The sequence below is a fragment of the [Clostridium] fimetarium genome, assembly GCF_900111235.1.
Taxonomy (GTDB): Bacteria; Bacillota; Clostridia; order Lachnospirales; family Lachnospiraceae; genus Clostridium_N; species Clostridium_N fimetarium.
Genome location: NZ_FOJI01000002.1, coordinates 115,344 through 461,681, shown reverse-complemented (window position 1 = coordinate 461,681; position 346,338 = coordinate 115,344). Strand labels below are relative to the sequence as shown.

Sequence of the window (346,338 nt, the reverse complement as noted above, 5' to 3'; positions counted from 1 at the left end):
CGAAGAACTCGATTCACTATACTTCGTTCGACTTGCATGTGTTAAGCACGCCGCCAGCGTTCATCCTGAGCCAGGATCAAACTCTCATATAAAGTTTTAAAAACTTTTAAGCATTTGATCTTGCTAGTTTAAACATCTAGCTTGTTTCCGTAAAATTCACTTTCTTGCATAAATGCCAAAGCATTTATTTAAACATGAATGTTAGCGTTCATGTTTTTACAAGCAGTTCCTTTTTTACTGTTTTAAGGTAGCAACACAAATCTATTGATTTGCATTACCGTTCGTTTATTTTGAAATTCTTTTATAGAATTTTCAAGGTTGTTTTACTATTTAGTTATCAATGTTCAATTCAAACTTTTTCTTGGGTTCGTGCACTGAATAATCCAGTATTTATGCACCTTCGAGTGTTGTTTGTGTTGCCGTATGTTTTGGCGACTTGGTTATCTTATCATTATGAGCTAACTTTGTCAACACTATTTTTCGACTTTTTTCTACTTTTTTCAAATTTTCCCTAAAACAGTGTTCTTTTCTAGTATTTTAACCACTTCTACAGTATTTATACCATTAATTATTTCTTCTTTTGATAAATAATTACGATTCAACAATATATCATTCAAATTAACAAATACCTTAATATACTCTTTCGTATGACCTATAGCATATTCAATTCCTTCAAAATTATTAACATCTTCAAATAAAACTTCAACATATTTGCCTTCATAATAACGATTAAATTCATTTGACATAACATCAACTAATTCTAGTAACGCCTTACTCCTTAAAGTTTTGATTTGATTTAAAACTTGTCCGCTCATTTTATCGGCAACTGTTCCTTTTCTTCTTGAATATTTAAAAATATTCATTTCATAAAAATTTACCTTTTCAAGAAATGCTCTTGTGATCGCGAATTCTTCATCCGTTTCGCCAGGAAATCCTACAATTACATCTGTTGTAATTGCTGGATGTACGTAATATTTTCTAAGCAGCTCACATTTTTCATAATATTCTGTAGTATCATAACGTCTATTCATTCTCTTTAGCGTTGCATCACAACCACTTTGAAGTGATAAATGAAAATGAGGACATACTTTTTCCAACTTTGCTATTGAGCTTGCAAATTCTTCCGTAATAATTCTTGGTTCCAACGATCCTAATCTAATTCTTTCTAATCCTTCAATTGGATGTAACAATATTATTAACTCTAAAAGATTCGTATTTCCCAAATCAATTCCATATGAGCTTAAATGTATACCTGTTAAGACGATTTCTTTATATCCTTTATCCACTAACCCCTTTACTTCTTTTACTATAAGTTCTGGATTTCGGCTTCTTACGCGGCCTCTCGTATAAGGAATGATACAATATGAGCAAAATTGATTACACCCATCTTGAATCTTAATATATGCCCTAGTATGCTCGCAAACGCTATTAATGGACAAATCCTCATACTCTTCTGTTCTATTTATATCAATAATAGCGCTATTTTCAGCATTATTATTTTCATATTCTTCTATAATATGAAGTAAATCTGCTTTTTTATTATTTCCAATAACAATATCTACCGCATCATCTAATTGCAATTCGCTACCTTCTGCTTGTACATAACATCCTGTGGCTATAACAATCGCATTTAGATTTAATTTTTTTGCCTTATGTAACATTTGGCGTGATTTCCTATCTGCTATATTAGTTACGGAGCATGTATTAACTATATATATATCAGCTTCCTCATCAAATTTAACAATTTCATATCCTGCTCCTATTAACAGCTGCTCCATAGCCTCTGTTTCATATGAATTTACTTTACAACCCAAATTATGTAATGCTACTTTTTTCATTATATTTATATTCTGCCTTTCATTTTAATATACTATTACGTAAATTTAATTTTATTAAATAAATTGTATATACTTTTCATACATTTATTGTGAATATTGTATATTGACATAGTTTAGTGAAATAGATAATATAGTCCTAGGTAGTGCAATAATTGCACAGCAAATATATAAACAATTACTAGGAGGTAATAACTATGAAAACCGTTCAAATTTCATTAAATTCAATTGATAAGGTAAAGTCTTTCGTAAATGATATCACTAAGTTTGATATTGATTTCGATTTAGTATCAGGAAGATATGTTATTGATGCAAAATCTATAATGGGAATCTTTAGCTTGGATTTATCAAAACCAATCGACTTAAATATTCATGCTGATGCTGAAATAGATACAATTCTTTCTATATTATCACCATATTTAGTTTAAGACACCTTACTCTAAGTAATCAGTATAGCAACTAAAAAAATTAGAGAAACAGAAAACAAGCTGGCTTGTTTTCTGTTTTTTAATTTTACTAATCAATTTTTATTTTTTCTGTGGTTTCAATTGCAATTCTGATCATTTCATCTATTTTCTCTTCTAACTTTCTTTCAGAATTTTTAATAATCTTTAAATTAGGTTTGGTTACAGGATGTTTTGCCACAAATATTGTGCAACAATCTTCAAATGGCTGAATTGAAGTTTCATAAGTGCCAATTTTTTCAGATAAATTAATAATTTCCTGTTTATCAAATCCAATAACTGGTCTAAATACTGGCATTGTACATACTTCATTTGTACAAGCAAGGCTTTGCATTGTCTGACTAGCTACTTGTCCAATACTTTCACCTGTTATTAATCCTTGACATCCTGATTGTCTTCCAAGCTCTTCTGATATTTTCATCATATATCTTCTCATGATAATTGTTAACTCATCATGTGGGCATACCTCATATATATACAATTGGATATCTGTAAAGTTTACGACATTTAATTCAATAGGTCCTGAATATCTAGCAACGAGCTTCGCCAGATCAACTACTTTTTGTTTTGCTCTCTCACTTGTGTATGGAGGGGCGTGGAAATATGTAGCGTCAATTTTTACGCCACGTTTTGCAATCATGTAACCGGCAACGGGACTGTCAATACCACCTGAAAGTAAAAGCATGGCTTTTCCATTGGTTCCCACCGGCATTCCGCCTGGCCCTGGAACTTCTATTGAATATATATTTATTTTTTCACGTATTTCGATTTGAAGGAGTACTTCTGGCTTTTTGACATCAACTTTGAATTCACTGAACGCTTCTAAAATTCTATGTCCCATCTCGGAATTGATTTCCATTGAATCCATTGGATAATTCTTCCTAGCTCTTCTTGCGTTTACTTTAAATGTAATATTTTTATCTGGATATGTTGAATCCATATATTCAAGTACAACTTTAGATAAATCGTCGAATCCAGTATCTTCTATTTGAATCATAGGACAAATTCCAACTATTCCAAAGACTCTTGAAAGTGACTCGATTACCTCATCATAATCAAATTCGCCTCTAGCCTCAGCATATATTCTGCCATTTTCTTTACTAACAGTAAATTTCCCATCTATTTTTTTCAATGAAAATCTAATTTGATCTACAAGCGCATCCTCAAATATATATCTGTTTTTACCCTTTACACCAATTTCACCGTATTTTATTAAAAATGCTTTAAACATTTTTCCTCCAATTCTCCGCTTCTGCGATATGTGTATATTTATTATAATTTATTGCTTATGAGATAACATATGTGGTTCGACTTATGTAACTTATGAATTAACTTCTTCTAAATTTTCTTAGCATTGGTAGCAACTCATTTAAAACAAGAATACAGTAATCAATTTCTTCTAGTGTAGTATCAAAACAAAAACTAAATCTTATAGTCGAATCCAATAACATTTTATCAACTCCGATTGCAACCAATGTTGAACTAAGTCCTGGCTTATTAGATGCACAAGCGGATCCAGAAGATACATATACGCCTTTATCTTCTAATGCATGCAGTAAAACTTCACTTCTTATCCCTTCAAAACTTACGCTAAGAATATGTGGAGCAAAATCTCGATCGGTCTTCCCGTTAATTGTGGCACACGGTATGATTTTTATTGCTTCTACTAATTTTTCTTTTAAATTGTATAAATGATCTATTTTTTCATCCAAATTTGCATAAACCAGTTTCGCTGCAACACCAAGTCCTGCAATTCCTGGTACATTTTCTGTACCCGAACGCATGCCTTTTTGTTGCCCTCCTCCAAGAATGAGAGGTTTTACCTTGACTTTATCACGAATATAAAGAAACCCTGAGCCCTTAGGACCATGAATTTTGTGCCCACTGACAGAAAGTAAATCAATCCCCATTTTCTTGGGATAAATCTTATATTTTCCAAACGCCTGAATTGCATCTACATGAAAAATAATATCAGGATTATAATTATGAATCATTTGTGCCATTGCTTCAATTGGTTCTACTGTACCTATTTCATTATTCACATACATTGTTGATACAAAAATTGTGTCATCACATAATTCATTTTTTAAATCATCCAATGATATTAACCCGTTTTTGTCTACAGGAAGATATGAAATTCTAAATCCCTGTTCTTCTAAAAATCGAATTGGTTGTTTTACGGACGAGTGTTCAACAGAAGAAACTATAATGTGATTACCATCACGTTTGTTTGCCATTACAGCACCAAGGATTGCCATGTTATTCGATTCTGTTCCACCTGATGTAAATATAATCTCTTTTTCTTGACATTTTAATAATTTTACAAATGTTTCTTTCGCTTCTTTGATATATCTTTCTGCCTTAACACCATACATATGCATAGATGATGGATTACCATAGTCTAGTTCCATTGCCTTTACCATGACGTCCACGACCTCTTTTAAGCATCGCGTTGTTGCTGAATTATCTAAATATACTTCCATAATCTTATATTTTCCCTTCTAGTTCAAACATCAAAACTGAAAGAATCATAAGTCCTGCTGTTTCTGTTCTTAATATACGTTTTCCTAAAGTTATCACTTTAAAATTGGAATTTATTGCGATATCAAGTTCTGACATATCGAAACCACCTTCTGGGCCAATAAATATTCCTATACTTATGCCCGGTTCAATAGACGATATTATTCTTTTTGTTTCTGACATTCCCTTAGCACATTCATATGGCAATAAGACAATATCAAGCTTTTTTGCATATTCAATTGCTTCTTTGTAAGTCATCACGTTGCTCACATTGGGAATAATGCTTCTTTTGCTCTGCTTCGCCGCACTTTCAGAAATACCATTCCACCTTTTAAGCTTGGTATCTTCTTTCTTTTGATCCAGTTTCACAACGCAACGCTTCATAGCAACCGGAATAATTTCAAATGCACCTAATTCTACGGCCTTCTGTATTATAAGTTCCATTTTGTCAGCTTTGGGCAATCCTTGAAATAGATAGATTTTGGAAGGTAATTCTTTTCCTTCTTCATCTATCAATTCTATATTTGCAATAATCGTGTCATTTTCAATTTTACTTATATAACAATGATAATCAATATTATCTCCACTGCTTATCAATATTTTATCATTTACGTTCATTCTCAAGACGTTTTTCATGTGATTAACATCTTCACCATCAATAAGAATATAATGATCAAATATATTTTCATGTTTTGCGAAAAAATGATACATGACTGATTACCTCTTTCTTGCAGTAACATTTACCCATTCACCATCGTGATTGATTTCTAATATTTCAAGACGAGGATTCTTGTTAAATGCTTCAACGACTTCTTTTTCTTTTGTATTAATAATTCCAGATGTCATAAATATGGCTCCAACTTTCATATGATCTGCAACTATTTCCGATAATGGTATCAAAACATCTGCTAAAATATTAGCGCATACAATATCGTAACATTCATATCCAACTGCATCTTTTATTGCTTTATCATCGATTATATTACCATCAATAATCTCTATTTTATCCAGTGGAATCTTGTTTATTTCAGCATTTTCCTGACTTGCCACTATTGCATTTGGATCAAGATCTGTACCTACTGCTCGCTTTGCTCCAAGCATAAGTCCTATCACTGAAAGGATTCCACTTCCACATCCAACATCAAGTAATAAATCATCTTTTTTTACATACTTCTGAAGCTGTGTAATTACAAGCTGTGTTGTTTCATGTGAGCCAGTGCCAAATGCTGTGCCCGGATCAATATTGACAACCAGATGGCCTTCCATGGCCTTCGTATATGGTTCCCATGTTGGCTTGATCACTAACTCCCCAATTGAAAATGGATGGAAGTACTGTTTCCAGTTATTAATCCAGTCCCTATCCTCCGTCTGAGCTTCAGTAATCGTGCCTTCCCCAATATCAGTAAACATCTTGAGTTCTTCAAGACCTTTATAAACTTTATCCGTCATCGTCTTGTCATCTACATCGGAATCAATATAGAAGCTGACCTTAGCAATGCCTTCATCTGGCGGAAGTTCTGGAAGGAAATCTACAAACATAGTCTTAATATCCTCTTTGCTTAACTGGACATTATCCTCAATCTCAATTCCTTCTATTCCAATATCCATCATCATCCCGCTGATTAAATCAACTGCTTCTGTTGTGGTTTTTAGTGTATATTTATTCCATTTCACTGTTATTGCTCCGATCTTTTATGCTTATATAAGTTTGAAATTCTAATATATGATTATTCTTACTATTCCATATAATTATCTTACTATGCTATATAATTATTTTTTACTATTCTTCATAATTATTTTTACAATAATATATGATCCTTTTCTACTAAGCTTCTCTTAAAAATGCTTCATATCCCTTAAGTGTTTCATATAAATCTGCCTTACAAATTACTTCATGTGGAGCATGCATATTCTGTACTGCAAGGCCACTATCAATTACATTCATCCCATAATTAGCAAGGATATATGCAATCGTTCCGCCGCCGCCAATATCTACTTTTCCTAGTTCTGCGGTCTGAAAGCAGACGTTATTGTTATCCATTATTTTTCTCATTTCACCCATGAATTCGGCATTAGAATCATTTGATCCACTTTTACCTCTAGAACCGGTGTATTTGTTAAATACCATTCCACGTCCAAAATATGCACTGTTTTTCTTTTCATTCACACTTGCATAATTGGGATCATAGGCAGCACTCACATCTGAAGATAACATTTTTGAATTAGTCAATGCTCTTCTTACTTTGAGTTCTGAATAATCACTTGTTCTATCCATAACTTCTGCGACAACATTTTCAAAGAAACGAGAGTGCATACCTGTTGCGCCAACGCTTCCAATCTCTTCCTTATCGACCAAAATACATACGCCTGTACGTTTCAACTTTTTATTATTAAACAGGGCAATCAGTGAAGGATAGGCACACACTCTATCATCATGGCCATATCCGATTATCATGCTCCTATCAATTCCATAATCGCGAGCAGGGCCTGCCGGTACTGCTTCTATTTCTGCGGATAAGAGATCCTCTTCTTCTATGCCATAAGTTTCTTTTAATATCCTTAAAACGTTGTTCTTAACTTTTTGTTTTCCAGCTTCATCAGACTTATCTTCTTTATCACCGTTTAGTTTCTTCAATGGAATACTTCCACAAAGAATATTTAAATCTTCGCCTTCAATGAATTTCGAAGCCTTCTTTTCAAGTTGCTCACCAGCCAAATGAATTAACAAATCAGAAATTCCAACCACTGGATCATCTGCTTTTTCTCCAATTGTTATTTCCACTGTTTCGCCATTTTTAAGTGCAACTACGCCATGAAGTGCAAGTGGCGTTGTAAGCCACTGATATTTCTTGATTCCACCATAATAATGAGTTTCAAGAAGTGCTAAATCAGTATCTTCATATACAGGATTTTGTTTCAAATCTAATCTAGGAGAGTCAATATGTGCGCCAAGAATATTCATTCCATTTTCCATTGCATCTTCTCCAATATTAAATAAAATAATTGATTTATTCATATTGACTGCATACACTTTATCACCAACATTAAGTTTTTCTTTGTTTTTTATAACATCCTCAAGATTTTTATATCCTTGTACCTCTGCCATTTTAACTGCACTTGTCACGCATTCTCTCTCCGTTTTGCATTCAGATATAAACTTCCTATATTCCTCCGCAAAATCAAATACCTCCTGCATCTCAACTTCATCATATTTTTCCCAAGCATTATCTCTTTCCATAATTTCTCCTTTTCATATCCAAATTTAATTATATTCACAAACTATTTTTCCTAATCCCAACTCCAACCATATCCCAACTCATCCCTCAATCGTATTCCTATAAACACGCAATTACAAGGATTCTTTCTCATTTCTTAATTTTTTTGCTTTTAAATCCCACACTTGATTGTAATTTTTAAATCTCACATTTGATTGCAATCAAAACCCATTTCCAATCCGAATCCTATAAACATAAAATAATTCTTTTTCTTTTTTCGCTTTTAAATCCCACATTCGATTATAATTCCAAAACCCATTTCCCAACACGTATCCAGTGAATATTCATTTATAAGGATTCATTTTTCGCAGACCGGCTGAAAACAGCGCTTTCTGCTGTTTGAAGGAAAGGCAAGAAAAATAAATCCTTATAAATGAATATTCACTCAACACCTACCGTTTAAATCGGTTTTATTATTATACATCTAATGACATCTGCTCCGTTTTATCTGCCTCAATCTCAAATTCCGCTTCTTCCTTAAAGTTTTCAAGTACATCGGCATTTATAACTGGCAATTCTTCAATTGATTGAACACCAAATGATCGAAGAAAACTTTCTGTTGTTCCAAACAGCATAGGTCTTCCTGGCGCATCTAATCTTCCCACTTCAACTACTAAACCATATTCAACAAGTTTACTCACTGCATGCTCACAGCTTACTCCTCTAATCTTTTCTATTTCACTTTTCGTAATTGGTTGCTTATATGCAATTATGGACAAAGTTTCAAGCAAAACATCAGTTAACGTATATTTTCTTGGTTGGCTTGCAACTTTTATTAAATTTTCATAGAATTCTGCTTTTGTACATAATTGAAAACTGTTTTCTAATTCAATTATCTTAATTCCTCTATCTGCTGCATCGTACTTGTCCATCATATTATGCACAATTTTCTTCGTAGTATCAACATCATGATTAATGGCAAGTGCAATTTTATCCACTTCTACAGATTCTCCCATTGCAAATAATACAGCTTCAATTGTAGCTTCTATATTTTGAATATCCATTTTTTCCCCATCCATTTATATTTTCTCTATACTTATAAACATGTTTCACATTTATATTGCTTGTTCTAAATCTCCAATTAGATTAGGATCCCTCACCACGGTTATATAAATATCTTCTAATGTACCCTCTTGAATGATACTTATAAATCCAGTTTTAATCAACTCAAGTACAACCAAAAATGTTACAATGGTTGACATTTTAGTGCTATTGTTCATAAGTAATTTTGTAAAGCTGAAATTATCATGGCCCATTAAAAATTTCTTAACATATTGTAGGCGATCGTCCATATTAATTTCTTCTTTTTCAATCTTTCCAAATTTACTCCTCACTGGATCGATTTTATCTTCTTTTCGTTTCATGACCATTTGAAAAATACTATTCAATTTTGCTAATGTCATATCACCAACCAATTCATCCAGATTCACTAATGGCTTGTACGCTTCAACTTCTGGTGGAACTGTAGACTTTTTAAATAAAGCCCTTCCAGCATCCAACTGCTTGTCCTTAAGTTCATATGACATATATTTATACATCTTATACTCCAATAATTTATCAACAAGTTCCTGCCTAGGATCTTCTACTTGGCCCTCCTCATTGACATCAGATGGCAAAAGCATCTTTGACTTGATTTCAAGTAATGTTGCGGCCATAACTAAAAATTCACTGACTATATTTAAATCTTTTTTGTCCATTTGGTTTACATAATCTAGATATTGCTGTGTAATCATTGCAATTGGTATATCATATATATTCACTTTATTCTTATCTATCAAGTGTAATAACAGATCCAATGGACCTTCAAACGCCTGAAGTTTAACAGAAATCCCCATATTAACTCCGATCGATATCTTAAAATTAGCCAAGTAAGAAAAAATTTAAAACTGCGAATTATATTGTAACTAAAATTTTAAATTAATGCAAGGTTAAAACAATTAATAAAATATTCTTTTGATAAACAGCTTAAAATGTCATATAATAAAATCACACTTTAAATCAATCATTAATATAAGTGTAAAAATCAGAACGAGGGACAATCAATGAGGATATTATTTGCATTAAAAGAAATCACTAATAAACTTTCAAAAGATAACATTACTGGGTATGCCGCCCAATCTTGTTTTTATATAACTTTAAGTTTCTTTCCATTTATAATGCTACTACTTACACTGATTAGATTTCTACCAGTGAAGTACGATACAATCATATCTATTCTTAACGAAATTTCGCCACCACAATTGCATTCTTTTTTGGATGGTATTGTGAAAGAGCTATTTGAAAAGTCATCATTAACGTTAACTTCTATTACAGCTGTTGCGACTATTTGGGCTTCCGGGAAAGGGATTATGTCATTAATGCAAGGTCTTAATTCAATTTACGGAATAAAGGAAACCAGAAACTTTTTAGTTCAACGATTAATCGCAACCTTTTACACATTGATTTTTTTAATCATTATTGTATTTAGCCTTGTCGTACTAGTATTTGGAAACCAATTGCTCCGTTTTATCACGATTAAATTCCCCAATATTGCATTTATAACATATGCATTTATGAATCAAAAGTACTTGATTTTTCCTTCTGTTCTTATGCTGTTTTTTCTATGTTTGTATATATTTATTCCAAATAGAAGAAAGACTTCCATATTTAATGAATTCCCAGGTGCTTTGATTGCAGCTGTAGGCTGGTTCTTATTTTCGTATTTCTATTCATTATACGTAAATAATACACCAAACTTTTCATATATGTATGGAAGTCTTACAACTTTTGTATTTGCACTTGTGTGGTTATATTGCTGTATGATTATTTTGTTCTTTGGAGCCGAAATCAATACGTTTATTCATCATAAAATTATTTCAGCTAGCATGTTCAAGCGAGGTTCAAAGGAAGAATAAGATTTAATACACCTTTGATATTGTTGTTCCATTATAAAAATATTGTATGATATCATTATACGTCCAACTTCTGTTGGTCATCGCATAGACAGCATTTTGACTCATTCCAATACCATGACCATAGCCCCCACCTGCTATCGTAAACCCTGTCAATTCATTACCTGCATAGGTAGGTTCAAATATACAAAATGTACTTGGAAGGCTTGACATCGTCGTAAGGCCTCCAGTTGTTGTTGTAAATGTTTGTTTGTCTATACCAAGTAAATATCTAATATTATTCTCACCATCAATTTTAACTGTCGCTTCGCTTCCCTTCACAATCAAGCATGTAATTGCACCACCTGCGACTCTTTTGTCCACTGTAATACTCTTGATTTTTCCAACTGTTGAAATAGACTTTGATTCATAGGTCCCATTTGCATTCAATTTTTGAATTCTATCTGGATATGCCTTGTATCTTTCGCCTATTTTCGAATTTAAGTTATCACTTAATTGGTTAATTGTAGCGTCACATTTCCATCTGTATAGTGAAAAATCTTTATCAAAATCTTTAGAACTTGTGTTTTTAATAAATGCTGTAAATGTATCTTCATTTGTTAGGTCTAATACATTATTATCTTGGTTCACACTATGTGCTGTAAAATAAGGATAGTCAGCTGGGTTACTTCCCCATAGACTAACATCTGTTGTATATCCACAAGATGTTGAATAATAATAGGCTTGAACTACTTCATTATTATAGGTAATAACCTCACCATCCGTACTTGCAATCGCTTCATTTGATCCTGCGCTCTCGTTTACATTGTTATATACTTGATATTGAGTGCTATCGTCTACATGTGCACCATATCTACTGTAATTACTATTAGTCAGTTGTTTGTACGCGTAACTTCTTGCACAAATAGCCTGCACTTTTAATGCTTCCACACCGTAATTAACCGGCATTTCACTAGGTACTACTCGTTTTAGATATTTTTCAATCAGGACTTCATTTGTAATGGTTAAACCTTCATCATTTAGAGCAATTTCTATTGATCCTTCATAGGATGGAGTGCCTTGAGATCTGTTTATTGAATTAATCTTAATTAACCCTTCCGTATCCGCAATAGCTTTCACTCTTCCTTCTACCAAATACGGACTATTTTTATCGATTGTAATAACTTCACCTGCATTGTGTTTTTCTTCAGATGTTGCAAAATACAATGTGAAATTATTATCCGATGATATTTGTACATTATTATGAAAAAGGCTGCTAGAACCATTTGTCTTAATCAAGACTCTTATATTATCAGCATTCAGTGGTTTTGATATAATTGCTCCACATATCTCACCATCGGCAACTATAAAATCTTGTAATGAATATCCTACCACAATATCTGTATATGTTTTGATTGCAAATCCATTATATGTATTATATATTTTGTAATCTTTTTCTAATGGGACTTTTCCGTAGCCGTCAATTTCCACGAAATCATTGGTTACCGAAAGTACTTTTCCTTTAATTGTATCCGTCTTAATATCAACGCCTGTTACTTTTTTGTTACTGATATTAATATCGGCTAGAACTCCTTGAATATCTTCTGATAATTCACTGACTTTAAATTCTCGATAGGCTCCATATGCATAGACTTTTAATGTGGACTTTGAGCCACTTTCAACCCATACATTTTTATAGGTAACATCATCCTCCGAAACTTTTTGAACACATAATATTGAATTTCCTTTTACAATTAATGTAGCAGTCTTATCAATGGCGTTATCAAGTACTAAACCCTCAAAATTGTAGATTCCTTCAGTCGTATACGCCTGCCATTCACTAGCCTCTGATATGTTTGATGGTGTTCCTATTATTCCCGCATCAATCGTCTTAACAGTTCCTTCTTTATCTAGCAATCCTATTACATCAATATATAAATTTACAAAATCATTCTTTTTGATTTGAAAACTATCTTTTTTTTCTTCTAATCCCACATCTTCAAATGACTTGCCTAATGCATCAAGAAATATCTTTATATCTCCATAGGTAACATTATTTTTGGGTTCATTAATGTGCATATATCCAACTTCATTCACATATGTAACATATTTGTCATACCAATTTGTTCCCTCAGTTAATGTTTTTTCATCGGAAACGCATGCTCCCGCAATCATTTTTGCTGCTTCTGCTCTTGTAATTGTATTACTATTATTGTTTATATTACGAGTTACCAAAAGCAAGATCACAGACATTATCACTGCTCCAATCACAATTATCACAGTTTTTAATGTTAACTTTTTTCTTTTCCTGTTCATGTTCTACTTGTCCTCCGAAAATTATAATGTTCCACTAAATATATTACCATATATTGTATTTTATGTCACTTATGATATATCTTAAATTATAAACATTAAATCAAAAAGAAACTATTGTCATTGACAATAGTTTCTTTTTATATCCCAAAATGCCGTTTCCTACAGTTTCGACTCCTAGCTAGGCTAGGTGGGTTTCCGCATATAATTCGCTGCCTTCCTCTAACATGGAGGCCTGACATTAAACTATAGATATAAGAATCCCTTTAATTGAATGTAGGTTCAAAATAGCAGGTTGGCGAACACCCCAGGAAAATTTTCAAACCAATTCATTTCTTTTATAAATATAGTATAACTCAATAAGACCTTTTTATCAAGAATATATCCAGAAATTAATAATCAAATTTTTCCATTTTTGATTATTATATTATATACCTTCAGTTAAATTTTTATGACATTTCTAATATGCTTTGCATAAAAACATGTATTAAAAAAGTGCTAAGTATATACATTAGCACTTTTTAAAATCTTACTTATATAATAAATCGTAAATTCAAATCAGAAATCAAAGTGCATTTGCCTCTTCAACAACCTTCTTGATTGCTTGTGCTGCATCTGCTGGCAGTTTGTTGTATCCGCTTTCTGCTTGATCTAGATTAACGACATAATTATATCTGTCTTGCATACGAGCTTTTAATTGAGCAACATAATCAGCATCACTAAGATTTGGAACAAAACCTTCCCACTCGAATATTTCGATATCGGTAAAAGAGCCCCATGGTTTAAATGCAGCCTTTCCTTCAACAATACATTCAAGAATTCCCAATGTATCCTTAGGTTGAACTTTCTTGCCCATAAAATCACCAGTATTAATAATATAGCAATCTACGTTCTTACTTTCTACTAATCCTTTAAATTTTTCATAGTCATTCACTAGTGGATAAGTTCTAAATGGGTTAGCATATGGTTCTACTACTAATGCATTCGGGTCAATGCCAACAGCAAGTCTTTCTGCCGTTGATCTCTTTGTTGCAAGTGTAGCACCCATAACTGATGCAAGTGAAGAACCTTTCAGTTTAACAACTGGTGGAATTGTCTGATCCTTCATAATCCAGAAAATAGCATTCACTGGAGACTCAATCTTGTCCACACGATTTGGTGACCACAATTTAGATTTAATTGCACGTCCGTTACCGTTTCTGACATCCTCAGTTACTAGAACGACTTTGCCATCTTCATCAAGTGTTGCGGAACAATTCTGAGCGGTCAGTAAATATTGGTTGTCTTCACAAGCTGTTGGATAATCTGCAGTCTTGTCAAAATATGTAGGTTCCAAAGCAATCGATGAACAAGTATCTGCATTAATGACAAATGCATCATCATGAAGCACTTTGATTGCTGGATATTTTCCACCATGTTTTGCATGAGTTATTGTTGATTTACCTGAACCAGATAAGCCAAATACTGCAGCAACATATTTTGAACCATCTTCTAGTGTATATTCTTTCTGTCCACCGTGGCATGAAGCAAAACCATTTCTGTTTGCAATCGCCCATGCAAGTGTCAGCGTACCTTTTTTATGTTCGCCGAAATATCTCATTCCAAGAATTGCTGCGCAGTTCGTTTCAGTATTAAAATAACATAAACATTTAGGATCACAAACTTCTGGTTTATTACAACCTGTCCAATAAGGATCTGATAAAATATAGATGTCTGCTTCTTTATCGTATACTTTTGAATCTTTGTACATTTTTACGTACTGCTCTGACATATATTGAAAGTTTAGCATCCATGAATACAAGTTATTTTCTTCACCTTCTGGTATAAGAAGATGTGCTTTTACCATGAATTCTGGATCAAGTCCAATGAATACTTCTGCATGATATAACATTTTCGATCTTGTGTCATAAACTGCATCCATAAGTATTTTATCTAATTCTTTTGTGTTTACGCCTGGTTTTCCAGTTATTCTACGAGCCGGAGCATAACGACCTGTTATTGCGCCATCGTTGAATAATAATACCTTTGCATCTGCTTCAAGACCAAATTCCTCACCTCGATACACAGGCATGTCTGTTACTACAGTACCAGGTGAATTCTTCGCTAATTCATAAGCTTCCCTTAATGTGTTAATCTTAATTACGTTATTGCCATAAAATGCTGCTTCAATTATTGAACGAGTCTTTGAAAAACCAACTTTGTTAGGTCCAATTTCCGTTCTAGGATAATAAGCCTTCGTTGACATAAAATGTCCTCCTTTTGTTGCAAAATTTAAATTAATGTAGGTTAATTATCTCATTTTGCAAGTAAAAAGTCAACACTTGTATATATATTATGATTCATTCTTTAAGTTTTAAAATAACTACATTAATGGGTCCTAAATCACAATATCTTCGATTTTATTGGAAGAAAAATCGATTGCCTCTTTTACAGCCTCATCAGAAATGCCCATATACTCAGCAACTTCTTCAATAGTAACTTTTCTATCTAATTCTTTTGACAGCTTTATAACACAATCGTTTACAGCATTAACTTTATTAAGGACCTTTTTGCTGACGATATAAGAATCTTTTTGTTCCTCAATAAAGCTGTTACAGACTGCTTCGATTTTACCTCTCAATATTTTTTCAAACTGCGTATTCCACTCATCAACTGTTAAGTTGTCTTTTTCTTTTACCTGTGTCAATAAAATCAAATTTCCTTCTTGAATCAAATCTGCCGAAGGAACACCTTTATTTCGAAATGGCTCAATCCAATCGACTATTTTAATCAAATATATTTCAATCAACTGATCTTCGGCCTTTTTATCACCCTCAAGTGCCAGCTTTAATAATCGTTCCTCTTTTTCACTGTTTATTTCGATCAACTTTAAATCTTCCATATACAATGCCACAATTTTTTTATCATTTTCTTCATCTATTTCTTTTTGTATATTATCTTTATTTGAATCTATCTCCTCTGTTTCTACGAGTGCATCAATTGATTTACTATTAATTTGTTCAAATACATTCTCCGTTATTTCTACATCAGATATTTTAATATGATTATTTTGAAGATATCCATATACTAATTGCAGTTGTCCTTCCTCTAATTGAACTCCTCCAAAATTATCCATGATATCCTGTTTTGTAACCACTCCACCATTCAGCTTCGCAAAATCCTTCAAATTCTCTATTGCCTCAATAAAAATCTCTTGTTCTTCCATATTATATTAAATTCCTTTCCAACTATATTTATTTTCCATTATTATTGGCACGAGTATTCATTCATTACCCTTCTCATCTTATCTTCTGTTCTTCTGTTCTGTTCTTCTGTTCTTCTGTTCTGTTCTTCTGTTCTTCTCTTCTTCTGTTCTTCTCTTCCTTCAGCGCTACTCCCCCATATATGACATGAATATAAAAGCGCATTTCATAATGTAACCGTGAATAATCATTTGTGATTATTCATTTCGCCGCAGACCGGCTGAAAGCAGTGTTTATGTTATGTCAAGACTCAGATAAAAAATGAGCGTAAGCGAGTCTTTTTATCATCTCTGAGGCTTGTAAAGAACATACTGCTTGAAGGAAAGGCAAGGCAAATGAATAATCACAAATGATTATTCACTCAACACCTCCCCATGCACTTCCCTCTTCATCCCATATATAATATTATTTTTATTCCCTGTTGTAAAGCCCATTATTGACAAACCTTACACTTTCGCTTATATTTTTATATGGGTTAACCCATAATTATTATGAAAAGAGGAAAATATATGAAAATCGCATTAATTAATGAAAACAGCCAAGCTGGTAAAAACGAACTTATCTATAATACACTCAAAAATGTAGCCGATACAAAAGGTTACACAGTGGATAACTATGGAATGTATACAGCTGATGACTCAGCACAACTTACTTATGTGCAAAATGGTATTTTGACAGCAATATTACTTAACAGTGGAGCTGCTGATTTTGTTGTAACAGGTTGTGGAACAGGCGAAGGTGCAATGCTTGCTTGTAATTCATTCCCTGGTGTTCTATGTGGCCATATAGTAGACCCTTCTGACGCATATATGTTTAGTCAAATCAATGACGGAAATGCCATTGCACTTGCCTTTGCAAAAGGCTTTGGATGGGGTTCTGAACTTAATCTTACTTATATCTTTGAAAAGTTATTTGACGGTGCATCAGGCCAGGGTTATCCAAAAGACCGTGTTGTTCCAGAACAAAGAAATAAAAAGATCTTAGATGAAGTTAAAAAAGTTGCTTACAGAGATTTAATTGATATTCTTAAAGATTTGGATCAAGATTTGGTTAAGGGTGCTGTTAGTGGTGCTAAATTCCAGGAATTATTCTTTGCGAACTGCAAATCCGATAAGCTTGCTACATTTGTGAAATCTGTGCTTAATTAGGTTTAGGTATAGGGCGAACAGACGAAAAAAGACATGTACTTCCTTTTGTCCTCAGTTGCCTCTACAGTCTTGTGAAATTGTTTGCATTCGGTCGGACACAAAAAACGTGTCCGCCACCTGTAAACAATTTCACAAGACTGTAACGGCAAGATTCGGACTAAAGGAAATACATGTCTTTTTTCTGTGCTTGGCCGTATGCAATTGGCACTAAAAGCGCGATTGCCCCAAATGGGCGCAAGGGGCTAAAAAACAAAATGAGTAAGATGAATTTTCATCAACGTATCTCGTTGCCACTCTTTTCGTGCCAACGGCCGCGAGCGAATTTTTCCTTGCCAATGCGCAGAGAAAGTTCATGTATTTCCTCAATTGTACGCATTTGCCGTTACTGCCTTGCGCGATTGTCTGCAGGCGGTTGACACGTTTTTTGTGTCAAACCGAATGCAGACAATCGCGCAAGGCTGTAGAGGCAATAGCGAACAAGAGGAAATACATGAACTTTCTCATCCGTCCAACGAAAAAATTTCACTAAGGCCTAACGTACTGGATCATTCCGGGGCCTAGGTTGTTTGTGGGTCTTTCTATGAAATTGTGGTGTTTGTAAAAATTTTCTCTTCCTTTTGCACACATGAGACATAGCATCATCTCTGTGCCTTCTTCTGTAATACTCTCAACATATTTTATAAGTTTTTCAAGAAGCTTACTGCCTATTTTCTCACCTTGCGCACTCGGTATTACGATTAAATCTTGTATATATGAAACAACTGAACCGTCACCAACAATCCTTCCCATAGCAATTGGTTTGTCCGCCTCATATACGGTTATAATATACATGCTGTTTTTAATGGCTCGATTTGCCTGGTTATAAGTTAACGCTTTCCAATTGACTTGTTGTCTCAAATATAAGTATGTATCTACATCTAATTTATTTTCTTTAAATACTATCATAATTGCTCCCATATTGTATACGAATACAATCCGTATTATTTAGTAGTTCTTAACCCAACGGGCTAGAATTCTTTGTGTTTTAAGGTGAATTTCAAGATCGATTTTAAGATGAATTCTAGTATACACATTTTGAATATAAATGTCTATTATTTCTTACGCGAAGCCTCATTTTATGCTATATTATATATAGTTATCATTCATTCAAATTTAAAATTACGGAGGTTCTATTATGATTACAGTTGCAAAAGATAATTCTGGCGATTTCAGTAGCATTCAAAAAGCGATCGATTCAATTACCACTCTACCTGAAACAATATATATTAGTGAGGGTATTTATGAGGAACGTATTGAAATTACAAAACCATTTATTACATTAGTTGGTGAGGATCCTGATACAACTAAGATCACTTATGGTTACTATGCATTAATGAAAATGGAAGATGGAATAAACCGCGGTACATTTCGCACTTACACTGCACTTTTTAACGCAGATAATCTTACGATTAAAAATCTGACCATTGAAAACTCTTCTGGCTTTGGGACGCAAGTGGGACAAGCAATTGCTGTATATGCAGAAGGAGATATGATAGAATTTAGCAACTGTCGCCTTCTTGGACATCAAGATACACTATTTACTGGTCCACTTCCATTGAAAGAAAAACAACCTGGTGGTTTTGTTGGGCCAACTGAATTTGCACCTAGAAAAAATGGGCGCCAACTTTATGAAAATTGTTATATTTGTGGAGAAGTTGATTTCATATTTGGAAGCGCAACTGCCTATTTTGTGGATTGCGAACTTTTTGCAATCAACCGCAATCAAGAAATCAACAGTTATTATACAGCGCCATCAACTTATGAGGGGCAAAAATATGGCTACGTATTTGAAGGTTGTAAATTTACTGGCAATTGTGCACCAAGAACAGTTATGCTTAGCAGACCTTGGAGAAATGATGCAAAAGCTGTTTTTCTACATTGCGAAATGTCCGAACAGATTACAGAAATCGGTTACCATGATTGGAATAAGCCTGAATCACACGAGACTTCATTTTATGCGGAATACGATTGCATTGGTAATGGTTATGTTCCACAAAAAAGAGCTTCTTATATCCATCAGCTGACAGACGAAGAAGCTCTTGAATATACAAAAGAAAAAGTGTTAAATATTTTAATCTAGTTTTTTACTAGCAGCACTTCCACCATTAACAGCTACAGAAATTGATAAACTGCTAATACTATTCGCCTTGCTATCAGGTACCATAAACAAAGCTACTGCCTTGTAAGTTGCGCCTGGATTAATTGTAATATTTTTTAAATTAATAAGATCATTTTTTAATATAGTAACTGACTCTGAGATTCCCGCTTCGTTATTTATTAATAACTTCATTCCAAGTTTGCTAGATGCTGTATTGCATACAATTGCTGTCGCTGTAGGATTAGATATTTCAAATTCTATAGCGACTACTTTTTGACCCGTACTTGCAGGAACACATAAGACTAAATCTCCTTGCGGATAAGTAGCGCCTACAACATAATTGGTGTAGGTTATTTTTGCTCCTTTGATTCCTAAACCTTCTATTAACATTTCCATTGGGTCTGATGTTGTTGAAGTTGACCCATTGCTGATAGTACTTTTTGTTGAGTTTCCACTTGATGTGGCAGTGTTTGTTGAGTTTCCACTCGATGTGGCAGTGTTTGTAGCGTTTCCACTTGATGTAGCAATGTTAGTGGAATTTGCTTTTGAAGCGGTGGAATTAGTAGAACTCTTAACCGTACTTGATGTACTGGTACTAGTTCCTTTTTGTGCTTTTTTCAGCTTGGTATATTGCCATTCATCTTCAAATGAATATTTTAACAAAACACCCGATACATATTCAGCTATTAAATCATTTTGTTCAGTCGTTACTGTTACGCTACTTCCACAACCGGTACATAACAACATAACAATAATACCCAAAGCAAATATTTTTTTCAATATCAACACCCCACTAATCTTACAGTATATTAACAACTCGATTTTTCAATATAAAAATGTGCTATAACCAATATTATTCACTGATTATAACACATTTTTAATTATTTACCAAGATATATTGTGCTTAGACAATACAATTATATATTATTCATTTTTGCTATCGAGTTCAAACCAAAACTCTACACCATTTTTATAATTAACAACACCGCACTCCTTATCATAAGAATCTAGAATCGCTTTTACAATTGATAACCCGATTCCATTTCCTCCATATTCTCTCGTACGTGCTTTGTCGACTTTATAGAACTTAATCCAAACATTATTAATATCTTCTTTCGGAATATTCTTTCCTGTATTAAATACCGAAACTCTTACACAATTTTCTTTTTTAATCGTTTTAATAATAATCTCTTTTTCAAAGTCGCAATGGTTAATTGCATTACTGATATAGTTTGTAATAACTTCTTCAATCTTATATTCATCAGACCATACATATACTGGCTCTGTCTGTTCAAATTTCATTTTTATATTATTTTGATTTGCTCTGATTTCGTTCGCATTTACAATTGAACTAATTAACTCTGTTAAATCAAATCTATCCATGATTAACTTTTCATTTCCAAATTCAATCTGGTTCAAAGTAAGAAGCTTTTTAACCATATTATTCATTTTATTCGCTTCATCTATTATAACATCACAATAGAAATTCATACTTTCTGGATCGTCAGAGATTCCTTCCTTCAAGCCTTCTGAATATCCTTGGATCAATGCAATCGGCGTCTTTAATTCATGTGATACATTTGACAAAAAGTCTGTTCTCAGCTCATCAATTTGTATCTTATGTTCAAGATCTTTCTTGAGTTCAATATTAGCTGCTTTTAAATTTGAAATATTATCTTGAAGTTTTCCCGACATATAGTTCATACTATTTCCAAGTAATCCTAACTCACCTTTGTCTTTTCCTTTATACTTAGCATCAAAGTCTAGTTCAGCCATTCTTTCTGCAATCGTCGAAAGTTCTTTGATTGGTTTTGTAATATAGTTTGAAAAAAAGTATGCGATAATAATTCCAAGTAAAATTACACCGATGCCAACATATTGATTAAATGTATTTGTAATCTGTACACTATCTGTAATGCTTTGCATTGGCAAACGAATCAGTATAACATCCCCTAATGAAAGAGAACCCCAGATTTCAAGATAATGATCATTTAATCTAGAATCATATATTTTTTGTAGGATATAATTTGGACCTTGCGAGATGATTGTATTTTCAGTTCCACTAAAAATATCCAAACTAAAGCGATGCTTTAATTCTTCTGGTTCTTTATCAGAGGAATATTTTGGAATAAAGCTACTATCCATAATCAAAACAGACATACCAACTGTACTGGTTTGTATCTCAACGGAATCCGCATATGATTTATTCGCTTGTTTATATTTCGATACAATTACATCAACCTTATTGTATGCCTCTAGCATCGCCATTTCTTTTGTTTTTTGATAATAAGATTCCGAAAATGTACTATTAAAGAAAAGAATTAACAATACGATTCCTGTTATGATAGAGACTAAGAGAATTATAATCTTGAATTTTATTGAATTTCGTTTTTTCATGTAAGCTCCTATCTGTCACTTCAGCGACCTTGAAAATTAAACAATTCTTATTGAGAGCAAACATTACACTTCAAACTTATATCCCATTCCCCAAATTGTTTTTATTGTGTCACCTTTTTCGCCCATTTTCTTTCTAAGTTTCTTCACATGTGTGTCTATGGTTCTAGCGTCACCAAAATAATCATAATTCCAAACATTATTCAGTATTTTTTCTCTTGATAATGCAAGTCCCTTATTTTCAACAAAATATGTGAGAAGTTCAAATTCTTTAAAGCTTAAATCGATTTCTTCATCATCAATTTTTACAATATGAGCAGCTTTATCAATATGAATTCCACCTATATTAACATTTTCACTTGAATCAATCAGGTTTGACCTTCTTAGAATAGCGTCAACTCGAGCCGTTAGAATCTTTGGGCTAAATGGTTTTGAAATGTATTCATCTACGCCAAGTTCAAATCCCTCTAATTCATCTCTTTCTTCTGCCTTTGCTGTAAGCATGATAATTGGTATTTTTGAATTCTTACGAATTTCTTTACATACTTCCCAACCAGTCATCTTTGGCATCATAACATCTAATATAATTAAAGAGATATTTTTATCTGCGTAAAATATATCAATTGCTTCTTCACCATCTGCTGCCTCAATAACCTCATAATTCTTCCTTGTAAGAAAATCGTTCACCAATTTTCTCATCCTGCTTTCATCATCAACAACAAGTATTTTTATTTTATCCATCTGACCCTCCTGTGGTACGTTTTTTCGTTTTCAATATCCTAATATTAAGACATACTTATGTACAAAATGTGAAAACATTGGCATATCCACGCTGTTCACCGTTTTTTCACCAGTTTGCACTTAATATTGTAGTTTCTGTAAATACGTAAATAATATATATTAATATTGCTATTTTACTATAAATACTAAGAAATTGAAAGTACGAAGGCCATTTTGATGTGATTATAGTGGCAAAATGGGTCTAAATGGGTCTAAATGATAAATTCTTTTACAAATTATATTGACCTTTTCCTCAGGAACCATTAAACTATACATATGTGGATATGGTTCAGTGGTAGAACGCTAGCTTCCCAAGCTAGAGATGCGGGTCCGATTCCCGTTATCCGCTTATTATATTTTTGTACGAACCTTATTGTTTACTACGTTTATTCGATATTGCAACAGATTACCTTTGATTACCTTGGTTACTTTTTGATTACCTTTTAAAATGGGATGGCATTATTAATTTGAATTTTTTCTTGCACGTATGTACATACGGTTCCTTTTTCAGCTAAGTTTTCATTCAGATATGTAACTATCTACCGATCTAATATTGATTATTAGGTTCTTTTATATTTTATTTCAAATAAATTGTAAAGATATTTCAACTTCAAATTGCGTTTTTAAATCCTCCAGCTTCATATTTTTAATTCTATCAACTAATTTAATATCTTCATCCTTTTTTGAATCTATAGTTAATTGAACAAGCTGAAATAATATTTCAGCTTCTAATCGGGTTTTTTTATCATCCAACGTCATATTTTTAACTCTATTAACTAATTCAACATCCTCATCATTTTTTGAAGCTATAATTTCATAAACATTGTGATCAATTAATATATCATCCAAACTTACAAACATATCTTTTTTCGCAAACAAGCTTGCAAATATATTTTTTTTCCTATACAAACGACGCAAGCAAATTCTTCTATTTTCTTTTACCGCAAAATATGTAGTATCTGCTGAACTTTCTATAATTTCAATAGCGTACCCCAGCTCTTTCACTTTGTCCTCAACTTGTTGAACCAAATCATCATTCATATGCCTTACCTTTTCCTTTATTTATTCTTATAACTTATTTATTTAACCCTTTTAAAACTTTACAAATGTCATCAATTTCTTCATCAGAAAGATTACCTATATCATCTATTCTTCCTTTAATAGTATGGATAATATCATTCTTGACCGTTTTAGTTTTGATATTTAAAAAATAGGAAGTTATAGTACTTGTCAATGAACCAATCATTCCAATACCAACAAGCATTAATATTGTAGCAATAAATCTTCCTAAACCAGTTTCCGGCGAAATGTCTCCATATCCTACAGTACTTGCTGTCACAAATGCCCACCAGATACCATCTTGAAAGCTCAGTCCTTCTGCATAATGAATCAATCCCCCACCAATTGCTATAAAAGCCATGGTTATCAATATTATATATTTGAATCCATTCGTATCAAAAAACTTCTTAGTTTTCTTGAACAAACGCATTGCATACGCAATCAATTTGAACAATTTCGTTAGTTTAGTAAGCCTTGTTAATTTTGCAAATCTGAATATTCTAAATACTGAATTAAATGGGATAATTGCAATCAAGTCAAATATATTACTTTTTATAAATTGCTTCTTTTCCTTAGACATTAATAATCTTGTAAAATAGTCTATTATAAAAATTACATAAACCATATTGTCAATTATTATCTGCCAACCTTCAAGCCTAGCGGTAATATCAATCATTGCAAATGCGACAGCTGTGGCTGCTAATAATCCCATTGCCACCTCATAAATAGTATTCATTGTATGATTTTTAATCAAAACTTTACTTGTTGATATTTCCAATAATTCTGAATCACTTGTGATAATCTTACTCCCCATTTTTGCCTCCTTATTTTCCCCATATTAATTAATTTTATATTTATAACATTAATCAAAATCTCTTGTATTTATCATTCAATTTATAACTTTATATTTTATTATAATATACCATTTTTTTCCTTTTTACAACAATAAGGAGATTCCCTTTAATATTCTAATATTTTAAATATAACGCAAATTATTTATTATGCATAATACATTTAACAAAAAAAGCTGCAACCTAAAATCAGGTGCAGCTGCTATACTTACTTACTTACTTACTTACTTACTAACTTACTTACTTACTTACTTACTTACTTACTTACTTACTTACTTACTTACTTACTTACTTACTTACTTACTTACTTACTTACTTACTTACTTACTTACTTACTTACTTACTTATTTATTTACTACTTATTCGCTTACTTACTATACTTACTGATTCTATCTAATAGTCCTCTAATATTTTCACTCTGGTTTTTGAAATCCCCTTTTACTTTCTCGGACATTTTTATTACTATAATATTATCTTTAATTTTTTCATCAAATGTAATCGTAACAATATAACATTTCAAAATAAGAGACTTCTTCACACTTACATTTTCAATGTTATTGAAAGGAAATCTTACTATCTTATATTGCTTTTGTATATCAAAAAACGAAATGCTAACTAACAAATCCTTTTCAGTTAATCCAACAAATGCTTCCGCTTTCAATGTCTTATTTCCTATTTTAGAAATATTGCATTCAATCGGATAACTAAGTTGCTCTCCTTCTATTAAAAATCTAGATAGTATTTCTATCATTTCTTTGCTTCCAATAATATTCTTCATTTCATAATCACCTTTATTCTACAGTTTTTTTACTAATTACCTTACTACGTTGATACCAATTATTCCATACTTAACTCATCAACATAATAATCAATTGTTCCATACTTATTAATTCATCAACATAATAATCAATTGTTCCATATCAAATATTTCATTTGATTTTAGAGCTTGTGCTAATGCTTCTAAATTCAAATCTGAATGTTCAATCTCCTTGGAATACATATGGATGATATCTATTTGGTCTGCTTCTTCAAATTTATAACCATTATCAATCCATCTAACAATATCAAGTTCTTTTATAATAAGGACACTCACTACTGCCATTTTCACTTTGGATAATACATCTTCATCATAAACCGATTTCAAATAATATCGAAATACGAAATACACCAATAAATTCTCAAATTCATATGTTTTATCCTGATAATACGCATCAAAATCAGAATACTGTTGCGCAAAAAATTGCTCTCCGGCATTCGTATTATGCAGGCATTCCAAATCACGGTTTATTATATGGGGCCAATTATCGTTAATCATCTCCAAGTTTCTGAATATATTCATATATTTAGACATATTTTCATACTTTTCTAATGCATTATCCTTATATCTGTCTAGCTCATTTATATAATTTTTAACGAAATCGACTTTTGCATATTTTTTCTTAACATCGCTAATTTGAGAGAGTTTATCTCTATCAATTTTTTCTTGAATATCTTGTGTAAATGCGATTATAAGTGCGATTCTACTATTTAAATCAATAGAACGATTCTGCAATATATCGATTGTAACTTTTCTTGCTGAATAAAGATTCATAAATAATTCTGGATTAATATTATTATATGTAGTAATTATTTCATTATTATTTTCCAGTTCAAAAGTAACTGGTTCCTGGTTTCCTATAATTAATTTAGCTGCCTCCATGCACGATAGGGATATGCCGATTTCTCGCAAATCTCCGAATTCTTCTAGAAATCTTGGATACGTCTTACATGTTTCACATAATTTGTCTTCACCAAGTTCAGTATATATATCACATAATTTATTTTCATTTAAGAATGGGCAATTTCCATTTTGCAATATGAAGCTATTTTCATCTGTTGATATCATTGTGGCTTTTAATCTTTGGCCAAAATCACCTTGTACTGTCTTATAGAATTTATATGACTTCTCGTCAATTACAACTTCCCATCCAGCGCAACAAGTATCTGTGCACGCTGCACCGATACATTTAAAATTCTTATAATAGTGTGGCACTCGAATTCTCATGTTCAACCTCGTTTTTATATATATTATACAAAATATCTTCGATTCAATCTTATCATATACTTTTCAAAAAGTATAAACTGAGCTTGAAACATCTTTTATTTTTAATATCCTGCTTTTGCTTAATCCTGCTTTTGCTTAATCCTACTTTTACATAATCCTACTTTTGCATAATCCTATCAACTAAATTCTTATCATTAAACAAAGTGACTCCATTTTTTATTAACTCTATTTCGAATTTTTTATCTATCAAGGTTTCTCCATCAACATTACAAATTATATCATTTTCAGATTGTATTATCATAGAATCTGACTGCTCTTTATGTACCATTTTCAATTGCTCGTGGATTCCATTTTTGACTTTTAAAAGAAGCTTTGGCATTTCTATTTTTTTTATTTTATCCACGTAATAAATATCGAAGTTATTATCTGTCAAAGACGCATTCGGTGCCATTCTATAACCACCGCCATAATATTGACCATTGCAAATTGCTACTACCGTAAATTTATCTCTTCTGATTGTATTTTTTATAATAAGTTCAATTTCCTTGAATTTATATGCAAAAAAAGTATATACAATACTAGCATTATATATTTGTGAGGCAGGTACATTTTTCTTCTTCATTATTTCGGTGTTTTTTGCTACTTCTGCATCAACTCCAAAACAAGCAACGTTTATAAAATATCGACCATTAATCTTTCCGATATCAATGCAAGGATTTAAATCATATACTGTCTCTAACGTCTTATAGAAATCATTACCGGAACCTGTTGGAATAACGCCCAACATATTGTTAGATCCGACGATTCCATTTAAAATTTCATTCAGTGTTCCATCTCCGCCCACACTAAAAATCACGCATTTTAAATCTTTATATTTTTGTGTGATTGTCGTTGCTTCTCCGGGTTTATTCGTATAAATGATTTCGTTATCGATATTATTTTCCAAACAAATCTTTTTAATATTTTGTGCAACTCTTAAGGATTTTCCTCTGCCAGCAAATGCATTTACGATAAATATATATTTCATGATGTCTCTCCTTTAATTAAAAACCCTAACACAATTAAAATTAGAATATAATTACTTCTTTTATTAATAATAAAGCAATCATGCCCCATCGTCAATCAATATCACATCTTGAGAAACTTGTGAAACTTAAGTGAACATTATGTGAACCCTATAAACATTATGCAAATACCTTTCGATAGTATAGTTGTAACAAAGGAAGAAAATGAATAGAAAACTGGAATTATATCACAATATTTACATAATTCTATCACAAAGAAGTTATATCATAAATGATATACTTAACCTTCCTATAACACAGAAAGTAGTAGTATACGACATAAAAAGTATAATAAAAAAGGAGCTTTCATATGATTAATTCAGTCAATTCCAATTCAAGTTATTTGTCTATACTAACAAATAACAACTTATTGAACAAGTTATCTGAAACAGCAAAAGAAAACAGTAACGCAACTTCTTTCAAAGTACCAGCAGTTGCATCCATTCAAACTTCCACTTCTTCTCTTGATAGCAGCAATTTATCGATAGAAGATCATCTTAGACTGATGCAAAGCATCCAGAATCAATCTACAGTTTCACCGGCAACCGCTCAAACGACCTCTGCAAGTGACCTCAGTAGCCTTGATACGGATGGTGACGGAACTATTTCGACTGATGAATATGATTCCATTATATCTAATTTAGGAATTACTGATGCTCCAAGTGCAGAAGATTTCTTTGCTCAAGTGGATGCTAACTCAGACGGTGAAATCAGTGTTGATGAGTTAAAAGCGCAAAGGCCAATGGGACCTCCACCAACCGAAAATCAAACAATCTCTTCTGACCTTGACACAGATGGGGACGGAACAATTTCATCAGATGAATATGATTCCATTCTATCTCAAATGGGAATTACTGATGCTCCAAGTGCAAAAGATTTCTTTTCTCAAGTTGATACTAACTCAGACGGTGAAATCAGCATTGATGAGCTAAACGCGCAAAATACTTTGGCGTCTCAAGCAGCATCAACACAGTCAATATCTTCTGTCATTGATCTAGATAACGACGGAACAATCTCAACTGATGAATATGACTCCATAATCTCAAAGCTTGGCATTACTGATGCTCCAAGTGCAAAAGATTTCTTTTCTCAGTTTGATACGAATTCAGACGGTAAAATCAGTGTCGATGAGCTGAATGCTGCAAATTTAAAAGCGTCTCAAGAAGCAGCAACACAGAGCACTTCTGGTCAGAGTCTCTCTGAAGAATTTAATACACTTGCTGCTAGTATGCTCAATGCTTATGAAGCCAACTACCAAAACATGTTTAATACCGATAGCACAAATCTAAATAATATTGCATAGTTTTTTTTATCTATCGAAATCTCATCTAAATTTATACTTTATCATAAAACCACACCTTCCGATTTTAGAAAAGTGTGGTTTTATTTTTTTTACAACGCCTTTTAATTTAGCATTATTTATTATTCTATAATTATTAAAACTTCTGCAAATACTAAATCATTAAGATTTTGATTTTGAAAGGAGTTTGGTTAAATGAGTAAAAAAGTAATTATTATAGGTGCTGGAATCGGTGGACTATCTACGGCTTTAAGGCTTTTGAAAAATGGATATGAAGTGGAGATTTTAGAAAAAAATCAAACAATTGGTGGACGCGTTAATATTATAGAAACTGATAGTTTTCGTTTTGATTTATCAGCTTCTATTTTAATGATGCCTAATTGTTTTAAAGAAATATTCTCGTATGCAGGTAAAAACTATAGGGAATATGTGAAATTCATAGAGATAGATCCAATTTATAGGCTTTTTTCTGCTGATAAAACGACAATTGATTTTAACAAGAATATTTCTACTTTAGTGAAAAGCTTAGAACATATTTCAAAGGCAGATTCCCTAGGATACTTTAAATTTACATCTGATGTTTATGAAAAATATTTAATAGCGAATAAATTTTTCTTAAAAAGGTCTCAAGATTCTTCAAAAGATTTTTTCAATTCAAAAACATTAACAAAAGCTTTTAAAATCCATACGCTCGCTACCACCTATGATTACATTTCCAGATATATAAAAAATGAAAAACTCCGCGAATTTTTAGCTTTCCAATCTATGTATGTTGGAATATCTCCTTTTGACGGACCTAATATCTACACACTTGTACCTGTCGTTTCTCAACTATATGGACTGTGGCATCTAAAAGGCGGAATGTATTCATTCATTAATGCTTTATCAACGCTAATCAATGAATTTGGTGGAACGATAAAGACAGGTGTAACTGTTGAGGAAATAGTATTTTCAAAGGATAAAGCGATTGGTGTGAAAACGAGTAACGGCATAGAAAAAGCAGACATTATTGTATGCAATGCTGATTTTCCTTATGCGATGAAAAACCTAGTAAAAGATGCACATTACAAAGATAAATATACGGATAAAAAGCTATCTGAAATGAAATACTCTTGTTCCACTTTTATTTTATATTTAGGACTGAAGAAGAAGTACCCTCAATTAAGAGTTCATAATATATACTTGTGTGAGAACTTTAAAGAAAACATTGAGGCAGCATTTAAGGGAACTTTACCTGTGAACCCACCTTTATATATTTATTGTCCAAGTAGACTAGATAGAAGTATGGTAAAAAATGAAGGGGACTGTATAAATATTATGCTTCGTGTACCTAACCTCTTCTTCACAGATATTGTTTGGGATAATTGTACCATTGATTTATTAACCAATAAAATCCTCAAGGAACTGAAAAACATCGACGGTTTAGAAGATATCGAAGAAAATATTGATTATAAAAATTACCTCACGCCACAAGATATGGAAAGCAAATTTAACGCATATGGTGGTACCGCCTTTGGTCTTAGTCCGACTCTAGCCCAAACAAACTATTTCAGACCGCATTTCAAATCTAGTACTGCTAATAATCTATTTTTTGTTGGGAGCTCTCTTCATCCTGGCCCTGGCGTATCTTTAGTTTTGAATTCTGCTAAGTTAGTAACTGAAGAAATTTTGAAATCTTCAATAATTTCATGATGGATTTCACAATAAAAAAGCTTACTAATTTTCGTTTAGCAAGCTTTTTTATTTCCATTGCTGCACCAGCTTCTACTACACTACCAACTACATTCTTGTAATCGCATCTAATGCAAGTTCTGATCTTTCACACTCACTCGCTGTCAGCGTAATCTGATAACATAATTTACTTCCTTTCATTTTCTCAGAAGCATAACTTAAGCCATTGGTCCGTTCATCCAAAAATGCAGTATCGATCTGCTTTGGATCTCCTAGCAATATTACTTTTGTTCCCTTGCCCGCTCTTGTGATTATTCCCGTAACCTGCTTTGGAGTCATATTTTGCGCTTCATCGATAATTAAATAGGTCTGTGCAAATGAACGTCCTCTCATAAAATTCATGGCTTCTGTGACAATAATTCCTCTATCAAATACTTCTTCTATTTTTCCGCTAAGTGCCTTCTCATCACTGTACCGCTCAGCATCATCAGAATCCAAAAGTTGTTCCAAATTATCTATTATTGGTCTTATCAGAGGGGAAATCTTTTCCTGTTCGTTTCCTGGTAAAAACCCTATATCATTGTCAAACTGAACATTTGGCCTTGTAACCAGAATTTTTCTATACTCCTGACTTGTAGAATTCATTACTTTTTCCAATCCAACCGCCAATGAATAGAAGGTTTTTGCCGTTCCCGCCATTCCCTTAACAATGACAAGTGGCACCTTTTGAGCATCCTCCATTAGTGCTTCCTGCAAAAAATACTGCCCCGCATTTTTGGGTTTAACTCCGTATGGCCTACTCTTTTTATAGTACAAGGGAACTATTTTATCACCATCATATCTTCCCAACTGTGTTCTTTTTGATGACTGATCTGCATGAATAATGACAAATTCATTACATATTAATCCTACTTGTTTTTTAATACCTTCACCATCTAAAATATATACCTCTTCTGCCGCTATCCCTTTTTTCTTAAAATCCTTAAATATTTCCTCTGCAACAAACACCTCAGTACGTCCGCAGTACTGAGCATGCTCATCAGCTACTTGTTCCGTTGTGAAATCCTCCGTGAGAAGCCCCAAAACCTGTGCCTTGATCCTAAGCAAAATATCTTTCGTTACTAAAATCACCTTATCTTCATTTTCTGATAACCCTTTGCAGACCTGTAAAATCCGATTATCCATTTTGCTTTCTGGCAAATCTTTGGGAAGTGGAATATCCCTATAATTTATTTCAATCCGAACATTTCCACCGTTGTTCATCTTAATTCCCTTTAGTAAATCCCCCTGCTGTCTTAGTCTTTCTAATAATCTTATTGCACTTCTTGCATTGGCTCCTTTTTCACCCTCAGCGTTTTTCAATGAATCAAGTTCTTCAATAACTGCAATTGGAATCACTACATGATTTTCTTCGAAGCTTTCCAGTGCCGTGGGAGACTGAATTAATACATTTGTATCCAAAACATAAGTTTTTAGCATAGACTATTCTCCTTTAGTTTCATTATAATAAAGTGTTGCCACTTTAATAATAGGATATAGCAGTCATGTAAAATGTATGAAGCGACTAACGTAAAATGTATATCAAATTTATGTATATATTATAATGCCATAATACAACTTGTAACATAGTGCAAGCATTTAACATAAAATGATTTTAAATGATACTACTGGGATTTTTTAAAAATGAACCATATATTATTTACAATTTTTGAGGCAGTCCTAATTGCCATCGCATTGTCTACCGACGCATTTATAGCTAGCTTTGCGTATGGAAGTAATAAAATCAAAATACCATTTTCCTCCATGCAAGTAATTTCACTTATTTGCACTGGAATCTTAGGAATTTCACTTTTACTTGGTACATTTCTCAAACCTTATTTACCAGGGGATTTATTGAAAATAGGTGCTTTTTCAATTTTATTCATATTAGGTATTATCAAATTAATGGATAATATCATTAATTCAATCATTCATAAACATGCCATTATTGATAAGCAAATAAAATTTAGCTTTCTCAATATTAATTTCATATTAAATATATATGCCGATCCAAAAGAAGCGGATCTTGATGAATCAAAAACACTATCTCCTAAAGAAGCACTATCTCTTGCTGTAGCATTATCCTTAGATAGTCTGGCCGCCGGATTTGGTGTAGCGCTTGGAAATGTAAACATATTTGCGATCATACTATGCTCACTCATTTTTAGTATGCTTTCAATAAAATCAGGAGCATTTATTGGGAATAAAATCAGTGAAAAAGTACCCTTCCAACTGTCTTGGTTAAGTGGCTTTTTACTTATATTTTTGGCCTTTCTAAGATTATAGATTGAAAATCACGAATCAAAACTACTATCTATAAATCGCTTTATATCTTCCATATGTCCTAAATATCGAAATAAAATAAAGATGTATCTCTATTCGCAATTTATGTGTAGTTGAATAGAGATACATCTTACTTTTTAATTAAATTCGGTTTTACTATTGTCATTTTAATTGTTATTGATTTTATAGTTTTAATCGTTATTGATTTTATAGTTTTCAAGCTCAGATATTCTTTTTATCATTTTTTCTTGCTGTTCAATAATAATATCTAGCTTATTATGAATATCCTCGACAATTATCTCTGATTTCAAATTAACTTTGTAATCATTTTTTGCTCTTAATCTATCCTTTTGTTCTTGACGATTTTGGCTCATCATAATTACAGGTGCCTGAATAGCAGCCAAACATGACAAAATCAAATTCATTAATATAAACGGATATACATCAAAGGGCTTTGTTAATACTAATGCATTTAATCCAATCCATAATACTAATATAATAAAGAAATAAATTATAAACGTCCAGCTACCAGCAAACCTCGCAAGACCATCTGCTGCTTTTTGACCAAGTGTTAATTTGCTATCATGATCAAATATTGCATCCTTTGAAACCCGCTCTTGCAAAAGTGTATGTAGAATATCTTCGTCTTCTTCTGCAATCACATCATCTTCAAGAATTTCTTTGATTAAATTCAATTTTTTTTCAGTCATCTTATTATTCCTCTCTGAAAGCCATACTTAATATATCAATTTACTGTTTTATTAGTATAATCTTTTTTGTAATATTATGCTAATAAAAATTTAAAATATCTATCACTTTATTTTCGTCTTTGGTAATTTCACATTCTTTATATTGTCCAATATACTATTCACAATATGAAAATATCCGTATAAAAATATGAACCTTGACTAAAAATAAAAAAGCAAATACAAAACTAGGAGTGTATACACATGCTGAAGTATCCGAAAAAAGATATCAAAATAATAGGCCTGCACTCATTATTCAAAATAGGGGAGAATTGAGGATTTTTTTTATATTATGGAAAAAAAATAAGGATATGACTAAAAGTCTTATCCTTACTTCAGTGGAGATGACGAGAGTCGAACTCGTGTCCGAAGCCCCTCCTCAATGTTTTCTACATGTTTATCTCATTTTTAGTACCACTTTGTTGTTTAAATAAGCAAACCTTTCATTGTGGACTGTATAGGATTTTCGTCAAGTTTGCATAACAGTTTTTACATCCTTGCTTATCTACTTTGGTTGACCCTCACGTTTTAGCAGTAGAAAACATTTCATGAGAGTTTAACCAGATTTCTCTGGTAGCACTTTTAGGCTGCTGCTAAAGCTCTGTTGTTTGTGTTAATTATTTTTTTTGAGAAATTTTAGAGTAGATTCCTCGGCTACTACATGCTTGCATTGATTATAAAACCCCGTCGAAACCTTTACATCCCCGAAGGGTAATCATGTATTGGTTGTATTCTAAATAATAAATAATTCAAAACACATATAATTAACTAACAAAATTTACAGTTCTAACGTATCTAGATTATATAGTATTATGGATTTTCAGTCAAGTGGGAATTACTGATGGGTATAAATGATTCAATGTAAATAATTAAAAATGGCTCCTTTCGGGATAACAATAATCTAATAGAAGCCACTTTCTTTAATTTTATTTTTTTCTTTCGTGAAATTCCTATTATATATTATACGGGAAAATTCTATTAAATTCTATTAAATGGAGGCTTCATAAATCGATTGAATAGATTGATCTAACATATGGTTAAACGCTTCATCACTTTGGTTTACGTTTAATCCTTCCGTTAATGCCCTTGAAAAGCTTGCAATTAGATTATGATTTTTTTTCAATTTCTCATTCGCTTCTTCTCTTGGATACCCTCCTGAGAGAGCAACGACTCTTACTACATTTGGATAATTCATAAGCTCTTCATAGAAATTATCTATATCTGGAATGGTCACTTTAAGCATTACCTGATAGGTTGGGTCCAAATTTTTCAAATGTTCTATAAGTTCCTTTTTAAGAATTGCTTCTGCTACTTCTTTATTTGGAGTATGAATATCTACTTCTGGTTCTAAAATTGGAATAAAACCGGCTGCCGATATAACTGCTCCAATTTCAAACTGTTGGTCTACAATTGCCTTAATTCCAACTTCATTTGCTTCTTTAATTACAGAACGCATCTTAGTTCCAAAGATATGGCGATCCTTTGCACGTACTAGCAATTCATCAAGCTTAGGAATAGGCTTCATTAACTGAACGCCATCCTGTAAATCTAATAGGCCCTTATCCACTTTAAGAATTGATAAAATCCCTTTGTTTTCCCAAAGATAATCTGCACTGTATTTCCCTGCGACTTTTAAATCCATGGTTTTTTCAAAGAGGATAGCTGCAAGAATTCTTTCTTTTGTAAAAGCTGGGCTTTCCATGATTCTTGATCTCATTTCATGCATTAATTGTATCATCTCAGATTCATCCGTATACGTTTCTTTCGCAATACCGTATAATCCAAGTGCTTTAGGCGTACTACCACCACTTTGATCTAGCGCAGCGATAAAACCTTTATCATTTTTCATTCTTTCTAATTGTACCATATTCATAAACACACCTCCGTATTTGAATTGTATTTCCTTTTGATTGCAGTTCCTTTTGAACTTTAACCCTTTTCTATATAGTTCTTTTGTATATTGTTCCTTTTGTAATATAGTTCTTTTCTTAATTTTTTTGCATTTTAATTCTTTTATATTATATATCTTTTGTATTATACATCTTTTAAAATAAATGAAAAGCAAGTTTATTTTCTTAAGAATCCACCATGAATAATCTTTGAATCATTCACAACAATTACAGCATTTTCTAGATTGGTTTTAATGATATCTACCGCTTGTGAAATACGTTTACGCTTAATATGTAGAAACATAATATCACGTAGGCCATCTTTACCCTTGCCTTTTATTGTAGTAACTGCAAAGTTATTTTTTCTAAGTTTAACCGCAAGTTCTTGGCTTCCGCTGCACTCGGGTACTATTACTTGAATAGAACATAACCCAAACGCTAATCTATCTTCCATCCATGATCCTACATAATTTCCAACGGCAAAAGCAATTGCAAAAATAATTACCTTAAAAATATCTTTTTGAAAACCTGTTAATACAGTTCCTGTTATAAATAACCAAAGGAGCATTTCCAAAATGGCAATTAGTGATCCTTTTATTCTTTCTCCACGATTTATTAATACAAGTCTTATTGTGGAAACCGCAACTTCTAAGATTTTGCCAAAAAATATAAATAAATAAATCCATATACTACTTCCCTGCAAAAATTCCATTATATTTACCTTCTATTCAGTGTATTTTAATTCTATGCTTCCAGCTGTCTGCTTCCACTTGATTTACGCAAAAGAGATGACGCTCAAAAATGAGAGTGTCACCCCAAAGGTTGCTTTATTAAATTTGTCGAACGTTATCGGTATGTCATAGCTATAGCTTTCTATATGTCATTACCTACATGCGTAGCAGCATTCCTTTTCTCACTTTTGCCCAATATAAATATTTCTTATTAGTCTTATATTTTACTTGATAAAATCATTCTTGACATCTGATCCAGTGGTCCAGTATCCCTCACGATTATAATGTTGATACAGACTGGTCTCAAAGTCTCTGTTTAGTATAGTCTCTTCGGTGTACTCTGGTGACTGTTTGATATCCTCACAAAGAAAGTTTACGGATAATTTTGACTCGTCCCAACTAACGCTCTCTATCCATTGTGGCGCAAGTAAAATCTTTTTCCCAGGTAACCAATTCTGTGTGTCAATTACTAGATAACGTATCTCCCATGTCTCATCATCGATAATGAAATCCTCTAAATGACCAATTGTATCGTCTATACCTTGAATGTTATAGCCACTCACATTATGGGCACTACGTAAATGAGGATCCCATTCATCCCGTTCTTTAGCTGCCGCAATTAACATTTCCTCATCATTTTCAGCTGGAATAAAAGGTAGTATTGCACCAGCCCCTCCCATTTCCATTCCCATACCCATTCCGTACATTGGCAATGCAAAATATCCATAAAAATTTTCCTGAAATTGTTTTGATACCGGCTTATCACTATCCAAATTTGGGCTGTTTTCAATTTGGTCTTTTGTCAAATTAACGTTAATGCATTCCTCGTCTTTATTAATAGATGTTATCGAATTAGGTGAGAGTAACACTTGTCTACCAGTTAACCAATTTCCTGTATTCGCAATCAGGTATCGAATAGTCCAGTATTGATCCTCAAAGTAGAGATCTTTCACTTTTCCTATTTCACCATCAAGGCTGCTCAATTTATAATCATTTATTATTTTAGCTTTAATTAACATATCATTACTCCTTCTATTTTAGTTCAGTAGAATTCAAACAATCGGCAGTTGACTGATTCTGTCATTTTGTTGTAATAGTATATCCATTTTCTTTTAACTAGACCTTCTTGTATAATGTCTATAGTTTATATTATAGCACGAATAGTTAGAAAATTCAAACTCGCCTCAATTATTATGCACTCTATTTCCATAATATAGCATTATAATATGTTAATTACCGAATAATAAAACCACTTACTACCTGCTGCAAAGAACTAAAAGTTGCTTTCCACTGAGCATTAAAAAGCACTTACTATATTGGCCCCTAAATATAACAAATAAATCGAAATCAGAAAAATGCCTTCTTTTTTACTTATTTCATCAAATTTACTATTATATGCAAAATAACCAAATACTGCTACTATAATTCCTAATGCTATAAAGTTTATGCTGTAAAACTCCTGCGATACTTCTATTCCGCCTGGTGTAAGCGCAGCCGCTGTTCCTACTACCATTATAATATTCAAAACATTTGCGCCCATAATATTTCCTATAGCAAGTCCACCATGTTTTCTTTTTGCTGCACTAATACAAGTACTTAACTCAGGAACACTAGTTCCAAAGGCAACTAAAGTTGAGGCAATTATAACATCTGGGATTCCAATCCTTACTGCCAAAACTTGTGCCGACGCAACCAAACTTGATGCACTTAATGCAATGATTAAAGCTGCAAAAAATAATTGTAAAATGATGATTGTAATATTACTCTTCATTTTTTCTTGTACTTTTTCTTTTATTATTTCATTCACTTTTTCATTTACTAATTCATCCGCTTTTTCATTCACTTTTTCATAAATAAATTTAGATTTTCTCTTCTTTTTTCCCTCTTTATTTTCTTGATTAACCAGAAAAAATAGATAAACAGGAATTAATATTAGGAAAACAAATCCCATCCATTGTGGTATAAGTCCAGCATTTCCATTGATTTTATATGGCATTGTAGGTAAAATCAGAAGAAAAACCGCTAAGATTAGAATACTTAATTTCTGCGATGACTTTCTATCTACTGGAATCTTACCATACAAAGCTCCAATTCCAATAATCAAACTGGTATTTGTTATGATGGATCCCACTGCATTCCCCAACGCAAAGCTCCCATTTCCCTGTAATGCTGAAGTAACTGATGCCGAGAGCTCAGGAAGGGTCGTTCCTACTGAAACGATAGTCGCTCCAATAATAATTTCTGGTAATCCCCAGATTTTTGATAGTTTCACAGCATTATCAACTAATATATCTGCTGATTTTGATAATACGAATAGCGAAACAATGAGTATAATCAATATAATTATAATATTTGAATTTCCTAGAAAATTAGTCATTTGTTATATCTCCTTTAATTTTAATAAATTGGACGCCAAAAATGGAGGGTCTCTAAATTAGAGACTCTCCACCCAAAAAGTCGATTTCTTGCCTATTAGTAATATAATGGCAACCGTCGTTTTATTCTTTAATTGTCTATAGTTTAACATATAATAGACTTCATTTCAAGTAACCACTCTATTATTTTTTACAACTCAAGAAATATTGAATCATAGGTCCTACTTTTTCTTTTATTTCTATTTCAAAGTAATCTTCTAACATGTCTTCAAATTCATAACATGACATATCAAATTTATCAGTTCTACCTAAATATTCCTCTATCACCATCGTAATTTCACACTCCGGGCTCCCAATGTCTGGAACATCAAGAACAAATTTCGCATATGGCTTTAAAATTCGATAAACTTCGGTAATAGCTTTTTCAACGAAGTCTTTTTCAAAATACTCGAGAGATCCAATACATGCTCCTATTTCAAAAAAGTTAGTATCAAAAGGTGTTTCATGCATGCTACCGCAATATAATGATCCAATTGTCAAATTATTCTTTGCGACAAACTCATGAAGTAGTTGAATTGTTTTGCTACTAATATCAACACCATAATATGTTGATGGCCATTTATTGTATCCACCAAACATTAGATTTAGGCAGCACCCAAGATCAATAAAATTCATATCTGTAGTAGGAGATAAATAATCTATAATTTCTTGTCGCCCACTATCTGAAAGTATCCCGTCCATTTGCATCTTTTGAAATAAAGGATAGCCTGGATTGTTTCTAATATGCTCTGGTAATTCTTTATATAAATCAATCCCTCTTCGACCCAAATCAATGCCTTTATCGTAAGATTTTGCTACTAATTCCAAATGATTTTCCACTATATTAAGCCCCCTCTCGCTAAATATATAATTCCGATTTCAACTGCATCAACACATCCTATTTTCCGATATGCTGATTGATTACTAATACCCATTTTACTGAATGGCTCTGATACGCATACATCTGATCGTATTTTTATCTATAATTCTGTAAAGTAGGAGTTGCGCTTATCGTTAATGGACCAACCACATCCACTGCCGTCGTCACCTTATAAGTAATTTCAACTGGGTTATTTGGATAAATCTTCAAATTGAGGCAGTATCCTAACTGAAGTCCTTGGTAATTAGCATCCAATATATTCATTTTATTGCTCGATTCAAAACTAGAGATTGTACCTCCCGTAGGTGCGAATAGGTGCACATATCCCTTCATAGCTCCATTATAATTGCCTAAGATATATCCACTTGCCTTAGATAACTCTTCGCTGCTAATCGTGTTATTCAGAATAACTTTTACATCATAGGTATATGTACCATCAGCATTCATAACTCCATCCCCAACTTCTGTATTAATATCAATGAACCAGCCTAACTTTGATGGGTCATTGCAACTAAAATACACGCCTGCCACAGCATTATTTTTACCTGTATTTAATACCCCTGAGCATCCGCTTTCGATCAAAAATGCTTCTTCCTGTTCATCAGCCATCCAGAGCATAATACTTCTATTCTTTGCTCCTTTTGAAAATATTGAGAAATAGTTCTTAGCCTCTTTAACATTAAAGTTTGATTCAAATAAATCCATTGTTTTCTTCGCCGTCTCAGCAAATAATGCGTCGGCTATATCATTTGATTGTGAATCAGACTTACCCTTTGAAAAATACTTAAAATATAAGTCGTACTGCAATACTCTTGTTGCATTATCTCCGTTTAACACAGTTCCATCAGATAATGTAACCTCTCCACATAATGACAACATATCCTGTATAATCGTTGGAGCCAATGAAACCACCCCATCGACATGTTTCTGATTCATATCCCCATATGAAAGTGCCCAAATATACGCCGCCCTAGAAAAGTCAGGATCGTACCCTGCATCTCTTGGTAATTTCATCCAATTGTCAAATAGTTCTACTTCTGTCTCAGTCACACCAGCTGTTGTTGGCGTATAATAAGGTAATACCTTGTAAACAGACTGAAAATCTCCAACTTTAAGGAAACCATCCTGAATCTGAATCGTTCCTATGGATCCAGGGAATCCTCCTAAAGCTCTAATTTCTGATGAATTTTGAGCAACCAAGAGATAAAAACGATTCTCCCCGTTTCCCAATATCGTTTTAAACACAGGTAAATACTCTTTTAATTCGTTATATTGCGTACTCAGTCCTGTCATCGTATCCTTATATTTTGCGAACTTTCCTTCTTTGTCTATGAGACCAAGAATGCCATCCATTCTAGGAAGCAATTCATCAATTCTTGATGCCAGATTGCTAATCTTACCATCCATTTCATCTGCAAAGTCTACATAAGAAAGCAAAGTTCCAACATTAAACCCATTCTCATTTTTTAGATCAGATATAGGATATTCACTCATCTGCGTAATTAAGGGCTTGATCACATCCTCAGATGCAGTCTGTAACACATCCAGTAATTCATTCACTGCTGCAATATTCTTCTTCATACTCGAATTAATAGAAAGGGTTTTCCAAATGGACTTATCTAATTCTGACTGCATTGATCTTGACAGTTCTTCAGCATTATTAATCGCTGTATGAGCCCCATCATAATCCTGTGCTTTGATACAATCCATAGAAACCTGCAAATCGCTCTTTACCTCCACCGCCTGCTTTTTCAATGATTTTGCACTATTTAAAACAAGTACCCCAAATACTGCAAAACACGCAATGATAGCGAATAAAACACAAACACTTATGATGATTATAATTCTTTTCTTTTTCTTTCCTTTTTTTAAAGGAGTTTTTTTAAGATGCTGTACATTAACTTTTGAATCTGTTCCCATATTGAATTTTCCTCATCTTTTTTTATATTATAGTTAGAATATTCTCATGCACTTATTATTTTGCGCAAGACTTCAAATATTGCTCTTTTAGGAGTATATCAGACATTGAATAAATACACAATTACTAAGATTCCTCAATGATTTATTATCCACATATTCAACACTCCTAAATACGATTTTTCTATTCTTCTTACTTCACCGTATAAATATAATGTGCAACTCGGCTGTGCTTTCAAAAAGAACTCTATCGAAATCATCTCTGTTATAATAATAATTCAATTGCAAATAGAATAAATTAACATCTGATTTATTATTCAATAATAATCTAGAATCCAGTTTTATACAATGTTTAAATTCTTCTAAATTCATTTAAGATGATAATATATACTACTTTTAATGCAATAAGATAGGGTGCTATAATATGACCGATTTTACTTAGCTTTAATTTATCTATAATAATAAGAAAAGCCAGAATAAGAGTTAGTTCTTAACTAACATCTTACTCTGGCAATTTGAATTAGACGAACTATAACAGATGCTCTTGAAACAAATTATTTTCCCGCTGCATCATCTGATTCATCAACTCTTCTCTCAAATCCTTTAAATTATGTTCTTTTAATTTTTTATCTTTTACCACACATTTTCCAGCCACAAATACCATGGATACATTAGAACTATTGGCACTATAGACAAGGGTTGAATAAGGATCATAAATTGGGAACATATTCACAGACTCTGTTTCCAAAAGTACAATATCTGCTTGCTTTCCAGCTTCCAATGAGCCTATATATTCGTCTATATGTAGCGCTTTTGCGCCATTTATGGTTCCCATCGCCACAATGGAACTGGCTGGGAATAAACTTCTGTCTCGATTGATATTTTTGTGAAAATCAGCAAATAATTTAAACTGAGTGATGATATCCAAAGTATTTCCGCTGGCTGGCCCATCAGTTCCTAAGCCAACTGTAATTCCATGTTCAATCATATCTTTAACTGGAGCGATTCCCTTAGCAGCCTTCGTATTAGAGCCAATACAATGGGCAACGGATGCATTTTTTCCCTTCATGATTGCAAAATCACCGTCATTCATATAAATGCAATGTGCGGCAACCAGTCTATCATCAACAATCCCCAGATGATTCATATATGCAATTGGGGACATTTGATATTTTTCCATAAAATATTGTATTTCATAATCCATTTCAGAGATATGCATGGTTAATGGTACGCTATATTTACGTGACAATTCATGTGCCTTACATAAAACATCTTCACTACAGGTTGTTGTACTATGGGGTGCTATACAAGGAGTGATTAGAGGATGGTTTTGATACTGTTGAATAAATTCCTCCGCGTATTCAAGACTCTCATAAGGATTTTCAAAATCACATGCACCCTCATCTATAATTGTCTCTCCAAGAAATGCCCTGATAGACATATCCTGCGCTGCTCTCGCGGTTTCTTTTTCAAAATAGTACATATCCATTACAGTCGTGATTCCACCTAAAAGCATCTCACTTAACGCATATTTCGTCGACGCATATACAAGTTCTGGAGACATCTCGGCTTTTTCCATTGGTAAAAGGAATTTTCGCAATCTGTCTACACAGTCATCCTGTAATCCACGAAAGGGAATCATTCCAAGATGAGAATGCAAATTAATCATTCCTGGCATCAGAATTCCTCTTTTGCCATCTATTTCTTCGCATTCTGCAGGTTTTACATAATCCTTTCGGTCACCAATCAAAGTAATTTTGTCATTTTTAAATTGAATAAATCCATCTGGAAATACTTCATTTTCAGAATTCATGGTTATCACTATTACATTTATAATTGAAGTTATCATACATTCACCTAATTTCGATTATTCTATTCTATCAGAGGTACAAAAGTCTGTGTCTTAACATGAAAAAGTCCTCTGTCCGTCATTTTTATTTCAGGCGAAACTACAAGCGCAAGTGTCGAAATCGACATAATTACATTATTATTACAATATCCTAATCCTTCAATTGCATCCCGTACCTTTTTTATTTGTTCTGCCAACACTTCGAGTGGCTGCTCCGACAGAATACCTCCAATATTTAATGGAGCCTCCGCGATGATTTTTCCGCACTTAGATACACTATATCCACCCTGCATAGAAAGGATGTTATGTTGAACAGCAATCATATCTTTTACAGAGTTTCCAATCACTAACAGATTATGGCTGTCATGTGACCAAGTCGTCGCGACTGCACCTTTTTCTTTTAATGCATTCTCTACAAATCCATGGCCAATATTCCCATTTTTTCCATAGCGTTCAAAAATGGTAATTAAAGATAGCCCGGCTTCCTGCCAGCATATCTCCCCCTCTTTTACGTCCAGCTTCACCTGCTTTTGCTTTGTAAAGGTACCAAACTTAGAAATTTTAATTACATTTGCAATTACACTTGTGCAACCTTCTTTTACTGGAATATGAAAATCTGACGGATTGGCTTTCCGGCAATGAATGGATTCGTAAAAATGTTTTGGAAACAGGTTTTTATAATCGCAAGAATTATCTAAACAATCTTGAGTGACCTTTTTTCCTGATTTATAAACCTGTTCTACCAAAAATGTGTCTAGATTATTTAAAATTACAAAGTCGGCGATTTTGCCTGGTGCTATCACGCCCCTGTCGAAAAGCTGCATTCTTCTCGCCGGAGTGTAGGTTGAACAGTAAATAGCCTTTTCTATTGGCATTCCCAACCTTACAGCTTCTTTCAGTATTTCATTCAATTGTCCTTTGATCAGTTCATCTGGCATCGTATCATCTGTCACCAGTGCTACCGATTCATACAAACAATATTGATTGATTGTATCAAATATTTCCTTGGATAAGGATTTTTTCTGTAATTCAAGAAACATACCCAAATCAACCTTTTCAAGAATCGTGGCTGCCGTCTGCTGGGTATGGTCTGAGCTTACTCCTTCAAACAAATATCTGGCACACTCTTCATGCGTTAATTGTGGGCAATGTCCTTCAATGAGAATATGCCTTGGGTTCTTTTTACAACACTCCATAATTCTTTTAATCCTAGTACTCTCCTCTGAAATCATGTCTTTAAAGTTCATTACTTCTCCCAGGCAGATAATTTTATCATTTTGCAATAATTGCTCAACTTCCGCTATATCAATTACTGCGCCTGCGGTTTCAATGTTTTCACTGGTAGATGGGACACTGGATGGAATGCCATAAAAAATATCCAAACTAGTTTTCTGCTTCATAAATACCTCAATCCCTTCCATTCCAAAAACATTTGCAATTTCATGGGGATCTGCCACAACTGTGGTTACGCCATATTGCAACACTGTTTTTGAAAATTCTATTGGATAAGTCATAGAGCTTTCAATATGCATATGAATATCAATGAGGCCGGGAATTATAAATTTCCCGGTCGCATCAATTATTTTACAATCTTTTTCGTTAATCACAGGCGCCATATCATAGATTCTGTCGCCTGCTATTGCCATATCTTTTTTTTCAAAGCATTGTCTGTATGTCTGAAAAACATAAGCATTTTTAATTATCAAATCAATCTTCATTGTACTCTCCGATCGTAATTGCTTGCATGTATTGTCTTTCAAACAAACACAAATTAATTATTTAATGTACGGTTCCACTGATCAACCCAACTGTTTAAGATAGGATTTACAAAAGAATAATCGACTGCTTTTGCATTTGCTGCAACATCACCATAAGTCATATTTGCTGCTTCCGCTGCTGTAAATGTTACTTTTTTATTCGTAGGAGCTTCATTTAATGCAAGTCCTGTTATCGTCTGTAATTCACTGCTAATTCTGTAATTAATATATTTGTAAGCTAAATCTTTATGCTTTGAATTTTTGTTAACACTTAAAATATTAAAGTTTGCATAAGTACCCTTTGGTGTGAAGTATACAAGATTCGGATTTGCTTTCATTAAAACTGGAACTGCAAAATCACCAACGATTGCTGCAGTCACTTCCCCTGATGTAAACATATTTACTAGATCAGAAGATTTTGTATAAGTTTTAACAATATTAGGCTTTAATTCCGACAGCGCCTTAAATGCAGCTGTTCCATTATCAGTCTTTATATTTACACCCTTGTGATCACTTGCTATATAAACCATTGCTGGTCCAAAAGTAGTTGTTATATCAGGAATAGCAATTTTTCCTTTTAATACGGCATTCCACAAATCATCAAAGCTTTTAATCTCAAGGCCCACAGTAGCAGGATTATATATAATTCCCATGCTGTTAATTGTATAAGCAACACCATTTCCGTCTCCAGCAAATGTCTTTGCTACATCAATCATATCACTCACATTTGTAAGTTTGCTTAAATCAAGTTTTTCAAATAAACCAGCTGAAATTCCCTGGGCAGTCAATGCCTGGGATAATTCGATTACATCTACTGTTGAATCAGGATCAGATGATAATTTTGTGTATCTTTCTGCTGCTGTTCCTGTATCTGTAACAATATCGCAGTTATTCAGGCTTTCAAAAGGTGAATATACCTTTTCTTCAGATATATCTGCACTTAAACCGAAGGTTGATAATATAAGTGTTTGTTTTTCAGTACTAGCAACAGTTCCATTGTTCGCATTAGTTGTTCCACAACCTGTCAACAAAATCATAACACTTAAAAATAAAGCTACTCTTTTTTTCATTTTCTTCTCCATTCTGTGTCCTGCTTTTGCAGGATACAATTCCTATTTCTCACTTATGGCAAAAATAGAATATCTCATATAGTATTTATATTAAAGACAGGGCCAAAAATCATTCAATCTCTGACTTATCTATCAAAACTAATTTATTTCTTGGGAAAAAGAGTTTTATCTTATCTGCTTCATTCATCAATATATCTGTAGATAAATTCACCAGAAATTTTCCTAGCTTCGTCTCTACTTGATACTGATAACCTTTTCCTAGAAATGTGCGGACACCAATTATTCCATCTATCGTATTCTCAGTCTGTTCCCCGTTTGCAATGTGAATGTCATCTGGTCTGATTGTACCTAAACATTCTTCTTTATCACTGAATCCATCAGAATAAAAGATGTTTTGATTATCAGCAATGAATGACTGCTCTCCACTCCGTTTTAGGTTAATAAAATTCTCAAACCCTATAAACCGGGCAACAAATTCCGTTTTAGGTTTCTGGTATATATTTTCGGGTGTGTCGTACTGTTCAATCACACCTTTATTCATAACGGCAACTTTATCTGATATGGAAAAACATTCTTCCTGATCATGCGTTACGAACAAGGTCGTAATTCCAAGTTGCTTTTGAATTCGTTTGATTTCCATTCTCATGTTAATTCTTAATTTTGCATCAAGATTACTTAAAGGTTCATCCAAAAGCAGGAGTTTCGGTTCAATGACCAAAGCTCTGGCCAGTGCCACGCGCTGCCTCTGTCCACCGGATAATTGATTTGGAAAACGATTTGCCAGATCAGTCAGTCCACATACGGTCAAAATATTTTCAACTTTAGATTTTATTATCAGTTTTTTGATTTTTCTGAGCTTTAATCCAAAGGCAATATTTTCATATACGCTTAAATGTGGAAATAATGCATAACTTTGAAATACAAGTCCAAAATTTCTTTTATTTACAGACACGTGAGTCATATCTGCTTCATCAATGAGAAATTTTCCAGCTTTGGGTTCAATAAATCCAGCGATGACCCTTAATGTTGTTGTTTTTCCACAACCACTTGGTCCCAAAAGCGATACGAACTCCCCTTCTTCTACCTCAAGATTCAAATTTTTAAGGATATGATTTTTTTTATCATAACTAACATCTATATTTTTCAAATTCATATATGCCATCTTATTCTTCCTCCTATTTTGCCAGTGAAGCAATTCCTAGTGTTTTATCGACAATAATCATAATGATTACAGTGCATAGCATCAGCAATACGGATACCGCTGATACGCTTGGATCATAATTATATTCAATATAGTTCATTAAGGTAGATGGGAATGCCTTAATTCCCGGTCCTGATAAAAACATAGAAACAGGAATATTATTAAAGGAATTAATAAATGCAAGCATAAATGCTGCTGATATTCCAGATGTAATATTAGGAAGTACTATCTTAAAAAACGCCTTTATTTTACCACATCCAAGGCTCCAGGCAGCTTCTTCAATGGAAAAATCAAACTGCTCCATACTAGATCCCACAATTCGAATTATATAAGGAAGTGTAATCATAAAATGACCTGCCAACAATCCGTAAAAAACAGGTATTCTCATAGTTAATACGATTGACTGGTACAATGCAAACCCAACTACAATACCAGGAACAATGGCCGGTGATAAAAAGATGGATTTTATAATCTGCTTGCCCTTTATTCCGGATTTTGTGAGTGCATATGCTGCCGGTACACCAACCAGTATAGCAATCACCGTTGCTAGCGTTGAAATCTCAAGGCTGGTTATAAATGATGTTTTAAATGATTTTTTTGAAAACACAACAGGAAACCATTTAAGGGAAAAAGAATCAATCGGAAACTTGATAGCTGATCCTGAACCAAATGCAGTTATCGTAATTATAATGAGAGGAGCCACCAAAAAGATAAATACAAATATTGCAAATATTGTAATCATTTTATGTTTACGCATGTTTTTCTCCTCTCTTATCCATTTTCCCTGCAATTATATTAAACGTTTTAATAACGATTAATGTTAATACAATCATAATAAAAGAAATAACTGCTGCTCCGCTCCAGTCGGAAAGTGACATTGCCCGCTGATAGATGAGTGTTGACAATACCATATTTTTATTTCCACCTAATAACTGAGGTGTTGTATATGCAGTAAGGGTTCCTGTAAACACCAGGATTTCTCCTACAATAATTCCAGGGAGGCAAAGTGGAAAAACCACCTTCATAAAAGCTTTCAACTGACCAGCACCCAGACTCTCGGCCGCTTCCATTAAATCTTTGCTGATATTTTCCATAACCCCACTCACAGTTACAATCATTAAAGGAAGAAACAAATATACAGAGCCTATAATAATAGCAAATTCACTATATAATAATTTTATGGGCGCATTGATTATTCCAGTTTTTAATAAGAAGGAATTTACAATGCCGCTGCCGCCTAATATATTAATCCATGCAAAACTTCGTATTACGGAGTTTGTCATAAGCGGAAAGATGGAGACTGCAAGTAGGATTCCCCTCCATTTCTTATTGCATAAACTGATAAAATAAGCAGTGGGAACACCTAAGATTCCACACACGACAGTTGTAATTGCAGCAATTCTTAATGTTCTTGAAAATATTCCCAGATAATAATCGTCCTTAAAAAAATTAATGTAATTGCTCATCGCATAATTCCCACTGAAAATCGTAGGCGAAATAACTTTAACCAGCGGCAGAAACAGGCACACAAACAAGATTACAAGCCCTGGGATTATCATGATTATTGATGTACTTCTTTTCATGTTATACTCCTTTTATCAGGATATTTTAGCAAAAATAAAAGGAGTCATATTATATAGTTAAATATGACCCCTTTGTCACTGCTCTATTGTAATAATATATTTTTGAATTGGATACAAAATAATTATTGCAATTTAGACTATGGTCAGTATAGAATGAAGATAGATATATGTCAAATATATAAATTCTATAAATATTATGCATTAAAGCTATAGTTGTAAATAAGTTGTAGCTACGCACATATGGAAATGAGGAAAACATGGAACTAAAAGAAGCGCGATATATTCTTGCTATTTCAAAGAATCAAAGTATAAGCAAAGCAGCTGAAGAATTATTTATTACCCAGCCGTCTCTGAGCAAATATTTACAAAACATCGAGCATCAGCTTGGAACGAAATTATTCGACAGAATCAGTAATAAATATTATCCCACTTTTATTGGAGAACGATACCTCCATTATGCCAAAAAAATTGTAGATTATGGTTCTGAATGGATGTCTGAGTTAGATGACATAACAAATCAGGACTCTGGACGTATTAATATTGCAATACCAATCATGTTAGGTACTTCTATTATTCAACCCACCCTTACCGACTTCCACAAACAATATCCCAATGTAAAAATCAACTTATTAGAAGAAGTTAATTTTGTAGCAGAACATACTCTTGAAGATCACTCTGTCGATCTCATCTTGTATAATGTCTATGAATACCCACAACATCTGACCTATGAGATATTAGATACAGAGGAAATCGTTATGATTGTATCAAAAAAAAATCCCCTCTCCACCCACGCAATAACAAAAAAAGGATTTCGTTATCCATGGATAGACTTAAAGGAATTTAGTCATGAAAAATTTATTCTGTTATATCCTGACCAGACAACAGGAGGTATTGCTCAAAAGCTATTTAAGGACTATAAGATATCACCGGAGATTCTGCTCTATACCCGAAACAGCGAATTATCCATCCGCCTTGCCATGGAAGGCGTAGGAATTGCATTCGCCCCCGAAAGTTATTTTCAATGTATGGCGAAAGACGATACAAGCTTATGTTTCTCCGTTGGACTTAATAGAATGCAGACGTCACTGATTGTGGGATATATGAAAAACAGGTATATGCCACAGTATGTAAAAGCTTATATTTCTATTATTCGGGAATATTGTAGGGATAGGTAGGGGAGGGGAGTATTTAGATCTGGTATTTTAATGGACTTTAATCGATTTTAATTCGATTTTTATTTTGAAAGTACCAGATTAAAGACTTGAATCCCACTGTATGGGAAGGATAATAACAATATTCAATTCTTACATGCCACCAATATTTTCTAATTCGAACTAGTTCACAATCCATTCCGCACTTATATCAACAGCATTCTATTTAAAAACTTCTTTATAATACCTTTTCTTATTATTGCAAAAATCAAACAAGCCCCGGCCATATTTAATATGAAATCATCTATGTCACAACTGCCTAATCTAAATATTAACTGTGCCACTTCTATACCAAGCAATATTGATGCTAGCGTTGCTAAAAATAGAAACCACTTATTTTGTTTTTTGAATATTGCTGGAAGCAGAAAGCCCATAGGCATAAACATCATAAAATTACCCAGCAAATTCTCTATGACGATGCTCATGTTAATATGACCAGCAAAATAAATTGAAAAATAATTATATATGGTTTTAAAAGGTATAAAATTACTGTTAAATTTAATATACTCCAATAAACTTTGATTATTATGACCGGACTGAAATATACGAAACCCTCCAAAAACAAGAATAAAAATAATATTCACATACATAAAAAGCATTACTGACTCTGCTACTAAAATTATCTTTCTTTTATTCTCCTTTTTTACAGATAATATAATTATTATGGTTCCCAAAATCATAGGACAAGCAATTACTCCTCCGAGAGAAATAAATCTTCCTATGTCAAACATTGGTTGCCTTTGAAAAGAATTTATTCCTACAAAAACAGCAAGAATCATACCAACTAACACTAACACACCACCCACTATTAGTAGTACTACCTTCTTTAATATTTTCATTTTTCCCCCTTTGTATATTATTTGTATATTATTTGTATATTATTTGTATATCATTTGTATATTAATTGAACGAATTAGGATGATTCAATAATACATTCCAATTAATTCCATTATTTCTACCTTGCTTTTAATATAACATAACTTTTATATCTAATAAACCAATTTTAAAATTCATTTTATTTCATCTTCATCATATAATTCTTACTTTGCAATAAATGTGTCTTTCAAACAAAATGTCTATCTCTTCTACCTATAAACAAATTGACATTAACGCCATATATGATATACTAAAATCACTTAGCGTTGCCTAAGTAAATACAACAAAAATATAAGTCAAGGAGGAATGTAAAATGATGAGAGAAATGGTGATTTACTATTAATTAAATATCGGGCATAAAATTTACGTATGCCATTCCTTGTCCTTATATGAATATTGCTTTTAACAAGACGCATATCAGAGTGTCTTTTTTTGTGTCCATTTTTAAGTGGATTATGTTGCTAAAATATATATCAGGCCTATGCTATGGTACTTTTATGCTCAGAAAAAGGAGTATAATTTGGAAGAAAAAGAAAAGGGATTTGTAGTTGCAGTGCATAGAGACAGGTATGAAGTTGAGGTTTTAGGTGAAACCCTCTATGCAAAGCTAAAAACTGGAGTGTATTACAATATGAAACTGGAAGTGAAGTTTCCAACGGTAGGCGATGAGGTGGATATTATCATAAATCCGTTTGGAGATAGCCTTATTGTTGGAACGAAAGAACGAAAGACTGGATTTTTAAGAAATAACCCGACACCCGGAATGGGTGAGCAAACAATTGCGGCAAATTTTGATTATGTATTTATAATGATGTCCTTAAATCATAATTTTAATTTGAACCGCATGGAACGGTATCTAACGCTTGCCTGGCAAAGCGGTGGCATACCAGTTGTTATTTTGACAAAAGTTGACCTATCCGACGATGCAAATGAAAAAATACGGTTGACCAGAGAAGCTGCAGTAGGTGTTGATGTATATGCGATAAGTTCAATTACAGGCTATGGCATGGATGAGCTGAACAAATATTTTGAAAAAGGAAAAATAATTGTATTTCTAGGATCATCTGGTGTTGGAAAATCCACATTTGCGAATACGCTTCTAGGTGAGAATATTATGGATACAAATGAAATCAGAGAAGGTGATTCCGAGGGACATCATACTACCACTCATCGTCAAGTCATTAAATTACCTGGTGGCGCAATGATTATTGATACACCTGGAATGCGAGAACTGGGGATGTGGGAAGCTGATGAAGGTGTCTTCCAAACATTTGAAGATATTGAAACTATCATACTCAAATGTAAATACAAAAACTGCTCCCATAAAACTGAACTCGGTTGTGCCGTGAAAACCGCTTTGCAAAATGGTACCCTTAGTGAAAAGCGCTGGCACAATTATAATATGCTAAAAAAAGAGTCGGAAAGGGCTAAACATAAAGAAACCTTTTTTATTAGGCAGAAAAAAAAGCATATAGCTGTAAAAAAAGAACCTAGGCGGAATAACAAAATAGATTATTAAAAAAATCTACATTATAAATTTATATACTATTTTCCTATTAAAAATTCATTTACAAATAATCACAAAAGCTCGATAACACTTCTTAACTGTTTTTCATTCCAGATAACGGGTACAGGATAAGCTGGATTTGCCTCTTTCATAGCTCGCCTTATGATTTCAGGAATATCTTCCTTTTTTACAACATTCAGCTTATTTTGAATACCCATACTTTGATTCATTTGGTTAATAGCACTTATGAAGTTTCGAGATTTTTCTTGCTGTGTTTTTCCACTAATACCAACAGCGTCTGCTAATTCAGCTAACTCCTTGTGTATAGCTTCTCCATAGGCCTGCAATACCACTGGAAGAATAACAGCATTCGCATGACCATGAGGTACTCCATACAAACCGCCAAGACCATGGGCAATTGCATGTACATAACCCACATATGCCTTAGTAAATGCCAGTCCGGCATAATAAGAACCCATAAGCATATTTTCTCGTAACTCTAAATTGTTTCCGTCTTCATATACTTTTGTGAGATTATTAAAGATCAATTTGACTGCATCGAGCGCATATTTTTTTGATTCCTTTGAAGCAAATTTATTAATATATGCTTCAACTGCATGCGTCAGTGCATCCATTCCTGTATCAGCAGTCAGATTTTGCGGCAGTCCACATGTTAATTGAGGATCCAATATTGCATATTTCGGAATGAGACAAGTGTCACTTACTGCATATTTGTAATGAGTGCTGCTGTCTGTTATTACTGCAGCTACTGTTACTTCAGAACCAGTACCAGCGGTCGTAGGCACTGCATATAGAGGTGGAAGTTCTTTTCTAATTTTGAATAAGCCGGTCATTTGAATTACACTTTTTGCCGGCTTTACAATTCTTGCACCAACAACTTTAGCACAGTCCATAACAGAACCGCCTCCTATTGCTACAATCGCTTCACACGCTTCTTTACGATAAACTTTGACAGCATCTTCAATACATTCAATAGATGGGTCAGGCAGAACATTATCAAAAATTGTATACAGTATATTCTCTTTTTCAAACTCATCAAACAGCTCACTTAAACTACCCCGTTTTATAAATCCTGAAGTAGTTATAATTAAAACTTTTTTCACCCCATCCTGTTTTATTATTCGAGGTATCCTGTAGATACTACCTGCACCTGAGATGAACTTGGGTATCCGCCAAGGAATAAGTGGTTGTATTTTACTCAGCATATATTGTCTAGAACGATAGTAGTATTTTTTCATTTTCTATATATCTCCTTTTTAACATTAAGTTTTTATAATTTATTAGTTTAATCATTAATTTCTATATTAAGTCGCAATTATTTTCTATTGTAGTTGTCAACCTTTTTAAATTCTCGACAGCGGATTTCAAAGTTAAGTAGTAATAATTTTCAACTCCTTTATTAATTACACCAACTATCCCTGCTTGTTTTAAAATTTTAAGGTGATGGGACACTGCAGGTCTTGATAAATTCATACGCTCTGTTATTTCATTTACTATAATCCCTTTCACTGGATATTCCGCTATTATAAGGATAATCTCCTGTCTTTTCTCATCATTTAAAACCGAGAATATCGGAATGCAATCTTTAAAAATTGTCATAATATCTATATTTGCTTTTATATTAAATGGCATATTATTACTCCTTAAATTTATTCTGATATATGTTTATTAGTTTAATCTAATAAACATATTTTACCACAACCCATCATTTTCTGTCAATATTATTATTTATCATGTAAACTTTATATCAATCAACTTCCAGTCACATTTCTGTTAGTACAACAACTTATTTGTGCTTAGTAAATATTTTGATATATTATCCATTCTATATTATTTCCAATAATGTCTTGACATCAAGATAATATTAGAATATAGTTATCTTGAGTTCAAGATATTATCATTCATTAATTATCTCGAAATATAATATTATCATTATTTAAATATAATTTTTCCGATACTTATACAAAGATACAAAATCAAGATACAAAAGTTACAGAAATGGAGGTCTGAATATGAGTGATGTAAATCTAAAATTAGTAATTGCAACCACTAGATTTTACAACATTTTACTATCAAAAATAGAAAAGGAAATACAAGAATTTGATTTAAACATGAGTGAATTTGGTGTTTTAGAGATGCTATTACACAAAGGTGAACAGCCTGTACAAAAAGTTGCAGAACGTATTTTAGTGACTAGCGGTACTATTTCCTATGTAATAGACAAATTGCAAAAAAAAGGTTTTGTGTATCGAAAGAATTGTGAAAAAGATAAAAGAGTTTTTTATGTCTGCCTGACAGAAACAGGTGAAAAATATATTTCAGATATTTTCCCAAAGCATAAACAGTTTATTGATGAATTATTTAGTGGTTTAGACGATGATTTCAAAAAAGATTTAACAGTAAAATTATTTGCAATGCATGATTCTTTAATACAATAAGATTCGTTAATACAATGTTAGATTCATCTACGCAAAATGTTTCGTTAATACAATAAGATTCTTTGGATAATAAGATTCTTAAGAAGAATAGACAAAATGAATATAAAAACAAATAGATACAAAGGAGAATAAAAACATGGACCAATTTCAAACAGTAGTGAGGGAACGCCGTTCCGCTAATAAATTCCTAAAGGGAATTAAGATACCTAGACAAGATTTTGAAACGATTTTTGAGGACTTATCAAATGCACCTTCTTGTTTTAACTTACAACATGCACATTACTATGTAGGTGAATCAGAGGAAGTACTTGCGCAATTGTATGAAGCTTCCAATAATCAATATAAAGTATTAACATCATCTGCAACAATTATTGTAACAGGTGATAAAGACGCATATAAAAAGGCTTCAGAGATCTTTGAAGCATCAAAATTCCTTAAAATTATCGATGAGGAAGAATATGATAATATGATAAATGCCATAAATGGTTTATATGAATATGGTGGTGAAGCATTTCAACACGATGAAGCCATAAGAAATGCTTCAATATCATCAATGTTATTTCTTTTATTGGCAAAAAATATAGGCTGGGATAGTTGCCCAATGATCTATTTTGATCAAGATAAAGTACGAAACATTTTCGACATTCCAGAAAACGAAATTCCAGTACTAATGATTACAATGGGAAAAATGGATAACACAAGTGTTAGAGTTAGAGGCTATCGCAAGCCACAAAATGAATATGTAAAATTCAAATAATAACTTACTCTTTAAGATTAGTTTTAACATGCAACCCGCATATTTATTCACTAATTTCATAGAAATTTAAATATATTTAGAAATGAGGTACACTTATGATTCGAAAAATAGAAATGCAAAATATGGGCAAAAGTAATCTTGGTTGGCTTAGAAGTATTTTTCACTTTTCATTTGCAGGCTATTATAACCCAAACAATATGAACTTTGGAGTTTTGAGAGTCATCAATGATGATTTAATTGACCAAGAGGAAGGATTTGATACGCATCCCCATAAAGATATGGAAATTATATCTTATGTCGTAGATGGTGAACTTACGCATGCAGATAGCATGGGAAACAAACGATCATTGAAACGTGGTCAAGTTCAGTATATGAGTGCAGGAACCGGCGTATATCACAGTGAGCATAACTATGGCAACGAAATCTTAAGAATCCTTCAAATATGGATTTTACCTGATAAAAATGGGTATACACCTCATTATGGAGATTATATGTTTGATTGGAATCTTAGAAAAGATAAATGGCTTAAAATTGTTTCTGGTCAAACTGGGGATGCCCCAATAAAAATAAACCAAGATGTCAATATCTATGTTTTAGAGCTAGATAATGAAAAAGAAATAGAACTAGCCGTTAAGAAAAATAGACAAGCATATTTAGTACAAATTGAGGGCGAATCCGATATTAACGGCGTTCAGCTCAGCCCCAAAGATGCTTTGGAAATCACTGAAGAAAATATACTCGTAAAATCCAATGGCGTATCACATTATCTTGTTATTGAAATGAAATTGCAGGACTAAAAAAGGAACCTTCCTATACAAATTAATTAGGAAGGAAAAAGGAAAGTTTTCTAACCATAAAAAATAGCGCAGAGAAATGAATCTCTACGCTATCTTTTTATCTTCCTATTATTAATTGATAATATTATACTACAACTTTTAACTTAAAGATTATCTTTAATCTTCTGAATCATTTCTGCATATTCTACTTCTGAAAGATATTTAATATCTGGATTCATAGCAAATGTTCCGCCCCATTCATATTCATCTTTGTATTTTGGTGTAAGGTGAAAATGAAGGTGGTGACCTGTATCACCATACGCTCCATAATTGATTTTATCTGGATGAAATGCAGCCATAATAGCTCTTGATACTTTTGCAATATCTTCGAAGTAAGCACTTCTTCCTTCGCTTGTAAGGTCATTCATATCACCAACATGTTCTTTATGCGCTACAACACATCTGCCTGGATGACTTTGTTCTTTGAATAAGAATACTTTGCAAGTATCCAATTCACAAATCTTAATACCAAACTTTGCTACTAATTCACCTTCAACGCAATATGCGCAATTTTGATCTATCATTTTAGTATTTTACCTTCACTTATTTATTTTAATTGCCATGATCGGCTATTTATCTAACCTATCATGGCAACTAATTTTGATTATTTGTCTATTTACTATCTGCTATTTACGATTATTTTACATCTTTAATGCTATAGCTTGTTCTGCCCATCTTATCTTTTCCTAGGCAAACGCATCTAACATGCTGTCCAATTGAAAGAACATCTTCAACATGTTCAACTCTATCTTTAGAAATCTTAGAAATATGAACCATTCCTTCTTTTCCAGGAGCGAATTCAATAAATGCACCGAATTCTTTAATACTTATAACATTACCTTCGATTTCCATTCCTTCTAATAAATCAGTTGTAATTGTCTTGATATATCCGAGAGCTTTATCCATGCTTTCTTGATCAACGCCACAAACTGAAACTGCTCCATCATCTGTGATATCGATTTTAACTCCAGTTGCTTCGATAATCGCATTGATTGTTTTTCCTCTTTGTCCAACAACTTCACCAATCTTAGCTGGATCAATCTTGATTTGGATGATTTTAGGTGCATATTTTCCAACTTCAGCTCTAGCAACTGCAATAACTGGTTCCATAACATCTGTAAGGATTATTTCTCTAGCAAGCTTTGTTTTTCTGATTGCTTCTTCAATGATTGGTCTTGTTAAACCATGTATTTTCATATCCAATTGGATAGCTGTGATTCCATCATGAGTTCCTGCAACTTTAAAGTCCATATCGCCAAAGAAATCTTCAAGTCCTTGTATATCTGTAAGAACGATATAATCATCGTCTGTATCGCCTGTTACGAGGCCTGTTGATATACCAGCAACTGGTTTTTTGATTGGAACACCAGCAGCCATAAGTGCAAGTGTACATGCACAAATACTTGCCTGTGATGTAGAACCATTTGATTCCATAGTCTCTGAAACTGTACGAATTGCATATGGAAATTCTTCTGTTGAAGGAAGAACAGGCATTAATGCTTTTTCTGACAATGCTCCATGTCCTATTTCACGACGTCCTGGACCTCTAGATGGTCTTGTTTCACCAACTGAGTATGAAGGGAAGTTATAGTGGTGCATATATCTTTTAGATGTTTCTGCAGAATCAAGACCATCAATTCTTTGCGCTTCTGACAAAGGAGCTAAAGTAGCAATTGCAAGAATCTGAGTTTGTCCACGTGTAAACATACCTGAACCATGAACTCTTGGTAAAAGATCTATTTCAGCTGAAAGTGCTCTCATTTCTGTGATTGCTCTACCATCTGGACGTTTGTGATCTTTAAGAATCATTTTACGAACAGTTTTCTTTTGATACTGATAAATTGCTTCATCAAGTACTTCTAACCATTCTTTATTGTCAGCAAATGCTTCTTCGAATTTTTTAGTGATTTCTCTTATATTATTTTCTCTAACTTGTTTTTCATCTGAAAAAACGGCTACTTCCATTTCAGCTGGAGTAACGATTTCTTTCATTTTTGCAAATAATTCAGCTGGAACTGCACAACTTGTATATGTGTGCTTTTCTTTGCCACATTCAGCAACAATTGTATTGATGAACGTAATTACTTTTTTATTCATATCATCTGCAGCAAAAATTGCTTCGATCATTTTATCTTCTGTAACTTCATTTGCAGAAGCTTCAATCATAACAACTTTGTCAGCTGTAGACGCAACTGTTAACACAAGATCTGAAACAGCTCTTTGTGCAGCATTTGGATTAATAACAAATTCACCATCAACCAAGCCAACAATTGTTGTTGAACAAGGGCCATCAAATGGAATATCTGAAATTGATGTAGCGATAGCTGAGCCTAACATTGCTGTAAGTTCTGGGCTGCAATCTGGATCTACTGACATTACTAAATTGTCGAGTGTAACATCATTTCTATAATCATGTGGGAATAAAGGTCTCATAGGTCTATCAATAACACGTGATGTCAAAACAGAATTCTCTGAAGCTTTACCCTCTCTTTTGTTAAATCCACCAGGTATTCTACCAACTGAATATAATTTTTCTTCGTATTCAACACTAAGTGGAAAGAAATCAATTCCTTCTCTTGGTTTAACTGATGCTGTTGCTGTTGATAAAACTACTGTATCACCATAGTGCATAAATACTGCACCGTTTGCTTGTGCTGCCACTCTACCTACATCTACTGTAAGGGTTCTGCCAGCTAATTCCATACTAAAACTTTTGAACATAATCTTCTCCTTCAAAAACTCTTATTTTTTATTTTTTGTAGAAGCGTCCGAAACAACTGAAAAACTCACTTTGTGACTATACGATAACATTAAAAAATGGGCTTTTCAGTGGTCTCGGTGATCTGCTTCTATATATACATACTTGAGTGAAATCCATTTGTGCATGGCTCAACTGCACTGCATTACTTTGCATTATATCCCTTAGTAACCACGGCGCAATTTGCTACACATAAAATTTGGGGCGGATTACTCCGCCCCATAAATATAAGAATTACTTTCTGATTGCTAAACGTTCAATCAATACACGATAACTTTCAACGTCAGATTTCTTAAGGTAGTCTAGTAAACCTCTTCTTTGACCTACCATTTTAAGAAGTCCTCTTCTTGAATGATGATCCTTCTTATTAACTTTCAAATGCTCAGTTAACTCAGTAATTCTTTCTGTTAAGATTGCGATTTGAACTTCTGGTGAACCAGTGTCACTTGGTGTTCTACCATAAGCTGCGATTATTTCTGATTTTTTTTCCTTGGTTATCATTTTGATAATCCTCCTTATTTTCAATCGCCTAATACTAAGATAAAGGTCGGAGTTTCCTATACCTGAATATTGGCTAATCAATATACCTTTTAATTTTATCATAAGCTAATTATAATTACAAGTTATTTCTATGGTGTTTATATATTTACTCATTTTTCACATATCTTTATATCGCTTACTGTATCATAAATAGCTCTTTTGCAAACGCCGCATCATTTTCCATTTGCTTTTTCAATGCTTCCACTGAATCAAACTTCATCTCTGGGCGTTGAAAATGTTTCAAACAAACTTCAATATTTTTCCCATAAATATTCTTGTTAAAATCAAACAAATTAGTTTCAACACTTATCGTCTTTCCATCGTGTACCGTTGGCTTTGTACCAATATTGGTAACTCCTAACACCACTTCTCCATCAATTATCGTTTCTGAAGAATATACTCCATTAGGTGGCAACAACTTACAGTCCGTTGGATATATATTTACGGTAGGAACATTAATTGTACGTCCAAATTGATTTCCCTTAACGACAATACCTTTAATGGAATAGGGTCTTTTCAAAAGCATATTTACAGTTTCCATATGACCGATTTTCAATTCTTCCCTTACAAATGTGCTACTAATTTCCCTGTCCTCATATTTTTCTTTTTCAACAACGATTGCTTCGTATCCATATTTTTCACCATATTGACATATCATATCTGCATTTCCACGTCTATCTTTACCAAAGCAAAAATCTGGTCCGATTACGACACATTTCGCTTTGAGCTTTTTTGCGATTACTTCTTCTATGAAATTTTCTGGCTCAGTATGCATAAAGTTTTCTGTAAATGGATATTCAATTAAGATATCAAGACCTAAATTTTCTATGATATCTTTTCGTTCAAAATTGGTTGTAATAAAATGTTGCTGTGCTGATGGACAGATACTGAGTGGTATTTTATCAAATGTAACTGCAACGCTTAGAACATTAAGCTCCTTAGCCTTTTTCTTTACAATTGCAAATAATTTCTGATGTCCACTATGAACGCCATCAAATTTCCCAAAAGTAACTACCGTTGGCGCATTTATTTCAAATTCTTCGGTTTCATGTATGTACTTCAAATACGTTCACACCACACTTTCATTTATCACGAATTAATTTTCTGCATCATAAAACATTTTAACAGATTTGAAAACATTGCCTTCTAATCTATATATGCCAATAAATGCAGAATCTTCATCATATATTCTGACCATTTCCAAATCAAACAATTCATGTTCATTTGGTTTCGCATATTCGACTAGTATTGAATTACCGTTATATAAAAGTTTATTATATTCTGCGCATATTACGACTTTTTTATAATTAGGAAACATTTCGTCTACTGGAATTACATGATCTAAAAAATTCCCTTTTTCCACTAACTCAGCAATTTGGCCAAGCGTAAGGCTATCATTTAACTGGAATTTACTTACCCTTGTACGTTTCAAGCTTTTCATGCAAGCTCCACAACCTAATTTTTCACCAATGTCTTGACATAATGTCCTAATATAGGTTCCTTTCGTACATTCAACCGTAAATGTTACCGTCTTTTCATCTTCACAAAAATCTATTTCATTTACATTTATGGATTTGATTGTAACTAATCTAGGTTGTCGCTCCACTTCGATACCAGCTCTTGCAAGTTCATATAGTTTCTTACCGTTAATTTTTAAAGCAGAAAACATCGGTGGAATCTGATTATATTCACCTAAAAAACTCTCAATCGCCTCTACTGCTTGACATTCATCTACGTTTACAGCATTTTTTGTTAATACTTTACCTGTAATGTCTTGTGTATCAGTAGTTGTTCCTAAAAGCATCACCGCCTCATATACCTTATCCTTATCGGTAAGGATATCACAAAGCTTGGTTCCATGTCCAAGGCATACTGGAAGCACTCCAATCGCATCTGGATCAAGCGTACCAGTGTGACCAATTTTCTTTTGATGAATAAGCTTTCGAAGTTTTGCAACTACGTCATGAGAAGTAAATCCTTTTTCTTTGTAAACATTAATTACTCCATTAATCATTTAACTGCTCCTAATTGATCCCATTACTTGCTTAATATTAATTTATTACTTATCAATAGCGCTAAACTGCAATTCTAGTTGCGCTCCGATATTATTAATAATATCGTGAACCGTTCCCTGCATAGTAATCCCAGCAGCACGAACATGTCCACCGCCACCAAAATGTACAGCAATACTAGAAACATTGATATATTTTTTAGAACGCATACTCACTTTAAATTCATTCATTCCTGTTTCATATAAGAAAATAGCGACTTCCACGCCTTCAGTTAGTCTTAATTGTTCAATTATACCACCAAGTTGTTTACCATCTACTCCATAAAATTCCATATCTTTTTTATAAATGGCTGAATAGATACATTTTTTATCATAGAAAAGTATACTTTCAAGTAATGCTCTTCCAAGAATCTGATTTTGTATATAAGTTTTCTTATAAAAACTATTATCAATAATATCCGAATAATCAATCCCTTTTGCCATAAGTTTTCCTGCAATAGCCATCGTAATATCGGAAGTGCAACTGTACTTAAATACACCGGTATCATGTATGATTCCAGTGTATATACACTCTGCTATATCTTTATCAATTTCATCTTCTTCTAAAGTGCCATAAAGAACTTCACATGATGAGCTAGAATTTGGCATCACAAGATTATTATTTGCAAATGCGTTATTGCTATTGCTAGCGTGATGATCAATACATATTGTTTTCTTTGCATTTAAAAAGCACTGTGCAAATGGTTTTATACGCTCGATATCACTACAATCTAACACTATAAATACATCATATTCTTTTGTTTCATCAGCAATCGGTTTGATTTTATCAAGATTTTTAATATAATAAAATTCTTTGCCTGGTTGTTCTAAATATACATCCACTTCAATATTCGGCATATTTTTTTTAATATAATTATACAGTCCCATTACAGATCCAACGCAATCCCCATCGGGTCTAACGTGGCCTGTAATTCCCACTGTTTTTGCATCAGCAAGTTCAAATCTCATATTCATGAAATAACGATCCTTTCTGAACTAAATCAATAATTTAAATTACTGATTATCTTCATTACTATTTGTAGAGTCTTCACTACTTGTAGCTTCTTCGCTATTTGTAGCTTCTTCACTATTTGTGTTTTTATCACTACTTGTATTTTTATTAACGCTGTCAATCAGTTTAGACATATTTACGCCATATTCAATTGACTGATCCAGAACAAATATGATTAGAGGAGTATTTCTTAAGTTAACTGTCTGAGCTAACCTGCCACGTATAAATCCTTCTGCACTTTTCAGTCCAAGGATTGTATTTTTCTGTGATTCTTTATCACCTAACACACTGATATATGCTTTACATGTCTTTAAGTCTGGTGCTACTTCTACAGTAACAACAGATGTCATTGGATCAATTCTAGGATCTTTAATTTCACTACGAATAATGTTACTTAATTCTCTTTGAACTTCACCATTGATTCTTGTGTTTTTTATACTATTTTTTTTCATATAAATGTCCTTTCGTTGGTGGATATAACTACGGGGTTGGGATTGACGGGTTGGGTTGGTAATACGGAAAATGCATAAAACGGGCGTTCGCCCTATATAGATAAAATATATTACTTGAAAATATGAGCAAGCTCATATTTTCAATCCATATATTTTTTCTATGCATAGCTCAATGCTAGCGTGGTACTTCTACCATTTGGTATGCTTCTACTATATCTTCTTCTTTTATCTCGCTAAACTTTTCGAATACAAATCCACATTCATAGCCTTCTTTAACTTCTTTCACTTCATCTTTAAATCTCTTAAGTGATGCTAAAGGACCTTCGAAAATTTGCTTTTCTCCACGCTTGATTCTTACTGTTGAATTCTTAGTGATCTTACCATCAGTTACATACGCACCGGCAATGTTACCCACGCCTGAAGATTTAAATATCTGGCGAATCTGTGCATGACCAATAATCTTTTCTTCATAAATTGGCTCAAGCATACCTTTCAGTGCTGCTTCAACGTCTTCAATTGCATTGTAGATAATCTTGTAAAGTCTCATATCAACCTTTTCATTATCAGCAACTATTCTTGCTTGATTATCAGGTTTTACATTAAATCCAATAATAATTGCATTCGATGCAGATGCTAAAATAACATCTGATTCATTAATATTACCAACTCCACCATGAATAATCTTAACTGCAACTTCTTCATTTGAAAGTTTTACTAAACTTTGTTTAATCGCTTCTACTGAACCCTGAACATCAGCTTTGATGATAATTCCAAGTTCTTTAACATTACCAGCTTTAATCTGTGTAAATAAGTCATCAAGTGAAAGTTTGGCTTTTGTATCATCAAGTAATCTTTCTCTTCCTTCTCTAATAAATGTTTCTGCAAAGCTTCTTGCTTCTTTATCATTTTCTGTTGCAACAAAGATTTCACCTGCATTAGGAACATCATTAAGTCCAAATACTTCAACTGGAGTTGATGGACCAGCTTCTTTCACTTTACGTCCCTTATCATCTGTCATTGCACGAATCTTACCATAGCATGAACCAGCAGCAACATTATCGCCAACTTTCAATGTTCCTTTTTGTACAAGAATTGTAGCAACTGGGCCTTTGCCCTTATCGAGCTGTGCTTCAATAACGATACCTCTGGCATTTCTATTTGGATTAGCCTTAAGTTCACGCATTTCAGCAGTAAGGATAATCATATCGAGAAGAGAATCAATGCCTTCCTTAGTATGTGCTGAAACAGGTACAAATATTGTATCTCCGCCCCATTCTTCTGGAACGAGTTCATATTCTGTAAGCTCTTGTTTTACTTTTTCTATATTAGCATTTGGCTTATCAATCTTGTTAATTGCAACAATAATGTCAATCTTTGCTGCCTTTGCATGATTAATAGCTTCTATTGTCTGAGGCATAACACCATCATCAGCAGCAACTACAAGAATTGCAATATCTGTTGACTGTGCTCCACGCATTCTCATTGCTGTAAATGCTTCATGTCCCGGTGTATCAAGGAATGTGATTTTCTGACCATTAACATTCACTGTATATGCACCAATTTTTTGAGTGATTCCACCAGATTCTTTAGCTGTTACTGTTGTAGATCTAATTGCATCAAGAAGTGAAGTCTTTCCGTGATCAACATGACCCATTACACAAACTACAGGAGGTCTTGCAACTAATAATTCAGTTCCTTCTTCTTCCTCTTTAAGCAATTCTGCAATGTAATCAATCTTAATCTCATGTTCACAAACACAATTATATTCAAGAGCGATTTCTTCTGCTGCATCATAATCTATTTCCTGATTAATTGTTACTACTTTGCCTGTGAGGAACAGTTTTTTAACTACTACTGAAGGTGTTACTTTCATCTTATCACAAAGTTCTTTTATTGTAAGAACATCTGGAAGAATAAGATTCTTTATTACTTCTTCTTTTGGTTTTTGAGGAATTATAGTTTTCTTATAATTTACAAATTTAAGGTTTTCTTTAACATCTCTGTCTTTTTGTGGTTTATTATTAACTTTCCCACCCTTATAATCAGAACTTCTAGCTCCTGGTTTTGTTGCGATAACAAATTTTTCTTCTGTAGTTTCAGTTCTTCCGCCTTGTCCTGCAGCGCCTCTGTATCCACCTTGACCACCTTGGCCTGAAGTTCCTCTGTATCCACCACCAGTACCTTGACCACCTGTGCTGTTGTTTCCTCTGTATCCACCACCAGTACCCTGACCACCTGTGCTGTTGTTTCCTCTGTATCCGCCGCCAGTACCCTGACCACCTGTGCTGTTGTTTCCTCTGTATCCACCTGTAGTACCTTGACCACCTGTAGTGTTGTTTCCTCTGTATCCACCTGTAGTACCTTGACCACCTGTGCTGTTGTTTCCTCTATATCCACCTGTTGTACCTTGGCCACCTGTAGTGTTATTTCCTCTGTAACCACCTGTAGTACCTTGACCGCCAGTACTATTGTTTCCTCTATATCCGCCTGCTGTTCCTTGATAGCCAGTACTATTGTTTCCTCTATATCCACCTGTAGTTCCTTGACCTGGATTAGGATTAGTTCCTCTATATCCACCAGAAGTTCCTTGATTTGGATTAGGATTAGTTCCTCTGTATCCGCCTGTAGTTCCTTGACCTGGATTAGGGTTAGTTCCTCTATATCCACCAGAAGTTCCTTGCCCTTGATAATTACTGTTTCCTCTGTATCCGCCTGATGTTCCTTGACCTGGATTAGGGTTGGTTCCTCTGTATCCGCCTGTAGATCCTTGGCCGCCAGTAGGATTGTTTCCTCTGTATCCACCCTGTGTTCCTTCAGATGTATTAGGATTGGTTCCTCTATATCCGCCTGTAGTTCCTTGACCAGAAGTAGGGTTGGTTCCTCTATATCCGCCTGTAGTTCCTTCACCTGTGGTGTTGTTTCCTCTATATCCACCTGCAGTACCTTGATTTGTATTGCTGTTAGTTCCCCTATAACCACCCTGGGTTCCTTGGGTACCATTGTTATTATTTCCTCTATATCCACCTTGGTTACCGTTGTTATTATTTCCTCTATATCCACCCTGAGTTCCTTGGCCTTCACGTCCTCTAGAACTGTTTTGTGGATTATATACTTGAGTAATATGTGATTTTTTTGCTTCATCTGTCTTATTCTCTGTAGAATCGGCAGTGTTTTTTACTATCGTATTTGTTGTAGCGTTATCTGATGCGCTATCAGAACCTTTAACAGTTACATGATCAGCTACTTTAGTAGTTGAATTATCTGTTGTCTTTGCTGTTTCATTTACTGTTGCTTTAACAGTTTCATTTACTGTTGCTTTAACAGTTGCTTTATCAGTTGGTTTTACATTTGTATTAACCTCTGTATTTTTATTGGAGTTACTTATTGTTTTATCCGTAGGCTTACCCATCTCTTTCTTTACTGGCTTATCAACTGTTGTTGAAGGTTTTACGCCTGAATTATTTACTGATTTTCTAATTAATGATACTTCAACATCAGAAACATTACTCATATGAGTAAGATTGTCTCTGCTATTATTTTTCAATATTCCAATTATATCTTTATTGGGAACATTTATCTCTTTTGCTAATTCATGAATTCTCATATTTGCCATCTAACCTCTCTTCTGGGCATTTAACTTATGCCAAACACACAATCTTATTACAAAATTATTTATTCCACACTATTCATATTTTTCTCAATTGCATTCTTTAATCCTACGTCCAACACTGCCAATGATGACCGAAACTCCTTACCAATTGCATGCCCAAGTGTTTCTTTATCACTATAAATATAAATCGGCACATTATAAAAAGTACACATATTATTAAACATTTTTTTTGTGTTGTCAGAAGAATCCTCTGCTACAAAGACTACAGATGCATCGCCTTTTTTAACTGCTCTTTCCGTTGCGAATTCTCCGCTAGCAACTTTTCCCGCACGTTGTGCCAAACCAATCAATGATAATACTTTATCTTGTTTCAATACTATTCAACTCCTTTTTAAGACTTTCATAGACTTCATTTGGAATAACCGTTTTAAATGATCGTTCTAGTCCTTTGCTTATGATTGCTTTTTCGAGACAATCTTCGTTATGGCAAATATATGCACCACGTCCATTCTTTTTACCAGTTATATCTATGAGAAATTCTTCTTCTGAAGTTTTCAGTACTCGAATCATGTCTTTTTTATTTTTCATCTCTTTGCATCCAATGCACTGTCTCTGTGGTATCTTTTTCTTCACACTCACACTATCACTTCCTAAATGTTTTCTTAATATTTATTATTCAACAATATCTGATTCAATATCATTTATATTTTCTTCTAATTCATCAGATTCTATTGCATCTTCTGCTTCTTTTGCTTCTTCTGCTTCTTTCATCTGAGATTCACTCTTTATATCGATTTTAAAGCCTGTAAGTCTAGCTGCAAGTCTTGCATTTTGTCCCTCTTTACCAATTGCTAGTGATAACTGATAATCTGGAACGACAACCTGAGCAGTTTTTCTATCATCATCTGCTATAACCGATACAACTTTTGCGGGATTTAATGCATTCTCAATAAGTATTGCAGGGTTTTCGCTCCAACAGATAATATCAATCTTCTCGCCTCTTAATTCATTGACAATTGTATTCACTCTTGCCCCATTTAAGCCAACACAAGCTCCGACTGGATCAACATCTTGATTATGTGACCATACAGCCATCTTTGTTCTTGAACCTGCTTCTCTAGCAATCCCTTTGATTTCTACTGTTCCATCTCTAACTTCTGTTACTTCAGATTCAAATAATCTTTTAACAAGATCAGGATGTGTTCTTGAAACCTTAACTGTCACTCCCCCTTTGGCAGTCTCACTCACACCAACCACATAGAGTTTAATTCTTTCTGTTGGTGTAAATACTTCATTTTTAACTTGCTCTTTAGGCAGAAGCACTACATCAACTTTTCCAAGATTAATACTAATCTTATCACCACTAATTCTTTGAACTATACCAGTAACAATATCTTTTTCTTTTGCTGAATATTCATTAAGTACCGATCTCTTTTCTTCTTCACGAATCTTCTGCAAAATAATATTTTTTGCTTTTTGTGCAGCAATACGGCTGAATTCTTTTGATTTTATTTCAACATTTACAATATCACCAATTTGATGCTTTATGCTAATATTTTGTGCTTCTACAAGACTCATTTCAAGAATTGGGTCTGTTACTTCTTCTACTACTTCTTTTTCTGCAAATACGAAGAAATCCCCTGTTTCTCTATCAATCTTAACTTTAATATTATCAGATTTTCCAAAATGCTGTTTGCATCCTGTTATAAGAGAATTCTCTATTGCTTCTAATAGGATATCCTTACTTATATCTTTCTCCTTTTCCAATGCGTTTAACGCTTCTATTAATTCTTTGTTCATTTCATTTATCCTCCTAAATTTATGTTTATTTTCTGTAAGTTAAAAATCAAATGCCAATCTAACTAATGCGATATCTATTCTCTTAAATATAATTTCTTTTTCATCTTCCATCATTACAGTTATGTTATCTTTATCAAAAGACTTTAATTCACCTTCAAACTCTTTTTGCTTGTCAAGCGATTTAAATAATCTGATTTCAACCTGTTTACCAAGATTTCTTTGAAAGTCTTTATCCTTTTTTAATGGTCTCATTAAACCAGGTGAGCTCACTTCAAATATATAAGTATCATCGATATAATCATTCGTATCTAGTATTAAATTAAACGCTCTACTTAATAAAGTGCAATCTTCAACTGTGATTCCATCTTCCTTATCAATATAAACACGTAAATAGGAAGTACTTCCTTCCTTTACATATTCTACATCAACAAGTTCAAAGTTATTCGCTTTGATTAACGGAGTTATTAATGTTTCTGTTTTGTTTTCATAAATTTCTTTCTTTGTCATATACTAATCGCCTTTCTTTCTGATCACAATTTTAAAATTTTACCCTTTAGTAAAACGAAAGAGTGGACTTTCGTCCACTCTAAAACTAGTTACTAATAAATTACAAAATAGCTAATAGGGGAGTCGAACCCCTGATTTCGCCGTGAGAGGGCGACGTCTTAACCGCTTGACCAATTAGCCAGAAAACAGCTACTTCGATATAATACACTATTTCAAGTGTTTTAGCAAGTATTTTTTACTAATTTTATCATTTATAAATTTTAAAGTATCTACTTTTTGCTTGTATTTTCATATATTTCTATGATATAATTCATACGTTGTCCAAATCAGGACTATATTTTTATCTCGGATGATTTTGGTTATGCCGATTTTACTTTACTTAATAATGAATAATTTTTTTTCACCAACTCTAGTAGATGAATTTCTGACAATGGTGGATGAATAAAAGCACACAATGAATGGAGAAAAAAACATGAGAATCATAAAAACATTAATAGATTTAATATTACATCTTGATGAACACTTAACTACTATAATACAAAATTATGGAATGTGGACATATGGACTTCTATTTGTAATAATATTTTGTGAAACAGGATTAGTTTTTACACCGTTTTTACCAGGCGATTCTATTTTATTTGCCACTGGTGCACTAGCTTCAATTGGATCACTTAACATTTTCCTTTTATTCTTTGTGTTTTTTATCAGTGCAGTAGCTGGTGATACCGTGAATTATAATATAGGAAAGAAAATAGGCAATAGTCTTTTAGAGAAACCAGATTCAAAGCTTATCAATAAAGAATATCTTAATAAAGCACAACATTTTTATGAGAAACATGGTTCAATGACTATTGTATTAGGACGATTTATTCCTATCATAAGAACGTTTGTACCATTCGTTGCAGGTATTGGTAAGATGCACTACGGTCACTTTATTATCTATAATGTCTTAGGTGGATTTTTATGGGTTACATTTATGCTAGGGGCCGGTTACTTCTTTGGTCAATTACCTTTTATAAAAGACAATTTTTCTATTGTAGTAATTGCAATTATATTAATATCTATTATTCCAGCAATCGTTGCTTTTTTGAAAGAAAAGAGAAGTGCCAACAAGCTTAAAGATGATGTTATTAATGAATAAAATTTTATAATCTATTGCCACTTTGTTAACGAAATACCGCGTATTACTAGAAACTATATATAGCTTCTAGTAATACGCGGTATTTTATTATATCTAACATCTATTTCTCTTTGCATTTCTGATATCTGCTCTGTCAATCCTATACTTGTTACAAATCAAACATTGACAACTGATTCGTTTCTGGCATATCACCTAGGATTCCTAATGAATCTAATAAATCTGCGACTGTTTTACCGATTTTTGCGCGTTGTTTAAAATCATCTTTTGAGAGGTATGAACCTTTTTTTGAGGCGATTTCTATTGACTCAGCAGCTGTTTCTCCTAGACCATCAATTGCTATCAGTGCTGGCATTATCTTATTATCTATTATTTGAAAACGCTTTGCCTTTACTTTAAAAAGATTAATTGGCATAAAGTCAAACCCTCTTGCATATAATTCTTGAACAATTCTCATATCTTTGAGCGTGTTTTCTTCTTTTGGCGTAAGTAGTTTTAAATCATTTCTCGCTTTATAATCCTTTAAATGTATTTCGAGCGTGTCTCTTCCCATACACATTATTTCATAAGAAAAAGCATTTGCACGAATACTAAAGTAGGAACAATAATATGCTAACGGATAGAATACTTTACAGTAAGCAATTCGCCAAGCCATCATTACATATGCTGCTGCGTGCGCTTTGGGAAACATGTACTTAATTTTTTTACAAGACCAGATATACCAATCTGGCACACCTGCTGTAACCATCTGCTCTTCCCATTCAGGCTTAAGGCCTTTTCCTTTACGAACAGCTTCCATAATTGTAAATGACAGTTCTGTGTCCATTCCCATATGAATCAAATAAGTCATAATATCATCACGTGTACAGATTGCTGTTGATATGGTTGCTTTCCCTTCTTGTAAAAGAATCTGTGCATTGCCAAGCCAAACATCTGTACCATGAGAAAGTCCTGCGATACGAACCAAATCAGAAAAATATCTTGGCTTCGTATCAATAAGCATCTGCATTGCAAAATCAGTACCAAATTCGGGAATTCCAAGCGCTCCAAGTTTACATCCACCAATATCAGCTGGCTGAATCTTAAGTGCACTTGTGTCTTTAAACAATGACATAACTTCCTTACAATCTAGTGGAATATCCAAAGGATTTACTCCTGTCAGATCCTGAAGCATACGAATCATTGTGGGATCATCGTGCCCAAGGATATCAAGTTTTAATAAATTATGATCAATACTATGATAATCAAAATGTGTTGTAATAATATTACTCGTCATGTCATTTGCTGGATGCTGTATTGGTGTAAATGAATGTATTTCCTCTCCAATTGGAAGCACAATAATACCGCCGGGATGTTGTCCCGTAGTTTTTCGCACATCCACACAACCCTTAACAATTCTGTTTATTTCACAGTTTCTCTTATCCTGACCACGTTCTTCATAATAATTTTTCACATAGCCATATGCCGTTTTTTCTGCTAATGTTCCAATTGTTCCAGCTTTGAATGTCTGTCCTTTTCCAAATATAACTTCTGTATAGGCATGTGCTTTACTTTGATATTCACCAGAGAAATTAAGATCGATATCTGGTTCTTTATTTCCTTTAAATCCAAGGAAGGTTTCAAACGGTATATCAAACCCTTCTTTTTTCAGTTTTTCACCACATACAGGGCACATCTTATCTGGCATATCGCAACCAGCACCTCCAGAAAATGTCTTTACTTCTTCAGACTCAAAATCACTGTAAAAGCATTTTGAGCATAGATAATGAGGACTAAGTGGATTAACCTCTGTAATTCCAGCCATTGTGGCCGCAAATGATGAACCTACAGAACCTCTCGATCCAACTAGATAACCATCATCATTCGACTTCCAAACAAGTTTCTGCGCAATAATGTACATAACCGAATAACCATTTGTAATAATAGAAGTCAGTTCTCTGTCTAAACGCTCTATTACTATTTCCGGAAGGATTTCTCCATATAGTTCATGTGAACGTTTATAACAAATATCTCTAAGTGTCTGATCAGAATTTTCGATAACAGGAGGGTGTTTATCTGGTCTGACTGGTTCTATTTTATCGCACAAATTCATAATCTTATTGGTATTGGTGACAACTACTTCTTCCGCTTTATCCGGGCCTAGATAATCAAACTCCGTAAGCATCTCTTCTGTTGTTCTAAGATATAATGGCGCTTGATCATCAGCATCCGAAAAACCTTTGCCAGCCATAATAATTCTTCTATAAACTTCATCTTCTGGATTAAGAAAATGCACATCACAAGTAGCTACAACTAGCTTATCAAATTTTTCTCCTAGTTTGACGATTTTTTTATTGATTTCAATTAAGTCATCATTTGAATTAACTGGAATATCTGGCTTTTCAAACATGAATTTATTATTCCCGAGTGGTTGAATTTCCAAATAGTCATAATAATTGATTATTCTAGCAATTTCATTGTCATCATGTCCATGTAGTATTGCTTGATACAATTCTCCAGCTTCACACGCACTTCCCAGAATCAAGCCTTCCCGATATTTGCTAAACATACTTTTTGGAATCTTCGGACGCTTATTAAAAAATTGTAAATGTGAGGCTGATATAAGTCTATATAAGTTCACTCGCCCCACTTCACTCGAAACGAGAATAATTGCATGAGATGATGGCAATTTTCTAATTGCAAGTTCATCAAATTCCCCACGTTCGTTTAAATCACCTAATGTAAATATATCTCTATCTTTTAGCATCCTGCACAAATTAATAAATATTTGCGAGGTAGCCTCTGCATCATCAACCGCTCTATGATGATTTTGTAGTAATACACTAAAGTGTTTCGATAATGTATCTAATTTAAAATTATGAAGCGTTGGTAATAAAAATCTGGCGATAGAAAGTGTATCAACTACTGTATTATTAACTTCAAATCCCATCTTACCTGCTTTATTTTTAACAAAACTCATATCAAATTCTGCATTATGAGCTACTAGCGTACTATCACCACAAAATTCTAAGAATTTAGGCATAATTTCTTGTATCTTTGGCGCATCGATAACCATAGAATCAGTGATTCCGGTAAGCTTTTCGATTTTAAAGGGAATCGGAACTTCTGGATTAACAAAAGTAGTGTACCTATCAATAATTTCTCCATTTACAACCTTTACCGCTCCAATTTCAGTTATTTGATCGGCATCTGCACTTAATCCGGTTGTTTCTAAATCAAACACAACATAGGAATCATCCAGTGATTGATTTTTAGAGTTTACAACCATTTCTTTAATATCATCTACAAGATACGCTTCTACACCATATATCACCTTAAAATCAAGAACTTCTCCCCGTTTCTTATAAGCCCACTCAATATCTCTGATTTTATGAAATGCCTCAGTAAATCCTTGCACAGTTCCATGATCTGTAATTGCAATTGCCTTGTGACCCCAGCGAATTGCCTGGTTAATGATGTCTCCAGCATAAGATACACCATCCATATCACTCATTTTTGTATGACAGTGTAGTTCAACTCTTTTGTTTAACGATATGTCATTTCTTTTGCTTCTTGTATCAGTTGACTTCCTGATACCAGTAACCGAGCCCATGGTTAATTCTTTGTCATATTTGTCAATAATAACGATGCCTTTGATTTTAATAAAATTTCCTTCTTTTATAAATTCAAGTAACTCTGGAAGCTGGTCATTTTTTGCAAACATTTTAACCGTAATTGTATCTGTAAAATCTGTTACATCATACATCAGAATTGTCTTTTCATTACGGATTTCTCTCTGGTCAAGAAAACGAATCTGACCTTCGATTACAACTTCTCCCATTTCAGATATTATCTGTTCAATTGGAATTGGTTCTTCATCAAAGTCTCTTCCATAAAGAACATCTGGATTTTCTGGTCTTCTTTTATATGACTTTGAATTGCTATCATAACTGCCCTTATTACCTTTACGCTTTTCTTCTGGCTTTGATTTTGCAAAATTAGAACCAGTTTGATTATCTGCTTTTGTCGTTTTTGAAGCATTGGAGAAACCACTTGCATTTCCAGATACTTCATTATCCTGCCCGGACTGATTCGCATAATCTTCAATTGCCTTTACCCTAAGATTAAGCTGATATTCATTCTCTTTTTCATATTGATTCGCAGCTTTCTCAACATACCTGTTCTCCACATCAATTTCAAATCCAAATCGATTCAAAAATACTTTTTCAAAATAAGACGTTAGATCTTTTGCATATGTTCGCGCCAAAAAAGAGTCCTCAAAAATCAAGACTAATTTGTCCTCATCTTCAAAGACCCATTTTGATGTTCTTAATAACGAATATTCCAAAGTCCAATATTTCTCTAATTCAAATAAAATACTATCATAGTAAATATCCATTATCTTTTTAGGTGAATACTGTTTCGAAAGTTCATATCTATCAATAATACGCACATTCATATTTTTAATACGAAAGATTTGTTTTTTTAACGCTTCTTCCACTTTATAAATGTTTTGTTTATGTATCAGTCTTGAACTCTTTAAGTATACCTTTACTAGCGTATTTGTCGAGGTTTTAGCTACTTTCACAACTTCTACCTCTTCAAAATAATCTTTTATGTCCTCAGGTAGCCTGAGTGACGAAAATACTTCATAAAATTTGTACAAATATCTCAACTCCAATGTGTAAGTTCTTTTCTTAGTTCATCTAAAAGTTCGCTCTCAGGTACCTTTTTTATAATTTCGCCATTTTTAATAAGAACACCGCAGCCATCGCCGCCTGCAATACCCAAATCGGCTTCTTTTGCTTCTCCTGGACCATTTACTACGCAACCCATAACTGCGACTTTAATATCCAAATCAAACTCAGCAGTCATAGCTTCTACTTCCTTTGCCAATCCAATTAAATCAATCTTGGTTCTTCCACAAGTAGGACATGAAATCACTTCTATTCCACCTTTTCTAAGTCCTAACGTTTTTAGAATAATTTTGGCAGCTTTAATCTCTTCGATTGGGTTATCCGTTAATGAAACTCTGATTGTATCCCCAATTCCTTTATCCAGTATAATCCCTAATCCTATCGACGACTTAATACTTCCGCTAAATATTGTTCCTGATTCCGTTATCCCTACATGCAATGGATATTTGGTTTTTTCTGCAATTAATTCATGTGCTCTCACACACATCATTACATCAGAAGATTTGATACTTACAACAAGATTGTCATATCCTAATTCTTCAATAATCTTGACTTTATCTAAAGCACTTTCTACTATACCTTGCGCAGTAACTCCTCCATATTTATCAATTAGATATTTTTCAAGGGATCCACTGTTTACGCCTATACGAATCGGAATATTTCTTGCTTTTGCAACATCTACTACTGCTTTGATGTTTTCAATGCTTCCGATATTCCCAGGATTAATTCGGATTTTGTCAGCACCGTTTTCCATTGCAGCAATAGCCATTCTATAGTCAAAATGAATATCAGCTACAAGTGGAATATTAATCTGCTTTTTAATTTCTTTGATTGCAGCGGCAGCTTCCATTGTCGGAACCGTACATCTAATAATATCACATCCAACTGCCTCAAGATCGTTGATTTGCTTAACTGTAGAAACTATATCTTCGGTTCTTGTATTTGTCATAGACTGAATAAGTATTGGATTTCCACCACCGATTAACTTATTTCCAATTTTAACGACCTTTGTATTATCTCTATACATACCACAAATCCTCTCTTGAAATCATTCATCTTATTAGCCTAGATTTTACATAAATATATTCTTCACATCATTAAACAAGATTAATACCATAAGAACCATAAGCAAAATCATTCCTACAAAATGTACCATTCCTTCTTTTTCTTTATTAATAGGCTTTCCTCTAACTGCTTCTATAATACAAAACACCAGTCTTCCACCATCTAGAGCGGGAATTGGTAATAGGTTCATAACACCCAAATTGGCACTAATCATGACTGCAAAACTAAATAAATTTAACATGATATAGAAAGCTCCATCTGGCTTGCTTTGTTCTACTACATTTCCAATTACATTGACAATGCCTACAGGTCCAGCCACATCATTCAGTGAAACTTTTCCTCCAACTAGCATACCAAGACTGTCAAATACTGTTCTAATCCAATACCCAACTTCCTTTACACCATACTCTAAAGTATGAATAGGAGTTGTTTTCACTCTTTCACCATAGCAAAATAATCCTGTATAGTATGACTCCGTTTCAGTTAACTCTGGTATGACATTAAGAGTAACTTCTTTTCCATCTCTTTCCACCAGCAAAGTAACTTCTTTTGAGCCTGTAACTGCCAAAATCTCAGACAGCTGGTCACTACTTGTTATCGGCTGACCATCTACTGATTTCACCAAATCATTAACCTTAAGTCCGCCCTTTTTAGCAGGTGAATCTGCAGAAATGGAATTAACGACACAATTAGATATCGTAATTCCTACTCTGTATGCGGAATTTTTATTATACAGTGGCGTTAAAGTTGTGGTATGTTTTTCACCAGCTCTAACATAAGTAACGTCCATAGTCTTATCAGGATACAAAGTTCTATATAAAGTCAACTCTCTCGTAAAAGTAATATCTCTTCCATTAATCGATGTAATCAAGTCGCCTTCTTGTAATCCAGCGATAGACGCTGGAGAATCCGCATTGATCAAATTAACTGTACAAGGATCATATCCTAAACTTCCGATAATAATAACAGCAAGTATAAAAGCTAATAAAAAATTAAATATCGGTCCAGCTGCTAATATTGACATTCTAGCCCATACCGACTTACTTGAAAAAGCTCTTGTCATATCATATTGTTTTTTCAGTGCTTTATCACTATCGATAATCTTGTTGCTTGTATTTGCATTCGCATTCGTATTCGCATTATTTTTAATGCTTTGCCTATTTGTAGGGATGCTTTTATCCTCATCAGTAATCTCAGCATCATAATCTTCTCCAAGCATCATACATGCTCCACCAAATGGAAGAAGCTTAAGGCTATACTCTGTTTCACCCTTTTTAAAATGTAAAAGTTTTGGACCAAATCCCAACGAGAATTCTACAACCATTACCCCATTGGCTTTTGCCAATATAAAATGTCCAAACTCATGTACTAAAATAATTACGCTTAATAATATAATTGCAAGAATTATATCTATCAAATCACCACCTGCTTTCAATCAATTCATAAACGCTACGCTCTGTATCTAAAATTTCTTCTACAGTAGGTTCTGCAATAAATGATAAATCATTCATAGCCATTTCTATTATATCTGGTATATCTAAAAATTTAATTTTTCTAGCAAGGAATTTACTAACAGCTAATTCATTTGCAGCATTAAATGCTGTAGGTATATTTCCGCCTTTTGCTGCCGCTTCATATGCCAATCTGAGTCCTTTGAAATTAGTAAAATCCGGTTTTTCAAATGTAATCTGCTTTAGTTCAAAAAAATCTACGCGTTTTGTATCAAGCGGTCTTCTATGCGGAAAATACAGTGCATATTGAATCGGAAGACGCATATCTGGACTTCCAAGTTGTGCCATTATTCCACCATCAACAAATTCGACCATCGAATGAATTACGCTTTGTGGTTGTACTACCACATGTACCTTCGTAGCCGGAATATCAAAAAGCCACTGGGCTTCCATAACTTCCAAACCTTTATTAACCATTGTAGCTGAATCAATCGTGATTTTTTTACCCATTGACCAGTTAGGATGTTTCAAAGCATCCTCAAGTGTAACATTTTTCATCTGTTCAATCGTTTTCCCTCGAAATGGTCCGCCTGACGCAGTTAGTAAAATCTTGTTCACTTCTTTTTTAAACTCACCATTAAGTGCCTGAAATATTGCTGAATGCTCACTATCTACCGGATATATTTTAATTCCATTCTCTTTTGCCAGTCGCATTATAATATGCCCAGCTGTGACAAGAGTTTCCTTATTTGCTAATGCAATATCTTTCTTTGCCTTGATTGCTTCAATTGTCGGAATAATTCCCATCATTCCAACAACAGCTGTGACCACAATTTCTGCTTCTGGAATTGTTGCTACTTCAACAAGACCCTGATTACCAGATACAATTTTAACATCAATATCATTCACTAATAACTTAAGTTGGCTTTCAAGTTCTGGTTTCCCAATACATACAAGCTTTGGACCAAATTCTCTAATCTGTTCAGCCAAAAGCTTAATATTACTTCCAGCTGCCAACGCAACAACTGATATATCACCATTTTTTCTTACAACGTCAAGTGTCTGAGTCCCAATTGAACCTGTTGAGCCTAAAATTGATATCTTTTTCATAGTGCTCCCGTCTGCTGCTTTAGCAGCATTAAAATCAAGGATGTGAAGGTGCTTTTCCCTTCACAATATTCTCCTATTTTGCTGCTTTAGCAGCATTAAAATCAGGATGTGAAGGTGCTTTTCCCTTCACAACATTCTCCTATTTTGCTACATTAGCCATTACTTTCTAACATCTCAAAAAATAAACCACCCAAAACACAACAGGTGCAGTAAATATTACGCTGTCATATCTATCTAGTATTCCACCATGGCCTGGTATTAATTTACCATAGTCTTTCACTTCATGATCTCTCTTGATTGCTGAGGCGGCCAAATCTCCTACAATTGATAATAATGCACCAGTAGCACTAGCCACAGCAAATACGAAAATAGTATTTGTAACTATTGTAAGTTTTCCTGTAACTATATAACCATAAACTGCGCCCAAAACTGCAGCCCCAATTACACCACCGATTGCTCCCTCAACTGTTTTCTTAGGAGAAAGTTTTGGAGCCATTTTATGTTTTCCGAATAATACACCGGTAAAATAAGCAAACGTATCATTACCCCAAGAGCATATAAATATAATCCATACAACATAAATCCCATTTTCTATTTCACGGGTTTGATATATGTAAGATAGCATAACTGCCACATAACAAATTCCAAAGAAAACCATAACAGCATCTTCTATTTTGTATTTGGGAAAGCTTATAACATATACTGTCATAATCAGCATAAGTGCTGCCAAAAGTATAAGTAATGAGTATTGTTGATAATTAAAATATACACATATATAATATACTATTGCAAACAAATATCCGATTATACCAATTAATTGCTTGTGTATGCCTACAATTCTATATAATTCCATCATTCCAATTAGCGAAATGAAAATACACACTCCAAATAAGTACCAACTTCCTATCCAAAGTGAAGATACCGTTAATATTATCAGTACAATTCCACTTAATATTCTCTCGAACAATATATTAATCCCCCTTAACTCCGCCAAAGCGTCTCTCTCTCTTATTGTATTTCTCAAATGCCTTTATCAATTCTTCTGTATTGAAATCTGGCCATAACACAGGTGTAAAATAAAATTCTGTATATGCTAACTGCCATGGCATAAAATTAGACAATCTTTCTTCACCGCTAGTTCTAATAAGCAAATCAGGATCAGGAAGTTCATTCGTATCAAGATAAGAATGAATGAGCTGTTCATTAATGTTATCAGGCAAAATCTTATTACATTGCAAGTCCGCAGCTATTTTCTTTACAGCTCTAACTATTTCATCTCGTCCGCCATAATTAATTGCAATTGTAAAATTAAGTCCAGTGTTGTTTTTAGTAGATTCTTCAAGATTAAAAATTCTTTCTACAATATCATCACTCAGGCCCGTTGACTCACCGATAACACGGCATTTAACATTATTTTTCATACATTTTTTTATACAATCCTTCAAATAGGTTCTAAGGATTTTCATCAATGTACTTACTTCATCGGGTGAACGTTTCCAATTCTCGGTTGAGAACGCATATATTGTAAGATATTTGACTCCAATATCATCTACTACCGTAAGCATATCTTCTACTACTTTGCTACCCTGAACATGGCCATATGTTCTTGGCATATGTTTTTTCTTGGCCCATCTTCCATTTCCATCAAGTATTATCGCTACATGCTGTGGAATATTTAGTCCTAATTCTTTGTTAAAGTTATCCAATGAGGCCTCCTTGCATTTTTCATTTTGCACACGAAATCCGTAGAAAATATAACTTTCTACGGATTCTAGAAATAACTACCAGAAAACGAAAAAACTTTTTTCTAATAGTTATAATATGTTAATTATACTGTGAGAATTTCTCTTGTTTTATCATCTACTGCTCTATCTATTTCAGTCACATATTTATCTGTCAATTTCTGTATTTTATCTTCGACAATTTTCAAATCATCCTCTGATATTTCATTTGCTTTACTTTGTTTTTTAAATGCATCATTTGCATCACGTCTAATATTTCTGATTGCAACCTTTGCATTGTCACCTTTTTTCTTAATATCCTTAGCTAATTCTTTACGTCTTGCTTCTGTTAAATCTGGGAATATTAATCGAATGACTTTCCCATCATTATTAGGAGTAAGTCCTAAATCCGAAACAAGAATTGCTTTTTCGATTTCTTTAATTAGGTTACTTTCCCATGGTTGAATCTGAATAACTTTTGCTTCTGGTACAGATATATTAGCTACCTGCTGTAACCCTGTTGGTGAACCATAGTAATCCACTTTTAATTTATCTAAAATATGTGGATTAGCTCTACCTGCTCTAATTGCATCAAATTCTTCCAATAAAGAATCTATTGATTTTTTCATTTTTTCTTCATACTGTTTAATTTCAATCATTTTCAAATCCGTAATATTACGGTTCCTTTCTAAAATTCGAATCTATATTATTAATATAGAAATAATATTATACTGTAACTACTGTTCCTGATATCTTACCACTCAGTGCATTAACAATACTGTTCTCTTCATTCAAGCCAAAAACTATAAGTGGCATTTTGTTTTCCATGCACATAACTGAAGCTGTCATATCAATCACTCCAAGTTTCTTTTCAACAACTTCCTGGATTGATATTTCCTTATATTTCTTTGCATTAGGATTGATCTTAGGATCACTATCATATATGCCATCAATTGCTTTTGCAAGTAATATTGTATCTGCATCAAGTTCGATTGCTCTAAGTACAATTCCTGTATCTGTTGAAAAATATGGATGACCGGTACCACCTGCAAAAAATACTACCATTCCTTTTTCAAAATACTTGTTTGCTCTATCCTTTGAAAATAGCTTTGTCATACTGCCACATTCAAATGGTGTAAGTATATTAGTCATGATTCCAACTGAACGAAATATTTCCGATACATAAATGCAGTTCATAATAGTTGCAAGCATACCAATCTGATCTGCTTTTGTTCGATCAATATTATTGTTTGAGCGCCCTCTCCAATAATTACCACCACCTATTACGATACCAACTTGTATTCCTTTTGAAATTATTTCTTTCACCTGCTTTGAAATATTTTCAATTATTACATCATCATATCCTGACTTTTTATCTCCTGACAATGCTTCTCCGCTTAACTTTAATATAACGCGATTCAAACTCTTCACAATTTCACCTCAAAAATGTACTACCATTTATTTCTTTTTTTTATCGAATATTGCATTTGCATTAATATCAGCATAACACTGTGAACAACGACCTTCGATAGTTGCCCCATTATTAATTTGAACTGACTTTGATTTTATATCACCAACAATTACTGCTGATGCATCAATTATAACTGGTCCTTGAATATCAATATCACCTTTTACAGCACCAGCAATTACGGCCGAAGTCGCTGCTATATTTCCAACGATAACCGAACCTTGTCCGATTTTAATAGAACCGTAAGCTTCAATATTTCCTTCGATTTGCGCATTATTTGCAAAAACCTCAGCTGCTTTCGAATCACCAACAATCGATCCGCTAACTGTAAGTTTTCCTTTGCAAATGACATTACCTTCGACAAACCCAAATAAATCAATTGAACCTTTTGAATTCAAATCACCTATAACAGATAAACCTTTTGTAATAACTGCTGTTTCATCAATTACATCTTCATCATCTTCTTCAATATCATTAGCAGAAATTCCTACTTCTGATTTAATATCAGCTGCCAAACTTTCAATTAGATTATCGGCTTTAATTGAACTCTCTATACTATCCATTGCCTCTTTTTCAATTGATGCAGCCATATCTGATATTGATGCATCATCTAATGTGTTAACCATAACATCTTCATCCTTTGTCTTTTCTGTTTCCGGTTCTGTAACTAAATCATTAACTGCCTGCGATAAATCCTCTTTAAAATCTTTAAAAAATCCCATTATTAGATTCCTCCCATATTTGTACTACTTGCTAATTTTATGTTGAACAGGAGTGGTTTTGTCTGTAATAGGTAAAACCTTAGCTCCCATATCAGTTAATTGTCCTAATATACTCGGTAGTGCTTCCACAGTATTCAATTTGTTATTTGCATCATGAAATAAAACCACTGCATTATTTTCTTGTTCAACACCTGAAATAACATTGTTAATTATTTTTTCTGTTGATAACGGAGTACTTACCGCATCTCCCGAAGATATGTTCCAATCAAAATATGTAATTCCCACACTATCAAGATAAGATACACAAGTATTAATACTTATCTTGCTTACAGTGTTGCTTGATCCACCTGGAAATCTATAAATTGTAGGCTTATATCCAGTCACATCAAATAAGAAGTTTTGTATTTCAGTAACATCCTGAATATATGTTTCCATGGATTCATATATTTTTGTGTAAATATGCGACGATGAATGCATCGCCAAAGTATGTCCTTCATTCAAAATTCTTTTATATCTTTTTATTGAAGCCTCATCAGTCTTTTCAATTACAAAAAACGTAGCTTTCACTTTATATTTTGCTAATATATCTAAAATCAAATCCGTATTATCTGACGGTCCATCATCGAATGTAAGATATACTTTCTTTTCATTTTCATTTGTGATTATCGTGCTAATATCAGTACTAAGCTCTTGCGTATCGAGTATCTCATTATTCAATGGATCATCTGTAATTTTAACGTTTGTAACTTTATCTTCTCCCTTGGCTGGCAGATCAGAAACTCCTGCTTTTTGCTCTCCAATAGAAGCTGACTGCGTATATGACATTAAATCATTAATTTTATTTTCCAACTTTGAAATTTTTATAAATAATAAAAAGCATAGTATAATTGGTATAATAATAAGGGCAAATGTGCAAATGATAATTATTTTTTTAATTTTTGCAATTCTTTTTTTTCTACACTGAGCATTTTTAGTAGAATCATCCATCAGAATCCCTCCGATCTTCGCCCAAATATGATTTATTATATCACATACTGTCGTATTATAGAAGAATTTTAATGAATATTGTCAAATAATTTTATTAGCTAAAATCACCTATTTATTTATATCATTTTTTTGATAAAAATGCAAATTTTTCAACAAGTTCATTTGCTTTCTTATAAATATTTTGAGGTTCCTCTCCAATATAAAAATTGCCGTTCTCATATAAGATTTTGCCGTTTATCATAGTAAGTTTAACATTTTGCTTATTTCCACTATATACAATATTTTTTGTTATATTATTAATCGGCTGCATATTGGGCTGATTCAAGTCTATCATTATCAAATCTGCTAGCTTTCCTTTTTCTAGCGTGTCTGCATTTGTAAGCCCCATTGCATAAGCCCCATTTAATGTCGCCATTTTAAGCACTTCATTTGCATCTACTGCTGATGCATCATTTTCTCTATATTTTGCAAGCCCCGTAACCAAAAACATCTCTCTAAACATATCTAAGCAATTATTACTGGCTGGCCCATCTGTACCAATTGCCACCAAAATATCTTTTTTTAAATATGTGGATATCGGTGCAATGCCGCTTGCTAGTTTTAAATTAGAGGCTGGATTTGTAACAACGGTAAGATTCTTCCTTTTAAAGATTTCAATGTCCTCATCAGTCATATAGATGCAGTGGTAGCCACCTCCACCATAGTCAAATATCCCTAAAGAATCAAGATATGCTGTTGGTGTCATATTATTTCTTTTAAGGCAGCTTTCAACTTCTGACTTCGTCTCAGATAAGTGTGTAAATACAGGAGCTTTATATTTCTTAGCTAATTGTGCAATTTGCTTTAATATCGATTCAGATGTAGTATACTCCGCATGGAATCCTAATACATAACTGATTAGAGGGTTATCGTTATTCCATTTTAAATACATTTTCTCTATATAATCAGGGGTTAATGTGAAATCATTAATAGACCCAACCTGAACACATCTCATTCCGGTATCTATACAAGCTTTTCCAACCGCTTCAGGATTAATATACATATCAAAAATAGCAGTAATTCCTCCAGATACATATTCAAGTACTGCTAATTTTGTAAGATCATATATATTTTGAGCTGTCAACGTTGCTTCAATTGGAAACACTTGATTATGAAGCCATTCATCAAGCGGCATATCATCTGCTAATGACCTTAAACAAGTCATCGGAGAATGGGTATGTGCATCTTTAAACCCGGGCATTAACAAATTATTTTCACAATCAATCTCTTTGTCCCAATCAATTGAATTCATTAAATTTTTAGATTCACTATCTGTACCAACAAATATTATGGTTTGATTTTCAATCCAAACCTGACCATCTTTGATTATATTTAACCCATCTGACATTGTTAAAATCATTGCATTATAAAACCTAGTATTCACTTATATTCACCCCCGGAAGTTTAATATCCAAGAAAAGCACTATCATTCATATTACTACGAATAATAATGCTCTAATGTTAATTTAATCTAAATTTATTTACTAACCTGTTTTGCAACTTCTTCAGCAAAGTTTTCTTCTTTCTTTGCAATGCCTTCTCCTGTTTCAAAACGTACAAATTTCTTGATTGTAATGTTAGCTGAATTCGCTTTCGCTACTTCTTTAACATAAGCAGATACTGACTGTTTTCCGTCTTCAGCTCTTACATAAACTTGATCCAAAAGGCAGATTTCTTTTAATTCTTTGTTAATTCTTCCTTTTACCATACCTTCAATAATCTTATCGTTAGCATCTGGTTTTTCGTTCTTTGCAGCTGCTGTTAAAATTTCTGTTTCTTTTTCAATGAATTCAGCATCTACTTCCGCATCACTTGTATAAAGTGGTTTGATAGCGGCAACTTGCATTGCAATATTTTTAGCCATTTCTTTGATCTCGTCATTTATAACATCAGTTACAACATCAATAACTACACCAATTTTACCACCCATATGCATATAAGAAGCAACGAAACCGTTTTCTTCTGTAACTTTTTCAAATCTTCTAATGCTTAATTTCTCACCAATAAATGCAATCTGGCTTGAAAGTTCTTGTTCAACTGTTTTCGATGTATCTTTTGCCCATGGCTCAGATAAAAATTCTTCAACTGATGCTGCTTTTGTGTCAATAACTTGTAAAGCAACTGCGTCTACATAAGCATTAAAATCTGCATTTTTTGCAACGAAATCAGTTTCAGAATTGATTTCAACAATTGCTGCTGTTATGTTATCAACGATAACGACTTTAGTAATACCTTCTGCTGCAATTCTTCCTGCTTTTTTAGCTGCTGCTGCAAGTCCTTTTTCTCTTAATACTTCTATAGCTTTTTCCATGTCGCCTTCTGCTTCTGTAAGAGCTTTTTTACAGTCCATCATTCCTGCACCTGTTGATTCTCTTAAACCTTTTACCATAGCTGCTGTAACTTCTGCCATTTGTAATTACCTCCATAATTTATTTATTTTAAATTTTACAATTTTTTATAAATTTTAAAAAATGCTTCAACCTGGACTAGCAGGCTGAAGCATCTTATCACTTTAACACTAATTAAGCTTCAACTGTTTCTTCTACTTCAGCAGCTTCTGCTACTTCAGCTCCCTGATTTGCTTCGATAACAGCATCTGCCATCTTAGCAACAATAAGTTTAACTGCTCTTATTGCATCATCATTACCAGGAATAACAAAATCCAATTCTTCTGGATCACAGTTTGTATCTACAATGCCAATAAGTGGAATTCCAAGTGCATGTGCTTCTTGAATACAAATTCTTTCCTTCTTAGGATCAACAACAAAAATAGCGTCTGGAATCTTTTTCATTTCTTTGATTCCGCCAAGATTCTTTGTGAGTTTCTCTAGCTCTTTCTTTAAGTTGATAACTTCTTTCTTAGGAAGAACATCAAATGTTCCATCTTCTTGCATTTTTTCGATTGCTTTTAATCTTGCGATTCTACTTTGAATAGTCTTGAAGTTCGTAAGCATTCCGCCTAACCATCTTTCATTCACATAGAACATTCCACAACGTGCTGCTTCAGTTGCGATTGCGTCCTGAGCTTGCTTCTTAGTACCTACAAAAAGAATTGTTCCGCCATCTGCAGCAATGTCAGACATTGCCTTGTAACATTCATCAACTTTACCTACTGATTTCTGTAAATCGATGATATAGATACCGTTTCTTTCTGTGTAGATGTACTCAGCCATCTTAGGGTTCCATCTTCTTGTCTGATGTCCGAAATGAACACCTGCCTCAAGTAATTGTTTCATTGATATTACGCTCATAATATACCTCCATTGGTTATTTTGTCTTCCGCAAATGTCATCTTTCTAAACCACCAGTGCGTAAACTGGCACCGATTCAGAAATCTATTTGCGTGTTTTTTTACTTTTGCAATTGTATCATACTTATTGAGTATAAAGCAAGGCTTTTTTATTTATCGAACAAATTTGATTGTTTTACTTCCCTGTTATTATTTTGGCTATACTTTCATAATCCTGACCTTTCAACAACGTATATGTCCCATTATGAATTTTTACTGCATATCCTGAGCTTTCCAAATACTTATTAAAATCCTTCCAGTCATCAATCACTCCTGCATTTGCAATAGCCTGTGCTGCATTTTCAGATCCTGATATATTACTTAAAACTACAGTTATTGGTTGGTTAACCACTTCTACATTTTGTACAGTAGTTGCCTCTGTAACTTTTTCTTCCGATGTCTGTTCCTGTGCTTGTGTAACTACTTCTGACTTTGTTTGAGCGGAAGTTTCATTTTTTTGTTCTATTGTTTGCTCTGTATTTGCTGCTTTCGTTTCAGCCTTGCTAGTATTAAGCACCGAAGCTACAGTACTAGGATTTTCAAGTAATGTTGACTGACTATTTCTAATGCCATTCGCAACTGTAAGTATTAAGGTAGTAACTAAAACGCCAACTCCTAATCCTCTTAAATAAAATTTGAGTTTCATAATACCTCTACCTCACTATTTTCCACTATTATACAAATCAATTACAAGTTTTACTTCTCCAACACCAAGACTTAATTCTTTCGCAATATCTTTGTTAGATTTTCCATCCATATAAAGTTTTAAGATTTTTTCATTATTATTTGCACCTTTTTCAAACTGAATATTCATCTCAACAACATTTCCTTGGATTTGTCGTGAAGCTATCTTTTTACTTTTGATTGGCTTACTGATTGATTTCGAATCATTTTCACCAGAAGAACTAGATGCTGATTTTTTTGAAAACTTTGCAATTGTATTAATTTTACCATTTATAAGTTCTGCATTCTCTACATGTTTCGCGCTTATATTTCTAGTTAACATTTCAACAGCTAATGCTGCATTATTTTTATCATTATCAAATTCGCTATCTTCAATAGATTCATCTGTTACTGAAACTTCTGACTGCATTTTCGCAGCTTGCATTTTTGTAAGATTAACATCTTTGACTGTTGATTTTACTTCCTTTGCTTTTTCATTTAGCATATCATATAAAAAAACTGTTTCGTTATGATTACGATTGATTTCACCTAGAACGGTATCTGCATATTCGTTCATTTCCAAGATTTTAGTATTAGAAATTTTTTCTAATGTTACTTCTGTTTTCTCACCAAGTGCTTCTAATTCTTTTTCAATAACCACATTGATTTGATTTTGGATACTTTCTTTTTGTTTTATAGTTAATTCGGCAGACACAATTTGATTTTCGCTAGACTCAATTCTACCATTGCCCATCACATAACTCACTATTACACAAATAATTCCACAGATCATTAATACTATTTCTAACGTTGACATATTTATACCTATGCATACCTCAATCTACAATTGCGATACTACCCATATAAAGAGTGTGAAGGAAACCTGCATTTTGGGCCCTTTCATTTTGATTTTTCTATCACACTTGTTTCTCTTTTGTCTTGAAACGTAAATTTTGCAATAAATAAAAATGCACAACATTCTTACAAGCGAATCTTTATTTCGCATTTCCGCCGCTTTTGAATTTCCGACTTTTCGCATTTCCGCCGTTTTCGCATTTCCGCCACTTCTACATTACAGTTAAATTATATGATTCAAGTGATAAAACGCACTTTATAACATAACCCGTGAAAAACAATATATAATTATGCATTTCGCCGCAGACCGGCTGAAAACAGCGCACTTTGCTGTTTGAAGGAAAGGCAAGGCAAATACATAATTATATATTGTTTTTCACTCACACCTATCAATTAAGTTTTTCACAAATCCCTATATCTTAATGTCAAACCCTTTTTGGCCTTTTACGAACACTCGCCCTTCTGATGTATCTTCTTCGCTATCATGTTTTGATGCATTACTTCCAAAATAATTATTGCTGCCCTTTTCTTTGGCATCAAATTTCTTTTGTCCATTATCCAAATCATCTTTCTTACCAACTTGTTCCGATTTTGAATTTATTTCTTTCGTAAACAGATTCTTAATATTAACTTGGTCTATCATAGGTTTGGATATTTCATTCTGCTTGATTTGCGACACCTCATTCATCCTTTGAAGTGTTGCAAAATCAACTGGTCTTACTGACATAACTACTCCCATCTGCTGTGCAAATGCAATTCGTATTATTTAAGGACTCACCATATAATAATCATGAAAAATAAACCGTTCAAACAAATATATTGTTATAGTGGAACGCTTGCAATGTCGGCTCCAACTTTCATAAATTGACAATAAGTATACTTTTCTCTAAGAAATAGATATTGCTCACCAAATACAAACTTAATACCAGGATAGGCATTGTTATATACTTTGATTCTAGCATTACTGTCCTCTGTTAACAGCATTCTGCATTCCTCAAGTTCCTTTTTATCTGACGTTATGAGTTGTTCAAGCATTATCAAACTTTTCATTGTGTTTTGTAACATCTTTTGTTTTTCTGTATCTAATGTACCATTTGCCTCTTGTTTTTTTCTTAATAAAGTCATTAACTGACTTAACTGAATTTTACTATTTCCTGATTTATCAAGTTCTTTTTTTAATTCATCTAATCTCTTTTTTACAGAAGGGTCTACACCAACTCCAACTGTTGTAGATGTTCCCATTCCATTTCCAATTGTTTTTGCTTCAATTAGTGATGATGACCTAACATCGCCTCCAATTATAAGTCCATTTCTTCCATTTACAATAATGTGTCCTTTTGCAATTACTTTGCTATGTAAAATTGTATCTGTCTCAATATTGCCACCTGCAATTATGCTTTCCGCACTCTCAATAAATTTAGTTACAATATTGCCACCTGCCTGAATAACAGCTCTATTCATACCCTGTATTCCGTTATTAATAGAAATGTTACCAACTGCAAAGATCTTTGAGCCCTCAATTATACCATTTACTGTAATATCTCCAGCAGATTTAACTGAAAATCCAGCTAATACATTACCTTTAACAACAATACTACCATCATATTCAATATCACCAGTCGAATTATCTACATTCGATAGTTCCAAAACATTTGAAACAAATACTTTATCATTTTCCAATGTGACATGTCCACTTACTTCGGAAATAAGTGAAAGACCATCAATTGAAATCTTCGTATTTTTTTGATTTCTAAGCATTACTTTTCTAACTCTTCGGGGTTGAATTGATCTATTAAATATATCAAAACCTGGTTCTCCCACATCCTCAGGAATTACTGAAGCAATAATATCGCCAGCCTGAATATGATTAACATTATCGAGTGTATGAAAATCAACTGATCCGTCTTCTTTCATTTTAGGTTTAGGCTTTAAATCAGTATTAAAATTATATACGAGTTCTCCGTCTTTTCCTTCTCTTGGTGCTAATCCCCTTGCAAGAAAATATACTTTGAAATATTCTTTTTCTTGAATGAATTGTCGAATCGCCAAATTATCAATACCATATTTAACACCAACACTTTGCAAATCTTTAACAATCTCTTGCTCGGATAATTCATTTGCTCCTTCAAATGGTGGATAAAATATAGCTTCAACTGTCATACCATTAGTAGATATTCTATAATCACCAAATTCATTGCTCGGAAATACAGTATAATCGGATACTTTAACAGTAATAGGAACATCCGTTACTTTGAATGCCTCTTTTGCCTTAATTAAACTGCAATCAGCAATCTTTCTTTTTTCGATGTAAAACATAAAATCATCAATCGATGCTCTTTTTCCACCAATTTTAGGTGGGTAAACTGTAAGATATAATCCATCACTTGCTATTGAAAATTTAAAATAACCACCTAGACAATCACTCATAACCCACCCCAAACTGCCCCAAGAGGAGCCTTTCTAAGACAATATGTTCATATAAACGCCTAATTTTGATTTCATTTTAATAAGTGCTTTTGTGTGTAATTGAGAAATTCTTGATTCTGATACTTCTAAAACATAACTTATTTCTTTTAACGTCATTTCCTCATAATAATAAAAAAGAATAACTCTTTTTTCTTTTTCCGTAAGTGTATCTAACGACTCCATTATTTTAAATTTCAGTTCTTGTTTTTCTACAACATCTTCTGGCATTTCAAATGGTGACTTATTTATTGAATCAGTCTTCACCTCACTACCAGCTTCTGTATATTCATCTAAAGAAATCAAGTTTGTAGATTTTGCTTGTCCTTGCCAGTTGTAAAATTCTTCCATAGATATTTCTAGTTCTGCTATAATTTCTTCATCTGTTGCAACTCTTCCATTCGCAGATTCGATTTTTGACGTTGCAGCATCTATCTTCTTTTGCTTTTGCCTAAGTGACCTAGGAATCCAATCCATTTTTCTTATTTGATCAAGAATTGAACCTCTAATTCTTAGACTCGCATACGTTTCAAATTTAACATTTTTTCCATAATCAAATTTATCTATAGCATCAATCAAGCCAAAAATGCCATAACCAACTAAATCATCATAGTCAACATTATATCCTAAATACATGCTAAGTCTACCCGCTACAAGCTTAACAAGTTGAGAATACTCAATAATCAGTTGTTCTCTTAACTCATTTTTTTTTGTTTTAGAATATTCCATCCATAATTTATTTTTACTGGTTTCATCCATTCAAGTTGCCCCCGACACAATGTATGTTATATTTTCAGATTGCTATTACCATCTGAATCCGAATCTGAATCAGATTCATCAAACTTCTCATTTGAAATAGAATGTTCTTCGAATGTCATATTCAGAATTTTTCTAAGCGCCAAACCAATCAAATAAAATATAACCATCACAACAACTAATATCCATAAAGCTTGATCTATCGGATACTGATAAATTAATGTGATTATACATGCAAAAAATCCAGACACTAATACAATAATTGTAGGTAAATTACGAAATTTCATATTTGTCCTCATTTCTGTACTACTTTTAAAAGGTTAAAATAAAATTATAATGTTTTTAAAGGTTTTCCCACTGATTTAATTACAAAATTGCCAGTTTCAGCATGTAACTCAACTGTTCGACCATAATTGTAACCAGTATCTTCAACCATGATGCGTATATTGCTTTTTATTAAGTTTTCTTTAGCTGCTTCAATATTTCTTTCACCAACTCTAAGTAAATCATTAGTTGATTTCATGGCAAACATCTGTGCTCCGCCTGCAATCTTAGCTACTATTCTTGATCTATTTGCTCCAATCAAAAGCATTTGACGTATTAATTCTTGAATTCCTGTATCAGCAAATTTTGCAAGATTTTCATTATTCCTAATCTTTGTGCTATCAGGTAACATCAGATGCAATAGACCGCTTACTTTTGTAATTGGATCGTATAATGCAACGCCGACGCATGACCCAAGTCCTAGTGTCGTTAAAACATCAGGACTCTTACATACTTGTAGATCTGCCATACCTACCTTTATCATCTCGCCCATATTTTCTACCTTTTTCGTTTAATAAATGATTTTATGTAAATTAGCGTTACATTCCTAAAGACGACAGTATTTTGTCATAAGATTCATAATCCGGAATCAGTAGAAAATATCCAGTCACAAAATCCATTTCACCAAACTGTGACTCAATTAATAATAACTTATCACCATATTTTCCAAATTCTATGGCTGGAACGCTAATTAAAGCCCCAACCATATCAATTGTCAAATTAGGAACAGATGAAACTATTTTCATATTTGTAAGTGTTGCAATTGCTGTTAAATATGAACCAGCCACGATATTCCCAATCTCATTAAGGGCTGACAACTCAATTTCCGAAAAGTCTGTACTTTCGTTATCGATAGATTTGTTTTCTATTGGTTTTTGCATCAATACGTCTACCAAATGATGTGCTGACTTAATATCAAAGAAGAACATCATCATACCATTGATTTCGCCTTCTAATTCTAAAAGTATTCCGACAACAATCTGCTCTTCAGAACCGATCAAATTAGAAATCTCTTTAAACGAAATCAACCCCACCTTGGGGACTGACATATCCATTTTCATACTAAGCATTTGTGAAAGTGCAGTAGTTGCATTACCCGCACCAATATTTCCAATTTCCTTTAAGACATCGTATTGCATTTCATCTAATGCATTAAGATTAATTTTTCCCAAAGAATCACCGCTTTCCTTTTAGTTTTCTTTTTCAACAATTATACCAATAATATCAAGAAGTGTTATAAGTTCACCTTTACTTTTACCAATTGCATTGATATATCCTGAGAATTCGTCGTTTACATCAGTAGCCAGATTCTCTATATTAGCTTCATCTAAAGTAACAACCTCTTTAACCTGATCAACAATAATTCCAATTGATGCATTTTCTACTTTTACAATAATGATTCTTGATTTATCAGTAAATACATCATCCTCTAATCCAAGTTTGATTCTAATGCTCATAACTGGAATTATTTCGCCTCTTAGGTTAATTACTCCTTTATAATAAGGCTGAGTTTTTGGAACTCTTGTGATTCTTTGAATTCTAACAATATTATCAATATACTTAATGTTAATTCCGTATTGTTCGTTACCAATATTGACTACTATGTATTGTAATGATGTTGGCTCTTCTACGCTATTCAATTTTAATTCATCCATAATGATTCCCCCCTATACAAGTGTATTAACATCAATAATCAAAGCTACAGAACCATCACCAAGGATAGTTGCACCACTTATCATTCTATTAATATTAATATACTTTCCTAGTGATTTTATAACGATTTCTAACTGACCAATTAGGCTGTCAACAACAAGTCCAGCTTGTTTATCGCCTTTATTTACAATAACAACTGTAATATTTTCTTGTTCTTCTTGTTCTCCAGGAAGATCAATAACTTTATTTAATCTAACAAGTGGAATTACATTTCCACGAAGGTGAATTACCTCTTTTGAATGGACATGTTTAATCTCACTAACAGGAATATCCTCAATTGTCTGAATTGAACCGAGAGCAATTGCATATTTCTCATCACCAAGTTTAACCATAAGTGCTTGAATAATTGCAAGTGTAAGTGGAAGTCTAATTGTAAATGTACTTCCTTCTCCATATTTACTCTTAACTTCAACGTCACCGCCAAGTGCTTCTATCTTTGATTTAACAACATCTAGCCCAACACCTCGTCCTGAAACATCAGAAATCTTTTCTGCTGTAGAAAAGCTTGGCCTAAATAGCAAATCAACGATTTCCTTATCGGACATCATAGATGCTTGCTCCTCAGTGATAACTCCTTTTTTCAATGCACTACCTTTTACTTTTTCAACGTCAATTCCATTACCATCATCTCGAACCTCAATAACAACATTATTGCCATCTTGGAAAGCATCAAGGAAAATTGAACCAACTTCATCTTTTCCTCGTTCTTGTCTAACTGCGCTATTTTCTAGCCCATGATCAGCTGAATTTCGGAGTAAATGCATTAAAGGATCTCCAATTTCATCAATAACTGTACGATCAAGTTCTGTTTCTTCACCGGTCATATAAAGTTCCATCTTCTTATCAAGCTTTTTACTTAAGTCACGAATCATCCTTGGAAATTTATTAACGACACTTTCAATTGGCATCATTCGAACTTTCATAACAGATTCATGAAGATTCGTTGTAACTCTTTCTAAGTATTCAATCTGCTCATTAAAGCCTTGATTTGTATTCATATTTTTATCATCTTCAGAATTACTAGCTGAAACAAGACCATTCTTTGCAATAATAAGCTCGCTCACAAGATTCATTAATACATCTAACTTTTCAATATCAACTCTTACTGATCTTCCAACTGTCTTTGCCTGTGATTTATTATTAACCACTGGTGCCTTTTGATTTGTTGCTGCTGGCTTAGTTTCATTCGAGTAAACTTGATCTAAATCTTTATTATCTTCATTATCTTGTGCATTAATTTCCTCATCAGAAAATGGTATTGTAATTACTTCTCCAAAAGCGTCACCGATTTCAGAAACATTTTTTATAATTTTTGTTATACTTTCAAAAGATTCTTTTGAAACGATAATAATGTTAAATGTTAAGTCAAACTGTTCATCTTCAATATCTTGTACAGTAGGTTCTGACTTAATAATATCACCATGACCTTCCAAATTTTTAAATACCAAGAATGCTCTTGCTGCCTTCAAAATACAATTAGGGTCAACTGCAACCTGAATCTTATATACATTCAGATCTCTTTTTAAAGCTTCATTCACCGCATGCTTTTCAAAATCAGCAAGTACAATATCATTCAATCCAGTTTCGCTACTAGCTGCTGTTTCTGCTAATGCACTTGATGCTTTTACAGTCTTTAGTGTCTTTTCAGTTCCGCTGTTTAAGAAGTCGTTAAGTTGTTTGATGACAGGTTCATTATCATAGGTACCTTCATCTTGGCTACTTTGAATATTGGAAACATAGCTTTCAAGAGCATCAAGGCATTGGAATAATACATCAACCAAATTAGCCGTTACTTTCATCTTGTCATTGCGAATTTCAGCAAACACATTTTCCATATTGTGTGTAAGATTCTGCATTCTCTTGTAGCCCATTGTTCCAGCCATTCCTTTTAATGAATGTGCTGCTCTAAATATTTCATTAATTGTTTCCTTATTTTCTGGCTCTTTTTCTAATACTAAGAGCTGCTCATTAAGGCTTTGTAAATGTTCGTTTGATTCATCAATAAAAATCTCTAAATATTGGCTTACGTCCATTTTAAGACACCCCCACATTCTTTGTAATTGCAGCTGCAACTTTATTGAGAGGTACAATCTCGTCAACAAGCCCCACCTGTACTATTGCCTTTGGCATTCCATAAACTACACAGGTTTCTTCATTTTGAGAAATCACATGTATATTCTTTTTTGCTGCTGCTAATCCTTGAATTCCTTTTGTTCCATCTGATCCCATTCCTGTAAGAACTACGCAAGTTATTTCGTCATAATTACATTCCTCTAATGATTTAAACATTACATTTGCACATGGTCTCAATCCTTCAATTGCTGGTTCATCACTAATTTTTATTACAAATGACGCACCACTTTTGGATATTTTTAAATGTCGACCACCTGGCGCAATATAGACACATCCTTTGGAAATAACATCACCTTCCTCGGCCTCTTTCACCTTAATATCACTAATTTCATTAAGACGTTGAGCCAATGAAAATGTAAATCCTTTTGGCATATGTTGAACAATTACAACACCCGCATCCAAATTATTCGGTAGAAATGGGATTAATTGTTGTAATGATTTTGGTCCACCTGTTGAACATGCTAATGCGACTATTTTTGTTTCATTTCTTTTTATGTCTGTAAATAATGTGGTATCCACTTTAATAGTAGATACATTCTGCTCCGTACTTCTTCTTCTTAACGCATTCAGTGCCTCTGCCGCTTCCTCCAATTTTTTCAAGTGATTTGTTTCCATCGGTGTTGATACAGTTTTGGTCCTAGCAATAGAATTACTAGAATTTGTAGCTAAGTCAAGCATATTATGAATCTGTTTTTTAAAGACATCACCCTTTGTATCTAGATAGTTTTCTGGCTTGGTTACGAAATCAAAAGCTCCATATTCAAGTGCTTTGATGGTTTCCTTAGCCCCATCTTTTGCTACTGTACTAACCACAATAACCGTCTGATTAATACGATTTTTCTGCAGTTTCTCCAATAGCTCCAATCCATTCATTTTTGGCATATTAATATCAAGTATTATAGCACTATATAAATTAGGATTAGATATAATCAAATCAAATCCTTCAACGCCATCTTTTGCAATGGCAGCTACTTCATAATCATTACTCTCGTTAATTATATCAGAAATGACCCTTCTCATGAGTGCAGAGTCATCAATTACTAATATTTTTTTAAGCAACATCATCATCCTCTTTCTTTTTGTAGTATCTTTTTCTGTTCATCAAAAATATATTTGACAATTAATTCCCTAATTTCTTTGGGAATCTTATTATATTCAATCCTATGTTCTCGCAAATCCAATCTATTATCAGAAGTGGTAGATGCAATCACTCTTCCTAACACATTTAAATTTTTAAATATTGAACCAACCATCACATTAAATTCAATAAGTACAATATCATTTTTCTTATATAACTCATTTGAAACAATTTTTACGCCGCCACCACTGATATCAATTATAGCTGCGGTCTTCTTTTTATTCTTATACTCTTCTGGAAATGTTAGTAACTGAATAAAATTCTTCATTTCATTTTCTGAAATCAAACAAATACTGGCATCAATATTGGTATTAAACCTAAAATATTCACGCCTCTGAAATTTTTCTAATTTTGATATAGGTTTTAGCTCTACTAAATATATTTTTTCTATTTTACTTCTTCCCACTACTTCACAAACAGCTTTATATAATCCTTTTTCTGTTTTAAAAATCACATCATACTTAGCGCCAACTTCTAGTGGCACCAAGTGTCCCCCATATATTGGCATTGCTGCTTGAAAAGTAATATCGCTAATGTCTAGTACTTGGCTCACATAATTTCTTGCATTCTCATTTTGAGCTTCATTTCTATTCAATGTTTGTTTTAATTCAATTTTTATTCCTACTGAAATTAGGTTGTCCATCTTCACTCCGCCCTTTTATAACCTTCTAGCAAACACTGATTTAAAATAACCTCTAATACCTTTTCTATAAATAAATGCTGTATCTTCACTATTTTCTAATGATTGTGTAATCTTCTCGAAACTTTTAGTAGAAATCGCTGTGGGAAACATAAGTGATACTGGTTTTTGCTTCATCACAGCTTTCGATATACAATTATCTTGCGGTATATTACCAAGGAACTCTAATTTCAACCCTAAAAATTGTGATACCACCATACTTAACTTTTCAAAAAGATTTCTGCCCTCTTCTTCAGACATAACTTTATTAGCAAGTATTCTTATTTTTGTCTCTTCTTTATTAAAATCCTCATTCATACTCAATGCTTTCAGTAATGCATATGAATCAGTAATTGAAGTTGGCTCTGGTGTTGTAACAATAATTGTTTCAGGTGCAGCAAGTACAAATTCCATAACACTTGAAGAAATGCCTGCTCCAGTATCAATAATAATAATATCAGCCAATTCTTCAAGATCAGAAAGTTTATTCACTAATCTTTTTATTTGTTCTTTATCCAAATTAACCAGCTTTGCGATTCCTGACCCGCCCGAAATAAAGCCAACCCCTTCAAGGCCCTCAATGATAATTTCTTTTAACTCTTTCCCTTTAAAAATTATATCACTTAAGTTATATTTTGGTATTATCCCGAACATTACTTCAATATTAGCCAATCCAAAATCTGCATCTAAGATTATAACTCTTTTCCCAAGTTTTCTATATTGTAATGCTAAATTAATCGAAACGCTTGATTTTCCAACTCCGCCTTTCCCACTCGTTACAGCAAAAACTCTGGCATTGTTAACTTGTTTCTGATTCTGGCGCTTTATAATGGTTCTTAAATTTTCTGCTTGATCCATATTAATCATTGCCTCCCAGTAATTGTTTTGCTAAACTCTGTTCGTTAATTACCTCAATGTCAGTTGGTACATTCTGGCCTGAAGTAGTGTATGATAGCGGAGCATTCGTTAATAGTTTTAAATTTAGAATATTACCAAGGCAACAAGTTTCATCCAACTTCGTAAATATAATTTTATATTCTTGAACATCCTTATAAGCTTCTGTGATTTTAACCAAATCCTTATATTTTGTTGTAATACTTAATGTAAGAAACACTTCGATATCATAAAGATCTTTAGTATTGGCTGCTTTTTGCAATAAATCAATGATTTCTGTCATTTGTTCTTCATTTTTATGAGTACGGCCTGCAGTATCTACCAAAATCAAATCATAAGATTCATATAACTTAAGACAATCTACTATCTCATCGGCAGAATACACCACGTCTACAGGACAATCAATAATAGATGCGTAGGTATTAAGTTGCTCAACTGCCGCTATTCTATATGTATCGGCAGTAATAAATGCGACTTTAGTTTGATGCTCCAATTTAAATGTAGATGCTATCTTTGCGATTGTTGTTGTTTTACCAACACCTGTTGGTCCTATAAAAAATGCGACCTTTGTCTTTTTACCTAAAACAATCGGCTTGGGTTCTCCGAGTTTTAATATTATCTTTTGATATACACCAGCTAATAAGCTGTCGATATTTGATTCTTTTTTAAGAGAGCCTTCGATTTCACTTATTATCATATTCGCAAATTTTTCATCGACGTCATTATCAATTAATTTTTGATAAATAAGTTGTAAGAATTTAAAATTATTATTTTCTTTTTCTCTTACTACTTTTTTCTCTTCTTGCTTAGAATATGTAACTTCATTGATTGCTTTTTCAAAATCAGTCTCTTTTTCCAACTGGTTTCTAAGTGAATTATGTAGTGAATCAAGTTTTACTTCTAACATCTCAGATTTTGTTCCTGCATCAAGCTTTTCGTCTGCAACTATATTGATAGAATGGCTATTAATGCCTATATTATTCTGAAATCTAGGTTTATTTTGACTGATATTTTGCACGAAATCTTTTTCTTCCAAAGCCGCTGTGATTTCAACAATATCTTTTTTGAAAAGTCTAAATATTCCTCGTTGCTTCAATGTCTTAACATTAAGCACCACGGCACCACTGCCTAGTTCTTCCTGTGCTTTTATTACTGCTTCTGTCTCTGTAAGTGCTTGAAATTTTTTAACTATCATATTATGCCGTCACCATCCCCACTGATTGTAATTCAACATTAGATTCTACTTCGTTATATGAAACAACTATGATATCTTTAAAATAATCAAAAGCTAATTTTTTAAAATACATACGCACAATTGGCGATGTCACAATAATAGGATTCTTGCCCAAATCTTCAAGCTTCTTGAGCTCATCACCAAGCGATTTCATTACTTTTTTCGTTTTTTCGGGATCTAATGTCAAATATGCCCCTTGCTCAGTTTGTTTAACTGATCCCATAATTTCCTGTTCAATAGAAGGATCTAATGTTATCACATTAGTGATCTCATTTGGTGGGAAATATTTACTTGATATTGCTCTTTTTAAACTTTGTCTTACATATTCTGTTAGTATATCTGTATCTCTTGTAACTGATGCATGATCTGCTAGTGTTTCAAATATTGTAACCAAATCTCTAATTGATATAGCTTCTTTCAAAAGATTCTGCAATACTTTCTGAATTTCACCAGCTCCAAGGATTTTAGGTATCAGCTCATCAATAAGCGTAGGATTATTTTCTTTCACATTATTAATAAGATTCTGTACATCTTGTCGAGTAAGTAACTCATCAATATGCTGTCTTATGATTTCTGTCAAATGAGTTGCAATAATTGACGGAGGATCTACCACAGTATATCCACATGACTCCGCTCTTTCTCTTTGACTTTCAGTAATCCAGATAGCTGGAAGATGAAATGAAGGTTCAAATGTTGGTATTCCAGTTATTTCTTCTTCAACATAACCTGGGTTCATTGCCATGTAATGATCAAACAAAATCTCGCCTTCGCTTACTTGTATGCCTTTTATTTTAATTACATATTGATTCGGATTTAACTGAATATTATCTCTTAAACGAATGATTGGCACAACTGCACCAAGTTCAAGTGCAACTTGTCGTCTTATCATTACTACTCTATCAAGTAAATCACCACCCTGATTAACATCTGCAAGTGGAATAATTCCATAACCAAACTCTAATTCTATTGGATCTACTTTTAAGAGTGAAACAACATTTTCGGGTCGCCTAATTTCCTGTGCTTCTGCATCCTCTTGACCGGACTCGCTTTCAATCGCTTGTACACCCTGTTTTGCTCCAATAACACGACTAAGTGCTATCATAGCACCACCCATTGGGATGAAAACGAACCAGGGCAAAGGTGTTGCAATACCAAGGAAAATGAGGGCAATACCAACTATCATCAAAACATTGTCCATTGCGAATAATTCACCAATAATTGTATCTGAAAGTTCAGTTTGACTGGATGCTTTTGTAACCAAAATACCAGTTGATAAAGATATTAAAATTGATGGAATCTGATTTACAAGTCCATCACCAATCGTAAGCATCGTATATTTTTGCATAGCTGTCATAATATCAAGGCCTTGTCTAGTTACACCCATTATAAGGCCACCCACAATATTAACACCTACTATAATTAGGCCTGCCGTAGCATCACCTTTTACATACTTCGTTGCACCATCCATAGATCCAAAGAAACTAGCTTCTTGCTGAAGTTTCTTTCTTCTTAAAGATGCTTCTTTCTCAGTAATTGCACCAGTATTCAAATCCGAATCAATTGCCATCTGCTTACCTGGCATAGCGTCTAGAGTGAATCGTGCGGTTACTTCTGAAACTCTTTCAGAACCTTTATTAATTACAACAAACTGAACAACAATCAATATAATAAAGATGATTACACCAATAATCAAATCGCCACCACCTACGAACTCACCAAATGTCTTAATGACATCGCCAGGCTCTCCCGTACCAAGAATTAACTTAGTGGATGAAACATTCAAAGAAATACGAAATATTGTTGTAAATAGTAGAATTGTTGGAAATGATGACATGTCTAACACTTCTTTTGAAAAAAGTGCATTAAATAAAATTATCATTGCAATAGCAATATTAAAGGCTAACAAAACATCCAACAAAGCTGCAGGAATAGATATAATTAAAAAGATAACCGCTGACATAATGTACAGTCCCAACCAAAGGTCATTCTTCTTTATATTCATAGCTATTCCTCCTTTCAGTATATGTTATATGTAATTATTTATTTTTAAGTGTAAATACAAAAGCTAACACTTCTGCAACCGCTTGATATAATTCATTTGGGATTTCAGCTCCAATATCAACATTATTATATATAAGTCTTGCTAACGGTTTATTTTCCACTATCTCGATTTTATATTCTTTTGCTTTTTCTTTAATCTGTAAAGCCAGATAGTCCGCACCTTTTGCTAGAACGACTGGTGCTTTTCCTGAATTGGCTTCATATTTTAATGCTACTGCAAAATGCGTTGGATTCGTAATTACTACATCAGCTTCTGGGAGTGCCTGCATCATTCTTCTTCTTGAAGCTTCCTGCATCTTCCTCTTAATCTGACCCTTAATCTGTGGATCTCCTTCAGAATTTTTGAATTCATCTTTGATTTCCTGCTTACTCATCATCATGTCATTTTTAAACTTATGCCTCTGATAAAACAAATCTACGAAACCGATAATTAAAAAAATTATACTTATTCTAATTCCTATATCAGTCACTACGTTTCCTATTATTCCGAGTGCTGTATATAATGGAACATCATAAAAAGTGAATAATAAGTACATCTTATCCTTAATAGTAGTATATACCACATACATGATAATGCCTACCATTGCTATTGATTTCAAAAGTTCAACAACCTGTTTAAAAGAAAACATTCTTTTAAATCCACTCAACGGGCTTATCTTGTTTAATTTGGGCTGCAAGGGTTTTGTGGAAATCTTCCATTTTTGCTGCAATACATTTCCTAAAATAGCAATTGTCATTGCAACTGCAAATATTGGAATAAGCATAATTACAATATCCAATAATGCGGCCTGAAATAAGCCTAAAACCATATCCATTCTCACGCCGCTAGAACTATCGCGGACAAAGGTTCCAATCATTCCATAAAATTCATCAAAACACTTAACAAATCTTAGTCCCAAAGTTGATATATAAACTTTAATCAATATAAAAATTGACAGAAGAGAGATTGCCGTTATAATTTCTTTACTTTTTGATACTTGGCCATCTTTTCTTGCATCATCCAACTTCTTGGATGTAGCTAGTTCAGTTTTTTCTCCTCCAGGTCCGTCTTTTGCGAAAAACTGAAGGTTGTAATTAATCATCAATTTATCCAATTCTAACTCATTCCTCTAACTAAGCTTGCCATAATCTCTTTGATTTCAATATATATAAAATTAGAAACTGATGAAAGCATAACAATAACAACAAATATAACAGCAATACCTGTGAAAATTTTAAGTTGCATTCCAACAACAAACATATTCATCTGTGGTGCAATCCTTGCTAAAATTGCCAATATGCAGTTCAGTAATAAAATAGCTGCAAAAACTGGTAATGCAATTCTAAAACCAATTACGAAATAGTCGCTCATAAACCCAATTACGGTGTCATACAACGAAATATTAAATTTAACTCCTCCAATTGGAATAACATTGAAGGTATCAATAATTGCGGTTACTAAGTATCTATGAAGTCCTGATACGATAAGTAAAAGCATCAAAGTATAATAATACATATTACCCATAATACCGACTTGCGCTTTTGTTGTTGGATCGAATAAACTTGCCATCGACAATCCAATATCCAAATCAATCATTCTACCTGCAAACATTATAATCTGAACGCAAAACGATGTCATAGCACCTAATAATAGCCCTACTACGCTCTCTTTAATGACAATTGCAGTAAAATCAACCACGCCTGCGTACTCATATGTAACTTGAGGTCCTAACTGAAATACGAGCATAGCTAGAATAAGTGAAAAACCTATTTTAAGCCTTTGAGGCGTGTTAGCAGTATTAAAAAAAGGTGCTGCATAAACAAACGTAGCAAGCCTCATTAATATCAAGATATAAATTTCAAAATCTTTTAATGCTATATTATAATTAATCATATTATTTTACCTTATATACTGACTAAAATTAGACCACAATTGTGTCATATACTCTACAATAGTATTCATAAGCCATGATCCCATAAGCATTAACGCTATAAATATAGCAAGAAGCTTCGGTACAAATGAAAGCGTTTGCTCTTGAATTGATGTTAATGTTTGAAACAAACTTATTACCAATCCAACGATCATTGATACAAGTAGAAGAGGCATCGAAGTCTCAATAATAACCCATATTGTATTTCTTGCAATATTAATTACATCCTGTTGTGACACGATAGCCCTCTTCTCTTGATAATAAATATGATATATCCTCTAAAACGAAAGATATTTCCCAGCCAAATTAAAATAAGCGGGGAAATACTGCAATATCACTTTAATTTAATTTGGTAAAAATTTCAACATAATAAAAATATCAGTAAAAGGTAGATACTAAATTTCCAATTATTAGATTCCAACCATCAGCCATAACAAACAATAGTATCTTAAATGGCGTAGATATTGTGGTTGGCGGCAACATCATCATACCCATCGACATCAAAGTCGACGATACCACCATATCAATAACAATAAATGGAAGATATATAAGAAATCCTATAATGAATGCGATTCTTAACTCGCTTATTACAAAGCTTGGTATTAATACAGTTAGTGGTATATCATCATCTGTTTGAATTGAACCAGCTTCTGTTTTGTTAATATTAAGAAATGTATCTAAATCTTTCTTAGATGTTTGTTTTAACATAAATACTCTAACTGGTTTTATACCAGTATCAAATGCTTGTTGTACCGTAATCTCATTATTAGATAATGGCAATATAGCACTATCATAAATCTGTGTAAATGTAGGTGCCATAATGAAAAAAGTCAAAAATAATGACAACCCAATTATTATCTGATTCGGTGGAACTGTCTGTGTACCAATTGCAGCTCTTGTAAAATGTAACACAATTACAATTCTCGTAAAAGAAGTCATCATAATCAAAATTGAAGGTGCTAGTGAAATCACAGTTAATACTAAAAGCATCTGTAATACACTTGACATATCACTTCCGTCACCAGCAGAAATACCAACGCTAATTAAATTATTATTAGAGCTCGTTGCAATTTCTGTAGCACTAGCTGAACTAGAAGTAATTATACTTACAGCAGATATTACAACTAGTAGTAGTAATATTTTAACAATTGGCTTTCTATACTTATTAAATAATCGTAACATATATCACATCCCGCCTAATCTTCTGGCTTGTCTTTTTTTAACTTATCTAAAATATCTTTGAAGTTTGGAATCTTAAATTCATTAGACGCATTCTTAAACACTAAGTCTTCTGCATTTAAATCTCCCAAATACGTAATTGTATCTTTACAAACTGATATTGCAAAATACTTTTCACCTATTTTAATAATCTGTATATATTTTGAATTGGAAATCCTGAAAGTTTCCAATACTTGAATGTTATTACCAGCCAACTTTGTTTTCTGATAATTTCCAACAAACTTCGTAGTGAAATAAGTCAAAGCGAGTACTAATATAAACACTATAGATATTGTCAGTAACTGTACAAGAGATTCGGATCCAATTGATGAAAGAGTAACCATGTTTTATCCAACTACTTTCTGTACTGCCTCAATAACTCTGTCTGCCTGAAATGGTTTTACGATAAAATCTTTCGCTCCAGCCTGAATTGATTCGATTACCATCGCTTGCTGGCCCATTGCTGAACACATAATAACAGATGCATTCGGATCAGCAGCTTTGATTCTCTTAAGTGCTTCAATACCATCCATCTCGGGCATTGTGATATCCATCAGAACCAAATCTGGTTTCACCTCAGCATATTTTTCAATAGCCCTGATACCATTTTCAGCCTCGCCTGCTATATTATACCCGTTCTTAGTAAGAATATCTTTTATCATCATTCTCATAAAGGCGGCGTCATCACAAATTAAAATATTCTTTGCCATAAAATTCTCCATTCACAATTATTTTTATCATTTCATATCAACATTATACACTAAAATTCGATATATTCCTACATGTTTTTTTTGGTATTTCAATATTATAAAATCCTATTAATTATCATTTAATAATCTCTATGATTCTAACGCCAAAGCTTTCTTCTATTACCACTACTTCGCCTTTAGCGACGAATTTTCCATTAACCAAAATATCAACGGCTTCACCTGCTATTTTGTTAAGTTCAACAATCGTACCAGGAGCAAATTCTAAAATATCCTTAATTGATTTCGTCGTTCTTCCTAACTCAACCGTTACTTCGAGTGGTACGTCCATAATTAAATCGATATTCTCTTTTTGAGACAAGGAAACCAAGTCACCAGCAAATGGTTGAAATGAAGCTGGTTGAACATTAACATCTGACTGTTGAAAATACATTGGTTGCGCATATCCCGTATTCGGCTGTTGCATCTGTTGTTGCTGTTGCATCTGTGGCATCTGTTGCATCTGTGGTTGTTGCTGTTGCATCTGTGGTTGCTGCTGTTGCTGTTGCATCTGTGGTTGCTGCTGTTGCATCTGTGGCGCTTGTGACTTAAGTGGCTGTGGTGTTTTCACTGCATCAGCTTTTTTTGCGGATGTTCCATCCGCACTAAACATTCCAATCAATTCCTGAGCAAACTCAATTGGATATAGTTGCATAATTTCACTATCAATCAAATCACCTATCTGCATCTTAAAAGCAACTTTCACAAATGGTTTATTTAAAAATCCAGGCACATCTTCTGCTGAATCAGCGTATATTTCCACTAATTTTGCAATTGGAGGACTAATGTCGATTTTGCGTTTAAACATTGAAGACATTGACGTAGCCGCTGAACCCATCATCTGATTCATAGCTTCACCAATTGCACTTAAATGAAGTTCACCAAGAGGCTCATTTTCATCGATCTGGCCAATTCCACCCATCATAATATCAGTAATAATTTTTACGTCATTTTCTTTTAAAACAAGTACATTTGTACCATCAAGGCCTTCTTTATAGGATATTTGCAAAAACACACATGGCCTATCATAAGCTCTAGCCAAATCATCCCATCTTGCAATGGAAACGGTAGGTGTTGTAATACTAACCTTTTGGTTCAGTAATGAGCTAAGAGTCGTTGCTGCTGTTCCCATGCTAATATTAGAGATTTCCCCAACGGCGTCCTTTTCACTATCGAGCAATGTATATTCTTCATCCTGCATCAAACCATTATCATCAGAATTATTTTCAGGTGCAACACTATCAGAATCTGTATTCATACCACTTAATAATGCATTTATTTCGTCTTGAGATAACATTCCGTCCATATTATTTGCTCTCCTCTCTGATTATTTCTGTTATTCTTACGGCATATTTTTCATTTGAATATCCTGGTAACGCACCAAATTTTTCTATGTTTCCAACATAAATTTTCAATTCTTTATCAACCTGTTTATCTAGTTTAATAATATCGCCTACTTGCAGGTTTACGAAGTCTGAGACCGCTATTTTACTTGTACCAAGCACTGCTTTTATAGGTATTGGTGCTTTTGAAATAACGGCTTCGATTGCATCTTCGTATGTAGCGTCATCCTTTTCTTGCATAGTTGAAAACCAATATTTCGTATTAAGCTTGTCCATAACGGGTTCTAGCGTTGTATATGGCAAACACAAATTGATCAGGCCTTCGACAGCACCAATTTTTAGATTAATTGTAATAATTGCAATTGTCTCACTTGGAGAAATAATCTGCGCAAACTGAGAATTGGTCTCAATACGTTCTAATCGTGGTGATATCTTAACAACATTTTGCCATGGTTCCTGCAAAAGATTGACACAAATCGTAAAAATTCTCTCTAATATTGTAAGTTCAATTTCAGAGAAATCTCTAGTTTTTTCAAGAGATGTACCATAGCCACCAAGCAGTCTGTCAACTATCGCAAATCCCAAATTAGATGCCATCTCCATAATAATACTACCCTTAAGCGGTGAAATTTCAGCAACTCCTAAAAGTACTGGATTCGAAAGTGCATTAGAAAATTCAGAGTAAATAACAACTTCTGAATTTACAACCTCTACATTCACTGATTTTCTTAAATAGGCAGGAAGATTAGTAGCTAACAGTCTTCCAAAATGCTCAAATATTATTTCAAGCGTTCTTAAATGTTCTTTTGAAAACTTTGATGGTCTCGCAAAGTCGTAATTCTTAACTTGCTTTTCTTTGGAGTTTCTGATTTCTTCAACATCAAGTTCTCCACTATTCAAAGCCTTCAGGAGGTTATCTATCTCATTCTGCGATAAGACCTCACTCATTCTTCCTCACCTCCTAATCAAGGTATTCATTAGCGATACCTATTATTGTACTACTAAGCCCGTAAATGAAACCGAATATACAATATCTGACTGAAACATCGTATCTTGTAAATATGTAAGTATTTGTTGTTCCATATTAGCCTTGTTAGAAAGTACAACATTGAAAGAATATGACGAAACGACTTTGTTAACTTCACTTACAATTAGATTCATACCATTATCAACATTCGCTCTTAACTTAGTGTAGTCCTTTGAGTTTTTGTTCAATGAAAGTGCCACACTTACCATTGATTGATGCACTTTACCTGCATCATCTAATAATGAAATTGTGATTTTTGTTGTACCATCAGAAAGTTTAACATCAATAACTTCTAGGTCACCTATACCAACCGTTGTTGAATCACTGTGAGTAGCACCCGTTGAAGTTGTTCCAACATCTAAGTCAATTATTCCTGCAATCTTAGAAATAAAGTCATCTGTTTTTTGAGATGTAGAAACAAGCGAAAATGTTAGTAATACTGTAAGTATTAAATTAATAAGAACCAATGCTAAAGTGATTACATTAAGAAAACTTTTCTTCATATATGTATCCTTCCTAACTTATATTGTCTATTATTTGTAATTGTGTGAAATTACCTATTCTAATCATAAATCTATTTAAAAAACACGCCTCGAAATATGTTGTTTTTGTACTCAATGATCCTGGATTTGATGCTTTCAGCGCTCTCTTTGACAATATATTTACGTCCATTTGCTAGCGTAATCACTGTATCCGGAGTCTCTTCTACTGTCTCTATAAGATCTGCATTTACTAAAAATGTTGAATTGTTAAATCGTGTTACTTCAATCATATAACTTTCCTCCATTTTATTAGCAAAATTTGGCATATTCCACTATATACAGTGAAATACACGCAATACAATCAATATATATATTAAAACACCTTTAGTCAATTATTGCAACAAAATCATTCAAAATGATTGCTTTTTTTATGTTTTACCCCACTATACTACACTGCCACCTAACGGGAATCCCCTCTAGGTGGCAGTGTGAAATTCTATTCAATTATCGTTTAAGATTTACAAGTTCTTCTAGCATTGTATCGGATATTGTAATAATACGTGAATTTGCTTGGAACCCTCTTTGTGTTGTAATCATTTCAGTAAATTGAGCTGAAAGGTCAACATTTGACATTTCCAACTGACCCGAGTTAATACTACCATTATTAGCTGTAACATCATCACCAATACCATTAAACAAACCAGAGTTAAGTGTCGCAGCATATAGATTATCGCCAGCCTTCTCAAGACCAGATGGATTAGAAAAATTAGCTACGGCAATTTGGCCTAAAACCATTGTATCTCCATTCGTGTAACTAGCAACAATAAGACCTGAAGTATCAATTCCTACAGCAGACATCTTACCAACTTTTTTTCCATCCTGAGTTTTTGTCAAACTAGTTGCATCACCATATGTTTTAATACCTGAGGTATCAAGCGCAATATCTCCAATTTTGGTTGCAATATCTTTGAATTTTCCTGATGCAATTTCATCGGCTGTCAACGCACGAGTTGTAAAAGACATTTTAAAATTTGAAGTCGTCGTTAAAATTTGACCTGTATCAGGATTAAATTTTAAATCAGCACTATCAAGTGTTCCAACAAGATTAGTTCCAATTCCATTCGTTGATGTTATCGCACCAACTGACAAAGTGTAATTGGATGCATCAACCTGCTTTATATTAACAGTTGCAAGATACTCATATCCCAGGCTATCATAAAACGTAATACCAGCCACAACCGTTCCATTTTTAAACGATGGATCACTACTATTTAAATTGCCTGAAAGAGTCGCTTTTGTAGATGCTTCTGGAGTTGTATAAGTAAATGCATCTCCCTTAACTTTTAATGCTGAAACTTGATCTTTAACAATATTACCAGAAGCATCAACTTGCCACCCCATTACACTAGCACCACCCGATGTTACCAGATTACCTGCTTCATCTGTTGTGAAATCTCCAGCTCTTGTAAAGTAGTTTCCTCCACCGCTGTTAACTACAAAAAATGAACTGCCTGATAATTTCAAATCAAATGGGTTATCGGTTCGTTGTGCTGCACCTTCCGTTGCAATTGAAGTTGAAATCGATCCAATTCCTGAACCTAGACCAATCTGAATAGCATTTTGACCACCTTTGCCCGTTGCTGCATTAGGACCTGATGCTGTTTGTGTTGTTTGGTAAAATACATCACTAAAGGTTACTGAACTTGCTTTGTATGCCGTTGTATTAACATTGGCAATATTATTACCTATAACATCCATTTTTGTCTGGTGAGCCCTAAGGCCAGAAACTCCAGAATACAATGATCTCATCATAACTTTTTTCCTCCACTCTAATAATTAGAATGATCCGTAACATGTCTTATCAAGCATTCAAAGACATACGCTCCCTTTCGGTCCAGCTATATAATTACGGCACCATCTATATTGGTATATATATTTTCTTCATCACTGCTTTGATTCATTGCAGTTACTACTGTATTATTTTTTGTGTTGACAATAAATGCTAAATTGTCAAGTAATACTAATGATTCTTTTATTCCCTTAGTGCTGGCTTTTTGGGCTCCATCCTCTAACCTTTGCAATTGTTCATTCGTCAAGCTTATATTTCTATCAGATAATCTTTCGCTTGCATGTTTTGAAAACTTTAATTCTTGTGTAGCATCTGTTTGACTAGATTTTATATTATTTTGCGTTTGCTGAAGTATCTCCAGAAATGATGTTTGTTCTGATTTACTATCAGTGTTCTTAGTCTTTGTAAGATACTGCCCTGTTACCTGCTCTATAGAAGGGAAACTATTGCTTTTTATCTGCATCCGCATACCCCCGTTCCTAGTAGGCTTTAACTGGAATTATTTCGTTGTAGTTCCAGTTGTTCCTGTTGTATTTGTTTTTGCTGTTGTATCAACATAAACGCCACCAATAGGTGTTTTTAATTTACCATCATTTAGATAATACTTTTTATAAAAATCATCATTTACTAAAGAATCCATGTCATCAATATCATATAAATTCCCATTAACACCTAAATATGTCTTTCCATCTTTATTAACAATTCTTTCAACCACTCCACCTATGTAGTTCTCTTCACCTGATTCTGATTTTGTCTTAATTACAACTGTTGATCCTATCAATGCATTTGCTTTTGCACTCGTCATTGACTCACTTACATTTTGTAACTCTTCTACTTGTGAAAATGTAGCCAACTGAGCAATATACTCTGTATTTGAGGCTGGTTCTAATGGGTCCTGATATTTCATCTGCGCTACAAGTAACTGTAAGAATGCATCTTTATCCAATGCAGAGTTTGATGCCTTTGCAGTTGTTGAATTCAATGTTGTATTATTACTTGAATTTTGAACTGATCCATCTTTATTAATTCCTGCTGTAGTTGCCATAATCATTTCTCCTTTCATATACGTTCTTTTATTTATGCTGAATATTCCACACTACTGTCATTGCCTTTTAGCATGTGCATAATGCGCCTTTCTTCATCAGAAAGTTCTTCATCTAATAAATCTTCAATGCTGTCAAGGCTAAATGGTTTGTTTGTTTGTTTTCCACCGCTTTCTTGATTTGCATCATCTTTACCAGTATTTCGATTGTTTTCAAAACTGTGGCTTGCAATCGTTACTTCAACTGCTTCAACTTTAATGCCTTGGTTGTTTAAATTCTCTTTCAAAACGCTCAGTTGATTTTCAATGGCTTTTTTTACGGTTTCATTTTCCGCAGTAATCTGTGCTGTTATTAATCCATTTTTTGCTACTATAGTAAGATTGATTTTTCCAAGATTTTCTGGATTAAGCTGTATCTCCATAGATGAAAGCTCTTGTGTAACTGTAACTTTAGCAGCTTCTACAATCTGATTAATTACATCTGCTGTATTGATTTTACCTGCATTTTCAACAACAATGTTATCAAATGCACCTTGAATACTCTGCGTAAGATTATTGGTTATTGTGTTAAATTGCTGATTTTTGCCACTCGATTCATTATTATCTTTTGACCTTGAACCATCGCTTTGTTGTTCAGTCGCTACTGTTACTTTTGTTTCAATAACAGATTGTAAATCATTTTTGGGCTGTTCATTACTGTTCGGTTTTACTGTCTCTTGATTATTGATGTTCTTTAACGCATCTTCTGATTGCACTTTTATAACACTTACATTTTCATCAACCTGAATCTTGTTTCCTTCACTGCCTGCTGCTTGCTCTTGATTTGTATTCTCAGAATTATCAATAAAAGCTTTCAATTCATCTAAGCTTATATTCATGTCCTTTGCCAAACTGCTGACCTGTGTATTAACAAAATCCATAACTGATTTTAATTGCTGCGATAACCCACTGTCTGTAAGTAATGATAATGCATCTTGCGTCCCTGTGATTTCACAAACAAGATTAGTTAGATTAATTGGTTTTAATAAATCTTGCATTGTAATTCCTAGATTTGCCAAAGCTGTTTCTAGTTGTTCATCACTAATTCCAAACGTTTTTTTAATTTCATCCTTGATTTCTTTAATCATACCATCAATCTTGTCATCATCAACATTTTCTGATTTGTTATTATCTGTCTTGTTGATTCCCTTACTTACGTCTTTGCTATTTTCAACATCTTGATTGTTTTTAATGTCATTATCATTTTTAACGTCTTTATCATTAACATCTTTATTAGCGTTTTTATTAACGTCTTTATTATTTTTAACGTCTTTATTATTTTTAATGTCATTATTATTTTTATCGTTGTTAACTGCTGTTGAAATAGATGAATCAATCTCGGATGCTGTAGTATGCTTTGATGAGGTTTGGGTTGATTTGGTGTCTACGTTTGATGAAATAGACTGCTTCATTATTTTCTTAAAATCCAGACCATTATTATCAGTTTTTAGCGCAAATTTAAAACTGCTGTCTTTCGTTGAAGCTAAATTGCTTGAGCTGGATATGCTCGAACTTACCATCGTGTCTCCTCCTTTCTGAAATTATTCAGGATACATGATTTTCGTAATCTTAGCAGCAAACACTGTATCCATCTGCGCTAAAATCAAGGCTCTTTGGGGCGTTTTCATATTTAAAAGGATTGCGGATACTAAGTTCATATCACCTGTCATCTCTTGCAAGATTGCAGCCGCATTTTTAGGCTCCATCTTTGAATATGCTTCGGCCCAATCCTTAACCTGCTGAGTATAGTTAATCTTTTCTAAAACTTGCTGATAAATTGTTGCTGCATTTGCTGAATCAATAGATTCATACCAAGTCTTATACTGTGTTATATCGGGTGCTTTTGCATTAAAAACAACCTCATCATCAAACTTTTTTTTCAATGCTTCAAAATTTGCTTGACTATCTTCAAAAGTTTTAAGCCTAGATACTTCTGCCGTAAGTTCTGCTATCTTATCAGCACTATTAGTAGATGAATTTTCATATGTATTCAGTTCCTGTTCCAATTCTTTTATTTTTGCAAGCGCTTCTGTAAGATTCTTATATTTGGTACCAGATTCTACCGCTACCTCTTGGTCTGAAGCAGCCGGAAGAATCTGATTAATAATAGGCACATTTTTAAGCAATGGCCTAAGAACAGTACTTCCAAACCCGCCCACATCCATTTTGATTAACAAACCAAATATAACAAGCCAAATAGCAATAATGAAAGTTGCTATCAGAATTGCAGGAATTTTCCCGCCCTTTTTTTCGTCTTCATCTAGTTCATCATTTTCCAGATTATCTACATCAAGTTCTTCTTTTGACTTTTTCTTCGCCATTACTATTCACCTGTTTCTCTAATGTTATCATTGTAGTTAAAACTTACAAGTTCATCGATTTCTTTTTTTTCTTCCGAATTTAAATCTTTCATGAAAACTTCAAAGGAATTTTCTTTCAGCTTTTCATATGTTTTTCTTTCTTTCATAGCACTATTTAATCTGTTACGCGCTAAATCAAGATTTTTTTCAGCAACTTTAACTGTTACCATTTGCTTCTTAATCATATCTTTTGTAATATCAATTGCACTATTACATCTTTGAATGGCAGGAATATCAAGAATTGCTTTTGATAATTGTCTGTATTGTTCCTCATAATCCAGTCTTTTTTGAATAAGATTTTTTAATTTTGATTCTTCAGCATCAAACTTATTAGATGCTTCTGCATAAGCTGTTTTGGATTGTGTTTCCAAGCTAACCTTAATACTAAGAATATTTTGCAATTTATATAAAAATTTTGCCATAATAAACCTTCCTACTCTTCAAATAGTTTTTTGAGGAGTTGAATTTCTTCATCAAAATCAAATCGTTCTTCCGTTTCTTGTATTAAAAATTCATTTACAGCGTCTATTTTTGAAATTGCATAATCTATATTTTTATTTGAACCATTCTTATAGGCTCCGATATTAATCAAGTCTTCTGCCTCATTATATGTGGCAAGAACATTTTTCAATTTACCAGCCAATGTTTTATGTTCTTTGTCTACAATTGTACTCATGCATCTAGAAATACTCTGTAAAATATCAATTGCTGGATAGTGATTTTTGTGCCCTAACTTTCTTGACAACATAATATGTCCATCTAATATACTTCTTGCTGTATCTGTAATTGGTTCGTTAAAATCATCACCATCTACCAATACAGTATACAGACCAGTAATCGATCCGTTTCCCGACATGCCAGCTCTTTCAAGTAACTTTGGCATCTCACTGTATACACTTGGTGGATACCCTCTAGTTACAGGCGGTTCACCTGAAGCTAGTCCGATTTCTCTTTGTGCCATAGAAAAACGTGTCAGTGAATCCATCATCAACAATACATCTTTGCCTTGATCTCGAAAATACTCAGCGATCGCTGTCGCAGTTTTTGCTGCTTTATTACGAATCAGCGCTGGTTTATCAGAAGTAGCAACAACAAGAACACTTCTTTTCATACCTTCAACGCCCAAATCTCTTTCAACGAATTCTCGTACTTCTCTTCCACGCTCACCAATTAGAGCAATTACGTTAATATCAGCTTTTGTATTTCTAGCAAACATTCCAAGCAGTGTACTTTTTCCAACACCACTACCCGCAAATATACCGATTCTTTGTCCCTTACCAACCGTAATAAGACTATCCACTGCCTTTACTCCTAGAGGAAGTACTTCACTAATCAGTTTTCTTGTCATCGGGTCTGGTGGGGATGCTTCTACTGAATATTCTGTAAATAGGCCTAAATCAGCATTATTTATCGGATTACCAAGACCATCCAATGTCTGACCTAGCAATGCATCTCCTACTTTAACCGACAAAGGACTTTCGGTATTCTCTACCATACATCCAGGTCCAATACCGTCTACTGATTGAAACGGCATTAACAAAACTCTTGAATTGTTAAATCCAACAACTTCCGCGTACAAAGTCTGATTTCCATCACTAGATGTAATTTTGCATAAATCATTTAACTTAGCATCGGGTCCTATTGATTCAATTGTAAGTCCAACTATTTTTGATACTTTACCAAGCTTTTTATAAAATGATTTCTCAGCTAATTTTATATACTTATCTCTATTAATTACTGACAAAATAATTTCTCCTAACTGCTTCCAAAGCTTAAATACAACTTAATAGCTTAATATCTTTAATTACATTGGTAAGCTGTATATCCAAACTGCAGTCATACACTCCAACATCGCTTTCTATAACACATTGATTTTTCGTCATCGATAAATCTTCAACGATTTCTATTTGTACTTCTCTTGACATCGCACAGTAGATTTTTCCTTGATTGTTAACTAAGAACTTATAGTCGTCAGGTGATACTTTTATAACGAATTCCCTACTGACTTCTGTATTATGCATTACACTATTAACCAGGTCTAATATGATTTCCTCATTATTATCTGATATTATATTGATGACCTTTTTAAACACATCTGTTATTACACTAACAAGCTCTGGTTCCATCTTTGCTTTCATATCATCATACTGTTGCTGAATTTCTAACTTTATTTGTTCATTTTCTGTTTGATATTTTGAAATCTGACTGTCAACTTCTATTCTAGCATCTTCTAGCCCTTTTTCTTTGCCTTCAGAATATGCCTCTTTTATAATAATATCCGCTTTATTACGCGCCTCATAAAGTATATTATCGGATTCTATATTTGCCTTTTCAATTATACTTTCTGCCTGAGCAGCTGATGCTTCTATATCTGCTTTTGATATCTGTTGCTGCGGGTTTATTTCGTTATCAGTTGTCAAAGCATCTATGTCTCGAACATGAAACGGTTCAACCACTTCTGCATTCAAGCCACTAATGAAACCACCTGAATTCGCTTTATCTTTTACAGCTAATTCAATCAACACACCAATTTTAGATTTTATAACATCATTATAATCTATGATTCTTTCTTTCTGGCTCACCACATTGTTTCGTTTATATAGATTAGACAATGATTTCGTCACCTCCACCTCTCGCAATAACAATTTCTGCTGAATCTTCAAGTTTTCTAATTACATTAACAATCTTTTGCTGTGCCTCTTCAACATCCTTCATTCGTACAGGCCCCATAAAGTCCATATCCTCTTTTATCATTACAGAAAGACGTTTTGATAAATTGTTAAGAATAACATTTTGAACTTCTTCATTTGAACCTTTCAGTGCAAGTGCAAGATCTGCATTGTCAACATCTCTAAGAACTCTCTGAATAGCTCTATCATCAAGTGAAAGAATATCTTCAAATACAAACATCTTTCTTCGGATTTCATCTGCCAATTCTGGTTCTTCGATTTCAAGGGTCTCCATAATATGTTTTTCAGTACCTCTGTCAACTGAATTGAGGATTGCAACGATAGCATCAACACCACCAACAATCGTGTAATCCTGGTTAACAAGTGAAGCCAACTTACGTTCCAGAACTCTTTCAACCTGTTTGATGACATCTGGTGATGTTCTATCCATTTGAGCAATACGTCTTGCAACATCGGCTTGTTTTTCTGGTTGCAATGAAGAAACAACCATTGACGACTGTGATGGTGGCAAGTAAGACAATATCAAAGCGATTGTCTGAGGGTGCTCATCTTGAATAAAGTTAAGTAACTGCGTTGGATCCGTTTTTCGAATAAACTCAAACGGTCTAACCTGTAAACTTGCAGTAAGTTTTCCAATAACGTCTTTTGCTTTTTCTGGTCCCAACGCTTTTTCCAAAAGTTCTTTTGCATATGAGATACCACCTTCAGCAATATACTGTTGTGCAAGGCATATTTCATAAAATTCATTTAAAACTCTTTCTTTTGTCGATGGCGAAATACTGCTTGTATTGGCAATCTCCAACGTAAGTTGTTCAATTTCCTCTTCCTTCAAATGCTTAAATACCTTTGAAGACTTTTCTGGACCTAATGCAATAAGTAATGTGGCGGCTTTTTCAACGCCATTCATTTCTTTATCTGAATTACCTTTAGCCATTATTTATCACTCCCATCCATCATTTAACCAGTTACGAAGTAGCAACGCAACTGCTTCTGGATTTTCATCCACAAATTTCTCTATTGCTTTTCTAGTTTCTGATTTATCTTGTAAACCAATATTATCAATTGAAGGCTGATTTTCTTTTGTCGTAGCTAACATTTCTTCTACTGACAATTCAGGTTCTTTTTCTTCTACTGTTAATGGTTTTGCACTTCTAATAATTACAAATGCTAAAATTCCAAGTATCACAATTGCCAACACTATCTGAAGCCAGAATGTAACTGTCTTTGCAGTTGTGCTTTCTGGTGCATCTACAAAATAGGGTACCTCATAAGCAAGCACGGTAATCTTACCCGTCGCTATACCAGTACCAGTTGAAATAGCCGTTAACCAATTCGGGTCAACTGTGATTGGTTTGGATGCTGCATTTGCGGCTTTAAATTGATCCCAAGTACTTCCATTTAGATAGCCCAAAGTGGTTGCTTCTGTCTCATCGTATATTACATTTTTAACCAAGGAAATCGTCATTGATGAGTCCGCATAGATAACAGCACCAGGCTGTTTGTTTGTTGTAGTTACAATTACATCTGGTAAATAAGCATATTTACTTACTGTATATTCCGAAGTGGAACCATTGCCATTTGAAACCGTATAAGATGTATCACTAGAATTGGAGCTTGTACCAGCAACACCACTTGCTGTACCACCACCTCCAGTTGATTTTTCAACAGATGATGTACTGAAAAGGCCTTCCTCTCTACCTTCTTGAGCAGTATACTTCGTCGCTATTTCATTAATTGCATCCCAATTCAATGACAGGTTCATAGTGATTTGCGCATCATCATACAAATGTGTTGCCAAAAGATTTTGTTTCAATGAGGTCTTTATTGTTGATTCAATCTGGGCTTTATACTTTACCTTTGTATTAAGGCTAGTTGTTCCTCCACCGCCTGAGTCAGATGAATCTGCACCAGAAAATAATGTTGTACCGGCCGTACTAATTATCGTAATCTTATCGGTGTTTTTATTGCCCACAGATGTAGCAAGGAATTGTGCGATAGTGTTTGCCTTATCATCATTCACTGAATTTCCTTCAAGTGTAAGAACTGCTGAAACGGAAGCTTCTGAGGTTGTACCATAAAAGGTATCGATTTTTTCAGGTAAAACAACTGTAACCGTTGCTGACTTAATTCCATCCATAGTTGCCAAATCTTTTGCAAACTTTGATTCCAAATATGACTGCCATTTTTTTAGCTTATCTGCCTCTGTTGTACTAAAGTCGTTTTTCATAGCATCATCCAACGTATATCCATCTGACTGAATATTGCCGGCTGCCAAAACCATCTTTGCTTTCGTTACATTCGCCTTATCAACTGAAACTGACATTGTTGCATCATCAGTTGTATAGGCATAACCATTGTCTGTAAGTAATTTTGTAACTTCGCCCATCTCAGTATAAGAACTGCATGTAGTTACGACTTGCATATTAGGTCTTTGTATGACAACAGCAAGTATTATTAAAGCTACAATTACAATTGCAACAACACTTATAATTATACCTTTTTGTTTTCTTGTGTATTTATTCCAAACATCCAATAAATGCTTCGGTATTTGTTTTAACCTGTCCATCTTATTTCCTCATGCGTACTAACGCCTTTTATATTATTAGTTGAATCAAGTCCACTTGAATCATGCTGTATAGATTTAAAATTACATCTGCATATTCATAATTTCTTTATATGCTTCAAGAACCTTGTCTCTAATTGCTACCGTATATTGTAATGATAAATTAGCTTTTTGCTGAAGAACGCTCAGCTCAGAAGTATTTGTCATGTTACCAAGTGAAAAATCGACTTCTGCTTTCTGTGCGGCTTGAATAGAACTATTCGTATCATTAATCAATCCCATCGCAGAATTATACACTGAATCAAATTTACCCGTTGAATCAGTAGCCGTCGATTCTGTGGCTGTCGCGGCTTTCATTGCATTCGTTATCTTGCTAACGTAATCCGAGTTCAGATTCTGTGTAATAGATGATACATCCATTTGTAATACCTCCACAAGTTTTTAACTATATTATGCCTAATTAATTATATTTTTAAAGTATATTATTTGCCTACTTCAAGACCTTTGGATGCCATTGCTTTACCAGCATTAAAGGCTGTTACATTCGCTTCATAAGACCTAGTTGCATCTATCAAATCTGTCATTTCCTGGATTATATTTACATTAGGATAAGAAACAAATCCGTCTGCATCTGCATCCGGGTGAGAAGGATCATACACCTTTGACATCGCAGTAGTAGTATCGTCTTGAATTGAAGTCACTTTAACGCCATTGCCCGCCACCCCTGATTGTGCAGCAGCAAACACGCTACTAAATGAACTATTACTTCCTTTTTCTGTCAAAACGACTTGTTTTCTTACATATGGTGTACCATCTGCTGTTCTTGTCGTATTAACATTCGCAATATTTTGTGATATAACATCGGTTCTTAACCTCTGAGCAGTCATACCGGATGCACTTATATTAAATTGTGAAAATAATGCCATAAATTTTTCCCCCTTCTATTTTTAAAAAGATTAATTTAATACTGACTTCATTCTTGAGAACTCATTACTCATGCTGTCAATAAGCGCATTATACATTATCTGATTTGATGCCAATTCCACATTTTCCGTTTCAATATCTACATTATTACCATCGCTTCTATATGATAAATTTGAATTATCTGTATAGACATTAGAGTTAACATTACTTAAATCAACACTTTTTACTCTCTGTGTAAGTGTCGAGGTTGTATTATCTGTTCCCCCCAAAGCCGAATTAAGATAAGTTGCAAATGATACGTCTTTTCTCTTGTAATTAGGTGTATCAACATTAGCAATATTACTTGAAATAACTTCGTTACGAAGCCAACTAGAATTGGTTGCTGAATTTAAAACATCTATATATCCAAATGCTCCTGAACTAAACATAAAAACACTCTCCTTTCAAAATTAACATTCCTCCAAGTATTACTTTGTTTAACCTTAACTATCTTTCATTATAATTAATTTTTGACAAAAAAACAAGATATTTCACAAAATATTGTATTTTTTTATAGTTGCTTCCACAATATGTATAAATTTTCGACAGTTTTCATTATTATGCTCAAAAAAAACGAACCCTCTTGGCAGCGACATACTGCTGTAATCGGATCCGTCCGTGCTTTTTTGTCCATAGGCATTATGAATGATATAAATTGATTTCAAATCTATGTTTTAGAAACTTTTCTTCTTCATTTCTTTAACTCTTCAAAAACGATATCATTAATAACTTTAATATAAGTTCCTTTCATACCAGATGAATGAGATTCAATCACACCGGCACTTTCAAATTTTCGTAAAGCATTCACAATTACAGATCTTGTAATTCCTACTCTATCTGCAATTTTGCTTGCTACTAAAATTCCCTCATATCCATCAAGTTCTTCGAAAATGTGTTTGATTGCCTCTAATTCTGATGAAGATAACGTACTAATTGCTGATTTTACAATCTGTTGTTTTCTTGTTTCTTCAGCATTTTCTTCGTTTACCGAACGCATCATCTCAAGTCCAACAACAGTTGTTCCATACTCACACAAAATAATATCATCAATTTCATAACTATCATCACTTTTATACATAAAAAGAGTTCCAAGTCGTTCACCAGCAATATCGATTGGGGCAAGCAAAGCTTGAAATTTCTTAACATTTTCATTTGTGAATCCCAATGTTGCTAAATTAACATTTTCCTTTGTAGATAGCACACTAAGTAGTCTTTCGTTAAGCATTCCATCAACAAACCCACCTACTTTATCAAAAATAAGTTCATCAATTCGATTAACTCCACTACAGAATCCCGTACCTAATACTTTACCTTTTTTGCTTATTACTAAAATATTAGACTCTAATATACTACTTAACACTGCACACATATCATTAAACTCGACTCTATGTGAATTGTTATTATGCAATAGTTTATTAATTTTTCTTGTTTTATCTAACAACTGTACACTCATCTTATACCTCCTTGAAAAATTAAAAACACTATAACCGTTGTTTTAGTAAATATTAACACACTTTTCAAATATATTCAATAATTATTATACAATTACTTTATTTATTTTCTACATATCCACAATTTATATCTGCACACACTAATTTATTACCTTTTTCTAACATATATCCACCACACTGTGGACATTTCTTTTCAGAAGGTCTCTGCCATGACATAAAATCACATTCTGGATTATCTTCACAGCCATAATACTTTCTACCTTTTTGCGTTTTCTTAAGTACTACTTCTTTACCACACTTAGGACAGTTCACACCAATTTTTTCTAAATATGGCTTTGTATTTCTACATTCAGGAAATCCCGGGCAAGCAAGGAATCTACCATGTGGGCCATATTTTACGACCATATTTTTTCCACATAAATCACAGATTACTTCTGTAACTTCGTCTTCTATTTTTACATTTTCCAGTTCTTTTTCAGCCGCTTTAACAGCTTCATCTAAATCTGGATAGAAATTTCTAATTACTGTTTTCCACTGCACGGTTCCTTCTCCTACACTATCAAGAAGCGATTCCATTGTAGCTGTAAAATTAACATCAACAATACTTGGAAATGCCTTAATCATAATACTGTTTACAACTTCACCCAGCTCTGTAACATACAGATTCTTATTCTCTTTTGCTACATAACGTCTTGCAATAATCGTTGAAATTGTTGGGGAATAAGTACTTGGACGGCCAATCCCAAGTTCCTCTAATGTTTTAACAAGAGATGCCTCTGTATAATGAGCTGGTGGCTGCGTAAAATGTTGCTTATTATCTAGTTCATCTAGCGTTAATAATGTAGTTTCATTAATATCTTTAGCTACTGAATTATTCTCTTCTTTTTCAACGTCTTCATCTTTATAAACGGACAAGAAGCCATCGAACTTCAATTTTGAAACTGCAACAGTAAATATATATTTACCAGCGCTAATCTTAATTGACGTAGTTTGATAAACAGCTTCACTCATTCTACTTGCAGTAAATCTTTTCCAAATTAGTTGATACAATCTAAACTGATCTCTTGACAAAGATTCTTTTATCACCGTTGGAGTAAGTGTAATATCTGTAGGTCTTATTGCTTCATGCGCATCCTGTATTTTTTTCTTAGATTCCTTCTGTGCATGTGGAACAGCGAGATAATTTTCTCCATAGTTATTAACAACAAATTCATTCGAACTTGCCTGCGCTTCATCTGCAATCCTGATAGAATCCGTACGTAAATATGTAATAATACCAATTGTACCTCGACCTGCAATTTCAACGCCTTCATATAGCTGCTGTGCTAAACGCATTGTTTTTTGAGTTGAAAAATTAAGTACCTTTGAAGCTTCTTGCTGTAAAGTACTTGTTGTAAATGGCAGTGGCGCTTTTTTTATTTTCTCGCCTTTTTTAACTAGATTAACTTTATATTCAGAACCTTTTAATTTCTTAAGAATGTTCTTCATTTCTGTTTCACTCTTGATTTCGATTTTACCCTTGTCATCTCCGTAAAACTTAGCAACGACTGATTTTTTCTCGCCATTGATATTAAGAACTGCATCTAATGTCCAATATTCTTCAGGAATAAATGAATTAATTTCATCTTCTCTATCACAGATGATTCTAAGTGTAACCGACTGAACACGTCCTGCGCTGAGTCCCCTTTTAACTTTCTTCCAAAGAAGTGGGCTGATTGTATATCCTACCATTCTATCAAGGATTCTTCTTGACTGCTGTGCATCAACAAGATCCATATCTAAACGTCTTGGTTCCTTTATAGATGACTTAACTGCATTCTTAGTAATCTCATTAAAACTTATACGATTAATATCTTTATCTTCTATCTTAAGCGCTTTAGCTAAGTGCCAAGAAATAGCCTCTCCCTCACGATCTGGATCGGTTGCGAGATATACTTTTTCAGATTTCTTTACTTCTTTTCTTAGCTTAGCAAGAATATCACCTTTTCCTCTAATCGTTATATACTTTGGATCGAAATCATTATCAATATCTATACCAAGTTGACTCTTTGGTAAATCCCTTATATGACCATTAGAAGCTGCAACCTCATAATTAGCTCCAAGAAACTTTTTGATCGTTTTTACTTTAGCTGGTGATTCTACTATTACTAAATACTTTGCCATTTCAGCCTCCTATATTCAAGAAAATTGTGCAGAATTAATAACCCTCACATAATAATTCTTTGAAATCTCTCTTATATAATTTCTTAATTCCAGATTTAATAAAACATTAGTTATTACTTTTATATCTAAGCCTGTTTCTTCTATTATACTGTTTATACTTTTGGGGAATAAATCTACACAACTATACACCATTTTATCTTGGCACGCAAGCGTAAAATTATCTTGAGCAGAATCAGCTTGCATATTCTTATTATTGTTATCTGATTTGCTACTAATATATTGCATAATTCCTAGGTTTTCATACGCATCCATTGGCGTTGTAATTACTTGAGCCCCCATCTTAATCAAATTATTGCACCCCTCACTTAGTCTATCCCCAATACGCCCAGGAACCACCATTACTTCCTTGTTTTGTTCAAGTGCTTGGTCAACTGTTATAAGCGATCCACTCTTTTCTCTTGCTTCTACTACTATAATAACATCTGCTAAACCACTAATAATTCTATTTCTCATAGGGAATTGATATGCCAATGGGTTGGTTCCTGGTGAATACTCTGAAATAATACCACCCTGTTGTAAAATATCCGAATAAAGATTAATATTTTCTTTGGGATAACATATGTCTACCCCACAGCCGAGTATTGCATATGTACTACCTCCAGCATTAATTGCACCAACATGACCATAAGAATCTATTCCTCTAGCCATTCCGCTAATTACTTGAACTCCTAATTTCGAAAATTCATAGCCAAACATCTTCGCAATTTCTCTACCATAATTGGTGCAGTCTCTAGCCCCAATTATAGCAACTGTAGGAATATTTTCTTGGGGCAAATTCCCTTTATAATATAAGCCATAAGGAAAATCAAATATTTTCTTCAGTCTGTTTGGATAATCATCACTTTCTACATGAACAAATTTTATCTTTTTCTCTTCTAATTTCATGAAGTTTATGTATATGTCATTATCCTTTTTACTCTCAATAATACTATTAATCTCTTTATCTTTTAAATCTTGAACATACCCCAATAATTTATCAGATGCATCATATACTTCCTTCGCATTACCAAATATATTTAACATTGCCCTTATTTTTGCATTCCCAATGTCTGGAATGTTACATAACCAATACCAATAATAATCTTCTACACTTTTGTCCATATTATCTCCTTCGTCGTATATTGTAGCATGAAATATTCATCTTTTTAAATATTTAACGGCTTACTGAATTATCATAGCTTCTATAAGAAATCGCCTCACTCAAATGAATACAACTAATTTTGTCACTTTCCTCTAAATCCGCTATCGTTCTGGCAGTCTTTAGAATTTTATGATACCCTCTTGTTGTCAGATTCAGTTTTGTAAAAACACGTTCTAAAAGTTTATTCTCTTCATTGCCCAATTGGCAACATTTCTTAATTTCTTCAATTGTTAATTCTGCATTTAATTTTACTTTTTTCCCATTATTTCTTTGTTTTTGGAAATTAATTGCTGTATCTACCATTTTTTTCATGTCATTTGAAGTCATATATGAATTTTCCTTCATGTATTCTTCCTGTGTAAGTTTCAAGTCTGAATAGTTCATCTTTCCAGTTTCAACGCTTATATCAAATCTATCCCAAAATGGTTGACTTATTTTTCCTAAGTATCGATTGATATCATATTCAGAACAGTGGCATTTGTTCTTATCAGGATAATATCCGCACTTGCATGGATTAATTGCTGCTACAAGCATAAAGTCTGCAGGATAAGTAAATGCGGCGTGTAAACGCACTATTGTAACAGACTTCTCTTCGAGCGGTTGACGAAGAGCTTCTATCGTTGACATATAAAATTCTGTTAGCTCATCTAAAAACAGAACGCCTTTGCTAGCCAAAGTTATCTCTCCTGGTTTCGGTATTTTTCCGCCTCCAACTAATGCACTAATCGTTACCGAATGATGTGGATGCCTAAATGGTCTTTTTGTGATTAAGACGTTATCTTTATCCAACAATCCTGCTATACTATAAATCTTTGAAATCTCCAAGCTTTCCTCAAAGGTTATTGTCGGAAGGATTGTTGGGATTCTCTTTGCCATAAGTGTTTTTCCGCTTCCTGGTGCACCAATATACATAATATTATGCATTCCTGCAGCTGCAATTAATGATGCTCTCTTTGCTATATGCTGTCCCCTTATTTCACTAAAATCCACATTATCGCAATTACTATTCTTCTTACAAAATGTTTCAAAGCTAATATTTCTAACTGGCTTCAATTCATATTCACCATTTAAGAATCCGATTACTTCATTTAAATTTCGAACTCCATATACGTCTATACCACTAACGACTGAGCCCTCATTCCTATTGGCATATGGTACAATACATCTTTCAAAATTATTATCTTTTGCAACACATACGCTTGGCAGAATTCCTTTTACTGAGTTGATTTTTCCATCTAAACTAAGTTCGCCAATTAAAAATGTCTTTTCCAATAATCTTTCACTAACAATTCCATTCGCTGCCAATATTCCTATCGCGATCGGCAAATCAAATCCAGTCCCATCTTTTCTTATGTCGGCCGGTGACATATTAACTGATATTCTTTGTGTTTTTAAATTCACGCCGGAATTCTTAATTGCAATCTTAACACGATCTCTTGATTCTTTGACTTGTGCGCCCAAAAATCCACTCATCTCAAATGACGGAATGCCGTTATTCACGTCTACTTCTACATTGACAAGACTAGTCTCAAGACCATTGATTGTACCACTTATCACTTTACTAAACATATTACCCCCTGTATTAATATACGATATTGTGTAACCTAATTATCATAATTGTATCACTATAATTGTATTTGTCAATACGTTATGTGGTATATAATTATTTGTTATATCGTATTTAATATATTTTATGAAAGTATATTGCCTATACTCATTAAAGGATAAAAAATGCCCCAAGATCTAACATACAGTTTAATATATGTTAGATCTTGGGGTCTTTTAGCTATACTATAAAATTGCTTTTAATTCAATTCAAATAAGTTTCTATAAAATATTGATACCGTTGCATTGCCCGTTGCATTTGCAGAATCCGTTACTTGAAAGCCAATCTTAACATTATTATCACTATAATACTTTCGTAACGTAACGCCTTTATATGTATAATTGTAATAGTCCTCTAGGTCGATTGTGTTTTCTTGTGCATTCATTATGGGATTAGTTGAGTCATATGTCTTAATAACAATATCCCCCACATTATATGCATTATTTCCATCCGTATCCCAATATACCAACCCAGATTCAAATTTACCTGTATTTTTGCTTAAATCCAAATCAGATGCAGTAAATTTTATGATTGGCAGTTTTGCATTATCTCTAGTAAATAATTCATACATACCTGCTGACTTAAGTGCAGCATTATTAACTTTGATTTCTGGTGCACTGTTACCTGATAAAATTGCTCTAATAACTGTATTAACAAAAAGTTTTAGTTCTTGCGAACCATCGACTTTTGAATGCCCTGCTCCTGAATATGTAATATTACCTTTTGAATATATATAATAATTATTAACTGCATCCTGCCCAGTATAATTATATATTATGTTTGAGTTATTATCAGACCCTATCGTATACCAGACCACTACATCTTCTGCGACGTTTGCGTGAGCTTCTAAATCAAGTTGAAAATACTGAGCATGCGTCGTTGCTATTGGTAGATCTTGTGCGGTCTTATATGGAAATTCTGTAATTTGGCCTTGGTTCAATCGATTTACTTTATTAGTTGTAATAAATTGATTATAAGTAGATGGTACTCCACCAAACATTGAATAGTCATTATTATTTAAATCCTTGCCAAATCTAAGCATGAAATCATTCGTATAGCCTTGTATATAATTTCCTTGATTATATGCAGTGGGATTGTTATTTAATGAAACTCCATATCTATCCATGCCAATAAGGAATCTAAATTTCTTTGTAAGTTGATATCCCCAATTGACTCCAAATACACTAGTACTAGCACCATCACTATAAGCATGATATGTTGTGGTATCATGAACAAACAATACCGAATTTCCCTTATTTATATAATCATATAAATTATCAAGTGCTCCATTACCATTATCAACATCATCTCCACCATATGTATCTGCAAACCCAACTACAACCATGGTATAATTTTTAAGAAAATTATTCTTTGTATAATCACCTAGTGTATAATTATTACCATTTTTATACATATTCTCATACTGCCTAGTAGTCATCAATGTCACATCTAGATTAATTCCTGTAACTGATTTAACCGAATTAAACAGCTTCTGAAATTGACCATTAACATCACTCATATTAAGCGTTAGCGCGTCTAAATTAGAAGGACATATTTGCAATAATTTTACAGTTTTTATATCTTGTGAGTTTACTTCTATTACAATTCCCCCAGTGTCTTCTGAAGATAGGTCTGTTAAAGGATCCTTTACTACCGCCTTCCACGCCAAATACCCTCTTAAAGTTTCTGGTAAATCGATATTAACGCTAAATGTTCCATCTTGATTTGTTCTAATTGTCTGATTTAAAAACACCTCATTGGAATCATCTGTAGACTCAGGTGCAAAGAGACCGTTACTATCTTTATCAAAATATAAAACAAGATTATAATCTTTCGCAGTTTTGCCTATCATTCCGCTGAATGTAAAATCTGATAAGTCAGATGTATCAAATGTCGCAGTTGCAGTATCTCCATTGTAAATCATCTTAAACTTACTATCTACAGTGATTACTGGTTTTACCATTTTAGTTAAATATCTATAGCTGTCATCACCACTTGGTTCTTTCATAATATTTTTAGTTGATATTTTTTTAGTTGAACTATTTCCATTATATATTTGTACACTTAACTTTGTAATTGACAAATTATATATATTTGCTGATGAATCTATTGTTTTATCACCATAGTACAACGCTCCTGAAAGAATCATTGGTTTACCAGTCTTAGCATAGTTTGTTAATTTTCCAACTGACTTTGCCGTCAAGTCATTTCCACTAAGTCTAGCATATTTGCTGTTGCTCTGTATTTTTAGCAATTCACCCATTTTTGAATATATAGTTGAAGTTTTCAAATATCCAGTTGGATTATTAGATCCAATGATTACCAAATCATATATTTCAGATAGATCCTCATTCATGCCATTAAATCCGTTGCTTGCAATAGATTTAACATTTACATAGTTAGTCCAGTTTGCTTCAGTCATAATGTTAGCGTTATATCCAAAATATTTGGCAATTTTTACAGCTCCAGCATAATTGTTATATTGATAAGCTGCAGATGGTTCAATTTCCAATACATTAATTTTGTCAAATTCACCTTCAGCGGGGAAATCACCAATAATATATCGAGTCATACTCGTATATGATAATTCACCATTTGCATTTAATCCATATAGCGATCTAGCAATATCAAAATCAGTACCTAGATAAGTTCCACCATTATAATCAGTTGTTTTACTTCCTCCGTTAAGAAAAATCATATCCATCAAATTATATCCAGAATAAGATAATACATTATCATTTAGATATATTGTATTCCGCGTACCTCCATTAAAATATGGGTATTGGGGCGTATTATTTTCAACAAACATATAACTATCCCAATTAACATTCGCTGAATTTCTCTTGATTTGCAAAACAGAATTGTATACTCCAATACTACCTTTTGTACCACTATATATATTACTAACACTTTGGCTTGCATATTCAGTTACAAATGTATCTGGCTCAATACTAAGCAAAAGCTGTCCTAATTTACTATAATTATCACTTTGACTAGTATTGCTCCAAACTGTCTGTGAATTGTCATATACGACCGAAAGACCATGTTCTTCACTTCTAATATAAATTTCAAGTGCTACTTCAGCAGAAATATTATATTGACTAAATGTAGCTTTATTGGAATCTGTATTTACGGAATTATATTTTTTGCTTAGTTTATTATTACTACTAGTATTTTGTGCCATTAAGTTATATGCTTCATAAAATTTTGTTGAATGATATCCGGGATTGATATATACCATCTCGGCTGAATCTACCATTTCCTTAGTTGCTGCATTGGCCGCTACGGTTTTTACAAGTATTTTATCACGCATATTACTATTACCAAATACGCTATTTGCGAATAAATTTCTATCTGCGAAACCTTCGATTGTAAGACCGTTATCTGAATATTTCGTTCGATCCCATATTCCAGTTATACATCCCACGCAATCTTTCCAAGCATCTAAAACTGTAGTTTTCTTTGTACCATCTGAAATCTTTTGTATATCCGAAGCCAATATTGGCATACTGTTTCCACCAACCATATAGCCCAATTCTCCTAAACCTTCTTGTGGAACAATCTCCAATATTACAAATGGATTGGCATTTGTATAAGTTTTTCCATTCAATACCACTTCTGTAGGAATCGGCGAGGTCAAAGTATTTCCACCAAATACAGTAATCCCAATAATAGAAACCACAGCAATCACAAAAATAGCTGCAAAAACAACAATACTTGTAAATAATTTTCGATCATTTATATCATTTTTCATTTTTGCTATCATATACAATTCTCCTTCATGTGATTAATCTGTAAAATAGCCAGCGATATGTGATTTAAGTGGAAAGTCTGTCATTGTGAAATTTTGAACTGCAAAATCAGCAACATTTTTTATCTCATTTCTAAGTGATGTTACCCTAGATACTTCTCTTTCGATTCCATTATAATTTAGTTTTAAAGTGACTTTAATCTGAATTGGATTATTAATTCCTATTATTTTTTGATTTGTAGAAACAACACCTGCTTCATTTGTTTCAGTTATTTCCTCTGTTTTAAGACTTGAATTAAGTATTTGTACCTTAAAACTTTCGACATTCTTACACAACATCCCTGATTGAGTATAATTGCCTGTTAATATTGGTGTGGGACCAACACACAAAATTTTATTTGTCTTATCATAGGAGTATGCATTACCATTACCCTTACCATCATCCCGTTTGGTGATAAAATTGGGTGTATCTCCAGTTGCACTAATCCTATTATAGATATCAATACATTTTGCTTCCATAATTGCATCTGTCATCTGATTCAATGTTATATTAGCATCATTTTGAAGCTGTGAAGTAATGGTCTGTCTGCTGTAACTATTAATTCCATTATTCAGTAATATAATTACTGCTGATATTACAATCGTTCCTATCGCCATTGCGATTAGTAATTCGACAAGCGTTATGCCCTTATTATTGAATTTTAGTTTGTCCATAAATACATACTCACCCCATTTACGATTAATAATCAGTAGTTAATTTTCCTGTCAAGTACCACAAAGTAAGCGAATTACTTGTTGATGACTTTACACTTACAATAATGTTACCACTTTGGCTAATAGGACCAATTAATGGTGTTTCTGATAAATCTGAATTAACAAGCTTAACTTGATTAACTTTCCCCGAACCTTGCATAAATGAAATCACTAATTTATTGCTATCATTGATATCTTTTTTATCCGTAAATACAGAATCAACATAAGAAATCACAATCTTTGAACCGATTGCTGTTGAAGACACCAATTCTTCCGATGTAGTTTTTCCATCCGGTAAAGTTATCTTTTTCTTAATGTCTATTCTATAGGTATTGTCTTTCTTGTATATTTCAGCAAACCAATTACCTGCTACTGATAGGGTATTTGTTCGCAATTCAGTAATCTGCGAAGAGATATTCTTAACAGCCTTCTTGGAATCTCCTCTTGCTAGCATGGCGAATCCTGCAAAACTTCCACCCACCATTATCGCAATAATGGTGACTACTACAATTAGTTCAACCAGTGAGAATCCTGCATTCTTATTAACTTTCTGACTTTCATTCATCATTTTCACCATTCCTGCGCATCTTTTATTGGCTCGCTCTGCGAGACAATGCGCATCTCAAGTTTTTGCCGGTAAACATTTGCTACTCAACAGTGGCTACACCCGTTTTACTCCAATTTTCAAACTTAATAATATCTTTGAATGTCACTCCAGAAATTGATCCACTACCATCCGCAGCACTTGTCTTAACGGAATTCCATACATTAAAATACTTTTTCATCTCTGCGTCGCTTTTTAAAAATGCATCTACCGTTGAACCACTGATACCACCATCGATCTTTACATTATTATTAATAAATATCTTCCCACCAGCTATAATAAGTCCTTGAAAATCCTTTTCAACTTTAACTGTGCCAGATGCTACAATTACACCACCAGTAAATCCAGCAAAAAAACCAGTATTACTAACAGTGACATTTCCTTTTGCTACATACATAATATTACTACCATAGGTATGGTCACTAGAATAATAATCATGCTCATTTAGATAAGTACTGTTAATAATATTTGCATATACATCCGAACCCATTCCAGAAATATCAATATCCTTACCGTTAATTATAATATCATGATTGACATCATAGGAATGTAAAAGATCTCTTATTGGATTACCACTTGCATCTTTTTCAATCGCTCCATTTGTTATCTTATACATAGAAGGTGAATATAACGTTTTTGTAATTAACGAATATCTATTGGATAAATCCATTGCATTGAGTGCAAATGCATCTTTTGTCGGACTTGCATTATCTGTCAAAGTATAATCTTTTGGATTATCTAAAACAGGATTCGTCCCAAAATCCGAATTCATTAAAGAGCCATTTGTATATATTTGAGCAGTAGTTGATTTATCAAAAATTGAAGTCTGTAATAATTGACCTAAATTCATTTGAAGAATGCTCTTCATATAATTTCTAGTATCTTGATAGGCTTGATATACTGTTGCATTACTTTTGATACTCTGACAAAGTTGATCAAATACTGTATCATTTAAAATAGCCTTAAAATAACTTGCGCTATTCGCTTTTGAGCTGAAATTCAAATATACATACACCTGATTGGTATTGGTAACTGTAACTTTTGTAAATGGTTGCTTAGCATCCAAATACTGATATCCAAAGAAATTATCTGCGGTGATATTTATAGAAGTTGTTAACTCCTTTGAATAAGGATTACTCGCTGGCTTATTTGTAACTGTATTTGTGATTAATGACCCAGGTACAAGATATGCTTCTTGATCCCCTTTTAGTGCCAATGATTCTCCTGTCATATATGGAGCAGCCGTACCTGATTGAAAATCAATATATGCACGACCTCCAAGGACTAATGTTGCAATCTTACTAAGATTAATACTAGCGCCCTTCCCATTTACAATAATCGCGCTGCTTTTTGAATGACCGTTGTCAGTTGCAGTATCTCCTTCATAGCTATATCCATAATAGGATCCAGAAACATTCACTTCACTTCCGTCACCATCAATTTGTAAATCATCTTCTACATATGTATTACATATATTATCAATATTAATTGTGGACTTTGATCCCTTCATTGCTATAATACTTGAGCACCATATGTTTGAACTACCTACTGTTTTTAATTTAGCCCCTGTCAATTTAATATCTTGACTCGAAACAATTGTTGAATTAGATGCATTCATGGTTGAACTTGTTTCTAAGTTAAGTCCCGGTCCACCAGCATACATATTTCCATTGAAATTAAGAGTAGTGTCGTCGGCAATGTCAATACCTGTATTACCAATCAACGAATAATCTTCAAAACTCGTTAGCATATCCTTCTGATCTTCTGTAAATTGGATTTCTACATCTTTAAGTGCAATTACTCCATCAAATGTAACATCGGAGAAAAATCCCTTATCATTTTTATATTCTACAACACAATCTTTAAATACAATTTTATACACTGCAAGCTTTGTACCTACTAAACTTTCGGCTTGCGTAGTATAAAAGCTTCCTACTTTTATTACTTTAGCCTTTGTAGGATCTTCCAAAAAAGTATTCAGTTTCATAATTAATTTGTTAGAATCAAATGGCAGATTGACACCAATATTAGATTGCCAAATATTAGTGTAATCTTGAATCAACTCATTTAACATATTAGAAGTGAAATTTAATCGCAAATTTTTATTTGCATCTTGATTACTTGTTTTAATATTTTGACTTGTCAAGTCTTTACTTGCAGTAACCATAGAAGCCATCTCTTTTTGATAGGCATCATTTAGCTTTTCCATACTCAACTTCCCGAGCCCACTATAAATTTCGTCAACCGCTTGTTCATCCGTGTAGAAGGCCTTTTTTGAATCTCTATCGACTGCTTTCATCTTGAAATTAACCATCGCTGTGGCCGTACATACCGTACCAAGAATAGCAATAAATGATACGATTATTAAAACCATAATTAAAGTTGAACCTTGATTGTTAGATTTCTTAGAAATACCATTCCCCATACTCTAATTCTCCTTTGTTGACGTCATAGTCATAAATGGATCACCTGTTTTCTCTCCAACCCATATCTCCACCTTAATATTATACAAATATTTTGTGCCATCCCCTGCTGATACGTTCTGTGTAATACTGTTCTTTTGATTAGCTGCAGTTGTGACAAATTTATCCCATCCATCAATGTTAGAATAGATATCCACAGTTCCACCAGAGCCAAGTCCCAATGTACCACTGTTATTTAAAATAACAGGAGTATCATTGATTTCAACCTTAACCTTGCTCTTATCAAGCTTCACTGGGTTAACATCTTTTACATTCGTCTGTTCAACTAAATAAACGTTTAGTTTATCTTTTGTTATGTAACCCATTGGATATTTATATTTAACATTAATAACATCTTCAGCCGTGGACGCTCCTGCTTTGTTTATATCAAATGCTCTATAAAACAAATATACATTCCTAAATTCATTATAAGCACTAGCATTCGTCAAGTTATTAAACTCGTTAATATCAGCAGCATTTTCAACAATTCGATTACTATCTGGAAATGTTGTATAATCATATTTATAGGTGATCGATTTATTTAAATCCGCACCTGCTTTCGTGATAAAATATGTTACTTCTACTACTAAATTCTGTTTGTACGTTTGAACACTTGCCGTTGCACCCGCTTTGTTTATTTTAAGGGGCACCATAGAATCTTTAGTGACTTCAGATGTGACTGTCACTTCTCTTCTAATCTCAGCAATCGTAACATCGACACCTTTTTTCTTAAATGCATTTATCATACTAGAATCATGTTGATAGACCTGTTGCATAATCACATAATTACGATCTGTATTCACATCTGAAAGTACCGGCATGTTATATGTATTAATATTATTTGATACATTATCTGCAGGCGCTGAACTCTTATCTGCATAGGAGGATGGGTCTAATGTGACTTTCACAAAATATCGTTCTCCATTTGCACCTTCATAATAAGGATATGCGACACCACCACTAACATAGGTCTTAGGTGTGCCAGCTTCAAAGCTAGCCATGTCAAACTGATATATCAGCTGATCCTTTGGGACTAGAGGCGCTGTCTCTGGTTGTTTAATAGTAAGGTTGGCAACGCCCGTTGCACTATTATTGATTTCAAAGGGCTCTGTAGATAAAGCCGTAGTAACATGACCATCTGTCAGCTGCGTTATCGGAAGTGATTTGAATTCCTCAATTATTTTTTGCGCAACTGTATTTGCATTTTCCTGCTTTCTTGCATTTGAATTCACTTTCGCCGCTGACGCAAATGAACTTAGAATTGGCAGCGTAATTATCGCTAATATAACCATAGCCACTAAGACTTCTATCAAAGAAAATCCTTTGTTATCAGTCTTAGTAGTAGAGTTATCAGTATTATGTTTTCTTTTTATCGATTTCAAAAAAAGCTCCATAACATTCTCCCGTTCATGCTAGCTATTTATAGATATTAATACTTCCAGTTTTTCCTGCATATACAAGCCTTGGATTTTCAAGATCATCATTACATACCTTTACGCTGAGCGTAAGATCTGATTCATTGATAAGATTAAGATTAATACTACTCTTATCCGAAGCAGATATTCTTGACGAACTTATAATAAGTAAATCAAGTGTATTTCCTGGTACTAAAGCTGCACCCTTTTCATAATTCGTTGCTGGATATGTAATCTTTCCTATCTTATATTGAATTGTATAATTACCACTTGAACCTGCAACCTTAACCTCTACGTTCTCAGACACATTACTATTACTTGAAATAATGGATTCTTTTGTAGAATCATTTTTCTTTCCAATAATACAAGAGTCAACATCAGATGTCGAGGCACTTAGCATAATGAAATAATCGTAATCACTCAGAATATACTCACCATTTTCATCTATCATGTCAGCTTTTCTTGAATTGAAAAATTTAGAATAGAAAATATTATCTGTTCCAATTGGTAAGTCGAATTTTGGTGCAACAAATGGTCTCTGACTTCCAGTAATTGCATATGTTGATAGCGTCATAGTACCAGAAACAAGGCCTGTAACTTCATTAAAAGACATTGCAATTGATTCGATAGAATTCTTACTATAATAATTATTAACGAAATTAATCAAACTCTTCCACTGTGAATATTTTGCTTCGTATGTCAACGTTAATGTTGTCTTAAAACCTGCCATATCTGTTGAATATACTTTAACCCCTGATGAAGAAGGATTCGAGGAGTTAACACTACCAAATGTGTATATTTGAGAGGTATCTGACAACGTAGTACTTTTTATCCATGTACCTGTAATCATCTCTATTTTATTCAAGAAATCAAGCGAAGCATCTTGTGATGTGCCACTTGAAAAATTTGAAAATATAACGTTAGATGTGTTTTTGAATGTTTCTGTATCTTTTATGTATTTCTCACGATCTTTATTCTTGTCAACCAAATCTTTTTGTTTTACCTTAAGGATTGAAGTTTCCTGTTGATACTTATCAGTCAATGCTGTGAGTTTCTGGTTTCCAAAAAAATATGCACATGCAAGGATTCCAAAAGCAAGTAAAACCATAAGAAGCTTCTTATCTTTTTCAGATATTTTAAAATTAAAGTCAAAATTTTTCACTAAATGCTCCCCCTTCTACTTAGCTGTCGTTGCACTTTGACTTGTTGTACTATTGTCAAATGCACATGTAAGAGAAAATGTTACTGTAATTACCCCGTTATTATCTTTTGTTTCAGTTTCACTTCCCACTTTTACAGATGTTATATTCTTTACAGCTGATAGTTTTTGAATTAACAAAGCAACTGAACTCTTGCTGCTTGCCCCTCCAGATAACGCTACCACTCCACTCGTGATATTCATACTTTTGATAGAAATATCAGATGGCATCTGTGTTTCTAATGATGTGATAAATTCTGATAATGCATCATCATTATTTGTAGTTAACTTCTTAAAAGTATCCGCATCTAATGCAATATCTTTTGACTCATAATAATCACTAACTACGCCCTCAATATCTTTAATATTATCAACATTGTCTTGTATTGTATCTCTATTGGTTTTTGCAGATACCATTGTGATAAATGGTACCAAGATTATAACAACGGAGATAATGATTGAAGCCGTCAAAATATAAGTAAGTGTCTTTCCATAATCTACAGCCTTCGTATTTTCGATTATATTCTTTGGCACAAAATTAACTGGTGCAATAAATGCTCCAATATTAGTAATATAATTTGGAAGTGTTGACGCATCTAGATAAGTTTTCTTATCACACGATATATCTTTTAATTTATCCATATTTACAAAAGGCAAATTAAGTTCACGTGCAAATAATCCAATAAATCCAGTAATTGTTGCAGCATTACCAATTATATATGCTTTTTCGATTGGCTTATTCGTGTTTCTTGTTATGTAATAATCAATAATACGATTCACATTGCTAACTAAATATTTCAAAGATTCGGTTACCGCATCACCATCAAACGAGCTATGTAAAAGTTCCTCTGTTTGCAATTTTTTCAGTGCCGGATCATATTTAATCGAAAATGTATCCATTATCGCATTTACCAAAACCGATTTTCCATATGGAACTGTCCTTTGTAACTGCAATACGTTATTGTCAAATATGTTTACGATTGTTGAATCATTCTCAACCTGAATTACAATGCTTGGAACAGTGTCAATCTGACGTTTCAGTGCTTGATAAGTACTATTACCAACATAATCAATTGACTCAACTATAAATTCCAATGATGAAGCCAAATCGTAATATGATCCAATCATCTCCGCTGGAGCTGCTATAACCTGAACTTTTATCTTATTTTCATCATTTATGAGACGTTCCAAAACTGAATATTGAATGATATATTCTTCTATATTAACAGGGAAATACTCTGTCGCATTCGTATTTATTATATCAGCTATTTTGTTATTCTTAACGTTTGGAATAATGACTTCTTTTATTGCGATTTTAGTTGAAGCCAAAGAAAACACAACTTTATTAGTCGTAATTCTGTTATCATCTAAAGCCACTTTGATTATTTTGGCCAATGAACCTCTGTCTTTTATCATTCCATCACTATAGGATCTCTCCGGTGTTGGAATTGTAACTGCTTTATGTACTAATATTAATTTTCCATTTTTAGTCATTTCGCATAACTTAATATACTCATTATTAATTGTTATACTTAATATTTTTGCCCTTGTCTTAATATCCATTATTTTTCCTCCAAAATCTTAGAAAGCAATCCTATATACTTAAATACTTCAGATACCAGTCAATTATCTTATCTCCATATAGTATTGTTATTAATATACCGGCAGACAGATATGGTCCGAAAGCTAACATATGATTTTTGTTATATACTTTCATAAGTATCAAGTGTATTACCGCCCCTAATATGCAACCAATAACAAATGCAAGAATAATATTCTTCCATCCTAAATACAAGCCAGCAGCTGCCATTAACTTAATGTCACCACCGCCGATGCCTCTTCCCCTAGTTATAAAAAACAGGATTAATAAAAATCCACTGATAACACAAAATCCTATTAGCGAATCTAATAGGTTACTAAAATCTATAATAATTTTAAAAATAGCCAAAACTCCAATTGAAACATTTAAAGAAAATGGTATTTCAAAGGTTCTCCAATCAACCACTGCAATCACAATTAAGATTGAATATAAAAGACAATTCAATATGCTAAGCAGAGTAAATCCGTTTACTGTAAATATTAGTACATACCCGATTCCATTAATTGCCTCAATCAATGGATATTGCACCGATATCTTATCTCCACAGTTTCTGCATTTACCTCTTAGAATAATGTAGCTCACCAGTGGTACTAAATCATACCACTGGATCTGTTTGCCACACCTCATGCAATGAGATCTGTTAGTTGCTATATTCTCTTTTAATGGAAGCCTGTATATTAAAACATTTAGAAAACTCCCTAAAACTATTCCATAGAGGAATATAATAATAAACAGAAATATCTCTGGTTGCATATTTTTTTATCCTTTAGTTATTCAATAATAAAGGCTCTAAGTGCGCCTGTCGCATCTGTAGTCTTAGCAGCAATTGCTGGCGTAGCAGCAACTGTGCCTGCCGATATAGTTATTTTATCATCAACAATTTTAACATATATTATAGATGTTTTATTAGCTGCAGAAGACAATGCTGGAACTGATCCACCTACATTTGATAAAACTTGCTTACCAAAAGCAGATGTATCTGCATTAACGGCTGTTAAAGTCATTCCTGATGCAAGGCTAGCCTTCAATGTAGCAACATTAGCAGCTGAATTACCAGCTTCATCACCATATGCTGTTTTTACAGCTGAATATACAGAGTCAAGTGTATTAAAGTCTTTTGATTCTCTTGATTTTTCAATATTACCAATCAATGTAGGAGCCAATATACCTATTAATACTGCCATAATAGCAATTACAACAATAAGTTCTACCAAAGAAAAACCTTTGTTTCCTATTCTCTTTTGTTTGTTCTGTTTCTTTTCCATAATTTAATTTCTCCCTTTATGTATTATTTATTTATATGAATTTCGCTTCTATTCACCGGGTAAGTGAAACGCGAAATTATATATGAATTTTACTGAATGTATCACCTATTTTCATTGCGAAAATGATACAAACCTCCTACATAATTAAACATTCTACCCTAACGTATTGTATAGCTGAATCATTGGAGAGTATATGGCCATAATCAATCCACAAACTATAGCTGCCATTACCAAGATTATCATAGGTTCCATAAGTGCAGTTACCTGTTGCGTTGTAATCTCAACCTCTTCATCATAGTAGTTTGCTACATTATTAAGCATCTCTTCCAAATTACCAGTTTCTTCACCGATATTGGTCATATGAATTACCATTGATGGAAATAGATTCGATGCACGAAGCTGCGTTGACAATGAAAGCCCGAGTCCAACTCCAGACTTTACTTTCATCAAAGCTTCTTTAAACTTTACATTATCCATAGTCTTAGCCGTAATATCAAGTGCATCAATCATTGGCATACCAGCTGCTAAAAGTGTTCCAAATGTCCTTGAAAATCTTGCGCAAGCAGTCTTTGTAACGAGTGTTCCAAACACTGGAATTTTAAGTTTTATACTTGCAATTGTATGTAATCCATTGTCTGTCTTAGCGTATGTATTATAACCAACTACCACTGCTACAACAATTGCAATTAGTAGGTACCACTTCTGAGTAATAAAATTACTCATGTTAATAACAAATTGTGTAAATGGTGGCATGCTTTCTTCCATGTCTTCAAACATTTTCATGAAGCTTGGAATAACAAATGCCATCATAACAATAACAACACCAATCGCTACAAAACAAAGTACCATTGGATACATCATTGCTTTCTTTACCATACCCTTAAGCTTAGCGTCTTTCTCAAATTGAATAGCCATTCGTTCAATTGATATCTCCAAACTACCGGAGGACTCACCTGCCGAAATCATGTTAATTAAAAGTGGAGGAAACACATTCCCTTCCAACCTCATCGCATCTGCAAGGTTTTCACCCTTCTCTACATTACTTTGAACATTCTTCAAGGCTTGTCTAAGTGACTTGTTCTCGGTCTGTTCACTTAACATCTCTAGCGCACTAATAACGCTAACTCCAGCTTTTAAAATACTACTGAATTGTCTACAAAACACACTTAAGTCTCTAGTTTTAACCTTCTTTACTCCCAGCCCAAACGAAAGGCTAAGGTCCTTATCTAAAAAGTTCTGTGATTTTATGACAATCGGAGTGTATCCCTCTGTCTTGAGCTGTCTAGCAGCTTCATCTCTATTTTCAGCTTCAATAGATCCTTTTTTTTCCTTACCAGTGGCCGCAACCGCAGTGTATGAAAATGTTTCCATATATCGTTCTCCCGTTTTCAAATATATAGTTTGTATAAATTTTATAATTATATTCTATCGTTTTATAAAACCTTTATCTTTTATAAGTTCTTTCATAATATTTTGTTTTTTATAAGTTTCTTAATAAGATTTTATCTTTTATATCTTTCCAATAACATTTTATATTTTATAGATTTATTAATAATATTTTTTTATTATAACACGTTTACAAAATTTGGAAATGGTTTTTTAAAAAATTCACAAAATAATTTATAAAATAGCCATAATTTAAAAACTATTTCGCTATTTCGACATTAATTGTCAATTTCTTTACTATAATAGCTTTCTTTCCATCGATGCACAATCTTGTGCAAAGCCTACTGCATTCTCTCTATCAATCAGTCCACGCATATATAGATCATAAATAGAGTCATCCATTGTCTGTAGTCCAGATTTTTTGTTAGTTTGAATAATGGAACCTATTTGAAAGGTCTTGCCTTCACGAATCAAATTCTTGATAGCAATGTTTGCGTGCATTACCTCAAAAGCAGCAACGCGGTCTTGGTGATCTGCTGTTGGCAATAACTGTTGTGACACGACTGATTCAAGAACCATAGCTAGCTGAATTCTGATCTGCTGCTGTTGATGCGGAGGAAAAACATCAATTATTCTATCAATTGTACTTGCTGCGCCAATTGTGTGCAATGTTGACAAGACAAGATGTCCAGTTTCAGCCGCAGTTATAGCGGTTGCAATGGTTTCAAGATCTCTCATCTCTCCTACAAGAATAACATCTGGATCTTCTCTGAGTGCTGCTCTTAGGGCTGCGGCATAGGAATGTGTATCAAGTCCAATTTCTCTTTGATTAACCATAGCGAGTTTATGTTGGTGAAGATATTCGATTGGATCTTCAAGTGTTATTACATGAACATTTCTTGTATTATTAATTTTATCAATTAAAGATGCCAATGTTGTTGACTTACCGCTTCCAGTAGGTCCTGTAACAAGCACTAATCCTCTTTTTTTAGTATATAAATCCACCACTGACTGTGGTATGCCAAGTTCCTCTGGTTTTGGTATAATTGTACCAACAATACGCATAGCACATGCAACAGACCCTCTTTGCTTGAATACATTCACTCGGAATCGACCTACTTGATTTATGGAAAAAGCAAAATCCACTTCACCCTTTTCATTAAATATACTAGTCTGACGCTCATTCATAATACTAAGAATTATATTCTCAGCATCAGTTGGAGTGAGCTTAGGATAATCCAAATCAACAAGTTCACCATGTACCCTGACCCTTGGTGGTAATCCTACTGTCATATGGACATCTGATGCACCTAACTCTTTTGCTATTTTAAGTAACTGTTCAACTGTTACCATTACTACTACCTCCAATTATTTGTATTAAATATAATTACAATTTTAATACTAATTTTCAACTTCATATGTAACTTTTACCATCTCAGATACTGTTGTGACTCCATTGCGTACATAATCAGCTGCTGCCGCTTTCAAAGTATTCATGCCTTCCTCAACTGCCATATCTCTAATCTCTTCTGCACTCGCGCTATTTGTAATTAAATTCTTAATTTTGGGTGTTATGGTCATAATCTCATATATACCAATACGTCCTAGATAACCTGTGTTATTACATAACTTACAGCCACAAGGTACATATAATGTAAATTCTTCTTCAGGGTCAAGTCCAAGTTCATATTTTTCTTCCTCGGTTGCTATTTGGGGAGTTTTGCATATACATAACCTTCTTACCAAACGCTGAGCAATAACACCTACAAGTGAATCTGATATCAAATAAGGTTCAATTCCCATATCTTGAAGTCTTGAAATAGAGCTTGCTGTAGAGTTCGTATGAAGTGTACTAACTACCAAATGTCCAGTAATTGATGCCCTAACTGCGATCTGCGCGGTTTCAGTATCTCTAATTTCACCAATCATAATAATATCAGGATCTTGTCGAAGAATTGATCGCAACGCATTTGCAAATGTCATATCAGCTTTATTATTAACTTGTACCTGATTGATTCCATCAATATTAGCTTCCACTGGATCTTCAACCGTAATAATATTAACATCTTCACTATTGAGTGAGCTAAGCGCTGTGTACAACGTTGTAGATTTACCACTACCCGTTGGTCCTGTAACAAGAATGATTCCATGTGGATTTTTCAAAATAGTATCAAATTTTTTGAGATCCTTTTCTGAGAGTCCAAGGTCCTTCTTTTCCTTTTTGAAGCCTTCTTTTGAAGCAAGACGCATAACAACTTTTTCTCCGTACACTGTGGGAAGATTAGATACACGAATATCATATTCTTTATTATCCACCATTAATGTAATTCGTCCATCTTGAGGCTTTCTTCTCTCAGATATATCCATCCCAGACATAATCTTGAGTCTGGCAATCATTGCACCAAGAAGTGAACGATCATAGGTGATAGACTCAAACAAACTACCATCCACGCGGTAACGGACACGAACAAATCTTTCAAATGGCTCAATATGTATATCGCTGGCTCTCTGCCTTACAGCTTGTTCAATTACATTGTTAACCAATTGAACAATCGGTGCGCTTTCTACATCTTCTTTTCGGGCCTTTTCTTCTTCACTTTCTACTTCTTGAATTCCTAGTTCCTTCTTATAGAGTTCTGCAATATTTTGTGCCTGCTGTTTTCCAAATATCTTATCAAGAAGCGCTTTGATTTGCACTGCATTCGCAAGCATTGGCAAAACTTGTTTTCCTGTAATCATATTAATATCATCCATTGCAATAATATTCATCGGATCAGCCATGGCGACTTTAATTACACTCATATTATTTCTTTCATAACCGAGTGGTACAATTGTATATTTTCTCATTGTTTTTTCATCTAACAAATGAATAAACTTATCTTCTATTTCTACGGTTCTTATATCTATAAATTCAATATTCAAATGTTCACAAAGCACATTATTTAGATTTTCTTGGGAAATATAGTCCAACTCAACCAACATCTCTCCTAGCATTACTCCCTTGGACTTCTGCTCTGAAAGTGCTCTGTTAAGTTGGTTTTGATCAATAATGCCCCTCTGCAATAAAATATCCCCAATTCTGACCTTTTTCTTATAGTCCATAATGCCTCCTTAAATTATTCACACATAATATAAGTATAGCATTTTGTTATCTACAATTAAAGTTTTATTTGGAAAATATTAACTTTATTTTAGTCCACTGATTTCCGTGATTGTATATGAGTTTGCCTTGCTGGTAATAACCCGGCCTAATATATCGTCGTAATTTAAACCACATATATATCTAGTGCTTTGATTATTATGAGCAATTGTAAATTTATCATCATTCGTTATAATTCCATCTGGATACTCAAACGCAAAATATATGTCTGATGTCGTTGATCCATTAGAAATGTTTGCTTTGAATAAAATATATATATAATTATTTGTAATTACGTCTGTATTGACTTTTTTGGTTAAATAAACAGCCTTCACTAGTTCTGTATTATTTACCCATTCATTATTATATTGAAACAGATACGTAGAATCATTTGTTGCCTTGTAAAACATTCTAAACTTTAAGCTATCTGTCTCCGATTTGATTGTATCAGCAGATTCTGTTTTAATAATTTGAAGAAGCGACATATCTATCTGTGAAACATCAGATAAATAGCTATTTACTTTGTCAACCTTATATTCTTTTGAGTAGCTTTGAAGGATATAACCGCGTTGTGTCATCTCCTCTTCGGTAGCATTACACTTTACAATAACTACATCACCCTTAGAAATATTTGATGGATTTTGTATTGTAAATGATATATTTTTCAAATCATCTTCTGTCCATTTATTAGATACGTTAGCATAGGCTTCTGGGCTTATCCCCGCAACAATAACCTCGACATTTTCAAAAATGTCGATTGTTTTTCCATCTCCAAGACCACTCACTTTTATGCTATATTTTAATTTACTAAAATCACAATCAACTTTTTTTGCAGATGCTTTGTCGTAGGAAACCGTTATCCCAACGCTATCACCATTTGATAGATCACTTCCATTTGTTTCAACAGTAATAGAATCTATAACCGCTTTTATCTTGGCCAATACTACGGTATTTTTCTCTTCGCCAGCTAGTTGTATGTATAGCTTGTCTTTTTCAACTTCGCAAATTGCCTTACCTCTACTTTGCAAGCCTGAATATGTAACGTTTATATAATTCGATATATTTACTGATCTGTTACTCGTTGGTGCAAAGCACTTGATTATGACAAAAACTATAGCTACAATTAGCACTGCTAATAAAATTATTATTTTTATATTAATTGATTTCTTTTTAACGATATTTTCCATACTCTCAATTTAACCCTTTCAGTCTGCTTTTAAGTCAAAAAGATATTTGTAATCTGCCTACCTGCTTGCTTTAAGCTTGGCTTTAATAGTAACATAAAAGCAGCCGTCACACAAGGTAACGACTGCTAGCAATATTTACAATTTAATTAAATATGTGTTACATAATTCTTACTTTAGGTTATTAATTAATTCCTAATTTTGACAAAATCGCCAATACTTCTGCAAGTGTTGCTGACTTCGTTGGTAATGTATATGTTGCAGTCGCTTTTTCACTATATGTAATATTCATTACACTATTCACTGATTCTTCACTACTAGCTAATTTTGCATCCATTGCAATCGTAGCTTTTTTACTTCCAGATTCACCTTCCGTTTTAGCTGTTGCAGTGATATTCGTTTTGACGCCTTCTGAATTGAGTGTGCTTTGAAAATCTTGAATTGATTCTTTGAATTTTTGAGCATATTCAGTCTTATTAGTTGATAAAGATTCATCACCCATTTTATCAATATATGTTGCAATATCAATATTTCCTAGAGCTGTAAGAATTTTGTCTGTATTTTCAGGTGTAATCACAATATTTAGTGAACCATCTTTTAGAGAAAGAAATGATGTACCTGATTTTTCAGAAGTTTCTTTTATTATTCCAAAAATCATTTCAGTTAATTTTTTTGAATCAGCTGAAGTTACTGTTGAAGCTGATAAGTCTAACGTGCTTGTATCCACACCCGCAGCTGACAAATACTGTAACAGTTCTGCCTTTGTTATCATTACATAATCACTTGAAAGTGTTATATATGTTTTGATAATACTATAAGCTGGAAATAATGTTGTTATGAAATCGATTGCCTGCGTTGCATTAATATATACTGCTGAATCAGTAATAAATAATGTTGAAACTGGTGTAAATGATCCGTCTTCCATTTTATACGAAATCTCTACTGCTCCAGTATTATTGCCCATGTTAACTGCAACAACTTTACCCGCAAAATCCGTATTTCCTGTTGCTTGTTTTACTGAAAATGTCATGTCGATGTCAGCTTGATTTACTTCAAACGAAGATAATTGACTAACTGCGGCATCAACAGTTTTAGGTGTTGCTGAACTTCCGCAAGCTGTCATTGACATCACCATTGTTGCTACTAAAAATAATGCTACTAATTTCTTTTTCATTTTAAATCTCCTCATATTTTGATACTGTCGTTCCCTTTTACCTGCTAAATGCAATATTTATTGCCAAGCCATTACTTAAATCATACTAGTATCATATTATTGTAAACGTGTTTTGTTCCAAAACACGTTTACAATCGTATCACTTTAGAGCGATTTTGTAAACAGGGCCCGTATATTTTTTCAACCAAACGCTCTCTTTATCATCCAAATATGGTGCTAAACAATGATATACGAATTGATGATATTTATTTAATCTTTCAATGTCGAGTTCATTTAAATACTCAGTATCTACTAAATCTAAATCGATCGGTACAACTGTAAGCGTTTCAAATTCCATAAATTGACCATATTCGTTTTTTTGCGCTTTTTTACATACGATTTCATTTTCAATTCTGATACCATAACTTCCTTCAATGTATACGCCGGGTTCATTTGAAGTCACCATACCTTCTTCTATTACGCATGGATCATTACGACCAGGAATATGTCTCCATCTAAATCCGTTCGGAGCTTCGTGAACATTGAGAAGATAACCAACCCCATGTCCTGTACCACAGCGATAATCAATCCCTTCACTCCACAATGGTCCTCTTGCCAGTATATCTAAATTCATGCCACTGCAACCATATAAAAACTTTGCACTAGAAAGATTTAGCATCCCTTTTAGAGTTAATGTAAAATCTTTTTTCATCTGTTTGGTTACTAGACCAAGCGCAATTGTTCTTGTGACATCTGTTGTGCCTTCATAATATTGTCCACCAGAATCCACCAACAGCATTCCTTCAGGTTTAAGGACTGCATTGCTTTGGTCCGTTGCACTATAATGCATCATTGCGGCATTTGAATTATATGCAGAAATTGTATTAAAGCTGAGTTCAATAAAACCTTCTTGCTCTCTTCTGCACTTCTCTAAATAATCAGCAGCGCTTATTTCTGTTATATTTTTTCCAGCTATCATATTTTCTTTTAACCAACGCAAAAATTTGGTTACAGCCACACCATCTTTTACATGTACAGCCTTTAAATTTTCTATTTCAATTCTATTTTTTATCGCTTTCATTAAAACTGTAGGATTCTGTACAACAACTGTTTTTGCAGTTGCTGGTATTTTATTATACAAAGAATAATTAATTCGCTCTAGGTCAATTAAAATTGAAGTATTTCCTATTTTCTCTACATAAGAATATACATCTTCATATGCTTTTATAATTATGTTATCTACTGCAAGCACATTTTTCACTTCCGTAGAAAGCTTGTCCTCATCTATAAACAAGCAAACTTCCTGCATTGTTATTACTGCAAATGCAAGTACCACTGGATTGTATTGCACATCATTTCCACGAATATTAAGTAGCCAACAAACATCATCTAGTGTAGCAATTAAATGAGTATCCACATTCTTGTGTGACATTTCACTTCTTAATCTTTTGAGCTTATCTTTAACTGGTTCACCCGCATATTTTACATCTAAAAGAAATGCTGGTTCTTTTGAGAGCGGTGGGCGGGCTGTCCAAATTATATCAACATAATCTTTATCATACAAAATTGTAGCATCTTTTTTATTAAGCATCTTTTCAAGTTCTAAGCCCCAGGCAGCTTCTATCGTTCGGCCATCAAACGCAACACATCCATTTTTAGAGATATTTGCATCTATATATTCCAATATTGTTGGTGTACCTGTAACATCTGCTTTCATTAATTGAATTTCTGTTCCTTGAAGTTGTTTTTCTGCTTGAATAAAATATCTTCCATCTGTAAATAGTGCGGATTTTGTATTCGTTATTACCAAGGTTCCCGCCGAACCTGTGAATCCTGACATAAATTCTCTTTCATCAAAATACACACCCGTATATTCTGATTGGTGAAAATCGGCCGTTTTTATTACGTATACATCTATTTTTTTATCTGACATAATGTCTCTTAACTGAATTAATCTGTTTTTAATCATGTTTGCTCTTGTCTCCTGTCTACTATTCTTTTAATCTTCTTAGTATATTCCCCAATGCATAGTTAAGTCAATAATTGAGCTCTAATTTGATAATTTTACTGACTTAACTATGCGAATCACTATCAAAACTTTTCCCTTAACTTTCGAAGTGCCTTTTTCTCTATTCTACTTACGTAACTTCTGCTTATATTAAGCTTCATTGCAAGTTCTCTCTGGGTTATTTCATCATGGCCATACAATCCATATCTTAAAATTATTATTTCTCGTTCACGTTCTGTTAGCAATTCATCAATAAACTGAAACACTTTAGATATATTTTGTCTTAATACATATTCTTCTACCACGTCAACATCATCAGCCTTAACAATTTCTATAAGACTGATTTCATTACCTTCTTTATCTGTTCCAATCGGTTCATATATCGAAACTTCTCTGGCTTTTCTCTTTTCACTTCTAAGCATCATAAGCAATTCATTATCGATACATTTAGCAGCATAAGTCGCAAGGCGACAACTTTTAGTTGAATCAAATGTGTTAACTGCTTTGATTAGACCAATTGTACCAACTGATAACAAATCCTCGATATTTCGGTCATTGGTTACATATTTCTTAACCATGTGGGCAACGAGCCTCATATTTTTTTCTATCAATATGTTCTTGGCTTCAAGATCCCCTTCTTTGTATTTTTGGAGATATAGCTTTTCTTCCTCCTCTGACAAAGGTTTTTCAAATGTTTTCAAAAGAAAGGCACCTCACCACATCATTTATATATAATATGTTTTGAAATGCCATATGTTGCTTTTCCAAGAAATTATTACTTTGTTTATTTCAGATTATGATATTGAATATTATACAAAGGACAGGTTGATTATTTAGAAAATATAATGAACTAGTTAGGCTTATAAAATAGAAAAAGATAAAGGAGCGCTATTATTCTCCTTTATCTTTTTAGTATTTAATCTTCTTTACGTCGGAGGATATCATACTTATCTAACTTAACTCCTAGATCAATGAACAAATTTTGTTTTGGATGTGGGGCGCTCTCCACATTTTGACCTTCTTCGTCTTTGATTGTCTTGACAGTCACTAGCAGATTGTCGCCGTTAGGCTTCATTACTTCTATGGTTTCGCCAACACTGAACTTATTACGCTGTTCAATATGGTATAACCCTTCTTCATTTTCTTCTCCAACGATGCCAAGATATGTGTACTCACGTACATATGTGCTATTATCATATATCTGGGTGGTTTCGTCCGGTTTTCCAAAGAAAAAGCCTGTTGTATATTGTCTATAAGTACACTTTGAAATTTCTGATTTATAAAAAGGAAGTCTGCTCTTATAGTATTCTGGATCTTTTAAGAAATCATCAATTGCAAGTCTATATGTTCTTGCTACTGTAGCGACATACAAAGCTGTCTTCATTCTTCCTTCTACCTTAAAGCTGTCGATTCCAGCTTCAATCATTTCCGGAATATGTTCTATCATGCATAAGTCTTTTGAGTTAAATATAAATGTGCCACGTTCATTTTCATATACTGGCATATATTCGCCTGGTCTTGATTCTTCCATAAGAGAATATTTCCATCTACATGGATGTGTGCAAGTACCTTGATTTGCATCACGGTTCGCCATGAAACTGCTGAGCAGACATCTGCCGGAATACGAAATACACATTGCGCCATGTATAAATGTTTCAATTTCCATATCCTCTGGAATATTTTTTCTTATTTCCTCGATTTCGACAAGCGAAAGTTCTCTAGCCGTTACTACTCTTTTTGCTCCAAGGCTATTCCAGAATTGAAAGATTCCATAATTTGTATTATTGGATTGTGTGCTTATATGAATATCGGTATTTGGCATAATTTCTCTTGCCATCGTAAAAATCGCAGGGTCAGCAATAATTAGTGCATCTGGTGCTATTTCTTTTAATTCTTCTAGATATTGTCTAACACCTTCAAGGTCCTGATTATGTGCAAATATATTAACAGTCACATAAACCTTGACCCCTCTTTCATGTGCAAACAATATACCTTCTTTCATATCTTCCATTGAGAAATTCTTTGCCTTTGCACGAAGTCCAAATTCCTCTCCGCCAATATAGATTGCATCTGCTCCAAATATTACTGCAGTTTTCAACACTTCTAAACAACTTGCAGGAATTAATAATTCTAACACTCTTTTGTTATATATATGTCCAGCCACTATTTGCCGCCTTTCTTTATCTTTAATGCCACATTTGATTTTTTAACACTTAACGTTATTCCATCACCAATCGGTACCACCGAAGTTATTAATTCGTCCATATGCGTGATGGTATAGAGATATTCTCTCATTCTTGTATGAATCGTTCTATTTCTACGAGTAACACCATAACGAGATTCAACAATATCGCCTTCTTGTAATACATTATCCGAAATCAAGAGTCCACCTGGGGCTAGAAGTCTCATCACTTCTGGGAGGAAGTTAATATATTGCCCTTTCGCTGCATCCATAAAGATAAAATCAAAGCCTGGTTCAAGCCCTGACATCACCTCAATTGCATCTCCTTCTAAGAGCGTAATAACATCTTCTTTTCCTGCCTTATTAAAATTAGCCTTGGCAATTGGAATTCTTTTTTCATAATTTTCAATCGTTGTAATCGTACAATTATCAGACATATTCTCACTCATAAGAATAGATGAGTAACCTACAGCAGCACCTATCTCCAAAATCCTTGAAGGTTGCTTCAAGGCTATCAAAACCTTGAGTAGATTACCCATCTCTTTTCTAATAATTGGAACGCGGTCTGCTATTGCCTGCTTTTCAATTTCATTGCATACATCGCTGTTACCTATATCTAACGAATTAATGTAAGCAACTATTCTTTCATTAACAATCATTTTCAAATCCTGTTCTATGTTTAATTATTTTGATATTTAAGTGCTTTTAAATTGATATTTTAATGCTTTCAAGTTCATATTTAAGTGCTTTCAAGTTCATATTTAAGTGCTTTAAAGTTCATTATTAAGTTTATGTTCTAGCGCAATTACTTTTCTGCACTCACAGTAGCCGCAGTACTCAACGTTTCCATCATCTGTGATGGTTTCATGGAAGTACCAAGCGTATATGTACCTTCTATAAATTTGTTTTTATAATCTGATAATTCGACCTGGACATAAAATACTTTCTTATCATCAATCAGGCCTTTTGTATATAAAATTTTAGTAAGCTGACTAGTTGTTATTTTATCTGGAATTGTAACTTCAACTTCTCTATTCAAACTTTCAATATCAACTGATTTTTCATTGAATACCTTGCCCCCAAATGCAAATGCATTGGTCCCAACGGAATATACTAAAAATATTACCAAAACGATTGCTATTGCATTCAAAGAAATTCCTATTATAAGTTTAACGCTTTTATTTTTCATTTTATCAAATCTCCTTTGCGTAACCATATTATATCAGATATCACTTCAAAAAGTCTAGATTAAAATCAATATCCTCTATAATTGTTTTGCAAATCTCTTGAACCATTCGGCAGAGGCATATTTCAGCTTTTAAAAAATTGTTTGCCACATCTTGTGAACACTCAATTTCAAATCTACGACTAAAATCATCAATTGCTTCAAAAGAATTATCAAATTCTTCTGAGTTTTGGAGTTCAAATGTTTGTCGTCTCATATCGTCTACACTACGTTCAATATCCGGCTTTTCTGCCAGTAAATCCTTGCACTTTTTATAATTTAAATACTCTTCACTACTCTTCAGTGCTTCCGCCAGCTCATATTTCAATCTATCAATGTCACGCATTTTCTGTCCTCAAACTTAATATTTTAATCTACCAATCCAACACATTTTCAGCCCTAAAGCCTAATATTTTAGTCTATACATCTCAGATATTTTCTGCCCAAATCCTATTATTGGGATTTATCAATCCAATTCATTTTCCATCCTAAAGACTAATATTTCAATATAGCAATCTAGTGCATTTTCGGCCCTAAAGACTAATATTTCAATCTAGTGCCTTTTCCGCCCTTAAATCCTAATATTTGAATTTATCAATAAGCAACAACTTGAGCATTAAATTCCCTTCCAAAATGTAACTGTGAATATTAATTTCTAATTATACATTTTACCGCAGACCGGCTTCAAACAGCGCCCTTTGCTGTTTGAAGGAAAGGCAAGGCAAAATATATAATTATAAATTAATATTCACTCAGCACCCTCCCTGAAGAAATTTAACGCTCAACTCATTTAATTCAAATATTATGCCTCCATAATGATTGGAAGAATAACTGGATTCCTCTTCATTTTCTTCCACATATAATCGCTTAAATCATCTTTTATAATTCCCTTTATCTTGCTCCAGTCAGAAATGTTTTTATCTAAACAGTGTTGAACTGATTTTTCAACGACTGCTTTAGCATCATCCATAAGGCCTTCTGATTCTCTAACATATACAAATCCTCTCGAAACAATATCTGGACCCGAAAGTAATTGATTACTGAATTTTTCTAATGTGAGAACAACAATGATAATTCCGTTCTCAGCAAGATTTTGACGATCCCGAAGAACAATATTACCAACATCACCAACGCCAAGTCCATCAACAAGAATAGCTCCTGTCTGAACCTTACCTACTACTTCTGCTTTTTCCTCACTGAGTTCAAGTACATCCCCTGAACGAAGAACAAAGATGTTTTCTTTTTTAATTCCAAGGCCTTCCGCAAGTTCTGCTTGTCCCTTCAAATGTCTGTATTCACCATGCACAGGTATTGAATACTTTGGCTTTATAATTGAATACATAAGTTTGATTTCTTCTTCACAAGCATGTCCTGATACATGTGCATCTTGAAATATTACTTTTGCACCCTTCATACCAAGTTCATTAATTACTTTAGATACTGACTTTTCGTTTCCAGGTATTGGTGTTGAACTAAATATAACAACATCACCTGGTTGAATTGATACTTTTCTATGAAGTGATGCAGCCATTCTCGAAAGTGCTGCCATCGTCTCACCCTGACTACCCGTGGTAATAAGAACAATTTGCTCATTCGTATAATTCTTCATCTGTTCAGTTTCAATTAATGTTCCCGCCGGAATATCTAGGAATCCTAGTTCTTGTGCGACACCAACAATATTAACCATACTTCGTCCTTCCACACAAACTTTACGTTTGAACTTGCAGGCCGAGTTAATAATCTGTTGAACTCTGTCAACATTAGATGCAAATGTAGCAATAATAATTCTACTATGAATATTTTCACTAAATATTGTGTCAAATGTCTTACCAACTGTTTTTTCTGACATTGTAAATCCAGGTCTAAGTACATTTGTACTATCACACATAAGTGCAAGTACTCCCTTTTTACCCAGTTCACCAAATCTTTGCAAATCAATTGGATCCCCAAATACTGGAGTATAATCTACCTTGAAATCGCCTGTATGGACGATGGTCCCAGCAGGTGTAAATATAGCAAATGCAGCTGAATCAGCAATACTATGATTCGTTCTAATAAATTCAATTCTAAAACAACCCAAATTAATTGATTGTCCGTATTTAATAACTTTTCGCTTAACTTCACGCATCAAGTTATGTTCTTTTAACTTTGATTCGATGATACCCATTGTTAATTTTGTTGCATAAATCGGTACATTGACTTCTTTCAAAACGTAAGGGATTGCACCTATATGATCTTCATGACCATGCGTAATTACAAATCCCTTCACTTTAGCAATATTATCTTTCAAATATGTTATATCTGGAATCACCAAATCAATTCCAAGCATTTCATCATCCGGAAACGCAAGACCGCAGTCAATAACAATAATACTGTCCTCGCTTTCGATGGCAGTCATGTTCATTCCGATCTGCTCAAGACCACCTATTGGTATGATCTTAACAGTTCCATTATTCTCTTTTTTCAAATTCGCACCTCTTGATTTTATTTCTTTTGACCGCTATAAGCTATTGCAACTTGATTTGTCTCAACCCTCACTCCACTGTTTAAATCCATCGTCTACTAAACTTTATGGGATTACTTGTCAAAACAGAACTTGCTCAATTATAACGATTACATCTATATCTACATCTCAATATCTACATCTTCTAATAATTCTGCAAATACTTTTGAAACATATTCTAATTCATCATCATCTTCTACCATCTCGTAGATTGCTTCTGCTTCTGCTGCTGCTGAAGTATCTTTTAATATATAAGCTACCGCTTCGTCATCACCATCATCGTCTGATTCTGTAACCATAAGATAATTTATTCCATTGATTCTTGTTTCTTCAAGCACAAAAAATTCAACCAATCCTTCTTCATCAGTTTCAAACATTATCTTTTCCATTATTAATCCTCTTCTTTCGATTGTTCTTCTTGTAGCTCTTCTTGTTGTTGCTCTTGTTGTTCTTCTTGTAGCTTCTTTTTCATACTTAACATATCTAAATAACCCTGCAATATAATTGCAGCGGCAACTTTATCAACATATTCTTTTCTATCTTCACGTCTAACTTTGCTTTCCATTAGAATCTGGTTTGCAGATACTGTTGTGTATCTTTCATCCCACATTATGACAGGCAATCCTGTTCTTCTTTCAATCATTTGACCAAATTCAATTGATTTCTCTGCTCTGTCACCAATTGTATTATTCAAATGTTTTGGGAAACCAAGTACAACTCTTTCTACACCATATTCTTGTATTATCTCTTCTATTCGAGCCAAAGTTTGTCTTAGCTTATTATCTTCTTTCCTTCGTATTATCTCCAAACCTTGTGCAGTATATTCCAAGGGATCACAAACAGCAACACCAACTGTCTTGGTGCCATAATCAAGTCCTAATATTCTCATAATTAAAGACCTTTGCCTTCAATAAAATATTTTATTACTTCTTCAACAAGTTCATCTCTTTCAACCTTCATAATCAGGCTTCGAGCATTATTATGACTTGTTATATAAGTTGGATCACCTGACATAATATATCCAACAATCTGATTAACTGGGTTATATCCTTTTTCCTTAAGTGCTAAATATACCTGTTCCAAGATACCTTCTACTGAAATGGTCTTCTCTGGTTGTGTTTTGAAAAATTGTGTATTATTATCTACCATGTTTTCACGTCCTTTTTTAACTTCCATTTAATTTTAATATATTTTCCCAAATAAAGCAAGAAGGATTTGTTTTTTAATAATTACGGACGAAAACGCCAATGCATTTCCTCTTGTTCGCTATTGCCTCTACAACCTTACGTGATTGTCTGCATTCGGTTTGACACAAAAGGATGTGTCAACCGACTGTAGACAATCGCGTAAGGTTGTAACGGCAAATGCGGACAATTGAGGAAATGCATTGGCTTTTTCTGCTCGTTGGCTATTTGAAAAGCTGCACGGCGCGGGATGCGAGACGGTACTTATTTTTACGTGGTTGTAATGCAGATGCGGACAATTGAGGAAATGCATTGGCTTTTTCTGCTCGTTGGCTATTTGAAAAGCTGCACGGCGCGGGATGCGAGACGGTACTTATTTTTACGTGGTTGTAATGCAAATGCGGACAGTTGAGGAGATTCATTGGCTTTTTCTGCTCGTTGGCGATTCAAAAACTGCACGCGCGGTGATGCGTGACGGTACTTTTTTCACGTAGTTGTAACGGTAAATGCGGGCGATTGAGGAGATGCATTGGCTTTTTCTGCTCGTCAACGCTTCAAATGCTGCATTTTTTCTTTTTTTGGTTTTTGCGCCTTTTCTATGCTAATTGCACAACAGCGAGCAGAAAAAACAGATATATATCCTCAATTGTCCGCATTTGCCGTTACACCCATACTGGATTGTCTATAGGCGGTTGACACTTTAGTGTCGAACCGAATACAGACAATCCAGTATGGGTGTAGAGGCAATAGCGAACAAGAGGATATATATCTGTTTTTTCGTCCGTCCGTCCGTCCATCAATTCAACATAGAATAACTTTGATCGGGGATTAGCCCTAATGAAATATTCAAGTTCCCATTTCTACATCTGATTTCATCGATAAACGCTTTTTCATTTATATTTGTTTTCATGCCTACTATGAATGTTAATTCAAACAAAGTTCCCATATTAGTTGTTTTTACGTTCCTGAGTTCTGTTTTTTGTGTATAAGAATCAAATATATCATCAAAAGCTGATTGATAATTCAGATTTTCTGGGATTGTTATTTTTAATTGTTTTGAACATGATTTTTTTTCACCGAATGTTGATAATGAAAGTGCTAAAAGGACAACAATTATAGCCGTTACAAATATTGCTGCGAAGGTTATATAACCTAGTCCACAAGCCAATCCTGATGCCATTGAAAAAAACACAACAGCTATATCTTTTGCACTACCTGGCGCACTTCTAAAACGTACCAGTGCAAATGCACCTGCCATTGAAAATGCTCTTGCCACATTACTTCCAATAAGAAGTATTACCACTGATACGATAGCTGGAAGAATTACGAGTCCTATAATAAAATCGAGATTATACCCCTTCTTTTTTGAAGCTAGCATATATGATATTCCGATTGCAAAGCCAATAATGATTGCTGCCACCAATCCTAAAATTGCTGAGCTAATTGAAATTGTGTTCTCTGTAGTTGTTGTAAATATTGATTCAAGCATATTTGTTCTCCTTTAATTATTATTTTATTTACATAACTTTTGTATTCCGACGCATACTTTGAAAATGAGGTGGGATAAATATTTAACTCCGACATAAGTCTTGTAAACCATATGGGCGCTGCATTACTAATCTTAACCTCCATCAAAAACTTTCCATCCTCAAGCAACCTTTCACCATCATTTCCAGCTTCGAGTTTAATATTTTCTCTTCTTGCTTTAATATTAGTATCAAAGGTTAATCTAAAATTACCATCATTTTTTTCAAAATAAGCTCTTCTGTCATATGATATATGAACTTTCGGCACTACATTATAGAAGTTTTTAAAGTAATCAATCTCATTAAAGACTTGCTTATTAATTTGATTTTGATTTAGATCAGGGTATATATCATTATTAAAATAATCATAAGCCTCCGCAAGTTTAATAGCGGTTCTTCTCTTATTCACCTTGCCGTTATATTTTTTCTTAATTTCTATATACACCTGATCTTCAATTGATGGGATTCCATAACTTCTCATTCTCAATTTTTCTCTGTATACTGGCTTTTCAATAGAATTCCTAATCAGCGTATCATCTATAGTATCATAATAAATATTGCTTATACTATAGAATTCCTGACCAACATTGTATGCATCTAACTCCATATAATCATCGAGTCGTAAAAGTAACTGATTGTATGTTTTCTCATTCATCATATATTTTTTTTCATCTCTGTTAAAAACTTCAATTGCCATGCCTGTATCTCCTTAGCCCAAATATTGAACAGCCTTTATTGCTTTTGCTATCCTTGTTTAAGATAATTCTACATTACAAATGTGAATTAAGTTTGTAAACAATAGGTAAAATATGTGAAGAAGTTCTGTAAATTCTTAATCAAATAAAAAAAATGCGTATCAAGTATTTTACACTGTCAACGCATTTTCTCATTATTTACTTTCTTAATAATACTCGCAACTTTGTACCTTTTATGTTAATCCTCGCAGTTTTGTACCATTTGTGATTATACTCGTAGTTTTGTACCTTTTGTATTATACTCGCAGTTTTGTACCTTTTGTATCTCTGTGGGCCATCTTCATCTTATTCAAATCGACTTCTCTGCCTTTGTAATCTATAATGACTTCAGATGAATGCGAAAGCAGATATAAATCTTCAATCGAATCACCGTTTACAAGTTTCATTGCTCTTACTCCAACTGCACTTTTTTTCTTTTCAGGTATTTCAGACAGTGGAAATTTAAGAAATACCCCATTTACTGTTTGAAGAATAATGTATTGACGGCTTTCTACTACTTCTTCGTCACTTACTTCACCATCTAATGAAAACTTAGAATATACTGCAATCGTTGCATCTGTTGCATAAATCCCTATCAGTTTATCACCGTCTTGTAGCTTTGTCGAAGCCACCGTTTTTTTTGATACTTCAAATTCCGAAGTATCTACTAGCTTCATCATGCCCATATAAGTTGCAAACAACATTTTCACATTCTTAATGGACTGTGAATTGCATAAGTAAATAATAGTTTCACCACTGCTATCATAATTCCCAAGATTATCAATAGGCGTTCCTTTGTCTCTGAATTTTGTAAATGGGATATCATGAACTTTAATCTGATGAAGGTTTCCATTATCAGTAAATATACAGATTTTATCAGTATTCATACATGAGAAAATGTACTTATTCTCATTATGGACAGCCTCTTTATTTCTCTCATATGCAGCCATGTCTATCGTTTTCGCATATCCAAAACGATCCATAATAAACATAACTTCCTGTTCTTCTATTTTCTTTTCCTCAAAAGAAGCTTCTTTTCCATCTTCAATAACTGTTCTTCTTTCAATTGCATATTCTTTTTTGATTTTTTGTAAATCCTTTTTTATCACATTTGCCATAGCTTTCTTGCTTCCAAGAATTTTCTCATATTCTGCAATTTTAGCAAGTGTTTCTTCATATTCCTTCTGCAAAGCAAGCATTTCGAGGCCAATCAATCGATACAATCTCAATTCTAGAATTGCTGTTGACTGTCTTTCTGTAAAACACAGTTTTGAAGCATCTTTTTTTGACTGCTCTGATTTAAACCTAATATCAGTTACATCACCTGAAATCAAACATGCTTTTGCCTGCTTTAAGTTCTTACTTCCACGAAGGATTTCAATTATCAAGTCAATTATATCGCAAGCCTTAATAAGCCCTTCTTTAATTTCCTTATTATCTAGTTCTTTATTAAGAAGTGTTGTATATTTTCTAGTAGCTAAATCATACTGAAAGTTAATATGATGGACAATAATCTTCTTTAGGCCCATAACTTCAGGTCTTCCGTCAACTATAGCAAGCATATTTACACCAAAGGTGTCTTCTAATCTAGTTTTTTTGTAGAGCATATTGATAAGATTATCCACATCCGCATTTTTCTTTAATTCAATCACAATTCTGATTCCATCTTTTGATGATTCATTTGAAACATCAGTAATATCCGAAGTTTTCTTCGTTTCAACTAAGTCTACGATGTCAGAAATGAATTTTCCGATATTTGCACCAATCATTGTGTAAGGGATTTCACTTATTACAAGCTTGTCCTTATCAGCCTTTTTTTGAGCTGGCTCTAATGCAATCTTACCTCGGATCTTGATTTTACCTGTTCCGCCTTCATATATACTCAAAAGTTCACTCTTATTAACAACAAAACCACCCGTTGGAAAATCCGGTCCGATTACACTTTGCATTAATTCCTGCGTTGAAATATCTTCATTATCCATGTATGCACAAACTGCATCCACTACTTCACCTAGGTTGTGCGGAGGAATACTCGTCGTCATACCAACAGCAATACCTTCTGCACCATTTATTAAAAGATTCGGAACTCTAACAGGAAGCACTTCCGGTTCCTTCTCTGTCTCATCAAAGTTGGGAACAAAATCAACCACATTTTTATCAAGATCAGCGAGATAGACTTCTTGGGTGAATTTCATAAGTTTTGCTTCGGTGTAACGCATTGCCGCCGCGCCATCGCCCTCGATTGAACCAAAGTTACCATGTCCATCAACGAGTGCCATCCCTTTTTTGAAGTCCTGTTCCATAACAACTAAAGTATCATATATTGAACTATCACCGTGAGGATGGTATTTACCCATTGTATCACCAACGATACGTGCTGACTTTCTATGTGGTTTATCATAATTTAGCCCCAGTTGATCCATTGCGTAGAGAACCCTTCTTTGAACTGGTTTCAAGCCATCTCTTACATCAGGAAGCGCCCTTGCTGTAATAACGCTCATTGAATAGTCAATATATGACTTCTGCATCAACTCAGAAAATTCCGTTTTAATAATTTGTCCTGCCATAAACTTGCTCCCTCTTACGAATTTATCTAAACACCTATTATTCGTATCCTTTATTTGCATCTATTGTTTGTATTTATTTTTTGCATCTATTGGTTGTATCTATTCTTTGTAGCTATTCTTTACATCTATTGTTTGTATCTATTGTTTGTATCTATTCTTTTCGTCTTCGTGTCTTCGTCTTTTCGTCTTTTCGTCTTTTCGTCTTTTCGTCTTTTCATCTTTTCGCCTTTTCACCCATGATTTGAGTGTCAAACTCATTTCAAAAAGTACCCAGTGAATAACCATTTATAATGATGCATTTCGCCGCAGACCGGCTGAAAACAGCGCCCTTTGCTGTTTGAAGGAAAGGCAAGGCAAATACATCATTATAAATGATTATTCACTCATCACCTTCAACCCCGAGTTCCACCCTCAAATCATCTAAGCATCTATCTGAGCCTCATTTGCGTGCCTATATATAAATTCTCTTCTAGGAGGTACTTCACTTCCCATCAGCATTGATGTGACTTCTGTAGCCAACTTAGGATCTTCTATCTCTACTTGTTTTAAAGTTCTTGTTTCTGGATTAAGCGTTGTTTCCCATAATTGATCTGCATCCATCTCTCCAAGACCTTTGAATCGTTGAAGTGTAAATGATGCTGTATGTGATCTTCTATATTTCTCCAAGGCCTTCTCATCAAACAAATACTCACCGTCACCCTTTTTAGGAATAGCCTTATAAAGCGGAGGAGTGGCTAAATATATATGTCCTTGACTAATCAGTTCTGGCATAAATCTATAAAAAAATGTCAAAAGTAATGTTGCAATATGTGCTCCATCGACATCCGCATCAGTCATAATTATAATTTTACTATATCGAAGCTTTGAAATATCAAAATCATTGCCATATCCTTCAAGAAACCCGCATCCAAAGGCAGTAATCATAGTCTTGATCTCTTGATTTGCAAGCACTTTATCTATAGTAGCTTTCTCAACATTGAGGATTTTACCTCTAATTGGTAGAATCGCCTGAATCTTTCTATTTCTAGCAGTCTTTGCTGAACCTCCAGCAGAATCTCCCTCTACAATAAATACTTCGCACTCCTGCGCGTTTCTGCTCTCGCAGTTAGAAAGCTTTCCATTGCTGTCACATGAAAATCTAGCTTTCACTAATAAATTAGTCTTCGCTTTTTCTTCTGCTCTTCTAATTTTAGCTGACTTTTCAGCACATGAAATAACATTTTTTAAGGCCTCAATATTCTTATCAAAATACAACTGCATTTGTTCGCCTGTAATTTCTTGAACCACTTTTCCTGCATCTTGATTATCAAGTTTTGTCTTTGTCTGACCTTCAAATCTTGGGTCTGGATGCTTAATTGCAACAATAGCTGTCATACCATTACGTACATCTAGTCCAGTGAAGTTAGCATCTTTTTCTTTCAAAATACCAAGTTCCTTTGCGTATTGATTGATAATTGTTGTGAATTTTGTTTTATAGCCAGTAATATGGGTTCCACCCTCTTGCGTGTAAATGTTATTACAAAATCCAAGGATATTCTCTTCGAATTCATTTACAAATTGGAAAGCGACTTCAACTTCAATTCCTTCACTACTTTTTTTAAAATACACAATATCATGAACTTGTTCCTTACCATCATTTAAAGCTTTCACATATGCTTTAATACCATCTGGCTCATGATATATAAGTTTCTCCTGCTCATCTTGTCTTTTATCCTCGTAATTAATGATAAGTCCTGGATTAAGATATGCAGTTTCATGAAGTCTACTTTTTATCGCGTCAGACTTAAACTTTATCTTTTCAAATATTTCAAAATCCGGAAGAAATGTTACAGTTGTTCCTGTATCATTCTTTCTGCAAGTTCCAATTTGTTCAAGTGGGGCTGTTACTTTTCCCCTTTCATAACGTTGCTTATATATTGCTCCGTCTACCTTAATAACGACCTCCAGCCATTCTGAAAGTGCATTGACAACAGAAGCTCCAACACCGTGAAGTCCTCCAGAAATCTTATAGGCACCATCACCGAACTTTCCTCCAGCATGTAGAATTGTAAATACCACTTCAACAGCAGGTATACCAGCCTTTGGATGAATTCCGATAGGAATTCCTCTTCCATTATCCTTAATCGTTGCGGTTCCATCATTGTTAAGTGTAACGTCAATCTCACTACAAAAACCTGCAAGATGTTCATCTACTGCATTATCTGCAATTTCATAAATCAAATGGTTCAGTCCCTTAGTGGATACACTACCAATATACATTCCTGGACGTTTTCTAACGGCCTCAAGTCCTTCCAAAATAGATATACTAGTTGCATCATATTTTTTGTTTTCCATTTTATCCCCTTTCCAAACACCTATATTATACGTAAAAAGCACTCTACTTAATTCATAAAGTGCTTTTCAATGCTATGTAATTACTGATTATATATTAACTATTTAAAGTAACTATCAAAAATATTTTCAAAATTAGCTGTAGATTTGATAGATTCTGATAATTTATATTTTGCCCAAATATTTTCATTAAACTCAACATATAAAGAAGCTTCATAACTTTCAAATATATCATTAAATGCATTGAGTTTTTTTTCTGACATAATAGAATTCTTGTTAGATTCAGTTTTTGTCTTATTATTATCACTGATACATTTTATGATATAATACTTCTCACCGCATTGAATTATATCACTTGTTTCGCCCGTTTTAAGATTAAATGCCTTATCTTCAAATACAGTATCCATCTCTCCACGTTTTAGTTCGTATTCATATTGGCCATCACTATTCGTTTCACGCGCAACATAGAAGAAACTATCACCCGCAGTAATTCTAGCTTTGGCAATATCAATATTTGTTGATGAATCAGCACAAATATATTGGACTGTGATTACTCTAGCCTGATCTGCACTTACTTCCACTGCTACTTGGCTTGTCATATCATTAAATAATCTCTGCGCTATAGCAAATTCAGTAAACATATGTGAAATATCACTTTCATTGATTGCGAATGAGCTTATCTCATCGCTAGTCAATGCTGCCATATATTCCTTAGTCGCTTTCTCTACATTATCGGTTTCGGTTCTGTCGAGTACAACTCCTCGCTCCTTTGCAAGAACGTTCATACATTTGATTCTAATCAACTTAGATCTAATCTGATTTTTTGCATAATCTTCAAATGATATACCATCAATATTCTGATTCCATACATCTTCTCCAAAGAAATTCTCATATTGATTCTTTGCATCAGAAATAAGTACATCAGCCTCAACCTTCGTTGCTGTTTGATCTGCAACTTTAAAAATAGTATTATCATCCAACCCGGTTGTAAAATATACCAAACTACCATTATAAAATTTCATATATGCCAACACCGCTAAACTTATTATGACCAATAATGCAAAAATTCCGAGTTGTAATTTTCTATGTTTCACTTAATGTACTCCTTAAGATAATATTGTGCTAAGCAAATATTATACCATATCAGTAAAAATATTACCAACTACAATTTATGGTTAAGCTCTTATATTTATTTCATTATCCTTGAATTTTTATGTTTGCGAGTTTATTTAAAACTTCGTTATTCCCTATGATTACAAGAACATCTCCCTTTTCGATGGCATCGTCTGCCGCTGGATTAATGTTAAGATTTTCCTTTTTCCTTATGCCTATAACATTAACTTTAAGGCTTGTTCTTAATTTCAAGTCTCTAAGACTTTTACCAACCCATGAATCTAAAGCTTCTATATCCATCATACTAAATGTTGGTGATAATTCTATCGCATCAAAGAAATTGTCTCTCAAAAGATTGTTTGCAATTCTAATTCCAGTTTCTTTTTCTGGGAAAACAACCATATCTGCTCCAACCTTTTTTAATATTCTCGCATGTAATTCACTTTGTGCTTTTGCTAGGACATATGGTATTCCTAATTCTTTTACTAAAATAGTTGCCATAACACTGGCTTCCAGATCTTCTCCCATACCAATAATCGCGCCATCAAAGTTACTGATCCCTAATGTTTTTAAAGTATCTGCATCCGTCGCATCCGCTTTTACAGCATAGGTAACTTTATCTGCAATTTCATTAATTAAATTTTCATCATTATCTACTGCTAATACTTCACAACCGCTTTCTGCTAAAGTAGTTGCTACACTCTTTCCAAATCTTCCAAGGCCCAAAATTACGAATTCTTTTTTTACCATTTTATCTCCTTCTGCCTAAGCAGTCTATTAACTATATTTTTTCTTAGCCAATCAATAGTTGTTCTTCAGGTAACGAACGTTCCTTACCTCTTGTTCTTTTTGCATTAAACATCAACGCTAAGGTAATTGGCCCGATTCGGCCTAAATACATTGTCGAAATAATAATCAACTTACCAATGACTGATAAGTTTGGGGTCAACCCCCTAGTTAGGCCAACTGTACCAATTGCAGAACTTGTTTCATAAAGTATATCAATTAAATTTACATTTTCAACTATTGATAGCGTCATTGTTGATAGGAATAATATAAATGTGCTAAAACATGTTATTGCTAATGCTTTTTTATAAATATCTGAAGTTATTTTTCTATTAAATATTTCAACATCATTCTTACCTTTTATAACTGCAACTGTTGTGAAAATAAGGACAACTAATGTTACTGTTTTAATACCACCTGCCGTACCAGAGGGTGAACCACCGATAAACATTAATAAAATGCATAATAATGCAGATGGGTCTCGTAAATCTTGTTGAGATATTGTATTAAATCCTGCTGTTCTAGTCGTAATCGACTGGAAAAATGATGCCATAACTTTTTGTCCCAATGGTAGGTCACCAATTGTTTTTGAATTATGAAACTCCAATAGAAATAATATAATTGCACCACCTATTATTAATACAAAGGTCATAGAAATTGCAATTTTTGAATGTAATTGCAGTTTTTGAAACATATGCTTGATATTCAGTTTTTCTATTGTATGCGTTTTAATTACTCTTAATATGTCCCACCATACTGGGAATCCTATACCACCTACAACAATTAAGGTCATAGTCGTTAAATTAATAATTACATTTCCAACATATGGTGTAAAACTACTTGGTCCAATCAAATCAATTCCTGCATTACAAAAGGCCGATACTGAATGAAAGACGGACTTCCATATGCCGGGTAACAATCCAAACTCTGGTACAAATTGAAATGCAAAAAACACTGCACCAATTCCTTCTACTAATAATGTCCCTTTGATTATCTTGATTGTCAGTTTAACTAACCCCCCCAGCGTACTGAGGTTGTAAGCATCTTGAATCAATATTCTTTCCTTCAATGTAATCCTTTTATGTAATACTAGTAAAAGTGAAGTCGTAAATGTTATGACTCCCAATCCACCAAATTGTATTAATGCTAAAATGACAATCTGACCAAACAGATTCCAATGCTCAATTGTAGTTACAGTCATAAGACCCGTAACACAAATAGCAGAAGTTGAAGTAAATAGTGCATCAACATAAGGTGTGGCATTTCCATTTCTTGATGCAATGGGTAGCATTAGCAAAAAAGATCCGACTAATATTGCCGCTAAAAATCCATAAGCAATCATCTGCGTTGTTGTAAACTGCTTTTTTATCCTGAGAAACATTTAAAGACCTCTTTTTTTCTTATCATATGAAGCTGTAAATTCCATTATATATATTTTGAAGCATATTGCAATATGTTTTTTAATTAAACAAAGAGCTACCGTCAACATATTGCTGACCATAGCTCTTTTACAACTCTGATTATATGAAATAATTAATATTATCTATTCAAAAAACTTTTATTTAAATTATAGTGAAAAGGAAGTATTACAGTAGAAATATTTTTGTGTTTACTCAAATTATGACTAATAAAGTATGTTGTTTGGTTGTGTAAAATAGCATCATACCAGTGATTCGAAACAAATTTAATTGTAATAACCGAAATGTTTTCTCCATGTTTTAACGCTTTTTCTCTTGCCCACAAATAATCATCCATTGGTTTGATAATATCTCGATATGGTGTTTCAATTATTTCCAATTTCACTGGAACTTTAAGATCATCCCATTGTTTTTGCAAAGCTTTTGCATGTTCTGGATGTCTACAAATGTGCAATGCTGTAATATTATTTGAAATCGAATTAGCATAATTGATTGCTTTTAAAAATGGTTTGTTAATATCATGAACTAGCATTATACATTGTGTTGAAGAAACATCATTATATGGATTAAACTCATCCAAACTAAGCTGTGTGCCTACATAGCTATAATGTTTATGTGTTACAGACATTAAAACCATGATCAATGGAACTGCTAATGCAAGTATCCAAGCGCCATCTATAAACTTTGTTGAAAATACTATAATAGATACTACAAATGTTACCATTGCACCAAAACCATTAATCCAACATTTGTATTGCCAGTTTTTCTCCTTTAACGTTCGCCATTTTAAAAACATACCAAACTGAGCGATTGTAAAGGAAACAAAAACACCAACAGAATACAGTGGAATCAGTTTATGAACTTCACTTTTAAAGCCAATAATCAACATTGATGCTGCTATAAAAATGAAAACAATACCGTTCGAAAAGCTGAGTTTTGTTCCTCTAGATGAAAACTGTCTAGGAACATAGCCATCATGTGCAAGTATATACATCAACTGTGGCAATCCATTATATGCTGTATTAGCAGCAAGAATCAATATAAGAGCCGTGAAAACTTGAATAATATAAAACATAATTGAATTTCCAAAAACTGCTGATGAAATCTGTGATAATACAGTATGTCCAGCTAATGGAATAACTTGAAGTTTAATTGCAAGCAATGACGTACCACCGAAGATGAAAACAATAATTCCACCCAACATAAACAAAATATGTTTTGCATTACGAGTTGCCGGAGTACGAAAACTTGGAACTGAATTACTAACTGCCTCAACACCTGACATTGCTGAACAGCCTGATGAAAACGCTTTCAACATAACAAGCATACCAATTCCTTGTATGGTCTCTTGTGGCAAGATTGTACCTGAATACTCAATTGGATTTAATGTTCCTGTCATCACTTTAAATAATCCAACAATAATAAGTATCGCCATTGATACAATAAATATGTAAGTTGGCAAACCAAATATTTTAGACGCTTCTCTAATCCCTCTAAGATTAATTAATGTAATGATAAAAACACATATTAAAGAAATAATTATTTTATATGCATGAAAAGTTGGAAAAGCTGAGACAAGTGCAGCTGTGGATGAAGATATACTAACTGCAACAGTCATAATATAGTCAATAATAAGTGCCGATGCTGATAATAATGCTGCTTTGTTCCCAATGTTTTCTTTTGCAACAGCATATGCTCCACCACCATTTGGATAATGATCAATAATTTGTGAGTATGAAATCACTAAAATGATCAGTAAAACCAAAATCGGAATAACTACATATGGAACTGCACCAAAAGTCATAATTCCCATTACAGGAATCAAGACCAATAAAATTTCTTCAATAGCATATGCAACTGACGAAACAGCATCACTTGCCAAAATAGGTAATCCCCAAAGTCTGGATAATTTTTCACCAGCAATCTCATTGCTTTTTAGGGGTTTACCCAATATAACGTTCTTAATATTCACTTCTTATTCCTCCAAAAATATGTTGTTTATTTGCATTTTGTAATAGCTTAGTATATTTACATTTACATATAATGTCAAGAATTAATAATAATTGTTTATAATATTTTTTATATAAATATATTCATGCTTATTATAAGCCAAAATCCTTGTGATTATTAACAAAAAAAGTGAAGATGTTTAATAATCTAATATAGCCTAGTATCTATTATCAAAAATTCTTGATGTCTTTTTCTCACTTCTTGGAAGCTCTCCAATTGAAACGGCTTTGGCAACCAGCATGATTCCAATTTTATTTTTAAAATGATGTTTCACATTATCCTCAACCGCTTCTTTATCAGCATTGGGTTCAATTTCAAAAAACAGAGTCATAATATCTTTACCATTTAAATGGTCAATCATAACCTGATATTCACTGCTTGCGTCTTCAACCTCTTTTAGTCCTTCATCAATTTGTGCTGGGAAAATATTAATTCCTTTTACTTTAATCATATCGTCTGTACGTCCTAAAATAATATCGATTCTTGGGTATTTTCTGCCACAAGCACACTCACCTGAAATAAATCTTGTTAAATCATGCGTACGATAACGAATAAGTGGAGCGCCTTCTTTTTTCAACGTCGTAATAACCAGCTCACCAATTTCACCACATGGAACTTGTTTACCTGTCTTTGGATCAATTATTTCAAAATAAAAATAGTCATCCCAATAATGCATTCCCGATTCCTTATCGCAACTGATTCCAATACCTGGTCCATATATTTCAGTAAGTCCATAAATATCATATAACTCAACGCCAAGTTCATTTGCGATACGTTTACGCATTTTTTCTCCCCAGCGCTCTGATCCTATAACTCCTTTTTTAAGATGAATTTTATCTTTTACGCCACGTTTTGTTATTTCTTCTGCCAAGAGAAGTGCATACGAAGATGTTGCACATAAAACAGTGCTTTTCATATCAATCATCATCTTAATCTGCTTATCTGTATTGCCCGGTCCCATAGGAATTGCCATAGCTCCTAATAACTCAGCACCTGCCTGAAAGCCGATTCCTGCTGTCCAAAGACCATATCCTGGCGTAATATGTATACGATCAATATCCGTAATTCCTGCTACCTCGTAGCAACGTTTAAACATTAGCGCCCAATCTGAAACATCCTTTTTTGTATATGGAATAATTACTGGTGTGCCTGTAGTTCCTGATGAAGAATGAATACGTACTATTTCTTTATCAGGAACCGCCTGTAGACCTAGTGGATAGGCATCTCTTAAATCGCCTTTGTCTGTAAATGGGAGATTTTCGAAGTCCTCCTGATTATTTATAGCATTTAAATCTATTCCTTTGTATTTCACCTTATAAAACTCGCTTGTCGCCATCGTTTTCGTAATCACTTCTTTAATTTCCTTAAATTGAGTTTGATTCATGATTATCTCCTCTCTGCATCAAAAAAGTTTCCGCACCAAAATGCAGTGCCTTTATATTCATATCAATAAATTTTTCACGTACTTTTTCATGAATTGATTTTTCCATTTCTTCCATAGAAAACCCAAGAACTCCACAAGCTGCAGTTACTCCTAAAAGCGCAGTATTTAAGACTTTGATAGAACCGCATTCTGCAAATACAGTCTCTGCATCTAAAATAAACAAATGTGTAACATTGTCTTTTAGAAATTTTATCATATCAGCACCATTGTAATTAAAATCAGAAAGTGAATCAGTTACTGGTTTTATTGGATAATTTGCCACAATTACTGTACCATCTTCTTTTAAATAAGGTAAATAACGTACTGCTTCAGCTGGTTCAAAGCCAATAATTACATCCGCTGAATTAATGTTTATCAAAGGTGAATAAATTTCATCACCGATACGAATATGGCTGACAACTCCACCACCTCTTTGTGACATCCCTATTGTTTCTGATGTACGAACCTTCATTCCTTTATTCATAGCTGATTGGGCGATTAACTTTGATGCCAATACAGTTCCTTGTCCACCAACACCTGTAACGATACAATTTATCATTATTTCTCCCTTATGTATTTCACTCTCTTTATTTTCTTTCAACATCTGTTCCTCCAATTGCATGAAATGGACAAATATTTTCACATAGCGTGCAACCATAGCATAGTGCTTGATCTATTTTGACTTTGTCTCCATCTTTTATTATAGCTGGACAACCTAATTCTTTTATGCACTTTTTACATCCGGTACATTTCTTGTTATCTACTGAATATAATGGTGACGGAGGCGCCACGGCTATACAGGGAGCTTTAAATACAATGGCTGAAATACCCTTAAACTCGGCAGCTACTTTCACCTCTTTCATTGCATTTTCTAAATCAAATGGATTAATTGTTACTACATGTTTTACTCCGATTGCTTTTAACACATTACTAATATCGATTTTTTCAGTGACATTTCCCATCATTGTTCTACCAGTTCCAGGATGTGGCTGATTACCAGTCATGGCCGTTGTTGAGTTATCTAAAACGATAAGTACAATATCTGTTTCATTATATACTGCATTAATCACACCTGGAATTCCCGTATGAAAAAATGTAGAATCCCCCACAAATGCAAAATTTATAGTATCTGGTTCCACTCGGTGTAACCCTTGTGCAATTGTGATTCCTGCACCCATACAAAGGCAAGTATCAACCATTTCAAGCGGCTTCGCATTTCCTAAGGTATAACAACCGATATCACCAGAAAACGCTGCTTTTTTACCTTTCATTGCCTTTTTTACTGCATAAAAGGATGCTCTATGAGGGCAGCCTGCACATAAAACTGGTGGTCTTACAGGAAGTGATGGTAAATCCATTACCGCCTTTGGTTTAGGAGCAGGTATCTCAAGGAATTTTGAAATAGCCTGAGTAACTGATTCCACCGTATTTTCTCCTGCATTTTGTACATGCTTTGTGAGTTTTCCCATTATTTTCACCTTGAGATTGTACTTTCCGCAAAGATATATAAGTTCTTTTTCAATTACAGGATCTAGTTCTTCTATTACAAGAACTTCTTCAAGTCCCTCTAAAAATTCTAATGCAAGCTCTTCTGGAAATGGATGTGGTGTGGCAACTTTAAAAAGTTTACAGTCACCCTTGATTGTAGATAACGCTTCACGCGTATATGCGTAACTAATACCGCCTGTTGCAACACCCTTTTTACCAGTTCCTATTACTAAATTAAATATGTATGATGAAAAATCTTTGCTTAAAATTGGTTGTCTTTCTTCTAATTTAATATGATTATAATATGAAAGGCGAGGAAAAATAACCCACTTTGAATCTTTTATAAAACCCTCTGGCTTAAATTGATAACAATTTTCATCTATCTGCACTGTGGCATAAGCATGACAAACTCTTGTCGTTGGTCGAAACAATACAGGTGTATTATACTTTTCGGAATATTCAAATGCATCACCTATCATAAGGTATGCTTCTTCCGGTGATGAAGGATCAAATACCGGTAGTTTTGCAAAGATACCAAAATGACGGCTGTCTTGTTCTGTCTGCGACGAAATAGGTCCTGGATCGTCGGCTACAACAATTACCATCCCCCCCTTTACGCCAATATATGCAAGACTCATTAGTGGATCTGAAGCTACATTCATTCCAACTTGTTTCATTGTTACCATTGTTCGCTGTCCAGCATATGCAGCACCAGCCGCAACCTCTAATGCTGATTTTTCATTCACGGACCACTCTACATAAATATTCCCCGGATTTTTCTTTGCAATTGTTTCAAGTATTTCTGTTGATGGCGTTCCAGGATATCCCGTAACCACTCCAACTCCGGCGCGGATTGCACCCATTGCGATCGCCTGATTTCCCATTAATAACTCCATTTTCATATTTCTCCCTTCAAATGTATAAATTACACTTTACTTTCTTATTTTAATTTATTTATCCTTTGACGTAAAAAAAGCCTCTATCCCAATAAAAGGGACAAAAGCTTAAACCTCTGTGATACCAATTAAATTGACAATAACTGTCCACTTTTTCATATATTATATATATAATACCGACGGTAGTATTTGTCAACTAAATTCTCATATATGGTAACGTTACTATGATTTTCACATGTGGAAACGTTATATGATTCATATGTGGAAACGTTACTCTGAAACTATAATTTCTTTCTCTACTTAAAATTAATTTTTTACAACGAAACGGCTTAAACAAATAAAGCACCAGCTAAAAGCTGGAGCTTTATAATTAATTTTGAAAATAGCCTATTTCTTGAACACCCTTCGTATCATTATAACTTGAATTTAGAAATTTCTGTTTTCAAAATATCTGCGCTCTTTTTTGTTTTCATTATTTTTTCCATTACATCATTAGAATGTATATTGGTCTCAGCTATTCTGTTCGCAATATCCGTTGTTCCCCCGGCACTTTCATTTGCGGCCGTTGCCACTCCATCGATTGAACCTGTAATATTTTCTATCGAAGCTAATAACTCTTCTGACGTTGCACTGAATTCTGATATCAGATCATCAATAAACCTAGCGTCCTCATTATATTTATTTACGACTTCCAACATACTCTGATAATCATTATGGACATCTGTTGAAACAAAGTTTAAAAGACTATTTGAACTCTGTGACAAATTTTCCACTGATGATGTTACCATTGTTGTTACATTCTGAATATCTAAAACTGCTTTTTTTGATTGTTCAGCAAGCTGTCTAATTTGATCTGCCACAACTGAGAAGCCTCGACCTGCCTCTCCTGCCCTTGCGGCTTCAATACTGGCATTTAACGCCAACAAATTCGTCTGTGCTGTTATTTTCATTATTACATCAGATAAGACATTTATCTGCCCTACCACTTTGGATTGCTCTATTGCTTTGAACAGCTGCTCTTTTGTATCAACTAATAACGCAGCCGCTCTTTTTTGTGACATTGTTACCGATTCTTTAGTTTTTTCTGCTCTTATACTGATATCTTTTGCAGCTAATGCACCCTTTTGGGAGTTCTCTGCAATAGTTTGCACCGCTTTTTCTATTTCTTGAGAAGTAGCTGCCATTTCCTGTGATGTAGCCGCACTCTCTTCCGTGCTAGCCGCGAGTTCTTCGGTTGTTGCTGACACACTCTCTAAATTGTCATTTAACTGACTCATATTAGTAATTACATTTTCAACTTCATTTTCAATATTTATTGATTCAGTAGATATACTCATTACTAAATTCTTTAATGAATTCTTCATATTCTCAATACCATTTGCAATAATACCAATCTCATCTTTTTGAGATAAATACTTTTTATTAACTTCTATTGAAAAGTCACCTTGTGCAATCTGACTAAGATATTCTGCAGACCTTTTTATCGGATTTGCAATTCTGGTTGCTATAATTGATATTAAAACAGCAGCTACTATAATTGCTATGATTGATACCAAAATGCTAAGATACTGCGTGTTATTAATGAAAGCCATCGCATCTGACTTATTTTCAACAGTAATTACTGCCCAGTTATCAGATGTTCCAGGAATTGATATGCTTTCATAAGCACTTATCACTTCAACTCCTTCATTGTTTTTATAAGTTGCAGATCCTGTTTCACCATTAAGTGCTTTCTGCGTTATTTGATTCAAAGTTTCTGGAACTTCTATTGCAAGATCTTCTGTCTGTTGATTTCCGCTTGCATCTGTTAAAACCTTTCCACTTGCATCTGTCTTTAAAACAGTTTTTTTCATTATTTTATAATTATAAAGTTCTGATATCTGCACTTTATCCGGATGAGCAACAACAACGCCTTCACCATCCACGATAAAAGCATATTTGCTACCTTCACTGTACTTTTCAATTTTCTTCTGAAGCTCATCTAATTTAATATCAGCTCCCATTACACCTACTAGTTTATTATTATCATAAATAGGCATCGCTATTGTTGACACTGGCGTATTACTTGATATTGAATAATATGATTTACTTACAAAAGATGACTTCTCTTGCATAACCTTAATAAACCACCATCTACTTGAACGGTCACCTAATGTTCCACTTGTTCTAGTAGTTTGCATGCCATCAGTTCCTTGTACATAAAGCAAATCAAAATATGGATTTTTATCAATTGCATTTACAATTATCTGCTTTTGTTCTGTTGGTACAAATCCCTTTATATCACTATTTAAAACTATTTGTTCAGTAATTGAATACCCTTTTTCAATAAATGCTGTTACCTGGTCTGAAATAGAACCTGCAAGAACCTTATTGTTTTGGACTAATTCTTTTGCATAATTCTTATTAATATAACTGATGTTTATGATATTAGAGATTAGCAATGGTAACATTACGAGTACTAACGTATAAATAACTAATTTTTTACGTATTGATTTCATAAATATTCCTTTCTTATGTAAGATTATTAATTTCAAATCCTGATTTATAATTTCTTTATTAATACCTCTAATATTTTAATCATTAAATCTGGTCCCTATTCGTATAGTTCTTAAGTACTATATACGTGGGCAATTTGATACGTTTTGTATTTTTTGACACTTTTCACATTATAGACATATCTTAATTAAAAGTCAAACTTAATATAAAAAAGCTTCCTTAGATTTTCATATGTGGTAACGTTACCAACATGTAAACAGGCCCTTAATTCAAATACACCCCGTTTATTAAACGGGGTGTGTAATCGGAATCAATTCCTATTAAATCTCAGAACTAACTATTTTTTCTACGTAAATATAATATTACACCGTTGATTGCTAGAAAAATACCACTAGCTGCTGCTGTCATCCCCATATCAGAATAATCAGCTGAGTAATCTCCAGTTTGAGGACTAGTTCCCTCTTTCACAACTTCTGTCTCAGTCTCTGCTGTTGTCTCAGTTGAAGTCGAAGCTGTGGTTGTAGCTGTAATTGCAGGTGTCGTCACCGCTGTAGTTGCCGCCGTGGTTGGTGCTGTAGTTGCCGCTGTAGTTGCGGCTGTAGTTGGTGCTGTAGTTGCTGCTGTAGTTGCTGCTGTAGTTCCTGCTGTAGTTGCTGCTGTAGTTCCTGCTGTAGTTGCTGCTGTAGTTCCTGCTGTTACAGACGCAGTCTCATTCTCGCCAACAGTAGTACACAAACCATTTGTTATAGTATTGTTATCTAAAGTAACTGATCCATTTCTTGCCAGTAACTGGCCTTGAATTGTAGCTCCAGTCTGCGCTTGTATAGATGTCAGAGCAAATATATGTCCAACAAAATGAGAGCCTGTTCCTAATGTTGCAGAGCTTGTCACTTGCCAAAATATTCGGCAAAACTTAGCCCCATTAACTAGTACAATCTGACTACCTGATGCTGTGACAAGGTCAGAAGATGCTTGGAATATAAATACTGCTTCAGGATCACCTTGTGCATCAAGAATCAACGGACTACTTGCTGTTAAATTAGCAGTAGTAGCATGACCGAAAGCATAGACACCTGTTGTTAATGTTTTTCCACCAAGTTGATTGTCTGTTTCAGTAAATGTTGTTGTTGGTATTCTTCCTGCCGCATCATCATATGCTAGCACTAAGTCTTGCTTTGCTTGTTCTGCTATAGCATCACTTAAATGTACAGCACCGGCGATTGTTACTTTAGTATCTCCCGTAAAAGCAGAACCTGGATAAACTCCTACGTCTCCACCTGCATCGCCATTTATCACACTTGATCCGGTATTTGTGATTGTTTCCCCAGCTAAAATTGCAAAGCTAGCAGTTGATCTTAAATTCACTTTTACCTCGGCTGCATTAGATGATAATGGGATTTTTACTACAAGCAATACTAACATTGAAAGTATTAGCAATAATGCCATCGATTTCTTCTTGGGTATTTTCATATTTTTTATCTCCTCATACTTATAAAACTATTTTTATTTAATTCTTAACTCGTGCTAAATCACAAAATTGATTATTATATTTTATTTCCATATGAATATTAAGCATACTTTTAACGGTAGTAGTCATACACTTTATATAGTATATCATACTTACTTTATATACATTATCATAACACGTTTACAATTGTTTGTACTGGGAATTATTTACAGTTGACTTGATTTTATATATTTGGGCAAAAGATTCATTTCTTATTATTAGTAACTATATGATTCATTGTCAGTTTTGTATATTTTTTTCAATTATTTATGCAATTATATTGTGCGTATTTTATGTTAGTGATATTATAGATAGTATATTTAAAATATAATGCCATAAAATGGAAGTATGAAAAGTTTGCTATCTTTCATACACAAGTTTGTGTCTGCACTGCTTTTTCATGAACTTGATATGCACATTGTCTCGCTACGCGAGCCATTAAAAGCAGTGCGGAAATGAGGAAAATTATGGGTACTAACACTCAATTTTTCCAAATTGCTGCCATTATTATATCATTAGCAGCTTTTGGGGAAGCATTCTGGCTATATAAGTGGGTAAAAGCTCTGCCTGCTTCTAATCCACAAATCGCCAGCATTGGTAAATTAATTAAAAACGGGGCTAACACATTCTTAAAGAAAGAATACGAAACGCTTGCACGATTCTGTGGGGTAGCTGCAATCATTATTTTTGTATTTCTTCCTTCACCTATCTGGATGGGCAATCCGCTAGACAATGTAATTGTTGTAGTCGCTTACCTATGTGGTACGATATTTTCAGCAATTGCAGGTAAAATAGGAATAACAGTTTCAACAATTGCGAATATGAAAGCTGCTGAAGCTTCCACAAAAGGAATTAAGCCATCTTTTATGGCTGGATTTCGTGGTGGAGCCGTAATGGGCATGGCGGTTGTTGGAAGCAGTTTGTTAGGTGTGACTTTAGTTCTCATCTTAACAGACAACACAACTGCTCTTTTAGGATTTAGCTTTGGAGCAAGTTCACTCGCACTTTTTGCAAAAGCTGGTGGTGGTATCTTTACCAAAACAGCTGATATCAGTGCTGATTTAGTAGGGAAAGTTGAACTTGGTATTCCTGAAGATGATCCAAGAAACCCTGCTGTAATTGCAGATAATGTCGGTGATAATGTTGGTGATGTAGCTGGTATGGGTGCCGACTTATTTGATTCTAATGTTGCTTCAATGGCTGCGGCTCTTGTAATTGGCTCAGATATAGATACGATAAATGGTAATACAATTAATTCTTCTATGGTTCTTTGCTATGCAACACTTGGTTTGTTAGCGTCCATTATCGGTGTCGCAACCGCAAGAATAGGAAAAAACGGAAGTCCTACCAGAGCATTAAATAGTAGTACATATATTACAACTGGAGTTTTTGCAGCTTTAACTGGAGCTGCTACATATGCTTTTAATTTTGAATGGCGTATCTGGTTAGCAAGTATTATTGGTTTATTGGTTGGTGTTATTATTGGAATCGCAAGCGATTACTTCACCAACGACACGAAAAAGCCTGTTCATATTGTAGCCACTGCTTCTGAATCTGGACCAGCATTTACAATTTTGTCTGGTATTTCCTATGGTTTCATAAGTGCTTTCCCCGCAATGATAGGCATTGGAGTTTCAGCTCTTGCTGCATACAAAGTATGTGAACCATTAGGTCCTGGCTATGCCATGTTTGGAATCGCAATGGCTGCTGTCGGTATGTTATCCATTGTTGCAATGATTATATCAAATGATGCTTATGGCCCAATTGTTGATAATGGCCGTGGTCTTGTTGAGATGGGCGACTTAGGGGACACAGCACTTGAAATAACAGATTCACTTGACAGCGCTGGCAATACTGTAAAAGCAATAACAAAAGGTTTTGCGATTGGAGCTGCTGGTCTTACAGTAATTGCTTTGCTTGGTACATTTATCAGTGAAGTAAATGTTAAGATTACCGAACTTAATATTGCTACTCCAGACCTTCATATGCCAGCTCTTACCGGATTTGACATTATGGATCCTCTTGTTTTCTTTGGTTTATTAGTGGGCGCTGCAATACCTGCCGTTTTTTCTGCAATGTTAATTCTCGGAGTTCAGCGTAATGCTCAGCGTATGATAAAAGAAATTCACCGTCAGTTCAATGAGATTATCGGCTTAAGAGAAGGGAAAAAGGGAGTTGTTCCTGAATATGATAAATGTATTGAAATTGCAACTACTGGTGCAATCAAAGAGCTTGTTCCAGCCGGATTGTTCGTAATTATAATAACCGTTCTAGTTGGTTTCATTGGAGGCGTTAAAGCCACTGGTGGATTCTTAACAGGTAACATAATTAGTGGATTATTATTTGCACTATTTATGTCCAACTCTGGTGGCCTATGGGATAACACAAAGAAATATGTTGAGTCAGGTCATAATGGCGGTAAAGGTTCTGATACTCATAAAGCAGCCGTTGTTGGAGATACCGTAGGTGATCCATTTAAAGACACTGCAGGACCTTCCATTAATACGCAGATTACTGTTGTTTCACTTGTAGCATCACTATTGTCTACATTCTTCTTAACAATGTCAATATTTTAAGACATATAATCAAACACATCTGGTGAGGGAAATTATATTTTAGTCAAAAAAGAAAGGAGATGAGCTTACCCGGCTCAACTCCTTTCTTTAATTAGACGTATCTAATATATCATGACTTTTTTGTTTTCATCCAACAGCCTAATCTCTGCTTACTAGTCCAAGAAACATATAAAAATAAATGGTTGTATAATACATTGTATTTCCAAAACATGCTGAGATTGCATATGCTAACACACATCCTCCAATTGCTAATGTGATTGGTTTCAATGTTTTTAGATTTTTCATACAAACAATTAATATACTAAATAATGCAAGTAAATATAAAATCATACCAGGAATTCCCCAAAATGCTGCATACTGAATATACTCATTTGCAGGTCTGTCATTTATGAATCCTAATTCGAAATATTTATCAATAAGGCCTTCTGCTCCAAATCCAAATACTGGTCTTTCTGCTATAAAATCAGAAGTTACTTTCCATAAATTCCAACGCCCTGTTCCTGCAGCATCTGCATTAGAATCATCTGTGATAACCTTGCCTACATCTGTAGTTAGTTGTCCAAACTGCGAAGAGATAGAATTTTGTGATAAAGATGACGAGAAACTTATAATCACAAATATCAATAATGGTAGTGCTAATTTAAACACAGCCCAATGATTCATCTTTTCATGATTCATCTTTGCTTTTTTGATAATTAAAGCCGGTATTACACACATCGCAATTGTAGCCGCAAGATAACTGCCAAAGGTATCATTTAAAACCAATGTCCAAACATTAATAATCATCATAAGTGAATGACCTAATAAAGATTTCTTTTTTTCATCAGTAAATATAAGACCGGCACAGCACAAAACGACCATGCACAAATAATAGCCGTAATGATTAAAATAGCAAAATACCGACTCAAAGTTCCCTGTAGCAGTAAATAAAACACAATTTTGCATATTAAAAAACAAAGCTACTGCATTATATCTTTGCAATACAGTTACAGCACATAAAAGTGTTGCACTCACTGCAAATACATTTAATAATATTCTCTTTTTCTTACTGCTTTTTATCAATCCAGCCATTAGAAAGGTGATAATATAATAGACAAAAACAACATAGCCTTCATTTCTATGTAAATTACTGTAAAATGCCAACTGTGGGTCATCTGAAAATGTAGAAGCGATAAAAGCCCAAATCAAAAATCCAGCAAAAAATATAAGCCACTTATGAGTCTTAAATATATTTGTTATATAAGCGAAACCATATTCTATAATCCTCTTTGCAAAGAATAGAACTCCAAAAACAAAACCTATATATATAATTCCTGTTTGAATCCCACAATAAATATATTCTTCGTCCCAATAATTTGTTATGAATATATATATCATTTTAATTGGTAATAATAGAATCAAAGCTGACAGTACGATTAAAATTCCATTTTCAAAAAACACATCCGGAATAGTTTTCAACGTCTTAGTAATAATTCCTGGTTGATTGTTAAATTTTTTCAATTGTATTTCCTCATTTTTAAGTATATTACGAATATATATTATCTTGCTTACAATTAGATACTCTAATATTAAAACCATATAGGTTAATATCACAATTTTTTCTTAATCAACTTAAGAAAGCAATGTATTTTCATCCAATATTTCCCTTTATTATATTATATAATAGCATTTTAGTATATAATATAATTATATTATTATTGAAATATTATCTTCAATTATATTTTCTATCTAAACGAATAAAATTTCTCTATTCCTTTATTTAAAAAAAATGAATTATTTCCTGGTTTTTCTAGATACTAATGTAGTACTGTATCAAAACACATATTACTAAAATTGAAAGGAGACACTATTATGAAAGCATCAATTGAAGATGGATGTATTGCTTGCGGATTATGTCCAGCAACATGTCCAGAAGTATTTCGCATGGGAGAAAATGATTTAGCAGAGGTTTACGTTGACGAAGTGCCTAAGGATGCTGAAGCAACAGCTGTGGAAGCACAAGAAGGTTGTCCTGTATCAGTAATAACAGTTAATTAATCGCAAAAACAAAGCAGTTTAGAACTTTCGAATTCTAAACTGTTTTATTTTTATTTTGTTTCTTCTTCTTTTGAAGAATACATAACATCATTCAAGGATTCCAACTCATATATCGAATCTATATCGCACCAATAAATATCAAGTATCACTCATTTTCTTGTTTAATGTCAATATCATACAAGAGAACTCTGTTAATAAGTGATATACTGATTATCTAAAGGAGGCTATATGATGACGCAAGAAGAACGCATTGCACGCTTTGATAAAGTACTCGGTATTGAAGCATATCGTTTCAAAGGAATTATGCAGAAATTTCCGAACCACTTTCATGAATATTACGTGATAGGTTTTATTGAAAATGGGAGTCGACATTTATCCTGCAAAAATAAAGAGTATATGATAGGCACTGGGGACATTCTTTTGTTTAACCCGATGGACAGTCATACTTGTGAGCAAATTGATGATCAGACTTTGGATTATAGGTGTATCAATATTAAACCAGCCGTTATGCAAAAAATCGCATATGAAATCACAAGTCAAAATGATTTACCGGAATTTATCGAGCCTGTGGTATTTCGCAGTGAGCAGGTTTCTCTGCTTCGTGAGCTTCATCAGATGCTGATGGACGAGCGATCGGATTTTCAAAAAGAAGAAGCCTTTTATTTTTTGATTGAGCAGCTCCTTGCTAATTACACAAAACCAATCCTAGCAAAGTCGTTTGAGGCAAGTGCTGAAATTCAAAAAGCATATAAGTACATGGACGAAAACTTTTCAGAACCAATCAGTCTTGACGATTTAAGCAATATATCTGGATTAAACAAGTACACTCTATTACGGAGTTTTACTCGTCAAAAGGGGCTTACCCCCTATCAGTATTTGGAAACCATCCGTGTCAACCACGCTAAAAAGCAATTAGAGCAAGGTATTACGCTGATTGAATCAGCAGGACAATCAGGTTTCACGGACCAAAGTCATTTCACAAAATTTTTCAAAAACTTTATCGGCTTAACGCCGAAGCAATACCAGAATATATTTACTGACAATGATAAATAATGGAGAAAAACATGAAACAAAACAAAAGCACCGCTGGTCATTTATCAGCACTCATCACCATTCTCATTTGGGGAACGACATTTATATCCACTAAAATTCTGTTGAAGGATTTTTTACCTATTGAGATATTATTTTTTCGATTCATTCTGGGTCTAACGTTGCTTATCATCGTGTACCCAAAGCGTTTGAAAGTAACGGATAAAAAGCAAGAAATCACATTCGCATGTGCCGGACTGACGGGAGTAACGCTTTATTATCTGTTAGAAAATATCGCCTTGACCTATTCAATGGCTTCTAATGTTGGCGTTATCATTTCTATAGCGCCATTCTTCACAGCACTTTTGGCACATTACTTATTGGATGGCGAAAAGCTAAAAGCAAACTTCTTTTTGGGCTTTGGAGCTTCTATGATGGGCATTTGCCTTATTAGCTTTAATGGTAGCACAACATTTCATTTAAATCCAATTGGTGACTTGCTTGCTGTGTTAGCTGCAATCGTATGGGCTTGTTATTCTATTTTGACACGCAAAATCAGCGCCTATGGTTACAATACCATTCAGACCACACGGCGAGTTTTTACTTATGGTATACTCTTTATGATACCAACATTATTCCTCTTTGACTTTAGCATTAGATTGGAACGCTTTCAAAATCCAGTTTATCTATTTAACATTCTTTTTTTAGGATTCGGTGCGTCTGCGCTCTGCTTTGTAACATGGAATTTGGCTGTCAGATTGTTAGGAGCTGTTAGAACTAGCATTTATATCTACTTGGTACCAGTGATTACAGTTGCAACCTCCATCACTATATTACACGAAGAGATTACATGGATAGCTATTTTAGGTGCGGCATTAGCTTTAACAGGATTATTCATTTCGGAAATCAAATTCAGTTTCAAGCAGAAAAGCAATAGCATTTCTTATGCTGAATTTAAAAGGTAACTAATATTCTAAACTTTATTTATATAATGCTCATTTTTATAAATGAAAAGCTTATGCACAATTACAACGATAACTCCAACAAGACCAGGTACAACAAAAGCAAAAAATCTATATAACAAAATCGCAAGAAGCAATTTATCATTCGACGCCATTCCTGCAAACAAGAGCATAAACACAAACTCTAATGTTCCAATTCCAGCTGGTGCAACCATTACGCCAGCTATTGCAACCACAAATGACATAATTGCTAAACAAATAAACAGAGAGCTTCCTGTACTATTAATCAAGAAAATATATGGTATCACATACCAACTTAATAATTTAAAAATATCGTAAAAACAGATCCATGCAATTCTTTTCTTATCTTTTAGTAATTCTATGGAAGAACATCTCATTTCATCCATTTGCTCATTCATTTTTGTTTGAAAATTGTCAAGTTTTCCGTTCCTATTTAATTTTTGGATACCCTTGGCGATTAAATTATGAAACTTTTCGCTTGTGCAAAAAAGCAAAAATAACATACATACGATAAATACTAATATCAAACTATATATAAGGTAGTGAAAATAACCACCATAAATATTACTGATACTACTGTATCCTAGTATGAAAAATATAATACATAGTATTGCTATCATCATCTTGTGTAACATATAATTGATTGCTGATATTCCTGTCCCCTTAGAAATCGAAACATCATTCTTACTTAGATAATAGGTAGTAGCGATAGCTTGCGCACTGCCAAATGATATAACTCTATAAAATGATGTATATAACATACACCACACGCCATCAATGAATCTGAATTTGGGATTGTGTACTTTTACTAAAGATGCAACATTAATCCCATCAATCACTTGATATATCATTGAAGCTAAAAATGCCAATAATAATTGCCATAGCGCTACTTGCTTCATTTGTACAAATGCACTTAGAAATGTTGCTTTATATTTATATATCGCAACAACCAATATTATTATAATAATACCGTTTATTATTGTCTTGCTTCTACTTTTATTTGCTTTCATAATTGTTTTATTATATCCTTTTCTGTCCCTTTTTCTATGCTTTTTCTATCCTATGGGGTATTTGTCATATTTAAAGATTATAATATACTTACTGCTATAACTCAACTATTAAAAAACAGACAACTATTTCACAAAAAAATGAAATTAGTTGTCTTATATTTTTTATATTAATTTTAATCAAATTTGTAGTGTCTTTTGCATTTTATTATTTTAAATATTATTTTTCAAGTATATACAAATATCCATTTTTCATATTCCTAGGGATATCTCCTTTGAATCCTAATAGTTTCAATTCATTGATTAATGTTATCAAGAAAAATCCATGAGATACTATTAATATATTTTCATCTTCTTTTAAATCTAATTTACTCAAAAATTCTTTTGCTCTTTTTTTCGTATCATCTGATGTTTCTAATTGCGAAACATGGTTTATCTTCCATGCAATTCTAGAAGAAATACTCCATAGGAAACCAGGTATCTTTAATCGTATTTTTTTAACTGGATACATTTTTACTTCTCTTAATAAATCTGTTGTTTCCAATTCTTTATCATAGATAGTCTTTGCTGTTATTATAGCTCTTGTCAAATCACTACAGTAACATTTATTCCATTGACTATGTTCCAAATCAATTTTATTTTCTATTACTGTTGCATTATCATAACTAGTAACATACTCTTCAAAATCATTAGAGTTCATCATTTTCTTAGCCTTATAATCAACTTTATAGTGTCTTACAAACCCAATTTTCATTTTTTCCCCTAAAAGTAATCGATTTTAATTATCCCAATAATTTACAATGCTCTCATAATTCACTCTATAATATTCTATTTAATCTTTTTTGGCGAGCCCGTAATCCATTAATGTAACTTACTAACCAAGCTCCGCCATTCAATTGTTTTTCACCCTAATTCAAAATTAAATTTACCGCTATTTATGATACGGTTCTCCGTATCACTTTTTCCGGTAATTCTAACTGTATAATATTAATATTACCTCAATTAGTTTTACCATTTCAATGAGTTATTAATAGAACTTACTTTTCATTTCAAAATCTCTTGACTTTTTTGTAACAATTAGTAAGATTTATGATTGATTGCTTAATTTTGTAGATTTACATTCTACCAAATAATTATTTTCATATACACATGAATGTTCATATATTTCATCTGATTCTAACAATAACGGTAAGAATTGGGGTATATTTGTTGCAACCCCTGTATTCTCCGGATGTAGAATCCATGAAATCAATTTCCAATCAAGTATACCTTCTCTCGTCTTCCTAGGTGTGGTATATGTAATATTTTCAGGTAACTCTGCTGTAAAAACATATATTTCACCACTTTGAATGTTGTCTTCAACTCGATTTATTATACCTTTATAGTTGAAATGTTTAATGTTTATCCCTGTTTCTTCATAAACCTCTCTTTTGATACACATCATTGGAGTTTCTTCTTCATTAATAAACTTTCCTCCAATTCCATTCCAACTTCCCATCCATTTTGATTTTTCTCTATTCAATAGTAAAATGCTATCCTTTTGTATAATAAAGCACATCGTATATTTACACATATAATCAGCTATAACCTCTCAATTCAAAAATTATTATCCTTTAATATAGGATTATTTTGCTCTGGCATTCAAATAGTATTTGAAAAGCAAAAGATCGAGATACTTTTCAAATCCAGGAATAATAATATCTTTGATTGTATGTTCTACATCTGCTGTTTCTTGTTCTTCACAGATTTTTATCTCGTATGTTGTAATACTTAAAATTGCGTCCATATATTTTGTACCACCACTACATAAACTAACATTAATGCAGATTATTGAACCTTGAACATCCTTTCCATCCTTGCTACTTTTTACATATGAGTGTTCTTTATATGATTTAGTTTTATCAAATATAAAAATAAAAGGTATATTTTCATTAATCAATTTATATGCGGTAGACTGTTTCTCATTAAAAAGTATATTTATTTGTGAATTGTTAGATGTATTTAATCTGGAAAATGTCTTCCATTCTTGTTCATTGTTTAGCCTAACACATATACTTAGCCCAATTCTTTCTCTCTGTAAATTTAATGTTTTAGCTAGACAAATATTTAATTGCTCTAATAATTCTCCACCTTCTTGCTTATAATCATACATTATCACGGAAGGATTTCCATTATTTTTTTTTCCGATATTATCTATCAATCTGTAATAATTCTTTGTATGTATTGCGTTGTTACAGGATATAACCTCATTCAAAATTGCCTTCTCAGAAATATTATTCTTTGAAAATACAAGATCCTGTTTTGCTTTTAATAAAGTATATAATAAAGATATGATAAAACAAATCCAAAAAGCAATCATAACAGGAGTTCGTATTACACCATCCTCATTAAACCAGTTGAATTTATTTCCCAAAATTTGTACAGTTATAAAAAACAAACTTGCTATAGTCGAAACGAGCGTTGACAAAATCCAATGTCTCACAAAAAACTGGAATATCTTCTCCATCAAAGAATTCTTTTTAATTTCCATATAAACATTATCCCCCTAGTATATTGTATACTCACGACCAAAACGATGCTAAATGAGTATAATTTCTTAGTTACAAATCCATTTTCACTTTACGCTTATTGGTTCAATTATAATAACGAAAACAAATTGCTAACACTACGATGAAAACTATTAATCTTACACAATTTCAAAACTTTTAATAACACTTTTTCCGATAATTCTAGGGTTAATAACTCCGCATATTCCCCCTGTTATCACTGTTATAATTTAGCTAACAAATCTGCCTTTTTATTATCAAATTCTTCTTCTGTCAAAATCCCAGCATCTTTTAGCTTAGCTAGTTGTGTTATTTGATCAATTATGTCAGGTTTTGCTTCGCTCTGCTGCATAATTACCTGTGGTTGTTTATTTTCTTGCTTGATAGATTTTCTGTATAGATGATATAGAGCAACTACCCTTTCAGCTTCCAGTTTATTTAAAGTGCTGATTTTTTCTTTAGCACCAGCTACATTAATTTCTAGGTCACATAGTTTTAATGCGGCCGTTAATGCAGCATCTACAATCATGCCAGTCAAAGTAGAATTATTTGTGTTTTGAATTGTTGCAACTGATGTGATATCTTCATAATAGAACTGTTTAACATTTGCTGTTGCTCCGAAGGCTTCTCTATTCATAATTATTATTTGCTTTGTTGTACAAACAATGTAATCCTTTGCAGTTATTGAATCTAGCCCCCAAGCGAAATAAATTGCTAATTCATCATCATATATCATGTATTTTTTTACTTGCTCATATACCTTATCGCCAATTTTTTCATGAATAATAGTATCAATTTCTTGGTCAGTTATCTCAAAATCTTTTTTTGTAATGCATTTAAAGTAGTTATTTAATGTAATAAAATCTTCCTCATATTTATTAGTAATCTTCAAATCAGCCAATTTGAATCCATCACATTTAAATGTATATGAGATCTCTTGTTTTTCCAATGTAAATATACTTATCTTATTACAGGAAACTTTACCTATTGCAAAATATTTGCCATCGTCTGGATGTGCTACTTTAAAGTAGAAGCTCCTAGTTGTTAATAAAAATTCTTGATTATCTGTATCTTTTATCATAATCACTGCTATTTCAGTTGCATCATAATTAGGAAATGATTTATTAATTGATTTTAGCTTCTTTTCATCGATATAAGGGTACATAGAAATATATGACTTACTTGCACTGTTTGCAGGTAATAATATTTTTTCAAAGAAATCTTTTGTAAATGCTAATATATCGCTTTCTACTATATCTGTATAAAATCCACCATTACTATCATCGCCTGATTCATATATTGCATCTATTAAGCTTTTTGATAATACTCTTACTTTTTCCTTCATTTCAATATCATAAGCCTCTTCTACTAACTTCTTTTCTTCATGCTCTTCTTTTTTTTGTTCATATACTTCTTTTGCCTTTTGCGCTGCATTTTCAGCAGTTTCCTTTGCCTTATCTGCTGCTTCTTTTAACTTGTCCATAAACCCCATTAAATTTATCCTCCTAGTGTCATTTTATATTACAGAATTTGTAATATTTGTAATATAATGTTAAAGTTACTATACTACTTTACAGACAATATTAATACTATTTTTACTATTGCAATCTATCATTGTCTTTTTCACTTGAAAATAGCCTACATTGCGAATTTAATATTAATATTTCTGTACTTTTCATGGTCTTCAAACTTAAAAAGAGATGCATCCTCATCGGATGCACCTCCACTATTTCCAAGATAATCTATAAGATCATCATTTAATTTGATATGTATTGTATCTATCTGCCTTGAATGGCCAATTGTAATCTTATCAATTATCATATGAAGTAACAGTTTTACTTCATCTCTGTTACCGTTATTGAATATGCCTGAAGCTCCTGCAAGTATTTCTTTAACTTCTTCATACGAAATCTGTTCACCTCCACATTGATCAATAACTTCAAGACATAAATGCTTCTGCTCTTCTAACTGCCTGATTTCTGAGTTTTGTTGTTCCTTTCGTTCCATAAATTCACTTTTGTTTATTAGCTCTTCTTCAAATGCTTCAAATAACTTTCGTTTTTTACCTTCCATAGCATTCAGGTCTTTAACTACTTTGTCATATGTTTTTCTATAGGGTACTTCTTTGTCTATATTTTCCTTATTAATCTTTTTTACAACGTTTCTAATTACACGATCATTAGACAAAAGTCCTTTGATTTTGTCTAATACATACGTATTAGCATCTTCCGCTTTAATGGAATTGTTGTGACAGACAGATGTACCTTTATTCTTCCATGCTCCACAGCTATACTTGGGAATCTTTATTCCTCCAGCTCCAGGTACACGTGATATGACCATACCTGCTCCACATTCAGGACATCTGAGGATTCCAGTAAGAGGGAAATAATCGTTGTAGACTCTAGCTCGCTTTCCTCCTTTAACCTTCATGATTGCCTGTACCTTATCCCATATTTCCTGAGTAATGATAGCATCATGTCTTCCTTCGGCAATAATTGGATCCGGATTCTTGTCTCTTCTTCTATTCTTGCTCCAACCTTGATTTACTCCAAATCGAATTTTTCCAATATAAACAGGATTCATTAATATTGTCCTGACTGTACCTACTGAAAAATCATTCAATTTTTTTGTACGTAATCCAATTCCATTAATCTTACTAACAATAGCTTTATAGCCTTTACCTGAGACATATAGGTCAAAAATAGTTCTAACTGTAGATGCCTCATTTTCATTCACTTTTAATGTTCTAATGGATTTTCCATTATCATCTTCTACCTTTATGCTATCATAACCCATAACCTTTCCACCACACCACAATCCATCCTTTGCTCTTGCATTCATACCCATTCTAACATTGGCACTAATGTTTTCGCGCTCAAATTCAGCAACCATACCAAGTAACTGTAACTGCAATCTTCCTGCTGGTGTTGTAGTGTCTACATCATCAGATATAAACTTAATTCTGACATTGTAGCGTTCTAGGTCTTCTATAATATTGAGAAGATCTCTTAAGTTTCTAGAGATTCTTGATATCTTCCATGATATAACGATATCAAATTTACAGTTAGAAGCATCTCTAAGTAGTCTTTTCAGTTCTGGTCTTCCGTCTATATTTTTAGCTGAAATGCCCCTATCCGAATAAATATCGATGACCTCATAGCCGTTATTTCTACACATTTCCATAACTAATTCTTGTTGCTCATCTATACTGTAACCATCAAGCTGCTCAGTTGTGCTTACACGACAATATATTGCAGCTCTTTTCATTTTATCATTTGATGTTTGCATTCTCTATTCCTTCTTCCTTATCATGTTTGTACTGTAGCCATACTAGAGAGGCCAACTGTTCAATTACTAAGTCAATCTTTATCTTATCTTTTTCCATGTGATATCCTCTCAATATTATTATATATATTTTGCTTACTGATTAAGTTATTACTATTACAGGCTACGCTTATAATCATTTTTGAGTCATTAAGATCTATCAGGTAATAATTTAGCACTAAATAATTCAATTTAAAGCAATTGATATTTGTCAAATCCCCAACGGTTTCCACTAGAATCAAACAAGTGGATATCTTAAATAAATTTTAAATTTTATATATTTATTTTAACAAAAAGTTTTTGTAAGATATCCACCTAATCATTTTCGCTATTACTACTTAGATTAACGTAATATTTACCCAATTCTTTTTTATTTTAATTCCAAAATAATATGCATTTCCATTTTTCAATTTGGTTGTAGATGAACAGTTAATATCGTCTAAGCAATGTCTAGCAGCTTCATGAAATACCTTTACTTGATTGAAGCATTTTGTTGAAATATCATTTTCATTTGCCCATCTTGTAAAGTACTGATAAATTAACGATGTAGATATGCTGTCATTTTCTGTCCCTTTTTCAACGCAAGAGTCAAAAAAATGTTTAACTGGTTGGCCCATATAATAATACTTCATCTTCAAATTATCTATATTATCGCTTTGTGTGAGGTTCCACTCCTTACCCTTCAATCTAAACAAACCTTCAAGTGCCCATTTCAAGATACCAGGCAATTCTTCCTTCAATCTACCAAACAGATTCTTATCCTGATAATGATTCCCTTCTACCTTTTGCTCTCCACTGTGTAACTCTCTATATACATTTGGGAATTCTATTGGTAGAAGCCTTGATAAATATCCATTTGACCCATCCGTCGTCTCTATTGGTTCATTGCTACACACAATAAATTTACAATAGATATATGTGGTAAAAGCTTTCTCATACTTATTTTCTACACTAATAGGGTCATTACCAGTAAGTGTCTTAATAACAGCTGTATCAAGTGGCTTTTTCTGTGACCTTTCACCACTTATGTTTAGGACCTTATCCCAAACCTCTTGTTTACCAAACCTTTCCGATAGGTCATCTAAAAATACAGCTGATACGTTCATAGGGTTATGCAATTCTGTCAACAATTTCATCAAAACACCTTTTCCATTTCTGCCTACACCATATAAAAGAAAAAGCTTCTGAATAGGATATTCACCATATAAGAAAGTATATCCAAACATTTCCTGTACATTAGCAATGACGCTTTCATCTCCATTAAAAACATCATTCAAAAAATTCTTGAATTCATTACACTCAGCATTAGTATTATATTCATACTCCAGACTATAAAAGTTTATAATCTGGGGGTTATGTTCTCCTGGATAGAACTTGTTTTCTGATATACTGAGTGTTCCATTAAGAAACACTAATTTATCTTTGGGTATTGTAAAATTTCTATAAGACTTAGCTCGTCTTAGTACTTCTGTAAAATATGATTTCTCAATATTCATAGTCCATATTGCAGAATCATATTCCTCAATCACTTTGTAGAAGAAGCTTTTTACATCATCTTCAGGAATGAATACATATTTTCCAAATCTATAGTTATATAAAGCTAATTTCCCCATCATTAAAATTATGGAAAATCTGTTGAGCAAATATCCTGAAAATATATTCGTATCAATTGTTTTTGTTTTACCATTAAATATTATGCCCCTATTTTTTTCTTGCTCTTTTCTAAAATCTTCTAGCTTATATTTTGAAGAAGGTGAGGCTTGGTCTGAAATCCAAGCCTTTCTTAAATTTTCTTCCCTACCATTTAATACTGCGAAGTCCGAGAATCTCCACTCGCTTGTCTCAATTTTTTCACTGGTCATCATCGTTCTCCTCATCAAAATCCTGATTTTCCAGTTCTTCCAATCCTTCAACCGCCTCTAATACATGTAGATTCAGATATTGCCCTTTATGTTTCAACATAACAATGCAACTTTTTCCAATCAACTCAAATATCGGCTCATTTTCTCTCAATAATAAATTAGAGATCTGACATAATTGCTCATATTGAAATCCACTGTATGCATAACCCTGATCAATATCACGTGATTGTCCACTTATATTGAATACGCTATAAATGACATGAATCTTATCCGTAGTTTCAAAAATATCAGTGATAATAGCTGTATAAGGCATATCATCATCCAACCTTACTAATCTACCCAAAATGCTATTAGTATTATCACATCTTTTCTTATTAATTGCAGCTCTATTAATAGCAGCTATGTATACTTGCTTTTCAATATCATACTCATTCTTAATTTTTAATTCCTGTCTTTTTGTTGTAATAAAATCTTTTTCCATCGTTTTTGGCATTTTTCGCGCAATTGGACACATATCATATTCTCCTATAATTTAAAATTTTACACTGGCCAGTGCATTGCTAAATAGCTTATGCTTATTGTAGCAAATTAGTTTAATCCCCTCAATTTTTCTCAAAACCTTTCCCCCCTGCGAAGTCTTACCCACGCCTTGCTTTTCCATTCCCTAAATATAGTCATATCCCCAGTAAAATTGCCTATTTACTAAAATATTAAAATACCACATAAATAACAAAAAAACATAAGCATGTAATTTGCCTATGTTTTCGTTTTTCTTTGTAACTATTATTAATTGATATTCAATCCAACCTTAACCCTTATTGTTTCATTTTTATTATTCTTTATTTTTATTATACTAATTGCATCAACTATTTTTACAGACCATTCCGAAGGTTCTAATGTAACCAAACAATCACGCTGTTCATAGTCATCACACTTGCTTTTTATACGCTCAATTATATTTTTCGATAATAACTCTATATTCTTTTTTTCTTCCTTTAATATATCTGAAATAAGCTTAATCTTTTTGCGTCTTTTTGTGATTTTTTCATACCGTGCTATATCAAATTCACAATTATAAATAAATGATTCATTATTTGTGTATAACATACTTCTCATATTATAATATTCTTTATTTTCATGTGTTACATTCATGGGCCAATCTGTTGATTCTCTTACATACGTCATTTTACAATTCAGATATATGTAATTTTCTTTATAATTGCTAATCTCCTCCTCACTTATAAAATATAGATTAAAATTTTGCAACTCTTTTTTTAAAGTACTTTCTGAACAATTTAAGATTATAGAATCAATATATATTGACTCATATGCAAAATATATTGATGCATTTAGCAAATGATAATCCCAGATTTTAGCATTAGAATAATTTTTATCATAGCTTTCCCCATTAAATATTTCATTATAATTTTCATTAGCATTGATTTCTTCATTATCGTTTTTTATGATATTTTTATAAAATTCTTTGGGTACTGGATATAATTGCAAAAATCTTTGTATTATTTCACTATATTTTAATACTGAAAAAATATTATAATTAGCATTGTATCTGTCTATCCATTTATACACAGTTTTTCTGTTATATGATTTATTATTTTCGGTTTTATAATAATCAATCTTATTGGCCTGGTTTCCTTCGCCCTTGCTACTGTTATATACCTTGCTATATGTATACATAATTTCTATTCCAATATTATCTGGGAACAGCATATTAAGTTCTTTTAGTTGATCATCTTTGTTCATCTTTAGAATATGCCTTTCTATAATTATCACTCTATTATATCATATTTACAAAAAAAAAAGCCAACCATATCAGTTAGCAATTCTTTCGATTTATATTTATTTCCTTGACCTTTTTGTAGTTCCTGTCTGCCTTCTTATTCCCTTGTATATACTGTAAATACCAACAGTCATAGAAAAGCCTTCATAAAAGGCAGCATATACACTTACTATAGTTACTGTAGTAAACATTAACATAATATTGTCACCTTTTCTATACTTTCAATAACTCCTATCACCACTAAGCCAAAGATGGCTCCTAATATAAAAAATTTAATCATATGATTAATGCTCCTATTCTGATTTTAATTAATGATTCTTTCTTGGAAATATCAACACCAAACAATAATCCGATGACAATATATATATTTGCATAACCCATTCCATTTTACCATCTTGCTCCAATATATCTTGAAATTCAACACATTCAGGTTGTAAAGAATATTGACCCATTATTTTTTCAAGGAACAATTCTGTATGTTCTATTGTTGGAAATATCAGAACATATCCACCCAAATCTGCTCCCGGATGCCTTGTAGCTCCATAGTTATCATCAAATGTCTCTATTGTTGACTTAGCGTTTTCAATCACATTTGCAAAATTTCTTAACTTGTCCTTTTCATCAATCACATTGGTTTTAAGTAACTGATATTGATTGAAATCTTCTAAACACTCAATATCAAAGTGATTTACTATTTTATAATACATTGCTTTACTCTTCCTTTACTCTTTAGTAGAGCCTTTCTCACTTGATTTAGTATTAGTTTTAGATATTATATGTGCTTTGTCTATTGCAATTGGTATTGTGTATTCAGATAGTCTCCATTTAGCATTTGAGTACCTAATACCTAAAAACAACACATGTACTGCTGAATTCTTACTCTGTGATAAATCATTCGTTGTGATTTGGTAAATTGTCCCTGCCGGATTATGTTTCTTGAACATCTCAAATATAAGATGTTTCGTCTGCTTAGCCACAGAAGAGGAATTCATAGAACACCCAAAGGCTACAACAAATTTATATTTTTTAAAGTTAGCCTCTTTCATTATGCTTTCTATATATTTAAGATTTTCCTCATCCAATATAATATTTCGTGTAGACATTCGAGCTTTACATCTCTTAGAAAATAAGTTGATAAATCTAATGCTTGATATATTTAATTCACGAAAATGATTAATCATATGCAATGTCGTTGAATCCATTGTAAATTCGTCGCCTTCTCCGAGCGTGGGGAATAATTGCAATATAATTAAATCATCCCCTTTTACACCTTCAAAAAGACGTTTGATTTCATATGTATGTTCGTTTTCTTTGTCATACACTATTGTTGTTTTAAGCGTTCCAGTTATTTCATTCATACTAACCTCCATTTTTCATTTCTGAATATTAACTATTTAGTAAAAATCTAACAAATAATCATTTAATTTATATTAATATTTTTATAATCCAGTATAATTTTAATATTCGTAATAGCTTGTATCTTAAAAAGGACATTATCTGATTTATGTAAACCATGCAATATCCTTCTATAATGCCTAATATAACTAAATAGTAGGCTATTTTTACATTGTGTTTGACATTGAAAAAGCGAATCAAGAATTTTTACGGTCTCTTGATTCGCTTTTAGGTATTGCTCATTTTCGTAATTGATATATGTCCTTAATTCTTTGTGACAAAATAAGTTGTATTATTATTATCATGAACGGCGATTATTCCTTCATTTTTCCCTAGATAGAACTCAAAATTATTCATATAATTGTCCTTGTTTTCTATAATATACTTACAGTCAATGACGTTATAATAATGATAATTGTCTTGTGCCATTAATCCATTAACATTACCATTCAAAATATATGTCGGACTACTTGTATATGTATACTCATAATTACATGTTGATTTTGTAGTGTCGATGCTAGCAATTGTTATTTTAAAGGTTTCTACCCCACTTGAAGCTTTTCCGCTCCAAACTCCACATGTTTTGCTCCAATCTTCCACCATACTGGTATTGTTAATGCTTATTACCCATCCATATGTGGTATTAAATGTACATTTCAATGATATGGTGTATTTCTCTACCATATATGTATAAGGAATTTCCGCTTTATATGTATATATACAACTACCATCCGCATCAACAGTGTCACTAGCTGAAACATATTCAATATTTTTATAATTTGTATAATTCATATATGCGTCTGCTAAATCTTTTGACATTACTCCTACTGGTTTAACTGTTCTCTTTTGAGTGTCGTATTTATCAATAATCCATCCTCCAACATCATAATATTTGTAATACAAGATAAGTTCTGTTGAACATGCATAATTCTGGTTGTCCTGATTTATGGTACAATATATGGTACTATTCCCCTTGTCTATCGATCCTTTAATAATTGACACAGAATTAGCATTTAAAGTATATGTTGTTTCATTAAATATAAGTTTTACTATATCTGATTTATTAATATCATTAAGGATTGTTTTTTCGGATGGCATAGTGTCTTTTAAAGCAACTGTACTTTCCATTTGTGTTTCTACTGGTGTCTCCACTGGTGCCTTGTCTTCTGTCTTTTTACCACAAGCTGTTATCAATAATATACAGGCTGCTAATGGCAAAAGAAGTTTTACTGCTTTACTCATAATGACCCTCTCATTTGATTTATTCTGTATGTACATATTTTATTATCCACGTATATTGTCGTTATTTTTATTATACTTATTGGGACCTGTTTTAAGAGTTAATACGAATCTATCTTTAGCATCCTCTATGCTTATGTTATATTTTTTAAATTCATCTTTTAAGTGGTTATAAGCAAAAGTACCAACTCCACCCAAAAGAGCTGTCCACCCTATAGGACCAGACATAAGAAGAGCAGCCGCCCCGACAAATGCACCTATTTTACTATTTTTCTTATTCTTAATGCTTTTATGTACATTCTCAAACATCTCATCATATAACTCGTTCTGAATATAAATTACAACGTCTTGCTTAATCATCGCTCTTGTTAGCTCTTTTTCATTTGAAACTATTGTAGGACTTAAGAATCTTACTTTTGCCATTTAGGTACCCTATTAATATTATATCGTCATAATATCAACCTTTCTTTTTCTTATGCGAGGTGCAATGTTATCTTCAACCTATGTTTTACTAATTTATTATTGATTCATTTATATTACTATAACTCTGCGCACTTTCCTTCCCATTAATTTCCACCTCTTTAGCATTTTCTACATATTATAGTCTAATTTTCGACTATAGTCAATTATATGAGCATACTTTATTATAGTAATATAATAAAATATGAGGTGTTACAATGATATCCTACAAACCATTTTGGAATACATTAGAATCTTCACAGGAAACTACATATACGTTAATTACTAAACATAGTGTTTCAAGTAGCACTATTAATAGACTACGCCGAGGTGATGGTCTATCTACATTAACACTTAATGATTTATGTAGAATTCTAAACTGCAAGATAGAAGATATTTTAGAATATGTACCAAACAACGACGATCAATCTTTACAGTAAACAAATCTCATATCTCTAATATTCACTGGCTAGTAACATTACTATGTTGCTACCATCATCAATCACATATATCTTTCCCTCGATGCACTCATTCATAGTTTTAAACTCCATAATTTTAATATACTTGGGTTGTTCTTGACTATGCTTGATAACCTGCATTTTTACACCGTTTTTTGATTCTTGTTTCATTTCAAATATCTGTAGATAATCTAATTCTATTTTCCCCTGCATTTCATCAATACTTTCAAATATCTGTATCTGCCATTTGAGTGGTATTTTAGATTCGACGCCACGAGTAATATAACGTTTTTTGTTATTACCAAACATTTTTTCCATCTTTCATTATTTCCTTTTAGGTTCATAGAAAAGGTTCATAGTAAATCATATACACAATAAAATATCGTTATCGCATACTCTGTACCTATTATGTATAGCTCCTGTATCCAATTCACACTATTATCAGTGACAATTACTTCCTTGAATTCAGCATCATCACTGTCTAGATTATACTGTTTATGTAGATACTTGATGCCTTCCACATTATCAATATTTTGAGGCTCATCACATAATATGCAGTAGCCACCATTTTGAAATGGTGTTTTATCACAATTATAGTTATCCTCTATTATTTTTAATGTCTGATCTAGCGCTGCAATGACTTGGTCCGGAATATTTGCATTTTTCTCCATAACATTAATTAAAAGCTCCTTTTGAGCCATGTTACCAATCATGTAATACACTTGTCATATCCTCCTTATTGAATGTTTCTAAGGTTATTTTTTTTATCCGAAAATAAAAATAAGGAATGTCTACTCAATCTTCAGACATTCCTTATACAAACCTTTTTTACCTGTTCATAGAATACTAATTTCTCCTGTAGCCTTGTCATATACATATACAGAATCACTTAATACTTCTTCACGACTAACTGATGTACTATTTACTTCTTTAACCATATTCGCTATATCTGCCTTGTTATCTTCATTGTACTGAGATAACAATATGCATTCATGTATTGAAGATGGCAGAATAATTATCTTATCAAGCTTATGTTTATTTGCAAACTTCTCAAGAATACCATCATACAGAATTGTGGCTGCACCATTTATCTTGGAATTATTTGATATAACATACATTGTGTCTTCTGGTTCATTCATATACTGTTGAAATTCAATTTCATCTTTAAGATTATCACATTCGACTAATTCCATAACAATATTTGACATTGACTGAATCACTGCTGGTAACTCTTTCTGACTGTTGATTTTCGCCTGATTATCAATCTCTTCAATACTGACATTCCAATGCTCCAACATCTGATTTGTAATGGTTGCACTTGCATTACCTTCATCATCTCTGCTAATTAACACAAAATATGTAATAGCCATATCCAAGTAATCCTTATAAACAATACTCTTTAAGCGCTTTTCATTACTTTTCCTGTTAATTAATTTGAACATGATCTTATCCCTTGCATATTCATAATCAAGCACATCAACTGCTGCAAAATTAGCTGGTCCTCTTGTCTGAGATACTTTTAATATCCCACAGATGATATCATCAATACTTTCTCCTGCTACAAAATCGTCATAATACTGGTTTAAATAAATTGTTGGTGCTATTTTGCTGTCTTTTTCCATAATGCAGATGCTATCTAGTTCTGTGTCGTTGTTTTTCATTACTTTTTGATAGTTAACTTTGTGGTTGTCGTCTATCGATTCTTTTAGCTTGTTTTCTACCAATTTTACAAATTTCTCATAATTCATGATATTTCCTCCTGATTTTATATAAAAATAAGATAAGCATTACAGTTATTAATCTGTAATACTTATCCTATTTATAATATAAATTTATATATATTCTTAAATACATTAATTCTTTTTTTCACACACGCCTCTACTATTATCATTAAACACAACCAAATGAGATTTCCTCAATGTTTAATTCAATCAAATATTTGTTTGCTGTCTCAAAACACCTAAATGTAGTACTCCAACTAACTATGCCTTTTTTTAATTTTTCTTCTGTATACGGATCTATAATAACTGGTATTTCTAAACATCCATTTTTGATTTTTAAAAATCTTTGTATAAATACCATTCCCTTTGTCAAATCTCCTTGTTTTATAAGAATAGCCTCTTTATGGAATTTAATAACCATATCTTTTGTTTTTTCAAATAAATCAATTATATCCACACCTTCTATCTGTTTTTCTAAATCGTTTTTTACCTGTTTCCATTTTGTATAATTATTAAGTAAATGTTTTGCATCTATCTTAATAATTCTTTTAGCATTTATAATATTTGATGATATACTAATACTTGGTAATGTTCGATGTGTGATAAAATTTCTTAATTGATACAAGAACCTATATTCCCAATATTCATCATAATATTTATTGGCAAGCATCTTAAACTTCTCTAGGTTTTTATCTTTTAATGTACATTCAAAATAATTTATGTATACAAACAATTGCATAACTGAATTATTTAATAAGCGACCAATTTCTTGCGCATATTCTAGCTTCATATCATTTGTTAACCTTAAAGATTTATCTGATACTTTATATAAAACTTCAAGTAAGTCTTCAATATTTCTATTTACATATATATAGTAAGAATGAAATGAAATAAATTCATTTAATATCTGGAAGCTTAAATCTAACGCTTCCTTATCTTGGTCTGATATTATATCTCCTATCATCAAATTTGGAGCCCCATTGATATATACTAATGAACCATCTTCATTTCTATCCCACCATCCCAATGAATAGTTATCCATTTTTCACCCTTCCTCATTCGATTTATATAAAAACTCACTTTATATTGATTCTAATATATCTTAGTCTTTTCTATTTAATCCGATAGCTATAAATAATAGCTATTAATTATAGTATTTATAATGCCTATCAAAGGCCACGCCAAAACAAAGGATACACATTTCCTTGTTTATTAACATCCATATCTATCACAATTTTATTTAAAATACATTATCACCAAAATAATCTAGAAGCACACCATTTTATGAATTTATGATTATTCTTAAGCACAATTAATCCATTAGATTTCCGAATTCACTCCATACTCTTTTATTATTTCTTCAACAGCTAACTGCGAATAAAATGTTGTAGCAACTATCGTTTTACTTTTTGGATTCAGCTTTCTATTATAGCAATACTGTGATCCATCTTTAACATGTTTAATTATTTCGTTAAATTTTTTATCTTGTTTAAAATCTTTAAGTCTATTTTTACAACATTTGCTTACTTCTTTATAGGTTAGTGGATATCTTGCAAACAACTCGTCATCACTTAGCTGCATCTTCTGAGCATTTGAATCATTTACAATTTGTACTTTTTGCACCTTCGTAAATGTTGCATCAGCATTATCTAAGTTTGTAATAGCAACCTTCAAATCACTATTAGTCATTTTCTTAATATTCTCAAGGTAAATATCAAAACCAACAACAATTGTATCTTCAACACCTTTATCACCAAGATCTGAAATGACATTTACCATTTTTGTGATAAATTCTTTAGATTCTTTTGATGAAATATATTTTGCAGCTTTATGTGTCAAAAAATCTTCTGGTTTAAATGGTAATTTAAAACCTAATGGTAAAATAAAAAGACCTTCATTATCCATTATGTCCTTATCAAAATATGTATTGATAAACTCTACATAATTTAATGCCGCCTTTGCAGTTAACATGAAAATATATGGTTCTAACTGCTCATTATAAAAATGTACAATATTATTTCGATAATCTTCAATTAATATAAGATTTTCTTTTATAGACATAAAACTTTTTGGCTTTATTGAATTAATATATTCCTCTGTATAATTGATTGCTTTACAAAATGATATAGTATGCTCCTCTTTATCTTCAAATATAGATTTATTCTTAACATACTTTTTAATAAACGCTTTTAGTAAAAGCTCCCATGCATTCATCATCAATAATGTAACCGTTTCATATCTATAAGAAATTTTAGGTTTATTATGTATTTCGATAGCTCCAAAATATGCACAAATTGAATTCTTTATTAGATTACTCTGTATCATTTTTCTTTTAGCCATAATTTATCTCCCCTATTAACTCACGACTTCAAATCCTTACACTTCCAACTTAACCCCACTGTTCTTCAACCATTCCTTCCTACTCTCATAATCCGGCCTCATTCTCCCTATCATTGACTATAATCACTTAGAATAGTTCACAACTCAAATACTATTTTAATTATTCGATAATCTCATATGAACGACTCGACAATTGGTACCCTATTCCTTCAAGTATTCCTTGTCCTATTATTCGTGTAGCAAAGTATGCAACAATACAATCCGCTGCAGTAAACAGTCTTTCTCTACTTTCATCCATATTGATTTCATGTTTTGACTTGTTAAAAACAGAAATAAATGAAAACAGTATATCTGACAAATCTTTATCCACATAATTTTCTTGAAGCGCCTTATGCACTGCTTTTCCTAATGTAGAATTAAAGTTACGTAGGTTTCCAAATGTTTGGTTTCTTTCAAGTAACAACCTAAAAACAACTTCTAAATGCATTCCACACATTTCAACGATATATCTTGGATGCATTTGAATATCGCACACTTCTATTTCACTCCTTACATATTGTAAAGGGCGGAATAATTTTCTTTCTTGTCCTGCTGGAAATGGATTGATTGTTGGCATAGATGGCATACAATACCCACCTATACCCCCAATTTTTTGATCCATAAGCCATATTCTTTTACAATCATATTTATCATTTATATATACTTCATTTAAGAAATCTTGAATTTCCTTTTTTTGATAATTACTAAATAGCTTATCATATATAATTTTAGACTCATTTAATGCATTTTTCAATATATATCCCCCTGTATCTTTATACGATTCCTACAGTATTTTTCTATAATCAGCGCATCATATATTGTATATTTTTATATATCATTACAAAATATATATATTATCTATGCTGTCAATAACAATGAGACAATTGCAACTGATAACGCAAAATAATTATATATCCATGTTCTATTTTCTTTCATTATTGAATCTGTTGTATCACTAATTATCATTACAAAAACAGGCTGAATTATACCAGCTACAATGAAAATAAAACTAGAATTATTGAAATCTTTTATAAAACAAAATGTAACTAATACTAATATCAAATATAGACTTATTACACTTAATAAAACACTATTCATTATTTTATTTATTATTTTTGAATTTTGAATTTTATAATACACACTGGTTTTATTTAATAATATATTATTTACATTCTTTGAAAAAATTAATGCATTCAAGTTGACAAAAATTTTAAAGATCACTAAAATGCTGACAAATAAACATAGCAATTCTTCAATTAAGATTCCCCACCAATAATAGCTATTGTCAATTTCCACTTTACTCCAATAAACAACCAAACACACCAAGCTTCCGATTATAATCGTAATTAAAACCGTTTGTAGTAAACTTCTCATTAACATGGCATCTAATTTGTTTTGAGTTTCTTCTAGCGTTGTACATAACTTTTTAATATCTTTTGTCTGATTATTTAAATCATCTATTTTTTTTTCTACATCATCTATTTTCCCCACAAATGTATTTTTATTATCTTCAACTTCTTCTATTAACTTTCTTTGCTCTAATTTAATTTCTTCAATACTCTTTTCAATTGATTCAAGTTTCTTTAATCTGGATTTTAGCAATAAGTTTATTTTAGCTTGCAGTATCATTTTCTCTTTACTCCTTAGTAATTAATAGATTGTGTTTTTTGTCATTGTTTCCTTACTTTGATAATATAATTTAGCTTTTAATATTTTTTATCACTCATTTTGAATATTTTCCAAGTCAGAAATCTACAATTTTATTTTGTATACCACTTCTCAGATATTTTTGCATTTTGACTATCCGTTGCAGGATTACCCACTTTATTACCCCTTTTATTTTGAAATCTATTAATAATACTATCAGCTAAATTACATTGTTTTATTTTTACTTTGGTCATACTTCCAACTTAATCCCATTATTCTTCAGCCATTCCTTCCTTCTCTCATAATCCGGCAACACTCTCACAAGCATCTCCCAAAATTCCTTAGAATGGTTCATATATCTCAAATGGCACATTTCATGCACAATGATATAATCCAATATATTTGCTGGAGCAATAATATCCTTCCAGTTAAACATAAGCGTTCCATCCTTCGTACAGCTCGCCCACCTTTTCTTCTGCTCCTTTACAATGATATCTCCTCTTTTTTCCAAGAAGAATTTCTCATAATAAGCAACGCGTTCTGGTATCTTTTCCTTTGCCTTTTCCTTATACCACCCAACTATTGCAGTTCTAATAATTGCTTCATCTCTTGTAGGAGTTGTAACATATAACTTGCCTCTATAGAGCTTTACTTCAAGTTCCTTTATACTTTCATCATCGATCAATTGTAGTGAATACCTTCTACCCAAATAAGTAAATGTTTCTCCATTCACATAGTCTCTACGATATCTTCTAGTTTCAATTTCCCTGATTTCAAAAAGCTTTTGGGTTATCCATCTGGATTTCCCCTTGACCACTTCCAACACTTCATCATCTGATAAGTTTATTGGAGCTTTCACTCGGACCTTGCTGTTTGGCTCAACTGAAATAGAAATATTTTTTCTTTTACTTCTAATCAGTTTATATTCTATTTTGGCTGTGCCATATTGGAAAGAGAACATAAAGGCTCCTTAATCGTATTTATTTATCTTTGCAAGTTCAACAAAATACCTTACCATCCTATCAATCTTATCTACTCCAAATTCACTGAAATATTTTGTATATAATAGCTCTGATAATTTTTGTGTCATATCCTGTTGCCTTGCTGGATTATCATTAAATCCTACTACCATTGATTCCTTTACTACATTTATTATATCGTAAGTCATGTCTTTCATTTCATCCATCAAAAGAAGGTCTTCACTACCTTCCTCATAGAAATTCTTGATTGCATCAAATACGGCTAATTCATTTGTATCTTTTAGTCCGTATTTCTCAACGTCATCATCTTTACCTTCATCTAGCTCACGTTTGATGAATTCTTCTAACAGTGTCTTTCTGTCTTCCCAATTATTTACTGTTTCATCTATAATAGACTGTAGCTTTTCTAATAATGACTGATAACGGACAGGATTGGTTCCCATCTTTACAGAAATAGTCCTTATGATAATGTGCTCCATTGCTGAGGCCTGTGCTTTTGCTCCACCTAGACTTGCCATCTTTGAATCAAAATCATTTTCAAATAAAGTAACGGGATGTATCCATCCATAAACGCCTTTTGCTTTTAAATGTTCTGATATCAGTGCTCTTACTTTTCCGCCGCAATCAGCAATATCGAGTGTCTGTGTTGGCTCAAACCTTGCTTTTGCAGCTGCCCTGATATATGCGAGCCATTTCAATACGTCTATATCATCCTTATCTACATAATTAGGCATTAACGCATCAACAACTATTGCATATCTCTTAAAAGCGACTTCAAACTCAGCTCTTTTATTTTCTGGCTCCAATATATTCATTAACTCATCTAAGTTATTCTGGTCTACACCAGCAAAAATGCTGAGTGCACTTCTCTTATAGTTCTGTAGCTGCTCATACATTTTTTTAATGGATTTCATCTGATCATCTATATCTATATCATTTTCATCAAATACTTTTAACGCTTCTGTCAAATGATTGGTTATACCATAATAATCAACAATAAATCCATAAGATTTCTTTTGTATCAATGGATTACCTAAATCATCTCGTTCTTTCGTTTCTTTTACATATGTTCTATTTACCCTAGCAATCGCCTGTAACAGATTATGTTCTTTTAAAGAACGGTCTAAATACATTACCTGCTCAATTGGTGCATCAAATCCTGTAAGTAACATATCCTTTACGATAATGAAGCATAATTTATCCTTTTCGATTGGACTCTTATATCTACTGATAATTGCATCTTGTTCCTGTTTTGTCTTATGATGTACTTTCAGTATTGGGATGTCATTATTTCCACCAGAGAAAATAACTGCCACCTCAAGCTCTTCTCCCATAATTTCTTTCATATGTCTCTTTAGTGCATTATAATATTTGACGCATGCTATCCTGCTAACACATACTATTTGTGCCTTAAATCCATTGATGAAAATATTATCTCTATAATGTTCTAATAGGTCCACTGCAATCGCATCAATACGATCAGCAGCCTCAGCTATTGCTTGTCTTGTTGCATACTTTTTCTTGATTGCTTCCATTTCCTCTTTTGATTTGTCAGCAAATGTCTCATTAAAGTCTTCTTCTAATTCATCACTCAAAACATGAAGGTTTTGACGCCTTCCTTCATACACAATCGCAACTGTTGCCTCATCTGCGACGGATTCTTTTAACGTATATTGGTCAATCTTGCCACCAAAAGTACGATAGGTATTAATATCTCTTTTTTCAATTGGAGTACCTGTGAAGCCAATAAAGGTTGCATTAGGAAGTGCATGACGCATATTTGCAGCAATATTACTATACTGGCTTCTATGAGCCTCATCTGTCATTACAATAATCTTATTAGAATTATTGAGCACTTCAATTTCTTTATCATAATGGAACTGCTCTTTAATATCTAATTCGTCCTCATCCTCAAAGACTTCCTGCTCATCTTCTCCAGTTTGAAACTTATATATTGTAGTCATTATTATTTTAGGTTGTCCACTTGATAATAATGTTTTTAATTCATCAATTTTCTCTGCCCTTGTCAGTATTTTATCTAGGTTAGATCTCGCTTCTGAATATCCAGATGGAAAACAGCCTGTAAATGTTTTGTATATCTGCTTATCAAGATCAATTCTATCTGTAACTACAACAATCATGTTGTCATCTAAGCCTTTTGCTCTACGAATCATCTTTGATAACATCGCCATTGTTAAACTTTTACCGGAGCCTTGGGTATGCCAAATAACGCCACCCTTTTCAAGTGGTGTCTTCCCATTTAGCAATCTATCCATTACTTTATTAACCGCTCTAAACTGCTGATATCTGCAAAGTTTTTTCACTTTAATTGCGCCATCAATTTCAAACAATATGAAATTCTGCATGATTTTAAATAAGTTTTCTTTCGCAAACATTCCCTGTAAGAGCATATTCTGTCGATTGTTTGCAATATCATCCATATCCTTCTTATTCATTGGATATGGGTCTTTCCACTCAAGAAAATGCTCATATTTTGAAGAAATTGTTCCTGCATATGCTTGATATTTATTCAATATACCCATAAAGAAATTGGTATAAAATAATCTTGGAATACCTTCTTCAATAAGCTCATCACGAATATCCATATATCTTTGCAGTTGATCAAAAGCATCTTTCTTTCCAACTCTGATATCACTACTAGTCTCTTTAAATGGTGACTTGCATTCAAGAACAACAATAGGAATTCCATTCACATAAATAATCATATCTGGAAAACACGTCTTTTGATTTCCCCTAACTTCCAACTGACGCACAACCAGGAATTCATTATATTCGATATGTTCATAATCTATGTATTTTACTGTTAAGCTCTTACCTTCTTGTGACACAGCTGCTGCCTGATTGACAATTATTTCATGTACTGTTTCATTTTTAGAAAGCAATGAATCTCCTGATACATCTGAAATCTTTTTAATTGCAGCATAAATGCTTGTATCATTTAATTCTGGATTGAATAGCTTAAGATATTTAGTCAATCGCTTGCTCAATAGCACATCTTTTAATGATTCACGTTCCCCTGCTTCTGGTGTGAGTTCCCCCCCATGTATGTAGTCATAACCTAGATGATTAACTAAATATTCTGTTGCAGGTATTTCTACTAGTGTTTCCTCATTACCTAGTGAATATTTGCTTGACATTGTTTGTTCCCTCCCCTCTTTATTTGATGTGTTTGTAATTTGAAAATACTTATCAAAAACATATCCAAAAAGATACTAAATTAACTTAATATATATTATAATTTTCCTTTTCCACATGAACAAGTTCCACAATAATTCGCATTAACAGTTCCACAATCAGAACATTTCCAACTTCCAGTTGGCACTGACTTTGAAATTTCTGACGTAAATATGCTTTCTTTTTTATCTGAGTTTTTTGGCTTATCATCTTTTTTGTGTGCTGATTCAATTCCATATAATCTCCCGTTTAACATCTCAATATTTTCAAGTATTTCACCAATACTATATAAAATAACACACACAACAATTACACCAATCATCTGGGCTAAAAATATTCCTATTGTCATGCCCCAATTTCTTGTCACTTCAACAGATTTTGATGAATAGCTACTTAAACTTGAGCTAACGCTTGTACTTTTCCCCAATATTGATGCACATATAAAACTACCTATCACCCCTAACACTCCAATAACTACAGATAATTCCTTACAAATTAGTCTCATACTTTCATCCCCCTAAAATCACTATTATTATGAATAACTATTTCACTGCAAATATATATCGGCTTTAAAATATTATACTAAACTGCTTTCTAATCATATTACTCTAATTTTTCCAGATATGCACCAAAATGCTTATCTCTTACAATACACTAAACATACAATCAAAGTTATTACGCATTATTGTATTTTCTAGATTGGTAAGATCATTTATGTACTGTTCAAAATCTTGAATAATATCAGACAAAAACAATTGGGGATTAATATCTATAGTTCCACGATTTGAAAACTCAATATTAATTTTAAACCTGTGACTCAAAACGACTGCATCTCCACTCATTCCATTGTGAAACAGTCCACATCTTAATTGCTTGTATAACACACTAAGTTGGTCATCTGTAACATTTTGAACTCTGAATATTCTCCTCATGCCTTCTAAAAAGTATTCTTTACTCTTCCTATTGCTTAATCCTCCATGCCGATATTGTTCAACACCTTCTATGTACGATGTTGCTATCATAACAACAACAAAGCTGTTATTCTTCTCGCTACACAAGCTAACTGCACGACTTAGGAACCACTCGTCAACCTGACGCTTATAGATAAATATTTTGTCATCTATATCATTCGGGTCTAATCTTTTTCCAGTTCGTTCATCCGTTATTACTGGATTATAATTAGCATCACGAAAGCCTAATATTTCAGAAGCAAGATAGATTGGCTCATTACGTAATTTTTTTGGCATATATAATTCTCCTTTTCACAATTAAGTCACTAGTTGTCACAATTAAAAAATATTTATTATAAATATAAGTAGGACGCTTCTATAACTTTTCACATTAATTTTTTAAACCTAAAAACTTCCATATTATATTCAAGCTTCACTTTTGATTTATAGTCGTATATACAATTGAATTATTAATGCGACAAAAGGAATTAAAAGTATTCAATCAGACAAATCATGCTCCTTGGGCGAATAGTACTTGTTCTATATCATTACAATTAAGCTACAGTAAGAACACTGGGCTGGAATATCTTTCGGCACTTCCTTTACGACTTTTTTATTAACTGATATTTTGATTATCCTCTATTTATCATTTATTAACAAATAGGCCTTCTCATTATTGCTAACAACCAGGAAATAGCGGTTCCAAACACATAACTCTCTAAATAATTATTGTGTCCATTCACTCCATCCACAACTTTTGCATGAAATACTATAATAATTCTCATCATGTTCATAGTCAGTAAAACGCTGTTGCTTCACAGTATCTTCCCCACACTGTGGACATACTTTAATATTGAAAGCATCGTCATTTCCAGCATCAAACACAACTTCATTATATTTCTTAACAATAGCTCTACTAAAATTCATTGTAGGTTCCTTGCCGGTTACTGACTGTACTATTTTACTTTTGTCTTTTTCTGTACCGGAACCATATTTTATGTACTTATATGATGAGATAATTGTGGGTAAAGGTGTACTATCAAGCATGACAGGAATGAATTTTACACCGTCTGTCGATAACATTCTTCCTATAATTGCATTCGTTTCAGCTTTAACCCACGGTGCTTTTGATGCTTTTTCTGACCACAGCAACAAAAAATGAGTGCATATTTCTAGACCATTATTGACTTTGGATGGTATGGATTCACCCGGAGCTATATTCCACTCATCAAACCAAACATTTATATTCTGCGCAGCAAAAAGCAGGCCGATCTCTCTCGCAATCTCTTTGTTAAAATGGTTATGGCTTATAAAAACAAGTTTATTCATATTTACCTCCTAAAATAATGAATATTTAATATCAAGTTCCAGCAATATATCAAATCTTTTTTTGACTTGCAACGGCTGTATTTCTAAGAACTATTCACACTCAGAAAACCATAATATCTTTTGATACTATTAAATCTATTGGGAAACCAGTGCATTCCTTGACGTATGATAATATAAATAGTTCTGTTAAGTCGTTTGTTATTTAAATGCTTAACATATACAATTTGTATATTCCATATTTGATATAGAAGCAAAGTCATTTTTTAACTGTTTTTTTTAGTTTCCATAAAAAGAAATAGTCATTATTTTGTAAATCTGCTTTCTTTGTACTTGTCTTGTCAAGAATAAAGTTTATACCTGCTGCACCTACCGCTGTTTCAAAAGCTTGTATATTTGAAAAAAGATCTGGTTTTATTATATCCCCAAACTTACTGGCTACTAAAGCTGTTCCAATTACAGTCATTGTCCCGAATAAACGGCTCATTCTACCATTCCTAATCTGCTTCATTCTCAAATCAAGATTATTTAATTCTGGATATATTATATCATCATATATTTTGTACCAATCAGTAACTTTATTTGTTTTATTTTGCTCAATAACAGCTTTATTTAGAGCTATACGATATTTGTTAAATGCTTCCGATTCCTCTTGACGGAGTTTAATTACATTTTTCAATTTAAGATTTTGAGTAATTAATAAATCGTATTCAGGTAAACAATTTGTATAGTCTTTTATTTCACTAATTTTTTTACTGTCTTTATTTGATCCTAAAAACATAGCATCCGACATTTTATTAGTAATCAGTTTTGCATTTTGTTCATTACAATATTTTGTAGTATACATAGCTGATAATATCTCGTCTTCGATGAATCCGCTAATAAACGAATTAGAATATTCATTGTTTCTGATTTTTTTTCCTATTTTTTCATTTTTTAATAGATCTAATACTTTTTCATCAGTTATTGTCCAAAACATTTCATGGTCTGGAAAAAATTCATGAATATTGCTGATACATATTTCAGCTGTTTTTTCGTTACTGTCATAATTTTGCAAAATAACTTTTGCTTTTGAAATATACTCTTTTTTTATTTTTTCCATTTTAATTATATCATTCCCAAAAACTTGATTTTGAAAGCAAGCTGGGCACATCATTTCATGACTAGGGGTAATAAATACAATATTATTTTTAATTAGTTCTGCATATACTAATATTAAAGATATCTCTTTTAATACTTCCGTTTTGTAATTTTCATTCATTAATTCATCAATTTCAACTTCATCCATATCAATCAGTTCATAATGTTCTGATGTAATAAATGCTAATTGAATATATACTTTATCTGCATATAATGCTGAAAAGACAGCAAACTTTTCCGCTCTAGCTATTTTACATGATATTTCATCGCATCCACCGGTACCTGATATATCACTATTAGGTACAAATATAAAAGGATTGTATTCGCTTACTATATAATCTTCATCAATTAATTCTCTCATATAAAGAACTAAACTATCTATTGTTTTTATATTGTTTCTATATAAAAAATCAAATAATGTTTTTTGTGACAATAAGTTTATACTATCCAAATAATCTATTAATTTACTCATATCACTCTCCTTCTTCTGTTTGTCGGGATTTTATAAGAATACATTGTTCTATTGTATGATAAAGTAAATATATGATATACACTTTTACTCAATTTTTTATGACCAATAGCTCATCTATGTATTTCTCAATCATGAAGTTGTATTTAATTATTTTGAAGACTTCAGTTTTTGCAAGGGCCACCAAAATAGCTATCAATAATCTAAAACATTACTCTACTATACTTCATTGCTATAATCTGTGGTTTATTTTCCTACATAATATAAATCTATTTATCACATCACACTTGCAAACAATTACAAACTAATACAAACTACAAATTCATGTTTCTTTTCTGATAATTTCAAGTCTCTATATCTAAACACGAATTTTCCCAGTTAGTAATTGCTGCATCAAACCTTCCTTTAGCTGAGTATAATCAGATTTTTGAGATTGATATTGAAAAATACAATTATCTATACCACTTAAAATATCAGAAATCTTTTTTTGTTCATTCAGGGACGGTACTGCGACATCGATAGCATTTAGATTTGACGTACTTAAACTTGGAACTCCAGTGGCTTCATTATACTTACCTAAGTTTAAATTATCCAAATAATAGTAGAGCCATTTTGCTAAATATTTTTCATTAACTTTTGTATAGAACAGCGTATCAACTGTCCAAAAAGGTCTTTCAATATACATTGGCTTATCAATTGTTCCTTTTCGTCCTATCAATACTGATGGTTTATCCCACAAGAATTTATTCGCCCTTCCCATTATTCCACCAGTACCCAAAATATCATATATTCCTTGATTATCAATAACATCTTTCTGATTCTTCCCATAACAAATCTGTGCAATTTCTTTTAACTTAATTACGTTCCATTCTAAAGCAATTCTACCAACCTCACTATCCTTGAACTTCGTATGCCCTATCCCTTCCGTCAACAGTTTCTGTGCTAAAGCCTTCTTTAGTTGATTAAGTTCTTTTAATTTATACCCATTATCATCTAGGAGTTTATCAATATTTAAAAGTATTAATGCTATTTTTTTTTGTTCTTTAATATCTGGTAATATCAACTGCATTTTTACAAAAAACTTCATGCCAATCGTTTTAATTGTACTCCCAATAGCAATATTTTGAAAAACTTTTTTACAATTCATTAAATAATAATAAAGGAAAACATTATTTAACTGTTCCCCACATACATAATTTACAAAGTGCTGACTTGTTGCCATTTCCGTTGCCATAATTCCAATTTTCCCTACAGTTGCGTCTCTAGAAATAATAACCGTGCCACTAGGTAATAAAACTGCTGATGAATTTTTTATACCTTCAGCTGATGTATAATCTGTTGTCTCAAAAATAAATCCTTTATCCAGTTTTGATAAGTCTTTTAACGAAATCCAGGGTATAGTTCCATTCCAATAGTTTATATTTTTTTTATCTGGTGTATGCCCTGTAAATCTTTTTGCAACCTCGTCAATATTACATATATTCCAACTCACAGGAATCCACCCTAACTTTGTTTCTTTATAGCCTTCATTTCTTTTAGTTGTCATCATTCTCATCCCTCTATAAGCTCTCAAATCCGAGTTCTCTAAGGTAGCCATTTAACTCATTTTCTTTCACTTTAATTTCTATCTTCCTAGCAGAAATCCTGGCAATCACCGCATTGATATCAATCTCTTTTTCTTCCTCACTTGTATCCACATAACGGCTAATATTCAAGTTATAGTCATTATCCTTTATTTCTTCTAATTTCACTAATGATGCATACTTTTCTTGATCAATATAAGCTTCATATGCAACGATAATATCATCTACATTCCGGTCTTTCAGCTCATTCTTATTTCCATTCTTTTCAAACCCATTGGAGGCATCAATAAATAATACTTTCCCCTTATGTTCATCCGTTTTAAGGTGATTGAGCACAATAATTGCAGCTGGTATTCCCGTACCATAGAACAAGTTCTGAGGTAATCCTATTACAGCTTCAAACAAATCATCCTTTAACATTCCTTCACGAATCTTTCCTTCAGTGCCTCCTCTGAACAAAACACCATGAGGAACTACAGATGCCATAATTCCTTTATCATTCAAACTAGCTAACATATGCTCAACAAATGCTAAATCACCATAGGATTTCGGTGGAACACCATAATTGAATCTATTGTAAGTATTATTCTCTGCGACTTCTATTCCCCACTCTTTCAATGAAAATGGAGGATTTGCCATCACCTTATCAAAAGTCTTTAATATAGCCCCATCAACATTTTGAGGATTACGAATAGTATCACCTTTGTATATAGTTGCTCCAGTAACGCCATGCATTAATATGTTTAATTTAGCCATTGCCCAAGTTGAAATATTATTTTCCTGGCCATATAGCTGTACATTCTTATGATTACAATTATTTTCTTTCAAATAATTAATAGTTTCAATTAAAAAGCCACCACTACCACAAGTTGGATCATAAATAGTTTCTCCTTCTTGTGGTTTTAATAATTTAACAATCAATGTCTTTACTTGATTTGGTGTGAAGAATTCTCCACCCTTTTTACCACTATCATCCTGAAACATCTTAATCAGATACATATACGCATCCCCTAATACATCAAGACTCTCTAATCCTTCACTACTCATATTCATGCCATCAAATATTTGCATAAGCTGAACTAGCTTTTCATCAGGTACCTTATCTTTGTCATTATAATTAGTAGTTGTAAGAACTCCAATTAATTCGTAATTCTTAGGTTCATCTTCGATTGCCTTGAATGCTTTATCCAATATTGGTCCAATATTCAAGTTTAAGTTCTTATAATCATTCCATCTTGCTGACTTAGGCACAAAAAAGCTACCATACAGATTAGGATTTTCTAGCATCTTATCAACGGCCCCTTCTGGAAGATTTGCATACTTTATTTTTAATTGCTCTCTTTCATATTCGAATTCATCACAAATTCTCTTTAAGAACATAAGCCCAATGATATAATCCTTATATACTGCGGAATCTAACTTCCCCCTAAGAATATTTGCGCAGCTCCATAACTTGCTTTCTAATGTCTGTAAATCTAGTTTTTGCATTTCTGTTCTCCCTTTTATATGTTTACTGTACTACTTATATCCTTTATAATAAAATTATTATAGCATTTTTTAGTGTCCTATATTCTGTACTTAGAACCGTAATTTCAAGAAAATATCTTTAACATTCCATAATACTGTAATTATACACTATTTTTCTACAATTTCGAACATTATTATTGATTTAATTCAAACAAATTAAAATGGCTAAACTATTGCTTGCATATCATTTTTCATTGTTTCATTAGATGCCAATAATATCCTATATCCCCGTATCTATCTACTTTTCAAGCTTTCCCTCCAATACTTTGGCAAAAAAAAATACACCATCCTAAGTTGGAGTATTTTCTTATTGGCTCTGCAAAAAGAAATTGAGCCCTCTCATATTATAAATCTATAATATTCATATTTATTAATCTTTTAATCATCATAATTACCGCTACTTGTGATACGGTTCATTACCCATAATTCTATAAGCCCTATAAACTTGCTCCAGGAGTATTACTCGCATCATTTGATGGGGAAATGTCATTTTTGAAAAACTTAGTTCATAATTAGCTCTACTTAAAATCCTATCATCTAGTCCAAGGGAGCCGCCAATTACAAATACGATATGACTAGTTCCGTTGACACCCAAACCGGCTATTTTTTCTGAAAGTTCTACTGAATCCAACATTTTCCCGCCAATTGCAAGTGCAACAACATACGCATCATCTTTGATAGATGCTAATATTCTATCGCCTTCTTTTGCCTTAATTTGAAGGTTTGTTGCTTCACTTGAATTATCAGGAGTTTTTTCATCTTGAAGTTCTATAATTTCTAGTTTGCAGTAACGGGTTAATCTTTTTGTGTATTCATCAATTGCAAGTGTAAAATATTTCTCCTTTATCTTTCCAACTGCGATAACGGTAATTTTCATTAAGCTTCTACCACAAAGAATTTCCCGTCTGAAATCTTAAATACCTCTAATGATTCTTCTATTTCTTCTAATGACATTGCTTCTACATCCATGCCTTCTTCAATCATATATTCCTTAACTTCTTCTACCGTGTCAAAGACTTGGGCAAAACAATCTTCAAGAAATGCTTCTGCTTCTTCCATTGTCGCTGCAACTGGTTTATCAAATAATTTTGTCTGCTCTTTTAAAAATACCTTTGCACACTCTTCTAAATACTGATCCATTTTTTATTTCCTCCAAATACTTTACAAAAAGTTTTCTTTTAATGTCATTTCGACTGATTCCGTTATATGTTTTGCATGTTTTTTTATATCATCAACTGCTCTATCCATTGCATACGAATGCCCTACATTATCTAGCATTTCAATATCATTATAATTATCTCCAAATGCCATGCATTCATCTGGCGATATTCCTAATTTTTCCTGGATCTTCTTAATTGCAGTCCCTTTATTCACTCCATTTGCGGTAAAATCTAAATACAACTTACCAGAAACAGCTGTTAATACTTTACCTGACCATTTTTTTGTAAAATACTCTGTGGAATTCTTAATTCCTGATATATCACAAACTGAAACTTTCAAAATATCTTCTTGAATATCATCAAAACTATCTACCATAGACGTTGTGTATTTTACCATGGATGTCATCCGATGTAAATATTCTTTTGCCTTTGGTTTTATATAAGCTGTATTTAACCCTGATACAAGCACCTCACAATTGCAATGTTCATATACATCTTCGATAATCTCCATTGCTAACTTTCTATCCATAGGGCTTTTAAAGAGTACTTCTTCATTGTACATTACTAACGAACCATTCTCGGCAATATACATCAAGTCTTTTGCTATTGGCTCAAATAGCATCTTCAAACTATTATATTGTCTTCCACTTGCAGGTGCAAATATAATTCCTTTTTCTGAAATCTTATGAATTGTTTCAAATAAAGAATTATCAACTGACTGAGCATCTTTTAACAAAATTGTACCATCCAAATCACTTGCTATTAATTTTATCATAATAATCCTAATATCTCCTTAGGTTCATCCACAATGTATTTTGCCTTAGCGAAAGCAAGTTCTTTCCTTGTTCTAAATCCCCAAGTAACTCCCACCGTATCGATACCCGCGTTGATACCAGTCTCCATGTCAGTTGCAGTATCACCTATGTATAGGCATTCCTCTGACTTGACTTTGAATTCTTCCATTAAAATATTAGCACCTTCAGGACTAGGTTTTCTATTATGTGTATCTTTTTGGCCTAATATTACATCAAAGAACCCTTTTCCAAAAATTGTCTCTACAACTTTCACTGTGTTATCATTTTGTTTATTGCTCAAAATAGCTATTTTGATTCCTATTTGTTTCATTTTTTCCAACATTTCAATTACACCTGGATAAGAAGTAACATTATAAATACATCCAGTTTTAAATAATTCAATATACTTTGGCATCACTTGATCATATAATTTTAATTCTTTATCACCTGCAGCTTTTAAAGCTCTTTTGATTAATTCAAACTGACCTTCACCTGCAAACAGCTTATAATCTTCAACGGGATTGGGTTTCAATCCATATAACGTAAGGCATTGATTTGCTGTATGAGCAATTGCTCCAACTGAATCCGCAGTTGTTCCATCCAAATCAAATATGCATAATTTGTATTTCATATTAGTATTTAACCTCTCTATATTTCAATTCCTGACATAAGCGGCCTACTGGTAAACCAACTACATTATTGTAATCACCTTCGATTCCTTTAATGTATGCTGCAAATAATCCTTGAATTGCATAAGCGCCTGCTTTGTCTAAAGGTTCCTTTGTTTTAATATATTCGATAATCTCATCTTCTGTCAATGAGCATACATCTACTCTTGTCTTTTCTGCAAATGAAAAAGCCTTACCATTAATATTTAATGTAACGCCTGTATAAACATAATGACTTTTTCCTGACAGTTCAACAAGCATTTTAAATGCCTCTTCCTCATCGCTCGGCTTACCCAATATCTTATTATCATTATATACAATTGTATCCGCACCAATTACTACAACATTTTCCTTTTCTGCAAGATTATTATATACATCCTGTGCTTTTTGCCTCGATAATTCAATCACAACTTGATCAGGTTCCACTTTTGTAATAATTTCTTCTATATCACTTTTAATAACCTGAAAATGTATACCTACCTGGGTTAACAATTCTCTTCTTCTTGGAGAAGCTGATGCTAAAACATATCTAAACATTACATCGTATCCTTCTTCCTATAATCATCATATATTAATTATATATTTCTACACAGTTTGCATTATAGCATACAGTTAAAAGCGTTTTCAACTGTATATATAAAAAGCATCATAAATAAGTATAAATATTACTTATTTATGATGCGATCTATTTTTATAAATAAAGATTAATTTCTATTTAACTATTATTTGATATTACTTTGATCTTCTTTTCTTTTTTTATCTTTTTTCGTTTTCTCTATTATAACAAAGCCTAATATAATTAGAGCTGAAACACCTACTGCAATCATATAAATCGAAATAGAATTTTTATCACCAGTTTGAACTTTATCTTCATCTGCATACACTTCTGGAGCTTTTGTTGCTGTTACTGTTGCTTTTGTAACATTATCTTCGTCTGCAAATACCTCTCCAGCTTTAGTTGTTGGTTGAGTTACTGGTTGTGTTGTAGGTTGTTGTGTTACTGATTGTGTTGTAGATTGTTGTGTTGCTGGTTGTGTTGTTGGTTGCTGTGTTGTTGGTTGCGTTGTTGGTTGCTGTGTTACTGGTTGTGTTGTTGGTTGTTGTGTTTCTGGTTGTGTTGTTGGTTGCTGTGTTTCTGGTTGTGTTGTTGGTTGCTGTGTTTCTGGTTGTGTTGTAGGTTGTTGTGTTACTGGTTGTGTTGTTGGTTGCTGTGTTACTGGTTGTGTTGTTGGTTGCTGTGTTACTGGTTGTGTTGTTGGTTGTTGTGTTACTGGCTGTGTTGTTGGTTGCTGTGTTACTGGCTGTGTTGTTGGTTGCTGTGTTACTGGTTGTGTTGTTGGTTGTTGTGTTACTGGTTGTGTTGTTGGTTGTTGTGTTACTGGTTGTGTTGTTGGTTGTTGTGTTACTGGTTGTGTTGTTGGTTGTTGTGTTGGTGCTTGTGTTGATGGATCTGTTTCTGTCTCTATTTCAAGATCTTTAGCAAGAAAATGCCATTCACCACCTGGATTTGTAAATGTTTTTGCGATTACTCTTCCTCTTGATGTACCGGTAATAGTAACATTTGCTTTCGTAGCAACTACTATTCCACAAACTTCTGAGAGACTGAGTGATCCACTATAATCTGAAAAATTAAAAATAACTGTATCTGCAATAATATCATTATCATTTGATGAAGCTACTCCATTTACTGTAAATCTTGATAAAGCAAATCCTGAATAATCTCCACTTATATTAATAATTACTATCTGGTCATTATTTTTTGTTATCTTTAATTGACCTGTCTGCAATTTGTTATATGCTGCCATTGTAATGTTTATAGAGCATATCATATCTGTACATTTTGATATATCGATAATACCATTATTCATATCGCTAAGATTAACAACTGATCCTTTTGTATTATCTGATGTGCTTGTATACTGAGAAAAATTTGCTGCAATTGTAGAAAGCGTATTTGATATATTTACATAATTTGGATTTACATAAAATTTAACATTTTGAGCATTTGCTGTTGAAATAACGCCATTACCACTTCCAAAAGTGACAATATTTCCAGTTTTCGTAAATTGAGATCCTACTACAATATTATCAGCCGATCTAAGTTGTAAAATTCCAGATTCAAAATTTTTAAGAAAACTTGTTCCTGCAACATTCGTCTTAGTACCTACAGTATTTCCTATATCTTTTGTTCCATCGACCTTTAAGTTATTCGTTGCAATATTAGATTCAAAATCACCCGCTATAAGTGCACTATCTGCAAATACGCCATAACTTTTTGCCTCTCCCAATAACGCTTTTAATTCTATCTGCACATCAGCATTGGCACTTCCAGATGCCATTATGCTTAATGTTGCAGCACTTACCGTCAATACAAATACCATAACTACTGATACTGTGGCCTTACTATACTTTTTTATTATCTTAATTATATTTTTGTTTTTCATAATAAATCCTCCTTTTTATTTATGCAATGCTCATCTAAATTTCCTTTATTTATCACATTATATTCTATTCTATAAACACCTCCTACCCTATATTAGTAGTAATTTTTAATTTTTTCACAAAAATCCACGTTATTCTTACTGATTTTTATGTAAATGCAAAAATCAAATAAAAGAGTAGCATACTTATACTATAAGTATGCTACTCTTTATTTGATATTCATTATTTCTGCTTTTTCTTTAACGAGACGCAATCTCAAGACTTCTATTCATAGCAGATACAATTGCATCAATTGAAGCCCTAATTGTATCTGGATCAATACCAATTCCAAAATACGAATTACCATCTATGCCTTTAATTCCTACATAAGCAATAGCACTTGAATCTGAACCATCTTGAAGTGCATGTTCCTCAAAGCAAATAATTTGACAAGGTACATTGAAATGTTTGCTCAGTGCACTGCTTACTGCATCCAAACGGCCATTTCCTCCAGCTTCAACAACCGTTTTAACGCCCTCAGACTCAACGGTTATTGTTGTCTGAATTCCATTTTGTTGTTTGAAATGGCATTCCACGATATCAAATACTGGCATATATTTTTTGTATCGTTTTTCAAAAATATCTAAAATAGCTTGTGGTAATAATTCCTTATGTTGAACATCTGACACTGCTTTCACTGCATATCCAAAGTCTTCTCTCATTTTAACCGGAAGTTTCAAGCCATAACTTTGTTCTAAGATGTATGCAACCCCACCTTTGCCTGACTGACTGTTAATTCGGATTACATCTGCATCATATTTACGGCCTACATCTTCTGGATTAATTGGAAGATATGGAACTGTCCAATGTAATGGGTCCTTCTCTTCTCTCCATTTCATTCCCTTTGCAATAGCATCTTGATGTGAACCAGAAAATGCAGCAAATACAAGTTTCCCACAATATGGATGTCTGTCATGAATTGTCATCTGCGTTAATCTTTCATAAGTTTCTGCTATTTCTGGCATATTTGACAAATCAAGCACGGGATCAACTCCTTGCGCGTACATATTCATTGCTAACGTAATGATATCAACATTACCCGTACGTTCGCCATTACCAAATAACGTTCCTTCAATTCTATCGGCTCCGGCAAGAATCCCCATCTCTGAGTCACTTACGCCACAACCTCTATCATTATGTGGATGAAGAGAAATAATTACATTCTCTCTGCTATGAAGATTCTTATGCATATACTCAACCTGGCTTGCAAACACATGAGGCATTGAGCATTCAACAGTTGCTGGAATATTAATAATAACTTTATGATTGGCTGTTGGCTCCCAAATATCGATTACATGGTTGCATACATCAAGTGCGTATTCAACTTCTGTTCCTGTGAAACTTTCTGGACTATATTCAAATGAAAAGTTACCTTCTGTCTCATTGGCTAATTTCTTAAGCAGTTTAGCTCCTTCAACAGCAATATCCAAGATTTCTTGTTTTGATTTTTTAAATACCTGCTCTCTTTGAGCAACGGATACCGAATTATACAAATGAACAACTACACTTGGAGCGCCCTTAACAGCTTCAAAAGTTTTTCTAATTATATGTTCCCTAGCTTGTGTAAGTACTTGAATTGTAACATCCTTTGGAATCAAATCCTGCTCAATCAAGGTTCTAACCAACTGATATTCTGTATCAGATGCAGCCGGAAATCCCACTTCAATTTCTTTAAATCCAATTTTAACAAGCATTTTAAAAAATTCGAGTTTTTCTTCTAAGCTCATAGGTTCAATTAACGACTGATTACCATCTCTTAAGTCAACGCTACACCATATTGGTGCTTTATCCACTGATTCTTTCTTTGCCCAATCCATACACTCTGTTGGTGGCATAAAATAATTCTTTTTGTACTGTCTGTAATCAAACATATTCAAATCCTCCTCTTAATCTATTCTGTTTAACAGTTCCTGATTATATCTAAATATAATAAGTAAATTCGCTGGATGTTCCTCCTTGCTTACACGTAAAAAAAGCCTTTCGTCTCTTGACATTATACAAATGTATAATATCAAGAGACGAAAGACTATAAGTCTCACGCGTTACCACTCTTCTTCGCAAACTACGTTTGCGCTCTCACTGAATACGGGCAATTGCCTTATATTCTCTCCACAATAACGGTTGGATTCCGACTACTTCTACTTTCTAATATAATAATTATTATATATTAGATTTTGGATAGCTGCTCCAAGGCGAGTTCCATACTTTCTATCTGTTGTCTCGCACCATCCGACAACTCTCTGATATAAGTCTGTATGTACTATTCCTCTTCAATGCATTTACTTATTATTAAAAATAATTATACACGGTTCTTTTTCTAAAGTAAAGTATTATTTTAAAATATTATGTATTGTTTATATTTTTGATTATCTCAATTTCTTCTGCATTAACTTTCTCATTAGAATACCTGGCTTTTTCATAAATTTCTGTTACAATTTTGATATCTTTTTCATCTTCCGATATTCCTTTTCTCGTAATCTCCTCAGGAAATGCATTTGTTGGTAGTTTTTCTTTGCCCAAACCTTTCTTCACTTTTTTCTTATATATCTTTCGAAGTTTTAAGTTATAATCTAATTCGGACGCTTCATTTTTATGATTCACCCTTGAAATTTTAATTTTACTCGTAGCATTCTTTTTGGGCTTTATGAATTCAATCATATCTGCTCCAAGTTTTTTCTTTTTCGAGAAATTTTTCATTTCTTTTACGATTTTTATAATAAGAACTAATGTAATAAATATTATAAACATAATTAGTAATGCATAAAATAGTTGATCAAATGATCCTGATATAGGCGGATCCATACCTTCAGCGCTATCTTCTGAACTATCACCTATAGTCTCGACGGATAATGTAGGTAACACCCTCTGTTCTATTGGTTTTCTATACAGTAGCAACTTTAATATCAATGCGATTATCCATTGCAAAAATCTTCCTATCATTTGAAAAATATTTCCAAATGGTCCTGAATAAAAAGCCATCATTGCCATAAAAATAATTATCACTGATGTAGCTAACATATCCATATTAACCCGGAATAACTGTTTGGCTGGAAAATCAGCATTTTCTTTGTTATCAATAAATACATTGTTAATCTTATCAAGATTATTGTAAATAATCTCTGCCAATGTAAATAACACCAATATTAGCAACCCACTTTGTATCATAACAGTATTATGTGTGCCCAGACCAAGCATATAGCAAACAACCATTACAGCCATGCCAACCAATGACATCTTTTCTTCGGTAACCCTCATAGTTGCTACCTTTATATGCCCTGAAAAAGCCACTAATATTCCAACTTGAAGAATATATAGGAAACACTCATTCGCGGATCTAGCATAAAACACGGCTGCTACAAATAAAAACACATGTAAAAGATAAAATGTAAAAAAGCTATGAATATATTTCCTGAAAAGATAAGCTGCAATTACTAAAACAGAAATCATTAAACATCTGTTATATTCACTCACATTATATTTCAGCAATAAATATGAAACAATGATGTTCAACGTAACAAAAAACAGACATTGCATTACGATCTCTAATAATCTCAAAGCTACCTTGATTCTTCGATTAGTCATAATAGCACCTCCCAAGATATGATATCTGCAAGTTCACAATTCTTAGGTTCCCAATCGAATCCAGCATTATAAGGGACTATCCATATTGAGCCTTTGCTGTCAGAACACATTCTGTTATACTCTTCTTGCATCTTACTATTTTTACAGGAGGAAATAAGAATATACAATGCGTTGTTTGATATTTTCGATAAATTATCAGATATCAATTCAGGAAAATCATCCGCCGGCTTTTTTAAATCTATTCGAGCCAAGCCTAAATTAATAGAGTTAATATGATCAAATCCATTTCCACAGTTAAACAATATGTTTTCGTCTGTTAAAATATCTTTCCCATTACAAATTATACTTGTAGAAACACCACTTTCAATCAACATCTGCATAAGACTGGCTGCTATACTGATACTTTCTTCTAAAAGAGACTCATATTTTAACATTCCTTCGTACTCAAGATTTAAAAGAATACAAACTTCTTGACTAGCCGTATAATCATAAAAATTAACTTTTAGCTCACTCGTTTTTGCTGTTGCCTTCCAATTGATTTTATCCATAGAGTCATAGTCTTGATAATCACGTATCCCTCTAAATTCAAATGGATCTTCATATATATGCCTATTGGTAATAATCGCTCCCATGATTTTTCGAAAAGGTACTTCAACCGTGTCTGTATTCACAAATGCTGGATATACTACTAATTCACTTGAAATTGGAATCGTAACCGATAAAATATCATTCATAAATAGACCCATAGATAAAAGTTCTATCTTATCGATTGTATAATACCCTCTTTTCTTACATAAAAGTGGAATCGTCCTTGTGATTTTTTGATAAAACAACAATGAAAATACATCGTTTTTATACGATTTGTCAGAAACCACTGAATTTGAATCCTTATTATCAAATTTGAGATTTCTATCAAGTTGAAACTTTACATTTATAAAATGAAGTGGCATCCATTTCTCATTCGTAACCACTTCCACAAGATTTACAATATCTCCAGGAGTTGCATACTCATTTGCAAAACCAATCTCTGCAGACAACCCCTTTAGCCAAAATTTTACATATATGCGTTCAATTATCATATAAGAAATTCCGGCTCCTGCCAGCATTAATACTATTTCCATCTCAGCTCCACTCTTCAGTTGGTACCGGAACTGATTCCAACGCCTGCTCTATAAATAATTCCCTGTTATCTTCTCTAGTCATACCTAATTTCAATACTAATCTGTGAGCAAATACAGGAACTGCCAACTTCTTAATATCTTCTGGAACAACATAACTTCGTCCTTGAATATATGCGTATGAACGAGCTGCATTAATCATTGTAAGTGTGCCTCTAGGGCTTACGCCTATTGAAACATTTTTCAGATTCCTTGTAGCATTCACAACATCTACTATGTACTCTTTCAGTGCAGAATGAATGTATATATTCTTAGCCTCCGCTTGCATATTAATAATATCTTCCTTTTCGCAAACTGGGATGATTGTATCAAATGGACTTTCTAATAAGAATCTATCTATGATACTAATTTCTTCTGCTTTATCTGGATATCCCATATTTAGCTTCATAATAAATCTATCCAACTGTGCTTCTGGAAGCTGAAATGTCCCAGATGTTTCTATTGGGTTTTGTGTTGCAATTACAAGAAATGGCTCATCTAAAATACGAGTTTCACCATCGATTGTAATCTGATGTTCCTCCATACATTCAAGTAAACTAGACTGAGTTCTTGGTGTTGCCCTATTTATCTCATCCGCTAATATTATATTACCAAATACAGGTCCCTTTCTAAATGTAAATTCACCTAGTTTTTGATTATAATAATTAATTCCGGTAACATCAGATGGCAATAAATCTGGTGTAAACTGAATTCTTTGAAACTCTGCATTGATTGATTTTGCAAAAGTTTTAGCCATAACCGTCTTACCAGTTCCTGGCACATCTTCTAGTAATACATGTCCCTTTGAAATCACTGCCGTTAACAGCATATCAATTGTATCTGATTTGCCTATAATCACCTTATTAATGCTTTCTTTGATTAGCTGTACCTTCTTCTGGCACATACTTTTATCCAATTCATTCCCCATGATAAATAGCCTCCAAAACCTTCTAATTTTTTTATAATCATATCACTTCTGCCATAATTTTACAAATAAACTTATAATTAAAAAGTACATTAAACTTATCACTAAAAATGAGCAAAAAAAAATTCCTTTAACTTAATGAAGGAATTCTTTTGGGTATATATTAATTTTATTTTCTTCTATCATCGGGAACTGGCATTTCAAGATTAACATCAATCCCTCTTGGTTCAACAGGTGTTGAAAATACTATCTGTGTGCTTGTTCTACCAAATTTTTGGAGCTGTCCAATAAATGTATCAAGTTCCATTGTACTTGGAAACGCTACCTTTAGAAGCATTGCATAATTTCCAGTTACACAATTACATTCAACTACATTTAAACAAGTCTTTATAAAAGGATAAAATTCCGGCTTCTGAACAGGTGCAATTTCCAAATTGATAAATGCTGTAATATGATAGCCTAATTTCATTTGATTGATTTTGGCTTCATATGCAACAATTATTTCATCTTTTTCTAATCTCTCTATTCTTGCGGATACTGCAGGTGAAGACAAAAACACTTTTTCTGCTAGCGCCTTTAATGGCGTCCTCGCATTTTTTTGTAAAAGTGTTACAATTTTCTTATCAATTTTGTCCATAGTATCTATTCCTTTCTATATTGTATTAAATGCGATTTTAGACATTCAGCTCAACTCGGTTGTATTGTCCTTATTACAATTATTAAAATAAAAAAAAAGACCAATTTTAAAGTAATAATCTTAAATTACTTTAAAGCTGTCCTCATTGACTTAATTTACAATATTCTGTTATTAATTGTATATTACATTACTTTATTAAAAATAACAACTAAAATTTTTAATTTTGTTGCTTTTTTTCCTTTCATCTGATACATTTATACTATCAATAACAAAAAAGAAATGAGGTAAATTAGATGAGTGAAGATAATATTATACCAGAAAAAGATACGGTAACTCTTACATTGGATGATGATACTGAAGTTGAATGTGAAATTGTATCTATTTTCCCAGTTGGTGAAAAGGAATATATTGCACTTCTTCCTATGAATGGAGAAGAAGCTGAAGACGGTGAAGTATTTATCTATCGTTATACCGAATCTGCTGATGGCGAGCCAGATCTTGAAAATATCGAAGATGATGATGAATATGAAGCAGTTGCTGATGCATTTGATGAACTTCTTGATTCTGAAGAATTCGATGAAATCGATGATGAAGAAGACGATGAAGAAGACGAAAAAGACGCAGAATAATTATATAATCTATTTTCATTAAAAAGACATTATTAGTAGATTTTTCAATCTTACTAATAATGTCTTTTTTTGTTAGTTTTCTGAAAAAAGTTCATCTAATTTATCTTTAAGCACGTTCATCTTGATTGGTTTTGAAATATGCATATTCATACCTGCTTTTTCTGCAAGCAACCGATCTTCTTTGAACGCATTTGCCGTTAATGCAATTATCTTGACCTTTGAAGCATCCATTCTATTTAATGATCTAATTTCTACTGAAGCTTCTAACCCATTTTTTATTGGCATTTGAACATCCATAAGAATAGCATCAAATTGAAACATTGAACTATTATCAAATATATCAATCGCTTCCTGCCCATTATGTGCAGTAACAACTTTGTATCCATAAAATTCAAGCATCGTTGTCATAACTTCCAAATTCATAGCATTGTCATCTGCAAGTAAAATCGTCTTTTTGTTATCCGATGTAGAATTATCCACTGGTGCAATTGGGGTCATTGAAATAATTGAAACATTGCTATTTGATTGTGCACTCTTTATTCGATCTGTATATATTTGCTTTTCAACTTCATTGGCAAGTGAAAAATCTACTTCGACATAAAAACTGGTTCGTTTTCCATACTCACTATCAACAGTGATTTTTCCATCCATTAATTTTAAATAACCTTTGCAAATTGTAAGTCCCAATCCACTTCCACCATAAATGGATGAAACATTATTGTCACCTTGCTCAAATGGTTCAAATATTTTCTCTAGATTTTCCTTTTTAATTCCGATTCCACTATCTGTAACTTCAAATAAATATTTAACTTTATTGTCAGATAACGTTTCCGTTTTAATGCGAAATCTAATCTTTCCATTAATCTCTGTAAATTTTGCAGCATTTGCAATTAAATTAACAAGAATTTGCTTTAATCTTTTTTGATCGCCACACACAATTTGATCCATATTTCCGGATTTGATAATACTCATTTTGATTTGCTTCAAATTAATATTTGATGAAATAACAGTTTTTACTGTATCAATAACTTCTGATATTTTAAAAGGTTCTATATTTAGTTCAATCTTATTGCTTTCTATTTTGGACACGTCTAAAATATCATTGACTACAGCTAATAAATATTCTGATGTATTTTCTATATTAAACAAACACTCTTCTAGCTTGTCCCTATCATCAATTGAATATTTCGCAATCTCCGCCAATCCCACAATTGCATTCATAGGTGTACGGATTTCATGAGACATCTGTGACCAAAATCTACTTCGGCAAGCATTTGCTTCATTCTTTATGATTAACACTGTATTATTTTTAATTATTTTTATTATGTAATAGATTACAATAATCATACATATACAAAAGCATCCACATAATATAAATATCTTAAATATGATGCAATTGGCTTTTTGATTAATATACTTTTGTGGAACAATTGATACTATATACCAACCATTTATTTTATTCAATTGATTAAAACAAATCACATTTTCTTCGCTACCACATAAATAAATTTTACTGCCTGACTCACCTTTTTCCATGGAATCCTTCAGGCCTTTATTATCATTAACAAAATCAAATAAATTTACATACTCACTCGGCTCTTCCAATGGCAATACTAAATCACCATCTTGATCAACAATATAACTATAATTCCAATCGTCATGAATATCTATATCATACACATCATTCAAATTGTCTTCAGAATACCACCCAATCAGCAAATAATTTTGACTATTATCATTTGTTATCTTTGTATACAAATATACTCCTGCACCGCCTAAATCAGAATTGTTTTCAGCTTGGATAACTCCTTCTCTTTTGGAAAATAACTCACCGACATTTACATAATGATTGAAATCAATTAGCTCCCCTTTATAATCATATCCAATGCCATATTCATCCACCATATATAAGGTCATTCCCGTTTCATGGATAAACGTTCCCATCTCAGTTTGTATCTTTTTATTATCCAGATTAACATCCTTACTAATATAATCATTCCCTAATAAATTTAACAATGTCATATTGTAAATAAGTGTATTAGAAAATTGTTTTTTTGCATATTGATTCATATTCTCAATACTTTGATATTCTCTATCTGAAGTCGATAAATATATTCCATTTGCTGCAAAAAAAGCCGTTCCCAATAATATAGAAATAATTACTATTATAAAGCCATACTTTACTCTTTTCTTTCCCCACATGTCTATTTCCCTTTCGCACTTTAATCAATCATTACATATTTTTTACTTATCTCAGAAACAAATCTAGAAACCTCCTGTTTCTTGTTATATCTTTCCTTCGTATAAAATATGTGTAAATCTTCTTTTGCCCTAGTCATTGCAACATAGAACATTCTTCTCTCTTCCTCAATTTCTGATTCAAGTACCGCCTTGTTATAAGGCATGATGCCCTCATTGGCATCTATTATGTATACAACCTTGTATTCTAATCCCTTAGAACTATGCATTGTACACAAATTCACTGCATCTGTAGTCTTTCCCATAGACGACACTTGTTCCTTTAATTCTAGATTATAATCTTCAATATGTTTGAACCATTCCGAATATGTTGAAAACTCTCTTGCCTCCTCTTGGATTTCGGTAATTACATTTAACAAATCCTCCGCATTCATCCTTCTGGCTTGTGAATATTCCCTTAAATAATCATCAAAGCCAATCCCTCTTCTAATGAAATTAATTGCAGCAAACGGATTCATCTTTTTTAACAACTGTAAATCTTTTTCAAAATCATCAATTCTTTGAACCATCCATTGCTTGTCCTCATATAACTTACGAAGTTCTTCAAAATCAACAAGCGGTGTACCCATGGAATCTCTACTAATATATCTCTTGGGCTTATTCATTATTTGCAAAAACTCAAACCTATCCCTGTTACCCATTGCTATTCTTATATAACTAAATATATTTTTCGCAATCCAATGTTCATATAGATTTGGGATTATGTCTCTTGTTGTAAATGGAATATTGTACTCAATCAATTTTCCAATTAACTGTCTTGCTCCAATATTAGTTCTTGATAGTACAGCGATATCTTTGTATTTAGTACCGTCCTCAATGTATTTTTGAATACTATCTATTATATATTTATTTTCATCTGAGGTATCGATGAATTCTCTAATATCAACCATATTTCCAATTTGATTAAATGCTCTGATGTCTTTGTAAAATCGTTTTGAATTGTTATCTATTACTGATTTTGCAGAATTCACAATATTTGATGTAGAACGATAGTTAATATCTAAATTAATTTTTACTGCATCTACAAAATCTTTTGTAAAATCAAGCATGATTTCTGGTTTCGCACCACGAAACCCATATATACTTTGATCGTCATCTCCAACAATAAATAAATTTTGTGATTTTTCAACCAATAGTTTAATTACATCATACTGCACCTTATTAATATCCTGAAACTCATCCACTAAAATATATTGATATTTATTCTGCCAAGCAGATAAAATATCTGATCTATTTGATAAAAGTTCATAGCAAAACACAAGCATATCATCAAAATCAATTAGCCTGTTTCTCTTCAATTCACTGTCATAATCTTGATATATGCTTCTAAATACATCTTCTGGGCAATTAATAGAGTAATACAATTGAAGATTAATCCTAGAACCTTTCACTTGACTAATTTCTCCTAATACAGATGAAACAAATTCATTTTCATCTTCAATCTCAAGATCATACTTTGAAATCATTCTTTTTATATATTCTCTTTGTTGTTCTTCTCTTATTATATTTTTAGCGCTATAATTATACGCATTCTTTAGTATTGTGAAAAATACGGCATGATATGTTCCAAAAGTAACAGATGGTTTTTTACCATCCATAAGTTTAAAGAATCTTTCTTTCATCTCATTAGCTGCCATCTTCGTAAATGTGATTACAAGAATTTTAGATGGATCCACGTTATAATATTCAATAAGCCTTTTTGTTCTCAAAGTAATTACAGTAGTTTTCCCAGATCCTGGTCCCGCAAGTACAATCGCAGGACCGGAATTATGATTAATGGCAGATATTTGTGCTTCATTAAAACTCATCTATTCAGTCAATTCTCCCTCTAACAAATTAATTGCCTTTCTAATTCTAGAAAGTGACTCTTCTTTTCCAATAATATCCATTATCTCAAATGCACCACCTGGTGTTGATTGTTTTCCAGAAACTGCGGTCCTAAGTGGCCATAATCCTTGACCATTTTTAATTTCCTTATTTGCAATAAATTCCATAATCATATCATGAAGTCCATCAACTGAGTAATCATCTGTTTTTTCTAATATTGGAAGCATTTCCTTCAGGATTTCAAGTGAATTCTCTGAATTCGTTTTCATCTTTTTATGTGTATACATCGCTGTATTATACTCGGGTAATTCATCAAAGAAATCAATATGCTCTGCGATTTCAGTAAATATTTCGATTCTAGTTTTTACTAAATCAGCTATCTTCTTTAAATCAAGGTCTTTCTTCACTACTTTCTTAATGTAAGGAAGTGCAAATTCATAATATCTATCATTATCCATTGCCTTAATATATTCCCCATTCATCCACTTCAACTTAGGAATATCAAATACAGAAGGTGATTTGCTCATTCTTGTATAATCAAATTCAATCACCAGTTGTTCTAGTGAGAATATCTCTTCGTCGCTTTCTGGACTCCAACCAAGAAGTGAAACATAATTAATAATAGCCTCAGTCACAAATCCTTGATCAAGTAAGTCTTCAAAAGACGCATGACCACTTCTCTTCGCTAATTTCTTATGATTTTCATCCGTAATGAGAGGGCAGTGAACATACTTAGGTACATCCCATCCAAAAGCATCATACAATCTATTGTATTTTGGAGTTGATGATATATATTCATTACCTCTTACAATATGAGTAATCCCCATCAAATGGTCATCCACCACATTCGCAAAGTTATAAGTTGGGTATCCATCAGATTTCATTAAAATCATATCATCTAATTCTGAGTTATCCACTGATATATCACCATAGATTTCATCATGAAATGTAGTTGATCCCTCCGTTGGATTATTCTGTCTAACTACATAAGGCATTCCTTTTGCAAGTTTCGCTTCAACCTCTTCTTTTGAAAGGGAAAGACAATGTTTGTCATATACTATGATCTCCTTGCTTTCTTCTCCATCCGTAAATGATGACTTAAGAGTCTCTAATCTTTCTTTATCACAAAAGCAATAATATGCCTCACCTTTATCAATTAATTGCTTCACATATTTTAGATACAAGCCCTGTGCCTGACGTTCACTTTGAACATAAGGACCAACTCCACCATCCTTATCAGGACCTTCGTCATGTACAAGTCCTGTCTTTTCAAGCGTACGATAAATGATATCCAAGGCACCTTCATAAAATCTTTCTTGATCAGTATCTTCTATTCTAAGAATAAAATCTCCCTGCTCGTGCTTTGCAATTAAATATGCATACAGCGCAGTTCTTAAATTTCCTACATGCATTCTGCCTGTTGGGCTAGGTGCAAATCTCGTTCTAATCTTTGTCATAATTAATTAAAGTTCCTTTCCATATTGAAATTCTTTTGTTATATATTTTTATAAAATTCTGTGTTTGTTAATAAATAAACTAAGTCCTTTAGACATTTATAATATCATTTTTAGGATTTTTTGTCTACTTATAATCTGAACTAACCAATACATAATCTTGTTAAATTCTTGTTTATATTAGTACTTTATCACTATATATGGTACTTTATTACCGGATATATTTTTTATTTACTTGGTTCCTCATATGTTAAAGCTTTTTCACTGTCTCCAATTCCTACTGTTGTCCCATCTACAACAAGTCCAAGCAATGCAAGTGCATTAATAAGCTGTGTAACTAAATTTAATATATTATTTTCTGAAACTTTTGGAAATATATCAAACATTGATAATAATTGATAAACAAAACTTATTACAAATGGTATAAACGTAAGCAAAAATGTCTTATTTCTAAAACGAACTTTCCAATTGATTTTCATAGTTTTACCTTTTTTGACCTTACTCTAGTTCTATATTATATATATATATTATTATCAAATTCAAAAAAAGTGCATACCATATAAATGATATGCACTTCAAAGATTATTATTTTTTTTCAATCAGAATAATGTCATGCTCACTAGCATAATATTTCAACTGCATTTTTTCATATGATAGTTCAGTAGTTCCACTCCAGCGCATTACCTCATCATGCGCGCCGCCGCCATCTATTATCCATATTCTTCCTGTATGTTTCTTTATAGTATCTAAGTTGCTTAATATAGTAACCTTACTTCCAAATGCTTTATATGCCTTTTGAATATCCCAATTGCCAGCATTATAAAAATAAGTGGGTACATCCTGAAATTTTACAGATACTGAAAATGCACCAGGTGAATCAAACAAAATAATATCACCCTCTTTAATATTAGCTTTGAGGTAATCATCTATTGTTGTATTAGAAGCATCATAATTATCCTGATAAATAGGAATTGCTCTTGTAACCGATAATCCCAACATAACTACAACAATTAATATCTTTACAGATTTTTTGTTATATCTAGCTAATAAATATGCAAATGCAAAAAGAAGCATCCCATAGCTTACGATTAAGTATCTCACATAAAATATTGGTTTAAATATTGAAACAAGTAGAAACACAAATATGACTCCAAAATATACAGTCAGAGCCAATACTACTGGTTTTGACTCTTCCTTGTCCTTCTTAATCATTCGTATAAGTAAAAATCCAAACAGGGCATAAATACAGAATCCTAAACACAATGGAATTATATAATTTGGTGAATTAACAATTACATCTGCCTGCGGGGAACCGATAAAATGAAACGATATTGCATCAAATATTGTCCAAAAATTGATTTTAATCCAGCTACCATTGCTCTGTTTAAATTGTATATAGAACACATATAAACCAGGTAAATATCCAAGCATTTGGAGTGCCCCTACGATAAACCATTTCTTTAGTTTTATATTGTTTTTAATATAATATACCAATATCATAATATTAATAATTGCTACTGCCACCAATCCATAATAATGCATATAAGCAGACATTACTGAGAATATAATAAAGAGCACTGTGTTCTTTGTATTTTTTGTGCTCTTTGTATTATTTACATCCTTGTTAATCATTCTATATGCATATATTACTGTCAACGCAACAAATAATGGTGCCCATGTATACATTCTAATCTGCAAAGCATACTTAAATGTACTAGGCATTGTTATCACAAAGAAAGTAAACCAAACGCCAGTTTTTGCACCAAAATCCCGGCGAATATGTGTATATCCTAGCATTGCAAGCAACACAGCTCCTAATACGGAAAATAATCTCAATGAAATAATACTATTTCCAAAAATATATGCATACAACCTTAGTATTGTATAATAGCCAAGTGGATGTACATCATAAGCTGCTGCCTTACTAAAATCAATGATATTTTGGTTCATTAATCCAACTGTATAGCTCTCATCAAACCAAAGACCAGAATGAAACGCCCCACTTGCTAAAAAAACCGTTCCTAAAACAATCATAATAAGATGTACTATTTTCATTTTCTTTTCATTCAATTTATTCACCTTTTTAACCCCTAATATTTCATAACTTATACTTCGATTGTACTATTTCTGTTTCTATTTTCAGAACAATGTGTGCCCTAGTATTTATTTTTTTTCTACCAAGATAATATTAAGTTCCTTACTATCACTATAATATTTGTAATTAAATTTTTCACTTGAAACTTCCTTCGTTCCAGGATAACTCATAATTTTATTATAGCCATAGTCCTTACTGATTATCCATATTCTTCCTTTGTAATTTTTTAATTCATCTAAGTTTCTTGTTATAACAACATTTTTACCTAACGCTTGATATGGTTTCTCAACATCCCAGTTCAAAACATTATAAAAATAAGTTGGTACATGTTGATATTTTACAGTTATTGCAAATTCCATAAAATTATTAAACAAGATGATATCCCCATCCTGTATATTTGCCTCCAAATAATCATCCACTTGCGTGTTGGAAGTGTCATAATTCACTTCATAAATAGAAATTGCTCTTGCTATAGAGATTCCTAAAATAAGTACAACTACAACCACTTTCAAATAAGCTTTATGATACCTTGCTAAAAGATATGCAAATGCAAACAATAGCAAACCATAACTAACGATTGAATATCTTACGTAATATGTAGGACGCGATATTGATACAATTAAAAAGAGTACAATTACTCCAAAATATATAACCAACGCTAATAATACTGGTTTTGTATCATCTATATGTTTCCTTTTCATTCGTATAAGCAAAATTCCAAATATTACATAGATACAAGTCCCAATCCACAAGGAAATTACATAAATAGGTGATGTAACCAATATATCTGTCTGCGGTACCCCTATAAAATGAAAAGATATTGTATCAAACAAAATATCTGGGTATATAACTTTAATCCAGCTAGTACTACCATTGCTAGATTGCTTTAAAAACACCAAAAGACCTGGCAAGAATACACCAAGCTGTACTACAGCCATTATAAACCAATTCTTTAGCTTTGATTTTTTTACAATATAATATATAAATAACATAATATTTATAATTGAAACTGCTACTAATGCATAATAATGAGTATAAGCAGCCATTACAGAAAACGTTACAAATAATATTGAATTTTTAGCATTTTTTTTATCTTCAATAGCCAACCTATATGCATATATTGCAGCTAATGTAACAAATAATGGTGCCCATGTATACATTCTAATCTGCTGTGCATATTTAAATGTACTTGGCATAAATAGGACGAAAAACGAGAACCAAAATCCAGTTTTCACTCCAAAATCTTTACGAATATGGGTGAAACCTAGTAGTGCAAGTATTACTGCACCCAATACTGAAAATAACCTTAAAGAAATAATACTACTTCCAAAAATGTAGGAAAACAACTTCAATAATATATAATACAAGTGAGGATGCACATCATAAGTCGCAATTCTACACATATCAATCAAATTATGTTTAATCAGACCAACTGTATAACTCTCATCAAACCAAAGACCCGAATGAAAGGCACCACTTGCCAAAAAACCTGTTCCTAAAACAAGCAATACGATATGTATGATTTTAATTTTATTTTCCTTCACCTTGGTCACCCTTTTCAACTCTTTTAATTGTCTCTTGAATACTTTCTAATGTCGCTTTCAGACTTTCTAATATATCATAATTCGATAAACTGAGATTTGATATATCAAGATGCGCACTATCAGGTAATTTCATATCTTCTTCCGTTTGTTTTACAATATATATAGGTCTCTTTTTAATCTCAGAATAAGTCTTTGCTAGATACTGTCCTATAACGCCCAATGAAAATAGCTGAATTCCACTTACAAAGAAAATAATACAAACCAAAGATGGCCATCCACTCGTTGGATCACCTACTAATAAAGTCTTAATAATAATCACTACAATCAACACAAATGTTATCAAAAAAAATAAAAGTCCTAATATTGAGGACACAATAAGTGGTACCGTTGAAAATGCGACAATCCCTTCTATCGCATATAAAAACAGCTTTCCAAATGACCATTTTGTCTCTCCTGCAGCTCTCTTCACATTTTTGTATTCAAGCCATTTTGTGTTAAAGCCAACAAAGCCAAACATACCTTTTGAATATCTGTTATATTCCTTCATTGAAAGAACCGCTTCTACTACTTTTCTTGTTATCAGGCGATAATCCCTTGCTCCATCCACCATCTCAACTTTAGATATCTTATTAATGATCTTATAAAACATTCTTGCGAAAAAGCTCCTGATTCGAGGTTCTCCTTCTCTTGAAATTCTTCTTGTACCAACTTGATCATAACCTTCATTCATAACTGCGTCATACATCTGACGTAACATCATTGGTGGATCCTGCAAATCTGCATCCATAAATGTTACATATTCACCACTGCATTTTTCAAGTCCAGCATACATTGCAGCCTCTTTCCCAAAGTTTCTTGAAAATGAAATGAACTTTACTTTACGATCAGTTTCACACAATGAGCGAAGAATATCTAATGTCTTGTCACTCGATCCATCATCAACAAAAATATACTCAAATGAAACATCTGTAAAATCCTGTTCTCTTACTCTTTCCATTTCCTTATAGAAAATTGGCAATGATAGTTCTTCATTATAGCAAGACACAATCACAGAAATTTTATTCATATCTCATTCTCCTTATTTTTTATATTTGCATATTATATCATGAATTCCGAAATAATACAGTATATTTTCTGTAAACATCCTCTTACTCTAATTCAAATGCTCCAGTATATAACTGATAATACTTCCCTTTTTGTTCTATCAATTCTTCATGGCTTCCTCTTTCAATGATTCTTCCCTGTTCAAGTACCATGATAGCATTGGAGTTCTGTACAGTTGATAATCTATGGGCTATAACAAATACGGTTCTGCCCTTCATTAAGGCATCCATTCCTTTTTGTACAATCGCTTCCGTTCGAGTATCAATGCTTGAAGTTGCTTCATCAAGAATCATTACCGGCGGATCAGCAACTGCTGCTCTTGCAATTGATAATAGTTGTCTTTGTCCTTGAGAAAGACCTGATCCATCACCAGACAATATTGTTTCATACCCCTGTGGAAGCATTGAAATAAACACGTCTGCATTTGCACGTTTTGCTGCAATGTAAACATCTTCGTCAGTCGCATCCAATTTTCCATAGCGAATATTTTCCATAACTGTTCCTGTAAATAGAGTTGTATCTTGCAATACAATTCCTAGTGACCTTCTCAAATCACCCTTTCTAATTTTGTTTATATTAATGCCATCGTATCGTATCTTTCCATCTGCAATGTCATAGAAACGATTGATCAAATTCGTAATTGTAGTTTTGCCAGCGCCTGTTGCACCTACAAATGCTAATTTTTGTCCAGGTTTTGCATACAATGTAATATGATGTAACACTATTTTTTCTTGACTATATCCAAAGTCAACATCAAAAAAGCGCACATCCCCAGTTAGCTTTGTATATGTAATTGTACCATCTCCACGTGGATGTTTCCAAGCCCACATCCCTGTCTTTTCTGATGTCTCTATTAATTTATCATTTTTATATTTTGCATTTACAAGTGTAACATAGCCGTCATCTGTCTCCACGTCTTCATCCAATAGTTCAAATATACGTTTTGCACCCGCTAATGCCATAACAACCGAATTTAACTGCTGTGCCACCTGACTAATTGGCATTGAAAAAGTTTTACTTAACTGCAAGAAACTTGCGATTGCGCCAATTGTGATTCCATTAAATCCACCTGCTGTAATTGCTCCACCTACAACAGCAATTAGAACATATTGTAGGTTTCCCAAATTAGCCATAATAGGCATCAAAATATTAGCAAATCTATTTGCCTGTGTCGCATTGTAACATAGTTCCTCATTTAATTTATCAAATGCTTCTTCTGCTTCTTTTTCATGACAAAACACTTTAACAACTCTTTGTCCACTCATCATCTCTTCAATATAGCCATTGGTTTTACCCAAAGAATTTTGTTGTTTAAAGAAGAAATTTGCACTATTTCCAACGATTTTACCAGATACTATATACATAATCACAACACAGAAAACTACCACAATTGTCAAATATATACTTGTTGCAACCATCGCGGCAAATACAGCAACGATTGTAACCACTGACGAAAACACTTGTGGTAAGCTCTGTGTAAGCATTTGTCTTAGTGTATCTGTATCATTCGTGTAATGACTCATGATGTCTCCATGTGAGTTCGTGTCAAAATACTTAATAGGCAATTTTTGCATATGAGCAAACATTTCATCTCTAATTTCCTTCAAGATGCCCTGCGCAATTGTTACCATCATTCTATTATAGAATAATGTGGATATTACACCCAAAAGATAGATTGCTGCCATCATTAACACAATTCTCATCAATTCGGTAAATACTGGACTATCCTGCGTAAGTAACGGTGTAATATAATCATCAATGACTACTCTCAAAAATAGCGACCCTATTACTCCTGCAATCGCGCTAAATAAAATACAAACGATTACAATTGCAAAATATAATTTATAACTTTTACCAATATAGGAAAGTAATCTTTTGATTGTATTTCCTTTTTTCTTATTATTGCTCTTGTTATTATTCATATTTATATTTATATTCATATTATTATTATTCTTACTTTCCTTTATTCCAGAATTGTTAGGCTTCATGATTTCTTTCCTCCTTATTCTGTGAATAATATACTTCTTGATATATCTGATTTGATTTCATTAATTCTTCATGTGTTCCAATTGCGTTGATTTTACCAGCATCCATTACAATTATTTTATCAGCATTCATTATCGATGAAATCCTCTGTGCAATGATTAACTTTGTTGTATTCGGAATTTCTTCAATAAATGCCTTTCTGATAAGTGCGTCTGTTTTTGTATCAACTGCACTAGTTGAATCATCCAATATTAATATTTTAGGTTTCTTTAACAAAGCTCTTGCGATACATAATCTTTGCTTCTGCCCACCTGAAACATTATTTCCACCTTGCTCTATGTAAGTATTATATTTATCAGGAAATCCTTGCACAAAATCATCCGCTTGCGCTAGTTTACATACATGAATTAACTCTTCATCAGTGGCATTTTTATTTCCCCACCTTAAATTTTCCTTTATTGTCCCTGAGAACAGCACATTTTTTTGAAGCACCATTGCGACTTCATCTCTAAGCGTCTCAATGTCATATGAACTGACCTCCACCCCTCCTACTAATATACTTCCTTCTGTCACATCATAAAGACGTGGAATCAACTGCACCAGACTTGTTTTTGAGCTTCCCGTTCCACCGATGATTCCTACGGTTTCGCCCGATTTAATATTGATATTGATGTTCGTTAAGCATGCTCTGTCAGCTTGTTTACTATAGCTAAACGTTACATTCTTAAATTCTATATCTCCATTTTCAACTTCGTATACTGGATGATTATTATTGGTAAGATCACTCTTTTCATCTAATACTTCTACAATTCTTTCTGCCGATGCACGTGCTAGTATAATCATTACAAATACCATTGAAAGCATCATAAGACTCATCAGTATCTGCATTGCATATGCAATCATGCTAACCAGTTGTCCCGTTGTCATTGAATCTGACACAATTAATTTTGCTCCAAACCATGAGATCAAAAGGATACAACTATATGTTGCGAATTGCATTAATGGACTATTAAATGCAATTAATTTTTCTGCCTTTAAAAAGTCATCATGAATATTCTTAGAAACAGAATTGAACTTTTCTTCTTCATATTCTTCTCTAACAAAAGATTTTACAACTCTAATCCCTGTCAAATTCTCTTGTACTACATTATTAAGCGTATCATACGTTCTAAATACACGTTCAAATATAGGATGCGCCTTTTGAATGATAAGAAACAATCCGCCACCTAATATTGGAATCATACCTAAGAATATGAGTGACAACTGTGGATTTACTTCAAATGCCATAATGAGTGAAAACACAAGCATTACTGGTCCACGCACTGCAATTCTTATAATCATCTGATATGCATTCTGTACATTTGTAATATCTGTTGTAAGTCTTGTTACAAGACTTGCGCTTGAGAACTTGTCAATATTGTAAAAAGAATAATCCTGAATTGAATAGTACATATCCTTTCTAAGATTCTTAGCAAACCCTGCGGATGCCGTTGCTGCATAATGACCAGAAAACACGCCAAATAGCAAAGCTGTGACAGTCGATATGACTAGCGCCAAACCAATATTTACAACTGTTTTCATTGCAGCCGGCTCGATTCCATAATCAATCAAATAAGCCATTAGAAATGGAATTATCACTTCCATTACTACCTCCAACGAAACAAAAACTGGAGACAATATAGATGGCTTTTTATATTCACCAACACACTTTAGTAATTTTTTAATCATACTTCTCTTCACTCCATTCCTGTGCATTTTGCACATCCCAAGTTTTCTCCACAGTCACAAATCCTCATTTAGTGATACTTTGCTTGCGGACTTCTTTATTTAATATTGGTAATTATTTTTTTAATTGTTTCCATGAAAATTTCAAAATGTTCATCACTGATCCCCTGTCGCATTTTTGCTTCAAACACTTCAATATCTTGTTCAATATTCATGTTTACTTTGACTGCCTTTGGTGTTAGTTTCAGTTTTTTAAGCCTTGCATCATAGGAAACACTGATTTTTTCAATCAGTTCTCTTTTTTCCATACGCTGCAAAATAACGGTCGCCGTAGAGCGACGAATATTGAAATTCTTTTCAATATCTCGCTGAAAGATTTCCTTTGATTCATTGGCATGTAAAAATCTAATTATAAAGGACTGCATGCCTGTTAATTCATCATTATTTTCAACCGTATTATTTCCCTCATCAGTATCATTATGTTTCTCTTCATTCGTAATAATATGCCTTTTTATCAAATTAGAAAGTATCTTAATTTCATGCCCAATCAAAACATTCGTATCCATAGCCTTGTATCTCCTTTTTATATGTATACTTATCCCTATTGCTGCGCATCTTTTATTGACTCACTCTTCCAGACAATGCGCATATCAAGTTTGCGTCTCATTTGTTAGCTAGCTAACATACTACTTCGATTATTTTATTTTGTCAACAAAAAAAGTGTTCTGGGCGGACAACTCCTCCCAAAACACTTTTAAATTTATAACACTTCTCTCGATACTTTTTTAATCATTTTATTCCAAAATCATATTAGCTTCTAATCTGTTTTTTCTTTCTTTTTCCAACTACGGTAATCATTACTCCTGCTGAAAATATACATAAGCAGAATATTGCAATAATTGGAGTCTTATCTCCTGTTGCTACTGTTACACTCACATTTGAAGTGCTTTCATTTGATTGATTTACATTTGAAACCGTTTCATTTGAAGCAGTTGTATTTTGATTATCGTTAACAATTATATCAGCTGGTTTTTCAACCTTTGTTAATGTTGCAATTGCATCTGTAATCGCTTTTGCCATAGCTGTGACTTTCGCTTGCTCTGTTACTTTTAATCCAGATTGAACTGCATTAACTGCTGCTGTAACTGCTGAAAAATCTTTATATTCAGCTGCCGTTAGTTGTCCCGCTGCCGCAACTGCTGCTGTAACTGCACTGTAATCAGCATTCTCCACAATTACTTGTGTACCAACGATTGCGGTTAGTGAAGGCTGTACTGAAATTGCTGCTGCACTTGTAATATCAAGTCTAGCGCCTGAATTTGCAGGAGCCGTTGCATTCAAAGTTAATAGTCCATGCATATTGATTGTACCATTCACATTTCTTGCAGGAAGAACCGTTACGTTTGTATTTTCAAACCAAGTTGTTAATGCTTCAACGCCTTGATTATTGTATGATGTTTTTCCATTATAGAGATAATTATTTTCACTATGAAGTGAAAATGGGATTAAATCTTCTAAAGAAGTTAAAGTCTTTGTTGACATTGATATAAGACCCTTTACAACCCATTCTTTTACATTCATATCTTTTGTATTCAGCCCTATGCTGTATGCTTCTTCTGCTGTTTTGACTGAATTATTGAATGAAGTACAATCAATAACCTGGCAGTCAGGACAACTATTACTTGTTATTCCTTTGGCGCCGTTATTAAATGAAATGCAGTTTTTAAGAACATGTCCACCTTTCATATAACTACCGCCCAATTTGAAACCATTTCCTTCTCCATATACATAACCTACCGCGGTTACATTGTCAGTTGTAAGCCATCCATTGCTATATGCAACACAATTTTCAATTGTCACTGCACCAATTTCGCCTGAAATTGTTTTCGCATAAAGATCCCATCCATCATCAATATTATTATGAGAAATACAGCCAAAGAATTGATTGCCTTCACCACATGTTAATTTTGCAGCAAATCCATCGGCATCATTTCTTCCTGCATCACAGTTATCATATGATTCACAGTTCTTGATAAGGTTGTATGAAGGCCATAATAAATCATTAATTCCGGCTGCGTTTTCTGCACTTCCAAGACGGCTAATCTGTACACCTGAATTGGTTGAACCGTGTACTATACACATATCAATTGTATTGTAGTTACCTGCAACCTGAATACCTGCACTTGTTGCATTTTTGACTTCAATACCGTATATATGCCAGTAGCTTCCCATAACAGTTAGGCCAATGCCGTTAAATACAACGCCACCAACTGACTCAGCGGTCATTGTAATATTTTTGTCTGCTGTTCCACTTACGCTTCTTGCAATTGTAACACCTGATCCTGAATATGTACCATTTTTAAGCAATATTGTCTGACCTGGCTGTGCATATTTAACTGCAGTAGCAATATCAAGTGGACTTGCTTCTGTACCAGCACCTTCCAACGTACCCGATGGTGAAACAATCATAGTTTCGCCTTCAACGCCATAAGTTTTACGTTCAACAGTAATGGACTTAGTAACATCCGCTACTGATGTAATATTTTGTGAAGCAGTGGGTGTTAATACTGCTGTAATCGTATTCTGTCCAACTGATATTGGTACATTGATTTTTACAACCTGTGCAGCTGTTACTGCCTTATTGTAAATCACTTCGCCTGTTGGTGCTGTTACCTTAACTGTACCAGCTACGTTTGGCTGATAAATATATTCATATGTGCTTGCGCCACATGTCAATGATGAATATATTGTAGCTGAAGGTGTTACTTTTTCAACACCAGTGCTACCGCCTGAAACACCAGTACTTAACGATGTTGTAAATGTCATGTTTGAAACTTCAACTGAAATTTTTCTTGAAACCATTACACCAACACATATGGAACCGTCTTCCTGGACTGAAAGAATTGATGTATCAGCATTTGAAAGCGTTTCTCCATTCAATTTTGCAACAAATGCATCATTTGTTTTTTCCAATGTAAATATATAGGTAGTTCCAACTGAAAAATCGCCAGTTGTATTTGCATATCTGCTTTCTGTTTTTGTTCTTGTTACGCCATCAGCCAATGAAGTGTTAACGCCTTCATAGCCTGTAACAGACCTTAGACCAAGGAATTTCCCTGTCGAACTATATAATAAATTCGATACTGAGTTAATATATTTATGGTAAATATCAGCAGGGCCATAGAAATTAATTCCCAGCATATCTGTTGCTATAATACCAAATCCTGTTTGATTATCAGGTGTAAGACTTGTATCAGTAATTTTAAATGTTGCTGCTAATGAAAAATTCTCTGTATTTGGATTAATATTCGTAAAATAATAGGAGAATCCATCTTCATCATCAGAAATCTTACCACTTGTCTGTCCTGCCATACTTATTTTTCCACTCGTATTTGCAACTGACGTAACTTCTTTAAGGTCAGCTGGCGTTGTGGAAGCGAGTGAATAGTTATTTGCAGTTCCAGTTGCATCTGTAATTGTTGCAACTGTTGCCTGCTCTGAACCTACAGTTGCAAGATACCACTGCTGTTGTGCATTTGCTGTAACCGTTACATCTTTTGTATAATAAGATATGTAATTATCAGAATTTCTTGTTGCAGTCACTTTAATCGTATATGTAGTACCTACTGTCAATCCGTTAAATGTATAGTCAGCTGTTGTAATATTATCTGCAGCAACTGTGTAGACTGATGCACCTGCTGCTTTATATTCTACTTTATAGCTACTTGCATCTTCTACATTAATCCAATCAATGTAATAGGTACCGTTCCCTTTGTTTTGAGCCATTGTAATTACTGGCTTAGGAACCGCTAATACATAGCTATCATATTTTACTACCGCACTTGCTTTATCAGCTTCCCCTGTACGCTGAGCGGTTGCAACAAATGTATAATTACCGCTCCAAAGTGGACTAAAAGTTGCTTGAGCCAATTGCGCTTTTACAGTTTGTGTTGCAACTTCATGACCATTTTCCAACATTGAAATATTCAATATTTCTGCCCCTTTAAGGCTGTCAATCACTGCTGCGTAGTTAACGACAAAATTACCTTCGCTGTCAGTTGTAACATTATTAATTACTGGAGTTGCTACATCTGCCCAAGGAGTAACTGTTTCTACTGTTGGGTTATATTCAACTGTGATGTTGAATATATTAGCACCATTTGAACCAGCAATATAATAATCACCCGCTGGCAATTCAACAACATTTTTAGTAATTGCTGTAGCACTAAGTACATCACCTGTTGTAAATGCAGAATCAGTCGTCTTTCTATATTCAAAAGAACTTGCTGATGTAGATTTTGCATCTGCACATACGGTGATTCGTGCAGTCTGAGTTGTTGTTATCTTGATACATGCCTGTCCAGATGTCTTTGATCCAGCACCTGTTAACTGCAATGCCTGTGAATATGAAGTGGATCCATTCGTCAAAGATGGACTAAGAGCTACCATTTTCATTTTACCTCCAGCTGAAGCCAAGGTGAAAAAGCCACTCGTTCCAACATTTGTATCTGCTGCAATTGCTGTTCCTATTGTTCCAAACAATGTTGGTGCTAATTCATTTGCATCTAACACAAATGTTTCTGTAGCGCCACTTGCCGCTTGTACTTTTGTTGGCATAAATTCTAACGGAATTAATCCAACGATCATAAGAGTCGCCATTATGATGGCAAGTACTCTATTTTTCATTTTTACTTTCATTCTAAATCCTCCATAGTTTTAATTACACTTCAAAACTGTGCATCTACTATGTAAGATTATATTTTAGACTATATAATATAGTCAATTTTTTGTATGCATCATTTTGTTACTCAAACAAGTAACTATGCATCATTTTTCGCCTTTTACAACTGATTTTGTGCATTATTTACTTATATTACATAAAATGTGCGCGGAAGAAGTTTTGGTAATTTTACCCAACACTTATTATTTATAATTCTAGCTTCAAAATTTCATGAAAGTCATCAATTACAAAATCATATTTTTTTACATCTCCAAAACCATATCTTGCAAAAACGAATGGTATCTTAGCATCAATTGCAGAATTTGCATCTCCCAATGTATCGCCTACATAGATTGCACTCTTTAAATGATTTCGGCTAATTACCAATTTATTATTCTCTCCTTTTGAGTGACCCGTTTTTCCTGCAGATTCAAAATCAGTGAAATATTTACCTAATTTATGAGCTGTGAAGAAGCTCTGAATATAACCATCTTGACAATTACTTACAATAAATAATTTGTGTGTTTCTGCTAACTTTACAATCGTTTCTTCTAATCGCGGATACAAAATCCCTCCATGTTTTGCAAGGTAAATGTTTTCTAAATCACAACATTCTTGCAACAATTTTAATTGCATTTTTTTATCTAACTGTGGAAACAATTTTTCAGCTATTTCTTCCATGAGCAATCCCATACAGCTATACAATCTTTGTACAGTAATTTCCGTCTTTATATCTGGATAGTTTGACAACACTTGATTCCATGTACTGCATATTCCTTCTGTCGAGTCCCATAATGTACCATCCAAATCAAATATTATTCCGTCGTATTTCATATTTTCCCTCATTTCCGATTTCCTTGAATCACTTTATTTTTTTTAGCCTCTATCGATTTATTTTTACTTGGCCTCTATCGCTCTAATAAGATTTACCATTTCAATTGCACTTACAGCACTATCATAGCCCTTGTTACCAGCCTTTGTACCTGCTCGTTCAATCGCCTGTTCAATATTTTCAGTTGTTAATACACCAAACATAACAGGAATATCTGAATTCAGTGAAACCGAAGCAACGCCCTTTGATACCTCACTGCACACATAATCATAATGTGTTGTTGAACCTCGAATTACTGCACCAAGGCAGATGACAGCATCATACTTTCCACTCATTGCCATTTTTGATGCAATCAGAGGAATTTCAAATGCGCCCGGTACCCAAGCGACATCAATATCATCCTCATTCACGTCATGTCTTTTCAAACCGTCAACTGCACCACTCAAAAGTTTTGATACAATAAATTCATTAAATCTTGCTGCAACAATTCCTATTTTTATATCTTTTGAAACCAAATTTCCTTCATATATTCTCATTTTCAAGTCTCCTTTTTTTCATTGCTTTATTATATAAACTAACACTTTTATAATAATTTTACTAGTATGTTAAAATATGCCCCATCTTTGTTTGTTTTGTTTTAAGATAGAATTCATCATACTTTGTCAAATCCATTTGAATCGGCACTCGTTCTACAATTTTAAGGTCAAAATCTTCAAGTCCTTCTATTTTTAACGGGTTGTTTGTTAATAAACGTAATGACTTTACTCCCAAATCCTTTAGTATTTGAGTTCCAATATAATACTCTCTTAAATCTTCTGCAAATCCAAGCGAAAGGTTTGCTTCTACAGTATCCATACCTTCATCCTGCAGTTCATATGCCTTCAGTTTATTTATCAGTCCAATTCCTCGTCCTTCTTGTCGTAGATACAGCATTATTCCACTGCCTTCTTTTTCGATTTGAATCATAGCAGCCGCAAACTGTTGACCGCAATCACATCTAATAGAACCAAATGCATCTCCCGTTAAACATTCAGAATGTACGCGGCACAGCACATTTTCACCATCACCAATATCTCCTTTTACTAATGCCACATGGTGCTCACCATTTAACTTATTGACATACCCATACGCCATAAATTCTCCATATTTTGTAGGCATTTTAGTGACAGCAACCTGTTCGACTAACTTATCATAGATTTTGCGATATTTTTGAAGTTCTTTGATCGTAATAAACTTTAAATCGAACTTTTTAGCTAGTTCCATCAGTTCTGGCATCCTCATCATTGTTCCATCGTCCTTCATGATTTCACAACATAAGCCGCATTCTTTTAATCCGGCTAAACGCATCAAGTCAACAGTTGCTTCCGTGTGTCCGTTTCGTTCCAATACGCCATTTTTTTGTGCTAAAAGAGGAAACATATGTCCTGGTCTTCGAAAATCTTGTGGCCTTGCTTCATCCGCAACGCACTTTCTCGCTGTTATGGAGCGTTCTTCTGCCGATACTCCTGTAGTTGTATCAATATGGTCAATTGAGACTGTAAATGCTGTTTGATGATTATCTGTGTTTTGCGTAACCATCTGCGGAATCTGAAGTTTTGTTACCAATTCATTTCCCATAGGCATACAGATGAGACCTTTTCCATAGGTAGCCATAAAATTCACATTTTGTGTAGTGGCAAACTCTGCCGCGCATATGAAATCACCTTCATTTTCTCTATCTTCATCATCGGTTACTAAAATGATTTTTCCTTGATTCAAATCCTTTAATGCTTCTTCTACTTTGTTAAATTCAAACATATTTAAGCCCATCAGCATATCTATCTCCTACATCTTTATTTTCCAATCTTTTTTATCTTTATTTTTTTTTCTAATCTTTATCTTTTTTTCATGTTTATTTTTACATTTATATCAGTAGCAGATTCAAAATCCAGAAGTAACAAGGAATTCTTTCGTTATTTTGTTTTCTGTTTCTTTTTCAAATAATGAAGCCTCTTTATATCCCAAAAATCTTTCAATATATTTACCTACCATATCATTTTCAAGATTCACTATATCTCCGATGCCTCTTGTCGACAGTATTGTTGCTTTCGCTGTATGTGGGATTATTGAAACTGAAAAACTGCTAATATTAACATTTGCAATCGTTAAGCTTATGCCATCAATTGCAATGGAGCCTTTTTGAACAATATATTTAATTACTTTCTGTGGCGTCTCGATTGTATACCAAATTGCGTTATCATCTTTCTTGATACCACTAATTATTCCTGTACCATCTATATGTCCTGACACTATATGTCCTCCAAATCTTTCGTTTGCAAGCATTGCACGTTCTAAATTAACAATACTTCCCGATTTTAGAGTACTAAAAGAGCTTCTACTAAGTGTTTCACTCATAACATCAGCCGTGAACATATGATTTCTTATGCTTGTTACAGTAAGGCATACTCCATTTACAGCAACGCTATCTCCAATTTTCAAATCATCAAATATTAATTTTCCTTCAATATTCAATACAGATGACTTTGCGCCTCTATTTATATTGATTATTTTTCCAACTTCCTCAACGATTCCTGTAAACATTATCTACCTCCCATTCTATTAAAATATCATTTTCTAATAATGTTATTTTCTGATTCTTTAATAACACTGCTTCATCCGGTATTTCTACTCCTACTCCACCAACTGGCGTTTTTGAAGCTTTACCACCAAATATTTTCGGTGCAATATATGCCTGAACCTTATTTACAATTCCTGCTTGTAATGCGCTAAAGTTTAAATCAGCTCCGCCTTCTAACAAGATACTGTCAATCTTTAATTCTCCTAATCTTTGCATAAGTTGCTCCAGATTAATATGGTCTCCTTTTTTTTCTACACAAATTATTTTGCATCCACTTTCAATATATGGTTTCTGTATTTTTACATCATTACAAGAAGTTGCTATCATAGTTTCAATATAATTCGCCGTTTTTATACAATTAGAATTCAATGGTGTTCTTAAATTAGTATCACAAATAATTCTGATTGGATTATTACTTATTATTTCTTCATTTTTGTTTGACGAACTACTCATCCGTCTACAATTCAACATTGGATTGTCCTCTATTACGGTTTGGATCCCAACCATAATTGCTGCATAATGGTGTCTGGATTGATGTACGTGTTCTCTTGCTTTTTCTCCTGTAATCCATTTTGAAGCACCTGTATATGTTGCGATTTTCCCATCTGCAGTCATCGCATATTTCATTACTACATACGGAGTTTTTGTTATAATATAATGGAAAAATATTTCATTTATACTATCACACTCTGCCTTCAAAACTTCTGAAATAACTTTTATTCCATGTTCTCTTAATAGTTCAATCCCTTTTCCTGCCACCAACGGATTTGGATCATTTGATCCAATCACAACCGTTCCAATTTTATTTTCAATGATAGCATCTGTACATGGGGGCGTTTTACCATAATGGCAACATGGCTCTAACGTAACATATAGCGTTGCTCCTTCCAAATTCTCTTTGCATTCATTGATTGCATTTCTTTCCGCATGTAAATCGCCATATCTTTTATGATACCCTTTGCTTATAATCTGACCATCCTTAACTATTACAGCGCCAACAATTGGATTGGGATTAGTCCATCCGCGCCCTTTTTCAGCCTCGTCTATTGCAATTTTCATATATTTTTCATGATCCATACTTATCCTCATTTCTGCGCAACTTTCTGTGCATATCAAGTTTGTGATTGCGTGTTTTTTTTTAATAAAGCAAAAAAATCGCCCTGAATAGTATTTACTTCAAGGCGAAAATATACAATAAATTGTAAACTAAAATTAGGTTTAAGATCAAAAAAAGCGCCGGAACGAAAAACATTCCAGAGCCACTTAACCAAACAATATTACAAATATTATAATATCAATTCATCTTCTTTTATCCAGACTTTACTGTCGGCTTCGGAATTTCACCGAATCATACCACTTTGATTAGAAAGTACAAAGTATTGGCTCGTGGGCTTTACCACCGGTAGGGAATTGCACCCTGCCCTGAAGACCTATATTCAATTAATTTTGATAATATCATCTTAAAATCAAATTGTCAATTATATTGTTCTCCCTATTTTATTTCTATATTCTTCTTCCTATTTTATTTCATATTCAATTTTTTTTTGTTTTCACTTGACATATTCACTAATACATTGTATGATGAGTTTAATATTTTTGATGTTGGTTTTGATTCACATATTTTTGTAAGTCATCATATTCAATATTATGATTTACAAAAATATGTGACTTTTTATTTAAGCACAAAATATAATATAATTTTAGGAGGTATCTTTCATGAATAAAGGTACAGTTAAATGGTTTAACTCACAAAAGGGATTTGGATTTATAACAAACGAAGCTAACGGAGAAGATGTATTCGTACATTTCTCAGGTATTGCTAACGACGGCTTCAAGAGCTTAGAAGATGGTCAAAACGTAACTTTTGAACTTACTCAAGGCGCTAAAGGCTTACAAGCAGTAAACGTTTGTTTAGCATAATTTATAACAATCAAGATTAGCTTGCTAATTTTTATAGTTATTACACTATTTGTGTAAACCAAAAGGAGACATATTCAGATTATCTGGATATGTCTCCTTTTTTGGCCTTTATTTTTTCACATCTGCAAATAATATTGTATAACATTATTGCAAATGAATCTTCGATGGAATAAAGTGATATTCCAATTCACTTATTCACATATTTTTCAAACTTTATTCATTGATTTATCATACTTTAATTATATACTTACTTACAGATAGGAAAGATATTCTTTCTATCTCCCCCCCTCATATTTTAAGAAAGAGAATTGCTTAATAACTACAAAGTAGATATTAAGCAATTCTCTTTCTTTATTTGTTTATTGTTTTCACATGTTTTTACATATGAAATGAGTTTCTCTGATTGATCATATTTTCACGCCCTGTTTTCTTGTTAAATTAATTGTGGTAACCAGCATTAAGAGAAGTATCGCTCCACCAATTGCATACCAGCCTGCAATACTTATACTGCCAAATATTGATACCAGTTTTCTTTCTATTTCTCCTAAAACTGAATCATCATGTTCATAGCCATTATTAATCATTGTACCAACCATTTTGGGAAGCACAACACACCCAAACATCCATATTGCCCATAAAATCCAAAACGCTTTCATCCCATATTTCGCCAAGATTGTCCCTATAAATATTGGCACAATGACTTCTATTAATATAACTGCCACAATAATCATCGGCGTTATATGATTCACAGCTACATATCCAAAAATATGATTGGGATATAGGAATGTATATAATGATTTTTCAATTATACTAAACAAAAAAGCAATTACAATAATTGCACAAGTGACGCATAATGTTACAACCGTATAAGAGGACACAAAAGACTTTCGAGTCCTCCCCATACATATTGCATTATTAAAACTAACACCAAAGGTTGCAAATATCATAATAAATATTGTAAATAAAGTGCTTGAAAATGCGAATATCGATCCTAATTCAAATACGGTATCTGTTGTATCATCAAATCTAACTAATAGTGCCAGTATAATCATACCTAATATAAATGTTACACACTCTATTATCCCTGCCAAAACAATCTCTTCCTTACGAAGTTTAAATTGCTTCTTTATTACATTTAACATCAATCTTCCTCCTTATGCGCGTACTTCATAGTTTTTTAATACACGATAATTAATATATGAGCCACAAATATATACAATCACGGCAACTAAAACAGCTAAAATTTTTATATTTGATGGAAACGAATCTATAGTAATATTTGTGTTGATCTCTCCAGCAAATGCAAGTACCACTATAGCTGACGTAATTAAAACAAATATTAATCCAGCGATTAAAAATCCACCTAACTTTCCGAATTTAATGCTCACGGCTGCTATTAGCTGTCCGATTCCACCTAAAGTAACCAACAGCAACGCAAATATCAAAATCCCCATTGATTTCATCTCACCGGAAATGCTTTGATTTGGTATTAAACATACTCCAACCAAAATAACACTTTGAACTATCAGAATTAAGTTTATCCATTGAATCCCGATAAACGTCTCTTTTCTTAGGCTACCAAAAGAAATCGAAAGTGGAATATATCTTGATTCATTCATTATCTGTATTATAAATAACATAATCAAGCACATTTCTCCCATATAAAATGGAATCATTAGTGAGTCACTAATAATATCACCAAACCCGCCTTGCATATAATATATTAACGCATAAATACCTGCTATTATAATTATCATAGAAAATACTTTTTCCGCATATATTACTCCGTACTTCAGCGTACGGTTTATTCCGCTCTTTTTACTCATCCTTTTTCTCCCTTACCGCAAAAAGCCAAAAACACATTCTGAAGGTTCAAAGGCTGTATGCTTACATCAAATCCTCCTCTTATTTTCTGGCCATCTTCTAAGATTACAGTAACACCTTTGCCTCTTCCCGTAATTTCCACCTGATGAAGTCTAAGTCCCAAAGTTACTGCATCTACATCCTCCGCTTTTCCACTAACACGAAATGCTTTTGAAATAAGTTCCTGCGTATTTTCTTTCAAAAGTATTTTACCATCACTAATTATAATAACTTCTTCAAACACATCTGCCGCTTCTTCGATTATATGTGTTGATATAACAAATGTTCTTCCACTTTCTGTATATTCCGCTAACAATAATTTATAGAAATATTCACGCATAACAACATCAAGTCCAGATACTGGTTCATCCAAGAATGTATACTCAGCCTTGCTTGCCATAGCTACAATAATTGTAACCATTGACATCATTCCTTTTGAAAGCTTAACGATTCTATCTTTTACATTGAGCTCAAATTCTTTTACTAAATTTAATGCCATTTCATTATCCCAATTTGGAAAATACATAGCAGCGATTTTTAAATATTCTTTTATCTTTAGTCCCGCTGCACCATTTCCCATAACAGGGTTTAATTCTCTCGAAAAGCAAATTTTGTCTAACGCTTTTTGATTTTCCCATATCCGTTCATCATCCAGTGAAACTGTTCCACTCGTAGCTGGATTTTGTGCTGAAATAATTGACAACAAGGTTGTCTTACCTGCTCCATTTCTTCCAATCAATCCATATATCTTACCTTTTTCCAATGTCAGATTCACATTGTTTAGCACTTCTTTTTTTCCGTATTTCTTAACAATATCTTTGCAAACTAAATTATTCATATCAGCTATTTCCCCTTTTTTATTTATTCTTTTGAATCATTGTAAGAAGTTCATCCTGACCAATTCCAAGTCTGGCTGCCTCTACTAGTAATTTTTTAATATAATTATCGTAAAATTCTTCTTTTCTTTTCTCCATAATCTTCTCCTTCGCACCTTTCATAACAAACATTCCAATGCCTCTTTTCTTGTAAAGTATTCCTTCCTCAACAAGTATATTAATCCCCTTTGTTGCAGTTGCAGGATTAATTGTATAGAGCTTTACTAATTCATTAATACTTGGAGCTCTCTCTTCTTCTAAAATAATATTACGTAAAATGTCATTCTCAATCATTTCACTTATTTGCAAATATATAGATTTTTCTTGTGTCAACATTTCATTCATATTCTATTTTCCACCTCCTATGCTTAAGATTTTATATCATTTAAGTCATTTGCTTATATGGTATGCTACTCATGTATATAACTATACTACTTTTTACTATTTTGTCAATATATTTTTCGAATATTTATAATATTTTTCTATATTTAAACTATTCTCCTTGGTTTTCTTCCATATATTAGACTTTAATAATTTGAATTTATACAAGCAATAGTATATCATGTAAGAAATGTAGGAAAGTCTTAAAGATTATTTATATTTGGAGGGTTGAAAATGGCTAAAATCATTTTGTTATGTGGGAAAGTATGTAGTGGTAAGAGTACCTATGCGAATAAAATAAAGACAAAATATAATGCTGTTATTTTGTCTTGTGATGAATTGATGTTAACGTTGTTTGATGAACAGCTTGGAGATAGCCATAACGTTATTTCACAAAAAGTTCAGAACTATCTTTACCAATTAGGGGAACAAATTGTAACTGCAGATACAAATGTAATATTGGATTTTGGCTTTTGGACTCATTTAGAACGAAATAAAACCAAATTGTATTATGCTGATAAAGGAATCAAAACAGAACTTCATTATATCAAAATATCACCAGCAAAGTGGTTGTGTAACATTGATAAACGAAATAAAAACCTGGAAGACGGCTTGGAAAAAGGCTATTATATTGATGATAATATGAAACAACTCTTTTCAGATCAGTTTCAAGAGCCAGACTGCCGTGAGATAGATATATTGATTGATACTATAACGAAATGAGATATCATTAGAAATATACGTATAGAATCAAATAAAAATCAGGCGCCCCAACTGTTGTGATACAGCTGATGCGTCTGACTTTCATTTGAATCATTCAATATCTTCGGAATATTTCTTATAAAAATTCACTACTGCAAATACAATCATACCAATCATACTTATTAGAAGATAAACGATTGCAGGTACCAGTCCCAAATGATCCGCAAATATCCCAACTAGCTGTGGTGTGATTATTCCTCCAATGGCAGCTACCGCGAGCAACATTGACATACCGGAAACAGATCCTTTAAGTACTGACTTGCTACTCGTAATCGTTGTGGGATATATTCCAGCACAAAAGAATCCAAATCCAACAATTGAAACAGTAATCATCCCTAACTGTTTGGTCGAAATAAGCATAAGAAAGCAAACTGCTGAACCAATGCAATTTATCAAGATCATTTGCCGTCTCTGCATTTTAGTTGATAAAAATGCGCTAGCTATTCGACCTATAATGACGAAGCTCCATGTAATCGAAACAAGTGTGTACGCATATGCATCCGTCATAATATTCATATCTTTAAAATATGAAATAAACCAACCATTTACGCAATTTTCCATTCCTATATAAAAGAACAAAATTAATCCTAAAACATAAAAGCCAGTACACTTAAAATAAGGTTTACTTGTATTTTCAGACGTATCTAATAATGTCTGTTCAAATTCCTCTGAAGTGTAATTTGTAGATTTGTAATTAGTGGATTTGTAACCAGTAGATCTGAAATCATCACATTTTGAAATAATGAAAAGGATTGGCACCAATACCGTCATCCCAAAAAACAATAAAATAATTTGATGCCACGTCATTGAAAAATACAGTAATATATTTGTCAATAAGGGGGCCACAAATGCACCTATCGCAAAAATCATTGAGAGCCAATGGACATATATTTGTTTCCCTTCTGAATCATCATTTGCAGTTGAATATATATATATGCTAATAGATCCTCTTCCTAATCCAAGCATTGCAACAATAACATTTAGCCAGTAATACGATGGCGAAAAGGCCAATAATAGAAAAGCAAGTGGTATCATTGACGACAAAATCAAGATAGAAGGTTTCCTCCCAATCTTTGATATAATGTATGAATTAATTGAACTTGCGAACAAATTTCCAATGGCAAACATAGATAACAGTCCACCCATAAGCGTGTAATTCAATTGCAATTCATCCATCAAATATGGAAGAAGAACACCTATCTCTAGTGCCACTATACCAATAATAAAGCTTGCATATAAGCATGGAATATATCTAATTAAATCTTTGTTAATTTTCATTTTTTTCTCCATCCCTGTGGATTGCTTTAATAAGACACAATCTCAAGTCTGTTCCACAGTCTCAAATCATGTGGCAGAAAATTTCTTTCAACTTTTTCTCCCTTAATTTTATACCCTTCAATCAATATCTCATATGGTATACTATTATAATATGAAATCGAATTGAAACAATGAATGTCTATATTTCAAATAAAGCACTTATATCTTCAACCTTCTCAAGGATATAATCTGCACCCGCCATCGTAAGCTCATCTTTATCACCATAGCCATACAGTACTCCTATAGCAGCAATTTTCATTGTTTTTGCACCAATAATATCATGTTTTCGATCTCCAATCATTATTACCTCAGAAGTATCTGTAATCTGATTTTCTTCCATTACATACTTTATAACGTCAGCCTTGTCTATCCTTCTTCCATCCATTTCACTTCCTGCAACAAAGTCAAAATACTGAATTAGGTTAAAATGCTCTAATATTCTTTTTGCAAACTCTGTTGGTTTTGATGTAGCTATCATCAACTTCTTCTGGTTATTTTTAAGATTTGTTAACATCTCTTCAACTCCACAATATACTAAATTTTCATATATTCCCGTAACATTAAAATACTCTCGATATTTTGAGACTGCTGATTTTGCCTCGTCTTCACTAAAACCATAATCTTCTTGAAAGGTATTCATTAATGGAGGTCCAATATATTTACATAAAGAATCCAATTTTTTTGTTTCAATCCCAAAACTTGTAAGTGCATAATCAATCGATTTCGTTATTCCTACTTTGGGGTCTGTAATTGTTCCGTCAAGGTCAAATATAATATATCTATAGTTTTTCATGAGATCTCCCTTTATTTAGTATTGGCTACTATATATTCATTTTCTTTAATCGAGTTGCTAATTTTTTATATTAATGCTACTGGTTTTTTTCTAATTCTATCACATTCAATTACTTTATTCCATAAAACAATACCTATTTCAACTCATCCGTATAACCTGATATTCCTATACATACTACCAGCGCGCTAAAAAAGCGTACTAACTATATTTTCATATAATTAGTACGCCATTTAAGATTCAGAAGAGGGATTCCTCCATCTGTTGTATATATATCAAGCTCCTATGGTCTAGTAAATTCCTGTGTCCATACATATTGTCCATTTGCTTTTTGAGCAATACCTACTCCAATTTGAGTAAAGTTTTTATTTAATATATTTGCTCTATGACCTGGTGAATTCATCCATCCATTCATTACTTCTTCCGGTGTAGGCTGTCCATAGGCAATATTTTCTCCTGCAGCTGTATATTTAATGTTAAATTGCGTTAGCATTTCAAATGGTGAACCATATGTAGGTGATGTATGGCTGAAATAATTTAGTTTTACCATATCCTCAGATTTTAAAGTTGCTACATTATTTAATTCATTATTTTCTGATAGTGCATTTAATCCTGCATTTGCTCTTTCATTATTAACAAGTGCAATTACTTTTTTCTGAAACTCTGAGAACGAAGAACTCGAAGTAGTATTACTTGTGCCATTTACAGGCGTTGCAGCACTTGTTGTTGTTTGCGTACTTGATTGTGTCGTTTTAGGGCAATTAGTTGATTGTGTTGTTGAATATGTAACTGTTTGCTTACTTGATTGTGGACATGTAGTTGATTGTGGACTTGCCGCAGCTTTCGTACCTGTAGTTGGACTTGCTGTTGCTTGTGTACTTGGTGTTGTTTGTGCACTTTGTGTTGCCAGTGTACTTTGTGATGCTTTTGTAGCTGTAGTTGCATCTGTATTAGCAGTAGAAGCTTGCTGCGCACGATTCTGGCAAAATGCATTATAGCCGCTAATTTGTTGTGAAATATTGGAATTAACTAATGTTGAATTACACTTAGGTTGCAATTTCAAACAGCTGGCATTTAAGTATACACCATTGTATAATAATGCATTTTGATTTAAGCATAAATACAGATTAGATAATCCACTTTGCACTATGTTAACATTTTCTGAAGTTTGCGTGCTTGGTTGATTGGTACTCGCTGCTACTGGGCTTGTCATACTTAAGCCGGTCACTAAACAAAGGGTTAGGATAGATATCATTTTTTTCATATTATATTTCCTTTCTTTGAAAAAATGGTTTTAAGTTCTGCTGAGCTTGAAACAAGCATAACATGGTTTAGCGAAATCATCATCAATCAAAATAAGGCATAACTGGAAGGTATTTCTAAAGCTGATGTATATTTTTCACTATTTAGCAAAGAATACTAAAACCACAGATAAGGAGGATAAAGTTTTGGATGATAACCGTTTTGGCTTGGGTATTGATGACATCAACACAAAAAATATAATCGATTTAGATTATGATTTCAACTCGGAATATGGCGATGGAGATATTCCAGAAATTGATAAACCGAAGTCTTCAAATGCAACAAATGTAGTTCCAGATGAAGTTCCTAATCGAAATAAACCTAGTACAAATAAACCTGGAACCAAATAAAAACTATTAAATCAAAAAAAACAGACCATGATTAAAAAAGAATCCGTAATGGAATACTAATTTAATTGTGGTCTGCTTTTTAGATTTAAATTAAGGTCTAGTAAATGTTTGTGTCCATACAAGTTGACCGTTTGCTTTTAACGCTATTCCAACTCCAATTTGAGTAAAGTTTGTGTTTAATATATTCGCTCTATGTCCCGGCGAGTTCATCCATGCAGTCATGACCGCATCTGGTGTAGACTGCCCATAAGCTATATTTTCACCAGCTGCAGTGTACTTAATATTAAAATTTGTAAGCATTTCAAACGGTGATCCATATGTTGGTGATTGGTGACTAAAATAATTTAACTTGACCATATCTTCTGACTTTAAAGTTGCTATCTTATCTGAATCTGCATTTTCTGCCAACGTATTTAATCCAGCCGTTACTCTTTCCTTATTAACAATTTCAATAACCTTTTTTTGAAATTCTCTAAAATTACTACTTGTGTTTACATTATTCAAATTATCTGACTTAGGAACGCTTGTAGCTGCTTGTGTGGGCGCAATTTGTACTGGTGGTGTTGCTTGTGTCTCAGTTATTGCTGATTTGGTAGCTGCCTGTGTTTGGGTAGGTACATTGGGTACGGTAGGAACTTGGGGTTCGGTAGAAACTTGGGGTTCGGTAGAAACTTGGGGTTCGGTAGGCGTTTGGGTAGGCGTTTGAGTTTCAGTAATTATTTGTAAATCTTGCGCTGTTAAAATATAAGCAATATTATTATAAGATTCACAATTATTCACGAAATATTTTATCGCATACATTTTTTCTGTTGACAAAGTGAACTTCGGTTGTAATTTTTTACAAGAACTATATGACAACTTACTTTTAGTTGGTATGGTATTAGGATCCAAGTATAAATTCATCTGAGATAGATTGGTATTTGCGATTTTAATATTATCTAAATTTTTCATATTAGATTCTAAATCACCTGCCACAACTGTTTTTGCTAAAATCAAGCTAGTAATACAAATCGTTAAGAATGGTATTATTTTTTTCATTTTTTATTCCTTTCTTTCATTAACTGTTTTTAGGTTTGTCTTAAGTTTAAAATTAGTATATCCTAATTTGTCCTAATCATTATTAATCAAAATATGGAATATATGGAATTCGTTTTAAATTTAAAATTCATTGATTTATGGTCAAAAAAAAGCAAAGTCATTTGACTTTGCTTTCACACCTATATACCTGTATGGTGTGTAATTATTTCGTTTCTATTATAGAAATTTTAATTTACGGAAAATTTTATTTTCATGTATTCTTTAACAATTTTAACACATTTATCTAAACTAAGTTCTTTCGTGTTAAGACATAAGTCATAGTTCGTAGCAGCATTCCAAGTATGACCTGTATAATGGCGATAATAATCGGCTTTATGTTTGTCTGTCTTGGTTATTAACTGTTCGGCATCTTTTCGAGTCATTGCAGACATTGTAGCAATCGTATCAATGCAGTTATCCATTGGTGCATGAACAAAGACTCTAATTACATTGTCGAACTCTTTTAAAATATAATCAGCACATCTTCCAATCACGACATAAGATTCTTTTGCAGCTAATTCTTTTAGTACCTTTGCTTGATAATTGAATAAATTATCATTTGAAACAAATTCATCACTATCGGGTCCAATAATCTCACCCTTGTAAATATTTTTTGCAACCTTAAATAGTAGACTGCTTTTGAGTTTCTCATCTGCTTTCGCAAATAAACTCTCGTCAATTCCACTTTCATCAGAAGCCAATCTCATCAATTCCCTATCATAATAGCTGATACCCAGCTCCTGCGCAAGCATTTTTCCTATTGTACGTCCACCACTACCGTACCCTCTAGCAATTGTAATCACATAATTACCCATACACACCTACCTCTTATTTTGATTTCATTATCAAACCTTATTTATAAGTTTTTATGTTCTTTTATGTTCTTCTATCTTTTATCTTCTATCTTTTATCTTTTATCTTTTATCTTTTATCTTTTATCTTTTATCTTTTATCTTTTATCTTTTATCTTTTATCTTTTATCTTTTATCTTTTATCTTTTACGCTTCCAAAACCAGGAGTGATAAGTGTTCATTTTCCGCAGACCGGCTGATAACAGCACGCCCCTCGCTGTTAGAAGGAAAGGCAAGGAAAATCAACACTTATCACTCCCCTAAATATGCCTTTTTTATGGTATCATCATCCAACAATTCACTTGCCTTACCTTCCAAGACAATCTTTCCTGTTTCCAACACATAACCTCTATCTGCTATAGACAATGCTTTTTTTGCATTCTGTTCTACAAGTAAAACGGTTGTGCCTGAAGTACTAATTGATTTTATGATATCAAAAATCTCGCTTACCATAATTGGTGAGAGTCCCATGGATGGTTCATCCATCAAGATAATCTTAGGGCTAGCCATTAAAGCTCTTCCCATAGCAAGCATCTGTTGCTCTCCACCAGAAAGAGTTCCAGCAAACTGATTCTTTCTTTCTTTTAATCTTGGAAATCTCTTATATACATGTTGCAATGATTGCTCTATTTCATACTTGTCTTTTCTTGTGAAGGCACCTAACCTAAGATTGTCATAAACAGAGAGCTGAGAGAATACTCTTCTGCCCTCTGGAACATGTGACATTCCAAGAGATACGATTTTATGGGAAGGTGTTTTTATTAAATCATGACCTTCAAAGTCAATAGATCCGGCTTTAGGAGAAAGCAAACCTGAAACTGCATGAAGAATTGTTGTTTTCCCGGCACCGTTGGCACCAATCAAAGCAATAACTTCCCCTTCATTTACTTTAAATGAAATACCTTTAAGAGCTTGAATCACTCCATAGTAAACCGATAAATCTTTTACTTCTAACATTGACATCTACTTGTTCCTCCTATTCTCCAAGATATGCTGTAATAACATCAGGATTATTTAAAACGGTAGATGTTTTACCTTGTGCTAATATATGTCCAAAATTCAATACCGTAAGTTCTTCACAAATTCCTGCTACAAGCCTCATATCATGTTCAATCAATAAGATGGTCATATCAAAATTGTCTCTAACAAATCTTATCGTATCCATCAATTCCTGCGTTTCGTTTGGATTCATTCCAGCTGCAGGTTCATCCAGTAATAATAGTTTAGGATTGGTAGCAAGCGCTCTTGCTATTTCCAACTTTCTTTGTTTTCCATAAGGAAGATTCGTGGCCATTAAATCTTTTTCGCCATCTAATCCAAACACCTTCAACAGTTCCAATGCGCGCGCGTTCATTAATTTTTCTTTTTTAAAATAGGCTGGAAGTCTTAAAACTCCTGTAATAGCCGAATATTTGTATTCGTGGATATTATGAAGACCAACTTTCACATTATCAATAACTGATAATCCTTTGAATAATCTGATATTTTGAAAGGTTCTTGCAATACCCGCTTTATTAATGGCAATATTACTTTTTCCTGCGATGTTTTTTCCATCCAAAACAATTATTCCCTCGTCCGGCTTATACACACCGGTCAAAAGGTTGAATATTGTTGTTTTACCTGCTCCATTTGGACCAATCAATCCATATAACTGGCCTTTTTCAACGTTAATCTCGAAATCATCTACCGCTCTTAATCCACCAAAGGAGATACTCAAATTTTTAACTTCTAATAATGCCATAATTATTTTATCTCCTCCTGATTTTTCTTGATCAAGCCTTTTACAAATCTTTTTAATGAATGCGTACTTCTCCACGCTATAATTTTAGGACTCCAATTGAAAATCATCATTATAATAAGTACAATGGCATAGATCAGCATTCTGTAATCTTTTAGAAAACGTAAGTATTCTGGAAGCATCGTCAAAATAATAGCAGCTATCATAGAACCTCTCACCTTACCAATACCACCAAGAACTACAAATACAAGAATTGCAATCGATGCATTATACCCAAACTTATCCGGTGAAGCAGTAATCTGTGACATACTATGTGCATAGAGAACACCTGCAACTCCTGCTAATGAAGCAGATATTGAAAATGCCATAACTCTGTATTTTTTAATATTGATACCTACAGACTCAGCTGCAATACGATTGTCACGAACAGCCATAATTGCACGTCCCGCCCTTGAATGAATCAGATTAAGAACAATCACCAATGTGATCAAGACTAAAATGATACCCACAATAAATGTTGAATCTCTTGGTATTTTTGTTATACCCATGGCTCCCTGAACAACCACTTTCCCATCCGTGTTAAGTCCAAGTCCTGCAACGTCCTTTAGCGAAAAATGAAATCCAGTGCTATCACTCCCTACATAAAGTGCATTTATAACATTTTTAATAATTTCGCCAAACGCAAGGGTTACAATTGCAAGATAATCACCACTGAGCCTTGTTACGGAAAGTGAAATAATAATACCAAATATAGCAGCAAATGCAGCTCCTATTAATATTGCCAACATGAATCTTAGTGAAACATTTGTTATAAGATCTTTTGTGATTCGTGAAAAGAAAGCACTAGTAAACGCTCCGACGCACATAAATCCAGCATGTCCAAGACTTAATTCACCAAGAATTCCCACCGTCAAATTTAATGAAATTGCTAAAATAACATAATAGCATAATGGAATCAAGAGTCCATTCAAAGTGGAGGATATGCTTTGCGAAGTTATTAATCCTTGCATAATTAAGTAAGCAATTATTACCATCCCATATGTAATGAAATTACTTTTTGTTTTTTTGTCCATTGATTTTAATCTGTTCATGTTTACCATCCCTACACTTTCTCATGAATTTTCTTGCCAAGAATTCCCGTAGGTTTCACAATTAGCACAAGTATAAGTATGCCAAATACAATGGCATCTGATAGTTGAGATGAAATATAAGCTTTACTTAATATCTCAATCACGCCAAGAATAATTCCACCAATCATTGCTCCTGGTATGGATCCAATTCCACCAAATACGGCAGCCACAAATGCCTTGATTCCAGGCATAGCCCCTGATGTATTCGAGATGCTTGGGTACGCAGAAAACAAAAGTACAGCAGCAATTGCTGCTAAAGCAGAACCAATTGCAAATGTAATTGAAATAGTACGATTGACATTCACGCCCATAAGTTGAGCTGCTCCTTGATCTTCTGAGACAGCTACCATTGCACGTCCAGTTTTTGTTTTCTTAATGAAGAGAGAAAGAGCAATCATAATAACAATACATGACAAAATTGTTACCATAGTTTCTCCTGTAATCGTAAGATTGCCATTAAACATAGATATGGTTGGAATCTGAATTACAGATGTAAATGCCTTTGAATCTGCATGGAAAACAAGTTGTGCCAAATTCTGTAGGAAATAACTCACACCAATAGCCGTAATCAAAACTGCCAATGGTGCTGCTTTTCTTAATGGCTTATATGCGATCTTTTCAATTGCGACTCCTAATACTGTACAAAATGCCACAGACATCAATACACTTAAAATGGGGTTCAATCCCCAAGTACTCATAGCCGTAAAGGTGATAAATCCACCCACCATAATAACATCACCATGAGCAAAATTCAGCATCTTTGCTATGCCATACACCATGGTATAGCCAAGTGCAATAATGGCATAAATACTGCCAAGGCTGACACCTTTAATTAAATACGATATGAAATCCATATCAACACCTCTTTGCTTTTTAATAAGTTATATTATAACATAACGATAAAATATACTCAATATTATTTAAAAGGAAGATTGTCACTTAATAGACAATCTTCCTTTTCTTTTTAATAATTCAATTCAACTTTTGATTATTTGGTTTAACTTTTAATGTTAGTTTAAATCATTTGATTTAGTTTCGATCATTTGATTCGGTTTATATTAATATGCCTTATAAGCACCATCTTTAATAATGACTGCCTTAGGGTCTTTGTTAACTTCTCCTGTTACTGACCATGACATTGCTAAACCAGTTAATCCATCAACCTTAATTTCTGTCATCACTTTTTTCATTGCTGCACAAATAGCTGATGTTGAATCTGAAGGTTTTACATTAGATTTTTCAATTGCTGCTTTAATAATATAGATAGCATCATATGCATCTGCTGCAAACTGGTTAGGTGTTTCATTATATGATGATTGGTACTTGGTAACAAAATTTTGTGTCAATGTATCTGTTGCATCTGCTGCAAATGGCGTAAGAAGGATTACATTTTCAGCAAGCTTTAGATTAAAGTTTTTAACACCAAGAATACCATCAAGTCCATCACATCCAAAAAACTTTGGAGCATAATTCATTGAACTTGCTTGTGCAAGAATTAAAGAAGCTTCCGTATAATAAATTGGAAGGAACACTAAATCAGCACCCGCACTCTTTGCCTTTTGTAACTGAACTGAGAAATCTGTTTTGTTACTAGTATCAAATGCCTCTGTTGCTACGATTTGAACACCAAGTTCTTTTGCTTTTGAAGTAAATGTTGCATAAATTCCTGTTGAGTAAACATCTGAACTATCATAAATTACAGCAACCTTAGTTGCAATTTTCTTGTCTGAAATATATTTTGCTGAAGCAGAACCTTGGTTAGGATCAGAAAAGCATACCTGATATGCCTGCCCATTAGAAATACAATCTGTAGATGAAGCAGATGGTGTGATCTGGAAAATCTTATCCTCAAGTGTCTTGTCTGCAACTGCAACACAAGCTGTTGAAGTAACAGTTCCCATAAGTATCTGCATACCCTTATCTTTTAAGTTATTATAAGCGTTGATTGCTTTTTCTGAATTCGCTTCGTCATCTTGGAAATCATAATTGATTTTAGCTCCATTGATTCCACCTGCTGCATTAATTTCATCGACTGCTAACTGTGCGCCGTTCTTAACTGCCTGGCCATAAATAGCAGCACTACCCGTTACAGGTCCAATTCCGCCAATAAAGAATTCTGTTTTGCCTGCTGAGGTCGGACTACCACAACCAGCAACCATTGACATAACCAATGTTAATACAAGACCGATACTAAAAAACTTTTTCATAGATTTCTCTCCTCCTAATATTATCCTAATATTAAAATATATCAGAATAAAAAACGGCTAAATGCCGCATTTGATAAAGCTTATTCTACTATTTCAGGATAAATTTGTCAACCGAAAACGGATTTCAATTGAATTATACTAGTCCCATAATCAATGGTACTGTTATAACAGAAAATAACGTAGTTATTATAATTCCTTTCGCACAATTTTCAGAGTTGACGCCATACTGATTTGCAAGCATAACTGGTAAATTTCCAATTGGCATTGATAACATGACGGCACTCACGCCTAATACCTGTTCCGGTAGATTAAACCGCTTTAGTATTAGAACACCAATCACCGGAATAATAATTAATTTTATAAATGAAAACAGGTACAATTTTTTATCATTAAATACTGAAAATATATTAGCTCTACCAAGCGAAAACCCAATTGACATCATCGATAGCGGAGTAGCCACATTGCCTAAATAGGTTACTGTCGTCTGAACCACTGGATGAATTGATATATGAAAGCAAAATACGAATAGCGTAATGCAACATGATAAAGTACCCATATTTAAAATGTTTTTCAAATTAGTTAACGATAGTCTTTTTCCTGCTTCACCCTGTAGAATCGATATTCCATATGTGTAAATCAAAATATTGTAAATCAATATAAAAATAGCAACATAAATAATTGCAGAACTTCCATATAATGAATCCACCAACGGTATTCCAATAAACCCAACATTAGAAAATACTGTCATAAGCTTATATATTTTAATTTCATCCTTATCTTTTGTAAAAAATCTAGAACCAATACTTCCAAGTATTATAAATGTAGAAAACATAATAATTGCAATCAGCACTATTAAAGATATGAAGTCACCTTCTTTATTTTGACTGTTTCCCAATACGCTTGAAAAAATGATAGCAGGATTAAAAACATTCACGATAAGTTTCGAAATACTATGTGCATTCTCTTCATTTACAAGATTTTTTCGGCTGCAAGCAACCCCAACCATGATAAGTGAAAAAAATATTAACATTTGACTAAAAGCAGTTAAAATACTCATAACTTGATAATACTCCTTATTTTTATGACGCAATTTTATTATTGTACCTTATATTAGCAATCGAAACAATAGGAAAAATTTTATTCTTCATTACACAAAAAAACAGCCTCGAATATATTCTTGACTGTTTTTTTTGACTATTACCGTAAAATATTTATGTACAATATAATATGTTGATATAATGAATCAGCTATAAAAAACTAACTATAACAAAATTATCTATATTCATTAATCCCTTCTTAAATTCAATTTATATAAACATAGAAACCGATTCATTTAGATTCTCTACAATATCACTATTCGACTTCATTTTTTGTTGAATTTCAATTAAATTATTGACTAGTACCGATGTTTTTTCTGAAATAAGATGAGTGCCTCCAGCACCATCATTGACTGTAATAGATACTTCATTCATAGCAAGCATTATTCCTTGAATCAATGTTTTCAACTGATCAGCTGTTAAACTAAAATCACTCATTAATCTATTCATTAAGTCTGCATCATCATTGTATTGTTCTGATGTATTTACCAACATCTGATAATCACCAATAACTTGTTTGCTAATAAATTCTAATATCTTTTCTGCATCACCTGCAAGATCTTCTACCGAAGTCACTACTACATTGCTAATATTTTGTATTTCATTTGCAGTTTTTCTGGTTTCTTCTGCCAGCTTCTTTATTTCGTCTGCTACAACAGAGAATCCCTTGCCAGCTTCTCCTGCTCTAGCGGCTTCAATCGCTGCATTTAAAGCAAGTAAGTTAGTCTGTGCTGATATTTCTATTATCGTATGAGTCAATGTATGAATTTTCTCTACTTCTTTAGATTTTATAATGGTTTCTTTTAAATTCTTCTCGACACTTTCTATAATTTGTTTCGCAATTTGCTGTGAGTCAAGTGCATTTTTCTTTAATTCTGTTGCTCTTACGCTTATTTGATTAGATGCACTTACGCCCTCTTGCGCTTTTGATGCCATAGTCACTACTTCATTTTCGATATTCTCTGTTGACGCATTGATTTCTTCTACTGACGCTGCAGTTTGTTGCATACCAGCTGCAATATCTTGTACAGCTGTGGAAGTATCCTCAATGTTGACATTGGCGTAATTAATTTCCTCTACCAAAAGCACTGATGCTTCATCTAGAACCAAAGTTGAACTATGCATATTATTAATTATACCTTGTAGTCTTTCTATAAAGACATCCATTCCATGAGTCAATTGTCCAATTTCATCCTTTGTTCTAAGATGTATCCTCTTTGACAAATCTCCTTTTCCATTCTCAATATCACTAATCATGGAATTGATTAATCGATTTGCTTTGACGATTGGCTTTGTAATAAATTTATTAATCAAAAACAAGAATAAAAATCCAAAAATAACAATAACAAATAGTCCCGCATAAGCGTACATATCACTGGTTTTAGTAACATTAGAAATGGAATCCTTTTGTTTTAACGATCCATCAATATTAGTTTGCATCATTGCACTCGTTTTTATTGATATTACTTGTGAAACCGATTTCATCTTACTCCAATAAAGGCTCGTCGCTTCTTCTTTATTATTGGTATGTGAAAGTTTAATGCTGGCATCATAATTCACAATATAACCATTCCAACTTTCAGTAAAAGACTTAAAAGCATCTGTCTCTGCCCCTGGATCTAACGTAGCTTCAAAAGCCTTTAAATGCTCTTCCAAGCTAGCCTTTGCAATGACTATATTTGCTTCTATTGAAGACAGTTGATCAGCCTTTTCCGTAAAATAGTGTTCATTTGCTAATAACTCCAGAGTGCTAATATCTTCAGTTACATACTGTAGATTAATGATACTTGGCAAATAATTATCCGTCACTTTTAATGAAGCGTTATTCATTCTATTCATAGAGAATATATTACTAACAATCATTGCTACTGCTATAATGATTAGTGCACCAAAACCTAATCCAATTTTTTTACTAACTTTCCAATCTTTCACTTTCATGTTTATCCCCTTTTGCATTCTAGTTTTTATTTTCTGGTTTTTATTTTCTGGTTTTCATTTATAAAGCAAACTATCTACTGTCTTTATTAGTAAATAAACCGAGTAGCTAATCTTTGTTTCTTAACTTTTCCTTTTCCACTATCTTTCTGCCTTTTGTATGAAAATGTATTATTGTTAATATTACTATTAGAACCAATATCAATCCAACTATTAAAACAGCAATAATCCACTGCCCAGATATAGATTTAACGGTTACGGCACATTCACCCAAAGTGGTTCCATCTTCCATTGAGCAAGTTATGACGGCGTTGCCGCGTCCGGTTGCAGTAAGTTCGCCTGCCTCGTTTACCTTTACAATAGATTCATCTGATGAAGACCAGCTAACCTTCCAGTTAGCAGCATCTTCTGGAGCAACCGCTGCCGAAAGCGTATATTTTGACTTATAAGAAAGGGTCAGCTCAGTCTTTTGAAGAATAGAATTATCCGAATATATAAGTTTTGGGATTTTTACTTCCTCTATAAGTTGGCCACATACTGTACAGTAGCTACGTCTTAGACCATATTCTGAAAACGTAGGTATAATTTCTGTCTTAAGTTCACCTACCTTGTGAGCCGGAAAAGTGTAATTTGCAATATAAGAATAATCACAGGTTTTACAATTGAATGTCGTATAACCCATTACCGTACAAGTTGGTTCCGTAACGGTTTCTGTATATACCGGATTATTACATGGATTGGGTAGTAGAATTTTGGTATAATCAAAACGTTCATCTCTAGTAAATGAAGTGCTTGTGTTACCCGAATTGGATACGTGGCTATTCAATGTTTCACCAATATAAGCCGAGCAGTAAGCACGTCTGTTTGTATTATTTTCAAAAAATGAAATTACACCATTTACAACGTTATTTCTAACATAGCCTGCATGGTTATTATCAGATGTATGTATGTAGTGCATTCCAACAAGACCTCCATTATGTGCAAAACCATGTATTGATGCATATCCCTTAATATTTACTTTGCAGCCTTCAATATCGGTATAACCACTTGCAAGTATACCTCCAAGGAACTGTTCACATTTTTTAGTTATATCGCTTTCATCGACGATTACGAGTGTAATATCAGCCTGACATCCGGTAACTGTTCCATAACCAAAACCGGTAATACCTGCGACTCCACACATTGTATTTTTCGAATAAAGATACACACTACCTTGAACACTGCAGTTCGTAATTTCAGTGTTTGCAGTATAGCCTGCAATGCCGGCAGCAAAACAGTTTTTATCAGTTGAGATCTTGATATCACATGCTTTTATATTGAGATTTTTGATCACCGCATTCTCAGCCTGTCCAAACAACCCCGAAAAATATGTTTCATACTTTTTATCATTTCCATCCACGCTAATATTACTCTCTGAATTCATTTGTGTGGACTTTAAATCATAGATGGTATGACCGTTTCCATCAATCGTACCATTGAAGTTAATAGGATACCAATCTATCCCTCTAAGACTGATGTCTGACATTAAGACATACTTTCCATCAGGGGCATTAGCAATTGCCTGAAGTCCTTTCGCATCTGATATTTGAGTATAACCCGAAAAAATTTCTGACGAAGCTGCATGTGCCGAAGTCACTGGAATATTTACTAAAAAGCAGATTAAAACCACACAAAGACACCTGCGCAGTTTTATGGTAAAATCATGAGACATCTCTCCTCCGTTCTGTAGCTTTCTTCTATCTGAATCACATCGAACATACCTCTATTACCTTACTTAAATAGATGATTTGTGACCCTCAAAATAGTTGCTACAGGAAATGTTTTTTATTTAGAATCTTTTAATAATTATGTAATTATATATTTATATACTTTTTATAATTATAGTCTTTTGAAAACCCAAGTGTCAAGCAAATACTGTGTAATTTTGTTACGATATTTTTATGTAGCAAGCAATCTTTTTCTTTACATAATATCCAGTATAGATAACCAATTTATTGATACTATCAATAAAAGACTTATCAATTTTCAATAGATTAATGGGATACCATAATATAATAAATTTCCATATTAATCTTGTTCATAAAAGAAGGTGCATCAACCATGAATGATTGATGCACCTTAAATATTTATCGTGAACTAATTATGCATTTTTCTTTTTTGAAATTACATCAAATATAACGGCTGCTAGAAGAACTAAACCTTTTACAACTTTCTGATAGTTCGCATCAACACCCATAATACTCATACCCAAGTTGATGACACCCATTAATAAGGCACCAATGATAACTCCGGATACTTTTCCAGTTCCACCATATGCTGAAGCACCACCAATAAAGCAGGCACCGATGGCATCCAATTCATAGTTTTGTCCATATGTAGGCTGTGCTGACGTCATACGTGCAATTGTCATCATACCGGCTAGTGCAGCTAAAAATCCCATATTTACATAAGCCAAGAAATAAATTCTATTGGTATTAATACCAGAAAGTTTTGCGGCTTTTTCATTTCCGCCTACTGCATAAAAATGACGACCAAGTGTAGTTTTTGCAGTAATATAGCCATAGACTAAGACTACGATTGCTACTATAACCAGAGCAGTTGGAATACCCCTAAAACTTGCTAACTGATATGAAAATGCTAAGATAGCTGCTGAAATAATAACTGCCTTTGCAATCATATTTTTCAGTGATGTCATGTCATAACCTTTTTTCGCTTTTGTGATTCTTCCTCTGATTTGTATAATTAGATAGATAATACAGGCCGTAATACCCACCAACATACATGTTAAGTTGAATCCTTTCACTCCAAAAATATCAGGAATATAACAATTTGCTCCACCACCAAACATCTTTATAAATTTGACATTCGTCAAAGAAACGGTTAAGCCTTGTAATACTACATTAGAAAGCCCTCGAAAAATCAACATTCCTGCCAAAGTAGTAATAAATGGTGGTACTCGCACATAGGCAATCCAAAAGCCTTGCCATGCACCTATTCCAGTACCGATAATCAGCATTAATATAACAGATATAACCCAATTAACATTGCTGTTTTCCATCAAAGTCGCGCCTACTGCACCTACAAAGCATACAACTGAGCCTGTAGCAAGGTCAATGTTACCACCTGTCAAAATACACATAAGCATACCTGTTGCTAATATAAATACATATGCATTCTGTGAAATCAGATTACTTACATTTTGTGGTAGGAGAATCTTTCCTCCTGTCTGCCATACAAAAAATCCAGTAACTAATATTAACGCAATAATCATTGTATTCACTTTAATAAATGACATAACTTTTGCTTTATTCATTGTCTACACTCCTTTACTACTTGTTTTCAAAATATGTGCCATTATATTTTCTTGAGTTGCTTCTTCACCTGCAACTTCGCCAACCAATCTACCTTCATCCATGACGTAGATACGATTGCACATACCTATTACTTCTGCAAGTTCTGAAGAAATCATAATGACTGATTTACCAATCGATACCAATTGATTGATAATACAATAAATTTCAAATTTAGCGCCAACATCAATACCTCTTGTCGGTTCATCTAAAATAAGGATATCAGGATCAGCGAACATCCACTTAGCAAGTAGCGTCTTTTGTTGGTTACCACCGCTTAGATCCCCAGCGTTTTGTTCAATACTTCGACACTTTATATTTAATTTTTCTTTTTGTTTCAACGCTACTTCATACTCTTTATCTGAGTCAATAATTCCGAGTTTGCTGATTCCTGCTAAATTTGCAAGTGTCGTGTTGCGTTTTATTGAATTAGAAAGGATTAAACCATTTCCTTTTCTGTCTTCTGTGACATAAGCTAATTTGTGTTTGATTGCATCATTTACATTATGCAAATGTACAACTTCTCCATTTATTTTTATTTTTCCAGAAATATTTGTGCCATAACTTTTACCAAATACACTCATGGCTAGCTCTGTTCGACCCGCTCCCATAAGTCCAGCGATTCCAACAACTTCTCCTTTTTTAAAATTCATAGATACGTTATTAACTACTTTACGTTCTGTATAAATTGAATGATATACGTTCCAGTCCTCAATTTCTAATGCTATTTCCCCAACATTATCTTTCTCTCTTTTAGGAAAACGGTCAGACATGCTTCTTCCAACCATACCTTTGATAATGCGACTCTCTGTAATCGTATCAGTTGATTTGTTTAAGGTCTCAATTGTTGTGCCATCTCTAATAATTGTAATTTTATCTGCTACATAGGAAATCTCATTTAACTTGTGAGATATGATTATTGATGTCATTCCTTCTTTTTTGAATTTTAACATTAACTCTAATAACGCTTTTGAATCATTTTCATTTAACGAAGCCGTCGGTTCATCCAAAATAAGTAATTTTGCGTTTTTTGCGAGCGCTTTTGCGATTTCTACAAGTTGCTGCTTCCCAACACTAATATTTTTAACCAGCGTTCTTGAGGATTCATGAAGTCCTACGATTCTAAGATATTTGTCTGATTTATCATAGGTTTCATCCCAATCAATTGCGAAAGATTTTCCTCTCTCATTACCAAGAAACATATTTTCAGCAATTGTCATATAAGGTATCAATGCTAATTCCTGATGAATAATTACAATTCCCTTTTTCTCACTGTCTGTAATGTTTGCGAAATGGCAAACTTCACCATTATACAGGATTTCCCCCGTATATGAACCAAAAGGATAGACACCGCTTACTATATTCATTAGTGTGGATTTACCAGCACCATTCTCACCTACTAGAGCATGAATCTCGCCCTCTTCAACTTCTAAGTTAACGTCATCAAGTGCTTTAACGCTAGCGAAAGTTTTGGTAATATTTTTCATCTCGAGCATTAATTTTGCCAAGTATATCCCTCCAATATCTAACTTAGATTTTATGTCTGTTATAAATACTGCATAATTTTTTAATATAACAGGCAGGAATTAATCCCGCCTGTTATTGTTATATAAGAGTGAAAGAAAACCATTTACACTCTAGCGCCTGTGATTTTACCCTTGCAAGCAAGTGAAATCACTGCACTTAATTATAGATTCAATCATCACTAATAACTACTTCAAAGCACTTTCTGTATAGTAGCCTGATTCAATTAACAGTGTTTTGTAATTACTTACATCTGCAAACTCTGGTTCGCAAAGATAAGAAGGAACAATGCCTTTTCCATTATTATAACTCTTGGTATCGTTAACTGAAGCCGTTCCACCTGACATAACTGCTTCAACCATAGCGACTACTTGTTTTGCTAGCTTACGTGTATCTTTAAAAATCGACATTGACTGTTTTCCTGCGATCATATTCTTAACGTTAGCTATATCACAATCCTGTCCTGTAATAACTGGCCATTTTCCAGTATAAGATGCTGTTAATGCATTTTCAGCACCAAGTGCTGTTGAATCATTTGAGCAAAGTACAACATCAAGTTTTGCTCCTTTTGCATAGTAAGAAGATATAATATTCTCCATTCTTGACTGAGCAGTTTCTGTTGCCCAGAGTGCTGTTGCTACAGTAGCAAAATCAACTTGTTTTGACTGAACAACTAGTTTGCCTGATGTAATATAAGGCTTAAGGACATCCATTGCTCCATTATAAAAATATTTTGCATTATTATCACCTGGATCACCTGTGATAATTTCTAAGTTAAAAGGACCCGCTGCTGTTTTTAAATTTAATGCGGTTTCGATATATTGTCCTTGTTTTGTACCAACCATGTAATTATCAAATGTTGCATAATACGATACAGCATCTGAGTTCATAATTAATCGATCATAAGCAATTACCTGAATATTTTTTGCCTTAGCTTGAGCTAAAACTGTTCCAAGTGAATCACCATCAATAGAAGCAATTACTAGCAGTTTACAATCATTGGCAATCATGTTTTCAATCTGAGAAACCTGAGTCTGAATATCATTGCTTGCATACTGCAAATCAACCTTAAATCCTGCTTCTTCCAATTGTGTCTTCATGTTTGAGCCATCCTGATTCCAACGCTGTAAATCCTTTGTAGGCATCGCTACTCCGATAAGTCCTTTGGTTGCTCCAGTGCTCGCTTCTGTTTTTCCGCATCCAACTACCATTGTGACAACCATAGCGATACAAAGCAATGTACTAATCAATTTCCTTTTCATAAAAATCCTCCTCTTATTATTGTTTGAGTATTTCTAGTTCTGAAATAAATATATCACAATGTATCTAGGACTTGTTTGCGACTTTCTGCATAATTTCACTATTTATAATTAATTAAAAATAAAGCTAGCACAAATTAATTATTGTGCCAACTTTATTTAAAATAATACTACATATTTATAGAATATTATCAAATAATAGCTTTCAACTACTTAAGGAGTCCCATGATAACTAATTTTATATCTATGGGGAAACGTTTAAATACACATCCTCCTTTAAATGGAATCCGCTATCGATAATAACTGCTCCTATATTATCCTTTTTAACAGCAATTGGTTCAAGTGCTATATAAGGGACATTGTATGTTCCATCATTTATGGTACTCGTATTTTCGAGCGATTCTCCACTTGCGAGCTTAATAGCATATTCTGCCGCCTCTTTTGCCAACTTATCCACAGGTTTGAACACAGTCATCAACTGGGTCCCTTCTACAATACGTTGGCAAGCAACTAAATCGGCATCCTGACCGACCACCTTAATTCTACCTATCAACCTCTTTTCAGATAATGCCCTAATTCCTTGCGTAGCCAAGTCATCATTTCCAAACATAATACCATCTACTTTTTTTACCGTATCTATATTATCATATATATACGTAGCAGCCAGTTCTGCTTTCCAGCCATCTGCATAAGCAATATCTAGAATTTCTATTTTGTTTTTATCCATGACGTTACGAAATCCTTTTTCAATTAAGGACACATTGTTATCCGATGGGGAACCGCAAATCATAAGGACCTTTTTGTTAGGAAGTCCTCCTTCAACCAGTGCTTCTGCCATTATTGTCCCTACCTTTTCATTGTCAAACGATATGTAAAGATCTGTATCAGCATTTGTAATCAATCGGTCATATGAGATGATTTTAATCCCGGCAGCCCTGGCTTTTTGAACCTCTTTTGAAATTGCATCTGCTTGAATTGGAATAATACCAATTACATCCATACCTTTTTCAATAAGATACTCAATTTGCGCCTTCTGACGTTCAACATCGCCGTTCGCATTTTGCACATTCACTTCTGCGCCCAACCCTTCGGCCGTCGAAACGAAAACATCTCGATCACGCTGCCATCGTTCTATGACATATGAGTCAAAACATAATCCAATCTGGATTTTGTCCGCCTCTGGGTTTTCGTTATTTATATTTTCTTCTTTCGTTTTTCCACAAGCCGTCATAGATAGTAACAAAGTTAAGATTAAAATGCAAAATAAAATTATATTCTTTTGATTGGTTTTCATTTTCTTCTCCCCTACACCTAGCTCTAATTTCCTTCTTTATACTCTGTTGGAGTAACACCTACAATTTTCTTAAACGAACGACTAAAATAATTAGGATCTGAATAGCCAATTTTACAACATATAACCTTCATACTTAAATCCGAATATAGCAACAGTTCTTTTGCCTTATCAATACGAATCTTAGTTATATAATCAATAAAATTCACTCCTGTTTCTTCTTTGAAAATCTTGCTAAAGTAGTAGGGACTAATATCAACTTCTCTTGATACATCGTCTAGTGATATCGCTTTATTGAATTTTTCATTAATATATACTTTCGCTTTTTCAATCACGTCTGCTGATTGCTCTTTCTTTTTGCTTACCTTGCTTCGGCATAACTTACTGATTTTATCCAAAAACCATGTGCGTATACCCTCTAAATCATTAATTTCCAACAAGGATGGTAGATAATCCTGTCTAGATAGGAAATGGTAGGTCACCCCGCCGCTTTCATAATAAATATGTTCACTCCATAGAACAAATTCCATCACTTTGAGTCTAATATCCATTAAATGATCTGCGTAATTAGATACCATCCAGTCAAAAAATTGGTTAGCTGCCAATAATGCACCATTTAAATCTCCTACCTTCGTACTTTCAAAAATAGCTTTTTCTTCTTCAACTGGATAATCATCCTCGTAATCACATGAAATTGCCATATCATCAACATGCGCTACCGTACCAGTTGAATGGATTAATGAACTTAGTGCTTCATTATATGATTCCATAGCCTCATTCAGTCTGCAAATTGGTCCAATACCAATGCGAAAATATACATCCACGTGTTTTCTAAGTTCCCGAACCAGTTCTCTGGACTTTTCAATCAATTCGATTCGCTCATTGTACTCCATCTTCAGCTCGTTTCTTGGAACAAAAACTGGAATTTTGTTAGCCATCACCGAGCCAATGATGCATTCAAAGCTGCTTTTAACAAGTTCACGAACTGTAATATAATTGTTTTGTACACGAACACCAGCACCAATCGCATTTCTCATATGATTTCCTTCTTGCTCTTCCCCACATACAAGTGCAATCATATAACCATAGTTTTCTTTTATTCCAAGAAGACTTTTATAATTATTAATATCCTCCTGAAAATACTCCTTAAATAACATGTTATTAATCATACCATTTTCAATAATGGGAACAACTGTTTCTAATTTCTCACGAATAATCAGATCTTGGCTTCTTTTTTGCCTTTCTTTATCGATGATATCCATGGCTCTTTTAATTACTTGTACTATTTTGATTCTCGCTACTGGCTTATTCAAGTATTCCAAAACTCCTAAATTAATAGCATCCTGAGCATAATCGAATTTATCATAAGCGGACATTATAACGAAAATTGTATTTTCATATATTTTTTTAACTTCTTTGATTGCGTCAATTCCATTAATTCCAGGCATCTTAATATCCATAAATGCAATATCAGGGCGGAAGTTTTCTGCTAATTCTATAACACTCCTACCGGTTTGGGCTGTTTCTATGATACACTGATCTACAAATTCTTTCTCTATAATAAAGCGCAAAGAGTCAATTACAATTCCTTCATCGTCCGCTAGCATAATCTTATACATCTTCATATTCTCCTTTCATAAATGGTATGTATATTAGAACTTCAGTGCCTTTGTTTGTTCCTTCACTTATAATATTAAATACATCTTCATATTCATAGAACAGATGTAGCCTAGCAATTACATTATCCAGGCCTACCCCATTTGAATCCTTGGATAAATCTGCGGTCTTTAATTTGCTGTTCATTACTTCATTTATCAATTCTTGTGACATACCAATCCCATTATCTTTTATACTGATACAGACTTTATCAGACTTCTCATAAACCGATAATTCAATCAGCCCTGCCCAATCGATATTACTAATTCCATAATTGACACTATTTTCAATAATTGGCTGTAAAATCATACTTGGTGTATGAATCTTTAAATATCTTTCATCAATATTTTTTGTGAAGTTGATTTTTCCTGAAAAACGAACATTTAAGATATAAATATAATTATCTACCAATTCTATTTCTTCTTTCAATGTCACTGTACCATTATTTTTTCTGACATTATAGCGAAAAAAATCCGCCACATGCTGAACATACTCATATGTTTTATCAGCACTTTCCATCATTGCTAATTGTGCACCGGCATTTAATGTATTAAATAGAAAATGCGGATTAATCTGTGCCTGTAGATATTTCAGTTGCGCATCCTTAAGATGAGTTTCTATGAGCAGTTCATTTTCTTCCATTTCTCGTTCTTTATCCATGCCGTCTTTCAGTTTTCTAATGTATTCTTGAATACTAATGACCATTTTATTAAAGGCTGTACTCACAACACCGACTTCGTCTTTCGTAGTAACTTTGACTAATTCTACTTCAAAGTTTCCTTTTGCAACTTGATTAGCTTTACTGGCTAATACTTTTAGAGGGTTTGTAATCGTTTTCGTTACAATAGTAATCAAAACCAAGCTGCTTAATGCAATCATAAACATAATAACGGTACTTATTGTCTCTAAATATTGGAGTGATTTTGAAAGTGCTTCATAGTTTGAAGAATTATTTCTAAATAGTTCATTGTTCAGACTATAAATATACATATTGATGTAATCATATAACTCCACTGCATTTTCGTAACGCAACTTATATTTTTCAACGTTTCTACCACGCTTGGCTTCAATCGCCTGGTTTGTAATCGTAAGATATTTTTGAGACATTTCTTTTATATTTCGTTCCATCATGCCCAATGGATTACTTGTAACATTACCATTAAGACTATTCACAAGCGTTGCATAATTCTGTTCATATCTGTAATAATCCTCAATAGAATCCGAAGTTTTCGTATTTAAATAATCAGTCATACCGGCTTGTACGTCTCCAAGCGTATCTGAAAGTTCATTCAATTTAATATTGCTTATGTACACTTGTTCCAACTGATTAACCATAATATTAATATTAAAATACATAAATATATTCACAATCATTATAATCAGTGAAGTTAGGGTGAAAACCGTAATTAACTTTACTTGAATCGTAATACCTTGAATTTTGTTTCTAAGTTTACTCTTTATGTGATTCATTGGCATCTCCTAAATATTCACTTACATTGTCAGAGGTGATAAGTGAAATATCTGCAGAAAAATATTCACTTACATGTCCAGTTTCCTTATACTCTTCTAAAGCGCTTTCACAGTACATGCCCAGCTGTTTTGTATTTACAGAAATTGTAGCGTAAATTACGTTTCTTTCAATGGCTCTGCAAATTGTTTCCGAGTCATAATATCCAATGATATTTATTTTTCCAACCTTATTGTAATCTACGACCGCCTGGTATACACAGGTCGTATTCAATTCATTCATACATATAATGATATCTGGTATATTCTCTTGATTCATAAAAATATCCCGGATGGATTCTTCTGCTGCAAATGCTCCATCATTGCCAATGGCCACTGCTTCTAAATTAATTATATGGCTCTTATTTGCACTGTTTTTTATGGCATCCGAAATTCCAGTAAAAATAATATTTTGACTTGTATCATCCGCGTTTGCATTCATCAACACCATTACTGTTGTTCCAGCTGAATCACTCGTGATGTTGGATGTCAGATCTTCGATTTCACAAACTTGCTCACCATATGCCATACCCAAGTTATAGCTATTAACTCCAACAAAGCTTTTTCTAGTACTAGCCTTATTATCCCCTAATGCAGTAATTACCGGAATTCCCGCGGAGTTTGCTTTATTAATCAGTGCTGACATTTCACTACTCTCATTTGCTTCTAAAATAATACCATCAACTCCAGAATCAATTGCTATCTGCATAAGGTCTTCTGACGAATATTCTTCACTCAAATTATTCCCAAGCATTTCTATGTAACTGTTTTCCTTTAGCGCTTCTGCCTTTGCTCCCTCATACACGCTTTGCCAAAAGGAAGATTTCCTGTCATCTGTAATCATTACGTAATAATGGGTGTATGTTTTATATTTTTCTCCCATCAGTTTAATCTCATTTGTTGTTGTCAGTTTATTAAAATATATCAAGCATCCAATCGTCAAAACAAGCATAAATGTAGTAGCACATATATATGATATTACAAGTGCCTTTCTGCTTTTCGGCTTAGTAGATGTATATTTTTCTTTATTATTTATTTTACGCATCTTTCACCTCAAAATAGTGGACTAATTCATATTTCTATTACTAAATATATAACATTACCCACATTCTATTCTAAAACACACAAAAAACAGCCAAGAATATTCTTGACTGGGATCATTACTGTAGATATATCTAGCAAAGTTTTATGCACAATATAATAAGTTAGTTTTTTTGCAGAAATATAATCAATATTTTTCCTCGTATCAACAATAATTCTTTTAAAATCTATTATTATCTTATCATAAATAACTAAATAAATCGATAATAATTTTGTCTACTAATAATTTACAGAAAGACTTTAACCTAATTAAATAGTTTGAAGTCTTTTTTATTTTAAATTACTGGTGTTCTAATGGCGACCCCACACTGAACACATAGGAAAAGTGCACCAACCACGAATGATTGATGCACGATTAATATTCAATAATTTAATAACTGACCTTTAAATTCTATTCTTTGGCATATTCTAATTCTTCAATCGCTTGATCTAAATACTTATACCATTTGCTTTCTGATTCGTCAAAAAACATTTTTTGAACATCTTGTAATACTTTTAATACACTTGTTCTTTTTTCGATATCCATCATAATATATAACTCCTATATTGTTTATTTATTATAGTAGTTACTGAATAAGGAAAATTTATACGTCAAATATCTACTTTACTACTAATATTTTTTCTATTTCAGCAATATATAATGTGTGATAATCTTTCTTTGGATAGAATTTTTCATCATTCGTTTTGTCTAAAAAGGTATCAGGTAAAAGAGGGGCATTCACTAACTTCTTACAAATGAGTACAATGTTTCCTTCACATACGTATGGAACATCACCCTCAAACTCTGTTGTGAATCCAGCTGCTTTTATTTTATCTCCATCTCTGCCAGATACTTTACCAAGATAGGCTAACTGCTCACGATTTCCCGAACCAAATGACGTAATAGAAAACCGTTCATTCTTATCCATAAATTCCTTGGTATAACGTTCTGATCTAATGTAAACGCTCACAGCGTTCTTTCCCCAGAACACTCCAAATCCGCCCCATCCTGCTGTTAATGTATTGGCCTTTTCTTTATCTCCAGCTGTTACTAAAACCCAGTCTTTACTCCAAAAGTCAAATAGTTTGATATCCAATTCTTCAAATTTAATTTCTTTAAAGCTCATCATTTTATTATCCTCCTATTATTTCTATTCAATTAGTTATTCTTATATACCTTTATTTAAATAAATGGATTGCTCCATCATCATTCATTTTATTTATAATTGTGGCTGTAATCGGAAGTAAAAAAAGTCCGAGCACTCCCATAAGCTGGGCACCTACAAACATGCATATAAGTGTTATAACCGGATGGAGTCCAATTTGATTTCCAACTACTTTTGGCTCAAGGATCTGTCTTATCACAGTTATTACAGCATATAAAATCAGCATGCCTATTCCAAATGCAGTATTATGGAATATAAAAGATATAATTGCCCAAGGAATCAGCACCGACCCAGAACCTAAAATTGGCAAAATATCAATAATTGCTACAACACACCCCAAAAGTATAGGAGCTTTAACTCCAAGCAACGCGAATCCAATTGACAATTCTATAAATGTAATCATGATAAGTAATGAATATGCTTTAATAAACTTACCAATAGTTGTAATAACATTTTCCTTTATATATAGAATTGTTTTTATGTGCTTTTCACTAAACTGCTTCATAACAAATCCCCAAATTCGGTGATAGTCAACCGAGAAAAATATCGAAGATACAATGGTCAATATTAATTTTATTATTATGATAGGAATCCGGCTTGCAATACCAGTAATCATACCGAGAACACTTGTAGACGCAGTCTTTAGAAATGAGGAAACCGAATCATTGATGCTAGTAGATACACGCTCTAAATACGGATTAATATCCGGAAAACGCTCTTTCGTATTTTGAAATCCATCAGTAATCGCTGGAACTAAAGTACTAGAATAAAACTTAGGAAGTTTGTCAAATATCTCTTGGAGCAATTGAACTATTTTTATTCCAAAAATAATTCCTAGCCAAACAATCAAGCTGTAGAATACTAGTAAAATAACAACTGCAACAAACGCACGCTTGATTTTGGTTTTCTTTTCTATCAAGTCAATAATCGGTCTCAAGCTTGCTGATATTATCAGTCCTATTATAAACGGCATCATAAACGGTAGTGCATACTTTATTATTACATATCCAATTCCAAGCACGAGTGCAATATACAAAAATCGTATAATAAACGTCTTCTGCTTTTCTATATTCATTATATAACTCCTTCGTATTCGCTAATTTTGAATAAGTATTCAGATTCTAAAACTTATTCCCCTTAATATTTATATACTATTATTGAACTTAAAGCAATATTAACATTGATTTTTTTAATTAATATAGCTCTCTAATCAATATTAGAGAGCTATATTATATAATAACAGTTTCGTCTTACTCAATTGTCAGCCACCGCTTTTTGCACTTCGTCAGTTATTTTCTGTCCGCCTTCCTCAAGCCAGCTATTTACAAACAGATCAAAATAAGATAACGGTTCCTCTCCGCATACGATTTTCAAGTATGCCTGATTTTCCTTTTCCTTAAGCTTCCACCATTCTGTTTTCATGGTCTGTGTGGTTCCAAAAAACAGAGACTGTACTTTTTTTACCTTGATAGATGTTATAAGTGAACAGGCCTCTATTCGTGAAACATAGGCCGCCCATTGATCTGGTGTAGCTTTTTGCTCATTATCAAGAAATGCCTTACATGATTTATAATAGGAATCTTCCAAAAGCATTAGCTTACTTTCCTGCGTCTCTGACGTAAGCGTACTCTTCAGCTCATGAAAACAGATATCAAGTGCATTATTATAATCCACATTAATTGCGAGTGGCCTTGCTGTAGGCTCCACATTTAGCTGAAAATATTTTATAAACTCTTCTGAATCATCACATTGATAACGTATTTTATCAAACATAATACTGACGATTTTTGCAGCAATTTCTGGGTGTTCATAGCCTTTACGAACAACAACATATTTGTATACGGGATTCTGGCTGTGATAGCTTACATTTCCGCTTGAATCTGTTGCAATCAGATAAGGTTGCCAATCGGCATCCGGATTATTTGATACCGCTTTAATCAATGGATTATTAGGCGCCCACCATGGTCCAAAAAACGAACCGCATTTCCCTTCCTCAATCAATTGTATAATATTGGTATTTGTCCTCAGTAGGAAATCTTTATCTAAAATCCCCTCCTTGTATAAACCACTCATATACTCCAGTGTGTTTTTTGCCTGCTGTGTTATAGATCCATAGACAACCTTTCCATTATCATCCTTAATCCATTGTCTCGGAAATGATCCAAAATTGGCAAATACAAGATCAAATAGATACTCTCCACTGTAACCTTCCTCACCAGAAAGTGCTGTATCACATACAAGTCCAATCGTCTTTCCCGTTCCGTTATTTCCTGGATCATTTTGAACAAACTCCCTGACAATATTCTCTACGTCTTTTACAGTTGTAGGTGCCGCAAGTCCTAAGTTATCCATCCAGTCTTTTCTAAGCCAGACAAGATTCGGACCATTATCAATATTGGTCTCAGGAATTGCCATGATTTTACCATCAAAAGTAACCTTATTCATCAAATCCGAGCCATAACTACTATAAATATCCTTTATTTTATCACTGGTGCATTTATCAAAACTTTCACTCAGGTCTTCAATCGCATCATTCTCAACGAGCTTTTGTAAATCATCATAATTGCTAACCACCATCACATCTGGAAGATTTTTGGTTGCCATTGCCATAGATACAATTGTATTGTATTGTGTATCGTTTTGTTCAAACAAATCTTTATTTTGAACATTTATACAGGATTTGATATACCTGGTATAAGCATTATCTTCATAAGTATCGCCTTCCGGCATGTTGGAGTTATTGGTACTGGTCATTTTCCCAAGTGTATAGGTAATCAGTTCCGGATATTTCCCGAATGGTGTTGTCATAGCATATTCCATCTGTTCGTCGCATGACGTTTCACTTAAGATATTACTTTGGGATTGTGTTTTGTCACAGCCTTCCAATAATATCATAACTATCATTAATATCGCTCCAACCTTTTTCCTCATAATCAATACTCCATCTACTGTTTTTATCCTTTTACTGCACCTGATATACTCTCATTATAGCATTTCTGCATCAATAAAAACAATATAGCAATTGGAATAGAAATACAAACTGCGCCAGCTGCAAAACAAGTGTACCAGTTATCCACATACTCTTTTTCAAGCATCTGCCATAAGCCCAATGCAACCGTATAATAATCAGCATTTGCCCTGCAGATAACCTTTGCGAAAATAAAATCAATCCATGGCGCTATAAAGGAAGTCAGTATCGTGTACACAATTATGGGTTTACTAAGAGGCATTGTAATTTTTATAAATATTTGGAATTTGTTTGCACCATCAATATAAGCTGCTTCATCAATTGTTTTAGGAATGGTGTCAAAAAATCCTTTCGCTATGTAAAACTGGAGCCCTGCTCCACCTGAATATACAAGAATAAGTGCAACCCTAATCATAGAACCTTCTGAAAGTCCAACCGATTTTAAAATATAATAAACTGCAACCATTGACATAAAACCAGGAAACAATCCAAGAATCATGGCTATATTCATAAATGGTTTTCTAACCCTAAATCGCAGTCTTGACATACAATACGCAACCGAAAGCACAAAAAATGTGGTCACAATACATGAGAAAATAGCTATAATCATTGTATTCATAAACATTTTCGGAAAGTTTAGAATATCAGTATCTGTAAATAATTTGATATAATTATTTAAGGTAAGACTCTGTGGAAGTAAAGTGGATACATAAGAACCTTTCTGTGCCCTAAAACTGGTAATCAATATCCAAATTAGTGGGGCAACCCAGATAAAAGCAAAAATTGCCAAAAAAACATGAACAACCGTATTCGTGATTTTCTTTTTTATCATTGAAATCCCTCCTCATTCTTATAAGAACCAGTACGTCTGTAAGCCAGTAGCGATCCAATAGCAAGTATAATAAATGTCATAATACCTATTACTGCACCAAGATTATAATATTGGTTTTCTACCGTCAGTTTATACAGCCACGTAACAAGTAAATCGGTCTTTCCTGCGGTCGCACCTGCTTGTATTGGCTCCCCTTTGGTAAGAAGGTAAATTACATTAAAATTATTGATATTTGCAGTAAATGTAATGATCAAATAAGGTGTCGTTACAAACAACATGTATGGAATCGTAATTTTAATGAATCTTTTTACTGGTCCGGCTCCGTCCACTTTCGCTGCTTCATATAATTCAACCGGAATATTTTGAAGAATGCCAGTCACCTGAAGCATGGTAAATGGAATACCTACCCAAAGATTAACTATAATTACGGTAGCCCTTGCCCATGTTGCATCAGAAAAGAACGGCAGTGATTTGTCGATAATTTCAGAGCTCTTTAACAGTACATTTATAATACCATCGGGCTTGAGCATACTTCTAATTACCAGTAAAGACACAAACTGTGGTACTGCTACAGAAAGCACGAAGCAAAATCTCCAGAACGCTTTTATTTTGGTGTCTTTTCGATTGATTACCAACGCAAGAACCATCCCTAAAATGTAATTTAATATTGTTGCCAAAACAGCCCAAACAAGTGTCCATCCAAGTACAGACCAAAATGTCTGTCCAAATGAATCATTTAGATTTACAATCCATGCAAAGTTTTTAAGTCCTACCCAGTTGAATATATTCAGATGATTATCAATCTTACTATAATTTGTAAATGCCATACTGGTCATAAATACCAACGGAAGTATTGTAAAAGCGATAATAGAAATTGTTGGAAACGTTAATAAAAGTTTATGCAAATTCTCATTAAAAAGGCTTTTGATATCTTCTAAGAAAGTATTTATATGCTTTTCTTGTTTTTTCAAAATCTGTACATTATATGCACTTTTTATAGCAGTGATCCATAAAAGAAAAAAACCTGCGAATAGAAATAAGGTTGCAATCCCGTATAGTAAAATAAGTAAAGAACTATCCCCTTTGGTATATTCATAGATACCTAGTGCTTCATTCCAAACCTCTCCCTGCTCTTTCCCTCCAAGGCTAATAAGCCTGGCAATATTGTTAAAACCTGATCCTATCATGAATATGATATATCCTATTTCTATACTCAAAAAAAGTAGACCCTTTATGATTTGCTTTCTTAAAATATTTCCAAAGCCCATAATAAAAAATGATAATCTAGTGAATAGATCTCCTTTTAACAATGCATTCTTCATAGTAGACGCTCCCTTCCGTAAATTTTGTATAAGTCCTAAATGCAAACTTCCATAGAAACTATGCTTTGCGTAAATAAAAGGCTACCGTTAACTATTTTATATTTCTACAAAACAGCTTGACGGCAGCCCGTATTTAAAAGTTAGTTTACTCCAGCTGTATTAATTGCCTTATTAAATGCCGTTGTTTTATCAGCTGCATTATCAAGAGTTATTTCACCATTTACAATCGATTTACCAAAATTTTCTGCTGGTGTCCAGAAGTTATTCATTCCAGTTACAAATGGTTGCATTACTGATGTTTTTTCAAATGTATTATTCTGAGCTGTAACCAACACATCTGCTTTGATTTCTGATGTATTTAGTAATTCTGTATTACAAGGAATTACGCTTCTTAACTTATAATGTTCACTCTGTGCATCTTTACTTCCAAGATATTTTGCAAGTGCGACTGCAATCTGTGGGTTCTTACAATTTGGATTTACACCAATTGCTTTTGAACCTGCAAATGATTTCAATTGCTGTTGCTTACCATCGATTGTAATCGTTGGAAGCTCTTTTGCTGCAAAATTATCGCCAAGTATTCCCTTAACACTTTTATAATCCCAAGATCCAGAGAACATTGCACTTATGCTTCCATCTCGAAGTCCTGCAATACCAACTCCGTCTGCATCATTTACAAAGTTACTATTTTTAGCAAGATTTACAAGATATTTTGTAACTGCTACTCCTTTATCTCCAGCAAAGCTAATGCCAGCGGCGTTGTTTTTTCCATCATCAAACATTGTGCATCCGTTTGCAAGATAGAAAGATGCAACATACCAAGCAGTTGTAAGTGGAAATGCAACTTTTTTCTTAGTAAGCATTGTATCAAGATTTTTTACGTCTGCTTCTGTAAATTTACTTTTATCATAATACATAAACCAAGTATTTGTTGTAAATGGAACACCATAGATATTACCATCTACAGAGACTGAATCAACAATTGCACTTGAGTTTGTACTCTTAACATAATCTGCTGTTTCTCCACCAATTTTAGAAATTGCATTTGCATCAATCAATGTTTGGATCTGGTCATTTGCAAAGAAATAAACATCTCCTGAATTACTTGGATCTTGAGGAATTGTTTTTGCAACATCACCCTCTGAACAAACCGAATATTCATATGTAATATCCCATTCCGGATGTTCTGCATTGAATTTATCACACATTGTCTGCAACCATTGGCCTTGCTCAGTTGACTGATCTTCAGCTGGTCCCCATACTTTTACCGTTGCTTTTACTACCGCCTGAGTTTCTGTCGATGTGCTATTACTTTTTCCACATCCAAAAACAGATGTAACGCAGATTGCTGTTATCAAGAACAATACCATAATCTTTTTCATTTTCATTTAAATCCTCCTCCAAATTTATAATTTATTAATAATTTTGTATATACTTATTATAAATTTGAATGATGAATTTATAAATATAAGAAATCTATGAAACATATCACTTTTCTTTTATTGAGAATTTTTATATACTTTATCCTTGATACTTTCGGGCTGGGAACACAATTGTTATTTGAGTTCCTTGATTCACTCCGCTCTCAACTTTCATTTCATATGCTTCTCCATAATATAGGATTATCCTCTGATTAACATTTTTTGCACCATAGCCACTCGAATTCTGATTCAGGTAGTTCTTCAGTGTTTCTTGATCCATACCTACGCCATTGTCTTCTATTTTCAAATAAACCAGACCATCCTGCAGTTTTCCTGTGATTGTTATTTTCCCTCTTCCTTCCAGTTTAAGATCAATTCCATGGTTGATTGCATTTTCAACAAGGGGTTGTAATAATAGATTCAGTGTTTCGCATTGTAGTATCTGCTCCTCCACATTTATTTCGATATCGAAATTATTGTCATGCATCATAGACTGTATCTGAAGATAGGATTTTACATTACTTAATTCCATTTCCAGACTAAGTGTATTCCCCCCTTTGTTTAGGGATGTCCTATAATAATTTGATAAAGCAAGTGTAATCTGGCTGATATCATTTTCTCCTAATTCTAGGGCTTTCCAATTAATGAGGGATAATGAATTATACAAAAAATGTGGATTTATCTGTGCTCTTAAGGCTCTCATTTCATATTCTTTCTGATTTATTTTAGCCTCATACACCTCACTAATTAGATTTTGTATACGGACAATCATATTGCCAAATCCATCTATTAGTTCACCAATTTCATCATTTTGTCCTTTTTTTACCCAAATTACAAAGTTTCCTTTTTCAACTTCTTTCATATTATCCTTGAGTTTTCCAATTCTTTTTGTAACAAGCTTTGATAAAGAAAGGATTGCCATTGTTGCTGCACTAATGCTAAGTATAAAAGTAACCAACATCATTGTCATCATCGGTTGTACAGACTGTATGACAAGACTTTTAGGCTTGTACATCCATGCCGTCCAGTTCGTCGAGTCTGATTTTTCATTGATGATTAGATACTTACTATTGTTTCCTGTGTTGGCAAGCTGCCCGTAATCAAGCTGCATATCCTGAAATTCATCCTGGAACTTGCTATATTCATATATAACATTACCGTTTTCATCCGTCACAAAAACGCCATAATTATCATCTATATTCTGTGTGTAGGTATCAAATACCTTATTATAATCAACACCGATATATAAAATACCCAACATGTTGCTTTTATCAAGCATGGGCATTTTCCTGGCAGAAAAGAGTATTTTACTATCATTGTCCGCATACCACTCGAGATCACTTTTATTGCAGGCATCGTTAAACCACCATTTACCCGATATTTCTGATATCGGTGCAATGGTTTCATCATGTTTGATATCCTTATCCGTATATATAGTGACCTTATTTACATCATTATGAAAGTACTTGAGTGATGCTAGCATCGGATCCATAATATTTACAAACTGGTTATACATTTCATAATTACTTTTATAGTCATAACTTACAATTCTAGATATTGTCTCATTAAATGATATATAATTTGAAAGATTATCATATATTTGTATCTGGTTATCAACAACTTCCGTCGACTGATAAAGAAAAGTCTGTATGGTCTTTGTATCCTTTTCCATCAACATTTTTTTTATCTGGAAATAAGAAAAAGAGAACAGTACCATAATGGGAAGGATGCTTGTAACTAAATAAATAAGCCCAAGTTTGTACTTTAACTTCGTATTTTTCATCTCATCCACCATTGCTTCTAAATTTCTCAGGACTCACGCCAAAGTATTCCCTAAAGCTCTGACAAAAATAAGACACATTCGGATATCCGACTTCTTTACTGATGTTTACAATCTTTTTCATTGTATTCTCAAGCATCTGTTTTGCCTTTTCCATCCTGTACTGCTTGATAAATTTATTAAGATTTTGTCCAGTTTCTTTTTTAAAAATAGAGCTGAGATAACTTGGAGTCAGATATACCATCTGTGCAAGCTGGTCTACCCCTATTTCCTCATTGTAATGCTCATATATATTTTTTTTAACAATCTCTATTTCCTTATGTGTACTCACTGGATTTATCAAAAAGGCCTTTTCTAGCCTTTCTATATGTTTATCTACAATTTCCATGATACAGCTAAAATCAACAGATTTATAGAGTCTATCGATTTCACCGTTAAATTCTTCATTCATATCTGGCATAGCATCATAAAAATCTTTTAATAAATTCGAAAAGATAAATTTTATATAAATATGGGAAAAATTCGTTTTTGACCTATATTTATTACAGAGGCAATCAAAATGTATTCTCATGCCTACAATATCTTTCATCTTAATATCCTGCTTCAATTTCTTCATAAGTATATCATCATCTATCTGTACAATAACTGGGGCTTCACTATATACTTCTTCCATAAAGATATAGTTATCCACCTGGTAAAATCTATTTTCCATTAGCGCGTCCAAGTCTTCCAGATATTTGGAAAGATTGGCATAGTCTTTGATCACCTCTGAAACAGCAATGTAGCATTTTTCGTGATAAAGTTCATCCATGATATCATGTATATTTTCTGCAATCAGCCTGACATCTGTATTCTTTGCCCCATCTAGAAGCAAAATGGACTGCTGTTGATTGAGATTTAAATACTGAAAATGAAATTTAAATTTATCCATAACTTCACTCTGAAAATCAATAATATTTTTACCAAACACGTCATAATTAAATTCAAGCAGAAGCATACGATTATACAAATTCCATATATTTTCACCAAGGAGACGCGCGCATTTTTTTTGAACATTTTCCGCATTTGCTCCATTAAGAAGTGAATAAAGAAGATGCTCTTTTGTATATTCAGAACTTTCAATTTTAATTTCCTTTTCTAATTGTAAATCATCAATCTCACGGATCACTTTATTTAGTGTATTCTTAAATTCATCCGGATCGACAGGTTTCAAAATATAATCTGAAACGCCAAGTTTTACTGCAAGCTTAGCATACTCAAATTCATTGTAGCCGCTAAATATGATGATTTTCATATCATCACAGAATGTTATTGCATTCGTAATCAGTTCAATCCCATCCATAAATGGCATTTTAACATCTGTCAATAAAATATCAAAATCACGTTCTTTCAACGCTTCTAAGGCTTCTAGTCCATTAGAAGCCTCATAAACACTCAAATCAAACCCCATTTTTTTAACAAGAAATATAATTCCATTTCTTTCTATCTTTTCATCATCTACAACCAATATATTATACATCACAACACCTCCTAGTATATTTGAGCACTCTCGGGACAGTGACCTTGGTTCATTGTTCTACCATATACATACTGTCTACTTATCATAAAGAATATTGTAATTTATTATTTCTAAATCTCTAAATTTCTAAACTAGAGTAGCAAATCTGCCTATGGGAGGTTTGCTACTCTAGTTTATGCATATTAAGGTGTTATTGCAAGGAAAATCTTTTAAAAGACTTTCCAGATATCTTTCTCGTATTCTGTGATTGCTCTGTCTGAAGAAAAGAATCCCGCCATGCTAATATTAGTAATCATTTTTTGAGCCCATGACTTTCTATCCTCATAGTCAGCAAAAACTTTTTCTTTTTGTTTTAAATAGTCATCAAAATCAAGAAGTGTCATAAACCAGTCTTTGTTAATAATTTCTGAATATAATCTGTTAAGAGATTCTTTGTCTCCAATCTTTTGCATTTCGTCAGAAATAATGAAGTCAACGCACTTTTTAATTCGTTCATCCTTTTCATAAAAATCCTTTGCAACATAATCGGAATTTTTATAATGCTCGATGACTTCTTCGCTTCCCTCTCCAAACGTGTAAATGTTTTCATTACCAACCAATTGTGCAATTTCTACATTTGCACCATCCATGGTTCCAAGGGTGATAGCGCCATTGAGCATCAGCTTCATGTTTCCTGTTCCACTGGCCTCTTTGGATGCAAGGGATATCTGCTCTGAAATATCGCAGGCCGGTATTAGTTTTGTAGCCTTACTTACATTATAATTTTCAACCATTACTACCTTAAGGTATGGGCTAACCTCTTCGTCATTATTGATTAAATCCTGCAAGCATAATATCAGGTGGATAATATCCTTTGCTATCACATATGCCTTTGCTGCTTTCGCTCCGAAAATGACCGTAATAGGAGTAGACGGTTTACTTCCATTTTTAATCTCAAAATATTTATTAATCACAAATAATACATTAAGTTGCTGCCTCTTATATTCATGCAGTCTCTTTATCTGAATATCAAAAATCGAATTTTCATCTATACTGATGTTCTGGGTCTTTTCCAAATACGCCTTTAACTCTTTTTTATTCTCAAGTTTAATATCCAACAATGTTTTCAAAACCTGATCATCATTTATATATTTTTTTAAATCCTCCAACTTGCTTGCATCTTTTTTAAATTCACTTCCTATCAATGTTTCGATATAGTCTGCAAGTCTTTCATTACAATGAAGTAGCCATCTTCTAAACGTTATTCCATTTGTTTTATTATTGAATTTATCAGGATATATTTTATAGAAATTATGAAGTTCATTATTTTTGAGTATATCTGTATGAAGTTTTGCAACACCATTGACACTGTAACCATAATGAATATCCAAATGGGCCATATGGACCCTATTTTTTTTATCGATAATATAAACTGACTCATCATCATATTTGTCACGTACTTTTTTATCAAGTAACTTAATGATTTCCACCAGCTGAGGCACTACCTTCGCAAGATAGTCAAGAGGCCACTTTTCCAATGCTTCCGCAAGAATGGTATGATTTGTATAAGCGCAAGTCTTTGATACAATAGAAATCGCCTCATCCATATCAATTCCTTCTTTCACAAGAAGCCTAATCAATTCTGGTATTATCATTGTTGGATGGGTATCATTAATCTGGATTGCCGCATACTCATTGAGATTATGGAAATCAGATCCCTTTTTCTTACATTCATCCAGTATAAGTCTTGCGCCATTGCTAACCATGAAATACTGTTGGTAAATTCTAAGTAGTTCTCCTTTTTCATCACTGTCATCAGGGTATAGAAACAGGGTCAGATTCTTATCAATACAGGTTTTATCAAACTCAATATCCTTATCTTTTACAATTGTCTCATCCACAGTATCAATATCAAATAAATGTAGCTTATTAATACGATTTTCATAACCGATTATATCTATATCGTACATTCTTGATATTACCTTACGGTCACCAAACTGGATTTCATAGGTTATCTCTGTTTTATTGAGCCAGTTTTTGTCTTCTTCTTTATGAATCCATGGATTTCCTTCTTCTATCTGCTGATGACCTTCAAATACCTGTTTAAATAGTCCCATGTGATAGTTGATACCTATTCCATCTCCATTTAAGCCTATGGTTGCCATGGAGTCAAGGAAACAAGCTGCGAGTCTTCCCAACCCTCCATTTCCAAGGGATGGTTCAATTTCGATTTCCTCAATTTCATCCATTGACTTTCCATTATCTTCAAGAATTTTTTTAACGTCTTGATAAATGCCAAGATTAATTAGATTGTTTGACAAAATCTTTCCAATTAGAAATTCTGCCGAAATATAATATACTTTCTTCTTTGAATCAAAATATTCTTTTTCTCTAGCTCTTGTCATATTTTTGGTCATTTCCAACAACGCATAATAAATTTCCTCATTACAGCAATCCTTTATTGTTTTCTTATATTTATCCATACAAAAATCTATTGTCATTTTATATCCTTGCATATCGCAATTCAATTTGCGATGCCGGCCTAATATACTCTTGAATATTAGGTCAGATGCATTTTCCTTTCTTTGATATATTCTTTTTTATATTTTTTTCTTATTTTCTCTTACTTATTTTTCATAAATATTTTCTTGTTTTTCACTTTTTTACCTGTTATAAATAAAAGCAAGTTCCTTTAACTCCTTACTTATTGCTTGCGTAAACTCACCCTCCTGAAGCCTCCATTTCCAGTTACCGCCTACTGTGGAAGGAAAATTCATCCTAGCCTTATTGTCTTTTTCAAGAATATCTTGCATTTGCAAAATAACCAGATCAGAAACACTCATATAGAGCATACGCATCATTTTCCTAATTATCTGGCTCACATTTTCTGCACTAATATATTCCATCATATATTGCAGTTTTTTACTATCTTCATAAAGTATATGCCCTTTCAGCGTTTCGTTGTCATGCGTACCAATATATACGACACCATGCTTTTGATGAAAATGCGGTAAATGTTCATTCTTTGGATCTCCATTGAACGCTACCTCTAATTCCTTCATACCTGGAAATCCAGATTTTTCAAGCAATTCATCCACATCAGGTCCAGCAACTCCAAGATTTTCTGCTATTACCTTAGAATCTTTCATTGCCTCATTGATGGCATTGATTAATTTTATTCCAGGCCCCTTCTCATACCAACCTGACTTTGCGGTTTTGTCCGAAGGAATGCAGTAGTATCTAACCATCCCAATAAAATGATCAATTCTTGTAAGGTCATATAACTGTGCACAGGATTTCATTCTCCGCTTCCACCAATAAAAATCTTGTTCTTCATGTTTTCCCCAGTTATATAATGGATTGCCCCATTTCTGACCATCATCAGAAAAGTCATCTGGTGGACATCCAGCAACATTTGTCAGCTGCATCCTATCATTTAGCTGAAACAGTTGAGGTTGTGCCCATACATCTGCACTATCATAAGACACATAGAGTGGTATATCTCCAATGATTTCGATTCCTTTGTTATTTGCATATTTTTTCAGTTCTCTCCATTCCTGGAAAAATCTAAATTGAAGGAATTTCCAAAACAAAATCTCATCAGAAAGCATTTCCCTATACTTTGCCATTGCCTGGTCATTTCTGTATTTAATGTCTTCGTCCCATCTGGACCATTCCCACTGTTTAAAATGAATCTTACATGCCATATATAAAGCATAGTCTTCCAGCCAGTCGGCTTCCTCTTTCACAAATTGATCAAAAGCTTCCGTCTCCTTGCATTTATCTTCACGACAGCGCTTATTCCATCTTTCAAAAGCCTTCCTTAATAGCAAAAATCGATTTTTAAAAATTTTATCATATTGGACAAATTCTGGTGTATCACCATAGTCCAACGCTTCCACTTCATTTACATCCAGTAGATTTTCTGTTATCATGCGTTCCAAATCAATAAAATAAGGATTTCCCGCAAATGCTGATAATGATTGATAGGGACTATCTCCATAGCTTATAGGACCCATCGGAAGCACTTGCCAATATTTCTGCCCCGCTTCCAACAATTGATCTACAAATTTAAAAGCTTCTCTTCCAAAACTACCAATGCCATATGGAGATGCTAGTGCCGTTATTGGTAAAAGTACCCCCGCGCCTCTCTTATATTCTTTCATCATTACACCTCGTCTCTGTCTGATTACAAATTCATTATATTCATATTGCAAAAAAATATCTTGCAATATATAATCATTATATAATACTATTCTATCATTTTAAGAATGGAACTTTTTTGACATTTAAGTATATCAGTTGATGACACTACCAAAATATATGTAGGAGGGCTCACATGAATATTCTAGAATATGAAAATTATCAGGAAGTCAAATCGCACTATGAAATAGATTTTTCCTACAACACTTATCTTTGTACCATACCGCTTGACTTTTTCTCAGTTCCGATGCACTGGCACAGTGAAATGGAATTGATTTATGTAAAAAAAGGACGTGGCATGGTAAGTGTGGACCTTACAGATTATCTAGTAACTGCCGGTAATATTGCAGTTATACTGCCAGGGCAACTTCATGCCATATCCTCTTATCAAAGCGAAACTTTTGAGTACGAAAATATCATTTTTAATGTTCATATGCTTATACCAAAGCAAAATGATACCCTGACAGAAGAATTTTTCAACAGTCTCCTCGGACAGAAAATCCAGTTTCCTGTCCTTATAAATGAAACAATTACATTTTATAATGAAATATTACAATGTATTAACCGGGCTGATGAGATCTGCACTCATTTTCCATCGGGCTATTACCTTGGAATCAGAAGTTGCCTTTATGAATTTTTTTATATTCTTTTCACAAATTCAACCGGATGTGATATCCATCATAAAACAAGTAGAGCCCTCGATAAAATAAAGCTCATTACAAAATACATAGAAGAACACTTTGAAGATGAAATTTCAATCGAAAAAATGGCTGAAATATGTAATTTCAGCCAGTCTCATTTTATGAAATTTTTCAAAGCAAGTATGGGCACATCCTTCTTCTCGTATCTGAATGATTATAGACTTACTACTGCTTCTTATATGCTGACAAAATCGATTTCCTCCATACTCGCAATTGCGCAGGAATGCGGATACAATAATTTATCCTACTTCAACCGCATTTTCAAAATGAAGTTTGGTATGACGCCAAGCGAGTTTAGGAATCACCTGTGATTATACGTTACCCAATAACCTCAACTCCTAATATATGACGCTGTATCGCGAGTATATCAAAAATAGAAGATTACTCATCTATTTTGCAAAATCCCTTTTTGATTCTCTAGATTTTTACTTCATTACACGAATTGTATGATAGCCTTCATGAACTGCTGTAAGAATTTTTCTTGGTGCTAGCGCATCCCCAACAACCGTCAAATCTTCTACTTTATCTTCTAATGCTTTCTCCAACGGATTGTTTGAACGATAACCGGCTGCAATAATTACTGTATCACAGTCAAGTGAACATTCCTGTCCATCTTTCGTATATTCAATACCAGTAGAAGTAATCTTTGTTACTTTTGCATTACCAACTACTCCAATATTTCTTTCCTTAATAATTGCTCTAAGCGCTTGATCGTTGTTTAAGCAATGTTCTGAAATCGCTAAAATATCTTCTAACATCTCTACAATTGTTACTTCATCAGCTGTTTCCTTCATATAAGCTGCTGTCTCACATCCAACTAGACCGCCACCGATTACAATTACCTTCTTGCCTGGCTTTTTGAGCCCTAATAGATAATCATTTGAAGGTGCTGCTAATTCAATTCCTTCAATCGGGGGCATCACTGGTAATGAACCTGCGGCTAAAACAACTTTATCAAATTTTCCAGCTACTACTTCTTGCTCAGTAGCTTCCTTATTCAATTTTACAGTAACTCCGAGTTTTAATACTTGACGTTCCATATATGTGATTAACTTAAGTACATCATGTTTAAAAGTTGGAAGACCGGCTGCCCATAGGTTACCACCTAAACGAGAGGATTTTTCCCATAGTTCAACATCGAACCCACGTTTTGCAGCTGTAATTGCTGCAGACATTCCACCAGGACCACCACCGATTACTAATATGGATTTCTTCAAGCCATCTGCTACTGGAAGTTGGAATGAATCTTCTGCATAACACAATGGGTTAACTGCACAGTAATAATGTTTTCCTGAAAAACCAGCAAGAAGACATTCATTACATCCAATACAAGGAACTATATCCATTGTATCTCCAGATTTTACTTTATTAGCCCAATCTGGATCTGCTAACATCTGGTGTCCTAATACGATATAATCTGTCTTTCCTTCTGCAACTGCTTTTTCCGCTTTTTCAGGGTCAAACATTTTTCCTTGACCAAGAACAGGAACAGATACTAATTTCTTTACTGCTTCTACGACATCCATTTGATGTCCTTCTTTTTCATATACAGTAGAGATTGCTTTATTCCATGCTTCATAGCACCCAACATCAACATGAAGAGCATCTATATTTGCTGCTTCTAGAATTTTAGCCATCTCTAACCCTTCCTCCAATTCACGTCCGCCCTCTACACGATGAACAGGTGTGAATTTTACTAATATTGGAAACTTCGGCCCTACATTTTTACGAATTGATTCAATGCATTCCAAAGTGAATCTCATACGATTTTTCAATTCTCCGCCGTATTCATCCGTACGATTATTCCATTGTTTTGAATGGAATTGGTCTAATAAATAGCCACCGTAAGCATGTAATTCTACTGCGTCTGCACCTGCCATTTTAGCTAGGCTCGCAGAAAATCCAATCTTTTCTACAAGATCTTTAATTTCTTCTTTTTTAAATGGTTTACATTTTAAGTTCGGGAACCAAAAAGCATTGCAGTCACTTGATGAATATGGAGGTGTAAATGGATCTGTAAACTGTTGACGACCTAATCCTGGTGAAATCTGTACGCAAACCTTAGCACCATAATGATGACAACGTTCCACTAACATATTAAGACGCTCTACATGATGAAAATTACTAAGTTCCGTACATGGACGTGGTTCATATTTTGTAGTAACAACATTAGCACCTGTAATAATTAATCCAGTGCCACCCTTTGCGCGTTCTTCAAAATAGCGGATACCTTCTGTACAATACGATCCATCTGACTCGCCTGTTGTTCCCATAGGACCCATAACAATACGATTTTTCAATTTCATCTTTCCAATTTGTGTTCTTTCAAATAATTTAAGCATATGTACTCTCCTTTTTGATTTACCGTAGAATACATTGTATTACCTCGGTAATATAATGTATTACTATAGTAATATAGTATCACCTTGTTAAATAATTGTCAATGTAGATTAAAGCGATTTTTTATGCTAATATGACATTGGTTCATTTAACGAATCCCATAAAAATTGGAGGTAATCATGGAAAAGAATTCAACAAAGGACTTTATTATAGAAACTGCACATCAATTGTTTTTGAAAAAAGGATATCAGAATGTTACTGTTGTAGATATTTGCGAATCCTGCAAGATTTCTAAGACCACATTTTACTATCATCTCAATTCCAAAGAGGATATTATACTACACTTTTATGATTCTATTACGCATAATCTTAGCCAATTTCTCATTTCTATCTTTGCAATGGATAACTATTGGGAACAATTAATGATGTGTTTCGAATATCTTGTAACAGAGGCTAGTAAGTATGGGACTGATTTCTTTAGTCAAATGATGATTAGTAATCTAAAAGAAGACTATGGAAGCTACGATTTCAGAGATGAATTAACCGATATTGCCGTAATGATTATTAAAAAGGGACAGGAATTTGGTCAAATCAGAAATCAAAGTGATGCGAAAGCATTATACATGGCGTCTGCATATACGTTTTTAGGACACGAAGTGACTTGGTGTATCAAGAAAGGAAAATTCGATTGGATCAAAGAGACTCGTACTGCTCTAGAAAACATTTATGATGTGACACCCGAATTGAGGAAACAAATGTAATGAGCATTGGTAATATTTATAGTTGATTTCACAGAAATACTGACTCTATCATTTTGTTTCTGTTTTTGGACTTGATTATATCACAACATACTCTTATAAATATACAAAAGAAGGTGCATCAACCACGAATGATTGATGCACCTTCTTTTGTATATTTTTGCTTGTTTTCTTAAAATCTATACTACCAGACCTATGGAAAGATTAGAATTTACCAGCCTTAGCAGCTTCTTCAATACCAACAGCAACAGCTACAGTAGCGCCTACCATAGGATTATTTCCCATGCCGATCAATCCCATCATTTCTACATGAGCAGGAACTGATGATGATCCAGCGAACTGAGCATCTGAATGCATACGACCCATTGTATCAGTCATACCATATGAAGCAGGACCTGAGCCCATGTTATCTGGGTGAAGTGTACGTCCTGTACCACCGCCTGAAGCAACTGAGAAGAATTTCTTTCCCTGTTCGATGCATTCTTTTTTGTATGTACCTGCAACTGGATGCTGGAATCTTGTAGGGTTTGTTGAGTTACCTGTAATAGATACATCAACTTTTTCTTTATGCATAATAGCAACACCTTCAGTTACGTCATCACAACCGTAGCAGTTAACTGCAGCTCTAAGACCTACTGAATATGATTTTCTAGAAAGTTCATGTACTTCGCCCGCTTTGTAATCCATTTCAGTTTCAACATATGTAAATCCGTTGATTCTTGAAATTACTTTAGCAGCATCTTTTCCGAGACCATTTAAAATAACTCTTAATGGGCGAACTCTTACTTTGTTTGCCTTTTCTGCGATACCGATAGCGCCTTCAGCTGCTGCAAATGATTCATGACCAGCTAAAAATGCGAAACAATCTGTTTCTTCTTCAAGTAACATCTTGCCAAGGTTACCATGTCCCAAACCAACTTTACGTTGATCAGCAACAGAACCTGGGATACAGAAAGCCTGAAGACCTTCACCGATTGCTGCAGAAGCATCAGCTGCTCTTCTGCAATCTTTTTTGATTGCGATTGCTGCGCCAACAATATAAGCCCAACATGCATTCTCAAAACAAATTGATTGAATACCTTTTACCGTATTATATACATCTAATCCGGCATCTTTTGTAATCTTTTCTGCTTCTTCAATTGAAGAAATGCCATAGCTGTTTAAAACAGCATTAATCTTATCTATTCTTCTTTCATATGATTCAAATAAAGCCATCTGAAAATTCCTCCTAATTTTGATTTCTATTACCTAATTATTGATAATTTATTCGTGACGTGGATCAATAATCTTAACTGCATCTGCAACTCTTCCGTACTGTCCTTTTGATTTCTCATAAGCAGTTGTAGGATCATCGCCCTTCTTAATGAAGTCTGTCATTTTTCCAAAGTTTACGAACTGATATCCGATAATTTCGCCATCAGCATCAAGAGCATTACCTGTTACAAATCCTTCTGCCATTTCAAGGTAACGAGGACCTTTTGCAAGTGTTCCATACATTGTACCAACCTGTGAACGAAGACCTTTACCTAAATCTTCAAGACCGGCTCCGATTGGAAGTCCACCTTCTGAAAAAGCGCTCTGAGTTCTACCATATACAATCTGTAAGAATAATTCTCTCATCGCTGTGTTAATTGCATCACATACCAAATCAGTATTCAAAGCTTCCATAACCGTTAATCCTGGTAAAATCTCACCAGCCATAGCAGCTGAATGTGTCATACCCGAACAACCAATTGTTTCAATTAATGCTTCCTGAATGATACCCTCTTTTACGTTAAGTGTAAGCTTACAAGCACCTTGTTGTGGTGCACACCAACCGATGCCGTGTGTTAAGCCTGAAATATCCTTAACTTCTTTATTTTTTACCCATTTTCCTTCTTCTGGAACTGGCGCTGCACCATGACGTGCGCCTTGTGCAACTGAGCACATGTTTTGAATTTCCTGTGTATAAATCATTATGTTACTCCTTTCAATATGTAAAATAACTACGATTATTCTCTCATAATAAGACAAAATAGTCAATGGATTATAAGAATAATATTGTTAAATTATTATCTATCTTAGTTTTATGTGCCGATTAGCCCTAGTTTTTAGCCACTATTTCGCCTTGTTTTTTGTATATACTTCCAGCATTTACATAGCCGCGGACACTTGATAATGGGTAAATATTGCTATTTCTACCAATAATTGTTCCTGGATTTAAAATGCTACCACAGCCAACCTCTACATTATCTCCAAGCATTGCACCGACTTTTTTAATTCCAGTCTCGATTGGAGCATCTGGAGCCTTTATTGTTACCAATGACTTGTCTGACTTTACATTCGAAGTAATAGAACCTGCACCCATATGTGCCTTAAATCCTAAAATTGAATCTCCGACATAATTGTAATGTGGCACCTGCACTTTATTAAACAACAAAACATTCTTAAGTTCTGTTGAGTTGCCTACAACAGCACCCTGCCCAATAATTGCGTTACCCCTGATAAATGCACAATGACGAACTTCTGCACCCTTATCTATAATACAAGGCCCATTCACAAACGCTGTAGGAGCAACCTTTGCACTCTTTGCAATCCAAACATTCTCGCCAACCTTGTCATACTCATCTAACGACAGTGTATTTCCAAGTTCAACAATATAATCTCCAATCTTGCCCAACACTTCCCAAGGATAAACAACCCCTTCAAAAATACTAGCCGCAATGGTCTCATCTAAATCAAATAATTCCTTAACACCAACCATCTCATTCATTCTACCACACACCCACCATATAATTTATTATTTCTCAAATCTTTTATCATTTTAATTCTTTTTTAATTATTTTTAGATTTCTATTTTTCAATTTTTTATTATTCTACGATTCTGTTACTCGTTACTCTTTATACTTTTCTTCTTTTGTTCTTTTGTTCTTTTGTTATTTTGTTTTCTTCTTTTATTCGCTTGGTAAAACTTCTATGAATCTCGGAAAATTTACGACCAGTTTAAGCTCCAACCCATTTCCAACAAAGTAGCCCGTGAATATAAATTTATAATTATCCATTTCGCCGTCGACCGGCTGAAAGCAGTGCTTATGTTATGTCAAGACTCAGATGAAAAACCGAACGAAGTGAGACTTTTCATCATCCTTGAGGCTTGTAAAGAACATACTGCTTGAAGGAAAGGCAGGCGAAATGGATAATTATAAATTCATATTCACTCACACCTCTCGTTCAACACCCTGCCCTTAAATTAATGCCAACCCCTTTGCCCCTTCATAGCAGTTTTCCCCCTTACTCCACCGTTACGGACTTTGCAAGGTTCCTAGGCTTATCAACATCACAGCCCTTAAGAACTGCCGTGTAGTAAGCAATCAACTGCATTGGGACTGCTGCAATCATTGGCATCATCAAATCATCAACCAATGGTAACTTGATTATATAATCAGCTACGTCGTCTCCAACATCAATTGACTGACCACATATTAGGATTACCATAGCGCCTCTTGCTTTGACTTCTTTAATATTGCTAATTGTCTTTTCCACTAGTGCTGTTTGCGTTGCAATTGCAATCACTGGCATCTGATCTGTTACAAGTGAAATTGTTCCATGTTTCAGTTCTCCAGCTGCATATGATTCTGAATGAATATATGAAATTTCTTTTAATTTCAAAGAACCTTCCATGCTCAACGCATAATCTAATCCACGTCCTATATAAAGAAGACTTTCCGTATTCATTAGCTTTGATGCAACAAATTGACATTCCTTCTTAAGTTCAATCGCTGCTTCAATTCCACTTGGTATATTCTGTAATTCAGCCGTATATTGCTTACACTGTTCTTTTGTAATTGTTCCATTTGAATATGCTATTTCAAATGCCAATAAATACATCACTGAGATCTGAACCATATATGCCTTTGTTGATGCAACTGAAATCTCTGGTCCTGCGTGTGTATATATTACCATATCTGCTTCCCTGGCGATTGAAGAACCCTTCACATTGACTATGGCCATTGTAGCTGCGCCAACTTGTTTTGCAAGACGAACAACTGCAAGTGTATCTGCAGTTTCACCAGATTGTGAAATCACGATGAGTAAATCCTCTTTTGTTATCAGTGGATCTCTGTATCTAAATTCAGAAGCGATGTCCACAATAACTGGAACACGCGCTATTTTCTCAATTATATATTTGGCAACAAGTCCGGCATGCATTGCTGTGCCACATGCTACAACGAATATTTTTCTGTAAGTTGCAAGCTTATCAAAATCAACACCATCCGCTGAAAAATCTGGCATTCCATTGCTAATCCTTGGAGTAAGCGTTGTCTTCACTGAAGTGGGTTGTTCGTGTATTTCTTTTAACATGAAATGCTCATATCCGCCTTTTTCAGCAGCATCAATATCCCAAGTTGCCGTCTGTAGTTCCTTCTCAATTACATTTTTATGAATATCATAAACTATTATTTCATCTTTTTTCACAACTGCAATTTCATCTGGTTCAAGAAGATAATAATCTCTTGTATACTTAATGATTGCGGGAACATCAGATGCAATGAAATTCTCATTCTTACCAACGCCTACAATAAGTGGGCTATCTTTTCTTACTGCAAAGATTGTATCAGTAAAATCTTTGAACATAATACCAAGTGCATAGGAACCTTGAATTTCTGCAATCACTTTTGTAATTGTTTCAATTGGATCATCTACATAATAATAATCTAAAAGCTTTGCTACCGTCTCAGTATCTGTTTCACTTTCAAATTCATAACCTTTTGATATAAGAAAATCCTTGATTTGCTTATAATTTTCGATTATTCCATTGTGAACGATTGTTACTCTTTTATTTCCATGTGGATGAGAATTAATATCAGATGGTTCACCATGCGTTGCCCATCTTGTATGTCCAATACCACAATGTCCATCAGGTTTCCCATCAATTTTCATTTTTTCTATAAGATTAGCCAAACGTCCTTTTGACTTTTCAACTCTAATCGTACCATTTTCAAAAACAGCAATTCCTGCTGAATCATATCCTCTGTATTCAAGTTTTGATAATGCTTCTATCAGTACAGTCGCACAATCTTTTTTTCCGACATATCCAACAACTCCACACATATAATTTATTCACTCACCCAAACATGGGGCCTTCCCTTTAAATTTATATTATATTATATTTATCAAGTTAAATTACTAACCAGACTAAATTTACTCTTTTATTTCTTTAAATGCAAATCATTTATAATACTTAGAATCTTCATTAAACATACCATTTAGTTGCGATTGGTTATTTAATTTAAGTACACCGCTTGTTCTCATCCTAACAAAGTTCTCAAGTTTAACCATATATTCTTCAGACGTTATGGAACCTTCTGCTACGTAAGTCAGTCCTTTTTCCCAGCTTGCCGTCAATTCTGGATTGAGTAAATGTTTGATAGATGAATATACCACATCAAATATTATCTCTCCAAGAAGTGTTGGCATAATGATCTGCGTTTTTTTGTTTATTGCAATATATTTGTTATTATCTAATTTTTTTAGTATCTCCGCTCTTGTAGCACTGGTTCCAATGCCACTACCTTTTATCTGGGCGCGAAGATCATCGTCTTCAATCAGCTGTCCGGCATTTTCCATTGCAAGAATGATTGAACCAGAACTATAACGCTTCGGTGGTGATGTCTCACCTTCTTTGATTGTAAGACTATTAAAAGGCAATTTATCACCCTTTTTTAATTTCTTAATCATCTCAAAGAATTCTGCATCACACTTATCTTCTGTTTCCTCTTTTACCTTCGTAAATGAGTAATTGATAACCTTCAGGTATCCTTCATCCACCAACACCTTAAATGATGCGAAGAAATTTTCTTCTTTCACTGCTGTTGTTAAACTGATCTTTTGATACTGTGCTGCAGGATAAAATATGCTCAAAAATCTTCTTACTATAATCTCATAAGCCTTAGACGCGGTCGCTGATAATGAATTCAGTGCGCCAAAGCCTTGACCTGTCGGAATAATCGCATAATGGTCTGTAACCTGTTTATCATTACAATACTTCGTTTTATCTATATTCTTATACATGTTTTTTTCGAGTATTTCACTTGCGAAATCTTTTGCTAAAATATAATTTCTAAGTCCGCCAATATTCTTATGAATTTCCTTACATACTGCTGTTGTTAGCACTCTGGCATCAGTTCTTGGATATGTAACTAATTTCTTTTCATAAAGTTCCTGTATTATTTTCAAAGTCTCATCTGGGCTAATCTTAAATAACTTAGAACATTCATTTTGTAATTCTGCTAGATTATATAACAATGGAGGATTTTTAACATCCTTCTTTTTCTCTATACTATTCAAAGTTGAAATCACAGGTTCGGGATCAGATACATAGGTTATCAATTCTTTTGCTTTTTCTCTTTCTTTAAAGCCATTATCCTTATAAAGAAATGGTGATTCGAAATACTTACTCTTGTCTGTAACACGCCATTCTGCCTCAAATGTGTGAGTGGTACTTGTTGTATTAGTGCTCTCTATATTTGCTGGTGCTTCTGTATTTGCTAGTGCTTCTGTATTTACTTTCTTCTTTGAGTTTTCAACACCAGTTTCAACCTCTGCAATCACTCTAAAGAAAGGTGTTTTAACAAACTCTCTGACTTCTCTTTCTCTTCTTACAACCATTCCAAGTACACAAGTCATTACACGACCTACTGACAACACAATTCTATCAGCTCTTAGATAAGTTGCTATGTTTCTTCCATATTTTAAAGTCAGAAGTCTTGAGAAATTAATTCCCATAAGATAATCTTCCTTCGCTCTAAGATAAGCCGCCTCCGATAAATTATCATATTCTGATAAATCTTTTGCATTATGAATTCCTTTTAAAATCTCTTCTTCTGTCTGAGAATCAATCCAGACTCTTTTTCTTTTCTTACCTGTTACGCCAGCCATCTGTTCTACTAATCTATATATATATTCTCCCTCACGTCCAGAATCCGTACATACATATATTGTTTCTACATCATCTCTTGTAAGAATCGATTTTACGATTCCAAATTGCTTAGAAACCGCTGGAATCACTTCATATTTAAACTCTTTTGGAAGAAATGGTAGCGTTTCAAGGCTCCACCTTTTCAATCTTGTATCATAGCATTCTGGATAGCTCATTGTTACCAGATGTCCAACACACCAAGTAACAATATAATCATCTGCTTCCAAAAAACCATCTCTTCTGCCAAAATGTACTTTAAGTGCCTTTGCAAATTCCTGTGCGACACTAGGTTTTTCGGCTATAAAAACGGATTTTCCCATTTAACATTCTCCCAATTCTAATACTTATTCACAACCAGTTCTCCTGGGTAATCCTTCTTTACATACTTCTATACTTCTATACTTCTATACTTCTATACTTGCTTCATTACTTGCTTCTTTACTTGCTTCTTTACTTGCTTTTCTATACTTAATTCTTCACTTCATTAATTACAAATCATTAATTCCAATAAGCGTTACATTATCATTTTCATCGGCAAATTTAGTTAATTCCTCATCGAATGTCCCTTTTGAAAATAAGTAAATGTAATCCTTGCCAATGTTTGCAAGGCTTACGTTGTACATTAACTCTTCAAACATCTCAAAAGTAAACACATCACTTAGCCAGTTACATTTTCCAATTACATAGTGATTCTTATTGTCGCAGGCAATTATATCAATATTACCATTTTTGCCCCACCAACGACCTCTTCTACTCGTTTTTATCTGTAGTCTTCCCATTGAATCCATAAGTTCAATAAACTCTGTTCCAACTTTAATAAATGTTTCTGATGCAAACTCATCCAAGGAATCCTTAATATATGTATCATAAAATTCTTCAGGTTCACATAGATTGAGTTCCGAAGCATTTGCATAAATATATCTGAACCAGAATTCTACTAAACCCGCTTTAATTCTATATAAACCTTTTCTTGTGTGTTCATATCCCTGTGTATCATAAGAAAATATCTTTTCTACAATTTCTCGCTCAATTAGGTTCTTCAAATACACGCTTATTTTATCACGCCCAAAATTTGTTTGTTCATGAAGTTCATTTAACTTATATTTACCATTTGCAATACAAAACAAAATCGTATTATACAGTGCTGTCTCTCTTAGTTCTTCTTTGATATACTCGGAACCTTCATTGCTAAGGGATGACCCAATCTTAATGATTTGGGTGCAAATATTATCTTTCAATGAAACACTGTCACTAAATTTTGACATATAGCCTGGTACGCCTCCAGTGATTGCATATAATCTAAGACAATCAGGCACGGAATACTTTGGAAACATTCTAACAGTATCAACAAAAGATAACTCCTTAAGTTTCAAAAAAGCACTAATTGAATATGCATGTGTACCGATTGATGAAACCAAACTGTTTTCAATCCAGCTAACTGAGGAACTGGTACATATAATCATGGTTTTACTGTCAATTTCTTCACCCTTTACAATTGACGCAATAGCGCTAATGAATTCTTTATTACTCTTAACAATATTAGGGAATCCCTCGATAATAAGAAGTTTCACACTGCTATTCATATTATCAATCAAAGACAATAATTCACTATATGTATTCTTTGTAGCTATCATTTCACTGTCTGGATCAATACCCAGTTGTCTTGAAATATTTTTCTTCATTATTTGAAATTGTTCTTTTTCAGATGCTTGTGGAGCTGAATAATATATACATTCTTTATCTTTGCAAAATTCCTTCAATAATGTAGTCTTTCCAATACTTGAGCGACCATAAAGAATAGAAAATGAGTTTTTGTCACCAACATACATATCCTCTAAACTTTGTAATTCATTCGTTCTCCCGAAAAGCATAAGCTTCCTCCCCCATATACCTAATTTGATTCATCTAACGTTAACTTATATGCTGGAATGAAATTCTCCATAAAATACTTTACTTCTGGCATGTCCATATTTTCTATTACCTTTAATATGGATATTTCAGCTTTTTCAAAGTCTGTATTTCCCATTCTCTTCTCTTCAATACATTTTACAAGTGCTGAAATCTTATCAGCTGCCTTGACATACTTCCATAAGTCTTCCTCTGCTGCGCTTTCCATTAAAACAGAATCATATTCTTTTCTCATCTTTTCAGGAAGCCCACTAAGTAATGCATCCTTAGCAACATTTTCAACTTCTTTGTATGCATTACGAATGATTGGATTATAATATTTTACTGGTGTTGGCATATCCCCTGTTACGATTTCAGTCACATCATGATACATACCAAGAATTGCGAGTCTCTCTGCATTAATATTCCCGTTAAATTCCTGATTATTGATAATTCCAAGTGCATGTGCAATAAATGCCACTTCTAAACTATGTTCACATATATTTTCATTTTTTGTATTACGCATTAGCCCCCAACGATTAATAAACTTCATCCTTGAAAGCATTGCATAGAAATGATTATTCTTCATATATATATTCCCATCTGCCACTTTAGTGGCTCCCCAATTATATTAAATTTAAGTTTAATTTTACCTTAATTTTGATGTGTAATCAAGTTAATTTTTATTTTATTTTTGCATCTTGATCTCCACCGATAAGTGTTGAATCCGCATCTCCGTATTGAATTGTTGCTTTTTGTGTTTCTGCTATTTTTCCGGTTGCTTTCGTAGCACTAGTTGATTCTATCGTTGAATCTTCATCTACTTCTTTTTTTTTTTCATTCTTATTATCTTTAACTGTTTTTTCTTGTGCAGGTGCTTGTGTTACTACTTCTTCGGACTTCTTCTGCTTTTCTTTTAGCGTAAATGAACCAAAATCAACAATTGGTAAATTAGTATGTAATGTAGTCATAAATTGTTTCCATATTGCACACGTATATTGTCCTGGACTAGACATTTCTTGTGGCATATCATATCCAATCCAAACGCTAGTTGTATAGTATTTACTGTATCCTACAAACCAAGCATCCTTATTAGAATTAGTGGTGCCAGTTTTACCTGCAACAATTGCATTATCAATATTTGCCAATACTCCTGTTCCGCTTTTGACAACTGTTTTTAGCATATCAGTCATCATTCTTGAGGAATTAACGTCATACACTTTACTTTCTCTATGTGTTTCATCTACCGTTGTCTTACCATCTGAACTTTTAATTGTGACGATACAAGTTGCTCTTCTATATACTCCATCATTTGCTAATGTAGCATATCCTCCTGCCATCTCTTCAGTAGAAACACCCTCTGTAAATCCACCAAGTGCACCTGCTATAATATCTTTATCTACATATATTTTCTTGAATTGCATTTTCATTAAAAACTCACAACCTGACCTAGGCGTGATTTGACCATATATTTTCCAAGCAACTGTATTTTTTGAAACCCTAACCGCATCTCTAAGTGTCATCTTTCCATCATATTTATTATCTCCATTTTTAGGTCCCCCCTCAATGGGTTCATCTACGACAACCGTATTGGGATCATTTCCCAATTGTAAATATGGTGTATATACATTTAATGGCTTAATTGAGCTACCAGGTTGTCTGTAACTTTGATATGCACGATTTAGAGTATATCCTGGTAATTCCTGGCTTCTTCCACCCACTATTGCGATAACATTTCCTGTTGAATTATCAACGCAAGTTGCTGCTCCTTGCATTTCAAATACTCCATCGCCGCTCAAAGATGAGAATTTTACCAAATTATCATCAATAGACTTCTGAAGTTCTTCTTGTGCCGTCAAATTTATTGACGTATAAACGCTATATCCACCATTAAATAAACGTTTTTGTAATATGGCATAATTTGAATCATACGAATCTTTATAAGTATTATAATCTTCTTCAGACTTAAAATCATATCGAAATGTAAAACCATATGTAGCCATCATTGATTCCGTTGCACAACGTCTAACATAGGTGTCAACATAATTATTTTTCGCTGTTTCTTGCAGATTAAGCGTAATCGTTTCTTCCAATGCAACATTATAATCAGTATCATTGATTTTATTGTTTTCATTCATTTGTTTGAGTACCAAATTACGTCGTCCAAGTGTAGCATCATAATTCTCTACTGGATTATATCTGGTTGGACTATTTGGTATTGCTGCTAAAAATGCTTGTTCTGATAAACTAAGTTCACTAACTGATTTGCTAAAGTAACCTTTAGAAGCTGCTTCAATACCATAATATCCATTTGCAAAATAAATATTGTTTAAGTAAAATTCTAAAATTTCATCTTTTGAATACTTTTTTTCCAATTCTATCGCAATAAATGCTTCCTTTATTTTACGTTGCCAGGTTACCTCACTCGTCAAGAAAATATTTCGAGCTAATTGTTGGGTGATTGTACTTGCACCCTGCGAAATGTGATCACTTTTCTGATTCGCAACGACAGCTCTCGCAATTCCCACCAAATCAACTCCACCATGACTATAGAATTTTTGATCTTCCATTATAACAAAAGCATTCACTACATCTGTAGGGATATCTGTAAAATCTAGATAGTCCAAATCTTTTACACTACTCATTGTACCCATTTCAGCACCATTGGTATCATAAATCATAGTTGTCTGCGAAGCATTAAATGTATTATATGAACTTTCTGATACCACACTTTTTGCCTCCTTTGCCAACTTGAAAGCCTTCACTATCATCGGTGCCGAAATAGCAAGACCTGCAATTAAGACTACCCCCAATGATAACGCCATATATTTAATTATCTTTTTCTTTCTCGTATTGTTCTTCTTACTTCTTTTCTTTTTGGTCATCAACTTCACGTCTTTCTTTTGTCTTTCTTTTGTCTTTCTTTTGTCTTTCTTTTGTCTTTCTTTGATACTGCACTATCTCAAACTTTTTTATTTAATACTGCACTATCTTGCACTTTTGTATATGGAGAATTGTGTTCTTGTTTTGATTTAAATTCTTTTATACTAGAGATTTTTTCATTTTCATTAAATTCAATTATCGAAGCGCCGTCAAATCCATAAATCACCCCATCATAATTACATTCAAAATACCATTCCGCAACGGTCACTTTATCTTGACTAATAAATTGCTTCACATTCCATTCTAACACAGTTGCGTGTATACACCAATTCGCGAACCATTTTTTTACCTGATCCAGTCCATGATATTCTGGACCATAACTTTCACTATATAAAACATTCTCTTCAAATATCCCTTCGATTCCAGAAATATCTTTCGAAAGCCACATATCAAAATAAGCCAATATCTTATCTTCTCGCCTTTTCATAACCCACCCATATTTCCATTATTTTAATAAAGCACTACTAGTAAAATTATCACTTTGCTTTTGCTGAATCGTTTTGACGAGTATTTAAAGTTACTTATGTATTTATTTTGTGCGTTAAGATAAAAAGTTCTACTGTCTGACGAACGAAGTGAGGAGTTTAGAACTTTTTATCTTTGCCTTTAGCACAAAATCAATACATTAGTAACTTAATACGAGGAATCAATTCAGCAAATGCAAAGTAATAATTTTACCCTAGTGTAACCAACTGAAATTTGATTTCTTCTTTTTTTAATATTGCAATTTCTCTTTTTGTACATGTAAATATTATAATTTGATTACCCATACTAGCGAGTGAAAGTAAGGTATCTTCCAATCTGCTATCATCATAATGAGCAAATGATTCATCCAAAATAATTGGCATAATTTCATTTGGGAAAAGCAACTTTGAAGCAGCTAACCTTACACTCAAATGTATCTGTTCTTTCGTCGCAAAACTTACATTGTTCATATTAATAACTCTGCCATCTTCACTAATTGTAACCTTCATACTGCTATTCACTCTTAAATTATCATACTTTCCTCTGGTAAAACGGCTGATATATTCAGAAGCCAATTCATTTAGTGAATCACCAAAGTCAGCTCCTATATCTTTCGAAAAGTTTTGAATGGTAGCAATTGCAAGCGTTATAGATCTTATCTTTTTATCTATTTCCTCGATTTTCAAATTACTTTCCGCTAATTCTTCCATCAGTTGATCTCTTCTATTAGACAATGTAATCGCACTGTCAAGCTCCCAATCTAGACGTTCTATCTGTTTCAAAATCTCTATATTACTTTCACTTTCTTTATTACCAGTAATATTATCGTTTGTATTCTCATTATTTTTTTTGCCAGAGTTACCTACTGACATTTTAATTGTACCATAAATCAACAGCATATCAGCTAAAACGCATATAACTGCTGCAGTCAAAAAATACCAATTATGTAATTGAACAAAACAATACCCAAATATAAGTGCAAAAATCGGGAGTATCACTCCTATTTTTTGTAGAAACACTCCACTGTTTATTCCATTGTTTATTCCATTGTTTGTTCCATTGTTTGTTCCATTATTTGATTTATTATTTGAACCATTCTGTATTTCTGGAATAATTTTAACACGTTGATTCATTCTCTCGTTTGCACTTGCGCGTTTTTCAGAAATAAGACGTATCTTTTCATCTAATTTTTCATATTCTTTTAATCTACTTTCAAGTTCTTCAATTCCAAGACTCTGTCTCTTCTTATCCAGTTTTCGACGACTTTCATTCAGTGATTCTAATGCTTCTTTTACATTAATATCTGCACTTTTTGACATATTAAGATTGGCAATTATACCATCAATTCCTGTTTCTTCCTGGCTTACAGATATTGTATTGTAGAAACTTTCCTCACTCAATCCTTCAATAACTGTTTCTAAACCACGGTCACCTAATAATACCACACTTCCTATATTTCGATCCGTAAGAGTCATGTTTTTCACGTTTTTTTGAAATACGCGATCAATTCTATATTTGCGATCTCTAGCCAAAAACTCCATAGAACCTTCATAGAAACCCGGATTTTCCCAAGGTTCGTATTGTGAATAAACATCATTAGCAGCTGCGCGACCTCTTGATCTTGCGGCTCCAAAAAACATAGCTCGAATAAATGAATGTAGCGTTGTTTTGCCTGCTTCATTTTCACCATATATAATGTTAATTCCATTGGATAGACTGATTTCCTTATTATTAAATCTTCCAAAATTATTAAGTTTAAGATATTGAATAATCAAGCATTTCACCTCTTTGTTCTGAGTAAAGCATTTACAGCATAAAACATAGCAGCATCATCAATTCCTTGCAATTTTTGAATAACCTGTCCAACAATTGTACCATCGTTTTGGGTTAATAACTTCCCATAATCATAATCTATATGCGTTTCATCAATAATTTCACAAATATTAAAATCTTTCAAACTATTTTCAACTTCAAATTCCATACTCTCATGACGTGCGCCCGTAAGCACCACTTTATAGATATGATTACTTCCAAACTCTGAAATTTTATCAACTATCTTTTCTACCAAAGCATGATTGGTTACACTATTATTACAATTAATTTTCAACGTAACATATTGTCGTTGTGCACATGGAACGAAGTCCAAATCAAGCTTTTTACTCTTGAAATCGATATTCCCAATGATATACCCTTTTTCACCATAATCATTCTTATCCGTCGGTTCTAGGGACCCTGAATAAGCAAAATGCTTCGCTCTGTTGATATAGCCTTTGTGTATATGCCCAAATGCACTATAATCAAAGCCATTTTCTATAAACTTATTCTCATCTACTATGATATGATTAACATCTCCACCATGTCCAAGTAAAATATTAATTCTGTTTCTATTTGCCGGAATAACATCATCATATATAGGGAACTTTATTTCCCTTGAATGATAACTCATTCCATATATATTAGTATTTAGTTCTGGGATTTCTACACATTCTATTTGGTCATTTAAAATGAAGTGAACATTCTTGCTCCATTTAAATGAATTATAAAATGAATTGTCTTTCACGTAATCGTGATTACCTGCTATAATAACGACTTGAACTGGAGCTATTTTTTCAAACAAATAATTAATTTCCTTTAATTCCTTAAGTAGCGGTTGCCCATGGAAAAGATCTCCTGCAATCAGTATTAAATCTATCTTTTGATCAATTGCCGACTCAATGACGATTTTAAAAGTATCATATATTTCCTGATATCTATCTTGACTCCAGCTTTTATTCTTATCTGGAACAATGCCTAAATGCACATCTGACAAATGTATGAATTTCATTCTAACACCCAAACTTTCCTATTAACCTTTGTATGCAATAAATACATTTCCAAATTGTGCAAACAACTTGCCCGCTTCAGCAATTGGCAAAGTAATATAGTTACCAGTTGATACCTCGAAATAAGAAACGTTTTTTGCATCAAATGAAGTTACCATTACATATGAATTCTCACCAATTCTTCCAACTACTGGGGTTCCAACACTAATATAGTACAAGATATTTTCTAAGCTCACACCTTTTAAATTCAATGCTCGATTTGTAGTTGCCTCATTTATGATATCTAACGCAGTCATACCTTGTGCAAGTTTCGCGGAAGCATCGACATCAAAGCCTGCTGCGTGCAATAATATTTTAACTGATCTTCCAAGCGATTCACTATCGCCTACTCCTCCACTGAACCTATCACTTAAAGCTGCTGTCGTATTTCTATAACGTTTCCAGATATAATTTGCCTTATTATCAACAATTGTTCCATAAGTATCATATGCGTTTGCTATTGCAGTTGAAAGATTTGTAAAACTGCCTTGAAACTTCCCAAACCCGTATACAAAATATCTTCCGTTATCGTCAAATTTAGCATCGACTTTAACGCTTTTGCTGCTAACAAATACGACTTCTTTTGAAGCTCTTATCGAAACATTATCTACATTCGCTATTTTGTTAACCAAATTAATATATAATTCTTTTTTCCTATTATCCGATGTAGCAGTCTCTAATGATAATCCACTATCTGTTTGATTTTCATCACGATTCATCAGCTGGTCGATGGGCGCACTTTCATAGTAGCCGTCTGCATTCTTAACAACACGCGTCAAATTGATTCTGAGTCCTGATACAGAAGCTCCACTTACAAAAACGCCTTCATTTTCATATTTTTTAATAACATTAAATTCACTATCATATATATTTAGACAATACATTGGAAAGGTTACAAAACCATTGTTTTCTATTATAATATCCGTCTTGTGTGCAAACCCAATGATACAATCACTTTTTATATACCCAAGTATTTTTAGCTTATCACCCTCATCAGCTTTGATTTGATATTCCCCGCCACTAGACATATTAAATACTCTGATAACATCTGTATCATTAATCTTACCATTTAAACTATAAGCAATGGATTTTCCATCCGCTGAAATAGCATAAGTTTCATCCGAAAGGCCACTGATTTCCACCATTACTTCTTTACTTGTAAGATCAATTGAATATAATGAATTATCTAGCAAGAAATAGAAAATATTATTTTCACTAATATAACCAACTTGTCCAACATTTTCCTTAAGCTCATCATATGGCACATTGACTGGAACATATAGCAATTCTTTTACTTGATTGTCCTCATAATTATAGTTGCATAATGACACTCCAACTTCACCTTCATGAGCGCCCCTATTCATATATCCGTATACCATGAAATTAACATTTCCATTATCTTCTACACTCATTATCTTGATATTATGCTTATTATATAATTCTCGCATATTATCACTGTCTTCTGCCTCAAATGAAAAGATTCTTGTAAATGCCTTTTCTTTATCATTAAAACACCACAATGAACCCTGGCTGACAAAGCAGGCATAGTTTCCTTTCGTGCTAGAAATCATATCAACATTTTCGTTACTTGTAATTCCTAGAGATATTTTTGATTTTAAGTCTAAATCATTAATACCATTAAACACTTGATTCGCTTCTCTTTCAAAGTTCAAAAGATACATAGTTGTAGCCGTCTGCCTGATTCTATAATATTCATCGACCTTATATGTATCATATGCGCCCGTTGAACCTTGTGCTGCCATTGTATATTCCAAATAAATTGAAGCTACTTCACTATTTATATCCTTAATTGTAGGAATAATTGTTTTTTCAACCGTTGGGCTCAACTTATCCCATCCAATCTGGGCTAATGACGAATTAATATTGACTTTTCCAAAGTTCGAATTATCACCTGTTAATTTGTTCGTTTCAATCAAGGCTTTAATACTATCTAATTTGCTTTGATCAAATGTAGCATTGTTAAAATTCATTACAAAGTCTATCTTGTTTTGCAATCCAATGCTCGTACTACTTATTATCTTGGTGAAATATTTAATTTGCTCATTGTCCGTTGTTCCTATATTTATTTCTAATAAATATTCTTGATCATTTTCAATCAAGTTTTTGATATTAAGCATTGCATTAATAACTTGATCATCTGAAGTATAATCTGATACGACTGTGTCTTCAATTAATGACATATCATCTAATTTTCTTATCTTATAAGATAACTTTGTCACTTTCTGTCCATAATTATTAATGACAATTTTCAGTTTCTTATTATCAGGAAGTGGTGTAATAGAATCATTTAATAAGCTAGCATCAACATCTGTCGAATAACCATGAAGCTCATTGAATAATGTACCACTTTCAGTTTGCATCATAACTATGGGAAGCGTTGCTGCATCCATTGTAGTTGAGATAGGTAATTCCAATGTGTAATTAATTGATAAAAATGTCATTATCGATGTTGTTATAAAAGCAATAAAAAGCACAAAATATTTAAATTCCTTAAATTTTGATTTTCTCATAATAATCCCCTCTAATTTTCGAATAATTGATTCAATGTTAAATTGAGATTGAGTTGTTTTTGCATATAATCAAGAGACTGAGTCAAGTTATATTCCTGACTCTGCTTGTCTCCACTTTGTTTGATAGCCCTAATTAGAAGATTTTTTGGCGTATGCTCCATATCAATAAATTCAAGAATCTGGGTCTTATAGCCTTTGCTTTCCAAAAGTTCTGCTCGAATAGCATCTGTGAATATCGCCGCCATTCTTTCTTTTAAAATTCCATACTTGAATACTGGTGCAAGCAAATCATTGCGCAATGTCTTATTTGCTTCGTGTTGACAACATGGGACTGACAATATCACCTTAGCTCCCCATGTGACAGCTTTTGCCATTGCATAATCGGTAGCTGTATCACAAGCATGAAGTGTAACCACCATATCAACTGCATCGACATCTTTGTAAGATGCAATATCCCCCACGAAAAAGTTTAATTTATCATAACTATATTTATCTTTCAGCGAATTACACGTTGCAATTACATCTTCCTTCAAATCAAGTCCTATCACTTTGATATCATATTCCTTTAGTACTTTTAGATAGTAATACATTGCAAATGTAAGATATGACTTTCCACATCCAAAATCAATAATTGTCTGCTCTTTTTTCTTATCTAACTGTGGTAAAATATCCTCAATAAATTCTAAGAATCGATTAATCTGTTTAAATTTATCATATTTTTGATTTACGATTTTGCCATCTGCTGTCATAACACCTAAATCAATCAGGAACCCTACTGGTTTTCCCTCTTCTAAAATGTACTTTTTACTGCGGTTATGTAAAAGTTCTGCTTGCTTCTTATTACTGGTTCCAGTATTTTTATATTTAATTGTCATATTACCATTCTTACCCGAAAGAATGGTTCCCTCACCAGTTTTTGTAGTAATCTGTGCTTGTTTAAAATCTTCAATCATCCATTTTTCAATCTTAAGCTTTATTTCTTCTTCACTATAATTATTATGAATAACCTTTGTTCCCACGGTTTGGGACGCTTGAAACAACAATATATCTTTCATAATAATTGGACGAATCTTAATTTTAGATACCTCACCCTTAGTTCTTACATTACTTATTATTATATCTATCAAATCTACATTCATACATATATTTAAAAGTTCATTTATTGTCATAATATTCCCTATTCTCCCGTTTTTCTATAAAACATTATAAAATCGCATTCTTTATTATTGTAATCTTTTTAGGTTCAAACTACAACTGTTATTTTATGTGAACATAACCTTAATACTAACTGTGAGGCTAACGGTAGACCAAACTGTGAAGCTAACTGTTAAACTACTGCGAAACTTACTGTGAAACTTACTGTGAAACTTACTGTGAAACTTACTGTAATGTTAACGTTTAAACGAACTGTAAGGTTAACGTTTAAACGAACTGTAAGGTTAACGTTTAAACGAACTGTAAGGTTAACAAAATAAGAGTTACTGCACAATGACTGTTTTAGTCAAATGCAGTAACTCCCTAAACTTTGATTATTTATATTACCTGAACCTTAAAAGCTGTCGTTTGAGGGGGAATGCTTGGTGTCTGAAATGTTGCATGCTCCACTCTTACCGTCTGACCCGGTCTTAAATTTCTCAAGCTTATTCTATTTCCTCTTCTATCTAATATTCTTGTGGCATCCGTTATTACAAATCTCATAACACTATTGATATTATTAACCCTACCTGTAAAGAGGAAATTATTAGTTGTGTCAACACTTAACACGTTACCTACTGTCACATTGAAAGGTTCATTTTCGCCAACAACCGTTATTCTAAAAGCATTGGACTGAGGAGGATTACTTCTTGTCATAACAGTAGAAAACTCTGCGTCTACTATCATTCCTTTTCTCAAATTTCTAAATGATAAATTTCTGCCAAATTTATCTCGTATTCTTGTATCTTCGGTCACGATTAACACAACTAAATTAATATGTGTTATTCGAAAATCACCCATGACTCCATAAGCAATTGTAACGTAACCGGTTCTATTATTCATAGATACTTCTTCTATAATTGCGTCATTCACTCTAATCACATCATTATTTCGTGAAGGTGTTCTGTTACATTGATTACATTGATTACCACTTTCAAAAACGTCCAAATCTACTCCTATCTGGCGCCTTAGCACCGCTTAAAACCAGGGATGTGAAAAAAGCCTTATCCTTCATCCATACTTCTATCTGCCGCTTCGTAGACACTCAAAACAAGGTTATCCCTTATGATTTTATATTTTATATACATTATATAATATGGATATCACCTAAAAAGTTGTGATTATTTCAAAAAGTTGTGATTATTTCAAAATGAGTAGTATTTCTTGATCTTTAATCCGGAATTAATATGCACTTAATCTAGATTTAATCATAGTAAATTATAATGATTCATAATGATAGAATAAAATATTGAATGCGTAGGAAATTGCGCAAGAATGGAGAGAAATATGCGTTGTCCAAGATGTGGAAGTTCAAATGTAAATTCTCAAGTAATCACCATGAGTACTACATCAAGTAAAGTGAAAGGATTTGGATGTATCAAAGCATGTCTAGGCTATCTACTATTTAGTATTCCAGGCATTCTTTGTGGCCTTTGTGGAATGGGTAAAGAAAAAAGCACTACAACTTCTAAATTAAAGGTGATTCACATATGTCAAAATTGTGGAAATCAGTTCTAGATACAATATATGAAATTGGCAATAATAGTGGTTGCCATCAAATGCCGGAACGAAGTTTCTTTTACAAAGGTAGACAGTTCCCCGTATGTGCAAGATGCACCGGTGTATCTATTGGTCAAACCACAGCCATTATCCTAGCTTTATTCAAACGTTTTCTTTCATTTCCAATTGCTGTGTTATTACTAGTTATTATGGGATTTGACTGGGTAATTCAAGCGATACACATAAAAGAGTCCACTAATTTCAGGCGATTAATCACTGGGTTTTGTGGGGGACTTGGGTTGTTTTCAATCTACATGAAGATATTAAGAAAAGTTGGATGAACCTAAAATCATCCCATTGGCTCTGCTAAATCATCTCCTTGTATGGAAGTTACTAATGTATTTGTTTTGTGCTAAAAGATAAGATAAAAAGTTCGAACTCCTCACTGCGTTCGTCAGACAGCGAACTTTTTATCTTGGCGCACAAAACAAATGCATAAGTAACTTTTGCATACCGTCAAATGATTCTGCAGAGCCAATGGGATGATTTTAGGTTACGGAAACTTTTTGTAGGGGGGGGCTAAAAGACCAAAACAAAGACATATGGACAAATGTTATCGTTCAATAAATATTGAAATACTTACTTTTTATATTCGAATCAGTTTTGTAAATTCAACACAAAATTATTCAATAAATAACGAAATACTTTATCAGTACCTTATAAAAAGAAAAAAAGTCCCATAGGCACCTTAAATAGGTGCCTATTAAACCTGATAACGTAAAACAACAGCAACTTCTTTTTTTAGTCAATCATATAGATCTCTTCCACACGTTTACCAACACTTTTCATATTACATTTTACAAAAGCACCTGTACAATATTTTTTATAAGCAATTGTTGCAAAGTCCTCAAAATTGATTTCTGTTTGATCGGCATTGAAATATCTACAATTATTGTCAAATCCATACGCTGATCCTGTAATTATTTCACCATTTTCAGTAAAACTATAACGATCTATTCCACGTAAACTTTTAGCAATACCTCCTATATAAATAATGGAATCCTTAATATCCGGCTGTGTAGCTGCTATTGACAGTGTAGCTACTGTTTCTGTTTTCTGAAGATCTGAAGAAGAAACCGTAGCAACTATATTCACATCTGTTTGCGTCTGGGTGTTGACAATCGCAGATTTGTCTGCTGAATCTGGGGTACTTGTTGAATTGGTTAAGCTTGAACATCCTGTTAACAAAAGAGTAATCATTAGTGCTGCAACCGTATATTTTGCAGATGTCTTTTTGAATCTTGTAATCATAGTTATCCTCCTGATATAAAATTTGCTTGCAAAACCTAAAGTTCCATGAACCATAGTTGCCTCAGATAATAGTTTTAACATTGAGATAATAGTTTGCCCATACTTTTTGTTTTCTTCTGCGTTTAGAATTGACAGTACGGATGCATCACAGGCAATTTCACAATCTTTTTTCATTTGATGAATTGAATATAGCATAATTGGATTAAACCAGTAAATTGATTGTATGATCATGCCTAGTAAACTGACCACCAAATCTTTTCGTTTGAGATGTGACAACTCATGAAGAAAAACATACCGAAGTTCATCATGGGATAATCTCTCAATAATTTCTGGATTGATTAATATTTTGGGATGTACATACCCACATAGCATAGGGGATTTCAGTTGATTATCATATAGAATAATTACCGTGGACTTGATTTTTAGTTTCAATTTACATAGATTAAAAAGTTCAGTAATATCCTTTCTTTGACAGGAACTTAATTTTCTTAGTTTTAGTGTCAACATTAAATTAACAAAACATATGTATAATAAAATCATAATAAAAACTGTAAACCAAATAATAGCCGCTGTTTTAAGATTAAAGCCTAGTCCGTTGAATAAAGACTCCGAATCTACGGCAGTTGCATTCACTTGCATATTGACTTGTGCTTTCACATTATTACCAGCATCATTATATTCATTTACATCCGTTGCATCAATCTTTTGAGGACCTTGATCGGTAATATTCCACATGTTAGAGTTATTAAAAATATTTTCTAATTGTGTCTGTGGTATAAAATTGAACATGTTTATTGGACTAGATACTGAAAATGGAATAACAAGTCTAGCAATAAGGATAAACCAAATACAATAATGGAATTTGGCGCTAAGTTTTTGATTAAAAAGTTTTTTAACTAATAATATTCCCATAGCCGTGAAGCTACCCATTATCGATAGTATAATGATTTCTTGAAATAAATTTGATATATTAATCGATCCCGCCCCCTTTTATCACTTTGATTTTTCATCAAGAATCTTCTTTAAATATTCAATTTCATGTTCGGACATTTTTTCATTACTTATAAAATTTTCTACCATATGGTAATATGAACCGTCATAAACTTTTTGAATAAAAGATCCGGTTTCTTCCTTCATACAGTCTTCTTTTGTAACGAGTGGATAAAATTGGTGCGGCGATGATAACTTATCTACACCAAGAGCGCCTTTTTTAATTAATCTACTGATCAGTGAGTGAATTGTTTTAGGACTCCAACTAGTCTCCGACTTTAGGCTGTTAATTATTTTGGTTGAATTTAACGGTGATTCTTCCCATACTACCTTCATAATATGCCATTCGGCTTCTGATATTTTGCAATTATTTTCTTCCATGTTATATCTCCATTCCTACAAGTGTAGTCTATTAAATATATACTACACTTGTAGGAAATAAAAGTCAACTATTTTTAGATTCACATGCAACAATTCGATATTTACATAAATCAAATAATCTTAAGGGGTAAAGTCAATATCTTTTTGAATATATTACATTAATTATTGTATCTCAACAATATAAGAAGAATAGATTTTGAATATGTATAAAAGTTCTAAATAGCACAATAATATGATTACTAGTAAAATTAAGTTTAAGATAAGGATAATCATATTATGGAGAATAAAAGATCAAGGGTGGGAAAGAAAGAGAAGGGGTTGTCGGCTTGGCAGCTTACTATGATGGCGTTGGGGACTGTAATTGGTGGTTCTTTTTTTCTGGGTTCGGCGATTGCTATTGAAGCGGCTGGGCCTTCCATTTTAATAGCCTTTGTTTTGGGTGGTGTGCTGGTCTACTTTATACTGTTTGCGCTTTCTGAGATGACTGTGTCCAATCCAACTTCTGGCTCGTTTCAAACTTATGCGACTGAAGCTTATGGACCGGGAGCTGGATTCGTTGTTGGTTGGGTTTATTGGAGCGGCATGGTTCTTGGAATGTCTAGTGAAGCTACAGCAGTGTCAATATTAATGCGCCAATGGTTTCCAAATATGAAAATATCATTACTGGGAACTATTATTATTATTAGTGTTACACTTTTAAACTTATTAGGTGCTGATCTACTTAGCAACTTAGAAAGTGGACTTGCCATAATCAAACTATTGGCTATTGTTGCATTCATTATGATTGCGCTTCTGTTGATCTTCGGTTTTATGCCAGGAAATTCATCTGTGGGTGCAGGTGCATTGGCAAAAGAGCCCTTATTTCCAGGTGGTATCAAAGGAATTGCTGGAAGTATGCTCCTTGTCATGTTCGCTTATGCAGGTTTTGAAATTATAGGATTAGCTTCTTCCGAAGCAAAGAATCCAAAAGAAACAGTTCCAAAAGCCATTAATTATACTGTGCTATGTTTAGTAGGCTTGTATGTTATATGCATTGCGGTTCTACTTCCTCTCATTCCTACATCGATTCTCGATGAAAATACAAGTCCGATGGTTGCTGCGTTAGATCGATATCATATAAGTTGGGCAGGCTTTGCGATTAACATTGTCTTGATTACTGCAATCCTTTCTACGATGCTAGCTGCTATGTTTGGACTAGGAAGAATGATGCGTTCCCTAGCTGAAGCCGGACAAGCTCCAAATTGGTTAAGAGATAAAAAGGATGTGCCTTATCGAGGAATCTTGTTTTCCGGTTTGAGCATGATTATAGGATTATGGTTTGGACTATTATTTCCAAGGGTTTATCTTTTTTTAATTAGTGCTGGTGGCTTTTCTGTTCTATTTACCTATATTGTAATTGTTGCATCCCATATACGCTTTCGAAGAAAACATGGATGTCCCGAAGGAAATTGTAAAGTACGTGGTTTTCCTTATTCATCACTATTTGTACTAGTTAGTTTGATTATTGTAATTTTAAGTATGCCTTTAATCCCTGGCCAAATATATGGATTTATAGCTGGAATTGTGATGGTAATCTTATACACGGTGATCTATTTGATCGTAAAATATAAGAATTCTCAAAAACGGTAATTATTTCACCTAAAATAATATATGTAACCACTCTCCAGCTTTACATCATCATTGCCCGCTTTATTTTCTACCTCATCAATCAAATCCAATGACGTCTCCATACTAATAAAGATAACATTTCAAAAAGACAGCAGTAGCAAACCTTTCAAAGTTTTGCCACTGCTGTCTTAAATTCCAAACATTATATACTTAATATATATCTTTTTACTTTGCAGTAATATATCCCTGTGCCTTAAGGAGTTCTGCAATTAACACTGCACCACCTGCTGCTCCACGTACTGTATTATGTGAAAGTCCAACAAATTTGTAGTCAAATACGTTGTCTTCTCTTAAACGACCGAGTGATACGCCCATTCCATTTTCATAATTAACATCAAGTTTAACCTGTGGACGATTGTCGTCTTCAAGGTACTGAATGAAATATTTTGGTGCACTTGGAAGATCAAGTTCCTGTGGAAGGCCTTTAAATTCTGTCCATGCTTTGATAATTTGTTCCTTCGTTGGCTTCTTATCAAAATTAACAAATACTGCTGCTGTATGTCCGTCCAATACTGGAACGCGTATACACTGGCATGTAATTACAGGTTCGATAGCTTTCACGATTTGACCATTTTCAACTTTTCCCCAAAGTCTTAATGGCTCCTGTTCGCTCTTTTCTTCTTCTCCGCCAATATAAGGGATAATATTTTCAACCATTTCTGGCCATTCTTTAAATGTCTTGCCTGCTCCAGATATCGCCTGATATGTTGTTACAACTACAAGCTTAGGACCATATTCTTTTAACGCATTAAGTGCTGGCGTATAGCTTTGGATTGAGCAGTTTGGTTTTACTACTATAAATCCTCTTTTTGTTCCAAGTCGTTTCTTTTGATCTGCAATTACTTCTAAATGCTCTGGATTGATTTCAGGCACTACCATTGGGACATCTGGTGTCCAACGGTTCGCACTGTTGTTAGACACAACTGGAACCTCAGCCTTTGCATATTTTTCTTCGATTGCTTTGATCTCATCTTTAGGCATATTGACTGCACAGAATACGAAATCCACTTGCTCAGCAACCTTTTCTACTTCATTAATATCTAAAACCACTAATTTTTTAACAGCTTCAGGCATTGGTATGGACATTTTCCAACGTCCACTAACAGCTTCTTCATATGTACGTCCTGCAGAACGTCCACTTGCTGCTACCAATACAACCTCAAACCATGGATGATTTTCAAGTAATGTTATAAATCTTTGTCCTACCATACCAGTACCACCAAGGATACCTACTCTTAATTTATCGCTCATTTTACTTCTCCTTATTGTTTCACAAAGACAATTAAGCGGACCAGTCTTCCCACTACGTACAATTGTCTTTCCTTTAAGGAATATTATCACATAATAAAGTAAAATGCAATATCTTTTTTAGTTTATTTACTGAAACTTCACGATTTCTTTTTTCAGTCTTTTAATTATCTTTTTTTCTAGTCTTGATATGTAAGATTGTGAAATGCCCAAATAATCAGCAACTTCTTTCTGTGTCATCTCTAATCCATCTGTTGAACTAAGACCATATCTTAAATCAACAATGATTCTTTCTCTTTCTGTCAATTTATCAATTGCCTTTTTTAGTAGTTTTCTTTCGACTTCATTTTCAATATCCTTATATATAATATCTTCATCAGTTCCAAGAATATCTGAAAGTAAAAGTTCATTTCCGTCCCAATCTACATTTAAAGGTTCATCTATTGATACTTCTGCCTTTGTTTTATTATTTCTTCTAAGATACATAAGGATCTCATTTTCAATGCATCGCGATGCATATGTAGCAAGCTTAATATTCTTATCCGGATTGTAAGAATTTATCGCTTTAATAAGGCCAATTGTACCAATAGAAATCAAATCTTCTACGCCTACTCCCGTATTATCAAATCTTTTCGCTATATATACTACGAGTCTTAGATTATGCTCAATCAGAACTGATTTTGCTTGTTCATCTAGCTCGCCCCCTAAATCTGCAATTACCATTGCCTCTTCTTTTGGTTCAAGTGGTGCGGGAAGCACATCTGCTCCACCAATATAATGTACATCCCCTTGTTTTAACATCATCATATTCTTAATTGTAGGCATCACTTTAAACTGAAAATAATTTGGCACAGAAACTTTAATAATCATAGCATTTCCCTTTCTCCATATAAGTATTACTTTCTACCTAAAACATTCACCATTTAAAAGCATCTGATAAGCATTATCTGATGATAATTTTTGCTTATACAAACCGACTAAAGCTTCCTTTTTAGTAATTCTCTTCTCATTTCTGTATATGTACATAACATCCACCATAATCACCTCTATACAACCTTCGCTACACCCCAATGAGCGAAATGGGATCATATGATATTTTACCTTCGTGCAATCTTCTATATTATTAAAGATACTCTCAAATGCTTGGTATTCAATAACATTTACTGGTTTGTGATAATAAGGATCTTGCAACACATTTCCAGTATCTAAGATTCCCTTAATGCAAACTTGCTTTTCACCAACTTTCAATATAACATCGTACACTTTTGATTTATATGCTATAAATTGATCTAAATATCGTGATATAGCCATCAAAAGAATTCCAGCCATAACGATTGCTGCTACTAGCAGTTTGTCATTTAAAATAACCGTATTTATGTAATAACCAGCGTTTGTATAGTAATATAACATGTGGCACATTCCTCCAACCGTAAATGTCACTACATATAAAGTCACTACACCTTTAATCATATCCTTTAAATCACACTTCTTTGCACATATCCTTATCATCAATAAACTGATAAGAATATATGTACATATATTTCTTAAAAATATATAGTGTATCGGTATGGTTACTGCAATGCAAGCCCATATTGCACCTAAAGTGGCGGCAGTTATTATTCTAAAATAAGTGGCAGTATACTTTAGAAATTTACTAACTAGGATTAATATCAAGCTATCCATAAACAGATTTACCAAAAACAATACATCCAAATATATTACAATTCTAACTTCACCTCCTTCAAATTCAATATGTTAATTATACGAATTAGATAGAGAATATTTTGTCAAAATCAGTAGTTGTTTTAATTTTTTATAAAGACAAGTTTCTACAAAATGTTTTAAAAACAAATAAAAAGAGCATCTAGTTTAACTAGATGCTCTTATAAATTCTATATATAATTCTTAATTATCTCTTATTTTTCTGGAGAAATGTAGGAATCTTAATTCCCTTTTCTTCGACATTACTGTGAATAGGCATTGGTTGTGATAACCCAGGAAGTGGTGCTGATGAATAGTGTGAATTATTAGCTTGTCCTGCTTGCTGATTATATGTATATTCAGGTTTCACAGAGGCTTTAAACGGTTGTTGCTGTATCTTCTGGCTAAATCCTGCCATTGCACTGTTTACTTGAACATTCTTATCTTCAAGACCAGTAGCAATCACTGTAATAGTACAAGTATCTACACATTCTTCATCATACATAGCACCAAATATAATATTAGCGCCTTCTCCTGCAAGCTCTTGAACATAGCTTGCTGCTTCATTCGCTTCCATGAGACTGATATCACCAGAAATATTGATAATAACATGAGTTGCTCCCTGAATTGTTGTCTCAAGAAGTGGACTAGTAACCGCTTTCTTAACAGCTTCAATTGCCTTGTCATCACCGGTTGTTGTACCTATACCGATATGTGCAACGCCTTTGTTCATCATTACAGTTTTAATATCTGCAAAGTCAAGATTGATAAGTCCTGGTACATTAATCAAATCTGTAATGCCCTGCACTCCTTGCTGCAATACTTCATCTGCTTTTTTAAGTGCATCAGGCATCGTTGTTCTTCTATCAACAATTTCTAATAACTTATCATTCGGAATAACAATAAGAGTATCAACACTCTCTTTTAATCTTTCAATTCCTGCAACCGCATTTGACATACGTGTTCTTGCTTCAAACTTAAATGGCTTAGTAACAACACCAACTGTAAGAATACCAAGGTCTTTTGAAATCTTAGCAACTACAGGTGCCGCTCCAGTTCCAGTTCCTCCGCCCATACCACAAGTAACGAACACCATGTCCGCTCCCTTAATAGCTTGCGTAAGTTCATCTATATTTTCTTCAGCAGCTTTCTCGCCAACATCTGGCTGCGCGCCAGCTCCAAGCCCTTTTGTCAATTTTTCACCGATTTGTAAGGTTGTGGGTGCCTTACATAATTGCAATGCTTGTCTATCTGTATTAATACCAATAAATTCAACGCCACTTATATTTTCATCTATCATTCGGTTGACTGCATTATTACCAGCTCCACCCACACCAATGACTATTATTTTTGCTGATGATCCAGATTCATTTGTCTTGATTTCTAACAAAATATTGCCTCCTTCATATTACTTTCGTAATTTGACTTTCATACCTTATAATATAATTTTTTCAACAAAATTTCAACCTATTTTTTAATTTTCTTCCTTAAATATAAAACCGGAGGCATCAGGAGTATAGTTTTCTAAATGTAATGTTCCTTTTCGTCCTTCTAACCCAGGCATTATTTGTTTTAATTCATTTAGCTTGTCCACCAGTTTATCACCATTACCGAGTAACACTTTTATCTGGCTCATATACAATGTAACTTCGTTGTTACTGTCAAAGTATATCTTATCCACGATAATTTCATATTTGTCAAATGATTGGGTTAATTCCAGTACTTCTGAAAATACGGAAGGGTTACTTACTTCAAGCTTAGAGTTTAGCACAATAGACTTAAAACTAAGTCCAGTTACTTGGGGTACTCCCGATAGCGTTTTTGTCGAACTCTCAACAATAACGCCATCTTTATCAAAATACATATCGCACCCCATATAATTAACATATCCAATAATAGGTTTTTCATATACTGTAACAATCATTTTATTAGGCCAAATAATTTCTGCATCATATTTTTGTATAAATGGAATGGTCCTCGGATTATTCTTCTCATACAAAAAGTACAAAAGAGCATTAGGACGCTTTCCATTGAATATATTCTTCATCAGCGCTTCTTTATCGTAATGCTGGCTTCCAACATATTCTATATTCTCTACTTTAAATACAAAAGCAACTGTTAATGACAAGAATAAAATAATAGAAATAATTAAACCTACTACTATTTTTGAGTGCCCTTTTCTTTTTCTTGATTTGTTTTTTCCCATTTTATATCTGCTCCTAGTTTTTTCAAGTCGCTGCAGATATCTACATATCCTCTTCTAATATAAAAAGAATCTTCAATCGTAGTGATACCTTCGGCTCCTAATCCTGCAATGACCAATGCGGCGCCGCCGCGTAAATCTTTTGCATTTACAGTAGTACCTTTCATATAATCAACTCCAGTAATGATTGCCCTATTATCTTTAACTTCAACAATCGCTCCCATTTTATTAAGTTGCAAAGCCAATTCAAGTCTTTTGTTAAATATTGTTTCTTCGATGATACTTGTTCCATCCGCTTTGCTCAGTACACTCATTACGATAGACTGCATATCTGTGGGGAATGCAGGATAGGGACTAGTCTGAATATAGTTCATGGCTTGAATTCTTCCGTCTGACTTGATTACGATAGAATCATTTTCGCACCTTAGCATTGCGCCCATTCCACATATAACATCGATGTATCCAACTCCGTCTGATAAACTACAATTTTTCAGAGTGATTTCGCCACCAGCTGACATGCATGCACATAGATATGTTCCCATAACAATTCTGTCTGGTTTAATCCGGTATTCTATATCTTGTAGACATTTAACACCAGTAATCTTTAAATTATCAGTACCAATCCCCATAATCTTGGAACCCATTCCAACCAGGAATTGGCATAATTCAACTACTTCTGGTTCCGTTGCTGCATTATGAATTTCTGTTATTCCCTCTGCTAATACAGCAGCTAAAATAATATTTTCTGTTGCACCAACACTGCTACAGGCCAAGGAAATACTAGCGCCAGTTAATTTCGCAGACTTAACATAAACTTTATTATCTGTTTCATCGCATGTGGCATTCATTTTTTTAAATGCATCAAGGTGAAAATTGATTGGCCTTGAACCAATATTACAGCCACCTGGCCTACTCATCTTCGCATGACCAAATCTCGCGAGTAATGGCCCTAATAGGACGACTGATGCTCGTATTTTTTCTGCTAACGCATTATCAATTTCAGTTTTGTAAACATCTTTTGAATTGATAATCAAAGTATTTTCTTCAAAATCAATTACACAGCCAATATCTTTTAATAAATCAACCATATCCCAGACATCAGAAATTCGTGGGCAATTACTTAATACAGTAATTCCACTATTTAAAATCGATGCTGCCATTATAGGAAGCACTGTATTTTTTGAGCCTTGAATGGATATTTCGCCTTGTAATTTGGATCCACCCTTAATGATTATACCGTCCACAGTAAAAGCCTCCACGGATGCTATATATATCATTATATTCACACAACTTGTGTAAGTTCCATCTATTGGATCTTGATTTTACTTGATACATTTAATACAATTCCCATCTCTACTAGTAAGAAGGCGACAGACGTACCTCCATAACTGATAAATGGGAGCGAAATCCCTGTATTGGGGATTAAATTAGTAACAACGGCAATATTTAAAATTACTTGAATTGCAATATGTGCAAATACGCCCATTGTAAGTAATGAACCAAACAAATCTGGTGCATTCGTAGCTATGTATACAAATCGCCAAAGCATAAGTGCAAATATTATAATAATGCAAAGAGCTCCAAACAATCCAAGTTCTTCACATATTACTGAGAATATCATATCATTTTGTGCCTCAGGAATAAAACCCAATTTTTGTAAACTCTTGCCAAGCCCTTTTCCAAATAGCCCACCAGAACCAATTGCATATAATGCCTGAACGGTCTGAAACCCAGTTCCAGTCGCATATTTCTCAGGATCTAACCACACTAGCAACCGCTTAAAGCGGAAATTATCTGTAGCACCATGTACATTTGTTGTAAGCCATGAATAAAACACTACAAACGCAGATATACACAAAGCCGCTAATATCGAAAATATCTTATATCCAGGATATGCAACAAATGTCATAACAACTGCAATTCCCATAATAATGATAGCACTACTCATATTATTTGTTATTCCTAAAATCATTCCAGCCAAAATACCCGCAGCAATCCAAACCAAAATAACACTTCTAAACTTTTTCATATTTTTTCCGATACCACACACCAACGTGGTAGCAAAAACAATCAAAGCTAACTTCGCAAATTCAGCTGGCTGGAAACTAAATGACCCAATACCAACCCATCTTGTTGCTCCATTTGCCTCAATTCCAAGCGGAAAAATCAGCAAAATGAATGTTATTGCCAATAAAAAAATCGGAAGTGCCAATTTTCTCAGCCAATGATAATCAAATCTATACGCTGCATACATCAACACAACACCGATTATAACAGCCTTAATCTGCTTTTTAAAATAGAATTCCGCATCATTAAACTTAATCTGAGCATTATATGAACTTGTGCTATAAATCATAACCAACCCAAACCCCAGCAAAAAGACAATAATAAACAACAAACTATAATCAAAGCTCCTAATCTTTTTCTGCCTCTGCCCCATATAACACCCTCCCTTCCAAATCATCTAACTCTATTTTTATTTTCACCCTAGCATTTCACCCTAACATTTTTTGCTCCTAACGCCCCCATGTGCATTCGATTTCAGGTGGTCCCATCCCACAACGTATCCGTGAATATTTGTTAGGATACATTTCACCGCAGACCGGCTGAAAGCAGCGCTAATGTTTTTTCCAAGACTCAGATGAAAATCGAGCGCAAGCGAGACTTTTCATCATCCCTGAGGCTTGCAAAAAAACATGCTGCTTGAAGGAAAGGCAAGGTGCAATGCATCCTAACAAATATTCACTCACCACCTCCCGTATGTCCTCCCCTCAAATCAAATTCACATACTCCTTAAAGAGTTCGCCACGTTGCTCATAATTATCAAACATACCCCAACTAGCACATGCTGGTGATAATAGAACTGCGTCTCCAACCTCTGCATGTTCAACACATATTTTTATAACTTCCTGCAAGGATTCTGCCATAATAATATTATCAAATCCATATTTTCTCGCAGTTTCTGCTATCAATTCTTTAGTCTGTCCGATCAAAACAAGAAGTTTTACTTTGCCTTCAAACGCTTTTACGTATATATCAAACTCTGATTTTTTGTCATAACCACCACCTATGAGTATTGTTGGTCTTGACATTGCCTCAATTGCTTTCACAGCGGCTTCTGGGTTCGTTCCCTTCGAATCATTGTAATACATAACACCATGTTTAGTTGCTACATATTCAATTCTATGTTCAACTGCCTTAAACTTGAGAATTTCTGCAACGATTATATCTGTTGGAATCTGAGCTGATTTAGCAATTGCAACTGCGGCCATAACATTTTCGTAATTATGAGCGCCTATCAGATTCATATTGTTCACATCACAAATCGTTTCAACTGAATCACCATCAAAATATTTAATCAAATCTCCATCCATAAATGAACCGATTTCCGGCACTTCCAATCGGCTGAAATAGATTACCTTTGCCGTTGTAGTCTTCGCATATTCTCTAAGAATTGGATCATCATAGTTGAGAACGCAGATTTCACTCTTTGTCTGATTAATTGCAATATTTTCTTTTGTAAATGCATAATTTTCCATTGTCTTATGCCTATTTAAATGATCTGGCGTAATATTTAGGATCGCACTTATGGAAGGTTTGAATTTATGTGTTGTTTCCAATTGAAAACTACTAATTTCAGCGACTGTAAATGAATTTTTACTCGTTTTAAGGACTTCCCCTGTATAGGAATTTCCAATATTTCCAACTACGAAGGTCTCTTTGTTATAAGCTTTCACAATTTGACCAACCAATGCTGTAGTCGTTGTTTTTCCATTTGTCCCCGTTATTGCAATAATTCTTCCTTTATCATAATTATAAGCAAGCTCTATCTCTCCCCATACCGGTATATTAGCCTTCTCAAATCGAAGTACAATATCACTATCAATTGGTACCCCCGGACTAATAATAACCAAATCTATAGACTTAACAACACTCTCTTCAAGCGCTCCAATTATAATTTCTGCCTTACATCCCTCTATCTTATTCAAAATATCTGATTCTAGCAGTTTTTCATCTCCATCATACAAAACCACCTTCGCACCAACATTATATAAAAGCTCAGCAGCCCCAATCCCACTAATCCCAGTACCTACTACCATTACCTTCTTATCTTTAAGTTCCATCATACAAATATTCCTTTCCATCTTCTAATATCCCAAACCAGCCCTACACGCCGATTCAACTTATCTTTTTAAATTTTTTTTCATTTTTAACTCTATTTTATTAATTTTGACTTTTGCTCTTTGCTTCTTACGCTTTTTACGCCTTAATTATTGTAATGTAAAAACTTCTCATCCATATAACCTAAGAATATTGATTTTTGTCCTAATTTTTCAACAAAGTAATCAATGAATATTAATCCACTTTTAATTTTTTTCAAAAAGTAAACCGTGAATATTAATTTATAATTATGCTTTTCCGCAGACCGTCTGAAAGCAGTGCCCATGTTTTTTCCAAGACTCAGATGAAAATCGAACAAAGTGAGACTTTTCATCATCTCTGAGGCTTGCAAAAAAACATACTGCTTGAAGGAAAGGCAAGGAAAAGCATAATTATAAATTAATATTCACTCACCACCTCCATGAAAATTCAACCAAAACTTAATATTCACTCACACCCTCCAAAATTAGAACAAAAATCAATATTCTCCAATACCTATATGAAGTATCTCATTCCAATAATCATCCCATTTTACTATCAATCTCTTTAAATTTCAACCCATGAATATTCCTTATCTAGTTGGGATATTCAAATATGGGAGTATATTTTCAAATAACTGCTTAATAACGGGAGCTGAAATCGTTCCTCCATAATATACGCCCACTGGTTCGTCAATAATGCACATTGCTACAAGCTGTGGGTCTTCGGCTGGTACAAATCCAATAAATGAAGAAATATATTTACCGTTACCTCTAGGCAATTTTTCAGATGTTGCAGTTTTTCCACCAATCGAATAATTTTCCATGTAAGCATTAATTCCTCCGCCTTGCTCTACAACTTGTTTTAGAATCTCTTTCATTGTATCACTGGTGGATTTTTCAATCGCATTTTCAATCGTTTGGTAATGAAACACTTCAGCATTATTGCCTGTGGCGTCAACTGCTTTCACTGCAAAGTGCGGTGTAATCAGGGTTCCTCCATTAATAATTGCGCTGGTTGCTCTGAGTAACTGTAATGGTGTGATTTGAAAGGACTGCCCAAATGACATTGTGGCAAGTTCAACCGGACCAACATTTTCTTTTTTATGTAAAATAGAAGAGGCCTCACCCGGTAAATCCACACCGGTTTTGCTAGTAATCCCTAGTTTGCTTAAATACAGGTAAAAATTATCAACGCCTGTTCGAAGTCCCCATTCAACAAATGCTGGATTACATGAATTCATCACAGTCTGTGCAAATGTTTGCGCTCCATGTCCTGTTGTTTTCGCACATCTAATTCTTCTATCCTCAACAGTGGTAGAACCTGTGCACGTATATGTCGAAGCGAGTGATACAGCCCCACTTTCTAGCGCCGCTGTGCCAGTTATCATTTTAAATGTCGAACCTGGTTCATAGGTATCATTTATGCAAAAGCTTCGCCACATATTATTTAGCAAATCTTGATAAGCTTCTCCAGTAACATTGTCTACAAGATCATAATTTAACGTATATGGATCATTTAAATTATATTCTGGTACATTTACCATTGCCAATATCTCACCGTTTTTAGGGTTCATTACGATGATTGAAACACTCTTGGCCTGTTTTTCCTCCAATGCCTTAATTGCAAGCTGTTGGGCATATAGTTGAACATTATAATCAATACTCGTATAGATATTTTTACCGGCAATAGGCTCTAGTCTGCTTTCTTCGGCTCCATCTAGTTCAACTCCACTTGCATCAGTAAGCGTAAGAATCATTCCATTTTGACCAGCGAGATAATCCTCGTATTTGACTTCCAAGCCTACAATTCCTTGATTATCACTTCCTGTAAATCCCAAAACCTTAGATGCCAACGTATCAAATGGATAATATCTTTTATAATCTTCATCCACCTTAACTCCAGCCAAGCAATAATTCCTAATTTTATCTCCAACTGTTTTATCAACATTTGTTTTAATACGCTCAATTGATGTTACCTTTTCTACTCTTTTTCTAACGTCATCTTCACTAATTCCAAGCTCACTTGACAACATTGCAATTACTTTCTCTGGATCTTTTACCTGACTATAAATAACTGAAATTGTACATACTGTTTTGTTTGATGCAAGTACAACTCCATTCGTATCAAGTATATTACCTCTTGAAGCTTTAATACTTCTTTCTCTTTCATGCAACAAATCTGCTCTTGCCAAATAGTATTCTGATTGGAAAATCATAATATAACCAAGTTTCCCCATTAAAACCACTAATACTAATAATACTGTTAATGCACTAACCAATATTTTTTTTCTATGTCGAGTTTTATTTGAAAACATATAGAAACCCCAAACAATTCATTAATACATTGTATTACGATTCATTCGGGGTTATGAAATTAATTGGGCAATATTGAACCAGTAAAATGTTCAATTGGGCTATTACTTGCATCTACGGTTGGCTCGTCTGTATCCTTATATACATTCATATATGGTAACAAATCTGTTAGAACTTGGTTTGTCAATGTAAGAACCGGCGCCGAACTTCCAGACATTGCTGCTGGAACATTTGGTTCATCAATTACGATATAGATTACAAATTTTGGATTCTCAGCAGGTGCAAATCCTAAAAATGAAATAACATATTTTTTATCTGCAATAGGACGTTTTTGTGCAGTACCCGTTTTACCAGCAATTGAATATCCTGCAACTTTTGCTTTCATAGCTGTACCAGAATCAACGGTTGATTTTAATATTTTTTTAATTGTATCTGAAGTTGACTTTGTAATTGTCTGTTTTACTAAAGTTGAATTTACTGTTTTAACTACCTCACCATTATCTTTTTCAATTCGCTTAACGATATGAGGAGCATAATAATTTCCACCATTAATTAACGAAGAAAATCCAGAAACCATTTGTACCATATTAACATTAAAACTTTGGCCAAATGCACTACATGCCAAATCTGTCGGAGACATTTTATCTGCTGATATCGTGATACCTGCTTCTTCTGCTGGCAAATCAATTCCAGTCTTTTGACCAAATCCAAATCTTGCCTGATAATCCGCAAATGATACAACACCAATCTTTGCTCCAATCTGCATCATAGCCGGATTACAAGAGTTCATGACTGCTTGTTCAAGTGTTTCTACTCCGTGTCCAGACGTTTGCCAACAAGGTATAATTGATGTGCCGATTTTTTCAGAACCAGTACATAGGAATTTATCATTAATACTAACGACATTTTGTTCGAGTGCTGCTGAAACCGTAAACGGTTTAAATGTCGAACCTGGCTCAAAAATACTCGATACACAATAGTTATTCCATATTGAATATAGTGCATCGTTTTTTTCTTGATCTGACATTTTAGCAAGTTGATCAGCTGTATATTGTCCAGTCAAATCCCTTGGGTTATTTAAATCAAACGCAGGGGAACTTGCCATTCCTAGTATTTCTCCATTATTTGGATTCATAATAACGATTGCTGTGCTTTTGGAGCCATAAGTTGTATTGAATTCCTTAATATGCTTTTCAATTATACTTTGTACTGAAAAATCTATTGTTGTAATTAAATTTTCTCCGTTGATTGGATCCTTTGTCGTCTTTTCAATATCAAGATTTTCATCAACATAACCATAGGTTATGCCATCGGTACCTGATAAATTATCATTATAATAACTCTCAAGACCTAGTTCACCACCATTTGCTGGGCTTGCAAAACCAAGCGTATCACATGCCAATGATGAAAATGGATATTTTCTAATATAGCTGTCTTCAAACCAAGCACCTTTTATATTTGGATTATGCTCAGTATCTGCCACTAATTCTTTAAAAGCTGCAATTTGATCACCAGACAAGTTTTTGAGTAATTTTTCATAATGACTATTCGGTTTTGTCGCAATAACATTTTCTAAATCCTCAATTTTCAAGTCAAAGCACTTGATTAATGCATTTAACGTAGGTTCTTTATATATTTCATCCGAAAGGATTATTTTAGGATCAAGTATAAGATTGTACACTTTTTCACTATACGCTAAAATTGTTCCATTTCGATCGATTATTTGTCCTCTTTTATATGGGATTACCGTTGATGTATACTGTTGATGATCTAAAACTTGTTTTGAATATTTATCACCATCTTTATGATTAATTATAAATATCCTAGTCGCTAAAGTTAAAAATATTAAGCCCACTAAAAAAAAGACAATACTAATTTTTCTCTTGATTTTTCTAAGTACTGTCTTTGATTTTCTTTTTTTTCGACTACTAGTGTTTTTCGTTACCTTTGATCTATCTATTCTGTTAGGCATAGTTCATTTCTCCAAACCAACCGTTCTATTTTACTGCAGGTATTTTTTTACCATACGTTTCTACATATTCACTTTCCTTTGAAGCATAGTCAAAGACTTGATTTTTACTAGGAAATTTCATGCCCAATTCATTAATGGCTATATTTATTATCGAATCGTAATCAATACTACTATTGGCTTCAAGCTCTGTCATATCATTTTGATCTGTTAATTTACTGAGCTGTAATTCTAGCTTTGATACTTCAGCAGAATTACTCTTTACTGCCGACTGTAATTCAAGATATTGGACACATACTGTGAATATAAATGCCAATACGCCAACCACGGCAACTGTATATAAGAAATTGATTTTATGTGCCTTTTCCATTTCTTTATGATGTTGTCTTTGTTCTCTCTTTTCTTGATCGTCGTCTGCTTTGTCACGTTTTTGTGGCTTAGTTACAGGCATAGCGACAGAAAGCTTTCTTACTGTATTTCCGTACACATAAGCTTCACTTTTTGAATTGTTTTTTCTGTAGTTATTCTGTGACATAATAAATCCTCCTTGTTTTTTTTGCTACCATGTAAATCTTTATTTTAACTTCTCAGCATTTTAATTATATTTAATTAACTATTTTTTGAAACACCCTCAACTTTGCACTCTTTGAGCGTTTATTTACTTCTAACTCTTCCTGCGATGGAAGAATTGGTTTTCTTGTAATCACTGTTCCCTTGGTTTTTTTCCCACACACACACATTGGAAAATTAGGAGGGCATGTACATCTGTTTTCGTTATTTCTAAATCTAATCTTAACAATTCTATCCTCTAGCGAGTGAAATGTAATAATACATATTCGGCCTTCATCACTGAGCAAATCAACCATCGTATCAATAGAGTCAGTTAATACTTCTAACTCTTTATTCAGTTCAATTCTGATTGCCTGAAACGTCTTCTTAGCAGGATGTCCGCCTACCGCTCTAATTTTCATTGGGATAGCCGCTTTGATGATTTCAGTTAATTCAAATGTTGTTTCAATTTCCTTATCTAATCTCGCAGCTGCTATATGCTTTGCAATATTTTTTGCAAATTTATCTTCACCATAATCTCTTATGACTCTATATAATTCAAATTCACTATATTTGTTAATAATGTCTTTTGCAGTTTGATCTTGTCTTTGATCCATTCTCATATCCAATGGTGCATCAACCATATAAGTAAATCCTCTTTCGGCCGTATCAATCTGATAAGATGAGACACCAAGGTCAAGAATAATACCATCCACCTTGTCAATTCCAAGTTCTTTTAAAACTTCAGCAATGTTGGTGTAATTATTTCTTACAATTGTAACTCTGTCTGCATATGGCTTAAGTCTTTCAGTTGCTGCATTTATTGCATCTGCATCCTGGTCAATGCCAATAAGCCTTCCCTTAACTGATAATCTACTTGCAATTTCATATGAATGACCACCGCCGCCAAGCGTTCCATCCACATATATTCCGTCAGGCTTAATATTCAAATTTCCAATTGTTTCATCTAATAAAACTGATTTGTGACTAAATTCTTCCATAAGCCATCGCCTTTCTACTATTTTGTTATTTCGAGTAACCTTTTCTTCTCTTTTGAGGTCAATCGACTTATAAACTCATCCCTGTTATGCAGGGATGAGCTTTCACTCAGGTATAAGTTTTCGATTGGTATGTGCTATATACTAAATCCTAGGTTTTCCATGTTTTCTGCCACTTCATCCATGTCACCGTCGTATGTATTTAAACATTGTTCCCAACGTTGTCTGCTCCAGATTTCTATTCTGCTTGCAACGCCCACTAAAACAACATCTTTCTCTAATTCTGCAAATCCACGGAGTACCGCTGGAAGTAAAATCCTTCCTTGCTTATCAACTTCACAAGAAGCTGCTCCTGCTAAAAAGAAACGTGTAAATTGTCTTGCATTTTTATTCGTAAGTGGTAATGTTCTCAATTTTTCTTCAAAAGCCTGCCACTCTTGATTAGGATACACAAACAAACAGCCATCTAAACCCTTCGTAACAACAAATTCGTCACCAAGAACTTCTCTGAACTTTGCTGGAACAATAAGTCGTCCCTTTGCATCGATTGTATGGTTGTATTCTCCCATGAACATATCGTAAACTCCTGTCTAAGCAGTACGCTAACAAATCTAAAATGATAATAATCTACCACTTATCACCATTTGCTACCACTCTGTGCCACTTTATGTACATTCTATATTATTTATATGAAAACTTCAAGTGTTTTTTACAAAAAAAATAAAGCGAAATCCAGATATTTCCTGGTTTCGCTTTACTAAATCAATATATAGTGTGTAGGAATATATCTTCCTCTACATATTGCTTTTTATTATTAAGTTATTATTTTATTAATTGAAATTCTATTTCTTTATATTATTTTTGAATCCTGTATCATAATTTTCGAGTTCATCTGTCTCAGTTAATTCTATTTTATCTTCTGAATCTTCTATTTTTTCTAATTCTTCTATTTCTTCTGCTTCTTCTGCTTCTTCGGCTTCTTCTGATTCGTCATCTGATTCTTCTGATTCGTTATCTGATTCTTCAGTTTCTTCATCTAATTCTACAGTATCTTCTACTCTAGTTCCAGTAGCCAATGAAACAACTGCAATTGACTTTCTTGTTAATTGTATGCGGTTGAATGCAATAAATGCAATTGCTGCAAAAACAAGAATAATTGAAAGTACTTGTGATACGGGTACCTTGAAAAATGGCAAAATTAATTGATCTGTTCTAAGTCCTTCAATCCAAGCTCTTCCCACACCATATCCAATTAAATATAATGCAAATACTTCGCCATTGAACTTCTTATGTTTTCTATAAGCCATCAATAAAATAAATAAGCCAAGATTCCATATTCCTTCATAAAGGAATGTTGGATGAACCTGAATAAATGATTGGCCTTCATATAAATATGAATTCATCAATAAATCTTTTGTAACTCCATTTGCCTCACTGACTGGAATCTGCATAGCAAATATTGAATTTGTATATCCACCAAATGCTTCTCTATTAAAAAAGTTACCCCAGCGACCAATAATCTGACCAACTACGAGTCCTAAAACTGCTGTATCTGCCATCAACCAAAAATTAAGTTTTTTGATCTTCGTAAATATAAATAAAGTGATAAGAGATGCGATAATACCACCATAAATTGCTAATCCGCCATCTCTAATTCCTGTTACTATTTGCAACAAATGTTGACCATAATAGTCCCATTCGAAAATTACATAATATAATCTAGCACCAACGATTGCCATAATCAACGTCCAGATTGTAAAATCCAAATAATCTTCAACGTTTTGATTCGTTCTCTTTGCTTCATAATATGCAATAATCACTCCGACCATCATTGCCAGACCAATAATCATTCCATAAAATGCTAGCTCAATTCCAAATACTTCTATCGATTTCCCTGGATGTACCTCAAAATTTAAATTCGGGAACCTAATTGTTGTGTTACTCATACACGTACCTACCTATCTATAATTATTTAGTATTCATGACATATTCCTCAAGCATCCCCAGCCATCTACATATTGTACATTGAAATGGTAAATAAATCAAATAAAATATACTATTTTTCGTACTTTTATTTTCTTACAAAATATGATAAACTAGGATATGAATTTTGCTTTTAGAAAGGAACTAAAAAATGAAATTAGGTATTGTTGGTTTACCAAACGTAGGAAAAAGTACATTGTTTAACTCATTAACAAAAGCTGGCGCAGAATCAGCCAACTATCCATTCTGTACAATCGATCCCAATGTAGGTATCGTTTTCGTTCCAGATGACCGTTTAAATAAATTAGCAGCTCTTTATAATTCAATTAAACTAACACCCGCGGTTATTGAATTTGTTGATATAGCCGGTCTTGTAAAAGGTGCCTCAAAGGGTGAAGGTCTTGGCAATCAGTTTCTTGCTACCATCCGTGAGGTTGATGCAATTGTCCATGTTGTAAGGTGTTTTGAAGATACGAATATTATTCATGTCGATGGTTCAATTGATCCACTTCGAGACATTGAAACGATTAATTTTGAACTGATATTCTCTGATCTTGAAATTCTAGAAAGACGTTTATCAAAATCACTCAAATCTGCTAATAATAATAAGGATATTGCAAAAGAATGTGAATTACTGAAAAGCCTCAAAGCTTTCCTTGAAGATGGAAAACTTGCTAAGAACTTTGAGACAGAGGATAAAGATGAAGCCGAACTGATTGCTTCTTTGAATCTTCTTACCGCAAAGCCTGTTATTTTCGCTGCTAACGTTGCAGAGGATGATCTTGCTGACAATGGTGATAATAACGCATTTGTTGCCAAAGTAAGAGATTATGCTGCCACAGAAAATTGTGAGGTATTCGTTATCTGTGCTCAGATTGAACAAGAAATCTCTGAACTAGATGATGATGAAAAGAAAATGTTTTTAGAAGATTTGGGACTTTCTTCATCTGGTCTTGATAAACTGATTGCTGCAAGTTACAAAATCCTTGGATTAATTAGTTACTTAACTTCTGGTGCAGATGAAACTCGTGCTTGGACAATCACCAAAGGTACCAAAGCACCCGGTGCTGCTGGAAAAATTCACAGCGATTTTGAAAGAGGATTTATTCGTGCTGAAGTTGTAAACTATCAAGATTTACTTGACTGTGTCACTTATAGTGCAGCAAAGGATAAAGGACTTGTTGGTATTGAAGGTAAGGAATACGTTGTCAAAGACGGAGATGTTATCTTGTTCCGTTTTAATGTTTAGAACTGGTAGTTTTAGGTGGGCAGACGGTAAGAAAATGGAGCTATAGGGACCGTTCGTCGGTTAAAGGACAACCCCCGCAATATGTATGCTAGCTGATTGACACCTGCGGTGTCATCCTCTATCATACATATTGCGGGGGTTGTTCGTTAAACGAAGGACTTAGTCCCTATAGCTCCATTTTCTTGGCGTGTGAGCGAGAGCTAAAAACGGCAGTTCTGGGGGCTTGAAGAGAAAAACCATTTTTTACGAACAGAGCAAAATAAGTCGATTTGTTTATTTTTCGGAGCAGAATTCAACTTTTTTGCCCTCTAGTATCATGTTGGTGGTTCTGACTGCACACATTTTGCCGCACATTGAACAGGAATGTTTGTCGGCGGGTGGGGTGCTTTCAAAATAATTTCTTGCTTTTTCACCATCTATTGCGATTTTGAACATTTCTTCCCAATCAAGTTTGTGGCGTGCTTCAGCCATTGCATTGTCTAAGTCTCTAGCATGGGGGATTCCTTTTGCAATATCGGCTGCATGAGCGGCTATTTTAGATGCTATAATGCCTTCTTTTACATCACTCAGATCTGGAAGGCGCAAATGCTCTGCAGGAGTTACATAGCATAGGAAATCTGCACCGTTGGCTGCTGCAATAGCACCACCGATAGCGGATGTAATGTGGTCGTAGCCAGGTGCAATATCTGTGACTAGTGGCCCTAAAACATAGAACGGTGCATTATGGCACAATCTTTTTTGTATAACCATATTGGCCGCAATTTCGTTCATTGCCATATGTCCGGGACCTTCCACCATAACTTGAACATCTTTGTCCCATGCGCGCTGTGTAAGGTAGCCGAGTTCGATAAGTTCGCTAAGTTGACCTGCATCGGAGCTGTCATCTAGACATCCCGGTCTCAAAGCGTCGCCAAGGCTGATGGTAACGTCATATTCTCTTAAAATTTCAAGTACCTCATCGTAGTATTCAAAAAATGGGTTCTCATTTCCTGTCATTTCCATCCATGCAAAAATCAAAGACCCACCACGGGAAACAATATTTAATTTTCTACCCGTACGGCGAAATGCTTCAATAGAGCGTCTATTAATACCAGCATGTATGGTCATAAAATCAACACCTTCTTTGGCATGAACCTCTATTACTTTCAGAAAATCCTTTGCAGAAATTTCAAGTAAATCCTTTTCTAGATAACCAATGGCATCATACATAGGCACTGTACCAATCATAGCTGGTGACATAGCAATCAGTTCCTTACGAAAAGTGTTAGTTTTTCCGTAATTACTCAAATCCATAATCGCTTCTGCACCAAAGCTGATTGCCATTTTAACCTTTTGCATCTCCACATCGTAGTTTTTGCAATCCCCTGAAATTCCGAGATTGACATTAATTTTTGTTTTCAATCCTGTACCAATACCTTCGGCAGATATAGAAGTATGGTTGATATTGGCTGGAATAGCAACTTGTCCGCATGCGACTAACGAACGAAGCTTTTCTATATCCATATACTCTTTCTTTGCAACGATCTCCATTTCTTTTGTGATGATGCCTTTCTTGGCAGCTTCCATTTGTGTTTTGTAGTTTTTCATTTTAATCCTCCATTTTAATATCGTTCATATTAGTCTTTGTCGCAATAAAAAATGCCCACCATTTAAGGTAAGCATACGAAAAAGTTCTCTATAACATACTCCCTACGACAGTATTAACTGACAGGTTCAAAGGGTCAGGTTTTAACCTTCTCAACTCAAAGAGTCCCCCACTAAATATTCAATTAAAAAAAAGTCCACCAAAATAGGTGAACGAAAATCATACTGTTTTATGACATTCCCTACTTCGGTATTAGCCGACAGGTTCAAAGGGTCAGGTTTTAACCTTCTCAACTAAATAAGTTCCCCTAGTTACTTTATTATTATATCATTACTACATAAAATGTCAATAAAACTAAAATCATAAAAGCCTTGAACTAAAATCGAAAAAATAACAAAATAAAATCTAAGGCGAGAAAAAACATTAAAAGGAGAGATTACGCAATGACTATAAGTCAGTTATTGGGTAATCTCTCCTTTTAAATACACAATTTATTAAACTTCTTGTGTAATCTTTTTAAACTGCATTACTTTGGTTCCTTTCGTTACGGCTCCGTCTGCTATTATTTTGATGTTTATTTCATCCATATTGGTGATTATCATTGGAATTGTTAGATCATAGCCTTTTGCTTCAAGCTTCTGCTTATCAAAAATAATCAGTTTCTGACCACGGGTCACTCTTTCGCCATTTTTCACAAATCCCTTAAACCCATTTCCACCCTCTTTTACAGTATCAATGCCAATGTGAATCAGTATTTCTGTTCCATCATCAGTTGTGATACCAATGGCATGGTTTGTTTGAAAGATTGCTGTAATTATACCGTCGCAAGGCGATACCACTTCACCATCCTTGGATACAAATGCCAGACCATCACCCATCATTTTCTGAGCAAACACTTCGTCCTTTACCTGTTCGATTTTAATTACATTACCACTGGTGATGGCATATAATACACCTGGCTCAGACTGTAAGATTTCTTTTTTTGAAAATAAGCCCATCTTTTTACTCCTTACTATTTTACTTCAGTGCGTCCTTCTCTTTGTAGAATATATAAGTAGCCAGGAATGCAACCACTAAAGATACCACTGCAACAATTATTGCTTTATATAGACTTCCCATTGTACCATCATTTGCAATGAATATTGGGAGTGAAATAAAACTTGGAGATGCAATTGAGTACCCGGCAATTTTGAAGAGACCTGCAAGTAATCCACCTACACCACCACCAATCATTGCTCCTACAAGTGGAGTTTTGAGTGGAAAAAGAATACCATATACGGCAGGCTCTGTAATTCCCATAAGCCCTGTAATTCCAGTTGAGAAACCTACGCTCTTTGTTGTAACATTCTTTGCTTTCACACCAACTGCCATACACGCAGCTCCACAAGCTACATTTGCTGAAAGCATACCAGCGAGGATAAGTGGATCACAATTCACTGATGCAAATAGCGCAAATACAATTGGATACATTGCATTGTTCATTCCAAAAAATACCATAAGTGGCGTTGCTATTCCGATAATCATTACAGCTATTGCTGGAGAGAAATTGTAAATTGCAAAAACTCCTTTTGCAAGATATTCGCCACCGATTCCTCCGATAGGTCCAAGGAACAGCAAAGTAATTGGTGCAACGATAATCATTGTCAATAATGGCAGGAAAATCGTCTTGATTTGTTTTGGCAATACGCGGTCAAATAATTTGTAAATTGGCGCCATAAATAATACACCAAGAATTACAGGAAATACAGTTGTATTATAGGCAACCGTATGAACATTAAGTCCAAAGAAGTTAATCGCTACTGCGCCATTGATTGTTGGATATAAGAGAAAAGCTCCAAGCATTGCACCCAGAAAAGCATTAATATTTAATTTCTTTGCAGCGCTAAAGCCAATAAAGATTGGCAAGAAATAGAATGCTGTCTGATTAATTGCATAAAATACAGTGTAAGTACCCGATGTATTTGAAACGCCGAAGAAATTTGTCAGTATTGTTAATACTGCTCCGGTAAGACCGCCAGCAACAAGAACTGGAATGATTGGTGAAAATGTTCCACCGATAAAATCAAGAAGTCGTGTTAATAAATTCACTTTCTGCTTAGTGACAGGTGCTTGAACATTTCCACCTTCTTTAAAATCTCCAAGTTTAACAAGCTCAAGATAAAGTGTTCCAACATCTGGTCCAATAACAACCTGATATTCATTTCCTCTTACGACGAGGCCAAGAACACCCTCTACTGCTTTGAGTTCTTCGTCCTTTATTTTTTCAGGATTGTTAATTGTAAATCTTAATCTTGTATAGCAGTGACTTACCTGAGAAACATTTCCCTCTCCACCAACCTTCGCCAATATTGTGGTAGCTAATTCAATACGTTTTTCTTCTGTTTTTCCCATAGTTTAGTTAACACCCATATCCTTTCCCCAGTCATTTCCATTTGACTTTATAAGTTTCGAATACCATTCAAAAGAGTCTTTTTTAATTCTCTTCATACTCAGTTTGGAGACATCCGTACAGTTAACAAGCTCTTCGTCTGTTGTATCAATATATACAAGGCCATAGCGTTTTTTTATTCCGTTACCTGTTGAAAGAATATCAGTAAATGACCATGGATTGTAGGAAATCACATCACATCCATCTTCAATTGCGAGTCCTACCTGGTAAATCTGATCTCGTAGGAAATCAACTCTTGCCTGATCATGAACATTTCCATCCGCATCTTTTTCTTCATTTGCCCCATATCCATTTTCTGTAATCATCATTGGAAGTCTGTAATGATCCCAAAGATATCTTAATGCGTATCTGATAGCTACAGGATCAATTTCCCAATCCCAGTCTGTATATTCAACATATGGATTATAGTCCATTGCAAATTCACCAGGATAATTAGGGAACTGAAGTTGTCCTTTTATACCGAATTTATTAAGTTCATATTCTTTTCTTTCTGTCCCTGGCTTTGCATCGCAACCAACGTTACTTCTATAGCAGTTAACTGCGATGAAGTCGATTTTGGCAGACTTCATAAGTACTACATCTTCTGGCCTAATATCTGGGTGAATATCATGAATCTCCCAATATTTTTTAATAAATCCATTATATTCGCCGTATACATATGTATCATTCCATATTTTTTCTGTAAGTTCTTCTGCATTCATTGCTGCAATCTGGTCAAGCGGATTGCAGGTCTTTGGATAAATCGGAACATATCCAGGAACGGGTCCGATTTTTCCTCCCTCTACCATTTCATGACAGGCAACAACAGCTTTTGCATGACATAAATTCATGATATGGTTGATGTCCCACTGTTCTCTTTCCCAGTCCGTACATCCAGCGCTTGTTCCAAGCCAGTGACCATATACAATCTGCATGTTCTGCTCGTTGATGGATAACCAATATTT

Annotated in this window: 298 protein-coding genes, 2 tRNA genes, 1 rRNA gene, 2 other RNA genes, 3 riboswitches and 1 other annotated feature (1 of these 307 cut by a window edge); of the genes, 29 read left to right on the top strand and 274 right to left on the bottom strand. The window is 33.4% G+C overall.

Annotated features, from left to right (window positions below; all coding sequences use genetic code 11):
- Positions 1 to 92: ribosomal RNA gene (locus BMY18_RS04470) — 16S ribosomal RNA — on the bottom strand; the annotation flags it as partial.
- A 408-nt stretch (positions 93 to 500) separates the two neighbouring features.
- Positions 501 to 1,838: a tRNA (N(6)-L-threonylcarbamoyladenosine(37)-C(2))-methylthiotransferase MtaB gene (mtaB, locus tag BMY18_RS04465; protein WP_092450950.1), complete on the bottom strand. Its 1,338-nt coding sequence runs from the start codon at positions 1,836 to 1,838 to the stop codon at positions 501 to 503.
- Between the two features lie 194 nt (positions 1,839 to 2,032).
- On the opposite strand from mtaB, the gene BMY18_RS04460 reads away from it, so the two are divergent.
- Entirely contained in the window at positions 2,033 to 2,263 is a 231-nt protein-coding gene (locus tag BMY18_RS04460) for an HPr family phosphocarrier protein (RefSeq protein WP_092450947.1), read from the top strand.
- Positions 2,264 to 2,351: 88 nt separating this feature from the next.
- On the opposite strand, the gene thiI is transcribed toward BMY18_RS04460, so the two are convergent.
- From thiI to BMY18_RS04425, 7 genes are all read right to left on the bottom strand, one after another.
- Positions 2,352 to 3,530: a tRNA uracil 4-sulfurtransferase ThiI gene (gene thiI / locus BMY18_RS04455; protein WP_092450945.1), complete on the bottom strand. Its 1,179-nt coding sequence runs from the start codon at positions 3,528 to 3,530 to the stop codon at positions 2,352 to 2,354.
- A gap of 97 nt (positions 3,531 to 3,627) precedes the next feature.
- Complete coding sequence (locus BMY18_RS04450) at positions 3,628 to 4,782, bottom strand: cysteine desulfurase family protein (protein WP_092450943.1); 1,155 nt, start codon at positions 4,780 to 4,782, stop codon at positions 3,628 to 3,630.
- Positions 4,783 to 4,786: 4 nt separating this feature from the next.
- Complete coding sequence (locus BMY18_RS04445) at positions 4,787 to 5,530, bottom strand: RsmE family RNA methyltransferase (protein WP_092450941.1); 744 nt, start codon at positions 5,528 to 5,530, stop codon at positions 4,787 to 4,789.
- 6 nt (positions 5,531 to 5,536) lie between these two features.
- Positions 5,537 to 6,493 carry a 50S ribosomal protein L11 methyltransferase gene (prmA, locus tag BMY18_RS04440; RefSeq protein WP_092450939.1) on the bottom strand — a complete coding sequence of 319 codons (957 nt, stop codon included), beginning with the start codon at positions 6,491 to 6,493 and terminating at the stop codon, positions 5,537 to 5,539.
- A 151-nt stretch (positions 6,494 to 6,644) separates the two neighbouring features.
- Positions 6,645 to 8,057, bottom strand: a complete 1,413-nt coding sequence (locus tag BMY18_RS04435; RefSeq protein ID WP_092450937.1) for an aminopeptidase — start codon at positions 8,055 to 8,057, stop codon at positions 6,645 to 6,647.
- A 453-nt stretch (positions 8,058 to 8,510) separates the two neighbouring features.
- Positions 8,511 to 9,098 (bottom strand): SMC-Scp complex subunit ScpB, encoded by a 588-nt coding sequence (gene scpB / locus BMY18_RS04430; protein ID WP_092451023.1) that lies wholly within the window; start codon positions 9,096 to 9,098, stop codon positions 8,511 to 8,513.
- A 51-nt stretch (positions 9,099 to 9,149) separates the two neighbouring features.
- Positions 9,150 to 9,929: a segregation and condensation protein A gene (locus BMY18_RS04425; protein WP_092450936.1), complete on the bottom strand. Its 780-nt coding sequence runs from the start codon at positions 9,927 to 9,929 to the stop codon at positions 9,150 to 9,152.
- 207 nt (positions 9,930 to 10,136) lie between these two features.
- Between BMY18_RS04425 and BMY18_RS04420 the strand changes: the two genes are divergently transcribed.
- Positions 10,137 to 10,988 carry a YihY/virulence factor BrkB family protein gene (locus tag BMY18_RS04420; protein ID WP_092450934.1) on the top strand — a complete coding sequence of 284 codons (852 nt, stop codon included), beginning with the start codon at positions 10,137 to 10,139 and terminating at the stop codon, positions 10,986 to 10,988.
- A gap of 3 nt (positions 10,989 to 10,991) precedes the next feature.
- Here the strand turns inward: BMY18_RS04420 and BMY18_RS04415 are convergent, their stop codons facing one another.
- The 5 genes from BMY18_RS04415 to BMY18_RS21485 all read right to left on the bottom strand — a co-directional run bounded on the left by BMY18_RS04415 (position 10,992) and on the right by BMY18_RS21485 (position 16,684).
- A complete protein-coding gene (locus tag BMY18_RS04415; protein ID WP_092450932.1) occupies positions 10,992 to 13,280 on the bottom strand; it encodes a SpoIID/LytB domain-containing protein in 2,289 nt (762 codons plus the stop codon).
- Between the two features lie 137 nt (positions 13,281 to 13,417).
- A non-coding RNA gene (gene ssrS, locus BMY18_RS04410) (6S RNA) lies at positions 13,418 to 13,594 on the bottom strand.
- Positions 13,595 to 13,842: 248 nt separating this feature from the next.
- Entirely contained in the window at positions 13,843 to 15,522 is a 1,680-nt protein-coding gene (locus BMY18_RS04405) for a phosphoenolpyruvate carboxykinase (ATP) (RefSeq protein ID WP_092450930.1), read from the bottom strand.
- A gap of 132 nt (positions 15,523 to 15,654) precedes the next feature.
- Entirely contained in the window at positions 15,655 to 16,482 is an 828-nt protein-coding gene (locus BMY18_RS04400; RefSeq protein WP_092450928.1) for a sigma-70 domain-containing protein, read from the bottom strand.
- A 73-nt stretch (positions 16,483 to 16,555) separates the two neighbouring features.
- Complete coding sequence (locus BMY18_RS21485; protein WP_278280974.1) at positions 16,556 to 16,684, bottom strand: hypothetical protein; 129 nt, start codon at positions 16,682 to 16,684, stop codon at positions 16,556 to 16,558.
- A 344-nt stretch (positions 16,685 to 17,028) separates the two neighbouring features.
- Between BMY18_RS21485 and BMY18_RS04395 the strand changes: the two genes are divergently transcribed.
- The gene (locus BMY18_RS04395) at positions 17,029 to 17,667 is read left to right on the top strand and encodes an RpiB/LacA/LacB family sugar-phosphate isomerase (protein WP_092450926.1); all 639 of its coding nucleotides are present in this window, start codon (positions 17,029 to 17,031) and stop codon (positions 17,665 to 17,667) included.
- Positions 17,668 to 18,192: 525 nt separating this feature from the next.
- Here BMY18_RS04395 and BMY18_RS04390 read toward each other — a convergent pair.
- On the bottom strand, positions 18,193 to 18,612 hold the full coding sequence (locus BMY18_RS04390; RefSeq protein ID WP_092450924.1) for a GNAT family N-acetyltransferase: 420 nt from the start codon (positions 18,610 to 18,612) through the stop codon (positions 18,193 to 18,195).
- A gap of 229 nt (positions 18,613 to 18,841) precedes the next feature.
- On the opposite strand from BMY18_RS04390, the gene BMY18_RS04385 reads away from it, so the two are divergent.
- On the top strand, positions 18,842 to 19,786 hold the full coding sequence (locus BMY18_RS04385; RefSeq protein WP_092450923.1) for a pectinesterase family protein: 945 nt from the start codon (positions 18,842 to 18,844) through the stop codon (positions 19,784 to 19,786).
- Here BMY18_RS04385 and BMY18_RS04380 read toward each other — a convergent pair.
- The 3 genes from BMY18_RS04380 to BMY18_RS04370 all read right to left on the bottom strand — a co-directional run bounded on the left by BMY18_RS04380 (position 19,778) and on the right by BMY18_RS04370 (position 22,939).
- The gene (locus BMY18_RS04380; RefSeq protein WP_092450922.1) at positions 19,778 to 20,584 is read right to left on the bottom strand and encodes a hypothetical protein; all 807 of its coding nucleotides are present in this window, start codon (positions 20,582 to 20,584) and stop codon (positions 19,778 to 19,780) included. The two genes, BMY18_RS04385 and BMY18_RS04380, sit on opposite strands and share 9 nt — an antisense overlap.
- Before the next feature lie 144 nt (positions 20,585 to 20,728).
- Complete coding sequence (locus BMY18_RS04375; protein WP_092450920.1) at positions 20,729 to 22,201, bottom strand: sensor histidine kinase; 1,473 nt, start codon at positions 22,199 to 22,201, stop codon at positions 20,729 to 20,731.
- Between the two features lie 63 nt (positions 22,202 to 22,264).
- A complete protein-coding gene (locus BMY18_RS04370) occupies positions 22,265 to 22,939 on the bottom strand; it encodes a response regulator transcription factor (protein ID WP_092450918.1) in 675 nt (224 codons plus the stop codon).
- Between the two features lie 317 nt (positions 22,940 to 23,256).
- Between BMY18_RS04370 and BMY18_RS04365 the strand changes: the two genes are divergently transcribed.
- A tRNA-Gly gene (locus tag BMY18_RS04365) sits at positions 23,257 to 23,327 on the top strand.
- Positions 23,328 to 23,560: 233 nt separating this feature from the next.
- Here the strand turns inward: BMY18_RS04365 and BMY18_RS04360 are convergent.
- The 5 genes from BMY18_RS04360 to BMY18_RS04335 form a co-directional block, all read right to left on the bottom strand.
- Positions 23,561 to 24,019 carry a hypothetical protein gene (locus tag BMY18_RS04360; RefSeq protein WP_092450916.1) on the bottom strand — a complete coding sequence of 153 codons (459 nt, stop codon included), beginning with the start codon at positions 24,017 to 24,019 and terminating at the stop codon, positions 23,561 to 23,563.
- A 34-nt stretch (positions 24,020 to 24,053) separates the two neighbouring features.
- A complete protein-coding gene (locus tag BMY18_RS04355; protein ID WP_092450914.1) occupies positions 24,054 to 24,851 on the bottom strand; it encodes a potassium channel family protein in 798 nt (265 codons plus the stop codon).
- A 404-nt stretch (positions 24,852 to 25,255) separates the two neighbouring features.
- On the bottom strand, positions 25,256 to 25,666 hold the full coding sequence (locus tag BMY18_RS04345) for a hypothetical protein (RefSeq protein WP_092450910.1): 411 nt from the start codon (positions 25,664 to 25,666) through the stop codon (positions 25,256 to 25,258).
- 108 nt (positions 25,667 to 25,774) lie between these two features.
- A complete protein-coding gene (fliB, locus tag BMY18_RS04340) occupies positions 25,775 to 26,932 on the bottom strand; it encodes a flagellin lysine-N-methylase (protein ID WP_092450908.1) in 1,158 nt (385 codons plus the stop codon).
- 157 nt (positions 26,933 to 27,089) lie between these two features.
- The gene (locus BMY18_RS04335) at positions 27,090 to 27,959 is read right to left on the bottom strand and encodes a diacylglycerol/lipid kinase family protein (protein ID WP_092450906.1); all 870 of its coding nucleotides are present in this window, start codon (positions 27,957 to 27,959) and stop codon (positions 27,090 to 27,092) included.
- 347 nt (positions 27,960 to 28,306) lie between these two features.
- On the opposite strand from BMY18_RS04335, the gene BMY18_RS04330 reads away from it, so the two are divergent.
- Positions 28,307 to 29,299 carry an EF-hand domain-containing protein gene (locus tag BMY18_RS04330; RefSeq protein WP_092450904.1) on the top strand — a complete coding sequence of 331 codons (993 nt, stop codon included), beginning with the start codon at positions 28,307 to 28,309 and terminating at the stop codon, positions 29,297 to 29,299.
- Positions 29,300 to 29,491: 192 nt separating this feature from the next.
- Complete coding sequence (locus BMY18_RS04325; protein WP_092450902.1) at positions 29,492 to 30,988, top strand: phytoene desaturase family protein; 1,497 nt, start codon at positions 29,492 to 29,494, stop codon at positions 30,986 to 30,988.
- A gap of 87 nt (positions 30,989 to 31,075) precedes the next feature.
- Here BMY18_RS04325 and BMY18_RS04320 read toward each other — a convergent pair whose 3' ends face one another.
- Positions 31,076 to 32,446 (bottom strand): PhoH family protein, encoded by a 1,371-nt coding sequence (locus BMY18_RS04320; RefSeq protein ID WP_092450899.1) that lies wholly within the window; start codon positions 32,444 to 32,446, stop codon positions 31,076 to 31,078.
- Positions 32,447 to 32,650: 204 nt separating this feature from the next.
- Here BMY18_RS04320 and ytaF point away from each other — a divergent pair, with 204 nt between their 5' ends.
- Complete coding sequence (gene ytaF / locus BMY18_RS04315; RefSeq protein ID WP_092450897.1) at positions 32,651 to 33,292, top strand: sporulation membrane protein YtaF; 642 nt, start codon at positions 32,651 to 32,653, stop codon at positions 33,290 to 33,292.
- Positions 33,293 to 33,480: 188 nt separating this feature from the next.
- Here ytaF and BMY18_RS04310 read toward each other — a convergent pair whose 3' ends face one another.
- From BMY18_RS04310 to BMY18_RS04245, 14 genes are all read right to left on the bottom strand, one after another.
- Positions 33,481 to 33,999: a DUF1003 domain-containing protein gene (locus BMY18_RS04310; RefSeq protein ID WP_092450895.1), complete on the bottom strand. Its 519-nt coding sequence runs from the start codon at positions 33,997 to 33,999 to the stop codon at positions 33,481 to 33,483.
- Between the two features lie 372 nt (positions 34,000 to 34,371).
- Positions 34,372 to 34,741: a transfer-messenger RNA gene (gene ssrA, locus BMY18_RS04305) on the bottom strand.
- A gap of 282 nt (positions 34,742 to 35,023) precedes the next feature.
- Complete coding sequence (locus BMY18_RS04300; protein WP_092450893.1) at positions 35,024 to 35,908, bottom strand: fructose bisphosphate aldolase; 885 nt, start codon at positions 35,906 to 35,908, stop codon at positions 35,024 to 35,026.
- Positions 35,909 to 36,102: 194 nt separating this feature from the next.
- The gene (locus BMY18_RS04295) at positions 36,103 to 36,636 is read right to left on the bottom strand and encodes a DUF2179 domain-containing protein (RefSeq protein ID WP_092450891.1); all 534 of its coding nucleotides are present in this window, start codon (positions 36,634 to 36,636) and stop codon (positions 36,103 to 36,105) included.
- A gap of 243 nt (positions 36,637 to 36,879) precedes the next feature.
- Positions 36,880 to 37,608: a PRC-barrel domain-containing protein gene (locus BMY18_RS04290; protein WP_207647422.1), complete on the bottom strand. Its 729-nt coding sequence runs from the start codon at positions 37,606 to 37,608 to the stop codon at positions 36,880 to 36,882.
- Between the two features lie 344 nt (positions 37,609 to 37,952).
- Positions 37,953 to 39,032: a calcium/sodium antiporter gene (locus BMY18_RS04285; protein WP_092450888.1), complete on the bottom strand. Its 1,080-nt coding sequence runs from the start codon at positions 39,030 to 39,032 to the stop codon at positions 37,953 to 37,955.
- 181 nt (positions 39,033 to 39,213) lie between these two features.
- Positions 39,214 to 39,909, bottom strand: coding sequence for a class I SAM-dependent methyltransferase (locus tag BMY18_RS04280; protein ID WP_092450887.1), 696 nt, complete (start codon positions 39,907 to 39,909; stop codon positions 39,214 to 39,216).
- Positions 39,910 to 40,045: 136 nt separating this feature from the next.
- Complete coding sequence (locus BMY18_RS04275) at positions 40,046 to 41,869, bottom strand: DUF4012 domain-containing protein (RefSeq protein ID WP_092450885.1); 1,824 nt, start codon at positions 41,867 to 41,869, stop codon at positions 40,046 to 40,048.
- 526 nt (positions 41,870 to 42,395) lie between these two features.
- Positions 42,396 to 43,715 (bottom strand): amidohydrolase, encoded by a 1,320-nt coding sequence (locus tag BMY18_RS04270; RefSeq protein WP_092450883.1) that lies wholly within the window; start codon positions 43,713 to 43,715, stop codon positions 42,396 to 42,398.
- A 23-nt stretch (positions 43,716 to 43,738) separates the two neighbouring features.
- A complete protein-coding gene (locus BMY18_RS04265) occupies positions 43,739 to 45,433 on the bottom strand; it encodes an adenine deaminase C-terminal domain-containing protein (RefSeq protein WP_092450881.1) in 1,695 nt (564 codons plus the stop codon).
- A gap of 53 nt (positions 45,434 to 45,486) precedes the next feature.
- Positions 45,487 to 46,542, bottom strand: coding sequence for an ABC transporter substrate-binding protein (locus BMY18_RS04260; protein WP_092451022.1), 1,056 nt, complete (start codon positions 46,540 to 46,542; stop codon positions 45,487 to 45,489).
- Positions 46,543 to 46,651: 109 nt separating this feature from the next.
- Positions 46,652 to 47,704, bottom strand: coding sequence for an ABC transporter ATP-binding protein (locus tag BMY18_RS04255; protein ID WP_092450879.1), 1,053 nt, complete (start codon positions 47,702 to 47,704; stop codon positions 46,652 to 46,654).
- 13 nt (positions 47,705 to 47,717) lie between these two features.
- A complete protein-coding gene (locus BMY18_RS04250; RefSeq protein ID WP_092450877.1) occupies positions 47,718 to 48,500 on the bottom strand; it encodes an ABC transporter permease in 783 nt (260 codons plus the stop codon).
- A complete protein-coding gene (locus BMY18_RS04245) occupies positions 48,493 to 49,326 on the bottom strand; it encodes an ABC transporter permease (protein WP_092450875.1) in 834 nt (277 codons plus the stop codon). Before BMY18_RS04245 ends, BMY18_RS04250 begins: the two co-directional genes overlap by 8 nt.
- 257 nt (positions 49,327 to 49,583) lie before the next feature.
- On the opposite strand from BMY18_RS04245, the gene BMY18_RS04240 reads away from it, so the two are divergent.
- On the top strand, positions 49,584 to 50,501 hold the full coding sequence (locus tag BMY18_RS04240; protein WP_092450873.1) for a LysR family transcriptional regulator: 918 nt from the start codon (positions 49,584 to 49,586) through the stop codon (positions 50,499 to 50,501).
- A 182-nt stretch (positions 50,502 to 50,683) separates the two neighbouring features.
- On the opposite strand, the gene BMY18_RS04235 is transcribed toward BMY18_RS04240, so the two are convergent.
- Complete coding sequence (locus BMY18_RS04235) at positions 50,684 to 51,376, bottom strand: VanZ family protein (protein ID WP_092450871.1); 693 nt, start codon at positions 51,374 to 51,376, stop codon at positions 50,684 to 50,686.
- A gap of 557 nt (positions 51,377 to 51,933) precedes the next feature.
- On the opposite strand from BMY18_RS04235, the gene rsgA reads away from it, so the two are divergent.
- Positions 51,934 to 52,932, top strand: a complete 999-nt coding sequence (gene rsgA / locus BMY18_RS04230) for a ribosome small subunit-dependent GTPase A (protein ID WP_170841287.1) — start codon at positions 51,934 to 51,936, stop codon at positions 52,930 to 52,932.
- A gap of 59 nt (positions 52,933 to 52,991) precedes the next feature.
- Here rsgA and BMY18_RS04225 read toward each other — a convergent pair whose 3' ends face one another.
- A complete protein-coding gene (locus BMY18_RS04225; RefSeq protein ID WP_092450867.1) occupies positions 52,992 to 54,179 on the bottom strand; it encodes an iron-containing alcohol dehydrogenase in 1,188 nt (395 codons plus the stop codon).
- A 61-nt stretch (positions 54,180 to 54,240) separates the two neighbouring features.
- Positions 54,241 to 54,573 carry an ArsR/SmtB family transcription factor gene (locus tag BMY18_RS04220; RefSeq protein WP_242940956.1) on the bottom strand — a complete coding sequence of 111 codons (333 nt, stop codon included), beginning with the start codon at positions 54,571 to 54,573 and terminating at the stop codon, positions 54,241 to 54,243.
- A 380-nt stretch (positions 54,574 to 54,953) separates the two neighbouring features.
- Here BMY18_RS04220 and BMY18_RS04215 point away from each other — a divergent pair, with 380 nt between their 5' ends.
- From BMY18_RS04215 to BMY18_RS04205, 3 genes are all read left to right on the top strand, one after another.
- Complete coding sequence (locus BMY18_RS04215) at positions 54,954 to 55,379, top strand: MarR family winged helix-turn-helix transcriptional regulator (RefSeq protein WP_092450866.1); 426 nt, start codon at positions 54,954 to 54,956, stop codon at positions 55,377 to 55,379.
- Positions 55,380 to 55,515: 136 nt separating this feature from the next.
- On the top strand, positions 55,516 to 56,136 hold the full coding sequence (locus BMY18_RS04210; protein ID WP_092450864.1) for a nitroreductase family protein: 621 nt from the start codon (positions 55,516 to 55,518) through the stop codon (positions 56,134 to 56,136).
- 95 nt (positions 56,137 to 56,231) lie between these two features.
- A complete protein-coding gene (locus tag BMY18_RS04205; protein WP_092450862.1) occupies positions 56,232 to 56,933 on the top strand; it encodes a pirin family protein in 702 nt (233 codons plus the stop codon).
- A 143-nt stretch (positions 56,934 to 57,076) separates the two neighbouring features.
- On the opposite strand, the gene BMY18_RS04200 is transcribed toward BMY18_RS04205, so the two are convergent.
- The 13 genes from BMY18_RS04200 to BMY18_RS04140 form a co-directional block, all read right to left on the bottom strand.
- A complete protein-coding gene (locus BMY18_RS04200; protein ID WP_170841286.1) occupies positions 57,077 to 57,496 on the bottom strand; it encodes an HIT family protein in 420 nt (139 codons plus the stop codon).
- A 112-nt stretch (positions 57,497 to 57,608) separates the two neighbouring features.
- Positions 57,609 to 59,693: a polyribonucleotide nucleotidyltransferase gene (locus BMY18_RS04195; protein ID WP_092450860.1), complete on the bottom strand. Its 2,085-nt coding sequence runs from the start codon at positions 59,691 to 59,693 to the stop codon at positions 57,609 to 57,611.
- 271 nt (positions 59,694 to 59,964) lie between these two features.
- Entirely contained in the window at positions 59,965 to 60,231 is a 267-nt protein-coding gene (gene rpsO, locus BMY18_RS04190; protein WP_092450858.1) for a 30S ribosomal protein S15, read from the bottom strand.
- 175 nt (positions 60,232 to 60,406) lie between these two features.
- Positions 60,407 to 61,333, bottom strand: coding sequence for a bifunctional riboflavin kinase/FAD synthetase (locus tag BMY18_RS04185; RefSeq protein ID WP_092450856.1), 927 nt, complete (start codon positions 61,331 to 61,333; stop codon positions 60,407 to 60,409).
- A 33-nt stretch (positions 61,334 to 61,366) separates the two neighbouring features.
- Positions 61,367 to 62,284: a tRNA pseudouridine(55) synthase TruB gene (truB, locus tag BMY18_RS04180; RefSeq protein ID WP_092450854.1), complete on the bottom strand. Its 918-nt coding sequence runs from the start codon at positions 62,282 to 62,284 to the stop codon at positions 61,367 to 61,369.
- 45 nt (positions 62,285 to 62,329) lie between these two features.
- Positions 62,330 to 63,295, bottom strand: coding sequence for a DHH family phosphoesterase (locus BMY18_RS04175; RefSeq protein WP_092450852.1), 966 nt, complete (start codon positions 63,293 to 63,295; stop codon positions 62,330 to 62,332).
- A 39-nt stretch (positions 63,296 to 63,334) separates the two neighbouring features.
- Entirely contained in the window at positions 63,335 to 63,784 is a 450-nt protein-coding gene (rbfA, locus tag BMY18_RS04170; protein WP_092450851.1) for a 30S ribosome-binding factor RbfA, read from the bottom strand.
- Between the two features lie 175 nt (positions 63,785 to 63,959).
- Positions 63,960 to 67,397, bottom strand: coding sequence for a translation initiation factor IF-2 (gene infB, locus BMY18_RS04165; RefSeq protein ID WP_330385935.1), 3,438 nt, complete (start codon positions 67,395 to 67,397; stop codon positions 63,960 to 63,962).
- A gap of 59 nt (positions 67,398 to 67,456) precedes the next feature.
- Positions 67,457 to 67,768 (bottom strand): L7Ae/L30e/S12e/Gadd45 family ribosomal protein, encoded by a 312-nt coding sequence (locus BMY18_RS04160; RefSeq protein WP_092450849.1) that lies wholly within the window; start codon positions 67,766 to 67,768, stop codon positions 67,457 to 67,459.
- On the bottom strand, positions 67,755 to 68,033 hold the full coding sequence (gene rnpM, locus BMY18_RS04155) for an RNase P modulator RnpM (RefSeq protein WP_092450847.1): 279 nt from the start codon (positions 68,031 to 68,033) through the stop codon (positions 67,755 to 67,757). Before rnpM ends, BMY18_RS04160 begins: the two co-directional genes overlap by 14 nt.
- Before the next feature lie 33 nt (positions 68,034 to 68,066).
- On the bottom strand, positions 68,067 to 69,194 hold the full coding sequence (gene nusA, locus BMY18_RS04150; RefSeq protein WP_092450845.1) for a transcription termination factor NusA: 1,128 nt from the start codon (positions 69,192 to 69,194) through the stop codon (positions 68,067 to 68,069).
- Between the two features lie 39 nt (positions 69,195 to 69,233).
- Positions 69,234 to 69,701, bottom strand: coding sequence for a ribosome maturation factor RimP (gene rimP / locus BMY18_RS04145; RefSeq protein WP_092450843.1), 468 nt, complete (start codon positions 69,699 to 69,701; stop codon positions 69,234 to 69,236).
- 108 nt (positions 69,702 to 69,809) lie between these two features.
- Positions 69,810 to 69,881: transfer RNA gene (locus BMY18_RS04140), tRNA-Glu, on the bottom strand.
- A gap of 292 nt (positions 69,882 to 70,173) precedes the next feature.
- Between BMY18_RS04140 and BMY18_RS04135 the strand changes: the two genes are divergently transcribed.
- Positions 70,174 to 70,842 (top strand): DedA family protein, encoded by a 669-nt coding sequence (locus BMY18_RS04135; protein WP_092450841.1) that lies wholly within the window; start codon positions 70,174 to 70,176, stop codon positions 70,840 to 70,842.
- Positions 70,843 to 70,990: 148 nt separating this feature from the next.
- Here BMY18_RS04135 and BMY18_RS04130 read toward each other — a convergent pair whose 3' ends face one another.
- From BMY18_RS04130 to BMY18_RS03675, 92 genes are all read right to left on the bottom strand, one after another.
- On the bottom strand, positions 70,991 to 75,493 hold the full coding sequence (locus BMY18_RS04130; RefSeq protein WP_408644810.1) for a PolC-type DNA polymerase III: 4,503 nt from the start codon (positions 75,491 to 75,493) through the stop codon (positions 70,991 to 70,993).
- The gene (gene ispG, locus BMY18_RS04125; RefSeq protein ID WP_092450837.1) at positions 75,490 to 76,542 is read right to left on the bottom strand and encodes a flavodoxin-dependent (E)-4-hydroxy-3-methylbut-2-enyl-diphosphate synthase; all 1,053 of its coding nucleotides are present in this window, start codon (positions 76,540 to 76,542) and stop codon (positions 75,490 to 75,492) included. The genes BMY18_RS04130 and ispG overlap by 4 nt, the downstream gene beginning before the upstream one ends.
- A gap of 45 nt (positions 76,543 to 76,587) precedes the next feature.
- Positions 76,588 to 77,997 carry an RIP metalloprotease RseP gene (rseP, locus tag BMY18_RS04120; RefSeq protein WP_330385934.1) on the bottom strand — a complete coding sequence of 470 codons (1,410 nt, stop codon included), beginning with the start codon at positions 77,995 to 77,997 and terminating at the stop codon, positions 76,588 to 76,590.
- Position 77,998: 1 nt separating this feature from the next.
- Positions 77,999 to 79,141, bottom strand: coding sequence for a 1-deoxy-D-xylulose-5-phosphate reductoisomerase (gene dxr / locus BMY18_RS04115; protein WP_092450835.1), 1,143 nt, complete (start codon positions 79,139 to 79,141; stop codon positions 77,999 to 78,001).
- A 166-nt stretch (positions 79,142 to 79,307) separates the two neighbouring features.
- Positions 79,308 to 80,111, bottom strand: coding sequence for a phosphatidate cytidylyltransferase (locus tag BMY18_RS04110; protein ID WP_092451013.1), 804 nt, complete (start codon positions 80,109 to 80,111; stop codon positions 79,308 to 79,310).
- A gap of 1 nt (position 80,112) precedes the next feature.
- On the bottom strand, positions 80,113 to 80,847 hold the full coding sequence (locus tag BMY18_RS04105; protein WP_092450833.1) for an isoprenyl transferase: 735 nt from the start codon (positions 80,845 to 80,847) through the stop codon (positions 80,113 to 80,115).
- 122 nt (positions 80,848 to 80,969) lie between these two features.
- Positions 80,970 to 81,521 (bottom strand): ribosome recycling factor, encoded by a 552-nt coding sequence (gene frr / locus BMY18_RS04100; protein ID WP_092450831.1) that lies wholly within the window; start codon positions 81,519 to 81,521, stop codon positions 80,970 to 80,972.
- A gap of 67 nt (positions 81,522 to 81,588) precedes the next feature.
- Positions 81,589 to 82,284, bottom strand: coding sequence for a UMP kinase (gene pyrH / locus BMY18_RS04095; protein ID WP_092451011.1), 696 nt, complete (start codon positions 82,282 to 82,284; stop codon positions 81,589 to 81,591).
- 36 nt (positions 82,285 to 82,320) lie between these two features.
- On the bottom strand, positions 82,321 to 83,052 hold the full coding sequence (locus BMY18_RS04090; RefSeq protein WP_092450830.1) for a polymer-forming cytoskeletal protein: 732 nt from the start codon (positions 83,050 to 83,052) through the stop codon (positions 82,321 to 82,323).
- Positions 83,053 to 83,076: 24 nt separating this feature from the next.
- A complete protein-coding gene (locus BMY18_RS04085) occupies positions 83,077 to 84,039 on the bottom strand; it encodes a polysaccharide deacetylase family protein (RefSeq protein ID WP_092450828.1) in 963 nt (320 codons plus the stop codon).
- Positions 84,040 to 84,160: 121 nt separating this feature from the next.
- On the bottom strand, positions 84,161 to 85,462 hold the full coding sequence (locus tag BMY18_RS04080) for an amidohydrolase (protein ID WP_092450826.1): 1,302 nt from the start codon (positions 85,460 to 85,462) through the stop codon (positions 84,161 to 84,163).
- A gap of 93 nt (positions 85,463 to 85,555) precedes the next feature.
- A complete protein-coding gene (gene tsf / locus BMY18_RS04075; protein WP_092450824.1) occupies positions 85,556 to 86,488 on the bottom strand; it encodes a translation elongation factor Ts in 933 nt (310 codons plus the stop codon).
- 112 nt (positions 86,489 to 86,600) lie between these two features.
- A complete protein-coding gene (gene rpsB / locus BMY18_RS04070; RefSeq protein WP_092450823.1) occupies positions 86,601 to 87,329 on the bottom strand; it encodes a 30S ribosomal protein S2 in 729 nt (242 codons plus the stop codon).
- A gap of 174 nt (positions 87,330 to 87,503) precedes the next feature.
- Positions 87,504 to 88,013 carry a hypothetical protein gene (locus BMY18_RS04065; RefSeq protein WP_092450821.1) on the bottom strand — a complete coding sequence of 170 codons (510 nt, stop codon included), beginning with the start codon at positions 88,011 to 88,013 and terminating at the stop codon, positions 87,504 to 87,506.
- Positions 88,014 to 88,028: 15 nt separating this feature from the next.
- Positions 88,029 to 88,847, bottom strand: coding sequence for a DUF6115 domain-containing protein (locus tag BMY18_RS04060; protein WP_092450819.1), 819 nt, complete (start codon positions 88,845 to 88,847; stop codon positions 88,029 to 88,031).
- Positions 88,848 to 89,297: 450 nt separating this feature from the next.
- A complete protein-coding gene (locus tag BMY18_RS04055; RefSeq protein WP_092450817.1) occupies positions 89,298 to 89,612 on the bottom strand; it encodes a hypothetical protein in 315 nt (104 codons plus the stop codon).
- A 95-nt stretch (positions 89,613 to 89,707) separates the two neighbouring features.
- Positions 89,708 to 91,312: a DUF342 domain-containing protein gene (locus BMY18_RS04050; RefSeq protein WP_092450815.1), complete on the bottom strand. Its 1,605-nt coding sequence runs from the start codon at positions 91,310 to 91,312 to the stop codon at positions 89,708 to 89,710.
- A 33-nt stretch (positions 91,313 to 91,345) separates the two neighbouring features.
- The gene (locus tag BMY18_RS04045; protein WP_092450813.1) at positions 91,346 to 92,107 is read right to left on the bottom strand and encodes a FliA/WhiG family RNA polymerase sigma factor; all 762 of its coding nucleotides are present in this window, start codon (positions 92,105 to 92,107) and stop codon (positions 91,346 to 91,348) included.
- Positions 92,108 to 92,133: 26 nt separating this feature from the next.
- Complete coding sequence (locus BMY18_RS04040) at positions 92,134 to 92,391, bottom strand: hypothetical protein (RefSeq protein WP_092450811.1); 258 nt, start codon at positions 92,389 to 92,391, stop codon at positions 92,134 to 92,136.
- A gap of 44 nt (positions 92,392 to 92,435) precedes the next feature.
- Positions 92,436 to 92,921 (bottom strand): chemotaxis protein CheD, encoded by a 486-nt coding sequence (locus tag BMY18_RS04035; RefSeq protein WP_092450810.1) that lies wholly within the window; start codon positions 92,919 to 92,921, stop codon positions 92,436 to 92,438.
- Positions 92,922 to 92,967: 46 nt separating this feature from the next.
- Entirely contained in the window at positions 92,968 to 93,600 is a 633-nt protein-coding gene (locus BMY18_RS04030; protein WP_242940955.1) for a chemotaxis protein CheC, read from the bottom strand.
- Between the two features lie 18 nt (positions 93,601 to 93,618).
- Entirely contained in the window at positions 93,619 to 94,083 is a 465-nt protein-coding gene (locus BMY18_RS04025; protein ID WP_092450808.1) for a chemotaxis protein CheW, read from the bottom strand.
- Positions 94,084 to 94,095: 12 nt separating this feature from the next.
- Positions 94,096 to 96,174 carry a chemotaxis protein CheA gene (locus BMY18_RS04020; protein WP_092450806.1) on the bottom strand — a complete coding sequence of 693 codons (2,079 nt, stop codon included), beginning with the start codon at positions 96,172 to 96,174 and terminating at the stop codon, positions 94,096 to 94,098.
- 1 nt (position 96,175) lies between these two features.
- Positions 96,176 to 97,336 carry a chemotaxis-specific protein-glutamate methyltransferase CheB gene (cheB, locus tag BMY18_RS04015; protein ID WP_330385931.1) on the bottom strand — a complete coding sequence of 387 codons (1,161 nt, stop codon included), beginning with the start codon at positions 97,334 to 97,336 and terminating at the stop codon, positions 96,176 to 96,178.
- Positions 97,337 to 97,338: 2 nt separating this feature from the next.
- A complete protein-coding gene (locus BMY18_RS04010; protein ID WP_092450804.1) occupies positions 97,339 to 98,055 on the bottom strand; it encodes a flagellar brake protein in 717 nt (238 codons plus the stop codon).
- Between the two features lie 15 nt (positions 98,056 to 98,070).
- Positions 98,071 to 98,949, bottom strand: coding sequence for a MinD/ParA family protein (locus tag BMY18_RS04005; protein ID WP_092451005.1), 879 nt, complete (start codon positions 98,947 to 98,949; stop codon positions 98,071 to 98,073).
- Between the two features lies 1 nt (position 98,950).
- Positions 98,951 to 100,180: a flagellar biosynthesis GTPase FlhF gene (flhF, locus tag BMY18_RS04000; RefSeq protein ID WP_092450802.1), complete on the bottom strand. Its 1,230-nt coding sequence runs from the start codon at positions 100,178 to 100,180 to the stop codon at positions 98,951 to 98,953.
- 1 nt (position 100,181) lies between these two features.
- Entirely contained in the window at positions 100,182 to 102,221 is a 2,040-nt protein-coding gene (flhA, locus tag BMY18_RS03995) for a flagellar biosynthesis protein FlhA (protein ID WP_092450800.1), read from the bottom strand.
- A 34-nt stretch (positions 102,222 to 102,255) separates the two neighbouring features.
- Positions 102,256 to 103,374: a flagellar biosynthesis protein FlhB gene (gene flhB / locus BMY18_RS03990; RefSeq protein WP_330385930.1), complete on the bottom strand. Its 1,119-nt coding sequence runs from the start codon at positions 103,372 to 103,374 to the stop codon at positions 102,256 to 102,258.
- Between the two features lie 2 nt (positions 103,375 to 103,376).
- The gene (locus tag BMY18_RS03985) at positions 103,377 to 104,153 is read right to left on the bottom strand and encodes a flagellar biosynthetic protein FliR (protein WP_092450798.1); all 777 of its coding nucleotides are present in this window, start codon (positions 104,151 to 104,153) and stop codon (positions 103,377 to 103,379) included.
- 6 nt (positions 104,154 to 104,159) lie between these two features.
- Positions 104,160 to 104,429, bottom strand: coding sequence for a flagellar biosynthesis protein FliQ (gene fliQ / locus BMY18_RS03980; RefSeq protein WP_330385929.1), 270 nt, complete (start codon positions 104,427 to 104,429; stop codon positions 104,160 to 104,162).
- Between the two features lie 139 nt (positions 104,430 to 104,568).
- Positions 104,569 to 105,372: a flagellar type III secretion system pore protein FliP gene (fliP, locus tag BMY18_RS03975; protein ID WP_092450795.1), complete on the bottom strand. Its 804-nt coding sequence runs from the start codon at positions 105,370 to 105,372 to the stop codon at positions 104,569 to 104,571.
- A gap of 14 nt (positions 105,373 to 105,386) precedes the next feature.
- Positions 105,387 to 105,752 carry a flagellar biosynthetic protein FliO gene (locus BMY18_RS03970; protein WP_092450793.1) on the bottom strand — a complete coding sequence of 122 codons (366 nt, stop codon included), beginning with the start codon at positions 105,750 to 105,752 and terminating at the stop codon, positions 105,387 to 105,389.
- A gap of 3 nt (positions 105,753 to 105,755) precedes the next feature.
- On the bottom strand, positions 105,756 to 106,118 hold the full coding sequence (locus BMY18_RS03965; RefSeq protein WP_092450791.1) for a response regulator: 363 nt from the start codon (positions 106,116 to 106,118) through the stop codon (positions 105,756 to 105,758).
- Positions 106,119 to 106,233: 115 nt separating this feature from the next.
- On the bottom strand, positions 106,234 to 107,460 hold the full coding sequence (gene fliY / locus BMY18_RS03960; protein WP_092450789.1) for a flagellar motor switch phosphatase FliY: 1,227 nt from the start codon (positions 107,458 to 107,460) through the stop codon (positions 106,234 to 106,236).
- A gap of 1 nt (position 107,461) precedes the next feature.
- Positions 107,462 to 108,445, bottom strand: a complete 984-nt coding sequence (gene fliM, locus BMY18_RS03955) for a flagellar motor switch protein FliM (RefSeq protein WP_092450787.1) — start codon at positions 108,443 to 108,445, stop codon at positions 107,462 to 107,464.
- A gap of 42 nt (positions 108,446 to 108,487) precedes the next feature.
- Complete coding sequence (locus tag BMY18_RS03950; protein ID WP_092450785.1) at positions 108,488 to 109,027, bottom strand: flagellar basal body-associated FliL family protein; 540 nt, start codon at positions 109,025 to 109,027, stop codon at positions 108,488 to 108,490.
- A 71-nt stretch (positions 109,028 to 109,098) separates the two neighbouring features.
- Positions 109,099 to 109,296, bottom strand: a complete 198-nt coding sequence (locus BMY18_RS03945) for a flagellar FlbD family protein (protein ID WP_092450783.1) — start codon at positions 109,294 to 109,296, stop codon at positions 109,099 to 109,101.
- Between the two features lie 214 nt (positions 109,297 to 109,510).
- Positions 109,511 to 110,818, bottom strand: coding sequence for a flagellar hook protein FlgE (locus BMY18_RS03940; protein ID WP_207647421.1), 1,308 nt, complete (start codon positions 110,816 to 110,818; stop codon positions 109,511 to 109,513).
- A gap of 86 nt (positions 110,819 to 110,904) precedes the next feature.
- The gene (locus tag BMY18_RS03935) at positions 110,905 to 111,318 is read right to left on the bottom strand and encodes a TIGR02530 family flagellar biosynthesis protein (protein ID WP_092450781.1); all 414 of its coding nucleotides are present in this window, start codon (positions 111,316 to 111,318) and stop codon (positions 110,905 to 110,907) included.
- A 36-nt stretch (positions 111,319 to 111,354) separates the two neighbouring features.
- The gene (locus BMY18_RS03930; protein WP_170841285.1) at positions 111,355 to 111,900 is read right to left on the bottom strand and encodes a flagellar hook assembly protein FlgD; all 546 of its coding nucleotides are present in this window, start codon (positions 111,898 to 111,900) and stop codon (positions 111,355 to 111,357) included.
- 32 nt (positions 111,901 to 111,932) lie between these two features.
- Positions 111,933 to 113,456 (bottom strand): flagellar hook-length control protein FliK, encoded by a 1,524-nt coding sequence (locus BMY18_RS03925; protein ID WP_092450777.1) that lies wholly within the window; start codon positions 113,454 to 113,456, stop codon positions 111,933 to 111,935.
- A gap of 21 nt (positions 113,457 to 113,477) precedes the next feature.
- Positions 113,478 to 114,257, bottom strand: a complete 780-nt coding sequence (locus BMY18_RS03920; protein WP_092450775.1) for a MotE family protein — start codon at positions 114,255 to 114,257, stop codon at positions 113,478 to 113,480.
- Between the two features lie 2 nt (positions 114,258 to 114,259).
- On the bottom strand, positions 114,260 to 114,718 hold the full coding sequence (gene fliJ / locus BMY18_RS03915) for a flagellar export protein FliJ (protein ID WP_092450773.1): 459 nt from the start codon (positions 114,716 to 114,718) through the stop codon (positions 114,260 to 114,262).
- Between the two features lie 11 nt (positions 114,719 to 114,729).
- Positions 114,730 to 116,043 (bottom strand): flagellar protein export ATPase FliI, encoded by a 1,314-nt coding sequence (gene fliI, locus BMY18_RS03910; RefSeq protein WP_170841291.1) that lies wholly within the window; start codon positions 116,041 to 116,043, stop codon positions 114,730 to 114,732.
- A 25-nt stretch (positions 116,044 to 116,068) separates the two neighbouring features.
- On the bottom strand, positions 116,069 to 116,920 hold the full coding sequence (locus tag BMY18_RS03905; RefSeq protein ID WP_170841284.1) for a FliH/SctL family protein: 852 nt from the start codon (positions 116,918 to 116,920) through the stop codon (positions 116,069 to 116,071).
- Positions 116,901 to 117,920 (bottom strand): flagellar motor switch protein FliG, encoded by a 1,020-nt coding sequence (gene fliG, locus BMY18_RS03900; RefSeq protein ID WP_092450767.1) that lies wholly within the window; start codon positions 117,918 to 117,920, stop codon positions 116,901 to 116,903. Before fliG ends, BMY18_RS03905 begins: the two co-directional genes overlap by 20 nt.
- A 6-nt stretch (positions 117,921 to 117,926) precedes the next feature.
- Entirely contained in the window at positions 117,927 to 119,552 is a 1,626-nt protein-coding gene (locus BMY18_RS03895) for a flagellar M-ring protein FliF (protein ID WP_092450765.1), read from the bottom strand.
- Positions 119,553 to 119,633: 81 nt separating this feature from the next.
- Positions 119,634 to 119,969 (bottom strand): flagellar hook-basal body complex protein FliE, encoded by a 336-nt coding sequence (locus BMY18_RS03890; protein WP_092450763.1) that lies wholly within the window; start codon positions 119,967 to 119,969, stop codon positions 119,634 to 119,636.
- A gap of 62 nt (positions 119,970 to 120,031) precedes the next feature.
- Positions 120,032 to 120,475, bottom strand: coding sequence for a flagellar basal body rod protein FlgC (flgC, locus tag BMY18_RS03885; RefSeq protein ID WP_092450761.1), 444 nt, complete (start codon positions 120,473 to 120,475; stop codon positions 120,032 to 120,034).
- A 30-nt stretch (positions 120,476 to 120,505) separates the two neighbouring features.
- Entirely contained in the window at positions 120,506 to 120,901 is a 396-nt protein-coding gene (gene flgB, locus BMY18_RS03880) for a flagellar basal body rod protein FlgB (protein WP_092450759.1), read from the bottom strand.
- A gap of 302 nt (positions 120,902 to 121,203) precedes the next feature.
- Complete coding sequence (codY, locus tag BMY18_RS03875) at positions 121,204 to 121,965, bottom strand: GTP-sensing pleiotropic transcriptional regulator CodY (RefSeq protein WP_092450757.1); 762 nt, start codon at positions 121,963 to 121,965, stop codon at positions 121,204 to 121,206.
- 97 nt (positions 121,966 to 122,062) lie between these two features.
- Positions 122,063 to 124,126: a type I DNA topoisomerase gene (gene topA / locus BMY18_RS03870; protein ID WP_092450755.1), complete on the bottom strand. Its 2,064-nt coding sequence runs from the start codon at positions 124,124 to 124,126 to the stop codon at positions 122,063 to 122,065.
- Between the two features lie 15 nt (positions 124,127 to 124,141).
- Complete coding sequence (gene dprA / locus BMY18_RS03865) at positions 124,142 to 125,287, bottom strand: DNA-processing protein DprA (RefSeq protein WP_092450753.1); 1,146 nt, start codon at positions 125,285 to 125,287, stop codon at positions 124,142 to 124,144.
- 52 nt (positions 125,288 to 125,339) lie between these two features.
- Positions 125,340 to 126,896 (bottom strand): YifB family Mg chelatase-like AAA ATPase, encoded by a 1,557-nt coding sequence (locus tag BMY18_RS03860; RefSeq protein WP_092450751.1) that lies wholly within the window; start codon positions 126,894 to 126,896, stop codon positions 125,340 to 125,342.
- Between the two features lie 236 nt (positions 126,897 to 127,132).
- Positions 127,133 to 130,699 (bottom strand): DUF5057 domain-containing protein, encoded by a 3,567-nt coding sequence (locus BMY18_RS03855; protein WP_092450749.1) that lies wholly within the window; start codon positions 130,697 to 130,699, stop codon positions 127,133 to 127,135.
- A gap of 21 nt (positions 130,700 to 130,720) precedes the next feature.
- On the bottom strand, positions 130,721 to 131,398 hold the full coding sequence (locus tag BMY18_RS03850) for a PilW family protein (RefSeq protein WP_092450747.1): 678 nt from the start codon (positions 131,396 to 131,398) through the stop codon (positions 130,721 to 130,723).
- Between the two features lie 25 nt (positions 131,399 to 131,423).
- On the bottom strand, positions 131,424 to 132,014 hold the full coding sequence (locus BMY18_RS03845) for a type II secretion system protein (RefSeq protein ID WP_092450744.1): 591 nt from the start codon (positions 132,012 to 132,014) through the stop codon (positions 131,424 to 131,426).
- 70 nt (positions 132,015 to 132,084) lie between these two features.
- A complete protein-coding gene (locus BMY18_RS03840) occupies positions 132,085 to 134,466 on the bottom strand; it encodes a hypothetical protein (protein ID WP_092450742.1) in 2,382 nt (793 codons plus the stop codon).
- A gap of 3 nt (positions 134,467 to 134,469) precedes the next feature.
- On the bottom strand, positions 134,470 to 135,897 hold the full coding sequence (locus BMY18_RS03835) for a prepilin-type N-terminal cleavage/methylation domain-containing protein (protein ID WP_092450740.1): 1,428 nt from the start codon (positions 135,895 to 135,897) through the stop codon (positions 134,470 to 134,472).
- 22 nt (positions 135,898 to 135,919) lie between these two features.
- Complete coding sequence (locus BMY18_RS03830) at positions 135,920 to 137,080, bottom strand: hypothetical protein (protein WP_092450738.1); 1,161 nt, start codon at positions 137,078 to 137,080, stop codon at positions 135,920 to 135,922.
- A 15-nt stretch (positions 137,081 to 137,095) separates the two neighbouring features.
- Entirely contained in the window at positions 137,096 to 138,679 is a 1,584-nt protein-coding gene (gene pilM / locus BMY18_RS03825; protein ID WP_092450736.1) for a pilus assembly protein PilM, read from the bottom strand.
- Positions 138,680 to 138,710: 31 nt separating this feature from the next.
- On the bottom strand, positions 138,711 to 139,469 hold the full coding sequence (locus tag BMY18_RS03820; RefSeq protein ID WP_092450734.1) for a prepilin peptidase: 759 nt from the start codon (positions 139,467 to 139,469) through the stop codon (positions 138,711 to 138,713).
- Positions 139,470 to 139,486: 17 nt separating this feature from the next.
- Positions 139,487 to 139,981 carry a type II secretion system protein gene (locus tag BMY18_RS03815; protein WP_092450732.1) on the bottom strand — a complete coding sequence of 165 codons (495 nt, stop codon included), beginning with the start codon at positions 139,979 to 139,981 and terminating at the stop codon, positions 139,487 to 139,489.
- 153 nt (positions 139,982 to 140,134) lie between these two features.
- Positions 140,135 to 141,352, bottom strand: coding sequence for a type II secretion system F family protein (locus tag BMY18_RS03810; RefSeq protein ID WP_092450730.1), 1,218 nt, complete (start codon positions 141,350 to 141,352; stop codon positions 140,135 to 140,137).
- 312 nt (positions 141,353 to 141,664) lie between these two features.
- Entirely contained in the window at positions 141,665 to 142,720 is a 1,056-nt protein-coding gene (locus BMY18_RS03805) for a type IV pilus twitching motility protein PilT (protein WP_092450728.1), read from the bottom strand.
- 48 nt (positions 142,721 to 142,768) lie between these two features.
- The gene (locus BMY18_RS03800) at positions 142,769 to 144,469 is read right to left on the bottom strand and encodes a GspE/PulE family protein (RefSeq protein WP_092450726.1); all 1,701 of its coding nucleotides are present in this window, start codon (positions 144,467 to 144,469) and stop codon (positions 142,769 to 142,771) included.
- Between the two features lie 84 nt (positions 144,470 to 144,553).
- Entirely contained in the window at positions 144,554 to 145,693 is a 1,140-nt protein-coding gene (locus BMY18_RS03795; protein WP_092450723.1) for a hypothetical protein, read from the bottom strand.
- 181 nt (positions 145,694 to 145,874) lie between these two features.
- Entirely contained in the window at positions 145,875 to 146,864 is a 990-nt protein-coding gene (locus tag BMY18_RS03790; RefSeq protein WP_092450721.1) for a hypothetical protein, read from the bottom strand.
- Positions 146,865 to 147,003: 139 nt separating this feature from the next.
- A complete protein-coding gene (locus tag BMY18_RS03785; protein WP_092450719.1) occupies positions 147,004 to 148,812 on the bottom strand; it encodes an aminopeptidase P family protein in 1,809 nt (602 codons plus the stop codon).
- Between the two features lie 122 nt (positions 148,813 to 148,934).
- The gene (sigK, locus tag BMY18_RS03780; protein WP_092450717.1) at positions 148,935 to 149,552 is read right to left on the bottom strand and encodes an RNA polymerase sporulation sigma factor SigK; all 618 of its coding nucleotides are present in this window, start codon (positions 149,550 to 149,552) and stop codon (positions 148,935 to 148,937) included.
- Between the two features lie 215 nt (positions 149,553 to 149,767).
- Positions 149,768 to 151,015, bottom strand: coding sequence for a peptidase U32 family protein (locus tag BMY18_RS03775; RefSeq protein ID WP_092450715.1), 1,248 nt, complete (start codon positions 151,013 to 151,015; stop codon positions 149,768 to 149,770).
- The gene (locus BMY18_RS03770; protein WP_092450713.1) at positions 151,015 to 151,692 is read right to left on the bottom strand and encodes an O-methyltransferase; all 678 of its coding nucleotides are present in this window, start codon (positions 151,690 to 151,692) and stop codon (positions 151,015 to 151,017) included. The genes BMY18_RS03775 and BMY18_RS03770 overlap by 1 nt, the downstream gene beginning before the upstream one ends.
- 146 nt (positions 151,693 to 151,838) lie before the next feature.
- Positions 151,839 to 152,222, bottom strand: coding sequence for an MltG/YceG/YrrL family protein (locus tag BMY18_RS03765; RefSeq protein ID WP_092450711.1), 384 nt, complete (start codon positions 152,220 to 152,222; stop codon positions 151,839 to 151,841).
- Positions 152,223 to 152,262: 40 nt separating this feature from the next.
- Positions 152,263 to 152,604, bottom strand: coding sequence for a YlbF/YmcA family competence regulator (locus BMY18_RS03760; RefSeq protein ID WP_092450709.1), 342 nt, complete (start codon positions 152,602 to 152,604; stop codon positions 152,263 to 152,265).
- A gap of 456 nt (positions 152,605 to 153,060) precedes the next feature.
- The gene (locus BMY18_RS03755; protein WP_092450707.1) at positions 153,061 to 154,725 is read right to left on the bottom strand and encodes a ribonuclease J; all 1,665 of its coding nucleotides are present in this window, start codon (positions 154,723 to 154,725) and stop codon (positions 153,061 to 153,063) included.
- Between the two features lie 158 nt (positions 154,726 to 154,883).
- Complete coding sequence (locus BMY18_RS03750) at positions 154,884 to 155,150, bottom strand: DUF1292 domain-containing protein (RefSeq protein WP_092450705.1); 267 nt, start codon at positions 155,148 to 155,150, stop codon at positions 154,884 to 154,886.
- Between the two features lie 2 nt (positions 155,151 to 155,152).
- Positions 155,153 to 155,650 carry a Holliday junction resolvase RuvX gene (ruvX, locus tag BMY18_RS03745; protein ID WP_092450703.1) on the bottom strand — a complete coding sequence of 166 codons (498 nt, stop codon included), beginning with the start codon at positions 155,648 to 155,650 and terminating at the stop codon, positions 155,153 to 155,155.
- Positions 155,651 to 155,652: 2 nt separating this feature from the next.
- On the bottom strand, positions 155,653 to 155,910 hold the full coding sequence (locus BMY18_RS03740; RefSeq protein WP_092450999.1) for an IreB family regulatory phosphoprotein: 258 nt from the start codon (positions 155,908 to 155,910) through the stop codon (positions 155,653 to 155,655).
- Positions 155,911 to 156,741: 831 nt separating this feature from the next.
- Positions 156,742 to 157,434 (bottom strand): DUF4956 domain-containing protein, encoded by a 693-nt coding sequence (locus BMY18_RS03735; protein WP_092450700.1) that lies wholly within the window; start codon positions 157,432 to 157,434, stop codon positions 156,742 to 156,744.
- A complete protein-coding gene (locus BMY18_RS03730) occupies positions 157,371 to 158,168 on the bottom strand; it encodes a polyphosphate polymerase domain-containing protein (protein WP_092450698.1) in 798 nt (265 codons plus the stop codon). Before BMY18_RS03730 ends, BMY18_RS03735 begins: the two co-directional genes overlap by 64 nt.
- A gap of 294 nt (positions 158,169 to 158,462) precedes the next feature.
- Positions 158,463 to 160,772, bottom strand: a complete 2,310-nt coding sequence (locus tag BMY18_RS03725) for a DNA gyrase/topoisomerase IV subunit A (RefSeq protein ID WP_092450696.1) — start codon at positions 160,770 to 160,772, stop codon at positions 158,463 to 158,465.
- A 420-nt stretch (positions 160,773 to 161,192) separates the two neighbouring features.
- Positions 161,193 to 163,106 carry a DNA gyrase/topoisomerase IV subunit B gene (locus BMY18_RS03720; RefSeq protein WP_092450694.1) on the bottom strand — a complete coding sequence of 638 codons (1,914 nt, stop codon included), beginning with the start codon at positions 163,104 to 163,106 and terminating at the stop codon, positions 161,193 to 161,195.
- Between the two features lie 98 nt (positions 163,107 to 163,204).
- Complete coding sequence (locus BMY18_RS03715) at positions 163,205 to 164,197, bottom strand: peptidylprolyl isomerase (protein ID WP_092450693.1); 993 nt, start codon at positions 164,195 to 164,197, stop codon at positions 163,205 to 163,207.
- A 103-nt stretch (positions 164,198 to 164,300) separates the two neighbouring features.
- Entirely contained in the window at positions 164,301 to 164,966 is a 666-nt protein-coding gene (locus BMY18_RS03710; protein WP_092450691.1) for a potassium channel family protein, read from the bottom strand.
- 43 nt (positions 164,967 to 165,009) lie between these two features.
- A complete protein-coding gene (locus tag BMY18_RS03705; RefSeq protein ID WP_092450689.1) occupies positions 165,010 to 166,383 on the bottom strand; it encodes a TrkH family potassium uptake protein in 1,374 nt (457 codons plus the stop codon).
- A gap of 158 nt (positions 166,384 to 166,541) precedes the next feature.
- A complete protein-coding gene (locus BMY18_RS03700) occupies positions 166,542 to 168,392 on the bottom strand; it encodes an APC family permease (RefSeq protein ID WP_092450687.1) in 1,851 nt (616 codons plus the stop codon).
- A gap of 195 nt (positions 168,393 to 168,587) precedes the next feature.
- Positions 168,588 to 169,820 (bottom strand): phenylacetate--CoA ligase family protein, encoded by a 1,233-nt coding sequence (locus BMY18_RS03695; RefSeq protein ID WP_242940957.1) that lies wholly within the window; start codon positions 169,818 to 169,820, stop codon positions 168,588 to 168,590.
- A complete protein-coding gene (locus BMY18_RS03690; RefSeq protein WP_170841290.1) occupies positions 169,795 to 170,415 on the bottom strand; it encodes an indolepyruvate oxidoreductase subunit beta in 621 nt (206 codons plus the stop codon). Before BMY18_RS03690 ends, BMY18_RS03695 begins: the two co-directional genes overlap by 26 nt.
- A 25-nt stretch (positions 170,416 to 170,440) precedes the next feature.
- Positions 170,441 to 172,243, bottom strand: coding sequence for an indolepyruvate ferredoxin oxidoreductase subunit alpha (gene iorA / locus BMY18_RS03685; RefSeq protein WP_092450683.1), 1,803 nt, complete (start codon positions 172,241 to 172,243; stop codon positions 170,441 to 170,443).
- A 407-nt stretch (positions 172,244 to 172,650) separates the two neighbouring features.
- Entirely contained in the window at positions 172,651 to 174,735 is a 2,085-nt protein-coding gene (locus tag BMY18_RS03680) for a methyl-accepting chemotaxis protein (protein WP_092450681.1), read from the bottom strand.
- Between the two features lie 331 nt (positions 174,736 to 175,066).
- The gene (locus tag BMY18_RS03675; RefSeq protein WP_092450679.1) at positions 175,067 to 176,203 is read right to left on the bottom strand and encodes an ice-binding family protein; all 1,137 of its coding nucleotides are present in this window, start codon (positions 176,201 to 176,203) and stop codon (positions 175,067 to 175,069) included.
- A 504-nt stretch (positions 176,204 to 176,707) separates the two neighbouring features.
- Between BMY18_RS03675 and BMY18_RS03670 the strand changes: the two genes are divergently transcribed.
- Positions 176,708 to 178,816, top strand: a complete 2,109-nt coding sequence (locus tag BMY18_RS03670; protein WP_242940954.1) for a sodium-translocating pyrophosphatase — start codon at positions 176,708 to 176,710, stop codon at positions 178,814 to 178,816.
- A gap of 138 nt (positions 178,817 to 178,954) precedes the next feature.
- Here BMY18_RS03670 and BMY18_RS03665 read toward each other — a convergent pair whose 3' ends face one another.
- Positions 178,955 to 180,316 carry an O-antigen ligase family protein gene (locus BMY18_RS03665; protein ID WP_170841283.1) on the bottom strand — a complete coding sequence of 454 codons (1,362 nt, stop codon included), beginning with the start codon at positions 180,314 to 180,316 and terminating at the stop codon, positions 178,955 to 178,957.
- 351 nt (positions 180,317 to 180,667) lie between these two features.
- Between BMY18_RS03665 and BMY18_RS03660 the strand changes: the two genes are divergently transcribed.
- From BMY18_RS03660 to BMY18_RS03650, 3 genes are all read left to right on the top strand, one after another.
- On the top strand, positions 180,668 to 180,853 hold the full coding sequence (locus BMY18_RS03660) for a ferredoxin (RefSeq protein WP_092450673.1): 186 nt from the start codon (positions 180,668 to 180,670) through the stop codon (positions 180,851 to 180,853).
- A 228-nt stretch (positions 180,854 to 181,081) separates the two neighbouring features.
- A complete protein-coding gene (locus BMY18_RS03655; protein ID WP_330385926.1) occupies positions 181,082 to 181,906 on the top strand; it encodes an AraC family transcriptional regulator in 825 nt (274 codons plus the stop codon).
- Positions 181,907 to 181,917: 11 nt separating this feature from the next.
- Positions 181,918 to 182,847, top strand: a complete 930-nt coding sequence (locus BMY18_RS03650; RefSeq protein WP_092450669.1) for a DMT family transporter — start codon at positions 181,918 to 181,920, stop codon at positions 182,845 to 182,847.
- A gap of 8 nt (positions 182,848 to 182,855) precedes the next feature.
- Here the strand turns inward: BMY18_RS03650 and BMY18_RS03645 are convergent, their stop codons facing one another.
- The 14 genes from BMY18_RS03645 to BMY18_RS03585 all read right to left on the bottom strand — a co-directional run bounded on the left by BMY18_RS03645 (position 182,856) and on the right by BMY18_RS03585 (position 196,459).
- Positions 182,856 to 183,875, bottom strand: coding sequence for a lysylphosphatidylglycerol synthase transmembrane domain-containing protein (locus BMY18_RS03645; RefSeq protein ID WP_092450667.1), 1,020 nt, complete (start codon positions 183,873 to 183,875; stop codon positions 182,856 to 182,858).
- Between the two features lie 217 nt (positions 183,876 to 184,092).
- The gene (locus tag BMY18_RS03640; protein ID WP_092450665.1) at positions 184,093 to 184,626 is read right to left on the bottom strand and encodes a histidine phosphatase family protein; all 534 of its coding nucleotides are present in this window, start codon (positions 184,624 to 184,626) and stop codon (positions 184,093 to 184,095) included.
- A 333-nt stretch (positions 184,627 to 184,959) separates the two neighbouring features.
- Positions 184,960 to 185,430, bottom strand: a complete 471-nt coding sequence (locus BMY18_RS03635; RefSeq protein ID WP_278280977.1) for an NUDIX hydrolase — start codon at positions 185,428 to 185,430, stop codon at positions 184,960 to 184,962.
- 66 nt (positions 185,431 to 185,496) lie between these two features.
- Positions 185,497 to 186,402 carry a hypothetical protein gene (locus tag BMY18_RS03630; RefSeq protein WP_092450661.1) on the bottom strand — a complete coding sequence of 302 codons (906 nt, stop codon included), beginning with the start codon at positions 186,400 to 186,402 and terminating at the stop codon, positions 185,497 to 185,499.
- Between the two features lie 239 nt (positions 186,403 to 186,641).
- Positions 186,642 to 187,910 carry an SHOCT domain-containing protein gene (locus tag BMY18_RS21335; protein WP_242940952.1) on the bottom strand — a complete coding sequence of 423 codons (1,269 nt, stop codon included), beginning with the start codon at positions 187,908 to 187,910 and terminating at the stop codon, positions 186,642 to 186,644.
- Positions 187,911 to 188,056: 146 nt separating this feature from the next.
- A complete protein-coding gene (locus BMY18_RS03620) occupies positions 188,057 to 189,706 on the bottom strand; it encodes a recombinase family protein (RefSeq protein ID WP_092450659.1) in 1,650 nt (549 codons plus the stop codon).
- 374 nt (positions 189,707 to 190,080) lie between these two features.
- Positions 190,081 to 191,607 (bottom strand): DNA primase family protein, encoded by a 1,527-nt coding sequence (locus tag BMY18_RS03615; protein WP_170841282.1) that lies wholly within the window; start codon positions 191,605 to 191,607, stop codon positions 190,081 to 190,083.
- Positions 191,594 to 192,118 (bottom strand): hypothetical protein, encoded by a 525-nt coding sequence (locus BMY18_RS03610; protein WP_092450656.1) that lies wholly within the window; start codon positions 192,116 to 192,118, stop codon positions 191,594 to 191,596. The genes BMY18_RS03615 and BMY18_RS03610 overlap by 14 nt, the downstream gene beginning before the upstream one ends.
- Positions 192,119 to 192,390: 272 nt before the next feature.
- Positions 192,391 to 193,365 (bottom strand): hypothetical protein, encoded by a 975-nt coding sequence (locus BMY18_RS03605; protein WP_092450654.1) that lies wholly within the window; start codon positions 193,363 to 193,365, stop codon positions 192,391 to 192,393.
- Positions 193,366 to 193,461: 96 nt separating this feature from the next.
- Positions 193,462 to 193,599 carry a hypothetical protein gene (locus BMY18_RS20945; protein WP_170841281.1) on the bottom strand — a complete coding sequence of 46 codons (138 nt, stop codon included), beginning with the start codon at positions 193,597 to 193,599 and terminating at the stop codon, positions 193,462 to 193,464.
- A 111-nt stretch (positions 193,600 to 193,710) separates the two neighbouring features.
- Entirely contained in the window at positions 193,711 to 194,109 is a 399-nt protein-coding gene (locus BMY18_RS03600; RefSeq protein WP_092450653.1) for a hypothetical protein, read from the bottom strand.
- 15 nt (positions 194,110 to 194,124) lie between these two features.
- Entirely contained in the window at positions 194,125 to 194,760 is a 636-nt protein-coding gene (locus BMY18_RS03595) for a DUF1643 domain-containing protein (protein ID WP_170841280.1), read from the bottom strand.
- Positions 194,761 to 195,061: 301 nt separating this feature from the next.
- Positions 195,062 to 196,039, bottom strand: coding sequence for a hypothetical protein (locus BMY18_RS03590; RefSeq protein ID WP_092450649.1), 978 nt, complete (start codon positions 196,037 to 196,039; stop codon positions 195,062 to 195,064).
- Between the two features lie 42 nt (positions 196,040 to 196,081).
- Positions 196,082 to 196,459 (bottom strand): hypothetical protein, encoded by a 378-nt coding sequence (locus tag BMY18_RS03585; RefSeq protein ID WP_092450647.1) that lies wholly within the window; start codon positions 196,457 to 196,459, stop codon positions 196,082 to 196,084.
- 254 nt (positions 196,460 to 196,713) lie between these two features.
- Between BMY18_RS03585 and BMY18_RS03580 the strand changes: the two genes are divergently transcribed.
- A complete protein-coding gene (locus BMY18_RS03580; protein WP_092450646.1) occupies positions 196,714 to 196,935 on the top strand; it encodes a helix-turn-helix domain-containing protein in 222 nt (73 codons plus the stop codon).
- Between the two features lie 15 nt (positions 196,936 to 196,950).
- Here BMY18_RS03580 and BMY18_RS03575 read toward each other — a convergent pair whose 3' ends face one another.
- From BMY18_RS03575 to BMY18_RS03450, 27 genes are all read right to left on the bottom strand, one after another.
- On the bottom strand, positions 196,951 to 197,271 hold the full coding sequence (locus BMY18_RS03575; protein ID WP_092450644.1) for a DUF960 family protein: 321 nt from the start codon (positions 197,269 to 197,271) through the stop codon (positions 196,951 to 196,953).
- A gap of 35 nt (positions 197,272 to 197,306) precedes the next feature.
- Entirely contained in the window at positions 197,307 to 197,675 is a 369-nt protein-coding gene (locus tag BMY18_RS03570) for a hypothetical protein (RefSeq protein WP_139197210.1), read from the bottom strand.
- A gap of 114 nt (positions 197,676 to 197,789) precedes the next feature.
- Entirely contained in the window at positions 197,790 to 198,701 is a 912-nt protein-coding gene (locus BMY18_RS03565) for a DUF5688 family protein (protein ID WP_092450640.1), read from the bottom strand.
- 142 nt (positions 198,702 to 198,843) lie between these two features.
- Complete coding sequence (locus BMY18_RS03560; RefSeq protein ID WP_092450639.1) at positions 198,844 to 199,716, bottom strand: hypothetical protein; 873 nt, start codon at positions 199,714 to 199,716, stop codon at positions 198,844 to 198,846.
- A 278-nt stretch (positions 199,717 to 199,994) separates the two neighbouring features.
- Positions 199,995 to 201,014 carry a DUF3644 domain-containing protein gene (locus BMY18_RS03555; RefSeq protein WP_092450637.1) on the bottom strand — a complete coding sequence of 340 codons (1,020 nt, stop codon included), beginning with the start codon at positions 201,012 to 201,014 and terminating at the stop codon, positions 199,995 to 199,997.
- A gap of 160 nt (positions 201,015 to 201,174) precedes the next feature.
- Complete coding sequence (locus BMY18_RS03550) at positions 201,175 to 201,807, bottom strand: hypothetical protein (protein ID WP_092450635.1); 633 nt, start codon at positions 201,805 to 201,807, stop codon at positions 201,175 to 201,177.
- 104 nt (positions 201,808 to 201,911) lie between these two features.
- Positions 201,912 to 202,682 carry a hypothetical protein gene (locus BMY18_RS03545; RefSeq protein ID WP_092450634.1) on the bottom strand — a complete coding sequence of 257 codons (771 nt, stop codon included), beginning with the start codon at positions 202,680 to 202,682 and terminating at the stop codon, positions 201,912 to 201,914.
- A 131-nt stretch (positions 202,683 to 202,813) separates the two neighbouring features.
- Complete coding sequence (locus BMY18_RS20940) at positions 202,814 to 202,954, bottom strand: hypothetical protein (protein WP_170841279.1); 141 nt, start codon at positions 202,952 to 202,954, stop codon at positions 202,814 to 202,816.
- Positions 202,951 to 203,661 carry a M48 family metallopeptidase gene (locus tag BMY18_RS03540; protein ID WP_092450632.1) on the bottom strand — a complete coding sequence of 237 codons (711 nt, stop codon included), beginning with the start codon at positions 203,659 to 203,661 and terminating at the stop codon, positions 202,951 to 202,953. Before BMY18_RS03540 ends, BMY18_RS20940 begins: the two co-directional genes overlap by 4 nt.
- 9 nt (positions 203,662 to 203,670) lie before the next feature.
- Entirely contained in the window at positions 203,671 to 206,838 is a 3,168-nt protein-coding gene (locus BMY18_RS03535; protein WP_092450630.1) for a type I restriction endonuclease subunit R, read from the bottom strand.
- Between the two features lie 95 nt (positions 206,839 to 206,933).
- Positions 206,934 to 207,380, bottom strand: coding sequence for a hypothetical protein (locus BMY18_RS03530; RefSeq protein ID WP_092450628.1), 447 nt, complete (start codon positions 207,378 to 207,380; stop codon positions 206,934 to 206,936).
- 139 nt (positions 207,381 to 207,519) lie between these two features.
- Entirely contained in the window at positions 207,520 to 208,122 is a 603-nt protein-coding gene (locus BMY18_RS03525; RefSeq protein WP_092450626.1) for a hypothetical protein, read from the bottom strand.
- Positions 208,123 to 208,551: 429 nt separating this feature from the next.
- Positions 208,552 to 209,154 carry a toll/interleukin-1 receptor domain-containing protein gene (locus BMY18_RS03520; RefSeq protein ID WP_092450624.1) on the bottom strand — a complete coding sequence of 201 codons (603 nt, stop codon included), beginning with the start codon at positions 209,152 to 209,154 and terminating at the stop codon, positions 208,552 to 208,554.
- 256 nt (positions 209,155 to 209,410) lie between these two features.
- Positions 209,411 to 210,763: a hypothetical protein gene (locus BMY18_RS03515; RefSeq protein ID WP_092450622.1), complete on the bottom strand. Its 1,353-nt coding sequence runs from the start codon at positions 210,761 to 210,763 to the stop codon at positions 209,411 to 209,413.
- 355 nt (positions 210,764 to 211,118) lie between these two features.
- Positions 211,119 to 212,309 (bottom strand): restriction endonuclease subunit S, encoded by a 1,191-nt coding sequence (locus BMY18_RS21330; protein ID WP_170841278.1) that lies wholly within the window; start codon positions 212,307 to 212,309, stop codon positions 211,119 to 211,121.
- 10 nt (positions 212,310 to 212,319) lie between these two features.
- On the bottom strand, positions 212,320 to 213,831 hold the full coding sequence (locus BMY18_RS03505; protein ID WP_092450618.1) for a type I restriction-modification system subunit M: 1,512 nt from the start codon (positions 213,829 to 213,831) through the stop codon (positions 212,320 to 212,322).
- Between the two features lie 436 nt (positions 213,832 to 214,267).
- Positions 214,268 to 214,747 carry a 23S rRNA (pseudouridine(1915)-N(3))-methyltransferase RlmH gene (gene rlmH / locus BMY18_RS03500; RefSeq protein WP_092450616.1) on the bottom strand — a complete coding sequence of 160 codons (480 nt, stop codon included), beginning with the start codon at positions 214,745 to 214,747 and terminating at the stop codon, positions 214,268 to 214,270.
- A complete protein-coding gene (locus BMY18_RS03495; RefSeq protein WP_092450614.1) occupies positions 214,747 to 215,010 on the bottom strand; it encodes a glyoxalase in 264 nt (87 codons plus the stop codon). The genes rlmH and BMY18_RS03495 overlap by 1 nt, the downstream gene beginning before the upstream one ends.
- A 21-nt stretch (positions 215,011 to 215,031) precedes the next feature.
- A complete protein-coding gene (locus BMY18_RS03490; protein ID WP_092450612.1) occupies positions 215,032 to 215,805 on the bottom strand; it encodes an HAD family hydrolase in 774 nt (257 codons plus the stop codon).
- Entirely contained in the window at positions 215,802 to 216,455 is a 654-nt protein-coding gene (locus BMY18_RS03485) for an HAD family hydrolase (protein ID WP_092450610.1), read from the bottom strand. Before BMY18_RS03485 ends, BMY18_RS03490 begins: the two co-directional genes overlap by 4 nt.
- Position 216,456: 1 nt before the next feature.
- Positions 216,457 to 217,029 (bottom strand): Maf family protein, encoded by a 573-nt coding sequence (locus BMY18_RS03480; RefSeq protein WP_092450608.1) that lies wholly within the window; start codon positions 217,027 to 217,029, stop codon positions 216,457 to 216,459.
- 185 nt (positions 217,030 to 217,214) lie between these two features.
- A complete protein-coding gene (locus BMY18_RS20935; RefSeq protein ID WP_170841277.1) occupies positions 217,215 to 218,936 on the bottom strand; it encodes a hypothetical protein in 1,722 nt (573 codons plus the stop codon).
- A gap of 237 nt (positions 218,937 to 219,173) precedes the next feature.
- The gene (locus BMY18_RS03470; RefSeq protein ID WP_092450606.1) at positions 219,174 to 220,844 is read right to left on the bottom strand and encodes a 2-isopropylmalate synthase; all 1,671 of its coding nucleotides are present in this window, start codon (positions 220,842 to 220,844) and stop codon (positions 219,174 to 219,176) included.
- 140 nt (positions 220,845 to 220,984) lie between these two features.
- Positions 220,985 to 221,256, bottom strand: a binding site (T-box leader).
- Positions 221,257 to 221,316: 60 nt separating this feature from the next.
- Positions 221,317 to 222,555, bottom strand: coding sequence for a hypothetical protein (locus tag BMY18_RS03465; RefSeq protein WP_092450604.1), 1,239 nt, complete (start codon positions 222,553 to 222,555; stop codon positions 221,317 to 221,319).
- Positions 222,552 to 223,676 (bottom strand): DUF58 domain-containing protein, encoded by a 1,125-nt coding sequence (locus BMY18_RS03460; protein WP_092450602.1) that lies wholly within the window; start codon positions 223,674 to 223,676, stop codon positions 222,552 to 222,554. The genes BMY18_RS03465 and BMY18_RS03460 overlap by 4 nt, the downstream gene beginning before the upstream one ends.
- A 1-nt stretch (position 223,677) precedes the next feature.
- Positions 223,678 to 224,640, bottom strand: a complete 963-nt coding sequence (locus tag BMY18_RS03455) for an AAA family ATPase (RefSeq protein WP_242940951.1) — start codon at positions 224,638 to 224,640, stop codon at positions 223,678 to 223,680.
- 166 nt (positions 224,641 to 224,806) lie between these two features.
- Positions 224,807 to 225,274, bottom strand: coding sequence for an Lrp/AsnC family transcriptional regulator (locus BMY18_RS03450; protein ID WP_092450600.1), 468 nt, complete (start codon positions 225,272 to 225,274; stop codon positions 224,807 to 224,809).
- Positions 225,275 to 225,567: 293 nt separating this feature from the next.
- Between BMY18_RS03450 and BMY18_RS03445 the strand changes: the two genes are divergently transcribed.
- The gene (locus BMY18_RS03445) at positions 225,568 to 225,903 is read left to right on the top strand and encodes a DUF1292 domain-containing protein (protein WP_092450598.1); all 336 of its coding nucleotides are present in this window, start codon (positions 225,568 to 225,570) and stop codon (positions 225,901 to 225,903) included.
- A 72-nt stretch (positions 225,904 to 225,975) separates the two neighbouring features.
- Here BMY18_RS03445 and BMY18_RS03440 read toward each other — a convergent pair whose 3' ends face one another.
- From BMY18_RS03440 to ribD, 16 genes are all read right to left on the bottom strand, one after another.
- Complete coding sequence (locus BMY18_RS03440) at positions 225,976 to 228,105, bottom strand: ATP-binding protein (protein WP_092450596.1); 2,130 nt, start codon at positions 228,103 to 228,105, stop codon at positions 225,976 to 225,978.
- Between the two features lie 20 nt (positions 228,106 to 228,125).
- On the bottom strand, positions 228,126 to 229,970 hold the full coding sequence (locus BMY18_RS03435; RefSeq protein WP_092450594.1) for an ATP-dependent helicase: 1,845 nt from the start codon (positions 229,968 to 229,970) through the stop codon (positions 228,126 to 228,128).
- Positions 229,971 to 231,446, bottom strand: a complete 1,476-nt coding sequence (gene gltX, locus BMY18_RS03430) for a glutamate--tRNA ligase (RefSeq protein WP_092450592.1) — start codon at positions 231,444 to 231,446, stop codon at positions 229,971 to 229,973.
- Between the two features lie 224 nt (positions 231,447 to 231,670).
- Positions 231,671 to 231,922, bottom strand: a complete 252-nt coding sequence (locus BMY18_RS03425; RefSeq protein WP_092450591.1) for a phage holin — start codon at positions 231,920 to 231,922, stop codon at positions 231,671 to 231,673.
- Between the two features lie 106 nt (positions 231,923 to 232,028).
- A complete protein-coding gene (locus BMY18_RS03420; protein WP_092450589.1) occupies positions 232,029 to 233,522 on the bottom strand; it encodes a glycosyltransferase family 39 protein in 1,494 nt (497 codons plus the stop codon).
- A gap of 84 nt (positions 233,523 to 233,606) precedes the next feature.
- Entirely contained in the window at positions 233,607 to 235,082 is a 1,476-nt protein-coding gene (locus BMY18_RS03415; RefSeq protein WP_092450587.1) for a glycosyltransferase family 39 protein, read from the bottom strand.
- Positions 235,069 to 236,148, bottom strand: coding sequence for a glycosyltransferase family 2 protein (locus BMY18_RS03410; RefSeq protein ID WP_092450585.1), 1,080 nt, complete (start codon positions 236,146 to 236,148; stop codon positions 235,069 to 235,071). Before BMY18_RS03410 ends, BMY18_RS03415 begins: the two co-directional genes overlap by 14 nt.
- 82 nt (positions 236,149 to 236,230) lie before the next feature.
- Positions 236,231 to 238,108, bottom strand: a complete 1,878-nt coding sequence (locus BMY18_RS03405) for an ABC transporter ATP-binding protein (RefSeq protein WP_408644808.1) — start codon at positions 238,106 to 238,108, stop codon at positions 236,231 to 236,233.
- 55 nt (positions 238,109 to 238,163) lie between these two features.
- A complete protein-coding gene (locus BMY18_RS03400; protein ID WP_092450987.1) occupies positions 238,164 to 239,900 on the bottom strand; it encodes an ABC transporter ATP-binding protein in 1,737 nt (578 codons plus the stop codon).
- Positions 239,901 to 239,995: 95 nt separating this feature from the next.
- A complete protein-coding gene (locus BMY18_RS03395; RefSeq protein ID WP_092450583.1) occupies positions 239,996 to 240,463 on the bottom strand; it encodes a MarR family winged helix-turn-helix transcriptional regulator in 468 nt (155 codons plus the stop codon).
- A 244-nt stretch (positions 240,464 to 240,707) separates the two neighbouring features.
- On the bottom strand, positions 240,708 to 244,595 hold the full coding sequence (locus tag BMY18_RS03390; protein ID WP_092450582.1) for a hypothetical protein: 3,888 nt from the start codon (positions 244,593 to 244,595) through the stop codon (positions 240,708 to 240,710).
- 229 nt (positions 244,596 to 244,824) lie between these two features.
- Positions 244,825 to 245,451: an HAD family hydrolase gene (locus BMY18_RS03385; RefSeq protein ID WP_092450580.1), complete on the bottom strand. Its 627-nt coding sequence runs from the start codon at positions 245,449 to 245,451 to the stop codon at positions 244,825 to 244,827.
- Between the two features lie 63 nt (positions 245,452 to 245,514).
- Complete coding sequence (gene ribH, locus BMY18_RS03380) at positions 245,515 to 245,985, bottom strand: 6,7-dimethyl-8-ribityllumazine synthase (RefSeq protein WP_092450578.1); 471 nt, start codon at positions 245,983 to 245,985, stop codon at positions 245,515 to 245,517.
- Positions 245,986 to 246,046: 61 nt separating this feature from the next.
- Positions 246,047 to 247,246 carry a bifunctional 3,4-dihydroxy-2-butanone-4-phosphate synthase/GTP cyclohydrolase II gene (locus BMY18_RS03375; protein ID WP_092450985.1) on the bottom strand — a complete coding sequence of 400 codons (1,200 nt, stop codon included), beginning with the start codon at positions 247,244 to 247,246 and terminating at the stop codon, positions 246,047 to 246,049.
- A 123-nt stretch (positions 247,247 to 247,369) separates the two neighbouring features.
- A complete protein-coding gene (locus tag BMY18_RS03370) occupies positions 247,370 to 248,029 on the bottom strand; it encodes a riboflavin synthase (protein WP_092450576.1) in 660 nt (219 codons plus the stop codon).
- Positions 248,010 to 249,143 (bottom strand): bifunctional diaminohydroxyphosphoribosylaminopyrimidine deaminase/5-amino-6-(5-phosphoribosylamino)uracil reductase RibD, encoded by a 1,134-nt coding sequence (gene ribD / locus BMY18_RS03365; RefSeq protein ID WP_092450574.1) that lies wholly within the window; start codon positions 249,141 to 249,143, stop codon positions 248,010 to 248,012. The genes BMY18_RS03370 and ribD overlap by 20 nt, the downstream gene beginning before the upstream one ends.
- 220 nt (positions 249,144 to 249,363) lie before the next feature.
- Positions 249,364 to 249,500, bottom strand: a riboswitch (FMN riboswitch).
- 282 nt (positions 249,501 to 249,782) lie between these two features.
- Between ribD and BMY18_RS03360 the strand changes: the two genes are divergently transcribed.
- Positions 249,783 to 249,986 (top strand): cold-shock protein, encoded by a 204-nt coding sequence (locus BMY18_RS03360; RefSeq protein ID WP_092450572.1) that lies wholly within the window; start codon positions 249,783 to 249,785, stop codon positions 249,984 to 249,986.
- Between the two features lie 407 nt (positions 249,987 to 250,393).
- On the opposite strand, the gene BMY18_RS03355 is transcribed toward BMY18_RS03360, so the two are convergent.
- From BMY18_RS03355 to BMY18_RS03340, 4 genes are read right to left on the bottom strand one after another with little or no spacing between them, the layout of a single operon-like run.
- The gene (locus BMY18_RS03355; protein ID WP_092450570.1) at positions 250,394 to 251,128 is read right to left on the bottom strand and encodes a hypothetical protein; all 735 of its coding nucleotides are present in this window, start codon (positions 251,126 to 251,128) and stop codon (positions 250,394 to 250,396) included.
- Between the two features lie 12 nt (positions 251,129 to 251,140).
- A complete protein-coding gene (locus BMY18_RS03350; protein WP_092450568.1) occupies positions 251,141 to 251,812 on the bottom strand; it encodes a hypothetical protein in 672 nt (223 codons plus the stop codon).
- Entirely contained in the window at positions 251,809 to 252,687 is an 879-nt protein-coding gene (locus BMY18_RS03345; RefSeq protein ID WP_092450566.1) for an ABC transporter ATP-binding protein, read from the bottom strand. The genes BMY18_RS03350 and BMY18_RS03345 overlap by 4 nt, the downstream gene beginning before the upstream one ends.
- Positions 252,688 to 252,706: 19 nt before the next feature.
- Entirely contained in the window at positions 252,707 to 253,069 is a 363-nt protein-coding gene (locus BMY18_RS03340) for a GntR family transcriptional regulator (protein WP_092450564.1), read from the bottom strand.
- 270 nt (positions 253,070 to 253,339) lie between these two features.
- Between BMY18_RS03340 and BMY18_RS03335 the strand changes: the two genes are divergently transcribed.
- A complete protein-coding gene (locus BMY18_RS03335; RefSeq protein WP_092450562.1) occupies positions 253,340 to 253,828 on the top strand; it encodes a P-loop nucleotide/nucleoside kinase family protein in 489 nt (162 codons plus the stop codon).
- Positions 253,829 to 253,918: 90 nt separating this feature from the next.
- On the opposite strand, the gene BMY18_RS03330 is transcribed toward BMY18_RS03335, so the two are convergent.
- The 3 genes from BMY18_RS03330 to BMY18_RS03320 all read right to left on the bottom strand — a co-directional run bounded on the left by BMY18_RS03330 (position 253,919) and on the right by BMY18_RS03320 (position 257,238).
- Complete coding sequence (locus BMY18_RS03330; protein WP_170841276.1) at positions 253,919 to 255,145, bottom strand: MFS transporter; 1,227 nt, start codon at positions 255,143 to 255,145, stop codon at positions 253,919 to 253,921.
- Positions 255,146 to 255,323: 178 nt separating this feature from the next.
- On the bottom strand, positions 255,324 to 255,977 hold the full coding sequence (locus BMY18_RS03325; protein WP_092450558.1) for an HAD family hydrolase: 654 nt from the start codon (positions 255,975 to 255,977) through the stop codon (positions 255,324 to 255,326).
- Between the two features lie 280 nt (positions 255,978 to 256,257).
- Positions 256,258 to 257,238 (bottom strand): CAP domain-containing protein, encoded by a 981-nt coding sequence (locus BMY18_RS03320; protein WP_242940950.1) that lies wholly within the window; start codon positions 257,236 to 257,238, stop codon positions 256,258 to 256,260.
- 184 nt (positions 257,239 to 257,422) lie between these two features.
- On the opposite strand from BMY18_RS03320, the gene BMY18_RS03315 reads away from it, so the two are divergent.
- Positions 257,423 to 257,626: a hypothetical protein gene (locus BMY18_RS03315; RefSeq protein WP_139197209.1), complete on the top strand. Its 204-nt coding sequence runs from the start codon at positions 257,423 to 257,425 to the stop codon at positions 257,624 to 257,626.
- A 90-nt stretch (positions 257,627 to 257,716) separates the two neighbouring features.
- Here the strand turns inward: BMY18_RS03315 and BMY18_RS03310 are convergent, their stop codons facing one another.
- The 28 genes from BMY18_RS03310 to malQ form a co-directional block, all read right to left on the bottom strand.
- Complete coding sequence (locus tag BMY18_RS03310) at positions 257,717 to 258,664, bottom strand: CAP domain-containing protein (protein WP_242940949.1); 948 nt, start codon at positions 258,662 to 258,664, stop codon at positions 257,717 to 257,719.
- 227 nt (positions 258,665 to 258,891) lie between these two features.
- Positions 258,892 to 259,518: a cytidylate kinase-like family protein gene (locus BMY18_RS03305; RefSeq protein WP_092450554.1), complete on the bottom strand. Its 627-nt coding sequence runs from the start codon at positions 259,516 to 259,518 to the stop codon at positions 258,892 to 258,894.
- Between the two features lie 288 nt (positions 259,519 to 259,806).
- The gene (locus BMY18_RS03295) at positions 259,807 to 260,517 is read right to left on the bottom strand and encodes an ABC transporter ATP-binding protein (RefSeq protein WP_092450551.1); all 711 of its coding nucleotides are present in this window, start codon (positions 260,515 to 260,517) and stop codon (positions 259,807 to 259,809) included.
- Positions 260,518 to 260,530: 13 nt separating this feature from the next.
- Positions 260,531 to 261,295, bottom strand: coding sequence for an ABC transporter ATP-binding protein (locus BMY18_RS03290; RefSeq protein ID WP_092450549.1), 765 nt, complete (start codon positions 261,293 to 261,295; stop codon positions 260,531 to 260,533).
- Positions 261,296 to 261,297: 2 nt separating this feature from the next.
- Positions 261,298 to 262,383 (bottom strand): branched-chain amino acid ABC transporter permease, encoded by a 1,086-nt coding sequence (locus BMY18_RS03285; RefSeq protein ID WP_092450976.1) that lies wholly within the window; start codon positions 262,381 to 262,383, stop codon positions 261,298 to 261,300.
- Between the two features lie 11 nt (positions 262,384 to 262,394).
- Positions 262,395 to 263,276: a branched-chain amino acid ABC transporter permease gene (locus BMY18_RS03280; protein WP_092450546.1), complete on the bottom strand. Its 882-nt coding sequence runs from the start codon at positions 263,274 to 263,276 to the stop codon at positions 262,395 to 262,397.
- A 204-nt stretch (positions 263,277 to 263,480) separates the two neighbouring features.
- On the bottom strand, positions 263,481 to 264,629 hold the full coding sequence (locus tag BMY18_RS03275) for an ABC transporter substrate-binding protein (protein WP_092450544.1): 1,149 nt from the start codon (positions 264,627 to 264,629) through the stop codon (positions 263,481 to 263,483).
- Positions 264,630 to 264,762: 133 nt separating this feature from the next.
- Positions 264,763 to 265,686: an AEC family transporter gene (locus BMY18_RS03270; protein WP_092450542.1), complete on the bottom strand. Its 924-nt coding sequence runs from the start codon at positions 265,684 to 265,686 to the stop codon at positions 264,763 to 264,765.
- A gap of 250 nt (positions 265,687 to 265,936) precedes the next feature.
- Positions 265,937 to 267,664 carry a methyl-accepting chemotaxis protein gene (locus tag BMY18_RS03265; protein WP_092450540.1) on the bottom strand — a complete coding sequence of 576 codons (1,728 nt, stop codon included), beginning with the start codon at positions 267,662 to 267,664 and terminating at the stop codon, positions 265,937 to 265,939.
- A 106-nt stretch (positions 267,665 to 267,770) separates the two neighbouring features.
- Positions 267,771 to 269,372: an Ig-like domain-containing protein gene (locus tag BMY18_RS21325; RefSeq protein WP_242940948.1), complete on the bottom strand. Its 1,602-nt coding sequence runs from the start codon at positions 269,370 to 269,372 to the stop codon at positions 267,771 to 267,773.
- A 429-nt stretch (positions 269,373 to 269,801) separates the two neighbouring features.
- Positions 269,802 to 270,974 (bottom strand): multiple monosaccharide ABC transporter permease, encoded by a 1,173-nt coding sequence (gene mmsB / locus BMY18_RS03255; protein WP_092450538.1) that lies wholly within the window; start codon positions 270,972 to 270,974, stop codon positions 269,802 to 269,804.
- Between the two features lie 3 nt (positions 270,975 to 270,977).
- Positions 270,978 to 272,519, bottom strand: coding sequence for a sugar ABC transporter ATP-binding protein (locus BMY18_RS03250; protein ID WP_092450536.1), 1,542 nt, complete (start codon positions 272,517 to 272,519; stop codon positions 270,978 to 270,980).
- A gap of 204 nt (positions 272,520 to 272,723) precedes the next feature.
- The gene (gene chvE / locus BMY18_RS03245) at positions 272,724 to 273,797 is read right to left on the bottom strand and encodes a multiple monosaccharide ABC transporter substrate-binding protein (protein WP_092450534.1); all 1,074 of its coding nucleotides are present in this window, start codon (positions 273,795 to 273,797) and stop codon (positions 272,724 to 272,726) included.
- 241 nt (positions 273,798 to 274,038) lie between these two features.
- Complete coding sequence (locus BMY18_RS03240) at positions 274,039 to 275,088, bottom strand: substrate-binding domain-containing protein (RefSeq protein WP_092450532.1); 1,050 nt, start codon at positions 275,086 to 275,088, stop codon at positions 274,039 to 274,041.
- Positions 275,089 to 275,111: 23 nt separating this feature from the next.
- On the bottom strand, positions 275,112 to 276,704 hold the full coding sequence (locus tag BMY18_RS03235) for a response regulator transcription factor (RefSeq protein ID WP_092450531.1): 1,593 nt from the start codon (positions 276,702 to 276,704) through the stop codon (positions 275,112 to 275,114).
- Positions 276,697 to 278,211, bottom strand: a complete 1,515-nt coding sequence (locus tag BMY18_RS03230) for a sensor histidine kinase (RefSeq protein WP_092450529.1) — start codon at positions 278,209 to 278,211, stop codon at positions 276,697 to 276,699. Before BMY18_RS03230 ends, BMY18_RS03235 begins: the two co-directional genes overlap by 8 nt.
- Positions 278,192 to 279,292 carry a substrate-binding domain-containing protein gene (locus BMY18_RS03225; RefSeq protein WP_092450527.1) on the bottom strand — a complete coding sequence of 367 codons (1,101 nt, stop codon included), beginning with the start codon at positions 279,290 to 279,292 and terminating at the stop codon, positions 278,192 to 278,194. The genes BMY18_RS03230 and BMY18_RS03225 overlap by 20 nt, the downstream gene beginning before the upstream one ends.
- A gap of 447 nt (positions 279,293 to 279,739) precedes the next feature.
- A complete protein-coding gene (locus tag BMY18_RS20930; RefSeq protein WP_170841275.1) occupies positions 279,740 to 279,877 on the bottom strand; it encodes a hypothetical protein in 138 nt (45 codons plus the stop codon).
- Between the two features lie 70 nt (positions 279,878 to 279,947).
- The gene (locus BMY18_RS03220) at positions 279,948 to 280,457 is read right to left on the bottom strand and encodes a flavin reductase (protein WP_330385923.1); all 510 of its coding nucleotides are present in this window, start codon (positions 280,455 to 280,457) and stop codon (positions 279,948 to 279,950) included.
- 49 nt (positions 280,458 to 280,506) lie between these two features.
- Entirely contained in the window at positions 280,507 to 281,568 is a 1,062-nt protein-coding gene (gene ytvI, locus BMY18_RS03215; RefSeq protein WP_092450525.1) for a sporulation integral membrane protein YtvI, read from the bottom strand.
- 179 nt (positions 281,569 to 281,747) lie between these two features.
- A complete protein-coding gene (locus BMY18_RS03210; RefSeq protein WP_092450523.1) occupies positions 281,748 to 283,424 on the bottom strand; it encodes an extracellular solute-binding protein in 1,677 nt (558 codons plus the stop codon).
- 23 nt (positions 283,425 to 283,447) lie between these two features.
- Entirely contained in the window at positions 283,448 to 284,293 is an 846-nt protein-coding gene (locus BMY18_RS03205) for a sugar ABC transporter permease (protein ID WP_092450521.1), read from the bottom strand.
- Positions 284,290 to 285,615, bottom strand: coding sequence for a carbohydrate ABC transporter permease (locus BMY18_RS03200; protein ID WP_092450519.1), 1,326 nt, complete (start codon positions 285,613 to 285,615; stop codon positions 284,290 to 284,292). The genes BMY18_RS03205 and BMY18_RS03200 overlap by 4 nt, the downstream gene beginning before the upstream one ends.
- A gap of 140 nt (positions 285,616 to 285,755) precedes the next feature.
- Positions 285,756 to 287,003: an extracellular solute-binding protein gene (locus BMY18_RS03195; protein WP_092450517.1), complete on the bottom strand. Its 1,248-nt coding sequence runs from the start codon at positions 287,001 to 287,003 to the stop codon at positions 285,756 to 285,758.
- Positions 287,004 to 287,136: 133 nt separating this feature from the next.
- Positions 287,137 to 288,819 carry a sensor histidine kinase gene (locus tag BMY18_RS03190; RefSeq protein WP_170841274.1) on the bottom strand — a complete coding sequence of 561 codons (1,683 nt, stop codon included), beginning with the start codon at positions 288,817 to 288,819 and terminating at the stop codon, positions 287,137 to 287,139.
- Position 288,820: 1 nt separating this feature from the next.
- Positions 288,821 to 290,335, bottom strand: a complete 1,515-nt coding sequence (locus tag BMY18_RS03185; protein ID WP_092450514.1) for a response regulator — start codon at positions 290,333 to 290,335, stop codon at positions 288,821 to 288,823.
- Positions 290,336 to 290,544: 209 nt separating this feature from the next.
- Positions 290,545 to 292,815 carry a glycogen/starch/alpha-glucan phosphorylase gene (locus BMY18_RS03180; protein WP_170841273.1) on the bottom strand — a complete coding sequence of 757 codons (2,271 nt, stop codon included), beginning with the start codon at positions 292,813 to 292,815 and terminating at the stop codon, positions 290,545 to 290,547.
- A 162-nt stretch (positions 292,816 to 292,977) separates the two neighbouring features.
- The gene (gene malQ / locus BMY18_RS03175; protein WP_092450510.1) at positions 292,978 to 294,483 is read right to left on the bottom strand and encodes a 4-alpha-glucanotransferase; all 1,506 of its coding nucleotides are present in this window, start codon (positions 294,481 to 294,483) and stop codon (positions 292,978 to 292,980) included.
- 170 nt (positions 294,484 to 294,653) lie between these two features.
- Between malQ and BMY18_RS03170 the strand changes: the two genes are divergently transcribed.
- Positions 294,654 to 295,529, top strand: coding sequence for an AraC family transcriptional regulator (locus BMY18_RS03170; protein WP_092450507.1), 876 nt, complete (start codon positions 294,654 to 294,656; stop codon positions 295,527 to 295,529).
- A 114-nt stretch (positions 295,530 to 295,643) separates the two neighbouring features.
- On the opposite strand, the gene BMY18_RS03165 is transcribed toward BMY18_RS03170, so the two are convergent.
- Positions 295,644 to 297,560, bottom strand: coding sequence for an NAD(P)/FAD-dependent oxidoreductase (locus BMY18_RS03165; RefSeq protein ID WP_092450505.1), 1,917 nt, complete (start codon positions 297,558 to 297,560; stop codon positions 295,644 to 295,646).
- Between the two features lie 177 nt (positions 297,561 to 297,737).
- Between BMY18_RS03165 and BMY18_RS03160 the strand changes: the two genes are divergently transcribed.
- Entirely contained in the window at positions 297,738 to 298,319 is a 582-nt protein-coding gene (locus tag BMY18_RS03160; protein WP_092450503.1) for a TetR/AcrR family transcriptional regulator, read from the top strand.
- 201 nt (positions 298,320 to 298,520) lie between these two features.
- Here the strand turns inward: BMY18_RS03160 and BMY18_RS03155 are convergent, their stop codons facing one another.
- The 14 genes from BMY18_RS03155 to BMY18_RS03090 all read right to left on the bottom strand — a co-directional run bounded on the left by BMY18_RS03155 (position 298,521) and on the right by BMY18_RS03090 (position 318,103).
- Positions 298,521 to 299,531 (bottom strand): GGGtGRT protein, encoded by a 1,011-nt coding sequence (locus BMY18_RS03155; protein ID WP_092450501.1) that lies wholly within the window; start codon positions 299,529 to 299,531, stop codon positions 298,521 to 298,523.
- A 48-nt stretch (positions 299,532 to 299,579) separates the two neighbouring features.
- The gene (locus BMY18_RS03150; RefSeq protein WP_092450500.1) at positions 299,580 to 300,272 is read right to left on the bottom strand and encodes an iron-sulfur cluster assembly scaffold protein; all 693 of its coding nucleotides are present in this window, start codon (positions 300,270 to 300,272) and stop codon (positions 299,580 to 299,582) included.
- Positions 300,273 to 300,399: 127 nt separating this feature from the next.
- Positions 300,400 to 301,068 (bottom strand): LbetaH domain-containing protein, encoded by a 669-nt coding sequence (locus BMY18_RS03145; protein WP_092450498.1) that lies wholly within the window; start codon positions 301,066 to 301,068, stop codon positions 300,400 to 300,402.
- Positions 301,069 to 301,586: 518 nt separating this feature from the next.
- Positions 301,587 to 303,407 carry a glutamine--fructose-6-phosphate transaminase (isomerizing) gene (glmS, locus tag BMY18_RS03140; RefSeq protein WP_092450496.1) on the bottom strand — a complete coding sequence of 607 codons (1,821 nt, stop codon included), beginning with the start codon at positions 303,405 to 303,407 and terminating at the stop codon, positions 301,587 to 301,589.
- Between the two features lie 117 nt (positions 303,408 to 303,524).
- Positions 303,525 to 305,594 carry a DNA topoisomerase gene (locus BMY18_RS03135; protein ID WP_092450494.1) on the bottom strand — a complete coding sequence of 690 codons (2,070 nt, stop codon included), beginning with the start codon at positions 305,592 to 305,594 and terminating at the stop codon, positions 303,525 to 303,527.
- 168 nt (positions 305,595 to 305,762) lie between these two features.
- Positions 305,763 to 307,145, bottom strand: coding sequence for an ATP-binding protein (locus tag BMY18_RS03130; protein ID WP_092450493.1), 1,383 nt, complete (start codon positions 307,143 to 307,145; stop codon positions 305,763 to 305,765).
- A 20-nt stretch (positions 307,146 to 307,165) separates the two neighbouring features.
- The gene (yfbR, locus tag BMY18_RS03125) at positions 307,166 to 307,771 is read right to left on the bottom strand and encodes a 5'-deoxynucleotidase (RefSeq protein WP_330385922.1); all 606 of its coding nucleotides are present in this window, start codon (positions 307,769 to 307,771) and stop codon (positions 307,166 to 307,168) included.
- A 73-nt stretch (positions 307,772 to 307,844) separates the two neighbouring features.
- Positions 307,845 to 310,046 carry a transglycosylase domain-containing protein gene (locus BMY18_RS03120; RefSeq protein ID WP_242940947.1) on the bottom strand — a complete coding sequence of 734 codons (2,202 nt, stop codon included), beginning with the start codon at positions 310,044 to 310,046 and terminating at the stop codon, positions 307,845 to 307,847.
- Between the two features lie 77 nt (positions 310,047 to 310,123).
- Complete coding sequence (locus tag BMY18_RS03115) at positions 310,124 to 310,531, bottom strand: nuclear transport factor 2 family protein (protein WP_092450491.1); 408 nt, start codon at positions 310,529 to 310,531, stop codon at positions 310,124 to 310,126.
- A 247-nt stretch (positions 310,532 to 310,778) separates the two neighbouring features.
- Positions 310,779 to 312,344: an ATP-binding protein gene (locus tag BMY18_RS03110; protein WP_170841272.1), complete on the bottom strand. Its 1,566-nt coding sequence runs from the start codon at positions 312,342 to 312,344 to the stop codon at positions 310,779 to 310,781.
- Between the two features lie 5 nt (positions 312,345 to 312,349).
- Positions 312,350 to 313,393 (bottom strand): metallophosphoesterase family protein, encoded by a 1,044-nt coding sequence (locus BMY18_RS03105; RefSeq protein WP_092450488.1) that lies wholly within the window; start codon positions 313,391 to 313,393, stop codon positions 312,350 to 312,352.
- Positions 313,394 to 313,414: 21 nt separating this feature from the next.
- Positions 313,415 to 315,961, bottom strand: coding sequence for a hypothetical protein (locus tag BMY18_RS03100; RefSeq protein WP_092450486.1), 2,547 nt, complete (start codon positions 315,959 to 315,961; stop codon positions 313,415 to 313,417).
- A gap of 11 nt (positions 315,962 to 315,972) precedes the next feature.
- Positions 315,973 to 317,133, bottom strand: a complete 1,161-nt coding sequence (locus BMY18_RS03095) for a class I SAM-dependent methyltransferase (protein ID WP_092450484.1) — start codon at positions 317,131 to 317,133, stop codon at positions 315,973 to 315,975.
- 361 nt (positions 317,134 to 317,494) lie between these two features.
- Positions 317,495 to 318,103, bottom strand: a complete 609-nt coding sequence (locus tag BMY18_RS03090) for a hypothetical protein (RefSeq protein ID WP_092450482.1) — start codon at positions 318,101 to 318,103, stop codon at positions 317,495 to 317,497.
- Between the two features lie 327 nt (positions 318,104 to 318,430).
- Here BMY18_RS03090 and BMY18_RS03085 point away from each other — a divergent pair, with 327 nt between their 5' ends.
- Positions 318,431 to 318,673, top strand: a complete 243-nt coding sequence (locus tag BMY18_RS03085) for a hypothetical protein (protein ID WP_242940946.1) — start codon at positions 318,431 to 318,433, stop codon at positions 318,671 to 318,673.
- Entirely contained in the window at positions 318,646 to 318,996 is a 351-nt protein-coding gene (locus tag BMY18_RS03080; protein ID WP_092450479.1) for a DUF2085 domain-containing protein, read from the top strand. The genes BMY18_RS03085 and BMY18_RS03080 overlap by 28 nt, the downstream gene beginning before the upstream one ends.
- A gap of 460 nt (positions 318,997 to 319,456) precedes the next feature.
- Here BMY18_RS03080 and BMY18_RS03075 read toward each other — a convergent pair whose 3' ends face one another.
- Positions 319,457 to 320,899, bottom strand: coding sequence for a M56 family metallopeptidase (locus tag BMY18_RS03075; RefSeq protein ID WP_278280976.1), 1,443 nt, complete (start codon positions 320,897 to 320,899; stop codon positions 319,457 to 319,459).
- Between the two features lie 60 nt (positions 320,900 to 320,959).
- Positions 320,960 to 321,337, bottom strand: coding sequence for a BlaI/MecI/CopY family transcriptional regulator (locus BMY18_RS03070; RefSeq protein WP_092450476.1), 378 nt, complete (start codon positions 321,335 to 321,337; stop codon positions 320,960 to 320,962).
- Positions 321,338 to 321,655: 318 nt separating this feature from the next.
- Here BMY18_RS03070 and BMY18_RS03065 point away from each other — a divergent pair, with 318 nt between their 5' ends.
- Positions 321,656 to 322,966: an amino acid permease gene (locus tag BMY18_RS03065; RefSeq protein WP_330385920.1), complete on the top strand. Its 1,311-nt coding sequence runs from the start codon at positions 321,656 to 321,658 to the stop codon at positions 322,964 to 322,966.
- A gap of 204 nt (positions 322,967 to 323,170) precedes the next feature.
- On the opposite strand, the gene asd is transcribed toward BMY18_RS03065, so the two are convergent.
- The 14 genes from asd to lgt all read right to left on the bottom strand — a co-directional run bounded on the left by asd (position 323,171) and on the right by lgt (position 340,074).
- Complete coding sequence (gene asd / locus BMY18_RS03060) at positions 323,171 to 324,256, bottom strand: aspartate-semialdehyde dehydrogenase (RefSeq protein ID WP_092450474.1); 1,086 nt, start codon at positions 324,254 to 324,256, stop codon at positions 323,171 to 323,173.
- 126 nt (positions 324,257 to 324,382) lie between these two features.
- Positions 324,383 to 325,123 (bottom strand): RNA polymerase sporulation sigma factor SigE, encoded by a 741-nt coding sequence (gene sigE, locus BMY18_RS03055; protein ID WP_092450472.1) that lies wholly within the window; start codon positions 325,121 to 325,123, stop codon positions 324,383 to 324,385.
- Positions 325,124 to 325,156: 33 nt separating this feature from the next.
- Entirely contained in the window at positions 325,157 to 325,966 is an 810-nt protein-coding gene (locus BMY18_RS03050; RefSeq protein ID WP_092450469.1) for a sigma-E processing peptidase SpoIIGA, read from the bottom strand.
- 196 nt (positions 325,967 to 326,162) lie between these two features.
- Positions 326,163 to 327,344, bottom strand: coding sequence for a cell division protein FtsZ (ftsZ, locus tag BMY18_RS03045; RefSeq protein ID WP_092450467.1), 1,182 nt, complete (start codon positions 327,342 to 327,344; stop codon positions 326,163 to 326,165).
- Positions 327,345 to 327,428: 84 nt separating this feature from the next.
- Positions 327,429 to 328,160, bottom strand: a complete 732-nt coding sequence (locus BMY18_RS03040) for a cell division protein FtsQ/DivIB (RefSeq protein WP_092450465.1) — start codon at positions 328,158 to 328,160, stop codon at positions 327,429 to 327,431.
- The gene (murA, locus tag BMY18_RS03035) at positions 328,115 to 329,401 is read right to left on the bottom strand and encodes a UDP-N-acetylglucosamine 1-carboxyvinyltransferase (protein ID WP_170841270.1); all 1,287 of its coding nucleotides are present in this window, start codon (positions 329,399 to 329,401) and stop codon (positions 328,115 to 328,117) included. The genes BMY18_RS03040 and murA overlap by 46 nt, the downstream gene beginning before the upstream one ends.
- 62 nt (positions 329,402 to 329,463) lie before the next feature.
- Complete coding sequence (locus BMY18_RS03030; protein WP_092450461.1) at positions 329,464 to 330,597, bottom strand: FtsW/RodA/SpoVE family cell cycle protein; 1,134 nt, start codon at positions 330,595 to 330,597, stop codon at positions 329,464 to 329,466.
- A gap of 331 nt (positions 330,598 to 330,928) precedes the next feature.
- A complete protein-coding gene (gene murD, locus BMY18_RS03025) occupies positions 330,929 to 332,281 on the bottom strand; it encodes a UDP-N-acetylmuramoyl-L-alanine--D-glutamate ligase (protein ID WP_092450965.1) in 1,353 nt (450 codons plus the stop codon).
- Positions 332,282 to 332,889: 608 nt separating this feature from the next.
- Positions 332,890 to 334,614 (bottom strand): peptidoglycan D,D-transpeptidase FtsI family protein, encoded by a 1,725-nt coding sequence (locus tag BMY18_RS03015; RefSeq protein WP_092450457.1) that lies wholly within the window; start codon positions 334,612 to 334,614, stop codon positions 332,890 to 332,892.
- A 59-nt stretch (positions 334,615 to 334,673) separates the two neighbouring features.
- Positions 334,674 to 336,584: a peptidoglycan D,D-transpeptidase FtsI family protein gene (locus BMY18_RS03010; protein ID WP_092450455.1), complete on the bottom strand. Its 1,911-nt coding sequence runs from the start codon at positions 336,582 to 336,584 to the stop codon at positions 334,674 to 334,676.
- A gap of 25 nt (positions 336,585 to 336,609) precedes the next feature.
- On the bottom strand, positions 336,610 to 337,116 hold the full coding sequence (locus BMY18_RS03005) for an FtsB/FtsL family cell division protein (protein WP_092450453.1): 507 nt from the start codon (positions 337,114 to 337,116) through the stop codon (positions 336,610 to 336,612).
- Between the two features lie 70 nt (positions 337,117 to 337,186).
- Entirely contained in the window at positions 337,187 to 338,131 is a 945-nt protein-coding gene (gene rsmH, locus BMY18_RS03000; protein ID WP_092450451.1) for a 16S rRNA (cytosine(1402)-N(4))-methyltransferase RsmH, read from the bottom strand.
- A gap of 134 nt (positions 338,132 to 338,265) precedes the next feature.
- Entirely contained in the window at positions 338,266 to 338,703 is a 438-nt protein-coding gene (gene mraZ, locus BMY18_RS02995; RefSeq protein ID WP_092450449.1) for a division/cell wall cluster transcriptional repressor MraZ, read from the bottom strand.
- A gap of 267 nt (positions 338,704 to 338,970) precedes the next feature.
- A complete protein-coding gene (lgt, locus tag BMY18_RS02990; RefSeq protein ID WP_092450447.1) occupies positions 338,971 to 340,074 on the bottom strand; it encodes a prolipoprotein diacylglyceryl transferase in 1,104 nt (367 codons plus the stop codon).
- A 188-nt stretch (positions 340,075 to 340,262) separates the two neighbouring features.
- Here lgt and ychF point away from each other — a divergent pair, with 188 nt between their 5' ends.
- Positions 340,263 to 341,360 carry a redox-regulated ATPase YchF gene (gene ychF / locus BMY18_RS02985; RefSeq protein ID WP_092450445.1) on the top strand — a complete coding sequence of 366 codons (1,098 nt, stop codon included), beginning with the start codon at positions 340,263 to 340,265 and terminating at the stop codon, positions 341,358 to 341,360.
- A 273-nt stretch (positions 341,361 to 341,633) separates the two neighbouring features.
- Here ychF and thiC read toward each other — a convergent pair whose 3' ends face one another.
- The 4 genes from thiC to BMY18_RS02965 form a co-directional block, all read right to left on the bottom strand.
- Positions 341,634 to 342,947, bottom strand: a complete 1,314-nt coding sequence (gene thiC / locus BMY18_RS02980; RefSeq protein WP_092450443.1) for a phosphomethylpyrimidine synthase ThiC — start codon at positions 342,945 to 342,947, stop codon at positions 341,634 to 341,636.
- A gap of 82 nt (positions 342,948 to 343,029) precedes the next feature.
- Positions 343,030 to 343,127, bottom strand: a riboswitch (TPP riboswitch).
- A 38-nt stretch (positions 343,128 to 343,165) separates the two neighbouring features.
- Positions 343,166 to 343,264, bottom strand: a riboswitch (TPP riboswitch).
- Positions 343,265 to 343,439: 175 nt separating this feature from the next.
- Positions 343,440 to 343,943 (bottom strand): PTS sugar transporter subunit IIA, encoded by a 504-nt coding sequence (locus BMY18_RS02975; protein WP_092450441.1) that lies wholly within the window; start codon positions 343,941 to 343,943, stop codon positions 343,440 to 343,442.
- Between the two features lie 19 nt (positions 343,944 to 343,962).
- On the bottom strand, positions 343,963 to 345,336 hold the full coding sequence (locus BMY18_RS02970; RefSeq protein WP_092450439.1) for a PTS transporter subunit EIIC: 1,374 nt from the start codon (positions 345,334 to 345,336) through the stop codon (positions 343,963 to 343,965).
- 3 nt (positions 345,337 to 345,339) lie between these two features.
- Positions 345,340 to 346,338 carry the 3' portion of a glycoside hydrolase family 1 protein gene (locus tag BMY18_RS02965; RefSeq protein WP_092450437.1) on the bottom strand. 477 nt of this gene lie beyond the right edge of the window, so only the last 999 of its 1,476 coding nucleotides appear in the window; its start codon lies off the right edge, out of view; it ends in the stop codon at positions 345,340 to 345,342.

Bases quoted from the DNA above. Each gene is read 5' to 3' on its own strand.
- mtaB (WP_092450950.1), bottom strand. From the start codon at position 1,838: ATGAAAAAAGTAGCATTACATAATTTGGGTTGTAAAGTAAATTCATAT.
- BMY18_RS04460 (WP_092450947.1), top strand. From the start codon at position 2,033: ATGAAAACCGTTCAAATTTCATTAAATTCAATTGATAAGGTAAAGTCT.
- thiI (WP_092450945.1), bottom strand. From the start codon at position 3,530: ATGTTTAAAGCATTTTTAATAAAATACGGTGAAATTGGTGTAAAGGGT.
- BMY18_RS04450 (WP_092450943.1), bottom strand. From the start codon at position 4,782: ATGGAAGTATATTTAGATAATTCAGCAACAACGCGATGCTTAAAAGAG.
- BMY18_RS04445 (WP_092450941.1), bottom strand. From the start codon at position 5,530: ATGTATCATTTTTTCGCAAAACATGAAAATATATTTGATCATTATATT.
- BMY18_RS04435 (WP_092450937.1), bottom strand. From the start codon at position 8,057: ATGGAAAGAGATAATGCTTGGGAAAAATATGATGAAGTTGAGATGCAG.
- scpB (WP_092451023.1), bottom strand. From the start codon at position 9,098: ATGGATATTCAAAATATAGAAGCTACAATTGAAGCTGTATTATTTGCA.
- BMY18_RS04425 (WP_092450936.1), bottom strand. From the start codon at position 9,929: ATGGGGATTTCTGTTAAACTTCAGGCGTTTGAAGGTCCATTGGATCTG.
- BMY18_RS04420 (WP_092450934.1), top strand. From the start codon at position 10,137: ATGAGGATATTATTTGCATTAAAAGAAATCACTAATAAACTTTCAAAA.
- BMY18_RS04415 (WP_092450932.1), bottom strand. From the start codon at position 13,280: ATGAACAGGAAAAGAAAAAAGTTAACATTAAAAACTGTGATAATTGTG.
- BMY18_RS04405 (WP_092450930.1), bottom strand. From the start codon at position 15,522: ATGTCAACGAAGGCTTATTATCCTAGAACGGAAATTGGACCTAACAAA.
- BMY18_RS04400 (WP_092450928.1), bottom strand. From the start codon at position 16,482: ATGGAAGAACAAGAGATTTTTATTGAGGCAATAGAGAATTTGAAGGAT.
- BMY18_RS21485 (WP_278280974.1), bottom strand. From the start codon at position 16,684: ATGCGCTTTTATATTCATGTCATATATGGGGGAGTAGCGCTGAAGGAA.
- BMY18_RS04395 (WP_092450926.1), top strand. From the start codon at position 17,029: ATGAAAATCGCATTAATTAATGAAAACAGCCAAGCTGGTAAAAACGAA.
- BMY18_RS04390 (WP_092450924.1), bottom strand. From the start codon at position 18,612: ATGATAGTATTTAAAGAAAATAAATTAGATGTAGATACATACTTATAT.
- BMY18_RS04385 (WP_092450923.1), top strand. From the start codon at position 18,842: ATGATTACAGTTGCAAAAGATAATTCTGGCGATTTCAGTAGCATTCAA.
- BMY18_RS04375 (WP_092450920.1), bottom strand. From the start codon at position 22,201: ATGAAAAAACGAAATTCAATAAAATTCAAGATTATAATTCTCTTAGTC.
- BMY18_RS04370 (WP_092450918.1), bottom strand. From the start codon at position 22,939: ATGGATAAAATAAAAATACTTGTTGTTGATGATGAAAGCAGGATGAGA.
- BMY18_RS04360 (WP_092450916.1), bottom strand. From the start codon at position 24,019: ATGAATGATGATTTGGTTCAACAAGTTGAGGACAAAGTGAAAGAGCTG.
- BMY18_RS04355 (WP_092450914.1), bottom strand. From the start codon at position 24,851: ATGGGGAGTAAGATTATCACAAGTGATTCAGAATTATTGGAAATATCA.
- BMY18_RS04345 (WP_092450910.1), bottom strand. From the start codon at position 25,666: ATGAAGAATATTATTGGAAGCAAAGAAATGATAGAAATACTATCTAGA.
- fliB (WP_092450908.1), bottom strand. From the start codon at position 26,932: ATGAGAATTCGAGTGCCACACTATTATAAGAATTTTAAATGTATCGGT.
- BMY18_RS04335 (WP_092450906.1), bottom strand. From the start codon at position 27,959: ATGAAATATATATTTATCGTAAATGCATTTGCTGGCAGAGGAAAATCC.
- BMY18_RS04330 (WP_092450904.1), top strand. From the start codon at position 28,307: ATGATTAATTCAGTCAATTCCAATTCAAGTTATTTGTCTATACTAACA.
- BMY18_RS04325 (WP_092450902.1), top strand. From the start codon at position 29,492: ATGAGTAAAAAAGTAATTATTATAGGTGCTGGAATCGGTGGACTATCT.
- BMY18_RS04320 (WP_092450899.1), bottom strand. From the start codon at position 32,446: ATGCTAAAAACTTATGTTTTGGATACAAATGTATTAATTCAGTCTCCC.
- ytaF (WP_092450897.1), top strand. From the start codon at position 32,651: ATGAACCATATATTATTTACAATTTTTGAGGCAGTCCTAATTGCCATC.
- BMY18_RS04310 (WP_092450895.1), bottom strand. From the start codon at position 33,999: ATGACTGAAAAAAAATTGAATTTAATCAAAGAAATTCTTGAAGATGAT.
- BMY18_RS04300 (WP_092450893.1), bottom strand. From the start codon at position 35,908: ATGAATATGGTACAATTAGAAAGAATGAAAAATGATAAAGGTTTTATC.
- BMY18_RS04295 (WP_092450891.1), bottom strand. From the start codon at position 36,636: ATGGAATTTTTGCAGGGAAGTAGTATATGGATTTATTTATTTATATTT.
- BMY18_RS04285 (WP_092450888.1), bottom strand. From the start codon at position 39,032: ATGACTAATTTTCTAGGAAATTCAAATATTATAATTATATTGATTATA.
- BMY18_RS04275 (WP_092450885.1), bottom strand. From the start codon at position 41,869: ATGGGAACAGATTCAAAAGTTAATGTACAGCATCTTAAAAAAACTCCT.
- BMY18_RS04270 (WP_092450883.1), bottom strand. From the start codon at position 43,715: ATGATAACTTCAATTATAAATGTAATAGTGATAACCATGAATTCTGAA.
- BMY18_RS04265 (WP_092450881.1), bottom strand. From the start codon at position 45,433: ATGAAGATTGATTTGATAATTAAAAATGCTTATGTTTTTCAGACATAC.
- BMY18_RS04260 (WP_092451022.1), bottom strand. From the start codon at position 46,542: ATGAAAAAAAGAGTAGCTTTATTTTTAAGTGTTATGATTTTGTTGACA.
- BMY18_RS04255 (WP_092450879.1), bottom strand. From the start codon at position 47,704: ATGGCATATATGAATTTGAAAAATATAGATGTTAGTTATGATAAAAAA.
- BMY18_RS04250 (WP_092450877.1), bottom strand. From the start codon at position 48,500: ATGCGTAAACATAAAATGATTACAATATTTGCAATATTTGTATTTATC.
- BMY18_RS04245 (WP_092450875.1), bottom strand. From the start codon at position 49,326: ATGAAAAGAAGTACATCAATAATCATGATAATCCCAGGGCTTGTAATC.
- BMY18_RS04240 (WP_092450873.1), top strand. From the start codon at position 49,584: ATGGAACTAAAAGAAGCGCGATATATTCTTGCTATTTCAAAGAATCAA.
- BMY18_RS04235 (WP_092450871.1), bottom strand. From the start codon at position 51,376: ATGAAAATATTAAAGAAGGTAGTACTACTAATAGTGGGTGGTGTGTTA.
- BMY18_RS04225 (WP_092450867.1), bottom strand. From the start codon at position 54,179: ATGAAAAAATACTACTATCGTTCTAGACAATATATGCTGAGTAAAATA.
- BMY18_RS04220 (WP_242940956.1), bottom strand. From the start codon at position 54,573: ATGCCATTTAATATAAAAGCAAATATAGATATTATGACAATTTTTAAA.
- BMY18_RS04215 (WP_092450866.1), top strand. From the start codon at position 54,954: ATGAGTGATGTAAATCTAAAATTAGTAATTGCAACCACTAGATTTTAC.
- BMY18_RS04210 (WP_092450864.1), top strand. From the start codon at position 55,516: ATGGACCAATTTCAAACAGTAGTGAGGGAACGCCGTTCCGCTAATAAA.
- BMY18_RS04205 (WP_092450862.1), top strand. From the start codon at position 56,232: ATGATTCGAAAAATAGAAATGCAAAATATGGGCAAAAGTAATCTTGGT.
- BMY18_RS04200 (WP_170841286.1), bottom strand. From the start codon at position 57,496: ATGATAGATCAAAATTGCGCATATTGCGTTGAAGGTGAATTAGTAGCA.
- BMY18_RS04195 (WP_092450860.1), bottom strand. From the start codon at position 59,693: ATGTTCAAAAGTTTTAGTATGGAATTAGCTGGCAGAACCCTTACAGTA.
- rpsO (WP_092450858.1), bottom strand. From the start codon at position 60,231: ATGATAACCAAGGAAAAAAAATCAGAAATAATCGCAGCTTATGGTAGA.
- truB (WP_092450854.1), bottom strand. From the start codon at position 62,284: ATGATTAATGGAGTAATTAATGTTTACAAAGAAAAAGGATTTACTTCT.
- BMY18_RS04175 (WP_092450852.1), bottom strand. From the start codon at position 63,295: ATGAATATGAGATTTGAACTTGCTGATGCAAAAACAGTGGGAATTACA.
- rbfA (WP_092450851.1), bottom strand. From the start codon at position 63,784: ATGAAAAAAAATAGTATAAAAAACACAAGAATCAATGGTGAAGTTCAA.
- infB (WP_330385935.1), bottom strand. From the start codon at position 67,397: ATGGCAAATATGAGAATTCATGAATTAGCAAAAGAGATAAATGTTCCC.
- nusA (WP_092450845.1), bottom strand. From the start codon at position 69,194: ATGAACAAAGAATTAATAGAAGCGTTAAACGCATTGGAAAAGGAGAAA.
- rimP (WP_092450843.1), bottom strand. From the start codon at position 69,701: ATGACAAAGAAAGAAATTTATGAAAACAAAACAGAAACATTAATAACT.
- BMY18_RS04135 (WP_092450841.1), top strand. From the start codon at position 70,174: ATGAGAATCATAAAAACATTAATAGATTTAATATTACATCTTGATGAA.
- ispG (WP_092450837.1), bottom strand. From the start codon at position 76,542: ATGTATAGAGATAATACAAAGGTCGTTAAAATTGGAAATAAGTTAATC.
- dxr (WP_092450835.1), bottom strand. From the start codon at position 79,141: ATGAAAAAGATATCAATTTTAGGCTCAACAGGTTCAATTGGGACTCAG.
- frr (WP_092450831.1), bottom strand. From the start codon at position 81,521: ATGATTGAAATTAAACAGTATGAAGAAAAAATGAAAAAATCAATAGAT.
- BMY18_RS04090 (WP_092450830.1), bottom strand. From the start codon at position 83,052: ATGGGATTTTTTAAAGATTTTAAAGAGGATTTATCGCAGGCAGTTAAT.
- BMY18_RS04085 (WP_092450828.1), bottom strand. From the start codon at position 84,039: ATGGATGATTCTACTAAAAATGCTCAGTGTAGAAAAAAAAGAATTGCA.
- tsf (WP_092450824.1), bottom strand. From the start codon at position 86,488: ATGGCAGAAGTTACAGCAGCTATGGTAAAAGGTTTAAGAGAATCAACA.
- rpsB (WP_092450823.1), bottom strand. From the start codon at position 87,329: ATGAGCGTAATATCAATGAAACAATTACTTGAGGCAGGTGTTCATTTC.
- BMY18_RS04065 (WP_092450821.1), bottom strand. From the start codon at position 88,013: ATGAAACTCAAATTTTATTTAAGAGGATTAGGAGTTGGCGTTTTAGTT.
- BMY18_RS04060 (WP_092450819.1), bottom strand. From the start codon at position 88,847: ATGTCAACGTTAGAAATAGTATTAATGATCTGTGGAATTATTTGTGTA.
- BMY18_RS04055 (WP_092450817.1), bottom strand. From the start codon at position 89,612: ATGTCAGTAAGACCAGTTGATTTTGCAACACTTCAAAGGATGAATGAG.
- BMY18_RS04050 (WP_092450815.1), bottom strand. From the start codon at position 91,312: ATGAGTGATTGTCTAGGTGGTTATTTTAAATTTTCAATAGCAAGTGAT.
- BMY18_RS04045 (WP_092450813.1), bottom strand. From the start codon at position 92,107: ATGGATGAAACCAGTAAAAATAAATTATGGATGGAATATTCTAAAACA.
- BMY18_RS04040 (WP_092450811.1), bottom strand. From the start codon at position 92,391: ATGAAATTTCGTAATTTACCTACAATTATTGTATTAGTGTCTGGATTT.
- BMY18_RS04035 (WP_092450810.1), bottom strand. From the start codon at position 92,921: ATGGGCGAGATGATAAAGGTAGGTATGGCAGATCTACAAGTATGTAAG.
- BMY18_RS04025 (WP_092450808.1), bottom strand. From the start codon at position 94,083: ATGGATGAATTAAAATTGAATAGCGTAGAAGAGCCAACATCATTACAA.
- BMY18_RS04020 (WP_092450806.1), bottom strand. From the start codon at position 96,174: ATGGACGTAAGCCAATATTTAGAGATTTTTATTGATGAATCAAACGAA.
- cheB (WP_330385931.1), bottom strand. From the start codon at position 97,336: ATGTTGCTTAAAAAAATATTAGTAATTGATGACTCTGCACTCATGAGA.
- BMY18_RS04010 (WP_092450804.1), bottom strand. From the start codon at position 98,055: ATGGACAACCTAATTTCAGTAGGAATAAAAATTGAATTAAAACAAACA.
- BMY18_RS04005 (WP_092451005.1), bottom strand. From the start codon at position 98,949: ATGGATCAAGCAGAAAATTTAAGAACCATTATAAAGCGCCAGAATCAG.
- flhF (WP_092450802.1), bottom strand. From the start codon at position 100,180: ATGATAGTTAAAAAATTTCAAGCACTTACAGAGACAGAAGCAGTAATA.
- flhA (WP_092450800.1), bottom strand. From the start codon at position 102,221: ATGAATATAAAGAAGAATGACCTTTGGTTGGGACTGTACATTATGTCA.
- BMY18_RS03985 (WP_092450798.1), bottom strand. From the start codon at position 104,153: ATGATTAATTATAATATAGCATTAAAAGATTTTGAAATTTATATCTTG.
- fliP (WP_092450795.1), bottom strand. From the start codon at position 105,372: ATGTTACGATTATTTAATAAGTATAGAAAGCCAATTGTTAAAATATTA.
- BMY18_RS03970 (WP_092450793.1), bottom strand. From the start codon at position 105,752: ATGGTTACTCTTTCATCAATTGGATCCGAATCTCTTGTACAGTTACTG.
- BMY18_RS03965 (WP_092450791.1), bottom strand. From the start codon at position 106,118: ATGGCAAAGAATATTTTAATTTGTGATGACGCCGCCTTTATGAGAATG.
- fliY (WP_092450789.1), bottom strand. From the start codon at position 107,460: ATGGACGGAATGTTATCTCAAGACGAAATAAATGCATTATTAAGTGGT.
- fliM (WP_092450787.1), bottom strand. From the start codon at position 108,445: ATGAGTGAGGTCTTATCGCAGAATGAGATAGATAACCTCCTGAAGGCT.
- BMY18_RS03950 (WP_092450785.1), bottom strand. From the start codon at position 109,027: ATGAAGAAAAGTTTTCTTAATGTAATCACTTTAGCATTGGTTCTTATT.
- BMY18_RS03945 (WP_092450783.1), bottom strand. From the start codon at position 109,296: ATGATTGAAGTAACACGATTTAACAATTCAACATTTTTAGTAAATGCA.
- BMY18_RS03940 (WP_207647421.1), bottom strand. From the start codon at position 110,818: ATGATGAGATCATTGTATTCTGGAGTTTCTGGCCTTAGGGCTCACCAG.
- BMY18_RS03935 (WP_092450781.1), bottom strand. From the start codon at position 111,318: ATGCAGATAAAAAGCAATAGTTTCCCTTCTATAGAGCAGGTAACAGGG.
- BMY18_RS03930 (WP_170841285.1), bottom strand. From the start codon at position 111,900: ATGGCAACTACAGCAGGAATTAATAAAGATGGATCAGTTCAAAATTCA.
- BMY18_RS03925 (WP_092450777.1), bottom strand. From the start codon at position 113,456: ATGGTAAGTTCGAGCATATCCAGCTCAAGCAATTTAGCTTCAACGAAA.
- BMY18_RS03920 (WP_092450775.1), bottom strand. From the start codon at position 114,257: ATGGCGAAGAAAAAGTCAAAAGAAGAACTTGATGTAGATAATCTGGAA.
- fliJ (WP_092450773.1), bottom strand. From the start codon at position 114,718: ATGGCAAAATTTTTATATAAATTGCAAAATATTCTTAGTATTAAGGTT.
- fliG (WP_092450767.1), bottom strand. From the start codon at position 117,920: ATGGCTAAAGGTAATTCAGATAAAGAAATGAATGGCGTTGAAAAAGCC.
- BMY18_RS03895 (WP_092450765.1), bottom strand. From the start codon at position 119,552: ATGGACAGGTTAAAACAAATACCGAAGCATTTATTGGATGTTTGGAAT.
- BMY18_RS03890 (WP_092450763.1), bottom strand. From the start codon at position 119,969: ATGGATGTATCATCTATTACACAGAATCTGAACTCGGATTACGTTAGC.
- flgC (WP_092450761.1), bottom strand. From the start codon at position 120,475: ATGGCATTATTTTCACAATTTAATATAAGTGCATCCGGTATGACTGCT.
- flgB (WP_092450759.1), bottom strand. From the start codon at position 120,901: ATGTTTAGTTCAGGAGCATTTGGATATATAGATGTTTTAAATTCAGCA.
- codY (WP_092450757.1), bottom strand. From the start codon at position 121,965: ATGAGTGTACAGTTGTTAGATAAAACAAGAAAAATTAATAAACTATTG.
- topA (WP_092450755.1), bottom strand. From the start codon at position 124,126: ATGGCAAAGTATTTAGTAATAGTAGAATCACCAGCTAAAGTAAAAACG.
- dprA (WP_092450753.1), bottom strand. From the start codon at position 125,287: ATGGACAAAAGTGTAGAAGATTATTATTGGTATTGGTTATGTAACATT.
- BMY18_RS03860 (WP_092450751.1), bottom strand. From the start codon at position 126,896: ATGTTTAGTAAAGTGATAAGTGGTACAATCAATGGTCTTGAGACTAGT.
- BMY18_RS03855 (WP_092450749.1), bottom strand. From the start codon at position 130,699: ATGATAGCAAAAATGAAAAATGATATAAATGATCGAAAATTATTTACA.
- BMY18_RS03850 (WP_092450747.1), bottom strand. From the start codon at position 131,398: ATGGACAAACTAAAATTCAATAATAAGGGCATAACGCTTGTCGAATTA.
- BMY18_RS03845 (WP_092450744.1), bottom strand. From the start codon at position 132,014: ATGGTGAAAATGATGAATGAAAGTCAGAAAGTTAATAAGAATGCAGGA.
- BMY18_RS03840 (WP_092450742.1), bottom strand. From the start codon at position 134,466: ATGGGGAATGGTATTTCTAAGAAATCTAACAATCAAGGTTCAACTTTA.
- BMY18_RS03835 (WP_092450740.1), bottom strand. From the start codon at position 135,897: ATGGAGCTTTTTTTGAAATCGATAAAAAGAAAACATAATACTGATAAC.
- pilM (WP_092450736.1), bottom strand. From the start codon at position 138,679: ATGGATATTAAGACAAGGGCAAAAATATTAAGTATAACAATTAATAAT.
- BMY18_RS03820 (WP_092450734.1), bottom strand. From the start codon at position 139,469: ATGCAACCAGAGATATTTCTGTTTATTATTATATTCCTCTATGGAATA.
- BMY18_RS03815 (WP_092450732.1), bottom strand. From the start codon at position 139,981: ATGGAAAAGAAACAGAACAAACAAAAGAGAATAGGAAACAAAGGTTTT.
- BMY18_RS03810 (WP_092450730.1), bottom strand. From the start codon at position 141,352: ATGGAAACATTTTCATACACTGCGGTTGCGGCCACTGGTAAGGAAAAA.
- BMY18_RS03805 (WP_092450728.1), bottom strand. From the start codon at position 142,720: ATGGTAACAGTTGAACAGTTACTTAAAATAGCAAAAGAGTTAGGTGCA.
- BMY18_RS03800 (WP_092450726.1), bottom strand. From the start codon at position 144,469: ATGGACTATAAGAAAAAGGTCAGAATTGGGGATATTTTATTGCAGAGG.
- BMY18_RS03795 (WP_092450723.1), bottom strand. From the start codon at position 145,693: ATGGAAAATATCGTTAAAAAGAAATCAATTAATATAAAAATAATAATT.
- BMY18_RS03790 (WP_092450721.1), bottom strand. From the start codon at position 146,864: ATGAAAAAGAAATTAGTAGCATTATTTTTAGTAGCAACAATGGTGATG.
- BMY18_RS03785 (WP_092450719.1), bottom strand. From the start codon at position 148,812: ATGATTAAAAACAGATTAATTCAGTTAAGAGACATTATGTCAGATAAA.
- BMY18_RS03770 (WP_092450713.1), bottom strand. From the start codon at position 151,692: ATGATTGTTAATGAAAGAATAGTTGCTTACATTAATTCGTTAGATATA.
- BMY18_RS03765 (WP_092450711.1), bottom strand. From the start codon at position 152,222: ATGAAAAATAAAAGCGTTAAACTTATAATAGGAATTTCTTTGAATGCA.
- BMY18_RS03760 (WP_092450709.1), bottom strand. From the start codon at position 152,604: ATGCGTGACATTGATAGATTGAAATATGAGCTGGCGGAAGCACTGAAG.
- BMY18_RS03750 (WP_092450705.1), bottom strand. From the start codon at position 155,150: ATGGAAAAGATAATGTTTGAAACTGATGAAGAAGGATTGGTTGAATTT.
- ruvX (WP_092450703.1), bottom strand. From the start codon at position 155,650: ATGAGAATATTAGGACTTGATTATGGCACCAAGACAGTTGGTGTTGCT.
- BMY18_RS03740 (WP_092450999.1), bottom strand. From the start codon at position 155,910: ATGGTAGATAATAATACACAATTTTTCAAAACACAACCAGAGAAGACC.
- BMY18_RS03735 (WP_092450700.1), bottom strand. From the start codon at position 157,434: ATGCTTGAATCAATATTTACAACAACTACAGAGAACACAATTTCAATT.
- BMY18_RS03730 (WP_092450698.1), bottom strand. From the start codon at position 158,168: ATGGCAATTGAAGTTTTTAACAGAGATGAAAAAAAATATATGATGAAT.
- BMY18_RS03725 (WP_092450696.1), bottom strand. From the start codon at position 160,772: ATGGCAGGACAAATTATTAAAACGGAATTTTCTGAGTTGATGCAGAAG.
- BMY18_RS03720 (WP_092450694.1), bottom strand. From the start codon at position 163,106: ATGGAAAACAAAAAATATGATGCAACTAGTATATCTATTTTGGAAGGA.
- BMY18_RS03710 (WP_092450691.1), bottom strand. From the start codon at position 164,966: ATGGTAAAAAAAGAATTCGTAATTTTGGGCCTTGGAAGATTTGGAAAG.
- BMY18_RS03705 (WP_092450689.1), bottom strand. From the start codon at position 166,383: ATGTTTCTCAGGATAAAAAAGCAGTTTACAACAACGCAGATGATTGCT.
- iorA (WP_092450683.1), bottom strand. From the start codon at position 172,243: ATGAAAATGGAGTTATTAATGGGAAATCAGGCGATCGCAATGGGTGCA.
- BMY18_RS03680 (WP_092450681.1), bottom strand. From the start codon at position 174,735: ATGAAATCAATACGTAAAAAATTAGTTATTTATACGTTAGTACTCGTA.
- BMY18_RS03675 (WP_092450679.1), bottom strand. From the start codon at position 176,203: ATGAAAATACCCAAGAAGAAATCGATGGCATTATTGCTAATACTTTCA.
- BMY18_RS03670 (WP_242940954.1), top strand. From the start codon at position 176,708: ATGGGTACTAACACTCAATTTTTCCAAATTGCTGCCATTATTATATCA.
- BMY18_RS03660 (WP_092450673.1), top strand. From the start codon at position 180,668: ATGAAAGCATCAATTGAAGATGGATGTATTGCTTGCGGATTATGTCCA.
- BMY18_RS03655 (WP_330385926.1), top strand. From the start codon at position 181,082: ATGATGACGCAAGAAGAACGCATTGCACGCTTTGATAAAGTACTCGGT.
- BMY18_RS03650 (WP_092450669.1), top strand. From the start codon at position 181,918: ATGAAACAAAACAAAAGCACCGCTGGTCATTTATCAGCACTCATCACC.
- BMY18_RS03645 (WP_092450667.1), bottom strand. From the start codon at position 183,875: ATGAAAGCAAATAAAAGTAGAAGCAAGACAATAATAAACGGTATTATT.
- BMY18_RS03640 (WP_092450665.1), bottom strand. From the start codon at position 184,626: ATGAAAATTGGGTTTGTAAGACACTATAAAGTTGATTATAAGGCTAAG.
- BMY18_RS03635 (WP_278280977.1), bottom strand. From the start codon at position 185,430: ATGTGCTTTATTATACAAAAGGATAGCATTTTACTATTGAATAGAGAA.
- BMY18_RS03630 (WP_092450661.1), bottom strand. From the start codon at position 186,402: ATGGAAATTAAAAAGAATTCTTTGATGGAGAAGATATTCCAGTTTTTT.
- BMY18_RS21335 (WP_242940952.1), bottom strand. From the start codon at position 187,910: ATGGGGTTTATGGACAAGTTAAAAGAAGCAGCAGATAAGGCAAAGGAA.
- BMY18_RS03620 (WP_092450659.1), bottom strand. From the start codon at position 189,706: ATGCAAACATCAAATGATAAAATGAAAAGAGCTGCAATATATTGTCGT.
- BMY18_RS03615 (WP_170841282.1), bottom strand. From the start codon at position 191,607: ATGATGACCAGTGAAAAAATTGAGACAAGCGAGTGGAGATTCTCGGAC.
- BMY18_RS03610 (WP_092450656.1), bottom strand. From the start codon at position 192,118: ATGTGTCCAATTGCGCGAAAAATGCCAAAAACGATGGAAAAAGATTTT.
- BMY18_RS03605 (WP_092450654.1), bottom strand. From the start codon at position 193,365: ATGAACAAAGATGATCAACTAAAAGAACTTAATATGCTGTTCCCAGAT.
- BMY18_RS20945 (WP_170841281.1), bottom strand. From the start codon at position 193,599: ATGTTAATGTTTACTACAGTAACTATAGTAAGTGTATATGCTGCCTTT.
- BMY18_RS03600 (WP_092450653.1), bottom strand. From the start codon at position 194,109: ATGTATTATAAAATAGTAAATCACTTTGATATTGAGTGTTTAGAAGAT.
- BMY18_RS03595 (WP_170841280.1), bottom strand. From the start codon at position 194,760: ATGAATGAAATAACTGGAACGCTTAAAACAACAATAGTGTATGACAAA.
- BMY18_RS03590 (WP_092450649.1), bottom strand. From the start codon at position 196,039: ATGAGTAAAGCAGTAAAACTTCTTTTGCCATTAGCAGCCTGTATATTA.
- BMY18_RS03585 (WP_092450647.1), bottom strand. From the start codon at position 196,459: ATGGCAAAAGTAAGATTCTTAAGTCCTACAATAGTTTCAAATGAAAAA.
- BMY18_RS03580 (WP_092450646.1), top strand. From the start codon at position 196,714: ATGATATCCTACAAACCATTTTGGAATACATTAGAATCTTCACAGGAA.
- BMY18_RS03575 (WP_092450644.1), bottom strand. From the start codon at position 197,271: ATGGAAAAAATGTTTGGTAATAACAAAAAACGTTATATTACTCGTGGC.
- BMY18_RS03565 (WP_092450640.1), bottom strand. From the start codon at position 198,701: ATGAATTATGAGAAATTTGTAAAATTGGTAGAAAACAAGCTAAAAGAA.
- BMY18_RS03560 (WP_092450639.1), bottom strand. From the start codon at position 199,716: ATGGATAACTATTCATTGGGATGGTGGGATAGAAATGAAGATGGTTCA.
- BMY18_RS03555 (WP_092450637.1), bottom strand. From the start codon at position 201,014: ATGGCTAAAAGAAAAATGATACAGAGTAATCTAATAAAGAATTCAATT.
- BMY18_RS03545 (WP_092450634.1), bottom strand. From the start codon at position 202,682: ATGATACTGCAAGCTAAAATAAACTTATTGCTAAAATCCAGATTAAAG.
- BMY18_RS20940 (WP_170841279.1), bottom strand. From the start codon at position 202,954: ATGACCAAAGTAAAAATAAAACAATGTAATTTAGCTGATAGTATTATT.
- BMY18_RS03540 (WP_092450632.1), bottom strand. From the start codon at position 203,661: ATGTTCTCTTTCCAATATGGCACAGCCAAAATAGAATATAAACTGATT.
- BMY18_RS03535 (WP_092450630.1), bottom strand. From the start codon at position 206,838: ATGTCAAGCAAATATTCACTAGGTAATGAGGAAACACTAGTAGAAATA.
- BMY18_RS03530 (WP_092450628.1), bottom strand. From the start codon at position 207,380: ATGAGACTAATTTGTAAGGAATTATCTGTAGTTATTGGAGTGTTAGGG.
- BMY18_RS03525 (WP_092450626.1), bottom strand. From the start codon at position 208,122: ATGCCAAAAAAATTACGTAATGAGCCAATCTATCTTGCTTCTGAAATA.
- BMY18_RS03520 (WP_092450624.1), bottom strand. From the start codon at position 209,154: ATGAATAAACTTGTTTTTATAAGCCATAACCATTTTAACAAAGAGATT.
- BMY18_RS03515 (WP_092450622.1), bottom strand. From the start codon at position 210,763: ATGAGTAAATTAATAGATTATTTGGATAGTATAAACTTATTGTCACAA.
- BMY18_RS21330 (WP_170841278.1), bottom strand. From the start codon at position 212,309: ATGATGACAACTAAAAGAAATGAAGGCTATAAAGAAACAAAGTTAGGG.
- BMY18_RS03505 (WP_092450618.1), bottom strand. From the start codon at position 213,831: ATGCAAAAACTAGATTTACAGACATTAGAAAGCAAGTTATGGAGCTGC.
- rlmH (WP_092450616.1), bottom strand. From the start codon at position 214,747: ATGAAAATTACCGTTATCGCAGTTGGAAAGATAAAGGAGAAATATTTT.
- BMY18_RS03495 (WP_092450614.1), bottom strand. From the start codon at position 215,010: ATGGATCAGTATTTAGAAGAGTGTGCAAAGGTATTTTTAAAAGAGCAG.
- BMY18_RS03490 (WP_092450612.1), bottom strand. From the start codon at position 215,805: ATGATAAAATTAATAGCAAGTGATTTGGATGGTACAATTTTGTTAAAA.
- BMY18_RS03485 (WP_092450610.1), bottom strand. From the start codon at position 216,455: ATGAAATACAAATTATGCATATTTGATTTGGATGGAACAACTGCGGAT.
- BMY18_RS03480 (WP_092450608.1), bottom strand. From the start codon at position 217,029: ATGTTTAGATATGTTTTAGCATCAGCTTCTCCAAGAAGAAGAGAATTG.
- BMY18_RS20935 (WP_170841277.1), bottom strand. From the start codon at position 218,936: ATGAAAAACAAAAATATAATTAAGATAATAAAAAAGTATAGTAAGGCC.
- BMY18_RS03470 (WP_092450606.1), bottom strand. From the start codon at position 220,844: ATGTTTGATTACAGACAGTACAAAAAGAATTATTTTATGCCACCAACA.
- BMY18_RS03465 (WP_092450604.1), bottom strand. From the start codon at position 222,555: ATGACTAATCGAAGAATCAAGGTAGCTTTGAGATTATTAGAGATCGTA.
- BMY18_RS03460 (WP_092450602.1), bottom strand. From the start codon at position 223,676: ATGGAAATAGTATTAATGCTGGCAGGAGCCGGAATTTCTTATATGATA.
- BMY18_RS03455 (WP_242940951.1), bottom strand. From the start codon at position 224,640: ATGGGGAATGAATTGGATAAAAGTATGTGCCAGAAGAAGGTACAGCTA.
- BMY18_RS03450 (WP_092450600.1), bottom strand. From the start codon at position 225,274: ATGGACAAAATTGATAAGAAAATTGTAACACTTTTACAAAAAAATGCG.
- BMY18_RS03445 (WP_092450598.1), top strand. From the start codon at position 225,568: ATGAGTGAAGATAATATTATACCAGAAAAAGATACGGTAACTCTTACA.
- BMY18_RS03440 (WP_092450596.1), bottom strand. From the start codon at position 228,105: ATGTGGGGAAAGAAAAGAGTAAAGTATGGCTTTATAATAGTAATTATT.
- BMY18_RS03435 (WP_092450594.1), bottom strand. From the start codon at position 229,970: ATGAGTTTTAATGAAGCACAAATATCTGCCATTAATCATAATTCCGGT.
- gltX (WP_092450592.1), bottom strand. From the start codon at position 231,446: ATGACAAAGATTAGAACGAGATTTGCACCTAGCCCAACAGGCAGAATG.
- BMY18_RS03425 (WP_092450591.1), bottom strand. From the start codon at position 231,922: ATGAAAATCAATTGGAAAGTTCGTTTTAGAAATAAGACATTTTTGCTT.
- BMY18_RS03410 (WP_092450585.1), bottom strand. From the start codon at position 236,148: ATGAATAAAATTTCTGTGATTGTGTCTTGCTATAATGAAGAACTATCA.
- BMY18_RS03405 (WP_408644808.1), bottom strand. From the start codon at position 238,108: ATGAATAATAACAAGAGCAATAATAAGAAAAAAGGAAATACAATCAAA.
- BMY18_RS03400 (WP_092450987.1), bottom strand. From the start codon at position 239,900: ATGATTAAAAAATTACTAAAGTGTGTTGGTGAATATAAAAAGCCATCT.
- BMY18_RS03395 (WP_092450583.1), bottom strand. From the start codon at position 240,463: ATGGATACGAATGTTTTGATTGGGCATGAAATTAAGATACTTTCTAAT.
- BMY18_RS03390 (WP_092450582.1), bottom strand. From the start codon at position 244,595: ATGAAAGTAAAAATGAAAAATAGAGTACTTGCCATCATAATGGCGACT.
- BMY18_RS03385 (WP_092450580.1), bottom strand. From the start codon at position 245,451: ATGAAATACGACGGAATAATATTTGATTTGGATGGTACATTATGGGAC.
- ribH (WP_092450578.1), bottom strand. From the start codon at position 245,985: ATGAGAATATATGAAGGAAATTTGGTTTCAAAAGATATAAAAATAGGA.
- BMY18_RS03375 (WP_092450985.1), bottom strand. From the start codon at position 247,246: ATGTTTGAATTTAACAAAGTAGAAGAAGCATTAAAGGATTTGAATCAA.
- BMY18_RS03370 (WP_092450576.1), bottom strand. From the start codon at position 248,029: ATGTTTACAGGAATCGTTGAGGAAGTTGGAAAAATAATCAATATAAAT.
- ribD (WP_092450574.1), bottom strand. From the start codon at position 249,143: ATGGATCATGAAAAATATATGAAAATTGCAATAGACGAGGCTGAAAAA.
- BMY18_RS03360 (WP_092450572.1), top strand. From the start codon at position 249,783: ATGAATAAAGGTACAGTTAAATGGTTTAACTCACAAAAGGGATTTGGA.
- BMY18_RS03355 (WP_092450570.1), bottom strand. From the start codon at position 251,128: ATGTTAAATGTAATAAAGAAGCAATTTAAACTTCGTAAGGAAGAGATT.
- BMY18_RS03350 (WP_092450568.1), bottom strand. From the start codon at position 251,812: ATGAGTAAAAAGAGCGGAATAAACCGTACGCTGAAGTACGGAGTAATA.
- BMY18_RS03345 (WP_092450566.1), bottom strand. From the start codon at position 252,687: ATGAATAATTTAGTTTGCAAAGATATTGTTAAGAAATACGGAAAAAAA.
- BMY18_RS03340 (WP_092450564.1), bottom strand. From the start codon at position 253,069: ATGAATGAAATGTTGACACAAGAAAAATCTATATATTTGCAAATAAGT.
- BMY18_RS03335 (WP_092450562.1), top strand. From the start codon at position 253,340: ATGGCTAAAATCATTTTGTTATGTGGGAAAGTATGTAGTGGTAAGAGT.
- BMY18_RS03330 (WP_170841276.1), bottom strand. From the start codon at position 255,145: ATGAAAATTAACAAAGATTTAATTAGATATATTCCATGCTTATATGCA.
- BMY18_RS03325 (WP_092450558.1), bottom strand. From the start codon at position 255,977: ATGAAAAACTATAGATATATTATATTTGACCTTGACGGAACAATTACA.
- BMY18_RS03320 (WP_242940950.1), bottom strand. From the start codon at position 257,238: ATGAAAAAAATGATATCTATCCTAACCCTTTGTTTAGTGACCGGCTTA.
- BMY18_RS03310 (WP_242940949.1), bottom strand. From the start codon at position 258,664: ATGAAAAAAATAATACCATTCTTAACGATTTGTATTACTAGCTTGATT.
- BMY18_RS03305 (WP_092450554.1), bottom strand. From the start codon at position 259,518: ATGGGTAATTATGTGATTACAATTGCTAGAGGGTACGGTAGTGGTGGA.
- BMY18_RS03295 (WP_092450551.1), bottom strand. From the start codon at position 260,517: ATGTCAATGTTAGAAGTAAAAGATTTATCGGTTTACTATGGAGTGATT.
- BMY18_RS03290 (WP_092450549.1), bottom strand. From the start codon at position 261,295: ATGGCATTATTAGAAGTTAAAAATTTGAGTATCTCCTTTGGTGGATTA.
- BMY18_RS03285 (WP_092450976.1), bottom strand. From the start codon at position 262,383: ATGAACAGATTAAAATCAATGGACAAAAAAACAAAAAGTAATTTCATT.
- BMY18_RS03280 (WP_092450546.1), bottom strand. From the start codon at position 263,276: ATGGATTTCATATCGTATTTAATTAAAGGTGTCAGCCTTGGCAGTATT.
- BMY18_RS03275 (WP_092450544.1), bottom strand. From the start codon at position 264,629: ATGAAAAAGTTTTTTAGTATCGGTCTTGTATTAACATTGGTTATGTCA.
- BMY18_RS03270 (WP_092450542.1), bottom strand. From the start codon at position 265,686: ATGAGTATTTTAACTGCTTTTAGTCAAATGTTAATATTTTTTTCACTT.
- BMY18_RS03265 (WP_092450540.1), bottom strand. From the start codon at position 267,664: ATGAAAGTGAAAGATTGGAAAGTTAGTAAAAAAATTGGATTAGGTTTT.
- BMY18_RS21325 (WP_242940948.1), bottom strand. From the start codon at position 269,372: ATGTCTCATGATTTTACCATAAAACTGCGCAGGTGTCTTTGTGTGGTT.
- mmsB (WP_092450538.1), bottom strand. From the start codon at position 270,974: ATGAATAAAGCAAAAGTTATGTCATTTATTAAAGTGAATACAATGATT.
- chvE (WP_092450534.1), bottom strand. From the start codon at position 273,797: ATGAAAAGGAAATTGATTAGTACATTGCTTTGTATCGCTATGGTTGTC.
- BMY18_RS03240 (WP_092450532.1), bottom strand. From the start codon at position 275,088: ATGAAAACCAATCAAAAGAATATAATTTTATTTTGCATTTTAATCTTA.
- BMY18_RS03235 (WP_092450531.1), bottom strand. From the start codon at position 276,704: ATGTATAAGATTATGCTAGCGGACGATGAAGGAATTGTAATTGACTCT.
- BMY18_RS03230 (WP_092450529.1), bottom strand. From the start codon at position 278,211: ATGAATCACATAAAGAGTAAACTTAGAAACAAAATTCAAGGTATTACG.
- BMY18_RS03225 (WP_092450527.1), bottom strand. From the start codon at position 279,292: ATGCGTAAAATAAATAATAAAGAAAAATATACATCTACTAAGCCGAAA.
- BMY18_RS20930 (WP_170841275.1), bottom strand. From the start codon at position 279,877: ATGATGGATATCGAAAAAAGAACAAGTGTATTAAAAGTATTACAAGAT.
- BMY18_RS03220 (WP_330385923.1), bottom strand. From the start codon at position 280,457: ATGATGAGCTTTAAAGAAATTAAATTTGAAGAATTGGATATCAAACTA.
- ytvI (WP_092450525.1), bottom strand. From the start codon at position 281,568: ATGAATATAGAAAAGCAGAAGACGTTTATTATACGATTTTTGTATATT.
- BMY18_RS03210 (WP_092450523.1), bottom strand. From the start codon at position 283,424: ATGAGGAAAAAGGTTGGAGCGATATTAATGATAGTTATGATATTATTG.
- BMY18_RS03205 (WP_092450521.1), bottom strand. From the start codon at position 284,293: ATGATAAAAAAGAAAATCACGAATACGGTTGTTCATGTTTTTTTGGCA.
- BMY18_RS03200 (WP_092450519.1), bottom strand. From the start codon at position 285,615: ATGAAGAATGCATTGTTAAAAGGAGATCTATTCACTAGATTATCATTT.
- BMY18_RS03195 (WP_092450517.1), bottom strand. From the start codon at position 287,003: ATGAAAATGAAAAAGATTATGGTATTGTTCTTGATAACAGCAATCTGC.
- BMY18_RS03190 (WP_170841274.1), bottom strand. From the start codon at position 288,819: ATGAAAAATACGAAGTTAAAGTACAAACTTGGGCTTATTTATTTAGTT.
- BMY18_RS03185 (WP_092450514.1), bottom strand. From the start codon at position 290,335: ATGTATAATATATTGGTTGTAGATGATGAAAAGATAGAAAGAAATGGA.
- BMY18_RS03180 (WP_170841273.1), bottom strand. From the start codon at position 292,815: ATGACAATAGATTTTTGTATGGATAAATATAAGAAAACAATAAAGGAT.
- malQ (WP_092450510.1), bottom strand. From the start codon at position 294,483: ATGATGAAAGAATATAAGAGAGGCGCGGGGGTACTTTTACCAATAACG.
- BMY18_RS03170 (WP_092450507.1), top strand. From the start codon at position 294,654: ATGAATATTCTAGAATATGAAAATTATCAGGAAGTCAAATCGCACTAT.
- BMY18_RS03165 (WP_092450505.1), bottom strand. From the start codon at position 297,560: ATGCTTAAATTATTTGAAAGAACACAAATTGGAAAGATGAAATTGAAA.
- BMY18_RS03160 (WP_092450503.1), top strand. From the start codon at position 297,738: ATGGAAAAGAATTCAACAAAGGACTTTATTATAGAAACTGCACATCAA.
- BMY18_RS03155 (WP_092450501.1), bottom strand. From the start codon at position 299,531: ATGGCTTTATTTGAATCATATGAAAGAAGAATAGATAAGATTAATGCT.
- BMY18_RS03150 (WP_092450500.1), bottom strand. From the start codon at position 300,272: ATGATTTATACACAGGAAATTCAAAACATGTGCTCAGTTGCACAAGGC.
- BMY18_RS03145 (WP_092450498.1), bottom strand. From the start codon at position 301,068: ATGAATGAGATGGTTGGTGTTAAGGAATTATTTGATTTAGATGAGACC.
- glmS (WP_092450496.1), bottom strand. From the start codon at position 303,407: ATGTGTGGAGTTGTTGGATATGTCGGAAAAAAAGATTGTGCGACTGTA.
- BMY18_RS03135 (WP_092450494.1), bottom strand. From the start codon at position 305,594: ATGGGAAAATCCGTTTTTATAGCCGAAAAACCTAGTGTCGCACAGGAA.
- BMY18_RS03130 (WP_092450493.1), bottom strand. From the start codon at position 307,145: ATGCTTTTCGGGAGAACGAATGAATTACAAAGTTTAGAGGATATGTAT.
- BMY18_RS03120 (WP_242940947.1), bottom strand. From the start codon at position 310,046: ATGACCAAAAAGAAAAGAAGTAAGAAGAACAATACGAGAAAGAAAAAG.
- BMY18_RS03115 (WP_092450491.1), bottom strand. From the start codon at position 310,531: ATGAAAAGGCGAGAAGATAAGATATTGGCTTATTTTGATATGTGGCTT.
- BMY18_RS03105 (WP_092450488.1), bottom strand. From the start codon at position 313,393: ATGAAATTCATACATTTGTCAGATGTGCATTTAGGCATTGTTCCAGAT.
- BMY18_RS03100 (WP_092450486.1), bottom strand. From the start codon at position 315,961: ATGAGAAAATCAAAATTTAAGGAATTTAAATATTTTGTGCTTTTTATT.
- BMY18_RS03085 (WP_242940946.1), top strand. From the start codon at position 318,431: ATGGAGAGAAATATGCGTTGTCCAAGATGTGGAAGTTCAAATGTAAAT.
- BMY18_RS03080 (WP_092450479.1), top strand. From the start codon at position 318,646: ATGTCAAAATTGTGGAAATCAGTTCTAGATACAATATATGAAATTGGC.
- BMY18_RS03070 (WP_092450476.1), bottom strand. From the start codon at position 321,337: ATGGAAGAAAATAATTGCAAAATATCAGAAGCCGAATGGCATATTATG.
- asd (WP_092450474.1), bottom strand. From the start codon at position 324,256: ATGAGCGATAAATTAAGAGTAGGTATCCTTGGTGGTACTGGTATGGTA.
- sigE (WP_092450472.1), bottom strand. From the start codon at position 325,123: ATGATTATTAAAGTTTCTGTGCCAAATTATTTTCAGTTTAAAGTGATG.
- BMY18_RS03040 (WP_092450465.1), bottom strand. From the start codon at position 328,160: ATGGGAAAAAACAAATCAAGAAAAAGAAAAGGGCACTCAAAAATAGTA.
- BMY18_RS03030 (WP_092450461.1), bottom strand. From the start codon at position 330,597: ATGGGGCAGAGGCAGAAAAAGATTAGGAGCTTTGATTATAGTTTGTTG.
- murD (WP_092450965.1), bottom strand. From the start codon at position 332,281: ATGGAACTTAAAGATAAGAAGGTAATGGTAGTAGGTACTGGGATTAGT.
- BMY18_RS03015 (WP_092450457.1), bottom strand. From the start codon at position 334,614: ATGTTTTCAAATAAAACTCGACATAGAAAAAAAATATTGGTTAGTGCA.
- BMY18_RS03010 (WP_092450455.1), bottom strand. From the start codon at position 336,584: ATGCCTAACAGAATAGATAGATCAAAGGTAACGAAAAACACTAGTAGT.
- BMY18_RS03005 (WP_092450453.1), bottom strand. From the start codon at position 337,116: ATGTCACAGAATAACTACAGAAAAAACAATTCAAAAAGTGAAGCTTAT.
- rsmH (WP_092450451.1), bottom strand. From the start codon at position 338,131: ATGGAAGAATTTAGTCACAAATCAGTTTTATTAGATGAAACAATTGGA.
- mraZ (WP_092450449.1), bottom strand. From the start codon at position 338,703: ATGTTCATGGGAGAATACAACCATACAATCGATGCAAAGGGACGACTT.
- lgt (WP_092450447.1), bottom strand. From the start codon at position 340,074: ATGAGTAACACAACAATTAGGTTCCCGAATTTAAATTTTGAGGTACAT.
- ychF (WP_092450445.1), top strand. From the start codon at position 340,263: ATGAAATTAGGTATTGTTGGTTTACCAAACGTAGGAAAAAGTACATTG.
- thiC (WP_092450443.1), bottom strand. From the start codon at position 342,947: ATGAAAAACTACAAAACACAAATGGAAGCTGCCAAGAAAGGCATCATC.
- BMY18_RS02975 (WP_092450441.1), bottom strand. From the start codon at position 343,943: ATGGGCTTATTTTCAAAAAAAGAAATCTTACAGTCTGAGCCAGGTGTA.
- BMY18_RS02970 (WP_092450439.1), bottom strand. From the start codon at position 345,336: ATGGGAAAAACAGAAGAAAAACGTATTGAATTAGCTACCACAATATTG.